The 453,300-nt window shown below is 71.2% G+C and carries 412 protein-coding genes, 16 tRNA genes, 3 rRNA genes, 1 other RNA gene and 3 riboswitches (1 of these 435 running past the window's edge); of the genes, 216 read left to right on the top strand and 216 right to left on the bottom strand.

The genetic code is table 11. The features are described 5' to 3' along the window. Positions 1–182: 182 nt before the first annotated feature. Positions 183–1,301: a phosphoserine transaminase gene (serC, locus tag C1N81_RS26185; protein ID WP_394433061.1), complete on the top strand. Its 1,119-nt coding sequence runs from the start codon at positions 183–185 to the stop codon at positions 1,299–1,301. 37 nt (positions 1,302–1,338) lie between these two features. Here serC and C1N81_RS26180 read toward each other — a convergent pair whose 3' ends face one another. Further along, positions 1,339–2,364, bottom strand: coding sequence for a YncE family protein (locus tag C1N81_RS26180; RefSeq protein ID WP_394433059.1), 1,026 nt, complete (start codon positions 2,362–2,364; stop codon positions 1,339–1,341). 68 nt (positions 2,365–2,432) lie between these two features. Here C1N81_RS26180 and C1N81_RS26175 point away from each other — a divergent pair, with 68 nt between their 5' ends. The 3 genes from C1N81_RS26175 (at position 2,433) to C1N81_RS26165 (ending at position 4,820) form a co-directional block, all read left to right on the top strand. After that, positions 2,433–3,101 (top strand): GDSL-type esterase/lipase family protein, encoded by a 669-nt coding sequence (locus C1N81_RS26175; RefSeq protein ID WP_394433057.1) that lies wholly within the window; start codon positions 2,433–2,435, stop codon positions 3,099–3,101. Positions 3,102–3,184: 83 nt separating this feature from the next. After that, positions 3,185–3,763 (top strand): Uma2 family endonuclease, encoded by a 579-nt coding sequence (locus C1N81_RS26170; RefSeq protein WP_394433055.1) that lies wholly within the window; start codon positions 3,185–3,187, stop codon positions 3,761–3,763. Positions 3,764–3,833: 70 nt separating this feature from the next. After that, entirely contained in the window at positions 3,834–4,820 is a 987-nt protein-coding gene (locus tag C1N81_RS26165; RefSeq protein ID WP_394433053.1) for an aldo/keto reductase, read from the top strand. Between the two features lie 143 nt (positions 4,821–4,963). Here the strand turns inward: C1N81_RS26165 and thpR are convergent, their stop codons facing one another. The 3 genes from thpR to C1N81_RS26150 all read right to left on the bottom strand — a co-directional run bounded on the left by thpR (position 4,964) and on the right by C1N81_RS26150 (position 7,556). After that, the gene (gene thpR / locus C1N81_RS26160; protein WP_394433052.1) at positions 4,964–5,521 is read right to left on the bottom strand and encodes an RNA 2',3'-cyclic phosphodiesterase; all 558 of its coding nucleotides are present in this window, start codon (positions 5,519–5,521) and stop codon (positions 4,964–4,966) included. A 192-nt stretch (positions 5,522–5,713) separates the two neighbouring features. Beyond that, complete coding sequence (locus C1N81_RS26155; protein ID WP_394433050.1) at positions 5,714–7,063, bottom strand: MFS transporter; 1,350 nt, start codon at positions 7,061–7,063, stop codon at positions 5,714–5,716. A 55-nt stretch (positions 7,064–7,118) separates the two neighbouring features. Then, entirely contained in the window at positions 7,119–7,556 is a 438-nt protein-coding gene (locus C1N81_RS26150) for a MarR family winged helix-turn-helix transcriptional regulator (protein WP_394433048.1), read from the bottom strand. A 155-nt stretch (positions 7,557–7,711) separates the two neighbouring features. Between C1N81_RS26150 and C1N81_RS26145 the strand changes: the two genes are divergently transcribed. Next, positions 7,712–7,894 (top strand): ribbon-helix-helix protein, CopG family, encoded by a 183-nt coding sequence (locus tag C1N81_RS26145; RefSeq protein WP_361081462.1) that lies wholly within the window; start codon positions 7,712–7,714, stop codon positions 7,892–7,894. Between the two features lie 26 nt (positions 7,895–7,920). Here C1N81_RS26145 and C1N81_RS26140 read toward each other — a convergent pair whose 3' ends face one another. Continuing rightward, the gene (locus C1N81_RS26140) at positions 7,921–9,369 is read right to left on the bottom strand and encodes an NCS2 family permease (protein ID WP_394433046.1); all 1,449 of its coding nucleotides are present in this window, start codon (positions 9,367–9,369) and stop codon (positions 7,921–7,923) included. Between the two features lie 271 nt (positions 9,370–9,640). Here C1N81_RS26140 and C1N81_RS26135 point away from each other — a divergent pair, with 271 nt between their 5' ends. Together C1N81_RS26135 and C1N81_RS26130 are read left to right on the top strand one after the other, a co-directional pair. Next, positions 9,641–9,895, top strand: a complete 255-nt coding sequence (locus C1N81_RS26135) for a DUF2530 domain-containing protein (RefSeq protein WP_394433044.1) — start codon at positions 9,641–9,643, stop codon at positions 9,893–9,895. A gap of 40 nt (positions 9,896–9,935) precedes the next feature. Continuing rightward, positions 9,936–12,341: an HAD-IC family P-type ATPase gene (locus C1N81_RS26130; protein ID WP_394433042.1), complete on the top strand. Its 2,406-nt coding sequence runs from the start codon at positions 9,936–9,938 to the stop codon at positions 12,339–12,341. Here C1N81_RS26130 and C1N81_RS26125 read toward each other — a convergent pair. From C1N81_RS26125 to C1N81_RS26115, 3 genes are all read right to left on the bottom strand, one after another. Next, positions 12,338–13,291 (bottom strand): hypothetical protein, encoded by a 954-nt coding sequence (locus tag C1N81_RS26125; RefSeq protein WP_394433040.1) that lies wholly within the window; start codon positions 13,289–13,291, stop codon positions 12,338–12,340. The genes C1N81_RS26130 and C1N81_RS26125 overlap by 4 nt on opposite strands. A 169-nt stretch (positions 13,292–13,460) precedes the next feature. After that, complete coding sequence (locus C1N81_RS26120) at positions 13,461–16,553, bottom strand: sacsin N-terminal ATP-binding-like domain-containing protein (protein WP_394438233.1); 3,093 nt, start codon at positions 16,551–16,553, stop codon at positions 13,461–13,463. Between the two features lie 265 nt (positions 16,554–16,818). Next, entirely contained in the window at positions 16,819–17,745 is a 927-nt protein-coding gene (locus tag C1N81_RS26115) for a DUF3027 domain-containing protein (RefSeq protein WP_394433039.1), read from the bottom strand. Positions 17,746–18,093: 348 nt separating this feature from the next. Here C1N81_RS26115 and C1N81_RS26110 point away from each other — a divergent pair, with 348 nt between their 5' ends. From C1N81_RS26110 to C1N81_RS26095, 4 genes are all read left to right on the top strand, one after another. After that, entirely contained in the window at positions 18,094–19,434 is a 1,341-nt protein-coding gene (locus C1N81_RS26110) for an MFS transporter (protein WP_394438231.1), read from the top strand. Positions 19,435–19,652: 218 nt separating this feature from the next. Then, positions 19,653–20,135 (top strand): DUF2771 domain-containing protein, encoded by a 483-nt coding sequence (locus C1N81_RS26105; protein ID WP_394433037.1) that lies wholly within the window; start codon positions 19,653–19,655, stop codon positions 20,133–20,135. Then, positions 20,099–20,812 (top strand): futalosine hydrolase, encoded by a 714-nt coding sequence (locus tag C1N81_RS26100; protein WP_394433035.1) that lies wholly within the window; start codon positions 20,099–20,101, stop codon positions 20,810–20,812. Before C1N81_RS26105 ends, C1N81_RS26100 begins: the two co-directional genes overlap by 37 nt. Beyond that, entirely contained in the window at positions 20,809–21,711 is a 903-nt protein-coding gene (locus C1N81_RS26095; RefSeq protein WP_394433033.1) for a 1,4-dihydroxy-6-naphthoate synthase, read from the top strand. Before C1N81_RS26100 ends, C1N81_RS26095 begins: the two co-directional genes overlap by 4 nt. 7 nt (positions 21,712–21,718) lie before the next feature. Here the strand turns inward: C1N81_RS26095 and C1N81_RS26090 are convergent, their stop codons facing one another. Continuing rightward, positions 21,719–22,102 carry a cold-shock protein gene (locus C1N81_RS26090; RefSeq protein ID WP_361081238.1) on the bottom strand — a complete coding sequence of 128 codons (384 nt, stop codon included), beginning with the start codon at positions 22,100–22,102 and terminating at the stop codon, positions 21,719–21,721. A gap of 153 nt (positions 22,103–22,255) precedes the next feature. Here C1N81_RS26090 and C1N81_RS26085 point away from each other — a divergent pair, with 153 nt between their 5' ends. Continuing rightward, on the top strand, positions 22,256–22,513 hold the full coding sequence (locus tag C1N81_RS26085; RefSeq protein WP_394433031.1) for a hypothetical protein: 258 nt from the start codon (positions 22,256–22,258) through the stop codon (positions 22,511–22,513). Here C1N81_RS26085 and C1N81_RS26080 read toward each other — a convergent pair. After that, entirely contained in the window at positions 22,486–23,121 is a 636-nt protein-coding gene (locus C1N81_RS26080) for an HAD family hydrolase (RefSeq protein WP_394433029.1), read from the bottom strand. The genes C1N81_RS26085 and C1N81_RS26080 overlap by 28 nt on opposite strands. Positions 23,122–23,356: 235 nt before the next feature. Further along, on the bottom strand, positions 23,357–24,370 hold the full coding sequence (locus C1N81_RS26075; protein ID WP_394433028.1) for a hypothetical protein: 1,014 nt from the start codon (positions 24,368–24,370) through the stop codon (positions 23,357–23,359). Between the two features lie 111 nt (positions 24,371–24,481). Between C1N81_RS26075 and C1N81_RS26070 the strand changes: the two genes are divergently transcribed. Next, the gene (locus C1N81_RS26070) at positions 24,482–26,926 is read left to right on the top strand and encodes a helicase-associated domain-containing protein (RefSeq protein WP_394433026.1); all 2,445 of its coding nucleotides are present in this window, start codon (positions 24,482–24,484) and stop codon (positions 26,924–26,926) included. Between the two features lie 106 nt (positions 26,927–27,032). Next, positions 27,033–28,676: a DNA repair helicase XPB gene (locus C1N81_RS26065; protein ID WP_394433024.1), complete on the top strand. Its 1,644-nt coding sequence runs from the start codon at positions 27,033–27,035 to the stop codon at positions 28,674–28,676. Here the strand turns inward: C1N81_RS26065 and C1N81_RS26060 are convergent. Both C1N81_RS26060 and C1N81_RS26055 read right to left on the bottom strand, forming a co-directional pair. Beyond that, positions 28,628–29,767 carry a glycosyltransferase 87 family protein gene (locus tag C1N81_RS26060; RefSeq protein ID WP_394433022.1) on the bottom strand — a complete coding sequence of 380 codons (1,140 nt, stop codon included), beginning with the start codon at positions 29,765–29,767 and terminating at the stop codon, positions 28,628–28,630. The two genes, C1N81_RS26065 and C1N81_RS26060, sit on opposite strands and share 49 nt — an antisense overlap. 75 nt (positions 29,768–29,842) lie before the next feature. Further along, entirely contained in the window at positions 29,843–32,149 is a 2,307-nt protein-coding gene (locus tag C1N81_RS26055) for a heavy metal translocating P-type ATPase (protein WP_394433020.1), read from the bottom strand. 122 nt (positions 32,150–32,271) lie between these two features. On the opposite strand from C1N81_RS26055, the gene C1N81_RS26050 reads away from it, so the two are divergent. Together C1N81_RS26050 and C1N81_RS26045 are read left to right on the top strand one after the other, a co-directional pair. After that, positions 32,272–33,138: a hypothetical protein gene (locus C1N81_RS26050; protein ID WP_394433018.1), complete on the top strand. Its 867-nt coding sequence runs from the start codon at positions 32,272–32,274 to the stop codon at positions 33,136–33,138. Positions 33,139–33,204: 66 nt separating this feature from the next. Beyond that, positions 33,205–33,906 (top strand): copper homeostasis protein CutC, encoded by a 702-nt coding sequence (locus tag C1N81_RS26045; RefSeq protein WP_394433016.1) that lies wholly within the window; start codon positions 33,205–33,207, stop codon positions 33,904–33,906. A 349-nt stretch (positions 33,907–34,255) separates the two neighbouring features. Here C1N81_RS26045 and C1N81_RS26040 read toward each other — a convergent pair whose 3' ends face one another. Next, positions 34,256–36,298, bottom strand: coding sequence for a HelD family protein (locus C1N81_RS26040; protein WP_394438229.1), 2,043 nt, complete (start codon positions 36,296–36,298; stop codon positions 34,256–34,258). 368 nt (positions 36,299–36,666) lie between these two features. On the opposite strand from C1N81_RS26040, the gene C1N81_RS26035 reads away from it, so the two are divergent. From C1N81_RS26035 to C1N81_RS26025, 3 genes are all read left to right on the top strand, one after another. Continuing rightward, positions 36,667–36,855, top strand: coding sequence for a hypothetical protein (locus C1N81_RS26035; protein WP_394433014.1), 189 nt, complete (start codon positions 36,667–36,669; stop codon positions 36,853–36,855). Between the two features lie 37 nt (positions 36,856–36,892). After that, positions 36,893–37,561 carry an HD domain-containing protein gene (locus C1N81_RS26030; protein WP_394433012.1) on the top strand — a complete coding sequence of 223 codons (669 nt, stop codon included), beginning with the start codon at positions 36,893–36,895 and terminating at the stop codon, positions 37,559–37,561. 66 nt (positions 37,562–37,627) lie between these two features. Further along, positions 37,628–38,908 (top strand): Cmx/CmrA family chloramphenicol efflux MFS transporter, encoded by a 1,281-nt coding sequence (locus tag C1N81_RS26025; protein WP_394433010.1) that lies wholly within the window; start codon positions 37,628–37,630, stop codon positions 38,906–38,908. Here the strand turns inward: C1N81_RS26025 and C1N81_RS26020 are convergent. Together C1N81_RS26020 and C1N81_RS26015 are read right to left on the bottom strand one after the other, a co-directional pair. Further along, the gene (locus C1N81_RS26020; protein WP_394433008.1) at positions 38,865–39,131 is read right to left on the bottom strand and encodes a DUF4031 domain-containing protein; all 267 of its coding nucleotides are present in this window, start codon (positions 39,129–39,131) and stop codon (positions 38,865–38,867) included. The genes C1N81_RS26025 and C1N81_RS26020 overlap by 44 nt on opposite strands. 11 nt (positions 39,132–39,142) lie before the next feature. Beyond that, entirely contained in the window at positions 39,143–39,523 is a 381-nt protein-coding gene (locus C1N81_RS26015) for a hypothetical protein (RefSeq protein WP_394433006.1), read from the bottom strand. Positions 39,524–39,577: 54 nt separating this feature from the next. On the opposite strand from C1N81_RS26015, the gene C1N81_RS26010 reads away from it, so the two are divergent. From C1N81_RS26010 to C1N81_RS26000, 3 genes are all read left to right on the top strand, one after another. Beyond that, positions 39,578–40,507 (top strand): MurR/RpiR family transcriptional regulator, encoded by a 930-nt coding sequence (locus tag C1N81_RS26010; protein ID WP_394433004.1) that lies wholly within the window; start codon positions 39,578–39,580, stop codon positions 40,505–40,507. A gap of 193 nt (positions 40,508–40,700) precedes the next feature. Beyond that, positions 40,701–41,645 carry an N-acetylmuramic acid 6-phosphate etherase gene (gene murQ, locus C1N81_RS26005; RefSeq protein ID WP_394433002.1) on the top strand — a complete coding sequence of 315 codons (945 nt, stop codon included), beginning with the start codon at positions 40,701–40,703 and terminating at the stop codon, positions 41,643–41,645. Between the two features lie 50 nt (positions 41,646–41,695). Further along, positions 41,696–43,225, top strand: a complete 1,530-nt coding sequence (locus tag C1N81_RS26000) for a PTS transporter subunit EIIC (RefSeq protein WP_394433000.1) — start codon at positions 41,696–41,698, stop codon at positions 43,223–43,225. Positions 43,226–43,247: 22 nt separating this feature from the next. On the opposite strand, the gene C1N81_RS25995 is transcribed toward C1N81_RS26000, so the two are convergent. Then, positions 43,248–43,451, bottom strand: a complete 204-nt coding sequence (locus C1N81_RS25995; RefSeq protein WP_394432998.1) for a hypothetical protein — start codon at positions 43,449–43,451, stop codon at positions 43,248–43,250. Further along, positions 43,448–43,666: a hypothetical protein gene (locus C1N81_RS25990; RefSeq protein ID WP_394432996.1), complete on the bottom strand. Its 219-nt coding sequence runs from the start codon at positions 43,664–43,666 to the stop codon at positions 43,448–43,450. Before C1N81_RS25990 ends, C1N81_RS25995 begins: the two co-directional genes overlap by 4 nt. A gap of 115 nt (positions 43,667–43,781) precedes the next feature. On the opposite strand from C1N81_RS25990, the gene C1N81_RS25985 reads away from it, so the two are divergent. From C1N81_RS25985 to C1N81_RS25970, 4 genes are all read left to right on the top strand, one after another. Further along, complete coding sequence (locus tag C1N81_RS25985) at positions 43,782–44,627, top strand: helix-turn-helix domain-containing protein (RefSeq protein WP_394432994.1); 846 nt, start codon at positions 43,782–43,784, stop codon at positions 44,625–44,627. Further along, a complete protein-coding gene (locus C1N81_RS25980) occupies positions 44,602–44,811 on the top strand; it encodes a DUF397 domain-containing protein (RefSeq protein WP_394432992.1) in 210 nt (69 codons plus the stop codon). Before C1N81_RS25985 ends, C1N81_RS25980 begins: the two co-directional genes overlap by 26 nt. Before the next feature lie 223 nt (positions 44,812–45,034). Beyond that, positions 45,035–45,907, top strand: coding sequence for a hypothetical protein (locus C1N81_RS25975; protein WP_394432990.1), 873 nt, complete (start codon positions 45,035–45,037; stop codon positions 45,905–45,907). 55 nt (positions 45,908–45,962) lie between these two features. Further along, the gene (locus C1N81_RS25970; RefSeq protein ID WP_394432988.1) at positions 45,963–46,241 is read left to right on the top strand and encodes a hypothetical protein; all 279 of its coding nucleotides are present in this window, start codon (positions 45,963–45,965) and stop codon (positions 46,239–46,241) included. 11 nt (positions 46,242–46,252) lie between these two features. On the opposite strand, the gene C1N81_RS25965 is transcribed toward C1N81_RS25970, so the two are convergent. The 8 genes from C1N81_RS25965 to thrC all read right to left on the bottom strand — a co-directional run bounded on the left by C1N81_RS25965 (position 46,253) and on the right by thrC (position 53,760). After that, positions 46,253–47,416 carry a glycosyltransferase family protein gene (locus C1N81_RS25965; protein WP_394432986.1) on the bottom strand — a complete coding sequence of 388 codons (1,164 nt, stop codon included), beginning with the start codon at positions 47,414–47,416 and terminating at the stop codon, positions 46,253–46,255. Between the two features lie 43 nt (positions 47,417–47,459). Further along, positions 47,460–48,062, bottom strand: a complete 603-nt coding sequence (locus C1N81_RS25960) for a hypothetical protein (RefSeq protein WP_394432984.1) — start codon at positions 48,060–48,062, stop codon at positions 47,460–47,462. Further along, complete coding sequence (locus tag C1N81_RS25955; protein WP_394432982.1) at positions 48,055–48,552, bottom strand: SigE family RNA polymerase sigma factor; 498 nt, start codon at positions 48,550–48,552, stop codon at positions 48,055–48,057. The genes C1N81_RS25960 and C1N81_RS25955 overlap by 8 nt, the downstream gene beginning before the upstream one ends. 86 nt (positions 48,553–48,638) lie before the next feature. After that, the gene (locus tag C1N81_RS25950) at positions 48,639–49,346 is read right to left on the bottom strand and encodes a DUF6215 domain-containing protein (RefSeq protein WP_394432980.1); all 708 of its coding nucleotides are present in this window, start codon (positions 49,344–49,346) and stop codon (positions 48,639–48,641) included. Positions 49,347–49,484: 138 nt separating this feature from the next. Then, entirely contained in the window at positions 49,485–51,110 is a 1,626-nt protein-coding gene (groL, locus tag C1N81_RS25945; RefSeq protein WP_394432978.1) for a chaperonin GroEL, read from the bottom strand. A 351-nt stretch (positions 51,111–51,461) separates the two neighbouring features. Beyond that, positions 51,462–51,671: a cold-shock protein gene (locus C1N81_RS25940; RefSeq protein ID WP_109445992.1), complete on the bottom strand. Its 210-nt coding sequence runs from the start codon at positions 51,669–51,671 to the stop codon at positions 51,462–51,464. A 432-nt stretch (positions 51,672–52,103) separates the two neighbouring features. Continuing rightward, positions 52,104–52,379, bottom strand: a complete 276-nt coding sequence (locus C1N81_RS25935) for a MoaD/ThiS family protein (protein WP_164323599.1) — start codon at positions 52,377–52,379, stop codon at positions 52,104–52,106. An 82-nt stretch (positions 52,380–52,461) separates the two neighbouring features. Further along, entirely contained in the window at positions 52,462–53,760 is a 1,299-nt protein-coding gene (gene thrC / locus C1N81_RS25930; RefSeq protein WP_394432976.1) for a threonine synthase, read from the bottom strand. Between the two features lie 18 nt (positions 53,761–53,778). Then, positions 53,779–53,934: riboswitch (SAM riboswitch) on the bottom strand. Positions 53,935–54,112: 178 nt separating this feature from the next. On the opposite strand from thrC, the gene C1N81_RS25925 reads away from it, so the two are divergent. Genes C1N81_RS25925 through C1N81_RS25915 form a run of 3 tightly spaced genes read left to right on the top strand, consistent with a single transcriptional unit; the run spans position 54,113 to position 58,383 of the window. Continuing rightward, on the top strand, positions 54,113–55,087 hold the full coding sequence (locus C1N81_RS25925) for a glucosyl-3-phosphoglycerate synthase (protein ID WP_394432974.1): 975 nt from the start codon (positions 54,113–54,115) through the stop codon (positions 55,085–55,087). A 39-nt stretch (positions 55,088–55,126) separates the two neighbouring features. Further along, a complete protein-coding gene (locus tag C1N81_RS25920; protein WP_394432972.1) occupies positions 55,127–56,956 on the top strand; it encodes a DUF7927 domain-containing protein in 1,830 nt (609 codons plus the stop codon). 29 nt (positions 56,957–56,985) lie between these two features. Further along, positions 56,986–58,383: an alpha,alpha-trehalose-phosphate synthase (UDP-forming) gene (locus C1N81_RS25915; RefSeq protein ID WP_394432970.1), complete on the top strand. Its 1,398-nt coding sequence runs from the start codon at positions 56,986–56,988 to the stop codon at positions 58,381–58,383. Between the two features lie 355 nt (positions 58,384–58,738). On the opposite strand, the gene otsB is transcribed toward C1N81_RS25915, so the two are convergent. The 3 genes from otsB to C1N81_RS25900 are packed head-to-tail and all read right to left on the bottom strand — an operon-like array spanning position 58,739 to position 61,167. After that, positions 58,739–59,590 (bottom strand): trehalose-phosphatase, encoded by an 852-nt coding sequence (gene otsB / locus C1N81_RS25910; RefSeq protein WP_394432968.1) that lies wholly within the window; start codon positions 59,588–59,590, stop codon positions 58,739–58,741. Positions 59,591–59,648: 58 nt separating this feature from the next. Continuing rightward, positions 59,649–59,894, bottom strand: coding sequence for a DUF3263 domain-containing protein (locus C1N81_RS25905; RefSeq protein ID WP_394432966.1), 246 nt, complete (start codon positions 59,892–59,894; stop codon positions 59,649–59,651). 10 nt (positions 59,895–59,904) lie between these two features. Next, on the bottom strand, positions 59,905–61,167 hold the full coding sequence (locus C1N81_RS25900) for an ABC transporter substrate-binding protein (RefSeq protein ID WP_394432964.1): 1,263 nt from the start codon (positions 61,165–61,167) through the stop codon (positions 59,905–59,907). 186 nt (positions 61,168–61,353) lie between these two features. Between C1N81_RS25900 and C1N81_RS25895 the strand changes: the two genes are divergently transcribed. The 3 genes from C1N81_RS25895 (at position 61,354) to C1N81_RS25885 (ending at position 64,516) form a co-directional block, all read left to right on the top strand. After that, positions 61,354–62,304 (top strand): ROK family protein, encoded by a 951-nt coding sequence (locus tag C1N81_RS25895; RefSeq protein WP_394432962.1) that lies wholly within the window; start codon positions 61,354–61,356, stop codon positions 62,302–62,304. Continuing rightward, positions 62,304–63,449, top strand: a complete 1,146-nt coding sequence (gene nagA, locus C1N81_RS25890) for an N-acetylglucosamine-6-phosphate deacetylase (protein ID WP_394432960.1) — start codon at positions 62,304–62,306, stop codon at positions 63,447–63,449. Before C1N81_RS25895 ends, nagA begins: the two co-directional genes overlap by 1 nt. A 137-nt stretch (positions 63,450–63,586) precedes the next feature. Continuing rightward, complete coding sequence (locus tag C1N81_RS25885; RefSeq protein WP_394432958.1) at positions 63,587–64,516, top strand: 1-phosphofructokinase family hexose kinase; 930 nt, start codon at positions 63,587–63,589, stop codon at positions 64,514–64,516. A gap of 51 nt (positions 64,517–64,567) precedes the next feature. On the opposite strand, the gene C1N81_RS25880 is transcribed toward C1N81_RS25885, so the two are convergent. Both C1N81_RS25880 and cdgB read right to left on the bottom strand, forming a co-directional pair. After that, the gene (locus C1N81_RS25880; RefSeq protein ID WP_394432956.1) at positions 64,568–65,539 is read right to left on the bottom strand and encodes a carbohydrate-binding protein; all 972 of its coding nucleotides are present in this window, start codon (positions 65,537–65,539) and stop codon (positions 64,568–64,570) included. A 120-nt stretch (positions 65,540–65,659) separates the two neighbouring features. Then, the gene (gene cdgB / locus C1N81_RS25875; RefSeq protein ID WP_394432954.1) at positions 65,660–67,366 is read right to left on the bottom strand and encodes a diguanylate cyclase CdgB; all 1,707 of its coding nucleotides are present in this window, start codon (positions 67,364–67,366) and stop codon (positions 65,660–65,662) included. 412 nt (positions 67,367–67,778) lie between these two features. On the opposite strand from cdgB, the gene C1N81_RS25870 reads away from it, so the two are divergent. Next, positions 67,779–68,288, top strand: coding sequence for a flavin reductase family protein (locus C1N81_RS25870; RefSeq protein ID WP_394432952.1), 510 nt, complete (start codon positions 67,779–67,781; stop codon positions 68,286–68,288). 240 nt (positions 68,289–68,528) lie between these two features. Here the strand turns inward: C1N81_RS25870 and arfB are convergent, their stop codons facing one another. Next, positions 68,529–68,954, bottom strand: a complete 426-nt coding sequence (arfB, locus tag C1N81_RS25865) for an alternative ribosome rescue aminoacyl-tRNA hydrolase ArfB (RefSeq protein ID WP_394432950.1) — start codon at positions 68,952–68,954, stop codon at positions 68,529–68,531. A gap of 196 nt (positions 68,955–69,150) precedes the next feature. Between arfB and C1N81_RS25860 the strand changes: the two genes are divergently transcribed. Beyond that, on the top strand, positions 69,151–69,726 hold the full coding sequence (locus C1N81_RS25860; protein WP_394432948.1) for a TerD family protein: 576 nt from the start codon (positions 69,151–69,153) through the stop codon (positions 69,724–69,726). Positions 69,727–69,796: 70 nt separating this feature from the next. Here C1N81_RS25860 and C1N81_RS25855 read toward each other — a convergent pair whose 3' ends face one another. Further along, positions 69,797–70,405, bottom strand: a complete 609-nt coding sequence (locus tag C1N81_RS25855; protein ID WP_394432946.1) for a LysE family transporter — start codon at positions 70,403–70,405, stop codon at positions 69,797–69,799. A gap of 170 nt (positions 70,406–70,575) precedes the next feature. Between C1N81_RS25855 and C1N81_RS25850 the strand changes: the two genes are divergently transcribed. Beyond that, positions 70,576–71,103 carry a GNAT family N-acetyltransferase gene (locus tag C1N81_RS25850; RefSeq protein ID WP_394432944.1) on the top strand — a complete coding sequence of 176 codons (528 nt, stop codon included), beginning with the start codon at positions 70,576–70,578 and terminating at the stop codon, positions 71,101–71,103. A 36-nt stretch (positions 71,104–71,139) separates the two neighbouring features. Here C1N81_RS25850 and C1N81_RS25845 read toward each other — a convergent pair whose 3' ends face one another. The 4 genes from C1N81_RS25845 to C1N81_RS25830 are packed head-to-tail and all read right to left on the bottom strand — an operon-like array spanning position 71,140 to position 75,111. Then, positions 71,140–72,603: a M1 family metallopeptidase gene (locus C1N81_RS25845; protein ID WP_394438227.1), complete on the bottom strand. Its 1,464-nt coding sequence runs from the start codon at positions 72,601–72,603 to the stop codon at positions 71,140–71,142. A gap of 37 nt (positions 72,604–72,640) precedes the next feature. Then, positions 72,641–73,903, bottom strand: a complete 1,263-nt coding sequence (locus C1N81_RS25840; protein ID WP_394432942.1) for a hypothetical protein — start codon at positions 73,901–73,903, stop codon at positions 72,641–72,643. Beyond that, the gene (locus tag C1N81_RS25835) at positions 73,900–74,499 is read right to left on the bottom strand and encodes an ankyrin repeat domain-containing protein (protein ID WP_394432940.1); all 600 of its coding nucleotides are present in this window, start codon (positions 74,497–74,499) and stop codon (positions 73,900–73,902) included. Before C1N81_RS25835 ends, C1N81_RS25840 begins: the two co-directional genes overlap by 4 nt. A 48-nt stretch (positions 74,500–74,547) precedes the next feature. Further along, positions 74,548–75,111, bottom strand: coding sequence for a GlcG/HbpS family heme-binding protein (locus tag C1N81_RS25830; RefSeq protein WP_394432938.1), 564 nt, complete (start codon positions 75,109–75,111; stop codon positions 74,548–74,550). Positions 75,112–75,496: 385 nt separating this feature from the next. On the opposite strand from C1N81_RS25830, the gene C1N81_RS25825 reads away from it, so the two are divergent. The 3 genes from C1N81_RS25825 to C1N81_RS25815 all read left to right on the top strand — a co-directional run bounded on the left by C1N81_RS25825 (position 75,497) and on the right by C1N81_RS25815 (position 78,021). Further along, positions 75,497–76,720: a sensor histidine kinase gene (locus tag C1N81_RS25825; protein WP_394438225.1), complete on the top strand. Its 1,224-nt coding sequence runs from the start codon at positions 75,497–75,499 to the stop codon at positions 76,718–76,720. 103 nt (positions 76,721–76,823) lie between these two features. Beyond that, complete coding sequence (locus C1N81_RS25820) at positions 76,824–77,453, top strand: response regulator (protein WP_394432936.1); 630 nt, start codon at positions 76,824–76,826, stop codon at positions 77,451–77,453. A 58-nt stretch (positions 77,454–77,511) separates the two neighbouring features. Continuing rightward, the gene (locus C1N81_RS25815) at positions 77,512–78,021 is read left to right on the top strand and encodes a hypothetical protein (protein WP_394432934.1); all 510 of its coding nucleotides are present in this window, start codon (positions 77,512–77,514) and stop codon (positions 78,019–78,021) included. A gap of 22 nt (positions 78,022–78,043) precedes the next feature. Here C1N81_RS25815 and C1N81_RS25810 read toward each other — a convergent pair whose 3' ends face one another. Continuing rightward, entirely contained in the window at positions 78,044–78,727 is a 684-nt protein-coding gene (locus C1N81_RS25810) for a pentapeptide repeat-containing protein (RefSeq protein ID WP_394432932.1), read from the bottom strand. 252 nt (positions 78,728–78,979) lie between these two features. On the opposite strand from C1N81_RS25810, the gene C1N81_RS25805 reads away from it, so the two are divergent. Beyond that, positions 78,980–79,993, top strand: coding sequence for a zinc-binding dehydrogenase (locus C1N81_RS25805; RefSeq protein ID WP_394432931.1), 1,014 nt, complete (start codon positions 78,980–78,982; stop codon positions 79,991–79,993). Between the two features lie 25 nt (positions 79,994–80,018). Here C1N81_RS25805 and C1N81_RS25800 read toward each other — a convergent pair whose 3' ends face one another. Both C1N81_RS25800 and C1N81_RS25795 read right to left on the bottom strand, forming a co-directional pair. Further along, on the bottom strand, positions 80,019–80,492 hold the full coding sequence (locus tag C1N81_RS25800; protein WP_394432929.1) for a GNAT family N-acetyltransferase: 474 nt from the start codon (positions 80,490–80,492) through the stop codon (positions 80,019–80,021). 31 nt (positions 80,493–80,523) lie between these two features. Continuing rightward, positions 80,524–81,414, bottom strand: coding sequence for an aminoglycoside phosphotransferase family protein (locus C1N81_RS25795; protein ID WP_394432927.1), 891 nt, complete (start codon positions 81,412–81,414; stop codon positions 80,524–80,526). Positions 81,415–81,447: 33 nt separating this feature from the next. Here C1N81_RS25795 and C1N81_RS25790 point away from each other — a divergent pair, with 33 nt between their 5' ends. Both C1N81_RS25790 and C1N81_RS25785 read left to right on the top strand, forming a co-directional pair. After that, positions 81,448–82,095: a rhomboid-like protein gene (locus C1N81_RS25790; protein ID WP_394438223.1), complete on the top strand. Its 648-nt coding sequence runs from the start codon at positions 81,448–81,450 to the stop codon at positions 82,093–82,095. An 11-nt stretch (positions 82,096–82,106) separates the two neighbouring features. Then, the gene (locus tag C1N81_RS25785; RefSeq protein WP_394432926.1) at positions 82,107–83,531 is read left to right on the top strand and encodes an NAD(P)/FAD-dependent oxidoreductase; all 1,425 of its coding nucleotides are present in this window, start codon (positions 82,107–82,109) and stop codon (positions 83,529–83,531) included. 68 nt (positions 83,532–83,599) lie between these two features. On the opposite strand, the gene C1N81_RS25780 is transcribed toward C1N81_RS25785, so the two are convergent. Continuing rightward, a tRNA-Thr gene (locus C1N81_RS25780) sits at positions 83,600–83,673 on the bottom strand. Between the two features lie 236 nt (positions 83,674–83,909). On the opposite strand from C1N81_RS25780, the gene C1N81_RS25775 reads away from it, so the two are divergent. The 3 genes from C1N81_RS25775 (at position 83,910) to C1N81_RS25765 (ending at position 86,545) form a co-directional block, all read left to right on the top strand. Next, positions 83,910–85,046, top strand: a complete 1,137-nt coding sequence (locus C1N81_RS25775) for an ABC transporter ATP-binding protein (protein ID WP_394432924.1) — start codon at positions 83,910–83,912, stop codon at positions 85,044–85,046. A 232-nt stretch (positions 85,047–85,278) separates the two neighbouring features. Beyond that, complete coding sequence (locus C1N81_RS25770; RefSeq protein WP_394432922.1) at positions 85,279–85,737, top strand: hypothetical protein; 459 nt, start codon at positions 85,279–85,281, stop codon at positions 85,735–85,737. A 52-nt stretch (positions 85,738–85,789) separates the two neighbouring features. Then, positions 85,790–86,545, top strand: a complete 756-nt coding sequence (locus C1N81_RS25765; RefSeq protein ID WP_394432920.1) for a nucleotidyltransferase family protein — start codon at positions 85,790–85,792, stop codon at positions 86,543–86,545. A gap of 101 nt (positions 86,546–86,646) precedes the next feature. Here the strand turns inward: C1N81_RS25765 and C1N81_RS25760 are convergent, their stop codons facing one another. The 11 genes from C1N81_RS25760 to C1N81_RS25710 all read right to left on the bottom strand — a co-directional run bounded on the left by C1N81_RS25760 (position 86,647) and on the right by C1N81_RS25710 (position 98,633). After that, a complete protein-coding gene (locus C1N81_RS25760) occupies positions 86,647–88,326 on the bottom strand; it encodes a DoxX family protein (RefSeq protein ID WP_394438221.1) in 1,680 nt (559 codons plus the stop codon). Positions 88,327–88,446: 120 nt separating this feature from the next. Beyond that, positions 88,447–89,397, bottom strand: a complete 951-nt coding sequence (rlmB, locus tag C1N81_RS25755) for a 23S rRNA (guanosine(2251)-2'-O)-methyltransferase RlmB (RefSeq protein WP_394432918.1) — start codon at positions 89,395–89,397, stop codon at positions 88,447–88,449. Positions 89,398–89,496: 99 nt separating this feature from the next. Continuing rightward, positions 89,497–90,897 carry a cysteine--tRNA ligase gene (gene cysS / locus C1N81_RS25750; RefSeq protein WP_394432916.1) on the bottom strand — a complete coding sequence of 467 codons (1,401 nt, stop codon included), beginning with the start codon at positions 90,895–90,897 and terminating at the stop codon, positions 89,497–89,499. Between the two features lie 97 nt (positions 90,898–90,994). Then, positions 90,995–91,399, bottom strand: coding sequence for a PPOX class F420-dependent oxidoreductase (locus C1N81_RS25745; protein ID WP_394432914.1), 405 nt, complete (start codon positions 91,397–91,399; stop codon positions 90,995–90,997). Between the two features lie 4 nt (positions 91,400–91,403). Continuing rightward, positions 91,404–92,702, bottom strand: coding sequence for an MDR family MFS transporter (locus C1N81_RS25740; RefSeq protein ID WP_394432912.1), 1,299 nt, complete (start codon positions 92,700–92,702; stop codon positions 91,404–91,406). After that, positions 92,699–94,480 (bottom strand): ABC transporter permease subunit, encoded by a 1,782-nt coding sequence (locus tag C1N81_RS25735; RefSeq protein WP_394432910.1) that lies wholly within the window; start codon positions 94,478–94,480, stop codon positions 92,699–92,701. Before C1N81_RS25735 ends, C1N81_RS25740 begins: the two co-directional genes overlap by 4 nt. Beyond that, positions 94,477–95,943 (bottom strand): ABC transporter substrate-binding protein, encoded by a 1,467-nt coding sequence (locus C1N81_RS25730; RefSeq protein WP_394432908.1) that lies wholly within the window; start codon positions 95,941–95,943, stop codon positions 94,477–94,479. The genes C1N81_RS25735 and C1N81_RS25730 overlap by 4 nt, the downstream gene beginning before the upstream one ends. Further along, positions 95,943–96,500 carry a GNAT family N-acetyltransferase gene (locus C1N81_RS25725; protein ID WP_394432906.1) on the bottom strand — a complete coding sequence of 186 codons (558 nt, stop codon included), beginning with the start codon at positions 96,498–96,500 and terminating at the stop codon, positions 95,943–95,945. The genes C1N81_RS25730 and C1N81_RS25725 overlap by 1 nt, the downstream gene beginning before the upstream one ends. Positions 96,501–96,595: 95 nt before the next feature. Then, a complete protein-coding gene (ispF, locus tag C1N81_RS25720; RefSeq protein ID WP_394432904.1) occupies positions 96,596–97,111 on the bottom strand; it encodes a 2-C-methyl-D-erythritol 2,4-cyclodiphosphate synthase in 516 nt (171 codons plus the stop codon). Continuing rightward, on the bottom strand, positions 97,101–97,874 hold the full coding sequence (gene ispD / locus C1N81_RS25715; protein ID WP_394432902.1) for a 2-C-methyl-D-erythritol 4-phosphate cytidylyltransferase: 774 nt from the start codon (positions 97,872–97,874) through the stop codon (positions 97,101–97,103). Before ispD ends, ispF begins: the two co-directional genes overlap by 11 nt. Before the next feature lie 276 nt (positions 97,875–98,150). Further along, positions 98,151–98,633 (bottom strand): CarD family transcriptional regulator, encoded by a 483-nt coding sequence (locus tag C1N81_RS25710; RefSeq protein ID WP_003953493.1) that lies wholly within the window; start codon positions 98,631–98,633, stop codon positions 98,151–98,153. A 637-nt stretch (positions 98,634–99,270) separates the two neighbouring features. On the opposite strand from C1N81_RS25710, the gene C1N81_RS25705 reads away from it, so the two are divergent. After that, on the top strand, positions 99,271–99,948 hold the full coding sequence (locus C1N81_RS25705) for a DUF461 domain-containing protein (RefSeq protein ID WP_394432900.1): 678 nt from the start codon (positions 99,271–99,273) through the stop codon (positions 99,946–99,948). A gap of 88 nt (positions 99,949–100,036) precedes the next feature. Here C1N81_RS25705 and C1N81_RS25700 read toward each other — a convergent pair whose 3' ends face one another. Continuing rightward, a complete protein-coding gene (locus C1N81_RS25700; RefSeq protein ID WP_018527980.1) occupies positions 100,037–100,717 on the bottom strand; it encodes a response regulator transcription factor in 681 nt (226 codons plus the stop codon). Then, complete coding sequence (locus tag C1N81_RS25695; protein WP_394432898.1) at positions 100,714–101,994, bottom strand: sensor histidine kinase; 1,281 nt, start codon at positions 101,992–101,994, stop codon at positions 100,714–100,716. The genes C1N81_RS25700 and C1N81_RS25695 overlap by 4 nt, the downstream gene beginning before the upstream one ends. A 240-nt stretch (positions 101,995–102,234) precedes the next feature. Between C1N81_RS25695 and phoU the strand changes: the two genes are divergently transcribed. From phoU to C1N81_RS25680, 3 genes are all read left to right on the top strand, one after another. Further along, positions 102,235–102,948: a phosphate signaling complex protein PhoU gene (phoU, locus tag C1N81_RS25690; protein ID WP_394432896.1), complete on the top strand. Its 714-nt coding sequence runs from the start codon at positions 102,235–102,237 to the stop codon at positions 102,946–102,948. Between the two features lie 488 nt (positions 102,949–103,436). Then, complete coding sequence (cpt, locus tag C1N81_RS25685; RefSeq protein ID WP_394438219.1) at positions 103,437–103,946, top strand: chloramphenicol phosphotransferase CPT; 510 nt, start codon at positions 103,437–103,439, stop codon at positions 103,944–103,946. Positions 103,947–103,976: 30 nt separating this feature from the next. Then, on the top strand, positions 103,977–104,486 hold the full coding sequence (locus C1N81_RS25680; protein ID WP_394432894.1) for a hypothetical protein: 510 nt from the start codon (positions 103,977–103,979) through the stop codon (positions 104,484–104,486). 142 nt (positions 104,487–104,628) lie between these two features. On the opposite strand, the gene C1N81_RS25675 is transcribed toward C1N81_RS25680, so the two are convergent. Then, complete coding sequence (locus C1N81_RS25675; protein WP_394432892.1) at positions 104,629–105,390, bottom strand: phosphoglyceromutase; 762 nt, start codon at positions 105,388–105,390, stop codon at positions 104,629–104,631. A gap of 145 nt (positions 105,391–105,535) precedes the next feature. Here C1N81_RS25675 and C1N81_RS25670 point away from each other — a divergent pair, with 145 nt between their 5' ends. The 3 genes from C1N81_RS25670 (at position 105,536) to C1N81_RS25660 (ending at position 107,502) form a co-directional block, all read left to right on the top strand. Then, positions 105,536–106,864: an MDR family MFS transporter gene (locus C1N81_RS25670; RefSeq protein ID WP_394432890.1), complete on the top strand. Its 1,329-nt coding sequence runs from the start codon at positions 105,536–105,538 to the stop codon at positions 106,862–106,864. A 174-nt stretch (positions 106,865–107,038) separates the two neighbouring features. Next, positions 107,039–107,242, top strand: coding sequence for a hypothetical protein (locus C1N81_RS25665; RefSeq protein ID WP_394438217.1), 204 nt, complete (start codon positions 107,039–107,041; stop codon positions 107,240–107,242). A 68-nt stretch (positions 107,243–107,310) separates the two neighbouring features. Then, the gene (locus tag C1N81_RS25660) at positions 107,311–107,502 is read left to right on the top strand and encodes a hypothetical protein (protein ID WP_394438215.1); all 192 of its coding nucleotides are present in this window, start codon (positions 107,311–107,313) and stop codon (positions 107,500–107,502) included. 62 nt (positions 107,503–107,564) lie between these two features. Here C1N81_RS25660 and C1N81_RS25655 read toward each other — a convergent pair whose 3' ends face one another. Together C1N81_RS25655 and mshA are read right to left on the bottom strand one after the other, a co-directional pair. Beyond that, positions 107,565–108,065: a type III secretion system chaperone family protein gene (locus tag C1N81_RS25655; RefSeq protein ID WP_394432888.1), complete on the bottom strand. Its 501-nt coding sequence runs from the start codon at positions 108,063–108,065 to the stop codon at positions 107,565–107,567. Continuing rightward, positions 108,058–109,407, bottom strand: coding sequence for a D-inositol-3-phosphate glycosyltransferase (gene mshA, locus C1N81_RS25650; protein ID WP_394432886.1), 1,350 nt, complete (start codon positions 109,405–109,407; stop codon positions 108,058–108,060). Before mshA ends, C1N81_RS25655 begins: the two co-directional genes overlap by 8 nt. Before the next feature lie 258 nt (positions 109,408–109,665). Between mshA and C1N81_RS25645 the strand changes: the two genes are divergently transcribed. After that, positions 109,666–110,472: a class I SAM-dependent methyltransferase gene (locus C1N81_RS25645; RefSeq protein WP_394432884.1), complete on the top strand. Its 807-nt coding sequence runs from the start codon at positions 109,666–109,668 to the stop codon at positions 110,470–110,472. Positions 110,473–110,661: 189 nt separating this feature from the next. On the opposite strand, the gene C1N81_RS25640 is transcribed toward C1N81_RS25645, so the two are convergent. Further along, positions 110,662–110,931, bottom strand: coding sequence for a hypothetical protein (locus C1N81_RS25640; RefSeq protein ID WP_394432882.1), 270 nt, complete (start codon positions 110,929–110,931; stop codon positions 110,662–110,664). Position 110,932: 1 nt separating this feature from the next. Between C1N81_RS25640 and C1N81_RS25635 the strand changes: the two genes are divergently transcribed. Both C1N81_RS25635 and C1N81_RS25630 read left to right on the top strand, forming a co-directional pair. Further along, entirely contained in the window at positions 110,933–111,874 is a 942-nt protein-coding gene (locus C1N81_RS25635; RefSeq protein ID WP_394432880.1) for a C40 family peptidase, read from the top strand. A 274-nt stretch (positions 111,875–112,148) separates the two neighbouring features. Further along, a complete protein-coding gene (locus tag C1N81_RS25630) occupies positions 112,149–113,672 on the top strand; it encodes a PP2C family protein-serine/threonine phosphatase (protein WP_394432878.1) in 1,524 nt (507 codons plus the stop codon). A gap of 57 nt (positions 113,673–113,729) precedes the next feature. Here C1N81_RS25630 and C1N81_RS25625 read toward each other — a convergent pair whose 3' ends face one another. From C1N81_RS25625 to C1N81_RS25595, 7 genes are all read right to left on the bottom strand, one after another. Next, positions 113,730–114,065, bottom strand: a complete 336-nt coding sequence (locus C1N81_RS25625; protein ID WP_394438213.1) for a DUF2516 family protein — start codon at positions 114,063–114,065, stop codon at positions 113,730–113,732. Between the two features lie 118 nt (positions 114,066–114,183). Next, positions 114,184–114,801: a hypothetical protein gene (locus C1N81_RS25620; protein WP_394432876.1), complete on the bottom strand. Its 618-nt coding sequence runs from the start codon at positions 114,799–114,801 to the stop codon at positions 114,184–114,186. 42 nt (positions 114,802–114,843) lie between these two features. Beyond that, the gene (locus C1N81_RS25615) at positions 114,844–115,290 is read right to left on the bottom strand and encodes a helix-turn-helix domain-containing protein (RefSeq protein ID WP_394432874.1); all 447 of its coding nucleotides are present in this window, start codon (positions 115,288–115,290) and stop codon (positions 114,844–114,846) included. 149 nt (positions 115,291–115,439) lie between these two features. Next, complete coding sequence (locus tag C1N81_RS25610; protein WP_394432872.1) at positions 115,440–117,494, bottom strand: HelD family protein; 2,055 nt, start codon at positions 117,492–117,494, stop codon at positions 115,440–115,442. A 66-nt stretch (positions 117,495–117,560) separates the two neighbouring features. Then, positions 117,561–118,199, bottom strand: a complete 639-nt coding sequence (locus tag C1N81_RS25605; protein WP_394432870.1) for a TetR/AcrR family transcriptional regulator — start codon at positions 118,197–118,199, stop codon at positions 117,561–117,563. Positions 118,200–118,260: 61 nt separating this feature from the next. Continuing rightward, on the bottom strand, positions 118,261–120,504 hold the full coding sequence (locus C1N81_RS25600) for a phosphotransferase (protein WP_394432868.1): 2,244 nt from the start codon (positions 120,502–120,504) through the stop codon (positions 118,261–118,263). A 148-nt stretch (positions 120,505–120,652) separates the two neighbouring features. After that, on the bottom strand, positions 120,653–121,531 hold the full coding sequence (locus C1N81_RS25595) for a GntR family transcriptional regulator (protein WP_394432866.1): 879 nt from the start codon (positions 121,529–121,531) through the stop codon (positions 120,653–120,655). A gap of 173 nt (positions 121,532–121,704) precedes the next feature. On the opposite strand from C1N81_RS25595, the gene C1N81_RS25590 reads away from it, so the two are divergent. After that, positions 121,705–121,896, top strand: coding sequence for a hypothetical protein (locus C1N81_RS25590; protein ID WP_394432864.1), 192 nt, complete (start codon positions 121,705–121,707; stop codon positions 121,894–121,896). On the opposite strand, the gene C1N81_RS25585 is transcribed toward C1N81_RS25590, so the two are convergent. The 3 genes from C1N81_RS25585 to C1N81_RS25575 all read right to left on the bottom strand — a co-directional run bounded on the left by C1N81_RS25585 (position 121,887) and on the right by C1N81_RS25575 (position 124,564). Continuing rightward, entirely contained in the window at positions 121,887–122,825 is a 939-nt protein-coding gene (locus C1N81_RS25585; protein ID WP_394432862.1) for a GntR family transcriptional regulator, read from the bottom strand. The two genes, C1N81_RS25590 and C1N81_RS25585, sit on opposite strands and share 10 nt — an antisense overlap. Before the next feature lie 75 nt (positions 122,826–122,900). Next, the gene (locus tag C1N81_RS25580; protein WP_394432860.1) at positions 122,901–123,668 is read right to left on the bottom strand and encodes an HAD family hydrolase; all 768 of its coding nucleotides are present in this window, start codon (positions 123,666–123,668) and stop codon (positions 122,901–122,903) included. Beyond that, positions 123,668–124,564, bottom strand: a complete 897-nt coding sequence (locus tag C1N81_RS25575; RefSeq protein WP_394432858.1) for a winged helix-turn-helix domain-containing protein — start codon at positions 124,562–124,564, stop codon at positions 123,668–123,670. The genes C1N81_RS25580 and C1N81_RS25575 overlap by 1 nt, the downstream gene beginning before the upstream one ends. Positions 124,565–124,744: 180 nt before the next feature. Between C1N81_RS25575 and C1N81_RS25570 the strand changes: the two genes are divergently transcribed. Further along, on the top strand, positions 124,745–124,936 hold the full coding sequence (locus tag C1N81_RS25570) for a hypothetical protein (RefSeq protein ID WP_394432857.1): 192 nt from the start codon (positions 124,745–124,747) through the stop codon (positions 124,934–124,936). Positions 124,937–124,988: 52 nt separating this feature from the next. Here C1N81_RS25570 and C1N81_RS25565 read toward each other — a convergent pair whose 3' ends face one another. Beyond that, positions 124,989–125,909 (bottom strand): winged helix-turn-helix domain-containing protein, encoded by a 921-nt coding sequence (locus C1N81_RS25565; RefSeq protein ID WP_394432855.1) that lies wholly within the window; start codon positions 125,907–125,909, stop codon positions 124,989–124,991. A 215-nt stretch (positions 125,910–126,124) separates the two neighbouring features. On the opposite strand from C1N81_RS25565, the gene C1N81_RS25560 reads away from it, so the two are divergent. Then, a complete protein-coding gene (locus C1N81_RS25560) occupies positions 126,125–126,310 on the top strand; it encodes a hypothetical protein (RefSeq protein ID WP_394432854.1) in 186 nt (61 codons plus the stop codon). 72 nt (positions 126,311–126,382) lie between these two features. Here C1N81_RS25560 and C1N81_RS25555 read toward each other — a convergent pair whose 3' ends face one another. Beyond that, on the bottom strand, positions 126,383–127,651 hold the full coding sequence (locus C1N81_RS25555; protein WP_394432852.1) for a GNAT family N-acetyltransferase: 1,269 nt from the start codon (positions 127,649–127,651) through the stop codon (positions 126,383–126,385). A gap of 117 nt (positions 127,652–127,768) precedes the next feature. Further along, positions 127,769–128,356 carry an RsiG family protein gene (locus C1N81_RS25550; RefSeq protein ID WP_394432850.1) on the bottom strand — a complete coding sequence of 196 codons (588 nt, stop codon included), beginning with the start codon at positions 128,354–128,356 and terminating at the stop codon, positions 127,769–127,771. Positions 128,357–128,521: 165 nt separating this feature from the next. On the opposite strand from C1N81_RS25550, the gene dtd reads away from it, so the two are divergent. Continuing rightward, complete coding sequence (gene dtd / locus C1N81_RS25545; protein ID WP_394432848.1) at positions 128,522–128,947, top strand: D-aminoacyl-tRNA deacylase; 426 nt, start codon at positions 128,522–128,524, stop codon at positions 128,945–128,947. 57 nt (positions 128,948–129,004) lie between these two features. Here dtd and C1N81_RS25540 read toward each other — a convergent pair whose 3' ends face one another. The 4 genes from C1N81_RS25540 to C1N81_RS25525 all read right to left on the bottom strand — a co-directional run bounded on the left by C1N81_RS25540 (position 129,005) and on the right by C1N81_RS25525 (position 134,084). Next, positions 129,005–129,985: a CAF17-like 4Fe-4S cluster assembly/insertion protein YgfZ gene (locus C1N81_RS25540; protein ID WP_394432846.1), complete on the bottom strand. Its 981-nt coding sequence runs from the start codon at positions 129,983–129,985 to the stop codon at positions 129,005–129,007. A gap of 34 nt (positions 129,986–130,019) precedes the next feature. Further along, the gene (locus C1N81_RS25535; protein ID WP_394432844.1) at positions 130,020–130,484 is read right to left on the bottom strand and encodes a Fur family transcriptional regulator; all 465 of its coding nucleotides are present in this window, start codon (positions 130,482–130,484) and stop codon (positions 130,020–130,022) included. Positions 130,485–130,500: 16 nt separating this feature from the next. Then, a complete protein-coding gene (locus tag C1N81_RS25530) occupies positions 130,501–131,073 on the bottom strand; it encodes an FABP family protein (RefSeq protein WP_394432842.1) in 573 nt (190 codons plus the stop codon). Positions 131,074–131,324: 251 nt separating this feature from the next. Beyond that, complete coding sequence (locus C1N81_RS25525; protein WP_394432841.1) at positions 131,325–134,084, bottom strand: helix-turn-helix transcriptional regulator; 2,760 nt, start codon at positions 134,082–134,084, stop codon at positions 131,325–131,327. A 104-nt stretch (positions 134,085–134,188) separates the two neighbouring features. Between C1N81_RS25525 and C1N81_RS25520 the strand changes: the two genes are divergently transcribed. Together C1N81_RS25520 and C1N81_RS25515 are read left to right on the top strand one after the other, a co-directional pair. Further along, complete coding sequence (locus C1N81_RS25520) at positions 134,189–134,935, top strand: ABC transporter ATP-binding protein (RefSeq protein ID WP_394432839.1); 747 nt, start codon at positions 134,189–134,191, stop codon at positions 134,933–134,935. Beyond that, positions 134,929–137,358, top strand: coding sequence for an FtsX-like permease family protein (locus C1N81_RS25515; RefSeq protein WP_394432837.1), 2,430 nt, complete (start codon positions 134,929–134,931; stop codon positions 137,356–137,358). Before C1N81_RS25520 ends, C1N81_RS25515 begins: the two co-directional genes overlap by 7 nt. Before the next feature lie 66 nt (positions 137,359–137,424). Here C1N81_RS25515 and C1N81_RS25510 read toward each other — a convergent pair whose 3' ends face one another. The 8 genes from C1N81_RS25510 to C1N81_RS25475 all read right to left on the bottom strand — a co-directional run bounded on the left by C1N81_RS25510 (position 137,425) and on the right by C1N81_RS25475 (position 142,734). Further along, complete coding sequence (locus tag C1N81_RS25510; RefSeq protein WP_394432836.1) at positions 137,425–137,688, bottom strand: DUF3099 domain-containing protein; 264 nt, start codon at positions 137,686–137,688, stop codon at positions 137,425–137,427. 125 nt (positions 137,689–137,813) lie between these two features. Further along, positions 137,814–138,101, bottom strand: a complete 288-nt coding sequence (locus tag C1N81_RS25505) for a DUF1416 domain-containing protein (RefSeq protein WP_127832476.1) — start codon at positions 138,099–138,101, stop codon at positions 137,814–137,816. 54 nt (positions 138,102–138,155) lie between these two features. Next, complete coding sequence (locus C1N81_RS25500) at positions 138,156–139,001, bottom strand: sulfurtransferase (protein WP_394432834.1); 846 nt, start codon at positions 138,999–139,001, stop codon at positions 138,156–138,158. Between the two features lie 135 nt (positions 139,002–139,136). After that, positions 139,137–139,217, bottom strand: coding sequence for a putative leader peptide (locus C1N81_RS25495; RefSeq protein ID WP_350203226.1), 81 nt, complete (start codon positions 139,215–139,217; stop codon positions 139,137–139,139). 253 nt (positions 139,218–139,470) lie between these two features. Beyond that, positions 139,471–140,199, bottom strand: coding sequence for an LmeA family phospholipid-binding protein (locus C1N81_RS25490; RefSeq protein ID WP_394432832.1), 729 nt, complete (start codon positions 140,197–140,199; stop codon positions 139,471–139,473). 301 nt (positions 140,200–140,500) lie between these two features. Then, positions 140,501–141,685, bottom strand: a complete 1,185-nt coding sequence (locus C1N81_RS25485; RefSeq protein WP_394432830.1) for a hypothetical protein — start codon at positions 141,683–141,685, stop codon at positions 140,501–140,503. 6 nt (positions 141,686–141,691) lie between these two features. Beyond that, complete coding sequence (locus tag C1N81_RS25480; RefSeq protein WP_394432828.1) at positions 141,692–141,946, bottom strand: MoaD/ThiS family protein; 255 nt, start codon at positions 141,944–141,946, stop codon at positions 141,692–141,694. A 35-nt stretch (positions 141,947–141,981) separates the two neighbouring features. After that, positions 141,982–142,734 (bottom strand): alpha/beta hydrolase, encoded by a 753-nt coding sequence (locus C1N81_RS25475; RefSeq protein ID WP_394432826.1) that lies wholly within the window; start codon positions 142,732–142,734, stop codon positions 141,982–141,984. Positions 142,735–143,036: 302 nt separating this feature from the next. On the opposite strand from C1N81_RS25475, the gene C1N81_RS25470 reads away from it, so the two are divergent. The 6 genes from C1N81_RS25470 (at position 143,037) to C1N81_RS25445 (ending at position 148,505) form a co-directional block, all read left to right on the top strand. Then, positions 143,037–143,810, top strand: a complete 774-nt coding sequence (locus C1N81_RS25470) for a winged helix-turn-helix transcriptional regulator (RefSeq protein WP_394432825.1) — start codon at positions 143,037–143,039, stop codon at positions 143,808–143,810. A gap of 53 nt (positions 143,811–143,863) precedes the next feature. After that, the gene (locus tag C1N81_RS25465; RefSeq protein WP_394432823.1) at positions 143,864–144,886 is read left to right on the top strand and encodes a LacI family DNA-binding transcriptional regulator; all 1,023 of its coding nucleotides are present in this window, start codon (positions 143,864–143,866) and stop codon (positions 144,884–144,886) included. A gap of 97 nt (positions 144,887–144,983) precedes the next feature. Then, positions 144,984–146,087, top strand: a complete 1,104-nt coding sequence (locus C1N81_RS25460) for a S1C family serine protease (protein ID WP_394432821.1) — start codon at positions 144,984–144,986, stop codon at positions 146,085–146,087. A gap of 35 nt (positions 146,088–146,122) precedes the next feature. Then, complete coding sequence (locus tag C1N81_RS25455; protein ID WP_394432819.1) at positions 146,123–146,293, top strand: hypothetical protein; 171 nt, start codon at positions 146,123–146,125, stop codon at positions 146,291–146,293. 44 nt (positions 146,294–146,337) lie between these two features. Beyond that, positions 146,338–147,072 (top strand): response regulator transcription factor, encoded by a 735-nt coding sequence (locus C1N81_RS25450; protein WP_394432817.1) that lies wholly within the window; start codon positions 146,338–146,340, stop codon positions 147,070–147,072. After that, positions 147,069–148,505 (top strand): HAMP domain-containing sensor histidine kinase, encoded by a 1,437-nt coding sequence (locus tag C1N81_RS25445; protein WP_394432815.1) that lies wholly within the window; start codon positions 147,069–147,071, stop codon positions 148,503–148,505. Before C1N81_RS25450 ends, C1N81_RS25445 begins: the two co-directional genes overlap by 4 nt. Here C1N81_RS25445 and C1N81_RS25440 read toward each other — a convergent pair. Beyond that, positions 148,489–149,706 carry an LmeA family phospholipid-binding protein gene (locus C1N81_RS25440; protein WP_394432813.1) on the bottom strand — a complete coding sequence of 406 codons (1,218 nt, stop codon included), beginning with the start codon at positions 149,704–149,706 and terminating at the stop codon, positions 148,489–148,491. The genes C1N81_RS25445 and C1N81_RS25440 overlap by 17 nt on opposite strands. A 128-nt stretch (positions 149,707–149,834) precedes the next feature. Next, a complete protein-coding gene (locus tag C1N81_RS25435) occupies positions 149,835–151,697 on the bottom strand; it encodes a bifunctional metallophosphatase/5'-nucleotidase (RefSeq protein ID WP_394432811.1) in 1,863 nt (620 codons plus the stop codon). 201 nt (positions 151,698–151,898) lie between these two features. Here C1N81_RS25435 and mshD point away from each other — a divergent pair, with 201 nt between their 5' ends. From mshD to pstB, 12 genes are all read left to right on the top strand, one after another. Next, positions 151,899–152,834 (top strand): mycothiol synthase, encoded by a 936-nt coding sequence (gene mshD, locus C1N81_RS25430; protein WP_394432809.1) that lies wholly within the window; start codon positions 151,899–151,901, stop codon positions 152,832–152,834. A 114-nt stretch (positions 152,835–152,948) separates the two neighbouring features. Continuing rightward, a complete protein-coding gene (locus tag C1N81_RS25425) occupies positions 152,949–153,422 on the top strand; it encodes a GntR family transcriptional regulator (protein WP_394438211.1) in 474 nt (157 codons plus the stop codon). Beyond that, complete coding sequence (locus C1N81_RS25420; protein WP_394432807.1) at positions 153,419–154,321, top strand: ABC transporter ATP-binding protein; 903 nt, start codon at positions 153,419–153,421, stop codon at positions 154,319–154,321. Before C1N81_RS25425 ends, C1N81_RS25420 begins: the two co-directional genes overlap by 4 nt. Then, a complete protein-coding gene (locus tag C1N81_RS25415) occupies positions 154,318–155,301 on the top strand; it encodes a hypothetical protein (protein WP_394432805.1) in 984 nt (327 codons plus the stop codon). Before C1N81_RS25420 ends, C1N81_RS25415 begins: the two co-directional genes overlap by 4 nt. Next, positions 155,298–156,242: an ABC transporter permease gene (locus C1N81_RS25410; RefSeq protein ID WP_394432803.1), complete on the top strand. Its 945-nt coding sequence runs from the start codon at positions 155,298–155,300 to the stop codon at positions 156,240–156,242. Before C1N81_RS25415 ends, C1N81_RS25410 begins: the two co-directional genes overlap by 4 nt. Before the next feature lie 287 nt (positions 156,243–156,529). After that, positions 156,530–158,854 (top strand): RNA degradosome polyphosphate kinase, encoded by a 2,325-nt coding sequence (locus C1N81_RS25405; RefSeq protein ID WP_394432801.1) that lies wholly within the window; start codon positions 156,530–156,532, stop codon positions 158,852–158,854. Next, on the top strand, positions 158,835–159,842 hold the full coding sequence (locus tag C1N81_RS25400) for a CHAD domain-containing protein (RefSeq protein WP_394432799.1): 1,008 nt from the start codon (positions 158,835–158,837) through the stop codon (positions 159,840–159,842). Before C1N81_RS25405 ends, C1N81_RS25400 begins: the two co-directional genes overlap by 20 nt. Beyond that, complete coding sequence (locus tag C1N81_RS25395; protein WP_394432797.1) at positions 159,812–160,273, top strand: NUDIX hydrolase; 462 nt, start codon at positions 159,812–159,814, stop codon at positions 160,271–160,273. The genes C1N81_RS25400 and C1N81_RS25395 overlap by 31 nt, the downstream gene beginning before the upstream one ends. Positions 160,274–160,492: 219 nt before the next feature. Then, positions 160,493–161,629, top strand: a complete 1,137-nt coding sequence (pstS, locus tag C1N81_RS25390) for a phosphate ABC transporter substrate-binding protein PstS (protein ID WP_394432795.1) — start codon at positions 160,493–160,495, stop codon at positions 161,627–161,629. Between the two features lie 114 nt (positions 161,630–161,743). Beyond that, positions 161,744–162,751 carry a phosphate ABC transporter permease subunit PstC gene (pstC, locus tag C1N81_RS25385; RefSeq protein ID WP_394432793.1) on the top strand — a complete coding sequence of 336 codons (1,008 nt, stop codon included), beginning with the start codon at positions 161,744–161,746 and terminating at the stop codon, positions 162,749–162,751. Next, the gene (pstA, locus tag C1N81_RS25380; protein WP_394432791.1) at positions 162,748–163,821 is read left to right on the top strand and encodes a phosphate ABC transporter permease PstA; all 1,074 of its coding nucleotides are present in this window, start codon (positions 162,748–162,750) and stop codon (positions 163,819–163,821) included. The genes pstC and pstA overlap by 4 nt, the downstream gene beginning before the upstream one ends. 104 nt (positions 163,822–163,925) lie before the next feature. Beyond that, positions 163,926–164,702 carry a phosphate ABC transporter ATP-binding protein PstB gene (pstB, locus tag C1N81_RS25375; RefSeq protein WP_394432789.1) on the top strand — a complete coding sequence of 259 codons (777 nt, stop codon included), beginning with the start codon at positions 163,926–163,928 and terminating at the stop codon, positions 164,700–164,702. Positions 164,703–164,957: 255 nt separating this feature from the next. Here pstB and C1N81_RS25370 read toward each other — a convergent pair whose 3' ends face one another. Together C1N81_RS25370 and C1N81_RS25365 are read right to left on the bottom strand one after the other, a co-directional pair. Further along, positions 164,958–165,956, bottom strand: coding sequence for an inorganic phosphate transporter (locus tag C1N81_RS25370; protein WP_394432787.1), 999 nt, complete (start codon positions 165,954–165,956; stop codon positions 164,958–164,960). A 9-nt stretch (positions 165,957–165,965) separates the two neighbouring features. Next, complete coding sequence (locus C1N81_RS25365; protein ID WP_394432785.1) at positions 165,966–166,586, bottom strand: DUF47 domain-containing protein; 621 nt, start codon at positions 166,584–166,586, stop codon at positions 165,966–165,968. A 200-nt stretch (positions 166,587–166,786) separates the two neighbouring features. On the opposite strand from C1N81_RS25365, the gene C1N81_RS25360 reads away from it, so the two are divergent. Next, a complete protein-coding gene (locus tag C1N81_RS25360) occupies positions 166,787–167,155 on the top strand; it encodes a metal-sensitive transcriptional regulator (RefSeq protein WP_394432783.1) in 369 nt (122 codons plus the stop codon). Positions 167,156–167,210: 55 nt separating this feature from the next. On the opposite strand, the gene C1N81_RS25355 is transcribed toward C1N81_RS25360, so the two are convergent. Further along, positions 167,211–167,399, bottom strand: coding sequence for a hypothetical protein (locus C1N81_RS25355; RefSeq protein ID WP_394432781.1), 189 nt, complete (start codon positions 167,397–167,399; stop codon positions 167,211–167,213). Between the two features lie 107 nt (positions 167,400–167,506). Beyond that, positions 167,507–168,346 (bottom strand): hypothetical protein, encoded by an 840-nt coding sequence (locus C1N81_RS25350; protein WP_394432779.1) that lies wholly within the window; start codon positions 168,344–168,346, stop codon positions 167,507–167,509. Positions 168,347–168,477: 131 nt separating this feature from the next. On the opposite strand from C1N81_RS25350, the gene C1N81_RS25345 reads away from it, so the two are divergent. Both C1N81_RS25345 and C1N81_RS25340 read left to right on the top strand, forming a co-directional pair. Continuing rightward, entirely contained in the window at positions 168,478–168,642 is a 165-nt protein-coding gene (locus C1N81_RS25345) for a hypothetical protein (protein WP_394432777.1), read from the top strand. A gap of 96 nt (positions 168,643–168,738) precedes the next feature. Then, a complete protein-coding gene (locus C1N81_RS25340; RefSeq protein ID WP_394432775.1) occupies positions 168,739–170,316 on the top strand; it encodes an FAD-binding oxidoreductase in 1,578 nt (525 codons plus the stop codon). A 311-nt stretch (positions 170,317–170,627) separates the two neighbouring features. Here C1N81_RS25340 and C1N81_RS25335 read toward each other — a convergent pair whose 3' ends face one another. Beyond that, positions 170,628–171,347, bottom strand: coding sequence for a phosphatase PAP2 family protein (locus C1N81_RS25335; protein WP_394432773.1), 720 nt, complete (start codon positions 171,345–171,347; stop codon positions 170,628–170,630). Positions 171,348–171,524: 177 nt separating this feature from the next. Continuing rightward, positions 171,525–172,535, bottom strand: a complete 1,011-nt coding sequence (locus C1N81_RS25330) for a bifunctional lytic transglycosylase/C40 family peptidase (protein WP_394432771.1) — start codon at positions 172,533–172,535, stop codon at positions 171,525–171,527. Positions 172,536–172,927: 392 nt separating this feature from the next. Here C1N81_RS25330 and C1N81_RS25325 point away from each other — a divergent pair, with 392 nt between their 5' ends. The 6 genes from C1N81_RS25325 to C1N81_RS25300 all read left to right on the top strand — a co-directional run bounded on the left by C1N81_RS25325 (position 172,928) and on the right by C1N81_RS25300 (position 180,783). After that, positions 172,928–173,236, top strand: a complete 309-nt coding sequence (locus C1N81_RS25325; RefSeq protein WP_394432769.1) for a hypothetical protein — start codon at positions 172,928–172,930, stop codon at positions 173,234–173,236. A 341-nt stretch (positions 173,237–173,577) separates the two neighbouring features. Then, entirely contained in the window at positions 173,578–174,378 is an 801-nt protein-coding gene (locus tag C1N81_RS25320; RefSeq protein WP_394432768.1) for a hypothetical protein, read from the top strand. Beyond that, positions 174,368–175,723: a hypothetical protein gene (locus tag C1N81_RS25315; protein ID WP_394432766.1), complete on the top strand. Its 1,356-nt coding sequence runs from the start codon at positions 174,368–174,370 to the stop codon at positions 175,721–175,723. The genes C1N81_RS25320 and C1N81_RS25315 overlap by 11 nt, the downstream gene beginning before the upstream one ends. Continuing rightward, positions 175,720–177,279 carry an SCO6880 family protein gene (locus tag C1N81_RS25310; protein ID WP_394432764.1) on the top strand — a complete coding sequence of 520 codons (1,560 nt, stop codon included), beginning with the start codon at positions 175,720–175,722 and terminating at the stop codon, positions 177,277–177,279. The genes C1N81_RS25315 and C1N81_RS25310 overlap by 4 nt, the downstream gene beginning before the upstream one ends. 95 nt (positions 177,280–177,374) lie before the next feature. Next, entirely contained in the window at positions 177,375–178,796 is a 1,422-nt protein-coding gene (locus C1N81_RS25305) for an ATP-binding protein (protein WP_394432762.1), read from the top strand. A 13-nt stretch (positions 178,797–178,809) separates the two neighbouring features. Further along, complete coding sequence (locus tag C1N81_RS25300; RefSeq protein WP_394432760.1) at positions 178,810–180,783, top strand: type VI secretion protein; 1,974 nt, start codon at positions 178,810–178,812, stop codon at positions 180,781–180,783. Here the strand turns inward: C1N81_RS25300 and C1N81_RS25295 are convergent. Continuing rightward, positions 180,780–181,436, bottom strand: a complete 657-nt coding sequence (locus tag C1N81_RS25295; protein WP_394432758.1) for a TetR/AcrR family transcriptional regulator — start codon at positions 181,434–181,436, stop codon at positions 180,780–180,782. The genes C1N81_RS25300 and C1N81_RS25295 overlap by 4 nt on opposite strands. 101 nt (positions 181,437–181,537) lie before the next feature. On the opposite strand from C1N81_RS25295, the gene C1N81_RS25290 reads away from it, so the two are divergent. Both C1N81_RS25290 and C1N81_RS25285 read left to right on the top strand, forming a co-directional pair. Continuing rightward, positions 181,538–183,061: an MFS transporter gene (locus C1N81_RS25290; RefSeq protein WP_394432756.1), complete on the top strand. Its 1,524-nt coding sequence runs from the start codon at positions 181,538–181,540 to the stop codon at positions 183,059–183,061. A 42-nt stretch (positions 183,062–183,103) separates the two neighbouring features. Next, positions 183,104–183,718 carry an NADPH-dependent FMN reductase gene (locus C1N81_RS25285; protein ID WP_394432754.1) on the top strand — a complete coding sequence of 205 codons (615 nt, stop codon included), beginning with the start codon at positions 183,104–183,106 and terminating at the stop codon, positions 183,716–183,718. A gap of 86 nt (positions 183,719–183,804) precedes the next feature. On the opposite strand, the gene rrf is transcribed toward C1N81_RS25285, so the two are convergent. The 4 genes from rrf to C1N81_RS25265 all read right to left on the bottom strand — a co-directional run bounded on the left by rrf (position 183,805) and on the right by C1N81_RS25265 (position 190,200). Continuing rightward, positions 183,805–183,921, bottom strand: a 5S ribosomal RNA gene (gene rrf / locus C1N81_RS25280). An 88-nt stretch (positions 183,922–184,009) separates the two neighbouring features. Then, a 23S ribosomal RNA gene (locus C1N81_RS25275) occupies positions 184,010–187,133 on the bottom strand. Positions 187,134–187,441: 308 nt separating this feature from the next. Further along, positions 187,442–188,967 (bottom strand): 16S ribosomal RNA (locus C1N81_RS25270). Together the 16S, 23S and 5S rRNA genes form the textbook arrangement of a ribosomal RNA operon. A gap of 678 nt (positions 188,968–189,645) precedes the next feature. Beyond that, the gene (locus C1N81_RS25265; protein ID WP_394432752.1) at positions 189,646–190,200 is read right to left on the bottom strand and encodes a MarR family winged helix-turn-helix transcriptional regulator; all 555 of its coding nucleotides are present in this window, start codon (positions 190,198–190,200) and stop codon (positions 189,646–189,648) included. 118 nt (positions 190,201–190,318) lie between these two features. Between C1N81_RS25265 and C1N81_RS25260 the strand changes: the two genes are divergently transcribed. Then, positions 190,319–191,590 (top strand): MFS transporter, encoded by a 1,272-nt coding sequence (locus tag C1N81_RS25260; RefSeq protein ID WP_394432750.1) that lies wholly within the window; start codon positions 190,319–190,321, stop codon positions 191,588–191,590. Positions 191,591–191,644: 54 nt separating this feature from the next. Here the strand turns inward: C1N81_RS25260 and C1N81_RS25255 are convergent, their stop codons facing one another. Further along, on the bottom strand, positions 191,645–193,300 hold the full coding sequence (locus C1N81_RS25255) for an ATP-binding SpoIIE family protein phosphatase (RefSeq protein WP_394432748.1): 1,656 nt from the start codon (positions 193,298–193,300) through the stop codon (positions 191,645–191,647). A 253-nt stretch (positions 193,301–193,553) separates the two neighbouring features. Next, a complete protein-coding gene (locus C1N81_RS25250; RefSeq protein ID WP_394432746.1) occupies positions 193,554–194,894 on the bottom strand; it encodes an NAD(P)/FAD-dependent oxidoreductase in 1,341 nt (446 codons plus the stop codon). A 426-nt stretch (positions 194,895–195,320) separates the two neighbouring features. On the opposite strand from C1N81_RS25250, the gene C1N81_RS25245 reads away from it, so the two are divergent. Further along, complete coding sequence (locus C1N81_RS25245; RefSeq protein ID WP_394432744.1) at positions 195,321–196,109, top strand: TetR/AcrR family transcriptional regulator; 789 nt, start codon at positions 195,321–195,323, stop codon at positions 196,107–196,109. Between the two features lie 318 nt (positions 196,110–196,427). Beyond that, positions 196,428–198,344, top strand: coding sequence for a sigma-70 family RNA polymerase sigma factor (locus tag C1N81_RS25240; protein WP_394432742.1), 1,917 nt, complete (start codon positions 196,428–196,430; stop codon positions 198,342–198,344). Positions 198,345–198,413: 69 nt separating this feature from the next. Here the strand turns inward: C1N81_RS25240 and C1N81_RS25235 are convergent, their stop codons facing one another. Further along, positions 198,414–201,803: a BTAD domain-containing putative transcriptional regulator gene (locus tag C1N81_RS25235; protein ID WP_394432741.1), complete on the bottom strand. Its 3,390-nt coding sequence runs from the start codon at positions 201,801–201,803 to the stop codon at positions 198,414–198,416. A 634-nt stretch (positions 201,804–202,437) separates the two neighbouring features. Beyond that, entirely contained in the window at positions 202,438–204,537 is a 2,100-nt protein-coding gene (locus C1N81_RS25230; protein WP_394432739.1) for an asparagine synthase-related protein, read from the bottom strand. A gap of 606 nt (positions 204,538–205,143) precedes the next feature. Here C1N81_RS25230 and C1N81_RS25225 point away from each other — a divergent pair. The 4 genes from C1N81_RS25225 (at position 205,144) to C1N81_RS25210 (ending at position 210,187) form a co-directional block, all read left to right on the top strand. After that, positions 205,144–206,565 (top strand): MFS transporter, encoded by a 1,422-nt coding sequence (locus C1N81_RS25225; protein ID WP_394432737.1) that lies wholly within the window; start codon positions 205,144–205,146, stop codon positions 206,563–206,565. 88 nt (positions 206,566–206,653) lie between these two features. After that, the gene (gene lhgO, locus C1N81_RS25220) at positions 206,654–207,862 is read left to right on the top strand and encodes an L-2-hydroxyglutarate oxidase (protein WP_394432735.1); all 1,209 of its coding nucleotides are present in this window, start codon (positions 206,654–206,656) and stop codon (positions 207,860–207,862) included. 172 nt (positions 207,863–208,034) lie between these two features. Then, positions 208,035–208,808 carry a tRNA (guanosine(46)-N7)-methyltransferase TrmB gene (trmB, locus tag C1N81_RS25215; protein WP_394432733.1) on the top strand — a complete coding sequence of 258 codons (774 nt, stop codon included), beginning with the start codon at positions 208,035–208,037 and terminating at the stop codon, positions 208,806–208,808. A 74-nt stretch (positions 208,809–208,882) separates the two neighbouring features. Further along, positions 208,883–210,187: a PrsW family intramembrane metalloprotease gene (locus tag C1N81_RS25210; protein WP_394432731.1), complete on the top strand. Its 1,305-nt coding sequence runs from the start codon at positions 208,883–208,885 to the stop codon at positions 210,185–210,187. Positions 210,188–210,205: 18 nt separating this feature from the next. Here C1N81_RS25210 and C1N81_RS25205 read toward each other — a convergent pair whose 3' ends face one another. The 4 genes from C1N81_RS25205 to C1N81_RS25190 form a co-directional block, all read right to left on the bottom strand. Further along, entirely contained in the window at positions 210,206–211,159 is a 954-nt protein-coding gene (locus C1N81_RS25205) for an aldo/keto reductase (protein ID WP_394432729.1), read from the bottom strand. A 48-nt stretch (positions 211,160–211,207) separates the two neighbouring features. Next, entirely contained in the window at positions 211,208–212,245 is a 1,038-nt protein-coding gene (locus C1N81_RS25200) for a M23 family metallopeptidase (RefSeq protein ID WP_394432727.1), read from the bottom strand. Between the two features lie 11 nt (positions 212,246–212,256). Next, positions 212,257–212,416: riboswitch (cyclic di-AMP (ydaO/yuaA leader) on the bottom strand. 166 nt (positions 212,417–212,582) lie between these two features. Continuing rightward, positions 212,583–213,683 carry a PP2C family protein-serine/threonine phosphatase gene (locus C1N81_RS25195; protein WP_394432725.1) on the bottom strand — a complete coding sequence of 367 codons (1,101 nt, stop codon included), beginning with the start codon at positions 213,681–213,683 and terminating at the stop codon, positions 212,583–212,585. A gap of 164 nt (positions 213,684–213,847) precedes the next feature. Beyond that, positions 213,848–213,921, bottom strand: a tRNA-Met gene (locus C1N81_RS25190). Positions 213,922–214,006: 85 nt separating this feature from the next. On the opposite strand from C1N81_RS25190, the gene C1N81_RS25185 reads away from it, so the two are divergent. After that, positions 214,007–214,294 carry a hypothetical protein gene (locus tag C1N81_RS25185; RefSeq protein ID WP_394432723.1) on the top strand — a complete coding sequence of 96 codons (288 nt, stop codon included), beginning with the start codon at positions 214,007–214,009 and terminating at the stop codon, positions 214,292–214,294. Positions 214,295–214,362: 68 nt separating this feature from the next. Here C1N81_RS25185 and C1N81_RS25180 read toward each other — a convergent pair whose 3' ends face one another. Together C1N81_RS25180 and C1N81_RS25175 are read right to left on the bottom strand one after the other, a co-directional pair. After that, positions 214,363–214,770: a rodlin gene (locus tag C1N81_RS25180; protein ID WP_394438209.1), complete on the bottom strand. Its 408-nt coding sequence runs from the start codon at positions 214,768–214,770 to the stop codon at positions 214,363–214,365. A 161-nt stretch (positions 214,771–214,931) separates the two neighbouring features. Next, entirely contained in the window at positions 214,932–215,342 is a 411-nt protein-coding gene (locus tag C1N81_RS25175) for a rodlin (protein ID WP_394432721.1), read from the bottom strand. Positions 215,343–215,550: 208 nt separating this feature from the next. On the opposite strand from C1N81_RS25175, the gene C1N81_RS25170 reads away from it, so the two are divergent. The 3 genes from C1N81_RS25170 (at position 215,551) to C1N81_RS25160 (ending at position 217,004) form a co-directional block, all read left to right on the top strand. Beyond that, entirely contained in the window at positions 215,551–215,961 is a 411-nt protein-coding gene (locus C1N81_RS25170) for a rodlin (protein ID WP_394432719.1), read from the top strand. A gap of 172 nt (positions 215,962–216,133) precedes the next feature. Further along, positions 216,134–216,367 (top strand): chaplin, encoded by a 234-nt coding sequence (locus C1N81_RS25165; protein WP_394432717.1) that lies wholly within the window; start codon positions 216,134–216,136, stop codon positions 216,365–216,367. Positions 216,368–216,455: 88 nt separating this feature from the next. Further along, positions 216,456–217,004, top strand: a complete 549-nt coding sequence (locus C1N81_RS25160; RefSeq protein WP_394432715.1) for a chaplin — start codon at positions 216,456–216,458, stop codon at positions 217,002–217,004. A gap of 167 nt (positions 217,005–217,171) precedes the next feature. Here the strand turns inward: C1N81_RS25160 and C1N81_RS25155 are convergent, their stop codons facing one another. Together C1N81_RS25155 and C1N81_RS25150 are read right to left on the bottom strand one after the other, a co-directional pair. Further along, positions 217,172–218,437 (bottom strand): NAD(P)-binding domain-containing protein, encoded by a 1,266-nt coding sequence (locus tag C1N81_RS25155; RefSeq protein ID WP_394432713.1) that lies wholly within the window; start codon positions 218,435–218,437, stop codon positions 217,172–217,174. Next, positions 218,434–219,705, bottom strand: coding sequence for a carboxylate--amine ligase (locus tag C1N81_RS25150; protein ID WP_394432711.1), 1,272 nt, complete (start codon positions 219,703–219,705; stop codon positions 218,434–218,436). The genes C1N81_RS25155 and C1N81_RS25150 overlap by 4 nt, the downstream gene beginning before the upstream one ends. Positions 219,706–219,906: 201 nt before the next feature. Here C1N81_RS25150 and C1N81_RS25145 point away from each other — a divergent pair, with 201 nt between their 5' ends. Next, on the top strand, positions 219,907–221,223 hold the full coding sequence (locus C1N81_RS25145; protein ID WP_394432709.1) for a glycoside hydrolase family 26 protein: 1,317 nt from the start codon (positions 219,907–219,909) through the stop codon (positions 221,221–221,223). Positions 221,224–221,236: 13 nt separating this feature from the next. Here C1N81_RS25145 and C1N81_RS25140 read toward each other — a convergent pair whose 3' ends face one another. The 9 genes from C1N81_RS25140 to C1N81_RS25100 are packed head-to-tail and all read right to left on the bottom strand — an operon-like array spanning position 221,237 to position 231,773. Next, a complete protein-coding gene (locus C1N81_RS25140) occupies positions 221,237–222,400 on the bottom strand; it encodes a GNAT family N-acetyltransferase (RefSeq protein ID WP_394432707.1) in 1,164 nt (387 codons plus the stop codon). Further along, positions 222,400–223,062, bottom strand: coding sequence for a YveK family protein (locus C1N81_RS25135; protein ID WP_394432705.1), 663 nt, complete (start codon positions 223,060–223,062; stop codon positions 222,400–222,402). Before C1N81_RS25135 ends, C1N81_RS25140 begins: the two co-directional genes overlap by 1 nt. 7 nt (positions 223,063–223,069) lie before the next feature. Next, entirely contained in the window at positions 223,070–224,203 is a 1,134-nt protein-coding gene (locus tag C1N81_RS25130; RefSeq protein ID WP_394432703.1) for a glycosyltransferase, read from the bottom strand. After that, on the bottom strand, positions 224,200–224,982 hold the full coding sequence (locus C1N81_RS25125) for a polysaccharide deacetylase family protein (protein WP_394432701.1): 783 nt from the start codon (positions 224,980–224,982) through the stop codon (positions 224,200–224,202). Before C1N81_RS25125 ends, C1N81_RS25130 begins: the two co-directional genes overlap by 4 nt. Next, positions 224,972–226,624: a murein biosynthesis integral membrane protein MurJ gene (gene murJ / locus C1N81_RS25120; RefSeq protein WP_394432699.1), complete on the bottom strand. Its 1,653-nt coding sequence runs from the start codon at positions 226,622–226,624 to the stop codon at positions 224,972–224,974. Before murJ (C1N81_RS25120) ends, C1N81_RS25125 begins: the two co-directional genes overlap by 11 nt. Further along, complete coding sequence (locus C1N81_RS25115) at positions 226,621–228,000, bottom strand: O-antigen ligase family protein (RefSeq protein WP_394432697.1); 1,380 nt, start codon at positions 227,998–228,000, stop codon at positions 226,621–226,623. The genes murJ (C1N81_RS25120) and C1N81_RS25115 overlap by 4 nt, the downstream gene beginning before the upstream one ends. Positions 228,001–228,004: 4 nt before the next feature. Beyond that, positions 228,005–229,438 carry an exopolysaccharide biosynthesis polyprenyl glycosylphosphotransferase gene (locus C1N81_RS25110; RefSeq protein ID WP_394432695.1) on the bottom strand — a complete coding sequence of 478 codons (1,434 nt, stop codon included), beginning with the start codon at positions 229,436–229,438 and terminating at the stop codon, positions 228,005–228,007. Further along, on the bottom strand, positions 229,435–230,610 hold the full coding sequence (locus tag C1N81_RS25105; protein ID WP_394432693.1) for a glycosyltransferase: 1,176 nt from the start codon (positions 230,608–230,610) through the stop codon (positions 229,435–229,437). The genes C1N81_RS25110 and C1N81_RS25105 overlap by 4 nt, the downstream gene beginning before the upstream one ends. A gap of 44 nt (positions 230,611–230,654) precedes the next feature. Next, entirely contained in the window at positions 230,655–231,773 is a 1,119-nt protein-coding gene (locus tag C1N81_RS25100) for a DUF3344 domain-containing protein (protein ID WP_394432691.1), read from the bottom strand. Positions 231,774–232,074: 301 nt separating this feature from the next. On the opposite strand from C1N81_RS25100, the gene C1N81_RS25095 reads away from it, so the two are divergent. The 7 genes from C1N81_RS25095 (at position 232,075) to C1N81_RS25065 (ending at position 235,966) form a co-directional block, all read left to right on the top strand. Continuing rightward, entirely contained in the window at positions 232,075–232,314 is a 240-nt protein-coding gene (locus tag C1N81_RS25095) for a chaplin (RefSeq protein WP_394432689.1), read from the top strand. 145 nt (positions 232,315–232,459) lie between these two features. Continuing rightward, the gene (locus C1N81_RS25090) at positions 232,460–233,053 is read left to right on the top strand and encodes a hypothetical protein (protein ID WP_394432687.1); all 594 of its coding nucleotides are present in this window, start codon (positions 232,460–232,462) and stop codon (positions 233,051–233,053) included. Between the two features lie 71 nt (positions 233,054–233,124). After that, positions 233,125–233,430 (top strand): hypothetical protein, encoded by a 306-nt coding sequence (locus tag C1N81_RS25085; protein ID WP_394432686.1) that lies wholly within the window; start codon positions 233,125–233,127, stop codon positions 233,428–233,430. 137 nt (positions 233,431–233,567) lie between these two features. Beyond that, on the top strand, positions 233,568–234,071 hold the full coding sequence (locus C1N81_RS25080; RefSeq protein WP_394432684.1) for a DUF5949 family protein: 504 nt from the start codon (positions 233,568–233,570) through the stop codon (positions 234,069–234,071). A gap of 15 nt (positions 234,072–234,086) precedes the next feature. After that, a complete protein-coding gene (locus tag C1N81_RS25075) occupies positions 234,087–234,743 on the top strand; it encodes a vitamin K epoxide reductase family protein (protein WP_394432683.1) in 657 nt (218 codons plus the stop codon). Continuing rightward, the gene (locus C1N81_RS25070) at positions 234,722–235,114 is read left to right on the top strand and encodes a tyrosinase family oxidase copper chaperone (protein WP_394432682.1); all 393 of its coding nucleotides are present in this window, start codon (positions 234,722–234,724) and stop codon (positions 235,112–235,114) included. The genes C1N81_RS25075 and C1N81_RS25070 overlap by 22 nt, the downstream gene beginning before the upstream one ends. Positions 235,115–235,117: 3 nt before the next feature. Beyond that, entirely contained in the window at positions 235,118–235,966 is an 849-nt protein-coding gene (locus C1N81_RS25065; RefSeq protein WP_394432680.1) for a tyrosinase family protein, read from the top strand. A gap of 73 nt (positions 235,967–236,039) precedes the next feature. On the opposite strand, the gene C1N81_RS25060 is transcribed toward C1N81_RS25065, so the two are convergent. After that, positions 236,040–236,378 (bottom strand): chaplin, encoded by a 339-nt coding sequence (locus C1N81_RS25060; protein WP_394432678.1) that lies wholly within the window; start codon positions 236,376–236,378, stop codon positions 236,040–236,042. A 156-nt stretch (positions 236,379–236,534) separates the two neighbouring features. Here C1N81_RS25060 and C1N81_RS25055 point away from each other — a divergent pair, with 156 nt between their 5' ends. Together C1N81_RS25055 and C1N81_RS25050 are read left to right on the top strand one after the other, a co-directional pair. Continuing rightward, positions 236,535–237,731: an FAD-dependent monooxygenase gene (locus tag C1N81_RS25055; RefSeq protein ID WP_394432676.1), complete on the top strand. Its 1,197-nt coding sequence runs from the start codon at positions 236,535–236,537 to the stop codon at positions 237,729–237,731. Positions 237,732–237,862: 131 nt separating this feature from the next. Beyond that, positions 237,863–238,117, top strand: a complete 255-nt coding sequence (locus C1N81_RS25050) for a chaplin (protein WP_394432674.1) — start codon at positions 237,863–237,865, stop codon at positions 238,115–238,117. Between the two features lie 68 nt (positions 238,118–238,185). Here the strand turns inward: C1N81_RS25050 and C1N81_RS25045 are convergent. The 6 genes from C1N81_RS25045 to C1N81_RS25020 all read right to left on the bottom strand — a co-directional run bounded on the left by C1N81_RS25045 (position 238,186) and on the right by C1N81_RS25020 (position 246,624). Next, positions 238,186–238,258 (bottom strand) — tRNA-Lys (locus tag C1N81_RS25045). 113 nt (positions 238,259–238,371) lie between these two features. Further along, positions 238,372–239,868 carry an amino acid permease gene (locus tag C1N81_RS25040; protein WP_394432672.1) on the bottom strand — a complete coding sequence of 499 codons (1,497 nt, stop codon included), beginning with the start codon at positions 239,866–239,868 and terminating at the stop codon, positions 238,372–238,374. Between the two features lie 38 nt (positions 239,869–239,906). Then, positions 239,907–242,915: an FG-GAP-like repeat-containing protein gene (locus C1N81_RS25035; protein WP_394432670.1), complete on the bottom strand. Its 3,009-nt coding sequence runs from the start codon at positions 242,913–242,915 to the stop codon at positions 239,907–239,909. A gap of 247 nt (positions 242,916–243,162) precedes the next feature. Beyond that, a complete protein-coding gene (locus C1N81_RS25030) occupies positions 243,163–245,367 on the bottom strand; it encodes a DEAD/DEAH box helicase (RefSeq protein WP_394432668.1) in 2,205 nt (734 codons plus the stop codon). Positions 245,368–245,607: 240 nt separating this feature from the next. Further along, positions 245,608–246,150, bottom strand: a complete 543-nt coding sequence (locus tag C1N81_RS25025; protein ID WP_394432666.1) for a hypothetical protein — start codon at positions 246,148–246,150, stop codon at positions 245,608–245,610. A gap of 123 nt (positions 246,151–246,273) precedes the next feature. Then, the gene (locus tag C1N81_RS25020; RefSeq protein WP_394432664.1) at positions 246,274–246,624 is read right to left on the bottom strand and encodes a metallopeptidase family protein; all 351 of its coding nucleotides are present in this window, start codon (positions 246,622–246,624) and stop codon (positions 246,274–246,276) included. A 59-nt stretch (positions 246,625–246,683) separates the two neighbouring features. Here C1N81_RS25020 and C1N81_RS25015 point away from each other — a divergent pair, with 59 nt between their 5' ends. From C1N81_RS25015 to C1N81_RS25000, 4 genes are all read left to right on the top strand, one after another. Then, positions 246,684–248,279 carry a metallophosphoesterase family protein gene (locus C1N81_RS25015; RefSeq protein WP_394432663.1) on the top strand — a complete coding sequence of 532 codons (1,596 nt, stop codon included), beginning with the start codon at positions 246,684–246,686 and terminating at the stop codon, positions 248,277–248,279. 80 nt (positions 248,280–248,359) lie between these two features. After that, positions 248,360–248,432, top strand: a tRNA-Glu gene (locus tag C1N81_RS25010). A 37-nt stretch (positions 248,433–248,469) separates the two neighbouring features. Beyond that, positions 248,470–248,544: transfer RNA gene (locus C1N81_RS25005), tRNA-Asp, on the top strand. Positions 248,545–248,567: 23 nt separating this feature from the next. After that, a tRNA-Phe gene (locus C1N81_RS25000) sits at positions 248,568–248,641 on the top strand. 62 nt (positions 248,642–248,703) lie between these two features. On the opposite strand, the gene C1N81_RS24995 is transcribed toward C1N81_RS25000, so the two are convergent. Then, entirely contained in the window at positions 248,704–249,795 is a 1,092-nt protein-coding gene (locus C1N81_RS24995) for an ABC transporter permease (RefSeq protein WP_394432661.1), read from the bottom strand. Between the two features lie 124 nt (positions 249,796–249,919). On the opposite strand from C1N81_RS24995, the gene hrpA reads away from it, so the two are divergent. The 3 genes from hrpA to C1N81_RS24980 all read left to right on the top strand — a co-directional run bounded on the left by hrpA (position 249,920) and on the right by C1N81_RS24980 (position 254,428). Beyond that, complete coding sequence (gene hrpA / locus C1N81_RS24990; protein WP_394432659.1) at positions 249,920–253,924, top strand: ATP-dependent RNA helicase HrpA; 4,005 nt, start codon at positions 249,920–249,922, stop codon at positions 253,922–253,924. A gap of 93 nt (positions 253,925–254,017) precedes the next feature. Further along, a tRNA-Asp gene (locus tag C1N81_RS24985) sits at positions 254,018–254,092 on the top strand. Between the two features lie 132 nt (positions 254,093–254,224). Then, a complete protein-coding gene (locus C1N81_RS24980; protein ID WP_394432657.1) occupies positions 254,225–254,428 on the top strand; it encodes a DUF6274 family protein in 204 nt (67 codons plus the stop codon). A 481-nt stretch (positions 254,429–254,909) separates the two neighbouring features. Here C1N81_RS24980 and bldC read toward each other — a convergent pair whose 3' ends face one another. Together bldC and C1N81_RS24970 are read right to left on the bottom strand one after the other, a co-directional pair. Further along, complete coding sequence (bldC, locus tag C1N81_RS24975) at positions 254,910–255,116, bottom strand: developmental transcriptional regulator BldC (protein WP_003949541.1); 207 nt, start codon at positions 255,114–255,116, stop codon at positions 254,910–254,912. 526 nt (positions 255,117–255,642) lie between these two features. Continuing rightward, a complete protein-coding gene (locus C1N81_RS24970; protein WP_394432655.1) occupies positions 255,643–256,503 on the bottom strand; it encodes a hypothetical protein in 861 nt (286 codons plus the stop codon). 238 nt (positions 256,504–256,741) lie between these two features. Here C1N81_RS24970 and C1N81_RS24965 point away from each other — a divergent pair, with 238 nt between their 5' ends. Then, positions 256,742–257,863, top strand: a complete 1,122-nt coding sequence (locus tag C1N81_RS24965) for a Leu/Phe/Val dehydrogenase (RefSeq protein ID WP_394432653.1) — start codon at positions 256,742–256,744, stop codon at positions 257,861–257,863. A gap of 263 nt (positions 257,864–258,126) precedes the next feature. Then, positions 258,127–258,393 carry a DUF3073 domain-containing protein gene (locus C1N81_RS24960; protein WP_394432651.1) on the top strand — a complete coding sequence of 89 codons (267 nt, stop codon included), beginning with the start codon at positions 258,127–258,129 and terminating at the stop codon, positions 258,391–258,393. Between the two features lie 224 nt (positions 258,394–258,617). Here the strand turns inward: C1N81_RS24960 and purM are convergent, their stop codons facing one another. Both purM and purF read right to left on the bottom strand, forming a co-directional pair. Then, a complete protein-coding gene (purM, locus tag C1N81_RS24955) occupies positions 258,618–259,688 on the bottom strand; it encodes a phosphoribosylformylglycinamidine cyclo-ligase (protein WP_394432649.1) in 1,071 nt (356 codons plus the stop codon). 114 nt (positions 259,689–259,802) lie between these two features. Beyond that, entirely contained in the window at positions 259,803–261,329 is a 1,527-nt protein-coding gene (gene purF / locus C1N81_RS24950; RefSeq protein WP_394432647.1) for an amidophosphoribosyltransferase, read from the bottom strand. A 309-nt stretch (positions 261,330–261,638) separates the two neighbouring features. Between purF and C1N81_RS24945 the strand changes: the two genes are divergently transcribed. Both C1N81_RS24945 and C1N81_RS24940 read left to right on the top strand, forming a co-directional pair. Continuing rightward, a complete protein-coding gene (locus C1N81_RS24945) occupies positions 261,639–261,734 on the top strand; it encodes a putative leader peptide (RefSeq protein WP_394432645.1) in 96 nt (31 codons plus the stop codon). Between the two features lie 106 nt (positions 261,735–261,840). After that, positions 261,841–263,304: a sulfatase family protein gene (locus C1N81_RS24940; protein WP_394432643.1), complete on the top strand. Its 1,464-nt coding sequence runs from the start codon at positions 261,841–261,843 to the stop codon at positions 263,302–263,304. 13 nt (positions 263,305–263,317) lie between these two features. Here C1N81_RS24940 and C1N81_RS24935 read toward each other — a convergent pair whose 3' ends face one another. The 6 genes from C1N81_RS24935 to purS all read right to left on the bottom strand — a co-directional run bounded on the left by C1N81_RS24935 (position 263,318) and on the right by purS (position 269,140). After that, on the bottom strand, positions 263,318–264,193 hold the full coding sequence (locus C1N81_RS24935) for an META domain-containing protein (protein ID WP_394432641.1): 876 nt from the start codon (positions 264,191–264,193) through the stop codon (positions 263,318–263,320). 88 nt (positions 264,194–264,281) lie between these two features. Next, positions 264,282–265,109: a maleylpyruvate isomerase family mycothiol-dependent enzyme gene (locus tag C1N81_RS24930; RefSeq protein ID WP_394432639.1), complete on the bottom strand. Its 828-nt coding sequence runs from the start codon at positions 265,107–265,109 to the stop codon at positions 264,282–264,284. Between the two features lie 139 nt (positions 265,110–265,248). Beyond that, positions 265,249–265,767 (bottom strand): ArsR family transcriptional regulator, encoded by a 519-nt coding sequence (locus C1N81_RS24925; protein WP_394432637.1) that lies wholly within the window; start codon positions 265,765–265,767, stop codon positions 265,249–265,251. Positions 265,768–265,908: 141 nt separating this feature from the next. Next, the gene (gene purL, locus C1N81_RS24920) at positions 265,909–268,170 is read right to left on the bottom strand and encodes a phosphoribosylformylglycinamidine synthase subunit PurL (RefSeq protein ID WP_394432635.1); all 2,262 of its coding nucleotides are present in this window, start codon (positions 268,168–268,170) and stop codon (positions 265,909–265,911) included. Beyond that, a complete protein-coding gene (gene purQ / locus C1N81_RS24915; RefSeq protein ID WP_394432633.1) occupies positions 268,167–268,850 on the bottom strand; it encodes a phosphoribosylformylglycinamidine synthase subunit PurQ in 684 nt (227 codons plus the stop codon). The genes purL and purQ overlap by 4 nt, the downstream gene beginning before the upstream one ends. Then, a complete protein-coding gene (gene purS, locus C1N81_RS24910; protein ID WP_394432631.1) occupies positions 268,847–269,140 on the bottom strand; it encodes a phosphoribosylformylglycinamidine synthase subunit PurS in 294 nt (97 codons plus the stop codon). The genes purQ and purS overlap by 4 nt, the downstream gene beginning before the upstream one ends. A 349-nt stretch (positions 269,141–269,489) precedes the next feature. On the opposite strand from purS, the gene C1N81_RS24905 reads away from it, so the two are divergent. From C1N81_RS24905 to C1N81_RS24870, 8 genes are all read left to right on the top strand, one after another. Further along, positions 269,490–269,810 (top strand): histone-like nucleoid-structuring protein Lsr2, encoded by a 321-nt coding sequence (locus C1N81_RS24905; protein ID WP_394432629.1) that lies wholly within the window; start codon positions 269,490–269,492, stop codon positions 269,808–269,810. Positions 269,811–269,945: 135 nt separating this feature from the next. Continuing rightward, positions 269,946–270,017, top strand: a tRNA-Gly gene (locus C1N81_RS24900). Between the two features lie 79 nt (positions 270,018–270,096). After that, positions 270,097–270,172, top strand: a tRNA-Gly gene (locus C1N81_RS24895). A 129-nt stretch (positions 270,173–270,301) separates the two neighbouring features. Then, positions 270,302–271,285 (top strand): ABC transporter ATP-binding protein, encoded by a 984-nt coding sequence (locus C1N81_RS24890; protein ID WP_394432627.1) that lies wholly within the window; start codon positions 270,302–270,304, stop codon positions 271,283–271,285. Continuing rightward, complete coding sequence (locus C1N81_RS24885) at positions 271,282–272,064, top strand: ABC transporter permease (RefSeq protein WP_394432625.1); 783 nt, start codon at positions 271,282–271,284, stop codon at positions 272,062–272,064. Before C1N81_RS24890 ends, C1N81_RS24885 begins: the two co-directional genes overlap by 4 nt. A gap of 25 nt (positions 272,065–272,089) precedes the next feature. Further along, a complete protein-coding gene (locus C1N81_RS24880) occupies positions 272,090–273,382 on the top strand; it encodes a sensor histidine kinase (RefSeq protein ID WP_394438207.1) in 1,293 nt (430 codons plus the stop codon). Further along, positions 273,382–273,990 (top strand): response regulator, encoded by a 609-nt coding sequence (locus C1N81_RS24875; protein ID WP_394432624.1) that lies wholly within the window; start codon positions 273,382–273,384, stop codon positions 273,988–273,990. Before C1N81_RS24880 ends, C1N81_RS24875 begins: the two co-directional genes overlap by 1 nt. A gap of 46 nt (positions 273,991–274,036) precedes the next feature. Further along, positions 274,037–274,112, top strand: a tRNA-Gly gene (locus tag C1N81_RS24870). A 70-nt stretch (positions 274,113–274,182) separates the two neighbouring features. On the opposite strand, the gene C1N81_RS24865 is transcribed toward C1N81_RS24870, so the two are convergent. The 6 genes from C1N81_RS24865 to ffs form a co-directional block, all read right to left on the bottom strand. Continuing rightward, positions 274,183–275,085, bottom strand: a complete 903-nt coding sequence (locus C1N81_RS24865; protein WP_394432622.1) for a phosphoribosylaminoimidazolesuccinocarboxamide synthase — start codon at positions 275,083–275,085, stop codon at positions 274,183–274,185. A 91-nt stretch (positions 275,086–275,176) separates the two neighbouring features. After that, positions 275,177–276,625, bottom strand: coding sequence for a N,N-dimethylformamidase beta subunit family domain-containing protein (locus tag C1N81_RS24860; RefSeq protein WP_394438205.1), 1,449 nt, complete (start codon positions 276,623–276,625; stop codon positions 275,177–275,179). Between the two features lie 288 nt (positions 276,626–276,913). After that, on the bottom strand, positions 276,914–278,692 hold the full coding sequence (locus C1N81_RS24855) for a hypothetical protein (protein ID WP_394432620.1): 1,779 nt from the start codon (positions 278,690–278,692) through the stop codon (positions 276,914–276,916). Positions 278,693–279,139: 447 nt separating this feature from the next. Beyond that, entirely contained in the window at positions 279,140–280,399 is a 1,260-nt protein-coding gene (gene purD, locus C1N81_RS24850) for a phosphoribosylamine--glycine ligase (protein ID WP_394432618.1), read from the bottom strand. Positions 280,400–280,675: 276 nt separating this feature from the next. After that, the gene (locus C1N81_RS24845) at positions 280,676–282,997 is read right to left on the bottom strand and encodes a DNA polymerase III subunit gamma and tau (protein WP_394432616.1); all 2,322 of its coding nucleotides are present in this window, start codon (positions 282,995–282,997) and stop codon (positions 280,676–280,678) included. 76 nt (positions 282,998–283,073) lie between these two features. Then, positions 283,074–283,170, bottom strand: an RNA gene (ffs, locus tag C1N81_RS24840) — signal recognition particle sRNA small type. Positions 283,171–283,242: 72 nt separating this feature from the next. On the opposite strand from ffs, the gene C1N81_RS24835 reads away from it, so the two are divergent. Together C1N81_RS24835 and C1N81_RS24830 are read left to right on the top strand one after the other, a co-directional pair. Continuing rightward, positions 283,243–283,330 (top strand) — tRNA-Ser (locus tag C1N81_RS24835). Between the two features lie 167 nt (positions 283,331–283,497). Then, positions 283,498–284,175 (top strand): sensor domain-containing protein, encoded by a 678-nt coding sequence (locus C1N81_RS24830; protein ID WP_394432614.1) that lies wholly within the window; start codon positions 283,498–283,500, stop codon positions 284,173–284,175. Here the strand turns inward: C1N81_RS24830 and C1N81_RS24825 are convergent. Beyond that, on the bottom strand, positions 284,146–286,071 hold the full coding sequence (locus tag C1N81_RS24825) for a propionyl-CoA synthetase (protein ID WP_394432612.1): 1,926 nt from the start codon (positions 286,069–286,071) through the stop codon (positions 284,146–284,148). The two genes, C1N81_RS24830 and C1N81_RS24825, sit on opposite strands and share 30 nt — an antisense overlap. A gap of 184 nt (positions 286,072–286,255) precedes the next feature. Here C1N81_RS24825 and C1N81_RS24820 point away from each other — a divergent pair, with 184 nt between their 5' ends. Then, positions 286,256–288,367, top strand: coding sequence for a TerD family protein (locus tag C1N81_RS24820; RefSeq protein ID WP_394438203.1), 2,112 nt, complete (start codon positions 286,256–286,258; stop codon positions 288,365–288,367). Positions 288,368–288,396: 29 nt separating this feature from the next. Here the strand turns inward: C1N81_RS24820 and C1N81_RS24815 are convergent, their stop codons facing one another. Both C1N81_RS24815 and C1N81_RS24810 read right to left on the bottom strand, forming a co-directional pair. Next, complete coding sequence (locus tag C1N81_RS24815) at positions 288,397–288,723, bottom strand: cupin domain-containing protein (protein WP_394432611.1); 327 nt, start codon at positions 288,721–288,723, stop codon at positions 288,397–288,399. Positions 288,724–288,809: 86 nt separating this feature from the next. After that, on the bottom strand, positions 288,810–289,748 hold the full coding sequence (locus C1N81_RS24810) for a LysR family transcriptional regulator (protein WP_394432609.1): 939 nt from the start codon (positions 289,746–289,748) through the stop codon (positions 288,810–288,812). A 109-nt stretch (positions 289,749–289,857) separates the two neighbouring features. Between C1N81_RS24810 and C1N81_RS24805 the strand changes: the two genes are divergently transcribed. Next, positions 289,858–290,619, top strand: a complete 762-nt coding sequence (locus C1N81_RS24805; protein ID WP_394432608.1) for a sulfite exporter TauE/SafE family protein — start codon at positions 289,858–289,860, stop codon at positions 290,617–290,619. Positions 290,620–290,680: 61 nt separating this feature from the next. Here the strand turns inward: C1N81_RS24805 and C1N81_RS24800 are convergent, their stop codons facing one another. Continuing rightward, positions 290,681–293,347: a GNAT family N-acetyltransferase gene (locus tag C1N81_RS24800; protein WP_394432606.1), complete on the bottom strand. Its 2,667-nt coding sequence runs from the start codon at positions 293,345–293,347 to the stop codon at positions 290,681–290,683. A 191-nt stretch (positions 293,348–293,538) separates the two neighbouring features. On the opposite strand from C1N81_RS24800, the gene C1N81_RS24795 reads away from it, so the two are divergent. From C1N81_RS24795 to C1N81_RS24780, 4 genes are all read left to right on the top strand, one after another. Next, entirely contained in the window at positions 293,539–293,982 is a 444-nt protein-coding gene (locus C1N81_RS24795) for a hypothetical protein (protein ID WP_394432604.1), read from the top strand. 97 nt (positions 293,983–294,079) lie between these two features. Beyond that, positions 294,080–294,238, top strand: a complete 159-nt coding sequence (locus tag C1N81_RS24790; RefSeq protein WP_394432602.1) for a hypothetical protein — start codon at positions 294,080–294,082, stop codon at positions 294,236–294,238. A 343-nt stretch (positions 294,239–294,581) separates the two neighbouring features. Next, the gene (locus C1N81_RS24785) at positions 294,582–294,878 is read left to right on the top strand and encodes a type II toxin-antitoxin system VapB family antitoxin (RefSeq protein ID WP_003955420.1); all 297 of its coding nucleotides are present in this window, start codon (positions 294,582–294,584) and stop codon (positions 294,876–294,878) included. 112 nt (positions 294,879–294,990) lie between these two features. Beyond that, positions 294,991–295,644 (top strand): LytR C-terminal domain-containing protein, encoded by a 654-nt coding sequence (locus tag C1N81_RS24780; RefSeq protein ID WP_394432599.1) that lies wholly within the window; start codon positions 294,991–294,993, stop codon positions 295,642–295,644. Between the two features lie 102 nt (positions 295,645–295,746). Here C1N81_RS24780 and upp read toward each other — a convergent pair whose 3' ends face one another. Beyond that, positions 295,747–296,382 carry a uracil phosphoribosyltransferase gene (gene upp / locus C1N81_RS24775; protein ID WP_394432597.1) on the bottom strand — a complete coding sequence of 212 codons (636 nt, stop codon included), beginning with the start codon at positions 296,380–296,382 and terminating at the stop codon, positions 295,747–295,749. A 113-nt stretch (positions 296,383–296,495) separates the two neighbouring features. Between upp and C1N81_RS24770 the strand changes: the two genes are divergently transcribed. The 9 genes from C1N81_RS24770 (at position 296,496) to C1N81_RS24730 (ending at position 301,964) form a co-directional block, all read left to right on the top strand. Next, positions 296,496–296,702 (top strand): hypothetical protein, encoded by a 207-nt coding sequence (locus C1N81_RS24770; RefSeq protein WP_394432596.1) that lies wholly within the window; start codon positions 296,496–296,498, stop codon positions 296,700–296,702. A 224-nt stretch (positions 296,703–296,926) separates the two neighbouring features. Further along, positions 296,927–297,493: a tRNA adenosine deaminase-associated protein gene (locus C1N81_RS24765; RefSeq protein ID WP_394432594.1), complete on the top strand. Its 567-nt coding sequence runs from the start codon at positions 296,927–296,929 to the stop codon at positions 297,491–297,493. Positions 297,494–297,605: 112 nt separating this feature from the next. Then, a complete protein-coding gene (gene tadA / locus C1N81_RS24760; protein WP_394438201.1) occupies positions 297,606–298,064 on the top strand; it encodes a tRNA adenosine(34) deaminase TadA in 459 nt (152 codons plus the stop codon). A 10-nt stretch (positions 298,065–298,074) separates the two neighbouring features. Continuing rightward, positions 298,075–298,159, top strand: a tRNA-Ser gene (locus tag C1N81_RS24755). Positions 298,160–298,322: 163 nt separating this feature from the next. Then, entirely contained in the window at positions 298,323–298,511 is a 189-nt protein-coding gene (locus C1N81_RS24750) for a hypothetical protein (RefSeq protein ID WP_361076648.1), read from the top strand. Between the two features lie 61 nt (positions 298,512–298,572). Further along, on the top strand, positions 298,573–298,866 hold the full coding sequence (locus C1N81_RS24745) for a Dabb family protein (protein WP_394432592.1): 294 nt from the start codon (positions 298,573–298,575) through the stop codon (positions 298,864–298,866). A gap of 212 nt (positions 298,867–299,078) precedes the next feature. Beyond that, positions 299,079–299,897 (top strand): RNA polymerase sigma factor SigF, encoded by an 819-nt coding sequence (locus C1N81_RS24740; RefSeq protein ID WP_394432591.1) that lies wholly within the window; start codon positions 299,079–299,081, stop codon positions 299,895–299,897. Positions 299,898–300,143: 246 nt separating this feature from the next. Continuing rightward, positions 300,144–301,067, top strand: a complete 924-nt coding sequence (locus tag C1N81_RS24735; RefSeq protein WP_394432589.1) for an RNA polymerase sigma factor SigF — start codon at positions 300,144–300,146, stop codon at positions 301,065–301,067. Between the two features lie 45 nt (positions 301,068–301,112). Beyond that, positions 301,113–301,964, top strand: a complete 852-nt coding sequence (locus C1N81_RS24730) for a hypothetical protein (protein WP_394432587.1) — start codon at positions 301,113–301,115, stop codon at positions 301,962–301,964. A gap of 22 nt (positions 301,965–301,986) precedes the next feature. Here the strand turns inward: C1N81_RS24730 and C1N81_RS24725 are convergent, their stop codons facing one another. Continuing rightward, entirely contained in the window at positions 301,987–302,199 is a 213-nt protein-coding gene (locus C1N81_RS24725; RefSeq protein ID WP_394432585.1) for a hypothetical protein, read from the bottom strand. A gap of 195 nt (positions 302,200–302,394) precedes the next feature. On the opposite strand from C1N81_RS24725, the gene C1N81_RS24720 reads away from it, so the two are divergent. The 3 genes from C1N81_RS24720 (at position 302,395) to C1N81_RS24710 (ending at position 306,517) form a co-directional block, all read left to right on the top strand. Next, positions 302,395–302,901 carry a MarR family winged helix-turn-helix transcriptional regulator gene (locus C1N81_RS24720; RefSeq protein ID WP_394432583.1) on the top strand — a complete coding sequence of 169 codons (507 nt, stop codon included), beginning with the start codon at positions 302,395–302,397 and terminating at the stop codon, positions 302,899–302,901. 19 nt (positions 302,902–302,920) lie between these two features. After that, positions 302,921–305,464, top strand: coding sequence for an MFS transporter (locus C1N81_RS24715; RefSeq protein WP_394432581.1), 2,544 nt, complete (start codon positions 302,921–302,923; stop codon positions 305,462–305,464). A 234-nt stretch (positions 305,465–305,698) separates the two neighbouring features. Further along, positions 305,699–306,517 carry a YceI family protein gene (locus tag C1N81_RS24710; RefSeq protein ID WP_394432579.1) on the top strand — a complete coding sequence of 273 codons (819 nt, stop codon included), beginning with the start codon at positions 305,699–305,701 and terminating at the stop codon, positions 306,515–306,517. Between the two features lie 22 nt (positions 306,518–306,539). Here the strand turns inward: C1N81_RS24710 and C1N81_RS24705 are convergent, their stop codons facing one another. Next, on the bottom strand, positions 306,540–307,313 hold the full coding sequence (locus C1N81_RS24705) for an ANTAR domain-containing protein (protein WP_394432577.1): 774 nt from the start codon (positions 307,311–307,313) through the stop codon (positions 306,540–306,542). A 57-nt stretch (positions 307,314–307,370) separates the two neighbouring features. Beyond that, positions 307,371–308,090: a GAF and ANTAR domain-containing protein gene (locus tag C1N81_RS24700; protein WP_394432576.1), complete on the bottom strand. Its 720-nt coding sequence runs from the start codon at positions 308,088–308,090 to the stop codon at positions 307,371–307,373. 231 nt (positions 308,091–308,321) lie between these two features. On the opposite strand from C1N81_RS24700, the gene C1N81_RS24695 reads away from it, so the two are divergent. Beyond that, a complete protein-coding gene (locus C1N81_RS24695; RefSeq protein WP_394432574.1) occupies positions 308,322–308,684 on the top strand; it encodes an STAS domain-containing protein in 363 nt (120 codons plus the stop codon). Between the two features lie 58 nt (positions 308,685–308,742). Beyond that, the gene (locus C1N81_RS24690; RefSeq protein ID WP_394432573.1) at positions 308,743–309,210 is read left to right on the top strand and encodes a PPOX class F420-dependent oxidoreductase; all 468 of its coding nucleotides are present in this window, start codon (positions 308,743–308,745) and stop codon (positions 309,208–309,210) included. Between the two features lie 34 nt (positions 309,211–309,244). Here C1N81_RS24690 and C1N81_RS24685 read toward each other — a convergent pair whose 3' ends face one another. Then, a complete protein-coding gene (locus C1N81_RS24685) occupies positions 309,245–310,021 on the bottom strand; it encodes a TetR/AcrR family transcriptional regulator (RefSeq protein ID WP_394432571.1) in 777 nt (258 codons plus the stop codon). Positions 310,022–310,162: 141 nt separating this feature from the next. Next, a complete protein-coding gene (locus tag C1N81_RS24680) occupies positions 310,163–311,674 on the bottom strand; it encodes an MFS transporter (protein WP_394432569.1) in 1,512 nt (503 codons plus the stop codon). 193 nt (positions 311,675–311,867) lie between these two features. On the opposite strand from C1N81_RS24680, the gene C1N81_RS24675 reads away from it, so the two are divergent. Next, positions 311,868–312,737 (top strand): endonuclease/exonuclease/phosphatase family protein, encoded by an 870-nt coding sequence (locus C1N81_RS24675; protein WP_394432567.1) that lies wholly within the window; start codon positions 311,868–311,870, stop codon positions 312,735–312,737. Between the two features lie 180 nt (positions 312,738–312,917). Here the strand turns inward: C1N81_RS24675 and C1N81_RS24670 are convergent, their stop codons facing one another. The 8 genes from C1N81_RS24670 to C1N81_RS24635 form a co-directional block, all read right to left on the bottom strand. Beyond that, on the bottom strand, positions 312,918–315,050 hold the full coding sequence (locus C1N81_RS24670) for an ArnT family glycosyltransferase (RefSeq protein WP_394432565.1): 2,133 nt from the start codon (positions 315,048–315,050) through the stop codon (positions 312,918–312,920). Further along, the gene (locus tag C1N81_RS24665) at positions 315,047–316,366 is read right to left on the bottom strand and encodes a glycosyltransferase (RefSeq protein WP_394432563.1); all 1,320 of its coding nucleotides are present in this window, start codon (positions 316,364–316,366) and stop codon (positions 315,047–315,049) included. Before C1N81_RS24665 ends, C1N81_RS24670 begins: the two co-directional genes overlap by 4 nt. A gap of 26 nt (positions 316,367–316,392) precedes the next feature. Continuing rightward, entirely contained in the window at positions 316,393–317,904 is a 1,512-nt protein-coding gene (locus tag C1N81_RS24660) for a sensor histidine kinase (RefSeq protein ID WP_394432561.1), read from the bottom strand. Beyond that, positions 317,901–318,650 (bottom strand): response regulator transcription factor, encoded by a 750-nt coding sequence (locus C1N81_RS24655; RefSeq protein WP_394432559.1) that lies wholly within the window; start codon positions 318,648–318,650, stop codon positions 317,901–317,903. Before C1N81_RS24655 ends, C1N81_RS24660 begins: the two co-directional genes overlap by 4 nt. A 77-nt stretch (positions 318,651–318,727) precedes the next feature. Next, positions 318,728–319,654, bottom strand: a complete 927-nt coding sequence (locus tag C1N81_RS24650; RefSeq protein WP_394432557.1) for an amidohydrolase family protein — start codon at positions 319,652–319,654, stop codon at positions 318,728–318,730. Between the two features lie 318 nt (positions 319,655–319,972). Continuing rightward, the gene (locus C1N81_RS24645) at positions 319,973–320,878 is read right to left on the bottom strand and encodes a DUF2797 domain-containing protein (RefSeq protein ID WP_394432555.1); all 906 of its coding nucleotides are present in this window, start codon (positions 320,876–320,878) and stop codon (positions 319,973–319,975) included. A gap of 92 nt (positions 320,879–320,970) precedes the next feature. Further along, positions 320,971–321,043 (bottom strand) — tRNA-Arg (locus C1N81_RS24640). Between the two features lie 225 nt (positions 321,044–321,268). Then, positions 321,269–321,359: transfer RNA gene (locus C1N81_RS24635), tRNA-Ser, on the bottom strand. 160 nt (positions 321,360–321,519) lie between these two features. On the opposite strand from C1N81_RS24635, the gene C1N81_RS24630 reads away from it, so the two are divergent. Both C1N81_RS24630 and C1N81_RS24625 read left to right on the top strand, forming a co-directional pair. Further along, entirely contained in the window at positions 321,520–322,071 is a 552-nt protein-coding gene (locus C1N81_RS24630) for an SSI family serine proteinase inhibitor (RefSeq protein ID WP_394432553.1), read from the top strand. Between the two features lie 203 nt (positions 322,072–322,274). Continuing rightward, the gene (locus tag C1N81_RS24625) at positions 322,275–326,462 is read left to right on the top strand and encodes a PAS domain-containing protein (protein ID WP_394432551.1); all 4,188 of its coding nucleotides are present in this window, start codon (positions 322,275–322,277) and stop codon (positions 326,460–326,462) included. An 80-nt stretch (positions 326,463–326,542) separates the two neighbouring features. Here C1N81_RS24625 and C1N81_RS24620 read toward each other — a convergent pair whose 3' ends face one another. The 9 genes from C1N81_RS24620 to C1N81_RS24580 form a co-directional block, all read right to left on the bottom strand. After that, complete coding sequence (locus C1N81_RS24620; protein WP_394432549.1) at positions 326,543–328,195, bottom strand: long-chain fatty acid--CoA ligase; 1,653 nt, start codon at positions 328,193–328,195, stop codon at positions 326,543–326,545. Between the two features lie 121 nt (positions 328,196–328,316). Next, a complete protein-coding gene (locus C1N81_RS24615) occupies positions 328,317–328,907 on the bottom strand; it encodes a SigE family RNA polymerase sigma factor (protein WP_394432547.1) in 591 nt (196 codons plus the stop codon). Positions 328,908–329,201: 294 nt separating this feature from the next. Beyond that, positions 329,202–330,071, bottom strand: coding sequence for a DUF1906 domain-containing protein (locus tag C1N81_RS24610; RefSeq protein ID WP_394432545.1), 870 nt, complete (start codon positions 330,069–330,071; stop codon positions 329,202–329,204). Between the two features lie 52 nt (positions 330,072–330,123). After that, positions 330,124–331,290: a lipid-transfer protein gene (locus tag C1N81_RS24605; protein ID WP_394432543.1), complete on the bottom strand. Its 1,167-nt coding sequence runs from the start codon at positions 331,288–331,290 to the stop codon at positions 330,124–330,126. Further along, the gene (locus C1N81_RS24600; protein ID WP_394432541.1) at positions 331,287–331,775 is read right to left on the bottom strand and encodes a MaoC family dehydratase; all 489 of its coding nucleotides are present in this window, start codon (positions 331,773–331,775) and stop codon (positions 331,287–331,289) included. The genes C1N81_RS24605 and C1N81_RS24600 overlap by 4 nt, the downstream gene beginning before the upstream one ends. Further along, positions 331,772–333,055: an acyl-CoA dehydrogenase family protein gene (locus C1N81_RS24595; RefSeq protein WP_394432539.1), complete on the bottom strand. Its 1,284-nt coding sequence runs from the start codon at positions 333,053–333,055 to the stop codon at positions 331,772–331,774. Before C1N81_RS24595 ends, C1N81_RS24600 begins: the two co-directional genes overlap by 4 nt. A 1-nt stretch (position 333,056) precedes the next feature. Then, on the bottom strand, positions 333,057–334,160 hold the full coding sequence (locus C1N81_RS24590; protein WP_394432537.1) for a bifunctional MaoC family dehydratase N-terminal/OB-fold nucleic acid binding domain-containing protein: 1,104 nt from the start codon (positions 334,158–334,160) through the stop codon (positions 333,057–333,059). Positions 334,161–334,165: 5 nt separating this feature from the next. Next, positions 334,166–335,446 carry an acyl-CoA dehydrogenase family protein gene (locus C1N81_RS24585; protein ID WP_394432535.1) on the bottom strand — a complete coding sequence of 427 codons (1,281 nt, stop codon included), beginning with the start codon at positions 335,444–335,446 and terminating at the stop codon, positions 334,166–334,168. Between the two features lie 365 nt (positions 335,447–335,811). Next, complete coding sequence (locus C1N81_RS24580; RefSeq protein WP_394432533.1) at positions 335,812–336,123, bottom strand: hypothetical protein; 312 nt, start codon at positions 336,121–336,123, stop codon at positions 335,812–335,814. A gap of 363 nt (positions 336,124–336,486) precedes the next feature. On the opposite strand from C1N81_RS24580, the gene C1N81_RS24575 reads away from it, so the two are divergent. After that, on the top strand, positions 336,487–337,380 hold the full coding sequence (locus C1N81_RS24575; protein ID WP_394432531.1) for a bifunctional DNA primase/polymerase: 894 nt from the start codon (positions 336,487–336,489) through the stop codon (positions 337,378–337,380). A 25-nt stretch (positions 337,381–337,405) separates the two neighbouring features. On the opposite strand, the gene C1N81_RS24570 is transcribed toward C1N81_RS24575, so the two are convergent. Continuing rightward, a complete protein-coding gene (locus tag C1N81_RS24570) occupies positions 337,406–337,993 on the bottom strand; it encodes a histone deacetylase (RefSeq protein WP_394432529.1) in 588 nt (195 codons plus the stop codon). A 173-nt stretch (positions 337,994–338,166) separates the two neighbouring features. Between C1N81_RS24570 and C1N81_RS24565 the strand changes: the two genes are divergently transcribed. Beyond that, positions 338,167–338,604: an Imm10 family immunity protein gene (locus tag C1N81_RS24565; RefSeq protein ID WP_394432528.1), complete on the top strand. Its 438-nt coding sequence runs from the start codon at positions 338,167–338,169 to the stop codon at positions 338,602–338,604. 307 nt (positions 338,605–338,911) lie between these two features. Here C1N81_RS24565 and C1N81_RS24560 read toward each other — a convergent pair whose 3' ends face one another. The 5 genes from C1N81_RS24560 to C1N81_RS24540 all read right to left on the bottom strand — a co-directional run bounded on the left by C1N81_RS24560 (position 338,912) and on the right by C1N81_RS24540 (position 343,439). Next, complete coding sequence (locus C1N81_RS24560) at positions 338,912–339,541, bottom strand: hypothetical protein (RefSeq protein WP_394432526.1); 630 nt, start codon at positions 339,539–339,541, stop codon at positions 338,912–338,914. A 44-nt stretch (positions 339,542–339,585) separates the two neighbouring features. After that, on the bottom strand, positions 339,586–340,239 hold the full coding sequence (locus C1N81_RS24555; RefSeq protein ID WP_394432524.1) for a hypothetical protein: 654 nt from the start codon (positions 340,237–340,239) through the stop codon (positions 339,586–339,588). Between the two features lie 893 nt (positions 340,240–341,132). Beyond that, positions 341,133–342,005, bottom strand: a complete 873-nt coding sequence (locus C1N81_RS24550; RefSeq protein WP_394432522.1) for an SUMF1/EgtB/PvdO family nonheme iron enzyme — start codon at positions 342,003–342,005, stop codon at positions 341,133–341,135. A 111-nt stretch (positions 342,006–342,116) separates the two neighbouring features. Beyond that, positions 342,117–342,902: an aminotransferase class IV family protein gene (locus C1N81_RS24545; protein WP_394432520.1), complete on the bottom strand. Its 786-nt coding sequence runs from the start codon at positions 342,900–342,902 to the stop codon at positions 342,117–342,119. Positions 342,903–343,055: 153 nt separating this feature from the next. Next, the gene (locus C1N81_RS24540) at positions 343,056–343,439 is read right to left on the bottom strand and encodes a GntR family transcriptional regulator (RefSeq protein ID WP_394432518.1); all 384 of its coding nucleotides are present in this window, start codon (positions 343,437–343,439) and stop codon (positions 343,056–343,058) included. A gap of 463 nt (positions 343,440–343,902) precedes the next feature. Here C1N81_RS24540 and C1N81_RS24535 point away from each other — a divergent pair, with 463 nt between their 5' ends. The 14 genes from C1N81_RS24535 to C1N81_RS24470 all read left to right on the top strand — a co-directional run bounded on the left by C1N81_RS24535 (position 343,903) and on the right by C1N81_RS24470 (position 355,622). Then, a complete protein-coding gene (locus tag C1N81_RS24535) occupies positions 343,903–344,169 on the top strand; it encodes a DUF6284 family protein (RefSeq protein ID WP_394432516.1) in 267 nt (88 codons plus the stop codon). Next, positions 344,166–344,702 (top strand): hypothetical protein, encoded by a 537-nt coding sequence (locus C1N81_RS24530; RefSeq protein ID WP_394432514.1) that lies wholly within the window; start codon positions 344,166–344,168, stop codon positions 344,700–344,702. Before C1N81_RS24535 ends, C1N81_RS24530 begins: the two co-directional genes overlap by 4 nt. Next, complete coding sequence (locus C1N81_RS24525; protein ID WP_394432512.1) at positions 344,699–345,700, top strand: DUF2637 domain-containing protein; 1,002 nt, start codon at positions 344,699–344,701, stop codon at positions 345,698–345,700. The genes C1N81_RS24530 and C1N81_RS24525 overlap by 4 nt, the downstream gene beginning before the upstream one ends. Next, positions 345,700–346,092 carry an RRQRL motif-containing zinc-binding protein gene (locus C1N81_RS24520; protein ID WP_394432510.1) on the top strand — a complete coding sequence of 131 codons (393 nt, stop codon included), beginning with the start codon at positions 345,700–345,702 and terminating at the stop codon, positions 346,090–346,092. Before C1N81_RS24525 ends, C1N81_RS24520 begins: the two co-directional genes overlap by 1 nt. 30 nt (positions 346,093–346,122) lie before the next feature. After that, positions 346,123–346,638 (top strand): hypothetical protein, encoded by a 516-nt coding sequence (locus C1N81_RS24515; protein ID WP_394432509.1) that lies wholly within the window; start codon positions 346,123–346,125, stop codon positions 346,636–346,638. A gap of 17 nt (positions 346,639–346,655) precedes the next feature. Continuing rightward, entirely contained in the window at positions 346,656–347,234 is a 579-nt protein-coding gene (gene traA / locus C1N81_RS24510) for a plasmid transfer protein TraA (RefSeq protein ID WP_394432508.1), read from the top strand. Positions 347,235–347,251: 17 nt separating this feature from the next. After that, positions 347,252–349,354, top strand: coding sequence for a plasmid transfer protein TraB (gene traB, locus C1N81_RS24505; protein ID WP_394432507.1), 2,103 nt, complete (start codon positions 347,252–347,254; stop codon positions 349,352–349,354). Positions 349,355–349,533: 179 nt separating this feature from the next. Continuing rightward, entirely contained in the window at positions 349,534–349,995 is a 462-nt protein-coding gene (locus C1N81_RS24500) for a hypothetical protein (protein ID WP_394432505.1), read from the top strand. Between the two features lie 16 nt (positions 349,996–350,011). Then, positions 350,012–350,395 (top strand): hypothetical protein, encoded by a 384-nt coding sequence (locus tag C1N81_RS24495; protein ID WP_394432503.1) that lies wholly within the window; start codon positions 350,012–350,014, stop codon positions 350,393–350,395. Between the two features lie 88 nt (positions 350,396–350,483). Continuing rightward, positions 350,484–351,176, top strand: a complete 693-nt coding sequence (locus C1N81_RS24490) for an SAM-dependent methyltransferase (RefSeq protein ID WP_394432501.1) — start codon at positions 350,484–350,486, stop codon at positions 351,174–351,176. Further along, entirely contained in the window at positions 351,173–352,006 is an 834-nt protein-coding gene (locus C1N81_RS24485; RefSeq protein WP_394432499.1) for a bifunctional DNA primase/polymerase, read from the top strand. Before C1N81_RS24490 ends, C1N81_RS24485 begins: the two co-directional genes overlap by 4 nt. Positions 352,007–352,008: 2 nt before the next feature. Continuing rightward, positions 352,009–353,484 carry an ATP-binding protein gene (locus tag C1N81_RS24480; protein WP_394432497.1) on the top strand — a complete coding sequence of 492 codons (1,476 nt, stop codon included), beginning with the start codon at positions 352,009–352,011 and terminating at the stop codon, positions 353,482–353,484. 476 nt (positions 353,485–353,960) lie between these two features. Then, positions 353,961–354,146: a helix-turn-helix transcriptional regulator gene (locus C1N81_RS24475; protein ID WP_394432496.1), complete on the top strand. Its 186-nt coding sequence runs from the start codon at positions 353,961–353,963 to the stop codon at positions 354,144–354,146. Positions 354,147–354,206: 60 nt separating this feature from the next. Then, a complete protein-coding gene (locus tag C1N81_RS24470) occupies positions 354,207–355,622 on the top strand; it encodes a tyrosine-type recombinase/integrase (RefSeq protein WP_394432494.1) in 1,416 nt (471 codons plus the stop codon). A 137-nt stretch (positions 355,623–355,759) separates the two neighbouring features. On the opposite strand, the gene C1N81_RS24465 is transcribed toward C1N81_RS24470, so the two are convergent. Beyond that, positions 355,760–355,844, bottom strand: a tRNA-Ser gene (locus C1N81_RS24465). A gap of 84 nt (positions 355,845–355,928) precedes the next feature. Next, positions 355,929–357,395, bottom strand: coding sequence for a S1C family serine protease (locus C1N81_RS24460; RefSeq protein WP_394432492.1), 1,467 nt, complete (start codon positions 357,393–357,395; stop codon positions 355,929–355,931). 325 nt (positions 357,396–357,720) lie between these two features. Between C1N81_RS24460 and C1N81_RS24455 the strand changes: the two genes are divergently transcribed. From C1N81_RS24455 to C1N81_RS24445, 3 genes are all read left to right on the top strand, one after another. Next, a complete protein-coding gene (locus C1N81_RS24455; protein WP_394432491.1) occupies positions 357,721–358,560 on the top strand; it encodes a glycerophosphodiester phosphodiesterase in 840 nt (279 codons plus the stop codon). 73 nt (positions 358,561–358,633) lie between these two features. Continuing rightward, the gene (locus C1N81_RS24450; protein WP_394432489.1) at positions 358,634–359,272 is read left to right on the top strand and encodes an ATP-binding protein; all 639 of its coding nucleotides are present in this window, start codon (positions 358,634–358,636) and stop codon (positions 359,270–359,272) included. Positions 359,273–359,407: 135 nt separating this feature from the next. Beyond that, entirely contained in the window at positions 359,408–360,370 is a 963-nt protein-coding gene (locus tag C1N81_RS24445) for a DUF5926 family protein (RefSeq protein WP_394432487.1), read from the top strand. Positions 360,371–360,573: 203 nt separating this feature from the next. Here the strand turns inward: C1N81_RS24445 and C1N81_RS24440 are convergent, their stop codons facing one another. Then, positions 360,574–361,290, bottom strand: coding sequence for a hypothetical protein (locus C1N81_RS24440; protein WP_394432485.1), 717 nt, complete (start codon positions 361,288–361,290; stop codon positions 360,574–360,576). 56 nt (positions 361,291–361,346) lie between these two features. Next, positions 361,347–362,132 carry a bifunctional DNA primase/polymerase gene (locus C1N81_RS24435; RefSeq protein ID WP_394432483.1) on the bottom strand — a complete coding sequence of 262 codons (786 nt, stop codon included), beginning with the start codon at positions 362,130–362,132 and terminating at the stop codon, positions 361,347–361,349. Positions 362,133–362,640: 508 nt separating this feature from the next. Between C1N81_RS24435 and C1N81_RS24430 the strand changes: the two genes are divergently transcribed. The 3 genes from C1N81_RS24430 to C1N81_RS24420 all read left to right on the top strand — a co-directional run bounded on the left by C1N81_RS24430 (position 362,641) and on the right by C1N81_RS24420 (position 366,668). Further along, on the top strand, positions 362,641–364,149 hold the full coding sequence (locus C1N81_RS24430) for a PP2C family protein-serine/threonine phosphatase (RefSeq protein WP_394432481.1): 1,509 nt from the start codon (positions 362,641–362,643) through the stop codon (positions 364,147–364,149). A 143-nt stretch (positions 364,150–364,292) separates the two neighbouring features. After that, positions 364,293–365,765 (top strand): aminopeptidase P family protein, encoded by a 1,473-nt coding sequence (locus C1N81_RS24425; RefSeq protein ID WP_394432479.1) that lies wholly within the window; start codon positions 364,293–364,295, stop codon positions 365,763–365,765. Between the two features lie 81 nt (positions 365,766–365,846). Further along, on the top strand, positions 365,847–366,668 hold the full coding sequence (locus C1N81_RS24420) for a class I SAM-dependent methyltransferase (RefSeq protein WP_394432477.1): 822 nt from the start codon (positions 365,847–365,849) through the stop codon (positions 366,666–366,668). A gap of 16 nt (positions 366,669–366,684) precedes the next feature. Here C1N81_RS24420 and C1N81_RS24415 read toward each other — a convergent pair whose 3' ends face one another. Further along, entirely contained in the window at positions 366,685–367,140 is a 456-nt protein-coding gene (locus C1N81_RS24415) for an ATP-binding protein (protein WP_394432475.1), read from the bottom strand. A 191-nt stretch (positions 367,141–367,331) separates the two neighbouring features. On the opposite strand from C1N81_RS24415, the gene C1N81_RS24410 reads away from it, so the two are divergent. The 9 genes from C1N81_RS24410 (at position 367,332) to C1N81_RS24370 (ending at position 377,512) form a co-directional block, all read left to right on the top strand. Next, the gene (locus C1N81_RS24410; protein WP_394432473.1) at positions 367,332–368,153 is read left to right on the top strand and encodes a hypothetical protein; all 822 of its coding nucleotides are present in this window, start codon (positions 367,332–367,334) and stop codon (positions 368,151–368,153) included. A 169-nt stretch (positions 368,154–368,322) separates the two neighbouring features. Then, positions 368,323–369,069: a YcnI family copper-binding membrane protein gene (locus C1N81_RS24405; protein WP_394432471.1), complete on the top strand. Its 747-nt coding sequence runs from the start codon at positions 368,323–368,325 to the stop codon at positions 369,067–369,069. 135 nt (positions 369,070–369,204) lie between these two features. Next, positions 369,205–369,858: an SCO family protein gene (locus tag C1N81_RS24400; protein WP_394438199.1), complete on the top strand. Its 654-nt coding sequence runs from the start codon at positions 369,205–369,207 to the stop codon at positions 369,856–369,858. Further along, complete coding sequence (locus C1N81_RS24395) at positions 369,855–370,331, top strand: copper chaperone PCu(A)C (protein WP_394432469.1); 477 nt, start codon at positions 369,855–369,857, stop codon at positions 370,329–370,331. The genes C1N81_RS24400 and C1N81_RS24395 overlap by 4 nt, the downstream gene beginning before the upstream one ends. Before the next feature lie 16 nt (positions 370,332–370,347). Next, positions 370,348–372,417: a copper resistance CopC/CopD family protein gene (locus tag C1N81_RS24390; protein ID WP_394432467.1), complete on the top strand. Its 2,070-nt coding sequence runs from the start codon at positions 370,348–370,350 to the stop codon at positions 372,415–372,417. 6 nt (positions 372,418–372,423) lie between these two features. Next, positions 372,424–373,701: an iron uptake transporter deferrochelatase/peroxidase subunit gene (gene efeB / locus C1N81_RS24385; RefSeq protein ID WP_394432465.1), complete on the top strand. Its 1,278-nt coding sequence runs from the start codon at positions 372,424–372,426 to the stop codon at positions 373,699–373,701. 127 nt (positions 373,702–373,828) lie between these two features. After that, positions 373,829–374,761 carry a prephenate dehydratase gene (gene pheA, locus C1N81_RS24380; protein WP_394432463.1) on the top strand — a complete coding sequence of 311 codons (933 nt, stop codon included), beginning with the start codon at positions 373,829–373,831 and terminating at the stop codon, positions 374,759–374,761. Positions 374,762–375,394: 633 nt separating this feature from the next. Further along, complete coding sequence (gene serS, locus C1N81_RS24375) at positions 375,395–376,666, top strand: serine--tRNA ligase (RefSeq protein ID WP_394432461.1); 1,272 nt, start codon at positions 375,395–375,397, stop codon at positions 376,664–376,666. Positions 376,667–376,690: 24 nt separating this feature from the next. Continuing rightward, complete coding sequence (locus C1N81_RS24370) at positions 376,691–377,512, top strand: HAD family hydrolase (protein WP_394432459.1); 822 nt, start codon at positions 376,691–376,693, stop codon at positions 377,510–377,512. Between the two features lie 45 nt (positions 377,513–377,557). On the opposite strand, the gene C1N81_RS24365 is transcribed toward C1N81_RS24370, so the two are convergent. The 6 genes from C1N81_RS24365 to C1N81_RS24340 form a co-directional block, all read right to left on the bottom strand. After that, a tRNA-Ser gene (locus C1N81_RS24365) sits at positions 377,558–377,647 on the bottom strand. Positions 377,648–377,922: 275 nt separating this feature from the next. After that, positions 377,923–378,138: an SGM_3592 family protein gene (locus C1N81_RS24360; RefSeq protein WP_394432458.1), complete on the bottom strand. Its 216-nt coding sequence runs from the start codon at positions 378,136–378,138 to the stop codon at positions 377,923–377,925. A 109-nt stretch (positions 378,139–378,247) separates the two neighbouring features. After that, positions 378,248–378,967: an ABC transporter permease gene (locus C1N81_RS24355; protein WP_394432456.1), complete on the bottom strand. Its 720-nt coding sequence runs from the start codon at positions 378,965–378,967 to the stop codon at positions 378,248–378,250. A gap of 9 nt (positions 378,968–378,976) precedes the next feature. Beyond that, a complete protein-coding gene (locus C1N81_RS24350) occupies positions 378,977–379,888 on the bottom strand; it encodes an ABC transporter ATP-binding protein (protein ID WP_394432454.1) in 912 nt (303 codons plus the stop codon). Further along, a complete protein-coding gene (locus C1N81_RS24345) occupies positions 379,885–380,787 on the bottom strand; it encodes an ABC transporter permease (RefSeq protein ID WP_394432452.1) in 903 nt (300 codons plus the stop codon). The genes C1N81_RS24350 and C1N81_RS24345 overlap by 4 nt, the downstream gene beginning before the upstream one ends. Then, positions 380,777–381,796: an ABC transporter ATP-binding protein gene (locus C1N81_RS24340; RefSeq protein WP_394438196.1), complete on the bottom strand. Its 1,020-nt coding sequence runs from the start codon at positions 381,794–381,796 to the stop codon at positions 380,777–380,779. The genes C1N81_RS24345 and C1N81_RS24340 overlap by 11 nt, the downstream gene beginning before the upstream one ends. A gap of 283 nt (positions 381,797–382,079) precedes the next feature. Here C1N81_RS24340 and C1N81_RS24335 point away from each other — a divergent pair, with 283 nt between their 5' ends. From C1N81_RS24335 to C1N81_RS24315, 5 genes are all read left to right on the top strand, one after another. Continuing rightward, positions 382,080–383,861 (top strand): SDR family oxidoreductase, encoded by a 1,782-nt coding sequence (locus C1N81_RS24335; protein ID WP_394432450.1) that lies wholly within the window; start codon positions 382,080–382,082, stop codon positions 383,859–383,861. 139 nt (positions 383,862–384,000) lie between these two features. After that, the gene (locus tag C1N81_RS24330; RefSeq protein ID WP_394432448.1) at positions 384,001–384,933 is read left to right on the top strand and encodes a MerR family transcriptional regulator; all 933 of its coding nucleotides are present in this window, start codon (positions 384,001–384,003) and stop codon (positions 384,931–384,933) included. 156 nt (positions 384,934–385,089) lie between these two features. Beyond that, a complete protein-coding gene (locus tag C1N81_RS24325) occupies positions 385,090–385,632 on the top strand; it encodes an RNA 2'-phosphotransferase (RefSeq protein WP_394432446.1) in 543 nt (180 codons plus the stop codon). A 230-nt stretch (positions 385,633–385,862) separates the two neighbouring features. Then, positions 385,863–386,807, top strand: coding sequence for an LLM class flavin-dependent oxidoreductase (locus C1N81_RS24320; RefSeq protein WP_394432444.1), 945 nt, complete (start codon positions 385,863–385,865; stop codon positions 386,805–386,807). Positions 386,808–386,935: 128 nt separating this feature from the next. Further along, entirely contained in the window at positions 386,936–387,814 is an 879-nt protein-coding gene (locus tag C1N81_RS24315) for a Cof-type HAD-IIB family hydrolase (RefSeq protein ID WP_394432442.1), read from the top strand. Positions 387,815–387,899: 85 nt separating this feature from the next. On the opposite strand, the gene C1N81_RS24310 is transcribed toward C1N81_RS24315, so the two are convergent. From C1N81_RS24310 to hisC, 6 genes are all read right to left on the bottom strand, one after another. After that, positions 387,900–388,940, bottom strand: coding sequence for a M23 family metallopeptidase (locus tag C1N81_RS24310; RefSeq protein WP_394432440.1), 1,041 nt, complete (start codon positions 388,938–388,940; stop codon positions 387,900–387,902). Positions 388,941–389,075: 135 nt separating this feature from the next. Beyond that, positions 389,076–390,827 carry a GAF domain-containing sensor histidine kinase gene (locus tag C1N81_RS24305; protein WP_394432438.1) on the bottom strand — a complete coding sequence of 584 codons (1,752 nt, stop codon included), beginning with the start codon at positions 390,825–390,827 and terminating at the stop codon, positions 389,076–389,078. 88 nt (positions 390,828–390,915) lie between these two features. Further along, the gene (gene cydD, locus C1N81_RS24300; RefSeq protein WP_394432436.1) at positions 390,916–394,416 is read right to left on the bottom strand and encodes a thiol reductant ABC exporter subunit CydD; all 3,501 of its coding nucleotides are present in this window, start codon (positions 394,414–394,416) and stop codon (positions 390,916–390,918) included. 68 nt (positions 394,417–394,484) lie between these two features. Beyond that, positions 394,485–395,489, bottom strand: a complete 1,005-nt coding sequence (gene cydB / locus C1N81_RS24295; protein ID WP_394432434.1) for a cytochrome d ubiquinol oxidase subunit II — start codon at positions 395,487–395,489, stop codon at positions 394,485–394,487. Positions 395,490–395,510: 21 nt separating this feature from the next. Further along, the gene (locus C1N81_RS24290; protein WP_394432432.1) at positions 395,511–397,022 is read right to left on the bottom strand and encodes a cytochrome ubiquinol oxidase subunit I; all 1,512 of its coding nucleotides are present in this window, start codon (positions 397,020–397,022) and stop codon (positions 395,511–395,513) included. A gap of 283 nt (positions 397,023–397,305) precedes the next feature. Continuing rightward, complete coding sequence (hisC, locus tag C1N81_RS24285) at positions 397,306–398,385, bottom strand: histidinol-phosphate transaminase (RefSeq protein ID WP_394432430.1); 1,080 nt, start codon at positions 398,383–398,385, stop codon at positions 397,306–397,308. A gap of 380 nt (positions 398,386–398,765) precedes the next feature. Between hisC and C1N81_RS24280 the strand changes: the two genes are divergently transcribed. From C1N81_RS24280 to C1N81_RS24270, 3 genes are all read left to right on the top strand, one after another. Next, entirely contained in the window at positions 398,766–399,878 is a 1,113-nt protein-coding gene (locus C1N81_RS24280) for a LacI family DNA-binding transcriptional regulator (protein ID WP_361074745.1), read from the top strand. Between the two features lie 226 nt (positions 399,879–400,104). Further along, positions 400,105–401,172 carry a metallophosphoesterase gene (locus C1N81_RS24275; protein ID WP_394432428.1) on the top strand — a complete coding sequence of 356 codons (1,068 nt, stop codon included), beginning with the start codon at positions 400,105–400,107 and terminating at the stop codon, positions 401,170–401,172. 182 nt (positions 401,173–401,354) lie between these two features. Then, on the top strand, positions 401,355–402,239 hold the full coding sequence (locus C1N81_RS24270) for a hypothetical protein (protein ID WP_394432426.1): 885 nt from the start codon (positions 401,355–401,357) through the stop codon (positions 402,237–402,239). Positions 402,240–402,304: 65 nt separating this feature from the next. Here C1N81_RS24270 and thiC read toward each other — a convergent pair whose 3' ends face one another. Beyond that, the gene (gene thiC, locus C1N81_RS24265) at positions 402,305–404,083 is read right to left on the bottom strand and encodes a phosphomethylpyrimidine synthase ThiC (protein WP_394432424.1); all 1,779 of its coding nucleotides are present in this window, start codon (positions 404,081–404,083) and stop codon (positions 402,305–402,307) included. Then, positions 404,076–404,239: riboswitch (TPP riboswitch) on the bottom strand. (Overlaps the previous gene by 8 nt.) A gap of 70 nt (positions 404,240–404,309) precedes the next feature. On the opposite strand from thiC, the gene C1N81_RS24260 reads away from it, so the two are divergent. Continuing rightward, on the top strand, positions 404,310–405,665 hold the full coding sequence (locus C1N81_RS24260; RefSeq protein WP_394432422.1) for a YibE/F family protein: 1,356 nt from the start codon (positions 404,310–404,312) through the stop codon (positions 405,663–405,665). Between the two features lie 60 nt (positions 405,666–405,725). Here the strand turns inward: C1N81_RS24260 and C1N81_RS24255 are convergent, their stop codons facing one another. From C1N81_RS24255 to C1N81_RS24240, 4 genes are all read right to left on the bottom strand, one after another. After that, entirely contained in the window at positions 405,726–406,190 is a 465-nt protein-coding gene (locus C1N81_RS24255; protein ID WP_394432420.1) for an SsgA family sporulation/cell division regulator, read from the bottom strand. 100 nt (positions 406,191–406,290) lie between these two features. Then, a complete protein-coding gene (locus tag C1N81_RS24250; RefSeq protein ID WP_394432419.1) occupies positions 406,291–407,061 on the bottom strand; it encodes an IclR family transcriptional regulator in 771 nt (256 codons plus the stop codon). 179 nt (positions 407,062–407,240) lie between these two features. After that, complete coding sequence (locus C1N81_RS24245; protein WP_394432417.1) at positions 407,241–407,453, bottom strand: DUF5326 family protein; 213 nt, start codon at positions 407,451–407,453, stop codon at positions 407,241–407,243. A 145-nt stretch (positions 407,454–407,598) separates the two neighbouring features. Further along, positions 407,599–407,916, bottom strand: a complete 318-nt coding sequence (locus C1N81_RS24240) for a cupin domain-containing protein (protein ID WP_394432415.1) — start codon at positions 407,914–407,916, stop codon at positions 407,599–407,601. A 90-nt stretch (positions 407,917–408,006) separates the two neighbouring features. Here C1N81_RS24240 and C1N81_RS24235 point away from each other — a divergent pair, with 90 nt between their 5' ends. From C1N81_RS24235 to C1N81_RS24220, 4 genes are all read left to right on the top strand, one after another. Next, a complete protein-coding gene (locus C1N81_RS24235; protein WP_394432413.1) occupies positions 408,007–408,384 on the top strand; it encodes a phage holin family protein in 378 nt (125 codons plus the stop codon). A 6-nt stretch (positions 408,385–408,390) separates the two neighbouring features. Beyond that, positions 408,391–408,882: a low molecular weight protein-tyrosine-phosphatase gene (locus tag C1N81_RS24230; protein WP_394432411.1), complete on the top strand. Its 492-nt coding sequence runs from the start codon at positions 408,391–408,393 to the stop codon at positions 408,880–408,882. A gap of 198 nt (positions 408,883–409,080) precedes the next feature. Continuing rightward, a complete protein-coding gene (locus C1N81_RS24225; RefSeq protein WP_394432409.1) occupies positions 409,081–409,986 on the top strand; it encodes a LysR family transcriptional regulator in 906 nt (301 codons plus the stop codon). Between the two features lie 58 nt (positions 409,987–410,044). After that, positions 410,045–410,527 (top strand): NUDIX domain-containing protein, encoded by a 483-nt coding sequence (locus C1N81_RS24220; protein ID WP_394432407.1) that lies wholly within the window; start codon positions 410,045–410,047, stop codon positions 410,525–410,527. A gap of 28 nt (positions 410,528–410,555) precedes the next feature. Here C1N81_RS24220 and C1N81_RS24215 read toward each other — a convergent pair whose 3' ends face one another. Beyond that, positions 410,556–411,929, bottom strand: coding sequence for a globin domain-containing protein (locus C1N81_RS24215; protein ID WP_394432405.1), 1,374 nt, complete (start codon positions 411,927–411,929; stop codon positions 410,556–410,558). Between the two features lie 309 nt (positions 411,930–412,238). On the opposite strand from C1N81_RS24215, the gene C1N81_RS24210 reads away from it, so the two are divergent. Continuing rightward, positions 412,239–413,105: a GNAT family N-acetyltransferase gene (locus C1N81_RS24210; RefSeq protein WP_394432404.1), complete on the top strand. Its 867-nt coding sequence runs from the start codon at positions 412,239–412,241 to the stop codon at positions 413,103–413,105. A gap of 36 nt (positions 413,106–413,141) precedes the next feature. Here the strand turns inward: C1N81_RS24210 and C1N81_RS24205 are convergent, their stop codons facing one another. Further along, a complete protein-coding gene (locus C1N81_RS24205) occupies positions 413,142–414,347 on the bottom strand; it encodes an MFS transporter (protein WP_394432402.1) in 1,206 nt (401 codons plus the stop codon). A 143-nt stretch (positions 414,348–414,490) separates the two neighbouring features. Here C1N81_RS24205 and C1N81_RS24200 point away from each other — a divergent pair, with 143 nt between their 5' ends. Continuing rightward, positions 414,491–414,949, top strand: coding sequence for a MarR family winged helix-turn-helix transcriptional regulator (locus C1N81_RS24200; protein ID WP_394432400.1), 459 nt, complete (start codon positions 414,491–414,493; stop codon positions 414,947–414,949). A 37-nt stretch (positions 414,950–414,986) separates the two neighbouring features. After that, positions 414,987–415,439 (top strand): GNAT family N-acetyltransferase, encoded by a 453-nt coding sequence (locus C1N81_RS24195; RefSeq protein ID WP_394432398.1) that lies wholly within the window; start codon positions 414,987–414,989, stop codon positions 415,437–415,439. Positions 415,440–415,785: 346 nt separating this feature from the next. Here the strand turns inward: C1N81_RS24195 and C1N81_RS24190 are convergent, their stop codons facing one another. Both C1N81_RS24190 and dnaB read right to left on the bottom strand, forming a co-directional pair. Beyond that, entirely contained in the window at positions 415,786–417,165 is a 1,380-nt protein-coding gene (locus C1N81_RS24190; RefSeq protein WP_394432397.1) for a serine hydrolase domain-containing protein, read from the bottom strand. Positions 417,166–417,278: 113 nt separating this feature from the next. Beyond that, positions 417,279–418,757 (bottom strand): replicative DNA helicase, encoded by a 1,479-nt coding sequence (gene dnaB, locus C1N81_RS24185; protein WP_394432395.1) that lies wholly within the window; start codon positions 418,755–418,757, stop codon positions 417,279–417,281. A 458-nt stretch (positions 418,758–419,215) separates the two neighbouring features. On the opposite strand from dnaB, the gene C1N81_RS24180 reads away from it, so the two are divergent. Beyond that, positions 419,216–420,553: an MATE family efflux transporter gene (locus tag C1N81_RS24180; protein WP_394432393.1), complete on the top strand. Its 1,338-nt coding sequence runs from the start codon at positions 419,216–419,218 to the stop codon at positions 420,551–420,553. A gap of 150 nt (positions 420,554–420,703) precedes the next feature. Here C1N81_RS24180 and rplI read toward each other — a convergent pair whose 3' ends face one another. The 4 genes from rplI to rpsF form a co-directional block, all read right to left on the bottom strand. Beyond that, entirely contained in the window at positions 420,704–421,150 is a 447-nt protein-coding gene (gene rplI / locus C1N81_RS24175; protein ID WP_324774709.1) for a 50S ribosomal protein L9, read from the bottom strand. Between the two features lie 18 nt (positions 421,151–421,168). After that, positions 421,169–421,405, bottom strand: coding sequence for a 30S ribosomal protein S18 (gene rpsR / locus C1N81_RS24170; protein ID WP_003949403.1), 237 nt, complete (start codon positions 421,403–421,405; stop codon positions 421,169–421,171). Between the two features lie 57 nt (positions 421,406–421,462). Next, positions 421,463–422,059, bottom strand: a complete 597-nt coding sequence (locus tag C1N81_RS24165; protein ID WP_394432391.1) for a single-stranded DNA-binding protein — start codon at positions 422,057–422,059, stop codon at positions 421,463–421,465. Positions 422,060–422,133: 74 nt separating this feature from the next. Then, the gene (gene rpsF / locus C1N81_RS24160; protein ID WP_052578287.1) at positions 422,134–422,424 is read right to left on the bottom strand and encodes a 30S ribosomal protein S6; all 291 of its coding nucleotides are present in this window, start codon (positions 422,422–422,424) and stop codon (positions 422,134–422,136) included. 285 nt (positions 422,425–422,709) lie between these two features. Between rpsF and C1N81_RS24155 the strand changes: the two genes are divergently transcribed. From C1N81_RS24155 to C1N81_RS24145, 3 genes are all read left to right on the top strand, one after another. After that, positions 422,710–423,030 (top strand): hypothetical protein, encoded by a 321-nt coding sequence (locus C1N81_RS24155; protein ID WP_394432389.1) that lies wholly within the window; start codon positions 422,710–422,712, stop codon positions 423,028–423,030. Positions 423,031–423,159: 129 nt separating this feature from the next. Beyond that, positions 423,160–424,281, top strand: coding sequence for a peptidoglycan bridge formation glycyltransferase FemX (gene femX / locus C1N81_RS24150; RefSeq protein WP_394432387.1), 1,122 nt, complete (start codon positions 423,160–423,162; stop codon positions 424,279–424,281). A 106-nt stretch (positions 424,282–424,387) separates the two neighbouring features. Then, positions 424,388–425,419 (top strand): alanine racemase, encoded by a 1,032-nt coding sequence (locus C1N81_RS24145; protein WP_394432385.1) that lies wholly within the window; start codon positions 424,388–424,390, stop codon positions 425,417–425,419. A gap of 88 nt (positions 425,420–425,507) precedes the next feature. On the opposite strand, the gene C1N81_RS24140 is transcribed toward C1N81_RS24145, so the two are convergent. Continuing rightward, the gene (locus C1N81_RS24140) at positions 425,508–427,016 is read right to left on the bottom strand and encodes a glycosyltransferase family 87 protein (protein WP_394432383.1); all 1,509 of its coding nucleotides are present in this window, start codon (positions 427,014–427,016) and stop codon (positions 425,508–425,510) included. Positions 427,017–427,141: 125 nt separating this feature from the next. Continuing rightward, positions 427,142–429,907 carry a transglycosylase domain-containing protein gene (locus C1N81_RS24135; protein WP_394432381.1) on the bottom strand — a complete coding sequence of 922 codons (2,766 nt, stop codon included), beginning with the start codon at positions 429,905–429,907 and terminating at the stop codon, positions 427,142–427,144. 373 nt (positions 429,908–430,280) lie between these two features. Here C1N81_RS24135 and C1N81_RS24130 point away from each other — a divergent pair, with 373 nt between their 5' ends. The 3 genes from C1N81_RS24130 (at position 430,281) to C1N81_RS24120 (ending at position 433,469) form a co-directional block, all read left to right on the top strand. Further along, entirely contained in the window at positions 430,281–430,958 is a 678-nt protein-coding gene (locus C1N81_RS24130; protein WP_394432379.1) for a PadR family transcriptional regulator, read from the top strand. Positions 430,959–431,001: 43 nt separating this feature from the next. Next, complete coding sequence (locus tag C1N81_RS24125; protein ID WP_394432378.1) at positions 431,002–432,084, top strand: inositol-3-phosphate synthase; 1,083 nt, start codon at positions 431,002–431,004, stop codon at positions 432,082–432,084. Between the two features lie 113 nt (positions 432,085–432,197). Then, entirely contained in the window at positions 432,198–433,469 is a 1,272-nt protein-coding gene (locus C1N81_RS24120) for an MFS transporter (protein WP_394432376.1), read from the top strand. Between the two features lie 118 nt (positions 433,470–433,587). On the opposite strand, the gene C1N81_RS24115 is transcribed toward C1N81_RS24120, so the two are convergent. Continuing rightward, positions 433,588–435,060: a CCA tRNA nucleotidyltransferase gene (locus tag C1N81_RS24115; RefSeq protein WP_394432374.1), complete on the bottom strand. Its 1,473-nt coding sequence runs from the start codon at positions 435,058–435,060 to the stop codon at positions 433,588–433,590. A gap of 221 nt (positions 435,061–435,281) precedes the next feature. On the opposite strand from C1N81_RS24115, the gene C1N81_RS24110 reads away from it, so the two are divergent. From C1N81_RS24110 to trxA, 7 genes are all read left to right on the top strand, one after another. Beyond that, positions 435,282–437,639 (top strand): DUF6049 family protein, encoded by a 2,358-nt coding sequence (locus C1N81_RS24110; protein ID WP_394432372.1) that lies wholly within the window; start codon positions 435,282–435,284, stop codon positions 437,637–437,639. 45 nt (positions 437,640–437,684) lie between these two features. Next, positions 437,685–439,949, top strand: coding sequence for a murein biosynthesis integral membrane protein MurJ (murJ, locus tag C1N81_RS24105; protein ID WP_394432370.1), 2,265 nt, complete (start codon positions 437,685–437,687; stop codon positions 439,947–439,949). A gap of 120 nt (positions 439,950–440,069) precedes the next feature. After that, complete coding sequence (locus C1N81_RS24100) at positions 440,070–441,797, top strand: serine/threonine protein kinase (protein ID WP_394432368.1); 1,728 nt, start codon at positions 440,070–440,072, stop codon at positions 441,795–441,797. A 33-nt stretch (positions 441,798–441,830) separates the two neighbouring features. After that, complete coding sequence (gene sigM, locus C1N81_RS24095; RefSeq protein ID WP_394432366.1) at positions 441,831–442,544, top strand: RNA polymerase sigma factor SigM; 714 nt, start codon at positions 441,831–441,833, stop codon at positions 442,542–442,544. Then, positions 442,541–443,512, top strand: coding sequence for an anti-sigma factor family protein (locus C1N81_RS24090; protein ID WP_394432364.1), 972 nt, complete (start codon positions 442,541–442,543; stop codon positions 443,510–443,512). The genes sigM and C1N81_RS24090 overlap by 4 nt, the downstream gene beginning before the upstream one ends. Positions 443,513–443,654: 142 nt before the next feature. Then, positions 443,655–444,629 (top strand): thioredoxin-disulfide reductase, encoded by a 975-nt coding sequence (gene trxB, locus C1N81_RS24085; protein WP_394432363.1) that lies wholly within the window; start codon positions 443,655–443,657, stop codon positions 444,627–444,629. Positions 444,630–444,677: 48 nt separating this feature from the next. After that, complete coding sequence (gene trxA / locus C1N81_RS24080; protein WP_394432361.1) at positions 444,678–445,010, top strand: thioredoxin; 333 nt, start codon at positions 444,678–444,680, stop codon at positions 445,008–445,010. A 91-nt stretch (positions 445,011–445,101) separates the two neighbouring features. On the opposite strand, the gene C1N81_RS24075 is transcribed toward trxA, so the two are convergent. From C1N81_RS24075 to rpmH, 9 genes are all read right to left on the bottom strand, one after another. Further along, on the bottom strand, positions 445,102–445,719 hold the full coding sequence (locus tag C1N81_RS24075; RefSeq protein ID WP_394432359.1) for a GNAT family N-acetyltransferase: 618 nt from the start codon (positions 445,717–445,719) through the stop codon (positions 445,102–445,104). A gap of 310 nt (positions 445,720–446,029) precedes the next feature. Further along, positions 446,030–447,151, bottom strand: a complete 1,122-nt coding sequence (locus C1N81_RS24070; protein WP_394432357.1) for a ParB/RepB/Spo0J family partition protein — start codon at positions 447,149–447,151, stop codon at positions 446,030–446,032. Then, positions 447,148–448,224 carry a ParA family protein gene (locus tag C1N81_RS24065; RefSeq protein WP_394438194.1) on the bottom strand — a complete coding sequence of 359 codons (1,077 nt, stop codon included), beginning with the start codon at positions 448,222–448,224 and terminating at the stop codon, positions 447,148–447,150. The genes C1N81_RS24070 and C1N81_RS24065 overlap by 4 nt, the downstream gene beginning before the upstream one ends. 298 nt (positions 448,225–448,522) lie before the next feature. Beyond that, on the bottom strand, positions 448,523–449,239 hold the full coding sequence (gene rsmG, locus C1N81_RS24060; protein WP_394432355.1) for a 16S rRNA (guanine(527)-N(7))-methyltransferase RsmG: 717 nt from the start codon (positions 449,237–449,239) through the stop codon (positions 448,523–448,525). 106 nt (positions 449,240–449,345) lie between these two features. Beyond that, positions 449,346–449,858, bottom strand: coding sequence for a Jag family protein (locus tag C1N81_RS24055; protein ID WP_394432354.1), 513 nt, complete (start codon positions 449,856–449,858; stop codon positions 449,346–449,348). A 40-nt stretch (positions 449,859–449,898) separates the two neighbouring features. After that, positions 449,899–451,206 carry a membrane protein insertase YidC gene (yidC, locus tag C1N81_RS24050; protein WP_394432352.1) on the bottom strand — a complete coding sequence of 436 codons (1,308 nt, stop codon included), beginning with the start codon at positions 451,204–451,206 and terminating at the stop codon, positions 449,899–449,901. A gap of 8 nt (positions 451,207–451,214) precedes the next feature. Then, complete coding sequence (gene yidD / locus C1N81_RS24045; protein WP_394432350.1) at positions 451,215–451,565, bottom strand: membrane protein insertion efficiency factor YidD; 351 nt, start codon at positions 451,563–451,565, stop codon at positions 451,215–451,217. After that, positions 451,562–451,933, bottom strand: coding sequence for a ribonuclease P protein component (rnpA, locus tag C1N81_RS24040; protein WP_394432348.1), 372 nt, complete (start codon positions 451,931–451,933; stop codon positions 451,562–451,564). Before rnpA ends, yidD begins: the two co-directional genes overlap by 4 nt. A 20-nt stretch (positions 451,934–451,953) precedes the next feature. Further along, positions 451,954–452,091 (bottom strand): 50S ribosomal protein L34, encoded by a 138-nt coding sequence (gene rpmH / locus C1N81_RS24035; protein WP_006381191.1) that lies wholly within the window; start codon positions 452,089–452,091, stop codon positions 451,954–451,956. Positions 452,092–452,474: 383 nt separating this feature from the next. On the opposite strand from rpmH, the gene dnaA reads away from it, so the two are divergent. After that, a protein-coding gene (dnaA, locus tag C1N81_RS24030) for a chromosomal replication initiator protein DnaA (RefSeq protein WP_394432346.1) crosses the window boundary here: on the top strand, positions 452,475–453,300 show its 5' end (the start). It continues 1,205 nt past the right edge of the window; only the first 826 of its 2,031 coding nucleotides appear in the window; it begins with the start codon at positions 452,475–452,477; its stop codon lies beyond the right edge, outside the window.

Raw genomic sequence — 453,300 nt, 5'->3', positions numbered from 1 at the left:
GACGAGACCCGCACCCGACGACACACCCCCAAAGACCGCGGCGAAGCCGCGTCGCAGGGGCGCGGGGAACTGCGCGACCAGCCACAACGCGACCCGCTTCCGGGGACGGGACCGCCGGGGCCCTCATCTCAGACGCCGGACAGGCGAAAGCCCCGCCAAATCCACCCGCTACCCTCGCAGACGTGGCTGAGATCCAGATTCCCGCTGACATCAAGCCCGCCGACGGACGTTTCGGCGCTGGCCCCTCCAAGGTGCGGACCGAGGCGCTGGACGCCCTGGCCGCCACCGGTACCTCCCTGCTCGGCACGTCCCACCGCCAGGCCCCGGTGAAGAACCTGGTCGGCCGCGTGCGCGAGGGTGTGAAGGACCTGTTCTCCCTGCCCGAGGGCTACGAGGTGGTCCTGGGCAACGGCGGCTCCACGGCCTTCTGGGACGTGGCGACGCACGGCCTGATCGAGAACAAGTCGCAGCACCTGAACTTCGGCGAGTTCTCCTCCAAGTTCGCGAAGGCGTCGAAGCTGGCCCCGTGGCTGGCGGAGCCGACGGTGATCGCCTCGGACCCGGGCACGCACCCGGAGCCGAAGGCCGAGTCCGGCGTCGACGTGTACGGCCTGACGCACAACGAGACGTCGACGGGTGTCGCCGCCCCGATCAAGCGGGTGGCCGGTGCCGAAGAGGGCGCCCTCGTCCTGGTCGACGCGACGTCGGGCGCGGGCGGCCTGCCCGTCGACATCGCCGAGACGGACGTCTACTACTTCGCCCCGCAGAAGTCGTTCGCGTCGGACGGCGGCCTGTGGATCGGGATCTTCTCCCCGGCGGCGATCGAGCGCGCCGAGCGCGTGCACGCGTCGGGCCGCCACGTCCCGGAGTTCTTCTCGCTGCCGACGGCGATCGACAACTCCCGCAAGAACCAGACGTACAACACCCCGGCGCTCGCGACGCTGTTCCTGCTCGGCGAGCAGCTGGACTGGATCAACGGTCAGGGCGGCCTGGACTGGTCGACGTCGCGGACGAAGGACAGCTCGTCCCGCCTGTACTCGTGGGCGGAGGAGAGCAAGCACGCGACGCCGTTCGTGACGGACCCTGCGAAGCGTTCGCAGGTCATCGGCACGATCGACTTCTCGGACGACGTCGACGCGGCCGCCGTCGCGAAGGTGCTCCGCGCCAACGGCATCGTGGACACGGAGCCGTACCGCAAGCTGGGCCGCAACCAGCTGCGTGTCGCGATGTTCCCGGCGATCGACCCGGCCGACGTGCAGGCGCTGACGGCCTGCATCGACTACGTGATCGACAAGCTCTGACACCGACGTGCACCGCGCCGCTGACGGGCGGCGCGGTTCACTTCCCCTTGGGCTTGCGCACCATCCGCCCCACCCCGAGCACCAGCAGCAGCACGACGGCCGCCCCGACGGCCCCGGTCTTCCCGGTGAGCCCGCCGCCGTCGCCGTCCCCGCCGGACGAGTCGCCGCCCCCCGAGCCGGACCCCGACCCGGAGCCGGAACCGCTCGCGCCCTCGACCTCCACCGGCTCGACCGAACTGCCCTCGCCCTCGCTCCCGTAGAGCAGCGTCCTGCCGTCGAGGGTGTACGTCACCGACTCCCCCTGGCGCTGCAACGGCACCTGCAACTGCCCCTCGCGCTCGGGTTTTCCGTCGTTCCAGGCGTAGGAGACGCCGCCGAAGTAGCCGCGCAGGGCGAGCTGTTTCCCGTCGGGCGAGAAGGCGCCGTCGGTGACCCAGAGGTCCATGTCGGCGATGCGCTTGAAGACGTTCGTGCCGGACGAGTCGAGCGGGTCGGGGCCCTCGTACAGGCCGCCGCCGTCCTCGTCCTTCTCGACGATGTAGACGCGGCCGGTCTTGGGGTGGACCATCATCGCCTCGGCGTTGCGCGGCCCGTCGGCGTACTTCACGACGTACTGGGTGGCGCGCACGGTCTGGTCGCGCAGCTCCTTCGGCTCGGGCAGCTTGTAGATCCAGACGTGGTCCCACTTGCCGCCGAGGTTGTCGCCGATGTCGCCGACGTAGATGTTCCCGTCGGGGCCGACGGAGATCGCCTCGACGTCGCGCGGTTCGCCGATGCCGGTGAGGGTGAGCCGGGCGACGGTCTTCCCGGTGCGCCCGTCGACGGCGTAGATGTACGGGCCGTCGTCGCTGTCGTTGTGGGTCCAGTAGACGCCGGGGTGGGCGCGGGAGGCGGCGAGGCCGCTGGACTCGGTGATGCGCGGGTCCTGGAGGGTGAAGCCGTCGGAGCCCGCGGGCCGGTCGTCGGCGAGGGCCGGACCGGCGGCGAGACCGCCGAGCAGCACGACGGCGGCCGCGACCCCGCCCACCCGACTCCTCCGCGAGGACAGCTTGTACGAACGCATGGCCCCAGCTTGCCAGGCGTGTTCGGTCTCACACGCACGCGGTCCGGGTGATCGACGATGATGAGCGGATGCTCAGGTTCATGTGCGTCGGTGACTCGATGACGATAGGAAGCGCGGGCGAACACACCTGGCGCCACCGCATGTGGCTCCACCTGCGCGCCACCGGCACCGACTGCGCGTTCGTCGGCCCCCGCACCGCCCTGCACGGCGGCGGCCACGCCTACGCCGACCCGGACTTCCCGCAGGCGCACTTCGCGGGCTGGGGCGAGGGCTGGCAGCACATGGCCCCGGCGATCGCGGAGGCGGTCACCGACACCCGCGCCGACGTCCTCCTCATCTCCCTGGGCCTCATCGACCTGGGCTTCTACACGAACGCCGAGCAGACGGCGGCGAACGTCCGCCGCTTCGTCACCGCGGCCCGCACCGCCAACCCGGCCCTGCGCATGGTCGCCCTCCCGGTGATCCCCAACATCCGGGCGGAGTCCGACGCCCCGTTCGCCGCGCAGGTCGCCCACTTCAACACCCTGCTCGCCAAGGCGGTCGCCGACCTCGACGAGCCCCGCTCCCCGCTCCTGCTCGCCTCGGTCCCGGAGTCCTACGACATCCACACGGACACCTACGACGGCACCCACCCCAACGCCTCCGGCGAACACAAACTGGCGGCGTCCTTCGCGAACGCCCTGCACCAGGCGTGGTCCATAGGCGCCCCGTACGCGGCCCCGCTCAGCATCGCCTGATCCCGGCGTGCCCTGGTGACCGTGCGTATCGTTGTACCGCGCGGTCGCCCGCTTCCGCCGGGCGGCCGGGGAGGAGCGCCAGGATGACCGCCGAGGCAATCGACAGGATCGACATGGCGACGATGAACGAGCAGATCTTGGACGAGATGTTCGCGCAGATGACCATCCCCGAGGGCTACAAGGCCGAGATCGTCGAGGGGAACGTCTACATGTCGCCGCAGCGGGACACGCACTGGGACATCATCCTGGGCATCGTTGAGCAGCTGCGGGTCAAGTACCCGCGCAGGCGCGTCAAGTCCGATGTCCGCATCGACTACCCAGGCCACCTGAACGGCTTCGCCACGGACCTGACCCTTCTGTCGGAGACCGCGACCAAGAACGCCAAGGGCCTGTGGCTCTGGCAGGATGTCGTATTCGTCACGGAGATCATCTCCCGGGGCACCGGAGCCAACGACTACGGGCCCAAGAAGGCCGCCTACGCCGCCGCCGAGATCCCTGCTTACCTGATCGTCGACCCCTACCAGGGCAGGTGCCACCTCTACGCCCAGCCCAAGGACGGCGACTACCTCACCGAGACCACGGTCACCTTCGGCACGGATGTCGACCTGACCAACACCCCGGTCGGTCTGACGCTCGACACCACCGACTTCGACCGCGACTGACACTCCGGCACTGGCCCGATGCCCTGACCCCCTTGCCTAGAGCGCACTCCACGTCCTTGGCTGGTGAACCATGAAGTACACGCAGCTCGGACGCACGGGACTCAAGGTCAGCAGGCTCGTTCTCGGCACGATGAACTTCGGGCCCGAGACCGACGAGGCCGACAGCCACTCCATCATGGACGCGGCGCTGGCCAGTGGCATCAACTACTTCGACACCGCGAACGTGTACGGCCGCAGCGAGAAGGGCCGTACCGAGGAGATCATCGGCAACTGGTTCGCCCAGGGCGGCGACCGGCGCGACAAGACCGTCCTCGCCACCAAGGTCTACGGCAACATGACGGGCGCCGACCCCGTCTGGCCCAACCACGACCGGCTCAGCGCGGTGAACATCCGCCGCGCCGTCGACGCCAGCCTGAAGCGGCTCCGGACGGACTACATCGACATCTACCAGTTCCACCACATCGACCGGGCCACCCCGTTCGAGGAGATCTGGCAGGCGGTCGACGTCCTCGTCCAGCAGGGCAAGATCCTCTACGCGGGCTCCTCCAACTTCCCCGGCTACAAGATCGCCCAGGCCAACGAGGTCGCGGCCCGCCACGGCCGGCTCGGCCTCGTCAGCGAGCAGTGCCTCTACAACCTGGCCGAGCGCCGCGCCGAGATGGAGGTCATCCCGGCCGCGCGGGACTACGGCGTGGGCATCATCCCGTGGTCGCCGCTGGGCGGCGGCCTCCTCGGCGGCGTCCTCAAGAAGGAGGGCGAGGGCAAGCGCCGCAAGGACGGCCGCAGCGCGGGCGCCCTGAAGAACAGCAAGGTGCGCGAGCAGGTCCAGGCGTACGAGGACCTGCTCGACAAGCACGGCATCGAGCCCGGCGAGGCGGCCCTGGCGTGGCTGCTCACCCGGCCCGGTGTCACGGGACCGATCGTCGGCCCGCGCACCCAGGAGCAGCTCGACTCGGCGCTGCGCGCGGTCGAGCTCGAACTGGGCGAGGAGGTCCTGACGGGCCTCGACGAGATCTTCCCGGGGACGGGCCCGTCCCCGGAGGCGTTCGCCTGGTAGAGGCCGCCCGGTGACAGGTACGGGGCGGCGGGCCGTCGGTGTGTCTACGCGCCGACGGCCGCCGCCACGGCCACCACGACGAACATCAGCACAAGCACCCCGGCCATGATCCGGTTACGCGTCTTCGGGTCCACCCCCCGAGCCTAACGCGCGCCGTGCAGCGCCCAGGCGTCGACCTTCTCGTAGCGCGGCCGCTCCCCCGGCACCCCGGACACCGGCAGATCGCTCCGTACGAGGGCAAGCTCGGCCACGGTCCACGGCGTGCCCGCGAACGTGTCGAGCGCCGCCACGTACGGCGTGAGGTCCGTGGCCGTGCGGGCGCGGGCCAGCGTCAGGTGCGGCCGGTAGCGGCGGTGCTCGCCCGGGAGGCCGCTCTTGCGGCCCGCCGCCTCGGCCCGGTCCGCGAGCAGCTTCAAGGTGGCCGTGCCACCGTGCACCCCGGCCCACAGCGCCCGCCCGCCGAATTGTCCGCCGCCGCGCAGGGCGAGGTCGAAGGCCTCCGTGCGGGCGGCGGCCCGCGCGAGCCGCTCGCCCAGCTCGGGCACGGTCTCCTCCGGTACGTCGCCGTAGAAGGCGAGGGTGAGGTGCCAGCCGGGCCGCCCGGTCCAGCGCAGCCCCTCACCGGGCGGCAACCGGTCCACGCGGACCCCGAGTTCGTCAACGGCCTCAGCGGGCGGCAGCACGGCGGCGAAAAGTCTCATGGAGGCAGTCTCGCTCGCACGTGCGGGCGGGTGGGGGCTGGTCGCGCAGTTCCCCGCGCCCCTGGGGAAGCTGCGCGCAGCGCACGCTTCAGGGCCGGTGGGAACTGCGCGAGAAGCCCCCACCGGCCGGCGGACCGCGGACAACCCGCACCCGCACCCGCACCCGCACCCGCACCCGCACCCGCGACGGCGCTAGGCCACCGCGGCCAGCTCCCGCGCGTCCCGGGGCACGAACTGCACATGGCGCTCACCGCGCCGCAGGTCGACCTTGAGCCGCAGGTTCGCGGCGCGGGCCAGCATGAGCCCGACACCGACCGCCGCGGCACCGCAGATCACGCCGCCCAGCATGAAGCTGACGCGAACCCCGTACTGGTCGGCGAGCCAGCCGAAGAGCGGGCCGCCCAGCGGGGTGCCGCCGGTGAAGACCATCATGAACAGGGACATGACGCGGCCGCGCATCTCCGGGTCCGTGCCCATCTGGACCGTGGAGTTGGCCGTCACGTTGACCGTGAGGCCGAGGATGCCGAGCAGGACGATCAGCGGGGCGAACGCCCAGACGCCGGGCGCCCACGCGGCCAGGACCTCCAGGGCGCCGAAGCCGATCGCGGCGCCGACCAGGACCCGCAGGCGGGTCGAGCGGCGGCGGGCCGCGAGCAGGGCGCCGGCGAGGGAGCCGATCGCCATGAGCGTGTTGAACATGCCGTACTGGCCGACGCCGCCGTGGTAGACGTCGTCCGCGTAGGCGCTCAGCCAGATCGGGAAGTTGAAGCCGAAGGTGCCGACGAACCCGACGAGCACGATCGGCCAGATCAGCTCGGGGTGCGCGGACACGTACCGCAGGCCCTCGCGCAGCTGTCCCTTGCCGCGCGGGGAGCGCTTGATCTCGTGCAGCTCGCGGGTGCGCATGAGCGCGAGGCCGGTGAGCGGGGCGAGGAAGGACAGGCCGTTGGCGAGGAACGCCCAGCCGGGTCCGACGGCGGCGGTCAGCGCGGAGGCGACGGCGGGGCCGATGAGCCGCGCGGACTGGAAGTTCGCGGAGTTCAGGGAGACGGCGTTGCGGACCTGGTCGGGGCCGACCATCTCGGAGACGAAGGACTGCCGCGTCGGGTTGTCGACGACGGTGACGAGGCCGGTGAAGAACGCGGCGACGTAGACGTGCCAGACCTGCACCTGGCCGGAGAGCGTGAGCGCGGCGAGGAACAGACCGGACAGGCTCATCGCGCCCTGCGTGCAGAAGAGCAGGCTCCGCTTGGCGAACCGGTCGGCGATGACACCGCCGTACAGGCCGAAGAGCAGCATCGGCAGGAACTGCATCGCCGTGGTGACACCGACGGCGGCGGAGGAGCCCGTGAGGGACAAGACCAGCCAGTCCTGGGTGATGCGGGCCATCCAGGTGCCGGTGTTGGAGATGACTGCCCCGGTCGCGAAGAGGCGGTAGTTGCGTACCTTCAGGCTCGCGAACATCGAGGTCTTGCGGGGGCGGGCGGTTTCGTCGTGGGCGGCTGGTGCGGGGGCGGAGTCTGCTCCGGATCCCGTACTCAAAGTGGGTTCGCCTCCTCGGCGGTCGTCGTACTCGGTGCCTTCTCGGCGAGGTTCTCTAAAGTTGTGCCAGCTTCTCCAGGACGGGCGCGGCCGCGCGCAGCTTGGCCCACTCGTCCTCGTCGAGGCCGACGGCGAGGTCGGCCAGCCACGCGTTCCGCTTGCGGCGGGACTCGGCGAGCATGGTTTCGGCCCGCTCGGTCGAGGTGACGACCTTCTGCCTGCGGTCCTCGGGGTGCGGTTCGAGCGCGACGAGGCCCTTGGCCTCGAGGAGCGCGACGATGCGGGTCATCGACGGCGGCTGCACGTGCTCCTTGCGGGCCAGCTCGCCCGGGGTCGCCGAGCCGCAGCCGGCCAGGGTGCCGAGCACCGACATCTCGGTGGGGCTCAGCGATTCGTCGACCCGCTGGTGCTTGAGTCGACGGGACAGGCGCATCACGGCGGAGCGCAGGGCGTTCACGGCGGCTACGTCATCGCCATGGGAGAGGTCCGGCATGTTCGTTAGCATAACTCATTACTGTGTCTAACGACTACCGGGTGGGGCGCAAGATGCCCGTGATACGCGCCACCTCACCGCTACATCACCCGTACGAGTGAGACGGCGGCAAAAAGTGACCCGCCGGGCGTGTCGGGGCCGCGACCCTGTACCGCATGGGATCGACAGTGCTCAGCCTGCGGATAGACGGTGAGCTGCTCGACCGGCTCAAGGGGCATGCCGCGAAAAGGGGAATGAGCGTCCAGGACTACGTGGCCCGGACGCTCATTCGGGACGACTTCGACGAACGCTTCAAATCGGCGGTCGAGAAGACGGAGAGGTTCTACGGGGCGGCCTGAGCCGCCGCCCCGCGACGGGGGCGGGCTCAGGTCAGGCCGAGCGCCGGCATCAGGTAGTAGAAGGCGAAGACGGCCGAGACCGCATACATGGCGACCGGCACCTCCTTGGCCCGGCCCGCGACGACGCGCAGCACGGTGAAGGTGATGAAGCCCATGCCGATGCCGTTCGTGATCGAGTAGGTGAACGGCATCATCAGCATGGTCACGAACGCCGGGATCGCGATCGTGTAGTCGCCCCAGTCGATGGCGCGGATGCCGCCGGACAGGATCAGGAAGCCGACCGCGAGCAGCGCGGGGGTGGCGGCCTGGGACGGGACCATCGTGGCGATGGGCGTGAGGAACAGCGCCACCGCGAAGAGACCGCCGGTGACCACGTTGGCGAAGCCGGTGCGCGCGCCCTCGCCGACGCCCGCCGTGGACTCGACGAAGCAGGTGGTGGCGGAGGCCGAGGAGGCGCCGCCCGCGGCGACGGCGATGCCGTCGATGAAGAGGACCTTGTTCATGCCGGGCATCTGGCCGTGCTCGTCGGTCAGGTGCGCCTCGTCGCTGATGCCCATGATCGTGCCCATCGCGTCGAAGAAGCACGAGAGCAGCACGGTGAAGACGAAGAGGATGCCGGTCAGGACGCCGACCTTCTCGAAGCCGCCGAAGAGGCTGACGTCGCCGACGAGGCCGAAGTCGGGCGTGGAGACCGGGTTGCCGGGCCACTTCGGGGAGGTCAGCCCCCAGGAGGGGATGTCGGCGACGGCCTCGACGATCATCGCGACGACGGTCATCACGACGATGGAGATGAGGATCGCGCCCGGCATCTTGCGCACGAGGAGCGCGAGGGTGAGCAGCACACCGAGGACGAAGATCAGGACGGGCCAGCCGTTGAGGTGGCCGTCGCCGCCCAGCTGGAGCGGCACGGTCGTCTGCGCGGCGTCCGGCATCCGGGAGACGAAGCCGGAGTCCACGAGGCCGATCAGCATGATGAACAGGCCGATACCGATCGCGATGCCCTTGCGCAGGCCGAGCGGCACGGCGTTCATGACGCGCTCCCGCAGCCCGGTGGCGACGAGGAGCATCACCACGAAGCCCGCGAGGACGACCATGCCCATCGCGTCCGGCCACGACATGCGCGGCGCGAGCTGGAGGGCGACGACGGTGTTGACGCCGAGGCCCGCGGCGAGCGCGATCGGCACGTTGCCGATGACACCCATGAGCAGCGTGGTGAAGGCGGCGGTCAGCGCGGTCGCGGTGACCAGCTGGCCGTTGTCGAGCTGGTGCCCGTACATGTCCTTCGCGCTGCCGAGGATGATCGGGTTCAGCACGATGATGTAGGCCATCGCGAAGAAGGTGGCGAACCCGCCACGGACCTCGCGGCCGACCGTCGAGCCGCGCTCGGAGATCTTGAAGTACCGGTCGAAACCGTTCTTCGGGGCCGACGGCGGCTGTTCGTGGGCATCGACCGGGGCGGTGGCCGAAGTGGACATGGATGACCTCAGCGGTATTTCGGAGCGGTGCCATCGAAGCGGCGGTGCTTCTGCGGGCGGGAACGTGATCGAGTCTGATCCTCGCGCGACCGACAACCGGTTTCGCTGATGTTCCGTTGGTGTTTCATACGAACAGAAGTGGCCAGACTCAGGCGGTTTCAGTATGAACATATGAGCCCGAATACGCTATCTCCGCGCGTAGACCCTTGCCGCACCTGGCCCTTCCGGGGCTGACGCGGGCCCCGGAGGCGAGCCCTCGTAAGCTAGGGGCATGGCGAAGTGGACCCCGCAGCACGAGGCACCGGAACCCCTGGAGGGTCCCGTGGTCGCCACCATCACCGGCGGCACGATCCTGTGGTTCGTCCTCTTCCTCGTACAGCTGCCGTTCTACGGCTGGTTCGACGACCGCGGGCACACCTGGTGGGTGTGGACCTGCCTGGCCGGCGCGGGCCTCGGCCTCATCGGCATCTGGTACGTGCGCAAGCGCGACGCGGCGATCAAGCGGGCGGCGGCAGAGGCACCCTGAAGCCGCGCATCACCACGAATTCGCCCGTACTGTCGAACGCATGACGCACATCGACGCGGGCGCCGAACTGGACCCGGTGCACCCGGTACCCGTCCCGGAGCGAGCGCGGGGACTCACCGGTGAGGAGGTCGCGGAGCGCGTCGCCCGCGGCGAGGTCAACGACGTACCGGTGCGCAGCTCACGCTCGCTGACCGAGATCGTCCGGGCCAACGTCTTCACCCGGTTCAACGCCATCATCGGCGTCCTCTGGCTGATCATGCTGTTCGTCGCGCCGATCCAGGACAGCCTCTTCGGCTTCGTGATCATCGCCAACACCGGCATCGGCATCGTCCAGGAGTGGCGCGCGAAGAAGACCCTGGACTCGCTCGCCGTGATCGGCGAGTCCCGGCCCACGGTCCGGCGCGACGGCGCGGCCACCGAGATCGCCACCTCCGAGATCGTCCTCGGCGACCTGATCGAGATCGGCCCGGGCGACAAGATCGTCGTCGACGGCACCTGCGCCGAGGCCGACGGCCTGGAGATCGACGAGTCCCTGCTCACCGGCGAGGCCGACCCGGTCCTGAAGCGGCCGGGCGACCCCCTCATGTCGGGCTCCTTCGTGGTCGCGGGCGGCGGCGCGTTCACCGCGACGAAGGTCGGGCGCGAGGCGTACGCGGCGCAGCTCGCCGAGGAGGCCAGCCGGTTCACCCTCGTCCACTCCGAACTGCGCTCCGGCATCTCCACGATCCTCAAGTACGTGCAGTGGATGATGATCCCGACCGCGATCGGCCTCGTCATCAGCCAGCTGTTCGTGAAGGAGCACGGCTTCAAGGACTCGGTCGCGCGCACGGTCGGCGGCATCGTGCCGATGGTCCCCGAGGGCCTGGTCCTGCTCACCTCGGTCGCCTTCGCCATCGGTGTCATCCGGCTCGGCCGCCAGCAGTGCCTGGTGCAGGAGCTGCCCGCGATCGAGGGCCTGGCCCGCGTCGACACGGTCTGCCTCGACAAGACGGGCACGCTCACCGAGGGCGGCATGGACGTCGCCGAGCTGCGCCCCCTGGACGGCGCCGACGAGGCGTACGTCCGCCAGGTCCTCGGCGCGCTCGGCGCCTCCGACCCGCGCCCCAACGCCTCCCTCCAGGCGATCATCGACGCCTACCCGGACGAGGCCGGCTGGCGCTGCACACAGGCCCTCCCCTTCTCCTCCGCCCGCAAGTACAGCGGCGCCGCGTTCGCCGAGGCCGACGGGGCGGACAGCGCGTGGCTGCTGGGAGCACCGGACGTCCTGCTCCCCGACGGCCACCCGGCGCTCGCGGAGACCGACGACCTCAACAAACAGGGCCTACGGGTTCTGCTCCTTGCCCGCGTCACCAGCGGCGTCGACCTGGAGAACCCCGAGGTCGCGCAAGGCGCCGAGCCGACCGCGCTCGTCGTCCTCGAACAGCGTCTGCGCCCCGACGCCGCCGACACCCTGCGCTACTTCGCCGAGCAGGACGTACGGGCCAAGGTCGTCTCCGGCGACAACGCGGTCTCCGTCGGCGCGGTGGCGGGCAAGCTCGGCCTCGACGGCGCGGAGAACACGGTCGACGCGCGCGACCTGCCCAAGGACCCCGCGGAGATGGCCGACGCGCTGGACGAGGGCACGGTGTTCGGCCGGGTCACCCCGCAGCAGAAGCGGGACATGGTGGGCGCGCTCCAGGCCCACGGCCACACGGTCGCCATGACCGGCGACGGCGTGAACGACGTACTCGCCCTCAAGGACGCCGACATCGGCGTGTCCATGGGCTCCGGGTCGGAGGCGACCCGCGCGGTCGCCCAGATCGTGCTCCTGAACAACTCGTTCTCGACGCTGCCCTCGGTCGTCGCGGAGGGCCGGCGGGTCATCGGCAACATCACGCGCGTGGCGACGTTGTTCCTGGTCAAGACGGTCTACTCGGTGATCCTGGCGCTGCTCGTGGTCTGCTGCCAGGTGGAGTACCCGTTCCTGCCGAGGCACCTCACGCTGCTCTCGACGCTGACGATCGGCGTCCCGGCGTTCTTCCTCGCGCTCGCGCCCAACAAGGAGCGCGCGAAACCGCACTTCGTGAAACGGGTGATGCGGTACGCGATCCCGGGCGGCGTCGTCGCGGGGCTCGCCACGTTCGCGATGTACATGATCGCGCGGCACTTCTACACGGGGGACGGCGCGCTCGACGCGGAGACCAGCTCGGCGACGCTGACGCTGTTCCTGATCTCGATGTGGGTGCTCGCGATCATCGCCCGCCCGTACACGTGGTGGCGGGTGTGCCTCGTGGCGGCGATGGGGATCGGCTTCCTGCTGGTCCTGGCGGTGCCGTGGCTGCAGGACTTCTTCGCGCTGAAGCTGGTGGGGACGGCGATGCCGTGGACTGCCGTCGGGGTGGCGGTGGTGGCGGCGGCCGCCCTGGAACTCCTGTGGAGGTGGGTCGGCCGCCGCTTTACCGACTAGCGGACGTCGACGAAGTCGATCGGGGACGTGGCCGCGGGAGTGGTGGACGTGCCGGCGAACTTGTACCGGAAGTAGCCGTCCACGGACGCCTTGACCGTGGTCTTCAGGTTGCCCTTGGAGTCCGAGGTGACGGTCTTGATGGTCGAGTAGGACGCGGCCGTCTTGGCGCGGAACTGGAGCGACACCTTCTGCTGGGTGTAGCCCATGTACTTGTTGGTGTCCCAGTTGGCACGCACGAGCGAGCCGGTGACCGTCAGGGTCTTGCCCTTCTTGATGGGCTCCGGGGCGGCGTTGGTGGTCAGCTTGGAGTAGCGCTGGAAGGACGCCTTCTTGGCGACGCCGAACTGCTCGGAGACGCCGACCTTGCTCCAGTTGACGTTGCTGCTCTCGAGGTTCTGGCCGTTGGGCGCGATGGCGAGCCCCTCGACGTTCCACTTGGCGCCCGCGTCGCTGTTCATCAGCTGGAGCTTCGGGTCGTAGGTCAGCGTGGACGTGCAGTCGGCCACGCCGGCCGAGACGTCCTTGCAGTGCGAGATGCCGGTGCCGAGGTAGTTGCCGTCCGAGCCGTCGGCGGTGCTCCAGAACAGGTTGATACCGATCATGAAGTCGTCGGCCCAGATGCCCCGGTCCGCGCCGTACGTCACGCTGTAGCTGACCGGCACGGTGCCCTTGGCGGAGGTACCGGCGACGAGCGGCTTGCCCTTGTTGACCGAGACCTTCGAGAACTTCACGTCCAGGGCGTACGCCTGGCTCGGGTCGCTCGCGAACGCGCGGGCGGACTCCTTGGCCTCGCCGGAAGGCGCGTGCTGCTGAACCAGCTCGACGAGGGACTCCTGGGCGGTGCCCGCGCCGGACCACTTGTCGTCCGCCTGCGCCGCCGGGACGGCGAGCGCGGTGAGGGCCAGGGCGCCGGAGACCGTCACGGCGGCCGCGGTGGCACGAATGCGCATGTGTTCCCCATGGTGGAGAAGGGGACCCGCGGTGCTGTCGCTGTCACGCGGGTCCCAAATGGTCTAGGAGTCTGTTGACTCGTGAAATAGACCTGTCAAACAAGCAACTGGTTGCACGACTTTCGCCGAATCTTCACGTGATCTACATCTCAGTCGATCCCGGTCGAGCTCAGTCGAACCACCGGTCCCGCGCCAGCTCCTCCGTCCGCCCCGGATCCTCGAGCAGCGCCGCCACCTCGAACCGCCGGGGCCACTGCCCGGCCGCCCAGGCGAGCCCGGCGGCGACCCCCTCCAGGGTCGCCGCGTGCACCGTGCCGTCGACGGCGCGCCGCCAGTCGACCTCGGCCCCGGCGACGTACAGCTCCTCGTGCTCGACGTACGAGGCCGGGGTCGCGGGCCCGAGCAGGGTGCGGACGGAGTCGGGCACAGGGTGTTCCACGCCCTCCCCGCTCACCTCGGCGTCGACGGCCTCGCTGAGCCGCCGCACCTGGAACAGCTCGGCGAGGTGCGCGGCGCCGGACGGGGCGACGGGCAGCAGCGCCCGCCCGGCGGCGAGCGGAAGCAGGTCGGGCGCGTCGGCGACGAGCGCGTCCGGCGCGTCGACGACGACCACGGCCCCGTCCCGCACGGCCCGCAGCTCGTCGGGGAGCGTCACCTGCTCCGGGTCGAGGTCCGCCAACTTGCCGTATACGGCGTGCAGTTGAGCGGCGCCGACCGGCAGCTCCGCATCGGCGAGCCGGTCGAGCAGTTCGGCCGCGCCGCCGGGCTCGTCGAGGAGCGCGGCGACGGACGTACGCACCCCCAGGGCGCGCAGCACCTGCTCGTCCTCGAAGCCGCGGGCGTCGGCGGCCTCGTACAGGCCGTCGAGGAGCGGGTCGGAGCCCTCGGCGCGCAGCCCGGCGGGGCGGCGGCCGTCGAGGACCGGGTGGCCGCGCAGCCACCAGGCGGTGTACGGGCGGACGAGTTCGTGGGTGCCGTCGGGCAGCAGGACGCGGACGGGCTGGGTGAGGGCGTCGCGCAGCGGCGGCTGCGAGAGCAGGGCGAGCGCCTGCGGCCAGCGGTCCTCGTCGACGAGGTCGAGGTCGCGTACGGCGATGAGTTCGGTGGCGACGGGCGGTACGGGCGTGTCGGGCAGCCCGTCGAGGACGTCCTCGCACCACACGTCGACGGCGTCGAGGAGACCGGGGTCGTCGGGCTCGGGGTAGTCGCTGTCGCGGGGTTCCAGCTCGTCGGGGTCGAGGACGACGTCGGTGGCGCGGACCAGCGCGAACGTGGCGAGGACGCCGCACGCCGCCAGCGGCTGCTCGCCGAACCGCCCGGCCAGCTCCTCGTCGACGTAGGGCAGTTCCCCTTCGCGCAGGACGGCGGCGATGGGGCTGTCGGGGAGGACCAGTTCGGCGGCGGGGGCGAGGTCGCCGTGCTCGTCGGGGAGGGCGAGGGCGCCGAGCCACGGTTCGTCGCCGACGTCGAGGTGGGCGTCGCGCACGAGGGTGAGCACGACGTCGGCCAGCTCGTCGACGCTCAGGGCGCCGTCGTCGTCCCAGGCGGGCTCGTCTTCCAGGGACGCGGCGACGGCGGCCCGCAGCTGCGGGGTCGTCAGGACGGCACGGGGCGTGGCGGGCAGCGCGCCGAGCTTCTCCAGGAGCGGATGGGTGGCGTCGGGGTGGGCGACCTTGAGACCGAGCCGGGCGAGCGCGTCACCGGGCACGGCGGACGCCTCCGCGGTCGGCAGCAGGACCTGGCGCGGCCCGATGACGGTCCGGCCCCCGGCGAGCGGCACGGGAAGGCCGCTGAGCCGGTCGGGGTCGACGCCGGCGAGGGAGTCGTAGAGCCGCCGCCACCAGCCGGGGTCCTTCTCCAGGCCGGCGAGCCGGTCGACGGCTTCGGTCAGCGGGACGCGCGCGACGCCGACCGTCCGCAGCTCCGTACGGCGTTCGAGGCCGGCGGGCAGCAGGCTGGGCAGCACCTCGGCGAGGACCCGAACGGTGTCGGCGCCGACGCCCTCGACGACCTCGGCGTCGCGCGGGCGCAGGGAGACGGGCCGCTCGTCGTCGTCGGACTCGGGGGCGAGCGCGGGCGGCAGGAAGGCGGTACGCGGAAGCCGCTCCAGGATCGCGGCGCGCAGGGCCCCGTCCAGCTCGCTCTTGCCGAGCGGCCCGGGGACCAGGTCGAGGATGCCGGTACCGACGGGCGACCAGTCGCCGAGCAGCTCGGCGTAGGCGTCGGCGGCGCGCTCGGTGAGGAAGCCGGTCAGCGGGCCAGGGGCGACGTGCCGCCGGGCGGTGTCCAGCGGGAACGAGCCGATGAGCAGCGCGGGCACGCCCAGGGCCTCGTCGCTCGGGGTCGGGGCGTACAGGACGGGCGCGCTGAGCGGCCGCGCCGGAGCGCCCTCGGCGTCGACGGGCACCGCCCAGGTGAGCGACCAGTGCGGACGGAGCCGCTCCTCGACGGGCCGGTCGGCCAGCAGCTCAGGGGTGAGCGCGCCGGTCCGCGTGACAGTGCGCCAGCTCAGCTCGGCGGGCTCGCGGGCATCGTCCGATACGACGGTGCAGGCGCCCTCGGCACGCCGCCGCAGCACCCGCGTCCCGGCATCCGTGGTGACGGTGACCTCGGCGAGCCCCGGCAGCGCGAGCAGCAACGTGTCGTCGATGTCCGCGAGCAGCCGGGCGGCGAGCGCCTCCGCGGCCTCGTCCCGCAACGGCAGGATCACGACGGTGTCGTACGTCTCCGGGGCCTGCCCCTCGGCCGCGAACGGCAGCCTCAGGAGCGGTACGTGGCCGTCGCGGCGGCGCAGCTCGTCGCCGAGGGCGGGGCTGTGCAGGGCGGTGTCGGCGGCGGCCATGCGGGCCTCTCCGAGGGACCATCTGACCCCGCCGGTCCGGCCCACGACGGCCGGCTCGTCGCTGACCGCGAGCACGGCGGCGAACCCGACACCGAAGCGGCCCACGGCCCCCTCGGTGTCCTCCCGCTTCGCCGACGCCCGCAGCGTGGACAGCGACTCGACGCCGGCCGCGTCCAGCGGGGCGCCCGTGTTCGCGGCGGCCAGGACTCCGTCGCGGAGGGTGAGGGCGAGGCGGCCCTCGGTCTTCGCGCGGGCGGCGGCGTCCGCGGCGTTCTGCGCCAGCTCGATGACGAGCCGGTCCCGGTAGCCGCCGAGCGCGAGGTCTTCCTCGGCGTTGGCGTCCTCCCGGAATCTGGCCGCGCTCCCGGCCCAGGCGTCCAGCACCCCGCGCCGCAGTTTGGCTGTGCCGAACGGGTCCATGTGACCCGGCGCGATGTTGCTGACGCTCACCAGTGTCTCCTTCGGGGGGCTGTCATCGGTCGGCCCGCACGCTATCGCGGCGCCCACCCGGCCCCCTCGCCACCATCGCCGACCACAGCGCCGTCGCGGCTGGTCGCGCAGTTCCCCGCGCCCCTGGAGCATGCGGCTTCGCCGCAGCCCCAGGGGCGCTGAGATGGCGCACGCAGTGCGCATCTCAGGGGCGCGGGGAACTGCGCGACCAGCCACGACGGCGGCGCGGACGGGGTTATGAGTGGCCCAGATCTTCCGTGCCCTCGGCCGGGGCCGCCCCGACCGACCCGGAGTCCGGCGCCGCGCGGAGGGGAAGCACGTCGACGAGGTTCTCGTCGATGACGGGCGGCGCGGGCCGGGGCGCGCTGGGCATGACGGCGGCCTCGGAGTGCCCCCCGCACCCGTAGGAGAGGGACACGACGCGCCCGTCCGCGGGCGAGAACTCATTGGCGCAGACGCCGAACGCCTGCCCGAGCGACCCGCCGATGGGCTGAAGGAACCCGCAGGAGACACACGTGGCGGGCGCGGCCTGCGCCATCGCGGTCTTGGCCCCGTAGGACTCCTCCCACCGGTCGGCGGCCACGTGCAGCCCGTACCGGGAGAGGACCCGCGCCCGGCGCATCCCGAGCTCCTCGGCGACGGACGCGATGGAGCCGCGCACGGGGGCGACGGGCAGCTCGCGGACGGGCCCCTCCGTGACCTCGGCGTCCTCCGCCTCGACGAGCTCGGCCATGTCCTCGGACAGCGGCGAGTTCGGCGGCGGCCCGTCGTCCCCGGTGTAGCCGGGCTCCAGGCGCAGGTCGTCGGCCTCGGTGGGCAGGAGGTCGCCGGGCCCCATGTCGCCGGGGCGGAGCCGTTCGCTCCAGGGCACCCACTCGGGGGCGAGGAGGGCGTCGGGTCCGGGCAGCAGCACGGTCTCGTCGAGGGTGACGTACCGGGCGCGCGATGCGCGGGCCACGGTGACGGCCCAGCGCCAGCCGCGGTAGCCGAACTCCTTGCACTCGAAAAGGTGCGTGACGACGCGGTCGCCCTCGACGACCATTTCGACGTGCTCGCCGACCACACCGGGCGCGGCGGCCTCCTCGGCCGCCGCGCGGGCGAGGTCGACCGCCTCGGCGCACAGACGGTCAGGGGTGCGGCTTCGCGTTGTCGCTGCGCTCACAGGTATCGCTTCTCTCCTACGCCGTCTCTCGAGTGCGCCGTCCTGTGTGCGGGAGCGCGGACGGAGCGGACCGGAGGGCCGCGTCGACGTCCGCACCCGAGCGTTTCGGGCGCACCTACGTCATCCATTCTGCGGGATGGCCGAGAGGCGCGCGGCCGATAACAACCGCCGCGGGCGCGCTACGCACGCTACCTCCTTCCACGCCCGTCGCCCACACCGACGTACGAGCCGCACCCGACGCGAAAGCCGACCCGCGTACTCATATCGGCACTAGTACGCCCGTTCCCGGGGCACTATGACTGCGTGGCAACCGCAAGGTCGGCGTACGAACACAGCGGTTCGGGCCCGGTGCGCGGGGCCGTCCGCAAGGTCGGGCGCGCCCTGAGGCTGCCGTTCACGGGTACGGCGCGCGGCATCCGAAAGGCGACACACGCGCACGGCGCGGGCGAGTCGGGGCTCGGAAAACTCATCGAACTCCACGCGGTGAACGGCGCGGGCGACGTCATGATCACGGTCGCGCTCGCCTCGACGGTGTTCTTCTCCGTGCCGACGGACGAGGCGCGCGGCCGGGTCGCCCTGTATCTGGCGATCACGATGGCGCCCTTCACCCTCCTGGCCCCGGTGATCGGCCCGCTCCTGGACCGGCTGCCGCACGGGCGCAGGGCGGCGATGGCGGGTTCGATGCTGGCCAGGGCGCTGCTCGCCCTGGTCCTGTCCGGCGCGGTGGTGACGGGCGGCATCGAGCTGTATCCGGCCGCGCTGGGCGTCCTGGTCTCCTCGAAGGCGTACGGAGTGGTCCGTTCGGCGGTGGTGCCGCGCCTGCTGCCGCCCCGCTTCTCCCTGGTCAAGGCGAATTCCCGGGTGACGCTCGGCGGGCTGCTCGCCACCGGGGTGGCGGCGCCCATCGGTGCCGGGCTCCAGGCGCTCGGCCCGCGCTATCCGCTCTACGGCGCCTTCGTGATCTTCATGGCGGGGATGTTCCTGTCGTTCTCGCTGCCGCCCAAGGTCGACTCGGCGAAGGGCGAGGACAGGGCGCTGCTCGCCGCCGACGAGGCGCATCTGTACGGCCCGGTGAAGAAGCAGCGCAAGCCGGGCTTGCGGACCGTCGGCACGGCCGTCACGCACGCCCTGGCCGCCAACGCCGCGCTGCGCTGCCTCTCCGGGTTCCTCATCTTCTTCCTCGCGTTCCTGCTGCGCGAGCATCCGCTGACCGGGCAGAGCGCGGCGGTCTCGCTCGGCCTGGTCGGCGTGTCGGCGGGGGCGGGCAACGCGCTGGGCACGGCCGTCGGGGCGTGGCTGCGGTCCCGGGCGCCGGAGATCATCATCGTGACGGTGGTCGCGGTCGTGCTCGGGGTCGCGGTGACCTCGGCGGTCTTCTTCGGGGCGGTCATGACGGCGTGCCTCGCGGCGTTCGCCGGGTTCGCGCAGGCCCTCGCCAAGCTGTCGCTCGACGCGACGATCCAGCGGGATGTGCCGGAGGCGGTCCGTACGTCGGCGTTCGCCCGCTCGGAGACGTTGTTGCAGGTGGCCTGGGTGTTCGGTGGGGCGATCGGTATCGCGCTGCCGTTGAACGGGGCGCTTGGCCTCTCGGTGGCGGCGGGGATCGTGGCGCTGGGTTGGCTGACGACGGTCAGGGGTCTGTTGTCGGCGGCGCGTCATGGCGGCCCGGCGCGGGCGCGGGTGGTCTAGCGTCTGCGAGGTGTCTGTCCATCGCCGCTGACCGGTCTCGTCGTGGCTGGTCGCGCAGTTCCCCGCGCCCCTGGAACGCGCACTGCGCGCGCCATTCCAGGAAGGCGGCCGGGGAGACGGCCGGGGAGGCGGCCGGGGAGGCGGCCGGGAAAGCGGCCGAACACGCCACCGGGTGCCCCACATCCAGTGGCTCTGGCGGAGGCAGATAACCTGCGGCCATGACCTCCCAGCGTTTCGTTGTGCGCCACAGGCGCACCGTGGCCGCCGTCGGTGCCGTAGGCGCCGGACTGCTCGTCCTCTCCGCCTGCGACAAGCCGACCCCGCTGGCCACCGTGACGGTGGGCCGCGACACGGTGAACTCCGAGGCCTCCTGCTACAAGGACGGCAAGGCGCTCGCCTCGTCGTCCCTGGAGGGCTGTCTGAAGGACAAGGACGCGAAGACCATCAAGGTCGACTCCGACGAGACGGTCCGCTTCGGTGTCGACCCGGAGATCGCGGACAAGGGCTGGACCCTCCTGATGAACGGTCAGCCGCTCACCGAGTCCAGCAAGAAGACGTACCGCACGGTCCCGGGCAGCGTCTTCTTCAACCAGCAGTACGGCGCCACGGGCAACAGCACCACGGTGACGATCCTCCAGGGCGGCGACTCCAAGGCGTACGGCCTGTGGTCGTTCAAGCTGGAGAAGAAGAAGGACTCCTGACGGACACGGGCATCGCGCACGGACGCGTACTGATCGCCACCGCGGTCCCGGCGGAACGGGACGCGGTGGCGCGCGGACTGCGTGCGCACCACCCGGCGATCGACGTGGTCGCCGTGGGTGTGGGCCCCGCCGCGGCGGCCGCGGGAACGGCGACCGCCCTCACGACGGCGGCCCTGGCCGGCCGCCCCTACACGCTGGTCGTGTCGGCGGGCATCGCGGGCGGCTTCAGCGCCCCGCCCGGCGCGGTCCTGATCGCCGACGCCATCACGGTGGCCGATCTGGGCGCGGAGACGCCGGAGGGTTTCGTCCCGGTCACCGAGCTGGGTTTCGGCACCGTCACCCACTGTCCGCCGCCGTCCCTCGTACGAGACCTCGCCGAGGCGACGGGCGCCACGGCGACCGGCACGGTCCTGACGGTCTCCACGGTGACCGGCACCGCCGAACGCGCCGCGTTCCTGGCCCAGCGCCACCCCGGCGCGGTGGCCGAGGCGATGGAGGGCTTCGGTGTGGCGGAGGCCGCCGCCGCGCACGAGGTGCCGGTGGCGGAGATCCGCACCGTCTCCAACGCGGTGGGCCCCCGCGACCGGGCGGCGTGGCGCATGGGCGACGCGCTCACGGCACTCACCGAGACGTTCGGGAAGGCAGCCGGGGTATTGGAGAGTTGGAGAAGCACATGACGAACGCAAGCAAGCCGGCAACCCCCACCACCACGCCCCCCACGCCCACCAGGCCCACCCGTATCGCTTTCTCTCCGTGCCCGAACGACACGTTCGTGTTCGACGCGTGGGCGCACGGCAGGGTCCCGGGCGCCCCGGCGCTGGACGTGACGTTCGCCGACATCGACATCACGAACGGGATCGCGGAGCGCCGCGAGGAGGCGTACGACGTCCTGAAGGTGAGCTACGCGGTTCTGCCGTACGTGCTGGACGACTACGCGCTGCTCCCCTGCGGCGGCGCACTGGGCAGGGGTTGCGGCCCCTTGGTCCTGACCCGCGAGCCGGACGTGGACCTGTCGGACAAGAGGGTCGCGGTCCCGAGCGAGACGTCCACCGCCTACCTCCTCTTCCGCCTGTGGGCGGCGGACACGGTCCGGGGCGGCGGGGTCGGCGAGATCGTGGTGATGCCGTTCCACGAGATCATGCCGGCGGTGCGGGACGGGAAGATCGACGCGGGTCTGGTGATCCACGAGGCGCGCTTCACGTACCAGAACTACGGCCTGCACAAGCTGGCGGACATGGGCGAGCACTGGGAGGCCACGACGGGCCTGCCGATCCCGCTGGGCGCGATCATCGCCCGCCGCGGCCTCGGCGAGGAGACCCTCACCGCTTACGCGAACACGATCCGCGCGTCGGTCCGCCAGGCATGGGACGACCCGGAGACGTCCCGCCCGTATGTGATGGCGCACGCCCAGGAGATGGACCCGTCGGTCGCGGACCAGCACATCGGTCTGTACGTGAACGAGTTCACGGCGGACCTGGGCGAGGACGGTTACGCGGCGGTCAGGGGCCTGCTCACCCGGGCAGCGGCCGAGGGCCTGGTCCCGCCGCTGGCCCCCGACGCGCTCCGCTTCCCGTGAGGGGACCTCAGACGTCCAACTGGTCGGCGACGGCCCGCAACAGCCCGGCGATCTTCGCTCCGGCGGCCTTGTCGGGATAGCGCCCGCGCTCGAGCATCGGCGTGATGTTCTCGAGCAGAGTGGTCAAGTCCTGGACGATGGAGGCGAGTTCATCGGGCTTGCGGCGCTGGGCCGCCGCGACCGACGGGGTCGGATCGAGAATGGCGACGGAGAGCGCCTGGTCACCACGTTGTCCGGCGACGACTCCGAACTCGACGCGCTGGCCGGGCTTGAGGGCGTCGACACCGTCGGGAAGTACGGAGGAGTGCACGAAGACGTCGCCGCCGTCGTCGCGGGAGAGGAAGCCGAAGCCCTTCTCGCTGTTGAACCACTTGACCTTGCCGGTAGGCACGTGAAGTCCTCGTCCTCGTACTAGAAAGAAAACGCTCTGGATAGCAGTACAGCGGGTCGTGGTACGACCCGCCGCCACCAAGACTATGGGTCCCGGGGCCGCTGGCAAGACGGCGCCGACTAGTTCTCTCGGGCTGGGAACTACCCTGGCCGGGTGCGTGACAAAACCCAAGTCAATTCCCGGGCGACCGAGACAGGACCCGGCGACGGCCTAGTGAAAGCGGGCGGCATCGTCTTCATCGTGGGAGCGATCGCCACGCTGGTCACGGTGGCCCCACTGTTCCTGGACACAACGCCGTTCCCGCCCATCGCCTATGCGGTCTGCATGCTCATGGGCGTGGGTTTCCTGCTGTCCGCGGCAGGCGTTCTCCGGGGGGTGGCGGCTCAGCGCAGGGCAGCCCGCTCGACATAGCCGGAGAGCCACCCGGGAAACGCCAGAAGATCATCGAGGACCACATCGGCTCCCGCACGCCGCAGCGCCTCACCGTCACACGGCCCAGTGGCAACAGCGACGGACACGGCATCGGCAGCACGGGCCCCTCGCACATCACCGACGTGATCACCGACGTAGATTCCGGCCCCGTGCTCCCGAAGGGCCACGGCCTTCCCTTCGGCCCACAGGTCCCCGACGACCACATCGGCGTCGATCCCCAGATGTGCGAGATGCAGCTTGGCGTTCGGCTCGTACTTGGCGGTGACGACCATCGTGCGCCCGCCGGCCGCGTGCACGGCGTCCATGGCTTCGTGGACACCGGGCATGGCCAGGGTGGCCTCGATGGCGTACGTGGGATACATCTCACGGTAGAGCTCGGCCATCGCAGGAATCCGCTCCGCGGGGAACCACTCGGCGAGCTCGTCGACCAGGGGCGGCCCGAGCCGGGAGATGGCCAGATCGGCGTCGACATGAACGCCGGTCCGCTCGGACAGGGCGATCCAGGTGGCCCGGATTCCGGGACGCGAGTCGATCAGCGTCATGTCGAGATCGAAGCCGACGGTGGGACCTATGAGGGGGGCAGCCATGCCCCCAATTGTGCCTGGAGCGGCCACCGGGCGTTCAGCCGCGTACGAGACGGGAGGGGCCGGTCGGGGCATGTGCGCGCGCAGCACAGTACACGCGGTGACGTGGCCCGAAGCAGAGGACGACGCCATCAAGATGGCGAGCACGCACATGCCCCGACCGGCCCCGCCCCCACCCGCGCACCTGCCGAAACGAAACGGGTGGCCGCCGACCGAAGCCCAACCGGCCACCCTCCCTTCATGGCGCGACGCGCTGAGACCGCCACACGAGATACAACGCCGAAGCAACGGCGGCACACCGCAGGACCCAGGGCCAGGTCTCCCCGAACGCCCCGCTCATCTGGCCTTCGGCGATGGGCGCCCCCCACTTCCCGGCGCTGCGCCCCCACAGCCAGGCGACGCCGCCCGCGACGGCGAGCCCGGGCAGGACGAAGACGGCCGTCTTCTTCTGCCCGAGGGTGAGCCGCCGGGACAGGTAGACGACGGCCCAGCCGAGAAGCAGGGCCAGCACGTTCCCGAGGACGGCACCGGCGACGAGGGCGGCGGCGGCAAGCAGAAGCAGCGGATTGACGAGCCCGCCTTCGGGCACGAACCGCCGCACTTTGGGCGCTTTTTCCACCGGGGGCTCAACCACGCCCCCGGGCACGGGCGCGGAAGCGGGAGCGGAAGCGGGAGCGGAAGCGGGAGCGGGAGGCTTGAGGATCTCGGGAATCTCGATCCCGCCGGTGAACCCGGGCACGGAGTCGGTCTCGGCGAGGGACTGCCCGCCCCCGACCCGCCACCAGTCGGTCTCGCGCCCGGTGGCGCCGAGCTCCTCGGTGCCGGCGAGATGCGGCGGGGAGGGAGCGTCGGACGGTTCGTCACGCTGCTGGGGAGGCACTTTGCGAAGGAGCCGCCCGATGCCGGGCTTGGCCTTGGCCGAAGAAGAAGCCGTGGACGAAGCCGAAGCGGAGGCCGGAGCCGAAGACGAAGACTGCTCAGGCACGCCCCGCGAAAGGGAGGCGGCGGGATCCCCCACAGCGGAGCCGCCCTGCGCATCGCTGACGATCCGGTCGGGATCCCCGAGCCGGTCGATGATGCGCCGCACGGCGGCGGGACTGTCGACGGTGACTTTGGCGCGATGCCGGTCGATCTCGCCGCGCAACTCGCTGACGAGCCGCATCCGGGTGGCCGAGGGCAGCTGTCGCTGCTGGGCCAGGTCGCCGACGCGGCTCAGATAGTCGAAGACGAGCTGATCACTCTCGATCCCCACGAAGTCCCCTCCGGGGTGCAGCAGTTGTTGCGTCGACGGTATCGCGAATGCCGGGACCCGACGCAGCACGGGATCCCCGCCGGGGAGAACGGGCCCGCTACCGTGGGTCAGATGAGCCCGAACGAGCAGACCCCGGCGGCGCCGACGTCAGCCCCCCGCTCCTTGGCGGAGGCATTGCGCGCGAGGGACGACGCGTCTCTGGCCCGTCTGCTGCGGGCCCGCCCGGACCTGCTCGGCCCGGTCCCGAACGATCTGACGCAGTTGGCGACGCGGGCGGGGACGAGGGCGTCGGTGGTGCGGGCGCTCGACCGCCTGGACCGCTTCACGCAGCAGGTGGCGCAGGCGTTGGCGGTGGCCCCGGAACCGGCGACGTACGAGACGCTGGAGGGGTTGCTGCCGGGCGAGGAGTCGACGAAGGCGCTCCCGGGCGCGGTGGCGAGGCTGCGCGAACAGGCGCTGCTTTGGGGCGCCGACGACCAGCTGCGTCTGGTGCGCACGGCCCGCGAACTGCTGACCCCGACCCCTCAGCACCCGTCCCCCACGGGCCTTGGCCCGACGATCGCGGAGGCGACGGCGGGCATCTCCCCCACGCGGCTCCAGGAGATCGTCACGTCGGCGGGTCTTCCGACCACGCACGACGGAGTGTCGGCGGTGGCGGAGCTGACGGAGCTGTTCACGGACGCGGAGCGGATGTCGGCGTTGCTGGACGAGGCGCCGATGGAGTCGCTCGATGTGTTGAACAGGCTGGTGTGGGGCCCGCCGTACGGCCAGGTGACGGCGCGGCCTGCGGCGCATCTGCGCTGGCTGCTCGACCGGGGTCTGCTCCTTCCGACGGCGCCGGGCACGGTGGTGCTGCCGAGGGAGGCGGCGCTGCATCTGCGCGGCGGGCGGGCGCACAGGGAGCTGGAGCCGGTGGCGCCGGAGGTGCGGGAGAGGGCGGCGCACCGTCCACAGGTGGTGGACGCGACGGCGGCGGCGCAGGCGTACACGGCGTTGTCGACGGTCGAGGAGCTGCTGAAGGACTGGGACGAGGGCGGCCCGGTGGTGTTGCGGGCGGGCGGTCTGAGCGTGCGGGATCTGAAGCGGACGGCGACGGCGCTGGACTGCACGGAGCCGCAGGCGGCGTTCTGGGTGGAGTTGGCGTACGCGGCGGGCCTGGTGGCGTCGGACGGTGAGGCGGACGAGCGGTACGCGGCGACGCCCGCGTACGACGCGTGGCTGGAGCGCCCGCCGGCGGAGCGGTGGACGCGGCTGGCGGAGGCGTGGCTGGCGGCGACGCGCACGGCGGGCGTGGTGGGCGGCAGGGACGGCAAGGACAGGACGCTGTCGGCGCTGGGCCCGCACCTGGACCGCTCGGCGGCCCCGGAGGTGCGCCACCGGGTGCTGAGCCTCCTCTCCACGCTCCCGGAGGGCACGGCCCCGGACCCGGAGTCGGTCGTGGCGCGGCTGACGTGGGAGCGCCCGTCCCCGGCGGCGCGGGAGCTGCGGACGAGGCTGGCGCAGTGGACGCTGTCGGAGGCGGAGTTCCTGGGGCTGACGGGCCGTGGGGCGCTGTCGGCGCATGGCAGGGCGCTGCTGACGGACCGGGACGCGACACCCACGGAGCGGGCGACGGCGACGGCGCGGGCGGAGAAGTTGATCACTCCGCTCCTCCCCGAGCCGCTGGACCACGTCCTGCTCCAGGCGGACCTGACGGCGGTGGCGCCGGGCCCGCTGGTCCGCCCGCTGGCGGACGCCCTGGCGGTGCTGGCCGACGTCGAGTCGAAGGGCGGGGCGACGGTCTACCGGTTCACCCCGGGCTCGGTACGCCGCGCGCTCGACTCCGGCCGCACAGCCTCCGACCTGCACGTATTTTTGACGGAGCACTCCCGCACCCCGGTCCCCCAGCCGTTGACGTACCTGATCGACGACGTGGCGCGGCGCCATGGCCATCTGCGGATCGGGGCGGCGTCGGCGTACGTCCGCTGTGACGACGACGCGGTGCTCGGCGAGATCCTGGCGGACAAGCGGGCGGCGGCGCTGCGCCTGCGCCGGCTGGCGCCGACGGTGCTCGCGGCGCAGGTGGACCCGGGCACGCTCCTGGAGGGTCTGCGGGCGATGGGCTTCGCCCCGGCGGCGGAGACCCCGGAGGGCGACGTGCTGATCACCCGCGCCCATGCGCACCGCACGCCGCCGCGCACGGCGCCGGAGCCGGTGCCGGACGGCCCGGCGCTGCCCGACGGGACGCTGCTCGACGCGGCGATCAGGGCGATCAGGGCGGGCGATCTGGCGGCGACGGCCCCGCGCAGGACGGCGCCCGCGCACCCCGGCGACGGTGAGCTGCCGAGGACGACGGCGGCGGAGACGCTCGCGACGATGCAGGCGGCGGTGATGACCGGCGACGCGCTGTGGATCGGGTACGTGAACGCGGAGGGCGCGGCGAGCCAGCGGGTGATCGCGCCGATCCGGGTGGAGGGCGGTTATGTGACGGCGTTCGACCACACGGCGGACGAGGTCCGCACGTATCCGCTGCACAGGGTGACGGGCGTGGCGGAACTGGCGCCGGACGCGACCTGACCAGCGCCCTCGCGGGCATCACTCCACGCACCACCCGCCATGCGGCACACTGGACGTTTGGCCACCCCGAGTCCGGGGTCCGGCCCAGGCAGAAAGGGTGCCGCGCGTGAACGGTCCACTCATCGTCCAGTCGGACAAGACCCTGCTCCTCGAGGTCGACCACGAGCAGGCCGACGAGTGCCGCCGGGCGATCGCCCCGTTCGCGGAGCTGGAGCGGGCGCCCGAGCACATCCACACGTACCGGCTGACGCCGCTCGGCCTGTGGAACGCGCGGGCGGCGGGCCACGACGCGGAGCAGGTCGTGGACGCGCTGGTGCAGTACAGCCGCTACCCGGTGCCGCACGCGCTCCTCGTCGACATCGCGGAGACGATGGACCGCTACGGCAGGCTGACGCTCTCCAAGCATCCGGCGCACGGCCTGGTCCTGACGACGACGGACCGCCCGGTCCTGGAGGAGATCCTGCGCTCGAAGCGGGTGCAGCCGCTTGTCGGCGCCCGGATCGACGCGGACTCGGTGGCGGTGCACCCCTCGGAGCGGGGCCAGATCAAGCAGACGCTCCTGAAGCTGGGCTGGCCGGCCGAGGACCTCGCGGGCTACGTGGACGGCGAGGCGCACCCGATCGAGCTCGACGAGGAGGGCTGGTCGCTGCGCCCGTACCAGAAGCAGGCGGTGGAGGGCTTCTGGCACGGCGGCTCCGGCGTCGTGGTCCTGCCCTGCGGCGCGGGCAAGACGCTGGTGGGCGCGGGCGCGATGGCGCAGGCCAAGGCCACCACCCTCATCCTGGTCACGAACACGGTGTCGGCCCGCCAGTGGAAGCACGAGCTGGTGAAGCGCACGAGTCTCACCGAGGACGAGATCGGCGAGTACAGCGGGACGAAGAAGGAGATCCGCCCGGTCACGATCGCCACGTACCAGGTCCTGACGACGAAGCGGAAGGGCGTCTACCCGCACCTGGAGCTGTTCGACTCGCGCGACTGGGGCCTGGTCGTCTACGACGAGGTGCACCTGCTGCCCGCGCCGGTCTTCAAGTTCACGGCGGACCTCCAGGCGCGCCGCCGCCTGGGCCTGACGGCGACCCTGGTCCGGGAGGACGGCCGCGAGTCGGACGTGTTCTCGCTGATCGGCCCGAAGCGGTTCGACGCGCCGTGGAAGGAGATCGAGGCGCAGGGCTACATCGCGCCCGCCGACTGCGTCGAGGTCCGGGTGAACCTGACCGACTCCGAGCGGCTCGCGTACGCGACCGCCGAGACGGAGGAGAAGTACCGCTTCTGCGCGACGACGGCGACGAAGCGGAAGGTCACCGAGGCGCTGGTCCGCAAGCACGCGGGCGAGCAGACGCTCGTCATCGGCCAGTACATCGACCAGCTCGACGAGCTGGGCGAGCACCTGGACGCGCCGGTGATCAAGGGCGAGACGACGAACGCGGTGCGCGAGAAGCTGTTCGAGTCCTTCCGCCAGGGCGAGATCTCGGTCCTTGTCGTCTCCAAGGTGGCGAACTTCTCGATCGACCTGCCGGAGGCGACGGTGGCGATCCAGGTGTCGGGCACGTTCGGCTCGCGCCAGGAGGAGGCGCAGCGGCTCGGCCGCGTTCTGCGCCCGAAGGCGGACGGCCACGAGGCCCGCTTCTACTCGGTGGTCGCCCGCGACACGATCGACCAGGACTTCGCCGCGCACCGCCAGCGCTTCCTGGCGGAGCAGGGTTACGCGTACCGGATCGTGGACGCGGACGAGCTGCTGGCGGAGGGCTGACGCAGACCGGCGGCGAGCAGCAGGCCGACGGCGAGGAGCGGGTAGGGCGCGGCCAACGGCTGCTGCCACCAGGAGAGATGCAGATCGAGGTCGCCCTGGTGGGGCAGCAGCCACATGCTGCGCCCGGTGAAGAGGACGCCGACGCCCACGGCCGTACGCCGATGGCCGCCGGCCCACAGGAGCGCGAGCAGCGGCACGCACCACACCCAGTGGTGGGACCAGCTGATGGGTGAGACGAGGAGCGCGGTCAGGGCGGCGAGGACGAGGCCGTGGGCGTCGCTGCGAGCGCGTACGGCGAGGCAGAGCCCGCCGCTCGCGACGAGAACGGCGAGGCCGCCCCAGAGGAGACCGGGCTCGGCGGTGTGCAGGACGCGGGCGACGAGCCCCTGCAACGACTGGTTGTCGACGATCCACGCTTTGCCGACCCGCCCGGTCTCGAACACCCGCCGGGTCCAGAACTCCCAGGAGGCGTACGGCAGCACGAGCGCGCCCAGGGCCGCTGTACCGGCGGCGCCCGCGACCGCGTACGACGCCTCCCGCCGACGTCCCCGGAGGAACAGGTGGACGACGAAGACGGCCGGGGTGAGCTTGACGCCGGTCGCGATGCCGAGGGCGATGCCCTTGCCGCGGGCGCCGGCGGGCCGGTTGAGGTCCCACAGGACGAGGCAGGCCAGGGCGAGGTTGATCTGCCCGAACACAATCGTCTGGAAGACGGGTTCCAGCCACAGGGCTCCGCCCGTCCCCGCGCACACGGCCCCCGGGCCGGGCCGCAGCCCGGCCGCCCGGCAGGAGAGATGGACGAGGACGCCGGTCAGGGCGATGTTGCCGAGGAGGAAGAGCCCCTTGAGCAGCCCGAGGGGCACCCACCCCAGGGGCACGAAGACAAGCGCGGCGAACGGCGGGTAGGTGGCGGGCAGCTCCCACTCGGTGACGGCGAACCCATAGAGCCGCTCGCCCCCACGCGCGGCGGCGACGCCCTCGGCCCGGTAGACGAGGAGGTCGGCCATCGGGACGTGCTGGGCGCCGCAGAGGACGAGGAGGGCGGCGACGGAGACGCCGAGGAAGGCAACACAGAGCGAGGACTTGATCACGAAGAGCAACGCTACAAACAGCCCTCCCGGCGATGAAGGAGCGGGGTCCGGGGTCCGGGGCGGAGCCCCGTGATCTCAGCGGAACCGCCGCAGCCGCAAGCTGTTGCCGACCACGAACACGGACGAGAACGCCATGGCGGCCCCGGCGATCATCGGATTCAACAACCCCGCAGCGGCCAGCGGCAACGCGGCGACGTTGTAGGCGAACGCCCAGAACAGGTTGGACCGGATCGTCCCAAGGGTCCGCCGGGCAAGGCGCATCGCATCGGCGGCGACCCGCAGGTCCCCCCGCACCAGCGTGAGATCCCCCGCCTCGATGGCCGCATCGGTCCCCGTCCCCATGGCGAGTCCGAGATCGGCCTGGGCGAGCGCGGCGGCGTCGTTCACCCCGTCCCCGACCATGGCGACGGACCGCCCTTCCGCTTGCAGCCGCCTGACGACGTCGACCTTGTCCCGCGGCAGCACTTCCGCGATGACGTCCTCGGCCGCGATGCCGACCTCGGCGGCGACGCTGCGGGCGACGGCCTCGTTGTCCCCGGTCAGGAGTACGGGCCGGAGCCCGAGCCCGCGCAACCGCCGCACGGCGTCGGCGCTGGTCTCCTTCACGGCGTCGGCGACTTCGAGGACGGCGCGGGCCTCCCCGTCCCAGGCGACGCAGACGGCGGTCCGCCCGGCGGCCTCGGCGTCGGCCTTGGCGCGGGCCAGTCCGTCGGGGAGCCGGATCTCCCACTCGTCGAGGAGTTCCGCCCGCCCGACGAGCACGGCGCGCCCCTCGACGACGCCTTGCACACCGTGCCCGGGAACGTTGGCGAAGTCCTCGGGGACGGGCAGCGCCCCGACGCGCGCGGCGGCACCGTCGGCGACGGCGCGGGCGATCGGATGCTCCGAGGCGTGTTCGAGCGCGCCCGCGAGCCGCAGGACTTCGGCCTCGTCGGCACTGGCCTTGTCGGCACTGGCCTCGTCGGCGACGGTTCCGTCGGCGACGGCCTCGTCGGCGACATGTGTCGCGAGCAGCGTCATCCGCCCGGTGGTGACCGTGCCGGTCTTGTCGAGGACGATCGTGTCGACCTTGCGCGTGCTCTCCAGCACCTCGGGGCCCTTGATGAGGATGCCGAGCTGGGCCCCGCGCCCCGTGCCGACCATGAGCGCGGTGGGTGTGGCGAGTCCGAGGGCGCACGGGCAGGCGATGATCAGTACGGCGACGGCGGCGGTGAACGCGGCGGTCAGCCCGGCCCCGTTGCCGAGCCAGAAGCCGAGCGTGGCGACGGCGAGCGCGATGACGACGGGCACGAAGACGGCGGAGATGCGGTCGGCGAGCCGCTGGGCGGCGGCTTTGCCGTTCTGGGCGTCCTCGACGAGGCGTGCCATGCGGGCGAGTTGGGTGTCGGCGCCGACACGGGTGGCCTCGACGACGAGCCGCCCGCCGGCGTTCAGGGTGGCCCCCGTGACGGTGTCGCCGACGGCGACCTCGACCGGTACGGACTCCCCGGTGAGCATGGACGCGTCGACGGCGGACGACCCCTCGACGACTGTGCCGTCGGTGGCGATCTTCTCGCCGGGCCGCACGAGAAACCGCTCGCCCACCTTCAACTCGCCCACCGGCACCGTCAGTTCACGCCCGCCGTCCCGGAAGACGGTGACGTCCTTGGCGCCGAGTTCGAGCAGCGCCCGCAGCGCGGCGCCCGCCTTCCGCTTCGAGCGGGCCTCGAAGTAGCGGCCCGCCAGGATGAACGCGGTGACTCCGGCGGCGGCCTCCAGATAGATGTTCCCGGCGCCGTCGCTGCGCCCGATGGTCAGTTCGAAGGGGTGCGTCATGCCGGGTTCGCCGGCGGTCCCGAAGAACAGGGCCCACAGGGACCACAGGAACGCGGCGGACGTGCCGAGGGAGATCAGCGTGTCCATGGTGGCGGCGCCGTGCCGCGCGTTCGTGAACGCCGCTTTGTGGAAGGGCCAGGCCGCGTAGGTGACGACGGGCGCGGCCAGGGTCAGCGAGAGCCACTGCCAGTACGCGAACTGGAGGGCAGGCGCCATGGCCATGGCGATGACGGGCACGGCGAGCACGACGGCGGTGACGAGGCGCTGCCGCAGGGGCCGCAGTTCATCGGCGCCCGACGCCCCGGAATCCGCCGAGTCCTTCGACGCCGCGGGGGGCGCGGGTTCCCCGGCCGTGTACCCGGTGGCTTCGACGGTGGCGATCAGGTCCGCGACCTCCACGCCCTCGCCATAGCTGACCTGCGCTTTCTCGGTGGCGTAGTTGACGGTCGCCGTGACGCCGTCCATCCGGTTCAGCTTCTTCTCGACACGGGCGGCGCATGACGCGCAGGTCATGCCGCCGATGACGAGCTCCACCCGGGCGGGCGGGGCGTCGGTCTGCGTCGGCATGGGGCCTCCTGTGGAAGGAACGAGGGATACCCGGGGCGGGTACCCGAGAACCCTTCCAACATATACCCCTAGGGGGTATGGTCAACAGCCTCGAAGCCAACAGGACCGACGGAGGAGTGCCCATGCGCACCGGACTGAAGATCACCGCTTTCGCGGCGGGACTCGCGTCGGCGTTCGGCGCGGCGTACGGGGTGGGCGTCGGGACCGCGCCCGTCGTCACCGCGAAGGAGCGACCCGCGTCGGAGCACGGCGGCCACGAGACGCCCGAAGCGGCACCGGCCGCCGCCGACGTGCCCGGCGGGCTCCAGGTCTCCGACCGCGGCTACACGCTCGACCTGGAGCGCGACCGGTTGCCCGGCCTCACCGGGGAGATCCGGTTCGCCATCCGCAAGGACAGCACCGGTGCGCCCGTGACCGCGTACAAGAAGGAGCACGACAAGGAGCTGCACCTGATCGTCGCCTCACGGGACCTGACCGCGTACCGGCATCTGCACCCCGTGCGCGCCGCCGACGGCACGTGGTCGACGCCCGTCTCGCTGCCCAAGGCCGGCGACTACCGGGTCTTCGCCGACTTCACGCCGAGCGGCGAGAAGGAAGGGCTCACCCTCGGCACGGGGATCGGGGTCGCCGGGCCATACGCGCCCGCCGCGCTGCCCGCGCCCTCCCCGACGGCGCACGTCGCGGACGGGTACGAGGTCCGGGTCCAGGGCGCGCTGAAGCCGGGCGCGGCGAGCGAGCTGACCCTGCGAATCAGCCAGAACGGGCGGCCCGTCACCGATCTGGAGCCCTACCTCGGCGCGTACGGGCATCTGGTCGCGCTGCGCTCCGGCGACCTCGCGTACCTCCACGTTCACCCGCACGACGGCGAGGCCGGGCCCCGCGTCTCCTTCACCGCGATGGCGCCCAGCGAGGGGACGTACCGGCTGTTCCTGGACTTCAAGCACGGCGGGAAGGTCAGGACGGCTGCGTTCACCGTGCGCGCGGCGTAGGCTGAGCCACGTTATTGGACTAGACCTATCTGGTCCTATGGGGCAGAGACTGAGGACAGGAGCCCGATGAGCGAGCGCGCAGTCCTGGAGGTGATCGCCCTCGACGCCCAGGACGCGACCGCGGCCCAGGCCGGGGGCGCGGACCGCCTGGAGCTGGTCACCGACATGGCGGCGGACGGCCTGACACCGTCGGTGGAGACGTTCGCGGCGATCCGCGCCGCCGTGGACATCCGGCTGCGCGTGATGCTGCGGCTCGCGGACGGCTTCTCGGCGGGGGGCTCCGCCCGGGTGGCCGAACTGGTGGCGGCGGCGCGGGCGCTGCGGGCCGAGGGCGCGGACGAGTTCGTGCTCGGGTTCCTCGACGAGACCGGCGGGGCCGACCTCGCGGCCGTCGAGACGATCGTCGCCGAGCTGGACGGGTGCCGGTGGACTTTTCACCGGGCCATCGACCGGGCCGCCGAGCGGGATGCTCTGCGCAAGCAGCTGGCGTTTCTGCCCGGCCTCGACACGTATCTGACCGCCGGGTCCGCGGAGGGGGTCGACGCGGGGCTCGACGTGCTCGTCGCCGAGGCGGGGCGGGCCGGTGAGCCGGGGTATGAGCAGCAGCTTCTCGTGGGGGGCGGGTTGCGGCTCGACCACGTCGCGGAGCTGCGGGCCGCGGGGGTCTCCGCGTTCCACATCGGCGGCGCGTCCCGGCCCGCCGGGTGGAACGGCCCGGTCTCCGCGGACGCGGTCCGGGTCTGGCGCGAGGCGCTGGACGCGGCGTGACCCCAGGGGGCCGGCCCACTGGCCTGCGCCCGAACGCCATCCTCACTGAGACGCTCCCGCGACCGCGGCTCTCGTCGTGGTTGCTCGCGCAGTTCCCCGCGCCCCTGAGATGCGCACTCCGTGCGCCATCCCGCGGATCGTTCGACCGCGGCTCTCGCCGTGGTTGCTCGCGCAGTTCCCCGCGCCCCTGAGATGCGCACTTCGTGCGCCATCTCATGGGGCGGCCCGCCCGGCGACCCCCGGGGGAGGCGCGGCGAAGCCGCAGGCCTTCAGGGGCGCGGGGAACTGCGCGACCAGCCACGACGAGAGCCGCACCCGACCGGACGAGCCGGCCCCTACGGCGCGGAGGTCAGCTCAAGAGGAGCGGCAGCGGAGACGTGTGGGTGACCACGAGGCCCGACACCGCCCGGGTCAGGGACACGTACAACCGCCGGAGGCCAGTACGTTCGTCGGGCTCGCCGGCGACGACGGCCCCCGGCTCGTCCAGGACCACGTAGTCGTACTCAAGCCCCTTCGCCAGCGACGCGGGCACCAGCGTGAGCCGGGCCTCGGCCGTGGTCTCCTCACCCGGCGCGAGGAACGAGAGCCCCGCCTCCGTCAACGCCTCAGCCAGCGCAGCGCACCGCGCATCGGCGGCGATCAACCCCACGGACCCCTCGTGCCGCAGGGACTCCACGCACGCGGCGACGACATCGTCCGCCCCCGCCACGGGGCGCACCTCGAACACCCCGGGGTTCTCCCGCACGGACCGCACCGGCGCCAGCCCCGGCGCGATGGACGGCAGCAGCCGGGACGCGTACCGGATGACGTCCGTCGGCACGCGGAACCCGGCCGTCAGTTCCTCGATCACCGCGTCGGGTTTGCCCAGGTGGGCCAGCGCCTCGTCCCAGCTCCGCGTGGCCCACGGCGTGGTCCCCTGCGCGAGGTCGCCGAGAACCGTCACGGACCCGGTCGTGGCGCGCCGCCCCACCGCCCGGTACTGCATCGGCGACAGATCCTGCGCTTCGTCGAGGACGACGTGTCCGAGCGAGTGCGTGCGCGCGACGAGGTCGTGGGCCTCGTCGATGAGCACGGCGTCCGCGGCGGACCACTTGACGCTTTTGACGCTCCGGGCGGGCTTGGCCCACAGCAGCGCCTTCTGCTCGTCCTCGCTCAGCACCCCCTCCGCGTGTTCCGCCAGGAACTCCGCGTCGGAGAGCAGCCGCAGCACGAGCCTGGCCGGGTCGACGGCCGGCCACACCGCCTTGACCAGTGCTTTTACGGCGGTGTTGCGCGCGACCGCGTCCTGTACCCGGTCGTCCGGCGCTTCTCCGGCCCGTTCCATCTGGACGAGTACGGCGTGTGCGACGCGCTGCGGGAGTGCGTCGCGCGCGGCGCCGTAGCGCATGTCGCGGGCCATCAGCTCCCTGACGATCTCCTCCAGCTCGTAGGAGGCGACCCGCCAGCGGCGCGAGCCGCGCACGACCACGACGCCTTCGGTCGGCAGCGTGATGTGCGAGCGCAGTGCCCGCCGCACGACCTCGGCCATGCGCGCGTCGCCCTTCACGAGGGCCGTCTCGGCGGTGTCGACGCCCCGTACCTCCGCGTGCGCGCCCACGAGGTCGTCGACGGTGGCCTGCTTCACCTCCAACTCGCCGAGCGCGGGCAGCACTTGCTCGATGTAGTGGAGGAAGGACGCGTTGGGCCCGATGACGAGCGTGCCGGTGCGGGCGAGCCGCTCGCGGTGCGCGTACAGCAGATATGCGACGCGGTGCAGGCCGACCGCCGTCTTGCCCGTCCCCGGGCCTCCTTGTACGCACACCGATCCGGCGAGCCCGCTGCGCACGATCTCGTCCTGCTCGGGCTGGATGGTGGCGACGATGTCGCGCATGGGGCCGACGCGGGGCCGTTCGATCTCCTGCTGAAGGAGTGCGCTGGTGCGTTCGGCCTCGCCGGGGTCGGAGAGGTGTTCGTCCTCGTACGCGCTCAGTTCGCCGCCGGTGTAGCCGAAGCGGCGGCGCAGCGCGACGTCCATCGGCTCCTTCTTGGAGGCCCGGTAGAACGGCTGGGAGACGGGGGCGCGCCAGTCGATGACCATGGGGTCGCCGTCGGCGTCGTGGACGTGTCGCCGCCCGATGTAGAACTGCTCGCCGTCGGCGCCTTCGGCGAGGTCGACGCCGGGCGCGTGCAGGTAGTCGAGGCGGCCGAAGAAGAGCGGGGTGTGGCTGAGGTCGGCGAGCGCCTTGATCCGGTCGTCGACCTGGCGCTGGAGCACCTCGGCGTTGACCCAGTTCGCGGTGACGTCGCGGATGTCGAGCGCCTCGGCGTCCTCCCGCATGGCGCGCAGGGCGGCACGGGACGAGTGAAGGTGCGCGCGCTCGCGGTCGAGCGGGGTGGGCGCGGGCGTGGACATGGACGTGGACGTGCTCACGGGTGATGCCTCCGGCTCCAGGTACGCGGATACGCAGATACGCAGATAGGCGGATACGTCGATCCGCAGATCCAGGGTCCGGCCGGTTTCCGTCCGGTCGGCGGCGCTCCGGCTTCGGCGTCCGCGACGGCTGACAGCGGCGAAGGGAGGCGGGCAGACGCGCGAGTGTACGGGACCGGTGGCTGCCGGGGCCAACGGGTTTTCCCAAGGCCGCACGCACCCGTCCCCCGGCCGGTTCCCGCCCCGCCGCGCTCCCCGGGTCCCCTCAGGGTCGGGGTCCCCCGCAGGTCGTAGGCGGGTTACTCCGCGGGGCCGATGTGCGCGTATGCCCGGATTCGCATCCTGGATACATGACCACAGTGACCTGCACCACGGCCCCTTCCGGCGCCACGGCGGCGTCCGGAGCCCACCGTCCGCACCGCGTCGGCGACGCGGCGCGAGCCGTCGGGGCGTTCGCCTCGGCGGTGTTCTCGGTCGTCGTCCTGGGCGACACCGACAGCACCCTTTACCGGGACGCGGGCGTCGTCCGCCGCCACTGACACCGCCCCCTGACACCGGCCCCTTAGGGTCGGGGGCATGACCCCTGAGTACGAGGATCCGCGGGACCTGCGGGAGCGCTGGGCCCGTGCCCTGCGCGCGGCGAGCGGATCGACGGACGTGGACCCGTACCCGTACGCGGACAACCTGCTGGCCCGCTGGGCGGAACCGCAGCGCAAGTACCACACGACGCAGCACCTGGCCGCTGTCCTGGCCCGGGTCGACGTCCTCGACGACCATGCGGACGATCCCGCGCTGGTGCGGCTCGCCGCCTGGTTCCACGACGCGGTGTACCGGCCGGACCGTTCGGAGAACGAGGAGCGCTCGGCGGCGCTCGCCGAGCGGGCGCTCGCGGAGGCGGGGCTGCCGGAGGCGGCGGTCGCGGAGGTGGCGCGCCTGGTCCGTCTCACGGTCGGCCACGACCCGGCCGACGGCGACAGCAACGGCGAGACCCTGTGCGACGCGGACCTGGCGATCCTGGCCTCGCCGCCGGAGGCGTACGCCGCGTACACGAAGGCGGTCCGCGAGGAGTACGCGTTCGTGCCCGACGAGGCGTTCCGGGAGGGCCGCGCCGCCGTCCTGCGCCAGCTCCTGGACCTGCCCCGCCTGTTCCGCACCCCGTACGGGACGGCGCACTGGGAGTCGGCGGCCCGCGACAACCTGACAACAGAGCTGCGACTGCTGGCCCCACCAGGAACGGACGGCTGACCCGAGCCGGGGAATGTCATCTGCGTGCCTCTAGTTGCCCCGTACATGCCGCCAAATACCAGCCGTATGCCCCTCGCCGTCTACATCCTCGGGCTCAGCGTCTTCGCGCTCGGCACGTCCGAGTTCATGCTCTCCGGTCTGCTGCCGGCCGTCGCCGACGACATGGACGTCACGATCCCGCAGGCCGGGCTGCTGATCTCGGCGTTCGCGATCGGCATGGTGGTGGGCGCCCCGCTGCTCGCGGTGGCGACGCTGCGGCTGCCTCGGCGTACGACCCTGATCACGCTGATCTCCCTGTTCGGCCTGGGCCAGATCGCGGGCGCGCTCGCGCCGACGTACGCGGTCCTGTTCGCGTCCCGGGTCGTCTCGGCGCTGGCCTGCGCCGGTTTCTGGGCGGTGGGCGCGGCGGTCGCCATCGCGATGGTCCCGGTGAACCAGCGGGCCCGCGCGATGGCCGTGATGATCGGCGGCCTGTCGATCGCCAACGTCCTGGGCGTCCCGGCGGGCGCCTTCCTCGGTGACGGGCTCGGGTGGCGGGCCGCGTTCTGGGCGGTGGGCGCAGCTTCGGCGATCGCCCTCGTCGGCATCGTGACGCTGGTCCCGCCGATCCCCGTACCGGCCGAACGCCCGCGCCTGAAGCGGGAGTTGGCGATCTACCGGGACCGTCAGGTGTGGCTGTCCGTCGCGGTGACGGCGCTGGCCGCGGGCGGTGTCTTCTGCGCGTTCAGCTATCTCTCCCCGCTCCTGACGGAGGTCGCGGGGCTGCCCGAGGGCTCGGTCCCGCTGGTGCTCGGCCTGTTCGGGGTCGGCGCCCTGGTCGGCACGACGATCGGCGGCCGGATCGCGGACGCGCACCTGTTCGGGGTGTTGTTGACCGGCATCACGGCGTCGACCGTCTTCCTGGCCGCGCTCGCCCTCCTCGGCCACTTCGCGATCGCGGCGGTGGCCCTGTCCTTCCTGCTCGGCCTGTCCGCGTTCTGGACGGCCCCGGCCCTGAACGCCCGCATGTTCAACGTGGCGGGCGCCGCCCCCACCCTGGCCGGCGCGACCACGACCGCCGCCTTCAACCTCGGCAACACGGGCGGCCCCTGGCTCGGCGGCACGGTCATCGACGCGGACCTCGGCTACCCGGCGACCGCGTGGGCGGGCGGCGCGATGACGGTCCTGGCGCTCGCCCTGACGGCGGTCTCCCTGCGGCTGCACCGCCGCACCCCGTCGAAGATCGTGACGGGATCGACGGAGATGTCGGCACCAGCATCAGCACCGGCACCAGTACCGGCACCGGCACCGGCACCGGCACCGATCACGCGGGACGCCCCTTCGGCCGCCGCAACCCCGCCTCGGTGATCCTGCGCACCAGTTCCTTCGAGCCGACCGTCACGGCCCCGGCCCGCACCGCGTCCTCGTAACGGTGCGACGGTATGTCGTAGTGGTCGCGTTCGAAGGCGCGGCGCGGGGCGCCCAACCGCTCGGCGAACGCGTGCAATTCGTCGAACGAGACGTCGCTGACCAGGTGCGACCACATACGGCCATGGCCGGGCCAGGTCGGCGGATCGATATAGACGGTCACCGGCGGGGCCTTCAGCCGGTGACCGTGCCGAGCTGCCCCACGGGCGCCACGACCACGCCCGCCTCCGAGCACACCCAGTGCGGATCGGCGCCCAGCTCCGGCTCGACGTCCAGCGCGTGCGGGCCCTCCGACCCGGAGCCGGGGCCGCACACCGGGCACAGCGGCCAGCGCCCGTGCCGCTCCAGGAGGCCGTCCTTGACGTCCTGGGCGACGAGCCCGGAGACGTAGTCCACGCCGTCCGGCCACTGCTCGACCCACCAGCGGCGGGACGTTATCGACTCCTCGACGAGCGAGACGACGTCCGGGTCCGCGACGTCCGCCGCCTTCAGATCCGCGAGCACGAGCGCGCGGGCCGCGTGCAGGGCCTGCTCCAGGGGGCTGATGGTGTCCATGTATCTCATTGTGCGCCTCTTGACCGCTCACCTGTTTGAAAATATCTTTCAGCCGTGAGCAATGACGTGAAGGAAAGTTTCTCGAACGACGCGCCGCCCGCCCCCGCGGCCCTCGCCGCCAAGGTGCGCACGCTCGCGCCGTCGATGACCCGCTCCATGCAGCGGGTCGCCGAGGCCGTCGCCGCCGACCCGGCCGGCTGCGCCGCCCTCACCGTCACCGGCCTCGCCGAGCTCACCGGCACGAGCGAGGCGACCGTCGTCCGCACCGCCCGCATCCTCGGCTACCCCGGCTACCGCGACCTGCGCCTCGCCCTCGCCGGACTCGCCGCCCAGCAGCAGTCCGGGCGGGCGCCCGCCGTCACCGCCGACATCGCCGTCGACGACCCCATAGCCGACGTCGTCGCCAAACTGGCCTACGACGAGCAGCAGACGCTCGCCGACACCGCGGCCGGGCTCGACACGGTGCAACTGGCTGCCGCCGTGAGCGCGCTCGCCGGGGCCCGGCGGGTCGATGTGTACGGGGTCGGCGCGTCGGGGCTTGTCGCCCAGGACCTCGCGCAGAAGCTGCTCCGCATCGGGCAGGTCGCGCACGCGCACTCGGATCCGCACTTGGCCATCACCAACGCGGTGACGCTCCGCTCGGGGGATGTGGCGGTTTCGATCACGCACTCGGGGGCGACCGGGGACGTGATCGAGCCGCTCCGTGTCGCGTTCGAGCACGGGGCGACGACGATCGCGATCACGGGGCGCCCCGACGGCCCGGTCTCTCAGTACGCGGACCACGTCCTCACCACCTCCATCGCCCGCGAGAGCGAGCTGCGGCCCGCGGCGATGTCGTCCCGTACGAGCCAGCTCCTCGTCGTGGACTGCCTGTTCGTCGGCGTGGCCCAACGCTCCTACGAGACAGCGGCCCCCGCCCTCTCCGCCTCCTACGAGGCCCTGGCCCACCGCCACCGCGCCGCTCCCCGGGGCCCCAGACCATGACCGTCCCGCCATCGTGGCTGGTCGCGCAGTTCCCCGCGCCCCTGAGATGCGCACTTCGTGCGCCATCTCAGCGAGGCGCCATGAGGCTGCGGCGCAGCCGCATGCCTCAGGGGCGCGGGGAACTGCGCGACCAGCCACGACGAGACCCGCACCCGACCACAACCCACTCCGTACCCGGAAAGAGCCGCCCGAGATGACGACCACCGACTACACCGCCCTCCAGGCCCAGCTCGCCACCCTGACCACAGAGGCCTTCCGGCCGGACCTCGCCGAGATCGACCAGCGCTCCACCCTGGAGATCGCCCAGATCATGAACGGTGAGGACGCCACCGTCCCCACCGCGGTGGCGGCCCAGCTCCCCCAGATCGCCGCCGCGATCGACGGCACGGCGGAGCGGATGGCCCGGGGCGGCCGCCTGATCTACGCCGGCGCCGGCACGGCGGGCCGCCTCGGGGTCCTGGACGCCTCGGAGTGCCCGCCCACTTTCAACACGGACCCGACGGAGGTCATCGGCCTGATCGCGGGCGGCCCTTCCGCGATGGTCACGGCAGTGGAAGGCGCCGAGGACTCCAAGGAGCTGGCCGCGGAGGACCTGGCCGAGCTGAACCTCACCGGGAACGACGTGGTCGTAGGCGTCTCGGCCTCGGGCCGCACCCCGTACGCGATCGGCGCGGTGGAGCACGCCCGCACCAGCGTGGGCGCCCTGACCATCGGCCTGTCCTGCAACGCGGACAGCGCCCTCGCAGCCGCCGCGGACCACGGCATCGAGGTCGTGGTCGGCCCGGAGCTGCTGACCGGCTCGACCCGCCTGAAGGCGGGCACCGCGCAGAAGCTGGTCCTGAACATGCTGTCGACGATCACCATGATCCGGCTCGGCAAGACGTACGGAAACCTGATGGTCGACGTACGCGCGTCGAACGAGAAGCTGCGGGCCCGTTCCCGCCGCATCGTCTCCCTGGCCACGGGCGCCGACGACGCCGTCATCGAGGCCGCGCTCGCCGCGACGGACGGGGAGGTGAAGAACGCGATCCTCGTCGTGCTCGGCGAGGTCGACGGACAGACGGCGGCCCGGCTCCTGGCCGAGTCCAACGGCCACCTGCGCGCGGCGCTCGCCGCGGCGACCACCGCGACCCCCTGAACCGAAGCACCCTCCATCCGCACCACCCGCACAGCAAGGCAGCACGCACCATGGCTGAGAACAAGAACCGCGACGTGGCGGCCTCGATCCTCCCCCTCGTGGGCGGCGCCGCGAACGTCACCTCCGTCGTCCACTGCATGACCCGGCTCCGGCTGGGTCTGGCAGACCGTTCGCTCGTCCAGGACGAGGCGCTGAAGGCGCTGCCCGATGTCATGGGCGTGGTCGAGGACGAGACGTACCAGATCGTCCTCGGCCCGGGGAAGGTCGCCCGGGTGACGCCGGAGTTCGAGGCGCTGGTGGAGGAGGAGAGGGCGCAGGCCCCCGCCCTCTCGACCGCCGCCGCGCCCGCGCACAGCACCACCGCCGACGAACTGGCGGCCCAGGGCGCCGAGCTGAGGGCGGCCCGCAAGGCGAAGAACGCCACGCCCTTCAAGCTGTTCCTGCGCCGGATCGCGAACATCTTCGTGCCGCTGATCCCGGCGCTGATCGGCTGCGGCATCATCGCGGGCATCAACGGCCTGCTGATCAACCTGGAGTGGCTGCCCGGCGTCACCCCCGCCCTGGCCGCGATCGCCTCCGGTTTCATGGCGCTGATCGCGGTGTTCGTCGGCTACAACACGGCGAAGGAGTTCGGAGGTACGCCGATCCTCGGCGGCGCGGTCGCGGCGATCATCGTGTACGCGGGGGTTGCGAACGTCTCGGCGTTCGGCCAGAAGCTCTCCCCGGGCCAGGGCGGTGTGCTCGGCGCGCTGGGCGCGGCGGTCCTCGCGGTGTACGTGGAGAAGTGGTGCCGCCGGTGGGTCCCGGAGGCGGTGGACGTCCTGGTCACGCCGACTTTGACGGTCCTGGTCTCGGGCCTGGTCACGATCTTCGGTCTGATGTATGTCGCCGGTGAGGTGTCCACCGGGATCGGTACGGCGGCGAACTGGCTCCTGGACAACACGGGCGCGTTCGCGGGCCTGGTCCTGGGCGGCCTGTTCCTCCCGCTGGTCATGCTGGGCCTGCACCAGGCGCTCATCCCGATCCACACGACCCTGATCGAGCAGCAGGGTTACACGGTCCTCCTCCCCATCCTGGCGATGGCGGGCGCGGGTCAGGTCGGCTGCGCGATCGCCGTGTTCAAGCGTCTCAAGCACAACAAGTCGATCCGTACGACGATCAAGTCGGCGCTGCCCGCCGGGTTCCTGGGCGTCGGCGAGCCGCTCATCTACGGTGTCTCGCTCCCCCTGGGCCGTCCTTTCATCACGGCGTGTGTCGGCGGTGCGGCGGGCGGCGCGTTCGTCGGTCTCTTCTCGATGCTGGGGACGAAGGTCGGTTCGACGGCGATCGGCCCGTCCGGCTGGGCCCTGTTCCCCCTCCTCAAGGGCAACCACGGGCTCGGCACGACGTGCCTGATCTACGGCGGCGGCCTCCTCATCGGCTACGCGGTCGGCTTCCTGGCCACGTACTTCTTCGGCTTCAGCAAGCAGATGCTCGCCGAGCTGAACCAGGACGTGGACGCGGGCGAGTCCCCGGCCGCCCGCGCCGAGTCCGAGCCCGGCGCGCCCGCTCCGGCGACGCCCGCACCGGCCAAGGTCTGACCCGGACCACTTCCCTGCCCGCTCAGGGCAGTCGTCCCTCCTGATTGACCACCCGGACCCGCGCCCGCAGCTCGTCGAGCACGGGCGCGGGCGCCACCGCCTCCGGCGGGCAGTCCCACTCCGCCCCGCCGCCCGGTGGCCGCAGCTGCAGGAAACCGCCCTCACGCGCCATCACCTGCCCGACGCGGCCGTCGCGGGTGTCGATCACGTACGGGCCGAGGCTCATCGCCGGTTCCTCTCGTGCAGCACCGCGACCATCCGCAACGTCGTGTCCAGGTTGACGCACCCGAGGTTCACCAGCGGATACGCGGTCTCCCCGGCCGCCGACACGGCGTCCACGCGCAGGGACGGCAGCAGCACCCCCAACACGCCGAGCTCGGCCCGCAATTGCTCGATCGCGTCCTCGACCACCCGCAGACGCTCCGTATCCCGCACCACCATGCTCCACCCCTTCACAGCAAGTTGCGCTTTCGCCACACAGCGTGACGGCTACGGGCCTACGGTGAACAGAGGGCACCCCCCAACAGCCGCACCTGCTGCACCGGAGCTGATGCAGATGACCGGACCGAAGGACCTCGACCCCGCCGCGCGCCGCGTCATGATCGGTGAGGAGCTCCGCCACGCCCGCGAGAGAACGGGCCTGACTCAACAGGCCCTGGGCGAGCGGCTGTTCGTCAGCGGCTCGTACATCGGCCAGATGGAGGCGGGTACGCGCCGCGTGTTGCCGGACATGGCGCTCCGCTTGGACGAGGCGCTGGGCATGGGCACGTTTTTCGTACGGCATTGCGTCAAGGCGAACGCGTCCAAACACCCCGAACAGTTCGCGGAGGCGGCCGAGGCGGAGGCCCTGGCGACCTCGATCATGGAGTACGGGGGCATGCTCATCCCCGGCCTGCTCCAGACACCGGAGTACGCCCGCGCGGTGTTTCTGGCCTACCAGCCCACCGCGCCGGACGAGGCGATCGACCAGCTCCTCAGCGCCCGAATGGAGCGCGCCCGCCTTCTCGACAACCCAACAGACCCGTTGTTGTGGGCCGTCCTGGACGAGGCCGCGCTACGACGGCCGGTCGGCGGCTCCGCGGTGCTCGCCGCGAACCTGCGCCACATCGCCGAGCTGATCGGACAACGACGAGTGGTCGTGCAGGTCCTCCCATTCGCGGCGTGCGCCCACGCCTCGCTGCACGGCGCGCTCAAGCTCATGCACTTCGACGACGCGCCCCCGCTGTCCTTCATCGAAGCCCCCACCACCGGGCGCTTGTTGGACGACCCAGCCACGGTCGCCCGCCACCAGCACTCCTACGATCTGCTTAGGGCCAACGCGCTCACCCCGAACCAGTCCCTGGCCCTGATCGCCTCAGTGGCAGAGGATTACGAGCATGAAGATCACGAGCCCCGAGCTTGACCTGACGTCAGCCACGTGGCACAAGTCCACGTACAGCGGCGGCGAGGGCAGCAACTGCCTCGAAGTCGCCACCAACCTCCCCGGACTCGTCCCGGTCCGCGACTCCAAGAACCCCGCCGGCCCGAGGCTCGTGCTCCGGGCGGAGGCCTGGTCCGCGTTCGTCGCCGACCTGCGGCGGGGGTGACCCGGGGCTCAAGCCCCGAGGCCCGAGCGCTGCTTGTAAGGATTGGGGGGTGGGTCTCAACCCACCCTCCCTCCCTGCGCGTTGGGTGCATCGGACACGTTCCGGCACCGGCTTGCCACGCTGGGTGACGAGGCCCTAACGTCACCGATTAACGAACGAACCCCCGCGGTGCTACCAACACACGCGGGGGCACTAACCATTGAAGATCTAACAGGGAGATCTCATGGCTGACGCCAACTTTAGTGCCGCCTCCACCTCATCGCACCCCATGGCGAACCCGGGCTACGGAAAACGTTCCGCGCCCGACCAACACCCGCGCACAGGGCATGACTTCACGCACCTTCCCGAGCGGGAAGCGCACATCGCCGGGTTCATCGACCGGCTGCCCGACGGCTCGGAGATGTCGGTGAAACTCCTTTCGCGCTGCCTCCCGTACGGCCAGGCGGCGATGCGCACGGCGCTCAACAACCTGCAACGCGCCGGGCATCTGCGGCGGGGCCGCGAACACGTGCACGGGTCGGGCAGCGCGCGCTGGGTGACGCGGACCTGGTTCTCCCGGACCGCGAGGGGCGACGCCTGGTGGACGGCGTACGCGATGGGCGACGTACCGGAGGAGACGCCCGAGAAGACCGAACCAACGCAACGCCCGACGCGGACCCGCGCGTTCCTGCTGCTCGCGGCGCTGGGGCGGCGCTCCCCCTCCCTGGCGCTCTCGGCGGCCGAGTGCGCGCGGCTCGCGCCGGAGGCGGAGCGGTGGTTCACGCGCGGCGCGAGCGAGGACGACATGCTGCACGCCCTGACCGCCGGGCTCCCCGCACGGGTCCACAGCCCGGCCGCCCTGCTGCACCGGCGCCTCGTCGACAAGCTGCCGCCCCCGGCACCCGTGTCGACCCGCCCGATCCTGCGCGTCATCGAGTGCGCCAAGTGCGGCACACCCGGCCACCCCGAGGTCCTGGTGGGCGGTACCTGCTCCCTGTGCCGGGGCGCGCAGCCCGCGCCGAGGCAGCTCACCACCCTCGCTCCCGCGACCGTCCACGGGCACGCGGCGCAGATCCGCAGGGCCATGGCCCACGGCCGCGAGGAGACACGGGTCTGACCGGGCCGCTCCCGCTCCACATGCGCCCCCGCCACCGCTCCCGCATCCTGGCCCCATGGCTGACAGCACGTTTTCGAAGATTTCCTGGACGGAGTTCCGGCCGAACCAGCGGCGGCTCGTCACCGGCACCGCGCTGTGGGGCGCCGGGCTGCTCGTCTCGGCGGTCGGCGTCGGCGTCCTCGCGTACGAAGTGGTGCGGGCAGGCCGCACCTGGACCGGCGGCTGGGAGGTGCCGCCCACCGAGATGGCGTCGCGCGCCTTCCACCAGGCACAGAGCGCGGCCCAGGCGGGCCGGGACGCCTGGCAGAGCTACCAGGAGACACCACTCCGTTAGCACGGCGGTCGCTACCCGGCCCAGCGGCCCGACAGGAACGTCACCGCGTACAGCGTCGACATCGGCGCGAGCACGCACAGGCAGACGTACGCGGCCCGCTGGCTGCGCACCGTCCAGGCGGCGAGGCCCGCCCACAGCGGCCACCACAGGAGCGTCGCGCGCGGGATCGACGTGTACCAGTAGGACGTGCCGAGCGCCCACAGGCTCAGCGCGATGTACGTCGCCTCCGCCCAGCGGCGACGCCGCAGCAGCCAGCCGAACAGGGCGAGCCCGAGCAGCATCCCGAGAAGTTCGGCCTGGCACATGACGGCGTACCCGGTGGCGTAGCCGCCGTCGAAGGCCGCGTCCCAGGTGTGCGACCACGCCTGCCACGGCGCGTGGAACGTGCGGTACCAGCCGCGCTCCTCCGCGTGCTTCCACGCCATCCAGTCACCGGTCTTCGCGTGCAGGTAGACGGTGTACGCGAGCACGGGCACGGCGGGCAGCGCCAGCCAGGGCAGCCGCCGCCACCGCCGCCCGGGACCGTGCGCCACGAGGAACTGCACGAGCAGCGCCGCCGCGAGGAAGAGCCCGCTGACCCGCACGGCCGACGCGGCGGCGGTCAGCAGTGCCGCCAGAGCCCACTGTTCGCGCCGCGCCGCGAGCCACGCGGGCAGGGCGAACGCGAGGAACAGCGACTCGGTGTACCCGGCCGCCAGGAACACGGCGCAGGGCGAGAGCAGCAGGAGCAGCACGGCCCGGCTGCCGACCACGTCACCGGCTATGCGGGCCAGGGCGAGGACGGCGACGCCGCCCGACACGAGCGAGATCAGCAGCCCGGCGGCCGTCCAGTCGGGCACCACCCCGTGGACGGCGCGCAGCACGAGCGGGAAGCCGGGGAAGAACGCCTCGGAGTTGTCCTTGCTGTGGAAGTAGCCGAACTCCGCTATGGACCGGTAGTGCGCCCAGTCCCACTGCTGAAACGCCGAGAACAGTGGCCTGGCCTCCTTGGCGTCCGCGGAGGCGGGGAAGAGCCGGGTCACGCAGTACGCGGTGACGAGCAGTCCGAGCCGGGTGAGCAGATAGATCCGCAGCACCGTCAGATCGCGCGGACTCGGCCGCAGGCGTCTCGGCCGCCGCCGCGGTACGGCGGCCGTGCCGGGTATAGACGGCGCTTCCAGAAGGGCCGCGGGCATACGGGAGCTCCGTTCGGGTCGTGCGTGGGTGTGGGGGGATGCCTCAGGGACGGCTGGGCGGCGCGGAATCCGGCGGAGACGTCCGCTGCGGATCCGAGGTGGGGGGCGCCGAGAAGCCGGATAAGCCCGAGGAGTCGGAGGAGTCGGAGGAGTCGGAGGAGTCGGAGGAGGAGTCGGAGGAGTACGAGGTCGCGGTCCCGGTCGGGGACGAGGTCGCGGTCCCGGTCTCGGTCCCGGTCTCGGTCGATGCCGCGGTCGCGTTCTCGGTCGAAGTCGAGGACGAGGACGCGGAGGAGGACGAGGACGAGGACGAGGACGGTGACGTGTCCGGCGGCAGCGTCGTCGCCGGTGGCGCCGGTGGCGTCGACGGCGGGCCCGACGACGGCGCGGGCCGCGGCACCCCCGTCCGCGCGGGCCGCACCGTACCGGGCCCGTCCGCGAGGAGATTCGCGGCGACGCCGCCGCCCGCCCCGGCGCACAGCACCACGGCCGCGGTCGCCGCGACGGCGAGGCGGCGCCGCCGCAGCCGGTCGCCGCGGGCCCGGATCACCGCGCCCGGCGCCGGGGGCACGGCCCCGCGCCCGCCGGACGCGGCCAGTTCCTTGAGCGCCTCGGCGAGGCCGGGCTCGTCGCGGTGCTCAGTCACGGTGTGCCTCCTGCGCGCACGGGTCCTGCAGACGGGCGGCCAGGGCGGTCCTGCCCCGGGACAGATGGGTCTTCACGGTGCCGGTCGACAGGCCGGTCTCGCCCGCTATCTGCTCCACGGAGAGATCGCAGATGTAGTGCAGGGCGACGACCCTGCGCTGCTGCGCCGAAAGCTCCTTCAGCGCCTCGACGAGGGCCACGGTGCCGGGCTCGGGCGCGCCCACGTCCGGCGCGGCGCCGTGCCGCAGCCAGGCCTGCTCGCTGCGGCGCAGCTTCTTGAAGCGGCGTATCGCGAGCCGCCAGGCCACGGTCCGGATCCACGCCTCGGGCGCGGCCTCCCGGTCGAGGCGCCCGCGCCGGCTCCACGCCTTCACGAACGCCTCCTGCACGACGTCCTGCGCCTCCTGGGCGTCGCCGAGCATGACGTACAGCTGCCCGGTGAGCCGCCCGACCGCATGGGCGTAGAACTCCTCGAACTCCTCTGCGGTCAACGCCGTGCTCCCTGTGGTTCCCGACCGTGCTGTCGTGCTCTATAGACCTGGCGGCCGGACGCCGGTTGACACGTGTCCGAGGATTTTCAGGAATCCCACCCGGGGATCGCCGGGAGCACCCGCTCGGCGACGTCGAACAGCACGGCGTCGTCCGGCACCGCGCCGTCCTCGCGCCACACCGTCAGCTCGAAGGAGCCGCCCTTGTCCCCGGTGTCCTGCGCCACGGACAGGACACGGGCCGGAACGCCGGGACCGCTGCTCGAATCGCTCCCGTCCAGCCGGAACTGGAGGCTGATGGTGCGGTCCGAGTAGAGGACCGCGCGGTGGCCGTGGAAGCGCCGGTTCTCCACCGGGTCGTCGAAGAGGCTCGCCGTGAGGGCGACCGGATGGTCGTCGTAGGTGCCTTCGAGGTCCACGGTGTACGTGTCGAACTCGACCCGCGCCGACGGCGTCGGGATCTTGCGGCCGCCCGCCATCGTGACCTCGCTGTCGCCGCCCGACGCGTTCTTCGGGATCTCGGCGGGCGTGCCGAGCAGGGTGGCGAGGTCCTTGCGGTTGAGGGCCGCGCACAGTTCGGCGCCGGTGACCCGCCCCGCCGCCTTGTTCTTCCTGCCGCCGTCCTCGTCACCGTCCGAGCAGGTGGCCGGTTTCGGTTCGCTCTGCCCCGAGGCCGTGTCCCCGGAGCGCAGCTCCGTCGCCCAGAGGCCGAGGCCCAGCGCTCCGACGACGCCCAGCGCCGCCACCACCTGCCCCCAGGCAAAGGCGTCCTCGGATCTGCCGCCCGCGTCTCCCATAGCGTCCCCCCGTGTCTGTCATATGCCCGTCATGCGCCCGGGGACTTTAACCCGGCAACGCCCGAGGGCGGCACCCCCTCCTGAAGAGGAAGTGCCGCCCTCGGGACGAACAGACCAGCTGAACCGGAACGAACCGGATCAGAAGTCCATGTCACCGCCCGGCATGCCGCCCGGAGCGCCGCCGGCAGCGGCCTTCTCCGGCTTGTCGGCGATGACGGCCTCGGTGGTGAGGAACAGCGCGGCGATCGACGCGGCGTTCTGCAGCGCGGAGCGCGTCACCTTGGCCGGGTCGAGGATGCCCTCGGCGATCATGTCGACGTACTCACCCGTGGCGGCGTTCAGACCGTGGCCGACGGCCAGGTTGCGCACCTTCTCCACGACGACGCCACCCTCAAGGCCACCGTTGACGGCGATCTGCTTGAGCGGGGCCTCCAGGGCGAGCTTCACGGCGTTGGCGCCGGTCGCCTCGTCACCGTCGAGCTCCAGCTTCTCGAAGACCGCGGAGGCCTGGAGCAGGGCCACGCCACCACCGGCGACGATGCCCTCCTCGACGGCCGCCTTCGCGTTGCGAACGGCGTCCTCGATGCGGTGCTTGCGCTCCTTGAGCTCGACCTCGGTGGCGGCACCGGCCTTGATGACGGCCACGCCGCCGGCCAGCTTCGCCAGACGCTCCTGGAGCTTCTCGCGGTCGTAGTCCGAGTCGCTGTTCTCGATCTCGGCACGGATCTGGTTGACGCGACCCTGGACCTGGTCGGTGTCACCGGCGCCGTCGACGATCGTCGTCTCGTCCTTGGTGATGACGACCTTGCGGGCGCGGCCGAGCAGGTCGAGACCGGCGTTCTCCAGCTTGAGGCCGACCTCCTCGGAGATGACGGTGCCACCGGTGAGGATGGCGATGTCGCCGAGCATGGCCTTGCGGCGGTCACCGAAGCCCGGGGCCTTGACGGCGACGGACTTGAAGGTGCCACGGATCTTGTTGACGACCAGGGTCGACAGGGCCTCGCCCTCGACGTCCTCGGCGATGATCAGCAGCGGCTTGCCCGACTGCATGACCTTCTCCAGGAGCGGCAGCAGGTCCTTCACGTTGCCGATCTTGGAGTTGACGATGAGGATGTACGGGTCGTCGAGCGACGCCTCCATCCGCTCCATGTCGGTGGCGAAGTACGCCGAGATGTAGCCCTTGTCGAAGCGCATACCCTCGGTGAGCTCCAGCTCCAGACCGAAGGTCTGGGACTCCTCGACGGTGATGACGCCTTCCTTGCCGACCTTGTCCATGGCCTCGGCGATGAGCTCGCCGATCTGGGTGTCGGCGGCGGAGATGGAGGCCGTCGAAGCGATCTGCTCCTTGGTCTCCACGTCCTTGGCCTGCTCGAGGAGAGCGGCGGAGACGGCCTCGACGGCCTTCTCGATGCCACGCTTGAGGGCCATCGGGTTGGCACCCGCGGCCACGTTGCGCAGACCCTCGCGCACCAGGGCCTGGGCCAGGACGGTCGCGGTCGTCGTGCCGTCACCGGCGACGTCGTCCGTCTTCTTCGCGACCTCCTTGACCAGCTCGGCGCCGATCTTCTCGTACGGGTCCTCGAGCTCGATCTCCTTGGCGATGGACACACCATCGTTGGTGATCGTGGGGGCGCCCCACTTCTTCTCGAGGACGACGTTGCGACCCTTGGGGCCCAGGGTCACCTTGACGGCGTCGGCGAGCTGGTTCATGCCGCGCTCGAGGCCGCGCCGTGCCTCCTCGTCGAACGCGATGATCTTGGCCATGTGAAGTGGTCCTCCCGGACGGGGTGGAAAAGCAAGCAAACGGACCGTGCTGGTGCCCGCGACGGACGGCCCCTGAGCCTTGTGGTTCCTTGCCCCACCGGCCCCCGGACCTCACCGACCCGATCCAAGTTCTGTCACTCTCACTCGGAGAGTGCTAAGCCCAATGATTAGCACTCGACCCATGCGAGTGCAAGCGGCTACCACACATCCGGCGGGGGCGCGCGCAGCGCGAAGCACGGTCCGGGCGACGAAGGGAGTGTGACGACAGGCCCTGGTACGACGAAGGGCCCGCGCCCCCTCGGGGGACGCGGACCCTTCGTCTCGTACGAAGCCTGTCAGTCGCGACGCGCTTCAGCCGGCGGCGGCAAGGCGGACCATGTCTGCCTGCGGCCCCTTCTGGCCCTGCGAGATCTCGAATTCCACTCGCTGACCCTCTTCGAGGGTGCGGTAGCCGTCCATCTGAATCGCGCTGTAGTGGACGAATACATCCGCACCACCGTCGACCGCGATGAAGCCGTACCCCTTCTCCGCGTTGAACCACTTGACGGTGCCCTGAGCCATGCCTAACTCCCCTATTACTGGCCCTTGCACAGATCCGCACTTCGCGGATCCGGGTCAGACCTCACCCTCCCCAATGGGTAGGGGTGTGCGCCGGAACGCGTCGACCGCGGCTGAATGTATCTGCCCAACTGCCGTCTGCAACAGGTCAATCGGACGTGAAATCTGGGCACCCTCGAACGGGGAAACCGGGCCAACTCACCGGATCCCTGGGCAACTCGGGCCAGGCAAATGCCATAAAAGGCTCGAAGGGGCTGGGCACTTTGGCTGCTTCTTGTCGCGTCCCGAGCGGAAACTCATATGCGCCCGTCATGCACCACGCGGGGAAACGAACCAGGTTCCCCAACTGTACCGCGCTCAACCATGCAGAATTGCCCCCTCCGCTTCTCTCGCGGAGGGGGCAACAGGGGTAACTCAGCGTGCATCAGGGGAAGATCAGCCGCCGGCGACGGCCGGAATGATCGACACGCCGGCGCCGTCCGGCGTCGCGGTCTCCAGACCCTGCTCGAAGCGGACGTCGTCGTCGTTCACGTAGACGTTGACGAAGCGGCGCAGCTTGCCCTGGTCGTCGAGGACGCGGGCGGCGATCCCGGTGTGGTTCTTCTCGAGATCGGCGATGACCTCACCGAGCGTGCCCCCTTCGGCGGCGACCTCGGCCTGCCCACCGGTGTAGGTACGCAGAATGGTAGGAATGCGGACGTTGACGCTCACAACTCACCTCAGCACTAGCGGGGGCCCGGGGGGCAGAGCCCCCGGTTACGGGAAGGGGCGGGGCGGGGCGGGGCGGGGAAACCTACTCGGCGGCGAGCCCGGCGGCCCGGAACGCGTCGAGGGACGGCTTGATGGTCGCCGTGGCCTGCGAAGTCTCGGCGACAGCGTCAAGCGTCTTGAGCCCGTCACCGGTATTGAGCACGACGGTCGTCAGAGACGGATCGATCAGCCCGGCCTCGATGAGCTTCTTGGTGACACCGACCGTCACCCCACCGGCGGTCTCCGCGAAGATCCCCTCGGTCCGGGCGAGCAGCTTGATCGCGTCGACGACCTGCTCGTCGTTCACGTCCTCCACGGCACCACCCGTGCGGCGCGCGATGTCGAGCACGTACGGACCGTCGGCCGGGTTGCCGATGGCGAGGGACTTGGCGATGGTGTTCGGCTTCTGCGGCCGGACGACGTCGTGGCCGCCCTTGTACGCGACCGAGACCGGCGAGCAGCCCTCGGCCTGGGCGCCGAACAGCTTGTAGGGCTTGTCCTCGACGAGGCCGAGCTTGATCAGCTCCTGGAGCCCCTTGTCGATCTTCGTGAACTGCGATCCGGAGGCGATCGGGATGACCAGCTGGTCGGGCAGCCGCCAGCCGAGCTGCTCGCAGATCTCGTAGGCCAGCGTCTTGGAGCCCTCGCCGTAGTACGGGCGCAGGTTCACGTTGACGAAGCCCCAACCCTCGCCGAGCGGGTCGCCGATCAGCTCGGAGCAGAAGCGGTTCACATCGTCGTAGTTGCCCTCGATGGCGACGAGGTCACCGCCGTAGACACCGGCCATGACGACCTTGCCCTGCTCCAGGTCGTGCGGGATGAACACGCAGGAGCGGAAGCCGGCACGGGCGGCGGCGGCGCCGACGGCACCGGCCAGGTTGCCGGTGGAGGAGCAGGACAGCGTCGTGAACCCGAAAGCGCGCGCGGCCTCGATGGCCTGGGCGACGACGCGGTCCTTGAAGGAGTGCGTGGGGTTGCCGGAGTCGTCCTTGACGAACAACTTGCCCTGCTCGACGCCGAGTTCACGGGCGAGGTTGTCGGCCTTGACGAGCGCGGTCCAGCCGGGGTTCAGGTTCGGCTTCTCGGCGACGTCGGCCGGGACGGGAAGGAGCGGGGCGTAGCGCCACACGTTGGCCGGGCCCGCCTCGATCTGCTTGCGGAGCGCCTCGGGGTTACCGACCGGCAGGTCGTACGCGACTTCCAGAGGCCCGAAACACTCGACGCACGCGAAGATCGGGCCGAGCTCGAAGGTGGTGCCGCACTCGCGGCAGGAGAGCCCGGAAGCCGGACCGAGATCAACGGTCTGCTGAGCGGTTCCGGTGGCGACAGTCTGTACAGCCATGAGAGGCGAGGCCCTTTCTCCTCATCTTCCTCGCGACGCATCTCGCCGCGAGACGGATTTGGCACCTTCCCTAGCCGGGAGCCTCGCGGTGGACAGTTGCGGTGTCCTACGAGACCGGCTGGAGGGTTGCCGGGGCTTCAACGGGCCGTATCCCTCTGCCCCTCTGGATGAGCGGTATTCGGTTGTTTGTGGCAGTTGTGTCGGCGGCGACCCCGGCATGCGATGGTCACCGGCCTTGTTCAAGACTGTAACCGAAGGCCCGGACCCTTGAGATAGTCGTCCGAACCGCGAGATGGATCACACCCCGCCCCCGGACCCGCCCGTGCACCCGCCCCCGAAGGAGCCACAGACCGTGCTGGAAGAAGTCGAACGCTGGCTTGAGCAGCGCTCCTGGTCGGTGGCCGACCGCCCGCTGCACCAGTTGACCGCGGCGAAGCGCGCGTCCGGCCAGACGGTGAGCGTGGTGCTGCCCGCGCTCGACGAGGAGGCGACGGTCGGCGAGATCGTCACCGTGATCCGGCGCGAGCTGATGACGGCGGCGGTGCCGCTCGTCGACGAACTGGTGGTCCTGGACTCCGGCTCCACCGACCGCACCGCAGAGGTCGCGGCGGCGGCCGGGGCGCGCGTCGTGCACCGGGACACGATCCTGCCGCGCATCCCGGCCGCGCCCGGCAAGGGCGAGGTGCTGTGGCGCTCCCTGTACGTCACCAGCGGCGACATCGTCTGCTTCGTCGACGCGGACCTGAAGGAGTTCTCGGCGGACTTCGTCTCCGGGATCGTCGGCCCGCTCCTCACCGACCCGGGCGTCAGCTTCGTCAAGGCGATGTACGACCGCCCGCTGGGTACTGAGTTCGATTCGCCCGCCTCCGGCAGGACGGCAGGGCAGGGCGGCCGGGTCACGGAGCTGATGGCCCGCCCGATCCTCAACCTGCACTGGCCGCGCCTCGCCGGATTCGTCCAGCCCCTCGGCGGCGAGTACGCGGCCCGCAGGACGCTCCTCGAACGCCTGCCGTTCCCGGTCGGCTACGGCGTCGAGCTGGGCCTGCTCGTCGACGCGCTGCACACCGTGGGCCTGGACGCGCTCGCCCAGGTCGACGTGGGCGTGCGCCGCCACCGCCACCAGGACGGGCTCGCGCTCGGCCGGATGGCGGCGGCCATCTACCGCACGGCCCAGCTGCGGCTCGCGCGCGGCCAGCTGGTACGGCCGGAGCTGACCCAGTTCGAGCGGGGCGAGCGCGGCTTCGTGCCACGGACGTACGCGGTGGACACCGTGGAGCGGCCCCCGATGGCCGAGATCGGTGAGTATGCGGAGCGTCGCGTGGCATAGACGTGGGTTAATCATGCTTTCTGTCTAAATTGCCCACTTATGTGGCTCAGACTTTCCCAGGGCGGTTCCCGGGGCATGGCGGCGCTCACCGCGACGGCGACCGTGGCGGCGACCGTGGCGGCGGCGACGCTGATCACCGCCGCCGCCCCCGCGTCCGCCGTCGTCGTGGACCCCTTCGCCAAGCGCTACGAGGAAGCCCTCTACGGTGACTTCCTGACGCTCGGCAACACCGTGATGCAGTGCCCCTCCGGGCCCGCCAAAGCCGCCCAGCGCTGTGCGAACGCGCAGGCCGGGCGGTCCGCCGAGAACAACAACCAGTTCGCCATGGAGTACACCGACCGGGCCGGACTCGGCACCGCCGTCCGCAACTCCTCCACCGGCAAGGTGACCGTCCCGCCCGGCGCCACAGTCGCCTACGCCCGCCTCTTCTGGGGCGGCAACGATGGCACGTACAAGCTCGGCCGCAACCAGATCCGGCGCTGCGACACCGCGGGCCCCGCCACCTCCCCGGCCGGGAACCCGCTCACCCAGCGGCCCGTGGTGCGGGTCGACGGCGGCGCCGAGACCCGGGTCGCCGTACGCGACGCGGTACGCACCCCGGCCGCGGTCGGCGGGCCGCACTACTACACGGCCGAGTCCGACGTGACGTCCCTGTTCACGGGCGCCGCCACCGGCACGGAGATCCCCGTCGCGGTCGGCGACGTATGGGCGCCCACGGGCAAGGGCTGCGTCGGCGGCTGGTCCCTGACCGTCGTCTACAAGTACGACTCCCCGAACGCCGAGCACGCGCCCACCCGCCGCAACGTCTACGTCTACGGCGGCCACGTCGTCCAGCAGTCCAAGGACCCGGACACCACCATCACCATCGACGACTTCTACCGGGCGGGCGGCGGCGACGTCCGCGCCGGCGTCACCGCGTACGAGGGTGACGCGAACGTGGCCGGGGACCAGTTCCTCGTCAACGGCCGGCAGATCGCCGACCCGGACGGCGGCGGCCGGGCCAACTTCTTCGACAGCCGCGCCGAAGGCGCCCTCGACCCCGGCGACCGCAACAACTTCAGCATCGACGCCAAGGAAGCCGTCATCCCGTCCGCCGCACTGCCGCCGGGCGCCACCTCCGCGGAGCTGACCTTCCGCACCAAGGGCGACACCTACGTGCCCTCCGCGCTCGCCTTCTCCGTGCCGGTCCCCGACCTGGAGGTCAAGAAGACCGCCGCGCCGCAGAAGGTCTCCCCCGGCGGCAAGGTCACCTACACGATCACCGCCAAGAACATCGGCGAGGTCGACTACCCGGGCGCCAAACTCAGCGACGACCTCACCGACGTCCTGGACGACGCCTCCTACGACGGCGACGCGAAAGCGTCCCTGGGCCGCGTCACCTACGCCGCACCGAAGCTGAGCTGGCGCGGGGACGTGCCCGCCGGCAGGACCGCGAAGATCACATACAGCGTCACGCTGCACGACCCGCTCGACGGCGACGGCAAACTGACCAACAACGTCACCGCCGACACCCCGCGCACCAACTGTGAGAACGGCTCGACCGACCCGAACTGCGGGGCGACGCCCGTGGTGCGCAAGGCGCCGGGGGCGCCGGGGTCGGACCCGGGCCGCCCGTCGGCCCGGCCGACCTCATCCGCGCCCTCGCCCTCGTCCCCGTCCCCGTCCCCACACCCGTCCTCGTCCGGGCCCTCCTCCCCCGCGCCCGGACGGCAGCAGGCGCGGCCCGCACCCTCCGCCTCCCCCGGCGGTGCGCTCGCCGCCACCGGCTCCGACCACCCCCGCCTGTGGCTCTACGGCGGCCTCGCCGTCTCCCTGTGCGGACTCGGCGCCCTCGCCCTCGCGGCGGCACGCAGCCGTCGGCGCGTTTGAACCCTCCCCGACCGGGCTAGCGTGCCCCTATGGCTTCCACGCAAGGTGCTGCTGAGGTTCTCGTCGCGTCCAACCGCGGCCCCGTCTCCTACGTCCTGACCGACGGGGACGACGGGGCCGGCGGGACCGGGATCGAGGCGAAACGCGGCGGCGGCGGACTCGTCTCCGCGCTCAGCGTCGTCGAGGACAAACTGTGGGTCTGCTCGGCCCTCACCGACGGCGACCGGGAAGCCGTGCGGCGCGGCGTTTCCGAACCCGGCGTGCGCATGTTGGACATCGACGCGGAGGTCCACGCGGACGCGTACAACGGCGTCGCCAACTCCGTCCTGTGGTTCGTGCACCACATGCTCTACCAGACACCTCTGGAGCCGTCGTTCGGCCCGGAGTTCCGCCGCCAGTGGGCCTCCTACGAGGCCTACAACCGGGCCTTCGCCGAAGCCCTCGCCGAAGAAGCCGCGCCCGGCGCCACCGTCGTCGTCCAGGACTACCACCTCACCCTCGTCCCCGGGATGCTCCGCGAACTCCGCGACGACCTGCGCATCGGGCACTTCTCCCACACGCCCTGGGCCCCCGTCGACTACTTCCGGATGCTCCCCGACGACATCGCCGAACAGATCCTCCAAGGCATGCTCGGCGCGGACCGGCTCGGCTTCCTGACCCGCCGCTGGGCAGACGCCTTCACCGACTGCGCTACGCGCATCCTCGGCGGCACGTCCGGCACCCGGATCGGGGTCCACGGGCTCGGCGCCGACGCGGACTTCCTCCGGGAGCGGGCCGGACGCCCCGACGTGGACGAGCGGCTCGCGGCGCTGCGGGAACAGGTGGGCGCGGACCGCAAGGTCATTGTCCGGGTGGACCGCACCGAGCTGTCCAAGAACATCGTGCGGGGCCTGCGGGCGTACGAGCTTCTGCTGGAGACCCGGCCGGAGTTGCACGAGAAGGTCGTCCACGTCGCCTTCGCCTACCCCTCGCGGCAGGACCTCGCCGTGTACCGCGACTACACCGCCGAGGTGTCGCGGGTCGCGGAAACCATCAACGCGCGGTTCGGCACGGCCGGCTGGACGCCCGTCGTCCTCCACGTCAAGGACGACTTCGCGCGGTCGCTGGCCGCGTACCGGCTGGCGGACGTCGCCCTGGTCAACCCCATCCGCGACGGCATGAACCTCGTCGCGAAGGAGATTCCTGTCGTGTCCGAGGACGGGTGCGTGCTCGTGCTCTCGCGGGAGGCCGGGGCGTACGAGGAGCTGGGCGATGACGCGCTCGTCGTCAACCCGTACGACGTGTCCGGGACGTGTGAGGTGCTGGCCGCGGCGCTCGCGATGTCCTCGGAGGAACGGGCGGAACGCACGAAACGCTTGGCTGCCGCCGGGACCGCGCTGCCCCCCGGGGCCTGGTTCCTGGACCAGCTGTCGGCCCTGCGGGACTGAGCCCCGGCCCGTCCTGCACCTGCGGCCCGGCGGGGGCTGGTCGCGCAGTTCCCCGCGCCCCTGAGACGCGCACTTCGTGCGCCATCCCGCGGATCGTTCGAGCGCGGCTCTCGTCGTGGTTGCTCGCGCAGTTCCCCGCGCCCCTGAGATGCGCACTTCGTGCGCCATCTCATGGGGCGCGTTTCCGGGCCCTGGGGAAGGCGCGGCGAAGCCGCTGGCCTTCAGGGGCGCGGGGAACTGCGCGAGCAACCACGACGGCGCGGCACGTCAGAGCTGGGGAATGCAGCACGAAGTGCCCATTCCAGGGGCGCGGGGAACTGCGCGGCCAGCCACGGCGAGAGCCGCGGGCGGGCGGTCAGTGCGCTACTTGCCGGGCCAGTTTCGCCAGGAGGGCCGCCACCTCGGCCGGGCCGGGGACCACGAGGTCCGCTCGGTCGGCCAGGTCGGGGACCTCCGCGCTGCCGCTGCAGACCAGGACCCCCGGGACCCCGTCCAGGCGGAGTTTCTCGACCGCGGCGAACGCGGGAAGGTCGCCGAGGTCGTCCCCGGCGTAGAGCACCGCTTCCGCGCCCACCTCACGGACGTACTCCGTAAGAGCCACCCCCTTGTCGACCCCCGGCGGGCGAAGCTCCAGGACCATGCGGCCCGGCTCGACGACCAGACCGTGGCGTGCGGCCAGCGCGGTGAGAGGGGCGCGGAGTGCCTCGAAGGCACCCTGCGGATCCGCCGCCCGCCGCGTGTGGACGGCGACCGCCCGCCCCTTCTCCTCGACGTACGTGTCGTGCCAGAGCCCGAACTCGTTCAGGACTCCGGGGAGTTCGGAGCGGACCGCGGCGACCCCCGGATGCGGCGCGGGCGCCCGCACGGTCCCGGTCACCGCGTCCCAGCGCTCCGCGCCGTAGTGCCCGAGGACCACCAGGTGCTCAAGCCCGGGCACCCCCGCGAACCCCCCGTGGCGGACAGCCACCCCCGCGGGCCGCCCGGTGATGACGGCGACGGAGGCCACGTGGGGCGCGAGTGCCGCGAGCGCGGGGACGGCGTCGGGGTGGGCGCGGGCCTGCTCGGGGTCGGCGACGATGGGCGCCAGCGTCCCGTCGAAGTCGACGGCGATGACGCTTCGCGCGGGCCGGGCGACGACGGCGGCGAGGCCGTCACGCCCGGCGGCGGTGGTGGGGGTCGGGAGGTCGTCCAGGTGATGGCTGCCCATGCGTGGGACTTTATCCGCCCGGGGGCCTGGGTAATCAGGCTGAAGGCCCCCGGAGGGCTCAGCGTTCGCGCCGCCGGCTCTCCCGTACCCGGCGCAGCCTGTTCACCGTGACCGGTGCCAGTTCGAGCGCCCGCGGATCGTCGAGGAGCGCGTTGAGGAGCTGGTAATAGCGGACGGGCGCGAGGTCCAGTTCTTCGCGGATCGCGCGCTCCTTCGCGCCGGGTGTCTCCCAGCCGCGCCCCTCGAAGGCGAGCACCGCCCGCTCACGTGCGCCGAGGGGGTGCGGGGAGCCGGGTGCGTCCATGCCCGTCACGCTACTCGGCGGCTTCCGCGGCCGCCGCCTGGTTCTGGAGCCGGCCGAGGACCGCGCCCGCGCTGTTGTTGGGGGAGACGGCGGAGCCGATCTGGTCCTTGACGTCGGCGCTGACGGACGCCCAGGACGTCTTGCCGACGGGGTAGATCTCGGCGTTGGTGAGGCTTTCGAGGAACGGCCAGAGCTTCTTGTCCTGGTCGGCGGAGGCCATGGCCTCGGAGGCGCTGTTGGTGACGGGCAGCAGGTCGTACTCGCGGGAGAAGTCGAGGACGTTCTTCTTGCTGTAGACGTAGTTGAGGAAGTCGCCGACCTCCTTGCGGTGCCCGTTCTGCTTGAACGCCATCATCCAGTCGGCGACGCCCATGGTGGACTCGGCCTGCCCGTCAGGTCCCGGCAGCGGCACGGTGCCGTAGTCGACGCCCTGCTTGGCGGCCATCCGCATCAGGGTGGGGTGGCCGTTGAGCATGCCGACCTCGCCCTTGGCGAACGCGGCGAAGGCGCCGGCCCGGTTGAGTTCGCCGGGTGCGGTGGGTCCGGTGAGGCCCTTGCCGACGAGGTCGTTCTTCAGCCAGTCGAACGTGGCGACGTTCTGCTTGGAGTCGATGGTGTACGACCCGACGTCGTCGGTGTAGCCGTCGCCGCCGCTCAGCATCCAGATCATGGTCTCGGCCTGGGCCTCCTCGCGGCCGAGGGGCAGCGCGTAGGGGTACTTCACGCCGTCCGCCTTGAGCGCCTTGGCGTCGGCCTCGAGGTCGGCCCAGGTGGTGGGCGGGGTGATGCCCGCGTCCTTGAAGAGCTTCTTGTTGTAGAAGAGGAGGCGCGTGGAGGAGGCGAACGGCATGCCGTACTGGACGCGGTCGACCTTGCCGGCTTCGGCGAGCTGGGGCAGGTAGTCGGCCTGCGTGGGCACGTTGAGCAGATCGCTGACGGGGTAGAGCTTGCCGTCGGCGGCGTAGTCGGCGTAGGCGCCTATTTGTGCCAGGTCGGGGGCGTGGCCCTCGTCGACCATGGTCTTGACCTTGGCGTCGACGTCGTTCCAGGAGTAGACGTCGACGTCGACCTTGGTGTTCGGGTGGTCCTTCTCGTAGGCGGCGGCCAGCTTGTCCCAGTACTTCTGGCTGCTGTTGTCCGCGGAGTCGCCGTAGTCGGCGGCGACGAGCTTCAGGGTGACGTCGCCGGAGTCGGAGCCGCCGCAGGCGGTGAGCGCGCCCGCCATACCCAGAGCGACCACTGCCGCCGTCAGACCGGTGATGTACCGCTGCACCGCTGTTCCCACCCTCGTATGTGTGTCACGTGTGTGATCTCGTACGTTGCGACGCCGGGGGTCGCCCGGGGTCGGACACTAAGGTCTACACCACCCTGCGTCCGGGTCGGAAAACAGGGCCGACCGCACGCAAGATCGTGCGAATGGACTAGACCTCTCAAGGGTGTTCGCGCGACACTGTGCCCCGTGGAACATGTCATCGCCCTGGACGTGGGCGGCACCGGGATGAAAGCCGCCCTGGTCGGGGCGGACGGCACGCTGCTGCACCAGGCGCGCCGGGCGACCATGCGCGAGCGTGGGCCCGACGCGGTGGTCGAGTCGATCCTCGGCTTCGCCGCCGACCTGCGCGCGTACGGCGAGAAGCACTTCGGTGAGCCCGCCCTCGCCGCCGGTGTCGCCGTACCGGGCGTCGTCGACGAGAGCGGCGGCATCGCCGTCTTCGCCGCCAACCTGGGCTGGCGGGACGTGCCGATGCGGGCCCTGCTGAGCGAACGGCTCGGCGCGATCCCCGTCGCCCTCGGCCATGACGTGCGCACGGGCGGGCTCGGCGAGGGCCGCCTCGGCGCGGGCAAGGACGCCGACCGCTTCCTGTTCATGCCGCTGGGCACCGGGATCGCCGGGGCCATCGGCATCGAGGGCCGCATCGAGCCGGGCGCGCACGGTTCGGCCGGGGAGATCGGCCATGTGGTCGTACGCCCTGGCGGCGTGCCCTGCGGCTGCGGCCAGCGCGGCTGCCTGGAGCGGTACGCGTCCGCGTCCGCCGTCACCCTGGCCTGGCAGGCGGCGAGCGGCGACGAGGAGGCCACGGCGGCGGACTGCGCCCGTGCCGTCGACGGCGGGGACCCGATGGCCGTCAAGGTGTGGCAGGACGCCGTGGACGCGCTCGCCGACGGACTCGTCATGGCGCTCACTCTCCTGGACCCCCGCACCATGATCATCGGTGGCGGTCTCGCCGAGGCCGGGGAAACGTTGTTCACGCCCCTGCGGGCGGCGGTCGCGGAGCGCGTGACGTTCCAGGCCCTGCCCACGATCGTCCCGGCCGTCCTCGGGGACACCGCCGGCTGCCTGGGCGCGGGTCTGCTCGCCTGGGACCTGCTCCAGAACCCATCCACCGATAGCGCGGAGGTAACCGCCTGATGGCCACAGCAAAGGTGCTCGCCGGTGCCCGGGTGGTACTGCCCACCGGGACCGTCACCGACGGACGCGTCATCGTCGACGGCAAGAGGATTGTGGGGAGCGCTCCCGCCGACGCCGAGCGCGTCGATCTCTCCGGCCACTGGGTGGTGCCCGGCTTCGTCGACATGCACAACCACGGCGGGGGCGGCGCGTCCTTCACCTCCGGCACCGTCGAGGAGATCCTCAAGGGCGTCCACACCCACCGCCTGCACGGCACGACGACGGTCGTCACCTCGTTCGTGACCGGCGAGAGCGACTTCCTCGTCCAGCGCGCGGGCCTGCTCTCGGAGCTGGCCGAGCAGGGCGAGATCGCGGGCATCCACTTCGAGGGCCCGTTCATCTCCCCGTGCCGCAAGGGCGCCCACGACGAGACGCTGCTGCGCGACCCCGACCCGGCCGAGGTCCGCAAGCTGATCGACGCCGCGCGCGGCAAGGCCAAGATGGTCACCCTCGCCACCGAACTGCCCGGCGGCCTCGACTCCGTACGCCTCCTGGCCGAACAGGGCGTGATCGCCGCGATCGGCCACACCGACGCCACGTACGAGCAGACGGTCGAGGCCATCGACGCGGGCGCCACCGTCGCCACCCACCTCTTCAACGCGATGCCCGCGCTCGGCCACCGCGCGCCGGGCCCGATCGCGGCGCTCCTGGAGGACGAGCGGATCACCGTCGAGCTGATCGACGACGGCACGCATCTGCACCCGGCCGCCCTGGAGCTGGCCTTCCACCACAAGGGCGGCGAGCGCGTCGCGTTCATCACCGACGCGATGGACGCGGCGGGCTTCGGCGACGGCCGCTACATGCTCGGCCCGATGGAGGTCGAGGTGAAGGACAGCGTGGCGCGGCTCGTCGAGGGCGGCTCCATCGCGGGCTCGACCCTGACCCTGGACCGTGCCTTCAAGCGCGCCGTGACCATCGACAGGCTCGCGGTCGAGGACGTCGTCCGCGCGATCTCGGCCAACCCCGCCCGGCTCCTCGGCGTCGACGACAAGGTGGGCTCCCTCGAACCCGGAAAGGACGCCGATCTCGTCGTCCTGGACGCCGAGTTCGACCTCAAGGGCGTCATGCGCAAGGGCGAATGGATCGTCGAGCCCCAACTCGGCTAGAACGCGAGGCGGTTGGTCCGCGGACTGGGCCAACCGCCTTGACTTTGGCATGATCAACCCCCGTAACTGAAAGCGACACCGCACGTACGCGTCCCAGTCGCGTTCCCATCGCGTTCTCCGACGGGGGGTGAGGTCCTGTGATCCTCACAGTCACCTTGAACACCGCGCTCGACATCACCTACCGGGTCGACGCCCTGCGCCCGCACGCCTCGCACCGCGTCCGCGAGGTCACCGAACGCCCCGGCGGCAAGGGGCTCAACGTGGCCCGGGTGCTCGCCGCCCTCGGCCATGAGGTGACGGTGACCGGGTTCGCCGGGGGCGCCACGGGACGCACCCTCCAGGACCACCTGCTCGGCGCCGACAGCCTTCGTGATGCCCTGGTCCCCGTCAGCGGTTCGACCCGTCGCACGATCGCGGTGGCCGACGCGGCGACCGGCGACACGACCCAGCTCAACGAGCCGGGCCCGCTGATCTCCCCCGCCGAGTGGACCGCCTTCCAGGAGGCGTACGAGGACCTCCTCGGCTCCGCCTCCGCGGTGGCCCTGTGCGGCAGCCTGCCGCCCGGCGTCCCGGTGAACGCCTACGCGACCCTGGTCCGCGCGGCGCGCTCCGCCTCCGTCCCCGTCCTCCTGGACACCAGCGGCGAACCCCTGCGGCGCGGCATCGCGGCCCGCCCCGACATCGTCAAGCCGAACGCGGACGAGCTGGCCGAGCTGACCGGCTCGCACGAACCGGCGCAGGCCATGAAGGACGCCCGCAGGCGCGGCGCGCACGCCGTGGTCGCCTCGCTCGGCGCGGAGGGGCTGCGCGCGCTCACCCCGGACGGCACCTGGCAGGCGCCCGCCCCGGACCGGCTCAGCGGCAATCCGACGGGCGCGGGCGACTCGGCGGTCGCGGGCCTGATCTCCGGCTGGGTGGAACACCTGCCGTGGCCGCAGCGGCTGGCCCGCGCGGTGGCGCTGTCGGCGGCGACGGTGGTGGCCCCGGTGGCGGGCGAGTTCGACGGCCCGACCTACGAGCGGCTGGTGCGCGAAGTACGCGTGACGGACCAGGCCAGCGCGGCCTGATCCGTCACGGAAGGTACAGCGGAAGGTCCAGCGAGAGGTACAGCGGGGGCGTCAGCTGTTCTGCAGCCACATCTGATCGATGTTGGCGTCGCACTTGTTGCCCTCTTCACAGGAGACGGTGATCGCGTTCGTCCCCTTGGTGAGCTGGACTATCGCCCACGTGTTGGTCCAGCCCTTCTCCCAGTCGCCTTCCTTGGCGTGGGCGAAGTTCGTCATGTTGAGCGGCCGGGTCTGCTTCGTGCCGTTCACATTGATCGTGGCGTCGGAGTCCTTGCCGGGCACGCCGTAGTTCACGTACAGCTTGTACGCGCCGTCCTTCGGGATGTCGTTGACGGTCCAGGTCAGGCTCGCGCCGACCTTGTTGAACCCCGCGACATAGATCCCGCCGGCCGCCTTCGCGCCCTGCACGTCGGACGCCGTGCTGGTGCCGCCGTCCAGCTTCAGCGTCTTCGCGTCGGTCTTCGGCAGGTCCGCCGGCGCCTCGGCCGTGGCCGACTTCGACGGCGTCGCGCTCGGCTCCACCGTCTGCGAGTCGGCGGACGGGGTGCTGCCCGCGTCGTTCTTCTTGTCGTCGTCCGAGCCGTTGCTCAGCATTGCGATGCCGATGCCGATGACCACGGCCGCCACCACGGCGACCGCGCCGATCAGCAGCGCCCTGGTGTTCGGACCGCGACCCCGGCCGCCACCACCGCGCGGGGCCTGCGGCGGCCCCGGCTGCGTGGGCGCGCCGCCACCAGGCAGCGTCTCCGGCGCCTGGTAGTACGCGTTCGGCTGGTTGTAGGCGTTCGGCTGCTGGTACGCGGCGGTCTGCTGTTGCTGCTGTTGCTGCGGCACCTGCTGCTGCCCGTACTGGCGCTCACCGACCGCGCGGACGTGGTGGTGCGAGGAGCGGGTGTGCGGGTAGCCGTAACCGCCCCCACCGCTGGGCGGGGTCGCCCCGGCCGCCTGTCCGTCGGCGTACAGATAGCCGAACGGATCGTCGTCCTCGGGCGTGGTGCTCGCGCCGTTGTTGCCGGGCGCCATCCCTGATCACTCCTCACGCGTTTGCCTACCGGGCGAGCGTACCCGCTGCGGAGACCCCGAAGACGTGGCCTTGACCTCACCGAAACCTGCGAAACAAGCCGTTCTCGCCGGTCAGCCAGGTCAGCCCGCCCTTCGGTGCTGCTTGGCACGTGATCTTTTCTCTATGTACATGCGCTGGTCAGCCGAGCTGAGGACCTCTTCGGCCGTCATGCCGCAGTGGGCCCAGCCGATGCCGAAACTCGCCCCTACCCGCACCGCCCTGCCGTCCACACGGATCGGCGGAATGATGGCGTTCCGCAACCTGACGGCGAGATCCTGCGCGTCCGCCGCGCCGAGCCCGTCGGCGAGGACCACGAACTCGTCACCGCCGAGCCGGGCGACGGTGTCCCCGTCCCGCACCCCGTTGGTCAGCCTGCGGGCCACCTCGATGAGGACGGCGTCGCCCGCGTTGTGCCCGAACCGGTCGTTGATCGACTTGAAGCCGTCGAGGTCGCAGAAGAGGACGGCGAGCCCCTTCGTGCCGTCGTCGACGCCGGTCCCGCTGCCGTCGGGCCCGTCGGGTGACGTCACGTGCACGTGGTGGTCGCCCTCGAACCCGTCGTAGAGGCCGGACTGGTGCGGGACGGCCGGGACGGCGCCGACGGAGCCGTAGTCGAAGTCGTGCCCGTGCGGGCTGTGCGGCCCGTGATCCCCGTAGGCGGCGTCGAGCGAGTCGATCGCGCTCGGCCGGCCCGTCTCCTGCGGACGCTGGCAGAGCCGGGCGGAGAGCCGGGAGCGCAGCTCCGCCGAGTTCGGCAGGCCGGTCAGGGAGTCGTGCGAGGCGCGGTGGGCGAGCTGCAGCTCGCGGCGCTTGCGCTCCTCGATGTCCTCGACGTGGGTGAGCAGGAAGCGGGGCCCGTCGGTGGCGTCGGCGACCACCGAGTTGCGCAGACTGACCCAGACGTACGTGCCGTCGCGCCGCGCCAGCCGCAGCTCGGCCCGGCCGCCCTCGGCCGAGGTGCGAAGGAGGGTGCCTATGTCCTCCGGGTGCACGAGGTCGGCGAAGGAGTAGCGGCGCATGGCGGTGGAGTGCCGGCCCAGGAGGCGGCACAGCGCGTCGTTGGTCCGCAGGATCAGGCCGTGCTGGTCGCCGCCCATCTCCGCGACGGCCATCCCGGAGGGCGCGTACTCGAAGGCCTGCCGGAAGGATTCCTCACTGGCCCGCAGCGCCTGCTGCTCCCGCTCGAGGCGGACGAGGGCGCGCTGCATGTTGGCGCGCAGCCGGGCGTTGCTGATCGCGATGGCGGCCTGGAACGCGTACATCTGGAGCGCCTCGCGACCCCAGGCACCCGGCCTGCGGCCGTTGCGCGGGCGGTCCACGGAGATCACGCCGATCAGCTCGGACCGGGAGCTGCCCGGCGCGTACATCGGGGCGAAAAGGCGGTCGGAGGGGTGCCACTCGTCCTCGAAGCGGGGCGGCGGCCCGTCGGTGAACCACTGCGGCACGTCGTCCTCGTCGAGGACCCAGCCCTCGGTGTACGGGATGAACCGCAGGTCGCCCCACGCCTCGCCCATGCTCAGGCGGCGCTCCCAGGACTCCTTCGAGCCGACCCGGCCCGTGATGAGCGCCTCGGCTGCGGAGTTCCCGGCGAAGGCGGCGACGACCAGGTCACCGTCGGGCCGTACGAGGTTCACGCACGCCAGCTCGTAGCCGAGACCGGTGACGACGCCGTCGGCGACCGTCTGCAAAGTGTCGGCCAGGCTGCGGGCGGTGTTCATGTCCGCCATCACCTGGTGCAGCTGATGCAGGGTCGCAAGACGGACGTAAGGCTCCGACTCGGTCTCCATGCTCAGTTCTCCCCGAGACCTCGACAGCACTCCAGAATTCTGACCGGCTCTCTCCGCGCACGTGCAACAGCACGCTCATCTCGCAGCGTCTCCGCCACTGAATCACAGCGAGCTGCTCACCCGGTACACAGGGTCAACAAAATATGGCACCTGTGACTCAAGTCACAAGGTGTGAACGAGGATTGAGACGGTTACCTGGGGGAACTCTGTGAGTTTGCTTACTTCCGGGCCGCGACGGCCCGGCCCGGTCCTGGGCCGCCCCCGGCCCCCGTCCGCAGCCCTCCCGTCCCCGGGTCCTAGGACTCTTCTCCGCCCTTCTCGGCCATCCGTCCGATGTGGCGCGCCATGGCGCCGGGCTAGCGTCGGAAGCGTGTCGAAGACTTCCCCTGTGACGCCTGTGCATGCTGAAGGCGTGAGCACCGACGATTTCCGCGCCGCCCTGTCCCGTCTCGCCTCCGGGGTCGTCCTGCTGACCGCGCACGAACCACCGCTCGACCCCGACGGGCCCGCCGGGGAGGACGCCGGCATGACGGCCACCGCCTTCATGTCCGTCTCCCTCGACCCGCCGCTCGTCCTCGTCTCCATCCGCAACGGCTCCCGCATGGACGACCTCCTCGACGACCAGCCCCTCTGGGCCGTCTCCCTCCTCACGGAGTCCCAGAGCCACATCGCCGGCCGCTTCGCCATGAAGGGCCGCATCAGCGACCGGCTGCTGTTCGAGGACATCCCGTACGTACGAGGGGCCCATACGGGGGCGCCGCTGGTGGGCGGGGCGCTGGCCACGCTCGAATGCCGGACGGAACGACTGGTGCCCGCGGGTGACCACACCCTGGTGATCGGCCGGGTCCTGAGCGCGGCGCTTCCCAGCGCGGACGGTGGCCCCTTGCTCTATTTCCGCGGCCGGTACCGGAATCTGGGGTAGCCCCTCGGGGCGCGATGCCGAGTGCACGTACGCCGTGGCTGATCGCGCAGTTCCCCGCGCCCCCGGAATGCGCACTGCGTGCGCCATTCCAGGGCGGCTATGGAGCTGCGGCGGAGCCGCATGCTTCAGGGGCGCGGGGAACTGCGCGACCAGCCACGACGCACGTGCACCCGAAAGCGGCGCCAACAAGGCAGACGCCCGGGACGGGGCGGGACCGGTAGGCGGCACCCCCGTGGTCGCCTACCAGTCCCGCCCGGACCGCCCCCGCTTGGTCTCGGCCCGAGCCTTCTTCTCCCGCAACCGCCGCTCATTGATCCCGCGAGGGATCCGCGTGGCCCGCCGAGGCTTGGGCGGCGGCGCACTCGCCTCGGCAAGCAGCGCAGCAAGCCGCACAGCCGCGGTCTCCCGGTTGCGCCACTGCGACCGGTGCTCGGACGCCCGCACGGTCACGACCCCGTCGACGAGGCGGGACGCCAGCCGTTCGAGCGCCCGCGCCTTCCAGACGTCGGGCAGCGCCTTCGTGGCGGCCAGGTCGAACCGCAGCTCCACCTGCGTGTCGCTGGTGTTGACGTGCTGCCCGCCCGGCCCGGACGACCGCGAGAAACGCCATTGGAGCTCGGCCTCCGGAAGGACGACCGAGCCGCGGATTTGATAGGGACCGGACATGTGTCCATGGTCGCGCGCCCGCACGCCCACGTCACCCGGTTTTCGCTCGCGTAGATGCCCGCGTAGATGCCCGCGCCGCTGTGCGGGTAAAGAAAGTAAAGGGAGCTGGAACCTCGGGTACCCGCCCCGCGTTCATAGGGGTACGAGTAGCTTCGGCTACGCAGGTAGGTACGTAAACGAGGGAAGGACTCCCGCAATGGCTGTAAGCCTGTCCAAGGGTGGCAACGTCTCGCTCACCAAGGAGGCTCCGGGCCTGACGGCCGTCACCGTGGGCCTCGGCTGGGACGTCCGCACCACCACGGGCACGGACTTCGACCTCGACGCCTCCGCGATCGCGGTGAACCCGCAGGGCAAGGTCTACTCGGACGGCCACTTCGTCTTCTTCAACAACAAGCAGACGCCGGACCAGTCCATCGTGCACACCGGCGACAACCGCACGGGCGAGGGCGCCGGCGACGACGAGGCGATCAACGTCAACCTGGCGGCGCTCCCCGCCGACGTCGACAAGATCGTCTTCCCGGTCTCGATCTACGACGCGGAGAGCCGCTCGCAGAACTTCGGCCAGGTGCGCAACGCGTACATCCGCATCGTCAACCAGGACGGCGGCACCGAGATCGCCCGCTACGACCTCTCGGAGGACGCGGCGACCGAGACGGCGATGGTCTTCGGCGAGCTGTACCGGAACGGGGCGGAGTGGAAGTTCCGCGCCGTCGGCCAGGGCTACGCCTCGGGCCTGACGGGCATCGCCCAGGACTTCGGCGTCAACGTCTGACGGTCATGAAGTGCGGGCCGGCGGGCCCCGGGTGCGTGCGCCCGGGACCCGCCGGCTCCTCTTTTTCCGGCTACCCCGTCACGACCAGCCGCACCGCGAGCCCCGCGATGAGCGCGCTCGACAGCAGCCCCGTCGCCCGCCGCCCCCGTACGCCGGTCAGCGCACGGCCGAGCAGCGCGCCACCGCCCGCGAGCAGCAGTTGCCAGCTCGCCGACGCGGCGAACGCGGCCACGGTGAAGGCGATCCGCGGCCCCGTCCCGGTGACCGTGTCGCCGCCGCCGAGGACGAGCGCGGCGAAGTAGATCACCGTCATGGGGTTGAGCAGCGTCAGTCCGAGCAGCCCCCAGTAGGCGCGGGCGGCAGCGGGCCGCGGCGCGGGCGAAGGGCGGGCGGCACGGAGCGCCCGTACGGCGCCATGCGCGGCCAGAGCGAGCAGAACCGCCGCCGCGCCCCAGCTCAGCGGCGTCCTGACGGTCCGGATCAGCGGGGCGAGAGCGGCCCCGCCGACGACGGCGGCCAGCGCGTACAGCCCGTCCGCCGTGGCGACGCCGAGGGCGGCACAGGCGCCGGTCCGCAGGTTCGTACGGGCCGTGAGAGAGACCAGGTAGGCCCCGACGGCGCCGACCGGGACGGCGATGCCGTACCCGGCGAGCACCCCCGCGACCAGGGCCGCGCTCACCCGAGGCGCGGGATCGGCCTCCGGCGGCGGACGGCCCGCTGCTGTCGCCGCGCCATGACGGCGACGGCGGACAGCGGACGCGATGCGTGCACGGACAAGGTCATGCCCGAAATGCTGCGTGGCCGCGCGCCGCTCGCGCAAGGCGATAACGGGCTCCCTACGCTCGCCGCATGATCCTCGAACCGCTCGATCCAGGCCCCGACCACGCCCTGCCCGGCGAACTCCTCACCGAGGTCACCGAGGTGTACGCCGCCAACCGCGCGTTCTTCGCCCTCAGCGGCGACTTCCCCGACCCGGACGCCATCACGAGCGCCCAGGTCGCCGTCGCGCTCGCCGACGAACTGGCGGCACCCGGCGCGGAAGTCCTGCTCGCGCGGGCCGGCGGGCGCCTCGTCGGCCTCGCCGTCACGCTCGCGCACCACCCTCGGGCGGCCGAGCGGGACGACCCGGATCCGTGGATCGGCCTGCTGCTGATCGGCGCGGACCGGCAACGGCAGGGTTACGGGCGGGAGTTGGCGACCGCCGTCGAGGACCGGTTCCGGGCGGCGGGACGGACCGGGATCCGGCTCGCCGTGCTCGACGCCAACACCGGGGCGCTCGCCTTCTGGACCGCGCTCGGCTACGAGGAGATCGACCGGCGGCCCGATCTTGAGCGGGGCCGCCCGTGCCGGGTGCTGCGGAAGCGACTCACGCGCTGATCGACGCGTCGGCCGAGGTGCTGATCCACGTCCTGATCAGCGGTGTGCCGGTTTGCCGTCCCCGTACAGCCATTCGTCCCAGACGTCCGCCAGCTCCTTCGCCCGGCCGGGGTTCCGCTTCTCCACGTACGCCGTGAAGGCCGCGGTGTCGGCGTTGCCGTACTGGTGGTCTGCGGCCCAGTCGCGCAGCAGCGAGCGGAACCCGGCGTCGCCGACCGCCTCGCGGATCTTGTGCAGGACCATGGCGCCGCGCTGGTAGACCGGCGGGTCGGAGATCTGCGCGGCGGTGGGCGGGTCGGCGGGCGGGAAGGCCCAGACGGGGTCGGAGCGGGGGCTTTCGTACAGCGCGTCGAAGGTTGCCTGGGCCGTCGGCCCGTCGTGCTCCTCGTCCCAGAGCCATTCCGCGTACGTGGCGAACCCCTCGTTGAGCCACATGTCGCGCCACGACTTCGGCGAGACCGAGTCGCCGTACCACTGGTGCGCCAGCTCGTGGACGAGCGTGCCGAGGTCCGGGGCGCCGGGGAAGACGGGCCGGTTCTGGGTCTCCAGGGCGTACTCGGCGTCGCCCGCGCGGTCGATGATCACGCCGGTGGAGGAGAACGGGTACGCGCCGAACGTCCTCGTCTCCCACGCGAGCACCTCGGGCAGCCGCGCCACGACCTTGGCGCTCGCCTTCGCCTCGTGCGGATCGACGGCGGTGAAAACGGGGAGGGCGGACGAGGAACCGGACCCGCTGCCGGACGGGACCGTGTACGTCCGGGTCGTGAACGCGCCGATCGCCACGGTCGCCAGATAGCTCGCCATGGGCTGCCCGACGTGCCAGGCGAAGGTCGTGCGCCGTCCGTCGGCGGAGGTCCGCTCGCGCCGCAACTCCCCGTTGGATACGGCCTTCAGGCCCTTGGGGACGGTGACCGTGATGTCGTACGTCGCCTTGTCGGAGGGGTGGTGGTTGCCGGGGAACCACGCCATGGAGCCGGTGGGTTCGCCGAGGGCGAGGGCGCCGTCGGCGGTGCGCAGCCAGCCCTCCTTCGAGCCGTCCGGGTCGGTGATCGTGACCGGCTCGCCCGAGTAGCGGACGGTCGTACGGAACGTGGCGCCCTCCCGCAGCTCGTCGCGCGGGCGCACCTTCAGCTCGTGCCCGACCCTGTTGCCCGCCGCGCGCTTCCCGTCGACCGTGACGCCGTCCACCGTCAGCCCTTCGAGGTCGAGGTCGAACGCGCTGAGGGCCTGGCGCGCGGTCGCGGTGATGTCGGCCCTGCCGGTCAGACGGTGCGTGTCCGGATCGTAGGCGAGGGCGAGGGCGTAGTGCGTGACGTCGTAGCCGCCGTTGCCGAGGCGCGGGAAGTACGGGTCGCGGAGCCCGGCGGCGCCCGGGGTGCCGTGGACACCGCCGGAACAGGCGGCCAGGACGACCAGGACGGTCAGGACGACCGGGAGCTGGAGAAGCCGGGCCGGGCCCGGGAGAAAACGGGCCGGGCCCGGGAGGAGACGGGCCGGCATCGGGGGGAGAGCGCGCACCCCGCGATCTTATTGCCCCCTATGTCCCGCTCGGCGGCGGCTGGAGCACCGCGACGCCCAACGGCCGCTCCCCGACCGCCAGTCGGCGCGTGGCCCCGCTGTCGAGGTCGACGACGGTGATGCCGTTCCAGTAGCCGTCCCGCGTGAACCCGCCGGTGACGTAGGCCGTGCGGCCGTCGGCGGACGCCGCGATGTCCTCGTGCGGGCCGTCGAGCGGGATCACCCTCTCCTGGCCGTCGGACGCGCGGACGGTGAGGGACGGGCCCTCGTCCCGCGCGGGGTCGATGGGGCCGGTGCCGACGACGAGGAGCGTCCCAACAGAGGTGGTTGTTGTGCCGTGCTGATGGGTGTTCGCCGTCATCCGGTTGACCGTCGAACGCCCGGTCTCCGGGTCGACGACCACCAGCTTCTCGCCCTCGAAGGGCAGCAGCAGCTTCCCGTCACCGGGCCGCACGGCCGCGTAGTGCGGCTTCAGCCAGGAGCCGAGCCCGCCCTCGGTGCCGTACGGCGCCACCTCGATGCGCCGCGTGTCGGAGAGGTCCCCGGTGTCGACGACGGTGACGTCGAACGAGTCGTGGCCCGTCGCGTACACCTCCGCGCCGTCGCGCGCGACATCGACGTCGAAGGGGCGGCGGCCGACGTCGGCGACGCCCGTGACCTTCAAGGTGCGGGTGTCGATCGCCTCCAGCGTGCCGGAGCCGCCGGGCACGTTGACCCCGACGTAGACGTGTTCGCCGTCCGGGGCGAGGGCGATGCCCATGCCGCCGCCGCGGTACTCGCCCTGCGTGGGCGGGCCGAGATCCCGCTCCTTGGCCGTCTCGTACGGGATCAGCGCGGTCCGCGTACGACGGGCGGTGTCCACGACCGCGACGCCCTCGGCCGTGGCGACCCAGGCGCGCCCGTCGGCACCGACGGCGACCCCGTACGGGGCGGTGCCGACGCGGACGGTGCCGGTGGTCCGCTCGCCGGGGCCGGTCCCGTCCGGGTCGACGAAGGTGACGGTGTCGGAGCCGAAGTCGGTGAGGAGGAGGGCGGCCGGGCGGGCCGAACCCGGCCCGGAAGGCCCGGAAGGCCCGGAAGGCCCGGAAGGCCCGGACGGCCCGGACTTGCCGCCCTCGTCGGCCGGGCCCGGGGTCGCTGCCTTCGAGGCCGAAGGTGTCGGACCGGGGTCCGGGTCCCGGCCCGTGTCGGGGCCCGTCGTCGTAGCGCACCCGGTGAGCACCGCGACCGTCGCGGCCGTCGCGGCCGTCGCGGCCCTCAGCAGCACCGCCGCGCGCCTCACCGTACGGCCCTCAGCAGACCGGCGATCTCCGTGAAGCCGCGCCGTTCGGCGTGGGCGAGGGCCGTGACGCCGTCGTGGTCGGGCAGGCCGGGCGTGGCGCCCGCCGTGATCAGCAGCTCCACGATCTCCTGGTGCGCCCGCCCGCCGTCGCCGAGGATCACGGCTTCGAGCAGGGCGGTCCAGCCGAGACGGTTGACGTGGTCGACGTCGATGTCGGTCTCGCGGAGCACGGCCCGTACGTAGTCGACGTGGCCGCGCTCGGACGCCGGGATGAGGGAGATCCCACCGAACCGATTGACCACCTTCAGGTCCGGGCGGGCGGGCAGCAGGGCCCGCATCATCGCGACGCTGCCGGTGACGCCGGTGACCAGCCACGGGCTGTCGGAGCGGTCGTCCTGGGCGTTCGGATCGGCCCCGGCCGCGACGAGCACCTCCGCGACGGCGACGTGGTCGTGCGCCGACGCCAGCAGCAGGGCGGTGCGGCGGTGCGCGTCGCGGGCCCCGACGTCGGCGCCCGCGGCCAGGGCGGCGCGGACACCGTCGACGTCACCGGAGGCCGCGGCGGTGAGCAGGGCGCGGTGGGCGGAATTGCGCATGAGGAACGGCTCCAGTGCGGGCGTAGGGGGGCCTCGGCCCCTGGTGGGTCAGCGGAGGTGGAGGGAGTCCACGCCCGCCTGTGCGAACTTCTCGTCCAGGTCCCCCGACGGCGCACCGGCGACACCGATCCCGGCGATCGGGGCGCCCTGCGCGGCCACCGGGGCGCCGCCCGCGAGGAACAGCGTGCCGGGAATGTCCTTCAGGGTCGGCGCCTTGTCCAGGCGCTTGGCCAGCTCGGACGTCGGGGCGTTCCAGGAGACGGCGGTGAACGCCTTCTTCTCCGCCGCCTCGTACGCCTGCGGGCCCGCGCCGTCGCCGCGCAGCGTCAGGACCGTGTTGCCGTTCCGGTCGACGACGGCGACGGAGACCTTCTGGTTCTCCTTCTTCGCGGCGTCGAGCGCGGCCTGCGCCGCCTTGGTCGCCGACGCCAGCGTCAGGTGCGTCGTCGACGTCGTGGCGCCGCCCTTCGCGGCCGGGGCGGCGGCGGGCGCGGCGGCCGGGGCGGCCGGGGAGGAGGCGTTCGCGGTGACGGCGCCGACCGTACCGGCGGCGACGGCGGCGAGGACGGCGCCGCTGGTCACGAGGGTGGAGCGGCGGGAGAGCTTCTTCACGGGGGACTCCTTGACTGGCTTGTGGTCGACCGGCTCGGGTTCGACCGGCTCGGGTCCGACCGGCTCGGGTCCGACCGGCTCGGGTCCGACCGGCTCGGGTTCGACCGGCTTGTGGTCGGCTTGTGTGGTGTTCCGCTCTCAAGCCTGGGCCCGGACAAGGGGGCAGGCCGTCGCCGTTCCGGCTGCTCGTGGGCTGCCGGGCGGACGACACCCGGGTCATCCGATCGGTTGACCCCGGGGGCGGCCCGGCACCCGACAATGGAAGTGTTTGCCCAGTTCGGAGCCGTAGCAGCGGAGGGAGGCGGCCGTGCCGGAGAAGCCTTGGCCGCACATCGACGGCGTCGACCGGAGCTACGAGACCGACGCCCGGCGCCTGACCGCCGTCATGCACGCCGCGTTCTTCCTGCTCCTCGCCGTCGCCCTCGCCCGCTTCCTCCTGCGCCACCCCGGCGAGGACCGCACGCCCTGGATCATCGCCCTGTGCGCCGTGCTCGCGGCGGTGTACGTCGCCGGTTTCGCGGCACGTCCGCGCTCGACGACGGCCGAGCGACGAGTGTGGCTGCTGCTCGTCGTCGCCGTCTGGGTGGCGCTCGTCGCCCTCGCCCCGAGCTTCGCCTGGTGCGCGGTGCCCCTCTTCTACACGGGCCTGCGCACCCTGCCGACCCGGGCCGCGCTCGTCCTGGTGGCGCTCCTGACCGCCCTGGTCATCGCGGCGCAACTGCGGCTCGCGGGCCGCTGGGACCCCGACCTGGTGCTCGGCCCGCCCGCCGTCGTCGTCATCGCCACCGCCGTCTTCCTCCAGATGCAGCGGCAGGCCGTACGTCAGCGGGCCCTCATCGACGACCTGATCCGCACCCGGCGCGAACTCGCCGCGGCCGAACGCCGCGCGGGCACCCTCGCCGAACGCCAGCGCCTGTCCATGGAGATCCACGACACGCTCGCGCAGGGCCTGTCCAGCCAGCAGATGCTGTTGCAGGCCGCCGAGCGGGTGTGGGAGACCGAACCCGCCAAGGCCCGCGCGCACGTCCGCACCGCCGGGTCGGTGGCCGAGCACAACCTCACGGAGGCGCGCCGTTTCGTGCACGACCTGGCCCCCGCCGACCTGGCGCACGGCCTGGCGGAGGCGCTGCGCGCGGTGGCGGCGCGCGAGTCGACCGGGACGCTGACGGTCCGCGTCACCATCGACCCCGGCCACCCGGCGGGCCCCGCCCCGGTGCTGCCCGACCGCGTCCAGTCGGCGCTCCTGCGCATCGCCCAGGGCGCGCTCGCCAACGTACGGGAGCACTCCGGCGCCGCCCACGCTGCGCTCACCCTCACGCTCCTCGACGACCAGGTCGTCCTCGACGTCGCCGACGACGGCCACGGTTTCGCCCCCGCCGCCCTGCCCGACACCCCCTCCGGCGTACGCGGCCACGGCCTCCCGGCGATCCGCGCCCGAGCCCGCCAACTGGGCGGCACGATCACGATCGAATCGTCGGAGGGAGAGGGCACGGTCCTCACAGCATCGATCCCGCTGGCCGACAGCGCCCTGAAGGGGCGCGGGGAGCTGCGCGACCAGCCACGACGAACCCCGCACCCGCGAGACGACGAAAGCCCCCACGGCGTGTAGACGAAAGCCCCCAGACGTGTAGGCGAAAACCCCCAGACGTGTAGACGAAAGCCCCCAGACGTGTAGGCGACGCCCACCCCAGCCCCCACCCCGAGGAGCCCTCTTGCCCCCGACCCGGATCATCCTCTGCGACGACCACGTAGTGGTCCGCGCCGGGCTCCTGGCCCTCCTCGACAGCACCGACGACATCGAGGTCGTCGGCGAGGCGGGCACCGGCGAGGAAGCCCTGGCGCTGGCCGCCAGGCTCACCCCCGACGTGGTCCTCATGGACCTCGCGCTCGGCGACGGCATCGACGGCGTCGAGACGACGCGCCGCCTCACCGCGGGCCCGCCGCCCGCCCCGCACGTCCTCGTCCTGACCACCTACGACACCGACGCCGACATCACCCGCGCCATCGAGGCCGGCGCCACGGGCTACCTGCTGAAGGCGGAGCGCCCGGAGGAACTCTTCGCCGCGATCCACGCGGCGGCGCAGGGCCGCACGACGCTCTCCGCGCCGGTCGCCAGCCGCGTCATGGCCAACCTGCGCAAGCCGCGCCCCACCCTCACCGACCGCGAACGCGACATCCTCGCCCAGCTCGCCCACGGCCTCGGCAACCGCGACATCGCCAGGGCCCTCTTCATCAGCGAGGCGACGGTCAAGACCCACCTCGGCCGCATCTACGACAAGCTCGGCGTGGACACGCGGGCGGGCGCGGTCGCGGTGGCGAAGGAACAGCGCCTGCTGCCGTGAGCGCCCCACCGGACGTGCCCCGCCCGGGGGGCCCACGGGCCGTGACACCATCCCTTACGTGCTCGACATCGGTTACGCCCTCTCCCGCCGCTTCCCGGACCCCCCGCAGACGGACTACCGCCGCGCGGACGTCCACGCGCTGCGCCACGACCTGTTCTGCGGCGACGTCTACCTGGCCGACACCAAGGCCGACCGGGAACTGTCCACAGCCTGGGGATGGGTGCCGGTGCTCGACTTCGCGTGGGCGCTGTGCGACATCGTCGAGCGGCTGGACCGCGACCCGCGCGGCAGCCGCAGCGCCACCCCCCAGTACGCGGAGCTGGACTTCACCGAGTCCACCGACCGCATGATCTTCGAGCGCCGCTTCGGCTGGGTCGACGTGGAGGCCGACTGGATGCCCGGCCACGAACCCCCGCTGACCTTCTCCCACGCGGAACTGCGCCGCGAGGCCCGCGACTTCCTGCACGACCTCATCGCCGACCTCGGCGACATGCACGAGGACCTCACGGAGAACCCGGCGATCTGGGACCTCCAGGCCCGCTTCCCCCGCCTCCCCGAGCACCGCTGACCCGTGCCCTCGACGGCACGGCTCACCCCACCACCCGCACCCCCAACTGCGCCGCGAACGCGGGAGCCAGGTCGAAGAGCTGCGGCGGCGAGATCACCGCGCCGCCCAGCCGGTCCACGCCCCGCGCGATCCCCAGCTCCGCCGCGCCCCGCAGGTCGACGTCCGTCATCGTCACGCCCGTCAGATCCGCCCCCTTCAGCACGCACCCCGGGAACTCCACCCGCTCCAGGCGCGCACCCCCGAAATCGGGCTCCACCAGCACACACCCGTCGAAGACCACGTCCTTGAGGCGTGCCTTGCGCAGGTTCAGGTAGTCGATCTTCCCGCCGCTGATGACGACCCGTTCGAGCACGGCCCCGTGCAGCTGCACCCCGCCGAGCCGCGCGTCCGCCACCTCCACGTCCCGCAGCGTCGCCTCCGCGAGATCCGTACCGACGCCTCTGACCCCGGTCAGCACCGAGTCCAGGAACCGCGCACGCCGCAGCCCCGCGTCGTCGAAGCCGCAGGCCCGGACGGCGCAGTCCATGAACCGCGCCCCGGCCCCGTCCTGCCCCGCGAAGTCCGCCCCCTCGAACGCGAGCCCGTCGTAGTCCCCGTCCGGCTCCAGGCGTCCGCCCTCCTCCCACGGCACCAGCGGAGGCAGCCGCACCTCCGCCCGCCGCGCCCTCTTCACCTTCGCCGCCCCGCCACTCCTGTCCGCTGCCATGTCCCCATGCTGCCCTCCCCCACTGACAACCCCCGGCGCCCGGTCGGCCGCCCTTGACCTCAAGCGCGGTCGAGGTCGAACACTGACGACGTCGAGCACTGACGAAGTCGAACACTGACGAAGTCGAACACTGACGAGGTCGAGCACCGGCGACGTCGAGCACTGACGCAGTCGAGCCCCGACCGAGCCGGACACCGACGCCACGACCGCCCGCGCCCCGGCAGCGCGGTCCCACGGCACGAGGGAGCAGCCATGCACGCCATCCGCCTCCACGCCTTCGGCCCCGCCGAGAACCTGACCTACGAGAAGACCGACGACCCCGAGCCAGGACCCGGCCAGGTCCGTATCGCCGTCGAGGCCGCGGGCGTCCACCTCATCGACACCGCCATCCGCACCGGCGTCCAAGGCCCCCTGCCCCGCCTCCCCGACCTGCCGACCGTCCCCGGCCGCGAAGTCGCGGGCACCGTCGACGCCCTCGGCCCGGACACCGACCCGGCCTGGCTGGGCCGCAAGGTCGTCGCCCACCTGGGTTTCGCCCCCGGCGGCTACGCCGAACTCGCCGTCACGGACGCGGACCGCCTCCACACGGTCCCCACCGGGCTCGACGCCGCCGGGGCCGTCGCCATGATCGGCACCGGCCGCACCGCCCTCGGCATCCTCAACTTCACCGAGACCACCCCCGACACCGTCGCGCTCGTCCCGGCGGCGGCGGGCGGCATCGGCACCCTCCTCGTCCAGTACGTGAAGCACGCGGGCGGCACGGTCATCGGCCTGGCGGGCGGCCCGGCGAAACAAGCGCTGGTCGCGGCCAACGGCGCGGACCTCGCCCTCGACTACAAGGACCCCGACTGGCCGGGGCAGGCCGCCGACTTCCTCGTACGCCTCGGCCGCAAGGCCACCGTCCTCTACGACGGCGTCGGCGGGCCCGTCGCCACCGCCGCCCTCGACCTGCTCGGCCCCGGCGGCCACCACGTCATCTTCGGCTGGTCGGGACAGGGCATCGGCGACACCGGCGGCCCCCGGCTCCTCGACGAGGGCGAACGGGCCCGCCGCGGCCTCGTACAGGAAGAGGTCCTCGGACCGGCCATGCTGCGCAAGGCGGGCGGCGACCACCCGATCCGCACCCTGGAAGTCGCCGCGCTGGACCTCGCGGGCCGCGGCGTCCTCACCCCGGCCGTCCACCGCTTCCCGCTCGCGGAGGCAGCGGCGGCACACCGGGCGCTGGAGACGCGCGGCACGACGGGCAAGGTGGTCCTGGAACCCTAGGGCCGGTCCCAGGCGGCCGGGGCGGTCACCCTCCGAGCTTGTCGAGCGCCTCCCCCGTCAGCCGGTACACGCTCCACTCGTCCTGCGGCCGGGCCCCGAGCGCGCGGTAGAAGTCGATCGAGGGCTCGTTCCAGTCGAGGACGGACCACTCCAGGCGCCCGTACCCGCGCTGGACGCAGATCCGCGCCAGCTCGGTGAGCAGCGCCTTCCCGTGCCCGCCGCCCCGCGCCTCCGGGCGCACGTACAGGTCCTCCAGGTAGATCCCGTGCACCCCGCGCCATGTCGAGAAGTTCAGGAACCACAGCGCGAACCCGACCGGCTCCCCGCTCCCGTCGTCCTCGGCGATGTGCGCGAACGCCGCCGGGCGCTCGCCGAACAGCGCCTCCCGCAGTTGCTCCTCGGTGGCCCGCGCCTCGTCGAGGCAGCGCTCGTACGCGGCGAGTTCACGCACCATGGCGTGGATGACGGACACGTCGGCGGGGCCGGCAGCTCGAATCATGCGCGCAGGCTAACCCCCGCCGCCCCGGCGCTCACCGTCCCCCCAGCAACCGTCCCGCGATCTCCAGATCGTCCGCCGCGAGGTCGCGCCCGTCCTTGACGTCCCACAGCGCGTTCTGCAGCACCCGGCCCAGCGTCCACGCCCGCGCCCGGTCCCGGTCGAGGCCGAGGACGTCCGTCATCGCGTCGAACCGCCACCGCACCTCCTCCGGCTCGAAGCGGTTGTCGAGCGCGGGCCACAGGTCGAAGCCCGGGTCACCGGCGAGCGGCTTCGGGTCGATGGCGACCCACGGCTCCCGCTCGCTCGCGAGCACGTTCTCGAAGTGCAGGTCCCAATGGAGCAGCCGGTCCCCCGCGGGCTCGGCCGCGACCTCCCGCAGCGCCGCCGCGCAGGACGCCACCACGGCCCGCCGCCCCGGATCGGCGATCGCGGGCAGCGCCGCCGGCACGTCCGCCAGCATCCGCGCGGCGATGTCGTCCAGGCGCCGCATCCCCTCGGGCGCGGGCCCGGCCGTGAGCCGCGCGAGCAGCTCGGCGATGACCAGGACGGCCTCGCGGCTGTCCTCCACCGTGCTCAACATCCGCCCGGCGTCCAGCCGTTCGAGCAGCATCGTGCCCGTACCGGCGTCATGGTCGAGCAGGCGCACCGCACCGTCGCCGCCCCAGACCCGCAGCGCGACGGGCTCCCCCTCGGTCTCCTCGTCGAGCACCTGGAACTTCACCACCGCGGGCACCCCGTCCGCCCGCCGCACCACCGGCAGCACCAGCGCCGCGACGCCGTGCATCGGCGCCCCGTCGAGCCGCAGATCCCACCGCTCGACGAACTCCTCCACCCGCGCGGGCAGCGCCGCGATGAACGCGCGGCCCGCCTCCCCCGCGTACTCCGCCTGCGACCGTGCGAGCCCCTCCGGAATGTCGATCACGCGGCCGACCCTACCCGCGTGCCTGAATCGACCATGCGCCTTTTTCTCCGCCGCGCAGGAACGCTCGCCGGGTCGTACGTCCGCCGCGCCCCCTGCACGTACCTCTGGCTGACCGCGCTCTTCTTCACCACCGTCGCGCTGCACCACATGGACCCGCACGTCGAGCACGCCTTCCTGCGCCAACGCTCGACCAACCTCCATGAACTCTCGACGCACCCCGTCCGCGTCCTCGTCTCCTCCGCGCTCTGGGTCGACGGCGGCAGCTGGTGGCCGTACGCCGTGCTCTACACCGTCTTCCACGCCCAGGCCGAACGCTGGCTCTCCACCCCGCGCTGGCTCGTGGTCGTCGCCGCCGCGCACATCCTCGCCACCCTGATCAGCGAAGGCGCCCTCCTCTGGGCCATCCGCACCGGCCACGCGCCCCCGTCCGCCGTCAACACCCTGGACATCGGCGTCAGTTATGCCCTGGCGGGCAGCATCGGCGTCCTCACCTACCGCATCGCCCCACCGTGGCGCTACGCGTACCTGGTGGCGGCCCTCCTCCTGTACGGCGGCCCCCTCGCCGCCACCCGCACCTTCACCGACCTCGGCCACCTCACCGCCCTCCTCATCGGCCTCGCCTGCCTCCCGCTCGCCAAAGGCCGCGGCCGACCCCTGCCGCTCACCCGCCCCGCGCAGTAACGTCCACCGCCATGAGCAGCGCGAACAGCATCGGCAGCGGCGCGGCCGGCCCCGCCAACGGCGGCATATCGTTCTGGTACGCGGACGACGGCCTGCCCGCACCCCGCGAGCCCCTCACCGGCGACGCGAGCGCCGACGTCGTCATCGTCGGCGGCGGCTACACGGGCCTGTGGACGGCCTACTACCTGAAGAAGGCCGCCCCCTTCCTCCGCATCACCGTCCTTGAACAGAAGTTCTGCGGCTACGGCGCCTCGGGGCGCAACGGCGGCTGGCTCTACAACGGCATCGCCGGGCGCGACCGCTACGCAGCCCTGCACGGCCACGACGCCGCCGTCCGCCTCCAGCAGGCCATGAACGCCACGGTGAGCGAGGTCATCGACGTGGCCCGCGCGGAATCCATCGACGCGGACATCCACCACGGCGGCGTCCTCGAAGTCGCCTACACCCCGGCCCAATTGGCCCGCCTCAAGTCCTTCCACGCCACGGAGGTCTCGTACGGCGAGAAGGACCGCACCCTGCACGGCGCCCGCGAGACCACCGACCGCGTCCGCGTCGCCGGCGCCGTCGGCTCCACCTGGACCCCGCACGGCGCCCGCCTCCACCCGGTGAAACTCCTCAAGGGCCTGGCCCGCGCGGTGGAGTCGCTCGGCGTCACGATCCACGAATCGACCCCGGTCACGGAGATCGAGCCCAAGCACGCCGTCACCCCCTACGGCACGGTCCGCGCCCCCTACATCCTGCGCTGCACCGAAGGCTTCACCGCGTCCCTCAAGGGCAGCCGCCGCACCTGGCTCCCCATGAACTCCTCCATGATCGCCACGGCCCCGCTCACCCCCGCCCAATGGGACTCGATCGGCTGGGAAGGCCGCGAAACCCTCGGCGACATGGCCCACGCCTACCTCTACGCCCAGCGCACCGCCGACGACCGCATCGCCCTCGGCGGCCGCGGCCACCCCTACCGCTACGCCTCCCGCACCGACGCCGACGGCCGCACGCACCCGGCGACGGTCGCCTCCCTGACCCACCTCCTGACGGGCCTCTTCCCGCAACTCACCGGCGTCCCCGTCACCCACACCTGGTCCGGCGTCCTCGGCGTCCCCCGCGACTGGTGCGCCACCGTCGCCCTGGACCGCTCGACCGGCCTCGGCTGGGCGGGCGGCTACGTCGGCTCCGGCGTCGCCACCTCCAACCTGGCCGCCCGCACCCTGCGCGACCTGGTCCAGCAGGACTCGGGCCAGTCCGGCCCCACCGACCTCACGACCCTCCCCTGGACCAACCACAAGGTCCGCAAATGGGAGCCCGAACCCTTCCGCTGGCTCGGCGTGCACGGCCTGTACGCCACCTACCGCACAGCGGACCGCCGGGAGCGGACCACGCACGCGGCCACGTCCTCCCGCCTGGCCAACCTGGCCGACCGCCTCACGGGCCGCCACTGACACGAGCACTGACACGAAAGGGCCCCGCTCCTCGACGCGAGAAGCGGGGCCCTTCCTGACAGTCCCGGAGCCCCCTGTCGGATTCGAACCGACGACCTACGCATTACAAGTGCGTTGCTCTGGCCATCTGAGCTAAGGAGGCAGCCCGAGCAGTGTAACCAACGCCGGAGGCCGTCCCGTCGAATATTTCGGCGAATCTCACAGGCTCCCGACTACTGACAGACCGGCCACCCGCCAGGTACGGTCCGATCAGTTCACCCACGTGGACTACACCAGTGCTTCACCATGCTTCACGCCGCCGTGGCACGAGCCGTGGCGGCCCCGCCTTTACAACGGATCGTCCGGCACGTTCCTGCCGGTGAAGGGGGCTTCACAGCCATGGCATCTGTCACGTTCGACAAGGCGACCCGCGTCTACCCGGGTTCGACCAAGCCCGCCGTCGACGGCCTGGACATCGAGATCGAGGACGGCGAGTTCCTCGTCCTGGTCGGCCCGTCCGGCTGCGGCAAGTCGACCTCCCTGCGCATGCTCGCGGGTCTGGAGGACGTCAACGGCGGAGCCATCCGCATCGGCGACCGCGACGTCACGCACCTCCCGCCGAAGGACCGGGACATCGCCATGGTGTTCCAGAACTATGCGCTGTACCCGCACATGAGCGTCGCCGACAACATGGGCTTCGCCCTCAAGATCGCCGGCGTGAACAAGGCGGAGATCCGGCAGAAGGTCGAGGAGGCCGCGAAGATCCTCGACCTCACCGAGTACCTGGACCGCAAGCCGAAGGCGCTCTCCGGTGGTCAGCGCCAGCGTGTCGCCATGGGCCGCGCCATCGTGCGTGAGCCCCAGGTGTTCCTCATGGACGAGCCGCTGTCGAACCTCGACGCCAAGCTCCGTGTGTCGACCCGTACGCAGATCGCCTCGCTCCAGCGCCGCCTCGGCATCACCACCGTCTACGTCACCCACGACCAGGTCGAGGCCATGACGATGGGCGACCGCGTCGCGGTCCTCAAGGACGGTCTGCTGCAGCAGGTCGACTCGCCGCGCAACATGTACGACCGCCCGGCCAACCTCTTCGTCGCCGGCTTCATCGGCTCCCCCGCCATGAACCTGGTCGAGGTCCCGATCACCGACGGCGGCGTGAAGTTCGGCAACTCGGTCGTCCCGGTCAACCGTGAGGCCCTCAAGGCCGCCGCCGACAAGGGCGACACCACGGTGACGGTCGGTGTCCGCCCCGAGCACTTCGACATCGTCGAGCACGGCGGCGAGGCCGCCAAGACCCTCACCAAGGACGCCAGCGACGCCCCGGCGGGCCTCGCGGTCTCGGTGAACGTGGTGGAGGAGCTCGGCGCCGACGGCTACGTCTACGGCGCCGCGCAGGTCGGCGGCGAGCACAAGGACCTGGTCGTCCGGGTCAACGGCCGCCAGGTGCCGGAGAAGGGCGCGCAGCTGCACGTCGTGCCGCGCGCGGGCGAGACCCACGTCTTCTCGACCTCGACGGGTGAGCGTCTCTCCGACTGATACACCGACCGATACACCGCAGGACGACCGAGGGCCCCGCGCTGCGTCAGCGCGGGGCCCTCGCGCAGCTTCGGCGCATATGCCCTGGGCCCGGTCCGTGTCGACAAATACCCCGGCAAGTAAGACATATAGGCCAGTGGCGTCAACGCGTAAGCAAAGAAACCTAGTTGCCCGTCCCTCGGTCGAGTGACGAAATGTCGCCAAATCATCACTGACCGCTACGCTCACTCGCGTGACGCACTCCGCTGACTACACCCAGAAGCCGCGCCGAGCCCGGGGCCAGGGCCCCGCCCGCCGCGCCGCCCGCACGCTCGCGTTCGTCCTGCCGGTGATGCTGGTGCTCTCCGGGACCCTCGCGGTCACCCGAGTCAACTGGTCCGGGAACGACGCGGACTCCATCCTCACGGCTTCCTCACACGATGTCTCCGCCCGCGCCAAGTCGCGCGCCCCGCAGGACGTCCTGCGCGACCGCCTCCTGCAAGAGCTCCAGGAGGACAACCCCGGGATCGCCCTGACCCACCTCCAGCAGGAGGTCGACCGCCGCCCGTCGCTCGCCAAGCACTGCATGTCGATCGCGAAGGCCCTGGGCCGCGCCGCGGTGCAGGCGTACGGTCCGGCGCGCGCCCAGTCCTACGCGCGGCCGGTCTGTGACACCTCCTTCGCATCGGGGGTGGCCGGGTTCCGCGCCTGAGCAACCCCGCGATCGGCCGCCCGGCGGGCCGTGCGCACGTACAGTTCCGGTCATGACGACCGTTGAACCGTCCGCGCACGGCCCGCACTCCTCTGTCCACCGCCCCACCCAGGCCGTCGTCCTGGCGGGCGGCCAGGGTTCGCGGCTGCGCCCGTACACCGACGACCGGCCGAAGCCGATGGTGGAGATCCCGGGTACGGGGACGCCGATCATCGGGCATCAGCTGGCCTGGCTCGCCGAGGAGGGCGTCACCGACGCCGTCGTCTCGTGCGGGCACCTCGCCGAGGTCCTCCAGGAGTGGCTGGAGGGGGCCGACCTGCCGCTGCGGGTCACGACGGTCGTCGAGAAGGAGCCGCTCGGCCGGGGCGGCGGCCTGAAGTTCGCGGCCCGGCACCTCCCGCACCAGGACCGGCCCTGGTACGCGACGAACGGTGACATCTGGACCCGTTTCTCGCTGCGCGACATGGCCGACTTCCACCACGAACGCGAGGCCACGGCCACGCTCGCCCTCGCCCGCCCGCGCATCCCGTGGGGCGCCGTCGAGACGGACGCGTTCGGCCACATCACGGACTTCGTCGAGGCGCCGCCGTCGCCGTACCTGATCAACGCGGGCCTGTACGTCCTCTCCCCCGAGTTCACCTCGCTGCTCCCGGACACCGGCGACCACGAGCGCACCACGTTCCCGCGGCTGGCCCGCGCCAAGCGCCTCGCCGGTTTCCCGATCCCGCAGGGCGCCTACTGGCGGGCGATCGACACGGCGAAGGACCTCAGCGAGGCGGCGAAGGAGCTTGCGACGCTGCGCCGTTGAGACGTAGGCGTACGAGAACGACCCACGCCTGCGCCTACGAGGAAGGGGCCCCGCACGTCCGTCGTGCGGGGCCCCTTCCTCGTACGTGGGGAACAGCGGGGTCAGCCGAGCAGACCGCCCACCAGCCTGCCGCCGCCCCCACCGCTGCCGCTGCCGCCCTCCTCGGGGCCGCCACCGCCGCCGCCGGAGGACGTACCGCCGTCGGACGTGGTGCCGCCGTCGCCGCCGGTGCTGCCGCCGCTGGTGGCCGGGCCGGCCGTGGTGCTGGCCGGGGGCTCCTGCGGAGTCGTCTGGCGGGGCGGGGCCTGGCCGGCCGTGGCGCCCTGGGTCGGGGTGGTCGTGGTGCCGCTGACGGTGCCGGAGTCGCGGGTGGCGCCCGGGGCGCTGGCCGCGCCGGACGGGCTCGCCGTGGTGCCCTGCGTCGGGGAGCTGGACGAGGCCGACGGGGACTGCGACCGGCGCTGCTCGGCGCCCGGGGTGGACGGGAGCGGGGAGCCCGGCTGCTCGTTGCGCGGGGCGTCGCCGGGGCCCGGGGCCGTGACGCGGTCGGCGTCGCGGACGGCGCTGCCGAGCAGGGAGCCGACGAGCAGCGTGGAGCCGATGACGAGGGTGGCGATGACGGTGCCGCGGCGCAGGACGTAGCGGCGCAGGTCCCACAGGGCGGTGCGGGGTCCGAGCCGCCGCCAGGCACCGGCGGCGAGGCGGCCGTCGACCGAGTAGACCGGGGCGCCCGCGATGATCAGCGGCGACCAGGCGGCCAGGTAGATGATGTCGGGCGCGTCGTAGGCGGGGACGGTCTTCCAGCTCACGGTGAGCAGGAGCGCGGCCGAGAGCAGGGCGCCGAGGACGGCGGCGATCCGCTGCCACAGGCCGAGGACGGTGAGGACACCGACGATGACCTGGGCGAAGGCGATGACGAGCCCGGCGCCGACGGGGTGCTGGAGCGCCCAGTCGCGCATGGGTTCGGCGAGCGCCCACGGGTGCAGCGAGTTCAGCCACTTGACCATGGAGCCGCGCTCGCCGCCGTCGAAGTAGACGGGGTCGCAGAGCTTGCCCATGCCCGCGTAGATGGAGATGAAGCCGAGGAAGACGCGGAGCGGGAGGAGGACGACGCCGAGGTTCATCCGGCGGCCCGGGTAGTAGGCGTGCCGGACGGGTCCGTAGCGCCGGGCGGCGGTGGTCTCGTTCGCCGTCTCCTCGTCGCCGTCGGGGCCGTCGAACCCGTCGTCCCCGTACGGGATCTGCTGGAGTTCGCCGGTCTCCTCGAAGGCGGCGCCGGACTGGCGCATCTGCGGCAGGATCCGGGTGCCGGGGCCGCCGCTCTGGCGGCCGATGACGACGGGCGTCTCCTCGGTCGCCTCGCCCGCGTACATCTCGCCGGTGGGGTCGCCGTCCATGTCGACGCGCGGGATGACCTGTGTGGCACCACCGTCGTCCGGCTCGCCCACGCGGCGCGCGGACTGCAGCAGGCCGCTGGCGGCGAGGTCCTGGGCGCCGCGCATGACGACGGGGCGGCGCCGGGCGCCGGGCGTGCCGGCGCCGGTGATGACGGGGATACGGGTGGTCGACGCTTCGGCTCCGGCCATCCCCATGGCGCTCAAGTGCCGTGCGATACGCGGGAGTTGCGTCTGCTGCGCCCTGGGAAGCTGCACGCGGAAACTAGCGTGGTTGACGATGACCTGCGCCGGGTCGCACGGAACCTTCACCATGCTCAGCGCGGGAGCGTCGTCGAATCCCGACGAGCGGTCCCCCGAGGGTGTGCGGGGCGTTCTGGTGTCCACACTCATCTAACCGAGTGATGTGTGTTTAGGACACTGCCTTGACCGCACCGAAATGTCCGGGCCCCGTCAAACCTGCAACAAAGCTGGTGAGAGGGGCGGGGCCCGGAGCGGACGTGCCGGTCAGGCGCGGCGGCGCGACGCCTCGTAGAGCACGACACCAGCGGCGACACCGGCGTTCAGCGACTCGGCGCCGCCCGGCATCGGGATGCGGACGCGGAAGTCGCAGGTCTCGCCGACCAGCCGGGACAGGCCCTTGCCCTCGCTGCCGACCACGATGACGACCGGGCCGGAGAGCGCCTCGAGGTCGCCGACCTCGTGGTCGCCGTCGGCGGCGAGGCCCACGATCGCGACGCCCGCCTTCTTGTACTGCTCCAGGGCGCGCGTCAGGTTGGTCGCGCGGGCGACGGGCGTACGGGCGGCGGTACCGGCCGACGTCTTCCACGCGCCGGCGGTCATCCCGGCGGCCCGGCGCTCGGGCACGACCACGCCGTGGCCGCCGAACGCGGAGACGGAGCGGACGACGGCGCCCAGGTTGCGCGGGTCGGTGACGCCGTCGAGGGCGACGATCAGCGGGTCCTGGCCCTCGTCGAAGGCGGCGGCGACGAGGTCCTCCGGGTGCGCGTACTCGTACGGCGGGACCTGGAGGACGAGGCCCTGGTGGTTGAGGCCGTTGGTCATGCGGTCCAGCTCGGGGCGCGGGGCCTCCATGAGGTGGATGCCGCCGCGCTCACCGGCGAGCTGGAGCGCCTCGCGCACCCGCTCGTCGTTGTCGATGAACTGCTGGACGTAGAGCGTGGAGGCGGGCACGCCCTCGCGCAGCGCCTCGACGACCGGGTTGCGGCCGACGACCATCTCGGACGCCGACTTGCCGCGCGGGCCGCCGGTGCGGCTGGTGGGGCGGCGGGCGGCCTGCTTGGCCGCCGCGTTGGCGATGCGGTTCTTCTTGTGGCCCTTGCGCGCCTCGGCGGGCGGGGTGGGGCCCTTGCCTTCGAGGCCCTTGCGCCGCTGGCCGCCACTGCCGACCTGCGCGCCCTTCTTGCCGGACATGCGGCGGTTGTTGTTGGCGGCCATGACCTACCTGTCTCTTACGGGAACACGTGGATGTACGTGTATGTGTGTGTACTTCTATGAAGTGTGCCGCCCGACGGCGCGGGCGGCACATTCGGGGGTTCAGCGGGGGCCGAGGCTCCAGCGCGGTCCGCTCGAGCTGTCCTCGATGACGAGCCCGGACTGGCCGAGCTGGTCGCGGATGGCGTCGGCGGTGGCCCAGTCCTTGCGGGCGCGGGCCGATTCGCGCTGGTCGAGCACGAGCCGGACCAGGGTGTCGACGACGCCGTGCAGGTCCTCGCCGCGGTCGCTCTCGCCCGCCCAGTGCGGGTCGAGCGGGTCGAGGCCGAGGACGCCGAGCATGGCGCGGACCTCGGCGAGGCGGGCCACGGCGGCTTCCTTGTCGTCGGCGGCGAGCGCCGAGTTCCCCTGCCGGACGGCGGTGTGCACGATGGCGAGCGCCTGCGGCACGCCGAGGTCGTCGTCCATGGCCTCGGCGAAGGCCGGAGGCACCTCGTCGGCCGGGTCCACGACGCCGCCCGCCTTCTCGGCGACGCGCTGGATGAACCCCTCGATGCGGGCGAACGCGGACTCGGCCTCGCGCAGCGCGTCCTCGCTGTACTCGATGGTCGAGCGGTAGTGCGGAGTGCCCAGGTAGTACCGGAGCACGATGGGCCGCCAGTGCTTGACCATCTCGGAGACGAGGACGCTGTTGCCGAGCGACTTCGACATCTTCTCGCCGGCCATGGTGACCCACGAGTTGTGCACCCAGTACGTGGCGAACTCGTCGCCGTACGCCTTGGCCTGGGCGATCTCGTTCTCGTGGTGCGGGAAGATCAGGTCGATGCCGCCGCCGTGGATGTCGAAGGCGGAGCCCAGGTACTTGTGGGCCATCGCCGAGCACTCCAGGTGCCAGCCGGGCCGCCCGCGGCCCCAGGGCGTCTCCCAGCTGGGCTCGCCCTCCTTGGCCGCCTTCCACATGGCGAAGTCGCGGGAGTCGCGCTTGCCGGTGACGCCCTCCTCCGGCGGCTGCAGCAGGTTGTCGATGTCCTGGTTGGACAGCTGGAGGTAGCCGGGGAAGGAGCGGACGTCGAAGTAGACGTTCCCGTCGGCCTCGTAGGCGTGGCCGCGCTCGATGAGGCCGCGCATCATCTCGACCATCTCGGTGACATGGCCGGTGGCGCGCGGCTCGTAGGTGGGCGGCAGGCAGCCGAGGGCGGTGTAGGCGTCGTTGAACGCCCGCTCGTTCTCGTACCCGATCGACCACCACGGGCGGTTCTGCTCGGCCGCCTTCTTGATGATCTTGTCGTCGATGTCCGTCACGTTGCGCACGAACGTCACGTCATAGCCGCGGTAGGTGAACCAGCGGCGCATGATGTCGAAGTTCAGGCCCGAGCGGATGTGCCCGATGTGCGGGGCGGCCTGCACGGTGGCACCACACAGGTAGATCGAGACACAGCCCGGCGTGAGCGGGGTGAAGTCGCGAGTCTGCCGGGCGCTGGTGTCGTACAGGCGAATAGTCACCCCTCCAGGGTAGTGGGCCCGGAGGGGTGCCATGGGCCCGACGGTGTCACGGCCCGTGTCATCACCCCGGCCGGGCCGGAACGAGGACACGGGCCCCCTACAGGCCGCCCACGACCTTGCGCGCGCGGACCCGCACGACGACCCGCTCGCCGTCCTGGGCGGAGGCCGGGTTGAACTCCGCGTACTTCTTGCCGGTGTACTTGAGGGACAGCTCGTCGATGAGTTCCTGGCCGCCCTCGGTGGTGATCTCGGCGGTGCCGCGGATCTCGGCGTACGTGTACGGGTTGTCGGCGGGCTGCACCAGGACCGTCACGCGCGGGTCGCGGCGCAGGTTCTTCTCCTTGCGGCGGTCGACGGTCGTGGAGAACAGGACGTCGTCGCCGTCGCGCTTGGCCCAGACCGGCGAGACCTGGGGGCTGCCGTCGGGCTGGATCGTGGCGACGTTGATGAAGACCTTGGTGTCGAGCAGCGCCTTGAGCTCGTCGGACAGATGGGCGGACATGGGCTCACTCCTTGGTGCGGGCGGACGGTGACGGGGATCGCCTACCCGATCCTGCGCCAACACCATGCGGCTGTGCGGCATTTACGTGACCGGAGTGCCCCGATGTCACAAGTCGGCCGATTCCCGCCGCCGCCAGCGGCACCACCGCGAGCGCCGTCCACAGGGCGGGGGCGGGCAGCGACAGGAGCGCGCCCGTGGCCGCGCTGCCGCCCAGGACGGCGAGTCCGGAGACGGAGGACAGGGCGCCGGTGGCCAGGCCGAGGTGGCGGGCGTCGACCAGGTCGGGGACGAGGCCGCGCGCGGCGGGCACGAGCAGCATCTGGCCGAGAGTGAGCAGGATGACGAGGACCCCGGCGGGGAGGTACACGTACGCGCCCTGCCCTGGCAGCCAGGCGACCGCCAGGAATCCGAGCGCTACGAGGACGAGCCCGGCGGTGAGCGCGGTGCGCGGGGCGAGCCGGGCGGCGGCCCACCGGGTGACGGGCAGCTGCGCCCCGACGACGAGCAGCGCGGACAGGGCGAACAGCGCGCCGACCCCGTCCTGGGAGCCGGTGGCGCGGGTCAGTTCGACGGGGAGGGCGAGATAGAGCTGGTTGTAGGCGATGAGGTAGCCGCTGTAGGCGAGGCAGAGGGCGAGGAAGCGGGGGCGGGAGAAGACCGCGCGGAGGGCTCCGCCGGTCGGCCCGTCGCCTGTCGCCGCCTTGCTGGGCTCCCTGCGCGGCATCAGGCGGGCATGTCCGATCAGTACGGCCACGAACACGCACGCGCCCGCCAGGCACGCCGCCCGGAAGCTCACGAACAGCAGGGCCGTGCCGAGCAGCGGGCCGAGGAAGGCGCCCGCCTGGCCCGCGGCCGAGAAGAGGCCCAGGATCTGGGCGCGGGGGACGCCGGTGGCGCGTTCGTGCGCGACGGCCTCGCGGGCCGTCTCCGACTCGACGGCCGGGGAGAACAGCGCGGCGGCGAACCCGACGAGGACGACCGCCGCGATGACCGTGGCTGTGGTGTCGGCGAAGGCCAGCCATACGAATCCGGCGATGCGGAGGGTGCAGCCTGCCAGCACCACCGGGCGGGGGCCGAAGCGGTCCGTCAGGGCGCCGCCGATCATGAACAGGCCCTGCTGGCTGAAGGTGCGCAGGCCGAGGACCAGGCCGACGGCCCACCCGGCCAGGGCGAGGCTGTCGGTCAGGTGGGCTGCCAGGTAGGGCAGGACGGCGTAGAAGCCGATGTTGAAGGCGAGCTGAGTTGTGGTGAGCAGGCGGAGGTAGGGCGGGGTGTCGCGGAGGTGGAGGCGGTTTGTACTCACGGGGTTGTCGCCGTGGCTGGTTCGGTTGGCTGCCGAGTGCTGCGCCGTCGTGGCTGGGCGCGCCGTTCCCCGCGCCCCTGGGGGGCCGCATTGGACGCCAGTGCCAAGCAGGCGCCTACGCAGGCCAGGGCCAAGGCCGGGGTCAGTACTGACCACGGGGCTCGTTCCGCGTACGGGAGGTTCTCCATCAGGAGGCGGCCCCATTCCGGGGTCGGCGGTTGGGTGCCCAGGCCCAGGAAGCTGAGGGAGGCGAGGGCCAGGGTGGTGGGGGCCAGGCGGAGTGTCGCGTGGCGGGCCACCTGCGGGAGGACGCCGGTCAGGACGTGGTGGCGCAGGATGTGCCACCGGCCGGCGCCGTAGACGAGCGCCGCCTCCACGTGGCCCGAGGCCCGTTCCGTCTCGGCGAGGGCCGCCGTGTGCGCGGCGAGCGGCGCCCAGCCGACCGCCGCGACGGCGACGGCCGCCCCGGTCAGGCCCGCTCCGAAGAGGCCGGTGACGAGGAGCCCGGCGAGGATGGCGGGCATGGCGTTGGCGACCTCGGTCAGGCCCTTGGTCCAGCGGGCGAGGCCGAGCGCGACGCCGACGACGAAGCACGCCGCGCAGACCGCCGCCGCGACGGCCAGGGTGCGCAGGGCGCCGTGGCCGAGCCGGGCGAGCACGTCGCGGCCGAGCGCGTCCGTGCCGAACGGGTGCGCGGCCGAGGGCGGTGCGAGGCGCGCGGCGAGGTCGACGTGGAGGGCGTCCCGGGTGAGGCCCCAGACGATCACGGCGAGGAGTACGGCGGCCAGGGCTCCGGCCGCGTGGAGCCGTGCGCGTCCGCCGCCGGGGGTCCGGGCCAGGCCGGGGAGCGCGCCCGCCTTCAGCGCGGGCCCGAGCAGCCATCGGCGCAGCAGGCCGACGACCACGGCAGCCGCCACGCCCAGCGCGAGCAGGAACAGGAGGCAGCCCTGGAGGAGCGGCAGGTCGAGGTCGAGGGCCGCGGCGACCGCCGTGCCGCCGAGCCCGGGGATGGCGAAGACCGCCTCGACGGCCGCCGCGGCGCCGGTCAGGCCGACGACCGTGAGCCCGGCCTGCGGGAGCACGGCGGGCAGGGCGCGGCGCGCCGCGTGCCGGGCGATGCGGGCGCGCGGCATCCCGTTGGCCCGCCAGGTCCGCACCCAGGGTTCGGCGAACGCGGCGGGCAGCGCGTCCTGCGCGAGCCGCCCGAGGACCGCCCCGGCGGGGATGCCGAGCGCGAGCGCGGGCAGCACGGCGGACGCGGGCGACTGCCAGCCCTGCGCGGGGAACCAGCCGAGCCGTACGGCGAACAGCGTCGCGAGGACGGAGGCGAGCAGGAACTCGGGGAGCGCGGCGAGCACCCCGGCGCCGACCCCGCTCGGCGGCCGGGTACGGGTGGTGCCGCGCCGCAGAGTCGGCAGACACAGGGCGACGGCCAGGACGACGGCGACGACCATCGCGTACGCCATCAGCGACAGGGAGACCCCGAAGGCGGCGTCGACGTCCGCCCCGACGTCGGCGCCGGTCACCCAGGAGGAGCCCAGGTCGCCGTGGACGACACCCCGCACCCACTGCCCCAGGAACGTGAAGGGGCCGTCGCCGAGCCCGAGTTGCCCGCGCACCTCGGCGAGCTGGCGCGGGGTCGTGGGCGCGTCGCCGTACCGCGCGTGCAGGACGGTGAGTGCCGGGTCGGTGCGGGTCAGCCAGGGCAGCAGCGCGGTGAGCAGGAGCAGGCCGCCCGCCGCCGCCACGCGTCCGGCGACGACGTTCACGTGTCTCATCGGGCGCGGGTCTCCAGACCGACGAACTGTCGCTCGTAGGGGTCGAGGACGGTTCCGCGCACCCCGGCGCCGACGCCCTGGAGGTGTTCCTCGTGGACGACGGGCACGGCCGCGTCGGTGCGCAGGATCGCGGCCTCGGCTGCGAGCACGGCCCGCTGCCGCGCGGTGCCGTCGAGCACGGCGGCCGCGCGCACGGCGGCGTCCACGGCCGGGTCGCCGAGCTGGGAGATGTTGAAGCTGCCGCCGCTGGTGAAGTCGGAGGCGAGGTAGGAGACCGGGTCGCCGGTGTCGAGCGCGGTGGAGCGTGACATGAGGAAGGCGTCGTAGTCGCCGTCGAGCGCCCCGGACTCCAGGCGCGCGTAGTCCTTGACGACGAGCCGCACGTCGAACCCGGCCCGCCCGAGCTGCTCCTTGAGCGCGGCGGCCACCTCGGGCAGCTCGGCCCGGTTGGTGTACGTGGCGAGGGTGAGGCGCTGCCCGCGCGGTGTCGCCGCCCGCGCGCGCCCGGTGACGGGGAGCTGCCGGCCGTCGGCCCAGGCGAATCCGGGCCCGAGCAGCCCGGTGGCGCGCTCGGCATAGCCCTCGTAGACGCTCTTGGCCAGTGCGGACGTGTCGGCGCTCGCGCGTACGGCGGCCCGGAGCCCGGGGTCGGCGAGCGGTCCGGTCCGGGTGTTCAGGTAGAGGGTGGTGGTGCGGACGGTGGCGACCTTGCGGGCCCGGTCGCCGAGGACGAGCGCCTGCGCGGCGGGGACGAACTCGGCCAGCTCGATCTGTCCGGAGCGCAGCGCGTTGGCGCGGGCGTTGTTGTCGGCGACGAAGGTCACGTCGACCCCGCGCGCCGCCGCCTTGCCGCGCCAGTGCCCGTCGAAGCGGTCGAGGGTCGCGGAGACGGCGCCGTCGAGGCGGGTGAGGGTGAAGGGCCCGGTGGCGTGCCCGCCGGGATCGACCTCGCCCTTCGTGCCGTACGCGGCCGGGGAGAAGACCGCCAGGGACGGGTTGGCGAGCCGCGCGGGCAGCAGCGGATCCTCGGTCCCGGTCGTGATCCGCACGGTTCGCTCCCCCGCCGCCCGCGCCGTCAGCTCGACGTCACTGAGCACGCGCGGCTTCACCTCGGCCCGCCCGGCGGCCCGCAGCGCCCCCACGACGGCGTCGGCGGTGACCCGCCCGCCGTCCTGGAACCGGGCGTCCCGCAGCGCGAACTCCCAGGTCGTGGCGTTCGTACGGGTCCACTTCGCGGCCAGCGCCGGATGGATGACCCCGTCGGTGTCCATGCGGGTGAGCCCGTCGACGACGGCGAGCCGGCTGAGCAGCAGCCCGTCGTCGCCGTACGGGGACAGGCCCTGGGTCGGCGCGAAGGCGAGGTCGACGGCGATCCGGCCGCCGCGCGCGGTACCGGTGAACGAGGAGCAGGCGCTCGTGAGCCCCGCCCCGGCCGCCGCGAGGAGGAAGCCGCGGCGGCGCATCACCGGGCGGGGACGGCCACGGGCGCGGGCAGCGGCAGCTCGAAGTGGACGATGCCCTGTCCGCCGCCGGGCAGTTCCCGCTCGTCGCAGACCTCGTGCGCGAGGGAGCGCCAGAACGGTTCGGCGCCGGGCACGGCCGGGTCGGTGTGCAGATAGAGCCGCTCGTAGCCGCCGGCCGCGGCGACGAAGTCGGTCAGCTCGCGTACGAGGGCGCGGGCGAGGCCGTTGCGGCGGTGCCCGGGGCGTACGTAGATGCGGCAGAGCTGGGCGGTGGAGCCGGAGGGGAAGCGGTCGGCGACCCAGCGCGGGTTGGGCGGCGAGGCGGGCCCGCGGTCGCGCACCGCGCCGGTGGCGACGATCTCCCCGCTCGCCACGTGCTCGGCGACGAGCAGGGTGCAGCGCTCGGGGCGCAGATAGGCGGTGGCCGGGTCGATGATGTCGGCGTGCCAGCGCGGCACGTACCCGGAGCGCAGGTCGCGGTAGACGGTGTCCAGCATGACGGCGCGGGCTCCGCCCACGTCGCCGTCACCGGCCGCGCGGATCTCGTACTCACCCATTGCCTGACACTGCCTTCGCGACGACCGACATCTGCAGGTCCACTCTAACTGCAACCCATGTGCAGTAAGGCGGTCAGGGCTTGGGTGACCTGGATCTATGCGGCCGGGTCCCGCACCACGAGCGCGGTCGCGATCGCCATGAGGCCCTCGTCGCGCCCGGGGAAGCCGAGCCCGTCGGTCGTCGCCCCGGAGACCGAGACCGGCGCCCCGGCCGCCTCGGAGAGCACCTTCTGCGCCTCGTCGCGCCGCTTGCCGATCTTGGGGCGTGGACCGACGACCTGCACGGCCACGTTCCCGATGACGAAACCCGCCTCCCGCACGATGCGCGCGGCCTCCGCGAGCAGGGTCAGGCCGCTCGCGCCGGACCACTCGGGGCGGCCGGTGCCGAAGTGCTGCCCGAGGTCGCCGAGCCCGGCGGCCGAGAACAGCGCGTTGCACGCGGCGTGCGCGACGACGTCGGCGTCGGAGTGCCCGGCGAGCCCGGGGCCCTGGCCCTCCCACTTCAGCCCGGCGCACCACAGCTCGCGCCCCTCTTCGAAGGCGTGGATGTCGGTCCCGATACCGACCTGCGGCAGCACCACGTGCCCGGTCACCTGCTGCTCAGAACCCATCGTTGGCCCTCCTGCGGGCGAGCACGGCCTCGGCGAGGACCAGGTCGAGCGGCCGGGTCACCTTGAACGCCTCTTCGTGGCCGGGCACGAGCACGACCTGGAGGCCGAGCTTCTCGACCATCCCGGCGCAGTCGGTGACGTCGTCCTTCACGGTCTCGTGGGCGCGGACGAGCGTGGCGTACTCGAAGCCCTGCGGCGTCTGCACGGCGCGCAGGCGTGCGCGCGGGGGCGTGGCGACGACGGGCTCCGGCGAGCCGTCGGTCGTCGGCGTGACTTCCTTCACCGTGTCGGCGAGCGGCAGCGCCGGGACGACGGCCGGCGCCCCGTCACGGACGGCCTCGATGACCGCGTCGACGGTGTCGACCGGGACGAGCGGCCGGGCCGCGTCGTGCACGAGCACGATGTCGATACCGGCGGGCAGCGCGTCGAGCCCGAGCTTCACGGACTCCTGGCGCGTCTCGCCGCCGGGGACGACGACGACGTCGGTCCTCCCCCAGCTCCCGCTGGGGGCACCCCCGGGGAGCGCGTGATCGGCGAGCAGCGTCTTGACCTCGGCGGCACCGTCCGGCGGCGCGACGACCACGACGAGGGAGACGGAACGGGACGCCGCCATGGCACGGACGGCGTGAATCAGCATCGGTGTGCCGTTGAGCGTGCGGAGCGCTTTGGGGGCGCCAGGACCGAGGCGTACGCCCCGTCCGGCGGCCGGAATCACGGCCGCGGTGCGGGCGCCACCGGCGACGGGACGCGTTTCGTCAGACATCGCTTCCGTTCAGGTTTGTACGCTCGGGGGTGGTGGGTATGGCCACATCGTGTCGGGCGCGACTTCTTGACCGGACCCTTCCGTGACACTGGTCGAGCCAGCTGTCAGGGCCCGGCACACCCACAGAAATATAGAGGGGTACGAACATGCCGCAGTGCCCGGCGACACCATCAGGGTCATCGGGCACCACGGCATTGTTCTGCGCGACGGCTGTCGCCTGACCAGGCTGTGCTGACTCAGAGCTGAATCAGACGGTGCCGCGTCAGGCTGTGCGCATCAGGACGCGAGAACCTCGTCGAGCAGGGCCTCGGCCTTGTCCTCGTTCGTGTTCTCCGCGAGAGCGAGCTCGCTCACCAGGATCTGGCGAGCCTTGGCGAGCATGCGCTTCTCACCCGCGGACAGTCCGCGCTCACGCTCACGACGCCACAGGTCACGCACGACTTCCGCGACCTTGATGACATCGCCAGAGGCGAGCTTCTCCAGGTTTGCCTTGTAACGGCGCGACCAGTTCGTGGGCTCCTCGGCGTACGGCGCGCGCAGTACCTCGAAGACCCGGTCGAGCCCGTCCTGACCGACCACATCACGCACGCCGACGAACTCCGCATTGTCCGCTGGCACACGTACCGTCAGGTCGCCCTGGGCGACCTTCAGCACCAAGTAGGTCTTGTCCACGCCTTTGATCTGGCGAGTTTCGATAGCCTCGATCAGCGCGGCCCCGTGATGGGGATAGACCACGGTGTCGCCAACCTTGAACGTCATGTGACAGGTACCCCTTCCGTGGCTATCCAGGGTAACACGGAAACGGCGGGTTCTGAATGGCGTTTTCGCAGGTCAGGGCATATCTCGGGGCTTGACAACAACAACAGGAACGTGCTGCGGAGGGGTAGCGGAGCACGGTATTCGCAGGTCGGAGCGGCTGTCCGGCGGGCCTGAAACATCTGCGTCACAGACGCCGGAACAGGGGCAGGAGGGGAAGAACATCCCGTTTTGTCTAGTTCGAAGCGTCGAAGTTCCGCTACTCCGTTCGGGGTCACAGAGGTCCGTTCGAGCCGATTCCCTCCGAACAGGGAATTTGATCTACGTCACCCCGCCGTGATTCCCCGGCATTCCCACCATCGGGTGATCGTTTTTCCGGACCGCCATGCATTCCTTACGGGAAATCCTCACGCGCGCGGGTACAAGGGCGCGCGGAACGTTATGTGAATGGTGAACGGGGGCGTGCGAGAGACACCGCCCCATGCGGCTGACCGGGGTCGCCTGCGAGGCCCTAGGGGCGGGTCGGGTGCGGCGACCCGGGAACGGCTCGGTAACCTAAGGCCGCTGACAGTCCCTTAGGACGGCTTTACACCCCGTGGATGCCGTCCGCTTCGCCCACGTTCAAGGAGATGCCGCCGCCGTGAGCAGCAGCCTTCGACGCGGCGCCCTCGCCGCCGCCGCCATCGCGTTCTCGATCGCCTCGCTCGCCGCGTGCGGTGCCGGCAACAACGCCCAGACACTCGAGGTCAAGCCGGACAACGCCGCGACCGCCGTCGGCGACATCAAGATCCAGAACGCCACGGTCATCACGCAGCCGGACCGTGAGGCCGACGGCCCGGCCGTCGTCACCGCGACGCTCTTCAACAACGGCTCGACCGCCCAGACCCTCGACTCCGTCAAGCTGGACGGCGTCGACACGGCCGCCAAGCTGACCGGCGCCAAGGGCGGCTCGAAGATCACGGTTCCGGCCGGTGGCTCGGTCGTCCTCGGCGGCAAGGACAACGCCTCCGCCGAGCTGCCCAACAGCGACGCCGCGGTCCTCGACGGGAACGCCCAGCTGATCACGTTCGGCTTCAGCGAGACCGGTGACGTGAAGCTGCGCGGCTTCGTCGTGCCGGCCGAGAGCTACTTCGAGAAGTGGGGCCCGACGAAGGCGCCGGCCACGCCGAACGAGGGCGCGAAGCCGTCCACGTCCGCCTCGTCGTCCGCGAGCACCGGCTCCTCGCCGGAGGCGGGCGCGTCGAACTCCGCGTCCCCGTCGAACTCGGCGGCCGGCAGCGGTGCGGCGGGCGAGCAGACGGACTCCGCCGGCCACTGAGGCCGTACGTACGCACACGCACGCACGTCTGAGGGCGGGCCCCGGGGATCGGGTCCCGCCCTCAGACGTGTGTGTGGCCCGGGTCGGCCTACGGCTCGAACTTGTAGCCGAGGCCGCGCACCGTCACCAGGTAGCGCGGGGCGCCCGGGTCCGGCTCGATCTTGGCGCGCAGCCGCTTGACGTGGACGTCCAGGGTCTTGGTGTCGCCGACGTAGTCCGCGCCCCAGACCCGGTCGATGAGCTGCATCCGGGTCAGGACGCGCCCCGCGTTGCGCAGCAGCATTTCGAGCAGGTCGAACTCCTTGAGCGGCAGGTCGACCTTGGAGCCGGAGACCGTGACGACGTGCCGGTCCACGTCCATGCGGACCGGGCCCGCCTCCAGGGCCTGCGGGGCGACCTCCTCGGGCTCGCCGCGGCGGCGCAGGACGGCGCGGATGCGGGCGACCAGTTCACGCGAGGAGAACGGCTTGGTGACATAGTCGTCGGCTCCTATCTCCAGGCCGACGACCTTGTCGATCTCGCTGTCCTTGGCGGTCACCATGATGACCGGCACGTTCGAGCGGCCGCGCAGCTGGCGGCAGACCTCGGTGCCGGGCAGGCCGGGCAGCATCAGGTCGAGCAGGACGAGGTCGGCGCCGTTGCGCTCGAACTCGTCCAGGCCGTCGGGCCCGGTGGCCGCGATGGCGACCTCGAAGCCCTCCTTGCGGAGCATGTAGGACAGGGCGTCGGAGAAGGACTCCTCGTCCTCGACGACGAGCACTCGGGTCACGGAAGGACCTCCGGGGCGGCGGGGATGGATTCGTAGGCGGGGGTGGTGCGGTCGGACCCGGGTGCGTCGTCTTCGTCGCGTACGTCGGTGGGGCCGGAGGAAGCTCGGGGCTTGCGCGGGGTACTGGTCGCGGCCGCCTCGGGCAGCCGCAGGGTGAACGTGGAGCCCTGCCCCTCCGAGCTCCACACGGTGACCTCCCCGCCGTGCGAGGCGGCCACGTGCTTGACGATGGCGAGGCCGAGGCCGGTGCCGCCGGTGGCGCGGGAGCGGGCCGGGTCGACGCGGTAGAAGCGCTCGAAGATGCGCTCCTTGTCCCTGTCGGATATGCCGATGCCCTGGTCGGTGACGGCGACCTCGATGAGATCGCCGCCGGGCGCGGCCACCTGCCGTGCGGCGATGCCCACGCGCGTGCGCGCGGGTGAGTAGTTGACGGCGTTCTCGACAAGGTTGCCGAGAGCGGCGGCGAGCTGGCCGCGGTTGCCCCAGATCTGCAGGTCGGCGGTGCCGCCGGCGGCCATGGTGATCTGTTTGGTGGCGGCGGGCTGGCGGCAGCGGTCGATGGCCTCGGCGACGAGTTCGTCGACGCGGACCGGCTCGGCGTCCTCCAGCGGGTCGTCGTTCTGCACCCGGGAGAGGTCGATGAGCTCCTGGACGAGGCTGGTCAGACGGGTCGCCTCGATCTGCATGCGCCCGGCGAACCGCTCGACGGCCTCGGGGTCGTCGGAAGCGTCCATGACGGCCTCGGAGAGCAGGGAGAGAGCGCCGACCGGCGTCTTGAGCTCATGGCTGACATTGGCGACGAAGTCGCGTCGTACCGCTTCGATACGCCGTGCCTCGGTGAGGTCCTCGACGAGGAGCAGCACCAGACGGGAGCCGAGCGGGGCGACGCGGGCGGAGACCGCGAGTGCGTCGCCGCGTCCGGTACCGCGCCGGGGCAGGTCCAGCTCGACCTGGCGTATCTCGCCGTCGCGCCGGGTGTCGCGGGCCATCTGCAGCATCGGCTCGACGGCGAGCTTCCCGCCGCGTACGAGACCGAGCGCGTACGCCGCCGAGCTGGCCTTGACCACGCTGTCCGCCTCGTCGAGGACGACGGCGGAGGAGCGCAGCACGGAGAGGACCGTGTCGACGCCGGGCGGAAGGACCGGGTCCGTGTGCAGGGAGGTTCGGGTGGGGCGTTTCTGTTCGCGTTCGCTCCAGCGGAACGCCAGCATGGCGATGACACCGGTACACACTCCGGCGATCGCTGCCGCTGCGGCGACCGCCGCGTTCACGTCCATGTCTTCAACGATATGCGGCCCGGCCGGGTCCTCCACAGCCGTCCGAGTGGTAGCTCGAACACTCGTCGCCCAGAGTTCACCTTGGATACGGGACCGGTTCACTTGGGGTGCCGGATCCGGACGCGTACGGGTCCGAACGTGGGAGCGTGGGGCTGACGCGGCCCCACGGAGCTCCACGGAGAGCCTCACGTAGAGACGGAGCTCCACGGAGAGCCTCACGTAGAGAGAGGGAACGTTCGTATGCGTGACGCGTACCACGAGGAACTTGACTCGATCGGCGAGGGCCTGGTCGAGATGGCCCGCCTTGTCGGGTCGGCGATCGGGCGCGCCACCACGGCCATGCTCGACGCCGACCTGAAGCTCGCCGAGAGCGTGATCGCCGCCGATCAGAAGGTCGACGATCTGCAGCACGACCTGGAGGCGCGGGCCATCGCCCTGCTCGCCCGGCAGCAGCCGGTCGCCACCGATCTGCGGATCGTCGTCACCTCGCTGCGGATGAGCGCCGACCTGGAGCGCAGCGGCGACCTCGCCCAGCACGTCGCCAAACTGGCCCGGCTCCGCTTCCCGGACCGCGCCGTCCCGCACGACCTGCACGCCACCATCCTGGAGATGGGCCAGCTCGCACAGCGCCTCATGGCGAAGGCGGCCGAGGTCATCATCACCAAGGACGTCGATCTGGCGATGCAGCTGGAGCAGGACGACGACGAGATGGACCTGCTGCACCGCACGCTCTTCCAGCACCTGATGGACGAGAAGTGGAAGCACGGCATCGAGACGGCGGTCGACGTGACGCTGCTCGGCCGCTACTACGAGCGCTTCGCGGACCATGCGGTGTCGGTGGCGAAGCGGGTGGTGTACCTGGTCACGGGCGAGCACGCGGACGTACAGACGTCCTCGTCTTCAGCAGCGTCGTCCTCGGCACCGTCGGTGGTGACGGCGACGGAGACGGCCTGAGACGAACGGCCCAGGGGGCGCGGGGGCTTCTCCGGAGGGCGGGGCCCGCGGGCGCGGGGGGTCTTCCTTAGCGGGCGGGGCCCCGCGGGCGCGGGAGTGCGAGGCCCCTTCTGCTCTTCCTCTGTTCCTCTGTTCCTCTGTTCTCCGTCAGCCGCAGCAGCCTCCGCACTGGCAGGGCGCGCCCGACTGGCAGCCACAGCCGCAGCCCGAGCCGCAGCCACAGGCCCCGAGCAGCACCAGCCGGGGTGCGGGGCGGGGGGCTGGGGTGGCGGCGGTTGCGTCGGGTGTCCGGTCGGGCCTGGGGGACTCGGCAGCCATGGGCTTCCCTCCTCAGTGCGGGTGCTCTACGGATCTGGTGCTCAACGGTTCTGCTCCCATTGCATGCCCGCGGGGGCGGGCGCATCAACGGCGCATGCGCGCGCGGCGGTGCAGCGGAAATGAGTTGGCGGCCGCCCCACCACCGGATCTACGGTGCGACGGTGACTGACGTGATCGTCCTCAACGGCGGCTCCAGCTCCGGCAAATCAGGCATCGCCCGCTGCCTCCAGTCCGTACTCCCGGCCCCCTGGCTGACCCTGGGCACGGACACGTTGATCGAAGCGATGCCCGGGTCGGGAGCGGGCATCGACTTCTCCCCGGACGGCTCGGTGACGGTCGGCCCGGCCTTCCGCGAGCTGGAACGGGCGTGGATCGCGGGCGTGGCGGCGATGGCGTCGGCCGGCGCGAGGATCGTGGTGGACGAGATCTTCCTGGGCGGCGCGAAGTCGCAGGCCCGCTGGCAGGAGGCCTTGCACGACCTGGATGTGCTCTGGGTGGGCGTCCGCTGCGACGCGGAGGCGGCGGCGGCCCGAGAGGTGGCCCGGGGCAATCGCATCACCGGCATGGCGGCACGACAGGCGGATCTGGTGCACAAGGGAGTGACGTACGACGTGGTGGTCGACACGACCCACACCGAGGCGCTCGACTGCGCCCGCGAGATCGCGCGAAACGTCACGTGACATGAGCGTCCGCTCCATACACTCCGCGACGTGAGACTCAGAAGAGCAGCGGCGGCCGCGACCGGAACCGTCGTATTGGCGCTCCTGTTGAGCGGGTGCGGCCCGCGCTTCGATCCGCTGTACGTCGCGGCGAACGGGGAGGGCGCGCCGTTGATCGGCCTGCGCGACTGCCCTGGCGCCGAGCCGGACTACCTTCTCGACGTCACCCTGTACGCATGGGACGACGACGCCGACCCAGCCCTGGGCAAAGTGCTCTGGTCCGCGGTGGCCCCCACCAGCGGCGCCCGCCAGCACCACGTACGCCTGGGCAGCACCCCGCCCGGCTACCGGACCCGCGTCCCTCTGCGAACAACCCTGCGCCCTGCGACGACATACGCCCTGCGCGCGAACACGACCCAGAACGACCTCGTCGAAGGCACCCTGACCTTCCGCCCGGAACAACTGCGCCCCGATCAGGTCGTGTTCGACGAAAGCAAAGCGGAGCCCCGCAGCGCGTACGAGGCCCGGAACGAAGAGGACTTCGGCTGCTACGCCCGCTGAGGACAAGCCCTCATCCCTCCTCGCCATAGCCACCCGCAACCAGTCCAACGGGGCCCTTATGACGGGCGGCACGCGGCAGAACGCAGCCACGCCCCCAGCCGCGCTGCCTGCGCTGCTGAGGGCGTGCTCTTGATGGTGCGGGCTACTTCTTCTTGCCCTGGTTCTTGACCGCCTCGATCGCGGCCGCTGCCGCGTCCGGGTCCAGGTAGGTGCCGCCCGGGTTCAGGGGCTTGAACTCCGCGTCGAGTTCGTAGGAGAGCGGGATGCCCGTCGGGATGTTGAGGCCCGCAATGTCGGTGTCGGAGATGCCGTCCAGGTGCTTGACCAGGGCGCGCAGCGAGTTGCCGTGGGCCGCGACCAGGACCGTGCGGCCCGTCAGGAGGTCGGGGACGATGCCGTCGAACCAGTAGGGGAGCATGCGGACGACGACGTCCTTGAGGCACTCCGTGCGGGGGCGCAGCTCGGGCGGGAGCGTCGCGTAGCGCGGGTCGGAGAACTGGGAGTACTCCGCGTCGATGTCGAGCGGCGGCGGGGGCGTGTCGTAGGAGCGGCGCCAGAGCATGAACTGCTCCTCGCCGAACTCCGCGAGGGTCTGCGCCTTGTCCTTGCCCTGGAGGGCGCCGTAGTGGCGCTCGTTCAGGCGCCACGAGCGGTGGACGGGGATCCAGTGGCGGTCGGCGGCCTCGAGGGCGAGCTGCGCGGTGCGGATCGCGCGCTTCTGGAGCGAGGTGTGGACCACGTCGGGGAGCAGGCCGGCGTCCTTGAGCAGCTCACCGCCGCGGACCGCCTCCTTCTCGCCCTTCTCGTTCAGATTGACGTCCACCCAGCCGGTGAACAGGTTCTTCGCGTTCCATTCGCTCTCGCCGTGGCGGAGGAGGATCAGCTTGTACGGTGCGTCGGCCATGGGGCCAAGACTAATCGGCCGGGTCGGGCCGTGCCGATTGACCATCCCCGTCAATTGAGTGGCCCCTCGCGACACCCCGGCCGTAAGTTGTGGGCTGCTGCCGCACCGCTTACATCTACGCCATTTCGCCCCGGGGGACGCACCCATGTCAGTCACCGCGCTCAGACGTGCCGCCACGCAATCCGTCGCCGGGCTCCCCCGCGCCTTCTGGTGGCTGTGGACCAGCACCCTCGTGAACCGGCTCGGCGGGTTCGTTCTGACGTTCCTCGCGCTCTACCTCACCGCTCAGCGCGGGTTCTCCGCCGCGTACGCCGGGCTCGTCGCCTCGCTGATCGGACTCGGCGGCGTCATCGCGTCGATCCTCGGCGGGGTCCTCGCCGACCGGCTCGGGCGGCGGCCCACGCTGCTCGGCGCGCAGCTGGCGACGGCCGCGACCGTCGCCGTCCTCGCCTTCGTGCGCGACCCGGTCGCCATCGCCGCGACGGGCTTCGCGCTCGGGCTCGCCTCGAACGCCTCGCGGCCCGCGATCCAGGCGATGATGGCCGACATCGTGCGCCCCGAGGACCGGGTGCGCGCCTTCTCGCTGAACTACTGGGCCATCAACCTCGGGTTCGCCGTCTCGTCCGTGTACGCGGGCTTCCTCGTCGCCCAGAGCTACACCCTCGGCTTCCTCGTCGAGGCCGCGATGACGCTCGCCTGCGCCGTGGTCGTCTTCGTGAAGGTGAAGGAGTCGCGGCCCGAGCGCACCGCGCCGGTCCCCGGCACCGCGCCGTCGGAGCCCGTCACGATGGGGACCGTTCTGCGCGACCGGCGGTTCATGCTCATGGTCGGGCTGTCGTTCCTGGTCGCCGTCGTCTTCACGCAGAGCTCGGTGGGGCTGCCCATCGTCATGGGGCAGGAGGGGCTCTCCAGTGCGGACGTCGGGCTCGTCGCCGCCGTCAACGGTGTCATCATCGTCGCGCTCCAGATCCCGCTCACCCGGTTCATCGAACGCCGCGATCCCGGGCGGCTGTTGACCGTTTCCTCCCTCCTCATCGGCTACGGCTTCGCCCTCACCGCCTTCGCCGGGTCCCTCTTCACGTACGCACTGACCGTCGCCGTGTGGACGCTCGGCGAGATGGTCAACGCGCCTACGCAGTCCGGGCTCGTCGCCCGCCTCTCCCCCGCCGAGGGACGCGGCCGCTACCAGGGCGTCTACACGACCTCGTGGTCCGCCGCGGCGCTCGTCGCCCCGCTCGCCGGCGGCTGGGTCCTCGACTCGGCGGGCGCGGGCTGGCTGTGGGCCGGGTGCGCGGTGCTCGGGACCGTCACCTCGGCCGGGTACTGGGTGCTGATGCGCGGTCTCCACGAGAACCGGGTCGCCGCCGGGAACACCCAGGACACGGCCGGGAGCACACCTGACACCGCCCGGAACACCCCGGACACGACCCCCGGCACACCGGACACCGCCGCCGTCACCGACGTCCCCGCTTGACCCGGCCCCCCGACGGGTACGGAACCGTACATGTCCGAAGTCGCCAGGACCGACAGCACCGGCACAGGCACGGGTACGGGCACAGATGCGGGTACGGGTACGGGTACGGGCACCAACACGGGCAGGGGGGCGGAAGACCCGCCCCGAACCCTCGTCGCCGGTGTCGAGGTCGACGTGCCCAACAGCATCCCCGCGATCCGCGCCGCGCTCCCGCTGAAGCGCCGTACGGAGTTCGACCGCGCCATCAACGAGGCGGGGGTCGACGAGATCCACGCCGTCATGCGCCACTGGATGCTGGAGGCCGTGCCCGACCCCGAGGCCGACGCCATTCTCGCCCGGCTCGCCCGGGACGAGGCGGAGAGGCGGGGCCCGGCTTGAGCCGTCGTCGCAGGCGCAGCGCCTGCCGTATCGCGTACGCGCCGCCCGCGGACGACACCCTGGCCAAGATGGCGAACGGGGACGCGTTCCGCGCCGAGATGGGGCGCACGCTCGCACATGATCCGTACGGGCACGGGTCCAGCTCGGTCGCCGGTGAGCGGGACCGCCGTGAGGCCACGATCGGCGGGGCGATCGTCCTGTACTACGTGTCGGGGACCGTTCTCACCGTGACCGTCGTACGGATGGTCGCGCTCGGCTGAACCCCGTGAACCCCCGTGAACCCGGTGAACCCCCGTGAATCCCGACCCCAGGCAGCACAAAGCTATTCGGACGGGCGCTCGATCAGATGCGTGAACGCGTCCAGGTTGCGCGTCGACTCCCCGCGCGACACCCGCCACTCGTACTCCCTGCGGATCGCGCTCGCGAAGCCGAGTTCGAGGAGGGTGTTGAACGCGCCGTCCGCCGCTTCCAGGACCGAGCCGAGCAGCCGGTCGAGCTCGGTGGGGGTGACGGCGGCCAGGGGCAGCTTGCCGGTGAGGTAGATGTCGCCGAGCTGGTCGACCGCGTAACCGACGCCGTAGAGGCGGAGATTGCGTTCGAGGAGCCAGCGGTGGACCCCCGCCTCGTTCTCGTCGGGGTGGCGGATCACGAACGCGTTCAGGCTCAGGCTGTGCCGTCCCACACGCAGCGACAGCGTGGTGGAGAGCTTGCGCGTGCCGGGCAGCTTGACCACGTACGCGCCCGGTTCGGGGCTCTCCCACTCCAGCTCGGCGTCCTTGAGCACGGACTCGACGGTCGCCGCGGCGGTGGGGTGATCAGCCATGGTGCGAGGGTACGTGACGGCGGTGTTCCTGCATGGCGGCCGTGTAGACGTCGGCGGTCTGCGAAGCCGACGTGTCCCAGCCGAAGGCCTGCGCGTGCCGGGCCGCCGCGGCGCCCATCGTGTCGACGAGGTGGGGGTGGTCGGCGAATTCGCGGAGCACGCGCGCGTAGTGGGCAGGGTCGTGGCCGTCGACAAGGAAGCCCGTCTCCTCGTGCCGTACGGCGACGGGCAGACCGCCCACGGACGCGGCGAGTACGGGCGTCCCGGCGGCCTGTGCCTCTATGGCGACGAGCCCGAACGACTCGTTGTAGGAGGGCATGACGAGGACGGACGCGGCCCGGAACCAGTCCGCGAGCTGGTCCTGGCCGACCGGCGGGTGGAAGCGGACGACGTCGGCGATGCCGAGCCGGGCGGCGAGCTTCTGCAGGGCGGCGGGTTTGGCGAGGCCGCTGCCGCTGGGGCCGCCGACGACCGGGACGACGATCCGCGCGCGCAGCTCGGGCCGCTCGTCGAGGAGGACGGCGATGGCCTTGAGCAGGATGTCGGGCGCCTTGAGGGGCTGGATGCGGCCCGCGAACAGCGGCACGAGCGCGTCCTGCGGCAGGCCGAGGCGGGCGCGGGCGGCGGCGCGGCCGTCGGCGGGGCGGAAGCGGTCGAGGTTCACGCCGGGGTGGACGACGGCGACCTTGCCGGGTTCGGCGTCGTAGTGCCTGACCAGCTCGTCGGCCTCCTCGGAGGTGTTCGCGACGAGGCGGTCGGCGGCGCGCACGATCTGGGTCTCGCCGATGACGCGGGCCGGGGGCTCGGGGGTGTCGCCCTCGGCGAGCGCCGCGTTCTTGACCTTGGCCATGGTGTGCATGGCGTGCACGAGCGGGACGCCCCAGCGCTCGGCGGCCAGCCAGCCGACGTGTCCCGAGAGCCAGTAGTGCGAGTGGACGAGGTCGTAGTAGCCGGGGCGGTGGCCGGCCCACGCCTGCATGACGCCGTGCGTGAAGGCGCAGAGCTGGGCGGGCAGCTCCTCCTTGGCGAGGCCCTCGTAGGGGCCCGCGTCCACGTGGCGGACCAGGACGCCGGGGGCCAGCTCGACCTCGGGGGGCAGGCCGCCGGTGGTGGCCCGGGTGAAGATCTCGACGTCGATGTTGATCGCGGCGAGGCGCTTGGCCAGCTCCACGATGTAGACGTTCATGCCGCCCGCGTCGCCCGTGCCGGGCTGGTGCAGCGGCGAGGTGTGCACGCTGAGCATGGCGATCCGGCGGGGGCGCCGGGAGCCGCCGGGAAACCTCAGCCGGGCCGCGGGCGCCCCGGAACCGGAACGGCGGAACCTGGTCACGTACTGGCTCACGTGGCGGGCCCTCCTCGGTGGGGCTGACGAGTCGGTGGGGCTGACGAGTCGGTGGGGCTGCCGATTCGGTGTTGCTGCCGATTCGGTACTGCTGACAGAGCGACACGAACGGTGGCGCGGGCACGGCTGGGAGAGGGCAGGAGCCCTCTTCCAAGAGCGGCAACGCCGGAGGAGCCGACTCCATTTCCAGTTTGCCGAATCATTACCGTTCGGGTCTCAACCAAATTCCCTCCGCCCGCACCGCATACCCTCGTAGCCATGAACCCGCGTACCCCTTCCCGTCCCGTGGGAACGGTGACGCGGGGAACCACCAACCCCAACCGTCTGCGCCGCATGGACCGCTGGATCGCCGCCACGCACGGCGCCGCATTGCGCCGCGCCGACGACCCGGTCGCCGTCGACCTGGGCTACGGGGCCGCACCCTGGACCGCCGTCGAGCTGCTCGCCCGTCTGCGCGGGGCGGCGCCCCACGCGCGCGTGGTCGGCATCGAGATCGAACCGGCGCGGGTCGCGGCGGCGAAGCCGTACGAGCGCGAGGGGCTCACCTTCCGGCACGGCGGCTTCGAGCTGCCTCTCGCCGCGCCCCCCGTGCTGATCCGCGCCGCGAACGTGCTCCGCCAGTACGACGAGGACCAGGTCGCCGGGGTCTGGGAACGGCTGTGCGGGCGGCTCGCGCCGGGCGGCCTCCTGGTCGAGGGGACCTGCGACGAGATCGGGCGGCGGCACGTATGGGTGGCCCTGGGCCCCGAGGGCCCGCGCACGGTGACGTTCGCGACCCGGCTCGGCTCCCTGCACACCCCCTCCGACCTCGCCGAACGCCTGCCGAAGGCGCTGATCCACCGCAATGTGCCCGGCGAACCGGTGCACGCCTTCCTCCGCGACTTCGACCGGGCCTGGGCGGCGGCCGCGCCCTACGCCTCGTACGGCGCGCGGCAGCGCTGGATCCGTACGGCGCGGGCCCTGTCGGGCGCGTGGCCGGTGGTGGACGGCCCCGGGCGGTGGCGACAGGGCGAACTGACGGTCGAGTGGGACGCGTTGGCGCCGCGCGGGCCCCTCACCGGGTGACCGTTCACCGGCTCAGCGGGCTGTTCACCGGCTGAGAGCGGGCCGTTCACCGGCTGAGCGGGCCGTTCACCGGCTACCCCTCGAACGTTCACCCGTTTCCGGGAACGATCACCGTATTCCGTTCGTCACACCGTGCGGGGTCTGTCGCATTTGGCGCTCACGTGGCACGATCCCCGGAGCGCACACAAGTTACTGACGGTAAATCAGGTGTGGGTCGGTCGTGTCGGTTGGGCCGGTTGTTCCGGCTGTGGCGGTGGGGGCGGAGCGGATGAGCAAGCGGAGCACCATGACGATGGCGGCCGTGGCGGTGGTCTGCGCCGTGACCGTGCTGGCCGCTCCGGGCGCGGCCTTCGCGGCGCCTGCCCCGCCCGCGTCCCCGAACCCGTCGTCGTCCCCGTCCGCGCCCTCGTCGTCCACGCCCTCGTCGTCGTCGCCGTCGTCGCCGTCCGCGTCGGCCACCGTGGAGACCAAGGACCTCGAAGCCGTCCGCAAGAAGATCGAGAAGCTGTACCACGACGCCGCGGTCGCCACCGACGCCTACAACCTGGCGGAGGAGAAAGCCGACAAGCAGTCCGTCGAGATCGTGAAGCTGGCCCAGAAGATCGCGGCGGGCCAGGAGAAGCTGGACCGCCTGGAGGCCGCCGCCGCGGCGGCGGCCCGCGAGCAGTACCGCACCGGCGGGATTCCGCGCGAGGCCCGGTTCCTGCTCTCCGGCGACCCGCAGCAGTTCCTCGACAATGCGGGCCGGCTGCACTCGGGCCAGCTCGCCACGAAGAACCTGCTCGAACAGATGGAGCAGACGCAGAAGGACCTCGCCGTGTACGCCGCCGACGCCTCCGCCAAGTGGAAGGACCTGGAGCGCGGGCGCAAGGAGAAGGCGTCCGCGAAGAAGAAGGTCGAGAAGCAGATCAAGGAAGCCCAGGCGCTGGAGAGCAAGCTCGAGAAGAAGGAGCGCGAGCGGCTCGCCAAGCTGGAGGCGGAGGCCGCGCAGAAGGCGCAGACGGCCTGGCTCTCCTCGGGCGTCCTGAAGGACATCAACGGCAAGGCGACGAAGGCCGGCAAGGAAGCGGTGGAGTTCGCGACCGCCCAGATCGGCAAGCCGTACGTGTGGGGCGCCGAGGGCCCGAAGTCGTTCGACTGCTCGGGGCTGACCTCGCAGGCGTGGGCGGCGGCCGGGAAGCCGATCCCGCGCACGTCGCAGGAGCAGTGGAAGCAGCTCCAGCACATCGACGTCGAGGACATGCGCCCCGGCGACCTCGTCATCTACTTCGACGACGCCAGCCACGTGGGGATGTACGTGGGCGACGGAGCGATCATCCACGCCCCCCGCCCGGGGCGGAACGTGACGGTGGCGGGCGCCGGTTCGATGGACATCCTCGGCGTCGTCCGGCCGGACGCCTGAGCGCGTCCACCGCTTCCCCGCCGACGGTGACCTGGGGCACGTGATCGATCGCACTCGATCACATACGGTTCCGGCGGCGCGGCGTGATGTTCGTCATCCCCCGCCAACCGGTCAGCTCCGTAACCTGCCCCATCCCGGTACCCCTTGCGGCATATGACGCTGGCCGTTCGCCGTCCGGCATTCCGCTGACGCGCCGGGTACCGCTAAGGTCCCCGTCTGGTGGACGAGGCCCTTCGTCCCACCGCGCCCTCGGGGGAGGGAAGGAAACCGAGCGATGCCCGTACCCGTACCGCGGCAGAGAGCGATCCCCGCCGTGGAAGGCGGTCAGGCTCACGCTGCGTCGAACAGAGCGACCACCGGAGCGACCACCGCGATTACCGGCGCGACCACCGGCGCGACCGCGCAGGCCGCAGAACCGCCCCTACCGAAGACGACCACCCGCAGCGCCCCGGACGCGCCCGGCCGTACCGCGGACGCGCCCGCCCGCACCGCGACGGCCGACGCCGCGGCGAGGACGACGGGGACGACGACCGGCAGGACCGGCACCACCGGTGCCACTAGCACCACGGGCAACACCGGCACCACCGGCACCATCGGCACCACCAGCACCACCGCTTCCGTCCTGACGCTTCTCGTCATCGAGGACGACCCGGCCGGATCGTTCAGCATCCCGGACATGCCGGACGCCGCGGGCCGGCCCATACGGGTGCGTACCGCCCGCAACCTCACCGAGGCCGAGCGGTTGCTCACCCACGACGTGCACTGCGTCCTGCTCGACCTCGCCCTGCCCGCACCCGGCGCGAAGGCCGGGGCGGGTGCGGAGTCCGACGCCGACGAGCTGGAGACCCTCCGCCACGTCCTGCGCCTCGCGCCGCGCCACGCCGTGCTCGCGCTGACCACGGCGGGCGACGCCGAACGCGCCGCCGAGGCGGTACGGGTCGGCGCCCAGGACTATCTGTTCCGCGACGAGCTGGACGCGCGCCTCCTCGGCCGCGCCGTCCGCTACGCCGTCGAACGCAAGCGCGCCGACATCGCCCAGCGCAAGCTCACCGAGTCCCGCATCCGCGCCCAGGAGAACGCCCGCCTGGAGCGCGGCCTGCTGCCGACGCCGCTGCTCGACGGCTCGTCCCTGCGGTTCGCCGCCCGCTACCGGCCCGGCCGCTCCCGCGCGCTGCTCGGCGGCGACTTCTACGACACGGTCCGCACCCCGGACGGCACGGTCCACGCGATGATCGGCGACGTCTGCGGGCACGGCCCCGACGAGGCGGCGCTCGGCGTCGAACTCCGCATAGCGTGGCGGGCGTTGACCTTCGCCGGACTCTGCGGCGATGAACTGCTCTCCACCCTCCAGCAGGTCCTGGAGCACGAACGCGAGAGCGACGAGATCTTCGCGACCCTGTGCACCGTGGACATCAGCCCCGACGGCCGCCGCGCCGGCCTCTGCCTGGCCGGCCACCCGTCACCGCTGGTCACGAGCCCCGGCCGCCCCGCGACGCTGCTCCCGTACGAGAACGGCGGCCCGGCGCTCGGCCTGCTGCCGAAGGCGCGCTGGCCGCGGATGCAGGTGGAGCTGGGCTCGTCCTGGAGTCTGATGCTCTACACGGACGGCCTGATCGAGGGCCGGATCGGAGAGGGCAACCAGCGCCTCGGCCAGGAGGGAATGCTCGAACTGATCCGGCGGCGGCAGGCGGACGGCCTGGGCGGCGAGGAGCTTCTGGAAGCGGCCATGAACGAGGTCCGCGATCTCAACGGCGGCGATCTGACGGACGACGTGGCGATCCTGCTCCTGGACCGCTGACCAGCGCTCCCGGGGCTTCCGGGCTCCCTGGACGCCCGTGGTGTACGTACGTCGGAGTCAGCGGCCGCCGTTGTACGGACCGTACGGGCCGTCGCTGCTGGAGCCGCGACCCCTGCGGCCCCCGCCGCCGGTGATCTGCCGGACCGCGGGCCGCACGTCCACCATGTACACGATGGTCGCGATGAGCCCGATGATCGGCAGGAACGACAGGATCGGGAAGAGCAGGTTCACGACGAACGCGAGCCCGAGGATGACCAGCCAGAACGGCTTGGTCTTCTTGTCGGCCGCCCGGTAGGCGTCCTCGCGCCGGATGGCGGCGTCGACGAGCGCGAAGCCACTGAAGACGATCAGCGCAAGGCTCAGCAGCCACATCACATTGGCGAACCCCTGCATCAGCACAACGCCACCACCAAAATCGTCTGACATTTCCATCCCGTGACCTGCGGCCACCGTACCCGTACAACGAGCCGGGCACGCGCCCCGTGCCCGGCTCGTGATGGTGCGGGTCGTGCTACTCGGTGCTCTTCTTCGCGGGCGCCGTCTTCTTGGCGGGCGCCTTCTTGGCGGCGGGAGCCTTCTTCGTGGTCGCGGACGTGCCGGTACCCGTGCTCGCGGTCTCCGTCCCGGTCGCGGTCGCGGGCTTCTCGGCGGCGGCGCTCCCCGTCGTGGGCTCCGGGTCCGGCTCGACGGCCACGGCGATCTCGTTGATCTCCTCGGCGGCCTCGCCGCGCCACGCCTTCACGGTCTCCTCGCCGTGCTCGGCGACCTTCTCGTACGTCTCACGCGCCTTGACGGCGGCCTCGGCGGCGAGGCCGACCCCGCGCAGAGCGAGGTCCTGGGCGTTCTCGCCGAGCTTCTTCAGATCGGTGTCGAGGGTGGCGACGAACTCGGAGAACTTCGAGGTGACGACCGCCTGCGCCTCACGGGCCCGGGCGGCGGCCTTGTCCTGCACGTCCTTGGGATCGGTGTTGCGCACGGCCTCGAACCGCGCGGGCGCCTCGGCCCGCAACTGCTCCACGAGCCCGGGCACCTTCTTGGCCTGCTGGAACGCCAACTCGGCCGTACCCGCGGCGAAGTAGAGCGGGGTCGGGTCGGAGAAGGTCTTGCGCAGGTCGTCCTTGATGGCCATTGCGTGGTCCTCCCGGATCACATCTGCTTACGTCGTCGAGGGCTAGGCATCGCCGTGCTCGTACGCCCCGTCGTCAGGCGTCCGGTCCTCACGTACTCCGTGCTCACGTACTCCGTGCTCACGTACTCCGTGCTCACGCGTTCCGTTCTCATGCCGGAACGAGTCGTAGATCTGCAACAGCACTTGTTTCTGCCGCTCGTTGAGCGAGGGGTCGGCGAGGATCACCGCACGCGTCTCCACGTCGTCCCGCTCCCGCTCCGCGTCGAGGATGCCGGCGCGTACGTACAGCGTCTCGGCGGAGATCCGCAGGGCCTTCGCGACCTGCTGCAACACCTCCGCGCTCGGCTTGCGCAACCCGCGCTCGATCTGGCTGAGGTACGGGTTGGACACCCCCGCGGCCTCCGCGAGCTGACGAAGCGACAGCTGCGCGTTGCGGCGCTGCTCGCGCAGGTATTCGCCGAGGTTTCCGACGACGTTGAGCGATGCCATACCCCGATGGTGCCGCACCCGCGCTAACTATTGCAAGCGCCTGCTTGCAATAGTGTTCCACGCCACGCCAAGTACCCCTGTTGACCTTCTCCTTGAGGCAAGTCGGCCACCAGACCCCGTACCCCCGTACCCCCGTACCCCCGTACCCCTCAACCTGCAAACGGCACCGCTCGGCCGTGGACCACGTCCAGCCGCGAGACCGCCCTGGTCAGCACCACGTACAACCGCTCGAGACCCCGCGCCTCCGCCTCCACCACCGCGGCCGGCTCGACCGCCACGACGTGGTCGTACTCAAGCCCCTTCGCCTCCCCCGCCGCCAGCACCGTGACCCGTGCCCCCAACTCCTCCGGCCCCGCCGTCACCATCCCCGCCGCGCCCAGCGCCTCCCGTATACACACCACATCCCGCTCCGCGGCGATCACCCCGATGGACCCCTCGTACGTGAGCGCCCGCCGCACCGCGCGCACCACCCCGGCCGCCACGTCCCCCGCCACCCGTTCGACCCGTACTTCTCCGTCCCGGCGCAGCGAGCGCGCCGCGGGCACGTCGACGTCGATGCGCTCCAGGACCTGGTTCGCCAGCTCGACGACCCCGGCGGGGACCCTGAACCCGGTCGTCAACGCCACCACCTCCGCCCCGGGTTTGCCGAGGTGGCGCAGGAGTTCGCCCCAGTTCCGCGCCGCCCAGGGCGTGGTGCCCTGCGCCAGGTCGCCCAGCACGGTCAACGATCCGAAGGCGGCGCGCCGGGCGACGACCCGGGCCTGCATCGGCGACAGATCCTGCGCCTCGTCGACGACGATGTGCCCGTACCCCTCGGGGTGTTCGATCAGCCCCGCGACCTCGTCGAGCAGCACGAGATCCGCCGCGGACCACTTCGCGGACTTGTACGAGCGCGAGGGCCGCTCCCGGACCAGCGCCTCGCACTCCGCACCGTCCAGCACGCCCTCCGCGGCGGCGGCCAGTTCACCGGCGTCGGACAGCAGCCGCCACACCACCTCCTCCGGCCGGACCCGGGGCCAGACGGCATCCACGTACGCGCGTATGGCCGGGGACCGCCCGATCTTCTGCAGCCAGGCGCGGCTCGCGGTGGCTCCACGTCGTTCGGCCTGTTCCTGGACGTGCCGCACGGCTCGGCTGCGGACGCGCTCGCGCCCCATGGCGTACGGGGGCTCTTCGTGACGTACGTCGTCCACGATGCGCCGGAGTTCGGCGAGGGGGACACGCCACCGGTAGGACCCGTCCGGGACGGTGAGCGCGTCGGCGACGGCGTCGGGCGAGACCCGGGCGTAGAGCGCGCGGCGCAGCACCTCGGCCATCCGTACGTCGTGCTTGACGACAGCGGCGGCCGTACTGTCCTGTCCGACCGCCCCGCGGACCGCCCCGTCCCTCTCGACCAACTCCTCGACGGTCGACTGCCGCACCCCGCTCTCGCCGAGGGCGGGGAGCACTGCGGAGATGTAGGAGAGGAAAGTCCGGTTGGGCCCGAGGACCAGGAGGCCGCCACGCTGGATGCGCTGCGGATACGTATAGAGCAGGTATGCGGCCCGGTGCAGGCCCACGGCGGTCTTGCCGGTGCCGGGCGCGCCTTGCACGCACAGCGATGTGCCGAGCCCGGCCCGTACCAGGTCGTCCTGCTCGGGCTGGATGGTCGCGGCGATGTCCCGCATGGGGCCGACCCGGGGCCGTTCGATCTCCCCGGCGAGGATCCGGCCGGCGCCGCCGTCCTCGCCGGCGCCGAGCCGCTCGTCCTCCATGCCGGTCAGGTCGGCGGAGTCACCCTGGCTGCCCGGCGCCCAGCCGAACCGGCGCCGTACGTCCACACCTTGCGGATCGTGGGCGCCGGCCTGGTAGAACGCCCGTGACACCGGCGCCCGCCAGTCGACGACGAGGGGCGGCGCGGCCGGATGCTCGGTGATCCGCAGCCGCCCGACGTGGTAGCTCTGCCCGGCGTGTGTCCCGTCCGCCCCGTCCGCCCCGTCCGCCCCGAAGTCGAGCCGCCCGAAGAACAACGGTCCCGGCGGCAGCTCCCGCAGCCCCTTGGCGAGACTGCGCAGCTGATACCCGAGGACTTCGGCGTCGGCACCGGAGGCGGAGGCGTTCTCCCCGATGACGACCTGCTCATCGGCGCCCTCGACCATGGCGGTGAGGGCGGCGCGGCAGGTGTCGTGGAAACGGCGTTCGGCATGGAGGGAGGGCTGATCCATGCGTCAACGGTAACCCAAAAAACGTAACCGAGTTAAATCTTTAACCGAGTCACTACCCCCGGATGCCTAGGTGTGGCCCGCCGACCGCCCCGGCAGCCCTTCCGCCAACTGCCGGAACCCCACCTCGGCGGCGCGCACCGCATCCGCCTCGACCGCGTCCGCCGCCTCCCCGTTCCTGATCCGCCGCACGTTCTCCTCGGCGAGGATCCGCTGCACCGCCACGATCTGCCCGGCGGCCAGCCGCGCCTCGACGGCCGACCCGCCGCCCAGCGCCTCCGCCAGCGCCAGCTCCGACCGCTCCCGGTACCCGGCCAACCGCGCCACCAGCGCCGGCGTCCCGTACAACAGCTCCTGGTACGCGAGCACCGCCGGATGGTCGCAGAGCCCCGTCACCGGATCCCGGCGTTCGATCCCGTCCAGGAAATGCCGCCGCAACGCCTCGACCGGCGCCTCCCCCGCGGCCCGCCCCGCCACGACCCGGGCCGCCTCGTCCTCGTGGTCGGCGAACCGGTGCAGCACCAGGTCCTCCTTGGCCGGGAAGTACCGGAACAGCGTCGGCTTCGACACCTCCGCCGCCGCGGCCACCTCCGCGACGGACACCTTGTCGTACCCCTTCTCCAGAAAGAGCCGGACAGCGGTGTCGGAAAGCGTCTGCCGGGTCCGCTGCTTCTTGCGCTCACGGAGACCGGGGGCGGGGGTGGTCATGGGGAGGAGGGTACGGGGCGCCAGGTCAGGCGGGTGGCCGCACGCTGAAGGCACGCGGCGCTCAGTCGCTCGCAGGCGCCCCCGGCGTACCCCCCTCCTCATGGTCCGCGTGGGGCAGGGCGAGGGCAAGGTATGGGTTGGCCGCGGTCCAGGAACCCACGGGCATGCCGAGCCACTTGAGGGCTTTGTGGAGGGTCGTCGTGTACGAGCCGACGGCGCGCCGGACGTTGGGGGCGTCGAGGCCGGATCCCGTGACGAGGCGGTCCAGGTCCACGTAGGCGGAGCGGACGACTTCGAGGCCCTGGTAGACGGGCACGTCCTGGTTCCATCCGGCCGTGTGGGCCGGGGGCAGCCGCCGGGCCCAGCGGGCGTACATCCGCTCCCGGATCTCGCGCGCCGTGGGCGTGAGGTGGATGTGGCGCACGAGGTCGTAGAGCGGGTCGCCGACCATGGCCATCTCCCAGTCGATGAGCGTGAGGCCGAAGCTGCGTTCGTCCCGCACCAGGTTCCACGGGTTCAGGTCGCCGTGGAGCAGCACGTACGGGCGCTCGCGCACCTCGTGCCGGCGCAGGCACTCCGCGAGTCCGGCGGCGTCCGGCAGGCCGAGCCTGGCGGCCAGGTCCTTCGACGTGCGGGAGAGCGTCGCGACCATGCGTACGAGCTGGTCGCAGAGCCATACGTAGAAGCCGTCCCCGTTCATCGGCTGCGCCAGCGACGAGGCGTCCACCTCGGTCAGCCGGTGCAGCTGGTCGACGAGGTCGTGGGCCTCGCCCGACAGCAGCCCGCTGACGGGATGCCTCGGGCGCAGGCCCGCCTCGGACGGGCCCACGTACGTGTGGATCGTGAACGGTTCGGCGAAGTCGCTCACCCCGAGGGCGAGGACCTTGGGCACGCGCACGTCCACCCCCGAGTCCTCGATGGCCCGCAGGACCGCGTGCTCGTCGAGGAACCTCGGTTCGACCGGGCTGTCCGTGCCCACCTTCCTGCGCACCATGACGGGGGCGGCGTACCCGCCCACCTCGACGACCGTGCCCAGGTGGGCCGTGCCCTTGAACACCTGGCGCGCCGTCGCCGCGCCCTCGGCCCAGAGCGCCTCCTCGACCTCCGCGTCGGAGAAGGGCGCGCGCAACGGCAGGCGCTCGTCGCGCCGCCAGTGGATGGCCGCGGAGAAGAACCTGCCCCGGTGCCGGGACCCCCTGGCCACCCGCCACCGGAAGAGCAGCGGCTCGATGGCGGCCGCCTCCATCACGTGCCGCAGCCGGAGCGGGCGCCGGGCCACGCTCAGGGCCCGGTGGACCTCCTCGGACGCCACTTCCAGATCGCTCTGCGAGAAGGTGTCGCCGAGCGAGCGGACCGCCCGGATCACGTCCGGGTACACGGACTGCGCGTGTTCGAGGTCGATGTAGTGCCGCAGGTCCTCGTCGAGCCCCGCCACGGCCGCGGGCCGCACCTGCCGCATCGCCTCCCGCCAGCGCCGGATCACCTCCGCCCACTGCTCCTGCGGATAGCGCATGCGCACCAGGTGCACCGCAAGGTCGTGCAGCGGATCGCCGTACGTCGCCAGTTCCCAGTCGACGCACATGAGCGGGGGCACGCCGTCGTAGGTGACGATGACGTTGTCCCGGTGCAGGTCGCCGTGGAGGAGGCTGAACGGACGCGGGGTCAGCTTGGGCGCCCAGTGCGCGTACAGCCGAAGTGCGTTCTCCGGTACGCCCAGGGCCACGAACAGACCACCGAACTCAGCCCAATTGGGCTGCCGCACCTGCTCGTCGGCCGCGAGCGCCCATTTACGCAGAAAACCCTGGCAGTCCCGGTCGCGCGGCCAGTAGGAGGGCCGGGCCGGCAGAAGCTCCTCGGGCACGCGGGTCATGTCCGCGAGCAGCCCGGCGAAGGCGTCGATCAGGAGCGAGTCGACCGGCTTCCCGTCCCTGCAGACCCCCGACAGGGGCGTGCCCTCCATGTAGCTGTGGATGGCGACGTCACCGCGTTGCGCCAGGCACTGCGGTACGTGGCCGAGGGTGCCGCCGATCGCGTCCAGGACCGCGCGCTCGTCCTGCCAGGTCCTGATCACCACCGACGGCACGTCCTTCTTCCGGCGTCTGACCAGGACCCGGGAGCCGGCCGGGCGGCCCAGCGACACCGCCTCGCCGGCGGAGAGCTGCACCACCTGGTTGCGGTTGTGGTGTCCGCTCAGCTCCTCGCCACGGCGTCGCGCGCCCTCGACGACGCCGTCCCACAGCCAGCGTGTCCCTACCTCACGGACCTCTTCGGGCTGCTGGGACCTCAGGGCGAGATCTGCGCCCACCGGTCACTCCTGGATACTCATGCATGCGGCCGTAACAGGGCCACAGCGTAGACCCGGCCACCGGGGCCCACGACCGGAGACCGAAGGTGCCGCGTATGGGCGACGTAAAGACACTCTTCCGGGGTCCCGCGTTCGGCCCGCGACCGAATCAGTACGCGAGGCGCGTCCAGACGGAGTCGAACCACGCCTGCCACGCCGCCATGAAGACCGACCCGCGCGAGTCGGGGTTGGCGTCCTTGAGGTAGTGCGTGAGCATCGCGCCCAGGCCGAGGACGTCCAGCGCCTCGACCGTCTCCTTGTCGCTGAGGACGATGGGCCGCTCCAGCACCTCGTACGGTCCGTGCAGGGCCTGGGCGCCGTTGAGCAGGTACAGCTTGAAGGCGGGGGCGAGATCCACATGGCGGATCTCGATGCGCGCGGACTCCACCAGGCCCTCGGCCTGCAGTTGCCGCAGGTAGGTCTGCAACGAGCCGCTGTGCCGGTGCGTGATTCCGAGGAGCCTCTTCTGCAGCCGCGCGGTCAGCCGCCCGCTCTCGTCCTTCAGGGCGCGCGGATACGGCAGGTCCAGGGACTCCGAAGGCAGTAGCATCCGGACGCTGATCGCGGTCGGCCGGGACTCCCCGGACCTGATCCGCTCGATCTGCCCCCGCACCTGGGTGTCCAGCGACTCCGACGTCAGAGTGAAGACGTCGAGCGCCACCTCCTCCTGGGTGAACGCCTCGTCGAAGAACTCCCGCAGCGTCACCCGGCCCTCTTTGGCCGCCTTCGCCGTGTACGACTGGACCTGCTGAGCCTTGACCACCCGTGTACCGCTCCCCTGGCGGGACTCGACCCAGCCTTCGTCGCGCAGCTGGAGCAGCGCCTTCTGCACGGTGTCGCGCGAGACGTCGTAGTCCTCCGCCAGCTGGCGCTGGGCCGGCAGCGGACCGCCGAGCGGGAAGTCGCCGCCCGCCATGCGCGCGCGCAGGTCCTCGACGACGCGGAAGACCGCGCTGCCACCGCTCGAACCGCTCCGGCCGTTTCCCACACGGGGAACGTACCTCCGTCAGCCCAACAGCACACCGATTTCAGTCAACTTCCTTATCAGCGACCGCAGTTGCTTAACGATCTGCTCGCGCGGGGAGTACCCCTCCAAGTCGGTCCAGTCCAATTGGACCAGGAAAGGTCGGAAGCGACCACGCATCACAAGGGGTGGGGCCCATGAATCCGCTGTGGCAAGTCCTGACGCCGCTGTTCGGCTATGGGGTGGAGCAGTTCCTGCAGTCCAGATTCGGGATACTCGGCGTCCTCGCGCTGGCCGTCCTGACTCTGTTCTGGTCGGCCGAGCGGAAGTCGACGCCCTGGGCCTTCGCCGGTGTCGTCCTGGCCCTGCTGGCCGTGGCTCAGGCCTGACCGCGCGCCACGTGTTCCCACACCCCGTCGAACATCGCCTGTTCGGCGTCGACGAAGGCCGCCTGGTCCCCGCCCCGCTCCGCGTCGAACACGAACATCGGCGTGTCGAACCCCTCCACGTCGCACAGCGGCACCGGGTTCGCCCCCTCGTACCGCTCGACCTCCCGCAGGAACCGGCCGGGGATGTAGTGGCCGACCAGGGCCACGCGCTGGTTGAGGAGGTAGACCTTGCGGGTGGGGGTGCCGAGGGTGTGGCGGAAGTCGACGCGGGCGTCGATGCCGCTGCGGCGCAGGCCAGCGACCGTGTCGGTGAGGACCGTCCGCTGGGCCGCGCGCTGGGCGCGGCTGCGCTCCTTGACGGCGCGGTCCAGGGCGTCGTCGTGGCCCCAGCCCTTGTCGGGTGAGGGGTAGTCGAGGTCCTGGTCGAGGAGGGGGAGCAGGACGCGGAGGTGGACCGATTCGGGGCGGTCGGCGCCTTCGTAGACGCGGCGCAGGGGTTCGCCGAGCGCGGTCATCAGCGTCTCCGCCGTCAGGCAGGCGACGTCGACCCGCACCTGGGGCTGCCCGAAGGCGGCCACGAGGCGCGGGCCGAGGATGGAGCGCGCCGCGCGGGAGCCGCCGGTGACCTGACCGGGCGGGGCGGCGGCGACCTGGGGCGGGCTGCCCTTGCTGACGTTGGTCAGCAGGCCGTCCGCCTGGAGGCGCTGGAGCGCTTGGCGGACCGTGCCGCGCTCCACACCGAACTGCTCGGCGAGCGCGGCCTGCGTGGGCAGCCGGTCGCCCGCCTTGAGGGCGCCGCCTCTGATGCGCTCGCGCAGGGCGCCGGCGATCTCGTCGGAACTGGTCCTGGGGGTGGAGCTGCTGGGGCTGCTGTTGCCGTTCACCGCGACGTACTCCCGTCCCGCCTCGGCAAGATTCCGCCTTGCCAAGTTGCGTCAACTCTACGTCAGTTGGCAGCCAACTCCACCTGACGTGCGCGGAACTAAGGGCTCCGCGGAGCGGAACTAAGGACTCCGCAGAATGGCCAGGAGCGGTTCCAGGGAGCTGACCACGTGGCGGGCGCCCGCCTCCCGCAACGGCGTCGCCTTGCGTTCGTTCCGCGCGTAGCCCAGGAACGGGACGCCCGCGGCGCGCGCGGCGAGCAGGTCCGTGGGGGCGTCGCCGATCATCAGGGCGGTGGCCGGAGCCGCCCCCATGGCCCGCAGGGCGAGGTTGAGGCAGTACGGGTCCGGCTTGAGGAGGCGCAGGTCCCGGGTCCGGCCGTAGATGTGCGGCTCGAAACAGGGGGCGAGGCCGCGGCCCTCGATGTAGCGACGGGCCGCTTCGGGCGAGTTGTTGGTGGTGATGGCGAGGCGGGCGCCGACCGCGGACCAGGTGCGGATCAGCGGGTCGGCGTGCTCGGTGGGCCAGGCGGAGCGGACCGCCTTCAGCTCCTGCTCGGTGAGACGTTTCTCCATCTCGAAGACCAGGTCGCTGTCGGGCCGTTGCAGACCCAGGCTGCGCAGGGCGCTGTGCGGATCGTCGTCGGTCCGCTCCGCCGGGGTCAGCGCCTCGCCGAGGCCCTGCGCGTCCAGCCAGTCGACCTGCTCGCGCGCGATCACGGGGGCCGGGCGCCCCGCGAAGAGGCGGCAGATCGGCCCGTCGAAGTCGAAGAGCACATGGCGTGCGCCTTTGACCAGATCGGTCAGCGAACGGTCCGAACCGTTCAGCTCGTGTTCTGCTCCCGTCACTTCCGCCACGGGAACGCTCTGTTTCGTCGCATCTGAAGTCACTAGGAGAGTGTCAGGTCGGAGGTGATGGTTTCCCAGAGGGCGGTGAACCACTTCTGCGACTCCTCCACGAACGCCCGGTCCCGGTGGCCCGTGCGCTGCTCGAAGGAGAACAGCAGCGCCTGGGAGCCGGTGGCGGCGTACATCTCCAGCTTGGTGCCGCTGTCGATCTCCTCCTCCCGGCGCGTGACCATGTAGTACGAGAGGAGCGCCTCCGCGTCGTTGAGCAGGTAGAGCTTGACCGGCGGGGTGAACGGCAGGGCCCGGAAGGTGACCTGGACGTCGATGCCGTGCGAGGAGCGCAGGGAGCGCAGGTTGTGGCGCAGGACCTGGCCCTGGGCGTTGCGCGTGGCGAGCCAGCGCTCATGGACCGCCTCGTCGTCCGCGCGGTCGGTGCCCTCTTTGCTGTCGGGGACCGGCACCGGGAACGCGAGGTCGATGTCGCGGCTCGGCAGCAGGATGCGTACGTCGATGGACTCGGGCCGCATCCGGCCCTCGTGGATGAGGCGCAGCGGCTCGCCGAGGGCCAGCATCAGCGTCTCGGAGGTCATGCAGACGGCGTCGATACGCACCTTCGGCTGGGCGAACGCCTCCACCAGGCGGGGCGCGAGCGCCACCATGGTGGGCCGTGGCGCGTCATGGGCCGGGGACGAGGTGGCGATACGCGGCGGGCTGCCCTTGCTGATGTTGCTCAGGAGGCCGTCCGACTGCAGGAGATGGAGCGCCTGGCGGACCGTGCCGCGCTCCACGCCGAACTCGACGGCGAGCGCGGCCTGGGTCGGCAGCCGCTCGCCGGCGCGCAGCCGGCCCGCCCTGATCCGCTCGCGCAGGTCGTCGGCGATCTCCTGGGGCGACAGCCTGCCCCCACCGTTCAGTGCCGCGTCTGCCATGTCAGCCATGTCTGCCACGCCCTCCAGTCACGAACCAAATGGTACAACTCCCTTTCACTTGGCGGCACTTGTAGTTGACTTGTTTATGGCCAGGCGCCAAGTGGGGACAACTACAGTAGAGTTGGTTACCAACTTAGGCCAACCACTACCACCATCTTCTCCGCCTTGGCCGATGAAGGAGGAAACGTCATGGCCTTCCTGAGCCTCCTCTCCGCGGTGTTCGTGATCACCTTCGAGCAGCTCGTCCAGTGGCACTACGGACCGGCCGGCATCGCCGGTCTGCTCCTGCTGGCCATCGGCGCCAAGTCGCGCAACGCCACGTGCAGTTCCGTCGGCGGTGTCCTGCTCGCGATCATGGTGGCCGGACCCGCGCTCAACTGAGGAACCGGGCAGGACCGCACGGCGCACCGGCGCTCCGAGGCGCCGGCAGGGCCTACGCGCTGAGCGTCAGATCCGTGCTGATCGTGTTCCACAGGCTGTTGAACCACAGGTGGGACTGTTCCACGAACGTCGTGTCCCGCAGGCTCGCACCCTGCTCAAACCCGAACAGCTTCTGGCGCACGCCCTGCGCGTCGTAGACGTCCACCCGCTCGTGGTCGATCTGCGTGCCGCGCCGCGTCAGCGTGTAGTACGCGAACAGCGCCTCGACGTTGTTGAGCAGGTACAACTTGACCGGCGGCGTGAACGGCAGCGCGCGGAACGCCACCTCGACGTCGATGTTGTGCGTGCCGCGCAGCCCGAGCAGGTTGTGGCGGAGCACCTGCCCCTGCGCGTTGCGCTGCTCCAGCCAGTAGCGCTGCAGCCGGTCCCCCGTCACCCCGTCCGCCTCCACGTCGGCGTCGGCCGGGGCCGGGAAGGCGAGGTCGATGTCCCGGCTCGGCAGCAGGACCCGCACCCGCACCTTGGCCGGTTTTATACGCCCCGCGTGAATCTCGCGCAGCGGTTCGCCCATCGCGAGGGTCAGCGAGACGGAGGTCAGACACAGGGCGTCGATCTCCACGTCGGGAGCGCGGAACGCCGCCGCGACCTTCTGCGCCAGCGCGACCATCGTCGGCTGCGGCAGGGCGCCAGGACCGTCCGTCGCGGACCTGCTGATGTCCGCGACGGTGGCCGGACTGCCCTTCGAGACGTTGGCCAGCAGGTGCTCGGACTGCAGAATCCGCAGCGCCTGGCGTACGGCGGAGCGATCCACATTGAAGTCGTCCGCCAACTGCGCCTGGGTGGGCATGCGTTGACCTGGACGGAGGGACCCGGACCGGATCCGGGCGCGCAGCTCGTCGGCCACTTCGCGGTACGTCCACTGCGTCCGCCGCGGCTCCTGCCGTCCATTGACGGCGGCATGTTCCGCACTCATCTCCGAAGGCTACAACTTCCCGCCATCTTGGGGGAGTTGCAGGAAAGGTGGTTATGAGTCGCGCTTCAGCGGAGATAAGTATCAATGAGTTGGTGACCAACTTGAGCGACATGGTCGGACAACCTCGGGGGTTGGCGTCGGTCACACAGGTTGGTCTACGTCACCGGCATGGCGTCGGAGTTGGTCACCACTCGGACCTAAAGGGGGTAAGTCCAATGCCGGTCTTCGCCATCCTCATCGCCGCACTCGCCATCGGATTCGAGCAGCTCATCCAGTGGAAGTACGGGCCGATGGGCATCATCGCCTTCGTCGTGCTCACCATCGGGCTCAAGGCCAAGAACACCATGATCAGCGGCATCGGGGCGGCCGTTCTCGTCCTGCTGCTCGCCCAGAGCGGCTGACCGGGCTCCCTTCCGGAGGGGAGCCGGGAGCCCGGTCGGTCCATCGACCATGCCGGTCACGGAACACCAGAGCTAGAACATGTCGAGGCACCACGGTCGCCTCGGGGTGCGGAACAGGGCGTCGGCCAGCGCGGCGGCGCCCTCCGTCTCCTCCTCGACCCGGCCCAGGGCGGCGAGCCGCGCCGCCGACACGTCGCCCAGCCACAGCGCGCCCAGCTCACCGACGTCGAGGGTGAGTTGCGGTGGCGCGGTGCTCGGGGCGCAGGACGCCCCGTCGGGGCCCGCCGAGAGCAGGAAACGGCCCTCCGCGAGCCCGGCTTCGTCCCGCACCTGGAGGACCAGGTCGCCGCTCGCCGCGTACGAACGCGCCTCCAGCGCCCGTACGGTGTCCAGGATCCGCACCCACAAGTAGTCGGCCTGCGTCACGATGCGGGCGGCGCGCGGGTCGGGGAGCAGATGCGGCAGCAGGTCGTCGGGGGCGCGGCCGTCCGTCCGGATCGTGGTGACCCAGTCGACGGAGCACAGGTGGTGCCACAGGGCGCGCTCCGCGGCCGGGGTGACGCCGATCAGGTTCAGCACGGTCGCCGTGTTGCCCGGCACCTTGGCGTCGCCCCAGTGGCCGTCGGCCCGGTACGCGACCAGGCCGTCCACCTCGCCGTCCGCCGTGCGGTACACCGCGTAGAAGGGTTCGTTGTACGGGTCCTCGGGCGTCGGCCACATCCCTGTCGCGTGCTGCCACCAGAAGTCGTCCCGGGACGGGACCCCGGCCACGCGGGCGCGCAGGCGCGCGTGCAGCGCCGGGCCGATCCGCCGCACCTCGTCGGGGTCGGCCGGGTCGATCCGGGCGCCGTCCTGCGGGCCCGACCAGCGCGGGTCGAGGCCGGTCCGCAGCACGTCGATCTCCCACTGCGCGGTGGTCGCCGCCGGGCCGAAGCCGTACCGGCCGTAGATGCGGTACTCGGCGGCGATCAGCGTCGCCGCGACGTCGCCCCGCGTCTTCGCCTCCGCGAGGTCGTCGGTCATCATGCGGCTGAGCAGGCCGCGGCGGCGGTGCGTCGGGGTGACCGTGACGTTCGTGACGGCGTCCGTCGGGACGGTTGCTCCGCCCGGGACGCTCAGGGTCTGCGCGAACGAGCGGAAGGTGGCGACCTGGCGTGTGCCGTTGCCGTTGCCGTTGCCGTTGCCCGGCTCGGTGAAGGCTGCGCGGGTTCGGGTCAGGTCGAAGTGGGACCTGCGCTTGGTCACTGTCTCCGGGGACGTGGTCGGGGGGCGCAGGAAGCCGGTGTTCAGGGCGCGGCACCACGCGGGGAGTTCTTCGTCGGTGATGGGGCGGGTGATCATGGGGTCACGGTAGGGCGGGGCCGGGTCGGGTGTCCTGGGGATTCCCCGGGGCCCGGAGGTGGGTGCGCGTTCGTCGTGGTTGCTCGCGCCGTTCCCCGCGCCCCTGACGGGGCTGGGCTAGCCCCCGTTCACCAGCAAGTCGTCCACCTGGGCCTCGCCCTCCCGGTAGCGGCGGGCGATTTCCTTGCTGCAGTTGTCCGCTGTGTGCTGGAGGTGCTGGCGGCGGCGGGAGACCTGTTGTTCGTAGCGGACGAGGCGGCCCATCGCCGCCTGGAGTTCGTCGTCCGTGCGGGCCGCCAGGTCGGAGAGTTCGACCTCGGAGAGCATGTCGGCTGCGAGGCGGCGGAACTCCTCGCTGTGCGGGGTGCCGAGGGTGACGTGGCGGGCCGAGGAGCGCTGGCGCGTCGGCTGGTCGCGCAGGATCTCCGAGAGCCGGTCCACGACGGGCTTCTCGGGGTCGCGGCGCCGGCCCAGTTCGGCGCGGAGGATGTCGATACGGCCCTGGAGCAGGCGGCGTACATAGCTGAGGTCCGCCTCGTCCTGCTGCGATTCGCGCCGTACCCGGCGCAGTTCGGGCAGGTCGAGGCGGGCCAGATCGTGTTCGGGGGCGGCCGGCAGCGCGGGGCTGTCGACGCGCTGCACGGGCGGCCGGGCCGGTGTGGCACCCGGCTCCCCGGGCCGCCGCGTACTCGGTGTGTGGCTCATGGCTTGGGCATCCATGGTGTGCTTACCGTCCCCTCGACCGGACCGCCGCCGCGCGCCATCGGCGCACCGCGTGTGAGCATGGTGCCACTCCCGGTGCCCGCTCTGTGCGCGAGTACCCCATATCCGCCCCGGATGGGGGGTTCTGGTCCACGGCATGATGGGGCTATGCGAGCAGTTGTACAGCGAGTGGACGGCGCGAGCGTCGTCGTGGACGAGGAAACCGTCGGCGAGATCAAGGGCGAGGGGCTCTGCGTCCTTGTCGGGGTCACCCATGAGGACACCAAGGAGAAAGCGGCTCAGCTCGCCCGCAAACTGTGGTCCGTGCGGATGCTCTCCGACGAGAGGTCGTGCAGCGACATCGACGCGCCGCTGCTGGTCATCAGCCAGTTCACGCTGTACGGCGACGCCCGCAAGGGGCGCCGCCCCACCTGGAACGCGGCGGCGCCGGGCCCCGTCGCCGAACCGCTCGTCGACGAGGTCGTGGCCCAGCTGCGGGCGCTCGGCGCCACCGTGGCGACGGGCCGGTTCGGGGCGCGGATGCGGGTGTCCCTGACGAACGACGGCCCCTTCACCGTCCTCCTGGAGATGTAGCGGCCTGGAGAGGTCGCGGCCTGGAGAGGTAGCGGCCTGGCGATGTAGCGGCAGGCGCTACGGCTCGACCACGACCTCCTGCGCCGCCGCCGTCGTCTCCGCCATCAGCTCCGCGTCCACCGGCACGTTCCGCTTCACCAGGGCGAGGGCGATCGGGCCCAGCTCGTGGTGGCGTACGGACGTCGTCACGAAGCCGATCTTGCGGCCTTCAGGCCCGTCCGCGGTAAGGCGTACGTCGGCGCCGTGCGGCGGCAGGTGCACCTCGCTGCCGTCGAGGTGGAGGAAGACGAGGCGGCGCGGCGGCTTGCCGAGGTTCTGGACGCGGGCGACGGTCTCCTGCCCGCGGTAGCAGCCCTTCTGGAGGTGGACGGCGGTCTCCAGCCAGCCCAGCTCGTGCGGGATCGTGCGGTGGTCGGTCTCGAAGCCGAGCCGCGGCCGGTGCTGCTCGACGCGGAGCGCCTCGTAGGCGAGGAGCCCGACCGCGGGGCCGTTCTCCTTCGCGTACGGTTCCAGGTCGCCGCGCGGCAGGAAGAGGTCACGGCCGTACGGGGTCTCGCGCACGGCCGCCCCGTCCGGTACGGGGGCGATCGATCCGGCGGGCAGGTGCACGACCGCGAACTCGGCGGTGCGGTCGGCGACGTCGACCCGGTAGAAGAACTTCATCGACTCCAGGTACGCCACGAGGGCCTCCCGGGTGCCGGGTTCCACGTGCGCCCACGTCGTCGTGCCGTCGTCGACGAGGTACAGGGCGTGCTCGATGTGGCCGTTGGCGGAGAGGATCAGCGCCTCGGTGGACTGCCCGGGAGGCAGTTCGCTGACGTGCTGGGTCAGCAGCAGGTGCAGCCAGCTCAGCCGGTCCTCGCCGGTGACGGTGATGACGCCGCGGTGCGAGAGGTCGACGACGCCCGACCCGTCCGCGAGGGAGCGCTGTTCGCGGAACAGGTCGCCGTAGTGCGCGGCGACGCCTTCGTCCACGCCCTCACCGGGGACGGCGCCGGGCAGGGTCAGCAGGGGGCTGCTCGTTGAAAGTCGCTCCATGTTCACCCACACTACGACGAGCGGCCGGGGCCGCTTATTCCTGCCGCTCCCGCTCTTCCCGCGCGGACTTCGGCCGCTCGGTGCACTTCGTGCAGCGGCCGAAGATCGCGAAGTGCTTCAGGTCGGTGTCGAAGCCGAACTCGCGGCGCAGCTTGGCGGTGAACTCCGCGGCCACGTCGACGTCGGCCTCGATCACGTCCGTGCAGTCCCTGCACACCATGTGGATGTGGTGGTGGCGGTCGGCGAGGTGGTAGGTGGGCGCGCCGTGCCCGAGGTGGGCGTGGCTGACGAGGCCCAGCTCCTCCAGGAGCTCCAGGGTCCGGTACACCGTGGAGATGTTGACGCCCGACGCCGTTCTGCGCACTTCGCCCAGGATGTCGTCGGGGGTCGCGTGCTCCAGGGTGTCCACGGCTTCGAGGACAAGCTGTCGCTGCGGCGTCAGCCGGTAGCCGCGCTGCCGCAGATCGCTCTTCCAGTCGATTCCCTCGGTGCTCACCACACCGCCGAGTGTAGGACTACTTGAAGAAGGCGATGCCGTCGTCCGGCATGTCCGGGAGGTTGCGCGCCATCTCGGCGACCTCCTCCGGGGAGACGACCTTCTTGAGCTGGGCCGACATGTAGGGGCGCAGCGGAACCTCGGGGGTCTGCTTCTCGCCGACCCACATGAGGTCGCTCTTCACGTAGCCGTAGAGGCGCTTGCCGCCGCTGTACGGGCCGGAGGCGGCGGTGCGGGCGACCGCGTCGGTGGCCAGGTCGATCTGCGGCTTCTTGTCGGCCAGCTCGCCGTACCAGACCTCGACGACGCCGTCGTCGCGGACCATGACGACCTCGACCTTGCGGTCCTTGTCGACGCGCCAGAAGCCGGACTCGGACTCGAGCGGCTTCACCTTGTTGCCGCTGCTGTCGAGGATCCAGCTGTGCGAGTGGTACTCCAGGAAGTCCCGCCCGTCGTGGGTGAAGGAGACCTCCTGACCGAAGTTGGCCTTCTCGGCGCCCGGGAAGTCGGTGACGCCTGCGCCTGCCCAGTTGCCCAGCAGGAAGGCGAGCGGGACGAGGTCGGGGTGCAGGTCGGACGGGATCTGGATCATGGAGTTACTCAATCAGTGCGATAGGTCAGCGCTGGCCCTGGTACAGCTTCTTCACGGTCAGACCGGCGAAGGCGAGGACGCCGACGCAGACCAGGACAAGGAGAGCGGAGAAGAAGGCCTCAAGCACGGGTGCTCCTCGGTGAGCGGATTACATCTCGGGTGACATACAGAGCCGGGCCCCACTGTAGTCGGGTGGGGCCCGGGGCTCTCGGTGAGGTCCGCCGGTGGGGTCGCCCTCGCGTCGGCGGCGCTCACGCCTCCGTCAGATCCAGCCCCGCCAGCCGCGCCCGGCTCGCCACCCCGAGTTTCGGGAACGCCCGGTACAGGTGGTGGCCGACCGTCTTCGGGCTGAGGAAGAGGCGGGCGCCGATCTCCTTGTTGGTCATGCCGGTCGCCGCGAGCCGGACGATTTGGAGCTCCTGCGGGGAGAGCGAGTCCAGGGCCGCCGGGGTGCCGGCCGGTGTCCCCGGGGTGCCGGCCGGTGTCCCCGGGTCGCCGGTGGCGCGCAGTTCCGCGCGGGCCCGCCGCGCCCACGGGGCGGCACCGAGCCGCTCGAACGTCTCGGCCGCCGAGCGCAGGTGGGCTCTGGCCTCCGTCTTGTGCCGTTCGCGGCGCAGCCGTTCCCCGAACAGCAGCCGGGTGCGGGCCGCCTCCCAGGGGCGCCCGCTGTCGGCGTGCAGCCGGACGGCGGTGGTGAAGAGGGCGTGCGCGCGCTCCCAGTCGTCCTCGGTCAGCGCGCGGCAGCGGTGCAGGACGGCGTCGGCCCAGGGCTGCCCGGACGCCTCGGCCCAGGCGGTGAACCGGGCGAGCGGTTCGTGCGCCGGGTCCGCGAGCGCGGCGTGCGCCGGTTCTCCGGTGCGCGCGGCGGCCTCGATCCAGTCGGGGGCGGCGTACACGCCCTGGATCTGACGGCGCGCCGGCCCCTCCTGGGCGGCGGCGAGGCGCTGGACGGCGCCCGCGCCGTCGCCGCGCCCCAGGTCGGCGAGGGCGAGGGCCCACTCGGCCCAGGCGAGGCCGCTGACGATGCCGGTGGTGTCGTGGTGGTCGTGGCAGCGGGCCGCGTGGTCCCGGGCCTCGGTGAGGTCGCCGCGGACGGCCGCGAGCCAGGCGAGCAGGCCGTGCAGGTAGCCGCCGCGGTGCGGCCGGCCGGTGTCCGCCGCGAGGCGCAGGCCCTCGGTGGCGGTGGCCGCCGCCTCCCGGAACCGGCCGAGGTACAGCTCGCTCGCCGCGAGCGGGAGGTGGGCGAGCGGCAGCCAGCCCATGTCGCCCCGGTCCCGGCACTCCTCCGCCACCTCGGCGGCGATCCGCCGCCCCGCCTCGAAGTCGCCGATGAGGCCCGCGACGAACGCCGTGTTGATTCGCAGGGCACGCGGCGCGCCCGTCTCCTTCCGCCCGTACGCGACCAGCGGGCGCATCACGGGGACGGCGTGCGCGGGCCCCTGTTCCAGGAAGACGGCGGCGCCGCGCACCGCGTCGGTCGCGGGCCCGAGCCCGTCGCCGGGGTCGAGCGCGAGCGCGGTGAGGCGGTCGGCGCAGCCCCGCAGCCGCCCGGGGTCGCCGAGCTGCCAGGCGTTGCGCGCGGCGTCGACGAGCAGCGCCCCGGCCTCGGCCCCGGCGTCCAGCGCCGCCGCGCCGCGTACCAGCAGGTCGTGGGCCAGCTCCGGCGCGCCCTCCTCGAACGCGGCGCGGGCCCGCAGCGCGAGGCAGCGGGCCAGGGTGTGCGGGTCGTCGGCGGCGGGGCGGGCCTCGCGGAGGAGGGCGCGGGCCCGCTCGGACAGGCCCGCGTCGGCGGCGGCGCGGGCGGCGTCGACGAGGCGGCGGGCCTTCAGCGCCGGGTCGGTGGTGAGGGCGGCGGCGCGGGCGAGTGCGGCGCCCGCGCCCGCGTGGCCGCCGAGGGCGTCGGCGCGGACCGCGGCCCGGGCCAGCGCGTCGGCGACCTCGTCGTCGGGGCCGGTCGCGGCGTGCGCCCGGTGCCAGGCCTGCCGGTCGGGGTCGTCGGCCAGCACGCGGGCCAACTCCGCGTGCACGCCGCGGATTTCGCCGTGTGCGGCGGCGTTCAGGACGGCGCCGCGCATCAGTGGGTGACCGAACTCAAGGCGCCCCTCCGTCCCCCGCGGCCACACCAGCCGCGCCCGCTCCGCCTCCTGGAGCGGGGCGCGCCCGGTCACCCGCTCGATCACGGCGAGGTCCCCGTCGCCGACCGCGGCGACGAGCAGCGCCCGGCGCGCGGGCTCCGACAGGTGGGCGACCCGGGCCGCGTACGCGTCCTCCAGGCGGCGCGGCAGCGGCACGGCGTCCGCGCCGGGCACGTCACCCCCGTACGAGGACAGTTCCCGCAGCGCCAGCGGGTTGCCCGCGCACTGCGCGACCGCCCTCGTCCGTGCCGCGCGCGGCAGCTCCGGTACGTGCTCGTCGAGCAGCCGCCCGGCGCTCGCCTCGTCGAGGCCGGTCAGGCGCAGCGAGGGCAGCCCGGGCGGGTTGAAGCCGTGCCCGAGCCGGGCGCCGAACAGCAGCACGACCCCTTCGGCGGCGAGTCTGCGGGCCGCGAAGAGCAGGGCCTGCGCGGAGGCGTGGTCGAGCCAGTGGGCGTCGTCGACGACGCACACCACGGGCCCGGCGTCGGCCAGTTCGGCGAGGAGCGACAAGGTGGCGAGTCCGGTGAGCAGGGGGCCGTCCGGCGCCTTCGCGCGGAGCCCGAACGCCCCGCGCAACGCGTCCGCCTGCCGCGCGGGCAGCCCGTCGAGCCGGTCGAGCACGGGGTGAAGGAGCAGATGCAGCGAGGCGAACGGGATCTCCGCCTCCGTCTCGATCCCGGTGGCCCGCACGACGCGCATGGCGTGCGCGTCCCGGGCGCGCCCGGCGGCGTACGCGAGCAGCGCGCTCTTGCCGATACCCGGATCGCCCCGGACCACGAGCGCGCCGCTGTGCCCTTCGGCCGCGGCGGCGAGCAGCCCGTCGAGCCGCGCCTGTTCCTCGTCGCGGCCGTACAACCGGCCGTCTCCCCCGCCCATGCGGCGCATCCTAGGGCGCCCGGGGCGCGGGACGTCGGTAGTCGGGGGCGGTCTTGGGCACATGCCCGATACCGTCGCCGCCCGCGCCCGGACAGGCTCCCGGCATGGAGACAAGACCAGCGGACGCGTCCGTCGTCCTCGACCGCGTCACGCGCCGCCACCCCGGTGGCGAGACCCCGGTGACCGCCCTCGACGACGTGTCGGTGACGTTCGCGCACGGCACGTTCACCGCCGTCATGGGCCCGTCCGGGTCCGGCAAGACGACGTTGTTGCAGTGCGCGGCCGGGCTCGAACGGCCGCAGGCGGGGCGGGTGTGGGTGGCCGGACACGATCTGGCGCGGCTCGGCGAGCGCAGACGGACGCTCCTTCGCCGCGACCGGATCGGCTTCGTGTTCCAGTCCTTCAACCTGCTGCCGTCGCTGACCGCCGCGCAGAACGTCGCCCTGCCGCTGCGCCTCGCGGGCCGCCGCCCCGACCCGGCGCTGGTCCGCCAGGGCCTGGCCGCCGTGGGCCTCGCCGACCGGGCCGGGCACCGGCCGGCCCAGCTCTCGGGCGGCCAGCAGCAGCGCGTGGCGCTCGCCCGCGCCCTGGTGACCCGGCCCACCGTGCTCTTCGCCGACGAGCCGACCGGCGCCCTCGACGCGTCGACCAGCCGCGCGCTCCTCCAGCTCATGCGCACCCTCGTCGACCGGCACGCCCAGACCCTCGTCATGGTCACGCACGACCCGCTCGCGGCGGCCTGCGCCGACCGCGTCCTCTTCCTCGCCGACGGCCGCCTGACCGGCGAACTCACCGACCCCACCCCCGACGCCGTGACGACGCGCATGTTGCGCCTGGAGGCGTCGTGCTGAGCCTGGCCCTCGCCACCCTGCGCACCCGCTGGGCCTCCCTCGCGGGCTGCTTCGCCGCCCTCGTCCTCGGCACGTTCCTGATGGCGGCGTCGGGCCAGGTGCTCGCCTCCACCCTGACCTCGCCCGAACGAGGCCCGCAGCGCTACGCCGCCGCGCCCGCCGTCGTCGTACCGGACACGGACCTCGTGGTGGAGACCGCGCGCGGGACGAGCGGTGCCCCGCTCGCCGAACCCCGCTCCCTGCCCGCCCCGCTCGCCGGGCGCGCGTCCCGGCTGCCCGGCGCGGTCGTCGACCGGATCATCCCGGCGCGGCTCGCCTCCGGCGCCACCCTGACCGGCCGCCCGTGGTCGGCGCACCGCACGGCCCCGCACCGGCTGACGGCGGGCCGCGCACCGCGCACGGCGGACGAGATCGCCGTGGGCGGGCGGCGGTCCCGCGTCGGCGAGCGGGTGAGGATCGTGACGGCGGCGGGCCCTGCCACGTACCGGATCGCCGGCACCACCACCCCGGGCCCGGAACCGACCGTCTTCTTCACCGACGCGCGGGCGGCCCACCTCTCGCCGCGCGTCGACGCCTTGGCGCTGTGGCAGCCGTCGACGGACGTGCGCGACCTCGTACGCGGCACCGGCGCCCACGTCCTGACCGGCGACGACCGGGCCAGGACCGATCCGGCGCGGGCCGCCGACGCCAAGGCCCGCAACGACGCGAACACCGTCGTCGGGATCGCGGGCGGGTTCGCCGTGTTCGTCAGCGCCTTCGTCGTCTCGTCGACGTTCGCCCACGCCACCGGGCGGCGCCGCCGCGAGTTCGCCCTGCTGCGCTCGGTCGGCGCGACCGGCCGCCAGCTGCGCCGCATGGTGCGGGCCGAGGCGTGGCTGCTCGCGCTCGCCGCGTCCGCGCTCGGCGCCGTGCTCGGCCCGCTCGCCGCGCCCGCGCTCCTGGACCGCCTGATCGCGCTCGGCCTGGCCCCCGACTGGACGGTCGTCAGCGACTCGTCCGTCCCCGCGCTCGTCGCCTTCCCGACCGGTGTCGTCGTCGCGCTCGTCGCCGCCGCCGCACCGGCGCTGCGGGCCGGGCGCACCGGCCCCGCGGAGGCGCTGCGCGAGGCGGCGGTGGAGAGCCGGGCGATGACCCCGTTCCGCTGGGTCTGCGGGCTCGGCTGCCTCGCCACCGCCCTGGTCAGCATGGCCGTGAACGCGCTCACCGACCCCGCCTCCGCCACCCACAACAAGACGGCGATGCCGCTGGTCATGCTGCTCGTCGCCGCCGCCGCGCTGCTCGCCCCCGCCGTCGCCGCCCCGGTCGCCCGGTTCGTCGCCGTACCCCTGTCCCGGCTGCCGGGGGCCGCCGGTGAGGTCGCCGCGTCCGCCGCGCTCGCCTCCGCGCGGCAGAGCGCGATGACGGCGGCCCCGGTCCTGGTCACCGTCGGCCTGACGGCGGCGCTGCTCGGCGGCGCGGCCACCGGCGACGCGGCGAAGGAGGAGCTGCGGACGCGCCCCGTGCGCGCCGAGTTCGTCGTCACGGCCCACGGTGACGGCGGCCTCGACCGTGCGCTGACGGACCGGCTGCACGCCCTGCCCGGCGTGGACGTCTCCGCCCCGGTCCCCACGAGCGTCTACACCCTCGAAGGCGATACGAAGCTGATCCGGCGGCCCGTCGAGGCCGTCGACCCGCAGGCGCTGGACGCGGCGGCGGACGTCCCGGTCGCGGCCGGCTCCCTGGCCGCGCTCCGCCCCGGCACCGTCGTCGCCTCCCCCACCTGGGAACACGCGCTCGGCGAGACGTTCCCGGTGTGGGGCCCCGACGGGACCAGGACCACGCTCAGGGTCGTCGGGCTGCTCGGCCCGGGCGCCACCGCCGACGCGTACATCACGCCGAGCCGCACGATCACCGCCCGCCCGTCGCGCGCGTACGTGAAACTGCGCCCCGGCACCGCACCCGGCCCCGTACGCGCCGCTCTGGAGCGGGCCGCACGCGGCCACAGCGCGACGGCGCTGAGCAGGGAGCAGTGGAGCGCGGAGAGGGAGACGGGCGGCCGGTCGGCGAGCCGTACGGGCCTGCTCGCGGTCCTCGGCGTCGTCCTCGCCTACACGGTGCTCGCCCTGGTCACGATCTCCCTGATGGCGGCGGCCGACCGCACGCCCGAACGACGCGCCCTCGCGCTACTCGGCGCCCGCCGCCGCCAGGTCGCCGCGTTCGCCGCGACGGAGGCGCTGCTCGTGGTGGCGGTCGGCGCGCTGCTCGCTCTCGGCGCGGCGACGCTCAGCCTGACCGGCCTGTGGTGGTCGGTGCTGCGCCTGACCGGCCCGATGTGGCCGAGCGTGCCGTGGGCGGCGACGGGAACGGCGACGGCGGTCTGCGCGCTGCTCGCGGTGGCGGCGGCGACGGTACCGGCGGCGCTGACCCGCCGTCCGGGCACGTGACAGTCGACCCGCCATCCGGGCACGTGACAGTCGACCCGCCGTCCGGACATGTGACGTTGAAGGGCGTCAGGGCCTGGGGCGCTTCTTTCCGTCCAACTCGTCCCACCACTCATCGGACTTGGCGTCGCCCGACGGATCGTCCCACCAGCGGTCCTCGGGCCCGCGCCGGTTCGCGACGATGGCGGCGACCGGCGGAATGACCATCGCGACCACGCACATCCCGACGGCGACGGGCACGGACCAGAGCCGCACGAGCCCCCACGCCAGGACGAACAGGCCGATGCACAGCCCCATCATGGCGAAGTACAGATGCTTCCGCCGCGCGTACATGTTCTCAGCGTAGGCCCGTATCGATCCCCCCGCGCAAGCCGAAGGACCGCACCCCGTACCAGTGGCGTCCAACCCCCGGGGATGCGGCCCTTCGAGCCTGTGATGTGCGCGTCGCGGCGCCGCCGTCACACGGCGATCGCGACCTCCGCGAGTCCGCCGGTCTGCGCGACGACCGTACGGTCCGCCGTGCCGCCCGGGACCAGCGCGCGCAGGGTCCACGTGCCCTCGGCCGCGTAGAAGCGGAACTGGCCCGTGGCCGAGGTGGGCACCTCGGCGGTGAACTCGCCGGTCGAGTCCAGGAGACGGACGTAGCCCGTCACCGGCTCGCCGTCGCGGGTCACCTGGCCCTGGATCGTGGTCTCACCGGGCTTGATCGTCGAGGCGTCGGGACCGCCGGCCTTCGCTCCACACATACGTAACTCCTAGGCAGGAAAGGTCAGTTGGACGTGGTTCGGGTCGCTCGGGGCTTACTTCGCGGCGCCGAGCTCGATCGGCACGCCGACGAGGGAGCCGTACTCGGTCCACGAGCCGTCGTAGTTCTTGACGTTCTCGACGCCGAGCAGCTCGTGCAGCACGAACCAGGTCAGCGCGGAACGCTCACCGATGCGGCACAGGGCGATGGTGTCCTTGGCGAGGTCCACGTTCTCGTCCTCGTAGAGCGCCTTGAGCTCGTCGTCCGACTTGAACGTGCCATCGTCGTTGGCGTTCTTCGACCACGGGATGTTGCGCGAGCTCGGCACGTGGCCGGGGCGCTGCGACTGCTCCTGCGGCAGGTGGGCCGGGGCGAGGAGCTTGCCGGAGAACTCGTCGGGCGAGCGCACGTCGACGATGTTCTTGTTGCCGATCGCGGCGACGACGTCGTCACGGAAGGCGCGGATCGAGGTGTCCTGCGGCTTGGCCTTGTACTGGGTCGCCGGGCGGTTCGGCACCTGCGAGCCGTCGACCAGGTCGCGGGAGTCCAGCTCCCACTTCTTGCGGCCGCCGTCGAGGAGCTTGACGTCCTGGTGGCCGTAGAGCTTGAAGTACCAGAACGCGTAGGACGCGAACCAGTTGTTGTTCCCGCCGTAAAGGACGACGGTCGTGTCGTTGGCGATGCCCTTCTGCGACAGGAGCTTCTCGAAGCCCTCCTGGTCGATGAAGTCACGCCGGACCGGGTCCTGCAGGTCCTTGGTCCAGTCGATGCGGATCGCGTTCTTGATGTGGTTCTTGTCGTACGCCGACGTGTCCTCGTCGACCTCGACGATCGCCACGTTCTCGTTGTCGAGGTTGGCCTCGACCCAATCGGCGTCGACCAGGACGTCGCTGCGGCTCATGCTGTCTTCCTCCGGGGCAGTTGCGGCGGGGCATGCGGGATTTCGGTGCGCGGGATGGGCGCGGGGCGGCCCCGAGTCCGGACTCGAGGGGCCTGGAGAAGGCGGGTGCCGGTCGCGTGTGGCCGGGTGTCCCGCTCAGACAGTGCGACAGAGCATGGCGGCGACGCGGCACAGGTCTACTGCCCGCCGCTTCGTGAGGTCCGCCTGTCGCTTCATGCGTCCGATCGTAAGGACGCATCGGGCGCCGTGTCACCGCCATGTCGCATACTGAGACGTAATCGTCCGAATGGCGGGAATGAAAGCCTCTACGGGGTGGTGCGGTGCGGGCGCCGGGGCGTTTTTCGCGCCCGGCCATCTGATGGACGGACGGCTCCGTCTCGCAGTGCGGACGGGCGATGCGGGCGGCCGTAGTTCCTCCGCCCGCGTCCGTCCCTGCTCGTCCGTCCCTGCTCGTCCCTCCCCGTCGTCCCTACCCGACGAGCTTCAGCTTCGAACCCTTCACCGTGATCTCCACCCCATCCTTGACCGCCTGGACCTTGTCCAGCTCGATCCCCGCGGGCAGGTTGTCGATCGCCTGCTGGAAGTCGGTGACCGCCCGGACCCGGCCCTCCGCCAGGTCGAACGCGCCGATCTTCGGCAGGCTGTCGGCGCGCGCCGAGACCTTCCCGTCGGCCACGTCGACGGCGCTCAGCACGGTCGGGTGCAACGTGCCCACCGGCGTCTTCACCGAGACCGCCACCTTGATCTTGTCGCCGCCGCCGTACGAGAGCCCGTCGATCTGGGCCGTGATACCGGGCGCCACCTGGGCGACGTCACCCTTCTTCACGGCCTTCAGGAGCTCGTCGTAGGAGATCCGGGCGGTGCCCGTGGCCGACTCCGCGGTGGCCGAGCTGTAGCTGCTGTCGAACTCGACGCCGTGCATCTCCGCGTCCAGGTCGGCGATGCGGATGCTGTCGCCGCCGCTCTTCGCGTCGTAGTTCTTGATGCCGATCTCCACGTCGTCCAGGGTGCCGCCCACGACCTGGGTCAGGAACGGGAAGCCCTTGATGCTCACGTCCGGGTTGTCGGCCAGGCCCTCGCTCGTGCGGATCTTGTCCGCGGCCTTGTCCTCCGCGAAATGGACCGCGACGCGGTCGGCGATCACGAAGAGGCCGCCCACGATGACGACGAAGATCAGCAGTATTCGCAGTGCGCGCATCGGGGTCCCCCATTGCCGTGTATACGTACCCGGCGCCTCGTGTCCCCCGGCCGGGGTGGATCTCGGGGCCGAGGGTAGCGGAGTTGTCGATCAGCCCGGGGCCCCGGCGGGACGGGACCGACCCGCCGACCGCGGCTCTCGTCATGGTCGCTCGCGCCGCTGAGATGACGCACGCAGTGCGCATCTCAGGGGCGCGGGGAACTGCGCGACCAGCCACGACGTGCGTAAGGCCGGGGGCGGGGGCGCACCCCTACGGCGGGACGCCGGTTCACCGGACACGATGCGCCCCCCTCCCGACCGGTCAGGTCAAAGCGCGGCCCAGCAAGTAGACAGCCGGAGCCGCCGCGGCCAGCGGAAGCGCCACGCCGGCCGTCATGTGGACGAACCGCGACGGGTAGTCGTAGGAGGCGACCCGGTGCCCGATCAGCGCACAGACACCCGCACCGAACCCGAGCAGCGCCCCGCCCGTCCCCAGATCCGTCACCCCGCCGGCGGCGATCCCGGCCCCGGCCGCCGCGAGCAGCGCGACCACGACCGACGCCGGAGTGGGCAGCGGCAGCGCCCGCGCCACGACCGCGACGGCCACGGCGACCGCCCCGACGGTCACCGCGTCCGCATCCGCCGCGAGGAACCCCGTGGCGATGATGGCCAGGGCCGCCGACGTGACGGTCGCCATCAGCCCGTACATGCGCTCGTCCGGCGAGGCGTGCGAGCGGAGCTGGAGGACGAGGGTGAGCAGCACCCAGACGCCGAGGGTGCCGAGGATCGCGGCGGGCCCGTGCTCCCGTCCGGCCGCGAGCAGGGCGATGTCGGCGACGACCCCGCCGAGGAAAGCGAGGGCGATGCCCTGACGGGCGGGCCACATGCCGTTGAGCCGGAACCAGCCCGCGGCCGTGACCGCCTGGAGCAGCAGCAGCGGGACGAGCAGCCCGTACGAGCCGATGAGGGCGCCGCCGGCGAGCAGCACGCCGAGCACGGCCGTCAGCGCGGCGGGCTGGATACCGGGCTCGATGATCGGCGACCGGCCCTCGGCGCGGGCGCGCTGGGCGTCGGTGACGCGGGTGTTGCCGGTGACGGTGGGCGGACCGTACTCGGGCTCGGGCCCGACCGGGGCCGCGGGCGCCGGGGCCGCGGGGGCCGCGGGCTCCTCCCCGTACCCCGCCCAGCCCTGCTGCTGCTGAGCCCCGTAGGACTGCTGCGCCCCATAGGACTGCTGAGGCTGCTGAACCTGCTGCGGCTGCTGCGGCGGCAGGTACGGCTGCGCCGGGACCGGCGGCTGCACCTGCGTGTCCCAGGTCTGGCCCTGCCACTGCTGCGTCTCAGGGGCGTCGTCGTACGTCTGCGCCTGCTGCGCGTAGGGCTGCCCGTACTGGTCGTACTGCGGCTGTTGCGGCTGCTGCCCGTACTGCTCCTGTGCGTGCTGCCCCTGTGTGTGCTGCTGCGGTGCGTACGGGTACTGCTGCGGATATTGCTGGTCGTTGCTCATCAGGTGTCACCCTCCTGCGAACGGCGGGAGCACCTCGACCGTGCCGCCCTCGGCAAGCCGTACCGTCTCATGCCCGCGGGTTCCCACGGGATCCCCGTCGATGAGGAACGAGGAGCGCTGGAGCACCCGTACGAGATCGCCGGGGTGCCGGGTGCGGGCCGCGTCCAGGGCCGCGGCCAGGGTCTCCGCGTCGTACGGTTCCTCGGCGACGCCGGCGGCCGCTTTGGCCGCCGCCCAGTAGCGGATCGTGCCCTGAGCCATGGGGGCGGCTCCTCTCCTCGTGTGCGGTCGGCGTCCTATTGTGCGGCACCGGCCGTGGCGGCCCACGCCCCGATCCGGTCCAGCAGGGCGTCGCTCGCCGCGTTCTCCGCGTGGCCCATGCCCGGCTCCAGCCACAGCTCGGCGCCGCCGTCCGCCGCCTCGGCCAGCATCCGGGGGTGGTCGACGGGGAAGTACGGGTCGCGGTCGCCGTGCACGACGAGCAGCGGGGTCGGCGCGATCAGCGGGACCGACTCGACCGGCGACAGCGGCACCGGGTCCCAGTCGTAGGGGTGGATCCGGGTCCGCAGGCCGAGCCGGCCGACCATGCGGCCCGCCGGACGGGTCACCACCCAGTGCAGCCGCCGCATCGGGGCCGTGCCGCGGTAGAACCAGCGGGCCGGGGCGCTGACCGCGACGACCGCGTCGGTGCGCGCTTCTGTGCGCCCCCTGTGCGACGCGGCATGGCGCAGCACGACGGAACCGCCCATCGAGAAGCCGACCGTCACCACGCGCGCGTGGCCGAGCGAACGCGCCCACTCGACGGCCGCGGCGAGGTCGAGCACCTCGCGGTCGCCCACGGTCGAGCGTCCGCCGGACCGTCCGTGCCCCCGGAACGAGAAGGTGATCACGGCCGCACGCTGGGCGAACACGGCCGCGGCGCGCCGTACGTGCGGCCGGTCCAGGTCGCCCGTGAAGCCGTGCGCGAGCACGATCACGGGGTCCTCGCCGGGCGCGGGACCGGGCTCGTAGGCCGCGTCGATGGCGATTCCGTCCTGCGTCCGCAGCATTACGCGCCGTGTCCGTTCAGTGATCGGCCGCACAGAAGATCCGCTCCCGTCATCTGCCGGACCCCAAGTCATGTGGGCTATTGTGCTGTGCAGAGGACTCGGGCAAAGCAGCCCCCGGGTCCTTTTGTGCTTTCAGGAGCACAGCTCGTGCCTTCAAGAGCACAGCTCGTGCTCTGCGGAGCACGGCCAAGCACCACCACGAAGCAGTGCCGCAACGTCCTCGCAGGGACCGAGGAGGAACCAGACGTTATGGGCCAGCGAACCGTGCACGAACGTATGACGACCCGGGTAGGTGGGGCTCGATGAGCTCTTTGCTGCTCCTCACCAACGCCCTCCAGCCGTCGACGGAGGTGCTTCCCGCGCTCGGCCTGCTCCTGCACAATGTGCGGGTCGCGCCCGCCGAGGGCCCCGCGCTCGTCGACACCCCGGGTGCCGACGTCATCCTCATCGACGGCCGCCGCGACCTCCCGCAGGTCCGCAGCCTCTGTCAGCTGCTGCGCTCCACGGGACCCGGCTGTCCGCTGGTCCTCGTCGTGACGGAGGGCGGCCTCGCCGCCGTCACCGCCGACTGGGGCATCGACGACGTGCTCCTCGACACCGCGGGCCCCGCCGAGGTCGAGGCGCGGCTCCGGCTCGCGATGGGCCGCCAGCAGATCGTCGCCGACGACTCCCCGATGGAGATCCGCAACGGTGACCTGTCCGTGGACGAGGCGACGTACAGCGCCAAGCTCAAGGGCCGCGTCCTCGACCTCACCTTCAAGGAGTTCGAGCTCCTGAAGTACCTGGCGCAGCACCCCGGCCGCGTCTTCACGCGCGCGCAGCTGCTCCAGGAGGTGTGGGGCTACGACTACTTCGGCGGCACCCGCACCGTCGACGTGCACGTACGGCGTCTTCGCGCCAAGCTCGGCCCCGAGCACGAGTCGCTCATCGGCACCGTGCGCAACGTGGGGTACCGCTTCGTCACCCCGGAGAAGCCGGAGAAGAAGGCCGAGAAGAAGGCGGAGACGGGCGCCGGCGAGAAGGCGGACGCGGGCGCGGAGAAGAGCGAGTCGGCCACCGTTTCCGCGGAGGCGTGAGAAGGGGGCGCACGCCCTGCCCACGGCGGGTTCCATCCGCGTAGACTCCGCGCGTGGCCAAGGTGACTCGGGACGACGTAGCGCGACTGGCGGGTACTTCGACCGCCGTCGTGTCCTATGTGATCAACAACGGACCCCGGCCGGTCGCCCCGGCCACGCGCGAGCGGGTGCTCGCCGCGATCAAGGAGCTGGGGTACCGCCCCGACCGGGTCGCCCAGGCCATGGCGTCGCGGCGGACCGACCTCATAGGCATGATCGTGCCGGACGCGCGCCAGCCGTTCTTCGCGGAGATGGCGCACGCCGTGGAACAGGCGGCGTCCGAGCGCGGAAAGATGGTCCTCGTCGGCAACTCCGACTACGTGGGCGACCGCGAGGTCCACTATCTGCGCGCGTTCCTCGGTATGCGGGTCTCGGGCCTCATCCTGGTCAGCCACGGGTTCAACGATCTGGCGGCGGCCGAGATAGAGGCGTGGGACGCGCGCGTGGTGCTGCTGCACGAGCGCCCCGAGTCGATCGACGACGTCGCCGTCGTCACCGATGACATCGGCGGCGCCCAGCTCGCCACCCGCCACCTCCTCGAACACGGCAACGCGTACGTGGCGTGCCTCGGCGGCACCGCCGATACCCCGTCCGTCGGCGACCCGGTCTCCGACCACGTCGAGGGCTGGCGCCGCGCGATGCAGGAGGCGGGCCTGCCCACCGAGGGCCGCCTTTTCGAGGCCCCGTACAACCGCTATGACGCGTACCAGGTGGCGCTCGGGCTGCTCGCCGGGCCCGACCGGCCGCCTGCCATCTTCTGCTCCACCGACGACCAGGCCATCGGGGTGCTGCGGGCCGCGCGCGAGCTGCGCATCGACGTGCCGGGCGAGCTGGCCGTCGCCGGGTTCGACGACGTGAAGGAGGCGGGGCTCACCGATCCGCCGCTGACCACCGTCGCCTCGGACCGCTCGGCGATGGCGCGCGCCGCCGTGGACCTCGTCCTCGACGACTCGCTGCGCGTCGCGGGCTCGCGCCGGGAACGCCTGAAGCTGTTCCCGTCCCGGCTCGTCGTCCGCCAGTCCTGCGGCTGCGCCTGACCTCGCGGGCCCGTCTTTATTTCGGGCAAACAGGGTTCTGCCGGGACTCTCAGGGCGCACTCAGGCGGCTCTCATGTACGGGCCACACGCTGTTCCCATGACCGAGAGCTTCCGCCACAACGGCGAGTACCAGCAGGACAGCACCGCCCCGCAGCAGTCCCCGTACTCGGGGAGCGCCTACCCTCCCCCGCCGTCGTACGAGCCGTCCCACGCGGCGCCGTACGAGGCGCCGTACGAGGCGGGGCGGACCGCCCAGTTCGCGACGCACGGGCCCGAGGAGCAGCCGCCCGCCCCGAAGAAGCGCAGGCGGCTGCGCGGCCCGGTCGGGCTGCTCGCGGCCGTGGCCGTCGCGGCGGCCGCGGTCGGCGGCGGTACCGCGTACGCCTTCCAGGAGCTGAGCGGCTCGGACACCACGGCGTCCAGCTCGACCAGCACCACCGTCGTGCCGAGCAGCCAGAAGGGCACCGTCTCCGGCGTCGCCACGGCGGTCAGCCCCTCGATCGTCGAGGTCAACGCCTCGCTCTCGTCGGGCTCCTCCACCGGCTCCGGCGTCGTCCTGACCAGCGACGGTGAGATCCTCACCAACAACCACGTCATCTCGGGCGCCTCCTCGATCAAGGTGCGGACGAGCGACGGCACGTCGTACACCGCCGAGGTCGTCGGCACCGACGCCAAGAAGGACCTCGCGCTCATCAAGCTGAAGAACGCCTCGGGGCTCAAGGCCGCCACGCTCGGCGACTCCTCCGGCGTCAAGGTCGGCGACCAGGTCGTCGCCATCGGCTCCCCCGAGGGCCTCACCGGCACCGTCACCAGCGGCATCGTCTCCGCGCTCAACCGCGACGTCACCGTCTCCACCGACGAGGGACAGCAGCAGCAACAGCAGCAGGGCGGCGGCAGCGGGCAGTGGCCGTTCGAGTTCGGCGGCCGCGAGTTCAACGGCGACACCGGCTCCTCCACCACCACGTACAAGGCGCTCCAGACCGACGCGTCCCTCAACCCCGGCAACTCCGGCGGCGCCCTCATCGACATGAACGGCAACATCATCGGCATCAACTCGGCGATGTACTCCGCCAGTTCCGACTCCTCCGGCTCGTCGGGGGGCTCCTCCGGCGCGGGCAGCGTCGGGCTCGGCTTCGCCATCCCGATCAACACCGTCAAGGCCGACCTCGACACGCTGCGCGCCGGGGGCGCCGACAGCTGACCCTTCCCTCCCGAGAGGCCCGCACCACCATGAACATGCGTACCGTCCAGCACCCCGAAGGGGCCGCCACCACCGGCCCCGCCGACCTCTCCCTCGCCCTCGCCGTCGTCTCCGCCCTGCACCCGCCCGTCACCCGCGCGCCCGAAGTGGCGCCCGCCGTGCCGCGCCGCGCCGTACGCGGGCGCCGCGCCACCGTGCGAGGCTGAGAGACGGCCCTGCCCGCCCCCGTCCCCTTAAGGAAGCGCAGCCCATGAGCCCCGCCGAAGGCGACCGCGACCCGCACCGCATCCTCATCGTCGACGACGAGCCCGCGGTGCGGGAGGCACTCCAGCGCTCCCTCGCCTTCGAGGGCTACGCCACCGAGGTCGCCGTCGACGGCGCCGACGCGCTGGAGAAGGCCGCCTCCTGCGAGCCCGACCTCGTCATCCTCGACATCCAGATGCCGCGCATGGACGGCCTCACCGCCGCGCGGCGCCTGCGCGCCACCGGGTCCACCACCCCGATCCTCATGCTCACCGCCCGCGACACCGTCGGCGACCGGGTCACCGGGCTCGACGCGGGCGCCGACGACTACCTGGTCAAGCCGTTCGAACTCGACGAACTGTTCGCGCGGGTGCGGGCGCTGCTGCGGCGCAGCGGGTACGCGTCCGCTGCGGTGGGGGCGGTCGACGACTCGGACGTCCTCTCCTTCGGCGACCTGCGCATGGATCTGGCGACCCGGGAGGTCACGCGGGGCGAGCGGACCGTCGAACTGACCCGGACCGAGTTCACCCTCCTTGAGATGTTCCTGGCCCATCCCCGGCAGGTCCTCACGCGTGAGCAGATCCTCAAAGCCGTGTGGGGCTTCGACTTCGAGCCGTCGTCCAACTCGCTCGACGTGTACGTGATGTACCTGCGGCGCAAGACCGAGGCCGGGGGTGAGCCGCGGCTCGTGCACACGGTGCGGGGTGTGGGGTACGTGCTGCGGTCCGGCGGGGCCGAATGAGCGGGGTGCTCCGCAGGGTGCGGGGGTTGCCGTTGCGGTCGCGGCTCGCGCTGCTGGTCGCCGTCGCGGTGGCCGCGGCGGTGGCGGCGGTGGCGGTGACGTGCTGGTTCATCACGCGGGACCAGTTGTACGGGCAGATGGACAACGAGCTGCGCAGCGAGGTCGGCTCGCTGAACCAGAACCGCCAGGTCACCACGGTGCTGAACTGTCCGGCGACGGCACAGCGCGACTTCCCCGGGCCGACGATCCAGGTGATCAACTCCAACGGCACCGTGTGCACCTGGCGCGGTGACAAGGCGATCCCGGCCCAGCCGTCGGACCTCGCCGTCGCCGACGGTGACTCGGACCGGGCCCTGCACACCACGGACGACGACGACGGCAGGGCCATGCGCGTGCTGACGATCCCGGTCGCCGCCGGGCCCGGTCAGGACCAGGTTCCAGGCGTCGCCGTCTCCATCGCCAAGCCGCTCGACGAGGTGACCAAGCCCCTCACCACCCTTGCCTGGGTTCTCCTCGCCGTGGGCGGGATCGGTGTGCTCGGGGCCACTGCCGCGGGGCTGTGGATCGCGCGTGCCGGGCTGCGGCCCGTCGACAAGCTCACCGATGCCGTCGAGCACGTGGCGCGAACCGAGGACCTGACCGTCCGCATCCCGGTCGACGGGGACGACGAGATCGCCCGGCTGTCCGCGTCCTTCAACTCGATGACCGCCTCGCTCGCCTCCTCCCGCGAACTGCAGCAGCAGCTCATCGCCGACGCGGGTCACGAACTGCGGACGCCGCTGACCTCGATGCGGACCAACATCGAACTGCTCACCCGCAGTGAGGACACGGGCCGCGCCATCCCCCCGGACGACCGCAAGGCGCTGATGGCGTCGTTGAAGGCGCAGATGACCGAGCTGGCCGCGCTGATCGGGGATCTGCAGGAGCTGTCGCGGACGGGGCTGAGCGCGGGCGACGGGCCCGTCAAGGTGGTCTCCCTGCACGAGAGTGTCCGTACCGCGATCGAACGCGCCCGGCTGCGCGGCCCCGAGCTGACCATCGACGCCGAGCTGGCCCCCTGGTACGTCCGCGCGGAACCCGCGGCGCTCGAGCGGGCGATCGTGAACCTGCTGGACAACGCGGTGAAGTTCAGCCCGGAGAAGGGCACGGTCGAGGTCCGGCTGATGCGCGGGACGCTCACCGTGCGGGACCACGGCCCCGGCATCCCGGCCGACGAGCTCCCGTACGTGTTCGACCGGTTCTGGCGGTCCCCGACCGCTCGCGCGCTGCCCGGGTCGGGGCTCGGTCTGTCGATCGTGGCGCGGACGGTCGGGGCGAGCGGCGGCGAGGTCGCGCTCGCGGCGGCGGACGGCGGCGGGACGGTCGCCACGATGCGGCTGCCCGGCGCGCCCACACCGCCCCCGGAGACCCCCGGGATCAGCGGCCCACGCTGAGGCCCGCTCCCGAGAGGTCCACCCTGATCCCGTCCTTCTCCACATGGACGTCGCGCAGACGTACGTAGCCGTGGTCGCCCGGCAGCTTCGGCAGCCGGAACGCGAGGGAGAGCTGGTCGGCGAGTTGCGGGCGGGTGAGCTGGGACAGGCCCTTCAGGAGAGACGGGTCGAGGCCCAGTTTCCGGAGCAGCCACGGGTGGTCGAGGGCGATGTCGACGAGGTTCATCCGCATCAGGCCGTGGACGAAGCGGGGCGCCCCCGTCACCTCGCTGATCTTCTTGTCGCCGCGCAGGGCCTCGCGGACCGCCGCGTCCGGGACACCGGCGCGGTGCGCGATCGCCGGAATGGCGAGCAGCCGCCTGGCCTTGTCCGTCTCCTCGGTGATCCGGCGCACGGACTTGGCGGTGAGGTGCAGGCCCTCGTCGGCGCGGGTGCCGGGGCGGTAGGTGGCGAGGTCGCCGAGGTCGAGGCGCATGCCGTCGATGTCGGTGGAGATGCCGGACGCGCCGAGTCGGCGGATCGTGGCGTCGGCCCTGACCTTCACCTCGTGCCCGGCGACGGGCAGGGTGCCGCGGGCGAGGACCCGGTCGCGGCCGTGCCCGGTGAAGGTGACCTGCGAGGCGCCCAGTTCGCGGTTCATGTCGGCGAAGCTCAGCAGCACCTCGCCGTGCATCGAGTCGACGGACGCGCCGCTGATGTCGGTGGGGCCCGAGCCCTCGATCCGTACGTCGTGGGCGGTGGCCGAGACCTCGGCGAGGGTGACGCGGTCGGCGGCGACGTCGGGGACGGTGACCTTCATCTCGTCCACGCGGCGGTCGGCGAGCTGGGTGAGGAAGGGGAACCCCTCGATCTCGACCTCGGGCGCCGCGGTCAGCTTCAGCTCCTTCTTGAGCTGCTGCGCGGCGCGGTGCTCGGCGTAGAGGACGGCCCAGCGGTCGGCGAGGACGAGGAACGCGGTGAGGACGCAGACGGCGATCACGCCCTTGACGGCGAGCGACAGGCCGGCGAAACGGTTGCGGCGGCGGCTGCGGCGTCCCCGTCCGTGGTCCGGGGGCAGCCAGTCGTCGTCGGGTCCTGGGTCCTCCGTCGCGGGCGGGTCCTCGCGCAGGACGTCGTCGAGCGGGTTGTCCGCGAGGTCGGCCAACTCCTCGTACGGATCGCGGTAGTTGGGGCGGTCGGGTATGCGGTGGGGGGTACGCATCGGGCGATTCCACCACATGCCCCCACCCACTGCGCAAACAACCTTCATCTGCGCGTCACAAACGAACGGGTGGCCCACGGTCAACCGTAGGCCACCCTATGTTCGCTCTGTTTTCCGGCTCTGCCCGGTTACTTCACGATCGTGATCCGGTCCGCCTTCGGGGGCGCGATCGGGTTCGCGGCCGAGGAGTTGGCGGTCAGGTAGTCGTTGAACGCCTTCAGGTCGTCCGCGCCGACCAGCGGGTTCTTGCCCTGGCCGAGCGCCGCGAAGCCGTCGCCGCCGCCCGCGAGGAAGGAGTTCATCGCGACACGGTAGGTGGCGGCGGGGTCGATCGCCGCACCGTTCAGCTTGATCGAGTCGACGACCACGCGGGCGGCACCCGACTTGGTCATGTCCAGGGTGTAGGTGAGTCCGGCCGAGGGCTGGAGGATCTTCGGCGAGGCCTCGTTCGAGCCGCTGACCTGCTGCTGGAGCGCGGTGACCAGTTGCGCGCCGGTGAGGTCGGCGAGGTTGACCGTGTTGCTGAACGGCTGGACCGTGAACGCCTCACCGTAGGTCACGACCCCGTCGCCCTCGCTGCCGCTCGCCTTGAAGACGAGGTCGGAGCGGACGCCGCCGGGGTTCATCAGGGCGACGGACGCCTTCGGGTCGAGGGTCTTGGCGTGGGCGAGCTGCGCGTCCGCGATGAGGTCGCCGAGCGGCTCCTCCGGCGTACCGGCACCGCGCCCCGGGATGTCGGCGGAGATGTAGCCGACGGCCTGGTTAGAGACGGGCGCGGCGAGCTTGTTCCAGCGGCCGATCAGGTCGGTCATGTCCTGCGCCTTGGGCTGGGTGCGGGTCACGACGTGGTTGGCGGACTTCGCGGACCTCGACGACTTCACGGACGTGCGCACGATGTCCTTGGTGCGGCGGTCGTACGTGAGGGCCGTGTCCGTGTAGAGCTTGCCGTAGGACGACGCCGAGGTGACCATGCGCGGGTTGCCGGCCGGGTCCGGGATCGTGCACACGTACGCGTTGTGCGTGTGCCCCGTGACGAGCGCGTCGACCTTCGGCGTGATGCCCTTGGCGATGTCGACGATCGGGCCCGAGACGCCCGACCCGGCGCCCGGGGAGTCGCAGTCGTAGTTGTACGAGGACGAGGCCGGCACCCCGCCCTCGTGGATCAGGGCGACGATCGACTTCACGCCCTGCTTGTCGAGGATCTTCGCGTACTTGTTGACGGTCTCGATCTCGTCGTGGAACTTCAGGCCCTTGACGCCGTCCGCGGAGACTATGTTCGGCGTGCCTTCGAGCGTGACGCCGATGAAGCCGACCTTCACGCCCTTGTGCTTCCACACCCAGTACGGGGCGAGGACCGGCTTGCCGGTCTTCTCGTCCGTGACGTTCGCCGCGAGGTAGGGGTAGTCCGCCCCCTTGAACTTCCGGCCCTTCTCGAAGCAGCCGTCCTTGGGGTGGCAGCCGCCGTTCTGGATGCGCGCCAGCTCCGCGGCGCCCTCGTCGAACTCGTGGTTGCCGACACTGGTGACGTCCAGGTCGAGCTTGTTCATCGCCTCGACGGTCGGCTCGTCGTGGAAGAGGCCGGAGAGCAGCGGGCTCGCGCCGATCAGGTCACCGGCGGCGGCCGTGACGCTGTACGGGTGCCCCTTGCGCGCCGTCCGCAGGGAGGAGGCCAGGTACTCGACGCCGCCCGCGTCGACCTGCTTCGTCGTGCCGTCGGCCTGCTTCTCGGTGACCTGGCCGGACGAACCGGCCGGGGGCTCCAGGTTGCCGTGGAAGTCGTTGAAGGACAGCAGCTGGATGTCCTGGTAGCGGCCCTGGTCGTGCTTGCCGTGCTGACCGTGGTCGCCGTGCTTGCCGTGGGCCGCGTTCGCGGGGAGCGCGGCCATCAGCGCGCCGGCCGTGGCCAGGGTGGCGACGGCGCCGAGCGTGGCCTTGACGCGGCGGCGGACCGGGCGGCGCCCCGCTCCGGAAACTGGTCTGAATGTGGGCATGTGTCCCCCTGGGACCGGAGTACGACTGGTGCTGGAACTGCTGCTGTCGGCGTGACAGCGGGGTGTGCGGCTGGTGCGGGTATTGCTGCTCTCGGCGTGACTGCGGGAAGCCTAGAGTCAACGCGCGTAGCGCAACAGGGGGTCGCCGGTTACGAGCTGGTTGCCGCCACCTGGCCACGGGTCCGCCGTACCCTCGACTCCATGACCACCGACCCCGCCTCCACCAGCGATCCGGTCCGCCCAGGACGCCAGATCGAGACCCTGTCCGCCCTGACCGACGCGCAGGCCGCCACCATGCTCGCGCTGCTCACGGACGCCGCCCGCGCCGACGGCCAGCAGGCCGTGTCGGAGCAGGGGCGGCTGCAACTGCGCGGCGGGGAGCGCGAGGGCGTGCACCACCTGCTCCTCACCGTCGGCGGTGAGCTGCTCGGGTACGCGCAGCTGGAGGACACCGACCCGGTCGAGGCGCCGGCCGCCGAACTGGTCGTGCACCCGGACTTTCGCGGGCGCGGGCACGGGCGGGCGCTCGGCACGGCGCTCCTCGCCGCCTCCGGGAAGCGGCTGCGCGTGTGGGCCCACGGCGGGCACGGCGCGGCGCGCCACCTCGCGCAGGTCCTCGGCCTGACCCTGTTCCGCGAGCTGCGGCAGATGCGGCGCCCGCTGACCGGCCTGGAGCTGCCGGACCCCGTGCTGCCCGCGGGCGTCCGCGTCCGCACGTTCGTACCGGGGCAGGACGACGCGGCCTGGCTGGCGGTGAACGCGGCGGCGTTCGCGCACCACCCCGAGCAGGGCTCCCTCACCCAGCGCGACCTCGACGACCGCAAGGCGGAGCCGTGGTTCGACCCGGCGGGCTTCTTCCTCGCCTTCAAGGGCGACGAGCTGATCGGCTTCCACTGGACGAAGACGCACGCCGAGGAGCGACTCGGCGAGGTCTACGTGGTGGGCGTCGCCCCGGGCCGGCAGGGCGGCGGCCTCGGCAAGGCGCTGACCACGACGGGCCTGCGCCACCTGGCCGCGGCCGGGCTGCCGACGGCGATGCTCTACGTCGACGCCGACAACAAGGCGGCGGTGAGCGTGTACGAGCGGCTCGGGTTCAGCACGTACGAGACGGACCTGATGTACCGCACGGAGTCCTGACCAGCGCCTTTCTCCCCAGGGGGTGACGTCGCTTGACGTCACCCCCTCTCTTGCATCACCCTTTCACTACTTGATTAGTGAAAGGGGGGTACGCCAGTGGGCGAGCGGGAGTACGTGATCGAGTTCCGGATCGACCGCCACAGCGGCGTCGCCACCTACCTCCAGATCGTCCACCAGACGGAGCAGGCGCTGCGGATGGGCATGCTCGAACCCGGCGACAAGCTGCCCACCGCCCGCGAGGTGGTCGAGGCGACGGCCATCAACCCGAACACCGTGCTCAAGGCCTACCGCGAACTGGAGCGTTCCGGGCTCGTCGAGGCACGCCGGGGCCTCGGCACCTTCGTGCGCAGATCCCTCGGGTCCGCGCCGGCCGACTCACCTTTGCGGGCGGAGCTCGACGACTGGGCGAGACGGGCCAGGGAGGCCGGACTCGACCGCGAGGACGTGGCCGCCCTGTTCGGCAGCGCGTTGGACACACACTTCGGCACCACCAGCACCACCAGCACCACCAGCACCACCACCACCACCAGCACCAGCACCAGCACCAGCACCAGCACCAGCACCAGCACCACCAAGGGGACCGCATGAGCACGGCCATCGAGGCGACCGGCCTCGGCAAGCGGTACGGGCGGCACTCCACCGCCGCCCTCGACGACTGCTCGTTCCGGCTGCCGACAGGCCGGATCAGCGCGCTCGTCGGGCCGAACGGGGCGGGCAAGTCCACCCTCCTCGCCATCGCCGCGGGCCTGCTGCGGCAGAGCGCGGGCCGGATCGAGGTCCTGGGCGGCGCCCCCGGCGCGGCACGCGCCAAGGTCGCCTACCTCTCCCAGGACAAGCCGCTCTACCCCCAGCTCTCCGTCGCGGACACCCTGCGCATGGGCGCGGAGCTGAACCCCGGCCGCTGGGACGCCGCGTACGCCGCGAAGATCGTCGAGCAGGGCGCCCTCGACCCGGGCGCCCGCGTCCGCTCGCTCTCCGGCGGCCAGCGCACCCGCGTCGCCCTCGCCCTGGCGCTCGGCAAGCGGCCCGAGCTGCTGCTCCTGGACGAGCCGATGGCCGACCTGGACCCGCTCGCCCGGCACGAGCTGATGGGCACGCTCATGGCGGACGCCGCCGAGCACGGCACCACCGTCCTGATGTCCTCACACATCGTCGCCGAGCTGGCCGACGCCTGCGACCACCTGCTGCTCCTCGGCGGCGGCCGGATCCGGCTCGGTGGCGGCATAGACGACCTGACGGACGCGCACAGCCTGGTCACCGGGCGCGGCGACCTGTCCGGGCACACGGTCGTCGAGTCCCGCGCCTCGGGCCGCGGCGTCACCGCCCTGATCCGGCGCGACGGCCCGCTCGACGCGGGCTGGCAGATCCAGGAGCCCTCTCTGGAGGAGCTGCTCCTGGCCCACCTCCGGGCGCCCGACGCCCCGGCCCTCCTGACCCCGGGCACCACGGCCCGCACGGCCACGACCGGATCGGCGGTGTCCGCGTGAGCACGACGACCCTGGAGCGCCCCGGGACCGGGGCCGACAAGCCCCGCCGCACCCTGCCCGGCCCCGACGGCCTGGTCTGGACGGTGCTGCGGCTGCACCGCACGGCCCTGTGGATGTGGCTCGGCTACCTCGCGATCACCGTCGGGCTGCTGCTCTGGCTGTGGGGCCCCGGCTCCTCGGCCGCGCGGGAGGCGTTCGACGCGTTCGGCTACCGGGGAGCGCAGGACGACGCCTTTCAGGGCCTGTCCTCCACCCTCCCCCTCTTCGGCTCCTTCGACGCCGTCTTCTACAACCCGCTGTCGCTGACCCGGATCGCGGCGGTCGCCGTCGCCGTGTTCGCGGCGGGCCCGCTGATCGCACGCGAGCTGGAGACGGGCACCGCCCAGCTCGCCTGGACGCAGTCCGTCACCCCGGCCCGCTGGCTCGCCGTCAAACTGGCCGTACCGGCGCTCTTCGTCACGCTCGGCACCGCGCTGGTCGTCGTCCTCTACCAAGGGGTGTGGGACGCGCGCGGCCATCTCCTCGTCGCCGGGATCGGCCCGCGCGACTTCGCCTTCTCGATCGGCCCGGCGACGGTCGCGGGCGCGTTGTTCGGCCTCGCGTTCGGCGTGCTCGTCGCGCTGCTCGTCCGCCGCACCCTGCCCGCGCTCGCCATCGCCGGGATCGGGCAGTACCTGGCCGGCGCCCTGCGCTCCAACTCCTGGCCTTTCCAGGGCTGGTACCAGCAGCCCGAGCTGTCCGTCCACAGCAAGGCGATCACCGCCTCCGGCGCGGAGATCGGCGACCCCGGCTGCTACGAGGACCTGAAGTGCCTCGCCCAGCACCATGTCACCGGCTTCACCCGGCACTACCTGCCCTCCCCCGACTACTGGCCCCGCCAGCTCACCGAGACGGGCCTCCTGCTCGGCCTCACCGTGCTCGCCGTAGCGGCCGCGTTCCTCGTCCTGCGCCGCACCCAGCCCAAGGGAGCCACCGCATGAGCCTCGCGCTGCCCCGCCCCCGGGGCCTGACCTGGACGGTGCTCCGGCTGCACCGGATCGCGCTGTGGCTGTGGGCCGGGTACGTGGTGGTGGCGGCGGGGGTGCTGCTGTGGCTGTGGGGGCCGGGGGCGGACGGGCTTTCCGTCAACGAGCCCTGCGGGTCCGGCGACGCCGAGTTCTGCGCCCCGATCGGGCCGACCGCCGAGATGTACAAGTCCGCCCTGGCCCTCGTCGACGTCTCGCTGAGCACCCTCCCCCTGGTCATCGCCGTCTTCGCGGGCGGCGTGCTCTTCGGGCGCGAGCTGGAGCGCGGCACCGCCCAGCTGGCCTGGACCCAGTCCGTCACGCCGTTCCGCTGGCTCGTCGCCAAGCTGGCCGTGCCCGCGCTGTTCCTCACCGCCGGCACCGCGACACTGCTCGCACTGCGCCGGGCCGTCGCCGCGGCCGAGCCCGGCCTCAGTGACAACCAGTGGTGGACCGGCCCGCCCTACAACCTCCTGGGGACCACGGTCATCGCCTTCCCGCTCCTGGGCCTCGCCTGCGGTGCGCTCGGCGCCGTGCTCCAGCGCAAGGCGGGCGCCGCCGCGGCCTTCTCCGGGGTGCTCCTGATCCTGCTCGCGTTCTGCGCCGACATGCTGCGTCCGCACCTGTGGCCCACCCGCACCGTGACCGGCGGCGTGCACGAGGGCTACCTCTCCTTCCGTGGCGAGGTCACCGGTGACGGTGCGATCACCGGCTCGGGGGCCCACGTCGGCGACCCGCTCTGCGTCGGCGACACCGCCTGCCTCAGCGACCACGACATCACCGGCTTCTACACGGAGGGCCACCCGCCCTCCCACTTCTGGCCCCTCCAGCTGACGGAGACGGCGCTGCTGCTGGCCCTGACGGCCGTGACCGTGGCGCTCACGTACCGCATCCTGAAACGAAGAGTCGCCGTATGACAGGCGCCCTGTAAGGGGCGCGGGGAACGGCGCGGGAAGAGGCCACCGACCGGCACTGGGAGACAGACCTCAACGTCCGCGGCGCTGAGCCGCACCCCGAACAAACGCCCGGCCGCACCGTGCCGGCCCCCGGGACGTCATGTCACCGTAACCAGCGATTCAGAACGCCTTGCGACCCTCACGGAATGCAGCGCCCCGCCCCCGACCCCGCGCAGACCCCGGACCCCGACCGCCCGGACCGCCTCCACGCCGCGCCCGGATGGGCCCTCGCGCGGAAGAATGGGGCCATGAGCCAGCCGAGTCAGTCGAACGCCGCCCAGGACCCGACCACCTCCGCGCCGCCGACCACCGCCACGTCGCCGGCCACGGCGGCCCCGCAGCCGTCCGTGGGCTCGCTCGCCGCGCACCGGCCGCAACCGGTGGCCGGCGCCGACTACGACCGCGCGGCCGCGAAGCTCGCCGGGATCGTCGCCGACATCGACGCCGACCCGGACGACTACGAGGAGGAGTACGCGGGGCAGGACGAGAGCGGCGCCGAGCTGCCGCAGGGCCGTTTCCTGGACCGTGAGCGCAGCTGGTTGGCGTTCAACGAGCGGGTCCTCGAACTGGCCGAGGACCCGAACACCCCGCTCCTGGAGCGCGCCAACTTCCTGGCCATCTTCGCCTCGAACCTCGACGAGTTCTTCATGGTCCGGGTGGCGGGGCTGAAGCGCCGCATCGCGACGGGCGTGGCCACCCGTTCCGCCTCGGGGCTCCAGCCGCGCGAGGTCCTGGAGCTGATCTGGAACCGGTCGCGTGAGCTGATGGCGCGGCACGCCGCCTGCTACCAGGACGAGGTCGCCCCGTCCCTGGCCGACGAGGGCATCCACGTCGTGCGCTGGAACGAGCTGACCGAGAAGGAACAGGCGCGCCTCTACACCCTGTTCATGCAGCAGATCTTCCCGGTGCTCACCCCCCTCGCGGTCGACCCGGCGCACCCGTTCCCGTACATCTCGGGCCTCTCCCTGAACCTCGCGGTCGTGGTGTCCAACCCCGTCTCGGGCCACCGCCACTTCGCCCGCGTCAAGGTCCCGCCCCTCCTCTCCCGCTTCCTGGAGGCGTCCCCGCAGCGCTACGTCCCCATAGAGGACGTCATCGCCGCCCCGCGCCACCTGGCGGAGCTGTTCCCCGGCATGACCGTCGAGGAGCACCACATGTTCCGTCTCACCCGCAACGAGGACCTGGAGGTGGAGGAGGACGACACCGAGAACCTGCTCCAGGCCCTGGAGAAGGAGCTGATGCGGCGCCGCTTCGGCCCTCCGGTGCGCCTGGAGGTCGAGGAGACCATCGACTCCGAGGTGCTGAGCCTGCTCGTACGGGAGCTGAAGATCAGCGAGGCGGAGGTGTACCCGCTGCCGGGCCCCCTCGACCTGACCGGTCTGTTCGCGATCGCGGGCCTGGACCGGCCGGAGCTGAAGTACCCGAAGTTCGTCGCGGGCACCCACCGCGATCTGGCCGAGGTCGAGTCGTCGTCCGCGCCCGACATATTCGCGGCGCTGCGCAGCCACGACGTCCTCCTGCACCACCCGTACGACAGCTTCTCCACCTCCGTACAGGCGTTCCTGGAGCAGGCGGCCAACGACCCGGACGTGCTCGCGATCAAGCAGACGCTGTACCGGACCTCGGGTGACTCGCCGATCGTCGACGCGTTGATAGACGCCGCGGAGTCCGGCAAGCAGGTCCTCGTCCTGGTGGAGATCAAGGCCCGCTTCGACGAGCAGGCCAACATCAAGTGGGCGCGCAAGCTGGAGGAGTCCGGCTGCCATGTCGTCTACGGCCTCGTCGGTCTGAAGACGCACTGCAAGCTGTCGCTCGTCGTACGCCAGGAGGGCGACCAGCTGGTCCGCTACTCGCACGTCGGCACCGGCAACTACCACCCCAAGACGGCCAGGCTCTACGAGGACCTCGGCCTCCTGACCGCCAATCAGGAGGTGGGCGCGGACCTCTCCGACCTCTTCAACCGGCTCTCCGGCTACTCGCGCCGCGAGACCTACCGCCGCCTCCTCGTCGCCCCCAGGTCCTTGCGCACCGGCCTGGTCACGCGCATAGAGAAGGAGGTGCAGCACCATCGCGCGGGCCGCCCCGCGTACGTCCGTATCAAGGTCAACTCGATGGTCGACGAGGCCGTCGTCGACGCGCTGTACCGGGCGTCGCAGGCCGGTGTCCCGGTCGACGTGTGGGTGCGCGGGATCTGCGCGGTGCGGCCGGGTGTCGCGGGCCTCTCCGAGAACATCCGGGTCCGCTCGGTCCTCGGCCGCTTCCTGGAGCACTCCCGCGTCTTCGCCTTCGGCAACGGCGGCGAGCCCGAGGTGTGGATCGGCAGCGCCGACATGATGCACCGCAACCTCGACCGCCGCATCGAGGCCCTGGTCCGCGTCGAGGACCCGGCCCACCGGGCGGCCCTCAGCCGGCTGCTCGAGACGGGGATGTCCGACACCACCGCCTCCTGGCACCTGGGCCCGGACGGCGACTGGACCCGGCACGCGCTCGACGCGGACGGACGGCCCCTGCGCAACGTTCAGGAGATGCTCATAGACGCCCGGAGGCGCCGGCGTGGCACAGCGACACCTTGATTCCGTCCCGGCCCCCGCCGTCCCGGCCCCCGCCGTCGCGGACCCCACGGAGACCGCGGACCCGGCCCTCGCGTCCTACCTGCGCGACCAGGCCACCGAGTTCCTGCGGGCGCTGCGACAGCACCGCGAGAGCGGCGCGGCCGGGGAGACGGCGTGCGCGGCGCGCGCCCTGCGCCGCGCGGCCCGCCGGATCAGCGGCACCCTGCACACGTTCCGCCCGCTCCTGGACGCCGAGTGGTCGGACGCGCTGCGGCCCGAACTGGCGTGGCTGTCGGGCACGCTGGCCCAGGAGCACGCGTACGCGGAGCGCCTGCTGCGGCTGAACGAGGCGCTGCACCGGCTCACCACCGTCACCGCGCGCCCCGCCGCGCACCACCCGGCCGTGCGGGCCGACACCGGGGCGCCCCCGGCCCGCGAGACCCTCACCCTCGGCGCCGCCAAGGCCGCCGCCCTGCTCGACCGGCAGCTGACCCTCGCCAAGACACGCGCCCACAGCACCGCGCTCGGCGCCCTCGGCTCGTCCCGCTTCCACGCGGTCGCGGACAGCGTCGCCGTGCTCGCCAGCGAGGTCCCGCTGCGCGGCGCCGACACCGAGCTGAAGAAGCTCGCTACGGCCGCCGAGTCCCGGCTCACCGAGGCGGTCACCGCCCTGCACCCGACCGGCCACCCCTACAACCCGGACGCGGACACGCCCTGGCACCACGTCCGGCTCCTGCTCCGCCTGCACCGCTACGCCCAGGAGGTCGCCCTCGGCCCGTCCGCGACCGGGGCGCGCCGCGCCGACGACGAGGCGGCGCACGCCCTGAACGCCCACCGCGACGCCGCCGAGGCCGCGGCCGCCGCCGCCCAGGCGGCCCGCACCCCGCGCATCGCGCCCGCGACGGCGTACGCCCTGGGCGTGCTCCACGCCGACCAGCGCCATCAGGTGGAGGCCGCCAGAACCGCGTTCCGGCAGGCATGGCAGCGAGAGACAGTGGGAACTCCGTGACCGTGCGCGCAGACGACACCACCCCCATCCGCGCGGCGGGCTGCGTCCTGTGGCGCCGCTCCCCGTTCGACGACGGCCTGGAGATCTGCCTCGTCCACCGGCCCAAGTACGACGACTGGTCGCACCCCAAGGGCAAGCTGAAGCGCGGCGAGAGCGAGCTGGACGGCGCGCGGCGCGAGGTACGGGAGGAAACCGGCCAGGAATGTGTCCCGGGGGCCACCCTGCCCACCGCCCGTTACGTCGTCGGGGGCCGGCCCAAGACCGTCGCGTACTGGGCGGCGGAGGCCACATCGGGCACGTTCACCCCGAACCGCGAGGTCGACCGCGTCCTGTGGCTCCCCCCGGCAGCGGCCCGCAACCGCCTCACCGAGCCCCGCGACCGCAAGCTGATCGACGCCCTGCTGGCCGCTCTCCACACCAACCTGACGTAATCGCTCCGTGACCTAACCACACCGCCCGCTTAGGTTCACCCTCCGTTCATTCACGGCCATCGGTCACTTCACCTGATCTGCCTAATTTCGGCCGTGGACGGTGAGTCCCCGCGACAAGGGACCCGCTCCCCGTTCACTGAGAAACCCGAGAACTCCGCAGACTTCGCACGCCGCCACAGACGACAAGAGGCCGGCGGCTCCTGGAAGGAACATCCGAAGGTGAAGCTTCAGCGCAAGAACCGGCTCCGCGCCCTCTCCCTCGGCGCTCTCGCCGTCTCCGGCGCCCTGGCCCTCACGGCGTGCGGCTCCGACGACACGGGCGACACCACGGGCGGTGGCGCCAGCTCCTCCGCCAAGGCGGACGGCTCCAACATCAAGTGCGACGACGCCAAGGGCCAGCTCCTCGGCATCGGCTCCTCCGCCCAGGCCAACGCGGTCGACGCCTGGCGCCAGGCCTTCGCGCAGGCCTGCTCCGGCGTGCAGATCAACTACAAGCCCGACGGTTCCGGCGCCGGCGTCACCGCGTTCAACCAGGGCCAGGTCGCCTTCGCCGGCTCCGACTCGGCGCTCAAGCCCGACGAGGTCACCGCCTCGAAGAAGGTCTGCAAGACCGGCCAGGGCATCGACCTGCCGATGGTCGGCGGCCCGATCGCCGTCGCCTTCAACGTCTCGGGCGTCGACAACCTCGTCCTGGACGCGAAGACCCTCGCGCAGATCTTCGACTCGAAGATCACCAAGTGGGACGACGCGGCCATCAAGAAGCTCAACCCCGACGCGAAGCTCCCCTCCACCAAGATCCAGGCGTACCACCGCTCGGACGAGTCCGGCACCACGGACAACTTCACCAAGTACCTGAAGGCCGCCGCGCCGAGCGACTGGAAGTACGAGGGCGGCAAGGCATGGCAGGCCAAGGGCGGCCAGTCCGCGCAGGGCTCCTCCGGCCTCGCCGCGCAGGTCAAGCAGACCGACGGCGCCATCTCCTACTTCGAGCTGTCCTACGCCAAGGACGGCGTGAAGACGGTCGACATCGACACGGGCGCCGCCTCCCCGGTCAAGGCCACCACGGAGAACGCCTCCAAGGCGATCGCCGACGCCAAGATCATCGGCGCCGGCAAGGACCTCGCCCTGGAGCTGAACTACGCGACCAAGGCCGAGGGCGCCTACCCGATCACCCTCGTCACCTACGAGATCGTCTGCGACAAGGGCAACAAGGCCGACACCCTCGCCGCCACCAAGTCCTTCCTGACCTACACGGCCTCCGAAGAGGGCCAGGCCGCCCTCTCCGACCTGGGCTACGCCCCGATCCCCACGGAGATCAACGCCAAGGTCCGCGAGACCGTCGCCGGCCTCAGCTGACCCGCGTGCGGGCCACCCCACCAGCGGGTGGCCCGCACCGTCCGGTGCACCGCCGCCAGAAGTCCCGTACGCGACCGCAGTGAGCGGCAAGGACTTCGCAGACCGGAGAACCCCATGGACATAACCACGCAAACACCTGCGCCACCCGCGCCCGCCGACCGTCCGTCCACCGCGGAGCAGAAGGCCGCCGCCCGCGGCGCCACCCGCCCCGGCGACCGGGTCTTCCTCGGTCTCTCGCGCGGCTCGGGCATCCTGCTCCTGGTGATCATGGCCGCGATCGCGGTCTTCCTCACCTACCGCGCCTCGCTCGTCCTCTCGAAGAACGAGGGCAACTTCCTCACCACCTTCGAGTGGAACGCCACCGCCGACCCGCCCGTCTTCGGCATCGCCGTCCTCGCCTTCGGCACGATCGTCACCTCGGTGATCGCCATGCTGATCGCGGTCCCGGTCGCCGTCGGCATCGCGCTCTTCCTCACGCACTACGCGCCGAAGAAGCTCAGCGGCACCATCGCCTACGTCATCGACCTGCTGGCCGCCGTGCCGTCCATCGTGTACGGCCTGTGGGGCGCCCTCTTCCTGGTGCCGCACATGACGGGCCTGTTCAGCTGGCTCGACGACTACTTCGGCTGGACCGGGATCTTCTCCTGGCAGGGCGGCGCCCCGCGCACCCTGCTCACCGTCGGCATCCTGCTGGCGATCATGATTCTGCCGATCATCACCAACGTCTCCCGCGAGGTCTTCCGGCAGGCCCCCCTGATGCACCAGGAGGCGGCCCTCGCCCTCGGCGCCACCCGCTGGGAGGTCATCCGCATGTCGGTGATCCCCTTCGGCCGCTCCGGAGTGATCTCCGCGTCGATGCTCGGCCTCGGCCGCGCGCTCGGCGAGACGATGGCCGTCGCCACGGTCCTCTCCCCCGACTTCCTGATCCACGCCAGCCTGCTCGACCCGGGCGGCGGCACCTTCGCGCAGAACATCGCCGCGAAGTTCTCCGAGGCCAACGACCAGGGCCGCGACGCCCTCATCGCCTCCGGCCTCGTCCTCTTCGTCATCACCCTGCTGGTCAACGGCGCGGCCCGGTTCATCATCGCCCGCCGCAAGGAGTACTCGGGGGCCAACGCATGAGCCACGCGACGACGCCCGCGCCCGCACCCGCGAAGCGCCCCTCGTCCCTCTCCGCCGCGCGCCTGCCGCGCTGGTCGCCCTGGGCCATCGCCCTCGGCTCGATCGCCGCGGGCTGCGCGATCGGCCTCGGCTTCGGGCTGAGCAGCCGCATCCAGTGGGGCCTGCTCGCCGCGCTCCTCTTCGTCCTCGTCACCTACGGCCTCGCCGCCAAGGTCGAGGGCGCGCGCCAGGCCAAGGACCGGACCGCGACCAGCATCGTCTGGGTCGCCTTCATCCTGGCCGTCCTGCCGCTCGCCTCCCTCGTCTACGAGACGGTCAAGCGCGGCATCAAGGTCCTCGACCCGTACTTCCTGTCCCACTCGATGGGCTTCGTCACCGCCTACCAGCCCGGCGGCGGCATCTACCACGCGATCCTCGGCACCCTGGAGCAGGTCGGCCTCGCCACCCTGATCTCCGTGCCGATCGGCCTGCTGACCGCGATCTACCTGGTGGAGTACGGCCGCGGCAAGCTCGCCAAGGCGGTCACCTTCTTCGTCGACGTCATGACGGGCATCCCGTCGATCGTCGCGGGCCTGTTCATCCTCAGCTTCTGGATCCTCATCCTCGGCTTCGGCTTCTCCGGCTTCGCCGGCTCGATGGCCCTGTCCATCCTGATGATCCCGGTCGTGGTCCGCTCCACCGAGGAGATGCTCAAGCTCGTCCCCAACGAGCTGCGCGAGGCATCGCTCGCCCTCGGCGTCCCGAAGTGGCGCACCATCCTCAAGGTCGTCCTGCCGACGTCGATCGGCGGCATCATGACCGGCGTGATGCTGGCGGTCGCCCGTATCGCGGGCGAGACGGCCCCGGTGCTGCTCCTGGTCTTCGGCAACCCGCTGATCAACGGCAACCCGTTCGACGGCCCGCAGGCGTCGCTGCCGCTCTACATCTACCAGCAGTACGCCAGCAGCGGCGGCAGCGAGGCGGCGTACGACCGCGCCTGGGCCGCGGCCCTGGTCCTCATCGCCTTCATCATGATCCTCAACCTTCTGGCCCGCGGCGTGGCCCGCTGGAAGGCCCCACGGTATCGATGAGCAGCTGCCGCTGCGTGGCGAGCCGCTGACGCGGCTACCGCGCGCACGCGCTCACGCGCTCCCGCGCCCCTCAGCGACTCGAACCCGGAAGTAGTGAACAAGTTATGGCCAAGCGAATCGACGTCAGCGGACTCACCGCCTACTACGGATCCCACAAGGCGATCGACGACATCTCGATGACCGTCGAGCCCCGCTCCGTGACGGCCTTCATCGGCCCGTCCGGCTGCGGCAAGTCGACCTTCCTGCGCACCCTCAACCGGATGCACGAGGTCACCCCCGGCGGCCGCGTCGAGGGCAAGGTACTCCTGGACGACGAGGACCTCTACGGCGCCCACGTCGACCCGGTCGCCGTGCGCCGCACCGTCGGCATGGTCTTCCAGCGCCCCAACCCCTTCCCCACGATGTCGATCTACGACAACGTGGCGGCGGGCCTGAAGCTCAACGGCTCCTACAAGAAGTCCGAGCTGAACGACGTCGTGGAGAAGTCCCTCAAGGGCGCCAACCTCTGGAACGAGGTCAAGGACCGCCTGAACAAGCCCGGCTCGGGCCTCTCCGGCGGCCAGCAGCAGCGGCTGTGCATCGCCCGCGCCATCGCGGTCCAGCCGGACGTACTCCTGATGGACGAGCCCTGCTCGGCGCTCGACCCGATCTCGACCCTCGCCATCGAGGACCTGATCGGCGAGCTGAAGGAGCAGTTCACGATCGTCATCGTGACGCACAACATGCAGCAGGCGGCCCGCGTCTCGGACCGCACCGCCTTCTTCAACCTCGCGGCGGTCGGCCAGCCCGGCAAGCTCATCGAGATCGACGAGACGGAACGGATCTTCTCCAACCCGTCGGTCCAGGCGACGGAGGACTACATCTCGGGCCGCTTCGGCTAGGAGCTCGCCGCCTTTGACCCGGACTCCTCGTGGCGCTGCATGGCGGTGCCGCCACGAGGCCCGAGAGCCCGCCCCCGGTAGGGGGGCGGGCTCTCACCATCTACGAGGGGCTGGGGATCAGCCCCGCTCAGGGGCGCGGGGAACTGCGCGACCAGCCACGACGAAAGCCGCGGACGCGTCCGCTCGTGACATGAGCAGACGCATCCGCGGCTTGTAAGTGGCTGAGCGCGCGGTTCCCCGCGCCCCTGCCGGCACCTATGCGAAGGCCAGCCAGACGATCCCGTAAGAAGCGGCAGCGACAAGCGCCGCGGCGGGCATCGTGATGAACCACCCCACCACGATGTTCTTGGCGACCCCCCACCGAACGGCGTTCACCCGCTTGGTGGCCCCCACACCCATGATCGCGGACGTGATGACGTGCGTGGTCGAGATCGGCGCGTGGAACAGGAACGCGGAGCCGAACATGATCGAAGCCCCGGTGGTCTCCGCGGCGAACCCCTGCGGCGGATCCAGCTCGATGATCTTGCGGCCCAGGGTCCGCATGATCCGCCAGCCACCCGCGTACGTACCGAGCGACAGCATCACCGCACACACGATCTTGACCCAGACCGGGATCGGGTCCTGGAACGTCTCGTGACCGCCGATGACGAGCGCCATGACCACGATGCCCATGGTCTTCTGCGCGTCCTGAAGGCCGTGGCCGAGCGCCATGCCGGCAGCCGAGACGGTCTGCGCGATCCGGAACCCGCGCTTCGCCTTGTGCGGGTTGGAGCGCCGGAACATCCACATGATGAGGGTCATCACGAGGTAACCGACGACGAGGCCGATCACCGGCGACGTGAACATCGGGATGACGATCTTGTCGAGCACCCCGGACCAGTACACCGTCGTGCCCCCGGCGAGCGCCGCGCCGACCATGCCGCCGAACAGCGCGTGCGAGGACGACGAGGGAAGGCCGAAGTACCAAGTGATGAGGTTCCACACGATCGCGCCGGCCAGAGCGGCGAAGAGGATGCCCATCCCCTTGTCGCCCTCGGGCGTGGCGATGATGCCCTCACTGACCGTCTTGGCGACGCCGCTGCCGAGGAAGGCACCGGCGAGGTTCATCACCGCGGCCATGGCGAGCGCCGCGCGGGGCGTCAGGGCACGGGTGGAGACGGACGTGGCGATGGCGTTCGCGGAGTCGTGGAAGCCGTTCGTGTACGTGAATCCGAGCGCGACGCCGATCGTCACGATCAGGGTGAAGGTGTCCATGAGCCGGCCTCAGGACTCCTTCACGGCGATGGTCTCCACCGTGTTGGCCACGTGCTCGAAGGCGTCGGCCGCCTCTTCCAGCACATCGACGACCTGCTTCAGCTTCAGGACTTCCATGGCGTCGTACTTGCCGTTGAAGAGCTGGGCCAGCAGCTTGCGGTGGATCTGGTCGGCCTGGTTCTCGAGCCGGTTGACCTCGATCCAGTACTCGGTGAGGTTCGACATCGTGCGCAGGTTCGGCATCGCCTCCGCGGTCAGTTCGGCCGCCCGCGCGAGCACCTCGATCTGCTGCTCCACGCCCTTCGGGAGCTCCTCGATCTGGTAGAGGACGACCAGGTCGACGGCCTCTTCCATGAAGTCCATGATGTCGTCGAGGGACGAGGCGAGGTTGTAGATGTCCTCGCGGTCGAACGGCGTGATGAACGAGGAGTTGAGCTGGTGGAAGATCGCGTGGGTGGCGTCGTCACCGGCGTGTTCGGCTGCCCGCATCCGCTCCGCGATCTCGGCCCGGGCGGAGGTATCCGCCCCGAGCAGTTCCATCAGGAGCTTCGAGCCCGTGACGATGTTGTCCGCGGACGCGGCGAACATGTCGTAGAAGCTCGTCTCCCTGGGGGTCAGACGAAAACGCACGTGGGGTCCTCGGGGTGCTCTGGATTGGGTCAGGCTGATGCTAGGCGCATCATCCGGCCACGGCTAACCGGCGTTCCCCCAGTGTCGCCCATCAGGCACAGTGATCAGCACGGGGTCCCGCGAACCGGCCGGACCCGCGCAAAGTCCGGTATCCTATACCCTCCGGGGGTATACGGGACCACTACGGGAGGTCGGACACGATGACCACGGACGCGAGCCCGTCGGCGGCCGCCGACGGCGGGGCGGAGCACGGCACCGCCGAGATCGTGACCGACCACGACCGCGGCATCCACGGCTACCACCACCAGAAGGACGAGCACCTCAAGCGCCTGCGCCGGATCGAGGGCCAGATCCGCGGCCTCCAGCGCATGGTCGAGGAGGACGTCTACTGCATCGACATACTCACGCAGGTCTCGGCCTCCACCAAGGGCCTGCAGTCCTTCGCGCTCCAACTCCTGGAGGAGCACCTGCGCCACTGCGTCGCCGACGCGGCGGTCAAGGGGGGCGACGAGATCGACGCCAAGGTCGAGGAGGCCACGAAGGCGATCGCGCGGCTGCTGCGCACCTGAGGGTCTGACGGTCGGACGTTCCGCGGGCGGGGGCCAGGCCCTTGGATTCGTGACCTCAGGTCCGGTTCTCGCCGTGCGGGGCGCCGGGCGGCGCCTCGTCGACTCGCAGCACCTCGTCGATCCGGTCCGCGCTGAGCCGCCCCTCGGGGACGGCGGACGCCGCGATGATCAGTTCACCGCACAACTCGATCTCGGCGAGGGCGACGTGGTCCTGAACAGCCGTACCTACGGGAGCCACGCTCATCACCTCTTCCAGCCATCGTCGGTCGACTTCCCAGAGTAGGGAGCGCCCTACGGACCGCGCATGGCACGGAAGAACCATTTCCGGTCCCGGCGGGACCCCCCGGCGACCTACGGCCCGTCCTTCTCGGCGACCTTCCCCGCGTAGATGTCCGACTTGTGCGGCAACCGGACGCTCGCGGACTTCCCGAACCCGTAGAGCAGCGTCGTCGACGCCACGGCGACGTCCTTCTTGTTCTGCGGGTCGGCGAAGCTGAAGCGGTGCCTGACCTTGCGGATCAGGCCCTCCTCGTCGAGGTACACGTCGAACGGCACCGCGGAGCCGCCGAACCCTTTCGCTGCCGCCGCGAGCGCGGCCCTGTTCCCCTCCGACGCGGCCTTCGCGGCGGCGGCGAGGTCGACGGTCCCCCGGTAGTGCCGGGTCCGTACGCCCGCGATGTCGCTCTCGCCCGCATACGTCACTTCACGCGCCCCGCGCAGCAGTTCGGCCGCCGCGAGCGGATCGGTGGCACCGCCCGTGACCAGATTGCCGTCGCTCAGCGAGGCGGTGTCGACCCGCACCCACTTGTCGGCGGGCACGCCCGCGCCCCGGTTCTTCATGAAGAGGGCGCCCGGGGCGAGAAGTTCGGTGATCGGCCGGTGCTCCTGGGCCCCGGCCGCGTCCTGCGGCAGCCGCACCGTGAGCTTCCCGAGCCCGGCCCGGTAGTCGTAGGTGCCCTCGCCGCGGATGGTGACGCGGGTGCCGCCGCTCGCCATCTCCATCGACGTCGTCGCCTCGGAACTGCCCTCGCGCACCAGCCGGTCGGCGGCCTGCCGCACCACGTGCGTGGCGTCCGCGTGCAGGTCACCCGCCTCGGCACCGCCGCCGCAGCCGGCCGCGCACGCCATGAGGCCCGCCGCGGTCACCGCCGCCGCCCCTGTCCTTGTCGGGCGCCTGTGCTGCACCACCATCGCTTGTCTACCCCCAAGCCCGTTCGTGCGTATGCGGCCCCACTGTTGTCCGGTTAACGACGAGTAGGGTCGACCGTCACGCGAACGGAGGTGTACGCGGGCCGTTCACCCGGTCCCGTTACCGTGTCCGCGTGGCACAACAGCAGCACGAGCGGGCGACGGCGGAGCACGCGACGACCGTCGTGGAACAAGGCCGGTTCGCGGCGGCCCGGTGCACCTGCGGCTGGCGCGGTCCCGCGCGACGCGCGCGCAGCAAGGCGCGATCCGACGCGGACGAGCATGTACGGGCCGTATGACGCGCCGTATGACGGGCACATGACCGGCGGGGGAACCCCGGCTTCCTGTGACGCGTCTCGTCACCGGGAAGCAACCGGTGGCCGAGGGAGACACAGATGCAGCGGCGTACGTTCATAGCGGCCTCGGCGGCCGCGCTCACCGCGGGAGCGGCCTCCGCCTGCACCCCCGACGACTCCTCGGCGCCCGCGTCCTCCGGCGCCTCGCCCTCCTCCGGCCCCGTGCGCTCCACCAGCGCGAGCGCCTCGCCGACCGTCCGCGCCGCCGCGAACCTGGACGCGCTGGCCAAGGACCTCGACGGCTCGCTCGTCCGCCCCGGCCAGTCCGCGTGGGCGGCGGCCCGCCAGCTCTACAACACCCGCTTCGACGAGCTGAAGCCCAGCGCGGTCGCCTACGTCGCGGGCCCCGACGATCTCCGCACGGCCCTCGCGTACGCCCGCGCCCGCAAGGTCGGGGTCGCGATACGCAACGGCGGCCACTCCTACGCGGGCTACTCCTCCGGCGACGGACGCCTGATCCTCGACGTGTCCCGCATGAAGTCGGTCCGCGCCTCCGGCGGCGAGGCGGTCGTCGGCGCGGGCGCCAAGCTCATCGACGTCTACCGGGGTCTCGCCGCGAAGGGCGTCACCATCCCGGCGGGCTCCTGCCCCACGGTCGGCGTCTCGGGCCTGACACTCGGCGGCGGCCACGGCGTGGTCTCCCGCGCGTACGGCCTGACCTGCGACAGCCTGACCGGCGCCACCCTCATATCGGCGGACGGCAAGGAGCTGAGGGCCGACGCCTCCACCAACAAAGACTTGTTCTGGGCGCTGCGCGGCGCGGGCAACGGCCAGTTCGGCGTCGTCACCGAGCTGCGCTTCAAGACCCACCCCGCACCGCAGGGCGTCTCCGCCTACATGACGTGGCCCTGGTCGAAGGCGGCCGCGGTCCTCAAGGCGTGGCAGAAGTGGGGTCCGGACCAGCCCGACGAGATCTGGTCGTCGCTGCACGTGGCCAACGCCGCGGGCGGGCGCCCCACCCTCTCCCTCGCCGCCTTCTCCCTCGGCACCTACACCGAACTCCAGAACGCCGTCGACCGCCTCGCCGACGGCCCCGGCGGACCCGGCCCGGCCACCTCGGTCTCGCTCAAGCGCCGCTCCTACGAGGAGTCGATGGAGGTCTACGCCGGCTGTTCGGCCTTCTCCGACGACGAGCAGTGCCACCTGCCGGGCCCGACCCCGGGCCGCTCCGTCGCGGGCGACCTGCAGCGCGAGACGTACGCGGCCCACTCGGACTTCTTCGACCGCTCCCTGTCGGACGCCGGCGTGCGCACGCTGCTCAAGCAGCTGGAGTCGGTCTCGGCGGGCGCGGGCTCCGTCGCGCTCACCGCGCTCGGCGGCGCCGTCAACCGCGTCGACCCGACGGCCACGGCGTTCGTCCACCGCCGCTCACGGATGCTGGCCCAGTACATCGTGTCGTGGCGGGCGGGCACCTCGGGATCGGCGGCCCGCGACTGGCTGAAAAAGGCCCACACCGCGATGGGCCCGTACGCGTCGGGCGCGGCGTACCAGAACTACACGGACGCGACGCTGAACGACTGGAAGAAGGCGTACTACGGGGCCGCGGCCGACCGTCTGACGAAGGTGAAGCGCCAGTACGACCCGACGGGCTTCTTCACGTTCCAGCAGGCGCTGTAGTCCGCCGCCGCACTCCTCCCGGGGCGCTGTAACCGCCTCTCGCGCCTGTTCGCCCCGGATGGAGCAGGCGACACGCCCTCAAGTGGCCCAGACGGGCGCGCCAGGGTGCGCTGGAGCCATGAACACTCCCCGAATAGTCGCCGCCACCGCCGCGACCGCCGCCGTCCTCACCCTGGGCGCCGCCACGGCCGCCGCTCTCGAGGACGGGTCCGCGCACCCCGAGGCGGGTCCGCTCCTGGTGGTCTCCGCGACCGTGGCGGCAGCCGCGGGAGCCGGCGGTCTCGCCTTGATCCGCGGCGGCAAGGGGCCGACTACGCCGCCAGATCCCGCTCCTCGGCGGTCCCCGACGAGCCGCGGGCCTCGGGAAGCTCCACCGCGCCCGGAGCCGTCGCCACAGTCCTGGGCGCCCACACGAGCCACGCCGCGCGGGACCGGCCGATCGCCCTGGCGACCGGCGTGAGCAGGGCGGAGGCGAGCGGCGAGAGCAGCAGCGCGACGGCGGTGCCGAGCGCGAAGCCGCCGACGACGTCCGTCGGGTAGTGCACGCCCATGAAGACCCGGCAGAACCCTTCCACCACGGCGAGCGCGAGCCCGGCGAGTCCCAGCTTGCGGTGGGCGACGAAGAGCGCGGCGCCCATGGCCATCGCGAGCGTCGCGTGGTCGCTGACGAACGAGAAGTCGTTCTTGCCGTCCACCAGGACGGTGAGCCCGTCGTGGTCCTTGAACGGGCGTGGCCGCTCGACGAACGACCGGATCGGCACGTTCACCAGGACCGCCACCGCGGCGGCGAGCGGCGCCCACACGACGGCGGCGACCGAGGAGGCCGCGTCGTCCAGAGCACCGCGCTTGCGCGCGCCCCACCAGCACCACAGCACCACGAGGACGAGGCCAAGGAGGATCCCGTACTCGCCGACGAACTCCATGGCCTTGTCGAACCAGCCCGGGGTGGCGTCCGTCAGCCCGTTGATGTCGTAGAGCAGGGAGACGTCAGGGTTCGACCCGGAACTCTCGAGCGCCTCGAGTCCAGCCATGGTTCAACGGCCCCTTCGTCTTCAGCCACCCCCGTGGTCTGCTTACGGTTCAGTAAGAGGAACGCACGTCCGCCTTCCCCACGTTCCGCACTCCACCGAATGATCACGCAGACGTTATCGAAGAGAGATGCAAACCCGCAGCTCAGGACCGGGCGTTAACGGAGAGTTCAAGCCACGTCACACTTCCGGTGACGCGGTCGGCAGCGCTTTCGCGCCGTCCTGGGTGACCCGGGTGGCGCCGAAGTAGTCCGGCGTGTCGACGGGGTCGAACCGGATGACGGCGCCCGACCGCGGCGCGTCGATCATGTACCCGCCCCCGACGTAGATCCCCACGTGCCGGATGGCGCGGCTGTTCTGGAGGTCGTCGGAGAAGAACACCAGGTCACCCGGGAGCAGCTCGTCCCGCTTCGGGTGCGGTCCCGCGTTGTACTGGTCGTTGGCGACGCGCGGCAGCTCGATGTCGACCGACGCGTACGCCGCCTTGGTCAGCCCCGAGCAGTCGAACCGCCCGCCCTGGTCCGCCGTCCCGTTCCCGCCCCACAGGTAGGGGGTGCCGAGCTTCTTCTGCGCGTAGTAGATGGCCGCGGCCGCCTGCTGCGACGGCTGCACCCGCCCGACCGGCCGGGCGAAGCTCTTCTCCAGGGTCGTGATGGTCTTCACGTAGTTCTGCGTCTCGCGGTAGGGCGGCACGCCGCCGTACTTGATGACGGCGTACGCGCCCGCGTTGTACGCCGCCAGCATGTTCTTGGTCGGGTCGCCGGGCGCGTCCTTCACGTACGAGGCGAGCTTGCAGTCGTACGAGGCGGCCGACGGGATCGCGTCGTTCGGGTCCCAGATGTCCCGGTCCCCGTCCCCGTCCCCGTCCACGCCGTGCGCCGCCCAGGTCCCGGCGATGAACTGCGCTATGCCGTACGCCTTCGCCGGCGACGTGGCCTTCGGGTTGAAGCCGCTCTCCTGGTAGAGCTGCGCCGCGAGCAGCGCCGGGTTGATCGCGGGGCACAGATTGCCCCACTTCTGCACGAGGGGCTGGTAGGCGGCGGGCACGGCGCCCTTGGCGAGCCCCACGGCCCCCTGGCCCACCCCGTTCGTCAGGCTCCCCGCCGCCATGTACGTCCCCAGGACCAGCAGCGTCACGAACCCGGTCCCCCCGGCGACGGCCGACCCCGCGACGATCCACGCCTTACGCACCGTCAACCGCCTCTCGCCGCACGGGAGTCCATCGACCCTCCAGTCTAAGGCCGCCCCGCCCCGAAGATCGGGGATTCACCACCGGGCGCCGGGCGGCGGATCCCACCGGGTGCACGGCGGCGGATCCCACCGGGTGCCCGTCGGCGGACACCACCGACCTTGATCGCCGGACGATTGCCCGGCGTGACCAGGCGTGATACACAGAGTGACGATACGTTCCGGCGCATACCGAACCGCCCGCCAGGCGGCCCGGCGAACGGCGGTGCGTACGAACTCGGCCAACGAATGGCGCCAATGGTGCAGGCATCCGCGCCAATCTGCGCCAGAATGGGCGTGACCTCTGCGCTGCGGCGGAGGCGACAGAACTACCCACATGGGGCGGTGAGTTACACATGCTGCTGGCAGCCGAAAAAGGCGACATCACGACCATCATCGGCGGGATCGCCCCCGACTGGGGCCCGTTCGGGAGCCTGGGCAACGAGGCACGCGTAATGATCGAGGTGGTGATGGCCATCGCCATCCTGCTCTGCCTCGGCATCGCGATCTGGGGCGCGGCCAAACAACGGATCGGGGCAACGGCGCTGCGCGACACCTTCAGCGCCGAACAGGGCAAGGGCCTGATCGTCGCGGGCCTCACCGGAGTCTTCATCATCGGCTCCCTCGGCACGCTCTTCACGATCGTCTACGGCATGGCCGTCTGACCCGCCGGGCCCGGCAGTTTTCCGCCGCCCGTCCCGCGGCGGAGAACACACCATCAGTTTCCGGCCCGTTCTCCCCGGTTATGCACATGTTCGAACCCTGTCCGATCCCCTGGCCCGATCCCCGGCCCACCCGAGTCCCCACGTCCCCCACGTCCCTGACATCCCCCGAGTCCCCGACACCCCCACGTCCCCGACACCATCCGTTCCGTCGTGCCCACCGGCTGAGGTTGCGTCTCCCTGATGTCGAGTCACCACACCGCGCCCGCGCGGAAACCAGCACGGCTACCGTCGTACACGGCGTATCCGGCGGTTCAGCACGAGGTTGAGGGGACGTGTGCGCGATGAGTCTCGACGACCGGCACAGCGACGACGCCTACGGCGGCACCGGCCAGACCCGCACCCGCTACCCCGACACCCCCGGCCCCGACCCACGCAGACCCGGCCGCACCCCGTCCCGCTCCCTCGTCACCGTGGTCGGCGTCGTGGTCCTGCTCATCGCGGCGATCGCGTTCGCCAACCGGGGCGGCGACAGCGCCTCCGGCGGCGACGGGAACTCCGGCTCGGCCCCGAAGTCCTCCTCCACGGCGGCCACGGGGACGAAGCCCGTGGATTCGGGGTTCGCGCGGGATGAGCAGGGTGTGCAGTCGGCTGCCGCCAATTACGCGGTTCAGCTGGTGTCCGCCGACATCCTCAAGCCCGACCGCCGGACGGACATCGTGCGCCGACTGTTCGTCGCCGACAAGGTGAGCGCACTGCAGGACCAGTTCGACAAGGCCTACTCGAAGGAGTTCCTGGCCAAGATCGGGCTCGACGACCAGGGCAACGCCGCCGCGGGCCAGACGTACGTCTCCCGTACCGTGCCGGTCGGTACCAGGACGACCGCCTACGCGGACAGCGCGGCGACGGCCGAGGTCTGGTGCACCGGCGCCTTCGGCACGGCCGGGGAGGCCTCGAAGACCCCGGTGACCAACGACTGGTTCACCATGACCCTGAAGCTGCGCTGGGTCGACGGCGACTGGAAGGTCGAGAGCTTCTCCCAGAAGGACGGCCCGTCCCCGGTCAACGGCGACAACAAGGTCTCCTCCGCCGACGAGATCGCCAAGGCAGTCGAGGAGTACGGAGGGTTCACGTATGCCCGGTAGCCGCCTCGCGCTCAAACTGACCGGCGCCGTCGTCGCCGTACAGAGCGCGGCCGTCCTGCTCGCGTCCCGGGCCGTCGCGGCCCCCGAGGACAACTGCGACCTCATCGTGGGCCCCGCCAAGGCCTACTGCCAGCGTGGTGACAACAGCCGGAACAGCGGGTCCGGGGGCAGCTCCGGGGGAAATCTGCCGCCCGACACCACCAACCCCCTGGACCCCCTGAGCAGCCTCGCCAAGGGCTGCGCCGACGCCGCCTCCTGGACCGTGGACCAGCTCAGCGAAGCGGTCCGCAAGACGGCCGAGGTCGATTTCACGAACCAGGAGTTCCTGAAGCAGTACGCGATCGTCTTCGCCGCCTCGGCGGTACTGACACTGCTCCTGTGGCTGCTGGCCGTCGCGAAGCGGGCCGTGCGCGGCGTGCCGCTGTCGACCGCGATCTCGGAGGCGGTCGGCTTCCTGTGGCTGACGGTGCTGGCCTCGGCGTTCACCCCGCTGATCCTCTACACCGTCGTATCGGCCACGGACGGTGTCACGGACGTCCTGGCGAGGGCGACGGGCAATCAGACGACGACGTTCTTCGGCACGTTCTCGGAGGCGCTGAAGAAGGGCGACGACATCGGCGGCGGCCCGATCATGCTGATCGTCGTGTCGCTGGTGTCGATCATCGCCGCGGGCGTGCTCTACCTGGAGCTGTATCTGCGCGCGGTCCTGCTGTACGTGGGCGCCCTGCTCGGCGTCGTCGTGTACGCGGGGCTCGTCGACAAGAACCTGTGGGGCCACGTCCGCCGCTGGGTCGGCATCATGGTGGCGATCATCCTCGTGAAGCCGGTGATCGTGATCGTGCTCGGCCTCGCGGGGGCGCTGTCCAGCAGCGACGACGGGCCCGACTCCCTGGCCGCCGTCGTCTCGGGCCTCGCCATCGTCCTGCTCGCCATCTTCGCCAGCGGCATGATCTACCGCTTCGTCCCGGGCTTCGGCGACGAGATGGCCAACGTCCGCAAGAACCGCATCATGCAGGGCGCCGAGGGCAAGGCGGCCGCCGCGTTCACCTCGCCGGCCGCGCTCGTCTCGCAGGGCATCAAGACGCACAGCGCCCGCGCGGACAGCGGCGCCGGTGGCGGGGGCGGGGGCGGCGGGCAGTCCCGCCCGGCGAACCCGGTCTCGGGCGGCGTCGCCGCGCACAGCACCCGTTCCGGCGCGGGCGGCGGCGGATCTGTCCCCTCCGCCGCACCCGCGCCCCGTACGAGTCCCACGAACACCCCGCACGCCGGTAACCGCGGCAACGGCGGGGGCAGCAACCCCGGCTTCAACAGCAACGGCAAACCGCAAGGAGGTGCAGGGCGTTGACGACCCAGTCCCATGTGTCCCCTCCGGTCACGCCCCGCCGTACATATCTGATCGGCCGCGCCCGGCCGAACGCGATCGTCGGCAGGAACCGCGAGACCGGCGAGATCGCCCTGATCATCGGCGGGGCGTTCCTCGGCATGATGTGCGGGCTGCTCGTCCCCGTCCTCTCCTTGCGCATCGTGCTGCTCATGGGCTTCCCGCTGCTCGCGCTCGCCGCGGTCTACGTCCCGTACAAGCACCGCACCTTCTACAAGTGGTTCGAGATCAACCGGAGTTACAAGCGGTCCCTGAAGAAGGGGACGGCCTACCGGTCGCGTGCCATGGAGGCCGGGGTCCGGCTCGACGGGCGTGAGGTCGAGATCGGCCCGCCGCCCGGGATCGGACGCCTGACCTGGCTGGCGGCGCCCTTCGGCCCGGACGAGATCGCGGTCCTGCTCCACGCCGACCGGCGGACCGTCACCGCCGCCATCGAGATCGAGGGCCCTGGCGTCGGCCTGCGCGACTCGGAGGACCAGGAGGCCCTGGTCGACCGTTTCGGCACGCTGCTCAAGCACGTCGCGAACGGGGACGGGTTCGTCACCCGCCTCCAGATGCTCGCCCGCACCCTGCCCGCCGACCCGGACGCGCACGCCAAGGACGTGGCGATGCGCGGCGACGAGCGCTCGCTCGGCTGGCTGCGGGAGTCCTACGACCAGCTGCAGTCCATGGTCTCCACCAGCAGCGAGCAGCACCGCGCCTACCTCGTCGCCTGCATGCACTACACGCGCGAGCTGGCCGCCGAGGCCAACGCGATGGCGCGCGCCAGCCGCCCCAAGGCGGGCAAGAAGGTCGACCGGGACGCGGGGCTCGCCGTCGTCATGGCCCGCGAGCTGACGGACATCTGCTCGCGCCTCCAGGAGGCCGACATCCGCGTACGGCAGCCGCTCGGCCAGGGTCGGCTCGCCTCGCTCATCCACTCCATGTACGACCCGGACCACCCGATCGACCACATCCAGGCGATGACGAAGCGCAATGCCTGGCCGGCCGAGCTGGACGCGATGGAGCCGACGTATCTGCAGGCCAAGACGCGTGAGTCGTCGACGCGCGCGCCCTGGTGCCACGCCACCGCGTGGGTGAAGGAGTGGCCGATGACGCCGGTCGGCGTCAACTTCCTCGCGCCGCTCCTCGTCCACACCCCGGACGTGATCCGCACCGTGGCCGTCACGATGGACCTGGAGCCGACGGAGGTCGCCATCGAGCGGATGCTGACGGAGAAGACCAACGACGAGGCGGAGGCGTCCCGCGCCGCCAAGATGAACCGGACCGTCGACCCGCGCGACATCGCCGCCCACGGTCGTCTCGACCAGCGGGGCGAGGACCTGGCCAGCGGAGCCGCCGGGGTCAACCTGGTCGGCTACATCACGGTCTCGTCCCGCAACCCCGACGCGCTCGCCCGCGACAAGCGCACGATCCGGGCCTCCGCCGGAAAGTCGTACCTGAAGCTGGAGTGGTGCGACCGGGAGCACCACCGGGCGTTCGTGAACACCCTGCCCTTCGCCACCGGCATCCGCCGGTAGCCGTGTCCTCCCAGGTGTCCTCCCAGGTGTCCCCAGAGGTGTCCCCCAAGGTGTGCCCCATGGTCTCCCCCAAGGCAAGAAGGTAGGCGCTGCTCATGCGGGATCCGTTGTCCCTCCTCACGGATGCCTTCACGTCCTTCCTGTTCGGGAAGGTGGAGACGACCCGGCTTCCGGTGCGTACGTCGACGGGCCAGGCCCAGGCCGTCTACCTGCCGACCGCCGCGCCGGGCCTCGGCGACTCCGGCGTCATCATCGGCCGCGAGGTGTACTCCGGCAAGGGCTACATCTACGACCCGTTCCAGCTCTACGGGCAGCAGCTCCCGGCCCCGCACTGGCTGGTCCTCGGCGAGTCCGGCAACGGCAAGTCGGCGCTGGAGAAGACGTACGTCCTGCGCCAGCTGCGCTTCCGCGACCGCCAGGTCGTCGTCCTGGACGCGCAGGGCGAGGACGGGGTCGGCGAGTGGAACCTCATCGCGGAGGAGCTGGGGATAACGCCGATCCGGCTCGACCCGACGGCCGCCCTGGACATGGGCATCCGCCTGAACCCGCTCGACCCCGCGATCACCACCACGGGCCAGCTGGCGCTGCTCCGTACGATCATCGAGGTCGCGATGGGCCACGGCCTGGACGAGCGGTCCGGCTTCGCCCTCAAGGTCGCGCACGCCTACGTCAACGAGACGATCGTGGAGCGGCAACCCGTCCTGACCGACATCGTCGAGCAGCTCCGCCACCCCGAGCCGGAGTCCGCCGAGGCGATGAACGTGGCCATAGAGGACGTAAGGGCCTGGGGCCTGGACGTCGCGCTCGTCCTGGACCGCCTGGTCGACGGTGACCTGCGCGGCATGTTCGACGGCCCGACCACGGTCGGCATCGATCTCGACGCCCCGCTCATCGTCTTCGACCTGTCCCACATCGACCGGAACTCGATCGCCATGCCGATCCTCATGGCGATCGTCGGAGTCTGGCTCGAACACACGTGGATCCGCCCCGACCGCAAGAAGCGCATCTTCCTGGTGGAGGAGGCGTGGCACATCATCAACTCCCCCTTCGTCGCGCAACTCTTCCAGCGCCTGCTCAAGTTCGGGCGCCGCCTCGGCCTGTCCTTCGTCGCGGTCGTCCACCACCTGAGCGACGTGGTCGACGGCGCGGCCGCGAAGGAGGCGGCGGCGATCCTCAAGATGGCCTCCACGAGAACGATCTACGCCCAGAAGGCGGACGAGGCGCGCGCCACCGGCCGTGTCCTGGGCCTCCCCCGCTGGGCGGTGGAGATCATCCCCACCCTCACCCCCGGCATCGCGGTCTGGGACGTCAACGGCAACGTGCAGGTGGTCAAACACCTCATCACCGAGACGGAACGCCCCCTGGTCTTCACCGACCGCGCGATGACCGAGTCCTCCGACCCGACCCTCGGCGACGACGCGCTGTACGCGGCGGAGCTGGAGGCGGAGGAACGGGCGGCGGCGTTCGTCGAACAACGCCTGACGGACGCGTCCTCCTCCGAGTCGACGGTGGCATGAGGCAGGTGGCCCGATGATGACGCGGGACGAACGGCGCTACGGGGACGACCGCGGCCGGGGCGGCATCCCGGACGGCCTGCTCATCGGCCTCCTGGCGTTCCTGCTCGGCGTGACGATCATGGTGTGGACGGCGACGGGCCTGGCCGGCCTCTTCACCAAGGGGGCCTGGCCCTCGCACGTCACCTTCGGCCGCACCCCCCTGGCCATGCGCTCCCTGATGACCCAGCCCCACGACATCCCGGCCGCCTGGCCCGCCACCCCGAAACCCGAACTCTCCGGCTACGGCCTCTTCTGGGGCCTGTTCATCGGCCAGCTGATGATCCTGGTCGTCCTCGCGGTGTTCGTGGCGGGAACGGTGGCCAGGTGGCGAGCGGTGCGCCGGGCCGGCGGGTACGCGAAGAACTCGCCGGGGCCGGACCGGGACTCCGCCGCCGAGCGTGAGACACGGGGTCCGGTGGAACGGGCGCGGGGTTCCGGTGGTCCGGGGACGGGTCCGGTGGAACGGGCGCCGAGTTCCGGTGGTCCAGGGACGGGCCCGGTCGAGCAGGCACCGGAAGCGGGCCCGGCCGGGCCCGAAGCGGGGGTGGCCGGACCCGAAGCGGGGGCGGCCGAGCAGGCGCCCGGCTCACTCTGGGCAGACCCGGGCCAGGCAGGACAGACACCGGCCCCCGCCACACCCGGCCCGGCATACGTCGGCCGGACGCCCGGCGCGGCCGTGCCGGGCACGGCCTCTTACGGCCAGACCCCGGTCCCGGCCATGCCGGGCGCGGGCCCCCACGGGCAAGTGACCGGCTCCGCCACACCGGGCCCGGCCGAGCAGACCCCGACCTCCGCCACGCCGGGCGCGGCCCCGTACGAACAGGCACCGGGTCCGGCGCATCCCGGCGAGGCGCCGGGGACCGGCCACGCGCAGCCGCCCGCCACCACCACCGCCGCCACCTGGGCCGCCGCCCGGCCCGACACGGCAGCCCCCTCGGGCACCCACCCGGCCGGCACCCACCCCGCCGGGACGGCCCCCGCCCCCTGGCCGGAGGCGATCGTCCCTGGTCCGCGCAGCGCAAACGGTCCGCTTCTGCTCGGGTCGCCCGACGACCGGCACCCCCACGCCGTGCAGGCGATCCGGGACGCGGAGGGCCCGGTCCTCGTCATCACGTCGGCCCCCAGGGTCTGGGAGGAGACCAAAGACGCCCGGGCCAAGCTGGGCCCGGTCCTCCTGTACGACCCGACGCACCGGTGCGACACCCCGGCCCGTATGCACTGGAACCCGGCGGCGGGCTGCACGGACAGGGCGACGGCGACGACCCGCGCGGCAGCGCTGCTCGCCCCGATACGGCCCACCGCCAAACTGGACTCGGCGCTGGCCGGGACCGCGGAAACGCTGCTGCGCAGCTATCTGCACGCGGCGGCCGTGGACGGAAAACCGTTCCGCCACGTCCACCGCTGGGCGCAGGGCAGCCAGGTCCAGGACGCGGTACGCATCCTGCGGACGAGCCCGAAGGCCGCCGCGGGTTCCGCCGGGGAGCTGGAGGCCGCGCTCACCTCGCACCCGGAGCGCCGCGACATGGCCCAGGAGCTGACGGCCCGCGCCCTCTCCGCGCTCTCCACGATCCACGTCCGCGAGTCGTGCACCCCGAACCGAACTGATGCGCTCACCCTGGATTCCTTCGTGGACGAAGGGGGCACGCTTTATGTGGTGGGTGAACCCATCGAGGACCCCAAGGCGAACCCGGGCGCGATGCCCCTGTTGACGGCGCTCGCCTCAAGCGTGGTCGAGCACGGCCGCCGGATGGCCGACAGGTCACCCGCCGGTCGGCTCGACCCACCAATGACGCTCGTCCTGGACGACGTCGCGGCGGTCGCCCCACTCCCCCAGCTGCCGGAGCTGCTGACCGCCGGCCCGGACCGGGGCCTGCCGACCCTGGCCCTGCTCCGCTCCCGTGAGCAGGCCCGCAGCCGCTGGCCGGAGGCCGAACTCCCGACGCCCTAACCCTTGGTGGCGTAGAGCCGCAGAAAGACCCGTACGCCGCTCTCGACGCGCGCCTCGGCCTCGTCCGGCGCCATCGGCACGACCCCGAAGAACGTGTCGACGGTGACGGATCCGGCGGTCAGCAGCATGAAGTACCGCGCGGCCTCACCCGCGTTGCCGTCGTCGACAGCCAACAGCCCCTGCGCGCCCAGCTCCAGGAACCGCGCCCGTACCGCCTCGGTCACCGCACGCGGCCCGATCCGCTGCCACTCCTCGATGACGTCGGCGGGCAGATGCGGCCCCTCCGAGATGATCTGCCGGACGAGCAGCATGTGCGGGGCGTGCTCGCCGCGCCGCTCCATCCACTCGTGTGCGAGGGCGCCGATGTCGCGCTCGACGTCCGTCACCTTGCCCAAGTGCCGTTCGACGAGGGCGACGTGGGCCGCCGTGACGCTCGCGGCGCTGTCCAGCAGCACCTCGCGGAACAGGTTCTTCTTGCCGCCGAAGTGGTTGTAGAGCGTCCGCGTGGAGACCCCGGCCTCGGCCGCGATCTCGTCGATCCCCGCACGCGTGTACCCGTCCCGCCCGAAGACCGTCCGTGCCCCGCGCAGCAGCGCCTGCCGCTTCTCGGCAGTCCCCTTGCGCGGGCTCCGCCCGTCCTCCTGCTCAGCCATCACGCTCCTCACCCTAGGCAATGAGCCCCGGTCGCCTGCGACCCCGGACCTAGGTACAACGACCGTTGCACTAATTACAACTGCGGTTGTACTTTACCGCCATGGCAACCGAACCCGTGGTCACGGCGGCCCCCGCACCCCGCGGTCACCGCCCCGCCCTCACCCTGATCGTCGTCCTCCTCGGCATGCTCACGCTGCCGATGGCCATGTCCGGCACGACGGTGGCGCTGCCCCGGATCGGCGCGGACCTCGACGCGAGCGCCGCGTCCCTGCAATGGGTCGTCGTCGGCTACTTCCTCGCCGCGTCCTCGTTCATGCTGGTGGCGGGCTCCCTCGGCGACCTCTACGGCCGCCGCCGCGTCCTCACCCTCGGCGCCGCCCTCTACACCGCCGGCACCCTCGCCTCGGCGTTCGTCCAGCACATCCTGCTCCTGGACGCGGCCCGCGTCCTCTCCGGCATCGGCGCCGCCGGCGTCATGGCGTGCGGCGGCTCCCTCCTCGCCGCGACGTTCACCGGCTCCGCCCGCACCCGCGTCTTCGCCTCGCTCGGCACCACCGCGGGCCTCGGCCTCGCCTTCGGCCCGACCTTCTCCGGCTGGCTCGTCGACGCGCTCGGCTGGCGCGCCACCTTCCTGTCCTACGTGGCCGCGGGCGCCGTCGTCCTCACCGGCACCCGCCTGATGAACGAGTCCCGGGCCGAAGCCCGCCCCCGCGTGGACAAGGCGGGCGCGGCGACCTTCATCACCGGCCTGGCCCTGGCCCTCTTCGCCGTCACGCAGGGCTCGAAGTCCGGCTGGACGACCCTGCCCACCCTGGCCCCGGCCGCACTCGCACTCACCCTCCTCCTCACCTTCGTACGCATCGAGAAGCGCCTCGCCCGCACAGGCACCGGCCGCCCGATCCTCGACCTGGGGCTCACCCGCAACCCGGCGTTCCTCGGCTGGGCGGTCGGCGCGTTCGGCCTGGGCGCGGGCACCACCGGCGCCCTCACCTTCCTGCCCACCTACCTCCAGGGCGTCAACGGCGCCACGGCCCGCGCGGCAGGACTGACCCTCCTCCTCATGACCGTGCCGGTCCTGGCCCTTCCTCCGCTGGGCGCCCGCCTGGTCAACCGCGGCATACCGGCCCGCCACCTCCTGGTCCTCTCCCTGCTCCTGATCGCCGCGGGCAACGCCTGGCTCACCACCCTCCACCCCGGCATCACCGCCACCTCCCTCGCCGCCCCACTCCTCACCATCGGCGCGGGCCAGGGCCTGTCCATCGGGATCATCGACGCGCAGGCCATGTCGATGGTCGCCCCGTCCGAGGTCGGCATGGCCTCCGGCTTCCTCAACACGGTCCGCGGCGGCACCGGCGCCGTCATGCTCACCGTCTTCGGCGCCCTGCTGCTCGCCTCGGTCGAGTCCCGCACCGGCTCGGGGGCCCTGGCGGCACAGGTCACCTCAGGCGCGGGCGGCCACGCCGAGGAGTTCACGGCGGCCTGGCGGGTGACGCTCTGGACGGTGGCGGCCCTGATGACCGCACTGGCAGCAGTGACGTACACGCTGCTGTCCCGCCGACCGCGCCCCGAACCGGCTCCCCGCACGACGACCCCGCGCCCGCAGCCCCAGACCACCAGCCACTGACCCTCTGCCGACCGGCATCCGCACCTACCCACGGAGATCAACGTGAGCGAGACCCGCACCGAAGCCACTCCCGCCGCCGACCAGCCGCTCCGCGTGGCCATCGTCATCGGATCCACCCGGGACGGCCGCCTGGCCCCGACCGTGGGCGCCTGGTTCACCCAGCAGGCCAGGACACACGCCCCCGACACCGACTTCGACGTCATCGACCTGACCGAACAGCTCCTCCCCGACACCCACCCTGCCTGGGGCCACACCCCCACCCCCGAGCAGGCCGCACTCGCCGCCCGCGTGGACGCCGCCGACGCCTACGTGATCGTCACCCCCGAGTACAACCACAGCTTCCCGGCACAGCTGAAGCACTTCATCGACCTGCACCGCGCGGAATGGCAGGCCAAACCGGTCGGCTTCGTCTCCTACGGGGGTGTCGGCGGCGGCCTGCGCGCGGTCGAGCAACTGCGTCTCGTCTTCGCCGAACTGCACGCCACGACGATCCGCGACGGCGTCAGCTTCCACCGCGTCACCCCCGACCACTTCGCCGAGAACGGCCCGGCCCACGCCCCGCAAGGCGCCGGCGAGGCGGCAAAGCTCATGCTCGACCAACTGAACTGGTGGGCCGAGGCCCTCCGCACGGCCCGAGCAACCCGCCCGTACAACTAGCCGGTGGCCGTTCGCGGAACCTTATAAGTGGCCCCTAAACGCAGAAAAGCCCCGTGCCATTGGCACGGGGCTTTTCTCTACAATTAGTTCGGCGGCGTCCTACTCTCCCACAGGGTCCCCCCTGCAGTACCATCGGCGCTGTGAGGCTTAGCTTCCGGGTTCGGAATGTAACCGGGCGTTTCCCTCACGCTATGACCACCGAAACACTATGAAACTGTCAACCGGAGCCGTGACCATGGCTACAAACGGTTGTTCGTGGTTTCAGAACCAACACAGTGGACGCGAGCAACTGAGGACAAGCCCTCGGCCTATTAGTACCAGTCACCTCCACCCGTTACCGGGCTTCCAGATCTGGCCTATCAACCCAGTCGTCTACTGGGAGCCTTAACCCCTCAAAGGGGGTGGGAGTCCTCATCTCGAAGCAGGCTTCCCGCTTAGATGCTTTCAGCGGTTATCCTTTCCGAACGTAGCCAACCAGCCATGCCCTTGGCAGGACAACTGGCACACCAGAGGTTCGTCCGTCCCGGTCCTCTCGTACTAGGGACAGCCCTTCTCAAGACTCCTACGCGCACAGCGGATAGGGACCGAACTGTCTCACGACGTTCTAAACCCAGCTCGCGTACCGCTTTAATGGGCGAACAGCCCAACCCTTGGGACCGACTCCAGCCCCAGGATGCGACGAGCCGACATCGAGGTGCCAAACCATCCCGTCGATATGGACTCTTGGGGAAGATCAGCCTGTTATCCCCGGGGTACCTTTTATCCGTTGAGCGACGGCGCTTCCACAAGCCACCGCCGGATCACTAGTCCCGACTTTCGTCCCTGCTCGACCCGTCGGTCTCACAGTCAAGCTCCCTTGTGCACTTACACTCAACACCTGATTACCAACCAGGCTGAGGGAACCTTTGGGCGCCTCCGTTACTCTTTAGGAGGCAACCGCCCCAGTTAAACTACCCATCAGACACTGTCCCTGATCCGGATCACGGACCCAGGTTAGACATCCAGCACGACCAGAGTGGTATTTCAACGACGACTCCCCCTGAACTGGCGTCCAGAGTTCACAGTCTCCCACCTATCCTACACAAGCCGAACCGAACACCAATATCAAACTGTAGTAAAGGTCCCGGGGTCTTTCCGTCCTGCTGCGCGAAACGAGCATCTTTACTCGTAGTGCAATTTCACCGGGCCTATGGTTGAGACAGTCGAGAAGTCGTTACGCCATTCGTGCAGGTCGGAACTTACCCGACAAGGAATTTCGCTACCTTAGGATGGTTATAGTTACCACCGCCGTTTACTGGCGCTTAAGTTCTCAGCTTCGCACACCCGAAAGTGCACTAACCGGTCCCCTTAACGTTCCAGCACCGGGCAGGCGTCAGTCCGTATACATCGCCTTACGGCTTCGCACGGACCTGTGTTTTTAGTAAACAGTCGCTTCTCGCTGGTCTCTGCGGCCACCCCCAGCTCACCGAGTAAATCGGATCACCAGTGATGGCCCCCCTTCTCCCGAAGTTACGGGGGCATTTTGCCGAGTTCCTTAACCATAGTTCACCCGAACGCCTCGGTATTCTCTACCTGACCACCTGAGTCGGTTTAGGGTACGGGCCGCCATGAAACTCGCTAGAGGCTTTTCTCGACAGCATAGGATCATCCACTTCACCACAATCGGCTCGGCATCAGGTCTCAGCCTTAATGTGCGACGGATTTACCTACCGCACGGCCTACACCCTTACCCCGGGACAACCACCGCCCGGGCTGGACTACCTTCCTGCGTCACCCCATCACTCACCTACTACCAGATTGGACCGGCGGCTCCACCACTTTCCATTCCCCGAAGGGTCCGGAACGGCTTCACGGCCTTAGCATCACTGGATTCGATGTTTGACGCTTCACAGCGGGTACCGGAATATCAACCGGTTATCCATCGACTACGCCTGTCGGCCTCGCCTTAGGTCCCGACTTACCCTGGGCAGATCAGCTTGACCCAGGAACCCTTAGTCAATCGGCGCACACGTTTCTCACGTGTGTATCGCTACTCATGCCTGCATTCTCACTCGTGAACCGTCCACCACTAGCTTCCGCTGCGGCTTCACCCGGCACACGACGCTCCCCTACCCATCACAGCCGCCGTTGGGCGTATTGCTGCAATGACACGACTTCGGCGGTACGCTTGAGCCCCGCTACATTGTCGGCGCGGAATCACTAGACCAGTGAGCTATTACGCACTCTTTCAAGGGTGGCTGCTTCTAAGCCAACCTCCTGGTTGTCTGTGCGACTCCACATCCTTTCCCACTTAGCGTACGCTTAGGGGCCTTAGTCGATGCTCTGGGCTGTTTCCCTCTCGACCATGGAGCTTATCCCCCACAGTCTCACTGCCGCGCTCTCACTTACCGGCATTCGGAGTTTGGCTAAGGTCAGTAACCCGGTAGGGCCCATCGCCTATCCAGTGCTCTACCTCCGGCAAGAAACACACGACGCTGCACCTAAATGCATTTCGGGGAGAACCAGCTATCACGGAGTTTGATTGGCCTTTCACCCCTAACCACAGGTCATCCCCCAGGTTTTCAACCCTGGTGGGTTCGGTCCTCCACGAAGTCTTACCTCCGCTTCAACCTGCCCATGGCTAGATCACTCCGCTTCGGGTCTTGAGCGCGCTACTAAATCGCCCTATTCGGACTCGCTTTCGCTACGGCTTCCCCACACGGGTTAACCTCGCAACACACCGCAAACTCGCAGGCTCATTCTTCAAAAGGCACGCAGTCACGACTGCATGTGCAAGCACATACAGCGACGCTCCCACGGCTTGTAGGCACACGGTTTCAGGTACTATTTCACTCCGCTCCCGCGGTACTTTTCACCATTCCCTCACGGTACTATCCGCTATCGGTCACCAGGGAATATTTAGGCTTAACGGGTGGTCCCGCCAGATTCACACGGGATTTCTCGGGCCCCGTGCTACTTGGGTGTCTCTCAAACGAGCCGCTGACGTTTCGACTACGGGGGTCTTACCCTCTACGCCGGACCTTTCGCATGTCCTTCGCCTACATCAACGGTTTCTGACTCGTCTCACAGCCGGCAGACTGTGAAAGAGAGATCCCACAACCCCGCATACGCAACCCCTGCCGGGTCTCACACGTATACGGTTTGGCCTCATCCAGTTTCGCTCGCCACTACTCCCGGAATCACGGTTGTTTTCTCTTCCTGCGGGTACTGAGATGTTTCACTTCCCCGCGTTCCCTCCACACTGCCTATGTGTTCAGCAGCGGGTGACAGCCCATGACGACTGCCGGGTTTCCCCATTCGGAAACCCCCGGATCAAAGCCTGGTTGACGACTCCCCGGGGACTATCGTGGCCTCCCACGTCCTTCATCGGTTCCTGGTGCCAAGGCATCCACCGTGCGCCCTTAAAAACTTGGCCACAGATGCTCGCATCCACTGTGCAGTTCTCAAACAACGACCAACCACCCGTCACAACCCGCTCACGCGGATCTTCACCGGGGCCGGCATTGAGGTCGGAAACAAGTCCGTACCCTCAGATACCCAACAGCGTGCCCGACACCCTCGCCGCTTCCCTCAACGTTCCACGCTCCGAAGAGCAGTACTGGAAGGAGAAGACGATCAAGTGTGCCGAATAGTCAACGTTCCACCCATGAGCAACCAGCATCGAACGTGCGCCGATGTACTGGCCTCTGACCCGGACAAGTCCGAGTAAGAAGTGCTCCTTAGAAAGGAGGTGATCCAGCCGCACCTTCCGGTACGGCTACCTTGTTACGACTTCGTCCCAATCGCCAGTCCCACCTTCGACAGCTCCCTCCCACAAGGGGTTGGGCCACCGGCTTCGGGTGTTACCGACTTTCGTGACGTGACGGGCGGTGTGTACAAGGCCCGGGAACGTATTCACCGCAGCAATGCTGATCTGCGATTACTAGCAACTCCAACTTCATGGGGTCGAGTTGCAGACCCCAATCCGAACTGAGACCGACTTTTTGAGATTCGCTCCACCTTGCGGTATCGCAGCTCATTGTATCGGCCATTGTAGCACGTGTGCAGCCCAAGACATAAGGGGCATGATGACTTGACGTCGTCCCCACCTTCCTCCGAGTTGACCCCGGCGGTCTCCTGTGAGTCCCCATCACCCCGAAGGGCATGCTGGCAACACAGAACAAGGGTTGCGCTCGTTGCGGGACTTAACCCAACATCTCACGACACGAGCTGACGACAGCCATGCACCACCTGTACACCGACCACAAGGGGGACCCTGTCTCCAGGGTTTTCCGGTGTATGTCAAGCCTTGGTAAGGTTCTTCGCGTTGCGTCGAATTAAGCCACATGCTCCGCTGCTTGTGCGGGCCCCCGTCAATTCCTTTGAGTTTTAGCCTTGCGGCCGTACTCCCCAGGCGGGGAACTTAATGCGTTAGCTGCGGCACCGACGACGTGGAATGTCGCCAACACCTAGTTCCCACCGTTTACGGCGTGGACTACCAGGGTATCTAATCCTGTTCGCTCCCCACGCTTTCGCTCCTCAGCGTCAGTAATGGCCCAGAGATCCGCCTTCGCCACCGGTGTTCCTCCTGATATCTGCGCATTTCACCGCTACACCAGGAATTCCGATCTCCCCTACCACACTCTAGCCTGCCCGTATCGACTGCAGACCCGGGGTTAAGCCCCGGGCTTTCACAACCGACGTGACAAGCCGCCTACGAGCTCTTTACGCCCAATAATTCCGGACAACGCTTGCGCCCTACGTATTACCGCGGCTGCTGGCACGTAGTTAGCCGGCGCTTCTTCTGCAGGTACCGTCACTTTCGCTTCTTCCCTGCTGAAAGAGGTTTACAACCCGAAGGCCGTCATCCCTCACGCGGCGTCGCTGCATCAGGCTTTCGCCCATTGTGCAATATTCCCCACTGCTGCCTCCCGTAGGAGTCTGGGCCGTGTCTCAGTCCCAGTGTGGCCGGTCGCCCTCTCAGGCCGGCTACCCGTCGTCGCCTTGGTGAGCCATTACCTCACCAACAAGCTGATAGGCCGCGGGCTCATCCTTCACCGCCGGAGCTTTTAACCACCGTCCAGGAGGACGGAAGTGTTATCCGGTATTAGACCCCGTTTCCAGGGCTTGTCCCAGAGTGAAGGGCAGATTGCCCACGTGTTACTCACCCGTTCGCCACTAATCCACCCCGAAGGGCTTCATCGTTCGACTTGCATGTGTTAAGCACGCCGCCAGCGTTCGTCCTGAGCCAGGATCAAACTCTCCGTGAATGTTTCCCCGTAATCGGGGTGACACCACGAGAGCGGACCAGACAGGAGGAATAGTCCCGTCCGGTCACAGCGTCCTCGCTGTGTTTATTTCAAAGGAACCTCGCCCCAACCATCAGATGACGGCCGGAGACGGGGTAATCAACATATCTGGCGTTGACTTTTGGCACGCTGTTGAGTTCTCAAGGAACGGACGCTTCCTTTGTACTCACCCGAGAGACTCTCTCGCGGCTTTCCTCCGGGCGCTTCCCTTCGGTCTTGCTGTCTTGCGTTTCCGACTCTATCAGATCTTTCCGATCCGATTTCCTCGGGGTCTTGCTCGGTGTTGCTTTTCGCTTTCCCGGCCTTTCGGCCTTCCTGCGGTGTCGACTCTATCAGATCCTTTCGGGCCTGATTCCCTGTCAACCGGGTTTGCCGTCCGGGCTGTTGGGCCGTTCCGACGTCCCAGACATTAGCTGATTCCCGCTCTCGTTCCTAATCGGGCCGAGGCGAATTGAATTCGGGCACGCCGAAAACAATCCCAGGGGGAGATCGTGCGAATGTGTGGGTGCCGCTTCAGCGGCGGGAGATGCTGTCGCAGAACCGTTACGGCTCCGTGGCAACCCGAAGAACCTTACGGATCGATCGGGGCAGTGTCAACCCCCGCACGCCGCAAGGGCGCTGAGCTCTCGGTCCGGGCCCTCAGTCGAGATCGGTGAGGCGGCCGCCGGCGTCCGGCTGGGCCTCCTCGACCCGGCGCAGGAGGCGGATCAGGACCTCTCCGAGCAGGCCGCGCTCCACCGACGTCAGGTCCTGAAGGAGGTCCTCCTCGAAGACGGACGCGAGGCGCATCGCCGCCAGCCACTTCTCGCGGCCCTGCGGAGTGAGCTCCACGATCACGCGGACGCGGTTGTTCTCGTCGCGGTCCCGGGTGACCAGCCCCTCCTGGACCATGCGGTCGATGCGGTGGGTCATCGCGGCGGGTGTCAGGCCGAGCCGTCTCGCCAGCTCGCCGGGGCCCATCCGGTACGGGGAGCCGGAGAGGACGAGGGCCTTGAGGACCTCCCACTCCGTGTTGCTGATGCCGATCTCGGCGGTCTGGCGCCCGTACGCCACGTTCATCCGGCGGTTGAGTCTGCCGAGCGCCGAGACGATCGCCTCGACCTGCGGGTCGAGGTCCTGGAACTCGCGCTGGTAGGCGGCGATCTGCTCGTCGAGCGTCGGCTCGGCTGGGGGCCCGCCGGGGGTGTCGGCCATGCCCGGCAGTGTGGCACAGAAGTGGTTGGCGTTGAAGTCCTTCTGTGTGTATTGTTTAGCTTCTAACTTTAGCTTCGAAGTCTTGACTGCGAAAGGGCAGGTGAAAGTGACCAGGGCGATGGGCGCTGCGATGCGCCGGGTTCAGGTGGGGAGCGCGCTGAGCGCGTTCGGCATCGGCTTCACGGTTCCGTTCCTCTATGTCTATGTGGCGGAGGTCCGGGATCTTGGTGCTGGTGCGGCCGGCATCGTGCTGGCCGCCTTCGCCATGGCCGCTCTCGTCGTCCTGCCCTTCACCGGCCGCGCGATCGACCGGCGCGGCCCGCTCCCCGTCCTCCTCGTGGCGTCGGTCGTGGCGGCCGTCGGCGCGATCGGGCTCGGGCTCGCGAGCAGTGAGCCGGCCGCTATCGGAGCCGCCGCGGTGCTCGGTGCCGGGACGGCCGTGCTGCAGCCCGCGCTCGCGACGATGATCGTGTGGTGCTCGGCGCCGGAGACGCGGACGCGCTCGTTCGCCATGCAGTTCTTCCTGCAGAACCTGGGGCTCGGCATAGGCGGCCTCATCGGCGGCCAGATCGTCGACGAGAGCCGGCCGGACAGCTTCCTGCTGCTCTTCGGCATCGAGGCCGTGATGTTCCTGGTGCTCGCCGCGATCGTGCTGAGCGTGCGGATGCCGCACTCCCCGGCGTTCGGTGAGTCCATACCGAAGGACGGGGCCAAGGGCGGCCTGCGGGCGCTGCTCGGGCACCGGGCGATGGTCCAGCTGTGCGGGCTCGGGTTCGTGGTGTTCTTCGCCTGCTACGGCCAGTTCGAGTCCGGCCTGAGCGCCTACGGGGTCGAGGCCGCCGGTATCTCGGCGTCGACGCTCGGGATCGCGCTCGCCGCCAACACGGCGATGATCGTCGTCGCGCAGTTCGCCGTGCTGAAGTTCGTGGAGCGCCGCAAGCGCACGCGGGTGATCGCGGCCGTGGGGCTCATCTGGGCCGTCGCGTGGGGCGCCGCCGGGTACGCGGGGCTCGGGCACGGCAGCCAGGCCATGGCGACCGCCGCGTTCGTCTCCACGTACGCGCTGTTCGGGCTCGGTGAGGCGATGCTGTCGCCGACCGTGGCGCCGCTGGTCGCCGATCTCGCCCCGGCCGGGATGGTCGGCTCGTACAACTCGGCGTTCGCGCTGGTCAAGCAGCTCGCGCTCGCTGTCGGTCCGGCGGTGGGCGGGCCGATGGGGGCGTCGCTGCACGGGCCGTACATCGTGACGTTCCTGCTGTTCTCGCTCGGCATCACCGCTCTGGCCCTGCGGCTCGGGAAGCGGCTCACGCCGCTGCAGGACCAGCCCTCGCTGGCCGGGAGCCGTGTCGTGGCGCAGGGTTCGCCCGCGCCCGCCACCGCGGAGGCGTGACACCGGACGGCCCGGACCCGTCCCCCGTACATCGGGGGCGGGTCCGGGCCGCGCTCATTCCTGAGCCGAACCGTTCGGCAGGACGAACTCGCACCACACCGCCTTGCCGCCGCCCGGCGTCCGGCGGGCGCCCCAGTTCGAGGCGATCGTGGCGACGATGGCGATACCGCGGCCCGTCTCGTCGGCGGGCTCGGCGCGGCGGCGGCGCGGGAGGTGGTCGTCCCCGTCGGTCACCTCGATGATCAGACGGCGGTCGGTGCGCCGCAGGCGCAGGCGCATCGGCGGGGTTCCGTGCTGCAGGGAGTTCGCGACGAGTTCGCTGGCGGCCAGGACGCCCAGGTCGTGCAGGTCGGTGGGGAAGCGCCAGCTGGTCAGGACGCCGGAGGCGAAGGCGCGGGCGCGGGGCGCGGCCTCGACGCCGCCGAGCAGTTCCAGGGCGGCGTTGCGGAAGCGCTCGCCGTCGGCGCCCTTGCGCGCCGGGTGCTGGAGGACCAGGACGGCGACGTCGTCGTCGTGGTCGGCGGTGACGCCCGCCGCACGGATCAGGCGGTCGCAGATCACCTGGGGCGTGCCGGTCGCCCCCGACAGGGCGTTCTCGAGCGACGCGATCCCCTCGTCGATGTCCTCGTCCCTGCGCTCCACCAGGCCGTCGGTGTACAGGACGGCGGTCGAGCCGGGGCCGAGCGGTACGGAGCCCGAGGTGTGCAGCCAGCCGCCCGTGCCGAGCGGTGGCCCCGTGGGTTCCTCGGCGCGGTGGATCGTTCCGTTCTCGTCGCGTACGAGGATGGGCAGGTGCCCGGCGGACGCGTAGACGAGGCGGCCCTCGTTCGGGTCGTGGACGGCGTAGACGCAGGTGGCGATCTGCTGCGGGTCGATCTCGATGGCGAGCCCGTCGAGCAGTTGCAGTACCTCGTGCGGAGGCAGGTCGAGGCGCGCGTAGGCGCGTACGGCGGTGCGGAGCTGGCCCATGACGGCCGCGGCGCGCACGCCCCGGCCCATCACGTCGCCGATGACGAGGGCCGTGCGGCCGCCGCCGAGGGTGATGACGTCGTACCAGTCGCCGCCGACCGCGGCCTCGGTGCCGCCGGGCTGGTAGGTGGCGGCGATGCGCAGGTCGTCGGGTTCCTCCAGCTCCTGTGGGAGCAGGGAGCGCTGGAGGGTGACGGCGGTGCGGCGCTGCTCGCGCTCGCTGGTGCGCAGCCGCTCGGCCGCCTCCGCGTGGTCGGTGACGTCGGCGGCGAAGACCAGGACGCCCGGCCCCTCGGCGGTGTCCAGCGGGGTGCAGGTGACGGTGTACGAGCGGCCCGCGGCGGTTCTGCGGGACTTGACCGTGCGGGGCTTGGCGCTGCGCAGCACCTGGTCGAGCAGGGGCAGCAGGCTCAGCTCGTCGAGTTCGGGCAGGGCGTCGCGGGCGGGTTCGCCGGCGGGGCGGTCGCCGAAGGCGGCCACGTACGCGTCGTTGACGTAGGCGATGCGGTGGTCGGGGCCGTGCACCAGGGCGACCAGGCCGGGGATGCGGTCGAGGACGGCGCGGACGGGCAGCTCGTCCACGCCGCCGCCCGTGCCGTCCTGACCGGGGTCGTCCGGCAGGTGCTCGGCGCGGGCCGCGGGCACGCCGCTCTCGCCTCGCGGGGTCAGGCCGTGTTCGGCCCGCGCTGCGGCGCGGCGCTGCGTTCCGGGGAGCCGGGCGCTCCAGCGCGTGAAGTTCACTGTGGGGCAAGCCTCGTGGGGTCGAGGGCGGGCGGCGGCGCCCGCCTGGGTTCGTGGACCAGTCTGGCCGACCGTACTGACAAACGTCAGATGGCGGTCCGACGGCGGGAGTTGGTGTGTCCCCCGGCCGGGACACTGGCTACGGCGTTCGAACACCGGTCAGGTCCTCGGTGGGCGGATCCGAGCGTGGGTGCGGGCGTCGGTCGTCGTCGCCGGTGTGCCGTGGGGGGACAGGGATGACGACCGGACGGGGTCAAGGAGTGTTCTTCGGGCTTCCGTTCGACGGTGGGGCAGGGTCCTCAGGGGGGATGGTTCCGGCCGCGAGTTCGAACTCGGCGCGCGGCCGCTCCAGCGAGCCGAGGGAGACGATCTCCCGCTTGAACAGCGCCGTGAGGGTCCATTCGGTCAGGACGCGGGCCTTCCGGTTGACGGTGGGCACCCTGCTGAGGTGGTAGACGCGGTGCATGAACCAGGCAGGGTAGCCCTTCAGCTTGCGTCCGTAGACGTGTGCGACACCTTTGTGGAGCCCCAATGAGGCGACGGATCCCGCGTACGCGTGCTCGTAGTCGGTGAGCGGCCGGCCGCTCAGGGACGCCGCCACATTGTCGGCGAGCGTCCTGGCCTGGCGTACCGCGTGCTGGGCGTTGGGCGCGCACACGGCGCCGGGTTCGGCCGAGCTGAGGTCGGGGACGGCGGCCGCGTCGCCCGCGCCCCACGCGTGCGGGGCGCCGTCCACGGCGAGGGTCGCGGCGCACTTCAGCCGTCCCCGGTCGGTCAGCGGCAGGTCGGTGGCGGCGAGCAGCGGGCTCGGTTTCACGCCGGCCGTCCACACGACCGTACGGGTGGGGAAGCGGGAGCCGTCGCTGAGGACGGCGGTGCGGTGCTCGCAGGATTCGAGACGGGTGCCCAGGCGGATGTCGACGTTGCGGCCGCGCAGTTCACGGATCGTGTACTGGCCCATTTCGGGGCCGACCTCCGGCAGGATCCGGTCGGACGCCTCCACGAGGATCCATTTCAGGTCGTCGGGTTTGACGTTGTGGTAGTGCTTCGCCGCGTACCGGGCCATGTCCTCCAGTTCGCCGAGCGCCTCCACGCCCGCGTAGCCGCCGCCGACGACGACGAAGGTGAGGGCCGCGTCGCGGACCGCCGGGTCGCGCGTGGACGAGGCGATGTCGAGCTGCTCGATGACGTGGTTGCGCAGGCCGATGGCCTCCTCGACCGTCTTGAAGCCGATGCCGTACTCGGCGAGGCCGGGGACCGGGAGCGTACGGGAGACGGAGCCGGGGGCCAGGACCAGTTCGTCGTAGGTGAGCGTGGCCGCGCCCGTGCCCTCGTCCTTGCTGGCCAGCGTGGTGTAGGCGGCCGTGCGCTTGGTGTGGTCGACGGAGAGCACCTCGCCGACGATCACATGGCAGTGCTCGAGGACGCTGCGCAGCGACACGACGACGTGGCGCGGGGAGATGGAACCGGCGGCGGCCTCGGGCAGGAACGGCTGGTACGTCATGTACGGGTCGGGCGTGATGACGACGATCTCCACGGCGCCGCTTCTGAGCTCCGCCTTGAGCTTCTTCTGGAGGCGAAGGGCGGTGTACATCCCGACGTAACCGCCGCCGACAACGAGAATGCGCGCAGGTTCCCTCACCCTCCCATGACGCACCGCCCTCAGGAGTTTGTCCACAGCCCCGGCAATTTGTGTGACAGGGCGCGGGTGCGCGCCCCGTTCGGGCGTGTCGCCCGGGAGTTCGGAAGATGCGCAGGTCAGCGCATGGGACGGGAGGAAACGCCCAAGGGGCATTAGGGGCGGAATCACCGCGTACCCCGTTCGAGGGACGCTCCGTGCGGAACCTAACCCTTCTGAATTGACCCCCGCTCAACTATGTTCGTGTGCTGTCGGGGTGTCGGGGGGATGCGCCGTCGGGCCGCAGGGGCGGCCCGGAAACGGCTGTTCTGTTCCCCACGTTCCGGCTGACAATGACGGGGAGTGTCTCCGGGGGGAGACGTCATTACCGGGGGAACACATATGCACATTCAGGAAACGCAATGGTCCTCAGCGTCCGCCGTCGCGCCCACGGGCGTCTCGGGTGGCGCGAGCGGGCGGGGGACGGGCGACGGTCCGCGCTCCACGTCGCTGCGGGTGGACGCGCAGCGCAACCTTGAGCACGTACTGCGCGCGGCCCGTGAGGTCTTCGGCGAGCTGGGGTACGGGGCGCCCATGGAGGACGTGGCGCGCCGCGCCCGCGTCGGTGTGGGCACGGTCTACCGGCGCTTCCCCAGCAAGGACGTACTGGTGCGACGCATAGCCGAGGAGGAGACGTCCCGGCTGACGGACCAGGCGCGTACCGCGCTCGGTCAGGAGGACGAACCGTGGTCGGCGCTCTCGCGCTTCCTGCGGACCTCGGTCGCCTCGGGCGCGGGCCGGCTGCTCCCTCCGCAGGTGCTGCGGGTGGGCGTCGCCGACGAGCGGTCCGAGGGCGTACGGGACGAGACACGCGTTCCCGAGCAGCGGAGCGGGGCGCCCGAACTGCGCCTCGTCGAGCAGCGGTCGAGCGTGCTCGACGCGGGTGTCGGTGCGGGTGTCGGTGCGGGTGTCGGTGCGGACGACACCGGGGCCGCGGCACTCCTCGAGGTCGTCGGGCGGCTCGTGGACCGCGCCCGTGCGGCCGGTGAGCTGCGCCCCGACGTGACGGTGTCGGACGTTCTGCTGGTGATCGCCACGGCGGCGCCCTCGCTGCCGGACGCGGCACAGCAGGCGGCGGCGTCGGCGCGACTGCTCGACATCCTTCTCGAAGGGTTGCGGTCTCGGCCGTAGGGCTGTCTCGGCCGTGGAGCTGTCTCGGCCATAGAGCTGTCTCGGCCGTGCGGCTGTCTCGGCCGTTTTGCGGGTTCTGGCCGTGGGTGGTGACGGGGCGATGTCTCGTTGCCGCTCACGGTCAACTGCCGGGCGCGGTGCGTCGGTTCTCACCGGTCCAACCGGGCGCGCATACCCCGTATGAGTGAACGGTAGTGCTCAGGTACGGCTCATCTCCACGGATGAGTGGTTGCTGTGCACGGGCCGGTCCCGCGGGCCTTCGGCGTGTCACTCTTTCCCGATGTTCGGGTCGGAGTGTGCGGGCGGGGGCTTTGCGCGATGAGCGTGGACGGGCGGGGCGAAGAGGACCCGGGTCAGCGGGAGGCTTTTGAGGCCCGTGAGGCCCGTGAGGCCCGTGAGGCCCGTGAGGCCCGTGAGGCCCGTGAGGCCCAAGGGGCCTCAGAGACCTCAGAGGTTCAGGAGGCCGACGTCTCCGTGCCGGCCCAGCGCGACGGCGGTCCGCCCGCCGACGCCGATCTCATCTCCCGGATGCGCTCCGGCGACGACAGCGCGTACGAGGAGCTGTACCGCCGGCACGCGGGCGCCGTCCGCCGCTACGCCCGTACCTGCTGCCGCGACGCGCACACCGCCGACGACCTGACGGCCGAGGTGTTCGCACGCATGCTCGGCGCCGTGCGCGGCGGCGGCGGACCCGAACACGCGGTCCGCGCCTATCTGCTCACCACCGTGCGCCGCGTCGCCGCGAACTGGACCAAGACCGCCCGGCGGGAACAACTGGTCGACGACTTCGCCGTGTTCGCCACCCAGGCCGCCCGGTCGAACGAGGTGTCCGACGACGACACCCTCGACCTCGGCGCCGACGTCCTCGCCATGCACGAGGCCGAACGATCCATGGCCATGCAGGCCTTCCGCTCGCTGCCCGAGCGCTGGCAGGCGGTCCTCTGGCACACCGAGGTCGAGGACGAGTCGCCCAGCGAGGTCGCCACCCTCTTCGGCCTCGACGCCAACGGCACCCGCGTCCTCGCCAAGCGCGCCCGCGAAGGGCTCAAGGAGGCCTACCTCCAGGCGCACGTCTCGGCCACCCTCATCGAGTCCGAGGAGTGCGCCCGCTACGCCGACCGGCTCGGTGCCTACGCGCGCGGCAGCCTCCGTACGCGCGCCGAGCGCGGCCTGCGCAAGCACATGGAGGAGTGCGCCAAGTGCCGCCTCGCGGCCGGGCAGATCAAGGAAGTCGCCAGCGGCATCCCGGGCGTCGTGCCGATCGCCGTCATCGGCTGGTTCGGCGCCGCCGGGTACGCGAAGGTGGCCGCGCTCATCGGCGGGGGCGGCGCCGGCGCGGCGGGCGCCGGGGCCGCCGCCGCGGCCAGCGGGAGCTCCTCCGGCGGCGGTGCGGCCGGCGGGGCCGCGGCCGAAGGGCTCGGGGCGCCCGCGAAGGCCGGGATCGCGGCGGGTGTCGTGGCCGCCGGGATCGCTGTCGCCGTCGCCATCGCGCTCGCCGGGGACCCGAAGGCCAAGGAGGAGGCGAAGGCGGAGAAGCCGCCGGTCTCGCAGCCGGTCCCGTCCGAGGTGCCCCCGGAGGAGCCGTCGGCCGCGTCCGAACCGGTACCCACGCCGCCACCGTCCTCGGCGCCCGCCTCCTCGCCGCCCTCGTCGCCGTCGCCGTCCACCGCGGCACCCGCTCCGGCTCCCGAGCGTTCGGCACCGTCCTCGTCCGCCGCGCCGGATCCGTCCCCGCCCCCGTCGACGCCCGCCTCCAAGGTGCCGGCCCCCGCGCCGACCACGCCCCGGCCCGCACCGCCGCCCGCCGTCTACCAGTGGAACGAGCTGAAGTACGGCATCACAGGCGACGGCACCGCGCCCGAGATGCGGCTCGGCGAGAGCAGCTGGGTGTGGCAGCGCTACGGCATGTCGATCGGCGGCAAGCGGTACGGGGGCGGGGTCTCCGTGCACGCCCGGTCCTCCGTCACCATCGACCTGAACCGCGCGTGCACCGCGTACGACGCCCACGCCGGGGTCGACGACATGACGCTCGGGCTCGGCGCCGCCCGGTTCTCCGTCTACGTCGACGGGGTGCGGGCCTGGACCTCACCGGTCGTCCGGGGGCGGGACGCGGCCGTGCCCGTGCATGTCGATCTCACCGGGCACAAGACGATCCGGCTGGTCGCCGAGCCCCGCGAGCCCTTCGGGGCGGTGGGGGTGGCGGACTGGGCGGAGTCGCGGTTCCGGTGCGGGTGAGTGTGGGTGGGTTTGGGCCAGTACGGGTGAGCTTGGCCTGTGTGCGGGTCAGCTTGGCCTATGTGCGGGTCAGCTTGGCTTGAGTGGGGGCAGTTCCCTCAGGATCTGGGCGTGGGTCAGCGCCGCGCCCGCCGTCTCCTCCGCCGCGTAGCGCTCCGCGCCCAGCTCCGCGCGGGCCCTCGCCGCCAGCGCCTCGTGTTCGCCCCGCTCCGGCATCGGACGCGGTGCGCCGCCGCGCAGCACATCGGACGCCGCGAACAGGCGGACCGCGCCCGCCACCTCGCCGCCGCGGGCCAACAGCTCCGCGCCGACATCGACCAGGCCCGCGATCACGATCTCCGAACAGCGTTCTAGCGCCGCCTCCCGCAACACGTCCCCGAGCAGTCTCAGGCCCGCCTCCGGGCCCTTCTCCGCCGCCGTGACGCGGGTGTCGGCCAGGCCGAGGGCCGCCGCGAACTGGGGCGGCGGTGTGCCCGCCAGCGTCGCCGCGCGGGCCCGCTCGCACAGCTCCCGCGCGCGGGCCACCTCCCCGTCCGCCAGCGCGAGCTGCGCCCGCAGCAGCGCGACGAACGCCGTCGTGTCCACCGTGCCGTGCTGCTCCGCCTCCTCGCTCGCCACGTCGAGCGCCTTCTCCGCCGTGTCCCGGTCGCCCTCGCGGTACGCGATCTCCGCCAGCCGTGCCCTCAGGAACGGTGTCTCCGCGTACGCCCCCACCTCATAGGCGAGGCGCAGCGCCTCCTCGAACTCGTCCTTCGCCTCCGCCAGGCGGCCACGCCCGATCGCGGCCTCCCCCGCCGCGCTGCAGACCTGCGCGCGCATCCAGCGGTCGCCCACCCTGCGGCTGATGTCGCGCAGCTCCAGCAGGTCGGCGTCGACCCCCTCCATGTTGCCCGGCATGTCGACGGCGGCGTGCGTACGGAACATCAGCGTCACGCCCAGCTCCCAGTCACCGCCGAAGCGGCGGCAGTTCTCGACCGCCGCGTCCAGTGCGCCGCGCACGTCCGGCCATTTGCCGCTGCCCATGAGGAACAGCGAGAACGGCCAGATGAGGCCGGGGAATCGGGCGCCGTGCGGGTTCGGCGGCTCGAACGCGGACCGCACCCGCTCGACGTACCTCGCGTCCTCCTCCGTGGTCAGCGCTTCCTGCGGGCGTGACTCGGCGAGCAGGAAGAGACTTAGCAGCCGCAGGTTCATCCGCGGCCAGTACATCGGGTCGTCCTGGTTGTTCTGGTCGTCCTGGTTGTTCTGGTCGTCCTGGTTGTTCTGGTCGTCCTGGTTGTTCTGGTCGTTCCCGGCCATGCGGTCCGGCATGATCCGCTCGATCGCCTCGACCCACGCGCCGCCCTCGTGGCGGTAGTTGCGCAGCCACCAGAACCAGCCCATGTCCAGGGCCACCGCGATCGCGCTCTCCTCGTCCAGGAGGGCCGAGTCGCTCGTCGCGCGCGCCAGCGCCACCCGGATGTTGTCCAGCTCCGTCTCCAGGCGGTCGATCCACGGGAGCTGCTCGCCGGAGCGCAGCTTCGGTGCCGCCTGTGCGACCAGGTCGCGTACGTGAGCGAGGTGGCGGCGTTGCGCCGCCGAGCGCAGGGCCGGGGTTTCCGCGGCGCGTTCCGACGCGTACTCGTGGATCGTTTCCAGCATGCGGTAGCGCATGGTCGTGGGGGCGGAGGGGGGTGGTGCGGGGTTCTGTCCGATCGGGTTGTTCTGGCTTGCCTGGTTCTTCTGGCTTGCCTGGTTCTTCTGGCTTGCCTGGCTGTTATGCCTTGCCTGGTTGTTCTGCTCCTGCGGTGCCGTCGCCACCAGCAAGGACTTGTCCACCAGCGCGCCGATCGTGTCCGCGGCCGTGCCCCCGTCGCCGCAGACCGCCTCCGCCGCCTCCAGGTCCCAGCCGCCCGCGAACACCGACAGCTCGCGCAGCGCCGCGCGCTCCCGCTCCTCCAGCAGCTCCCACGACCAGTCCACCACCGCGCGCAACGTCTGCTGGCGCGGCAGGACCGTGCGGCTCCCGCTCGTCAGCAGGCGGAACCTGTCGTCCAGGCGGTCCGCGATCTGGCGCGGCGTGAGCAGCCGCAGCCGCGCCGCCGCAAGCTCGATGGCCAGCGGCAACCCGTCCAGGCGACGGCAGATCTCCGCGACCGCCGCCCTGTCGCGGTCCAGGTCGAAGGCCGGGCTCACCGCCCGCGCGCGCTCCGTGAACAGACGGTGCGCCGGGTCCGGGGGCAGCGGCTCCACCGGGCGCACCGACTCACCCGGCACGCCCAGAGGTTCGCGGCTCGTCGCCAGGATCCGCACGTTCGGGCAGTGCGTCAGGAGCGTCTCCGCCAGCCGCGCCGCCGCGTCGATCACGTGCTCACAGTTGTCCAGCAGCAGGAGCAGGCTGCGGTGCGCGCAGTGCTCAATCAGGAGCGCCGTCGGGTCGTCCTGCGGGCCCGACGACATCTCGCTCGTCATCAGGACCGTCTCGCGCAGGCGCAGCGCGCTGACGACCGCGCCCGGGACGGCCTTCGGGTCGTCGAGCGGGGCCAGCTCCACCAGCCAGGCGTTCGGGAGCGGGGCGGCGCTCTCCTCGGCCAGGCGGGTCTTGCCGGAGCCGCCCGGGCCCGTGAGGGTGACGAGGCGTGCGGCTCGTAGGTCTGAACGGATGGCGGCCAGTTCGGGTTCCCGGCCCACGAAAGAGGTCAGGCGGGGGCGGAGGTTGCCGGTCTGGGAGGTGGGGGCCGGTCCCGCCGGGGGTGCGGGCCGCTTCTCCGTCAGCAACTCCGCGTGCAGCGCCCTCAGTTCAGGGCCCGGGTCCGCGCCCAAACCCTCCGCCAGCGTGCGGCGGGTCTCCTCGTACGCCCGCAGCGCGTCCGCGTTCCGGCCCGCGTCCCTCAGGGCACTGATCAGCAGTACGTGCAGGGGTTCGTCGTACGGGTGCGCCGTGGTCAGTTCCCGCAACTCCGGTACGACGTCCGCGGCGCGGCCCAGACGGAGGTCCGCGGTCACGCGCGCGCGGGTCGCTTCCAAGCGGTGGGCCTCCGGGCGGGTGGCCGCCGTGTGGTCCGGGAGGTCGGCCAGGGCGGGGCCGCGCCACAGGGCCAATGCCTCGCGCAGAATGCGGGCGGCCGAGGTCGGGTCGCCTGCGGCCAAAGCGTCCGTGCCCTCGCGGACCAGACCCTCGAAGACGTACAGGTCGATGTCGGCGCGGGTCGCCGCGAGGCGGTAGCCGCCGGTCTCCGAGGTGATCGCGTCCCTGCCCAGGGCTCGGCGCAGGCGGCCTACGAGGGCCTGGAGGGCGGCCGGGGCGTCGGCGGGCGGGGAGTCGGCCCAGACGTCGTCGATGAGGGCGTCCGTGGGGGCCGTGCGGGGGGTGTGCAGGGCCAGCGATGTGAGCAGGGCGCGGAGACGGGGGCCGCCCACGGCTATGGGCGCACCCGCGTCGTCGTGGGCCTGGGTCGCCCCCAGGATGGAGTACTGCACCTCGGCATTGTCGCTGGTTCGGGGCGGTGGGTGCGCCTGCTTTTGGGGTGGGCCGGGGGTGGGCCACGAGACCGCGCCACTGACGCGCCAGGGCGCTGGGGTGCGCCGCCTGTCGTGTCGTGGGGCGGGGCCGCGCTACGAACACGCCAGGGCGCTGGGGTGCGCCGCCTGTTGTGTCGTGGGGCGGGGCCGCGCTACGAACATGCAGGGCGCTGGGGTGCGCCGCCCGTCGTGTCGTGGGGCGGGGCCGCGCCGGGGTACCTCCTCGGCCGGATAGGCCTCATCCCCCTCCGTCCGCCATAGGCGCGTCATCCTGGACTGCATTCCCGCGGAGTCCTGCGGGGGCACCCCGACACGTCCCCTCCCGTCGAGACGCGAGTGCACCCCGGTGCCCCGTCCGGTCACCGACTAAAGCCCACCCCGCCCCGCCCCGCCTTGGGCAATCTGCCGCCATGGGCGGCAGGGTGGGCAAGGCGGCACCCCAGCGCCGGGGAACCGGGTAATCAGGGCCGCGCACGGGTGCAGCCCGCCTTGCGTCGCGCTGGGCGCCGATGTGGACAGGCCCGTACGGGAATTCCGGCAACCCCAGCGGAGCTCAGCCGCAGAAGCAGGCCCGCACAAAATCCCGAGAAACCTAGCGGAGCGGACCCGCTCCGAGTGCCCGGTCCGGCACCACGCTCCCCGTAGGGACCGCGCGGGCCCGCGCTGGCGTGCCGGTCCAGCATGTGCCGCGCCGCGCGAGCAGGCGCCGTAGCCACAGTTCGAGGGCGACGAGGTCGGCGAGGCCGTCCAGGGGCAGGGGTTCGCCGTCCGCGGCCGCGCGGAGCGCCTTGCGGACCGTGCGGGCTTCGATCAGCCCCGTCTGGGCAAGGAGCGGCGTGTCGAAGAGGGCGATGAGGCGGTCGGCCGAGACCCGTAGCCCTGTCCGGGCAGCCGCCGCCGAGGACGCGTGGGAGGGCGCGCCCCAGCCCGGCGGCAGGTCCGCGACGCCCGCGCCTTCCAGCACCGTCCGCAGGATCGACGCGCGGGCGCCCGGCTGCACACGGAGCGCTTCGGGAAGCACGCGGCAGGCGCGGACCACCTGGTTGTCGAGGAACGGCGCGTGCAGCCGCTGGAAGCGGATCTCCGCGGCCTGTTCGAGGATGCGGAGGTCCGCGGCGTGGCGGGCCAGGGCGGCGCGGGCCCGGAACTCGCCGGGGCGCTGGGCGTGGCCGGTGCCCGGCCGGGTCGTCCCCACTTGCAGGCGAACCGATACTTCTGCGAGGGCCTCACCGGTCAGCCAGCGCGCGGCGGGGCCGGGCCTGGCCCAGTTCAGCGCGGCGAGGGACGCTCCGACGGGGCCGCCGGGCTCGTCGAAGCTGCGGTGGATGAGGCGGTCGGCGAGATGGGCGAGGCCCGCCTTGTAGGGCGTACGGGCCAGTTTGCGGGCCGCGCCGTACACGCGCGCGGGCACCGCGAGCGAGCCGCCGTCCGCCTTGGTGAGCGCAGCCATGGGGCGGACCATGTGGCGGCGGCGACGGTCCATGAGGAGGTCGGTGAGGCGGGCGGGGTGCGCGTCGAGGACCTGGCGCGCCCCGTACCCGGTGAAGTGGTCAGCGCTGCCGGAGGCGAGGCGTGCGCGGTGCCGGGCCGCCGTGACGAGGACGGCGCTCGGTTCGTCCGTGAGCGGGCCGTCCAGGTCGGCGTAGGGGAGCGCCTCCTCGCCCGCCGCCACCACCACGTGGTGCAGGCGGGGGTTGGCCGCGATCGCTCCCGCCCGTTCCAGCTCTGCCTCGCGCGTGGCCGTCGTGGAGGAGATGTCGTTGAAGGTGACGGCGAGGAGGCGTTCGCCTGCTCCGGTGCCGTGGCCCAGGACCGTGCCGGGCATCCCGGGCAGGCCCGCCGCAAGGAGCGCCAGCGTGCCGGACGCCGGGCCGCCCGAGAGGTCCGCTCCGATGCCGGGTACGGGCATCCCGCGCGCGGCCCGGCGTTCGGCCGGGCCCATGCCCGGTACGGGGCCAGGGTCGAGGTCGGTGCCGGGTACGTGGCGGGGTGCGGCGAGCCGGGCCCGTACCGCGTCCACGAGGGCGTCCCGTACGCCCGCCACGGCCGTGTCCGGGTCCACCGGCGCCGCGCCCACCGCCAGGGACGCCACCGCCTCGTAGCCGGCGATCTCGCGGGCGCCCGCGCGCAGGATCAGCGCGTGGCCGGGCGGGATGCGGCGTACGCCCTCGTACGGTGTGGAGTCCTGGAGCGCCTCGGGGACGTCGGGGGTGGCGAGCAGCGCGGCGAGGTGGCCGACGTCCAGGTGCGCCTCGATGAGGTCGGCGAGGGGCAGGGCGGCGGTCGCGTAGGCCGTGCCGCCGGCCCAGGGCGTGTAGAAGACCGGCCGTGCGCCCGCCACGTCGCCGATGACCATGACGCGGCGGCCCACCTGGACCACGGCCGTGTAGCTGCCGGGCCAGTTGGTGAGGTGGCGCAGTGCGCCCCCGCGCGCCGTGAGGAGACCCAGGCGGAGTTGTTCGTCGGTGGCTCCGCACACGCCGAGGACGGCGATGCGTGTCTGATCGTCGACCTTCACCATGCGTACTTCGTCGGGGCGCCAGTCGCCGACCGCCCAGAGCGGGTCCGGGTCGCCCCACAGGAGGTGCGAGCCGACCGGATGTACCGTTTCGCCGTCCGCTCCGTAGGCTCCCGCGGACTCGAAGGCAAGGGGCCCCGCGGTGGTACTGCTCCACCCCACCAACCACCGCATCGCCGCCTCCACACGCTGTGGACAACCCAAGGGCTCTACATGCTGCCACGAAGGAGGCGGGACAGAGGGGGCAAGCAGGGAGCGAGCCATGCTGCGCGCTCCCCCCAATGCGCCCCTTTCGAGCCGTGGTTGAACCGCCGCACCACCACGGAGGGGAAGAATTACGGGGGCGAGTTTCGGCCAAATCAGCCGCCGGTGGCCGGAGCCGGACACCCCGCTTCGGCCACAGCGCGCAACGCACGGTCCGGGAGGCACCCATCGCCTCCCGGACCGGTCCGCCGCCCGCGGGGATGTAGGCGGCGGTGTCCCCCAGCCCACTGGATCCAGTACAGCGGGCCGACCCACGCAGTTCTCATCGAAGCGCTCCTCCTGTGCGCAAGTAAGAGCGCACACGCAGGCGCACGGCGCCACAACCGGAGCACACGGTCACAGGGCGTGGCGTGCGCCGTCCCTTGGCCCGAACAAGAATCCCGCCATCCGGATCTGCGCCACTTAACGCTTGGGATTCGGCGAACTACGCTGGGTGTACGAATGCCGCGCGGTTATGCCAGTCCAGAGGGCCGGCGAGGTGGTGCAGCGGCAGCCGTCTGGGTCGAGGGGTGGCGCATGTCCAGGGAGCTACGCGGACCGAACGAGAAGCTCGGCGCCGTTCTCGCCCTCGCGGGAATCAGCAACGCGGGACTGGCGAGGCGCGTCAACGACCTGGGCGCGCAGCGCGGGTTGACCCTTCGCTACGACAAGACCTCGGTGGCGCGCTGGGTGTCCAAGGGCATGGTGCCGCAGGGCGCCGCCCCGCACCTCATCGCCGCCGCCATAGGGCAGAAGCTCGGCCGGCCCGTGCCGCTGCACGAGATCGGCCTCGCCGACGCCGACCCCGCGCCGGAGGTGGGGCTCGCGTTCCCGCGCGACGTCCGCGCGGCGGTGAAGGCCGCCACCGAGCTGTACCGGCTCGACCTCGCCGGGCGCAGAGCGGGCAGCGGCGGCATCTGGCAGTCGCTGGCCGGATCGTTCGCGGTGAGCGCGTACGCGACGCCCGCCTCACGATGGCTGATAACCCCGGCCGATTCGTCGGTCGCGCGTGAGGCGCATCTCAGCGAGGAGGGCTCGCCGCAGAAGGTGGGCCACAGCGACGTGGTGAAGCTGCGGGAGGCCGCGCAGGACGCGCGGCGCTGGGACTCCAAGTACGGCGGCGGGGACTGGCGTTCGTCGATGGTCCCCGAGTGCCTGCGGGTCGAGGCTGCGCCGCTGCTGCTCGGTTCCTATTCCGACGATGTGGGGCGCTCACTGTTCGGCGCCTCGGCCGAACTGACGCGGCTCGCCGGATGGATGGCCTTCGACACCGGGCAACAGGAGGCCGCTCAGCGGTACTACATCCAGGCGCTGCGGCTCGCGCGGGCCGCGGCGGACGTGCCCCTCGGCGGGTACGTGCTCGCCTCCATGTCACTTCAAGCCACGTATCGCGGCTTCGGGGACGAGGGGGTCGACCTCGCGCAGGCCGCCGTGGAGCGCAACCGCGGGCTCGCCACCGCCCGCACCATGAGCTTCTTCCGGCTCGTCGAGGCACGCGCGCACGCACGCGCGGGTGACGCGCAGGCGGCGGGCGCCGCCTTACGGGCCGCCGAAGGGTGGCTCGAGCGCTCGCGCGAGGGCGACAGCGACCCCTCCTGGCTGGGCTTCTACTCCTACGACCGGTTCGCCGCGGACGCCGCCGAGTGCTACCGGGACCTGAAGGCGCCGCGCCAGGTGCGCAGGTTCACCGAGCAGGCCCTCTCCCGGCCCACCGAGGAGTTCGTGCGCTCGCACGGGCTGCGCCTCGTCGTGTCCGCCGTCGCCGAACTGGAGTCGGGCAACCTGGACGCCGCCTGCGAGCAGGGCACCCGCGCCCTGGAGGTCGCGGGCCGCATCTCCTCCGCGCGGACCACCGAGTACGTGCGGGACCTGCTGCACCGCCTCGAACCGTACGGCGACGAGCCGCGGGTGGCCGAGCTGCGGGAGCGGGCCCGTCCGCTGCTGATGGCACCGGCGTGATCCGGACGCTCGCAGGGGCCCGGACCCCAAGTCCCGCATGGATTGTCAGTGCTGTCGGGCAAGATGCAGGACATGGAGGTGAGGCCCGGTGAGCGTGCTCGCGTATGACGGGGATGTGCTGGTGATCGGTGGCGGCATCGTCGGGCTCGCCACGGCCTATGCCGTCTCCCGCGCCGCTCCGGGCACGCGCGTCGTCGTCCTGGAGAAGGAGGCGGGCCCGGCCCGGCACCAGACGGGGCGCAACAGCGGCGTGATCCACAGCGGGATCTACTACCGGCCCGACTCGCTCAAGGCGCGGTTCGCGGTGCGCGGGGCCGCCGAGATGGTCAAGTTCTGCGCCGAGTACGGGATCGCGCACGCGGTCACCGGAAAGCTCATCGTCGCCACCGAGCGGGACGAGCTGCCGCGCCTGCACGCCCTGGCCCAGCGCGGCCGGGAGAACGGGATCGCGGTGCGCGAGCTCGGTCCCGCGCAGATCCAGGAGTACGAGCCGGAGGTGCGCGGCCTCGCCGCCATCCATGTCGCCAGCACCGGTATCGCCGACTACCGCGCGGTCGCCCGCCACCTCGCCGAGGCGTCCGGCGCCGAGATCCGCTACGGGGCGGACATCGTGCAGATCGACCGGCGGCCCGAGCGGGGCGTCGCCGTGCGGACCGCCGCCGGGGACGTCGTGCGCGGCAAGGCCCTGGTGAACTGCGCGGGGCTCCAGTGCGACCAGGTCGCCCGCCTCACCGGGGACGACCCGGGGATGCGCATCGTGCCGTTCCGCGGCGAATACTTCGACCTGGCCAGACCCGACCTGGTGCGCGGCCTCGTCTACCCGGTGCCCGATCCGGCGTTCCCGTTCCTCGGGGTGCATCTGACGCGCGGCATCGAGGGCTCGGTCCACGTCGGGCCGAACGCGGTGCCGGCGCTGGCCCGCGAGGGCTACGACTGGGCGACCGTCCGCCCCCGCGAGCTGGCGGGGACGCTCGCCTGGCCCGGCTCCTGGCGCATCGCCCGGCGCCACTGGCGGTACGGGGCGGGCGAATTGCGGCGCTCCGCGTCCAAGCGCGCCTTCACCGACGCGGTACGCCGCCTGGTGCCCGCCGTCACGCCTGACGACCTGGTGCCCTCGCCCGCCGGGGTGCGCGCGCAGGCGGTACTGCGCGACGGCACGCTCGTCGACGACTTCCTGATACGCGAAGGGGCCCGCACGGTCCATGTGCTGAACGCGCCGTCGCCCGCCGCGACCGCGTCCCTGCCCATCGGCAGGGAAGTGGCCCGCCGGGCGCTCGCCGCGCTGAGCGCGGCCTAGCCTCCTGTTCCGGTGGGGGGCCGCCCCGGCCGCCGGAGTGGGGCCGCGCGGGTGCTCCCCATGCGCCGCGCGGGTGCTCCCCGTACGCCACGCGGGTGCTCCCCCTACGCCGGGCAGGGGCGCCCCGGGGCGGAGCCGTCGCCGGGCGCGGACCACGTAAAATCGCCCCACTGTGTCTGAGTCCGAGAGCCCCCAGAACCCCGCCCCGCCCGCGCGCCCGAACGAGCCGCGGTTCCCGGACGGGCCCAAGCCCGACCCCGCCGGGTCGCACTTCGAGCGGCGCATCCGCAGCTTCCAGCCGCGCCGCAGCCGGGTCACCACCGCGCAGGCCGACGCCTTGCAGCGGCTGTGGCCGAAGTGGGGCCTCGACATCGACGGGCAGCGGGTGCTCGACCTCGCGGAGATGTTCCCCGGCGTCGACCGCGTCGTCCTGGAGATCGGCTTCGGCATGGGCGAGGCCACGGCGCGGATGGCGGCGGACGATCCGACGACCGGCATCCTCGCCGTCGACGTCCACACCCCCGGCCAGGGCAACCTGCTCGGCCTCGCCGACCGCGGCGGCATGACGAACGTACGGGTGGCCAACGGCGACGCGATCATCCTGCTGCGCGCGATGCTCCCCGACGACAGCCTCGACGGGCTGCGCGTCTACTTCCCCGACCCCTGGCCGAAGAAGCGCCACAACAAGCGGCGCCTCATCCAGCCGGAGTTCCTCTCCCAGGTCGCCGGGCCGCTCAAGCCGGGCGCGCTCGTGCACTGCGCGACGGACTGGGAGGAGTACGCGGAGCAGATGCTCGAGGTGCTCACCGCCCATCCCGACTACGAGAACACGCAGGCGGACGGCGGGTACGCGCCGAGGCCCGACTTCCGGCCGCTGACCCGCTTCGAGGGTCAGGGCCTGAAGAAGGGGCATGTGGTGCACGACCTGCTGTTCCGGCGCCGGTAGCGGGTTTCGGCCACCCGGCAGGAGCCGGGCCCGGCCCCGTCGCGGCGCCGCGCATCCCTCGTTAGGGTCAATGAGTGGCCTCGTACCCCAGTAGTCCGCCGCACCAGGACCACGCCCCCGGCCCCCGGCCGCACGGCGCGGTCCCGCATCCGCGCTGGTGGGAGCGGAGGGGTGTACGGGCCACCGCGCTGGCCACGCTGCTCGCGGTGTCCGGTGCCGTCATCGCGGCCCTGGTCCGGGAGCAGACCGGCACGGAGGGGTTCCTGGTCGGGCTGGGCCTGGCCCTGGTGCCCGTGCCGCTGCTCATAGCGGCGTTCCGCTGGCTGGACCGGGTGCAGCCGGGCCCCTGGCGGAACCTGGTCTTCTCCTTCGCCTGGGGCGCCTGCGCGGCGGCCCTGATAGCGATCGTCGCGAACAGTTTCGCGACCCGGTGGATAGAGACCGCCACCGCCGACCCGACCGGCGCCGACACCCTCGGTGCCACCGTCATAGCCCCCGTCGTCGAGGAGAGCGCGAAGGCCGCCGCCGTGCTGCTGGTCTTCCTCTTCCGCAGACGTGACTTCACCGGGGTCGTCGACGGTGTCGTCATCGCCGGGGTCACCGCGACCGGCTTCGCCTTCACCGAAAACATCCTCTACCTGGGCAACGCCTTCGGCACCGACCAGCTCACCGGAACCGGCCCCGGCCTCTCCTCGGTGACGGCGGCGACCTTCTTCGTCCGCGTCGTCATGTCACCGTTCGCGCATCCGCTCTTCACCGTGCTCACCGGCATCGGCTTCGGAATCGCCGCCGTCCTCGCCCCCGAGCGCGGCAAGGTGCGCCGCGTCCTGCTGCCGCTCGCCGGGCTGCTCGTCGCGATGGCCATGCACGCCTTCTGGAACGGCTCGTCGTCCTTCGGCGAGTACGGCTTCTTCGCTGTGTACGCGGCTTTCATGGTTCCCGCGTTCGGGCTCGTCACCTGGCTCGCGATCTACCTCCGCCATCGCACATTGCGCACCGTGCGCACCGAACTCGCCGTGTACGTGGGCGCGGGATGGCTGGCCCCGCCCGAGCCCTTCGCCCTCGGCTCGCTCAAGGCGCGCCGCCTGGCCAGGGAGTTCGCCGCGCACTACGGCGGCAAGGAGGCCGAGCGGGCGGTCACCGAGTACGAGGCGTACGCGACCTCGCTCGCGCTCCTGCGGCACCGGGGCCGCAAGGGCGGGGCCGGCGCCGACTTCGTCGTACGGGAGCGGGCGCTGCTCGACAAGCTGTGGGAGCGGCGCCCCTACGCGCGCGCCGCACTGGCGTACGCGTCCCAGGTCGCCGCCCCCATGTGGCGTCCGCCGATGTACGCGGCGCCGATGGCGCCCGGCACCGCGTACCACCCGTACCGCTACTGACCGGTCCGGAGCGCAGGCTCAGGCGGAGGCGTCCGTGAGGCGGGTGACCTCTTCGTCCGTCAGGGTCAGGTCCGCCACCGCGAGCAGTGCGGGCAGCTGCTCCACCGTGCGCGCGGACGCGATCGGCGCGGTCACGGTGGGCTGCGCGGCGAGCCAGGCGAGGGCGACGGTGGCGATCTCGGCGCCGTGCGCCTGGGCGATCTCGTCGAGGGCGGCGAGGACCTTCTGGCCGCGCTCGGTCTCCAGGTGCTTGGCCGCACCGCCCGCGCGCTGGCTGTCCACGCGGACGCCGGGCCGGTACTTGCCGGTCAGGAAGCCGGAGGCGAGGGCGTAGTACGGGACGGCGGCGAGCCCCGCGCGGGAGGCGATGTCCTGGCGGCGGCCCTCGTAGGTGTCGCGGGAGACGAGGTTGTAGTGCGGCTGGATGGCGACGTAGCGGGCGACGCCCTCGCGGTCGGAGAAGTCGAGGGACTCCTGGAGGCGGTCGGTCGAGATGTTGGAGACGGCGATGTCGCGCACCTTGCCGGCCTTCACCAGCTCGTCGAGCGCGCCGATGATCTCCTCGACGGGGACGGTCTCGTCGTCGAAGTGCGTGTAGTACAGGTCGATGTAGTCGGTGCCGAGGCGGCCGAGGGAGGCGTCGGCGGCGGCCTTGATGTTGCTGCCGCGCAGGCCCATGAAGTCGGGGTGCCTGCCGACCTTGGTGGCGACGACGACGTCGTCGCGGTTGCCGCGCGCCTTGAGCCACTTGCCGATGATCGTCTCCGACTCACCGCCGTGGTTGCCCTCGATCCAGGCCGAGTACGAGTCGGCGGTGTCGATGAAGTTGCCGCCGCCGGCGGTGTAGGCGTCGAGCACGTCGAAGGACGTGGCCTCGTCGGCGGTCCAGCCGAACACGTTGCCGCCGAGGGCGAGGGGGAAGATCTCCAGGTCGGAGGAGCCGAGCTTGCGCAGGGGGGAGGAAGAAGTCATGCCTTCATTCAACGCCCCCGCGGAAGCGAGTGTTCCGTCACGTGGCCATCAGAGTGCCAAGCCCTTGCCGCGCAGCCACGCCGCCGGGTCGATGCCGGTCGCGTCCCCGCCGGGGTGGACCTCCAGGTGGAGGTGGTCGCCGGTGACATTGCCGGTGGCGCCGACGCGGCCGATGACGTCCCCGGTGGAGACCTTCTGGCCGACGCTGACATTGAGCGACGACTGGTGGCAGAACCACAGCTCGGTGCCGTCGTCGAGGGTGAGGACCGTGCGGTAGCCGTACGCGCCCGCCCAGCCGGCCTCGGTGATGGTGCCGCCGTGGATGGCGTAGATCGGCGTCCCGGTCGGGGCGGCGAAGTCCAGGCCCGTGTGGTAGCCGGAGGACCAGAGCGATCCGGGCTGTCCGAAGGTGCCGGTGAGCGTGTAGGAGGCGACGGGGAGCTTGTAGCTCTTGGCCAGCTTGGCGAGGCGCTCGGCCTCGGCCTTCTTCTTGGCCTCCTCCGCCGCCCTCTTCTTCTCGGCGGCGGCCTTGGCCTCGGCCTTCTCCCGCTTCGCGGCGGCTTCCTCGGCGGCCTTCGTCGCGGCGGCCTCCTCGGCGGCGGCCTGCGCCTTGGCGTCGGCGGCGTCCTGCTGCGTCTCGGCCTGCTGCATGATGCGGGCGCGCAGCGCCTCACCGGCGTCCGACTGCCCGCCGCTCATCGCGGTGAGCGGGGCGGCCTCGGCGGTGGCGGGCGCGGAGTCGTCGGCCATGAGCGCGCTGACGCCGGGCAGCGACGAGGCGTCCGGCAGGGAGTCCTTGACCGCCGAGAGGTCGGGCATGGATATCTGGACGGCGGGCTTGCCGCCCTGCGCGGTGGCGATGCCGCCCGCGCCGACGGCGGCGATCACGCCGACGCCGAGGACCGTGGAGCTGCGCGCGAGGCCGCCGCGCTGGCGGGCCACGCGGTGCTTGCCGCGGACGGGGCGGACGGACTCCTCGGTGGGGTTCCACTCCTCGAAGCTCGTGCGCGGGGCGCCGGCGTAGTCGCCGTCGGCCGGCGGGGCGGGGTACCCGGAGAGTTCGGGGGCAGGACGGTTGGACGCCACGGGGGCGCTCTCCTTTCCTTCCTTCTCGCCTACCGGGTTAGCTGACGGGTTCGGAGCAGGAAGGTCTCCTACGAGCACGGTCCCGGCGCCTGGAAAGCGTCGGAACGATGCCTGATTCACCCCAAGTTGGTGGTTCCCCGGCTCCCTTGCGGGATTAGGCGCGTGCGCACGGAGCCGTCGCTGGTGACGGCTGGGACGACCGTGCTGCGTTATCGAACGTTAATAGACAGCGGACGGTAATTCCAAGCCGTTCCTGCCCCGTTAAACCTCACAATTTCTGATGGAGTGTCAATTGTTATGCGGAGCGACGCCGTTCGGTCACCACCGGTTATGTCGATCAAGGACGGCGGACGGCGAGCAGCGCCATGTCGTCGCTGGCCCCTCCCCCGGTGTGCAGCCGCACCTCCTCGGCGAGCGTCGCGAGAAGCTCGTCGGGGCCGGGGAAGACGCGCCCGGCGAGCCTCGCCGCCGGGTCGTAGAAGACGCCCTTCGCGTCGCGCGCCTCGGAGAGCCCGTCCGTGTAGAGCAGCAGCGTCGCCGCGGGCGGGAACTCCGCCTCGGTCGCCCGGTCCGGCCAGGAGCCCAGCTCGCCGAGGCCGAGCGGGAGCGCCGCCTCGGCGGGGCTGACCACCCGGACCGTGCCGTCGCCGTGCAGCACGACCGGCTCTGGGTGGCCGCGGTTGAGGATGCGCAGCAGGTCGCCGCCGTGCGGGATCTCGGCGAGCACGGCGGTGGTGAACCCCTCGAAGTCGTCGATGCCGCGCCGCCGCGACCCCTCCCGGGCCAGCGCCCGCTCCAGGCGCTGGGCGACCGCCTCCAGGCTGTCCTCCTGCTCGGCGGCCTCCCGGAACGCCCCGATGACGACGGCGACGGCGGCGACCGCGCCCATGCCCTTGCCGCGTACGTCGCCCACGACTATCCGCACGCCGTGCGGGGTGTCCTGCACGGCGTACAGATCGCCGCCGATGAACGCGTCGGCCTGCGCCGCCTCGTACCGCGCCGCGATCGCGAGGCCCCCGATCCGCCCGGCCGGGCGCGGCAGCACCGCGAACTGGGCCGCCGCCGCGATCTGCCGCGCGGACGCCAGCTCCTCGTCGCTGCGGTGCTTGATCCGGTTCAGGAAGCAGGCCAGGACGCACACGGTGGCGACGGTCGCCATCTCGGTCCACACGCCGCTGTGGAACGACGCGTATCTGAGGTGGACGGCGACGATGGCGCCGATCGAGGCGACCCCGGCCGCGACCGTGCTGCCCAGCGAGAAGAACGGCGCGGCGACCAGCGGCGCCGCGCTGAAGAGGGGCGAGCCGGCGAACCCGGACGGCGTGCAGTACTCGTAGACCGCGCCGCCGATGATCAGCAGCAGGGGCAGGATCCGCAGGAAGACGGGCGTGCCGGGGGCGTCCGCCGGATACCTGTGCCGCCCTCCTCGCTGCCCCACCACTCGTCTCCTGCCGTCCGCGCCCGCTGTCCGGCGTCTCACCAAAGGGTTCCCGGGGAGGGGGCCGGGGGGCGAGCGGTACTGCTCCGTACGGGTCAGGGCGGGCACGGGCCGGGAAACGGAACGAGGCCGGAATCTCGGAAGATTCCGGCCTCGGCCTTCAGTAGCGGGGACAGGATTTGAACCTGCGACCTCTGGGTTATGAGCCCAGCGAGCTACCGAGCTGCTCCACCCCGCGTCGGTGAACCCAACACTACGCCATCAGGGACGACGAATGCCAATCGCGCCCGTGTCCGGCGCCTCCCGAGTGGCGTTAAGAGGACATGACCTCAACTCGACGAGCCCTCACCGCTGTCCTGCTCGCTGTCGGCGCCACCGCGATCGTGGCCCCGGCGGCGCAGGCCGACACCACGCCCAACGCGGCGGGCAACATGATCTCCCCGACCGCCACCCTGGACGCGGTCACCACCATGGCCATCCCGGCCGCGCACCGCGACGAGGTGCCCCGCACCGCCGAGCAGCTCCAGGGCCTCAACCAGCTGAACAAGCTGAGCGAGCTGCACCAGCTGACGGACCTGGTGGCGCCGGTCACCGGCCTGCTCGGGGCGTAGCGGCTCCCCAAGGAGCATCCGGACATACGAGAGGGGCAGCTGCACTCGGCAGCTGCCCCTCTGGTGTGTCAGCTGTTGCCCGAGCCGTTGGCCGAGAGCGCCGAGATGTCGTCGAGGACGTGCGACAGCGGCTCGTCCTCCTTGGCCTGCGTGGCGTTCTCCGCGCACTGCTGGTTCTGCGGGGCCGACAGGATCGGGATGTCCTGGACGCCGACGTTGACCAGACCCACGATGTTCTGGACGTTCGCCTTGACCGGCAGACCGACGCAGAGCTTGTTCAGCGTGCCCTGGACCAGGGTGAGCTGCGGGCTCTGGTCACCGTCGGCGGAGGAGTTGCCGAACGCGTCCTGAGCCCCGTTGCCGCTGGCGGAGTTGGTGCCGCTGTCGTCACCGCTGGCCAGAGCCTGGGGAGCGGCCACCGCCGACAGGCCGGCGATGGAGGCGGCGATCGTCGCGGCTGCCCACAGCTTCTTCATGTGAATTCCCTTCATGACCGAACTCCGTTGACGGAGTCACGGTTAGACAACTGGTCAGAATTACTACGGTTGCGAAGCCTGACCCATTCGGGTTAGTCGGCCGCGCGGTAAAACAAAGTTGGGCCGCCGATTCCGGCGGCCCAACGCGTACGGCGTACGGATCAGCTGTTCTGCGTACCGTTGGAGGAGAGGACCGGGATGTCGTCCAGGATGTGCGACAGCGGCTCGTCGCCCTTCGCCTGCGTCGAGTTCTCGACACACTGCTGGTTCTGCGGGGCGGACAGGATCGGGATGTCCTGGATGCCGACGTTGACGAGGCCCACGATGTTCTGGATGTTCGCCTTGGCGGGCAGACCGATGCAGGGCTTGTTCAGGGAACCCTGGATGAGCGCCATCTGCGGGCTCATGTTGCCGTACGTGGCCGAATTGCCGAACGCCTGCGACGCGTTGTTGCCGCTGAACGAGGTCGTCGGGCTGTCGTCCCCGTTCGCCAGCGCCTGGGGTGCCGCCGCCGCGGAGATGCCGACGAGAGACGCGGTGACGGCGGCAGCCGCCACAACCTTCTTCATCATGAGAGATTCCCCTTCAGTTGTTTCCGAGAGCATCCGTATCAACTACACGCGACCCGGTTTGGTTGCCCGAATTCACTCGGACGGGGGGCGACGCACCGTGCGGATAATCAGACTCTCGGCACAACGGGTGAACCTGCGGAACCATCGCGTTCCCGGGGAGTTGTTCCTTTCGCAGTAACCGGTGCCTGTCAGAAAAGGAACAGAAATAATGCTCAAGAAGGCAATGGCTGCAGCCGCAGTCGCCGTGTCCGTAGTCGGCATCTCCGTCGCGGCCGCGCCCTCGGCGCTCGCGAACGGCGACGACAACGGCACCACCTCGGCCAGCGGTAACGGCGCCCAGCAGGCATTCGGCAACTCCTCGACCGACGGCGACATGAGCCCGCAGCTCAGCCTGGTCCAGGGTTCGCTGAACAAGCCCTGTGTCGGCCTGCCGGTCAAGGCGAACATCCAGAACATCGTGGGTCTGGTCAACGTCGGCATCCAGGACATCCCGATCCTGTCCGCCCCGCAGAACCAGCAGTGTGTCGAGAACTCGACGCAGGCGAAGGGCGACGAGCCGCTGTCGCACATCCTGGACGACATCCCGGTCCTCTCCTCCAACGGTACGCAGAACAGCTGATCCGCTGCGCACCCGGCCCGGACCGACCGCGTCGTTCGACCGCGGGCGGTCCGGGCCTTTTTACCGGGCGCCGTTCCGCTTCGTCGCCCGGTCGGCACAGTTTCCTCAGCCGGTGCCGGCTCGTTTGATCTGCGGAGTCCCAAGAATTTTCCTCGGTAAAAAGGAGAAAAGCATGTCTCTCAAGAAGAGCGTCACGATCGCGGCCGGTGCCGTGATGGCCTTCGGTATCGCGTCCCCGGCGTTCGCCGACGCCGGTGCGCAGGGTGCGGCCGTGAACTCCCCGGGTGTGCTCTCGGGCAACAACGTGCAGGCCCCCATCCACATCCCGGTCAACATCTGCGGCAACACCGTCGACGTCATCGGTCTGCTGAACCCCGCTTTCGGCAACCCCTGCGCCAACGACTGACGCGCGTATTACGCGGTGTGTCTCCCAGCCGACCCCGGTGCCTTCCGGCACCGGGGTCGGCTTCGAATTGAAGCGGGAAGGAAGAACAGTGAGGCAGGCACTGAGAATCGGGGCCGTGACGGTCGTCGCGGCGACCGGAATTCTGGCCGTACCGGCGACGGGCGCCATCGCCCTGTCGGGCGATCAGGGAAAAGCGAGCGGTTCTCCCGGTGTGCTGTCGGGCAACTCGGTGCAGATTCCCATCACCATCGGTGCCAACGCGTGCGGCAACTCTGTCGACGCGGTGGGCGGGCTGAACCCGGCGACGGGTGACGCGTGCGGGAACGGGGCGACGCCGAGTCCGCCCTCCCCTCCCCGGCAGGAGCAGGAACAGGAACAGCAGCGGCCGGACGAGCCGCCCCGTGAGCCGCAGGAGGCTCCGGGCGCGCCGCCCTCCGAGCCGCGGTCGGTTCCGGCCGCCGAACACCTACGCGAGGAAGCGCCGGAGACGGCGGTGCGCGCGCAGACGGACGGGATGCGGCTCGCCGAGTCGGGGGCGGAGGAGAACCTGCCGCTCGCCGCGGCGGCCGGCGCCGGGCTCGTGCTCGGCGGAGCGGTCCTGTACCGCAGGAGCAGGACGGGCGCGCTGCGCCGGTGAGGCCGGGCCGGGAAGAGCAGCCTCGGCGCTCTTCCCGGCCCACAGAGCAGGCCGCGGTGAAGGCTGCCTACCAACGGCGTGACGCCGACGGCTGGGAGGGAGGCAGCGCGGCTCTTCTCATGGCACCCCACAGTCGACCACCGAACCGGGGCCCTGGATGCACCGGTTCACCCGTTTGCCAGGCACTTCACCCCAATGGGGCCTGAAGAGGCATATGCCCTGCCGCGCCCCGACTGCCGCGCCAGATACCGCTCGACCCCGGCGACCAGGGCGGGCGCGGTGTACGTCGCCCCGTGCACGAAGCGCATCGCGGGACCGTAGTCGGGGGTCGTGACGAGGCCCGCGAGGAAGAGCCCCGGACAGGCGGAGGCGAAGCCCCGGCCGACGCGCGGGGTGTGGGCGGGGCTCGGGGCCAGCAGGTGGCGGACCCCGGGCGCGAGGACCGTCATCCGCGCGCAGGTCGCCTGGAACCCGGTCGCCGCGATGACGTGATCGGTCGTGAACTCCTCCAGGCCCTGGGTCGTACCGACCGTGCGCAGATGCAGCCGGCCCGCCGACGGCAGCGCGTCCACGATGGTGCGGCCCATGCGCAGGTCGATGTCGGCCGCGTGCACCCGGTCCCTGATCCACCAGGCGCCCGCCGGGCCGAGGGCGCTCTCCGCGATGGCGGCCCGGGTGCGTTCGGGCAGCCGGTGGAAGGCGCCGGGCCGCTCCGAGTAGAACCAGTTGCGCCAGCCGCTGCCGAGGCCGCTGTGCGGGGCGCGCAGGCTCTGGTGCCAGGGGCGGGTCCAGGGCGGCGGGACCGTGTTCCAGTCGAGGCCCGCCGCGCGCGCGACGATCCGGACCCGGGTGCCCTGCTCGGCGAGGAGCGCGGCGATCTCCAGGGCGGCCTGGCCCGCGCCGACCACGGTGACGTCCGCGTCGCGGAACCGGCTCAGGTCGCTGTGGTGGCTGCTGTGCGACACATGCCGGTCCGACAGTTTCCGCAGCGCTTCGGGGAGGTGCGTGTACGGGAGCAGTCCGGTGGCCAGGGCGACCGCGCGGGAGCGCAGGACCTCGCCGTCGCGGGTGCGCAGGACGAACCCTTCGGGCGCCGCGTCGACGCTCTCGATCATCCGCTCGTCCAGCTGCGACACGGCCTCGCGCGCGAACCAGAGCCCGTAGTCCGCGAACGTCCGCACCGGCAGCGGGCGGCCGTGCTCGGCGGGGACCCCGATGCGGGCGCAGTACCGGTCGAGCCCGAACCGGCCGCCCGGCGCGGAGAGGTGGGAGGCCCAGGGCTCCGACTTGAGGAACATGCCGTGGGGCATGTGGTCGCGCCAGGACGCCATGGGGCGGCCGAGGACCCGGGTGTCGAGTCCGCGCGCCTGCGCGTGTGCGGCGATGGACAGGCCGTAGGGGCCGGCGCCCACCACGATCAGGTCGTGCGTCAACAGCTTGCCTTTCGTTCAGCCGTCGCGGCCGGGACGGCGGCCGCGGGGTCGGTCGGGACGGCCGGTACCTGGGCGGGTACGCCGGCCGGTGCGGTCCTGGCCCGGCGCAGGAGCCGCCCTGCCACGTGCCGGGACCAGGCGGCGGCCATGGCGCGGGCCGGTGCCGGGTCGTCCTGGGCGTACCAGGCGAACTCCGGGGCGGCGGACGGGCGCAGCAGGGCCCGGAGCGCGGTCAGCGGCGCGTAGTTCTCGACGACGAAGGCGCGGCCCGGCAGCGCGCGTCCTGCGGGCAGCGGCTGGTGGGTGAGGTCGAGGTACTGGGCGCGTACGACGTCGAGGCCCGCGCCGTCCGCGAAGAGCCGGAACTGCGCTCCTGGCCGGGGGTTGAAGTCCAGCAGGTAGTACCTGCCGGTCGTGGCGTCCACCCGGAAGTCGATGTCGAAGATGCCCCGGTAGCCGAGGGCGTCGATGAGCTGTCCGACGGCGGTCCGCAGTTCGGGGGCGGGGGTCCAGCGGCCGACGGCGGTGAGGCCCGCGCCGCGCGGCCAGGCCCGCTGCTTGGTGCCCGCGCCGCCGCCGTGCAGGGTGCCGTGCCGGTCCGCGTAGCCGTGGAAGAACCAGTCGCCGCCGGGGCCCGCGGGCAGGTACCGCTGCAGCAGCAGTTCGGCGCCGGTGGCGGCGCCCTTCTCGTAGAGGTCCCTCGCTTCCCCGGGTGAGCGGAGGAGGCAGGTGCTGCGCAGGCCCGCGTCGCGCGGCAGGAGCCAGGGGTGGCTCCACTTCGCGACCAGGGGTGTGCCCAGCTCCTCGGCCGCCGCGCGGGCGTCGTGCGCGTCGCGCGGTTGCAGGGTGCGGGGGTGGTCGATGCCGACGGCGCGGCAGAGTTCGGGCAGGCGCGCCTTGTCCGCGACGTATTCGGCGAGGTGTTCGGGCTGCTCGGGCAGGAGGAACGACTCGGCGAGCGGTTCGCGCAGCCGGCTCACCGCGACGGCGCCCGCGTCGTCCATCGGGATCAGCACCGCGGGCCGGCCGACCCGGGCCGCCGTCCTGCGCAGTCCGGCGGCGATCTCGTGCAGCGGAGCCCCCGGGCGCGGCGCGGGGTGCGTGCCGGTGACGTAGCGCGAACGGGTCACGGGGCCGCCGTCCGGCGCGGCCGCCACGTGGACCTCCACCCCGCACCGTCCCAGTGAGCGGATCGCTCCCAGCGTCCCGTGGTGGAACGGGTTGGGGTCGATCCGCAGCAGCACGACCGGGACACAGGGATCGAGCATGTGTCGGGTTCCTTTCGAGGAACTAAGAGGAACTGGGGGGACTAGGGGCTAGGGGGCTAGGGGGCTAGGGGGAAGGGGAACTGAGGGGGACTAACCCGTGAGGGTGAGGATGGGCGGCCATCGGCTGTTCCACGATTGGCGCCGCGGCGGTTCGTATGACTGAGTGTCAGGAGTGGTGCGAGCGCGGGACGAGGAGCTGAGATGGTCTTAGAACGCCGGTGCAGGAAACGTGGACGCCTGACGCTGATCGCGGTGGGTGTCCTGGTCTCGGCGGTGGTCGCGGGCGGCTCCGTGTCCATCGAGCACGCGGACGCGACGCCGCTCGCCGAGCGGATCCCGGCCGCGGCGAACGTGCCCGAGCCGACACCGACCCCGGAGCCACCGGTCCCGGAGCCACCGGCATCCGCGCCGCCGTCCGCCACTCCGCCCGCCGAGTCCCCGAGCCCGAGCCCGAGTCCGAGTCCCTTCCCGGAGGTGGGAGCGGACAGATTCCCCTCGTTCGGGGCCTACCTGGACTACGGGCCGCGCGGGGTGACGCGGATGACGAGGCTGTCGGACTGGCTCGGCGGCGCCGACCTGCGGGTAGGGCACACCTATCTTCCCGGTGACCGGTGGAGCAACATCGAGGGCGCCCCGACGTTCCTCGACAGTTGGGCCAAGTGGCGTCGCGGCCGCGATGACCGGCTCTTCGTACTGAACGTACCGATGATGGAGCGCAACGAGGGCCGGGTGCCGGACGCGGAGGTGCGCGACCTGCTGCGCAAGGGCGCGGCGGGCGACTTCGACGAGCACTTCCGCACCCTGGCGAAGCGCCTGGTCGCGCTGAAGGTGCCGGACACCGTCCTCGTCCTCGGCTGGGAGATGAACGGCATCACCTACACGCACCGGTGCGGGCCCGACCCCGAGGCGTGGAAGAAGTACTGGACGCGGATCGTGACGGCGATGCGGTCGGTGGAGGGGCAGAAGTTCCGCTTCGACTTCACCCCGAACCGGGGCCGGGACGCCGTGCCGTGGACCGACTGCTACCCCGGTGACGACGTGGTCGACATCATCGGCATGGACTCCTACGACCAGCCCGAGGGGCTCCCCTTCGACCAGCAGGTGTCCGAGCCGTACGGGCTGCGCCAGCACGTCGACTTCGCCAAGGAGCACGGCAAGCCGATCTCGTACCCGGAGTGGGGGCTGTTCCGCAACGGCGACAACCCGGAGTACATGCGGCGCATGCTCGCCTGGATGGACGAGCACAAGGCGCTCTACAACACGCTCACGGACTACTGCCCGCACGGTGTGTGGCAGTGCCGGCAGAACCCGAGGGCGGCCAAGGTCTACCGGTCCGTGCTGACCGGACGCGACAAGGCGGACACCCCCGCGCAGCCGGCCCAGCCGACACCACCGACGCAGCCCGCACAGCCGGCGCAGCCCCCGCAGTGCTCCACCGTCGAACTCGGTGAATGGGTGGAGCGCTGGATCGGCGGCAAGGTGTGCGTGCGGCTCAGGGACTGGGTGCGCCGGCCCTGAGGCGGCCCGCGCCCTAACCGGGGCCCGCACCGCGCTCCTTCCACGCCGTGCGGGCCCGCTTCGCCCAGGAGCGGGCCCGCACGTCGGCGAGGGCCGCGCCGAGCAGCGGGGCGGTGGCGTGGCGGGCGAGGAGGTAGCGCTGGTTGACGCGTTGCTCGGGGCGCCAGTGCAGCTTGTAGGGCTCGGTGCCGCGCAGCAGGCTCAGGACGCTGTCCCCCGGGCCGCCCTGCAGGTGTTCGGCGCAGGAGCGGAGCAGCATGGTGGCCACGTCGATCTTGCGTTCCCTGAGCCGCGGGTGGGCGCCGTAGAGGTAGCCGCCCGCGAGGCGCGGGGACAGGAACGTCAGGTCGGCGGCGACCACCGTGCCTTCGAGGGTGAACTCGGTGACGACGGCGTCGCCCGTGCGCGCCATCTGGGCGACCGCGCGCGTGAGGTGCTCGGCGAAGCGCGGCTTCACGTGCTCCGTCGTCACCTTGCGGTCCTGCCACTGCAGTTGATGCAGGTCGAGGAGGCGGCGTACGGACGGGCCCACGTCGGTCGCGGGTACGACGCGGCGCTCGATGCCCATCGCGTCCAGCTTGCGGAGCTTGGCGCGGGCGCGCTGGGCGCGGGGCCGGGGAAGGCGTCCGACCAGCTCGTCCATGGGCAGCGCGGGCAGTTCCAGGCACGGGGAGTCGTCGAGGCGGCGGCGCGGTCCGGGCCAGCGGGCGTGCAGGGCCTCGACCGTGGAGCCCGGCCGCACTTCGCGGAGGTCGATGACGGCGGTCCGGGCGAGGCGCCACAGGCCGGTGCGGAGCGCGTCGACGGCGCGCTGCGGCGAGCCCGCCGGGCTGTCCTCGACCAGGACGTCGCTGAAGTCGGAGATGGCCGTGCCGAGCGGCGTCAGGGTGGGGAAGGGCAGCGGGCGCAGCATGAGCGGCGCCGCCGCCACGAGGCGCCCCTCCTGACGTACGAGGACGACGCGCAGCCGCCCGGGGCGGCCGTAGGAGAGCCACCAGGAGTGCAGCCAGGCGTGGCTCTGGAACGGGGTCGCCGTCGCGCACGCGCGGTGCAGGCGGGTCCACTCCTCGCGCAGCCGCCCGAACTCGGCGGTGTCCGTGCACACGGTGACGACCGGCGCGGGCGCGGTGGGGTCCGGCCGGGTCAGGACGGCCGGGGCGGGTCCGAGGCTCACCATCAGGCACCACCCCGCTGGGCTGCCGCGGCGGGGGCGGGCACGGTCGGCGTCGCGTGCGTGGCCTCCCGCCGGGGGCGCAGGAGCAGCGCCAGGCCGCCGAGCAGGCCGCCCGCACAGGCGCCGACGAGGGTCGTGAGGGCCGCGGAGGGCGAGGAGGGCTCGGTGGGCTTCACCGCGCGCGTGAAGCGCAGCAGTTCCACGTGGGTGTCCTTCTTCACGTGGCTGGCGTTGGCGGTCAGGGCGCGGGCCACGGCGTTGGCCATCTCCATCGCGGTGTCCGGCTTCCCGGAGGAGGCGGAGATGGCGACCATGGGCGCGTCGGGCGAGGTCTCCGCGCGGACGGCGGAGCGCAGCGTCCGGACGGGCACGCCCGCCGCGACCTGCGCGTCGCTCAACACGGCGACCTGGGTGGCCACCCGGCTGTAGGCCTGGGCGAAGCCCACCGCCGACGTCGGGTCGGCCTGCGAGGTCGGCACGGCGATCACGTAACTGGTCGCCGTGTACTCGGGGGTGCTCACCGCGCCGTACACCCCGCCGGCGAGCGCGCCGAGCAGGAGGGCCGCGGGCAGGGGCCACCAGGGCGGGGCGCTCCTCGTGCGGGTGCCGATGCGGGTGGCCAGAGGGCGGGGGGCGGTGGCCCTCTCCTGGGCGGCTTCGGTCATCGCGTACTCACTCCTGGGGGATCGATGCGCCCATGGCCGCCGCGTACACCTCTAGGTGGCGCTCGGCGCTGCGGGCGATGTCGTAATGCAGGGCGGCCCGCGACGGCGGCCGGTCGCGGGCTTCTCGTGCCGCTCCGAGCGCGCGGACCTCGCGGGCGAACGGGGCGGCCTGGCAGGGGATGCGGACCGCCCCGCCGGTCAGCCCGGCGGGCAGGTCGTCGACGGCGGGGCAGGCGACGTACAGGACGGGCAGTCCGGCGGCGAGCGCCTCCACGACCGCGAGGCCGAACGCCTCGTCGACGGAGGGGGAGGCGAGCACGTCCATGGCCGACAGCAGCGCGGGCAGGTCCACGTCCCGGGCGTCCCCGGCCGTGTGGGGGCGCTCACCGGCGAAGACGACCCGGTCGAGAACGTGGGCCTGCTGTGCCGCGCGGCGCAGGGCCGCTTCCTCCGGTCCCGTGCCGACCAGCAGGAGGCGGACGTCCGCCGGGAGGTCGCGCAGGGCGGCGATCAGGACGTCGAACCGCTTGCCGGGCACCAGGCGCCCGACGCCGCCGACGACGAACGCGTCGGCGGGCAGTCCGAGGGCCGTACGCGCCCGGGCACGGGCCGTCGCGTCGAAGGCGAAGCGGGCCACCTCGACGCCGTTGGGGACGGTGTGCACGCGGTGGGCGGCGACACCCCAGCCGCGAAGGCGTTCGGCGACGGCCGGGGAGACCGCGATGGTGGCGCGGCCGAGCCGCTCCCCCGCCAGGTACAGGGCGCGGACCCCGCGCGTGAGCGGGCGCCCCTCGATCTGCGCGTCGCCGAGCGAGTGCTCGGTGGCGACGACGGCCTTCACGCCCGCGAGCCGTGCCGCGATGCGCCCGTACAGGCAGGCCCGGTAGAGGTGGGTGTGGACGAGGTCGTAGCGGCCGCCGCGGACGACGCGCGCGAGGCGGGGCAGCGCGCCCGCGTCCCTGTTGCCCGCCATGCCGAGATGGGTGACGTGCACGCCGTCGCGGACGAGCCCTTCGGCGACCTGACCCGGATTGGTCAGGGTCACGACGTCGTGGCCCGGCGGCAAGTGGCGCAACAGCAGCCGCAGTTGCTGCTCCGCCCCGCCCGCGCCGAGTCCGGTGATGATGTGGAGGACCCTCACCGTGCGTCCTCCCTGGGCTGCCAGCCCCGTCTTCGCACGCGGTGCAGCCGGCGCTTGAGTTCGAGGCGCAGGGGCGTGTCCCGCTGGCCGACGTAGACGCGCGGCAGGGCGTGCAGGCCGGTCAGCGGGCCCGGGGAGATGGCGCAGCCGTAGCGGTAGCCCGCCTCCCGGACGGCCCGCACGGTCCGCTCGTCCACGTAGCCGTACGGGTAGCAGAAGCCCTGTGCCGCGCGCCCGGTCAGCTCCTCGACGCGCGCCTTGCTGTCCTCGATCTCGGCGCGCAGTTCGTGCTCGCCCACGCGCGTGAGGTCGACGTGCATCAGGCCGTGCGAGCCGATCTCCATGCCCGCGGCGGCGGCCGTACGGATGCCCTGGGCGGTGAGGAGCGGTTTGCGGGGGCCCTCGACGTCCCAGGCGTTGTCGCCGCCGACCCTGCCGGGCAGGACGAAGACGGTCGCCGTGCAGTCGTGGTGGCGCAGGAGCGGCAGGGCGTGGTCGACGAAGTCGCCGTAGCCGTCGTCGAAGGTGAGGGCGACCAGGCCGCGACCGGCGCCACGCGCGCGTGCGTCGAGGAGTTCGGCGACGCTGACGCCGCGCAGACCGCGGGCGCGCAGCCAGCTGAGTTGCTGGCGCAGGCGTTCGGGCGTGACGGTCACGTTGTAGGGGTCGTCGGGGCAGTCGTCCACGGAGTGGTACATCGCCACCCACGGGGGCGGGCCCGAAGGACGGTCCCGCGCGGCGGGGCCGGGGAACTCCTGGACCGCTGTTTCAGCTGACATTGCGGAGCTTTCTGGTCGCGATGCGGACGGCGGGCAGAAAGGCCCGGACGTTCAGGGCCCACAGGGAGAAGAGGAAGACGGCCGCGATGGCCGGTGCGGAGACGGCGAGCGCGGCCAGCGGGTGCGTGAAGGGCAGCGCCGCCGCGAGGCCCGCGCCGGTGGCGGCCACGGCGGCGAGCAGCGTCTTGCCGAGTTCGGGCAGCACGACGCCGAGCCGTACGGGGACGCTGCGCCGGTCCATCCCGGCCAGCAGCAGGACGGCGGTGAAGGTGATGCCGAGCGCGTTGGCGGCGGCGATGCCGCCGACGCCCCAGAACGCGACGGCCCAGGTGCCCGCCCCCGCGGTGAGCACCATGCCGGCGGCCATCGTCACGACCGGGTACCAGGTGGGCCGCCCGGCGGAGAAGTAGGAGCGGACCAGGGCGCCGACGAGGCAGTGCCCGAGGAGGCCGAGCGAGTAGACGCGCATGATCGAGGCGGTGGCGGCGGTGTCCTCGCCGGTGAAGGCGCCGCGCTGGAAAAGCAGTTCGATGATCTGCGGGGCGCAGGCGAAGACGAGGGCCGCGCCGGCGAGGACGATGCAGGCGGCGAGCGCGACATCGCGTTCGACCCGGTCGCGGGCCCGTTCGGTGTCGCCGCGCGCCAGCGCCTTGGCCACGACGGGGAAGGTGACGGTGCACAGCATCAGGGACAGCACCATCGGCAGCTGCGCGACCTTCTGCGCGTAGTTGAGGTGCGAGATGGCGCCGGACGGCAGCGACGAGGCGAGGAAGCGTTCGACGAAGACCTGCGACTGGCGGCAGAGCGCGAAGAGCAGCACGGTCGCGATCAGCGCCAGGTCCATGGACTGCCGCTTGGCGGCCTTGGCGTCGGCCGCGCGGTCGGCGGGTGCCGCGCCCTTGAGCCTGCGGCGCAGCACCGGTGCCTGCACGAGCACCATCAGACAGCCGCCCGCGGCGACGCCCGCGGCGGCGGCGCGCACCCCCCACCGGTCGGCGAGGAGCACCAGCGTGACGATGATCCCGGTGTTGTACGCGACGTAGATCGCGGCCGGTGCGAGGTAGCTGCTGTGGGCGCGCAGGGCCGCGCTGCAGTACCCGGTGAGTCCGAAGGTCAGCAGGCAGGTCGCGGTGAGCCGGGTGCAGTCGACGGCCAGTTGCGGGTCGGGCAGGCCGGGCGCGAGGAGTTCGACGAGCTGGGGCGCGCCGATCACCAGGAGCACGGCGGAGGCCAGGAAGGCGAGGGTGAGCCGGGGCAGCGAGCTCGCGACCAGGGCCCGTACCGGGTCGTGCGGGAGGTCGGGGGCGGCGGAGCGCGCGGCGATCGCGGCACTGAACGCGGGGACGAGCATGAACGCGAGCCCGTCCTCGATGAGCAGCGTCGTCGCCACCTCGGGCACGGTCCACGCCACCAGGAAGGCGTCCGTCTCGCTGCCCGCGCCGAAGAGGTGGGCGAGCGCCTGGTCCCGGCCGAGGCCGAGGAGCGAACCGGCGGCGGAGAGCACGGCGGTGAGCAGGGCGGCGCGGGCGAGGAAGGTGCTGGAGGAGCCCTGGGCGTCGGGGCGCGTCTCGAAGGTCTGCTGGGCCGGTACGGCGGACGGCCGGACGGTCTCGTCCCCGTCGACGGGCGGGCTGGCGGTCATCCCTCGGCCCCCGCCTTGTCGAGCGCGGCCGGTGCGGGGGCGAGCGCGGCGGGTGCGAGGGCCCACCAGGCGACCAGGCCGAACACCACGGCAGTAAGTACTGTCGAGGGCCCGCCGATGTCCGCGTACGCGAAATCGATGAGCTGCCAGGTGAGCAGCCCGCAGGCGAGCAGCGCGCAGTCGAGGCCGCGCCCCTTGCGGTGAGCCGTCGCGAGCCGCCTTGCGCCGCGCACGAGGAGTGCGGCCCAGGCCCCCACGAAGGTGACCAGACCGAGCAGCCCCTGTTCGCTGAGGACCAGGAGGTACATGTTGTGCGGGGACAGGAGCGGCTGCCGGTGGAAGGCGGCGCCCGCGCCCGCGACATCGCTTCCCGCGGACAGCGCGATCGAGGCATGGCTGTCGCGGTAGGCGGGGAAGTTCTTCAGGCCGACGCCGGTCGCGGGGTGCTCCCGCCACATGTCGGCCGCCGCCGCCCACATCGTGTACCGGTCCGTCACCGACTGGTCCGGGGTGGCCGTGACCTGCGTGATGCTGCTCAGCCGCTCCTGGAGCATCGACGTGCCCACACCGAACCCGCCGACCAGGACGACCGCCGCGGCGGCCCCGACCAGGAGCAGCCGGGCCGCGCGCCGCACCCCGGCGAGGACGATCTGCAGGAGGACGGCGACCGCCGTGGCGATCCAGGCGCCCCGGCTGAAGGAGAGCGCGAGCGGTACGAGCAGCCCGAGCGCGCAGGCGAGTGCGGTGAGGCGGACGCGCCGGTCGCCGTCGCCGAGGGCGAGCGCCACGGCGCAGATCAGCCCGTACGCGACCACCGTCGACATGCCCATCACGTCGGTGGCCCCGAAGGTGCCGACGGCGCGCACGTCCTCCCCCGCGTACGAGGCGCCGGTCCCGGTCAGGTACTGGTAGACGCCGATCGACCCCTGGTACAGGCCGAGCGCGACGAGGGCGGAGGCGACGAGGCGGAAGTCGCCCCGGTCGCGCACGAGCAACAGGACGGCGGCGGGCACGAGCACGAAGATCTGGCAGTACCGCACCATGCCTTGCAGGGCGTCCGACGCCGAGCCCGCGCCCAGGGCGGCGACCGCGATCGCGAGCACCGGCAGGCCGAGGACCACGTACGCGGTCCGGGTCAGGGGCCGCTGCCGGCCGCGCACCGCCCGTACGGCGCAGAAGGCCACCACGAGCCCGGAGACCGCGTCGGCCGGGGTGAGTCCGCTCCCCCCGTCCTGGTCGCCGGGGCCGAGCGGCAGGGCCAGCATGGCGATCAGGAGCAGGAGGGGGAGCACGGGGCCCGCCCGGCGCGCGGCCCGTGGCAGCGGTGCCGCCGCCCAGGTCGTGCGCGCGCCGGTGAAGGCGGGTACTGCGGTCACTGCGTCAACTTCCCGTAGGGCGGAAGAACTCGGTCGCCGTCCGCGCCAAGATGGTGAGGTCGCCCCAGAGCGACCAGCTGTCGATGTAGGCGTTGTCGTAGCGGCAGCGGTCCTCGATGGAGGTGTCGCCGCGCAGGCCGTTGATCTGGGCGAGCCCGGTGATGCCGGTGGGCACGCGGTGCCGGTCGCCGTAGCCGGGGTAGGTCTCGCTGAACTTCATGACGAAGTACGGGCGTTCCGGGCGCGGTCCGACCAGGCTCATGTCGCCGCGGAAGACGTTCCACAGCTGGAGCAGCTCGTCGAGCGAGGTGCGGCGCAGGAACCGGCAGAACCACGGCATGTGGTGCTCGCCCGCGACGCTCCAGCGCGTCGCCGACTCCAGCGGGTCCGCCGGGCGGTGCGTACGGAACTTCAGGAGCGTGAAGGGCCGCCCGTCCTTGCCGACACGTTCCTGCCGGAACACGACGCCGGGCCCCTCGCTGACGCGCAGCCAGACCGCGCACACGGCGAGGACCGGCGCGGCGAGGACGAGCAGCACCGCGGAGACCGTCAGGTCCAGGGCGCGCTTGCCGGGGTGGAGGCGCTGGGCCGCCCCGGTCAGCGGGCGGCAGGGGAAGCCGGCCAGGTGGGTCCCGGCGCCGCGCTGCTCGGGCACGTAGCCCGAGGGGTCGGGGTCCAGTTCCCAGAGTTCGCAGCGGGCCTCGGCGAGGCTGCGCAGATACGGCCGGTGTTCGGGGGCGCCGGAGCCGCCGAGGAGGATCGCGCGCCGCACCCCGTTCTGGATCACCGCGCGCCGGACGTCGGCGGCGCTCGTCAGCACCGGCACCGGCGGCTCCCCGCCCTCGGGGCGCCGGTCGGCGGTGTCGCCGCTGACGATGCCGACGAGGCGGATGCCGCTCGACCGATGACGCTGGAGGGCGGCGGCGACCCGGGTCGCCGCCGCCTCGGGGCCGACGAGCAGCGTCGCGCAGGGCCTGCGGATCAGGGCCGTGCGGTGGCGCCGCAGGATCAGCGCGCGGGCCGCCAGGGTCAGCGCGCCCTGCACGGCGCAGCCCGCGAGGACGGCGCGCAGCGGGATCTGCTGGAACCGGGGCAGGCTCGCCGCGGCCGCCGTGAGCACGCACCAGGCGAGCACCACGCGCGCGGCGAGGGCCGGGCAGTCGTCGAGGATGTGCCGCCCGTCCGGGCGCCGGTAGAGACCGCCGGACCGGTGCAGGGCGAGGACGAGGACGACGAACCCGGCCACCAGGACGGGCTGGCGCTGCAGCGAGGTGAGCGCGACCGTGCCGAGCAGGGCCGCCGTCGCGTCGGCCGCGAGCAGGAGGGTGCGCGGCGCGGGGTCCCGGGCGGGACCGCTGATCAGGGTGAACTGCTCGCCCTCGGTCGTCCGCTGGGGGATGACCACGGCGGCGGAGGCAACGGTCTGGTCCTGGGTCACGTCGTGATCGGCTCTCTGTCTGCGGTGGTCGCCGGGCCCGGGACCGCGGGTGCGGTGCCTCCCGGGCCCAGAAGTTCGCCGTACACCTCCGCGACCGCCGCGGCGGCGCGCCGTACGTCGTGGTGCGCGTGCACGTGGCGGTAGCCGTCGCGGCCGCGCACGCGCAGCCCCTCGGGGTCGCGCAGCAGGCGGACGAGGGCGCGGCGGAGCGCCGCAGGGTCGTGCGGCGGCACCACGCAGGTGGCCGCGAAGTGCGGCGGCAGGCTCTCGCGGGCCCCGGCCACGTCGGTGACGAGCACCGGGCTTCCGCAGGCCATGGCCTCGAGGGGGGCGAGCGCCATCCCCTCCCAGCGCGAGGGCATGACGACGAGGTCCGCCGCCCGGTACCAGGGCGTCGGGTCGTCGACGGCCCCCGCGAACGTGACCGAGCCGGGCGCCCCGGCCCGCAGCCGCTCCGCGTCGGGTCCGTCGCCGACCAGGACGAGCCGCGCCTTCGGCAGCGCCCGCACCACGTCCTCCCACGCCTGCAGCAGGAGGTCCTGCCCCTTCTGGCGGCACAGCCGGCCGACGCAGACGACGAGCGGCCCGTCGCCGTACGGGGTCGCGCCCGCGTCCGCCGGCCGGAACCGCTCCAGGTCGACCCCGTTGGGCACGAGCCGCCACTCCGCCCTGACGCCGAGGCTCTGCCCCGTGCGCTGCTCGGCGCGGCTGACGCAGACGATCCGCGCGGCCCAGCGGGCACCGAGCCGCTCCCAGGCGAGGGCGGCCCGCGCGCCCGCCCCGCGTACCGCCTCGAAGGACCAGGCGTGCGGCTGGAACACGGTGGGGACGCGGCCCCGTACGACGAGCCGGGTGATCAGGCCCGCCTTGGCGCTGTGGGCGTGCACGACGTCGGGCCGCACCGCCGCCACCACCCGGGCCAGCCGGCGCCCTTCCGCGAGCAGACCCTTGGCCGGGGAGCGCGCCGACTGCCACTCCAGGACGTCGCAGCCCGAGGAGGCCAGGAGGCGTGGCAGGTCACCGGCGGCGGGGCAGGCCACAGAGACCCGCATCCCGGCCGCCAGTTGCCCGCGCACGAGATCGGCCACCACGCGCGCGACTCCGCCGTCGACCGGCTGCGTCACATGCAGAACGTGCGGCGGCAAGGGTGCGGACGTCACAGGCATCGCCATCTCCTTGGCTGGGGGGCGTCCTCTGCTGAGGTACGGCGGGCGGTTCAGGAGCGGGCGACGTCGAGGGCGCCGAAGAACACCCCGGTCCAGGCCGCGTCCTGACGGGAGACGAGGCGGACGTCCAGCGCCTTCGCGCCCCGGGGGACGGCGCGGCCGAGCGGAAGCACGTCGGAGTCGTAGCCCAGGGTGTTGCCGTGCGCGGGGACGCGCCGGGCGGGGTGCCTGCCGGGCTCGCTGATGGTCGAGTTGAGGACGTCCTGCGCGGGGTTGGCCCGGTCGGTGAGCGCCACCGGTTTGCCGCGGCCCGCGGAGACGGTCAGCGCGTCACCGGTCCGGCCCCGGTCTCCGTTGTAGGCGACGAGACCGAGGTAGCCGCCGGTGCCGGTGGCCGGTGCCGTCCGCACCCGGAAGTCCTGGACGGGGTGCTTCTTGTCGAAGAGGTCGAAGCCGTCCCGCACGAACACGTGCCGCAGCGGCGCGGACTTCTTCTCGTACGCGGCCACGAGCGTCCAGCCGCCCCAGGCCCCGGCGTCCGAGCGCCCCTTCGCGATGTTGACCTGCGCCACCGTCCAGAGCCCCGAACCAGCGCTCCGTACCAGGTCGGTGACGTCGGCGGAGGCCTGGAACGCGTCCGCGCCGCCCGCCACCCGGTGCCCGATCGCGCGGTCGGCGAGGACCTCCTTGTACTGCCCGCCCGGCTCGGCCACGAGCACCCGCCCGTTGTCGCGCGGCGGCTTCTGCTCCCCGACGCTCAGGTTCCCGCCCCAGTACAGCCGGGCGTAGGTGACCCGCGCGCCGTCGGGGACGCGGACCTCGGCCCGGGACGAGTTGTAGGTGTTCGGGTCGCGGTCGACGTCCGTGTAGGCCATGTCGAACTGGCCGTTGACCGCCGCCGCGCCCGCGCGCGCCCCCGAACAGCCGATCTTCGTCCCGGTGGCCTTCGCCCGCGTGGCGTCGCCGCAGGTGATCGACGCGTTGGCCGCGCGCACGACGCCGCCGTGCAGGACGGCCTCGTAGCGCGTCGTGAACGGGATGCGGGACTCCTCGGCCACCGGAGCGGTAGCGGTAGCGGTCGCGGTCGCCCGGGCGGTCAGGGCCACGGCGGCGAGGGACAGCAGGCCCACGGTCGTTCGACGCAGGAGACAGCCTTTGACATTGCGCACGGCCGACTTCCCTTTCAGGGAGCACATAAGAAAGTCATATTTATCCGTCAAGCCGTACGGACCCAAGCCCCACGTACGAGAGCGATGACGGTGCGACGGGAATGCGGATTTCACTTGATACACGATGTGTGTTGGAGTTGTGAAATTACTGCCCGACTCACGGAGACCCTCCGTGACGCACTTCAATGCCCTAACGCTTATTCACCCGTTCGGAGCCGCAACCCCGACCATCGTCGCTCCGTTGCACCACAAGCCGGGCACCTGCCCCGGCCGAATGGAACGACCCCCAAGGAGCATGTTCATGTCGCGTACCGCCAAGGCAGTCGTCTTCTCCGCGGTGGCAGCCGCCGCCATGGCCGGCAGCGCCGGAATCGCCGCCGCCGACAGCGGCGCGCAGGGTGCCGCCACCAACTCCCCCGGTGTCATCTCGGGCAACGCCGTCCAGGTCCCGATCCACATCCCGGTCAACCTGTGCGGCAACACCGTCGACGTCATCGGTCTGCTGAACCCGGCGTTCGGCAACACCTGCGTCAACGACTGACGACCAGTCGGCTCTTCCGCGGCGGCCGCTCCCCATTCGGGGGGCGGCCGTCGCCGTTTGGCCCGTATGAGCGCGGTTCGGTTGCAGGCCGGTGTGGGGCGTCCCACGGTGATCTCAAGCGACACCTTCCTCGAAAGGCGAAAACATGTCCGCTCTGCCCGTACGGCGCCTCGCGACCACCGCCCTCTGCGCGTCCTTCCTGATCGGCGGTGCCGCGGCGCCCGTGTTCGCGGCGGGCACCGCCGTCGAGCCGGCCCGCTCCACCTTCGCCGCCTCCGCCCTCGCGGCCGATCCGGCGCCCCCGGCAGGCGTCCTGGGCAGCATCCTCTCGCCGGTCACCGGCCTGCTCGGCGGCCTCCTCGGAACGGGCGCCCAGCCCGCGCCGCCGGCGGCGGCGCCCGCCAAGACCGCCCCGGAGGCCGCCGCGCCCGCCCCCGCGCCCCTCGCCGCCGAGCCCGCCGAGCCCGCGGCGCTGCCCGCCGAGCCGGCCGGGGACAGCACCGAACTGACGCCGCAGGAAGGCCGGAAGCAGGCCGAGGCGATCGACAAGGCGATGCCGAAGGACGCCACCGAGGACCAGACGGAGGCCCTGGCCGGCCTGCACGACGCGATCACCGCGTACGTGAAGGCGGCGGCTGGGGGCGACACCGCCGACGCCACCTCCGACCTGCGCGCGGCCGTGTCCTCCCTGGTCGAGAGCCTCACCTCGCAGTGGATCGGCGGCGCGCAGAAGCCCTGACCTCCGTTTCCGTCGGCGGAGCCGCTCGTTGAAGCGGGTGAAGATCCAGTTCCGTCGAAAGAAGGAAAACCATGAAGGCTCTGAAGGCCGCCGCTGTCGCAGCCGGTTCCCTGGTGCTCGCCGGTGCCGCCGCTCCCGCGTTCGCCGCGGACACGTCGGACCTCCCTCCCATGAGCCTGAACGGCGGTCTGAACGACGCGCTGACGCAGATCACCAACACGCCGTCGCTCAGCTCGCCGGTGGACACCAACCTGCTCGACCCGAAGCACGAGAAGGGCTTGGTCGGCACCCTCACCGGGGCCACCAAGATCCTCAACCCGGGCAGCGCCCCCGGCGCCCCCTCCGGGCTGCTCGGCGGTCTTCCGCTCGGTAAGTGACGGGTTGCGCGAAACGCATCGAGAAATCACTCTTCGAAAGCCGGTTCGAGAATTCCCTTTCTCGAACCGGCTTTCGCTTTCGACCGTACGAGTGATATTCCGGCCGGGCCCGGATCGCGAATGGCTAGGGTTGCCCGGTGACTTCTACGCCGACTGCTGCCGCCCCGTTCCGCGCGGCAGATATGGGAACTGTGGCCGTACTCGCCTGGAGCGGTGAGATCTCCGAGGGCGAGGGCGACATGCCCTTCCTCCTCGCCTACACCACCGGCGATTCCCCGGCGGGCCCCGAAGCCGCCGAGACGGCCCTGCGCGCACTCCTCCAGAACAACGGGCTGACCGTGGGCGACACCGTCCACAGCGGCGTGCGCCAGCCGAGCTTCCCCGTCTCCCTGCTCGTCGAGGCGGGCCAGGCCGTCCTCACCATCCCGCCGCTCAAGGCCCAGTGCCCGGCGCCGCCCGAGTGGCTCGCCGCCGCCGAGGCGCAGGGCGTCGCCTACTTCCTCTTCACCACCCGCCCCTGGCCCGCCGCCCAGCCCGGCCAGGCCGTCGCCGAGGAGGAGCTGACGGCCTTCGCCGGGGACGAGGCGACCCTGACGGCCTCCGCGCACTGCGTGCTGCCCGTCCGCCGGATCCGTGCCTAGCACCGAGGAGGCCCAGTGAGCACCGACGTCCAGCGGGCCGCCGCGCCCGTACCGGCTCAGGCCGGACCCGACGGGAGCGGCCCCTCCGCCTCCCCGTCCCGCCCGCGGGGCCTCGCCCTCGCCCGGGTCCTGGTCGCCGCCGGGGCCGCGGGCCTGCTGGCGTCCTGGGTGATCACCCTCGACAAGTTCAAGCTGCTGGAGGACCCGGACTTCACGCCCGGGTGCAGCCTGAACCCGGTGGTGTCCTGCGGCAACATCATGAAGAGCGAGCAGGCCGCCGCCTTCGGCTTCCCCAACCCGATGCTCGGGCTCGCCGCCTACGCGGTGGTCCTCTGCGTCGGCGTGAGCCTGCTCGCCGGCGCCCGCTTCCCCCGCTGGTACTGGCTGGTCCTCGACGCGGGCTGCCTCTTCGGGGTCTGCTTCGTGACCTGGCTGCAGTTCGAGTCGCTCTACCGGATCAACTCCCTGTGCCTGTGGTGCTGTCTGGCCTGGGCGGCGACCATCACCCTGTTCTGGTCGGTGACCGCGGCCAACGTCCGCGAGGGCCGGCTCCCCGCCCCGTCCTGGGCGCGCACCTTCGGCGCCGAGTTCCCGTGGGTGCCGCCCGTCGTGCACATCGGCGCCGTGGGGATGCTGGTCCTCACCCGCTGGTGGGACTTCTGGACGAGCTGACGGGCCCGCCGGCGATGAACCCCGAGACGTACCTCACCCGGCGCAGCGCGGCCCTGATCCTGCTCGCCGCCGCCACCACCGCGACCGCCGTGCCGCGCCTGCTGTCCGCCGCCGCCCAGCGCCCCGAAGCCGAGTCGTTCGACGAGGTGTACCTGGGCCGCCGGATCTCCGGCGTACGGGGGCCCGGCGCGGACGGCGCCTGGCAGGTCACCGTGGACGGCCGCCCGCTGCACCTGATGCGCCGCGCCGACGGCTCCTACCTCAGCATGGTCGACCACTACGACGCGTACGAAGGCCCGCTGGCCGCCGCGCGCGGCGCGGTCGCCGAACTGGGCGGCCAGGCCCTGCGGCCGCACATCCGGGAGGCGTGAGCGGTGACGTACACCCGCCAGAACCAGCGCAACCTGAGCAAGGGTCAGAAGAAGCGTTTCGTGGACGCCGTGCTCACGCTCAAACGCACCGGCCGCTACGACGACTTCGTCGGCACGCACATCGACTTCTACCGGGGCGACGGCGACGGCGGCCTGCGCGTGGCGCACATGACGCCGTCCTTCTTCCCCTGGCACCGCAAGTTCCTGCTGGAGTTCGAGACGGCGCTGCGGAAGGTCGATCCGGGGGTCACGGTGCCGTACTGGGACTGGACCGTGGACCGTACGCCGGGCGCGTCGCTCTGGGGCGCCGACTTCCTCGGCGGCAACGGCCGCCGCTCGGACCACCAGGTCACCACCGGCCCGTTCGCCCACCAGCACGGCCACTGGGACATCAAGGTGGCCGTGACGGAGGGCGACTTCCTCATGCGCGACTTCGGCCGCCCGAAGGACCCGGTGGATCTGCCGGCCAAGGCGGAGCTGGAAGGCGCCATGCGGGAGCCGGTGTACGACACCGACCCGTGGAACTCGGTCGCGTCCGCCGGGTTCCGCAACAGGTTCGAGGGCTGGCCCACCCGGCGTGGCGACCGCACCTGGTACAACCACAACCGGGTGCACCGCTGGGTCAGCGGCCACATGCTGGGCGCCGGTTCGGTGAACGACCCGGTCTTCTGGCTGCACCACGCCTTCGTCGACCTGTGCTGGTCGCGCTGGTGCGAGCGCCATCCGCAGGCGGACCCGTACCTGCCCGGCGAGCACCACCGCCACGTCCTCGCCGTGGGCGACACCATGCCGCCGTGGGACACGCCCCTGCGGGACATGCTGGAGCACCGCTCCCGGTACGCGTACGAGTGAACGCCGGCGGCGAACGGCACGCGGAACGGCCCCCGGCACCGCCGTGCCGAGGGCCGTCGGGGAGGGGGCGGGTTCAGTCGCCGTAGCCGCCGTTCTCGCCGTCGCCGTTGCCACCGTCGTCGTGGCCGCCGCCGTGGTGACCGCCGCCGTGGTGGCCGTGGTCGTCGTCCTGGCCGTCGTCGGCGCAGCTGTTGCCGAACGCCGGGTTCAGCAGGCCGATGACGTCGACGGTGTTGCCGCAGACGTTGAGCGGGATGTTGACCGGGACCTGGAGCAGGTTGCCCGAGAGGACGCCCGGCGAGTTGGCGGCGGCACCCGCGGCGTCCGCGTCGGCCATGGCCAGACCGGCTCCGCTGAGCACCACGGCACCCGTGCCGACAGCGACAGCCGCGGCCTTCGCGATGCGAGACATCACGTTCTCCTTCTGCTTGGCAGGTGCGGCCACGTGGTCGCAGCCGTCACCTGTTCAACGGCGCGGCGCGGGCCCAGTAACGGTCTATACCGGGATACATGCTGAAAAGGAGAAGAATATGCGCCGTACGCAGGTACGCCCTAGGAGAGGAACCGCATGAAGGTGGTCTGCGTGGGCGGAGGGCCCGCGTCCCTGTACCTGTCCATCCTGCTGAAGACCCAGGACCCCGCCCGCGACATCAGCGTCTTCGAGAAGAACGCGGCCGGATCGACGTACGGCTGGGGCGTCACCTACTGGCCCGCCATGCTCGACACGCTCACGGCGCACGACGCGCCGTCCGCCCGCGCGATCGCCGAGCGCTCGGCGCGCTGGAGCGACGGCGTCGCGCACGTCCGCGACCTCGTCACCGTCCACCACGGCGACGAGGGCTTCGCCGTCGGCCGCCACGAACTGCTGCGCATCCTGGCCGAACGCGCCACCGACCTGGGCGTGTCCGTCCACCACGGCCACCCCGTCGCCCCCGGCGACCCGCTGCTCGACGCCGACCTCGTCGTGGCCGGGGACGGCGCCCGCAGCGCCCTGCGCGACCGGCACGCCGACCACTTCGGCACGCGGATCGAGGCGGGCCGCAACCGGTTCATCTGGCTCGGCACCACCAAGGTCTTCCGCTCCTTCACCTTCGCCTTCGCCGAGACCGAGCACGGCTGGCTCTGGTCGTACGCGTACGGCTTCGACGGCGAGCACAGCACCTGCATCGTCGAATGCGCCCCGCACACATGGTCCGGTCTCGGCCTCGACACCATGGAACGCGGCGAGGCGCTGCGGCTCCTGGAGAAACTCCTGGCCGCGCCGCTGGACGGACACCCGCTCATCGGCCGCACGGACGTCGAGGGCCCCGCGCAGTGGCAGACCTTCCCGACCGTCACCAACCGCGCCTGGTCCCGCGACAACCTCGTCCTGATCGGCGACGCCGCCCACACCACCCACTACTCCATCGGCGCGGGCACCACCCTGGCCATGCAGGACGCCATGTCCCTGGCCGCCGCCCTGCGCACCCCGGCCCCCCTCTCCTCGGCCCTGCGCGCCTACGAGCGCGAACGCAAGCGCGCCCTGCTCCCCCAGCAGAGCGCGGCGCGGCACAGCGCCGGCTGGTACGAGAACCTGCCGCGCTATGTCGGCCTGGCGCCCCACCAGATGTTCGCCCTGCTCGGCCAGCGCCACTCGCCGCTGCTCCCGTACGTACCGCCGCAGCTGTACTACCGCGTCGACCGGGCGATCGAGCGGACGCAGGCGCTGCGCTCGCTGAAGCGCTGGCTCGGGCCGCGGATCGCGCGGGTGCTGCAGAAGGACTGAGACGCCTCCCGGGAGCCCAGGAGCCGCTAAATACGGGCATATCCACGTATGGACCAATTCAACAGGCTAGGTCGCTCGCTCCAGGGTGATAGTCGAGTCATCCCCTTTTCCCCATCTCTCAGGGAGATTCGATGCGACTCCGCGTATTCGCCGCCGCCGCCGTCCTGGCCGGCACCACCGTTCTGGGCTCCGCCGCCATGGCCTCCGCGCACGGGAGCGACGGCCCCGACGGCGCCACCGCCGTGGGCAACGCCCAGAACAGCCCGGGTGTCCTCTCCGGCAACAACATCCAGGTTCCGGTGAACCTCCAGGCCAACGTCTGCGGCGTCGGCGTCGACGTCCTCGCGCTGCTCAACCCGACCTCGGGCGAGTGCGCGAACGACTGAGTTCCCGGCTGACAGCAGAACCGCCCCCACCCGCGGCTTGCGCCGCAGGTGGGGGCGGTTCACTTGCGTAGACCCTGTGGGACTCGAACCCACAACCAATGGATTAAAAGTCCACTGCTCTGCCAATTGAGCTAAGGGTCCACGCGCCGGCCGCGGCCGACGCACCCCTGAGCATAGCCGGACGGCGCCGGGACTCCGATCGGGTATCGCCAACACGGGGTGTCAGCACCCCGGGACGGCCGCCGGGCGGCCGGTCACCGCAGGAACCAGTGGCGGGCCGACACCCCCCACCACACCCCGGCGAACCCGAGCACGACGAGGACGGCGACCGGTGCGTAGTTGAAGGTCTCCCAGGTCACGGGCGAGACCTGCGGCAGCATGAAGAGCACGGTGATGACGCCGACCCAGACCACCGCCACCACGCCCACCACACCCGACCAGCGGCCCAGGTGCCACGGCCCGCGCTCGAAGGAGCTGCCCTTGCGCAGCCGCAGCAGGGTCGGCACGGCGTACGCGAGGTAGAGCCCGATGACCGCGATCGACGTCACCGCCGTGTACGCCGTCCGGTTGATCAGATACGGCAGCCCGAGCACCAGCGCGCCCCCGGCCGCCAGCCACACCGCCGCCACCGGTGTCCGCGTACGGGGACTGACCGTGTGCCAGAGCCGGGAGAACGGGAGCGCCCCGTCGCGCGAGAACGCGTAGATCATGCGGCTGTTGGCGGTGACCGAGGCCATCCCGCAGAACAGCTGGGCGCCGATCACGACGAGCAGGAGCAGCTTGCCCGCCGTCGCGCCGAGGGCGTCGAGCAGGATCTGCGCCGGGGGCGCGCCGGTCGCCGACTCGCGGGCGCCGTCGTAGGACTGGATGGCGAACGTGAAGCCGAGCAGCAGCACGAACCCGGCGATCCACGACGTCCAGATGGACCGCACGATCCCCTTCGGGCCCGCCGTGGAGGCGTCGTGCGTCTCCTCGGTCATATGGGCCGAGGCGTCGTAGCCGGTGAAGGTGTACTGGGCCATGAGCAGCCCGATGAGGACGACGTACGCGCTGCTGCCCCAGCCGGTGTTGTTCACGAACTCGCCGAAGACGAACGAGGCGGACTGGTGCCGGTCGGGCACGAAGGCAAGGGCGGCAACGATCACCACAACCCCGCCCACGTGCCACCACACACTCACGCTGTTGAGTACGGCGACGATGCGGACGCCGAAGGTGTTGAGGAGGCCGTGCAGGATCAGGATGGCGGCGAACAGCAGGATGGTCCGCCCGGGGGTCACCCCGAACCCGAACTGCAGGTTCAGATAGGCGCCCAGGAAGGACGCGGCGCCGAAGTCGATCCCGGCGGTCACGGCGACCTGCCCGAGCACGTTGAACCACCCGGTGAACCAGGCCCAGGCGGCCGCGGAGCGTGCGGGTGCGAGCATGCGCGCCCAGAAGTAGAGCCCCGCCGAGGTCGGGTAGGCCGAGCAGATCTCGGCCATGGACAACCCCACGAAAAGGGTCATCAGCCCGACGGCGACCCAGCCCCACGTGATGAGGACCGGGCCGCCGGTGTCCATGCCGAACTGATACATCGTCAGACAGCCGGACAGGACCGAGATGATCGTGAAGGAGACGGCGTAGTTGGAGAACGCCGACATGCGCCGGGCCAGCACCTGCGTGTACCCGAGCTGAGCGAGCCGCTCCTCATCCGTACCGGGCGCGCCAGACACGGCTCCCCGGCCGGCGAGGCCATCCGCTTCTTTTGTCATGCCCCCAGCGATTCCCTCGCCGGGGGCGCGCCATGCGGCTAGAAGACGCCCTTGTACACGTTCCACCCGGTGGCGATCTTCACCCGGGGGGCGAAGGAGCCGCCGGCGATGCCGTCGTAGCGGTACAGGTTGCCGGAGGTGTCCCGGGCGACGAGGTCACCGCGACCGTCACCGGTGAGGTCACCGGCGCCGAGGATGGTGTTGTAGGAGTTGCCCCAGTTCTGGAACATCTGAACCCGCGGCTTCCACGCGCCGTCCCCCGCACCTTCGTACCGGAACAGCGTCCCGTCCTTGCGGCGCGCGAAGACGTCCCCGATACCGTCGCCGTCCACGTCCCCGGCGGGGATGATCGTGTAGCCGCCCCAGCCGGGCCCGATCCTCTTCCGCGTACCGAGCGTTCCGTCGCTCTTGCCGGGATAGGAGTAGAGGTCACCGGTGGAGATGTTCCGGGCGAGCAGATCCGGCAGCCCGTCCCCGGTGAGGTCACCGGGGGAGACGAGACTGTCGTAGTTGTTCCAGCCGGGACCGATCTTGGTGTACGGGGTGGTCGGCTTGAGGGCGCCGCCCCGGGTGCGGTAGGAGCGCAGCTCGCCCGTGGTGGTCCTGACCAGGGTCTCATTGTCGCCGTCGGAGTCCGCGTCACCGAACGGCACCCCGACCGTCGCCGTCGGCCAGCCGCTCGCCGCGGTCTTCCCGGAGAAGGTGCCGCCGCCGGTGCCGTGCTGGTAGGTGAAGGCACCGGAGGAGTTCATGGTGAGGAGGTCACCGAAACCGTCCCGGCCGACCATGTCGCGCGACGCGGGGCCAGCGGCTCCGGAGACCCCCACGGTGCCGGTCGAGGTGAGGGCGGCGCCGACTCCGTCAGCGGGCTTGGCCGTCAGCGTCCAGGAGTACGCGCCGTTCGCGACGAGCGCGCCCGTGGCGGTCGTGCCGTTCCACGCGGCAGTGATCACGCCACGCGTCTCACCGCCGGTGAGCGTACGGACCGTCGCTCCGGTCGCCTTGTTCTTCAGGGTGAGCGTCCAGGAGGCGGCAGGCTTCGACAGCCACCACCGTGGCGCCCACGAGGCGGCGCCGCCCTTGACGGCGACGGAGGCCGGGGCTGCCGCGTCGGTCTGGGCGAGGGGCGACGTGGCTGAGCCGACGCGGCGGACATGGACGTTCTGCTGGGTGTCGACCCAGACGAGCGGACCGCCGTAGGGGTCGGCCACCAAGTCGTTCTGCGAAGCGAAGCGGGTGACCTCGGTCGGCTGGCCCGAGGTCACATCCTCCACGACGACCTCGTTGTCGACTCGGGACGCGATCCAGCCGTCACCGACCGCGGAAGCGCTCCGGTGGAGCGCAATGGACTTGCCCGTCGCAAGGTTTCTCAGCACCCCCTTGGCGGTGCCGCCGGCACACTGCCAGTACAGCCACTTTCCGGCGGCCTTCAGACCGAAGGGGCTGGAGCACCCGTTGCCCACGGTGACGGCTGTGCCCTTGGCGCCAGTGACGACATCCAGGGGTACGTAGGTGCCTGACATGCTGCCTTGCCACAGTGTGCGGCCCCACAGCGCGTAGTCGCCACCCGCCGCGAAGGTGCGCACCGGAGCGTTCCTGTCGAGGTCGATCACCTGCGCGTAGGACTGCGTGAACTCCGCGTCCCAGCCCTGCAGGAGTGCGAACCGGCCAGCTGCGGCGCTGAGCTGGGGCTGAGTGAGCGTCGTGTTCAAGGGCGTGCTTCGCGTGCCGTCGGCGGACACGAGCAGAGGCACATCGGTGTAAGTGTCATCGGCGAGTGTGCGGCCGTCGCCGGTGGCCAGCACATCGGGGCAGGGAAAGCTCGCGAAGCAGTCGGACCACTGCAGGCCGGTGAACCCCTTCTGCTCGACGGCGGCGGAGTAGTCGAGGGATGAGCCGGTCGATACGGATCGGCGGTTGAGCTGCAGACCGGCCCCCATCACGGAGTCGACAGTGAGCAGCACGCCGTTCGCCAGGGACGACACGCGGCTCTGAGACCGCACCGGCGCGATGGAGCTGACCAGGTCGGCGCGCGGCGTCCCCCCGACGACCGTGATCCGCTGGATGCTCGCCGCCTCGGGATCGCTGCCCGCGACGACGACCATGCTGCCGTCCCGTGCGGTGTCGACCTCCGCGCTCGCCCGCGTCAGGAGCGTGCGCTCGGCGCCGCCGTCCGTCGGCACGGCAACGATGCGATGCACGCGGGAGTTCACGTCGGGCGTCGAGCCGTCAGCGGAGGCCGGGTAACGAGCGATGAGCAGCGAGTCCCCTGCCAGGCCCAGGAGCCGTGCGTCCTTCTCGTACGGGACGGTCAGGGTGCGCAGCGGCTTCGTGAAGTCCGCCGTGTCGAAGACGGCGACGGTATTGTCGGTGTTCCACATCGTGAGCCGGTCTCCGAGCAGCGCCCAGCGCGTACTGCTCCGGACGTACTCCAGCGGAACGGTGGTCGCGGTCGCTCCGGCCAGGTCGACCCAGGCGAGATGGTCGGCCTCGCCCTCTGTGTACCTGGTGAGAAAGCCCTGGCCGTTCGACGACCCGGGTCCGGACCCCAGCGTGGCACCGGCCGGGAAGCCGGTCACGGGACGGTCGCGCATCTTCCCGTCCACCATGTCGAGCAGATGCCAGGAGACCACCTGTCTGCCCTCGTACGTGGCGCTGAGCACGGTCTCGCCGAAGCTGGCGACATAGGTCTGGCCCGCAGGCAGCACCAGCTTCCACTCGGTTCCATCGCTCATGTTGTGGAAGGTCACCGTGGAGGCGTTGCCGAGGAGGAAGGGGCGCGCCGTAATGTCGCCCCATGCCCCGTTGTACCCGTACCTGCTGGTGTTACCCAAAAGCGAATCGAGCTTCTTGGACGCGCCCGGGTCGGCGTACGGCGTCCAGAGCACACCGTCGCCCTCACGCCGGTGGATGAAGCCGGAGTCCCCCGCCATGACGACTCTGTCGTCCCGTGGCTCGGCACGCAGCGTGGCCGGTATGACCGCCTCGTCGGCCGGGGCGGCGGTCGCGTCCTGGGGCGCACCGGTGATGAGCGCTGTCGCGCTCACCGTGGTGACTGCGAGAACGGCAGCGATGCGGGCAGCTCTTCGGCGCCGCGCGAAATAGTGACGACCCAACGGGTCCCTCCCGGACATGGCAGAACGGCGGAACTGATCCCATGGCGGAGGGTGTGGGGCCCCTCGAAAAGTACATGGCCCTGACACGCAGAGCGTCCGGAGCCTAACAGTCGGCACCGACAGCAAAGGGCCCGGGAGACGAAGTACGTCTCCCGGGCCCTCAGTTCAATGCCTGGCCTCAGCCGTTGCGCTTCCAGCGCGGCTTCTCGTCGCGGCGGCCGAAGGACGAGCCCGAGCCCGAGCCCGCGCCGCGGTGGTCGTCACGGCGGCCGTAGGGGCGGTGGCCGGTGGTGGGGCGGTCGCCCTGGCGGTCGCGGTTGAACGGGCGGTCGCTGCCACGGTGGCCGCCGGACGGGCGGTCGTCGCGGCGGAAGCCGCCACGGTCGTCACGACGGTCGTTGTCGCGGCGGAAACCACCACGGTCGTTGTCACGACGCTCGAAGCCACCACGGGCGCCACGGTCGTCACGACGGTCGTTGTCCCGGCGGAAACCACCACGGTCGTTGTCACGACGCTCGAAACCGCCACGGCCGCCACGGTCGTTGTCGCGGCGCTCGAAGCCACCACGGGCGCCACGGTCGTCACGACGGTCGTTGTCCCGGCGGAAACCACCACGGTCGTTGTCACGACGCTCGAAACCGCCACGGGCACCACGGTCGTCACGACGGTCGTTGTCCCGGCGGAAACCACCACGGTCGTTGTCACGACGCTCGAAGCCACCCCGGCCACCACGGTCGTCACGACGGTCGCGGCGCTCGAAGTTGCCCCGCTCGTCACGGCGCTGACGCGGCTGCTCGTACGAGGACGAACGCTCGGCGCGCTCGGCCTGCTGCGGCACCTCGGCGGCGACGGCCTCGGCGACCTGCGCGGCGGCGGCCTCCGCGGCGGCGGCGACGGCCGCGGCCACGCCCTCCTCGTCCTCGCCGCGGTCACGGGCGGCGCGGGCGGTGAGCCGGTCGGCCTGCTCGCGCAGCTCGGCGGCGCGCCGGGTGGCACGCTCCAGCTGCTTGGTCAGCTGGGTGACCTCGCGCTCGGCCTGCTGCGCGGCGTTGCCCGCGGACTCGGCCTCGACCTCGGTCATGGACCGGGCCCCGGTGATCTCCGCGACCTCCGGGTCGAAGGCGGCGCCGCCCTGGATGATGTGGCGCCCGGCGTCGACGCCCGCGTCCTCCATGAGGCGGAAGATCTGGCGGCGCTGGTGCGGCAGGGAGAGCGAGACGACCGTGCCGGTGCGGCCGGCCCGGGCGGTGCGGCCCGCGCGGTGCAGGTAGTCCTTGTGGTCGCCGGCCGGGTCCACGTTCAGGACGAGGTCGATGCCGTCGACGTGGATGCCGCGGGCGGCGACGTCGGTGGCGACCAGCGCGTTGACGTAGCCGTCCTTGAAGTCGGCGAGGGTGCGGGTGCGCGCGCCCTGGGTCATGCCGCCGTGCAGCGCGTCGGCCTTCACGCCCGCGTCGCGCAGCTGCTCGGCGATGCGGTCGGCGCCCAGCTGGGTGCGGACGAAGATGATCGTGCGGCCCTTGCGGGAGGCGATGGCCGCGGTGACCGGCGCCTTGTCCTTGGGCTTCACGATGAGGATGTGGTGCGACATGGTCGTGACGGCGCCCTGGGCGGCGTCGACCTCGTGCAGCACCGGCTCGTTGAGGTACCGGTCGACGAGGGTCTTGATCTCGTTCTCCATGGTGGCGGAGAAGAGCATCCGCTGGCCGCCGGCCGGGACCTGGTCGAGCAGCTCGGTGACCTCGGGCAGGAAGCCCAGGTCGGACATCTGGTCGGCCTCGTCGAGGACGGCGACCTCGATGTTCTCCAGGGAGCAGGCGCCGCGGTTGATGATGTCGCGCAGTCGGCCCGGGGTGGCGACGAGGATGTCGACGCCGCGCTCCAGGGCGTAGATCTGGTTGCCCATCGAGGTACCGCCGCAGACGACCTTCATCTTGAGGCCGACCTGGTCGCCGTAGGGCTGGAGGGCATCCGCGACCTGCATGGCCAGCTCACGCGTCGGCGTGAGGATGACGGCGCGCGGCTTGTGCTTCTCGCTGCGGCCGCCGGCGAGGCGGGCCAGCGTCGGCAGGCCGAAGGAGAGCGTCTTGCCGGAGCCGGTGCGGCCGCGGCCGAGGATGTCCTTGCCGGCCAGGGCGTCCGGGATGGTCGCGGCCTGGATCGGGAAGGGGGTGGTCACACCGTTCTGCGCGAGCTTGCGCACGACCGGCTCGGGCAGCCCGAGGTCGGCGAAGGTGAGGGTGGGCTCGTCGTTCTCGACGGCCTCGACGGCGGTGTCGACGTCGTTCTCGACGGCCTCGACGGCGGTGTCGACGGCCTCGACGAGGGCGTCGTTGTCGGCCGTGTTGTTCTCGATGGTGTTCTGGTCAGCAGAAATGGACATGCGAAATGCGAAACCTTCCGGAGTTTCGGCACGCGCCCGTCAACTCCGTGTATTCGCGGTTTCGCAAATCGACCGCCTCAATGCGGTCCAGCCACGGCAAGGGAGAGTACGCGCCACGCGGCGCTCCTGTGCGGCGCCGGGCAAATGGGATCAAACGATCTACCACCATACGCACCCCCCACCCCCGAAGGCAAACCGCCACCCTGAGACCCGCGTCACACCGGCCTCAGGCGCCCCGTCTCACGCCGGGCTGCCGGCCCGCGGCTCCGGCTCCCCCATCAGCTGCGGGGCCGCCCGCTGCTCGTGCGCGGACGACGACGGCTCCGCGGTGGTAGGGGACGGCGTGGGCGTCGGTGTCGGCGTCTCCTTCGTCGGCGTCGGTGTGGGCGTCGTCGGGGTGGCCCGCGGCGTGCTCGGCCGCGCGGACGGGGTGCTGCGGCCGGGCCGCGGCTGCTGCTGCGCCGGGGTCTGCCCGCCGCCCTGCGGCGCGGAGGCGGTGGGCGACGCGGCCCCCGGCGACTCCGACGCCGACGCGGAGCCCTCCGGGCGCGCGGGCCGCTGCCCGGACCGCGCGCCCGCCGGGCCGACGCCGTCGGTGACCATCGTGCCGCCGTCGGGCGCGGCGCCCTGCTCGCGGTGGGTGGCGGAGTGCGAGGGCGCGGGCGGCCTGCCGTCGGCGTCGTCGGCGACGCTCATGCATCCGGCGGCGGCGGCGACGGCCACCGTGGTCGTGGCCAGGCGGCCGAGGCGAAGGGCACTAAGCGGTACGGGCAGCCGGCTCACGGACGAGCACCTCCGGGCATGTGACGGGGACACCCGTCCCAACTCCCGTGCCCCGCAAGAGGACACGCGCGGCGCCCGTACCGCACAAAGCCCGCACAAAGACCACCCGCCCGTGCCGGAGTCTCAGCCGTACCCGAGCGCGTGCAGCCTCGCGTCGTCGATCCCGAAGTGGTGCGCGATCTCGTGCACCACCGTGATCTCCGTCTCGGCGACGACGTCCTCCCGGTTGTCGCACATCCGCAGCGTCGGCCCCCGGTAGATCGTGATCCGGTCCGGCAGGACGCCCGCGTACCACTCGCCGCGGTCGGTGAGCGGCGTCCCCTCGTAGAGCCCGAGCAGCTCGGGATCGTCGGCGGGCGGCTCGTCCTCGACGAACACCGCGACGTTGTCCATGAGCCGCGTCAGCTCGGGCGGGATCCGGTCGAGCGCCTCGGCCACCAGTTCCTCGAACTCCTCGCGCGTCATCTCCAGCACACGGCCATTGTCGGGTACGACCCCGCATATCCACCCGTCCACTTGGGCATACGGGAGCAATGGCCCGACCGCCCGCTGTCGCCATACGCCGAGCCCTGCACCGTGTACGGGGTGCCCGCACCGTCTCCTCGGCCCTTCTGCGCCGCCACCGCTCCCGTCACCACAGGCCCGTGACCCTGTCGGCCCAGCACGCGCCCCACCCGTACGCGCGCGCCCTCGGCCTGGTCGCGGTCGTCCTGCTCGGCGCCTGGCTCGGCCTCCTGGTCGTCGGCAGCGTCCGTACGCCGGTGGGCCCCATGGACACCCGGATGACGCTGCGCCCGTCCCTGTCCGGCGGCACGAAGATCAACGTGTCGCCGCTCGGCGCCCTGGAGCTGGACTCGCACACGGCCCCGATCCGCCTCGACGTCGACGTGGACCGTCTGGACCCGGTCCGCTCCCGCGCCCTCGTCGACCACCCCGAGCGCCTCTCCGGGCTCCAGGACGAGGTGGCCCGCGACGTCGAGCACGGCACCCTCGACCTGGCCGTCCGCTCCTGCGTGGCGGTCGTCTCCGGGGCGACCGCGCTCGGCCTCGCCGTCTACCGCCGCCCCCGCCGCGCCCTGGCCGCCGGCGGTCTCGCCCTCACCCTGCTCGCGGCGTCGGGCGGCACCGCGTACGCGACCTGGAACCCGAAGTCGGTCCTGGAGCCCCGGTTCTCCGGGCTGCTCTCCTCGGCGCCCTCGGTGGTCGGCAACGCGCGCTCGATCGTCACCGAGTTCGACGTCTACCAGCGGGAGTTGGCCCGCCTGGTCACCAACGTCACCAAGCTCTACGACGTGACGTCGACGCTGCCCACGTACCGCCCGGACCCGTCCACGATCCGCGTCCTGCACGTCTCCGACATCCATCTCAACCCGGCCTCGTGGAAGATCATCGGCTCGCTCGTCGAGCAGTACAAGATCTCGGTGATCATCGACACCGGCGACACCATGGACCACGGCTCCGCCGCCGAGAACGCCTTCCTCGACCCGATCAGGGACCTGGGCGCGCCCTACGTGTGGGTCCGCGGCAACCACGACTCGAAGACGACGCAGAAGTACCTGTCGTCCCGCGAGCGGTTCCCGAACGTGCGGGTGCTCGACGACGGCAGGGCCGTCACCGTCGCAGGCCTTCGCATCGCCGGCACCGGCGACCCGCAGTACACGCCCGACCGCTCGACCGAGGCGCTGGGCAACGCGGCCGAGCGCCTGGCGGGCATCCGGCTCGCCTCGGCCATCCGTGACCAGCGGGCGGCGGGCAGCCCCGTCGACATCGCCCTCGCGCACGAGCCGGCGGCGGCGCGCGAGACGGACGGCGCGGTGCCGCTCGCCCTCACCGGCCACATCCACCACCAGGAGATGGAGGTGCTCCCGCTCGGCACCCGGCTCCGCACCGAGGGCTCGACCGGCGGCAGCGGGCTCCGCGCGGTCGAGGGGCAGCACCCCGACCCGGTGGAGGCGTCCGTGCTCTACCTGGACAGCCAGACCAAGCGCCTGCAGGCCTGGGACGAGATCAGGCTGGGCGGTCTGGGACTGACGACGGCCGAGGTCAGCCGCCATCTACCGAAGGAGAACCAGCCCGGGGCGACCCCCTCTCCCGCGTCGTCCGCTCCCGCCTCCCCGAAGGCGCCGTAAACCGTTTTGGCGATAGCTCCCCGCATCCCATATGCTTCTCACGTCCCCGACGCGCTGCGAAGCGCCCAGGCGGGCCGATAGCCCTCATCGTCTAGCGGCCTAGGACGCCGCCCTTTCAAGGCGGTAGCACGGGTTCGAATCCCGTTGGGGGCACGCAAGATCGTGTGCGACAATGTTGCACACAAAGCTTGGTCCTGTGGAGCAGTTTGGAGTGCTCGCCACCCTGTCAAGGTGGAGGCCGCGGGTTCAAATCCCGTCAGGACCGCTGAAGTTCCTCGTGGACTTCGTGGCTGGGTAGCTCAGTTGGTACGAGCGATCGCCTGAAAAGCGATAGGTCGCCGGTTCGATCCCGGCCCCAGCCACAGGAATTAGGCCCCGTCTCCGGACGGGGCCTATTGCGTTGTGTCCGCCGTCCTCCCTGCGGCTATACGGCCGCCGCGTGCAGCGGCTGTGTCCCGCGTCCGCCCGGGTGCTTGTGGCGCCAGAACCAGAACAGGCCGCTCGACACCACCGCCCACCCGGTGAGCACCAGGAACGGGAAGGCGTGCTGGTGGCCCTGGAAGTAGACCGCCGTGTGCTGCGCGTTCACCGACGCCCCCGGCGGCAGCCACTGCCCCAGACGGCCGACCACGGTGGGAAGGAGCGGCGGCGCCACCGCCCCGCCCGACGCCGGGTTGCCCACCAGGACGAGCAGCCCCCAGGTCGGGATCATCGCCCAGCGGTGGAAGAACGTGTTGAACATCGTGAAGACCATCCCGCAGCTGAACATCGTCAGCGCGAGGATCAGCCAGGACTCGACGAAGGGCAGGTCGAGGGCGCCGAGGCCCCAGTCCACGACCGCCGCCACGGCGAAGCCGCCGAACAGGGCGTAGACGATCGTGAAGGCGATCCGTTCGGCGGGGTTCAGCCCGCGCGCGTGGACGCTCAGCTGGATCGCCCCGACGAAGCCGATGATCACGGCGGCGAGGGAGATGTAGAAGATCGCGAGCCCGCGCGGATCGCCCTTCTGCAGCGGGTTCAGGTCCTTCACCGACACCGGGATCCCGGTCTTCTCGCTGACCACGGGCCCCGCCTGCTGGAACACCTGGGCGACGGAGACCCCGGAGGCGCTGGAGATGTCCAGGTCGACGCGGGACCCCTTGTCGCGTACGTCGAGGATGGCGAAGACCCGCTGCTCCTCGATCGCCTCCAGCGCCTCCGCACGGGTGGTGTAGCGCTTCAGGTCGAGCTGTGCGTCGAGCGCCTTCTCCATCGCGCCGACGAAGGTCTTGCCCCGCTCGTCCGGCTCCCCGGTGACCGCCGTCGGGATGGCGTGCGGCGTCGGATTGGCCATGGAGTACGTGTACGAGGCCGCGAACAGCGCCGCCGCCGCGGCCAGGATGACGACGAGCACGCACGCCGGCAGGAACGGCGACTTCTTGTACGAGGCCCAGCGCTCGGCCCCCGTCGGCGGCCGGCCGTGCTCGCCGTGGGGCGGGTGGGGCCGCGGTGCTGGAGGTTCGGACAAGGAGGACATACCGAAGACGCTAAGGCAGACATAGGGGACGTACACCCTGAAAAACCCGGCACATACGACGTAAAGGGGGCCCCGGCAAAACCGTTCGCCACGAATTTCTCCGAGGTGAGATCCTGGAGGACGTATGTCTACGCAGCCTGCCCCCGCCACTGACCAGCTCGCCGCCGTCGCGCGGCGCCTCTCCGAGCTGTCCCTCCGTGACGCGCACCGCCTGGGCCGCAGGCTCGAAGGGGCGCGCAAGATCCGCAAGCCCGAGGCGCGCACCGCCGTGATCGCCGAGATCGACGCCGAGGCGGTCAAGGCCGGGGCCCGTACGGCCGTCCGGCGCGAGCGCCGGGCCGCGCTCGACGTCACGTACCCCGAGCAGCTCCCCGTCAGCCAGAAGAAGGACGAGATCGCCGACGCGATCCGCGACCACCAGGTCGTGATCGTCGCGGGCGAGACCGGCTCCGGCAAGACGACGCAGATCCCGAAGATCTGTCTCGACCTCGGCCGCGGTGTGCGCGGCATGATCGGGCACACCCAGCCCCGGCGGATCGCGGCCCGTACGGTCGCCGAGCGCGTCGCCGACGAGCTGCACACGCCGCTGGGCGAGGCGGTCGGCTGGAAGGTCCGCTTCACCGACCAGGTCGACCAGGACGCCACCTTCGTCAAGCTGATGACGGACGGCATCCTGCTCGCCGAGATCCAGACCGACCGCGAGCTGCGCGCCTACGACACGATCATCATCGACGAGGCCCACGAGCGGTCCCTCAACATCGACTTCCTGCTCGGCTACCTGGCCCAGCTGCTGCCGAAGCGCCCGGACCTCAAGGTCGTCATCACGTCGGCGACGATCGACCCGGAGCGGTTCGCGCGGCACTTCGGGGACGCGCCGATCGTCGAGGTCAGCGGGCGTACGTACCCGGTGGAGGTCCGGTACCGGCCGCTCCTGGAGGAGGACTCGGACGACTCCGACCGCGACCAGATCACCGCGATCACGGACGCCGTCGAGGAGCTCCAGCGCGAGGGCGACGGCGACATCCTCGTCTTCCTCTCCGGCGAGCGGGAGATCCGCGACACCGCGGACGCCCTGGAGAAGAAGAAGTACCGTTTCACTGAAGTGCTGCCGCTGTACGCGCGCCTCTCGCACGCCGAGCAGCACCGCGTCTTCCAGCAGCACACGGGAAGACGCATCGTGCTCGCCACGAACGTCGCGGAGACCTCGCTGACCGTCCCGGGCATCAAGTACGTGATCGACCCGGGCACCGCCCGCATCTCCCGCTACAGCCACCGTACGAAGGTGCAGCGCCTTCCCATCGAGGCGATCAGCCAGGCCAGCGCCAACCAGCGCAAGGGCCGCTGCGGCCGTACCTCGGACGGCATCTGCGTCCGCCTGTACTCCGAGGACGACTTCCTCGCGCGCCCCGAGTTCACGGACGCCGAGATCCTGCGCACCAACCTCGCCTCGGTCATCCTCCAGATGACGGCGGCGGGCCTCGGCGACATCGAGAAGTTCCCCTTCATCGACCCGCCGGACCACCGCAACATCCGCGACGGCGTCCAACTCCTGCACGAACTCGGCGCGTTGGACCCGAGCGAGAAGGACGTGAAGAAGCGGCTCACCCAGCAAGGGCGCAAGCTCGCCCAGCTGCCCGTCGACCCGCGCCTCGCCCGGATGGTCCTGGAGGCCGACAAGAACGGGTGCGTGCGCGAGGTCATGGTGATCGCCGCCGCCCTCTCCATCCAGGACCCGCGCGAGCGCCCCTCCGACAAGCAGCAGCAGGCGGACCAGAGCCACGCCCGCTTCAAGGACGAGACCAGCGACTTCCTGGCGTTCCTGAACCTGTGGCGGTACGTGCGCGAGCAGCAGAAGGAGCTGGGCTCCTCCGCCTTCCGCCGGATGTGCAAGCGCGAGTTCCTGAACTTCCTGCGCATCCGCGAGTGGCAGGACATCTACACGCAGCTGCGCACGGTCGCCAAGCAGATGGGCATCCATCTCAACGAGGACGACGCCCCCGGCGACTCCGTGCACGTCTCCCTCCTCTCCGGCCTCCTCTCCCACATCGGGATGAAGGACGTGAAGGAGACGAAGGAGTCCGCGCAGAAGGACCCCAAGCAGCGCGAGCGCAACCGCGGGGGCAACGAGTACATCGGCGCCCGCAACGCCAAGTTCGCGATCTTCCCCGGCTCGGCCCTCTTCAAGAAGCCGCCGCGCTTCGTGATGTCGGCGGAGCTGGTGGAGACCTCGCGGCTCTGGGCGCGGGTCAACGCGAAGATCGAGCCCGAGTGGGTCGAGCCGCTCGCCGAGCACCTCCTGAAGCGCACGTACAGCGAGCCGCACTGGGAGAAGGACCAGGCGACCGTGATGGCGTACGAGAAGGTGACGCTGTACGGCGTCCCGCTCGTCGCCCAGCGCAAGGTGAACTACGGCCGGATCGACCCCGAGGTCTCCCGCGAGCTGTTCATCCGCAACGCCCTGGTGGAGGGCGACTGGCGCACCCACCACAAGTTCTTCGCCGCCAACCGCGCGCTGCTCACCGAGGTCGAGGAGCTGGAGCACCGGGCCCGGCGCCGCGACATCGTGGTCGACGACGACACGCTCTACGACTTCTACGACCAGCGGGTGCCCGCGGACGTCGTGTCCGGCGCGCACTTCGACTCCTGGTGGAAGAAGAAGCAGCGCGAGGAGCCGGAGCTGCTCGACTTCGAGCGGTCCATGCTCATCCGCGAGTCCGCGGAGGCCGTCACCAAGGACGACTACCCGGACGTGTGGCGCCAGCGGAACCTGAAGTTCCGGGTGACGTACCAGTTCGAGCCGGGCGCGGACGCGGACGGCGTGACCGTGCACATCCCGCTCCAGGTCCTCAACCAGGTCACCGACGAGGGCTTCGACTGGCAGATCCCGGGCCTGCGCGAAGACGTCGTGGTGGAGCTGATCCGCTCGCTGCCGAAGCCGATCCGGCGCAACTACGTACCCGCCCCGAACTTCGCGAAGGCGTTCCTCGACCGGGCGGTCCCGCTGCAGGAACCGCTGCCGATGACGCTCGCGCGCGAGCTGCAGCGGATGGTCGGCGTCCCGGTCTCGGCCGACGACTTCGACCTGAGCCGCGTACCGGACCACCTCAAGATCACGTTCCGGATCGTCGACGAGCGGCGCCGCAAGCTCGCCGAGGACAAGGACCTGGAAGCGCTCAAGCTGAAGCTGCGGCCCAAGGCGCGCCAGGCGATCTCCAAGGCCGCCGCGGCGACGGCCGAGCGCTCGGGCGGCGAGTCCGTCGAGCGCACGGGCCTGACCGACTGGACGCTCGGCACGCTGTCCCGGGTCTTCGAGACGCGGCGGGCCGGCCAGCCGGTCAAGGCGTACCCGGCCCTGGTCGACGACGGCGACACCGTCTCCGTACGCCTCTTCGACACCGAGGCCGAGCAGGCGCAGGCCATGTGGAAGGGTACGCGCCGGCTCATCCTGCGCAACATCCCGGTCAACCCCGGCAAGTTCGCCTCGGACAAGCTGACCAACGCCCAGAAGCTCGCCCTGTCCGCGAACCCGCACGGCACCGTGCAGGCCCTCTTCGACGACTGCGCGATGGCGGCCGCGGACAAGCTGATCGCCGACTTCGGGGGCCCCGCGTGGGACGAGGAGTCGTACCGCAAGCTCTACGACAAGGTGCGCGCGGAGATCGTCGACACGACCGTGCGGACGGTCGGGCAGGTGCAGCAGGTCCTCGCCGCCTGGCAGGCCTGTGAGCGCCGCCTGAAGGCCACGACCAGCCCGACACTGCTGCCCAACCGGCAGGACGTGCGCACGCAGCTGACGGCGCTCGTGCACCCGGGCTTCGTCACGGACACCGGCCTTCGCCGGCTGCCCGACCTGATGCGCTACCTCGTCGCGGCCGACCGGCGCCTTCAGCAGATGCCGACCAGTGTCCAGCGGGACACCACCCGCATGGAGAAGGTCCACGAGATGCAGGACGAGTACGCCTGGCTGCTCGAACAGCTGCCGCAGGGGCGGCCCGTGCCGCAGGAGGTCCTGGACATCCGCTGGATGATCGAGGAGCTGCGGGTCAGCTATTTCGCGCACGCCCTGGGCACGGCGTACCCCGTCTCGGACAAGCGGATCGTGAAGGCGATCGACGCCGCGGCGCCGTGATCGCCCGTGTGCAAGGAGTGAGTTCGACCGGCGGGCCTGCACTGCTGTAGAGTCCTGCTCGCAGCGCAACGCGGTAACAGCGCAGCAAAGCAAGGTCCTGTGGAGCAGTTTGGAGTGCTCGCCACCCTGTCAAGGTGGAGGCCGCGGGTTCAAATCCCGTCAGGACCGCAGTTCGAAGAGGCCCGCACCGGAAGGTGCGGGCCTCTTCGCGTTGCCGCACCTTCTTGACTCCCGAACGAGCCGTGGGTACGCCGGAACGAGAAGCGCGCCCAGGAAGAGACAGGCATGGGAGGCGGGCCCATGGCGGCACCCGTACAACGTCACGAAGTGAGGGCGCTCCTGCGCGCCCACCTCTCCGCCGCGTCCGGCCACCGCCATCTGACCCGGCACTGCCCGATCTGCCACCGGCTGCTCCGTCTCGCCCTGGACCCCGCCACAGAGGCCCAGGACGGGCCCGAGAGCGCCCGCGAGGGGGACGGGGACGAAAGTCCCCGGAAGCAGTGACCAAAGCCGACCCACGCGCCCCTCGGGAGATGGCAGGCTGAGGACGGGCTCCGGGCGGGATCCCCTCTAGCGCAAGGGTGTCATCAGCAACAAGCGTCCCGGGGTGTGACGGGTGTCACCGAACTAGTTTTGGAAACACCGTTTCTTACACCCTCCCTACAACTGCTCAATTTAATATGTGCAATTGCACCGCCCTCACAGCTGACCTTCAGGTACCCACCAGGGACCGATCAAGCACCCACAAGGGCGCGCACGGATCACCGTCCCGGCACGCCGGCCGCGCCCTCGCGCGCACAAAAAAGATCGCGCTGGACCCGGCGGAGTCCAGCGCGATCGACGACGCACCCGTGATGCAGTTGAGATGACGCTTCAGTGGGCGTGGGTTCCGTTGGGGCAGAACCCGCGTCGTGTGGAGCAAGTGGTGGGCGCGGTACGGGTTGGGGGGCCCGGAACGCCCGGTAATGCTGCGTTATGCGGTGCCTCAGGCCTCGCTGCGCTGCTGGGGGATGCCCGCCAGCAGGGCGCGGACCTCGGCCTCGCGGTAACGGCGGTGCCCGCCGAGCGTGCGGATCGACGTGAGCTTGCCAGCCTTGGCCCAGCGCGTGACGGTCTTCGGGTCCACGCGGAACATCGTGGCGACCTCGGCGGGGGTCAGCAGCGGCTCGGCATCAGGGGTGCGAGCGGTCATGAGCGGCCTCCTCGGGAGAACCGAACCTTCTCGGTTCTTTCCTTTAAATTCTGCACCTTGACCCGCGTTGCCCGAAATGGCGGACACGGGTCGAGTCGGTTATAGGACGAACGGCTTGTCCTCGGCACTACAACTACACCATCCGTCCAGCCTCGTCGGCCAAACCGATGGAATTGCCCTCCCAGGTGTTCATCAGCGACGGAAGCCGATGGACCATGCCATAGCGGACAGTCACGCCACAGTGACGATCAGTCACAGAGCGATCAGGAGTCGTCAGACCCCCCAACGGCAGTGCAATGCTGAGTAATCCGTCCATGGCTGCCTATGGATGGACATAGATGGACGGATGGAGCCCCCCCCCCCCGGGCTCCTTGTCCTATTTTGGCACGAGGAGGGGTGATGGGCGCAAGGGTGAAGTTAGTGCAGTCCGTCACGCTTGAGTCAAACGCCCGGATCAGGACGTAGGTCCCGAAGGAGCCCGCGCGGCCCGACAGTTGACTCGCTCTTTGACGCCGCGTCCGGTCCCTCAGTTGGCCTGGCGCCGGTCGCGCACCGCGCGCCACCGCTCCACGAGCCGGGCGTACGCCTCGCTCGCTCCGTCCGCGTCACCGCGGCGGAGTGCTTCGATTCCCCCGGCGACATCGGCAGCCGAGTGATCCTCGTCGAGGTGGTCCGGAGGGAGAACGTACACAAGTCCGCCGTAGTCGAGTTCGACGTACGAACGCGGGTGGAACTCCTCGAGCCAGCGCCCCACGTCCACGAGGCCGTCGATCAGCGGCCCCTCGTCGACCGCGTCCCGCAGCGCCTTCAGGCCCCGCGCGACCCGGCGCCGCGCCTGCACCATCGGGGTCCGGTAGCGCAGCGCGGGCCCGCCCGCCCCCTCCGCCGCGCCTGGCGCGGACTTCGGCTCGTACACCCGCTCCTCGTCGGAGACGAGCACGAACCAGTTGATCGGCACCTGCCAGGTCTCCGTGCGGATCCACGGCCGGGCGTCCGGGTTGCGCTCCAGCCAGCGCTCGTAGTCGCCGGCCGCCTGGCGGCGCACCACCGGCGGGAGCACCGCGTCCAGGAGCGGCGCCGGCAACCGGCCCGACAGCTCGTCCAGGGCCTGCCAGCCGCGCAGCCGCGTACGCCACGGGCACACGCACAGGACGCCCTCGATCTCGGCCACGAACGCGTCGTCGCTCTCGTGCACCGGCACCGGAACCGGCGGCGTGGGCAACAAGTCGGCCAGAGAACGGCGGAGTTCGTCCTGATACGTCGGGTGATGCTCGCGCTTCGCGTACCGCTCCCAGTGGTCCCGCTCAGGCTGCGGAAACGCCGCGAGCGGCTCGTACACACGCAAGTACGCCGCATACGGAACGGTCACCGGCGACACCTCGGGCACGGCTGCTCCTCCCCCGCCCATCGGTTGGAAACACTGCAAATCGTCCCACGACGGGCTTCGCGGGACGCGGCGGGATTCGACCGTACTTCCGCCATGCCCCGACGCGAGAGAGTGATCCTCGGCACTGCAGCCGTGGCGGACCTCCACACGTTCTAATCTCTTGCCCACGAACGGTGGAGAGCCCGCCACCCGCACGGGATTCCGCCCAACCGCCGCTATGTACTTGGGAGTCACCACAGTGACCGATGTGACCGGCGACCCTGTCACCACCTCCGGCGCCACCACCGCCCCGGACGTCCTGAACACCCTTTTCCACTCGGACCAGGGCGGGCACGAGCAGGTCGTGCTCTGCCAGGACCGCGCGAGCGGCCTCAAGGCCGTCATCGCGCTGCACAACACCGCCCTCGGCCCGGCCCTCGGCGGCACCCGCTTCTACCCGTACGCCACCGAGGCCGAGGCCGTCGCCGACGCGCTGAACCTGGCCCGCGGCATGTCGTACAAGAACGCGATGGCGGGGCTCGACCACGGTGGCGGCAAGGCCGTCATCATCGGCGACCCCGCCGTGATCAAGAGCGAGGCGCTGCTGCTCGCCTACGGCCGCTTCGTCGCCTCCCTCGGCGGCCGCTACGTGACGGCCTGCGATGTCGGCACGTACGTCGCCGACATGGACGTGGTCGCGCGCGAGTGCCGCTGGACCACCGGACGCTCCCCCGAGAACGGCGGCGCGGGCGACTCCTCCGTGCTCACCGCCTTCGGCGTCTTCCAGGGCATGCGCGCCAGCGCCCAGCACCTGTGGGGCGACCCGACGCTGCGCGGCCGCAAGGTCGGCGTCGCCGGTGTCGGCAAGGTCGGCCACCACCTGGTCGGGCACCTCCTCGCGGACGGCGCCGAGGTCGTGGTGACGGACGTGCGCGAGGAGTCCGTGCGCCGGATCACCGACCAGTACCCGTCCGTCTCGGTCGTCGCCGACACGGACGCGCTGATCCAGGTCGAGGGCCTCGACATCTACGCGCCCTGTGCGCTCGGCGGCGCCCTCAACGACGACTCGGTGCCGGTGCTCACCGCGAAGGTGGTGTGCGGCGCGGCCAACAACCAGCTCGCGCACCCGGGTGTCGAGAAGGACCTCGCCGACCGCGGGATTTTGTACGCCCCCGACTACGTGGTGAACGCGGGCGGTGTCATCCAGGTCGCCGACGAGCTGCACGGTTTCGACTTCGACCGGTGCAGGACCAAGGCGGCGAAGATCTTCGACACCACGCTTTCCATCTTCGCTCGCGCAAAGACGGATGGTATTCCGCCGGCCGCCGCGGCCGACCGGATCGCCGAGCAGCGGATGGCGGAGGCGCGCTCGTCCCGCTGATCACGGCGCGGACATGACCAGTGTCACGCTCTTCGGCGGGTCGCAGGTCCAGAAGAGGTTAAAATCGCAGCTGACCAGCGAGGACAGGGCTCCTTGCTGGTCCTGTGGGCAGGCGCGTCCTGCGGGCGACGTACCGTATGGGCGTGGGCTCAGGTACCGTGGAAGCCCTACGGACCGGTCTCCTCGCGGGGAGCCCGTTCTAGATCATGAACGCGTGTCAAGACTCTGGGGCCGTCGAGCCCCGTATCCGAGGGGGTCGAGCCATGGGGCGCGGCCGGGCAAAGGCCAAGCAGACGAAGGTCGCCCGCCAGCTGAAGTACAGCAGCGGCGGGACTGACCTGTCGCGTCTGGCCAATGAGCTGGGCGCATCGACGTCGAACCCAGTATCGAATCAGCCGCCGAACGGCGAGCCTTTCGATGACGACGACGAGGAAGACGACCCGTACGCCCGCTATGCGGATCTGTACAACGAGGGCGAGGACGAGGACTCCGACGAGTCCGGTCCGTCGTCTCAGCGCCGCGGCGCTTGACTCGTGACAGCTGCCAGCACGTAACTGATCTCGGCTGATCCCAGCTGACTTCCCTGCTTACTGCTGCACTCTCACCCGGTCCGGAGTGGTCACCACGCCGGACCGGGTTTTGTGCTGTTCCCACAATGCGGCTGCCGACAAGGCGGGCCCAGCAATCCCGCCCGCCGTAACGCCGCCGCCGCAGGGCCGCCCCCCACAGGGCGACCCCACAGCGCCCGCGGGATCTACTTCGCGTAGTCGCCCGTCAGCTCGGCGCCCGTCGTGTGCGCGCCGCGCTCGGTGATCTCGCCGGCCACCCAGGACTCCACGCCCCGGTCAGCGAGCGTGGTGAGGGCGACGTCGACCGATTCCTGCGGGACGATCGCCATCATGCCGACGCCCATGTTGAGCGTCTTCTCCAGCTCCAGGCGCTCCACCTGACCGGCCTTGCCGACGAGGTCGAAGATCGCACCAGGGGCCCACGTGGAGCGGTCCACGGTGGCGTGCAGGCCGTCCGGGATCACCCGGGCGAGGTTCGCCGCGAGGCCGCCGCCGGTGATGTGGCTGTAGGCGTGGACCTCGGTGGTGCTGGTGAGGGAGAGGCAGTCCAGGGAGTAGATCTTCGTCGGCTCCAGGAGCTCCTCGCCGAGCGTCCGGCCGAGTTCGTCGACCTGCTGCTCCAGGGCCATCCCGGCCCGCTCCAGGAGGACGTGGCGGACCAGCGAGTACCCGTTCGAGTGAAGGCCGGACGACTCCATGGCGATGACCGCGTCGCCCTCACGGATGCGATCGGGGCCGAGCAGGTTCTCGTACTCCACGACGCCCGTGCCGGCGCCCGCGACGTCGAAGTCGTCCGGGCCGAGCAGCCCGGGGTGCTCCGCCGTCTCGCCGCCGACCAGGGCGCAGCCCGCGAGGACACAGCCCTCGGCGATGCCCTTCACGATGGCCGCGACACGCTCGGGGTGGACCTTGCCGACACAGATGTAGTCGGTCATGAACAGCGGCTCCGCGCCGCACACCACGATGTCGTCCATGACCATCGCGACGAGGTCGTGGCCGATCGTGTCGTACACACCGAGGCGGCGGGCGATGTCGACCTTGGTGCCGACGCCGTCCGTGGCGGAGGCCAGGAGCGGACGCTCGTACTTCTTCAGGGCGGAGGCGTCGAAGAGGCCGGCGAAGCCGCCGAGGCCGCCGAGGACCTCGGGGCGCCGCGTCTTCTTCACCCACTCCTTCATCAGCTCGACGGCGCGGTCGCCCGCCTCGATGTCCACGCCTGCGGAGGCGTAGCTGGCACCGGAAGACTCAGAAGACATGGGTGTGAGAGCTTTCGTGTCGAGGCGGTCGAGCTGGTGCGCTGTCGGGCCGCGGCGGCGGTCTGGCCGACGCGGCCGTCGAGCCGGTGAGCTGACGAGGCTGCGGTGGTCGGGTTACGGACGACGGATCGCGTCGTTCGCCGCCGTGGCCGCGGGGCCCGCCGCCAGCTCCGTCTCCAGGAGCTGCTTGCCGAGCAGCTCGGGGTCGGGGAGGTCCATCGGGTACTCGCCGTCGAAGCAGGCGCGGCAGAGGTTCGGCTTGGCGATGGTGGTCGCCTCGATCATGCCGTCGATGGAGATGTACGAGAGCGAGTCGGCGCCGAGGGAGGTGCCGATCTCGTCGACCGACATGCCGTTGGCGATCAGCTCGGCGCGGGTCGCGAAGTCGATGCCGAAGAAGCACGGCCACTTCACGGGCGGGGACGAGATCCGGATGTGGACCTCGGCCGCGCCGGCCTCGCGGAGCATCCGGACCAGGGCGCGCTGCGTGTTGCCGCGGACGATCGAGTCGTCGACGACCACGAGCTTCTTGCCCTTGATGACTTCCTTGAGCGGGTTCAGCTTCAGCCGGATGCCGAGCTGGCGGATCGTCTGGCTGGGCTGGATGAAGGTGCGGCCAACGTAGGCGTTCTTCACCAGACCCGCACCGAACGGGATTCCGCTGGCCTCGGCGTAGCCGATCGCGGCCGGCGTGCCGGACTCCGGGGTCGCTATGACGAGGTCGGCCTCGACCGGGGCCTCGGCGGCGAGACGGCGGCCCATCTCCACCCGGGAGAGGTACACGTTCCGCCCGGCGATGTCCGTGTCGGGACGGGCCAGATAGACGTACTCGAAGACACAGCCCTTGGGCTTTGCTTCGGCGAAGCGCGACGTTCGCAGGCCGTTCTCGTCGATTGCTACGAACTCGCCCGGCTCGATCTCGCGGACGAACGAGGCGCCGCAGATGTCGAGCGCGGCGGACTCCGAGGCGACGACCCAGCCGCGCTCCAGGCGGCCGAGGACCAGCGGGCGGATGCCCTGCGGGTCACGGGCCGCGTACAGGGTGTTCTCGTTCATGAAGACGAGCGAGAACGCGCCCTGGACCTGGGGCAGCACCTTGGGCGCCGCCTCTTCTATGGTCAGCGGCTTGCCGTCGTCGTCGACCTGGCCCGCGAGCAGGGCGGTGACGAGATCGGTGTCGTTGGTGGCGGCGACCTGCGTCGCCCGCCCGTTCTCCTTGGGGAGGTCGGCGACCATCTCGGCGAGCTGCGCCGTGTTGACCAGGTTGCCGTTGTGGCCGAGCGCGATCGAACCGTGCGCGGTGGCGCGGAACGTCGGCTGGGCGTTCTCCCAAACGGAGGCCCCGGTGGTCGAGTAGCGGGCGTGACCGACCGCGATATGACCCTGGAGGGAGCCTAGGGAAGTCTCGTCGAAGACCTGGGACACGAGGCCCATGTCCTTGAAGACGAGGATCTGGGAGCCGTTGCTGACCGCGATTCCCGCGGATTCCTGGCCCCGATGCTGGAGGGCGTAGAGCCCGAAGTACGTGAGCTTTGCGACCTCTTCGCCCGGAGCCCAGACACCGAAGACGCCACAAGCGTCCTGGGGGCCTTTCTCGCCGGGGAGCAGATCGTGATTGAGTCGACCGTCACCACGTGGCACGTTTTCGAGTGTAGGCGAGATCGACCACTGGTCCGAATTGGGGATAGGTGGTTCCTACGTCCTGGAGGGGCCCGTGCGGTTGGCGGAACGCACTGGACGCGCGTAGCGCCGGGTGGGTCCGAGGGGCGTTCGGGCCTGTGATTCCAGGGCTGTAGCGGCGTTCACCGGGGTAAACAGTGGGGTGGCCGGGGGCGGGGGCGTGCGCCCGGCCGAATGTGACGGGACGCACTCCGGAGGTCCGCCCTTCGGACGTCCGCACTACGGACCGTCGTTGACAGGTGTACGTCACGGTCGGCATGGTCCTGGATCATGCAGCCTCTCCTCCGTGACCGCACGGTCACCCTCGTGGAGCGCCGGCACGTCGACCTCGTCCGTGTCGCCAGCGCGATCTGTCGCCGCGCCTGAGCTGTAACAACGCCTGACCTGTCACGGGTTCCGCTCCTTTGCGCCGGAGGAGCGTGACCTCCCGTTTCCATGTCTTTCTCCCCCTCTTCTCCTCCGGAGTGCCTTCATGCCTTCGCATGCCTCGAAACTGTCCCGGCGCACCTTCGGCGGGGTGGTCGGTGCCTCGGCGACCGCCGCCGCGCTCGGTTCGGCGGCCGCGCCCGCCGAAGCCGCCACCCGTGCTGGAACCGCCCACCGTGCCGAGGCCGCCCCCGGCGCCGAGGAACGGCCGTTCCGGGCCGTCGCCGGGCGGTCCGCGAAACGGCCGAACATCCTGTTCATCCTGGGCGACGACCTGGGCTGGGCCGACCTCTCCTCGTACGGCGCTCCGCACATCAAGACGCCGAACCTGGACAAACTGGCGCGGCAGGGCGTGCGCTTCACCGACGCGTACAGCGGCTCCGCGACCTGCTCCCCGACCCGGTTCAGCCTCTACACCGGCCGTTACCCGGGCCGCACGAAGGGCGGGCTCGCCGAACCGATCGCCGACCGGTCCGTCGGGCTCGACCCGAACCACCCCACGCTCGCGTCGCTGCTGCGCGGCGCCGGGTACGCCACCGCGCTCATCGGCAAGTGGCACTGCGGCTACCTGCCGGACTACTCGCCGACCAAGTCCGGCTGGGACGAGTTCTTCGGGAACTTCGGCGGGGCCCTGGAGTACTACTCCAAGCTCGGGCTCGGCGGTGAGTACGACCTGTACGAGGGCGACGTGCGGGAGGGCGACGCCGAGTACAAGGACCTGCGGTACTACACGCGGATCCTCACGGAGCGCGCGAGCGAGTACGTGCGCCGGGACCACCGGGGCAGGCCGTGGCTGCTCAACCTGAACTTCACCACCCCGCACTGGCCCTGGATAGCCGACGGGGACGAGGAGGAGAGCGCCGAGGTCGTCCGGCGGATCAAGGCCGGGGACGGCCGGGCGCTGTTCCACACCGACGGCGGGTCCGTCGAGAAGTACACGCAGATGGTGCAGGACCTGGACCGGTCGGTCGGGCAGGTCCTCAAGGCGCTCAAGGAGTCCGGGCAGGAGAAGGACACGCTCGTCTTCTTCGCCTCGGACAACGGCGGCGAACGCTTCTCCTACAACTGGCCGCTCTCCGGCAACAAGTCGTCCCTCCAGGAGGGCGGCATCCGCGTGCCGACGATCGTGCGCTGGCCCGCGCGGCTCGACGGCGGGCAGGTCAGCCACGAGCCGGTCTTCACCCCCGACTGGACGGCGACGCTCCTGGAGATCGGCGGCGCCCGGCCCGACCGCGCCCACCCGCTCGACGGGACCAGCCTCGCCGGATATCTGCTGCGCGGCGAGGAACTGCCCGAGCGCGATCTGTTCTGGCGGGTGCGCGGGGAACGGGCCGTGCGGCGCGGGAACTGGAAGTACTACCGCGGCAAGGGCGGCACGGACCAGCTGTTCGACCTCTCCGCCGACCGGCGCGAGCAGGCCGACCGGGCGGCGGACGAGCCGAAGGTGCTGGCCGAGCTGAAGGCCGTGTGGGAGAAGACCGACAAGGCGCTTCTTCCGTACCCCGCCTGATCCCCGCGCCGCACTACTTCCGCGCCGCGGTGAGGCCGATGCCCGTGCCGTCGGGCGCGGTCAGGGTGAGGGTGTCGCCCTCGACCTTGTAGGCCACGGTCCTGTCGCCGCCGAGGACCTTCTTCATCGCCTTCTCCACCTCGGCGGCAGCACCGACACAGCCCATCTTGGTGCTGGTCAGCGAGGAGAAGGCGATGTGCCCGTCCTTGACGGTGGCCTTGGCGCGGCCGCTGTTGCAGCCGAGGCGGGCGTCGACGTGGCCGTCCTCGCCGAGGACGAGCCGGGCCCGGTCCCGCGCCGCTTTCGGCACGGAGTCGGCCACGTCGTCGTGGCGCAGGGTGTCGACGGTCCAGCGGGTGCCGGTGAGCGCGGCATCGTCCGGCTCGGCCCTGCTGGTCAGCGCGACGGTGTCGCCGTTGGCGCGGGTGAGGGTCAGCCGGTCCTCGCCGTGCGCCTTGACGGTGTTCTTGTCGGCGAGCGCGCGGGCCAGGCTCTTCTCGAACGCGCCCTCCTTCTTGTCCGCGCAGGCCATGAGGGTGGTCTTCACCTTGCCCAGGTCGACACTGTCGCCGTCGACCCGGGCCTGCGCGTCGAAGTCGTTGCAGCCGTAGTTGCCGCGCACCCGCTTGTCCGAGACGAACCGCAGATGCGCGCTGTCCGGTGCCCTGGTCGTCGTCCCGTCCACCGTCATGCTGCGCACGTGCCAGGTGACGCCGGCGACCGGGGCGCCGCCGACCTCCACCGTGCCGGGTGCCTTCGCGTGGGACGCCTTCTCGTCGGACGCGTTCTCGTCGGACGCCTTCTCGTTCCCGCAGGCCGCGACGGTGGTGAGCGCGACCAGGGGGAGAGCGGCGGTGAACAGGGCGCGGGTACTGCGTTGCGTGAACATGCCGATGTGACGGGGCGACCCCCCTGTCGGGTTCCGCCCGTCTCCGCGTGGGGTTCCGCCTCCTACCGGCGGGTCACTGGCGGGCCGTTCAGGCCATGATCGGCAACAGGGCCGACAGATCGGCCCGTTCACCACTGGCGCTGACGAGCGCGTCGTCGATCGCCACCGTCCACCGCGTACGCCCCGTGGCCAGCCGGATCCAGGTCAGCGGGTCCGTCTCGACCACGTTCGGCGGGGTGCCGCGCGTGTGCCGGGGACCCTCGACGCACTGCACGACGGCGAACGGCGGGATCCGCACCTCCGTCGAAGCGCCCGGCGCCTTCACGGCGAGCGCGTCGGCGAGCAGCCGCGTACAGGCGGCCAGCGCCTGCCGGTCGACGGGGACGTCGAGCCCCGGCACCGCGTCGTTCAGGTCGTCGGTGTGCACGACCAGCTCGACGGTACGGGTGACCAGGTAGTCGGCGAACGTCATGGCACCGGCCCCCACCGCGAGCACCCGGCTGTCGGCGGTGCTCTCCAGGTGCGCCGCGAAACGCTCCTCGGTCCGGGCGAGCAGCGCCGGAACGTCGGGGTTCTCGGCGGCGACGGCCCGGCTGCGGTCGGCGATGCCCCCGGCGTTCGCCGCCGTGGCGAACGGCCAGTCGAGCGCCGCGACCTCGGCCTTGCCCGGCTCCGGCCGCTCAAGGGCCCGGTCGATCGCGCCGAGGGCCATCGACAGATGCGCCAGCAGCTCCCGCACGGTCCAGTCCCCGAGCCGCGTCGGCCCCGCGAGCTGCTCGGACGTCAGGGTCCCGGCCGCCTTCCGCACGTTCCCGAACTGGGTGAGCACGGCGCTGCGGATCTTGGCGGAGGCGTAGGTACGGGTGCGCTTCCTGCCCGCGGCGCCCGCGCCCCTCCCGGTCGGCGAAGGAGTCATGCCGGCGACCCTACGCCCGCCCACCGACATGCTGACGTACCGTCCTGCTTCCCCCGTTCTTCGCGCTTCCACGGTTCGTCGTGCTTCCCCGGTTCGTCGTGCTTCCCCCGTTCATCGCGCTCGGCTTCCCTCACGTTCCTCAGGCCGGTCGCGCCGCCGTCAGTGCCACCAGGAGGGGTACGACCCGGCCCGCCGGTACCTCGTAGCGGCCCCGGCCCGCCGAGCGCAGCCAGCCGGCAGCGGTCAACTGGCGCAGGTGGTGGTAGATCTGGCCGCTGGTCCCCACATCGTCCAGGTCGGCCAGCTCCGTGGCCGAGGTGCGGCCGCCCAGGATCTCGCGGAGCAGGCGGAGCCGCAGGCCGTGGCCCAGCGCCGCGAACGCCTCGGCCACGTCCGCCCAGTCGGCCGCGAGCAGTTCGTCGGTGACAGCCCCGTACTGCCACTCATGGCCCTGGCCCTCCTCCATGCCGGGCAGGCGCACCGCCCCGGTGAACAGCACGCCTCCGCTCGTGACATCGGCGAGCTGTTCCTTCAGCCCTTCGAGCGCCCAGAACGTGCCCGGGGCGCCCGTCGGTGCCGCCGGGCCGCCCGCCGGCCCGTTCTCCAAGGCGTCGAGCCGCCGCTCCAGCTCGGCGACGCGTCGCTCAAGTTCTGTCATGCATCGAGATTACGTAATTACGTAGGACCGCCCAATCCCTCGTTCGGGCGAACCCGAACACACCGAGGCCCCCGAGCCGACCCGAACACGAGGAAGTCCCCCGCCCGGCCCGGACAGGGGACTTCGCTGCTCAGGAAACGCTTACGCCAGCAGCGCCGGAATGGTCGCCTCGTGCGCCTCGCGCAGCTCCGACAGCGGCAGGGCGAACTCGCCCTGCACGTCCACCGTGGCCTCCGCGCCCGAACCGTCCACGACGCCGATGCGCGTGACGGGCAGACCCCGCGCCCCGCACATGTCCGTGAACCGCAGCTCCTCGCTCCGCGGGACGGCGACGACCGCGCGGCCCGCCGACTCGGAGAAGAGGAAGGTGAACGCGTCGAGGCCGTCCGGGACGACCAGGCGCGCACCCTTGTCGCCGAGCATCGCCGACTCGATCACGGCCTGGATCAGACCGCCGTCGGAGAGGTCGTGCGCGGCGTCGATCATGCCGTCGCGCGAGGCCGAGATGAGGATGTCGCCGAGCAGCCGCTCGCGCTCCAGGTCGACCTGCGGCGGAAGACCGCCGAGGTGGTCGTGGACCACCTGCGACCAGGCCGAACCGCCGAACTCCTCGCGGGTGTCACCGAGGAGGTAGAGCAGCTGGCCCTCCTCCTTGAACGCGACCGGCGTGCGCCGGGCCACGTCGTCGATGACGCCGAGGACGGCGACGACCGGTGTCGGGTGGATGGCCGCCTCGCCGGTCTGGTTGTACAGCGAGACGTTGCCGCCGGTCACCGGGGTGCCGAGCTGCTGGCAGCCGTCGGCGAGACCACGGATGGCCTCGGCGAACTGCCACATGACGGCCGGGTCCTCGGGCGAGCCGAAGTTCAGGCAGTCGGAGACGGCGAGGGGCTTGGCGCCCGTCGTCGCGACATTGCGGTACGCCTCCGCCAGGGCGAGCTGCGCGCCCGTGTACGGGTCGAGCTTCGCGTACCGGCCGTTGCCGTCCGTGGCGATGGCGACGCCGAGGCCGGTCTCCTCGTCGATGCGGATCATGCCCGAGTCCTCGGGCTGCGCGAGAACGGTGTTGCCCTGCACGAAGTGGTCGTACTGCGAGGTGATCCACTTCTTCGACGCCTGGTTGGGCGAGGAGACGAGCGCGAGGACCTGCGCCTTCAGCTCATCACTCGAAGAAGGGCGCGGCAGCTTGTTCGCGTCGTCGGCCTGGAGCGCGTCCTGCCACTCGGGGCGCGCGTAGGGGCGCTCGTAGACCGGGCCGTCGTGCGCGACCGTGCGCGGGTCGACGTCGACGATCTTCTCGCCGTGCCAGAAGATCTCCAGGCGGTCGCCGTCGGTCACCTCGCCGATGACGGTGGCGATGACGTCCCACTTCTCGCAGATCTCCAGGAAGCGGTCGACCTTCGAGGGCTCGACCACGGCGCACATGCGTTCCTGCGACTCGCTCATGAGGATCTCCTCAGGAGAGAGCGTGGAGTCGCGCAGCGGTACGTCGTCCAGCTCGACGCGCATACCGCCCGAGCCGTTCGACGCCAGCTCGCTCGTCGCACAGGAGATACCTGCCGCGCCGAGGTCCTGGATGCCGACGACGAGCTTCTCGGCGAACGCCTCCAGGGTGCACTCGATGAGCAGCTTCTCCTGGAACGGGTCACCGACCTGCACGGCGGGCCGCTTCGACGGCTTGGCGTCGTCGAAGGTCTCCGAGGCCAGGATGGAGGCGCCGCCGATGCCGTCGCCGCCGGTCCGGGCGCCGTACATGATGACCTTGTTGCCCGCGCCCGACGCCTTCGCGAGGTGGATGTCCTCGTGCCGCATGACGCCGATCGCACCGGCGTTGACCAGCGGGTTCCCCTGGTAGCAGGCGTCGAAGACGACCTCGCCGCCGATGTTCGGCAGGCCCAGGCAGTTGCCGTAGCCGCCGATGCCGGCGACGACGCCGGGCAGGACACGCTTGGTGTCGGGGTGGTCGGCGGCGCCGAAGCGCAGCGGGTCCACGACGGCGACCGGGCGGGCGCCCATGGCGATGATGTCGCGCACGATGCCGCCCACGCCCGTGGCCGCGCCCTGGTAGGGCTCGACGTAGGAGGGGTGGTTGTGCGACTCCACCTTGAAGGTGACGGCGTAGCCCTGGCCGACGTCCACCACACCGGCGTTCTCACCGATGCCGACCAGCATGGCGTCGGACTGCGGTGCCTTCTCGCCGAACTGGCGCAGGTGGACCTTGGAGGACTTGTACGAGCAGTGCTCGGACCACATGACGGAGTACATGGCGAGCTCCGCGCCCGTGGGGCGGCGGCCGAGAATCTCGACCACGCGCGCGTACTCGTCCTTCTTGAGGCCGAGTTCGGCCCAGGGGAGCTCGACGTCGGGGGTCTTGCTCGCGTTCTCTACGGTGTCGAGGCTCATGAGGCGGCGACCAGCTTCTTGAGGATCGAGGTGAAGAAGGGGAGGCCGTCGGTGCGGCCGGAGCCGACGAGGGGCTCCACGGCGTGCTCCGGGTGCGGCATCAGACCGACGACGTTGCCCGCCTCGTTCGTGATGCCGGCGATGTCGCGCAGCGAGCCGTTCGGGTTGACGTCGAGGTAGCGGAAGACGACGCGGCCCTCCGCCTCCAGCATGTCGAGCGTGCGCTCGTCGGCGACGTAGCGCCCGTCCATGTTCTTCAGCGGGATGTGGATCTCCTGGCCCGACTCGTAGTCGGCGGTCCAGGCGGTGTCCGCACTCTCCACGCGCAGCTTCTGATCGCGGCAGATGAAGTGCAGGTGGTCGTTGCCGAGCATGCCGCCGGGGAGCAGGTGGGCCTCGGTCAGGACCTGGAACCCGTTGCAGATGCCGAGGACGGGCAGGCCCGCCTTCGCCTGGTCGATCAGCGTCTCCATGACGGGCGAGAAACGCGAGATGGCGCCCGCGCGCAGGTAATCGCCGTAACTGAATCCGCCGGGCAGGACGACCGCGTCGACCTGCTTCAGATCCTTGTCCTTGTGCCAGAGGGCCACCGGTTCCGCACCGGCCAGACGGATCGCGCGCTGGGTGTCCCGGTCGTCGAGGGAACCGGGAAAGGTGACGACGCCAATACGAGCGGTCACTTTTCGGCCCCCACCGCGGACGAAACGGGCTCTTCCGCGCCCGCGGCGTCTTCCACCTTCACGACGAAGTTCTCGATCACCGTGTTGGCGAGGAAGCTTTCCGCGAGCTCGTGGATACGGGCGAGGGCGGCGTCATCCACCGGCCCGTCCACTTCGAGCTCGAATCGCTTTCCCTGGCGAACGTCGGAGATGCCGTCGAAACCGAGGCGCGGCAGCGCACGCTGCACCGCCTGGCCCTGGGGGTCGAGGATCTCCGGCTTGAGCATGACGTCGACTACGACGCGTGCCACTGGCACTCCCGGTGTGTGGTGCTGAGCAGGTCCGTTCAGCGTACCTGCCCAAATCTTCTACTCGCGTAGACGGTAGGAAGCTACGAGAGCCGCGTCACGTTACGTCACCCGGCGAAGATCCGCACGGAAAATCAAGGGAAACAGTCCGGATTACTCGCCCCGGAGACACGCGCAGATTATTAACTGGTCTTCCCAGCACAATGTCGGGCAGGGTAAAAAGGAAATGGCGCATACAGGCAACCTGCCTGCACTCGGGCGCACGCTAAGCCCGGGCATTGCTCATACAGAGCTGGACAGTCGACATCACCGCACGTCAAAGCGGGGATGCCGGACGAAGGGACCGATATTCGTGGCGCAGCGTGTCGTGGTCACTCTCTTTGACGACATCGACGGCGGAGAAGCGGCGGAAACGGTCGTCTTCGGTCTCGACGGCAGGTCGTACGAGATCGACCTCAATCAAGCCAATGCCAAAAAGCTCCGCTCGGCCCTGGCCCCGTACCTGGAGGCGGGCCGCAAGCGCTCCAGCAGGACCGGCAAGGCGTTCACCCACACCGACCTGAGCCCGGACCCGGCCGCCGTACGCGCCTGGGCCCGCTCCAACCGGTTCGAGGTGCCGCCGCGCGGCCGCATCCCGAAGCGGGTCTACGAGGCGTTCGCCGAGGCCAACTGAGGCGCGCGGCCGGCCGGCCGCGCCCCCGTCAGGAGCCCCTCGGCACAACCGACTTGCGCTGCACCCCCGGCGGTCGGCTAAAGTCTGGAGCACGCCGAGGGGCAAGGCCGACAAAGCCGCAGCCCACGAGGTTGTGCGGGTGTAGTTCAGTAGTAGAACATCCCCCTTCCAGGGGGAAGGCGCAGTGTGCAATTCCTGTCACCCGCTCCGCATCGCGTACCAGGCACTCTTTCGAGTGCGGTAGGCTGATGCTCGCGCTGGTCGGTGAAAGCCGATCAGAGGCAATGCGAACGTAGCTCAGTTGGTAGAGCGCAACCTTGCCAAGGTTGAGGTCGCCGGTTCGAACCCGGTCGTTCGCTCCAGAAGGGAAAGGCCCCGGATCCCAGGATCCGGGGCCTTTCGCATGGGTGCGTGCGACACCTGACATTTGTCATGCGGGCCGATGACAGCGCGCACTGCAAACCGGCCCCGGCCGCCGCGACGCTGGATCCATGACCAGCAACGAGCGCGTGATCGATGTCACTGATCTGCGCCGCGTGTACGGGGACGGCAAGCGGGGCTCCTACGAGGCGGTGCGCGGGGTCAGCTTCTCCGTGGGCCGCGGCGAGCTCTTCGCCCTCCTCGGCACCAACGGCGCGGGCAAGACCTCCACCGTCGAACTCCTCGAAGGGCTCGCGGCGCCCGCCGGCGGGCAGGTACGGGTGCTCGGCCACGACCCGCACAGAGAGCGCGACCACGTACGGCCGCGGATCGGCGTCATGCTCCAGGAGGGCGGATTCCCCGCCGAGCTGACCGTCGCCGAGACCGTACGGATGTGGGCCGGCTGCACCAGCGGGGCGCGGCCCGTCGGGGAAGCCCTGGAGATGGTGGGGCTCACCGGCCGCGGCAAGGTCCGGGTCAAGCAGTTGTCCGGCGGCGAGAAGCGGCGGCTCGACCTCGCGCTCGCCCTGCTCGGACGGCCCGAGGTGCTCTTCCTCGACGAACCGACGACCGGGCTCGACGCCGAAGGGCGCCGCGAGACCTGGGAACTGGTGCGCCGCCTGCGCACCGACGGCACGACCGTGCTGCTCACCACCCACTACCTCGAAGAGGCGGAGTCGCTCGCCGACCGGCTCGCCATCCTGCACGAGGGGCGGATCGCCGCCGAGGGGCGCGTCGACGAGGTCGTCGCCGCCCAGCCCTCGCACATCTCGTTCGAGCTGCCCGACGGGTACCACGTGGGCGATCTTCCGCCGCTCGGGCCACTCGGCATCAGCGACCACGAGATCACCGGGCGCCTGGTCCGGCTGCGTACGGACGAGCTCCAGCGCGCCGCCACCGGGCTGCTCGTCTGGGCCAGGGACGCGGGCGTGGAACTGCGCCGCCTCGACGTGCGCGGGGCCTCCCTCGAAGAGGCGTTCCTGCGGATCGCGCGGGACCTGAAGGACGGCGCCGGTGAGCCGGAGAACCAGCGGGCGAAGGAGATGGCGGCATGAGCACGGCGACGATGACGACCACCCCGGCGGGGCGGCTCCGCTCCCTCGCGCGGGCCGAGCTGACGCTGCTCGGACGGAGCAAGGGCGTGCTGTTCAGCGCCGTCTTCGTCCCTCTGGTGCTGCCGTTCAGCCTGAGCCTGTCCCTCGACGAGAAGGCGCTGAAGGGCACCGGGCTCAGCGTCGGCGTCGTCGTGCTGACCGGGGCGATCGGCTTCTCCCTCCTCTTCGCCGTCTACAGCGCGCTGGTCAGCGTGTACGCGGCACGGCGCGAGGAACTCGTCCTCAAGCGGCTGCGCACCGGTGAGCTGCGCGACGGCGAGATCCTGACGGGGGCGGCGCTGCCGTCCGTCGCGATCGGGCTTGTCCAGTGCGTCGTCCTGGCCGTCGCGTGCAGCGCGGTGCTCGACGTGAGCGCCCCCGGCGCGCCCCAATACACCGTCCTCGGGCTGCTGTTGGGCTTCCCGCTGTGTGTCGCGCTCGCCGCGATCACCACCGTGTTCAGCCGCAGCGTGGAGAGCGCCCAGGTCGCCTCCATGCCGATGCTGCTCATCTCGATGCTCGGCTCGGGCACGTTCGTGCCGCTGGAGGTCATGCCCGACAAGCTGGCGTCCGTCTGCGAACTGCTTCCCCTGACCGGACCGCTCACCCTGATCCGCGGCGGCTGGAGCGGCGAGCTGACCACGCACGACGCGCTCGGCGCGCTCGTCACGTCGGTGGCCTGGATCGTCCTCGCGGTGTTTGCTGTACGACGGTGGTTCCGCTGGGAACCGCGACGGTGAAGCGGGCGGGAGCGTAGCGGTGCGGATGCCAGGCCGGTGGCGGGAGCGCAGCAAGATCGAGCGGGTGGAGTGGCAGAGCCGGCTCGTGCTGCGCGCGGTGAACTGGTTCTACTTCCTGGCATGGAGCGGCCCGGCGCTCGTCGGGTCGCTCCGCCATGACGGCACCGCGATCGCCCTCGGCATCGCGCTGGCCGTGGTGAACCTCGCCCAGTGCGCCGTTGCCCACGTCCATGTGCGCAGCGCCCTCGACCAGTACCTGGGACGCGGCCCCGTGCCGCCCGTGCAGACGCGCGTCGCGGCGGGGCTGACGGTGGCGGCGCTCGGCCTGCTCGTCGCTCTCGACGCGACCGACAGCATGAAGGAGGGCCTGATCGCCCTGCCGCTGCTGTTCCTGCCGATGCCGTTCGCCTGCGCCTACGTGCTGACCGTGCCGGTCCGTACGTTCCTGAAGCGAAGCGGCGTGGCGATCGCGGTGACGCTGGCGCTGTTCGCCGCCGTGGGCGCGAGCGTCGGCCGGATCGTCGCGGTGGCGATCGTCCTCGGGATCACCGTCCCCCTCGAACTGCTGACCGCGCGGTGCAGCGCCTGGAGCCTCTCCGTCATGTGGGAGTCCGAGCACGCCCGCGAGGTCGAGGCCCGGCTCGCCGTCGCCGAGGAACGCCTCCGGTTCGGCCGCGACCTGCACGACGTCATGGGCCGCAACCTCGCCGTCGTCGCCCTCAAGAGCGAACTGGCGGTGCAGCTGGCCCGGCGCGGCAGGACCGAGGACGCCGTCACCCAGATGATCGAGGTGCAGCGCATCGCCCAGGACTCGCAGAAGGAGGTGCGCGAGGTCGTACGCGGCTATCGCGAGGCCGACCTGAGCGCGGAACTGGCCGGTGCGAAGGGGGTGTTGAGCGCGGCGGGCATCGACTGCACGGTCTCCGGGTCCGCCGCGGGGCTCCCGCCCGAGGTCCAGTCCGCGCTCGGCTGGGTCGTCCGGGAGGCCACGACGAACGTGCTGCGGCACGGCGACGCGAGCGCCTGCCGGGTGGACCTGACGAAGGGAGCGCGGGAGGTCGTGCTGACGGTGGAGAACGACGGGGTCACCGGCCCCGGCACGCCCGGCCGCGGCTCGGGCCTCGCCGGACTGCGGGAGCGGCTCGCGGTACTGGAGGGGACGTTGGAGGCGACTGTGGTGCGGGACGGGGTGTTCCGGCTGACGGCTACGGTGCCGGTGCCGGAACCGGTGCCGGAGCCGACGGACTCGTCGGTGCGCCGTGAGCGGGAGCGCGCGGCGACGGCGTCTACGGCACGGCGCGAGCAGGAGGGTGCGTGATGGCATTGCGCGTACTGCTGGCCGATGACGAGCACCTCATCCGGGGTGCGCTCGCCGCGCTCCTCGCGCTCGAGGACGACCTGGTCGTCGTCGCCGAGGCGGCCAGTGGGCCCGAGGCGCTCGCCATGGCGCGGGCGCACTCCCCCGACGTCGCCGTGCTCGACCTGGAGATGCCGGGCGCCGACGGTGTGAGTGTGGCCACAACGCTCCGGGCCGAGCTGCCCGGCTGCCGGACCATGATCGTGACCAGCCACGGGCGCCCCGGGCACCTGAAGCGCGCCCTCGCGGCGGGGGTGCGCGGGTTCGTGCCGAAGACGGTCAGCGCGCAGCGGCTCGCCGAGATCATCCGCACCGTGCACGCCGGAAACCGCTATGTGGACCCGGAGTTGGCGGCCGACGCGATCTCCGCCGGGGACTCCCCGCTGACCGCGCGCGAGGCCGAGGTCCTGGAGCTGGCGGCCGACGGGGCGCCCGTGACGGAGATCGCCGAGCGGGCCGCGCTGTCGCAGGGCACCGTGCGGAACTATCTGTCGTCGGCCGTCTCGAAGCTCGGCGCCGAGAACCGGCACGCGGCGGTGCGGATCGCACGCGAGCGAGGTTGGGTATAGTAGGCGTCGCGCTTCGGCGCACGGAGCACCACGAAAGTGGAGCTTTGCGAACGTAGCTCAGTTGGTAGAGCGCAACCTTGCCAAGGTTGAGGTCGCCGGTTCGAACCCGGTCGTTCGCTCCAGTTCGTGAAGTTCGTACGAGAGCCCCGGTCCACCAGGACCGGGGCTCTCGGCGTTCCGCCGGGGTTCCGGCTACGACCAGGGCGTCCCGGTCAGCAGCTCGTACGCCTCGATGTACTTGCCGCGCGTCGCCGCGACGACCTCCTCGGGCAGCGGCGGCGGGGGCTGCTCGCTCTTGCGGTCCCAGCCGGAGGCGTCCGAGGTCAGCCAGTCGCGCACGAACTGCTTGTCGTAGCTGGGCTGCGCGCGCCCCGGCTGCCACTGGTCGGCCGGCCAGAAGCGCGAGGAGTCCGGGGTGAGCACCTCGTCGGCGAGGAGGAGCCCGCCCTCCTTGTCGAAACCGAACTCGAACTTGGTGTCGGCCAGGATGATGCCGCGCTCGCGCGCGATGTCCCGGGCCTTGCTGTAGACGGCGAGGGTCGACTGCCGCAGATGCGCGGCGGTCTCCGCGCCGACCTGCCGGGCGACCTCCTCGTAGCTGACGTTCTCGTCGTGCTCGCCGACCTCGGCCTTGGTGGCGGGGGTGAAGATCGGAGCGGGCAGCTCCGAGCCGTCCTCCAGGCCGTGCGGCAGGGCGAGCCCGCAGACCGTACGCGTCTCGTTGTACTCCACGAGGCCGGAGCCGGTGAGGTAGCCGCGGGCCACGCACTCGACCGGGACCATCTCCAGGGACTTGCAGACGAGCGTGCGGCCCGCCCAGTCGGCGGGGGCGCCGACGGGCAGCTCCGTGGAGACGACGTGGTTCGGCATGAGGTCCTGGAGCTGCTCGAACCACCACAGCGAGAGCTGGGTCAGGACGCGGCCCTTGTCCGGGATCGGCGTGGGCAGGACCCAGTCGTATGCGGACAGGCGGTCACTGGCGACCATGATCAGGTCGCCCGCGTCGTTCTGGTACAGCTCCCGCACCTTGCCGGTGTGGAGGTGCGTCAGGCCCGGCACCTGAACTGGCTCGGGCTTTTCGACGAATCCGGACACGGTTCCTCCCCGTGGTTCTGTACGAGTGCTTCCTGATTCTCCCGTACGAGGGGACGAGTTCTGGCCAGGGGTGGCCCGGGACGCCGCGCGTTCAGTCCCGTTTGCAGATGCGGTCGAGCAGATTCGCCGTCGCGCGCTGGATCCGCGGGTCGACGTGGCCCGGCCGGTCGAGCGCCGGGGACCAGGCGAACGTCCCGGACGCGAACACCAGCGCCCCCGACGGCGCCCGGTACAGCGACGTCTCCTGATGGCGGCGGGCCTTGTCGCCGTCCCGGTACGGGGAGTGGGCGAGCAGGATGCGGTCCTCGTGCTCGGGCAGCGCCGTGCGCGGGAAGTACCGATCCGCCTCACCGGCGACCAGGCCGTCGATCTCGTCGCCCTCGTGCGCGCCCGTCGCCTCCCACAGCCAGTGGTCCGCGTTGCGTACGACCAAGGGGTGCGGCTCGGGGACGCGGCCCGCGTACTGGATGCCCATGAGCTGCTGCTCGGGCCTGTCGATCTCGCGCCAGAGCGAGGGCTTGCCGGGGCCCCTGCGCTTGCGGCAGGTCAGCAGCCGGTCCGGCACGCCGGACGCCGACGGGCCCAACTCGACCTGCCAGTACATGGTGTTGGCGGAGAGGAAGACGAGGGAGGTGCCGGACTCGCGGGCCAGCTCGGTGGTGCGACGCATGTTCGCCGACCAGTACTCGTCGTGGCCGGGGAAGACCAGGCCCCGGTAGCGGGTCGGGTCGATCCGGCCCGCGTGCAGGTCACGGGCGTCGGCGTAGGCGAGGTCGTAGCCGTACCGCTCGGCCCAGCGGATGAAGTCGTAGGCGTGGCCGACGTGCAGGGGCAGGCCCGCGCCCGCGTACGGCCGGTCGAAGGAGACGGTGATCGCGGCCTCGCTCTCGCCGAGCAGCCGGCCCTCCTCGTCCCACGCGTGGTAGAGGCTGGCGCCCGTCCTGCCGTCCTCCGGATACAGGTTGTACGCCTGCCAGGTGATGTCCGGGAGCAGCAGGAGCAGGTCGGCGGGCTGGGAGTCGCGGACCGTGAACGGGACGTGCGAGCGGTGGCCGTCGACGGTGGTCAGGACGGCGACGTACGCCCCCACGTTCCAGTACGACGGGATCTGCAGGCGCCAGGAGAGCCACCAGTGGTGACAGGAGACCGTGCGGTCGGCGGTGAGCGGGGCGGGCTGGACGATGCCGGACAGGCGCGGGCTCGTGGTGATCTTGCGGGCGCCGTCGCCGCCATAGTGGCCGATGCGGTAGATGTCGACGCTGAACTGCTGCGGCGGGTCGACCGTGATGTGGAAGTCGATCGCCTCGCCGGGCGCGGCGGCACCGGTCGAGGTGAATCCTTTGATCTGGCGGTGCACGTCGTCGGCGGTGCGCGGCCCGTTGGTGCTGCGCGGCGCCGGGATCGGGCCCACCCCGCCGGACTGCGCGACGGTGTCCACGTACCAGGGGACGACCTGGCCCGTGTCGTCAAAGTAGTTCTCGCTGCCGCGCAGCCAGGGCAGCGGGCCCTGGCCGAACGGATCGCTGACGGCGTGCGCCATCGCGCCGGACTCCCAGCGGCGCGTGCGCCCACGGGGAGGCGGCGCGGCGCCGTGTGCCGCCGCGTCCTTCGGGTGCCCCACGCTGTCCGGCCCCATGGCTGCTCCCCTCCCTCGCCCCGAGCCCTGATGCGCGGTGTTGTTCCGCGACCGGTCCCCAGCACATCACATTACGCACGCACAACGTCACCGTTCGTCGTGAATTGACGAGAGTGGAACGTTTACCTCCGGTTAAGCCAGGACCCATGTTCTCCGGCGGAAGCGGAGGCGGGAGCTGCGCCGCAGTGGAGGTCAGACCAGGCGGACGGGCTTCTCCGGACGGATGCCGAGCCGGGCGAGCCAGCCTCTCAGCGGCTCCGGATCGCCGTCCTCCACCAGGCTCAGCACACGGGGCGCGAGATCGCCCGCACGCTCCCCGTCGACAAGGAGTGCGGGTCCGTCGAGCCAGTCGAGACCCGGGGTCGCACCCGCCGTGTCCACCGCGGCGCAGCAGACCATGGCCGTCACATGATCCGCCAGCAACTCCCGCCCGGCGCGCGGTGGTTGCAGCGGGAAGAGCGGAAGCGCACCCTCGTCCCACAGTGCGTCGTCCGGGCTCTTGCTGGTCGGCGCGGACGCCGCGGGGCGTGCGCTCTCCTCGCGGGCCAGCTCGGCGCTGAGCCCCGCGGCGAGGGAGTCGGCCTCGGGGCGGGGGGCCGGGGCGAGCAGCGCCTCCAGTTCGGCGTCGGTGTACGTCTCCGGGGCCGCGTCACCGGGCGGGCTCGCCGGGCGGGCGCCGGGCTCCGCCGCCAGGTGGTCGAGGACGCGGGCCAGGGTCGGGCCCTCGGGCGCGCTCGACGCTCCGGCCCGGGAGCTCCGCACGCCCAGGGAGTCCAGAACGCGGTGCAGCCGGGCGGCGTCGGCGCGCCAGGTGCGGTCCACGACCTCGTCCGGGTACTCCTGCCAGTCCACCGGCGCCCAGTCCGGGCCGGGCTCGGCGGGGCCGCCGTGGAAGAGACGGGCGGCGAGCAGGGATGCGGCCTCGTCGACGGCGCCGGGCTCTTCGAGCAGGTCACAGGCGGGGCGCTCGCCGAGCCGGGAGGTGAACCCCTCCGCGAGCCGGTCGCGCCGGGACAGTTCGGTGAGGGCCGCGACGACGCCCACGTCGAGCCGGGACGGCCAGCGGCCCATGCGCCAGGCGGGCAGCGCGACCCGGGTGAGCAGCCGGTCCCAGCCCGCGTAGGCGAGCCCGACCTGCTCCTGCGCGACGATCCTGAGCCCGTAGTCCACCGCTTGGGCGCGCTCGGCGCCGGCGGCGGCGACCCCGCGCTCCATCTCGGCGGCGTGCACCCGGCAGCCCCGCAGCATCAGACGGGCGATCCGGCCGACACCGCCGAGCACGACCCGGGCGACGGGGCCGCGGCCGGGCGAACCGGCGACCGCGACCGCCGCGTCCAGACCGCGCACGAAGCGCCGGGCCGCCGCTATGTCGGGGTGCGCCGACGGGCCCGTACCGGCGACGACCGGGGCGAGGACGGCGCGCAACTCGGCAACGCGCATCCACCACAGGAAGGGCGAACCGATGACGAGGACGGGCGCGGTCGGGGCCTTGGGGCGGTCGCCTTGCGCGTCGAGCCCTTCTTGGGAACCTCCCGCGGCGGGCCTGGGCGGGCCGTGGGCCGGATGGGTGCGGTCCTCCAGCCAGCTGTCGCAGTCCGGGGTGAGGGCTATCGCCGAGGGCGCCGGGACGTCGAGCCGGTCGGCCAGGTCCCGCACCAGGCGGTACAGGTCGGGCGCGGTCTCCTCGGCGATCGGGACGGTCGGGCTGAGAGCGGGCCTGGCCCGCGCCACGACGAGCGCGACGGCCGCCGCGACGACGAGGACGAGCACCGCGAGGACGGTCACCACGAGGCGCGCGCCGTCCCAGCCGCCGCCCGTCAGGTGGCCGGTCGCACCGCCCGCGAGCAGGATCACCGACGCGGCCGCGGGCAGGAGCGCGAGAGCCGTGGCCCTGCCCCGGATGCGCAGCACGGCGACGGCCCGGGAGCGCGCTGCCTGCGCACCCGCTTCCGCACCCATACCGGAACCCATACCGGACACGATCGATGTCACCCCCTGCTGCCTGTGCTCCTTGTCCGCCCTCGGACCGAGACCCTGGGCGGGACACTGGTGGCGTTGCTCACTCCCCCACTCTGGCACCCGCCACCGACATCGCAATGCCGGTGGTCCGTCCGGATCTGTCCGTTCACCGGACCGTTCCCGACGCACAAGGGTGCACTTCGCGGGGTGTCTGAACGCCGTGCGCCGCACCCTAGTTGGGGTCCGGGCCACCGTCAGCAGGATGGGCCATCGGTCACTCGATGGAATGGCTTTGGGTAAAGGTGGCTGACATCAAGGGGCCGGGCGGGAGAGGGTGACACCCCGCCCGACGCCATGAAACGCCTTCGGCCGTATGCGAAGAGGCCGACTTCGGTCGATCGTGGTCAGCCGGCTGTCATCGCGTGCCACCTGTGTTCAAGCCAGACCCGCGGGGCGCGCTCAGCTCTCCGCGGCTGCCTTGGCCGCGATGTCCGTACGGTGCTGCGATCCGTCGAGCCCGATGCGGCCCACCGCCGCGTACGCGCGCTCGCGGGCCTGCGTGAGATCGTCGCCCGTCGCCGTGACCGACAGGACGCGGCCGCCGGCGCTCAGCACCGGCCCGTCCCCGCCGTCCCGCTTCGTCCCGGCGTGCAGGACGTACGCGCCCGGGGCGTCCTGGGCGGCCACCTCGTCGAGGCCGGTGATCGGGTCGCCGGTGCGCGGGGTCTCCGGATAGTTGTGCGAGGCGATGACGACGGTGACGGCCGCGTCGTCGCTCCACCGCAGCGGCTCCAGATCGGCCAGCGTGCCGTTGGCGGCGGCCAGCAGGACACCGGCCAGCGGGGTCCGCAGCCGCGCCAGTACGACCTGCGTCTCGGGGTCGCCGAAGCGGGCGTTGAACTCGATGACGCGCACGCCGCGGCTGGTGATCGCCAGACCGGCGTAGAGCAGCCCGGAGAACGTGGTGCCGCGCTTGCGCATCTCGTCGACCGTCGGCTGCAGGACCGTGTCCAGAACCTCCTGCACCAGCTTCGGATCGGCCCACGGAAGCGGCGAATACGCGCCCATTCCGCCCGTGTTGGGGCCCTCGTCGTTGTCGAGCGCGCGCTTGAAGTCCTGCGCGGGCTGGAGCGGGACGACCGTCGTGCCGTCGGTGATCGCGAAGAGCGAGACCTCGGGCCCGTCGAGGAACTCCTCGATGACGACGCGCTCGCAGGCGTTCGCGTGCGCGCGGGCCTTCTCGATGTCCTCGGTGACGACGACGCCCTTGCCCGCGGCGAGCCCGTCGTCCTTCACGACGTACGGGGCGCCGAACGCGTCGAGCGCCTCGTCGACCTCGGCCGGGTTCGTGCAGACGTACGACCGGGCGGTGGGCACACCGGCGCCCGCCATGACGTCCTTCGCGAACGCCTTCGAGCCCTCCAGCCGCGCGGCCTCCGCGGACGGGCCGAAGACCGGGATCCCGGCGGCCCGGACGGCGTCGGCGACCCCCGCGACCAGCGGGGCCTCCGGGCCCACGACGACGAGGCCGGCCTCCAGCTCCTGGGCGAGGGCCGCGACCGCGGCACCGTCGAGCGCGTCGACCGCGTGCAACTCGGCGACCTCGGCGATGCCTGCGTTGCCAGGGGCGCAGTGCAGGGCGGAGACGGCGGGGTCGAGGGACAGAGAGCGGCACAGGGCGTGTTCGCGGGCGCCGCCGCCGATGACGAGGACCTTCACGTCGGTCAGCCTATCCGCACGGGTGGGGTGGTCTTGTACGGGCTTCCTAGGGTGAGACGGGGGTGGGGTTGTGGGTTCCTACGGGAGGGGCGTGCTGCGGGGCGCTATAGGGGCGGGGGCGATGCGGGGCCGGGGCGATGCGGGGCCGGGGGCCCTGAAGGGCGTATCAGGTGTGGGCGGGACCCGAGGGCTGCCCGGGGTGGGGCGCGGCCCGAGGGCTGCTCGGGGCGTGGGCGCGACCCGAGGGCTGCCCGGGGCGTGGGCGCGACCCGGGTGCTACTCGTTGGTGAACTCCTCGACCACCGTCGCTCCGAGTTCGCGGACGATCAGCTCGTGGCCGGACAGCGCGTTCTCGTCCAGGTCCGGGTCGTCGTCCTCCGGGATGTCGTCCTCGACGGAGACCGGCTGACGGGCCGGGGCGGGCGCCGGCGCCGGTGCCGGGGCGGACGGGGCCCGGGACTGGGGCGCGGAGCCGGACGACGGCGCAGCGGGGGGCGCGGCCGGGCCGCCGGGTGCGGCTGCGGGGGCTGAGGCCGGTGCCGGTGCCGGTGCGGGGGGCTGGGGGTAGCCGCCCCCGAAGCTCCCGCCGCCCGCGCCACCGCCGTAGCCGCCCCCGGGTCCTCCGAAGCCGCCACCGGAGGCGGGGGGCGCCGCCGGGCCGCCCCCGGCGTCGACGACCGCTTCGACCTTCCAGTTCACGTTGAACTGTTCGGTCAGGGCCGCGCGCAGGACGTCCTCGCTGCCGCTGCTCGCGAAGTTGTCCCGGGCGCCCGCATTGACGAAGCCGAGCTGGAGCGTGGTCCCGTCGAACCCTGTGACCTGCGCGTTCTGACTCAGCAGGATCCAGGTGAAGCGGCGCTTGTTCTTCACCGCCTCCAGGATGTTCGGCCAGAGGGTACGGGGGTCGAGACCGCCGGTCGGGGCCGCGGGTGCCGGTGCCGCCTGTGCCGGGGCCGCGGCGTTGGCCGGGGTGTGCTGCGGCGCGGCTGCCGCGGGGGCGGGCGGCTGGGCGGGACCGGTGGATCCGGCGGAACCAGTGGACCCGGCGGACGCGGCCGTGGGCCAGCCGCCAGGCCGACGGGCGCCGCCGCCTCCGCCCGCGGGGGTGGCGGTGGGCCAGGCGCCGGGGGCGGAAGCGGAAGCGGAAGCGGGAGGTGCGGATTCCGGGGCGGGAGCGGGTGCCGGGGCCGGCGCTTGGGCCTGGACCGGGGCGGGAGCAGGCGCGGGAGCCTGCACCTGGTCCTGGGCCGGGGCCTCCGGAGCGGTGCCACGGACGGCGGCGCGGGCCGCCGCGGGCCCGCCACCCGGCGCGACGGATGCCATCGGCGTCATGGGCGCAGCGGCCTGAGCGACCGGAGCGCCCGGAGCGGGAGCGTGGGCATCCGGCCCGGGAACGTACCCCATGGCCGGACCGGCCCCCTGCCCGCCCGGAGTGAAGACACCGCCGCGCTCGATGCGGTCGAGGCGGGCCATGACCGAACGCGCGTCGTCGTACGCGGCGGGCAGCAGCACGCGCGCGCAGATCAGCTCGAGCTGGAGGCGCGGCGAGTTGGCGCCGCGCATCTCGGTCAGCCCCTCGTTGACCAGGTCGGCGGCACGGCTCAGCTCGGCGGCGCCGAACGTGGAGGCCTGCGCCTGCATCCGCTCGACGACATCGGCGGGGGCGTCGATGAGCCCCTTCTCGGCGGCGTCCGGAACGGCGGCGAGGATCACCAGATCCCGCAACCGCTCCAGCAGATCGGTGACGAACCGGCGCGGATCATTGCCCCTCTCGATCACGTGATCGACGACCTCGAAGGCGGCGGCCCCGTCACCGGTGGCGAAGGCCTCGACGACGGAGTCGAGCAGCGAACCGTCCGTGTAACCCAGCAGGGCGGTCGCCATGGCGTACGTCACACCGTCCTCACCGGCACCGGCGAGCAGCTGGTCCATGACGGACATGGAGTCACGCACGGACCCGGCGCCGGCGCGCACGACGAGCGGCAGCACGCCCTCCTCGACGCGGCTGTCCTCCTTGGCGCACACCTCGCCCAGGTACTCGCGGAGCGTGCCGGGCGGCACGAGCCGGAAGGGGTAGTGATGCGTACGGGACCGGATGGTCCCGATGACCTTCTCTGGCTCGGTCGTCGCGAAGATGAACTTGAGGTGCTCCGGGGGCTCCTCGACGACCTTCAGAAGCGCGTTGAACCCCGCCGACGTGACCATGTGGGCCTCGTCGATGATGTAGATCTTGTAACGACTGCTCGCCGGGCCGAAGAAGGCCTTCTCCCGCAGATCACGGGCGTCGTCCACACCACCGTGCGAAGCGGCGTCGATCTCGATGACGTCGATCGACCCCGGCCCGTTGCGCGCGAGGTCCTGGCAGGACTGGCACTCGCCGCACGGCGTGGGCGTAGGACCCTGCTCACAGTTGAGGCAGCGGGCCAGGATGCGCGCACTGGTCGTCTTGCCGCAGCCGCGCGGACCACTGAACAGGTACGCGTGATTGACCCGGTTGTTCCGCAGCGCCTGCTGCAACGGGTCGGTTACATGTTCCTGCCCGATGACCTCGGCGAACGACTCCGGGCGATAACGGCGGTACAGCGCGAGAGACGACACACCTACGAGGTTATAGGCGCCCACCGACAACCGGCCCCGCCCGACCCGGACCCCCGGTACCACCCGGTCCCGGGAACGCAGACGCCCCTCACGCACCCGCCAGAGCCAACCTACCCTTGCTGCCTTCCGGCCCTGGGGGAGTTCAGTCAGATAGCGCCACGTGAGGGGCTGCGCCAAGAGTACATGCTCCGGGCCCGGGGGAACGAGTTCGCGAGCACTCCTCAACGTCTTGTATTGTTTGCCGCGGAGGATTCGCCTAGAGGCCTAGGGCGCACGCTTGGAAAGCGTGTTGGGGGCAACCCCTCACGAGTTCGAATCTCGTATCCTCCGCCAGTGCCTCACCGGGCACTAACGTCGAAGGGCCCCACTGTTCGCAGTGGGGCCCTTCGACGTTCTCCGTCTCAGTCGGCTCGTTCCTCCCCGCCCGTGGGGTTAACCCCACCCCCGAAACCCCAAGCCGCCCCATGTCCCCGCCCTCCCCCGGACGGGACGCTGTAGTCATGACCTCGACGACGATGACCGCCCCGCCGCACGCCCCGGCCGCCTCCTTCTGGCGCGCGCCCTTCGCCCGTTCCACGTACCGCGAGATCGGGCACACGATCACCTCGCTGCCGGTGGCGGTCGCCGGGTTCGTGTTCTCCGTGACCATGGTCGTGCTGGGGCTGGGCACGCTCGTCGTCTGGGTCGGGCTGCCCGTGCTCGCCGCCGCGCTGGCCGGTGCGCGGGGGCTCGGCGCCGCCGAACGGAGCCGGGCCCGCGCCCTCCTCGGCCTGGATGTCTTCGGCCCGCGGAGCGCCCCCGCGCCCGGTCTGCGCGGCCGGCTCGCGGACGGTGCCGGGTGGAAGGCGCTGCTGTTCCACACGGTGATGTTCCCGTGGCGGGTGCTGTCGTTCGTGGTCTCCGTGACGTTCCTGGTCACGGGGTGGGCCGTCGCGCTGTTCCCGGCGTACTCCTGGGTGTTCCACCGCTACCTGGACTGGCCCGGCTACCGCGTCTACGACTTCACGACCGACGCGGGCGTCCACCACGCCTACTACATCGAGTCGCCCGCGCAGGTCGCCGGCGTCTCGGCGATCGGGTTCGTGCTCGTCTTCCTGACGCCGCTGCTCGTGCGCGGGCTCACCAATGTCGACCGTGTCGCGATCCGCTCACTGCTCTCCGCCGCCTCCCCCAAGTGAGCGGCCGCGCGTGAGCACCGGGCGCAGGGCGTCGAGCACGGTCGCGTCGTCGACCGTCGACGGCACGGGTTCGTCGAGGCCGTCCGCGATGCCCCGCATCGTCCTGCGCAGGATCTTCCCGGAGCGCGTCTTGGGCAGCGCGGCGACCACCGTGACGTCCTTGAGCGAGGCGACGGCGCCGATCCGGTCCCGTACGAGGCGCACCAGTTCGGCCTCGACGGCCGCCGCGTCCGCCTCTACGCCCGCCTTCAGCACCACCAGGCCCCTCGGCACCTGCCCCTTCAGCGCGTCGGTCACGCCGATCACGGCGCACTCGGCGACCGCGGGGTGGGCGGCCAGGGCCTCCTCCATGGTGCCGGTGGAGAGGCGGTGGCCCGCCACGTTGATCACGTCGTCGGTGCGGCCCATGACGAAGACGTAGCCGTCCTCGTCGATGTGGCCGCCGTCGCCGGTCAGGTAGTACCCGTCGTACGCGGAGAGGTAGGAGGCGACGAAGCGCTCGTCGTCGTTCCAGAGGGTGGGGAGGGAGCCCGGCGGCATCGGGAGCTTGACGACGATCGCCCCGTCCTCGCCCGCCGGGGCCTCCTTGCCGGACGCGTCCAGGACCCGTACGTCCCAGCCGGGGAGCGGATAGGTGGCGGAGCCCGGTTTCACGGGGGCCGTCTCGATGCCGACCGGGTTGGCGACGATGGGCCAGCCCGTCTCGGTCTGCCACCAGTGGTCGACGACCGGAACGCCCAGCAGGTCGCTCGCCCAGTGGTGGGTCTCCGGGTCGAGGCGCTCCCCGGCCAGGAAGAGGTGGGTGAGGCGGCTGAGGTCGTAGCGCCGCGCCAGCTCCCCCTCCGGATCCACCTTCTTGATCGCCCGGAACGCGGTCGGCGCCGTGAACAGCGCTTTCACCCCGTACGCCTCGGCCACCCGCCAGAACTGGCCCGCGTCCGGTGTCCCGACCGGCTTGCCCTCGTACAGGACGGTCGTCGCGCCCGCGAGGAGCGGACCGTAGACGATGTACGAGTGGCCGACGACCCAGCCCACGTCCGACGCCGTGAACATCACCTCGCCCGGTCCGACGTCGTACACGGCCTCCATGGACCAGCGCAGCGCGACCGCGTAGCCGCCGCAGTCGCGGACGACGCCCTTCGGTTTTCCGGTGGTGCCGGACGTGTAGAGGATGTAGAGCGGGTCGGTCGCCGCGACGGGCACGGGCGCCGCCGGGCTGTCGGCCGCCGCGCGCATCGCCTCTTGCCAGTCGAGGTCGCGCGGCCCCAAGTCGGCTGCGGCCTGCGGGCGTTGCAGGATGACGCACGCGTCGGGTTTGTGGGTCGCCAGTTCGACGGCCTGGTCGAGGAGCGGCTTGTACGGGATCACCCGCGCCCCCTCCACCCCGCAGGACGCCGAGACGACGACCTTCGGCGCCGCGTCGTCGATGCGCACGGCCAGCTCGGGCGCCGCGAACCCGCCGAACACCACGGAGTGCACCGCCCCGATCCGCGCGCACGCCAGCATCGCGACGACCGCCTCCGGCACCATCGGCATGTAGACGACGACGCGGTCGCCCTTCCCGACCCCGAGCCGGAGGAGCGCCCCGGCGAAGGTGGCGACCTCGGACGTCAACTCGGCGTAGCTGTAGGTGCGTTGGGTGCCCGTCACGGGGGAGTCGTGGATCAGCGCCGCTTGGTCTCCGCGTCCGGCCGCCACGTGCCGGTCGAGGGCGTTGTGGCAGACGTTGAGGCGCCCGTCCGGGAACCACCCGTAGAACGGCGCCCGCCCCGCGTCCAGCGCCCGCGCGGGCACCACGTCCCAGTCGACCGCCCCGGCGGCGGCCAGCCAGAACCCCTCGGGATCCACCGTGCTCGCCCGGAAGACTTCCTCGTACGACGTACCGAACGGCCTCATCCGCACTCCTGCGCTGTCATGTGTGGCACACGGCTCTCGGACGAGACTCCCAGCAACCGATACTTGGTCAAGACCTGATTCCGTCCTTCACAACACCTCCTCAGATGACCGCTTTGAGCGCTACGGTGCCGCATATGCACCGCGTTCATGCTGCGGTGATGCGCGAGGGGGTTACGTGTACGAGATGTCCAAAGGGGCCAACGTCGGTCTGGCGTCCTTAGGAGAGTCCACGGGTTCGGTCACTGTGAGCCTGAGCTGGAGCAGCTCGTCGGGGGACGGGGACGCGGACGTCTCCGTGCTTCTGCTCGGCCCGGACGACAAAGTCCGCAGCGACGACGACTTCTACTTCTACAACCACCCGTCGGCGGCCGACGGGACGGTCCATCTGCTCGGCAAATCGCCCACGGGAGACGGCAGCGAGGACCGGATCGGCCTCGACCTCGCCGCGATGTCCCCCGACGTGTCCCGCATCGTCGTAGCGGCGAGTCAGTACGGCTCCACCGTCTTCGGTGATCTGGACGACCTTCGCCTGACGCTTTCCGACCGGTCGGGCGAGACGCTTATCGGCTTCTCCATCACTGACGCGAGCGTCGAGACGGCCTTCGTGTTCGGCGAGTTGTACCGGCGAGCGGGTGAGTGGAAGTTCCGGGCCGTCGGGCAGGGTTACGAGACGGGGCTCGCGGGCCTCGCCACCGACTTCGGGATCGCCATCGTCGACGACGCGGACAGCGACACCGACGACACCGGCACCGGCTCCGACACGACGAGCGAGATCGCTACTGCGGGCCGCACCGACACGGACGCCCCCGCGAGTGAGACGCAAGCGCCCGGCGCCGCACCCGCCGCCGACGAGGCGTCCGCGCTGCCGGGCGGACAGTCGCCGATGGCGGCCATGCCCGCGCAGCCGGGACCGGTCGACGAGCCGGCGGCCCCGGCCGCTCCTCCTCGCAAACGCACGGCCCGTACGGCGAAGAAGAAGGTCACGCTGCCCAGGACGGCCAAGAAGTCCCTGGCGGAGAACGACGCGTGGAAGCCCGCGCGGCTCTTTCCCGTTCCGTCCTTCAAGAGCGACAAGGAGCGGGAGGTCCGTGCGACCTCGGTACTGCTGGCCGTGATGGAGCAGGTCCCGGAGTTCGGACGCAGGCTGATGGCCGGTTTCGGCGCACCGGCCGGACGGATGCAGACGTTCGTCGAGGTCTCGATGCCCAACGGGGATTCCCCGAAGCGTCCGGACGGCGTGATCCGGGTGGAGCGCGCGGGCAGGCTGTGGACGGCGCTGCTCGAGACGAAGACCAACGGGAATCCGCTGAAGACCGAGCAGGTCCAGAGTTACGTCGACATCGCCGCGCGCCGTGGGTACGAAGCGGTCATCACGCTGTCCAACGACGTGGCCCTGGAAGGCAGCCCTCTGGTCGACGTCAAGATCGACGGCCGCCGCAAGCACAAGGTGTCCCTCTGGCATCTGTCATGGGCCGAGGTGGCGCACGTGGCCCAGATGCTCATCCGTCATGAAGGCGTGGCGAACGCGGCACATGCCTGGCTGCTGCAAGAGCTTCTGTACTACCTGCAGCACGACAACTCCGGTTGCCACGGCTTCCAGAACATGGGGCCGACGTGGCTGCCGGTACGCAGCGCCATCGATTCGGAGACCCTCTGCCAAGGAGACCCGCGCTCGGTCGAGGTCGTCGAGAGCTGGGAGCGGCTGATCCGGCAGGTCTGTCTGCGCCTAGGCGGAGAGCTCGGGCAGAAGGCGCTCCCCGTACAACGCAGCAGGCGCGGCAGTGATCCGCAGGCCCGGCGGACGGCGCAGGCGGACCGGCTCTGCGAGGAAGGACGTCTTACGGCGGAGCTGCGCGTGGACGGAGCGCCCGGCATCCTGACGATCACCGCGGACTTGCGGACGGGCAAGTTGCGGACATCGGTCGACGTGGACCCACCCGAGGGCAGCTATCCGTTGTCCTCCGCGAAGCGGCTGGTCAGGGCGCTGGCGCAGGCTCCTGCGGATCTGCACGTGGAGACGTTGACCGACGCAGGGGGCGGCCCGCGCAGCACTCTGGAACGGCTGCGTCCGGAGCCCGGGGACCTGCTGCCCAAGGACGGGGCCGCCATCACGGGGTTCCGGCTGTCCCTCTTCAAGAGTGCGGGCGGAGCCCGGGGCAACGCAGAGTCCGGGTTCATCCGCAGTGTCGACGACTCCGTGGACCGCTTCTACGGGACCGTGGTCACGCACCTCGCCGAACTGGACCGCCGCACAGGGCGACGGCCGCGGACGACCGCATCGTCGGTTCCCGCCTGACAGGCCGTACGACCGGCGCGCCCGTCCGGTCAGGCCATCACCGCGGTCAACAGCACCACCGCATCCGTCAGCGCGAGCAGCCCATGGCGTTCCTGCGGTACGGCGCGGAGTTCGTTCTGGGTGAGTTCCGCGTCGCCGGAGACCGCGGTGAGGCGGACGCGGCCGCGCAGGACGAGGAGGGTGGCGGCCTGCGGGGTGTTGTGTTCCTCCAGGGCGCTGCCCTCGGTCAGCGCGATGACGCTCTGGCGCAGGGGGTCCTCGCGGACGAGGACTTCGGCGCTGCGGCCGTGGGCGTCGCGGTGGGCGGCGGCTAGGTGCTCGTCGGCCAGGGCGGGTAGGTCGTAGGTCGTCGTCATGGGGCAAGGGTGGACCGGACGGGCGCGGAGCGCGACGTGGCGTCAGCCGATCGGTTCAGGCCTCGCCGCGGGAGCGCGACGTGGCGTCAGCCGATCGGTTCCGGCCCCGTCGGGCGGCGTCCCGGGCGGCGTCCCGGGCAGTTCTCGTGCACCGTGTCCGCGAACGCCCTGGCCGGCGGGGGGAGCGCGGACCAGCGGCGGGTCGCCCAGCCGACCTGGAGAGGGGGGAGGGCGGGGACCGGGAGCAGGGTGAGGGTGGTGTGGGAGGAGCTGCGCAGGCCCGGGAGGTCGGGGACCAGGGCGTGGCCGAGGCCCAGTTCGGCCAGGTGGACGGCGGTGTCCCAGTCGGCGATCCCGGTGCCGGAGGCGGGGCCCTTGCCGAGGCCCAGGTCGGCGAAGTGGGTGTCGAGGTGGGCGCGGGACGTCGCGTGCGCGGGCGGGAGGATCAGCTGGGCCGAGGCTTCCAGGTCGTCGGGGGTGGCCGTCGCCTTCGCCGCGAGGGCGTCGTCCTCGTTCACCGCGAGCACCCAGGGCAGCTCCACGACGGGGCGTAGTTCGATGCCGCGTTCCGGTGGGCCCATGGTGATCCATGCCAGGTCGAGGTCGTGCGCGGCGAGCGCCTCGAAGCAGCTGCGGCTGGAGCTGACCGTCTGGAACTCCAGGCCGACCTGCGGGTGCGTGCGGCGGAACACGACGATCGCCGCCGCCATGAAGTGGCGTACGGACGTGGCGCCGGTCGCGACCCGTACCGAGCCGCTCTCGCCGCGCGCCAGGTCGTCGAGGCGGCGCAGCGCCTGGTCGAGGGCGCCGAGGCCGTCGGCGGCGGCGGCGCGCAGGATGCGGCCCGCGGGGGTGGGCACGACTCCGCGCGCGTGCCGTTCGACGAGGCCGATGCCGACCTCCTTCTCCAGCCGTTTGACGTGCTGGCTGACCGCGGACTGCGTACAGGAGAGCTCGCGGGCGACGGCGCTGAGACTGCCCGCGCGGCAGACGGCGACGAAGACGCGGAGGTCGTCGAGGGTCACGGCAGCCCAAGCTACCGCTTGGGCCGGGGCAAGGGGACCCGAGGATTGACTGGGGGGAGGGCGGGGAGCACGATCGCATCCGGGTCGATCATCAAGTGCCGGAGGGCTCGTGGACGTCGTGGAGGCCGTGGCCATCGGGGGCGCCGGAATCGCCGCGGGCGGCATGAACGCCGTCGTCGGGTCCGGGACACTGATCACCTTTCCGACGCTGCTGGCCTTCGGCTACCCGGCGGTCCTCGCCAATGTCTCCAACAATGTCGGGCTCGTGCCGGGCGTGCTCAGCGCCGCCTACGGCTACCGGCGCGAACTGCGCGGCCAGCGCCGCCGTCTGCTGCGGTTCGGCGCCGCATCGCTGCTGGGCGGGCTCGTGGGCGCCCTGCTCCTGCTGCGGCTCCCGGACGCCGCGTTCCGCGCCGTCGTGCCGGTCCTGATCCTGACCGCCTGCGTCCTCGTCCTGCTCCAGCCGCGCCTGAACCGCTGGATGCGGAACCGGCGGCAGGCGGACGCGCGGGCCGACGGCGGGGTCCCCATGTGGCTGGGCGTCCTCGGCACCGGCGTCTACGGCGGCTACTTCGGCGCGGCCCAGGGCGTCCTGCTCATGGGCATGTTCGGCGCTGTCCTCCGCGACGACCTGCAGCGCCTGAACGCCGCCAAGAACGTCCTCGCCACGCTGGTCAACGGCGTCGCCGCGATCGTCTTCGTCATCGCCGCCGACATCGACTGGACAGTGGCCGCACTCATCGCCGCCGGATCCACGGTGGGCGGCCTGCTCGGCGCCCGGCTCGGGCGGCGGCTGCCGCCGGCCGTGATGCGCGCGGTCATCGTCACGGTCGGGGTGACGGCCTCGGTGCTCTTGATCGTCCGCTCGTAGGAGCCGCCGGGCACCGAGACCCGCCCCAGGCGTTTCAGCGGCTGTAACGCTCCACGGCATTTCAGCGGCTGTAGAACCCCAGCTGCGCCCGCTTCTCCGCCAGCCGCACCTCCGGCAGATCGATCTCCGGCAGCACGATCTCCCCGGTGAACTCGAACCCCGCGCGCCGGAACAGCGCGATCGCCTTGTCGTTGCACGCGTCCGGTTCCACCACGAGCCGCTTGCGGCCGAGCCCGTCGAGCCCGTACGCGAGGAACACGCGCACCAGCGTCTCGGTGAACCCGTGCACGGCGCCGTCCTTCCCGGCCGGGCCGACCAGCAGATGTACGCCGAGGTCGCCGTCGCGCACCTCGTAGCACTCGCTGACCCGGTCGGCCTCGGGCTCGTACGTCTGGAACAGGGCGACGGGCGTGCCGTCGAGCCGGACGAGCCAGGCGTGGTGGGTGTCGAGGGAGTCGAGGTGCGCGTAGATCTCGCGGACCTCCTCGCGGCCGAGGCCGGTCATGCCCCAGAACCGGGCGCGCTCCTCGCTCACCCAGGAGTGCAGGACGTCGATGTCGGCGCCGGCCGGGTCGAGGCGCGCGATCCGGAACGTGCCGAACCCCTCGACGCTCTCCTCGTACGCGACGGTCGTGGCGGGCAGTGCTTCGGTCACGGGGCGCGGCTCCTTGGTCAGGCGGTCGAAATCGGTGACGACGGGCGCCAGTTCGCCGCGCAGCCACAGCGGCAACTGGTCTTGGTGGTGCGCGGCGCCGGGCGCCCCGGACGCGCCGAGCGGCACGATCCAGCGGCTGTCGTCGCGCCGGGCGAGGTCCCACACGTAGCGGGCGGCGGGCCCGCGCGCGCTGAGGTCGGTCAGCCCCGGCACGCTCGACGTCGACAGGACGCAGTCGTGGTCGCCGTCGAGGCCGGGCCACCCGGCGTCGGGGTCCGGCAGCGCCTGCCAGGGAGCGAGCCGGTGCAGTTCGCCCCAGGTGACCTCCGGGTCGTCGACCGCCTCCTCGACGGCTTCCCGGACGGCGGCGAGGCGGTCCTCGTACGGCAGCCAGTCACCGGCCAGCAGGTGTTCCAGGGCGAACGCGACCCGGGGCACGAGCGCCAGCCACGGCCGGAACACCTCGGGGTAGGCGGGGGTGAGGGCGGTGAGGGGCGCGAACCGTTCGTGCTGGGCGAGCCGCCGCACCACGCGCGAGCGCACGCGCGCGTAGGTGGCCGCCCGCACACTGCCGGCCACCATGCGGCGGTCCCAGTTGAGCAGGCGCTCGCGCAGCGCGGAGGCCGCAGGGGAGAGGCCGTCGAGCCGTGCCACCAGTGCAAGGAGGGGCTTGGAGGACGCCAGTTCCGTGTCGGTGTGCACGCGGCTCATGTCCTCGGCCCGCCAGGCCCCCTGCTCGCCGAGCAGCTCGCGGATGCGCCGCGCACGGTGGGGCGGGGCGAACTCGATACCGAGCGGGGCGGCGAGCGAGCGCTCGTTGGCCATGACGGCGATCCCGTCGACCCCGGCGCGCGGCAGGGGCTCGTACCGGCCGCGCCACGCGTACCGCTCCTCCCAGGCGGGCACCACGCGGAGCATGTTCTCCGGGTCGCGTACGGGAACGGTGCCCGCGACGCGGTGCAGCAGGCCGCCTTCGGTGTCGGCGGCGAGGACGACGTTGACGGGTTCGGCCCAGCGGTCGAAGGCGCGGTCGACGTCGGCGACGGTGCGGGCCCGCAGCAGTGCGGGCAGTGCGGAGAACCCCAGGTCCTCGTAGACGCGCGCGGGCTGGCGCAGGCTGATGCCCGCGCCCTCACCGTCGACGCCTGCGCCGTGGTCCGGGCCGCCGATGACGACGACCCCGCGCCCGGTCTCGACGACCTCGACGCCGTCCTCCGTGTGCGCGTGGGCGGCCTGCCAGCCGTCGGGGCCGTACGCCTCCACGCCGCCGTCCGCCGTGCGCCGCAGCCGCTCGCGGTACAGGTCCTGGTAGTCGGCCATGGCGTTGGTGATGGCCCAGGCGACAGGACCGGCGTGCCCGAAGTGGCCGATGCCGGGGACGCCGGGCACGGCGAGGCCGACCACGTCGAACTCCGGGCAGGCGAGCCGTATTTGCTGGTAGACGCCCGGGTCCTCGATGAAGCGGTGCGGGTCCCCGGCGATCAGCGCGCCGCCGCCGTCGGCGTGGGCCGCGTCGACGAGCCAGCCGTTGCTCCCCACGGTGGCGGGCCCGTCGGTGGCGAACAGGTGGACGGTGTCCGCGCCGAGCCGCCGCGCGACCTCGTCCCGCCACAGCTTCGCGGGGAACCCGGCGAACAGGACGTGCGTCGACAGCCACACCCCGAGCGGGGTCCACGGCTCCCAGCTACCGGGGGCGAGCCGGACGCGCGCGAACTCCGGTGCGTTCGCGCCCCGTTCGCGCAGGCCGTGGTTGACGCCGTCGACGTATGCGGTGACCCACGCGCGCGTGCCCTCCTCCAGCGCGTCGAAGCAGCGCCGCGCGGTGTCGGCGAGCCGCGCCTGCCGCGCGAACACGTCCCAGGCGCGGGCCTCGGGGCCGAGCGCCCCGGCCGAGGTGCCGAGGAGCCGGTGCCGCTCGACCTCCAGCTGCCAGGCACGGTCGACGGCGGTCACGTAGCCCTGCGCGTACGCGAGCGACGAGGCATCGCCCGCTCTCAGGTGCGGGATGCCCCACGCGTCGCGGAAGACCTCGAAGTCCGCCACGCCCGGTGCGCCGACGACGGTCACGGCCACGCGTCCTCCACTCGCTCTCCACAATTCGTTAGGGGACCCAAACCTAGATCGCGCCGGAGTCGGAGGGGCGGACCGATGAGGACCGGCCAATTCCGCTCCGCCGTCAAAGCGACGCGCCGTGCTTAGCCCATGCGGACGGATCTGAGGGACCCGGCGCAGGTCACGGCCGGGACCGGGGGACAAGACCCCGTATGAGCGCCGCCACGTCCGTCCCGCACCCCGGGACGACCGCGGGCCCGTGCCCACCGTGCCCCCGGCGGGAACGGGCCGGGGCCCGCACGCTCAAGCCCCCACTCACGCCCCCACTCGCACCCTCCCTCACGGCCCTGCTCGTTCTTCTGCTCGCCCCTCTGCTCGTCCTCGTGCTCGCCGTGCCGGCCGCGCCGCTCGCCGCGACGCCGGCGCAGGCCGCGACCCCGCTCCCGGCCGCCGCGTCCCCCCTCGAACCCGGCGAACTCCACCAGGACGCCCCCGAGGCGACCCTCCGCCTCCCGACGGGCCACCCGACGCGCCTGCCCAGGGACCGGCGCCCCCGCCCGTACGCGCCGGGGCCGACGACCCCGGCCACCGGCCCCGCCGAACAGCTCACGCCCCCGTCCCACCGCGCCCTGCGCACCGTCGTCCTGCGCTGCTGACGGCCACCGGACCGGCCGCCTCGTACCGAGCCGCCGCCCGAACCGGACGCACCGCACAAGCACGACCTCCGCAGGACACGGAAGGACACCCCCCCACATGCCCAAGGACCCGTACGCGCTGCTGCGCGCCCTCGTACGCGCGGAAGCGGCCCGCGACAGCCGCGCCCGCAAGGCGTCGCCGCGCGAGAAGACCGCCCCGCCTCCGATGGGCCCGGTCCGCGCGCAAGCCGCACCGCAGGACGACACCGACCGGTGAAGGACGGCGGGGGAGGCGGGAAGAGCGCCGGGCAGGGCCCCTCCCACCGCCGGGAGGAGTGCCTCCCGGCGCGGGGAGGAATGCCTCCCGCCGCCGGGAGGCCGCCCCTCCCGCCTCCACCCGTCAACCTCGCGCCCCTCGCTCCCCCGGACGAGCCCTTGCCCCGCGCCCCCGAGCATCGGAGACCGCGGCCCGCACGGCGGCGGCCCGCACGGCGCCTGATTCCGGCCCTCGTTCCGGGCGGCCGCCTTCCCGGTTCGCACCGTTTGCTACGGGTATTTACCGGACTCGTCCTGCGTCTCCATGGCTGCGCCCGGCGAGCCCGGCCCGGTAGGCTTTCCGTGTGATCTTCAAGCGCATCGGAAACGGCCGGCCGTACCCCGACCACGGCCGGGAAAGCACCCGGCAGTGGGCGGATGTCGCGCCGCGCCCGGTCCGCCTCGATCAGCTGGTGACGACCAAGGGGCAGCTCGACCTCGAGACGCTGCTCGCCGAGGACTCCACGTTCTACGGCGACCTCTTCGCGCACGTCGTGAAGTGGCAGGGCGACCTCTACCTGGAGGACGGCCTGCACCGCGCGGTCCGCGCCGCGCTCCAGCAGCGCCAGGTGCTGCACGCCCGCGTCCTCGAACTGGGCTGACGCCGCACGCCTGTCCGGTCACCGGTCCCGCATTGGCCCTTTTGGGTTGGCCTGGGCCCCGGGCGGTGATCATTTAATAGGCATCACCGCCGCTCCGCACTACGCTGCGCTCATGAGCATGCTCACTCCCCCCGGCATGGGCGGCAAGTACCGCATCACGGGGGACAAGTACCCCCGGATGCGCCGCGGTCGCCCGCGCGGCAGGATCGTGCTCGCCGTCGTCGCGTCCGTCGCCGTGCTCGGTCTGATCGGCTGGGGATCCCTCCAGCTCGTGGACGTCTTCACCGGCGGCGGCAAGGCCAAGGCCGCGGGCGCCGCCCCCGCCGACTGCGCGAAACGGCCGGAAGCGTCCGCCGCCCCCACCGCGCCCGCGGGCACGAAGCCGCCCGCCCCGAAGCAGATCAAGGTGAACGTCCTCAACGCCACGCCGCGCGGCGGCCTGGCGAAGAAGACCGCCGACGAGCTGAAGAAGCGCGGCTTCACCATCGGGGACGTGGGCAACGCGACGAAGGAGTACGACAAGAAGGTCAAGGGCGTCGGACTGCTGCTCGGCGCCAAGGCGGCGAGCGACGCGGCGCTCCCGGTGCTCGGCACGCAGCTGGCCGGCGCCGAGCAGAGGACCGACACCCGCGCCAAGCCCACCGAGGTCGACCTGATCATCGGCTCCGCGTTCAAGTCCCTCGCCCCGAAGCCGGCGGCGGACAAGGCGCTGAAGGCCCTGAACGCCCCGAAGCCCGCACCGTCGTCCTCCCCGACCTGCTCATAGAGGTAGGCGGGGGACGGCACGAGCGACCACGAAAAAGCCGCGGCCGCGACTGCTCAGCGATGGGCAGACGCGTCCGCGGCTTCTGTCTTTCGGAGGGGGCTGCTATTCAGCCGCCCCGTACATACGGTCACCCGCGTCGCCGAGGCCCGGCACGATGTACCCGCTCTCGTTGAGCCGCTCGTCGACCGACGCGGTCACCACGGTCACCGGCGTCCCCGCCAGCTCCCGCTCCATGATCTCGACGCCCTCGGGCGCGGCGAGAAGCACCACGGCGGTGACGTCGTCCGCACCGCGCTTGATGAGCTCCTGGATCGCCGCGACGAGCGTGCCGCCCGTGGCGAGCATCGGGTCGAGGACGTAGACCTGGCGGCCGGACAGGTCGTCCGGCATCCGGGTGGCGTACGTGGAGGCCTGCAGCGTCTCCTCGTTGCGCACCATGCCGAGGAAGCCGACCTCGGCGGTCGGAAGGAGCCGGACCATGCCGTCGAGCATGCCGAGACCGGCGCGCAGGATCGGCACCACCAGCGGGCGCGGGTACGACAGCTTCACGCCCGTCGTCCGCGCGACGGGGGTGTCGATGTCGACCTGCTCGGTGCGCACGTCCCGGGTCGCCTCGTACGCGAGCAGGGTGACCAGCTCGTCGGCGAGGCGCCGGAAGGTCGGGGAGTCGGTGCGCTTGTCGCGCAGCGTGGTGAGTTTGTGCGCCACCAGCGGGTGGTCGACGACGTGGATCCGCATGTCCTCAACAGTAACCGGGGCCCGGGCCCCGGGGCTCCCCCGCGCGGTGGCATCAACCGCGTTGACCGGGGGAAAGTGGAGAGAACGCGAGGGACTGGGGTGGTGGTGCGGCGATGCCCGACGAGGAACGGCAGGGACGGCCCGGCGTGCAGGCGGTGCCCGGGGAGCCCGCGGAGTCGGACGCCGAACGCAGGCGCAGGCGCGCCGTGTTCCTGCGCGAACTGACCGAGGCGCGCGAGCTGCGCGCCCGTGTCCAGCCGCGACGCGCGCGGGCCGCACGGATGCGCCGCCAGATGCGGATGCGCACGTTTCGGTGGTGACGCCCGCGTTTCGCCGGTGACACACAGGTGACGTACAGGTGACCGGGCTCACATCGGACCCTCCTGATCGGGGCGCGACGCGAACACAGCGCGCGGAAGACCTCTCTTGGAGCCCGACTTTCTGCCACGATTCCGAGTGGGCGGGGCTTGAACTGCACTCCCCGCCGCCAAGACTCCGCCGGGGGGACCCCCGACCGGCACCTGAGACCAGTGGGAGAGTCACGGTGTACTTCGCCGCACTGCTCGCGCGCACCGAAGACGGGTGGGAAGCGAGCGACACAGAGCTCGACGACGTGGAGACCCTGTCGGACCTGTCCGATCTGGCCCGCGAGGCGTTGGCAGCGACCGACGCCGAGGACGACACCGTCCTCGTCTTCATCGAACAGGAGGACGCGTGGTTCGGCGTCGTCCGGGTGGACGGCGAGGACGACCCTCGCATCTTCATCTCGGACGCGGCGGCCGCCGCCCGCAGCAGCTACGGCGAGATCCTGCTCACCGACGAGCTGCTCGGCAAGGATCCGGACGCCGCCGACGACGATCTGGACTCCCTCGACCTGGACGGCACGGAGGACGGCGAGTCCAAGGCGGCCGACGACGGCGACGAGGACGATGCCGACGGCAGCGGCGGCGCGGGCGCAGAGGCCGTGCCCGCCGGACCGCTCGGCGACACCGGGATCCTCGCCGACCTCGGCTTCCCCGAGAAGGAACTGCTCGCGCTCGACGGGTCGGACGCGCTCAGCGAGATCGCGGACGCGCTCGGGGCGGCGGAGGTGCTCGAGACGGTGCGCTGAGCGGAGGGGGCCCGCGGGCGGGGTTACATTCCTGCCCGTGACGTCCCCCGTACCCCCCGAGTCCTCTCGGCCCCCCGAGTTCGATCCCGTACGAGACCCCTGGCGGCCGGTGATGCGGCAGGCCCTGGCCGAGGCCGGGCTCGCCGCGGCCGCCGGTGACGTGCCGGTCGGCGCCGTGCTGCTCGCGCCGGACGGCACGACCGTGCTCGCCACCGCGCACAACGAGCGCGAGCTGACCGGCGACCCCACCGCCCACGCCGAGGTCCTCGCGATCCGGCGGGCGGCGCGGGTGCTCGGCGAGTGGCGGCTGACCGGCTGCACGCTCGTCGTCACGCTCGAGCCGTGCACCATGTGCGCGGGCGCCGTCGTCCAGTCCCGCCTCGACCGCGTCGTCTACGGGGCCCGCGACGAGAAGGCCGGCGCGGCCGGTTCGCTGTGGGACGTGATCCGCGACCGGCGCCTCAACCACCGGCCCGAAGTCGTGGCAGGAGTGCTCGCCGAGGAGTGCGCCGAACCCCTCACGCGCTTCTTCCGCGATACCGATTTCGATCCACGGCCCACCTTGGGCTAGAGTTCCTCTCGGTAGCGTGTCCGAGCGGCCGAAGGAGCTCGCCTCGAAAGCGAGTGTGGGGAAACTCACCGAGGGTTCAAATCCCTCCGCTACCGCTGACAACGCCCCTCTTCCACGGGTCTACCGAGGAAGAGGGGCGTTCTGCATGTCCCGCGCAGGTTTCGTGGATGTTGGTTCTCATGTTCCTCGGTGTGAACAAGTGACCGAGATAGACTCGCGCCCGGCCACAGAGGCAACAGACGTGGCACAGGCGCGGGCATGGGGAGGCCGAACGTAGTGCAGCCGAAGAAGATAGGTCTGTTCGTCGTGGTCGTCTTCGTGCTCTACGTGATCATCACCGACCCCGCCAAGGCCGCCGACTACGTGCAGATAGGGTTCGAGGGCGTCTCGACCGCCGCGCAGTCCGTCGGCGACTTCATGACCTGGGTCGCCAACGGCGGCAAGTAGGCGAAGCGGCCCCGAGCCCAGCCAGCCACGCGCCCTTCAGGTCCTTCAGGAGAGCACAGCCGTGATCCGCCACCTGGTCCTCTTCAAGCTCAACGACGGTGTGAGCCGTGACGAATCGCGCGTCGCCGAGGGCGTCGCGGCCTTCCGCGCACTGGGCGGTCAGATCCCCGAGCTGACGTTCTGGGAGTGCGACTGGAACATCACCGACCGCCCCATCGCCTACGACTTCGCGATCAACTCGGCGGTCGAGGACACCGACGCCCTGAAGCGGTACCTCGAACACCCCGCGCACCAGGCGGGCGTGGCCCTGTGGCGCACGTTCGCCACCTGGGTGATCGCCGACTACGAGTTCTGAGCCGGCGCGGCAGACAAGCTCGTACGGCCAAACGGCCCCTCGCTGTGGCAGCGGGGGGCTTTTTCACGTCCTCATCCGGAACTGTCCCAACTTGCCCTGCAACACGTAGTTATAAGGTGCTTGCACACAGTGCTCATGTGTTGTGATGCTATGACCGCTTTTGATCAATGAGTTGACGGATGAGCTGACGAACACAGCTGACGAATACAGAGGTGGGGTTGACCGTGCCGGCCAGTACTGCGCCTCAGGCGCCGCCCGCGAAGTCCACGCGCGGTGCCGACACGCGGGCCCTCACGCAGGTCCTCTTCGCGCAGCTCGAGAACCTTCCGCCGGGCAGCCCCGAGCACTCCCGGGTGCGCGGCGCGCTCATCGAGGCCAATCTGCCGCTCGTGCGCTACGCGGCGGCCCGCTTCCGCAGCCGCAACGAGCCGATGGAGGACGTCGTCCAGGTCGGCACGATCGGGCTGATCAACGCCATCGACCGGTTCGACCCGGAGCGCGGCGTGCAGTTCCCTACCTTCGCGATGCCGACCGTCGTCGGCGAGATCAAGCGGTACTTCCGCGACAACGTGCGGACCGTGCACGTGCCGCGCCGCCTGCACGAGCTGTGGGTGCAGGTGAACGCCGCCAGCGAGGACCTGACCACCGCCTTCGGCCGCTCCCCCACCACCGGTGAGATCGCCGAACGCCTGCGCATCCCCGAGGAGGAGGTGCTCGCCTGCATCGAGGCCGGGCGCTCCTACCACGCGACGTCCCTGGAGGCCGCGCAGGAAGGGGACGGGATGCCAGGGCTCCTCGACCGGCTCGGCTACGAGGACCCCGAACTCGACGGCGTCGAACACCGCGACCTCGTCCGGCACCTCCTCGTCCAGCTCCCCGAGCGCGAGCAGCGGATCCTGCTCCTGCGCTACTACAGCAATCTGACCCAGTCGCAGATCAGCGCCGAACTGGGTGTCTCCCAGATGCATGTGTCAAGGCTCCTCGCCCGCAGCTTCGCCCGACTACGATCCGCAAACAGGATCGATGCGTAGCTGGAACGGGTAGACCGACTCAGCGGGGTTTTTCCGACAGAAACCCCGCCCACTTTGGCCACACCCCCTGCGTCCTGCGGCGATTCGTCCCTTCCATGTCGACATGTCACTACAGCGTGTTGCCGACATGTGACATTCTGCTGGAACGGCGTTTGGCGCGGCTCCACGTCCGGTATTCAGGTGGAGGCTGCGCTCTTACCTGACGGGAGCGTCCGCCGCGACCGTCCGCGACCTCAAGGGGGTGGCATGTCCGCAGACCAGGGCAGCTCGAAGGTGCTCACGCTCCCGCCCGGTGTGTCCGACGACGCGACAGCGTCGACGACCACCGCGCCGATCGACTCCCCGCCCGCCGAGGTGGCAGAGGTGACGGAGGCGCCGGAGCAGGCCGTGTCCTCGGTGTCGTCCGCCTCCATCGACACCCGCACCCTGTCCCGCTCCCTGTTCCTGCGCCTGGCCGCGCTGGACGAGAACAGCCCCGAGCGGGCCTACGTCCGCGACACCCTGATCGAGCTGAACCTGCCGCTCGTCCGGTACGCGGCAGCCCGCTTCCGCAGCCGCAACGAGCCGATGGAGGACATCGTCCAGGTCGGCACGATCGGCCTGATCAAGGCGATCGACCGGTTCGACTGCGAGCGCGGCGTCGAGTTCCCGACGTTCGCGATGCCGACCGTCGTCGGCGAGATCAAGCGCTTCTTCCGGGACACGTCCTGGTCGGTGCGGGTCCCCCGGCGCCTCCAGGAGCTGCGGCTCGCGCTCACCAAGGCGTCCGACGAGCTCGCGCAGAAGCTGGACCGCTCGCCCACCGTCCCCGAACTCGCCGCGGTGCTCGGCGTCTCGGAGGAGGACGTGGTCGACGGCCTGGCGGTGGGGAACGCGTACACGGCGTCCTCCCTGGACTCCCCGGCCCCCGAGGACGACGGCGGCGAGGGCTCCCTCGCGGACCGGCTCGGCTACGAGGACACGGCGCTCGAAGGCGTCGAGTACCGGGAGTCCCTCAAGCCGCTCCTCGCCAAGCTGCCGCCGCGCGAGCGCCGGATCATCATGCTGCGGTTCTTCGCGAACATGACGCAGTCGCAGATCGGCGAGGAGGTCGGCATCTCGCAGATGCACGTCTCCCGGCTGCTCACCCGGACCCTGGCCCAGCTGCGTGACGGCCTGATCGCGGACTGACACCGCTCCCTTCACAATTGACGGAGCGTCAGACACACTGGCGCGATGGTGCGGACCTGGGTGCGAGGGCGTCGTGGGGCGGCGGTGGGCGCCGCCTGCGCCACGGTGGCCTGTCTCGGCGCCGTCGCCGCGTTCGGCGGGGGCGCCGGCCCCGAGGGGTACGTCGCCGTGGGCACGGGCGGCGGCACACAGTCGCCGAGCACCGCGCCCAGCGGTGAGGTCCGGCTCGTACCCCTGGACCCGGACGGGACCGACCCGCCACGGCAGTCACCCACCCGACCGCCCGGGCCGACCGGATCACCGGATGCGGAGGAGGCCACGTCGACCGGGGGCGGGGCTACGGGGCCAGGGTCGTCCGGCGACGGACCGGCGGGCCGGGACCGCGGCTCGGCCACGGGGCAGGACACCGCTCGGGGCACCGGTCCGGGCGGCGCCGACGAGGGCACCCGTACGGGCTCGGGCAGTGGCGGTGGCTCGGGCAGTAACAGTGGCGGTGGCTCCGGCACCGGCACCGGCGCAGGACCCGCTCAGGGCACGACAGCTCCCGCCCCGCCCGGCACCTCGGCGCCCGCCAGCCCCGCCGCGCCGGGCCCCGCGGCCCTGAACGTGGGCGACCCCGTCCTTCAGGACGCCGACAAGCGCTGGTGCCAGAAGGTGACGCTGGCGCTGCGCAACTCCGGGGGCAGCGCGGTGCGTTCGGGCACGGTGACGTTCAGGACGCACATCATCGGCTCGCTCGGGGTCGACTGGGCGACCATCGCGTCCACGGAGAAACTCCCCGTGCCCATCGGCGCCGGGGAGGAGAAGAAGAAGACGTGGACCGTGTGTGTGGAGTCCTGGCGGGTCCCGCTGGGGATGCACGTCGAGACCCGCGACGTCTCCGTCGACTGGAAATAAGGGGCGTTGCGGAGAAGAGGCGTTACTTCAGCGCCAGCCACGCCACCGCGGCGACCACGACGACCGCCACCACGATGCCGATGATCACGCCGACGCCGGGGCCGGACTTCACCGGGGCCGCCTGCGCGCGCACGGTGGGGGTACCGCCCTCGTCGACGAAGGCGCGGAACATCTGGGTGGAGCCCGCGGGGTCGTAGTTGCCTTCGGGGTTCGGGCCCTGGGGGTTGTTTGCCATGGGCCAGGACCCTAGCGAATCGGCGCGACGGGCGCCACAGTCCGCCTGCGGCCCACATGAGCTGCGCCTTTACAACCGCAAGCATTGCTCTTTGCCGTCATTTTATCTTCCTACGTCCCTTTTAGTTTGCCTGCGGCAACCAACTGGTTCTATGGTTGCCCTAAGCAACGAATAACATCCTGGTCAGGAGGTGCTGTGGCCGAACCGCGTCACTACGACGAGCTGGCCCGTCAGCTCAGTGCCTTCGGCGCAGTCAAAAGGGATATGGCACGCATCCTGCCGCCCGAATGCCCGGCCGGTTCGGCCGCCGTCCTCACCCTGCTCAAGCGGTACGGGGACATGCGCATGAGCAGGCTGGCCGAGCTCCTCGCGGTGGACATGTCCGTGGCGAGCCGCCACGTGGCCCACACCGCCGACCGCGGCTGGATCGAGCGTCGCCCCGACCCCGCCGACAAACGTTCGCGCATCCTTACCCTCACCGCGGAGGGGAACGCGCAGATGGACGACCTGAACGTCCGGACGACCGAGCTGCTCGCCGACCGGCTGAGCGACTGGTCGGACGACGAGGTCAACCAGTTGATCACCCTCATGACGCGCCTGCGCGACAGCTTCGGGGACTGCCGGACGACGGCGTCCCGCACCCAGCTCCCCGTCGCCGCGCAGCCCGCGGCGTCGGTGCAGACCACCCGTACACCCGCGTAAACGTAAGAAAAGGAATCCCATGGCAACATCCACACCGTCCGGTGTGCGGGGCAGCCATGCCGCCAAGCACGGAGGCGCGCCTTCCGACGGCGGCGCTCCGATGACGCACCGGCAGATCATGGAGGCGCTGTCCGGGCTGCTGCTCGGCATGTTCGTCGCGATCCTCTCGTCGACGATCGTCACCAACGCCCTCCCCGAGATCGTCGGCGACCTCGGCGGCGGCCAGTCCGCCTACACCTGGGTCGTCACCGCCTCGCTGCTCGCGATGACCGCGACCACGCCCCTGTGGGGCAAGCTCGCCGACATCTTCAGCAAGAAGGCGCTCGTCCAGATAGCCCTGATCGTCTACGTGGGCGGTTCGGTCGTGGCGGGGCTCTCGCAGTCCCCCACCATGCTGATCGCCTGCCGTGTGGTCCAGGGCATCGGCGTCGGCGGTCTCTCCGCCCTCGCGCAGATCGTGATGGCCGCGATGATCTCCCCGCGTGAGCGGGGCCGTTACTCCGGCTACCTCGGTGCGACGTTCGCCGTCGCCACCGTCGGCGGCCCGCTGCTCGGCGGTGTCATCACCGACACCTCGTGGCTGGGCTGGCGCTGGTGCTTCTACGTCGGCGTCCCGTTCGCGATCATCGCGCTCATCGTCCTGCAGAAGACGCTGAAGCTCCCGACGGTCAAGCGCGACAACGTGAAGGTCGACTGGGCCGGTGCCTTCTTCATCACCGCCGCGGTCTGCACCCTGCTCCTGTGGGTGACCTTCGCCGACGACAAGTACGACTGGATGTCGTGGCAGACCGGCGCGATGGTGGGCGGCGCGGTCGTGCTCGCCCTGATCTTCCTCCTCGTGGAGTCGAAGGCCGCCGAGCCGATCATCCCGCTGCGCCTGTTCCGCAACCGCACCATCACGCTCGCCTCGATCGCCTCGCTCTTCGTGGGTGTCGCGATGTTCGCGGGCACGGTGTTCTTCTCGCAGTACTTCCAGCTGGCGCGCGGCAAGTCGCCGACGATGTCCGGTGTCATGACGATCCCGATGATCGGCGGCCTGTTCATCTCGTCGACCGTCGCGGGCCAGGTCATCACCAAGACCGGCAAGTGGAAGGCGTGGCTGGTCTCCGGCGGCGTCCTCATCACGGCGGGCCTCGGCCTGCTCGGCACGATCCGCTACGACACCCCGTACTGGCGCGTCGCCGTCTTCATGGCCCTCATGGGTCTCGGCGTCGGCATGATGATGCAGAACCTCGTGCTCTGCACCCAGAACCAGGTCGCCCCGCAGGACATCGGCTCGGCCAGCTCCACGGTCACCTTCTTCCGCTCCCTCGGTGGTGCGATGGGTGTCTCCGCGCTCGGTTCGATCATGTCCACGCGCATCACGCACTACGTCAAGGACGGCCTCACCGCGCTCGGCCCCAAGGGCGAGGCCCTGGGCCACGGCGGCACCGGTGGCGGCGCCATCCCGGACCTGTCCACGCTCCCCGCGCCGCTGCGCACCATCATGGAGAGCTCGTACGGGCACGGCATCGCCGACGTCTTCCTGATCGCGGCGCCGATCGCGCTGCTCGCGCTCATCGCGACGCTGTTCATCAAGGAGGTCCCGCTGCGTACGTCGGGCGGCCTCGACCAGGCCAAGGAGGCCGAGGCGGCCGCGTCCGGCGCCCCCGCCGGGGTCACCGCCACCGCACCGGCCGCCGAGCCGGCGAAGGTGCCGAGCCTGGTCGGCGCGGGTGAGCCCGTCGCCGACACGCAGCCGCAGCCGCTGGCCGCGACCGCGTCCGTCTCCTCCGGTGAGGTCCCGGCGCAGGCCGTCGGCGGCGGTATCCCGGTCCGCGGTTTCGTCCGCGGCGCCGAGTCCGCCCCGGTCCCGCGGGCCGCGGTCACGCTGATCTCCCTCGGGGGTCGGCAGCTGGGCCGCGCGGTCGCCCAGGGCGACGGCCAGTACGGGATCGACGCCCCCGGCGCCGGCTCCTACGTGCTGATCGCCTCGGCCGACGGCTACCAGCCGCAGGCCTCCACCGTCGTCGTCGGCGAGGAGCCGGTCGCGTACGACATCCTGCTCAGCGGCACCAGCGGCCTGAGCGGTGTGGTCAAGGCCGCGCAGACCAAGGCCGCCGTCGTCGGCGCCATGGTCATCGTGACCGATGTCCGCGGTGACGTCCTCGCCACCGGACTCTCCGGCCCCGAGGGCGAGTTCACCTTCGCCGAGCTGGTGCCCGGCCCCGTGACCGTCGCGGTGAACGCCGCGGGACACCGGCCGATCGCGCTGCCCGTCGAGGTCGGCGGCACGGGTGTCACCCGCGTCGAGATCGAGCTGAACGCCGGCTCGCAGGTGCAGGGCACCGTGCGCGCCGCGGGCCGTTCGCTGAACGACGCCCGGGTCACGCTCATCGACGCGGCGGGCAACGTCGTGGCGACGTCCACCACCGGTGAGGACGGCGCGTACGCCTTCACCGACCTGGACGGCGGCGAGTACACGGTCATCGCGACCGGCTACCCGCCGGTGGCCACGCACCTCAGCGTGCAGGGCAGTGGCGTGGACGGCCACGACATCGAACTCTCGCACCCCGGCGAGTAGTTCGCGGCAAGACCAGTAAGTCCAGCGAGTCCCTTTTAAGGCCCCGGACCGGGCGGCCCGCGCTTCGAGCGGAGACGCGGGCCTCCCGGACCGGTTGTGGGAAATGGGCCCCGGACCCGGTGGCGTCGTTAACGGCAGGGGACGGCCGAGACGTCACGGGCCGGGGCCCATTCACGTCCGGGACCCCCTTGATTTCCTTACATGTGTGAGAACTTGAGCTAGGAGTGGTGACTGATGGGACTGAGTGCGCGGATCCGGACGCGGGACGGCTGGGCCCTGCCGCACGCCGTCGTCACGGTGACCGACATGACCGGCGCGCAGGTGCTGCGCGCCGAGGCCGACGACGAGGGAGCCGTGCACGACGCGGCGGTCCTCACCCCCGGCCCCTACACCGTGATCGTGACGGCGGTCGGCTACGCCCCCGCCGCCTCCACCGCCCTGGTGACGGCGACCGGCCGCGCCGAGGTGGGCACCGTCGTGCTCGCGCGCCAGGGCGGCGCCGAGCTGCCGCCGCCCGGACCGTGGACCGTCGACCCGGCCCACTCCGCCGTCGCGGCGACCGCGCAGCACCTGGGGATCACCAGCGTGCACGGCCGGTTCACCGACTTCACCGCCCGCGTCGACATCGCGCAGGACGTGGAGAAGTCCCGCGTCGAGGCCGTGATCAGGGCCGCGTCGATCGACACCGGCAACGGCATGCGCGACGGCCACCTGAAGTCCCCGGACTTCCTGGACGTCGAGACGTACCCCGAGATCACCTACCGGTCCACCGCGCTGACCCCGGCGGGCCCGGACCGCTGGACCGTCCACGGCGAGCTGAGCCTGCACGGCGTCGTCCGCCAGGTCGACCTGGACCTCAGCTACATGGGCACCGGCGCCGACCCGTGGGGCGGCACCCGCGCCGCGTTCAAGGCGACGGCCGAGCTGAAGCGGGAGGACTTCGCCATGAACTACAACCAGGTCGTCCAGGCCGGCATCGCGGCGATCGGCGCGACGCTCAGGGTCGAGCTGGACATCCAGGCGGTCCAGGGCGACGCCCTCCCGCAGGTCTAGTACCGCCCGCCGTACAGGGGGATCAGCCGGGGAGGCGTGCGGTGAAGTCGCCCCGGCGCGGAGGCGCGCCGCCCACCTGCGTCACGATCCGGACGCACAGCTCCCGCAGCTTGACGTTCTCGTCCTGCGAGCGGCGGCGCAGCAGGCCGAGCGCGGCCTCCGCGTCGCACCGGCGCCGCGCCATCACGATGCCGATGGCCTGGTCGATGACGCCGCGCGAGAGCATCGCGGTGCGCAGATCGTGGCCGACCTCGCGCTCGTGCTCGATCCGCAGCGCCACCGCGACCGCGCCGGACGCCTGCGCGGCGAGCTTGCGGGCGGTCTCGCGCCGGTCGCGGAACGCGTCGCGGGTGCGCGCGTAGAAGTTGAGGGCGCCGTAGACGCCGTGGTTCAGGGTGAGCGGCAGCGCCAGCATGGACCGGATGCCGCGCTGCCACGCCTCGGCGGGGAACGGGCCCCAGCGCTGCTCCACCGCCAGATCCGGGGTGTGCTGCTCCACGCATTCGCGGGCGGCCGTCACGCACGGCCCGGTGTCGGCCTCGTACTGGAGCTGGTCGAGGCCGCTCACCAGGCCCTCGCTCGCCGCGACGGTGCGCAGCCGGTGGGCGCGGTGCAGGGTGACGCTGCACGCGCCGGGCTGTACGAGATGTGCGGCCCGCACGGTGAGTTCCTGGAGAAAGCCGTCGAGACCGTCGCACTCGGCCAGGGCCCGGTAGAGGGCGCCGGTGTCCAGCGTCCGCGCGTCGGGACGACCGTCTTCCGAACCGGGGACCGGGAATTCGGCAGGATTGGTCATTTCCTACAAGTGTCCCGTAATCGGTCGCTCACGCGTCCCGCACGCGTGAGCCGTCGGTCACACGCCCCGGGACGGCGCCGCCGAGTCCACGTACCGCTGCGCCAACTCCCTCAGCTTTATGTTCTGCTGCTGCGACGCCCGTACGAGGTGGTCGAAGGCCTCGGCCGCGTCGACGCCCTCCCGGGCCATGAGCAGGCCGGTGGCCTGGCCGATCAGGTCCCGGGTCCGCATCGCCTCCGTGAGCTGCTCCTGCACGGTGGCCGAGTCGTGCGCGAGGGAGACGTGCGCGGCGAGCATCCGGCCGACGCGCAGGCTCCGCTCGTCGTGGCCGCCCGGCTTGTGCCCGTAGAGCACGAGCGCCGTCAGCTGTCGCCGCTCGGCGCGCAGCCGCAGCGCGAGCACACAGCCGACGCCGAGGACGGGCAGGGACTGTCCGGCCCCGTTGATCTCGGCGGTGTTCTCCAGGACCGCGACGGGCGCCTCCCACAGCCGCTCCCAGAACGCGCGGTGGCCCGGCATCCCGGTCAGCGCCTGGGCGCTGCGCGCCACGTCGTCGCTCCAGGCCACCGACTCGGGCACGAGGTCGCGCCCGACGGTGACGATGCCGGCGTGGTCCGCCCCCGGCACCAGGTGCACGGCGAGGCGTACGGCGGTGCGCAGGGTGGCACGCGGGTTGGACTGCTCGTGCAGCTGACGCGCTGCGACGGTGAACGCCTCCGCCAGCCGGAAATCGGCAGCAGAAGACGGCGGAATTTCGGGAAAACTGGGCGCAACCACCACGAACCTCTTCAGCGAGCATGACCGTATGGCCATGCGCGGGGAGAGCTCCGCAGCACATTCCCGACTGCGAGCGCAGGACGGACATGACTCTATCCGTTTCCTTAAGAAGAAGTGGATTTGGCAAGGACAGCGACGCGGGATCCCCGTGGGTGGTGCAATGGAACCCGGGTCAGGAAGCGGCTCGTCGTCCACCGACCGACCACGAGACCGGTCTGGCAGGTGTGCCCAGTGGCCACTCCCGTTCACCTCGCGCCCGTCGACATCGCCGAGCGCACCGTCGTCACGTTTCCCTCCGAGATCGACCTCGGCAATGCGCCGACCCTGCTCGGTGAGGCCTGCACCCTGGCCGACGAGCGTGCCGAGCGCAGCCGCGCCTTCATCCTCGATCTGACCCGCACCACGTTCCTCGACTCGCAGGGCGTACGGCTCCTGCTCGACCTGCGCCGCTACCTGCGGCTCTACGGCGCGGCCATGCGCGTGGCCGTGCCACCGGACGGGGCGGTGCGGCGCGTCCTGACCCTGTCCCAGGTCAGACGGGACGTGCCGATGCACGACAGCGTGGAGGAAGCGTTACGGGCCTGCGAGGAGTGACCCGCACGCGCTTCGACGGGGTGGCCGCACGGCCGGGGACGCGACATAGGCTGGGCGCATGGCTCCGAACATCGCGACCAACACCCGCGTCTCCCTCGACGAGTTGCTCGACTTCGTACGCCCCCGCCACCGCGCCCTGCTGATCACCGCCCGCGCCGACGGCACCCCCCAGGCGTCCCCGCTGACCTGCGGCGTCGACGACTCCGGGCGGATCGTCGTGTCCACCTACCCGGAGCGCGCCAAGACGCGCAACGCCAAACGGGACCCGCGCGTCAGCGTCCTCGTCCTCAGCGACGAGTGGAACGGCCCCTGGGTCCAGGTCGACGGGGCCGCCGAGGTCATCGACGCGCCCGACTCGGTCGAGCCGCTCGTGGAGTACTTCCGGAACATCTCGGGCGAGCACCCGGACTGGGACGAGTACCGCGCGGCGATGATCGAGCAGGGCAAGTCGATCATCCGCGTGACGCCGGAGCGGTGGGGGCCGATCGCGACGGGCGGCTTCCCGGCGCGGCTCGCCAAGGACTGACTCAGGTCCGCTCGGCCGGCTGGGCGGCCCTGACTCAGGTCCGCTCGGCCGGCTGGGCCGCGACCAACGCCTCGATGCCCGCGACCAGCAGGTCGAGCGCGACCTCGAAGTCGGCGTCGCGCATCTCGTCGACGGTGCGGCTGCCCGCCTGCGCCGCCATGTGCTCCGCGTGCCGGAAGTCCTCCGCCATCTCCTCCGGCACCCGGAACGCCGCCATCGCCTCGTGGAAGTAGTCGTCCTGGGACATGCCCGCCTCGGCGCACCGCTGCCGGAAGTGGCCCTCGATCGTGCCGTAGCCGTAGACGAACTGGAAGACGGACGCGATGGCGCCGCGCTGCGCGTCCATCGAGAGCCCGGTGGCGCCGATGACGCGCTGGACGGCGCGGGCGAAGCGCAGCGAGTTCGGGCCGATGTTCAGGTAGTTGCCGATCTGCGGGGAGACCCAGGGATGGCGCACCATCAGGGCCCGGTAACCGGCGGCCAGCTCCCGTACGTGCACCCGCCAGTCCCCGGCGTCCACGTCCTGCGGGCTCGGCACCTCCAGCTCGCCGAAGACCCGGTCGAGGGCGAGTTCGAGCAGGTCGTCCTTGGTGTCGACGTACCAGTACACGGACATGGCGGTGACCCCCAGCTCGCTCGCGAGGCGCCGCATGGAGAACTTGGCGAGGCCCTCCGCGTCGAGCAGCCGCACGCTGGCCTCGGTGATGCGGTCCCGGTCCAGGCCGCTCGGCTGCTCGCTGCGCCGGGTGCGCGGCGTCTTGGCCGCGGGATTCTCCATCCAGACGCTCATCCGCCGCGCTGCCTTCGCCATGGCGCACCCTTCCAGAAGTCGCTCGTGAGCGGGCGTCGGGAAGAAGTCCGTGGGGTCTTTCCGCACCTCTTCGTGCGCATGGAGCCCCCACGGAATCCGTCCGTCCGCCCGCCGTTGATGCTATGCGGAAGCCACCACCCGCTATACGGAAGCGGTGGTCACCGCTGAGTCTGCCCTCTCCGCGCGCCGCAGCAACGCGGCGGCGAGCAGTCCGCCGACGAGCACGGCGACGGCCCCGACCAGCTGACTGGTCTCCAGGCCCGAGGAGAACGCGGCGGAGATCCGGTCCCGCTCCGCGTCCGACGTCGCCGCCGCGAGCGCCGCGGGCAGTGAGGCGGCGGAGACCGATACGAGCGCGGCGAACCTGGCGTTGAGGACCGCGCCGAGGACGGCGACGCCGAGACCGTTGCCGAACTCCGCGAGCGTGCCGTTGACGCCCGCGCCGACGCCCGCCTTCTCCGGCGGGATCGCGCTCATGATGGCGTTGGCCATGGCCGGCATGGCCAGCGCGATCCCGGCGCCCATGACGACGAGGCCGGCCAGCATGCCGCCGTAACCGTCCCCGCCGAGCAGGGAGATCACCGCGAGCCCGGCCGCCAGGCACGTCATCCCGGAGGCGATGGTCAGCGGCGTACCCCACTTGGGCAGCAGCCGCGCCCCGATCCCGGTGAGGTTGAGCGCGACGACGGTGAGCGCGAGCGGCGCGGTCCGCAGCCCCGCCTCCAACGGCCCGTAGCCGAGCACGAACTGCAGATGCTGCGTGAGCAGGAACAGGGATCCGCCCATTCCGAACGCGACGAGGATCGCGCCGGCCACCGCGCCCGTGAACCGCTGGTTCCGGAAGAAGTGCATGTCCAGCATCGGGTACGGGACGCGCAGCTCCCAGACCACGAAGGCGGCCAGGACGACGACACCGATCGCGGCGGAGACGAGCGTGGTCCCGGACGTCCACCCCTCGTCGGGCCCGGAGATGATGGCGTACACGACACCGGTCATGCCGATCGTGGACAGGACGGCGCCGAGCAGGTCGGGCCGGTCCCCGCGCGGGTTCTTCGACTCCGGTACGAGAACGAGCGTGGCGACGAGCCCGATCACCGCGACCGGGATGTTGATCAGGAAGATCGCGCCCCACCAGAAGTGGTCGAGCATGAACCCGCCGAGCAGCGGCCCGACGGCGAACCCGAGCGAGTTGACCGTCGCCCACAGTCCGATGGCCTTCACGCGCTCGGCGTCGTCGAAGACCTGCACGATGACGGCGAGCGTCGTGGTCATGAGCAGCGCGCCGCCGACGCCCATACCGGCGCGGGCGGCGATCAACTGCCCGGTGGACCCGGCGAGCCCGGCGACCAGTGAGCCCGCCCCGAACAGGACGAGGCCCGCCGCGAGCATCTTCTTGCGCCCGTACCGGTCCGCGGTGCTGCCCGCGGTGAGCAGCAGGCCCGACTGCACGAGCGAGTACGCGCTGATGACCCACTGGATGTCGGAGGTCGACGCGTGCAGCTCCCGGGTGAGGGAGGGGATGGCGACGTTCAGGACGGTGTTGTCGAGCAGCACGGTCAGCTGGGCGAGACAGATGACGCCGAGGATGATCCAGCGTTGCGGGTGGCGCTCGGGAGCGGTGGCTGAGTCGTTCGCGGTGCTGGTGGCGGTCATGGTTTCCCCCTGTTGTGCGGTCTGAGGTGCGGTCTGCTGAGCGGGCTGACGTGCGGCCTGACGACGTGCGGGCTGCGGCGGCGGTACGGGCTGCTGTGCGGTTGCGGGCCTACGCGCGTGAGCGCCTCGGGCTATACAGCGTAAGACTCCACCTATACGCCGTACAGCTCAATTTCCGGCGTACGTTTCCGCCATGCCGACGCGTACTGGAGCTCTGCCTCGACTGGCCCTGTCCGCAGCCCTGCTGGGCATCGCCGCCACCGCCGCGCCGCCCGCCGCGGCCGCGGCCCGCCACCCCCGCCCCGTCCCCCTCCGCATCGCCACGTACAACATCCACGCCGGCTCCGGGATGGACGAGGTCTTCGGCCTGGACCGGCAGGCGGCGGCGCTACGGGCGCTCCGCGCCGACGTGATCGGCCTCCAGGAGGTCGACGTCCACTGGGGCGCGCGCAGCCAGCACCTCGACGTGGCGCGCGAGTTGGCGGAGCGGCTCGGGATGCGGGTGTCGTTCGCGCCGATATACAGCCTCGACCCGGCGGCCGCCGGAGAACCCCGGCGCGAGTTCGGGGTGGCGGTGCTGTCCCGCTATCCGATCCGGGCCGCCGCGAACCACGAGATCACCCGCCTGTCCACGCAGGACCCCAACCCCGTACCGGCCCCGGCGCCTGGCTTCGGCGAGGTCACCCTGAAGGTCCGCGGCATCCCGCTCCAGGTCTTCGTGACCCACCTGGACTACCGCGCGGACCCCGCCGTACGAGTGGCCCAGGTCGCCGACACCCGCCGCATCATGACGGCCGAACGCCAGTCCGTCCCCGGGGCACGCCAAGTCCTTCTCGGCGACTTCAACGCGGTGCCCTCCGCCCCGGAACTCGCCCCCTTGTGGACCGAACTGACGGACGCGGGCCCGCCCGGAGCCGGCACCTACCCGGCGAACGCGCCGACGCGGCGGATCGATTACGTGGCGGTGGGCAAGGGCGTGCGGCTCAGAGGCGTCTCGATCCCCGAGGAGCCGACGGCCTCGGACCACCGCCCGCTGCTGGCGGAGGTGACGGTGTCTCGGTAGGGGGCGGGGGCGCGACAGCCCCGCCAGGGGCGCGGGGGCAGGGGCGACAGCCCCGCCAGGGGCGCGGGGAACTGCGCGACCAGCCACGACGAAGGGCGCGCCGACAGACAACCTCGACACCCCCGCCCCTCCCCGTGACGCGAAGCGCCAATTCCGGGAAGGGGCGGGTTGGGGAGACTCTCACCCAGTACCCCGAGTCAGGTCATAGAACGTCGCACTCCCCACCGTCACCTTGACGAAGTTGTCCTCCACCCAGGAAGCGATCTCCGACGAGGCCCCGGAGTCGCCCCCGGATCCACCCGCACCCACACCCCCAGCCCCAGTCGCACCCCCAACGAAGTAGTGAATCTCCCCCGCCGCGACATACCGCTTGAACTGGGCAAGCGTAGGAGCCGGATCCGTCCCGTTGAACCCCCCGACAGCCATCACGGGTTCACCGGTGGCCAACTGATAACTGGCCTGGTTCTGCGACCCGACGGCGGCGGCCACCCAGGTGTAGTCCCCGGCATCCTTACGCAGCAGCGCCGCCGCGGCCCCGCTCACATCGGCCCCGTCGAGAAGCCCGCCCATGCCCCCACCACCCCGCTGCCGCGACATCTCGGCCCCCTGTTGCTGGCCCGGCTGCAACGCCCCAGGCATCCCCCCACCGGGAATCTGCCCCCGCCCTTGCGCCGATGCGGCCTGCCCGGGCCCTTGCCGCTGCCCCCCGGGCGGCTGCATACCGCCCCCACGCCCACCCCCGGGCCCACCCATCGCACTGGCCCCGCTGGGCCCGGCCGTGACGATCGACCCGGTGTGCCCGGTGTTCAACGTACTGACGCTGTAAGCGACCGGCCCCGCCAACGAGACGGCGACTCCCAGCCCCGCGGCCCCGAGCGCAAGCCGCCGCCCGCCCCGCCCCGCCAGGGCGATCCCGATCCCGGAGGCCAGGCCCCCGACGAGCACGGCCCACCGCAACCAGGGCAGATAATCCGGCACCCGCGCGAGCAGCACGTACGCCCAGACCGCGCTGACGGCGACGGCCCCGCCGAGCGTCACGGAGGCGGCCACCCGCGACCGCTCCTCCCACAGCACGGTGGCGCCCATGCCGACCAGCGCGGCGACGTACGGGGCGAGAGCCACCGTGTAGTACTGGTGGAAGATCCCGGCCATGAAGCTGAAGACCAGCCCGGTCATGAGCAGCGACCCGCCCCACGCGAGGAACGCCGCCCGCGCCGTGTCCACCCGCTTCGCCCTCCATGTGAGAACGACCCCGGCGACGAGCAGGATCAGCGCGGCCGGGATCAGCCAGGAGATCTGGCTGCCGATCTCGGAGTTGAACATCCGCCCGAGCCCGGTCTCGCCCCACTGCCCGGTGCCGCCACCCATCCCGCCGCCGCCACCGCCACCGCCACCACCGCCGCCACCACCGCCGACGGATCCGGTCTCGTCGCCGTTGATCCGCCCGAGGCCGTTGTAGCCGAAGGTCAGTTCAAGGAACGAGTTGTTCTGGGAGCCGCCGATGTACGGACGTGAGGACGCGGGCCACAGCTCCACGACCGCCACCCACCAGCCGCCCGCGACGATCATCGCGAGCCCGGCGAGGGCGAGCTGGCCGAGCCGCCTGCGCGGCCGGGCCGGCGCGAAGACCCCGTAGAGAAGGGCGAGCGGCGGCAGGATGAGGAAGGCCTGCAACGTCTTGGTCAGAAAGGCGAGGCCGACGGCGACCCCCGCGAGGACCAGCCATGTCGTACGGGCGTGCTCCATGGCGCGCAGTACGCAGTACACCGTGACGGTCATGAGCAGGGCGAGCAGCGCGTCCGGGTTGTTGAACCGGAACATCAGCGCGGCGACCGGCGTCGTGGCGAACACGGCGACCGTGATGAGGCCCGCGGCGGCGCTGAAGCGGCGGCGGACGGCCCCGTAGAGGACACCCGCCGTGGCCAGGGCCATCAGGACCTCGGGGACGAGGATCGCCCAGGAGCTGAGGCCGAAGAGGCGGACGGAGAGGGCCATGGGCCACAGGGCGGCCGGGGGTTTGTCGACGGTGATGGCGTTGGCCGCGTCGGACGAGCCGAAGAACATCGCCTTCCAGCTCTCGCTGCCCGCCTGGACGGCGGCGGAGTAGAAGGAGTTGGCGTAGCCGGAGGCCGAAAGGTTCCAGAGGTAGGCGAGGCCGACGACGAGGAGGAGGGCGAGGAAGGCGGGCCGCACCCAGCGCGCGTCCTCGTCCCGGCCGCGCCACACGCGGCGCGGGAAGGCCGCCTTGGGGCGACTGTGCCCCGGACGCGCGGCCGCGGACACCACGTCGTGGGGACGGATGTCCGTGGTCATCGAAGCTCCCCGTAGGTCTGGTCGGAATGGTCGGTGAAGACCCACGCCCGGAAGAGCAGGAAGCGCAGCACGGTCGCCGCGAGGTTGGCGGCGATGAGCACGGCGAGTTCGGTGGTGTGGGCGGGTTCGCCGGACGCCGCGGTGAGCGCGGCGAGGGACCCGCTGGTCAGGGCGAGGCCGACGCCGAAGACGACGAGGCCCTGGGCTTGGTGGCGCACGGCCCGGTCGCGCCCGCGCACGCCGAACGTGAGGCGCCGGTTGGCGGCGGTGTTGGCGACCGCGGAGACGAGCAGCGCGAGCGCGTTGGCGATCTGGGCGCCCGAGAACGTCCGGAAGCCGGAGTAGAGCAGCAGGTACAGCAGGGTGGACAGGCCGCCGACGACGCAGAAGCCGACGAGCTGGCGGGCGAGCCCCTTGGGGACGCCGGGCAGTTGCCGGTCGCGCGGGTCGTCGCCGAAGGGGCGCGCGAGCCGGTCCAGGGGGAGCGAACCGGTGGCGAGCGCCTTGCCGACCCTCCACACACCCTTGAGGTCATCGGTCGCCGTCTTGACGATGTGGACGGTCGAGTTCGGGTCGTCGACCCAGTCGACGGGCACTTCGTGGATACGGAGCCCCGCGCGCTCGGCGAGCACCAGCATCTCCGTGTCGAAGAACCAGCCGGTGTCCTCGACCAGCGGAAGCAGCACCTGCGCCACGTCGCGCCGGATCGCCTTGAAACCGCACTGGGCGTCGGAGAAGCGGGCTTGCAACGAGCCGCGCAGGATGAGGTTGTAGGCGCGGGAGATGAACTCGCGCTTCGGCCCGCGCACCACCCGCGAGCTGCGGGCGAGCCGCGATCCGATCGCGAGGTCCGAGTGCCCGGAGATGAGCGGGGCGACGAGCGGGAGCAGCGCGTTCAGGTCGGTGGAGAGGTCGACGTCCATGTAGGCGAGGACGGGCGCGTCGGACGCCGACCACACGGTGCGCAGCGCCCGCCCGCGCCCCTTCTGTTCGAGCCGGGCGTACCGGACCTCGGGCAGGTCCGCGGTCAGCCAGCCGGCCTCTTGCGGGGTGCTGTCGGTGGAGGCGTTGTCCGCGATCGTGATGCGGAAGCGGTAGGGGAAGGTGCGCAGCAGGTGGTCGTGGAGTCTGCGGACACAGGCGCCGAGGTCCTTCTCCTCGTTGTAGACGGGGATGACGACGTCCAGGACGGGGGTGCCGGGGGTGCCGGGGGTGCCACCGCTGCCCACGGGGAGATGCTCCCGCGCGGGCAGCGCACGGAACGTCGCGGCGCCTCCCGGAGTGGGGCCGAGGCCTTCGGAAGAGTCGGTTCGCATGACACCGACGTTCGCCAACTGCCCTGTCAGCGCTGTGTGGTGAGGCTTTGGCCCGCCTGTGAGTACGTAAGGCCCCGCGCGGGCGCCTCTTCGTGGACGGGGAGGTGCACGGTGAACGTCGTCCGGCCAGGCACGCTGTCCACGGTCACGGCGCCCCCGTGCGCCGCCGTGACCGCCTGCACGATGGCGAGGCCGAGCCCCGTGGAGCCCGCCTTGCGCGACCGCGACGAGTCACCGCGCGCGAACCGTTCGAAGACGCGCGGCAGCAGCTCGGCGGGGATGCCGGGCCCGTCGTCCCGGACGTCGAGGCGGACCCAGGACCCGTGCCGGTGCACGCGCGCGGTGACGGTGGTGCCGGGCGGCGTGTGCGTTCGGGCGTTGGCCAGCAGGTTCACGAGCACCTGGTGCAGCCGGGCCGCGTCGGCGAGCACGGTGGCCGGTTCGTCGGGCAGTTCGAGCCGCCATACGTGGCTCTGGCCCGCGGCACGCGCGTCGCTGAGCGCGTCGACGACGAGCGGCGACACGTCCGTCGGCTCGTACGACAGGGGCCGGCCCGCGTCGAGCCGGGCGAGCAGCAGCAGATCCTCGACCAGGCCGGTCATCCGGTGCGCCTCGGACTCGATGCGGCCGAGCGCGTGCCGGGTGTCGGGCCCGGTCTGCTCCCGCCCGCGCCGGGTCAGCTCGGCGTACCCCCGGATGGAGGCGAGCGGCGTCCGCAGCTCATGGCTGGCGTCCGCGACGAACTGTCGTACGCGCGTCTCGCTCTGCTGCCGCGCCTGGAGCGCGCCGTGCACATGGTCGAGCATCCGGTTCAGCGCGGCACCGACCTGGCCGACCTCGGTGTGCGGGTCGGCCTCGGCGTCCGGAACGCGCTCGTACAGGGTGACCTCGCCGCTGTGCAGGGGCAGTTCGGAGACGCGGGTGGCCGTCGCCGCGACCCGGCGCAGCGGCCGCAGGGCGACACCGACCATGACGGCCCCGGTCACCCCGGCAGCGAGCAGACCGGCGCCGGTGACGCTGACCTCGATGAGGATGAGGGTGTTGAGGGTGGACTCGACATCGTCGGCGGGGAGCCCGACGAGCAGCCGGCCGTCACCGGACGACTGGACGCGGTAGTCCCCGAGCCCGGGCAGGCTCACGCTGTGGGGCTTGCCGTCGCGGGGGACGGTGGCGAGGGCGTTCGACTGGGCGTCGGTGAGATCGGCGGTGCGGGTGGAGGACTCACGGTCTGACGTGGACCGTTTCGCCGTGATCGAGCCGTCGTCGCCGACCAGCGCGCCCACCGTCTTCTCACCGCCGGGTCCCGGCAGTCCCAGGAACGACAGATCGTTCGCGCGCGCTCCCCCGCCGGGCTTGTGGTCGTCGGGGCCCGCGCCCATGTGCGCGACCTGGTCGACCTTGCCGTCCAGCTGCTTGTAGAGATACGTGTGCAGGGCCAGCGTCGTCACCGTGCCGATGACCACGCCGACCAGCGCGATCAACCCGACCGCGGTGACGACGAGCCGCGTCCGCAGCGTCCGCGTACGGCCCCGCCTCACGACACGGTCGTAGCGGCGGGCTTGATCAGATAACCGGCCCCGCGCCGTGTGTGGATCATCGGCTCGCGCCCCGCGTCGATCTTCCGCCGCAGGTAGGAGATGTACAGCTCGACGACGTTGGCCTGGCCGCCGAAGTCGTAGCTCCACACCCGGTCGAGGATCTGCGCCTTGCTGAGCACACGCCGCGGATTGCGCATCAGGAAGCGCAGCAGCTCGAACTCGGTGGCGGTGAGGTGGATGTTGGTGCCGCCCCGCGACACCTCGTGGCTGTCCTCGTCGAGCATCAGGTCGCCGACGACGAGCACGGACTCGCTCCGTCGGTCCGCCGCGCCGGTCCGCCGGATCAGCCCGCGCAGCCGCGCGACGACCTCCTCCAGGCTGAACGGCTTGGTGACGTAGTCGTCGCCGCCGGCCGTGAGCCCGGCGATCCGGTCCTCGACGGCGTCCTTCGCGGTCAGGAAGAGCACCGGCACGTCGGGCAGCTCGCGGCGCATCCGCCCGAGCACGCTCAGCCCGTCCATGTCCGGCAGCATCATGTCGAGCACGACGGCGTCGGGCCGGAACTCCCGTGCGCTCTGCACGGCTCCGGCCCCGTCACCGGCGGCCCGTATCTGCCAGCCTTCGTACCGCAGGGCCATGGAGAGCAGCTCGGTGATCGACTGCTCGTCGTCCACGACAAGCACCCGGACGGGGCTCCCGTCCGGCCTCAGCAGTTCGGTGCGCCCCTGGGGCGAGGTCGTCGTCATACCGCAACAGTGCGACGCGCCTCTGAGAACACCCTTTTCCGTACCTGTGAAATTCCTGAGAAACGCACAGGCGCCTCTCAGGAACCTCCCTGCGGGAGTTGCCGTGGGGACTGTTCGAGGAACAACTCGGCACCGTTCCCGTGGCACACGGCCCGCACCCATTCGCTGCCGAGGCCGAGCCGCTCGATGGCCTCCAGTTGATGCACGTACGGGTAGGGCAGGTTGGGGAAGTCGCTGCCGAGCAGGATTCGCCCGCCGAGGTCGGCGAGCCGCGCCAGCTCCCCCTTCGGGAACGGCGCCCGCGCCTCGCTGAAGTCGGTGAACGCCATGGTCGTGTCGAGCCGCACCTCCGGATACCGCTCGGCGAGATCCAGGAACTCGCTGTACTCCGGCATCCCCATGTGGGCGACGACGAGCGGCAGCCGGGGATGCCGCGCGAGCACCGCGGCCATGGGTCCGGGCCCGGTGAACGCCCCCGGCGCGGGCCCCGACCCGCAGTGCGTGACGACGGGCACCCCGGCCTCGGCGAGCAGCCCCCACACGGGATCGAGCAACGGGTCGTTGGGGTCGTACGCCCCGACCTGCACATGCGCCTTGAAGACACGGGCCCCTTCCTCCAGGGCCCGCCGCACGTACAGCTCCACACCCGGCTCGGGGTAGAACGTCGCGGTGTGCAGACAGTCGGGCGTCCGCGCGGCGAAGTCGGCGGCCCACCCGTTCAGCCACTCGGCCATGCCCGCCTTGTGCGGATAGAGCATCGAGGTGAAGGCGACGACCCCGAACCCGCGCAGCAACGCCAGCCGCTCCCGCTCCTCCTCCCGGTACGTGATCGGCCAGGTGGTCCCGGTGAGCGGCCCGGCCGCGTCGAAGTAGGCCCACACCTTGTCGAGCACCCGCTGAGGCATGAAGTGGGTGTGCACATCGACGAGCCCGGGCAGCCCGTGCCGCCGCAGAAAACCGCCGACGAGCGCGGCCTCCCCCTCCTCGCCCCGCACCTCAGACACGCACGAACCCCTTCTCCTCGAATATGACCGCCCACCGAGGAGCGGGGGCCCGTCCGGCCCACCTCCGCGACCTCCGCGACCTCCGCGACCTCCGCGACCTCCGCGACATGATCACTTACAGGGCTGCGGTCACCCGCCACACCCCACGCTGTCCACCACGCGCCCGCTTACGCCCGGCCCGGACCCAGCCGGAACCAACCCGCGCGACACCGGTCGGCACCTCGGGCACCTCGGGTGCTGCACCCACCGGCACCCCGTGCACCTTGGGCACCCCGCGCATCCCGCGCATCCCGCGCACCTTGGGCACCCCGCGCACCCTCAGAACAACCCACCCTGCACCCCACGCACCACCGGCACCTCCCGCACCGCAACCCCCGCCACCTCCACCCCCGTCGGCGCCCCCTCCAATGGCCACCCGGCCAGCACCCGCGTATCCAGGACGAGCCGCCGCCCGCCCGCCTCGACAAGATGCAGATCGGGCCCGGCGGCCGCGACCACGGTGCCGGCCACGACGGCCCCCTCGGCGAGCCCGGCGACGACGGCGTCCACCCGGTCGACAGCGGCCAGCGCGAACGACTCGGCGTGCTCGACGATCCGGCACGGCATCGGCTCGAGCGCTTCGGGCCAGCCGCCCCCGCCGGGCCCCTCGCCGAGCCGCACGGCCACGGAATGGGCCCGCGCGAGTTCCTCGTTCCAGCCGCGCGCCTCCAGCAGCCCCGCCCGCACACCGCGCTTGCGCTCGTACGGGATCCGGTCGGGCACCCCGAGCGCCACCCGCAGCAACTCCTCGGCGCGCCGAGCGGCCATCAGCGGCCCCCGCCCCAGCCAGGTGAAGGCCACCGCCCCCTGCTCCAGCAACCGGGCGCTCCCCCTCCCCACACCCGTGATCCCCACCTTCACGAGCCCGTCCCCGAACCAGGCCAGATAGACGTGGTACGGCCGAGGATCATCGGCGACGGTGTCGGCGGCGACGGAGTGCGCCCGGTCGATCCCGGCACACGCCCCGCACTGCGCCCGCGTCCCCCGCACCGGCACGTCCTCCCACCCCGGGCACACGGTCCGCCGCCCACCACGCCAGACCCCGAGACACCGCCGCGCCCCACCGACCCGGAAAGCCACCGGCTCCCCGAACCGCACCTCGCTCTCCCGCTCCCCCTTTTCCCCCGTCCAGCCGAACCCGGGCCGCCCCCCGCCCCACCGCATCCCGGTGCACCACCACGTCATGCCCCCAGCATGCCGCCCCCCACTGACAACGGGCCTGCCGCCCGCGCACACGAAGAAGCCCCCGGAGGATCTCCGGGGGCTTCTTCTCTGTGTGCACTCGGCAGGATTCGAACCTGCAACCTTCTGATCCGTAGTCAGATGCTCTATCCGTTAAGCTACGAGTGCTTGTTTTTCAGTTTTTGTCTCCGGCCCCTTGCCTTTCGGCTCGTTCCCGGCGACAGGAAGAACATTACATGACTGCCGCCGCCATGTGAAATCCGTTCGGCGCACCCGTTGTGACCTGCGAAAACGTGCCCGCAGGGGCGGCGGGGCCCGGTGCGGGGCCGCGTCGCGGGCGGCCAGGAAACGACGAAGCCCCGGTCCGTGGGGACCGGGGCTTCGATCTTGGGGCGGAGGCGGAGGGATTTGAACCCTCGATGGGATTTAAGTCCCAAACCGCATTAGCAGTGCGGCGCCATAGACCGGACTAGGCGACGCCTCCAGCACAACCGCTCCGCGCTGGCGCGAATCGGTGCGTGCAGATGATGACACAGCTGAGCGCCGCGTCACCAATCGCCCCCTACGGTACTAGGCGGGCGGGCCGCAGAGCAAAGCCCTTGCGCGGGGCGCAACGTCACGGCGGGGCGCGCGTTAGGCACGGCATGTTGATGCGACGTTTCTCCTCCCGTCTCGCGCCCCGCCTCCTGCTGACCGCCGTCGCCTCGGCCGCGGCCCTCGCCGCCGTGCCGGCCGCCGCGCACGCCGACACCGGCCCGACCCGCGTGCCGCCGTCCCCGTTCGGCTCGCTCACCGGACCCGAGATCACTGACCCGTTCGGCGGGTTCGGTGGACCCGGCGGACTCGGCGGACTCGGCGGGGGCCGCGGCGGCGACCGCCTCACCGTCTCCGTCACCGACTCGGGCACCAGCGCCGACGGCACCAGCGAACTGCGGTGCGGCCCCGACGGCGGCACGCACACCGACCCGGCCGCCGCCTGCGACCGGCTCGAGGAGCTCGACCGCAGCGGGCAGGACCCGTTCGCGCCGGTGCCGAAGGGGACCGCCTGCACGATGCAGTACGGCGGCGACGCCACCGCGCACGTCACCGGGGTCTGGCACGGCCGGCCGGTCGACGCCACGTACAAGCTGACCAACGGCTGCGAGATCTCCCGGTGGCACCGGATGATCCCGGTGCTGCCCGCGACGGCCTCGTGACCCTGGGTCAGGTGCTCACATGGTCCCGACCCGGCGCGCACGGGGTCCGCACAACCTCCACCCCTTCACGTGGGCTCCCTCTCATCCGGCGCCGCGATGACAACCGGTGCCCGTAGACTCCCTTCCGTGACACGCTGCGGGCCGCGAGGCAAGATGGCCCGCACGGTCGGCAAGTCGCGGTGAATCAGGGAGGAAGCGTCGTCGTGAGCAGCAGGCCATCCCGAGGCGCTGCTCGCCTCGCAGCCATACTCGATGCACTCCCGGACGCGTTGGTGCTGGTCAACACCAACGGGACGGTGGTCAACGCCAACGCGATCGCCCTGGAGGCCTTCGAGGCCCCGGGCACGGCCCTCGTCGGCCGTGGACTGCTCGACCTGCTGCCGGAGTTCGACTCCCGGCTGATCCCCGGTTCGATGCGCGGACCCGACACCGTCACCGACGAGCGCGGGCGCACGAAGCCGACGCGGATGATCGCGCGCCGGACCGACGGCAGCGAGTTCCCCGTCGAGGTGACCAGCGCGAACGTGGCCGACGGCGCCCGGGACGCCGTGGACCCGTACAGCACCGGCGGCTCCTACAGCGGGTCCGAGCTGCTGATGCTGGTCGTCCGCGATCTTTCGGGGACGCTCGACACCGAGGCCGAACTGGCCCGTTCGCAGCGGCAGACCGAGATGATCCTGCGGGCCGCGGCCGAGGGGGTCGTCGGCACCGACACGGACGGCCGGATCGTCCTCGTGAACCCGGCCGCCGCGCAGATCCTCGGCTTCCGCGCCAGCGATCTCGGCGGCCAGGAGCTGCACCCGCTCGTACTGCACTCGCGCCCCGACGGCGAGCCGTTCCCGTACGCCGAGTCGCCGCTCGCCGACACCCTGCGCTCCGGACGCAAGCACCGTGTCCGCGGCCAGGTGCTGTGGAACAAGAAGGGCGAAAAGGTACCCGTCGACATGACGACGGCGCCCGTGCGCGACGGCGACCAACTGGTCGGCGCCGTCATGACCTTCACCGACCGCCGCCCCTACGAGAAGCTCGTCACCGAGCACACCGAGGAGCTGGCCCGGCGCGACGAGGCCGCCGAGCAGGAGCGCGAGGAGCGCGCCGCCGAGCTGGTCCGGGTCCGCGAGGAGCTGGGCGCCGAACTCGCTGCCACGCGCGAGGAGCTGAGCGCCGAGCTGGCCGCCGCGCGCGAGGAGCACGCCGAGGAGCTGTCCGCCGAGCGGGAGCGCGGCGCCGCGTTCGCCGAGCGGGAGAAGGACCGGTTCGAGGAGCTGGCCGCCCGCCACTCCCAGCTGCTCGCCGTCCTCGGCCAGTCGCTGCGCGGGCCGCTCGACGAACTGCGGCACGAGCTGAGCCAGCTCGCCGCGGACGACGCCGGGCAGCTGTGGCCCGAGGCCAACCAGGTCCTGCACCACCTGGCCGCCGGCTACTCCCGCATCACGACGCTCGTCGACAACGTGCTGGCCTACCAGCTCCTCGACGCAGGCGGCGAACAGCTCCTGCGGACACCGGTGATGCTGGACGCGGTCGTCGCCGCGGGTGTCGACGGGGCCGTGGAGCTGATCGGGCCCGGACGCGTCCAGTTCGCCGTGCACGCGCCGCCGATCGAGGCCGAGGTCGACGCGGGCCGGCTCGCCACCGCGCTCGCCCACCTGATCGCCGACGTCGCCGGGATCGACGCCACCGGGAACGCGCGGGTGCCCGCGGGCGCCGGATACGTCGACTCGACCGTCGTCGTGGCCGCGGCGCAGCGCGGCGAGACCGTCCGCATCGAGGTGCGCGGCCCGTACGCGGGCGGCGACCCGGTGCACGAGCCGATCGTGCGGGGCATCGTCCGGGCGCACGGCGGTGTGCTGCAGACGCACGAGATGCCCGGGATGGGCGGCAGCGCGTACGTGCTCGAAGTGCCCATCGGCAGCGGTGCCGGGGTCGTCCCGGTCCCGGCCGAGCCGTACGCCGAACCGGTTGTCGAGCCAGCGGCCGGGCAGTCGGCCGGGCCGGTCGCCGAGCCGGTCGCGGGCCTTCCCGAGCAGGCCACCGCGGCCACGGGCGGCGGGCGGCGCCGGGCCAGGCGCGCTGCCGCGCCCTCGGTCGACTCGTTCCTGGACAGCGGTGAGGCGCAGGCGGAGAGCGGGCCCTCCGGCGGTACGGGCCGCCGGCGCGGGCGGCGCGCCGCCGAGCCGGTCGGCGCGGCGGGCGGGCCCGAGCAGCCCGTGGAGCCCCCGGCCGCGGCGGGTCCCGAGGGCCCCGGCGGCGGCACCGGGCGGCGGCGGGCGCGTACCGCCGATGCCGGTACGGCGGCCGAGGGCGCCGTGCTGACGGCGGCCGAACACGCGGCGGGCTCCCCGGCGTTGGGTCAGACGGTGCCGCCGCAGGGCGTGCCCGCGCCCACCGGCCGCCGCGCCCGGCGAGCGGGCGACCCGGAGCAGGCGGCGCTGCCCGCGCTGCCGTCGGGCTCCTCGCAGGAGCCGGGGCCGGGAGCGCCGCACGGCGAACTCGAACTGGCGGGCCCGGGCGCAGGTGCCGGGCAGCCCTCCGGGCGGCGGGCGCGGCGTGCCCTCAGCCCCGCGCAGGTCACGGCCACGGACGACGCACCGCGTGAGGTGTTCGCCCTGCCGCCCGCGCAGGCCGACCGTGCCCCGGAGGTGGCGGCCCCCGGGCCTGTGCCGTTCGATGTGACGGCGACCGCGGCCGGGCTCGCGGCCGGGTCCGGACCCGTATCCACCCCCGTCGATGCCGATGTCGCTACTGATGCCGATGCCGATGTCGCTACCGGCGTGGACGCCGATGTCGACGTGCAGCACAAGGCCACCGGATCGGCCGGCGCGACTGATGACGTACAGCCGGGTGCCGTCGGCGGTGGACGGCGGCGCGGTACGCCGCGGCCCGGTACGCCGCTGCCCGGTGCGGCGCGGAAGGGCGGCGCCCAGCCCGCCCCGGGCCCCGTGCCCGACGAGTCCCAGCAGCACGCCGCCGCCGCGGGGCACCCGGCGGAGGACCACACGCCGCCCCAGCCGCACCCGGCGCAGAGCAACACGCCCGCCCAGGGCACGCCCGCCCCGGCCCCCCTGCCGCCGGAGGGCGCGGCGCGGGCGCGGGCGTCGCAGCCGTTGCCCGCCGAGGCTCCGCAGCAGCCGGCCGGTGACACGAACTCGACGCAGGGCCGCGCCTTCAGCGTGCGCACCCTCGGGCAGGGGGTGCCGTTCGGGCGGCAGGCCGTCGACCAGCAGCGACGTCCGCAGGGCGCCGCTCCGGCGCAGCCGCCCGCCCGTCCCGGTGCCACCCCGCCGCAGGGTGTGCCGCAGGAAGGCCAGTCGCAGGGCGGCCAGGGGCGGCGGCGCAGGCTGTCGACCCGCCCGGAGCAGAACGACGCCGCCGAGCCGCAGACGCCGACGCCGGGTCAGGGCCCGGCGCAGACCCCGCCGCGGGGCACCACGCAGCCGACGTCACAGCCGCGCGGGGCGACGCCGCCTCCGGCGCGGGGCGCCGGTGCCCGGCCGCACCCGCAGCCGCAGCCGTCCCTGCTGGCGCCGAACGCGTCCGAGGGGCACGGCCGCTCCTACACGATCGGCGCCCCCGACCAGGACGCCGACGAGGGGCCCGAGCCGCTGGACGGTCCGGGTGGCGCCGTCGAGGTCGCCGTCAGGCCGCAGCCGCAGCCCATGGACGACGAACTGCCGCCGGAGCCGCTCGACAACCCGCGCCGGCTCCTCGTGTGGCCCGCGCCGGACGTGACGACGCAGCAGGCGCTCAGCGACCGCGGCTACCGTCCGGTGACCGTGCACTCGCGCGAGGAGGTCGACGCGCAGATCGCCGCGTTCCCCGCCGCGCTCTTCGTCGACCCGCTGACCGGGCCGATCACGCGCACCGCCCTCCAGTCGCTGCGCCAGGCCGCCGTCGCCGCCGAGGTGCCGGTCCTGGTCACCGCGGGCCTCGGACAGGCGACGCGCGAGGCCGCGTACGGAGCCGATCCCGCCGTGCTGCTGAAGGCGCTGGCGCCGCGCGACAGTGAGCAGCACCCGCCGCGGGTCCTGCTCATCGAGGAGCACGAGGAGATCGCCCTCGCGCTGACCGCCACGCTCGAGCGGCGCGGGATGCAGGTGGCGCGGGCGTCGAGCGATGCGGACGCGGTGACGCTGGCGGGCCAGATGCGGCCGAACCTGGTGGTCATGGATCTGCTCCAGGTACGTCGTCGGCGTGCGGGCATCATCGACTGGCTGCGCGCGAACGGGCAGCTCAACCGCACGCCCCTCGTCGTCTACACGGCCGCCGTCGACCACGCCGACCTGCCGCGGCTCGCTGCGGGGGAGACGGTGCTGTTCCTGGCGGAGCGGTCGACGAGCACCGAGGTGCAGAGCCGAATCGTGGATCTGCTGGCGCGGATCGGCACCAACTGACGCGTGAGGGCCGCCCGTTGGGGGCGGCCCTCGTTTCACGTGAAACACCGCGTTCCACGTGAAACAGCGCTCGTGAAGGGTCAGAGCTGCGTGACGGACAGCTCCCCGTCCGCGTATTGCTTGCGCAGCACCTTCTTGTCGAACTTGCCGACGCTGGTCTTCGGAACCGTCGGGATGATGGTCCAGCGCTCGGGCAGCTGCCACTTGGCGACCTTCCCGGCGAGGAACGCGCGCAGCGTCTCGAAGTCGGCGCTCGACCCTTCCTTCAGCACGACGGTGGCGAGCGGCCGCTCTCCCCACTTGTCGTCGGGAACGGCGACGACGGCCGCCTCGGCGACGTCCGGGTGCGACATCAGCGCGTTCTCCAGGTCCACACTGGAGATCCACTCACCGCCGGACTTGATGACGTCCTTGGCGCGGTCGGTGAGGGTGAGGTAGCCGTCGGGGCTTATGGTGCCGACGTCACCGGTCTTCAGCCAGCCGTCCTCGCTGAACTTGTCGGCGGGGCGCTGCGGTTCCCCGTCCACGCCGCCGTAGTAGGCGCCCGCGATCCAGTTGCCGCGGACCTCCAGCTCACCCGCGGACTCGCCGTCCCAGGGCAGGATCTCGCCGCCCGGACCGCTGAGCCGCGCCTCGACGCCCGCCGGGAAGCGGCCCTGGGTGAGCCGGTAGGCGAACTCCTCCTCGCTGTCCGGCGCGACACCGGCCGGGGGCCGCGACACCGTGCCGAGCGGCGACGTCTCCGTCATGCCCCAGGCGTGACAGACGCGCATGCCGAGGTCGTCGAACGCCTTCATCAGGGACGGCGGACAGGCGGAGCCGCCGATGGTGACCTGGGTGAGCGTGGAGACGTCGCGCGGCTTCGCGGTCAGCTCGGCGAGCAGGCCCTGCCAGATGGTGGGGACGGCGGCGGCGTGCGTGGGGCGCTCGGCCTCGATCATCTCGGCCAGCGGGCCCGGCTGCAGGAAGCGGTCCGGCATCAGCATGTTCACGCCGGTCATGAAGGTGGCGTGCGGCAGGCCCCAAGCGTTCACATGGAACTGCGGGACGACGACGAGCGAGGTGTCGGAGTCGGTCAGGCCCATCGACTGCGTCATGTTCACCTGCATGGAGTGCAGGTAGATCGAGCGGTGCGAGTAGACGACACCCTTCGGGTCCCCGGTGGTGCCGGAGGTGTAGCACATGGCGGCGGCCCGGCGTTCGTCCAGCTCGGGCCAGTCGTACGTGGCCGGCTTCGCCGCGATCAGGTCCTCGTACTCGTGGACCTGCGCCTGGGCGCCGTCGAGGACCGAGCGGTCGCCGGGGCCGGAGACGACGACGTGCTCGACCGTCGACAGGCCGGGCAGCAGCGGCGCGAGCAGCGGCAGCAGCGAACCGTTGACGATGATCACGCGGTCTGCGGCGTGGTTCACGATCCACGACAGCTGCTGCGCGGGCAGCCGGAGGTTCAGGGTGTGCAGGACCGCGCCCATCGCGGGGACGGCGAAGTAGGCCTCGACATGCTCGGCGTTGTTCCACATGAGGGTGGCGACCCGGTCGTCGTCACGCACCCCGAGGTCGTCCCTGAGCGCGTGCGCGAGCTGGGCCACACGGTCTCCCACCTCGGCGAACGTACGGCGGTGCGGCTCGCCCTCGCCCGTCCATGTGGTGATCCGCGAGGTGCCGTGCACACGCACCCCGTGCGTGAGGAGGCGAGTGACGGTCAGCGGTACGTCCTGCATCGTGCTCAGCACGGCGTCCTCCCGGTGGGCGCTACGGAGCAGTAGGGTTCCGCCGATTCTCACTGCATACCAGGCGGTATGTCACTACTCCCGGGAATGATCGATCAGTGCGTCCACCCGCTGTCCGCCGTGCTCAGCCGCGCGCGGGCCGCAGCTCAGGGTCCTCGCGGAGCTTTCCGAGCGCCCGCGACACCGCGCTCTTGACGGTGCCGATGGAGACCCCGAGCACCTCCGCCGTCTGCGCCTCACTGAGATCCTCGTAGTACCGCAGGACGACCATCGCCCGCTGCCGGGCGGGCAACTTCGTGATGGCGCGCCACATCGCGTCGTGCAGCGCCTGCTGCTCGGCCGGGTCCGCGGCCACCGGCGTCGCGGGCTCCGGCAGCTCGTCGCAGACGAACTCGTCGACCTTGCGCTTGCGCCACTGCGAGGTCCGCGTGTTCAGCAGAGCCCTGCGCACATATCCGTCGAGCGCCCGGTGGTCCTCGATCCGGTCCCAGGCGACGTACGTCTTCGCCAGCGCCGTCTGCAACAGGTCCTCGGCGTCGCACGGATTCGCGGTCAGCGACCTGGCCGTGCGCAGCAGCACGGGCTGGCGCGCCCGGACGTACGAGGCGAAGGAGGGGTACGCCGACTGTCCGGGGTGCGCGGGGCGCGTCCCCGCGGGGGTTCGCGTCGCCGACTTCGATGCGCTGGTGCAGACAGGCGCCAGGGTTGCGGTCATGACTCCACGCTATGAGCGGGCTCACTCCCGCGGATCGGCCGGAGGTCCCGAAGCCGCGTCCGCCTCAGGTTGTACGAGGGGTGGTATCCCCACCTCCTGAAGGTGGAGGAGGGGGTGAGGGCACCTGAGGGTTCGGCCCCGAGAACCGTAGCTGTCGCGGGGTCCGGGCCCCGGGGGCCCGTCGCCGCTCAGGACCCGGCCGGGCCCCGGGGACCCGTCGCCGCTCAGAACCCGGCCGGGCCCCGGGGACCCGTCGCCGCTCAGAACCCGGCCGGAGAATCCCCGGACGCCCCCTCATCCGATCCGTGCCACCGGCGCGCTCACCAGATTCCGGTCGATCACCATCGTGCGACCGCCGTGCCGTTCCTTCACGTTCCCCGCGTACTGGTGGATCCTGCGCTGCGGGTGCCACGCGTACTTCCACAGCGACGGCTCCTGGTACAGCCGGGGCTTCTTGTGCCAGCGGGCGAACCACATCACCGACGGCAGGTCCCGCACCCCGGCCCGCCGCGCGATCTCCATGTGCCGGACCCCCGAGTCGGCGCTGCTGTAGAACCCCGGGACGTACCCGTACCGCCGCACCTCCCTGTTCCAGGACCGGACGAACGACAGCGTCGCGTGCGCGCACGCCGGCTTCCGGTAGTTGTAGGCCTCCATGTCCAGATAGAGCGGGCTGTGCCGCGCGATGGCGAGCGTCCCCGCCCTGCGCACCGCGTCGCGCGCCTCCCGCGCCCCCTGCCGCCAGGGGTACTTGCCGATCCGCACGCCCTTCTTGTGCTGCGCCCCGACGCAGGGCGACTGCGACCCCACGTACACCGGCAGCACCCCCCACCCCATGGTGTCCACCTGCCGTGTCCAGGTGCGGTTCAGCGCGGGCTGGTGCGGACACGCCCGCCCCCGTCCGCCGAAGTAGACGCCGAGCGCCTGGTAGCTCGACGCCCGCCAGCGCCCCATGGTGTCCAGCGACGGCGCCTTGCACACGTCGAACGCCCAGCCGGTGAAGGTCCGCACTTCGGGGCCCCAACGGCCGGACTCCGCGCTGCCCTCTGGCACCGGGGCAGCCCGCGAGGTGGCCGTCGGCGCTCCGTCCGCCGCGGTCGCGGGCAACGCGCCGAGGCTCAGGACGAGCACCACAAGTCCAATGATCATCTTTTGCCGGTCCATGGACCGAGTGAAGGGGCCGCCCACGCGCGCGGGCCGGGGACACGCGCCCCGTTCAGCCGTCCGCCCGCAGAATCAGACCCGATGTGGGGACGCCGGTGCCCGCGGTCACCAGCGCCGTGGCCACGCCGGGCAGCTGGTTCACGGCGATGCCCCGCAGCTGCCGCACCGCCTCCGCGATGCCGTTCATCCCGTGCAGGTACGCCTCCCCCAACTGGCCGCCGTGCGTGTTGAGCGGCAATCGCTCCTCCGCGACGAACCCGGCCGCCTCACCCGGCGCGCAGAACCCGAACTCCTCCAGTTGCATCAGCACGAACGGCGTGAAGTGGTCGTAGAGGATCCCCACGTCCATGTCGCCCGGCCCCAGCCCGGCCGTCCGCCACAACTGCCGGGCCACCACACCCATCTCGGGCAGCCCGGTCAGATCGTCCCGGTAGAAGCTGGTCATCTGCTCCTGCGCCCGGCCCGCCCCCTGTGCGGCGGCCGCGATCACGGCGGGCGGGTGCGGCAGATCGCGGGCCCGCTCGACGCTGGTCACGACGATCGCCTGCCCCCCGTCCGTCTCCTGGCAGCAGTCGAGCAGCCGCAACGGTTCGACGACCGGACGCGACGCCGCGTGATCGGCGAGCGTGATCGGCCTGCCGTGGAAGTACGCGGCCGGGTTCGTCGCCGCGTACGCGCGGTCCACCACCGCGACGTGCCCGAACGCCTCCGGAGTCAGCCCGAACGTGTGCAGATACCGCTGCGCCGCCATCGCCACCCAGGACGCCGGGGTGAGCAGCCCGAACGGCAGGTTCCAGCCGAGCGCGGCGCCCTCCGCCGACGGTTCCCTGTGCTGCACCCCCGAGCCGAACCGTCGGCCCGACCGCTCGTTGAACGCCCGGTAGCAGACCACCACCTCCGCCACGCCCGCCGCGACCGCGAGCGCCGCCTGCTGCACCGTGGCGCAGGCCGCGCCGCCCCCGTAGTGCACCCGCGAGAAGAAGGACAGCTCCCCCATCCCCGTCGCCTGCGCCACGGTGATCTCCGGGCTGGTGTCCATGGTGAAGGTGACCAGGCCGTCCACATCGGCGGGGGAGAGGCCCGCGTCGTCGAGCGCCGCGCCCACCGCCTCCACCGCGAGCTTGAGCTCACTGCGCCCGGAATTCTTGGAGAACTCGGTCGCCCCGATCCCGACGATCGCCGCCTTGCCGCCCAGTCGATCCCTGGTGCGCACACTCATGCCGGGCTCCCCTCGGCGCCCGGCACCGCCGTGGGCAGGGTGACGGTCACGGTGCCGGTGACGTGATTGCCGAGCCCGTTCCTGCCGATCACGCTCACCTGGACTGTGATCACGGACGGGTCCGGGGCTGACTCCCTCTCGACTCCAGCGACCTCCGTGACCGTCCCCGTCAGCACCATCGTGTCTCCTGGGTAATTGGGCGCCCCGAGACGTATCGCCACCTTCCTCAGTACCGCCGCGGGTCCGAAGTGGTCGGTGATGTACCGCCCCACGAGGCCGTTCGTCGTGAGGATGTTCATGAAGATGTCGGGCGAGCCCTTCTGCCGGGCCAGCTCCGCGTCGTGGTGCACGTCCTGGTAGTCGCGGGAGGCGATCGCCCCGGCGACGATCAGCGTCCGCGTGACCGGGATCTCCAGCGGCGGCAGCTCCGCGCCCGCCTTCAGCAGTGCCGTACCGCGTCCGAGCCGCCGCTCGTCCCCGCTCATCCGCGCTCTCCTTCCGGCAATGCTTCGGACGACGTTCCCAGTGGTGCTTCCGGCGACGTTTCCAGCGGTGCTTCCGGCGACGTTTCCAGCGGTGCATCCGGCGGTGCTTGAGGGGGCGCGTCCGGCGGTGCTTGAAGCGGTGCGTCCGGCGGTGCTTGAAGCGGCGCTTCCGGCGCGGCCAGCAGCCCGCCCAGCTCCTCCAGGACCTCGGGGCCACCGCCGAGATACCCGTCCAGTTGCCGCCCCCACAAGAAGTGCCGGTGCACCGGGTGATCGAGGTCGGCGCCCGTCCCGCCGTGCAGATGCTGCCCCGTGTGCACGACGCGCCTGCCCCCTTCGGACGCCCACCAGGCGGCGGTCAGCGCATGGCTCCGGCAGCCGAGCCCTTCGTCGTACCGCCAGGCCGCCTCGTACGCCGTGACCCGCACGGCCTCGACATCCATGTGCGCCTCCGCGGCCCTGAGCTGCACGCCCTGCTTGGCCGCGAGGGGCCGGCCGAACTGCTCCCGCTGGTTCGTGTGCGCCACCGCCCGCGCCAGGGACCCGGCGCACACGCCCGCCTGCAACCCGGCGAGCGCCGTCCGCGCCACCGCCCGCACCTCCTCGTACGCCTCGGGTCCACCGATCCGCTCGGCCGCCGTCCCGTCCAGCACGAGCCGTCCGGCCGACCACGGCGCGGTGAGCTCGACCGGCTCGCACCGCGCGTCCGCCGCCCGCACCATCCACAGGCTGTGGGCGGCGGACGCGGCCCGTTCCCGCACCGCCACCAGTACGTACGTCGCGTCCCGCAGCCAGGGCACCCAGGGCACGGACCCGGTGAGCCGCGCCCGCTCTGGTTCGTCGGAGCTGCTCAGCTCGACATCGGCGCGCCCCGGGAACACCCCGGCCCGCCCCGGCTCCGCACCGCCGCTCACCTCGATGCCGATGCGCCCCGGGAAGGCCCCGGTCGCCACCGTCGTTCCGTCCCGCAGCCCCGGCAGCAGGCGTCGCCGCTGCTCCTCGGTTCCGTGGGAGGCCACCGCGAGCAGCCCGTACACACAGTGGACGGCGAACGGGACCTGGGCCGTCGTCCGGCCCTGCTCCTCCAGCATCAGCACGAGCCCGAGCAGCCCGGCCTCCTCCACGGCGCCGACCAGACCGGCGTCCGTCAGCGCCTTCCACAGCTCGCTGTCCGTGGCGCCGCCGAGACCCGCGAGCCGCTCCGGCGTGGAGAGATCCGCGAAGATCGACGCGGCCAGGTCCCGGGCCGCCGCCTGCTCCGAGCTGGGGGAGAAGTCCATCTCACGCCTCCCCGCCCTCGAAAGCCCGGAAGACGGGCAGCTCGTACTCCGCGTCTACGCGCTCCGCATCCACGCACTCCGCGTCTACGCGCTCCGCATCCACACGCAGGAACTCCAGCCGCACCGGCATACCGATACGCACCTCGTCGGCAGGCACCCCGACGACGTTGCTGACGATGCGCACGCCCTCGGCCAGCTCGATCAGGCCCACCGCGTAGGGCGGGTCGAAGGCGGGGAAGGGCGGGTGATGCATGACGACGTAGCTGAACACCGTGCCCTCCCCACCCGCCCGGACGGTGTCCCACTCCTGGCTCCCGCACCGGTTGCACCCCGGCAACCAGGGGAAACGCAGGGCGGCGCAGTCCCCGCACCGCTGAATCAACAACTGGTGAGCCGCTACGCCGTCCCAGAACCCGGCATTGTCACGATTGACGACGGGGCGGGGGCGCGGGGGCTTCGGGGCGGGTGGGGCCGCGGCTGCGGCTCCGGACTCGGATGCGGGCGCGGGCGCGGGCGCGGAAACGAGCGCAGACCCGGACCCGGACCCACGCGCGGACCCGGACCCAGGCGCACGCGCGGGCGCCGTAGCCCCCGCCCCCCACCGCCCCGGCGCATACTTCAAGATCCGGAAGCGATGGGTCCCGGCCAGCTCCCCTCCCACCCGAACATCCATCCGCGTCGTGACAAAGTGCCCCGCACCCAGCTTCGTCGTCTTCAACGGGGACACCGACTCGATCACCGCGTCGAAACGGACCAGGTCCCCCGGTCGCAGCGGACGCAGATACTCCTGCTCGCAGTCGGTGGCGACCACCGCCGTGTACCCGGCGCCGTCGAGGAGCGCGAGCAGATCGTCGTAGGCCCCCGCGCGCCCCGCGTAGCCGGAGAGCCCCGCCATCGTCCACGCCTGCAACATCGTCGGCGGCGCCACCGCGTCCGGCCCCCGGTACGCCGGATGGGTGTCGCCCATGGCCTCGCACCAGTGCCGGATCATCGCCGCGTTGACCGGATCCCGGCCCTCTCCGGCCGTGGCGGCGGCCAGCCCCTCGAACACCCGTAGCCCCTCGTAGGGGAGGGCCCGCGGCCCCGTCCCCGCCCGAGGCGTCATGCCGCTCACCGCCTCCCCCGTTCCATGCCGAGCCGCATCGTCGCCACGATCTCGCGCTGCACCTCGCTCACCCCGCCCCCGAACGTGTTGATCTGCACGGCCCGGTTCATCCGCTCCAACTCCCCGTCCCCCACTCCGTACGCGCCGTCCCCCACCCCATACGCACCACCGCGCACCCCATACGCACCACCGCGCACCCCATACGCACCACCGCCCACCCCGTACGCACCACCGCACGCCCCGAACGCCCCGGGCGAGCCCCTCCGCAGCCACCCGGCCTCCCCTGCGACCTGCTGGCATATCCGGTACACCTCGACCGCCGATTCGGTCCCGGCGAATTTCACGCCGCTCGCGTCCCCCGGGCTCAGCCGGCCCGCCCCGACGTCCCCGACGAGACGCCAGTTGAGCAGGCGCGTCGCCGCTAGCCGGGCATGCGCCTCGGCCAGTTGCGACCGGACCCACGGCACGTCGACGCGGCGCTCGCCCGTCACCGGATCGGGTGTGCGGGCCGCGGCCAGGACCCGTTCGTAGAAGTCCTCGGCCTGCATCCCGATCGCGGCGAGCGCCACCCGTTCGTGGTTGAGCTGGTTGGTGATCAGCTCCCAGCCGCCGTTCTCCGCGCCGACCAGACGCGTGCCGGGGACCCGGATCCCGTCGTAGTACGTGGCTGTGGTGGTCTGCCCGCCGACCGTCTCGATCGGCGTCCAGGAGAAACCCGGTGCGTCGGTCGGTACGAGGAGGATCGAGATGCCCCGGTGCTTGGGGGCGTCGGGGTCGGTGCGGCAGGCGAGCCAGATCCAGTCGGCGTTCTGCGCGTTCGACGTGAAGATCTTCTGGCCGTCGACGATCCAGTCGCCCGTGGCGTCGTCCCGCACGGCCCGCGTCCGCAGCGCCGCGAGGTCGGTCCCGGCCGACGGCTCGCTGTAGCCGATCGCGAAGACCAGGTCGCCGCTGAGGATCCGGGGCAGGAAGAACGCCTTCTGCTCCTCGGTCCCGTACTTCATCAAGGTGGGGCCGACCGTGTTCAGCGTGACCATGGAGACCGGCGCGCCCGCGCGGTACGCCTCGTCGAAGAACACGAACTGCTCGTCGGGGCCGCGCCCCCGCCCGCCGTAGGCGACCGGCCAGCCGAGCCCCAGGAGCCCCTCCGCCCCCATCCGCCGCAGTATCCGGCGTTGCCCGGCGGGGTCGTCGGCGGCGGGCGGACCTTGCGGCATCAGCGTGCGGAAACGGGCGCGCAGTTCGGCGCGCAGCTCGCGCTGGCGTTCGGTGGGGGCGAGGTGCACGGCGGCGGCCCTCCCGGACCTCGTACCGACAAGGGGTTCCGGCTCGTACCTGTGTGGTGCCTGACTGCCCGCCTCTTACCTGCGCGGGTGCCTGACTGCCTGGCTCAGACCGGTGCGGGTGCCTGACTGTCCGACTCAGACCGGTGCGGTTTCTGACTGTCCGTCAGGTCAGCATCCGGTGTCAACCCGCCGTAGGCAGGCGGCCCCTGCCCCGCGCCACACACCCCACCCCTACACGCGCCACCCCTACACACGCCACCCGGACACATTCCACCCCGACACACGCCTGCGCGGCGGCGCCGAAGCACCGCCGCGCAGACTGTCACGCACCCCGAGGAAGACCCCTTCCGACAGGGGCCGTCGGCTCACCAGAGATGGGAGAAGTTGACCACGTAGTGCGCGTTGGTCTGTTCGATGGCCGTGAACCCGGACCCGTTGACCTGCGCGCTGTTGTTCTGGTTCGAGGCGCCGTTGCCGACGGCCTGCTGCTGCGTGGTGGACGAGTTGCCGTTGTTGTTGTGTCCGACCCCGCTTCCGGTGACCGTCGCCACCCCCGCGTTCGATCCGTCGTCCGCGAACGAGCCGTTGTCGGCCGTCGCCACCCCGGAGAACAGGACCGCTGCGAGGGGCAGCGCGGTGACGGCGGCGAGAACGCGGACGGTACGGGTGGAAGCCATGTTTTTCCTCCAGAAGGGCGGTACTCCGGGGCGCGGACGGATATCCGGCGCCCGGTAAGTACGGGAAGCTCCAGGGCAGTTGGCCGACCGCCTTGGTGATCTGCACGACGTCGCGAGACCAGAGTTGCCCACCGGATCTCCACCGAACCACCCCGTTCAGCCCTTTTCCCTCGCAAGCGTGAGGACATGTCGATAAACCTGCTTCCGCCCTACAAAGCGGCATTTCACCGGGCACGCCTCCGCTCGGGTGACCACAGCCCGGTCGCCCCATGCGAGGAAGCGTTTCGGCACATTTTCGGCAAAGAGACCCTCGTCCGGCCCACCCCTCTTCCTTCCTTCGAACACTCGTACGAAAATAGATCCATGGCTCCGACCGACCGGCACTCCCCGCCCTACGTCCCGAACGCGTCCCCGGCGACCCTCGCGCTCGCGCACGCCCTCTCGGCCGCCGCGCGCGGGTTCGCCGTCTTCCCGCTCTCCCGCACCAAGCTGCCCGCGCTGCCCTCGCCGCACCGCGACGACCCTCCGACCGCGCCGCGCTGCCATGGCGAGTGCGGCCTCGCGGGGCACGGCGTGTACGACGCGACGACCGATCCGCGACGCATCCGCGCCCTGTTCGCCGCCGCGCCCAGGGCGACCGGGTACGGCATCGCCTGCGGCCTTCCCCCGCACCACCTGATCGGCGTCGACCTGGACACCAAGAACGGCGCCAACTCCTCCGCGTCCCTGCGCGAGCTGGCCTTACGGCACCTCTTCACGATCCCCGACACGGTGGTCGTGGCCACGCCGAGCGGCGGCCGGCACGTGTGGCTGTCCGGCCCGCCGCACGTCGTGGTGCCCAACTCCGCGGGCCGTCTCGCCCCGGGCATCGACATCCGCGGTGCCGGCGGCTACCTGGTCGGCCCCGGATCCCGTACCGAACACGGCGTCTACGCGACCGTGCCGGGCACCGCCCATCTGCGGCCGGCGCCCTGCCCGCCGACGCTGCTACGGCTGCTCACGCCCCCTCCGCGCCCGCACCAGCCCGACCCCGGCCGACCGGACCGGCACGGCCTGGGCCTCGTCCAGTTCGTCCTCGGCGCCCATGAGGGACAACGCAACACCCGCCTCTTCTGGGCGGCCTGCCGCGCCTACGAGAGCGGGCTCGGCGCCACCCTCACCGAGTCCCTGGTGGACGCCGCGATCCGGACGGGCCTGACGGAACGGGAGGCGCGCTCGACGATCGCCTCGGCGGCGCGCCTGACGGCCGGCAGGTAGTACCTGTCGCCCGTTCCTCCGCCGCTCAGGCCGCTTCCCGACGCAGCAGGTCGTCGACGCGCGCCCGCGACCAGTGCCCGGCCGCGCCAGGGCAGGCGGCGAGGTAGCGCGCGATCTCGTCGGCCGTCCACGCGTGCGCGGCAAGGAGGCCAGTCGCAAGGAAGCGCAGGTAGTCACTGGACGGCGCCACGCAAGGGACGTCGTCCCGGCCCCAGGGGGCGGTGAACGTCAGCACGGGCGCCCCGTCGATCCGGCCCGCGCACACCAGCGTCTCGTACCGCCCCGCACCCAGCACCGCGCGCCCGCAGGCCACCGCCTTGGACAGGTCAAGATCCGCGCCAGGCTCCCGGTACATCTCCTGCGCGGCGATGTCGGCGAACTGCTGGGCCGTCACCAGGTGTGCCACGGCGAGGGCCCGCCCCGTCATCCCAGGGTCGTAGAACGCGCGTCCCCCTCCCCACACCGGAGACTCCGTCGCGAAGTACAGCCCGCCCGGCAACTCCACCGGCACGCTGCGGCTCGGCATGGCGGTGTCACGACACCCGGGGTACGTCCGCGCCGCCCCCGCCGGACGCCCGCCCCGGACGTAAGCGGCGAGCCGGTCAAGGTGCATGTTCGAACCGTAGGAGGCGTACCAGACCAACGAGGAGCCCCCCTCGCCACTCCCCGCCCAGGACTCGATGACCTGCGGAACCCGCCTCACCTCACGCACTGCCACCTCCCGCGCCCCACGATGCACCATGCTCCATGCCCGCCGCTGTCAGACCCGGCTGCTAGAAAACGCGCATGACCTACAGGTTCACGGCGCTGATCGCCTGCGGACTGGACGACCCGGACACGGACGACTGCCTGATGGCAGGAGTGGCGGAGTCGGACGGCGAGGACGCGTTCTCGCTGCTGTTCATGTGCGACTTCGACGAACCCGACGCACAGGACGTCTCGCTGGGCATGGACACCCACTGCCTGGTAACGCCCGGCCAGGGCACCGCCTACGGCTGCGTACAGGAAGTGCGCCTCGACGCCGACGTCCTCCGGGTGACCCTGCGCCCCGAGTCCCTGCCCGCCCTCGGCCTGACCGACCCGACCATCGAAGCGGTGCTCCAGGCCCCACCGGAGGACCTGACCCGCCTGCGCACGGTCCTCCCCCGCATCCTGCGGTACGACCGCCCGGAGACCCACCCCGGATGGACCGGCGCGGAGCGGAACGCCCCAAAGCCGCAATGACGAGCGCCCCCGACCGATGGTGCTGGTCAGGGGCGCTCAACGTACGCGGTGGGTGTGGGATTTGAACCCACGGTGACTCGCGCCACGACGGTTTTCAAGACCGGCACGTCTAACACCCCAACGCAAAGGTCAGCGTTCATATGGGCTGCCGCTAGCACTGGCCTGGCCCACACATAGCCCATGGCTCCGTAAGTCCCCCGCTTGTCGGCCTCCTGCCGTACGGCTGATAGGCACGCGATGCTTCTCCGCCTGAGCCGGCTGAGCCGCAGTCCGGCCGATTCACCAGCCCCTGCCGCGTGAGAATCGGCTACGCCGGGAACTTCTTCATGAAAGCTTCGATGCCGTCGAGGAAACGCCGCACTTGGGCGTGGTCATAGTCGTCATAGGCGCCATGCGCTGCACTGTTCCGAAGGGCCATCCATGTGGTGACTTCCTTCTGGTGCAAACCGTCGTACGCCCCAGCCTTCTTCAGATCGGCGTTCATTGTGTCCGCCTTCTTCTGCTTTCCCGCCACTGCAGTCGGCACGCTGTGCTTTACACACAGAGCACGAACGTGGACTTCTAGCGCTGTCCCCACAATCACGGCTGCCGCATCCTTATAACCTTTGGAAAGCAAACCGTGCGCCATCTGGAGGAAGTTGCTGTAGGTGTCAGCGTGCACCAGTTCGACGACAGATTCCGTCCAGCCCGCAGCTAAGTCTTCCCTCAGAGAAAGCAAGACTTGCATGTTGTGCACGAATCGCCGATCATGCGCGTACCCACTTCCTCTCTTGAGCTGGTCACGGTAAACCGCCCCCTTGTCCGAAAGACGCACGACAGCGGCCTCTATACGGTTAGCCCAGAGTCCTGTTTCCATGCTTGCACGCAAATCAGATTCCGACTTGCCAGCGATGAACTTACGGGTCTTAACCAACAACTCATCGATCTGCTTGACCATGTCAGCAATAGCCACCGTCATCCCCCCCCCCAACCATCCGGAGCCTACGCTGGATATTTAATCATGAATCCGCGGACACCCTCGATCAGAAGCCGTACCTCGTTCAGTTCGTACCTGCCGTAGTTTCCGTGCGCAGCCTGGTTCCGCAGGTCCATCCAGGCAGTCACCTGCTTCTCCTGCAACGTCGCGTACACGCCAGCCTTTTTAAGCTCAGCGTTCATGCTTGTCGCTTTTTTGACGGCACCGCTAGAATCTGCGGTGTCGACACCGTGCTTCACACAAAGCGCCCGCACATGCACTTCGAGAGCGGTCCCCGCAATCACTGCCGCGGCATCCTTATGGCCTGACGACAGCAACCCGTCCGCCATTTCGAGATAGTCTCCGTGCGTTTCAGCGTGAACCTGCTCGCTTAGGGATTCGATCCACCCCGCCCGCAGGTCGTCCCTCAGCGCCTGAGCTACACCTACGAACTCCGCGAGCTTGAAGGACGTTGTGCGATTATCCCGGTAGAGCTGCAACTGCCTCCGATGAATGCTATTGGGTACGGTTAGGCGCTCTATTGCCGACTCCAGTCGGTGCATAAGAACCCGACTCTCCGCGGGCAGGTCGGATGCGTCATCCCACTTACTTCTCCCAACTAGAGCAAAGTACGCTTCGATCAGGTCATCAAGCTGCCTAACCGCACCGTCCATGTCCACGCCTACCCCCCTGGAGATACGACTTGAGCCAACACTCAACTGACTGACTATTCACAGGCACTACCCTCTAGGGGAAAGCCATGCGAAAACGGATACTACGAGGGCCACCAAACCTGCGACGCTACTCACCACTGTCCATATTGCTTGAGCGCGAGCCGAAGGAGCCCAACCTAATAGCCACCCACGGAGCGCAGGGCGCGCCCCGAGGTGGATGGTCGCCTTTCTTGGGGCTAGCATGAATGCGAAACGCCAGTAGAAGATGGCAATCAGCGATAGACCCCAACCTCTATCATTTGATGACACACCCAATACGGTGAGTCCAATAAAGGATGCTAGACCAAGAACCTCTGAAATAGCAGGCAGAAGTGCTACAACCATCACTCGACTCGTTGCGATTTTGTAGCCGCGAAGGACGCTCAGCGTAGCCATAAGCATACTTTCCGCCTGCTGTGCAGTGCCACTTTGAGTGGTCACTGCTACATCCCACTCCTTAATGCGACGGAACCACCCTCGGAACGAATCCGCCCGTCGGATCGCCCTAGGACTTCCGAACTCGATTCGCACCAGGTCAGTCGGAGCTGTTCCACTACTCTCACACTGCACGAGTAGGTAGTGAAGAGACTTCGCACTCGACGCCTGATTTACTAGGTCTGCGAAGCTGTTACCGGTCACGTGGACCGTCCCGCGCTCCGCGACCCCGGTAAGAGTCATAACCATGTTCGGTAAGTTTGCATGCAATGCGGTAAGAGCCGCATCAATTCTGCTGGGTCTTGGTGCCGAAAACAGCACGCTCTTGGATCTAACTTCCGTTCTCACGGTTCCCCCCGTTCACCCATCTAGGGCTTCCCGCCCATAGTGCAATTATGGTACTCACGAGTCCATCGTGGCGCGAGTTACTTAGAAGGCATCTGACCCGAGTTCGCCACGCAACGGAACCCAGTGTCGTCATCGTGCATCGTATCGCTGGCGTCGTTGGGAATAGCAGGAGATCCCCGAAATAAAGGACTCGTGAATGCACTGCCACGAAGTTCGTATCGACCCGGTGCCGTCTGTGTCGCGAGCCATTCCCAAACGTTCCCGACCATGTCGTAGACCCCGTATGGTGAAACGCCGCTGTGGTACCGAGAGACGGACGTTGTACTTTCCACGCCAGTCTCACGGACATTGCATTTCGCCGCAGTCTTCTGGTCTCCCCACGGAAAGGTGCGGCCGGACGTGCCACGTGCCGCCTTCTGCCACTGCTCGGCGGTCGGTAACGACTTACCCGCCCAAGTCGCGTACGCGCTCGCGTCCCGCCACGTCACGTGTACAACCGGGTGGTCGTACAGTTCCCGGGGACACCGACCGTTTGCCCAGTGCTCGGGTGCAGGGTGTCGGGTAGCCGCGCAGAACCTCGCATAATCCGCGTTGGTGGTTGGGAAGGTGTCGATGTGGAAGTCATCCACCCACACCGGATCGTCGTCCTCCCCTGACAGGAAGATTCCTTCCGGAATATGTGCCATGAGCTTCCCGTCCCCGGGATGCTTGACGTAATCGCCGCTGCTCGTCTGGTCCTCGCCCGGCTCGATAATGGCCTGGGTGGGGATGTCATCCGCCGCGAGGATGCCCACGAAGCGGCCCTGTGCATCCTGATCGGCCGTGGCGAGCAAAGTGTCGAGGGCCGCTTGGTTCACCATGCGCAGGGTAGCTTGCTCGCCATCTGCCTCCCATCGAGAGACGATGCGATCAGAAACCCCGAGCTTTCCGGCGAACTCCATGAGGCTCATACGCACGGCTTCACGCAGTGCCTTGACCTCACGTCCGGTCCATTTCGTAACGAGTGGCATGGCTACCTCAGTCGTGAAACGCCGCCCCGAGCAGGGGCGGCGGCACGGCGTCTACAGGCGGTCACCGGGAATCCCGGCGTAGCCCTCACGCAGTGCATCGAGCACGGGGTGATCCTGCGGGAACTGCACATCATCGAGCGCACTCACGGCACGCACACCGATGGTCGTGTTCGTGGCGAACGCCGCGACCATGTTCGGAACGTCAGCAAGCCGCACCGGGGCCGTGACCTGCTTGGGGGCCTCCAGGCTCTGGAGCAGGAGCATCGTCGTACCAGGCAGCACGGGAGCGTCCGGCCAGATGACAGTCCCGTCCTGGTCGACGAAACCGAGGTTCCACGTCCCGCCCTCCGAAATCCGGCCGTCCGGCTCGATGAACGCCGCGTCGTCGAAACCGGCGAGCTGGGCTTCCCGGCGAACGCGGAGCTGCGAGTGCAGGCCGATGTGCTTCACTTCCGCGCTGTCGCGGGTGAAGGTGAAGGTCTTGGCGGTGAGGGGCGGCGGGGACAAGGCGCCTGCCGGCCGCAGGTTCACGAGGATGTGCGGGTCCTGGGCCTCACTGGGACGGCCCATGTCGATTGCCGGGTCGAAGACTGTGACGCGGAGACCAGCGATGCCGGTGATGCCTTCGGCTGCCTTACGGATGTAGCTCAACGTCCGCTCGTGGTCCAGCTCCACACCAAAGACGAGACGGCAGTCTCGCGCGAGTCGGTCCAGGTGGAGCGATAGCCCCCGGATGGTCCCGTCCTCCATCCGCATGGACGTGAAATGCCCGTAGTTCGTGAGGGCCAGGCTCTGGAGTTCGTCGAGGGTGACGGGTTGTCCGTTCAGTTCAGCCATGCGGCCAGTCTGGCAGCCACTGACGCTCCGCCAACACCCTGCCAAACAGCGAAAGTTCGGATTAGTTCGGTGCAGGGGCGGCGGGAGTACGTACTCACAGCGCGCTCGCCGGGACAGGCTTAGAGCATGACGACGAACGCACCGCGAGAGACGCTAGGCGCCGGAGTCCCCCTCGGCGGGGCTCACGACGGCCTCAAGCTGTTGAACGCGCTCGACGAGACCGGCGAGTTCGGTCGAAACGCGCGCCACCTCAGCTTGCAGCTCGGACAGGCGCTGAGCAGCCTCGCGGGGCGTCTGCTCGCCGGGTGCAGGGTCACGCACGTAGGTGCCGCTCCCTGTGCGGCCTTCGACCAACCCCTCCTCTTGGAGTTGTGTGTAGGCGTTCTGCACGGTCATCAGAGCCACGCCAAGTTTCTTCGCGTAGGCCCGAGCGCCGGGGAGCCGGTCGCCGGGGCCGAACGTCCCTGCGGCGATTTCGTCTCTGATCCGCGCTGCGATCTCGCGGGCGTTGAGCTTGCTCTTCGGCTGTGAGTCCACCAGGAAAGCGTACTTGACCTAGGTCGTTTGCGATCCGACCGCATGAACGCTTGACGACAACAAGCGACCTAGGTAGCTTTCACCTCATCGACAAGCGACCTAGGTCGCTTGCGATAGCTGCCTCATTAGCACTGAACGCGCTCGGTGAGCCCCGTGAAGACGGGAGCCCTGTCCAAGGGTTACCGCGCTCACCTCATGCGATTGCTCCTTGAAAACTGAACACAGGGAACTGCCGGTAACCCGTGGTCCGCCTGCCCGAAGGGGTCGGAAACAAGGCGGAGAAGACCGGCGTGCCCCGCACGGCAAGGAGATCGGTTCGAGTCCGGTCCGGGGCGCTACGGCCGCTGCCCAGCGGTCGCACCGCGCATGACGCGCGGACCACTTCCAGAACGGCGCGCGGCTCCCGGGTGGCACCCCGGGAGCCGCTGTCGGGCCGTTGCCAACTGCTAGGGAGACACGACCCATGAAACTCATCGTTGCTGCTCACAGCCTCGTTACCGTCCCCGCGGCGGACACCGGTCCGTCGGATGCGGAGCTGGACGCGATCGACCGCGAGATGCCGCTGATCGCGGCGGAGGTCGAGTTGCTGGACGTGCAGATCGCGCTGCTGGACCGGCCGGTGACGCCGCTGGACGAGCGGCGGGTGCGGCGAGCCGCGCACAAGGTGCTCGCCGCCCGCGCCGGCCTCGCCAACCGCGGCATCGCCGCGCGGGAGGGTGACGCCGCATGATCCGCCTCGTCACCGCCTCCCGTCTGGAACGGCTGGCGTCCGACGCCCGCGCCGCATACGAGCACGCCCGGCAGACGAACGGCGCCGCCAACGAGGCGTTCGCCCGGCACGCGCGGGAGCTGCACGCCGCCACCGACCGCGCGGTGCGGGCGGAGGCGGACAGTCTCAAGCTGGTGGAGTTCCTGGCCCGCGCGGTCGTGGAGCTGGCCATTGCGCAGGAGGATCTCCTCCTGCGGGACATCGAGATCCGCCGGCTCCGTGAGGAGCTGGACGCCGCCGGCCCGTCCGAGGGCGATTCGCTGACGGTGCTGCTGCACTACGGCGAGCCTCACACGATCTACCGCTCGCGCGAGGAGGCGCAGGCCGACACCGCCACCCACGGCATCCCGCCGGATGCGGTGTGGGTGCCTGCCGGTGAACGCTCCGCGTACGAGTCCCGGTGGCGGCTGGAGGCGTTCATCTACGACGCCGCCTGCAACGGGTTCCGCCGGGCGTTTCTGCTCGCCCAGGAACGGGTCGGGGGTGCGGCGTGAACAGTGTTCAGACGCGTTCAGCGGAGCGCGCCCTGTCCGGCGGCACGTGGTTGATCGTGTGCGGGGCGATGCTGTATTCGATCCTCACCGTCACCCCGCTCATGGCGGAGCACACCGCGCCCGACTGGCGGTGGACGGCGCCGATTCTGCCGCTGGTGGTGGATGCCGCGGTGGTGATCGTGGTCAAGCTCGATGACGTGCTGGCCCGGCTGGGCGGGCACGGCGGACGCTGGCCCATCACGCTGCGGTGGATGACCGGCCTGATGACGTGGGCGCTCAACATCGGGGATTCCGCACTCAGGAAAGACCTGGTGGGGGTGGCGGTGCACTCGGTGGCGCCGCTGCTGTTGATCGTCACCGCGGAGACCAGCCTCGCCTACCGCCGCGCCCTCGCCGCCGCCCAAGCCGCGCTCAAGGCCGAACAGCAAGCCGAGCGCGAGCGGGCCGAACAAGCATCGCGGGAGCGCGCCGAGCGGGCTCGTGCGCAGGCGCGGGAGGAGCGCGAGCACGCCGCCGCGCTGGCCCGTGAACAGCGCGAGCACGAAGCCACCTTGGCCCGTGAACAGGCCGAGCGGGAGGACCGGCGGGCCCGTGAGGAGCGGGAGGCGCGGGAGCGGGCGGCGGCGGGCGAGCGGGAGGCTCGTGAACGCCGTGAACGCGAGCGTGAACAGCGTGAACACGAGGCGGCCCGCCGTGAACGCGAGGCCCGCGAGCGGGCCGCGGCCGAGGAGCGCGAGCGCGCCGCGGCGGCCGAGCGTGAACAGCGTGAACACCGGCAGCGCATCGAGCGTGAACGCTCCGCCCTGCTGGAGCGCGGGCCCGCTGAGGTGAAGCTCCCCGAGGACGAGGCGCGCCGGACGGTCGCCGCAGCGTTCCAGGCGGGCTTGTCGGTGCGGCAGGCGGCCGAGGTGTGCGGCTGGTCGGTGGGATGGGTGTCCTCCCGCTACGCCGAGCACCGCGGCCCGGACGCCGGCGGTCTCGCGATTGCGAGTGCCTGATGCCGACGGCCTACAGCAAGTGCTACGACCCCACCGGGGCCCGCTACGGGATACCGACCTACCCCTGGAAGTACGCCCCCGACGGCCTGGCCACCCGGCGCCAGTTGCGGGCCCGCGGGCTGCGCCCGGGCGGGCAGCCGGTGTGTGCCCAGTTGATGTTGCGCCACCGGGGTCGGAAGTCCGGCGCGCTGGTGGCCTACCTGTACCGGATCGACCTGGCCAAACCGGTCCGTCCGATGACCTCGCGCAAGTGGGGCGCGCTCGCGCTCGCGATGCACGCCCGCTGCACCTGCCCCGTGTGCGGCGTGACCTACAGCTACTGCCTGCCGACCTCGCTCGGCATGTGCCTGCTATGCCACGACGCCACCACCAACGAACAGCGCGCCGCCTGAACTCACCCCTTTGAGCTGGGAGTTTCCGTCGTGCCTTCCCGAACCTCATCGCGCCGGCGCACCGCGAAGGTGCCCGCCGGCGCCACCGTCATCAACCTGCCCCGCCAGCGCCGCACCGGCCGCGCAGGGCAGCCGTTCATCGTGGTCGTGCCCACCCACCCCACCTGGAAGCAGCGCCTCGCCGCCGCCACCGGCCGCGCCATCTGGAACCAGCGCCGCGCGCTCATCCCCACCTTCGGGGCGCTGTTCGTGCTGCCGCTCACCGCGCTGCTGCACGCGCTGGCCTGGTGGACCGGCCTGGTCCTGGCCCCGCTCGCGGCGGGCCCGCTGGTGTGGCTGCTGACCATGCAGCGCCGCCGCCCGGCCGGCGAGCGCACCGTGCTCGCCTGGCGCCTCGCCCTCGCGCTGCTGACCACCGCCACCCTCGCGTGGACCGCGCTCGCCGCCGCCTTCGGCCCCCTCGCGGGCCCGCTGGGGGTGCTGTGGCTGCTGCTGTGGACGCTCGCGCAGACCGGCTGGCTCATCGTCCGCCACACCGCCCGCTGACCTGAGGAGAAGCCATCATGAGTACCCCTCCGCGTACCGGAGCGCGCCCGGCCGGCGGCTCCAACGGTTCGGCCAAGTCCAACAAGTTCGCCAACGCCGGCGCCGCCGCGGGCGGCTTCGTCGGCGCCATGGGCGGCTCGTTCGCCCCGCCCATCAACATCACCTACAACAACAACCGCGGCAACGGCGGCGGAGGCCACAACACCCGCGCCGCCGGCGCCGACAACGGTGGCCCGCACTCGCAAGCGCTGCTGCCCGCCCCGGAGTTCACCTCCCCGGCGCAGGTCCGCAACTACTGCAACCACCTGCGGGCGGTGTGCGTGACGCTCTCCATCGAGGTCGCCATGGGCGCCGAGATCCTCAAGGGCGTGCTCTCCACCGTCCCCGACCCCGAGGGCCGCCTGGGCGGTTCGCGGATGCGGGCGAACCGGGTCTCGCGCAAGCTCCGCAAGTCCGCGGACGCCGCCCGGGACGCCGCGAAGAACGCCGCCGCCACCTACGCGCTGTTCCAGCAGCAGTACGAGGAAGAGATCAACCGCGTCCGGCACCGCGCCCGGCGCCCGCAGCAGCCGCAGATGAACTGGGCCCAGCAGTAAAGGGAGGCAAGGAACTCATGGTGGAGCGCGATGCGCAGCAGCAGCTTGCCGAGCTGCTGGAGAACCAGTTGCGGGGCGGCTCGGACGGCGGCGGGGTGGGCAAGTATCTGCTGCACCGGGCCAAGCCGCATATCCCGCCGTGGCTGGGCATGGCCGGCATCGGCCTGGCCGGCACCCTCGGGCACCTGAAGTGGGCCGACAGCCCCGCCGCCGCCACCGGCCTCACCCTCACCTCGGTGGCGGTGACCGGCGGCGCCTACCTGATCGGCAAGACCACCAGCAAGCAGCGGCGCATCCACTCCGCCATCACCACCGCCTTCGGCTCCGCGTGGCTGACCGCCGCGTGCCTGGCCGGACCGACCGCGGGGCCGATGGACGACCTGTATCTGATGGGCGGGCCCGCGGTGGCGCTGTCGTGGAACGTGAGGCAGTTGATGCGGCACAACCCCGACGGCAGCAGCGGTGGGACCGGTGGGGATGCGGGGCTGCTGGAGAAGATCGGGCTGGCGCGGGCGCAGATCGGGGCGGCGAAGGTGGAGCTCAACCGGGTCACCGCCCCGCTCGCCCTCGCGCCCGGTGAGCAGACCAACGACGACGTGGCCAAGGCCCTCAAGCTCCTCGCGTCCGCCGCCGACCTGCCCTCCCGGGCGGTGCGCTACATCCCGCACCCGGACTCCGAGCGGCGCGGGGAGCTGGTCATCGTCCCGGAGGACATGCTCGCGGAGACGGTGGTGTGGGTGGGGCCGTCGAACCTGGGCGGCTCGATCGCCGATCCGCTCATCATCGGCCGCTACGACGACGGCGCCCCGCTCATGCTGTGGCTGCCCGGTGACCCCGGCGCCGGGCGGAACAGCACGCATGTGCTGGTGGCCGGGCAGTCCGGCTCGGGCAAGGGCGATGCCGCCCTGAACCTGCTGACCGAGATCCTGTCCCGCCGCGATGTCATCGTGTGGATGTCGGACCCGAAGATGTTCCAGGACTTCGGCGCCCTGCGCCCGGCCCTGGACTGGGCCGTGGAGGGCGGCACCGGCACCGAAATCATGGTCAAGGCCGTCGAGCATGCCATCCCGGCCCGCACCAAGTGGCTGGGGCAGCACGGCTACCGGCAGTGGTCCCCGGCCGCCGCCGGCGTCCAGAACGACCCCGAGCATTCCTGCCGGACCGGCGGCGCCTGCGGCTGCCCGGGACTGCCGTTCCTGGTCGCATGGATGGAGGAAGCCGCCAACACGCTGCGCGCGCTCGGGGACGACGCGTTCACCGGGATCGCGCAGGAGGCCCGCTCCGCCGGCATCTCCCTCGTCGTCTCCCTTCAGCGCCCCTCGTATGACCAGATGTCCACCAGCACCCGGGCCTCGCTCCCGTCGGTGGTGGCGCTGGGCTGCGACCCCCGGGACGAGGGGTTCTCGCTGCCGGACGCGGTGATCGACCAGGGCGCGCACCCGGGCGCCTGGGCCAATCGCAAGCCCGGGTACTGCTACGTCGTCTCGCCGGGCATCGATGAGGCCCGCTACCCGTCCCCGGGCCGGACGCAGCAGTTCACCCACCGCGCCACCCCGGCCATGGAGGAACTCGCCGCCTGGGCGCAGGCCCACGGCGCCACCGCGGGCCCGGTCACCGCCGGCGCCGCCACGGCGGTGGCGGGCGGGCACTACACCGGCCGCCCCGGCACCACCCCGGACGCCACGGCGTCCGGGCGGGGCCGCCACGCCGCCGCGACCGTTCAGCCGAACCCTTGGGGCACGCAGGAGGACGACATGGACGCCGCCGACTACGAGCCGCTCGTAGACGACGAGGATCTCGACATCGACCCCGAGCGCGAGCTACCGGAGGCCGAGCCGGGCGACGACGAGCCGCTGTTCGGCACGGAGAGCGGGCACAAGCCGTCCCCGGAGGAGGCCCGCCGGCTGTTCGCCGCCGCGCTCGATGAGTTCGAGCACCGCGGGCAGATGATCGTGGGCCCGAAGGACTTCATGGACTGGTGCGACCGCAACAGCCTGTCCCGTCCGTGGGTCTCCGCCCGCCTCAAGGAGGCCGCTCTGGAGGGCCGGTTGGAGGCGACGAACACCACCGGCCGGTGGCGCATCGTCCCCGACCCCGAGCCGCTCCTGACGGCTGCCTGACACCTGACACCGCCTGACACCGTCAGGCGGCCCTGACACCCAAAACCCTAGGCACACGCGCTGTCAGCAACGCGTGACACCGCCTCCTGACACCCGCTGACACCTGTCTGACACCCACGCGCGTGCGCGCCCGTACCCCCGTGTGTGCGGGCCCGCGCGCCCGGAACCGGGAGCCTTGCATGGAGTACCCCGAGCGGCCCGCCGTGGCCGTCGAAATCCACCACCCCATCCCCCTCGCCCCCACCGCCCCGACGCCCGCGCCGCTCACCCCGGCCGCGTCTTCGGTGCAGTCGGTCGTGCTGCCGGACGGACGGGTCGTCACCGGCTACACCCTCACCCCCGCGCCCACGCCCACCTACGCCGCGCTGCCGGTGCCCGCGGCGCCGGCCGCCCGGCCGGTGTCGCGGACCGCGGTGAACATCGCGCTCACCGGGGTCGGGTTCGCCGGGGTGTGCGGCGGGCTCGCGCTCGCCGCCACCTTCGTTGCCGCGCTGGCCGCGCTCGTGCATCAGCTCATGGTGCTGGCCGCGGTCATCTTCGGCGGCTACATCGCCGCCATCGTCTTCGGCCCCGCCCGGGGCGGCGGCACGGTCGTCAACATCGGCAAAGCCGTCATCAAGCGCAACCGCTTCTACTCCTGACCAGGAGGCCAACACCATGACCAGCACGCCCGATCCGGTCGTCTACCCGCAGGACGCGGCCGAAGCGATCCGCAAGTACAACCACGCCACCTACGCCACCACCACCAACCCTCACCCGCTGCCGTATCCGGGCGACGTGTACCGGGCCATCGCCGCGTTCACCGCGCTCGCCCACCGGCTGCCGCAGGCGTTCGAGCACACCGGCAACACCCTGGACACCCTCGCCGACGCCGGCCGCCTCATCGCCACCCACGGCGACGTGGACCACCACGTCACCGCTGCCATCGACGCCCTGAACAAGGCGGACGACCTCGCCCGCGCCCTCGCCGCTGCCCTGGAATGCGCGCACAGCGCGACCGGAGTGCTCAGCTACCGCGAACCCGACGACGCCGACTCCTAGCGACGCCAAGGGCGGCCCCCCTCTCGCCAAAGAAACGGGGCCGCCCTTGTCTCCCAGCACGCCAGTAACGAACTGGAGGAATTCCAGCATGACCCAACCCACCCCCATCCGGCGAGTGCGCGGCTACCGTCCGCGGCTGCTGGACTTGTTCTGCTGCCAGGGCGGCGCGGCCAAGGGCTACGCCGACGCCGGATTCGACGTGACCGGCATCGACATCGCCCCGCAGCCTCGCTATCCGTTCCGGTTCATCCAGGCCGATGCGGTCGCGTTCGTCCTGGCCCACGGCGCCGCCTTCGACTTCATCCACGCCTCCCCGCCGTGCCAGCACGACAGCGAGTGCCAGCGCCTGCGCGGCAACACCCACCCCGACCTGATCGGCCCCACCCGCGCCGCCCTGGACAGGACCGGCCGGCCGTGGGTGCTGGAGAACGTGCGCGGGGCGCTGCCCAAGCTGCACGCACCGGTCATGCTGTGCGGGCCGATGTTCGGCGTCCGCACCTACCGGCACCGGTTCTTCGAAACCGGCGGCGGCTTCACCCTCACTCAGCCTGCCCACCCGGCGCACACGGTGCCGCAGGCCAAGATGGGCCGCCCCGTCCCGCCCGGCTACTTCGGGCAGTACGTCGGCAACTTCTCCGGCGTCCAGCAGGCGCGTGACGTGCTCGGGGTGCTGTGGATGAACCGCGACGGCATCCGCGAGTGCATCCCGCCCGTCTACACCCAGCACATCGGCCTAGCGGCCCTCGCCCACCTGCGCACCGGACTGGAGGTGGCGGCATGAACGACCTCCTGCGCACCGCGCTGGGGCTCGCGGCCGACGGTTTCCCTGTGCTGCCGCTGCGAAGGGGAAAGGTGCCCTTCGCCAATTGCCCCGCCTGCCTGTACACCTCGTGCGGCGGGCGCCCGAACATGAAGACCCCCGGCCCTTGCGCCTGCCCCGCCCCCTGCCACGGCTGGGCCGCCGCCACCACCGACACCAGCGTCCTCGCCTCCCCGGAGTGGGCCGCGGCCTGGCGGGCCGCGGCGGCGGTCGCCTACCACCCCGGCGGCGCCGGGCTGACGGTCGTGGACCTCGATGACGCCGACGCCATCGCGTGGGCCCGCGAGCACCTGCCCGCTACCCGGACTGTGCCCACCACGCGTGGCGAGCACTGGCTCTACCGGGGTGTCATGCCGTCAGCCAACGGGGTGCGGCCCGGTGTGGACATCAAGTCCACCATGGCCTACGCCCGCTGGCTCGGGCCCGGCACCTGCAGCCTGACCGCCCTGCCCGACACCGTGCGCGCGCTCACCGCGGCCCGGCCCGCCGCGCCCGCACCGGTCACAGTCCTGGTGGCGGCACCGGCCGGGGGCGGGCCGTGCCGCCACCGCACCCCCGCCTACCTGGAGCGCGGCATCGCCATGGCGGAGCAGCGCATCACCGCGGCCACCAGCGGCGTGCACCACACCGTCTACGCCACGTTCCTGGCCGTGCTCTCCACCCACGGCCGCTGCGGCTGCCTCACCGACGCCCACATCACGCGCCTGTTCACCGCCGCACAGACCAAGGGCGAAAGCCCGCGGCACTGCACCGACGCGTGGACCAACGCCCGCACAAAGCTGGGGCTTTGAGCATGGAAGACGACGACAAGAACCCGGCGAGGAAGGTCATCGCGGACTACGCGCAAGAGCGCTTCCGCTACTTCCGCACCGCCGACGGCACCGTCTACGCCCAGAAGAAGGGCCACCCGGTGGCCCGCCCGATCCGCTCCCAGGGCACCACCGGAAGCCACCGCCAAGAACTCATGGTCGGGCTGTTCAAGGACGGGCTCGGCACGTTCAACGGCACCGCGATGAAGGAGGCACTCGACTTGATCGAAGCACTCGCCCTCACCGAGCAGGTCCAGCCCGTGCACATCCGCGTCGCCCCCGGCTTCGACGGCGCGACCTGGCTGGACCTGGGCCGCACCGATGGACAGTCCGTTCGTATCCACCCCACCGGCTGGGACATCGCCACCCCCGACCCGAGCGAGGTGTGCTGGCGGCGCACCCAGCTCACTGGGGAACTCCCCCTGCCCGCCAAGGACACCGACGGCAAGGGCATCGACCTGCTGTTCCGGCTGTGCAACTTCGCCAACGCGGAGACCGAGTGCCTGGCCATGGCCTGGCTCATCGGCTGCCTGGAACCCTCCGTGCCCGTCCCCGCCCCCTTCCTCACCGGCCCCCAAGGCGCGGGCAAGTCCACTGGCGGGCGCATGCTGATCCGAATCATCGAGGGCATGAGCGGAGACCTGCGCCGCGCCCCCAAGGACGAGGACAACCTCATTGCCGCGGTCGCCGCGGGATGGGTGACCGCGCTGGACAACCTCTCCCACATGACCCCGGACCTGTCCGACGCCATGTGCTGCATCGTCACCGGCGCTGAGAGCGTCAAGCGGGCCCTGTTCACCGACGGCGACGTCTTCCGCGCCCGCTACCGCCGCCCCCTGCTCTTGACCGGCATCGACGTGGGCGTCATCCGCCCCGACCTTGCCGAGCGGCTGCTGCCGCTGCGGCTGGAGCGCCCGAAGGTGCGGCGCACTGAGGCGGAGCTGTGGGCGGAGTACGCCGAAGCCTTGCCCGTCATCCTCGGCTCGCTCCTGGACTTGACGGTGAAGGTCCGTGCGGCCACCGCCGAGACGCCGACGGATCTACGCATGGCGGACTTCGCCCACCTGTGCGCCCAGCTCGATGCGGCCACCGGGCTGGGGGCGCTGCCCGCCTACCGGGCCGGGCTGGACGACCTCAATGACGACGTCATCGAGGGCGACCTGCTCGCGCAGACCGTGTTGCAGTTCGCGGCCACGATGCCCGCCGGGGCGCAGGAGCGGATGACGTCGGCGGAGTGGCTGCACCGCCTCACCGCCCTCTACAGCGGCGAGGACTGCCGACCGCTGCCCAAGGGGTGGCCGACCACCGGCAAGGTGCTCTCAGACCGGCTCAAGCGGCTCCAGCCCACCCTCGCCGCCCGCGGCCTCCTCGTGGACTGGGGCCGCACCAAAACCGCCCGCTACATCGAGCTTTCCACCCCGGCACCCGCGCCCGAAGCGCAGCAGGAAGCCGCGTTCTGAACCGCGAGGTCACCGCTCAACCGCAAGAGGAGCACCCGGCACGGCGCGGGAGGGGTGCTCCTCTTGCGGTTTGGCGCAGCGCGCCGCCTGAAGGACGTGCCGCGCAGCGGCTCCTTCTTCGCGCTCTGAGCCGCGCACAACAACAGACACCACCCCCTCTCTTTCCTAAGTAGGGAAACGCTGCGTCACCCGCGTCACCCACGCCGAAAAACGGCCCCTGACCAGCAGAGAGGGCGGTGACGCAGAGCCCGACGTCTGCGTCATCCTGCGTCACCTGCGTCACCCCCCGGTGACGCAGGTGACGCGGCGGTGACGCACCCCCACTGCGCTCCGTCACCGATAGCCGCAGGTCAGAAGCCTGAATGACGCAGATGACGCGGTGACGCAGAAATCCGAACCTCGGACAGACGCCCCCTCAGTGACCCACAGCCTCCCGATGCCTCCCGATGCCTCCCGATGCCTCCAAGGAGATGACCGTGGCACGCACCCAGATGCTCAAGCTCCCCGAAGTCCTCAAAGAGATCCGCATGAGCCGCGCCGCCTTCTACCGCATGCGCGCCCGCGGCCAAGCCCCCCGCCTCCGCAAACTCCCCAACGGCCAGCTCCGCGTCAGCCGTGCCGACCTGGACTCGTGGTGGGAGTCCTGCGACCGCGCCGCCTAGAACCCACCGCTAACGAGGGGCCCGCGCTCAGCGCGGGCCCCTCCCTCTATCTGGAGAGACATGCTCACGTACGACGTCGATATCTGGTCCATCCGAAAGCGCGCCGGACGCCCCAAGCCCTGGGAACTGCGTTGGCGGGTGGGCGAGCGCCCGCACTCGCGCAGCTTCAAGCTCAAGCCACAGGCAGACGGTCGCCGGGCAGAGCTGATGACGGCATTGCGCGATCGGCAGCAGTTCGACGAGGAGACGGGGCTTCCGGCAAGCGAGTTGGCGGCGCGCACCTCGCCCTCCTGGTACGAACACGTCACGGGATATGTCCTCATGAAGTGGCCACGCGCCGCCGCCAAGCACCGCGCAAGCATCGCGGAGTCTCTTGCTGTCGTCACCCCGACACTCGTCACGGGTAAGCGGGGTGCGCCGCGCCCCGACGTTCTGCGTACGGCGCTGTACCAGTGGGCGTTCCGAGCCGTTCGCACCCCTGACGGAACGTGGGCCCCGCGGCACACGGTTGAGGAAGCCCCGCAAGACGTCCGCGATGCTCTGGAATGGGTCGCCGCCCACTCCATCAAGGTGAAAGACCTGGAGGACCCTGCTCTTCTCCGTCCGGCTCTGGAGGCGTTGTCGCTCCGCATGGACGGACAGAAGGCGGCTGAGAACACGGCGAGGCGTAAGCGCATGGTGTTGAGCAACGTCCTGCGCTACACGGTCGAGGAGAAAGGACTCCTCACCACCAATCCTTTGCCGCGCGTGGACTGGACCCCGCCCGAGAGCGACGACGAGATCGATTTCCGATACGTCCCGGACCCTGCTCTTGCCCGGTCGCTGCTGGGGGCCGTACGGGACTCAGGACCGCGAGGGCAACACCTGCACGCCTTCTTTGGGTGCCTCTACTACGCGGCCATGCGTCCCGGCGAAATCGTCGCGCTCAAAGAGACCGACTGCACCTTGCCTCCCAACACTGCGGAGTCCGTCAAAGAGTGGGGCGAACTGCTCCTGGGGGAGAGCCGCCCGGAGGTTGGCGGCGGGTGGACCGACGACGGCACTTCGTACGAGACGCGCGGACTCAAGCGTCGCAAGCGCGGCGCAACGCGAACGGTGCCCATTCCGCCCGTTCTCGTGCACCTGCTCCGCGAGCACATCACGCGCTACGGCACGGCCGATGACGGGCGGCTGTTCCGGGCCGCGCGCGGTGGCCGCGTCCCGTCCACCGAGTACTGCGACATCTGGGAGAAGGCACGGAAGGCCGTTCTCTCACCGCGAGAGGTGGAATCCAACCTTGCGGCGGTGCCGTACTCACTGCGCCACGCGGGAGTGTCCCTCTGGATCAAATCGGGGGTGGACCCCGCAGAGGGCGCCGCTCGCGCCGGACACAGCATCGCCGTGCTGTACCGCTTTTACGCGAAGATCCTCAAGGGCGGACAGCAGCACTCCAACGACCTCATCTCTCGCGCGCTCGACGAGGGCGACAAGCCCTAATCCTGGCCCACAGATGGCCCATACGCACTGGTCAACGGTGGGATACCGGCGAGCCAGGGTGAGACAGGTCCAACGCTTAAGGGGTGCTCCGTGGACCGGGGCACCCCTTCTGACCAGCTATTCCGCTGACCTGCCAGCGGTGGGTGTGGGATTTGAACCCACGGTGACTCGCGCCACGACGGTTTTCAAGACCGTTCCCTTAGGCCGCTCGGGCAACCCACCCCGCGCCCCCCGGAGCCGTTGAACGGCGAAGGGGTGGCGCGGGACCAGGGTAGCGGGTCCTGGAACGGGGTCGAACGGGGTCGGTCAGCTGTCGCCCTTGCGCTCGCCCAGCGTGACGTTGGTCGTGCGCTCCTGGCCGCCGCGCGTGTAGGTGAGCTTCACGGTGTCGCCGGGCTTGTGGGTCCAGATCTGGCCGATCAGGGTCGGGCCGGAGTCGATCACGGAGTCGTCCAGCTTGGTGATGACGTCGCCGGGCTTCAGGCCGGCCTTGTCCGCCGGGCCGTTCGCCGTGACCGCCGCCGAGCCGCTCGCGCCCTGCTCGGTGATCTTCGCGCCGCCGGTGCCCTCCTCCAGGGAGACGGAGGCGCCGATCACCGGGTAGACCGGCTGGCCGGTCTTGATGAGCTGGGTGGCGACCATCTTGGCCTGGTTGATCGGGATGGCGAAGCCGAGGCCGATGGAACCGGCCTGGCCCGAGCCGCCGCCCAGGCCGCCGCTGGACGCGGACTGGATCGCCGAGTTGATGCCGATCACGTGACCGTTCCCGTCCAGGAGCGGCCCGCCGGAGTTGCCCGGGTTGATCGACGCGTCGGTCTGCAGGGCGCTCATGTACGACGCCTTGCTGCTGCCCGAACCGTCGCTGGAGGCCACGGGGCGGTCCTTGGCCGAGACAATGCCGGTGGTCACCGTGTTCGACAGGCCGAAGGGCGCGCCGATCGCGATGGTCGAGTCGCCGACAGCGACCTTGTCGGAGTTGCCGAGCACGAGGGGCTTGAGGTCGTTCGGCGCGTTCTTCAGCTTGATGACCGCGACGTCGTACCCCTGCGCATTGCCGATGACCTCGGCGTCGTACTTCTTGCCGTTCGAAAACGTGGCCGACAGCTTGCCGCCGTCGACGGCCTCCGCCACCACGTGGTTGTTGGTGAGGATGTGGCCTTGCTTGTCGTACACGAAGCCGGTGCCGGTGCCGCCCTCGCCGTTGTTGCCCTCGGCCTCGATGGTGACCGTGCTGGGCAGCGCGCTGGCCGCCACGTTCGCGACGGTGCCGGGGTCGCGCTTGAGGTCGGCGGGGTTGGAGGCGGAGACGGTCGTCGATCCCGTGCCGCCGTTGTCATCACGCTCGGCGGCCCAGTAGCCGACGCCGCCACCGACGGCGCCCGCGATCAGGGCCGCCGCGACGACCCCCGCGAGCAGACCGCCGCGCCAGCCGCCCGGCTTGGGCTGCGGCGGCTGGTAGGAGGCGCCCCAGGTGTGGTTGCCACCGCCACCGCCCGCGTACGAGGGGACCGCGGGGGGCGGCGGGGGCCAGTCACCGGCGGGCGCGTGCCCGGGCTGGGCGGAGCCCGCCTCTGCGCCGGGCGCCCCGTGGCCCACGGGCGGCGTCGCGCCCTGCTGCTGCGCCGTCTCGTCGTAACGGGCGCCCTCGGCGCCGGGCGGCATCTGCCCGGGCGCGGGCGGGGTGTGTGCGGCGGGAGCAGCGGGAGCGTCCACCGGCACGGGAGGTGCGGACGGGGCCGGGGGGACCGCAGTGCCCTCGTTCTCGGTGCTCACAGCTTTCTCTCCTCGATCCACGGCTGTCGTCGCCGGTCCGGACTTGGGTGGGCGCTCGTCGTTGAGCGCCGCTCCGTTCGGCCTCGTACGGTCCTCACAGCGGCGCTCGGGCGGCCACTGTCACCCGTATAACCGGCATGGTCCTGTCACGAACCAGTTGTCTGGCCAGGTGTGCAGTTGTACGCGCTCAGCTTTTCCCACCGGCCGTCAGGGCACCATAAGGCGTTCCTGTGCGTCCGCTGCCATCCTTTATGCCGGGCGAAACGGACGCATCCGGTAGGCCGAACTTTCTCGGTGCCCACGCGCGCGGTGGCACCATGACGCGGTGACCCACGCACGACAGCAACACATCCAGGTCGTCGCCCACCGAGGTGCCTCGCAGGACGCCCCCGAGCACACGTTGGCCGCGTACAAGAAGGCGATCGAGGACGGTGCCGATGCCCTCGAGTGCGATGTACGGCTCACGGCGGACGGCCACCTCGTCTGCGTGCACGACCGTCGCGTCAACCGTACGTCGAACGGTCGCGGAGCCGTCTCCGCCCTGGAACTCGCCGACCTGGCCACGCTCGACTTCGGCTCCTGGAAGGACCTGAAGGACCTGAAGGCTCTCAAGGGCCGCAGAGAGCTGGAGGAGAGCCCCGACTGGGCGGGGAACGCGGCCGACACCTCCGTACTGACGTTGGAGCGGCTGCTCGAACTGGTCGTGGACGCCGGTCGCCGCGTCGAGCTGGCCATCGAGACGAAACACCCCACCAGGTGGGCGGGGCAGGTCGAGGAGCGGCTGTTGCTCCTGCTCAAGCGATTCGGCTTGGACGCGCCGTCGCCGGACGAGCCCTCGCGCGTGCGCGTGATGAGTTTTTCGGCCCGTTCCCTGCTGCGCGTCCAGGAGGCGTCACCGACTCTGCCGACCGTCTATTTGATGCAGTTCGTCTCCCCGCGCCATCGCGAGGGGCGCCTGCCCCAGGGCGTGCGGATCGCGGGCCCCGGCATCCGGATCGTGCGCAGTCACCCCGCGTACATCGAGAAGCTCACGCGCGCGGGCCACCAGGTTCACGTGTGGACGGTGAATGAGGCCGAGGACATCGACCTCTGTGTCCGCCTCGGAGTGGACGCGATCATCACCAACCGGCCGGCGGCAGTGCTGAAGTACCTCGGCCGGGGGTGATTTCCGGCCACCTTCACCCCTGCTCGTCACGGGGAGTGCTCCGGCGCGTTCGCTCCGTGTTCGATCGTTTCGAGTGCGCCACCGAGGGCCGTTTGGCCGGTTTCCGGTCCAGTCCATTGGGGCATCCACACCGTGGCGTGGGGCAAAGGAGGTCTCGGGGGTGGCGTTGGTGGTGGCACAGGAGGTGCCCGCGTCGTCGTGCATGGCCGTTCCCCATGGCCCTGCCGGCGTAGGCGAGGCACGACACCGGATGCGTGATCAGCTGCGCTGCGGCGGAGTACCGGAGTCGATCGTCGACGATGCGGTTCTGATCCTTTCCGAACTGCTCAGCAATGCCTGCCGGCACGGCAGACCGCTGGGCGACGACATGGCAGGTGACGGGGGTGTACGCGTCGCCTGGGAGGTGGACGACCGGGGCCGGCTCACGGTCGAGGTGACGGACGGCGGCGGCCCGACCCGCCCGGTTCCGGCCACTCCGTCGGTGACCGCGCGCGGCGGCCGCGGACTCAACATCATCACGGCCCTCGCCGACGACTGGGGCGTGCGCGACGACGCGCGGGGCGAGGTCACCGTCTGGGTGGTCGTGCACAAGGACGTGCACACGGAGACGACGGCGCACCGTCGCGACGACTTCGCGGCCCGCATCACCTCACGGCCCGCCAAGGACCTGGTGGGCCTCGATTTCGCGGACGCCTTCGACGACGTGGGCTGAGCACCGCCGCGAGCCCCGCGCGGGGTTCGGTGAGCCGGGTGGGGCGCGGCGGCCCGGAGCGCGTCCCCCGGTGTCGGTACGAGCGGCTAGGCTCGCGCCCGTACCTAGGAAAGCCGCATCCGGGAGACGTCCAAGATGGCCAAGAAGCGCCCGCAGACCAAGGGCAAGCCGCAAGTCACCAGTGGAGAGATCCCGGTCGTCGGTGCCCGCGAGCCCTGCCCCTGCGGCAGTGGCCGCCGCTACAAGGCCTGCCACGGCCGGGAGGCCGCGCACGCGGTGACCGAGCTGGTGCAGCGCCCCTTCGAGGGACTGCCGGGCGAGGGCGACTGGGTCGCGCTGCGCGAGCTGGTGCCCGCGGCGACGGTCGAGCTGCCCCTGAAGGACGCCCTGCCCGAGGGCGTTCCGTCGGTGACCCTGGCGACCGTGCTGCCCATGGCGTGGCCCGCGCTGCGCCGCGACGACGGCTCGGTCCTCCTCGGCCTGCAGAACGACACGCCGTCGGGCGACATCAGCCGCGACCTGGCGGACACCCTGCGGCGCGCGCTGACCACCGAGCCGGGCAACCCGGTGCAGGCGCGCCGCGCGCCCGCCGACGGGCCGCGCCTTCAGGACCTGCTCGACGCGAACGGCGCTTTCGAGCCGGTCGTGCACACCGGCTTCGAGTTCTGGGTGCCGGACTCGGAGAACGCGTCGGGTGAGGTCGCCGCCTCCCTGGAGCGGGCGAACGCCGCGGCGATCCCGACCGTCAAGCTCACCGGCGTGGACAGCGCCTACTGGTGCGAGACGCCGGACAAGAACCACCTGCGCTGGGTCATGCCGCACCCCGAGGAGAAGCTGCTCGACGCGCTCGCGCGGCTGCACGCGGCCGGTACGTCCTCGCTCGGCGAGGGCACCCGTCTCGTCGGTTCGTTCCGGGCGCACGGCCTGACGGTTCCGGTGTGGGACCTGCCGAGCTCGGTGAAGGCGGAGGACGTCGAGAAGCCGGCCGCCGCATTCGCCGAGCGGCTCGCCGCCGCCCTGGCCACGGACGCGCCGCTGACGGCGGACGAGCGCCGCGCGCGTGGGGGCCTCACCAACCGACAGGTGACCCTGAGCTGATCCGCGGACCGCGCGGAGGCACCTCACCGGAGGAGGTGACTCCGGTCACAACTCCCGGTAGTTGCAGGTAAATCCATGTCCGAATAGAAGAGATCGAATTTGTAAACTGAGGATCTCTTGTTACCGTTCAAGTAGCCCGGTTGCTGGTGCATCCCCCGTCGCCAGCAACCGGGCGCTTTCATCCCCGCGCCCGGCAGGGAACCTCAACGTCCGTATGCGGGCGCCGAGTTGGTTCCGGACCGGAGCAGCAGCGGGCCCTCGCCGTCGGCCGCGTACTCCGCCACCGCGGCGTACCGGGCGGGCTCGGCCCGGGTCGGCCCCCGCGGCGTCTCGCACATCCCCGGCTCGTCCTCCGCGCCCACCGCGCACGTGATCCGCACCGTGCGTCCGTCGGGCGCCATCAGGGTCAGCACGGCGCTGAGGCTCTCGCCCGTCGTGTTCCGGTAGTAGGTGCGCGCCCAAGTCTCCTTCGCCTGGCGCAGCACACAGGTCTGGGCCTCGATGCCCTCGGGCGAGGTGAGTTGCGGGCCGCATTGCGCGGCGGCGGCCAGGCCGAGACCGCTCAGCAGGGAGGAAGTCGGCCGGTCGGACGCGGCGCCGGGCTCTTCGCCGGCGGGGCCGCGCGCGGGGACGGCGCTCGGCTCGGGGCCGGCCTTGTCACCCGCCTTGTCGCCCGCCTTGTCAGCGGCCTTGTCGTCCACCTTGTCGGCCGCGCCGTCCGGCGCGGACTCGGCCTTCGGGGCGGGCAGCCGCTCCGGTCCGCCGTCGGTGGGCCCCGCGGACGCGCCCGCCAGGGGCAGCACGGCGATGAGCACCACTCCGGCGACGAGCCCGAACAGACGAAGGCGCGACGCGGGTTTCCCCTGCGCGCGCCCGGGGGGAGCCTTGGGGATCTCTACGGGCGGGGGCGCGGCAGGCATGCGCCGAACATAGCGGCGCACACCCGTCGCAGCGCTCCGCAGCGCGCCCGATACCGCTACAACTCGGGCGCGCTCACACCCGTACGAGTGAGAGCCTCCACGACGGCGTCGACCACAGCCTCCACGTCCGGCGTCCAGGGTGCCGCCGAACCGGGCAGCGGCGCGCGCTCCCAGCGGACCTGCCCCGCGCCCGTGACGGACGGCGGCAGGGCGAGGTAGCCGCCCTCGCCGTGGAACCGCAGGGAGCCGGGCACGAAATCCTGCGCGTAGAGGAGTTCGCCGAGTTGTTCCAGGGAGTAGGGCGCGACGAGGATCGCGATCCGCTCCGGGGTGGCGATCACCGGGCCGAGCCGGACATCGGCACGGTCGAGCGCCGCGAGTGCGCGGGCGCCCGCGACAGCGGGCAGGCTCACGGCGCACGGCGCGCGCCCTCCGGCCGTCCCGGACGAAGCACCCGTCCCGGACGAGACACCCTTCCCAGACGAAGCACCCTTCCCCGACGGGACACCCGCCCCGGTCGAGACACCCGCCCCGGACGAGGCACCGGTGGCGAGGATGACAGGGGCCTCGGGCCGGTTGGCCCACCACCAGCGCACCATGCGCTCGTCGGTCGTCGCCGCGAGCAGTCCCGGGTCGAAGGGGTGGGCGCCGGGCACCGTGCACTCGGGGTCGGGGCATGCGCACCGGACGCCGTCGCGGCGTCCCGCCGCCGCGAGCGCTATGCCGGGCAGCACCGGCCACCGCCACTCCGTCGCGAACGTGAGGGCCGCGCTGGTCAGGTCAGACTTCCCGCTGTCCCGCCTGGACAGGATCCTGCGTCGCCTTCCGGGGATCTCGCGCATGAGCGCTCGTTCCTTTCCGTTGACCGAAGAGAACGCTGTGGGCCACATCACACCATGTGTCGAACAGTCACCGTGCGTACGTGCTGGAGCGCTTGACCTCAGCCTTGGCTGCCGGCCCGGGGACAATCCCTATAGTCCGAGCGCCTGCTGGGTCCTTCATAAGCCTGGCGTGGGGTGGCGGCGCCTGGCGTTTTGCCGTCCCGCGTACTTTTCGGCGCCTCCCCCACGGGAGGATGGGGCTCGGTCGTCGATGGCTATGACGCCCGGCTCCGACTCCAGGTTCCGGGGGGATCCCAACTGCCCCTGGCCTTCACCGAGTACGTACCCACCATGACCGCTATGACGCTCCGTCGAACGATGCCAGTCGACCTCAGTTCACCGTTCACCGAGTCGGTTTCTGGCCAAGTTGGAACGATCTCGTTCGTCAATTGATCATGAGGGAGAACCGAGATCTCAATATCGCGGAAACCACGAGAGCACCAGGGACACCGGGAATCCCCGCAGGACAATGCTGGACATCCCCTCTCCAGTGCGTGTAGATGTGGAGACATTGCTGGCGGCGCAGAACAACATGGGGGTTTGCGATGCTATTGAGCAATACGCGCCGGTCGGAAAGCCGGGAGCCATGACAACCCCGCGTCTGCCGAAAGTGGCCGGAATCGATTCCTCTCCTGGACAGGTTCCCCCTCCAGCCCACACTGTCGCGCCCGCCCCCGCGGTGGCACCCGCCGCTGCCGCACCCCCCGCCCCAGGAGCCGTGATCCAGGACCGGCTCGCCGGCTGGGTCTCGGACCTCACGACCCTGCACGAACTCACGGAACGACTGGCCCGCACCGGCGCACTCGACGAAGCACTCCACGAACTCCTGCGCGCCGGAGCCGTCCTGGTGGGCGCCCGGCGCGGCCTCGCCGCCCTGGAGCCGGGGGACGGGCTCGGCCCCGACACCACCGTCGGCCTCGGCCTCACCCGCCCCGACCTCGGCCACATCGAGACGGTGCCGCGCGGCGCCACCCCGCACGGGCGCATCCTCGACGGCTTCGGCACCCAGGACGAGACACGGGCCGACCTGTTCGCGGAGGACGGGCTCGACCCCCGCCTGCGCGATGTCGCCGCACGCCTCGGCTACGCGGCGAGCTACGCCTTGCCGCTCGCCACCGACGCCGCGGGCCGGCTCGGCGCCGCCGTCTGGTTCTACGACGAGCCCGCCGCGCCCACCGAGCGTCAGCGCCACCTCATCGGCCTGTACGCGCGCTACGCGACCGAGCACCTGGCCCGCCTGCTCGCATGGGAGCGCACGCGCGCGTGGTCGCGCACACTCTCCGACGAGTTGCTGCCCGCGCGGCTGCCCCGCGTCCCGGGCGTCCAGCTCGCCGTGCGCCACCGCACCGGCCCGCGCGGCGGCGGCGACTGGTACGACGCACTGCCACTGCCCGAGGGGGCGCTCGGCCTTGCCGTCGGATCGGTCACGGGCTCCGGCGCGAGCGCGGTCGCCGCGATGGGCCGCCTGCGCGCCTCCTTGCGGGCGTACGCGGTGATGGAGGGGGAGGACCCGGTCGCGGTCCTGTCCGACCTCGAGCTTCTGTTGCGTCTCACCGAGCCGGCGCGCAGCGCGACCGCCCTGTTCGCCTACTGCGAGCCCGCGCAGCGCAAGCTCGTCCTGGCGGGCGCCGGGCACAGCCCGCCCCTGGTGATCGGGGAGCGCCGCACCGAGTTCGCGGAGACGACGCTGTCCGCGCCGCTCGGCATGCTCGCCTGCTGGGAGGCGCCGAGCGCGGAGATCTCACCGGACCCGGGCGAGACGGTGCTGCTCTACACGGACGGCCTCCTGCGCCGCACCGGCGAGCCCATGGACCGCGCCTTCGCCCGGCTGCACGCGGCCGCCGCCGGCGTCCCGAAGGCGCTCCGCGAGGACCCGGGCGCCCTTGCCGACCATGTGCTGCACACGATGCTCCCAAACGGACTCGACATGGCGGACAGCGACGAGGACGTGGTGCTGCTCGCCGCCCGTTTCGCGTAGGCGGCTCCGCACGCTCGGTAAGAGGCCCTCCGGCCCTGGACCCCCTTCCGTACGCTCGTACGATGGAGGGGGTCCACTGCCATATCAGGCCATCACCCCAGGCCATACCCCGGTCGTCAACGGACCCGCGTCGAGGAGGAACCGTGTCGGAGGAGCTCACCCCGGAGAACCCGGAGATCATGGAGGCCCCTGAGGGCGACGAGCCCATCAAGCAGCGCAAGAACGGCCTCTACCCCGGTGTCTCCGACGAGCTCGCCGAGAACATGAAGTCCGGCTGGGCCGACACCGAACTGCACGAGCTGCGCCCGATCGAGCAGGCCGCCGAGACGGCCGCCCGCCGCGCCGCCCTGTCCGCCCGCTTCCCGGGCGAGCGCATCGTCGTCCCCGCGGGCAACCTCAAGACCCGTTCGAACGACACCGAGTACGCCTTCCGCGCCTCGGTCGAGTACGCGTACCTCACCGGCAACCAGACCGAGGACGGCGTCCTCGTCCTGGAGCCCACGGCACACGGCCACCAGGCGACGATCTACCTGCTGCCGCGCTCCGACCGGGAGAACGGCGAGTTCTGGCTCGACGGCCAGGGCGAGCTGTGGGTCGGCCGCCGCCACTCCCTGACCGAGGCCGAGAAGCTGTACGGCATCCCCGCCTCGGACGTGCGCGAACTCGCCGACGCGCTGCGCGAGGCCACGGGGCCGGTGCGCGTGGTGCGCGGCTACGACGCCGGCATCGAGGCCGCTCTGACCGACAAGGTCACCGCCGAGCGCGACGACGAGCTGAAGACGTTCCTGTCCGAGGCGCGGCTCGTGAAGGACGCGTTCGAGATCGGTGAGCTGCAGAAGGCCGTCGACTCGACCGTGCGCGGCTTCGAGGACGTCGTGAAGGTCCTCGACAAGGCCGAGGCGACGAGCGAGCGCTACATCGAGGGCACGTTCTTCCTGCGCGCCCGCGTCGAGGGCAACGACATCGGCTACGGCTCCATCTGCGCGGCGGGCCCGCACGCCTGCACGCTGCACTGGGTGCGCAACGACGGCCCGGTCCGCTCCGGCGACCTGCTGCTGCTCGACGCCGGTGTGGAGACGCACACGTACTACACCGCCGACGTCACGCGCACGCTGCCGATCAACGGCACGTACAGCGCCGTCCAGCGCAAGATCTACGACGCCGTGTACGAGGCCCAGGAGGCTGGTATCGCCGCCGTCAAGCCGGGCGGCAAGTACCGCGATTTCCACGACGCCTCACAGCGCGTGCTCGCCGAGAAGCTCGTCGAGTGGGGCCTCGTCGAGGGCCCGGTCGAGCGCGTCCTGGAGCTGGGGCTCCAGCGCCGCTGGACCCTGCACGGCACCGGGCACATGCTCGGCATGGACGTCCACGACTGCGCGGTCGCGCGGACCGAGACGTACGTGGACGGCACGCTGGAGCCCGGCATGGTCCTCACCGTCGAGCCGGGTCTGTACTTCCAGGCCGACGACCTGACCGTGCCCGAGGAGTACCGCGGCATCGGCGTCCGGATCGAGGACGACATCCTCGTCACCGAGGACGGCAACCGGAACATGTCGGACGGGCTGCCGCGTCAGGCCGACGAGGTCGAGGCGTGGATGGCAGGTTTGAAGGGCTGATTCTCCGCGTATGGCGGCGACTTCGGAGGCGGGACCGTGCACGCGGTCCCGCCTCCTCCTTCTGGTGCAGAGGAGAGCTGTATGACGTCAGTCGAACTGAGCGGCGTACCGGAGACGCTGCTGTGGAACCTCTACCACCGCGCCTTCGAGGCGCGACAGCCCGAGCCCGTCCTCGACGACCCGAAGGCCGTCGAACTCGTCGAGCGCATCGCCTACCCCTTCGCGGAGACGTTCGGAGACCCCGACCCTCTGCTCGCGCAGGGCCAGGCACTGCGCGTACGGACCTTCGACGACGCCGTACGCGACTTCCTGGCCACGCACCCGGACGGCACCGTCGTCACGCTCGCCGAGGGCCTGGAGACACAGTTCTGGCGGGTCGACAACGGGCGGGCGCGCTGGCTGAGCGTGGAGCTGCCGGAGACCGCCGAGGTGCGGCGGGCGCTGCTGCCCGGCGGGGAACGGCAGCGGCTGCTCGCTCAGTCGGCCCTCGACCTGTCCTGGCGCGACGAGGTCGACGCCTCGCGCGGCGTGCTGATCACGGCGCAGGGGCTGCTCATGTACCTGCGGCCGCCCGAGGTCAGGGAGTTGATCGCGGGCTGTGCCGAGCGGTTCGGCGGTGGGGCGCTGGTCTTCGACGCGGTGCCGCGGTGGTTCGGCGAGCGCACGACGAAGGGGCAGATGCGCACGAAGCAGGGGTACACCACGCCGCCGATGCCGTGGGCGCTGAACGCGGGGGAACTGGACCGGGTCCGCACCGCGCACCCCGCCATCAGTGACGTACGGGAACTGCCGCTGCCGCGAGGGCGCGGCAGGTACTACGGGACGCTCGCCCCGCTGCTCGGGATGGTGCCCGCGCTGCGGAACCTGCGGCCGACCATGACGGCCGTCGCGCGCTTTTCCTGAACAAGGCGGCGCGGATTCACACCGCCATGAGCGGGGTGTCCTTGCGCCACTTGAGGAGCTTGTCGAAGCTGACCACCGTGCCGGGCCCGCCGGGCTTCGCGGCGACGTCCACGTGGTCGGCGAGGGCGTGGATGAGGCCGAGGCCCCGGCCGTGCTCGGCGTCGTCGGGCGCCTGCCGCGGCGCCGTACGGCCTCTGAGCGGGGCGATGCCGGGCCCCGAGTCGGCGACCTCGATGCGGCACTTCTCGCCGTCCAGGTACGCGGTGACCCGGTACGCGCCCGAGGCCCCGCCGGTGGAGTGGGGACCGCCGTGCTCGACCGCGTTCGCACACGCCTCGCTGAGGGCGACCGACAGGTCGTAGAGGACCTCCGGGTCGACGCCCGCGGTCTCCATGGTGCCGACAAGGAGGCGTCTGGCGAGCGGCACGCTCGCAGCCTCGCGCCGCAGATGGAGGGACCACCAGATGCTCATGCTCCAGCCTCCTGGCCGCGGCTCGACATACCGATACGTATTGCCAGCGCCGACACCGCGCAATCGCGCAGTTGTCGTGGAACCGCCCATATGGCCGACGCGAGCGGGGCACTCGTCGCGGTAAGGGAGATTTACGACCTTGTGGACCTGCCGTATGGGAGGGGCAGGGCCAGTGGGATGATGACCACGCCATGACTGCCCCCCACCCGCGCAGGACGCGCAGCGCGGCCGATCTCCGGCTGCTGAGGGCCGCGGTGTTCGCCGCGGTCTGCGTCGTGCTGTCCGCGGCGGGGCACGTGCTCGGATCGACCGCCACCGTCCCGCTGTGGACGCTGTCGCTCGGCTTCCTCGCGGTGTTCTGCGTGGCCGTGCCGCTGGCCGGGCGCGAGCGCTCGCTGCCCGGCATCGCCGTCACGCTGGGGATCGGGCAGATCGGCCTGCACACCTTGTTCGGGCTCGGGCAGCACGACTCGATGGGCACGAGCGGCTCGCGGCTGTCCGTGGTGGAGCAGGCCGCACATCTGATGTGCGGGGCGGGCGCCTCGACGCTCAGCCCGGTGCAGGCCCAGCGCATCCTTGACCAGGCGCGCATCCTCGACCAGGCGCGCGTCCCGTCGGACGCCACCGGCGGGACGCACCACGACATGGCGGTCGCGGCGAGCTCCTCGATGCCGCTCCTGCCGTCCCTGCCGATGCTCATCGGGCACCTCCTCGCCGCGGCCGGCGCCGGGTGGCTGCTGCGCCGCGGTGATCTCGCCCTGAGCCGGATCGTGCGGCTCTCCAAGGTGTCGGCGCAGCAGGTCGCGGAAGGGACGCTCGTGCGTTCCCTGCGGGGTGCGCTCGCGCTCGTACGGGCGCTGCGGGCGGGCCTGCTCGGCGCGCTCGCCGCATTGCCGCGCGTGCCGCACGCCGGGTTCCCCGCGCTGCCCGCCCTGCGGACGGCGGCACTTCAGCACTCCGTGATCCGGCGCGGGCCGCCGGCCGGTGCCGGCACGTTCCTTCTCGCTGCCTGACACAGCGGCCGTACTCCCGCGTGACCCGTGTGGTTCCGCGTGGGGCGAGGCGTGCTGTGCGGCACGCGCGCGTACCCGTGTCCTCACCGCGCCGCAACGGCGCGCGGTGGTGCGCGGACGCGCCCCTCACCCTTCGTCGGATCCCGCTGAACGTGGAGTTCACTCAGTCATGAAGAAGATGTCCCGCGCCGCTCTCGTCGGTGCCGCCGCCGTCTCCTCCGTCGTCCTCGTCTCCGCCCCCGCCTTCGCGCACGTGAGCGTGCAGCCCGAGGGTGCCGCCGCCAAGGGCGGTTACGCCGTGATCGACTTCAAGGTCCCGAACGAGCGTGACAACGCCGCGACGGTCAAGCTCGAGGTCAGCTTCCCGACCGACCACCCGCTCGCCTCGGTGATGCCGCAGCCGCTGCCGGGCTGGAAGTCCGAGGTCACCAAGTCCAAGCTCGACAAGCCGCTCGAGATGCACGGCGAGAAGATCACCGAGGCGGTCTCCAAGGTCACCTGGACGGCGACCGGGTCCGGCGCCGACAAGGGCGTCCAGCCCGGCTACTTCCAGAAGTTCCCGGTCTCGATCGGCGCCCTGCCGACCGACGCCGACGAACTCGTCTTCAAGGCGATCCAGACGTACGACAACAAGGAGGTCGTGCGCTGGATCGAGCCGCAGCAGAAGGGCCAGGAGGAGCCGGAGAACCCGGCTCCCACGCTCGCGCTGACGGCCGCCGCCGACGAGCACGGGGCGTCCGGCGCCTCGGCCGACAAGGCCGATGACGACAAGGAGGCCACGGCGGCCTCCACCACGTCGTCCGACAGCTCCGACAGCGACACCACCGCCCGCGTCCTCGGCATTGTCGGCATCGTCATCGGCGCCGCCGGTGTGGCGTTCGGCGTGCTGGCGGGCCGTCGCCGCGCCACCAGCTGAGCCACCCGTGGTGGACGCCGGGGCCGCGGTGGGCGGCCCCGGCGTCCGCCGCCCCCTTCACATCTGGGACATTTCTCTATGCGCACCACTCGCAAGACCACCCGCACAACCACCCGCAAGATCACTCGCAAGGCCGTGAGCAAGAAGTCGCTCGCCGCCGCCGGACTGGTCCTGGCGGCCACCCTCTCCCTGTCGGCCTGCGGCGGCGGTGACGACAGCGGCAAGTCCGTCGCCGACGTGTCGACGGAGGCGGGCACGAAGAAGGCCGCGACCGTTCTCGACCAGCCCTTCAAGAAGCCGGACCTCGTCCTCACGGACACCCACGGCAAGAAGTTCGACCTGCGCGAGCAGACCAAGGACAAGCCGACTCTCGTCTACTTCGGCTACACGCACTGCCCCGACGTCTGCCCGCTGACGATGAGCAACATCGCCGTCGCCAAGAAGGCGCTGCCCAAGTCCGAGCAGGACAAGCTCCAGGTCGTCTTCGTCACGACCGACCCGGACCGTGACACCCCTGCCGTGCTCGGCAAGTGGCTCAAGGCGCAGGATCCCGACTTCATCGGCCTGACCGGCGACTTCGCCACCATCCAGGGCAGCGCCCGCACGCTCGGCATCTCCATCGAGCCGACGAGCAAGGACAAGAACGGCAAGCTCGTGTCGATGCACGGCACGCAGGTCGTCGCCTTCTCGCCGAAGTCGAACGCCGGATACGTCCTCTACGGCGAGGACGCCACGGTCGACGACTACACCAAGGACCTGCCCAAGATCATCAAGGGGGCGACCCCGTGAGGCGCACCCCCGTGGCCCTGGGCGCCATAGTGCTGGCCTGCGGGCTCGCGCTGACCGCCTGCGGGTCCGACAGTTCCGGTGACACACCGGAACTGAAAGTGGAGGGCGCGTTCATCCCCGAGCCCGCCTCCGGTGACATGGCCGCCGGATTCTTCCTGGTGCACAACAGCGGCGGCGCCGACACCCTCTCCTCCGTCAGCAGCGACATCGCCGGGCAGGTCACCCTGCACAGCACCAAGAACGGGGTGATGAAGGAGCAGGACTCCTTCGCCGTCCCGGCCGACGGCGAGCTGGACTTCGAACGGGGCGGCAACCACCTCATGTTCGAGAACCTGAAGCGGAAGCCGAAGGAGGGCGACAAGGTGTCGGTGAAGCTGCGCTTCGACAAGGCGGGGACCGTCACCGTCTCCTTCCCGGTGAAGGCCGCCACCTACAACCCGGCGTCGCACACGTCGTCGCACGCTTCTCACTGAAGGGGCTGACCCGTACGTGAAGACCATCGCTCCCCCTCCCGGGCGCCCGGTGCCGCGCTTCCGCCACCTGGTGCTGCTGTTCCTCGCCGTCACCGGCGCGCTCCTGGCCGGTGCCGCGCCCGCGTCCGCGCACGCCGCGCTGACCGGGAGCGACCCCCGGCAGGGAGCGGTGGTCGAGACGGCGCCCGAGCAGGTCTCCCTGACCTTCTCCGAGGACGTCGCCATGTCGAGCGGCTCGGTGCGCGTCCTCGACCCCGCGGGCAAGCGCGTCGACAGCGGCAAGGTCGGTCACCCCGGCGGCACGACCTACACCGTGGGGCTCCACTCGGGCCTGCCGGACGGCACCTTCACCGTCGCCTACCAGGTCGTCTCCGCCGACAGCCACCCCGTATCCGGCGCCTTCACCTTCTCCATCGGCGCCCCCTCCAAGACCACCGCGGTCGTGGCCGACCAGAACGCGGGCGGCGGCCTCGTCGGCGCCCTCTACGGCATCGCGCGCTACGTCTCGTACGCGGGCTTCATCCTGCTGGTGGGCGGCGCCGCGTTCGTCCTGGGCTGCTGGCCGCGCGGTGCCGGGATCAAGTCCGTGCAGCGCGTCGTCGTCAGCGGCTGGACCGCGCTCACCGCGGCCACCCTCGCCCTGTTGCTGATGCGCGGCTCGTACACGGGCTCGGGCAAGTTCGGCGACATCTTCGACATGACGCTGCTCGGGCAGGTGCTCCAGACGAAGTCCGGCGCGGCCCTCACGTCGCGGCTCCTGCTGCTCGCGGCGGCCGCCCTCTTCATCGCCGTCCTCTTCGGGGCGTACGTGAAGCGGGCCGAGGACGGCGACCGGAAGGAGGTCAGGGACCTCACCTTCGGGCTCTCCGTCGGCGGCGCCGTCGTCGCGGCGGGCCTCGCCGCGACCTGGGCCATGGCCGAGCACGCCTCGACCGGTCTCCAGGCCGGACTCGCCATGCCGGTCGACATCCTGCACCTGCTGGCCGTGGCCGCCTGGCTCGGCGGCCTGACCACGCTGCTCACCGCGTTGTACCGGGCGCCCTCCATCGAGGCGTCGGCGGTGCGCCGCTACTCCCGTGTGGCGTTCTGCAGCGTGGTCGCGCTCGCCGTGACGGGGCTCTACCAGTCGTGGCGCCAGGTCGGCTCCTGGTCCGCGCTGACCGGGACGCGCTACGGAGTGCTGCTATTGATCAAGGTCGGCCTCGTCGCCGTCCTCGTCGGCATCGCCTGGTTCTCCCGGAGGTGGACGGCACGGCTCTCGGAACAACTGTCCTCCGAGAACACCGCTGACGCCGAGGCCGCCGTCGCGACGGTGGGGCAGCAGCGCTCCACCGAGAAGAAGAGCAAGGTCACGGTCGGCGGCGGAGCGGAGAAGGGGGCCGAGGAGGCTGCCGAGACGAGCGCCGAGGAAGGCGCCGAGACGGTGGCCGAGGAAGGCGCCGAGACGGGGCCCGGCTCCGAGGACGCCGACGTCGACGTCGAAAGGGCCGGGGCGAAGGGCGCGGCGGGGCACGACCCCGAGCGCGCCGCACAGCTCGCCCGGCAGCGCGCCGCCATCGACACCGCCCGTGCCAAGCGCACCCGCGACGCCGACCCGCACCGCTTCGGTCTGCGCCGCTCGGTCCTCGCCGAGGCGGGCGTCGCCGTCGTCCTGCTCGCCGTCACCACCATGCTGACGACGACCGAGCCCGGCCGCACGGAGGAGGAGGCCACCTCCGCCACCTCCAGCGCGCAGACCCGCTCCGGGCCGCTGTCGCTGAAGCTGCCGTTCGACACCGGCGCCACGGACGGCAAGGGCACGGTCCTGGTCGACCTGGATCCCGGCCGCACCGGCACCAACGAGATGCACCTCTATGTCCAGCGGGCCGGCGGCAGGGCCTTCGACGTCCCCGAGGTGAAGATCTCGTTCACCCTGGAGGCGAAGAAGATCGGCCCGCTGGCCGTCGTCCCCGACCGCATCGCCACGGGACACTGGACAGCGGCGGGCGTACAGATCCCCCAGGCGGGCGACTGGAAGATCGCGGTGACCGTGCGCACCTCCGACATCGACCAAGTGACTGTCACCAAGAACGCGAAGATCGGCTGAACCACCATGGCGGACACCGAAAGCCGTACGGCCCCGCAGTCGCGGGGTGCGTCGGCGTCCGAAGGCATCACCCGGCGCCGGCTCATCGGGACGGCGGGCGCCACCGGCGTCGCCCTCGGCGCCGTCGGTGCGGGCGCGGGATACGCCGTGGCCTCGTCGAACGCGCCCGAACAGGCGACCGCGCTGACGTCGCTGGGCGCGGACCAGGTGATGTTTCACGGGAAACATCAGCCCGGCATCACCACCCCGCTCCAGGCCCGCGGCCACCTCGTCGCCTTCGATCTGGCCGCGGGGGCAGGGCGCAAGGAGGCCGCCGCTCTGCTGCGCCGCTGGTCGGCCACGGCCGAGCGGCTGATGGCAGGTGAGGCGGCGGCGAACGACGACACCGACGTCGCCCGGGACGCCGGGCCGTCCTCCCTCACGGTCACCTTCGGCTTCGGGCACACCTTCTTCTCCCGTACCGGCTTGGAGAAGCAGCGCCCGACCGCCCTGGACCCGCTGCCGGACTTCTTCTCCGACCACCTCGACAAGGCCCGCAGCAACGGCGACCTATGGGTGCAGATCGGCGCCAACGACTCCCTCGTCGCCTTCCACGCCCTGCGCGCGCTCCAGAAGGACGCGGGCAAGGCGGCGAAGGTGCGCTGGCAGATGAACGGCTTCAACCGCTCGCCCGGCGCCACCGCCCGCCCCCTCACGACCCGCAACCTGATGGGTCAGATAGACGGCACCAACAACCCCAAGCCCGCCGACGCCGACTTCGACCAGCGGATCTTCGTGCCGGGCTCGGGCTCCCCCGCCTGGATGGCCAACGGCTCGTACGTGGTCGTACGGCGGATCCGGATGCTGCTCGACGACTGGGAGAAGCAGTCGACGGCGGCGCAGGAGAGCGTGATCGGCCGCAAGAAGTCGACCGGGGCGCCGCTGACCGGCGGCGACGAGACGACCGAGCCGGACCTGGAGAAGACGGACGCGAGCGGCGACCTCGTCGTCCCCCTGAACGCCCACGCCCGCATCACCCGGCCCGACCAGAACGGTGGCGCGGCGATGCTGCGCCGCCCGTTCTCCTTCCACGACGGCTTCGACGCGGACGGCACCCCGGACGCGGGCCTGCTCTTCATCTGCTGGCAGGCGGACCCACTGCGCGGCTTCGTCCCCGTCCAGCGCAAGCTCGACCGCGGCGACGCCCTGTCATCGTTCATCCGGCACGAGGCGAGCGGCCTGTTCGCGGTGCCGGGCGGGGCGGAGAAGGGCGGGTACGTGGGGCAGGAGTTGTTGGAGGGGTGAGCCGGGCCGGGCGGCGCTGGGTGGCATGAGCGGGTGGCGCCGGCCAGGGGGAGCGGGCCGCGTAGGGGCCGAGGGGCTGGTGACGTGCCCGGGAGCCGGGCCGCGCAAGGCCCATTAGGGTGACCTCATGCCAGCCAGCTACGCGTATCTCGGCCCCGAGGGCACCTTCACCGAAGTCGCCCTGCGCACGCTTCCGGAGGCTGCCACCCGCGAACTCGTCCCGATGGTGTCCGTGCCGGCGGCGCTCGACGCCGTCCGCAACGGCGAGGTCGAGGCCGCGTTCGTGCCGATCGAGAACTCCGTCGAGGGCGGCATCACGACGACCCTCGACGAGCTGGTCGCGGGCCCGCCGCTGATGATCTACCGCGAGGTGCTGCTCGACATCGCCTTCGCGCTGCTCGTACGGCCCGGCACGAAGCTCGGCGACATCAAGACCGTCACCGCGCACCCGGCCGCGCAGACGCAGGTCCGCAACTGGATGAAGACCCATCTGCCGGACGTGACCTGGGAGTCCTCCGCGTCGAACGCCGACGGAGCCCGCCTCGTTCAGGAGGGCCGCTACGACGCCGCCTTCGCCGGGGAGTTCGCCGCCGCGCGCTACGGGCTCGAACCCCTGGTCACCGAGATCCACGACGCGCAGAACGCGCAGACCCGGTTCGTCCTGGTCGGCAGGCCCGCGCGGCCCGCTGCGCCGACCGGCGCGGACAAGACCTCGGTGGTCATCTGGCAGCGTGACGACCGCCCCGGCACGCTCATGGAGCTGCTCCAGCAGTTCGCGATCCGCGGGGTCAACCTGATGCTGCTGCAGTCGCGGCCCACCGGTAAGGGCATCGGCGACTACTGCTTCGCCATTGACGCGGAGGGCCACATCGCGGACCGCCGGGTGGCGGAGGCGCTGATGGGCCTGAAGCGGGAGTGCCCGCAGGTCCGCTACCTCGGCTCGTACCCGCGGGCCGGCGTCGCCGTCGAGGACGTACGGCCGCTGCGGTCGGGGACGTCGGATGACGCATTCGTGACGGCCTCCGACTGGCTGGCGCGCTGCCAGGACGGCCGGTTCTGAGCCGCGGGTAGCCGTTCATGGCTTTCCACACCCCTCGACCCCGGTCCGACCAGCGGATTTTCTTCGTCCACAAGAGTTATCCACAGGCCTCTTCTCGACGTGGGGATAAGTCGACAGCAAGACGCGACATGGTCGACAAATCGGTCTACAGACCACAAGTACGTCCACAGCCCCACACGTCACCCCTCGTCGCACCACGTCCATCCTTTTCCTTCGATCAACTCTTTGGAGTGAAGCATTTCCACCCGAAAGTGAGCATGGTGCGGGTTTGATCCGGGAATCCTTCGCGATGGATGCGGCTTTCGGAACGTCCGCTTCCGACATCCACAGATCTTTCTCACAGCCTGTGGACAACTTGCCGGTGAACCGCACACCTGTGGACAACCGAACCCCAAGTCCCGGTTCCCACAAGGGATTCGGGTCAAGAGGCCAGCCCAGACCTGGCCCTTTCGGGGAAAACGGGCTTTTTCATTGACGCGACTCCGGCCCGCCCTTTCCTGGCGTCGGGGAAGGCTTGCGTTGATCTTTTTCAGCCACGCTCCGACGCGACAGCACATTCCGGCAAATCGGTCGTAAAGCGGCGCAATGGATATCGGGTCGAGAGCCGGAACGCCGCACCGGTAGCCTGGTGGGGTGATTGACCTTCGCCTGCTCCGTGAGGACCCCGACCGTGTTCGCGCCTCCCAGCGCGCCCGTGGAGAGGACGTCGCGCTCGTCGACTCCGTCCTGTCCGCCGACGAGCGGCGCAGGTCGTCGGGGCTCCGCTTCGACGAACTCCGCTCCGAGCAGAAGTCGCTCGGCAAGCTGATGGGCAAGGCCACGCCCGAGGAGCGCGCGGAGCTGCTCCAGAAGGGCGAAGCCCTCAAGGCGCGCGTGAAGGCCGCCGAGGCGGACCAGCGAGACGCCGAGGAGGAGACCCAGCGTCTCGCCCTCCAGCTGGGCAACATCGTGCACCCCGACGTCCCGCGCGGCGGCGAGGAGGACTTCGTCGTCCTGGAGACGCACGGCACGATCCGCGACTTCGGTGCCGAGGGCTTCGAGCCCAAGGACCACCTGGAGCTCGGCGAGGCGCTCGGCGCCATCGACGTCGAGCGCGGCGCGAAGGTCTCCGGCTCGCGCTTCTACTACCTGACGGGCGTCGGCGCCCTCCTGGAGCTCGCGCTCGTCAACGCGGCGATCGCGCAGGCCACCGAGGCCGGCTTCACGCCGATGCTGACCCCGGCCCTGGTGCGCCCGCGCGCCATGGAGGGGACGGGCTTCCTCGGCCAGGCCGCGGAGAACGTGTACCACCTGGAGAAGGACGACTACTACCTGGTCGGCACCTCCGAGGTCCCGCTCGCCGCGTACCACATGGACGAGATCCTCGACGCGGACCAGCTGCCCATGCGCTACGCCGGGTTCTCGCCCTGCTTCCGGCGCGAGGCGGGCACGTACGGCAAGGACACCCGCGGCATCTTCCGCGTGCACCAGTTCGACAAGGTCGAGATGTTCTCGTACGTCCACCCGGACGACGCGCAGAACGAGCACCAGCGGCTCCTGGACTGGGAGAAGCAGTGGCTGACCGGCCTGGAGCTGCCCTTCCAGGTGATCGACGTCGCCACCGGCGACCTCGGCTCCTCCGCCTCGCGCAAGTTCGACTGCGAGGCGTGGATCCCGACCCAGGGCAAGTACCGCGAGCTGACCTCCGCGTCGAACTGCGACGGCTTCCAGGCGCGCCGCCTGTCGGTCCGTATGCGCGAGGGCAAGAAGGTGCAGCCGCTCGCGACCCTGAACGGCACGCTCTGCGCGGTGCCCCGCACGATCGTCGCCATCCTGGAGAATCACCAGCAGGCCGACGGCTCCGTGCGCGTGCCCGAGATGCTCCGACCGTACCTCGGGGGCCGAACCACTCTTGACCCCAAGTAACAACAGCCTGGAGCCGATCCACCCGTGAGCCAGCCCGCTCCCCTCGCCCCCGCCTTCCCGTACAAGCTCGTCGCGACCGATCTCGACGGAACGTTGCTGCGCTCCGACGACACGGTCTCCGGGCGGACGCGGGACGCGCTCGCCGCGGTCACTGCGGCGGGGGCCTCGCACATCATCGTGACCGGCCGGGCCGTGCCCTGGACCCGCCACATCCTCGACGACCTCGGCTACGACGGGATCGCCGTGTGCGGCCAGGGCGCGCAGGTCTATCACGCGGGGGAGCACCGCCTCCTCACCTCGGTGACGCTCGACCGGCAGCTCGCCGGGCTCGCGCTCGCCAAGATCGAGGCGGAGATCGGCCCGCTGGCGCTCGCCGCGAGCCGTGACGGGCTCGACGGCGAGGTCATCGTCGGCCCCGGCTACCGCGAGGGCGGCGGGCTGCCCGCGACGCCGTTCACGGACATCGCCGAGTTGTGGGCCGCGCCGCTCAACAAGGTCTACGTGCAGCACCCGACGCTGAGCGACGACCAGCTCGCGGAGGCGGCGCGCACCGTCGCCGGCGATCTGGTGGGCGTCACGATGGCGGGCGAGGGCATCGTGGAGCTGCTCCCGCTCGGCCTCTCGAAGGCGACGGGGCTCTCGCTGGCCGCCCGGCGTCTCGGCGTGAAGGCCGCCGACACGATCGCCTTCGGCGACATGCCCAACGACATCCCGATGTTCGCCTGGGCGGCGCACGGCGTGGCGATGGCCAACGCGCACGAGAGCCTCAAGGAGGTCTCCGACGAGGTGACCGCGTCGAACGAGGACGACGGGATCGCGGTCGTGCTCGAACGGCTGCTGGGCTGAACCTCACCGCTGACCAGTGGCTCCACGGGTCAGCGGGACTGCTGGTGGCGGAGGATGCGCGGATCGAACGCGCGCGGGGCTTCCACCCCGACGACGGCTTAGCAAGCCGCTGCCTTACCACTCGGCCAATCCTCCGGGAGGGGCGGCCCGCGTGCCGCTGAGGGCACGCGCTCGAAGCGGCCGCCCCGGGCAGCACCCCTGGGGCGGGCCTCGACGGAGTGCGATGACTACTCCGGAGCCTGCCTCGGGCTGCCCCGCAGGGAGCTCGACGGACTACTGACAGACATCGTCGTGCTCCTCTCCCGGCGGGTGGGCGCCGACGGATTCCCGGCGCGATGCGGTGCTACGACAACTACTGTGCTCCGGCGCCGAGTTCACCGCCACCGAATTAATCGCGGCTGCTCACGCGCTCATCGCCGACGCCACCTGCGGCGCCGTGCCTTGCTGAAGAACCACCCGGCGGGCGGCTCGTCCGAACGCCACGGCTGCGGGTCCGGGCCGCCGTCGCGCCATCGCGCGGCGAGCATCCGGGCCCGGGCGGACGGTTCGGCCATCTCGGCGGCGCGTATGAAGTCGGCGTCCAGGGCCACGTCGTCCCAGCCGTCGCCGGTCTGCTCCTCTGCCATCGTCGATCCTCCTCGGGTCGCCGGTTCGGACGGCGCACCCTCCCCCAGTGTTCCGACGGGAGGGTGAAATCGGCATGAAGAACGGTCGGCGCCGGGATCGCCGGGCCCGCTATTCCTCCCCCGCCAGCTTCAGCGACCGCAGCCGCTGGCCCGCGTACCAGGTCGCCACCACGGTCACGGCCACGAGCAGCACCGTGGCGAGCGGCAGCCCCACGTCCGAGGTGACGAGGTCGCCCCCGGCCACCTTCTGGGCGACCGCGAGGGACCACTGCTGCACGCTGAGTGTGCGGGCCCCGGCGACCAGGGAGCCGAAGAGCGCCTCCCATACGAGGGCGTAGACCAGGCCGAACACGACGGCGTGCCGGGTCACCGTGCCGAGGAGCAGGAAGATCGCGGCGTACGCGATGGAGGCCACCAGGGCGGCGATGGTGTAGGCGACGGCGATCTGCTGCCCGTTCCCGTTGAGGATCAGGCCGGCGATCAGCGTCGGCACGGCCGAGAAGACCATGGTCACGGCGATCGCCACGATGAGCTTCGTGAAGATGATCGTGGGCCGCTTGACCGGCTTGGACAGGAGATAGACCACAGAGCCGTCGTCGATCTCCGGCCCGATGGCGCCGGTGCCGGCGATGACTCCGATGAGCGGCACCATCGTGGCGAGCGCGAAGCCGCCGAGGACGTCGGACGCGGTCTGGTCGTCCGCGCCGGTGAGCGCGCGCACCAGGGCGGAGATCACGACGAGCAGGACGGGCAGGGCGAAGAGGATGAGGGCGCGGCGCCGGCCGAGCAGGGCCCGGTAGGTCAGGCGGGCGACAGTGGGGTCGTACATCAGGGCCTCCTACGCCGCGACGAGATACGAGAAGACGGACTCGAGGGACTCGTCGGACGGCGAGACCGTGAGCAGACGGATGCCATGCGCCCGCGCGACCTTCGGCAGCAAGGTCGTGAACCGGCCGAAGTCGACGGCCTGCACACGCAGCGCGCCCTCCTTCAGATCGACCTCGATGCCCGCCGTCGACGGGTCCGCGATCAGCGCCGCGGCCAGGGCCCGGTCGTCGCTGGAGCGGATCAGGTAGCGGTGCGGGCGGTCGGTCATCAGGCGGCGGATCTTGCGGAAGTCACCGCTGGCCGCGTGACGCCCGGCGACGATCACCTCGATGTGCGAGGCGAGCTGCTCGACCTCTTCGAGGATGTGCGACGAGAAGAGCACCGTGCGCCCCTCGTCCCCCATGCGCCGCAGGAGGTCCATGAGCTGCATGCGCTGGCGCGGGTCCATGCCGTTGAACGGCTCGTCCAGGAGCAGTACGGAGGGTTCGTGCACGAGCGCGGAGGCCATCTTCACGCGCTGGCGCATGCCCTTGGAGTACGTCGAGATCTTGCGGTCCTGCGCGTACTCCATCTCGACCGTGGCGAGCGCCCGCTGCGCCTCCTTCTTGCCGAGGCCGTGCAGCTCGGCGTTGGCGACGACGAACTCCTGTCCCGTGAGGAAGTCGTACATCGCCTCCCGCTCGGGGACGATGCCGATGTGGCGGTAGATCTGCTCGTTGCGCCAGATCGGCTGCCCGTCGAGGGTCACCGATCCGTTCGACGGGGCCAGGAAGCCGCCCATCATGTTGATGAGGGTGGACTTTCCCGCGCCGTTCGGGCCGAGGAGGCCGGTGACGCCGGGGCCGATCGTCATCGTGACGTCGTTGACGGCCACGACGTTGCCGAACCAGCGCGAGACGTGGTCGATGTTGATCGCGGTCACAGTCCGACCTTCCGGTAGCGGCGCATCAGCAGCCCGTAGGAGCCGGCGATGAGCCCGAGTACGACGAGCAGATAGACCACGCCCTGGCCCGCCCCCGGGCCGTCGGCGCCGGGGAAGGCGGAGGTGGCGCCCAGGAAGGCGGTCTGTACGCCGTCGATGAGCGTGATCGGCGAGAAGAGGCCGAGCCAGGACACCGCGCTCCCGTTGCCCTGCGTGTCGGCGATCGCCTGGACCGTGGAGACCGCTCCGTAGGAGATGGTCAGGACGGCGATGACGGCGGCGATCCCGAAGCCCCGGCGCGGTGTGACGGCGGAGACGACGAGCCCTATCCCGGCGAAGAGCAGTGACAGCAGGGCCACGGAGACCAGTCCCTGGGCGAATCCCTTGGTCTGCTCGGTGAAGTCCAGCTTCGCGAGCAGAGAGCCTACGTAGAGGACGAGCAGGGGGGCGGCCGTGAGGATGAACAGGGCCGACGTCATGGCGGCGTACTTCGCGACCACGTAGTCCACGCGCTCGATGGGCCGCGAGAAGTACAGCGGCACCGACTTGAAGCGCAGGTCGCGGGAGACGGCCTGCGGTGCCTGCGACGCCACGTAGAGACCGATCACCGCCTGAAGGATGATCGCGTAGCGCGTGTAGTCGACGGGGAGGTCCTTCGCCTTGGTGGCGACGGCGACCGCGACCATGATCAGCGCAGGGACGCACATCACGACGAAGAGCAGCATCGGCAGCACTTTGGACTTGGCCGAGCGGCCGAGCCCGTACGCGCCGCGCAGACTCTGCGAGAACAGCGAGCGGCGGGCGTACGCGCGGCCGAGGCGCGGTCCGTCGTAGTGGCGGTAGCCGATGTTGTGGATCTGGGTGGACGCACGGTCCGTGGCCATGGGCTCAGTGGTCATCGCGTGAGCCTCCCGTCTGCTGTGCGGCGGCGGTGGCCGCCCAGGCGGCGGCGCGCCGGGACGGCTCGGCCTCCTGGGCCTCGTCCTGGGGGCGGAAGACCTCCGCGATGTGGTGCCTGCGCTGCTCCATGCGGACCAGGCCGAGGCCGAGGTCCGCGACGACGTCGCGCACGATGTCGTACGTCTCCTCGCCCTGGGCGGTGACGAGGACGGTGTGGCCGGCGCCGGGCAGTTCGCCGCCGGTGGTCGTCTCCATGCCGCGCCGGGCGAACGCCTCGCGCAACGCGCTGGTCCCGTCGGGGTGTTCGTCGCTGTCGGTGACCTCGATCGCGAGCGTCGCCGTGTTCTGCGTGAAGTCGGTGGTGGAGCTGGAGCGCAGCAGTTTGCCGCCGTCGATGACGACGACATGGTCGCAGGTGCGCTCGAGCTCGCCGAGCAGATGCGAGGTGACCAGGACCGAGATGCCGAAGTCGGCGTGGACGCGGCGGATGAGGTCGAGCATGTCGTCGCGGCCGACCGGGTCCAGGCCGTTCGTCGGCTCGTCCAGGAAGACCAGCTGCGGGTCGTGGACGAGAGCCTGGGCCAGCTTCACGCGCTGCTTCATGCCCGTCGAGTAGCCGCCGATGGGGCGGTAGCGCTCCTCGTACAGGCCGACGTGGCGCAGGGTGTCGGCGGTGCGCTCACGGGCGGCGGTCGGCGGGAGGCCCGACATGCGCGCCATGTGCACGACGAACTCGGTGGCCGAGACGTCGGGCGGCAGACAGTCGTGCTCGGGCATGTATCCCACACGCTCGCGAATCTCACCGCCCTTGGTCGCCACGTCGAGTCCGAGCACTTCGGCACGGCCCTCCGTGGCGGGGGAGAGACCAAGAAGAATCTTGATCATGGTGGACTTGCCGGCGCCGTTGGCTCCGACGAGTCCGGTCACCCCGGGCCCGATATCCATGGTCAGCCCGTCGAGCGCGGTCACCCGGGGGAACCGCTTGCTCAGGCTTTCGGTCGCGATCACAGTCACGGTTCGACGGTAGTGGCGCGGACCACACCGGGGCGTCAGACCAGAGGGTCGACCTTCTATGAGACCTGAGTATTACGGGGCCCTAGGGGTCCCCCCTGAGTAGGCCTCGGCTCCGGTTCTCCACAACGCCCGCGTTCTCCACAGACTGCCGCAACCCCCTTGACGTTGCCGTCGAGCATTGTCACATTCATCAGTGTCACCTTACGAACGCGTACGGCGACGGCCCGGTGACGGGTCGCCGGAACACGCACATGCGGCGCTCGGCGGAAGGCATTTGATGACGGACCTCACGAAGATCCACGGCGCGCGCGAGCGCTGGGTGCGCACGGGCGGGATCGAGCTGTGCGTCGTCGAACTGGGCGACGCGGCACGGCCGACCGTCGTCCTCGTGCACGGCTACCCCGACTCCAAGGAGGTCTGGTCGGAGGTGGCCACGCGCCTCGCGGACCGTTTCCATGTCGTGCTCTACGACGTCCGCGGGCACGGCCGATCGACCGCGCCGACCCCGCTGCGCGGCGGCTTCACCCTGGAGAAGCTGACCGACGACTTCGTGGCGGTCGTCGACGCCGTCAGCCCGGACGCACCGGTCCATCTGGTGGGGCACGACTGGGGTTCCGTGCAGGCCTGGGAGTTCGTCACGGTCCGGCGCACCGAGGGCCGCATCGCGTCCTTCACCTCGATGTCGGGCCCGTCCCTCGACCACTTCGGGCACTGGATCAAGCAGCGGGTGAAACGGCCCACCCCGCGCAAGGCGGCCCAACTCCTCGGCCAAAGTGCCAAATCCTGGTACGTCTACATGCTGCACACCCCGGTCCTCCCCGAGTTGGCCTGGCGCGGGCCGCTCGGCAAGCGCTGGCCCGGCGTCCTGGAGCGCGTGGAGAAGGTTCCGGCGGGCGACTACCCGACGGCCTCACTCCCGTCGGACGCGGCGCACGGAGCCTGGCTGTACCGGGACAATGTGCGCGCGAGACTGCGCCGACCGCGCGACGACGCCTACGCGCACGCGCCCGTGCAGCTCATCACGCCCCTCGACGACGCCTTCCTCTCGCCCGCGCTCTACGACCGCCTCGAGCAGTGGGCACCACGACTGACCCGGCGGTCGCTGCCCGCCAAGCACTGGGTACCGCGTACCCGGCCCGACCAGCTCACCGCGTGGATCGCCGACTTCGTCACCACGCACGGGGAGCAGGGCACGGACGCGCCCGCGCCGCGCAAGGCGGCCGACGGCAAGTACGCGGAGCGGTTCGGCGGCCGTCTCGTTCTGGTGACCGGGGCCGGCAGCGGCATCGGGCGGGCCACCGCGCTGGCGTTCGCGGAGGCGGGCGCGCGCGTGGTCGCCGTCGACCGCGACGCCGAGAGCGCGGCCCGGACCGCCGAGTCGGCCCAGCTCGCCGGGGCGCCCGAGGCCTGGGCCGAGACGGCCGACGTCGCGGACGAGCAGGCCATGGAGAAGCTCGCCGCGAAGGTCGCCGCCGAGTACGGCGTGGTCGACGTGCTGGTGAACAACGCCGGGATCGGACTCTCGGGGCCGTTCCTCGACACGACCCCGCAGGACTGGAAGAACGTCCTCGACGTGAACCTGTGGGGCGTCATCCACGGCTGCCGCCTCTTCGGCCGGCAGATGGCCGAGCGCGGACAGGGCGGCCACATCGTGAACACCGCCTCCGCGGCGGCCTATCAGCCCTCGAAGGCGCTGCCCGCCTACGCGACCTCCAAGGCCGCGGTGCTCATGCTCAGCGAATGCCTGCGCGCCGAGCTGGCCGGGCAGGACATCGGCGTCTCAGCGATCTGCCCCGGCCTGGTGAACACCAACATCACGGCGACGGCCCACTTCGCCGGGGTCGACGCCGAGGAGGAGAAGCGCCGCCAGAAGAAGACCGCCCGCCTGTACGGCCTGCGCAACTACCCGCCGGAGAAGGTCGCCGACGCGATCCTGGAGGCCGTCGCCAGGAACAAGGCGGTCGTGCCGGTCACTCCGGAGGCCCGCGGGGCACGCCTCCTGTCCCGCTTCGCGCCCAGGACGCTGCGGGCGCTCGCCCGGGTGGAGCCACCGCTGTGAACGCCGGGCACACCGCTATCAGCGCCCAGCACACCAGTGTGAACGCCGGGCGGGTCGTGTGCGGCTCGCCGTGCCGGTCGTACGATCCCTCGCAAGGGGCCCGCCACCGGGGTACGACCACGCCGGGTACGGCCGAGGGGTGAGAAGTGTGACGGAGCAGCGATCGGTCGCCGAGTACCGGATCGAGGACCTGGCGCACCACAGCGGCGCCACGGTGCGTACGATCCGCGCCTACCAGGACCGCGGCCTCCTGCCGCGTCCCGAACGCCGCGGCCGCGCCAACGTGTACACGTCCGCGCATCTGTCCCGGCTGCGCCAGATCGCCGATCTGCTGGACCGCGGGTACACCCTGGCCTCCATCAAGGAACTCCTGGAGGCCTGGGACGCGGGGCGCGGGCTGGGCGGAGTACTGGGGCTCGTCGCCGAGGTGGACGGCCCCTGGACCGACGAGCGGGCGGGCCGCATCACACGCGCGGAGCTGGCCGAGCGGTTCGGCGGCGAGCATGACGAGGTAGCCGTACGGGAAGCGGTGGAGCTCGGTGTGCTGGAGCGGGTTCCGGACAGGGACGACGAGTTCATCGTGCCGAGCCCCCAAGAGCTGGCTGTGGCCGTGGAGTTGCATGCGACCGGTGTGCCGCTCACGGCAATAAGCGATCACCTGCGGGAGTTGAGAAGCAGCGTCGAGCACATAGCCGCCCGCTTCCTGGAGTTCACGACCGAGCATGTCTTCGCGCGCTATCTGGACTCTTATCCGCCGACCGACACGGAAGCCGCCGAAGCCGCGTCGCTCGTCCGTCGCTTGCGGCCGCTCGCGCAGCAGTCCGTCGACGCGGAACTGGCGCGCGCCATGCGGTTGTTCGCGACGAGGCATCTGACTCAACACCTCGCGGACCGTCCTGTGGCCGACGTGGCCCCGGAGCGGGAGTTTGTCGGGCTGCCGGTGGAGACAATGCGGGCTGTACGCGGACTGGTTGGCTTAGAGAGTGCGTCCGCGTTCGTGACGGCGGCGGCCGAACGCGAAGTACGCAAGCGGACATTGGATGCCCTGGCGGCAAAGGCGGCCGACAGCTGATCAGTTGTGCAAAACCGCTTGTGTGTAAGTGAGTTATCCACAGTTTCGTCAATTAGCCTGTGGATAACCTGAGTTGGCTGTGGATCAAACCTGGCGGTGTGGTTGACCGGATGAAATCTGTGTGCACCTCAGTCACCCTTCCGGGACCCTGACGCCATGAACGAGCAACGCACCGTCAAGGTGTCCAGATACCTTTCGCGGCACTTGCGCCACCAACCGGATCGCATCGGGCTGACGCTTGGCGAGGCGGGCTGGGTGGAGATCGACGAGCTGCTCGCGGCGGCGGCCGCGCACGGCTTCCCCGTCAGCCGTGCCGAGCTGGACCGGGTGGTCGCTGAGAACGACAAGCAGCGCTTCTCCATCGAGGGCACCCGCATCCGTGCCAACCAGGGCCACACGGTCGAGGTCAACCTAGGCCTGGCGGTGGCGGAACCGCCCGCCTACCTCTTCCACGGCACCGTCAACCGCTTCCTCGGCGCGATCCGCGCGGAGGGACTCACCCCCATGAGCAGGCACGACGTGCACCTGTCCGCGGACCGCGAGACGGCCACGCGCGTCGGGGCCCGACGGGGCCGCCCTGTCGTGCTGACCGTCGACGCGGGGGCGATGCACCGCGACGGCTACACGTTCCGCCTGAGTGCGAACGGGGTCTGGCTGACTGCCGCTGTGCCGCCGGAGTATCTGCGTTTCCGCACGTGAGGCATGTGGTGGCTGGCCCTGGCCCAGCTCTGGCCCTGGCCCAGCCCCGGCCCTGGCCTTGGCTCTCTGGCTCTGGCCCTGGCCTTGGGGCCTCGGCTCTCTGGCTCTGGCACGGGCGCCTGACCCATCCGGTGCCGGCCCGGCCGACCCCAGTCGCGCAGGCGACTGCCGCAGCCAGTGCTCGCCCGGCCCACCCCGGACCCCACCGCCCCTCCGCTTACGCTCACCCCATGACCGATACGCCGCCCCCCGCTCCCACCCCCTCGCTCCGCCTGAGCACCGTGGTCCTGCCCTACCGCCGCTGGCACGACGGGTCCCGGGAGACCTGGCAGCGCGCCGAGGAACTGGGGTTCCACACCGCGTACACGTACGACCACCTGTCCTGGCGCGTACCGTTCCGCGACGGCCCGTGGTTCGGCGCGGTGCCGACCCTGACCGCTGCCGCCGGCGTGACCTCGCACATGCGGCTCGGCACCCTCGTGACGTCGCCGAACTTCCGGCACCCGGTGACCCTCGCCAAGGAGCTGATCTCGCTCGACGACATCTCGGGCGGCCGGATCACGCTCGGCATCGGCGCGGGCGGCACCGGTTTCGACGCGCACGCGCTGGCCCGGGGCGACCAGCAACCGTGGACGCCGAAGGAGCGGGCGGACCGGTTCGCCGAGTTCGTTCCGCTGCTCGACCGGCTGCTCACCGAGGACACGGTCTCGTACGACGGCACCTATTACTCCGCGGGCGGCGCCCAGAACATTCCAGGCTGTGTGCAGCGCCCCCGGCTGCCCTTCGCGGTGGCGGCGACCGGACCGCGCGGCCTCAAACTGGCGGCCCGCTACGGGCAGGCGTGGGTGACCACCGGCGACCCGAAGCTGTATGCGGCGGGCACTCCGGAGGAGTCGGTTCAAGCCATTCGTGGCCAAGTGGGCAGGCTGGCCGCGGCCTGCGACGCCATCGGCCGTGACGTAGCCGATGTCGAGAAGATCCTGCTCACCGGTTTCACCCCGGACCGCGGGCGTCCGCTGGAGTCCGTCGACGCGTTCGTGGACTTCGCGGGCACCCACCGTGAGCTGGGATTCACCGAGATCGGGGTGCACTGGCCGATCCCGGACACCGACTTCGCGGCCGACCAGAACACCTTCGAGGCCATCGCGACCGAGGCGCTTTCCCAGCTCGGTTGAGCCGAAGGCGACAGCGCCGGTTCCAGGGGCAACAGGGGTAGGGGGCGGGTGGGGCGCATGCGCCAGGAGCGGTCTCATCTGTGCGCCCCGCCGCACGCCCGTGCGCGCAGATGAGCGACCATAGGCGCGTGACCTCACCGACTCCTGGGCCTCGGACCCCGGCCCCCTCCGCCCCCGCGCCCCGGCTGATCGCCACGGACCTCGACGGGACGCTGCTGCGCGACGACAAAACCGTTTCTCCTCGGACGGTCGCCGCGCTGGCCGCCGCCGAGGAGGCCGGCATCGAGGTCTTCTTCGTGACGGGCCGCCCGGCCCGCTGGATGGATGTCGTCAGCGACCATCTGCACGGTCACGGCCTGGCGATCTGCGGCAACGGCGCCGCCGTCGTGGACCTGCACGGCGGCCCCGGCAACCACCGCTTCGTCAAGATCCGCGAGCTGGCCGTCCCGGACGCGCTGGACGTCGTACGCGTGCTGCGCGAAGCGGCCCCCGGCACGTCGTTCGCCGTCGAGCGGACGGGCGGCCTGCACCACGAGCCGACGTACCCGCCGCTCCACCTCGACCCGGGCGAGAGCGTCGCGGCCGCGGAGAAGCTGCTGACCGCGGACTTCGCCGGGTCCACCGTGGCGGACCAGCCGGTGCTGAAGGTCCTGGCGTTCCACCCGGAGCTCGACCCCGACGCGTTCCTGGCCCTGGCGCGCGACGCGGTCGGCGAGCTGGCCGCGATCACCCGCTCCAGCCCGAGCGCCCTCCTGGAGATCAGCGGGCGGACCGTCTCCAAGGCGAGCACGCTCGAACTCTGCTGCGCCGACCGCGGCATCTCCCCCGCGGAGGTCGTCGCCTTCGGGGACATGCCCAACGACATGGAGATGCTGACCTGGGCGGGCGCCTCCTACGCCATGGGCAACGCGCACCCGGACGTGCTGGCCGCGGCGACCGGCGTCACGGCGACCAACAACGAGGACGGCGTGGCCCGGGTCATCGAGGACATCCTCGCGGGGCGCTGACCGCACATCCCGCAGCCGCGACATCCGCCGTCACAGCAGCCGCTACGGCAGTGGTGACCCGGGGCACCATCACCCCCCACGCCCCCTACAACCGCACACCCCGCCCCGCGAACCACCTCACCGGGTCCACCCCCGACCCCAGGTCCGGCGTGAGCCGCACCTCGAAATGCAGGTGCGGCCCCGTCGAGTTGCCGGTGGTGCCCGCCTGCCCGAGCCACTGACCGGCCCGCACCTTCTCGCCCTGGTCGACGGTGACGGCCGCGAGGTGGGCGTACTGCGTGTAGTAGCCGCCCGGGTGCCGCACGACGACCTCGACGCCGAAGCCGCCGCCGCAGGACACGCGGATCACGCGTCCGGCGCCCGCCGCCCGCACGGGGGTGCCGACGGCGACCGCGAAGTCCTGCCCGGTGTGCCGGTGGGCCCAGTGCGCGCCTGCGCTGTCGTAGCCGGCCGACAGCTCGTACGTGGCTACCGGTGGCACCCACGCGCGCGTAGTGCGCATTGTGGGCTGCGTGAGACGTACGGCGCCGCGGCATTTCCCGGCCGCCACCGACCGGTCGGCGTCGCCCTGCAGTTTCCATTGCGCCTGTTCAAGCTTGCTCTTGATGCTTTTGCGCAGCCTTGCGAGGTGAACGCTCCGCTCTCTCAGGGCGTGCCATCGCAGGGTCGCCGCGCGCTGCCCCCGCGCGAGCTTCTTCTCGGCACGACGGCTCTTGCTCACCGCATTGTTGAGCGCCAGGTCTGCCTGCAATACGGCCCGTTGACCGTGCAGCAGCTCCTCCGGCCGGTCGGAGAGCAGCATCTGCGCCGCGAGCGGGATGTCGCCGCCGCTGCGGTACTGGGCGCGGGCGACGCGGCCGAGGTCGTTGTGGAGCGCGGCGACCTCGCGCCGTTCCTTGCCGAGCAGCCGCTCCATGCGCCGCGCCGTGGCCTTCTGCGCTCCGGCGGCCCTGTGCCCCGCTTCGTAGCGCTGCGTCGCCGCCGAGGCCTCCACAAGGAGCCGCGCCACCTCGGCGCCCGGCTCGGGCCCGTCGGCGGCCCGGGACGGCGCGGGAGGCCCGCAGAGCGCCACCAGAGCGCACAGCAGCGCCAGGAGGACGGGAGGACGGCGGGGGCGTAAGCGCATGTCCGGGATCGTTGCCCGCCGCACCGCAGGGCTCGCGTGGGATTCGTACGGCTGGGGGGCCGCTTGCCCCGAACGGCGCAGAAACGTACCGCCGAACCGGGCCCGTCAGGCCGCGCCTCCCACCGGCCCGACGTCCTAGTACGGCGCCTCCCACACCACCGTCGTACCCCCCGCCTTGTCCACTGCCGTACCCCCGGCGTCGTCGCCCCCAGGGCCCGGCCCGTACCAACTGTCGCCGCCGAGCGACTCCGCGCGTCTCTTCAGGTTCTTCAGGCCGCTGCGCCGCCCGCCCTCCGGGATGCCCACGCCGTCGTCGGCGACCGTGAGACGCACGCCCTGACGGCCGTCCGGCAGAAGGACGGTCGCGTCCACGACGACGTCGATCCGGCTGGCCCGCGCGTGCCGGAAGGCGTTCGAGAGGGCCTCCCGCAGAGCCGCGATGAGGTTCTTGCCGGTGAGCTCGCCGACCACGTCGTCGACCGGCCCCACGAAGCGGTGCGAGGGCTTGAACCCGAGCGGTACCGCCGCCATGTTGACTTCCCGCAGCACGCGCGTGTGCAGCCCGGAAGGCGCCTCGGCCGGGCCCTGTTGCAGCGCGAAGATCGCCGTCCGGATCTCCTGGATGGTGACGTCCAGTTCATCGACGGACTTGCCGATGCCCGACTGCACCTCGGGCACCGCGGACCGGCGTTGGGCCGTCTCCAGCATCATCCCGGTGGCGAACAGCCGCTGGATCACGAGGTCGTGCAGGTCGCGCGCGATGCGGTCGCGGTCCTCGAACACGGCGAGGCGCTCCCGGTCGCGCTGCGCCTCGGCCACCATCAGGGCGAGCGCGGCCTGCGAGGCGAACTGGGTGGCGAGCGTGCGCTCGGCCTCCGTGAAGGGACGCTCCCCACGCGCGCGGGGCATCACCAGCGTCCCCAGGACACGTCCGTCGCTCTGCAGAGGCAGCATCATGGCCGGCCCGTAGCCGCGCGCGAGGTCGGTCAGGACCCGTGGGTCGGTCGCGGTGTCCTCGATGAACACGGCCTCCCCGGCCAGGAGTTCGGCGGCCATGGTGCTCTCCGGCGGCACGACCAGGCCCAGTGCGGCGGACGGCCCGTCCGAGGCGACGGCGACGACCTCCATGCCGCCGTCCCCGGTCGGCAGCAGCACCAGGCCGGCTGCCGACTCCGAAAGCCTGCGGGCCTGTTCGGCGACCACCTGCAACGCGTCGTCGGCGTCCCCGCCCGACAGCAGCGCCGTGGTCACCGCCACGGAGCCGTCGATCCACCGCTCCCGCTGCCTGGCCGCCTCGTAGAGCCGCGCATTGCCGATCGCGATACCCGCCTCGGTGGCGAGCACTCGGACCATGTTCAGGTCGTAGTCGTTGAACTCCCGGCCCCCGCGCTTCTCCGTCAGGTAGAGGTTGCCGAAGATCTCTCCCTGTACGCGGATGGGGACACCCAGGAACGTCCGCATCGGCGGATGGTGCGCGGGAAACCCGCACGCGCGCGGATCGTCGGCGAGGTCCGCCAGACGCATCGGCACCGGATCGTGGATGAGCGCGCCGAGCACGCCCCGGTGTCCGTCGGGCAGCCACCCGATGCGCTGCGCGGTCTCGTCGTCGACGCCATGGAAGACGAAGTCCACGAGGCCCTCGCCGTCCTCGGCGATGACGCCGATCGCCGCATAGCGGGCATCCGCTAGGTCGGCGGCGGTCTCGCAGATCCGGTCGAGCGTGGAGTGCAGTTCGAGACCGGTGCCCACGGACCGCATCGCCTCCAGAAGCTGCGGCACGCGCGCGCTCAGCTCCGTGGAAAGGCCGTGCGGACCACGCGCGCCTCGGGGCTCGTTCCCGGCGGACTCGGGCGGGGACGAAGCGGACGGCTCCATGGGTGCGACCATGCCCCGAGAGTAGTAAGTCCCATTTAGCGAGGAAAGTCGGAATAGCGTGTGCGGCGGGTCCTTGCCGCTCACAACGCCACGCCCGCGCTCACCGCCGTCCCGCCCCGACCAGCAGCTCCGCCGCCTGTTCCCGCTCGCGCAGCTCCCGCAGCGGCCCGTCGACAACGGCCAGTTCGGCGTACGGACCGCGCTGCGCGACCCGCCCGCCGTCGAGCACGATCACCTCGTCGACGGCGTCGAGACCGGCGAGCCGGTGCGTGATCAGCACGGTCGTCCGGCCCTGGGTCGCGTCCAGCAGATCCGCGGTGAGCGCGTCCGCCGTCGCCAGGTCGAGGTGCTCGGCCGGCTCGTCCAGGACGAGGACCGGGAACTCCGCAAGGAGCGCGCGGGCCAGCGCGAGCCGCTGGCGCTGCCCGCCGGACAGCCGCGCCGCATGCTCGCCCACCAGGGTGTCGAGCCCTTCCGGCAGCGCGTCCACCCACTCCAGAAGGCGTACGCGGCTGAGCGCGGCCCGCAGTTCGTCCTCGGTGGCGTCCTTCTTGGCGAGCAGCAGGTTCTCGCGGACGCTGCTGTCGAAGAGGTGGGCGTCCTGGGCGCAGAGCCCCACGAGCCGTCGTACGGCGTCGCCTTCGAGCGCGTACGCGTCGGTCCCGCCGAACGTGTACGTCCCGGCGTCCGCGTCGAGGAAGCGCAGCAGCACTTGGGCGAGGGTCGTCTTGCCCGAACCGGAGGGGCCGACGACGGCGATCCGGCGGCCGCGCTCCAGGGTCAGGCCGACCCCGGCGAGCGCGGCCCGGTCCTGGCCCTCGTACCGGGCGGCGAGGTCCCGTACGACGAGCGGGAAGGGGTCCTGCGGCGCCTGTGCGGGCCGTTCGGGCTCCCGTACGGGTTCGGGGGCGTCGAGCACCTCGTAGACGCGCTCGGCGCTCTTGTGGACGCGCTGGCGGTACTGGACGGCGAGCGGCAGTCCGAGCACCGCCTCGAACGCGGCGAGCGGCGTCAGGACGACGACCGCCATGGCCACCCCGTCGAGCTGTCCTGCGCGGACCCCCTGCACGCCGGCCAGTGCTGCGGCGGCCACGGTCAGGCCGGTGATCAGCGCGGTGAGCCCGTCGCCGAGCGCGGTCGCGGTGGCGGCGCGCGAGGCGATCCGGGTCAGCGCCGAGTCCGCCTCGGCGGTCTCCTTCGTGCGGCGGGGCAGCGCACCGGCGACGGTCAGTTCGGCGGTCCCTGTGAGCAGTTCGGCGACCTTGGTCGCGAGCGTCCCGCGCGCGGGGGCCAACTTCCGCTCGGCCCTGCGGGCCACGGCCCCGGACAGGAGCGGCACTCCGACACCGGCGAGCAGCAGCCCGGCGGCGAGCACCGCGCCGGCGGCGGGCAGCATCCAGGCGGTGAACGCCACCGAACCGGCGCCGACGAGCGCCGCGACCGAGGCGGGCAGCAGCCAGCGCAGCCAGTAGTCCTGGAGCGCGTCCACGTCGGCGACGAGCCGGGACAGCAGGTCACCACGGCGCGTCGTGCGCAGTCCGGCGGGCGCGAGCCGCTCCAGGCGGCGGTAGACGGCCACCCGGGTGTCGGCCAGCATCCGCAGCACGGCGTCGTGCGACACGAGCCGCTCCGCGTACCGGAAGCAGGCCCGGCCGATGCCGAACGCGCGCGTGGCCGTCACCGCGACCATCAGGTAGAGCACCGGCGGCTGCTGCGAGGCCCGCGAGATCAGCCACCCGCTGGTCGCCATCAGACCGACCGAGCTGCCGAGCGCGAGCGCCCCGAGCAACAGCGCGAGGGCGAGGCGCGAGCGGCGCGGACGGGCGGCGGCACGCAGCCGCGTGAGGACGTGGCGCCGGTCCGTGGGCACGTCCTGCGCCCGCCCGTCCACCGGCGGGACGGCGGCCGGAGCGCGCTCGGGCACTCCCGCCACCGCGGCCGCCCGCTGCTGGGGCGGCCGGTCCGTGCCGGGCATGTCGAGGCGGACCACCCGGTCGGCGACGGCCAGCAGGGCCGGCCGGTGCACGACCAGGAGCACCGTACGGCCGACGGCCAGCCTGCGTACCGCCTCGACGATGCCGGCCTCGGTCTCGCCGTCGAGCGCGGCGGTCGGCTCGTCGAGCAGGACGACGGGCCGGTCGGCGAGGAACGCGCGGGCCAGCGCGAGGCGCTGCCGCTGCCCGGCCGACAGGCCCGTGCCGTCCTCACCCAGCTCCGTATGCGTCCCGTCGGGCAGCGCCTCGACGAACTCCAGCGCGCCCGCCTCACGCAGGGCGGCCAGCACCGCCGCGTCGTCGGCGCCGGGCCGGGCGAGCCGTACGTTGTCCGCGATCGACCCGGCGTACAGCTGCGGTCGCTGCGGAACCCACGCCACGCGCGCGTGCCACTCCTCCCGCTGCACGGTGGAGAGGTCGGCGCCCCCGACGAGCACGCGCCCGCCGCTGGGACGTACGAAACCCAGCAAGGCGCTCAGCAGCGTCGACTTGCCCGCGCCGCTGGGCCCGACGAGGGCCACGGTCTCGCCTGGCGCGACGGCGAAGGAGGCATGCGAGACAGCGTCGTCCGTACGTCCCTCATAGCGCACCGAAACATCGTCGAACACGACGCCTGTGGTCGCCGGAACGGCCTCCGTGCCGGACTCCGGTAGGGGCGTCTCCAGAACGGCGAAGATCTCCTCCGCCGCCGCGAGCCCCTCGGCGGCAGCGTGGAACTGCGTCCCGACCTGCCGCAACGGCAGATACGCCTCGGGCGCGAGCACCAGAATGACGAGTCCGACGTAGAGGTCCATCGTGCCGTGCACGAGCCGCATGCCGATGGTGACCGCGACCAGGGCGACCGAGAGCGTCGCGAGCAGTTCCAGGGCGAAGGACGACAGGAAGGCGATGCGCAGCGTCCGCATGGTCGCCCTGCGGTACTGGCCGGTGATCGTGCGGATGGACTCGGCCTGCGCCTTGGCCCGGCCGAACACCTGCAAGGTCGGCAGACCCGCCACCACGTCCAGGAAGTGACCCGACAGCCGGGAGAGCAGCCGCCACTGGCGGTCCATCCGGGACTGCGTGGCCCAGCCGATCAGCATCATGAAGATCGGGATGAGGGGCAGCGTGCCGACGATGATCGCCGCCGACACCCAGTCCTCGGTGACGACGCGGGCCAGCACCGCCACCGGGACCACGACCGCGAGCCCGAGCTGCGGCAGATACCGCGAGAAGTAGTCGTCGAGCGCGTCCACGCCCCGCGTGGCGAGCGCGACCAGCGAACCGGTGCGCTGCCCGCTCAGCCACCCGGGGCCGAGCTGCGCAGCGCGCTCCAGGAGCCGCCCCCGCAGCTCCGACTTGACCGCCGCGCTCGCCCGGTGGGCGGCCAGTTCGGTGAGCCAGGAGACCAGACCTCGTCCGGCCGCGACAGCCACCAAAAGGAGCAGCGGCGTCCGCAGGTGCGCCGCGTCGAAGCCGTGCTGGAAAGCGCCCACCACGACTTCGGCGATGAGCATCGCCTGCGCGATGACCAGACCGGCCCCGGCGGCGCCGAGAACGATCACCGCCAGGAGGAAGAGGCGGGTGGCCCGGGCGTACCGGAGCAGGCGCTGGTCGATCGGTTTCACGTGAAACACGCCCCCTCAGGGTTCAGTGCGCGGTCTCGACGACGTCGCGTGCGCGGCATCGGCGACGTTCAGTGCGCGGCATCGGCGATGTGCTTGGTACCGATGCGCTTGCGGAACACCCAGTACGTCCACGACTGGTAGAGCAGCACGAGCGGGGTGGCGATCGCCGCCAGCCAGGTCATGATCTTCAGCGTGTACGGGCTCGACGAGGCGTTGGTGACGGTGAGGCTCCAGGCCGGGTCGAGCGACGACGGCATGACGTTCGGGAACAGCGTCAGGAAGAGCGTCGTGAATGCCGCCGCGATGGTGATGCCGGACAGGGCGAACGACCATCCCTCGCGCCCCGCCTTGATGGCGCCGATCGCGCCGACGAGGGCGACCAGGGCCACGATCATCGCGATGAGCGAGCTCCCGTCCCCCTTGTCGGCCTGGGTCCAGATGAGGAACCCGAGCGCCACCACCAGCGCGCCCAGACCGAGCGTCAGCGCGAACTTCCGCGCCCGCGCCCGGATGTCGCCCAGCGTCTTGAGCGAGGCGAACACCGCTCCGTGGAAGGTGAACAAGGTCAGGGTGACCAGGCCGCCCAGGAGCGCGTAGGGGTTGAGCAGGTCCCAGAAAGTGCCGACGTACTCGAAGTGCTGGTCGAGCTTGACCCCGCGCACGATGTTGCCGAACGCCACGCCCCACAGCAGCGCCGGGATCAGCGAGGTCCAGAAGATCGCGTGCTCCCAGTTGGTCTGCCACTTCTCCTCGGGGCGCTTCGCCCGGTACTCGAAGGCGACACCGCGCACGATGAGGCAGACCAGGATGATCAGCAGCGGCAGATAGAAGCCGGAGAAGAGCGTCGCGTACCACTCGGGGAACGCGGCGAAGGTCGCTCCGCCGGCCGTGAGCAGCCACACCTCGTTGCCGTCCCAGACGGGACCGATCGTGTTGATCAGCACCCGCCGCTCGGTGCGGTCGCGCGCGAGCAGCTTGGTGAGGATGCCGATCCCGAAGTCGAAGCCCTCCAGGAAGAAGTAGCCGATCCAGAGGACCGCGATGAGGACGAACCAGACGTCGTGGAGTTCCATGACTTGTGCGCTCCCTTGGCCCTAGTAGGAGAAGGCCATCGGCTTGTCGGCGTCACGGTCGCCGCCGATCCTGGTGGGCGGGTTGAGATCGTCGTCGGTCAGCTCCGGCGGCCCGGCCTTGACGTACTTGACGAGCAGCTTGACCTCGATGACGGCGAGGACCGCGTAGAGCAGGGTGAAGACGGTCATCGAGGTGATGACCTCGCCCTGCGAGACGCTGGGGGAGACCGCGTCACGGGTCTGCAGGACGCCGTAGACGACCCACGGCTGGCGGCCCATCTCGGTGAAGATCCAGCCCCAGGAGTTGGCGATGAGCGGGAAGCCCATGGTCCACAGGGCGACCATCCAGTAGAGGCGGGTGAACTTCGGGCTGAGGACCTTGTTCTTGAAGAGCACCAGGTTCGGCACTTCGTCCTCGCCCGTCCGCAGGTGCTGCGGCAGCATGAACTTCTTGCGGGTGAGCCACAGTCCGAGGAGGCCGAGGGCGAAGGACGCCATCCCGAACCCGATCATCCAGCGGAAGGCCCAGAAGGTGACGGGGATGATCGGCCGGTAGTCGCCAGGCCCGTACTTCTCCTGCTCGGCCTTGTTGGTGTCGTTGATGCCGGGAATGTGCGAGGTGAAGTTGTCGTCGGCGAGGAAGGACAGCACGCCGGGGATGGAGAACTCGACGCTGTTGTGGCCCTTGCTCACGTCTCCGTAGGCGAAGATCGAGAACGGGGCGGCGTCCTGGCCGTCCCACAGCGCCTCGGCCGCCGCCATCTTCATCGGCTGCTGCTTGAACATGACCTTGCCGAGCTGGTCGCCGCTGATCGCGGTGAGCATTCCGGCGATGACGACGGTGATGAGGCCGAGCCGCAGCGAGGTCTTCATCGTCGCGATGTTCTTCGGGTTCTTGCGCGCCAGGTGGAAGGCGGCGATGCCGACCATGAACGCGCCGCCGGTCAGGAACGAGGCGGCCAGGGTGTGGAATGCCTGAGTGAGCGCGGTGTTCTGCGTCAGCACCTGCCAGAAGTCGGTCAGCTCGGCGCGTCCGGTGGCCTTGTTGTACCGGTAACCGACCGGGTGCTGCATCCAGGAATTGGCCGCGAGGATGAAGTACGCGGACAGGATCGTGCCGATGGACACCATCCAGATGCAGGCCAGGTGGATCTTCTTCGGCAGCTTGTCCCAGCCGAAGATCCACAGGCCGATGAAGGTCGACTCGAAGAAGAACGCGATCAGCGCCTCGAAGGCCAGCGGCGCCCCGAAGATGTCACCGACGAAGCGCGAGTAGTCGGACCAGTTCATGCCGAACTGGAACTCCTGCACGATGCCCGTCACGACACCCATCGCGATGTTGATCAGGAAGAGCTTTCCCCAGAACTTCGTCGCCCTGAGGTACTTCTCCTTCTCGGTCCGCACCCAGGCGGTCTGCAACCCGGCGGTCAGCGCCGCCAGCGAGATCGTCAGTGGCACGAAGAGGAAGTGGTAGACGGTGGTGATGCCGAACTGCCATCGCGCCAGGGTCTCCGGCGCCAGAGCCAGGTCCACTGCGTCATCTCCTTACATCGCCGCGGCCACAGCAGCGGTTTGCCCCTTAAATCCCGCACTTATCCGGAGGAACCGGGACACGCTTGTGAACGCGTTCACATTCACAAGCATTATGTCGTACGGGCTGTCGGAAACCGAAGCGGGGGCCCCTTACTGCGAGGAACGCCACAGTGGGACGCCGGCGCACGAGGAAACCGAGGGGCGCACACAAGGAGGCGCGAGGCGGCACCCGCCGCCCCGCGCCTTCTCGCGTTCCCGTGCGCTCCCGGACGAGCGCGCCTGCTCAGAGCTCCTTGCGGAACGCCTCCGCCGCGCTCAGGAAGATGTCGTTGGCCTCGGTCTCCGCGACCGTGACGCGGACGCCCTCACCGGCGAAGGGCCGCACGACGACCCCCGCCCGCTCGCACGCCGCGGCGAAGTCCAGGGTTTGCTCGCCAAGACGCAACCACACGAAGTTGGCCTGCGTCTCCGGCACGGTCCAGCCCTGCGCCCGCAGCGTCTCCACGACCCGGGTCCGCTCGCCGACCAGCGAGCCGACGCGGCCGAGCAGCTCGTCCTCCGCCCGCAGCGAGGCCACCGCCGCGTCCTGCGCCAGCTGGCTGACGCCGAAGGGAACGGCCGTCTTGCGCAGCGCCGCGGCCACCGGCTCGTGCGCGATGGCGAACCCGACCCGCAGCCCCGCGAGCCCGTACGCCTTGGAGAAGGTCCGCAGCACCGCCACGTTCGGCCGGTCCCGGTAGATCTCCACGCCGTCCGGCACCTCGGGGTCGCGGATGAACTCGCGGTACGCCTCGTCGAGCACCACGAGGACATCGGACGGCACCCGGTCGAGGAAACGTTCCAGCTCGGGCCGGCGGATGGCATTGCCCGTGGGGTTGTTGGGGTTGCAGACAAAGATGAGACGGGTGCGGTCCGTGATCGCGTCCGCCATGGCATCGAGGTCGTGGTCCTCGCCGGGCGTGAGCGGCACCCGCACCGACGTCGCCCCGCTGATCTGCGTGATGATCGGGTACGCCTCGAAGGAGCGCCACGCGTAGATGACCTCGTCGCCCGGCCCGCTGGTCGCCTGGAGCAGCTGCTGGGCGACGCCGACCGAGCCCGTCCCGGTGGCCAGATGGGTGACCGGCACGCCGAAACGGTCCGCCAGCTCGTCCATCAGCCCGGAGCAGGCCATGTCCGGGTAGCGGTTGAACGTGCCGGCCGCGGCGATCGCCCGCTCCATCACACCGGGCAACGGGGGATAGGGGTTCTCGTTGGAGGACAGCTTGTACGCCGCCGGTCCCCCGGCGGCCGCGGGCTTGCCCGGCTTGTAGGTGGGGATCCCCGCCAGCTCCGCGCGCAGCTTGGGGTTCGTCTCGCTCACCGCAGTCCTCCTCGTGGCCACCGTTCCAATACTGCTTACCTTATGAGGATTGGCCGTCCGCCCCAATGGGGCGGGACCGACCGCCCCGTGCAAGGGGGACGGGAAGGCGTACGGAGAGGGGGGAGCGCTCCGTGGACTGGCGCGCGCCGGTGGCTCGCGCCGTGGCGCGCATCACCCGTGCAGGTGAGTTGCGGCCTGCCCGCAACTTCGCCGAGTCGGCAGGCTCGTAGGTACCGACAAGTGACGTAGCACCGTCGAACCCGCCAACTCCCTGTTGTTCCATGGTCATTGACGGGCCATCACCTTGCAGAAACGTGCCTGTCAACGCGTGCATATGCGCCCCCACCATGCGGCCGCATGAGCCCTACTATCGGCTCGCCATGACAGCAGCAGGGAAGCACCAGGTGAGCCGGGCAGAGACGACCCGCAGGGGCACCCGGCCGGGCCGGGCAGGCATCAGAGACGTTGCCGCCGCCGCCGGGGTCTCGATCACGACTGTCTCCGATGCGCTCAACGGCAAGGGCCGGCTCCCGGACGCCACCCGACGCCATGTCCGCGAGGTCGCCGACCGGCTGGGCTATCGCCCTTCCGCGGCCGCCCGCACGCTCCGTACCGGCAAGTCGGGCCTGATCGGCCTGACAGTGACGACCTACGGGGATGAACCTTTCACCTTCACCGAATTCGCGTATTTCGCGGAGATGGCGAGAGCCGCGACCTCCGCGGCGCTCGCCCGCGGGTACGCGCTCGTCATCCTGCCCGCCACCTCACGCCACGACGTGTGGTCGAACGTCGCCCTCGACGGCACCGTCGTCATCGACCCCTCCGACCACGACCCGGTCGTCAGCGAGCTGGTCCGCCAGGGCCTGCCCGTCGTCTCGGACGGACGTCCCGCGGGCACCCTGCCCGTGACCGCCTGGGTGGACAACGACCACGAGGCCGCCGTCCTCGGCATCCTCGACCATCTCGCCGAGGCCGGCGCACGCCGCATCGGCCTGCTCACCGGCACCACCACCGACACCTACACCCACCTGTCCACCTCGGCCTATCTGCACTGGTGCGAGCGGATCGGGCAGGAGCCGGTCTACGAGTCCTATCCGGCGCACGACCCGTGCGCGGGCGCCGTCGCCGCCGACCGGCTGCTCGCCCGTCCGGACCGGCCCGACGCGGTCTACGGCCTCTTCGACCCCAATGGCACCGATCTGCTCGCCGCGGCCCGCCGCTACGGCCTGCGCGTACCGGAGGACCTGCTGCTCGTGTGCTGCAGCGAGTCGACCGTGTACGCGACGACGGAGCCGCCCATCACGACCCTGTCACTGAAACCGCGCCGTATCGGCACAGCCGTCATCCAGCTCCTGATCGACGCCATCGAAGGAGTCGATTCGGACCAACCGGTCGAGCAGGTCATACCGACCGAATTGATCGTGCGGACCTCCTCGCAGCGCCGCCCGCAGCGCACCACGGTCAGCCCGCCCCGCTCCCCGGGGCAGGGCTGACCGGCCCCACTCACCCTCCGGACCGGCCGCGGACGCCGCGGCCGAGGGGAAAAGTCCACACCAATTCGGGAGAAAAGTGTGGCGAACAGCCGCCCGTCACCGATTCACCACCCCTGGTGCATCACACAGCACGAGCCGCATTCCTATGATGGGCGGACGACACCGCGGGCCGCTGCGACCAGGCAGTCCGATCCGGTGCACAGGCGGCGCAATGGTGGAGGGGTCGATGACTCAGGGGGCCGGTCAGGGACCCGCAGCGCGCACGGAGACGCTGCGTGACTTCCGCGTGCCCGCGTACGTCCATGACGTACCGGCGAACGTGCAGCCCACCGAGCCTGTTCCCGACTCCCCCGAGGCGGAGCGGTTCCCCGACGGCTACACGCCGACCGAGCGCGACCTGCCCGTCATCAACCGGGGGGACACGGTGCGGATGGAGACCACCGCGCCCGCGCCCCGGTCGAGCGACGAGAAGGGGCCGCTGTACGTCGTGGGCGACGTGCACGGCTACCTCGACGAGCTGCTCGCGGCGCTCCGCGAGAAGGGCCTGGTCGACGCGGACGGCGCCTGGGTGGCGGGCAACGCGCGCCTGTGGTTCCTCGGCGACTTCACCGACCGCGGCCCCGACGGCATCGGCGTCATCGACCTCGTGATGCGGCTGAGCGCCGAGGCGGCCGCCGCCGGCGGTTACTGCAAGGCGCTCATGGGCAACCACGAGCTGCTGCTGCTCGGCGCGAAGCGGTTCGGCGACACGCCGGTCAACTCGGGCGCGGGCACTGCCACCTTCCAGGCGGCCTGGTTGCTCAACGGTGGACAGAAGTCCGACATGGACCGCCTCCAGGACGTGCATCTGCAGTGGATGTCCCGGCTCGACGCGATCGAGATCGAGGACGACCACCTCCTCATGCACTCCGACACGACCGCCTATCTGGACTACGGCGACTCCATCGAGGCGGTCAACGACACGGTCCGCGAGACCCTCACGCGCAACGACGCGGACGAGTGCTGGGACGTGTTCCGCAAGCTGACCAAGCGCTTCGCGTTCCGCGACGAGGAGTCGGGCCCCGGCGCCGTACGCGAGCTCCTCGGCGCCTACGGCGGCTCGCGCGTCGTGCACGGCCACAGCCCGATTCCGTACCTTCTCGGCGAGGTCGGCACCGAGGACGCCGACGGCGAGGACAGCGGTCCGGTCGTCGAGGGGCCTCATGTTTACGCGGGTGGGCTCGCCATCGCCATGGACGGCGGCGTCACGATGGCCGGAAAGCTGCTGGTCCAGCAACTCCCCATGCATGGCTGAGAGTTCCCCGGGCAGGCGCCGTGGACGGAGCGTCCGGCGCGCCGACGGCTGAATTTCGAAAACCCCCTGTCACGGCGTGCTGTGACCGCTCTACCATCGGCTTATCCGTAGCAGGCTCCCCTCCGTTTCTGCCCGACGGCTCGTAACCATGCGGGCCACCAAGCCCTACGGAGCATCGGGGGATGCACATGAACAGCGCTCCGCATTTGCTGAACGAGGACCGCCCCGAGTTCGAGCGGATCCTCGATGAGGCGCTGCGTACCGCACCCAACCGGCCTGATCTCGCCGCCGTGGGCCAGCGGCTCAACCCCGAACAACTGCGCACCATGGCACTGAACGCCGCCGCACTGATCAGCACGGCGGCAGCCACCGAGTACGAGCAGTACACCAAGGTCCGCGACGAGCTGCGCGCCGCTCCGCAACCCGTCCGTCCGCTACGTGAAGGAGGCTCCTCCAGCTCGGCCGAGTCCGGCGGCTCCAGCTCCATCGGTTTCGCCGCCAGGGTGGGCGAGGTCGCGGAGACCACGGGACCCGGCGTCGCCGCGGTCGCCGTCGTCCTCGCCCCGGTCCTCGCCGGGACCGCGGCCGCCATCTTCCTGCTGGTCGGCTACATCCTGAAGATGCTCAACCCGCAGCCCGACTTCGCCGGCACCCTGCTGTCCGTCGGCTGGGTCTTCGGCGCGCTCACCGCGGCGGGCATCCTCGTCGCCGCGGTCTGCCTGCTCCTGACGGCCCTGCGCAACGGGTCGACCTCGCTGCAGGCAAGCGCCCACGGCGAAGCCAACAAGGAGGTGGCGCGCGCCAGGGAAGCCTGGGCCGAGGCGCTTCTCGAGCGGGGCATCCTGCCGTTCCTGCGGGACGCCCAGGCCCGGACCGCCCTGGGCGGCGGTTCGCTGAGCGGCGGCAGGGGCGGCGGCTCCACCGGCCGTATGCCCCAGCTCGGCTACAACAGGCCCGGGTTCAGCAGCCCCGACGGCGGCGGTACCGCCACGGGGCAGCGTGCCGGGTTCTCCAGTCCGGACTTCTCCAGCCCGGACTTCGGGGGCCCCGAGCACCAGCCGGACTGAGCCGGGGACAAGGGGCTCGGGGTGCACGGTGTGGCCCCGAGCCCGTCGTCATCCGCGCTCGCCGGTCAGTTGGCGAGCGGCAGGTAGACGCGATTGCCCGCCTCGGCGAACTCCTTCGACTTCTGCTCCATACCGGCCTCGACCTCGGCCTGCGTGGTGCCGTGCTCGCGACGGATGTCCTGCGAGATCTTCATCGAGCAGAACTTCGGGCCGCACATCGAGCAGAAGTGCGCCGTCTTCGCCGGTTCGGCGGGGAGCGTCTCGTCGTGGAACTCGCGGGCCGTGTCCGGGTCGAGGGCCAGATTGAACTGGTCCTCCCACCGGAACTCGAAGCGGGCGTCCGAGAGTGCGTCGTCCCAGTCCTGCGCTCCGGGGTGCCCCTTGGCGAGGTCCGCCGCGTGCGCCGCGATCTTGTACGTGATGACGCCGGTCTTCACGTCGTCGCGGTTGGGCAGGCCGAGGTGTTCCTTGGGGGTGACGTAGCAGAGCATCGCCGTGCCCCACCAGGCGATCATCGCGGCGCCGATTCCGGACGTGATGTGGTCATACGCCGGAGCGACGTCCGTGGTCAGCGGGCCGAGCGTGTAGAACGGGGCCTCCTCGCAGATCTCCTGCTGGAGGTCGATGTTCTCCTTGATCTTGTGCATCGGGACGTGGCCCGGCCCCTCGATCATGGTCTGGACGCCGTGCCGCTTGGCGATCGAGTTCAGTTCGCCGAGTGTCCTGAGCTCGGCGAACTGAGCCTCGTCGTTGGCGTCCGCGATCGAGCCGGGGCGCAGCCCGTCGCCGAGCGAGTACGTGACGTCGTACGCGGCGAGGATGTCGCAGAGCTCCTCGAAGTGCTCGTAGAGGAAGCTCTCCCTGTGGTGTGCGAGACACCACGCGGCCATGATCGAGCCGCCGCGCGAGACGATGCCGGTCTTGCGGTTGGCGGTCAGCGGGACGTACGGGAGCCGGACTCCGGCGTGGACCGTCATGTAGTCCACGCCTTGTTCGGCCTGCTCGATGACGGTGTCCTTGTAGATCTCCCAGGTCAGTTCCTCGGCCTTGCCGTCGACCTTTTCGAGAGCCTGGTAGAGCGGCACGGTGCCGATGGGGACGGGGGAGTTGCGCAGGACCCATTCGCGCGTGGTGTGGATGTTGCGGCCGGTGGAGAGGTCCATGACGGTGTCGGCGCCCCAGCGGGTCGCCCACGTCATCTTCTCCACTTCCTCCTCGATGGACGAGGTGACGGCGGAGTTGCCGATGTTGGCGTTGACCTTCACCAGGAACCGCTTGCCGATGATCATCGGCTCGATCTCCGGGTGGTTCACGTTGGCGGGCAGCACCGCGCGGCCTGCCGCGATCTCGTCACGGACGACCTCAGGGGCGACGTTCTCCCGGATGGCCACGTACTCCATCTCCGGGGTGATCTCGCCCCGCCTGGCGTACGCGAGCTGGGTCACGGGCTCGCCGGTCCTGCCGCGGCGCGGCTGACGAGGGCGGCCTGGGAAGACCGCGTCGAGGTTGCGCAGCCCGCCGCGCGGCGAGGTGTGCTTGATGCCGTCGTCCTCGGGGCGGGCGGGGCGGCCCGCGTACTCCTCGGTGTCACCGCGGGCGATGATCCAGTTCTCCCGGAGCGGGGCGAGCCCCCTGCGCACGTCGGTGTCGACGGTGGGGTCGGTGTACGGGCCGGAGGTGTCGTACAGCGTGACGGCCTGGCCGTTGGTGAGGTGCACCTGGCGGACCGGCACGTTGAGGTCGGGGCGCGAGCCCCGGATGTACCCCTTGTGCCAGCCGATGGACTTCCCGGCCTCCGGCTCAGAGCCGTTGGAGGCAGGCGTGCGTGCGTCCGTTGTGGTCATGAGACCTACTCCCTACGCCGGCATTACCCGGTAACAGGTTCGGCGGTCGACGCAGCGGTGTTCGTCGGCGGCGTTTCACGCTGTTTCACGTGAAACCGCATGGACGAAGGTCAGCGCCCTCTCAGCCCGGTGCTCCGAGCTCCCGCGTGTGCAAAGTGCCTCCACGCTAGCGTCACTTCGGACGCGTTGAACAGAGGGCCCCTGTCGTTCTTGCGATGATCGGGCGGTGACCACGACGCAGCAGCCTCCGCCTCCGCCGCCCCAACCTCCGCATGGAGAGGGTCCATCAGGGCACGGACCTGGCGGGCACGGCCACTCTCACAGTCATGGCCCCGCCGCCCCCGTCTCACAGCATCTGCGCAAGGTCATCGCGGCGATCCTGGTGCCGTTCTCCATGGCCGTCGTCGTCGGTCTCGTGGTGCTGTGGCCCGGCGGCGCTCCTGAGCACGAGCGCACCGGCGTCGGCTTCGACCGGCAGACGCAGCAGGCCACGGTCGCCGAGGTCGAGAAGGTGGACTGCAAGTCCGTGAACGCGACGGGCTCCGCCACCCAGGACCCCTCGGGCACGTCGACGCAGAACCCGTCCTCGGGTACCTGTGAGAAGGCGACGATCCGGGTCGACACCGGCAAGGACACGGGCCGTACGTTCACGGAGATCATCCAGCCGGACTCGCCACGGCAACTGCGCGAGGGCCAGAGGGTGATCGTCGCCTACGCGCCGGACGCTCCCAAGGAGTTGCAGTACTCGGTCACCGATGTGAACCGCAAGCTCCCCATGGCGCTCCTCGCCGGGATCTTCGCCCTGGTCGTCGTGGTGGTGGGCCGCATGCGCGGCGTCATGGCGCTGGTCGCGCTCGCGGTCAGCTTCCTGGTGCTGACCCTGTTCATCCTCCCGGCGATCCTCCAGGGCTCGAACCCGTTGGTCGTGGCGGTCGTCGGGGCGAGCGCGATCATGCTGATCGCGCTCTACATGTGCCATGGCCTGACGGCCCGTACCTCGGTCGCCGTCCTGGGCACCCTCGTATCGCTGCTGCTCATCGGGCTGTTGGGGTCGCTCTTCATCGGCTGGGCCGCGCTGACGGGCAACACGGACGACAACACCGGCCTGATCCACGGGCTCTACCCGGACATCGACATGAGCGGTCTGCTGCTCGCGGGCGTCATCATCGGTTCGCTCGGGGTCCTGGACGACGTGACGGTCACGCAGACGTCGGCGGTGTGGGAGCTGCACGAGGCCAACCCGACGATGGGCTGGCGCGGCCTGTACCGGGCGGGCATCCGGATCGGCCGCGACCACATCGCGTCCGTCGTCAACACCCTGGTCCTGGCGTACGCGGGCGCGGCGCTGCCGCTGCTCCTGCTGTTCTCGATCGCGCAGAGCAGCGTGGTCGACGTGGCCAACAGCGAGCTGGTGGCCGAGGAGATCGTGCGCACGCTGGTCGGTTCGATCGGCCTGGTGGCGGCGGTGCCGGTGACCACCGCGCTGGCCGCCCTCGTGGTCTCGGCCGACCGTCCGATGCCCGGCAAGCCTGCGCGGACCGCTCCGGGACGCGGTGGTGGAGGCCGACGACGCAAGCGCTGAGCGGCGCGGAACGGCTCGGGTGCACCGCGCCGCACAGGCGTCACGTCGTCGACTGCCGGGTCAGCCCGCGTTCTGCTCCTCGGCGAGAATCCGGTCGAGCGCCTCGTCGAGTTCGGCCTCGTAGTCGGCCAGGGCCTGTTCCTGTCCGAGGGGGACGAGCTTGTCCGTGCGGTCGAGGAACGCGACGAGCGGGGCGACCCCGGCCCGGAACAGCGCGTGATCACCGCCCACTTGCAGCCGGATGTGCACGTCCACCGGCAACTCGTCGGCGCCGCCTCCCGCGTTCTCCACGGGCATGATCCGGACGTCGCCGTCACCGGTGGCCCCGTTGACCCCGTCGACGAGGAGCTCCCTGCCGAATGCCCAGGTCACGGGCGCGTCACCAGGGAGATGGAACGTGAGGCGTACCGCATACGGATCGGCGGACTCGTACCGGAGCTCCACCGGGATGCGGAACGACAGCTCCTCGGAGACGAGGAAGCTCATCATGACCTCTGCTTGCACTGCTTGTACCGACTCGCGCATCGCCTACCCCGTCAATGTGACGTCGATTGGCCAGGAATGACCTTCCTGACGCTGCTGGCATCTTGCTCAACGTACACACTTAATTACAAGGAGTGAGTTTTCAGATGCTGATAGAGAAGGCGAGTGTCCCTACGAGGTTGCCGATCTCGTCCTGCAGCCGGCGTGCGAGGGGCAGCAGCCGGTCCGCCTGATGTGCGGGAAGGGAGATGGCCACGGTCGCCGCGGTCGAGCCGATGGTGACCGGGAACGCGGCGCAGGCCGTGCCCAGCGCATACTCCTGGCGCTCGATCAGCGGCTCCATCCGACCCACGGTCCGCAGCTTGCGCAGCAGCGTCCGGTCGTCCCGTACCGAGTACGGAGTGAGGGCGCGGGCCGGATGGCGGTCGAGATGGTCCCGGCGGGCCTCCTCGCCGAGCTGGGAGAGCAGGCACTGGCCGATCGCGTGGGCGTGCCCGGTCGCGGTGAAGTCGGCCCACTCCTCGACGGCCGGACTGGCCGGGGTGTCGGCTACGGCGACGATCTCGATCTCGCCGTCGCGGTAGAGCGCGAAGTAGACGGGCACGCCGAGCGTGTCCCGCCAGTGGCGCAGCGCGTCGGTGATCATGATGCGACGATTTTGCTGGGCTCCACGGCTGCTCAGCCGCTCCACCGCGTCCCCGAACAGGAAGACGCCTCTGTCCCTGCGGAGATAACCCTCATGCGTCAGCGTGCGCAGCAGGTGGTAAGCGGTGGGGAGGGCGACTCCGGCCTCCCGGGCGAGCTGCTTGGCGGGAGCCCCCTCGTCATGTGCGGCGACCGCCTCCAGCAGCCGCATGGCGCGCTGAACGGAGCCGATGAGCGTCTGCGAGGGTGCTGAAGCGGGATCGGCCAAGGTTCACTCCCGGTACACGTGCGTCCCCCCGCATTTCTTGGGATCGCGGGGATGGGAGGCATCGGAATCCGGACTTTAACCCTTGGCCACCGCTCGATACGGCCCCGGAACGGAAACTTCCCCCGGTCCAGCGAACCGTCGCACCCTGCAACGAACGACGCTCCGCGCGCCGCCCGGCCTCACCAGTCGCTGCGCGAGGACGAGCCCGCCATGAACCTCCGCACGAGGTAGATGAGTCCACCCACCAGGGCGGCGAAGACCAGCACCTTGAAGAGCAGGCCGATCACGAACCCGACGACGCTGGCGATCAGGCCGCCGAACACGACCAGGGCGATGACCGGCACCGCGACCCACTTCACCCACCACGGCATGCCCGCGAATATCTCTCGCACTGCCCTCGCTCCTTCGCTCCCGAGGCCCTCGCCGGGACTCTTCCGACTTCCTGTACCCGATGCTGACATGCCGGGGGCCCGTGCGGGGCGCCGCGATCCCTTGTCCTCCCCTGACCCGACCCTTAGGGAATCCCAGGGTCGGGGGTCAGCTCTCCGGGGGAGAGAAGACGACCAGGACCCGCAGGTCCTCGCTGATGTGGTGGAACTTGTGGGCCACGCCCGCCGGCACGTACACCACGCTGCCGCGCCCGACCTGGGTGGTCTCCATGCCGACGGTGATCGAGGCGCGGCCGCTGACCACGAGGTAGACCTCGTCCTGCTGGTGCGGCTGCTGCGGGTCGTGGTCCCCCGCGTTCAGCGCGTACAGCCCGACCGACATGTTCCGCTCGCGCAGGAACTGCAGATACGCGCCGTCGTTCGCGGCGCGCTCCGCCTCCAGTTCGTCCAGCCGGAATGCCTTCATCGCCCTTGTCGTCCTCGCCGTCTGTGCTCGTCACGCCTGTCACGCTCGTCACCGGCACCACCGCCGGTCCCGTCTGCCACGATCAGACACATGTTGAATTTCGTAGTCAAGACGGTCGCCAACGCGGGGGCGCTCGCCGTCGCGGTGCTGCTGGTCGACAAGATCACGCTGACCGGGGACAGCACCGGCAAAAAGATCGGCACGCTGGTCCTGGTGGCGCTCCTCTTCGGCCTGGTCAACTGGCTGGTGAAGCCGGTCGTGAAGGTCCTCACCTTCCCGCTCTTCATTCTGACCCTCGGCCTGATCACGCTGGTCGTGAACGCCCTGATGCTGTTGCTCACCTCGTGGCTGGCCGACAAGCTCGACCTGAGCTTCCACGTCGAGGGCTTCTGGACCGCCGTCCTCGGCGGCCTCATCATCTCGATCGTCTCCTGGGCGCTCAACGTCGTCCTGCCCGAGAAGGACTGAACCGCCATGACCTTCCGCGTCTGCTTCGTGTGCACGGGCAACATCTGCCGCTCGCCCATCGCCGAACACGTCTTCCGCACCCGCGTCGAGGAAGCCGGCCTGTCCGGTGCCGTCGAGATCGACAGCGCCGGAACCGACGGCTGGCACGTCGGCGAGAACGCCGACCCGCGCACCGTCCGCGTCCTGGAGGAGCATGGCTACGCCACCGCGCACACGGCCCGCCAGTTCGACGCCGACTGGTTCGCGCGCCTCGACCTCGTGATCGCCCTCGACGCGAGCCACCTGCGCACCCTGCGCCGCCTTGCACCGACCCCGCAGGACGCGGAGAAGATCCGCCTGCTGCGCTCCTACGACCCCGCCGCCGGTGACGACCTGGACGTTCCCGACCCGTACTACGGCGGCACGGCCGGATTCGAGGACTGTCTGCGGATGGTGGAGACGGCCTGCGAGGGGCTGCTTGACGCCGTGCGCGACGCGGTGGAGGGCCGAGCGGCCTGAGCCATGACGAGGGCTACGCACAACAGACGGCCCGAGCCTCCCCCCTCGTGGCTCGGACCGTCCCGGTTCTGCGCGCGAAGAACCGCGCCCACAAGGCTAGTTGACTGTCTGTCAGTGTCCAATCACGGTAGCGACAGGGACGCATCGGCATATTTATAGTTGAGCGCGTCCTCAGGGCCGGGAGGGAGGCGCGTATCCATGGACCTCGCCTTGCTGCGCACCTTCGTCACGGTCCACCGCGCCGGTTCCTTCACCCGCGCCGCCGCCCTGCTCGGCCTCTCCCAGCCCGCGGTCACCTCGCAGATCCGCACGCTGGAGCGCCAGCTGGGCCGCCCGTTGTTCCTGCGCCAGGCGCGCGGCGTGACCCCCACGACCATCGGCGACGAGCTGGCCCACAAGGCGGCCCCGCACCTCGACGCCCTCATGGAGATCACCGAGATCGGGCTCGACGAGGAGTCCGAGGTCCGCACCTTGCACGTCGCGGGCCCTCCAGAGTTCACCGCGGAACGCGCTTTGCCCGCCCTCACGGAGCTGACCAGGAGGAACGGCCAAAGCATCGCCCTGCGAGCCTCCTTCGGCACCGCCGAGGAGTCCGTGGAGGGCCTCGCCGCCGGACATCATGATCTGGCCATCACGACGACGCGGCCGCGCGGTGCTCTGCTCACGGCGACTCCGCTCTGCGACGAAGAGCACGTCCTGGTCGCCGCTCCCCGCTGGGCCGCCCGGATCGGCTCCGGCACGCTGCACCGCGACGCGGCGCCCTCCCTCGAGAACTTCCCCGTGGTCGAGGTCCATGAGTCGCTTCCGCTGGTCGAGCGCTACTGGGCCACTGTCTTCGACTCCCGCCCCGCCGTCTCCGGCACCGTCGTCGTGCCCGACCTCCGCGCGGTCCTCGCGTGTGTGATCACGGGCGCCGGTCTCGCGGTCCTGCCGCGCTATTTGTGCGCGTCCGCCCTGGAGCAGGGGGAGGTCGTGGCGCTGCTCGATCCGCCGGTGCCACCGCTGCGTACCTACTTCCTCGTCGTGCGCTCCGGCACGCTTGCCTCACCGCGTATCGCGCGGGCGCACGAGTGGCTGTTGCGCGCTGCGGTCGACTGGTCATGAGCGGTCACGACGCGATGCGGAATGTTTCACGTGGAACCGGCCGGGCCACATTTCTCCCATGACCGTCCGACCCGTGGTCAAGCGCACCGCACGCGCTGTTCTGCTCGATGGCGACGACCTCGTCCTGATCAAGCGGACCAAGCCAGGCGTCGATCCGTACTGGGTGACCCCGGGTGGCGGTGTCGAAGCGGAGGACACGACCGTCGTGGACGCGCTGCACCGCGAGGTACATGAAGAGCTCGGCGCGAAGGTCACCGACGTGGTGCCGTGCTTCGTGGACACCGTCGAGCACATCGGCGAGGACGCCGCGACGACCGGCGTGAAGGTCCAGCACTTCTTCGTCTGCCGACTCGAGTCGATGGACCTCTCCCAGCGCCACGGCCCTGAGATCGAGGAGCCGTGCGGCGAGTACGAAGTCGTGCGCGTCCCGTTCACTCGCGTAGGAATCGCCTCGGTCCATCTGGTGCCGCTCTCCTTGCGCCACTACTTGGACGGCAACATCGAGGGCGTACGGGCGATGCACGCGCCCGACCTGGGCTGACCAGCTCTTCGGACGGCCCGTAGGGGGCTCAGTCCGCGGTCAGGACAAGGTCCTCCACCGCGTCATGGCGGATGCGGTGGCGCGGAATGCCGAGGGCGCGCAGGGCGTCGACCCCGTTGCGGATCATGCCGGGCGGACCGGAGAGATAGGCGTCGTACTCGTGCCACGGGCCGTACTGCCGCACGGCGTCCGGCAGTTGCCGATGGGCTCGTCGGTCGACGACCGGCCGGACCGCAAGCCACGGGTGGCTCTCCTCGAGCCGCAGCATCGTGTCGATGTCGTACAGGTCGTGATCGGTGCGGGCCCCGTAGAACACCTCGACCGGCCGCCGTTCCCCGTGCTCGGCGACGTCCTCGACGAGCGCCTTGATGGGAGCTATGCCGGTGCCGCCGCCCAGGCAGAGCAGGCCGCTGTCGCTGCTGTGGTCGACGGTCATGGAGCCGGCGGGCGGGCCGAGGCGCAGCACGTCACCGGGGCGCGCGCGGTGGACCAGGGCGTTGGAGACCCAGCCCGCCGGGACGGCTCGTATGTGGAACGACAGCAGACCGTCGGAGCGGGGCGCCGAGGCGAACGAATAGTTCCGCCAGATCCGCGGCCACCACGGCGTCTCCAGCGTCGTGTACTGGCCCGCCAGAAAGGGGTACGGCTGGTCGGGCCGCAGCGTGACGACCGCGATGTCGGACGTGCGCAGCTCGTGTTCGACGACCTCGGCGAACCACCAGGCGGGGGCTTTCGCCTCGTCCTCGGCGGCCGCGTCGATCATCACCTGGGAGATCGTCGTGTACGTACGGACCCAGGCGGCCTCGGTCGCCGCGTCCCAGGTGGCCGCGGAGTACCGGGCGAGCGCGGCGATGAGGCACTCGCCGACGGCCGGGTAGTGCTCGGCCCGCGTGCCGTACTTGCGGTGGCCGCGGCCCAGGTTCTTCAGGTACGGGACGAGGACGAGCTTGTTGTCGACGTGCTCGGCGGCGGTCAGCAACGCCTTGAGCAGGCGGTCCCGCTGGAGGTTCATCGCGACGGGGAAGAGCGGGCGCAGCTCGGGGTGGCGGACGAAGAGCAGCGCGTAGAAGTACGAGATGAGTTTGGCGGCCCCCGGCCCGACCTCGTCCATCGTGCGGCGCACGAGGACGGCGTCGGGCGTGGCCCTCTCGAGCGCGCGGGACGGCGGTGTGCGGTCGGGCGGGGAGGTGTGGTCGGGCGGGGAGCTGCGGTCAGCCGGAGCGGCGCGATCGGCTGGAGCGGCGCGGTCGGCGGGAGCGGCGCGCTGGTCCGGCGTGGTGCTCTCGTCCGGAGCGGCGCGCTCGTCCGGCATCGTGCTCTCGTCCGGCGTGGTGCGCGACGTGAACCAGCCGTCCCCGCCGCCCGGACCGGAATCGGCGGGCGTGGTGGTCGGAGCGTCCATGCGGTGCCTCGCCTCGAACATCTCGGGGTCGGTCTGCGTACGTCCGTCTCACTGCACACTCCAGCACTGGCTGCACGCCGCTACGGAGAGGCCCACACGGCAGAGTGCCACTCCTTTCCCTCCCGCTGGAGGAAAACCGAAAAGTACGGGTCTTTGATCTTTCCGCCTGGTTGGGCGGGGACGGCTCTGAATGCGCCATGTCGGCCACCCTGGTCCCGGGCGGGGCCTGATGCCGGGTGGCCGAAAGTATCGGGCCACTGCACCCAAAGCGGTGGACGCCACCGTGCTCCGTCCGACAGCCTGACCAGCGTGTCGACACCTTCCCTCTCCGACCTGCCCATCCGCCGTCTCACCCCGCGTGACGTGGGCGCCTGCGCCGACCTCTCCGAGGACCGGGGCTGGCCCCGCGAGGAACACAAGTGGGGGCTGCTGCTCGCCGCCGGTACCGGCTACGGCATCGACGCCCCCGACGGCGGATTCCTCACCGCCTGCGTAGTGACCGAGTACGGGCCACGGGAGCGGCCGGAACTCGCCGCGATCGGCATGGTCCTGGTCGCCGAGCGGTACGCGCGCAGAGGGGTCGGCCGGCGTCTGATGCGCCATGTCGTCGAGCAGGCGGGCACGACCCCACTGACGCTGCACGCGACACCGTACGGGCGGCCGCTCTACGAGGAGCTGGGCTTCAAGGCGACCGGTCGGGCCGAGATGGTGCGTGGCCGCTTCGTCGCCGGTGGCCCGGCGCTCACGGTGGCCACGCGCGCGGCCACCGCGGAGGACCTGTCCGCGATCCTGCGGCTCGACGCGGAGGTGTTCGGGCCCGACCGCACCCACGTCCTCGTGCGGCTTCCGGCCTTCGCGGACCAGTTGCGCGTGGCCGAGGAGCACGGGCGGCTCATCGGGTACGCCGCGGCCTGGCCGAACATGGATACGCATGTCATCGGCCCGCTGGTCGCCCGTGACACCGAGACGGCGAAGGCCCTCGTCGCTTCCCTCGCGGCGGACACGGACCGGCCGCTGCGGACCGATGTCGATGTCCGCCACGAGGAGCTGCTGACCTGGCTCAAGGAGCGCGGTCTCGAGGGTGTGAGCATGAATGCCGTGATGAACCACGGCGCCCCGGACCTGCCGGGCGACTGGACCCGCCGCTTCGCCCCGTTGACGGTGGCGGCGGGCTGACCTGCGCGGCGAGGGCCGGGGCGGTGGTCCACCTGGCTACTGGTGGACCGGCTCGGCCTCTCGCTGCCCGGAACCGGTGACGACCACGCTCGGCGCCGGGGAGCGGCGCTCCAGCGCGGCCGACACGAAGGCCAGGACGAGGGCGCTCGCGGCGAGCACCGCGCCGACCCAGTTCGGGGCGGTGTAGCCGAGGCCCGCGGAGATCACCATTCCGCCGAGCCAGGCGGAGAGCGCGTTGCCGAGGTTGAAGGCGCCGATGTTGACGGCCGAGGCGAGCGTGGGGGCGCCGGACGCCTGGTCGAGGACCCGCTTCTGCAGCGGCGGCACGGTCGCGAAGCCGAGCGCGCCGATCAGCACGATGGTGACCGCGGCGAGGATCTTGTGGTGCGCGGTCACCGTGAAGAGGGCGAGCACGAGGGCGAGGGCGCCGAGCGAGACGTACAGCATGGGCATCAGGGCGCGGTCCGCGAACCTGCCGCCGACGAGGTTGCCGCCGACCATGCCGAGTCCGAACAGGACGAGGAGCCAGGTCACCGATCCGTCGGCGAAGCCGGCCACGTGCGTCATCATCGGCGCGATGTAGGTGATGGCCGCGAAGACGCCGCCGAAGCCGAGCACGGTCATCGCCATGGCGAGTAGGACCTGCACGTTCTTGAAGGCCGCCACCTCGTGCCGCAGCCGCACGCCCTCCGGCTTGGGCAGATCCGGTACGAGCTTGGCGATGCCGACGAGCCCGAGGACCCCGAGCGCGGCCACGATCGTGAAGGTGACGCGCCAGCCGGCGGCCTGGCCGACGAACGTGCCGAGCGGGACGCCGACGACGTTGGCCACGGTCAGGCCGGTGAACATCATGGCGATCGCGCCGGCCTTTTTCTGCGGGGCGACCAGTTCGGCGGCGACGACCGAACCGATGCCGAAGAAGGCTCCGTGGGCGAGTGAGGCCACCACGCGGCCGATGAGCATCACGGCGAAGGCGGGTGCGACGGCGGAGAGCAGGTTTCCGACGATGAACAGGCCCATCAGCAGCATCAGCATGCGTTTGCGCGGGATGCGCGTGCCCAGGACCGTCATGAGCGGGGCGCCGAACATGACGCCGAGGGCGTAGCCGGTCACCAGGAATCCGGCCGTGGGGATGGAGACGCCGAAGTCACCGGCGACCTCGGGAAGCAGTCCCATGATCACGAATTCGGTGGTTCCGATCCCGAAGGCCCCGATCGCGAGGGCGAGAAGCGCGAGAGGCATGGGGTTGACCCTTCCAGACAGTTGCAGGTGCGCTTTACGTGTTACGACAATAGTTGCAGACGCTTGCTAATTGCAAGCGCGGGCAATTTCGTCCATCGACTACCCTGGTATGCAGTCGCTCCGGGACGGAGGATCCACGAGCCATGACCGCGACAGACCCCGCACTCACCGCCCTTTCCCAGGGCTGGTGCGCCCTTTCCCTTCTGCACGGGAGGATCGAGGCCCACATCGAGCGCGCCCTGCAGGCCAAGCACGACCTGAGCGTGCGCGAGTACTCCTTGCTCGACGTGCTCAGCCGTCAGCACGACGGAGAAGGCGGCCACCTGCAGATGAAGCAGGTCGCCGACGCCGTCGTGCTCAGCCAGAGCGCCACCACCCGCCTCGTGACCCGCCTCGAGGACCGCGGCCTGCTGTTGCGCTACCTGTGCCCCACCGACCGGCGCGGCATCTACACGAACGTCTCCGACGCGGGCCTGGCCCTCCTGGCTGAGGCCCGTCCCACGAACGAGACGGCCCTGCGCGAGGCACTGGATACCGCGGCCGAGAACCCCGAACTGGCTCCTCTCGTCCGGGCCGTCGAGGGGTTGGGCGTCCCCGCCTGATCCGGGCCCTGATCTGCCGCGGCTTTAGGCTGCCGCCATGGGAGATCTTGAAATAAGAGCGGCCACAGCGGAGGACATCCCGGCGATCGTCGCGATGCTGGCCGACGACCCGCTCGGCGCACAGCGCGAATCGCCCGGGGACCTCACGCCGTACCTCGCCGCCCACGCCCGTCTTTCCGCGGACCCGAATCAGCACCTCGTCGTCGCCGTACGCGAGGGCCGGGTCGTCGGCACGCTGCAGCTCACCGTGGTGCCGGGCCTCTCCCGCAAGGGAGCTACCCGGTCCATCATCGAGGGCGTGCGTATCCACGCCGACGAGCGCGGTAGCGGGCTGGGCACCCAGCTCATCGAGTGGGCCGTCGACGCGTCCCGGCGAGAGGGTTGCCAGCTCGTCCAGCTGACGTCCGACGCGACGCGCACCGATGCGCACCGCTTCTATGAGCGGCTCGGGTTCACGGCTTCGCATGTGGGCTTCAAGCTGCAGCTGTGACTGGGGTGCGGGGCGTGACTGGTGTGCGGTGGTGGCTGGGGTGCGGGGCGTGACCGGGGCGCGGTGGTGACCGGGTTGCGGTGATGACCGGGGGCGGCGGTGACCAGCTGTGGTCTGGCCGGTTTCACGTGAAACGCCTGGCCGCCCGACCCCGGCCCGTTCCACGTGAAACGGGCCTTCGATACGGGCCACCGGCACGGGGTCGGTGCATGGCCGGTGCGAGACGCCGCTACGGACCACGGCCACAGAGGCACCGTCGCGGGGGCGCCCGGCCCTCCCGTACCGCCGTGGGGCACCCGGCCGTCCAGTACCGCCGTGGGGCACCCGGCCGTCCGGCTCCGCTGTACTACTGGGGCAGCCCCCGCCACCCCTCCGGATCCACCCCACCGGGCACCGGCGCATCCGCACCGTACGGCTCCCTGGTGAAAACGAACGACCCGAGGTCCAGGTGGCTCACCGAACCGTCCGTTCGCCGGACGGCCCGCAGCACCTCCCCCGCGTAATAGCCGTCGAGGCCTGTCCAGGTGCCGTCACCGTTGGCCCGGAACCGGGAGCGCCGCCCCGCGCCGGCCGCCGGACCCAGATTCACTCCGCCGTCGGCGGTGAGGCGCAGAGCCACCACCTGCGTTCCCCAGTACCAGGGCCCGGTCAGCTCCAGAACCGCCGGATCCACCTCCGGCAGCGGCCGCCACGGCTCGGGGATGCGCGGCTCGGCCTCGGCGACGATGCTCAGCAGCTCGGCGGCCACGGTGGCAGCGGGCACACCTGACGTGCAGTTGGCCAAGGTGACGGCGGTGAGTCCGTCCTCTTCGCTCAGCCACAGGCCCGCCACGAACCCGGGCAGCGAGCCGGTGTGCCCCGCCAGCGTCCTGCCACCGCCGCGGACCAGCTGCATCCCGAGCCCGTAGGACGCCTCCCAGTCGCCGGGCAACGTCGGCGCCGCCGGCGTCCGCATCTCCCGTACGGACTCCGCGCTCAGCACCCGGTCGTCCCCGGTGGAAAGGAACGCCGCGAAGGTGGTCAGGTCGCGGGTCGTGGACCACAGCTGGCCGGCGGGGGCCATCAGCCCGAGATCCTCGCTGGGCTCCGGCAGCAGTACATCGGCGTAGGGGTGCACGGCCCAGCCCTTGGCGTGCGGTGCCTGCGCCGTGGCACCGGTGCGGCTCAGCCCGAGCGGCTCGAGGATCTCAACGCGCAGAGCCTCCTCCCACGGCACTCCGCGCACCGCCTCCACCAGTGAGCCGAGCAGGGTGTAGCCGGGGTTGGAGTAGTGATGGCGGCGTCCGACCGGGTGCCGGAAGGGCTGCTCCCCCAGGACATCGGCGAGCGTCGGCCGAAGCGCGGCGGACGACCGCTCCCACCACTCACCCGGCGTCTCCGCCGCCAACCCGGCGGTGTGCGCCAGGAGTTGGGAGATGGTGACGTCCCCCGCCCCGGTTCCGGGAAGGTGCTTCTCCAGCGGGTCACCCAGGTCGAGGAGCCCTTCGTCGCGCAGCCGCAGCACCAGCACAGCGGTGAAAGTCTTCGTGATCGAACCGATTCGGTACTGCACGTCCTCGTCGGGGCCGTGTCCGTCGACCGAGGTGCGCGAGCCCGTCCACACCAGTTCCCCGTCACGGCCGACGGCCGCGCAGAGGGACGGCGCGCGCCCGTCCTTCTGCGCGACGGCGATGCGGTGCAGGAGGGCGCGGCGGGTGGCGGGCAGCAATTCTGCGCGTGTCGTCATACGCCCAGTCCACCGTGGGTGCCGTCCGGCGTCGAGCCGATTTCACCCGAGGCTGATCAAGCTCCGGCCGCTTCCCCTGTCCGGCGCTTCCGTCACCGGGTCCCGCTGCCGGATCAGGTCTGAGCCATGTCCACGAAGCGCGAGTAGTGGCCCTGGAAGGCGACCGTGATCGTGGCGGTGGGGCCGTTGCGGTGCTTGCCGACGATGATGTCGGCCTCGCCCGCGCGGGGCGACTCCTTCTCGTACGCGTCCTCGCGATGGAGCAGGATGACCATGTCGGCGTCCTGCTCGATGGAGCCGGACTCACGCAGGTCGGACACCATCGGCTTCTTGTCCGTGCGCTGCTCGGGACCACGGTTCAGCTGGGAGAGCGCGATCACGGGGACCTCGAGCTCCTTGGCCAGCAGCTTGAGGTTTCGGGACATGTCCGAGACCTCCTGCTGACGGCTCTCGGAGCGCTTGGACCCACCTGCCTGCATCAGCTGCAGATAGTCGATGATCACGAGCTTGATGTCCTGGCGCTGCTTGAGGCGGCGGCATTTCGCGCGGATCTCCATCATCGACAGGTTCGGGGAGTCGTCGATGTAGAGGGGCGCGGCCGAGACCTCGGGCATACGGCGCGCGAGGCGCGTCCAGTCCTCGTCGGTCATCGTGCCGGACCGCATGTGGTGCAGGGCCACGCGCGCCTCGGCCGACAGCAGACGCATCGCGATCTCGTTGCGCCCCATTTCGAGGGAGAAGATGACGCTGGGCAGGTTGTGCTTGATCGACGCGGCGCGCGCGAAGTCCAGCGCGAGCGTCGACTTTCCCATGGCGGGACGGGCGGCGATGACGATCATCTGCCCCGGGTGCAGACCGTTGGTCAGCGAGTCGAAGTCGGTGAATCCCGTCGGCACACCGGTCATCTCGCCGCTGCGTGAGCCGATCGCCTCGATCTCGTCGAGCGCGCTCTCCATGATGTCGCCGAGCGGGAGGTAGTCCTCGCTGGTGCGCTGCTCGGTGACCGCGTAGATCTCGGCCTGCGCCTTGTTGACGATCTCGTCGACGTCGTCGTCGGCGGCGTATCCCATCTGTGTGATCCGCGTGCCCGCCTCGACGAGACGCCGCAGCACGGCACGCTCGTGAACGATCTCCGCGTAGTACTCGGCGTTCGCCGCCGTGGGGACGGTCTGGACGAGGGTGTGCAGATACGACGCGCCGCCGACCTTGTTGATCTCACCGCGCTTGGTCAGCTCGGCGGCGATGGTGATCGGGTCGGCCGGCTCGCCCTTGGCGTAGACGTCGAGGATCGCCTGGAAGATCGTCTCGTGCGCCGGCTTGTAGAAGTCGGCGCCCTTGAGGACCTCGACGACATCGGCGATCGCGTCCTTCGACAGGAGCATGCCACCGAGCACCGACTGCTCCGCGTCCAGATCCTGGGGCGGCACACGCTCGAAGGTGGCCGGACCGTCGTCCCATGCGCCGCCTTCCCGGCCGCGCTCGTGCTCGTCGCCGCGTCCGCGGCCACCCTGGCGGCCTTGCCGGGAAGAGGGCAGACGGTCACTGGGACCACTGTCGGCCCAGGGGTCGTCCAAGGGCTCGGAGATACTCACCGGGCCACCTCCTCCCGTCCGCCGAGCGGACCTCGCCGTGCCTCTCATTCGTACGGCACGACACTGACAAATACGGCGCCCGATTCCGGTTGTGACGCGAGGTTTTCACGAGGTTTCCGGGCCGGATGACACGGTGGGCGCCGCCCCACGTTAGGCGTGTCGGCACCGTCAGCCAATCTGGTTATCCACAGGCGGTGTGGATGACGGCCCTCTGCCTGTGGAGAACCTGGCAAAACCTGTGCACGAGCCGGTGGACAGCCCTGTGAACAAGCCCTCAGGGCTCTTCCCGCATAGGCTCTGACCTGCACATACACCGTCCACCGGCTGTGCAGAAGAAAAACTTCCCCAGTCGGCCCACGTTCTCTTGTGACATCGCCTCGCCGTCCAGATGAGCGCGCCTTAAGTAAGGGTTCAGATGCCGTTGCATCTCTTACCTGTGGAAGATTAGATTGGTGCCCATGACACAGGCTTCCGTGACACCCAAGGCTGCCCGGCGACGCCACGACCGGGAGATCGTGGCCCTGGCCGTTCCCGCCTTCGGCGCGCTCGTCGCAGAGCCTCTCTTCCTCATGGCCGACAGCGCCATCGTCGGCCACCTCGGCACGGCACAGCTGGCAGGGCTCGCCGTCGCCTCGGCCCTCCTCACGACCGCGGTCAGCGTCTTCGTCTTCCTCGCCTACGCGACCACGGCGGCCGTCGCGCGCCGGGTCGGCGCCGGTGATCTGCGGGCCGCGATCCAGCAGGGCATGGACGGCATCTGGCTCGCCCTTCTCCTGGGCGCCGCCGTCATCGCCGTCGTGCTGCCCACCGCCCCCGCCATCGTCGATCTTTTCGGCGCCTCCGACACGGCCACGCCCTACGCCGTCACCTACCTCCGGATCTCGGCGCTGGGCATCCCCGCCATGCTCGTGGTCCTCGCCGCCACCGGCGTCCTGCGCGGCCTCCAGAACGCGAAGACCCCGCTGTATGTGGCCGTCGCCGGTTTCGTCGCCAACGCCGTACTCAACCTCGGCCTCGTCTACGGCGCCGGTCTGGGCATCGCCGGATCCGCCTGGGGCACCGTCATCGCCCAGGTCGGCATGGCCGCGGTCTACCTGGTCGTCGTCGTCCGGGGAGCCCGGCGCCACGGGGCGTCCCTGCGGCCCGACGCGGCGGGCATCCGCGCCTGCGCCCAGGCCGGCGTGCCCCTGCTCGTCCGTACCCTCTCGCTGCGCGCGATCCTGATGATCGCGACAGCGGTCGCGGCCCGGCTCGGTGACGCCGACGTCGCGGCGCACCAGATCATCCTGTCCCTGTGGAGCCTGCTCGCCTTCGCGCTGGATGCCATCGCCATCGCCGGGCAGGCCATCATCGGCCGCTACCTCGGTGCCGACGACGCCCAGGGCGCCCGCGACGTCTGCCGACGCATGGTCCAGTGGGGTATCGCCGCGGGAGTCGTCCTCGGCGTGCTGGTCATCGCGGCTCGTCCTGTGTACGTCCCTCTGTTCACCAGCGATCAGGCCGTCCAGGACGCGGCGCTGCTCGCACTGATCGTGGTCGCCGTCTCCCAGCCCGTCTGCGGCATCGTCTACGTACTGGACGGCGTCCTGATGGGCGCGGGCGACGGACCGTACCTGGCCGGCGCCATGTTGATCACCCTGGCGGTCTTCACCCCCGTAGCCCTGCTGGTGCCGGTGCTCGGGGGCGGTCTCACCGCCGTATGGGGAGCGATGGCGCTGATGATGGCAGTGCGCATGGTCACGCTGTGGCTGCGCTACCGCTCCGGCCGCTGGGCGGTCACGGGCGCCACCCGCTGACCAGCGTCCCCGCCCCCGCCCTGTTTCACGTGAAACGCCATCGCGGAGGCCACAGAACAGGGAGAGGGCAAGACGCCCGCAAACGTTTGGGGCCGCACCCCGAAAGGTGCGGCCCCATACGTGCTTCAGAAGCTCTGCTCAGCGCAGGGCTCAGGCAGCGACGACCTCGACGTTGACCTTGGCGGCAACCTCGGGGTGCAGACGCACGGACGTCTCGTGGGCGCCCAGCGTCTTGATCGGCGAGCCCAGCTCGACACGACGCTTGTCGATCTTCGGGCCACCGGCAGCCTCGATCGCCGAAGCGACGTCGGCCGGGGTGACGGAGCCGAAGAGACGACCGGCGTCGCCGGAGCGGACGGCCAGACGGACGTTCACGCCCTCGAGCTTGGCCTTGATCTCGTTGGCCTGCTCGATCGTGGCGATCTCGTGGATCTTGCGCGCACGACGGATCTGCGCGACGTCCTTCTCGCCACCCTTGGTCCAGCGGATCGCGAAGTTCCGCGGGATCAGGTAGTTACGGGCGTACCCGTCCTTGACGTCGACGACCTCGCCGGCGGCACCGAGGCCGGAGACCTCGTGGGTAAGGATGATCTTCATGATTCGGTCACCCTTTCCTTATCGCGCGGTGGACGTGTAGGGCAGCAGCGCCATCTCACGGCTGTTCTTCACGGCCGTGGCGACGTCACGCTGGTGCTGCGTGCAGTTGCCGGTCACGCGGCGGGCACGGATCTTGCCGCGGTCGGAAATGAACTTCCGCAGCATGTTCGTGTCCTTGTAGTCCACGTACGTGACCTTGTCCTTGCAGAAAGCGCAGACCTTCTTCTTCGGCTTGCGCACAGGCGGCTTCGCCATGGTGTATCTCCTGTGTGATCAAGAAGTGGGGGTACGGCCCACCCTCGGCCCAGGGGCCTAGAAGGGGGGCTCGTCCGAGTAGCCGCCGCCGGAGCCGCCGGAGCTTCCGCCCCAGCCGCCACCGCCGCCGCCCTGCTGCTGGCCGCCGCCGGCAGGCGCGCTGGTCGCCCAGGGGTCGTCGGCGGGAGCACCGCCACCGCCCTGCTGACCGCCGCCGGAGCCACCGCCCCAGCCGCCGCCCTGCTGGCCGCCACCGCCACCGCCGCCGTAACCACCCTGGCCACCGCGGCCGCTGGTCTTGGTGACCTTGGCCGTGGCACTGCGCAGGCTGGCGCCGACCTCGTCGACGTCGAGCTCGTAGACCGTGCGCTTGACGCCCTCACGGTCCTCGTAGGACCGCTGCTTCAGCCGGCCCTGCACGATGACGCGCATGCCTCGCTGGAGCGACTCCGCGACGTTCTCCGCCGCCTGACGCCAGACCGAGCAGGTCAGGAACAGGCTCTCGCCGTCCTTCCACTCATTGGTCTGCCGGTCGAAGGTGCGGGGAGTGGACGCGACGCGGAACTTCGCGACCGCCGCACCGGAGGGGGTGAAGCGCAGCTCGGGGTCGTCGACAAGATTGCCGACGACCGTGATGACGGTCTCGCCTGCCATGGGGTACCTCTCGGCGGGTTTGCTGCGGACTGCTTGCTGCTACTCGGATCCCGAATACCGCTGAACTAGGAAGTTCAGTGGGTCTCGGGACGGAGGACCTTGGTCCGGAGGACCGACTCGTTCAGGTTCATCTGCCGGTCGAGCTCCTTGACGACCGCAGGCTCGGCCTGCAGGTCGATGACCGAGTAGATGCCCTCGGGCTTCTTCTTGATCTCGTACGAGAGACGACGACGGCCCCAGGTGTCGACCTTCTCGACCTTTCCGTTGGCCTCACGGACCACGGAGAGGAAGTTCTCGATCAGCGGGGAGACAGCACGCTCCTCGAGATCGGGGTCGAGGATGACCATCACCTCGTAGTGACGCATGTGGAACCCACCTCCTTTGGACTCAGCGGCCACGGTCGTTCCGTGGCAGGAGGGTTGTTATGCGTGAGCAACGGTATCGGCGGCCACTGACAATCGGCCCTCACGAGGACGACCGAGCAGGTCAGCGGGTTCGTCCCAGGTCGGGACGTGAGCAGACACCAATGCAGACGGTACAGACTACCCGCACCCCGGCTTCCGGTTGAAATCCGGCGGAAGAGGCCCACACTCGGTATACGACGGGTGTGACCGGCGCTACGATGCGCCGCCTTCCGCAGGAGGTGCCTCATGGCACAAGCAGTGCGACCCACCAGCCCCACCGTCGGCGGTCTCTTCGCCTCGGACGGCAAGGCCCATCCGGTGCCCGACACCCTGGTCGCGGTGACCGCGGTCCTCGGACTCATCGCGATCATCACGTCGATCTGGCACAACCTCCATCTCCTCAGCTCCTGGACCGGCCTGATCGGCATCCTGACCGGGGCGTACGGCCAGTTCGTCTCGGAGACGACGCGCGAGCGCTTCGCCCTGATCCTCGGCCTCGGGGCGTCGGCCGTCGGCTTCTTCATCGGCATGGCCCACGGCGGCCTCTTCGGCGGCGTCATCGGGTGAGGCCGGCCCCCTGGAGGGGCCTACCCCCCATACAGCCAGTCGGGGCGCTCACCCGGCGCAGTAGGCTTCGGCGCGAGAGCCGGAGCCCCTGTACCCAGGGAGCCACACCAGCCCGGAGGAGCGCCCCGAATGAGCCTGACCCTGAGGACCATCAGTCGAGAGCAGCATCTGGCCTATATCCAGAGCCTGCCCGCGGCTAGCCACATGCAGGTCCCGGCCTGGGCCGACGTCAAGGCCGAGTGGCGGTCCGAGAGCATGGGCTGGTTCGACGACCGCACGAACGACATGGTCGGCGCGGGTCTTGTCCTGTACCGCCAGCTCCCCAAGATCAAGCGATACCTCGCGTACCTCCCCGAGGGCCCGGTGATCAACTGGTACGCGCCCAACCTCGACGACTGGCTGCGCCCCATGCTCGCGCACCTGAAGCAGCAGGGCGCCTTCTCGGTGAAGATGGGCCCGCCCGTCGTCATCCGGCGCTGGGAAGCCCCGTCGATCAAGAAGGGCATCCAGGACCCGGACGTCAAGCGCCTGCGCGACATCGAGGCTGACTTCATCGAGCCCCGCGCCTTCGAGGTCGCCGACAAGCTGCGCCGCATGGGCTGGCAGCAGGGCGAGGACGGTGGCGCCGGCTTCGGCGACGTGCAGCCCCGCTATGTCTTCCAGGTGCCGCTTGCCAACCGCTCCCTTGAAGAGGTCCACAAGAACTTCAACCAGTTGTGGCGCCGCAACATCAAGAAGGCCGAGAAGGCCGGTGTCGAGGTCGTCCAGGGCGGTTACCAGGACCTCGCCGAATGGCAGCGCCTGTACGAGATCACGGCCGTGCGCGACCATTTCCGGCCGCGCCCGCTCTCGTACTTCCAGCGCATGTGGACGGCTCTCAACTCCGAGGACCCGAACCGCATGCGGCTGTACTTCGCGCGCCACAACGGGGTGAACCTTTCGGCGGCGACGATGCTCGTCGTCGGCGGGCACGTCTGGTACTCCTACGGCGCCTCCGACAACATCGGGCGCGAGGTCCGGCCGTCGAACGCGATGCAGTGGAGAATGCTGCGGGACGCCTACGCGCTCGGCGCCACCGTCTACGACCTGCGCGGCATCAGTGACTCGCTCGACGAGACCGACCACCTCTTCGGCCTGATCCAGTTCAAGGTCGGCACGGGTGGCGAGGCCGCCGAGTACCTCGGCGAGTGGGACTTCCCGCTGAACAAGCTGCTCCACAAGGCGCTCGACATGTACATGTCGCGGCGCTGACGCCCCGCTCCGCCCTCGCCGCGGACCCGGCACAATTCACGTAGCTCCACAGTTCTTCCAAACCTCAGACACACCGCAGCCACGAGAAAGGTTCCGGGACCGGGCCATGGCGCTCACGCTCTACGTCGACACCGCGCGCTGGCGGGCACACCACAAGCACGTGCTCGACCAGTTTCCGGGACTCGTACCCGTCTGCAAGGGAAACGGTTACGGCTTCGGCCACGAACGGCTGGCGGAGGAGGCCACCCGCCTCGGCTCCGACATCCTCGCCGTCGGGACCACCTACGAAGCCGCTCGCATCAAGGACTGGTTCAGCGGCGACCTGCTGGTCCTGACGCCGTTCCGGCGGGGTGAAGAACCGGTTCCCCTGCCCGACCGCGTCATCCGCTCCGTCTCCTCCGTGGACGGCGTGCACGGCCTCGTCGGCGCCCGCGTCGTCATCGAGGTCATGTCCTCGATGAAGCGCCACGGCGTGACGGAGCAGGACCTGCCGCAGCTCGCCCACGCCATCCAGGACGTGCGCCTGGAGGGGTTCGCGATCCACCTGCCACTGGACCGCACCGACGGCTCGGACGCCGTCGAGGAGGTCATCGGGTGGATGGACCGGCTGCGCGCGGCCCGGCTGCCGCTGCACACCATGTTCGTGAGCCACCTGAAGGCCGAGGAGCTGGCGCGGCTGCAGCAGCAGTTCCCGCAGACCCGTTTCCGCGCGCGGATCGGTACGCGGCTGTGGCTGGGCGACCACGAGGCGACCGAGTACCGCGGCGCGGTCCTGGACGTCACGCGCGTCGCCAAGGGCGACCGGTTCGGCTACCGGCAGCAGAAGGCGGCCTCCGACGGCTGGCTCGTGGTCGTCGCGGGCGGCACGTCGCACGGCGTGGGTCTGGAGGCCCCGAAGGCGCTGCACGGCGTCATGCCGCGCGCCAAGGGCGTCGCCCGCGCCGGCCTCGCGACGGTCAACCGGAACCTCGCGCCGTTCGTCTGGTCCGGCAAGCAGCGCTGGTTCGCCGAGCCGCCGCACATGCAGGTGTCGATCCTCTTCGTGCCCTCGGATGCCGCCGAGCCGAGGGTCGGCGAGGAGCTGGTGGCCCACCTGCGGCACACCACCACCCAGTTCGACCGGCTTGTGGACCGCTGAGCCGCCGTTCGACACAGACGTACGTGAAGGGGCCGGGCACCTACTGGGTGCCCGGCCCCTTCACGTTGCCCTCAAGCGCTCTGTTCGCTCACAGCGAACCGTCCGGTGCCTTGCCCCAGTTCACCGGTGGCGGCAGCTCTTCGCCATGGTCCGCGTGGCGCGGGGGACGGGCCGCGTAGCCGAGTACGAAGACGTCCTCCGCGCCGTCGAGCACACCGCCCGAGGGGTCGTCCTCACCGCCACGGCGTACGACGTCCCGCTCGGGCAGCCAGATGTCGCGCACGATGACGGCGCACAGGTACAGCGTGCCCAGGAGATGCGCGGCGATCGCCAACTGGTAGCCCTCGGTCGGCAGGCCCTGGTGCTTGTCGCCGCTGGTCGTGTACGCGAGGTACAGCCAGATCCCCAGGAAGTAGGCGACCTCGCACGCCTGCCAGATGAGGAAGTCCCGCCACTTGGGCCGCGCCAAGGCAGCGAGGGGGATCAACCACAGTACGTACTGCGGCGAGTAGACCTTGTTGGTGAGGATGAAGGCGGCAACGACAAGGAAGGCGAGCTGCGCGAAGCGCGGTCGTCGCGGCGCGGTCAGCGTGAGCCCCGCGACCCCGAGGCACACCAGCACCATCAGGGCGGTCGCCAGGGTGTTCACGACCTCCGTGTTGAGCGGCGTGTTCAAGTGCTGGGAGATGATCAGCCAGAACGAGCCGAAGTCGACGCCGCGTTCCTGGCTGAACGAGTAGAACTTCGACCAGCCCTCGGGCGCGAGCAGCATCACCGGCACATTCACGACCACCCAGGCGACGATCGCGCCACCCGTCGCGACGGCGAACGCCCGCCACTTCCCGGCCCGCCAGCACAGCACGAGCAGCGGACCGAGCAGCAGGAAGGGGTAGAGCTTGGCCGCGGTCGCCAGCCCGAGCAGCACGCCGAAGGCGAGAGCGCGCCCTCGGGACCACATCAGCATCGCGGCCGCTGTGAGCGCCACTGCGAAGAGATCCCAGTTGATGGTGGCGGTCAGCGCGAACGCGGGTGCCAGAGCCACCAGGAGGCCGTCCCAGGGGCGTCGGCGGTGGGTGCGGGTGACGCAGACGGCGATGACCGCGGCACAGATCATCAGCATCCCGGCGTTGACCATCCAGTACACCTGCTCCTGGTGCTGGATGCTGCCGCTGCCGGGCGTCAGCCACGAGGCGACCTCCATGAACACGCCGGTGAGGACCGGGTATTCGAGGTAGTCCATGTCGCCGGGCAGCTTGTCGAAGTACGGCACGAGCCCGTCGGCGAAGCCTCGGCCCTGGTACAGGTGCGGGATGTCCGAGTAACAGGCGTGCGTGTACTGGGAACTCGCCCCGAAGAACCACGAGCCGTCGTAGCAGGGGAACTTCTGGATCATCCCGAGCGCGAACATGCCGAGCATCACCAGCGCGATGACGCGGACCGGCGACCACCATGAGCGGCCGAGGAGCGCCCGTACGCCGAGGGGGCCGCCGATGAACTCGCTGCCGGCCGCCGCGACCTCGTCCTCCCTGGTGGGCCGCACCGGCTCATCTTCGGGTCGGCTCATACGCGTCGTCTCTGGACTGGGCATGCCGCACATCCTGCCGTACGCGGCTGAGAACGAGGCGAGGGCCGCCGCACCCGGTGGGGTGCGGCGGCCCTCGTCAGCCGTGGAACACGCTGCGTTTCACGTGAAACACGCGGCGTGAGCGCTCGGCCCGGCTGCTAGCCGGTTCCTCCGAAGAGGCCCCCGCCGTTCTGATTGCCCCGGTCGGCTCCCTCGCTCGGATCCGGCGAGGTGCCACCGTCCGTCGCTCCGCCGTCGGCGGTGCCGCCGTCCGTGGCTCCGCCGTCGGTGGTGCCGCCGTCCGTCGTCCCGCCGTTGTCCCCGCACGTCCAGTCCGTCCACTTGTTGCAGGTCTCCGTGGGTGTCGGAGACGACGGTGCGGACGTGGTGGGACTCGGCGTCGTCTTGGTCGGCGTGGGGGTCGGCGTGGGCGTGGGGGTCGGCGTGGGCGTCGGCGTGGGCGTGGGGGTCGCGCCAACGACCTTGCCGATGGGCTCGGGGTCCGGGAACGGCAGGTTCGGCAGGTCCTTCATGGCCTGGGACATGTAGTCGTGCCAGATCTCCGACGGGAACGAGGCACCGTGGATCTTGGTCTGCCCGCCCGTTCCGTACATCTCGAGGAACTTGCGGTTCTTGGACTTCTCGTCGTCGTCCATCCGGTACATCGTGATCGCCGTGGACAACTGCTTGGTGTAGCCCACGAACCAGGCGGACTTGTTGCCGTCGGTGGTACCGGTCTTGCCGGCCACGTCGCGGCCCGGCAGCTTGGCGTTGGTACCGGTGCCCTTCTCGACGACCGTCTTGAGAACGTCCGTCACGTTGTCGGCGACCTCGGGGTCGAAGGCGCGCTTGGGCGTCACGTCGTGCGTGAAGACGGTCTCGCCCTCGTGCTTCACGGACTTCACCGAGTACGGGTCGTTCTGCTGGCCGCTGGAGGCGAAGGTCCCGTAGGCACCGGCCATACGGATCGCGCTCGGGTCGGACGTACCGAGCGAGAACGACGGGTATCTGGCGCTGGCGAAGCTGTTGTCCAGGATGCCGGCCTTCTGGGCGGCCTCCTTGACCTTGTTCAGTCCCACGTCCATGCCCAACTGCACATAGGCCGAGTTCACGGACTCGCGCATCGCCTCACGCAGATCGATCTGGTAGCTCGGCGCGTTGTACGACTTCTTGCCGTCGTTCGTCTGGTTCCACTGCTCGCCCTTCTCGTTCATCCAGACGTCGCCGTTGTACTCGTGGATCTTCAGGCCGTTCTCGCCGCTGTAGAGGCTCTTGGGCGAGACGATCGTGCGCTGCGACTCGTCCTGCTCCTCCGGACCGTCCGGTTTCTTGACGCCGTACTGGAACGCCGCGGCAAGGACGAACGGCTTGAACGTCGAACCGACCTGGGCGCCCGTCACGTCCGCGTTGTTGGTGAAGTGCTTCGTGGCGTCCTCACCGCCGTAGATCGCCTCGATGGCCCCGTCCTTCGGGGACACGGAAGCGCCGCCGAACTGCACGTACTTGTCGACGTACACCCCGTTGACCTTGCGCTTCTCGTCAAGGTTCTCCTTGCGGACCTTCTTGACCGCGTCCTCGAGCTGCTTCACCTTCCTGCGGTCGAAGGTCGTGTGGATCTCGTAGCCGCCGAGCGTCAGATCGTGAGCGGTGATCTTCCCGTTGCTGTTGTTGATCACGTACGCCTTGGCGAGGTCGACGAGGTAGCCGATCTGGCCGCCCAGCTGGGCGTTGGCGCGAGGATTCTGCAGCTTGGGGAACTCGGTGTACCCGTTGCGGTCCGCGGCGCTGAGGTGGCCGTCCTTGACCTCCTCGTCCAGGATCCACTTCCAGCGGGCCGTGGCGCGCTCGGAGTTCTTCTCCTTCGAGGCGTTCACCGGGTCGATCTCGGGGGAGCCGGCCGGGTCGTAGTAGGTGGCGCCCTTGAGGACGGCGGCGAGGAAGGCGGTCTGGCTCGCGTCGAGCTTCGAGGCGTCCTTGCCGAAGTACGTGCGGGCGGCGGCCTGGATGCCGTAGGCGCCGCGCCCGTAGTACGCGGAGTTCAGGTACCCGGCCATCACGTCGTCCTTGTCGACCGTACGGCCGACCTTGATGGAGACGAGGAGTTCCTTCATCTTGCGGCTGATCGTCTGCGACTGGTCGTCCAGCATCGCGTTCTTCACGTACTGCTGGGTGATCGTCGAGCCACCCTGGGTCTCGCCGCCCCTGGCCATGTTGAAGACGGCGCGGCCGATACCCATCGGGTCGACGCCCTTGTCGGTCTCGAACGACTTGTTCTCGGCCGACATGACGGCATAGCGCATGGACTTCGGGATGTCCTCGTACTTGATGATCTGGCGGTTGGTCTCACCACCCGTGGCGACCATCTGCGTGCCGTCCGACCAGTAGTAGACGTTGTTCTGCGCCGAGGCGGTGTCGGCCACCTTGGGCACGCCCACCATCGCGTACGCGATGCCCGCCACCAGCATCATGCCGCCCAGGAACCCGAAGCCCGTCCCGGTCACGAGCCGCCACGACGGCACCCAGCGGCGCCAGCCCCACTTGTTCGCACGCGGGTAGTCGATGAACCGCTTCTTCTGCGGACCACGCCCCTTGCCCCGTCCGGGGCCGCTCGGCCCACCCGGGCCACCGCCACCACGGCGCCCCCCGCCTCCGGCGCCGCCGGAGCCGGCGCCGCCCTCGGCGGCCCTGCGCCGCCCGCCGCCGCGCTGCGCAGCGCGGCGGGCCTCTGCTCGGCCTCCCCAGGGTTGATCGTCGCCCTGGCTGCCGTACGAACCCGAGGAACTCGGGGGATCGTAGGAACCGGAAGGCGACGCGGTGCTGCCGCGCGGTGCCGCACGGCGGCCCGACGGTTCTCCTGACGCTCCGCGACGGGCCGCGGCGCGCCCGCCCTGCGGCTGCGGCGGTTTGCGACGGTGCTCGCTCATCGAACGATTACTCCTCGGGCAGGCGCGGCCTCGCGCGCCTGGAAACGGCGTCTGGTGTCCGGTCCCCCCGACGTACGGATGCGCCGCTCCCGGCACTCACCCGCACTGCACCCGGGACAACGACGCCCCCAGGCATCACATGGTTCCCGGTGGTCTGCATGGCGGACAGACTACGCACCGTCAAAACCCTCCGAGCGCCGAAGTTCACCCCAAAACAGGCAAGTTGCTCCTATGAATCAACGATGTGACGCCGTTCACCGTGATCCCTCTTGTCGCAGTCGTAGGGTCGTTCTATCGTGCTGATGTATCGAGTCGATACATCAGCACGACATAAAGAGTCGATACATGGGTCCGCGACAGTGAGGAGGCGACGATGAGCCGGCGCTCCGGCATCCTCGAGTTCGCCGTACTCGGACTGCTCCGCGAATCCCCGATGCACGGCTATGAGCTGCGCAAACGACTCAATACGTCGCTGGGGGTCTTCCGCGCCTTCAGCTACGGAACGCTGTACCCCTGCCTCAAGACGCTGGTCGCGAACGGCTGGTTGATCGAGGAACCGGGCGCCGGTCCCGCCGACACTCCCGCCTCACTCACGGGACGTCGCGCCAAGATCGTCTATCGGTTGACGGCAGAAGGTAAGGAGCATTTCGAGGATCTGCTCTCGCAGACCGGCCCCGACGCCTACGAGGACGAGCACTTCGCCGCGCGATTCGCCTTCTTCGGGCAGACGTCACGCGATGTGCGCATGCGCGTCCTCGAGGGCCGTCGAAGCCGTCTGGAGGAGCGTCTCGAGAAGATGCGCCTCTCCTTCGCCCGCACCCGAGAGCGCCTGGACGACTACACACTCGAGCTGCAGCGACACGGCATGGAGTCCGTGGAGCGCGAAGTGCGCTGGCTGAACGAGCTCATCGAGAGCGAGCGCGCGGGCCGCGACCAGCGAAGGTCGGACCCGGGGGGCGCAGCTCAGCAGGACACATCTGGAGAGACGGGCGGCCTGCCCCGGCACCGGGACAGCACCCGGCCGGATCCGTCCGATGACACCGCCACGTGAAGTCCGCTCAGGGCTTCACCAGTACACACAGGGAGCAACCGGAATGGGTTCGGTTCGCGTAGCCATCGTCGGCGTGGGCAACTGCGCCACCTCGCTGGTGCAGGGCGTCGAGTTCTACAAGGACGCTGACCCGGAGACCAAGGTCCCCGGCCTCATGCACGTCCAGTTCGGCGAGTACCACGTCGGTGACGTCGAGTTCGTCGCCGCGTTCGACGTCGACGCGAAGAAGGTCGGCCTGGACCTCTCGGACGCCATCGGCGCCTCCGAGAACAACACCATCAAGATCTGCGACGTCCCGAACAGCGGCGTTCAGGTCCAGCGTGGCCACACCCTCGACGGTCTGGGCAAGTACTACCGCGAGACGATCGAGGAGTCCTCCGAGACCCCGGTCGACGTCGTCCAGGTCCTCAAGGACAAGCAGGTCGACGTGCTCGTCTGCTACCTGCCCGTGGGTTCCGAGGACGCGGCGAAGTTCTACGCCCAGTGCGCCATCGACGCCAAGGTCGCCTTCGTCAACGCTCTCCCGGTCTTCATCGCAGGCACCAAGGAGTGGGCGGACAAGTTCACCGAGGCCGGTGTCCCGATCGTCGGCGACGACATCAAGTCGCAGGTCGGCGCGACCATCACGCACCGTGTGATGGCCAAGCTGTTCGAGGACCGCGGTGTCCGTCTCGAGCGCACCATGCAGCTCAACGTCGGCGGCAACATGGACTTCAAGAACATGCTTGAGCGCGACCGCCTCGAGTCGAAGAAGATCTCGAAGACGCAGGCCGTCACCTCGCAGATCCGCGACCGTGAGCTGGGCGAGAAGAACGTCCACATCGGCCCGTCCGACTATGTCGCGTGGCTCGACGACCGCAAGTGGGCGTACGTCCGCCTCGAGGGCCGCGCCTTCGGTGAGGTCCCGCTGAACCTGGAGTACAAGCTCGAGGTCTGGGACTCCCCGAACTCCGCGGGTGTCATCATCGACGCCCTGCGCGCCGCGAAGATCGCGAAGGACCGGGGCATCGGTGGCCCGATCCTCTCCGCGTCCTCGTACTTCATGAAGTCCCCGCCGGTGCAGTACTTCGACGACGAGGCCTACGAGAACGTCGAGAAGTTCATCAAGGGCGAGGTCGAGCGCTGACTCTCCTCCCGCGACGTTGTTTCACGTGAAACAGCGCCCGCCTGAGGGCTTCGAGGCCCCTGGATCGCACCCATCGTGCGATCCGGGGGCCTTCCCTGTGTGAGGCTGTGCCCATGGCTGTCGTACGTGACCTGCGCGTCCTGCTGCGCCTGCGCGATTTCCGGCGTCTGCTCGCCGTGCGCCTGCTCTCCCAGGGCGCGGACGGCGTGTATCAGGTCGCACTCGCCACGTACGTCGTCTTCTCCCCGGAGAACCAGACGACGCCCACCGCCATCGCCTCGGCCATGGCGGTCCTGCTGCTGCCGTACTCCCTCGTGGGCCCTTTCGCGGGCGTCCTCCTCGACCGCTGGCGCCGCCGCCAGGTCTTCTTCTACGGCAACCTCCTGCGGGTGTTGCTGGCCTCCGCGACGGCCGCCCTCATGCTGAGCCATGCGCCCGACTGGCTCTTCTACGCCTCCGCCCTCTGCGTCACCGCGGTCAACCGCTTCGTCCTGGCCGGGCTTTCGGCCGCGCTGCCGCGCGTCGTCGACGCCGACCGTCTCGTCATCGCCAACGCACTGTCCCCGACCGCCGGCACGCTCGCCGCGACGCTCGGCGGCGGCCTCGCTTTCGTCGTCCGGCTCGTGGGCTCGGACTCGGACGCGGCAGTCGTCCTCCTCGGCGCGGCTCTCTACCTCTGCGCCGCGCTCGCCTCCCTCCGCATGGGCCTGCAGCTCCTCGGCCCGGAACGCGACCTGATACAACCCCGGCTCGGAGCCGCCCTGGCCGGGACCGCACGCGACCTGCTGGCAGGCGTACGCCACCTCACGTCCCGGCGGCCCGCGGCGCGCGCTCTGGCCGCCATGACGGTGATGAGGTTCTGCTACGGCGCCCTGCTCGTCATGGTGCTCATGCTGTGCCGCTACGCGTGGTCGTCCACGGAGTCCGAGGGTCTGGCCCTGCTGGGCCTCGCGATGGGCGTCTCCGGCGCGGGATTCTTCGTCGCGGCGGTCATCACGCCCGCGACTGTGGGACGGTTCGGGGCGGGCGGCTGGATCGTGGTCTGCGCCGGGATGGCGTCCGTTCTGGAGCTCGCTCTCGGGCTCCCCTTCGCGCCGGTCCCCACCTTGGTGGCCGCCTTCGTGCTGGGGCTCACCACACAGGGAGCGAAGATCGCCACGGACACGGTCGTGCAGTCTTCGGTGGACGACGGTTTCCGCGGCCGGATCTTCTCCGTCTACGACGTGCTGTTCAACATCTCCTTCGTCGGCGCGGCCGGTGTGGCGGCGCTGATGCTGCCGCCTGACGGCCGCTCCATTCCTCTGGTGGTCTTCATCGCGGCGCTCTACGGGGCGGTCGCGCTCTGCATGGCCCGCTTCGGTGCGCGTCTGAAGAGCACGGCCTGACACCGGGCCCTCCATGCATCGGGGCGGTGTTTCACGTGAAACACCGCCCCGATGCGACCAACACCTTGGGTCTCTGTTTCACGTGAAACAGAGACCCAAGGTGTTGGTCGTCTTTCGGTCAATCCTGCGGGCGGGAGGCCCACCATTCCTTCAGGGCCGCTGCCGCCGCGTCCTGCTCCATCGGCCCGTTCTCCAGCCGCAGCTCGAGCAGGAACTTGTACGCCTGCCCGATGACCGGCCCCGGCCGCACCCCCAGGATCTCCATGATCTGGTTGCCGTCGAGGTCCGGGCGGATCGAGTCCAGCTCCTCCTGCTCCTGCAGCCGGGCGATGCGCTCCTCAAGGCCGTCGTAGGCGCGGGACAGGGCGTTCGCCTTGCGCTTGTTCCGGGTCGTGCAGTCCGACCGGGTCAGCTTGTGCAGACGCTCCAGGAGCGGGCCCGCGTCCCGCACGTAACGACGTACGGCGGAGTCCGTCCACTCGCCGGTGCCGTAACCGTGGAAGCGCAGATGCAGCTCCACGAGCCGGGAGACGTCCTTCACAAGCTCGTTGGAGTACTTGAGCGCGGTCATGCGCTTCTTCGTCATCTTGGCGCCGACCACCTCGTGGTGGTGGAAGGAGACGCGGCCGTCCGACTCGAACCGGCGCGTGCGCGGCTTGCCGATGTCGTGCAGCAGGGCCGCGAGGCGCAACGTCAGGTCGGGGCCGTCGGTCTCCAGGGCCATGGCCTGTTCGAGCACGATCAGCGAGTGGTCGTAGACGTCCTTGTGCCGGTGGTGCTCGTCCCGCTCCAGGCGCAGGGCGGGCAGCTCGGGGAGGACGTGGTCGGCCAGGCCGGTGTCGACGAGGAGCGTGAGGCCCTTGCGCGGATGGGCCGAGAGCAGGAGCTTGTTCAGCTCGTCCCGCACGCGCTCCGCCGAGACGATCTCGATCCGGTCGGCCATCGCCTTCATCGCGGCGACCACGTCGGGGTCGACCTCGAAGTCGAGCTGCGCCGCGAAGCGGGCGGCGCGCATCATGCGCAGCGGGTCGTCGGAGAAGGAGTCCTCGGGCGTGCCGGGCGTGCGCAGGACGCGGGCCGCCAGGTCCTCGAGACCGCCGTGCGGGTCGATGAAGTCCTTCTCCGGCAGCGCGACGGCCATCGCGTTCACGGTGAAGTCGCGGCGGACGAGGTCTTCCTCGATGGAGTCGCCGTAGGACACCTCGGGCTTGCGCGAGGTGCGGTCGTACGCCTCCGAGCGGTAGGTGGTGACCTCGACCTGGAAGCTCTGCTCGACGTCCCCGACGCGCGCGTCCTTCTGGCAGCCGACGGTGCCGAAGGCGATGCCGACCTCCCACACCGCGTCGGCCCACGGCCGGACGATCTTCAGTACGTCCTCGGGGCGCGCGTCCGTGGTGAAGTCCAGGTCGTTGCCGAGCCGGCCGAGCAGTGCGTCCCGGACCGAACCGCCGACCAGGGCGAGAGAGAACCCGGCCTCCTGAAATCGGCGGGCAAGTTCGTCTGCGACGGGCGAGACCCGCAGCAGCTCACTCACCGCGAGGCGCTGGACCTGGCTGAGGGCGCTGGGGTTGTCTTCATTGGCGTTCGGCACAACAGGACAGGGTACGTGGCCCACCGCGCGCGGACCGAACCGTTCGGCGGGGCCGCCGCAGGACCACCGGAGCGGCCCCCTACCCTGGCTCCACGATCTTGTGGAGCGGACCGTGGCACTGAGCCACAGGGCTCCTCGTTACCATGCGTGGACACATCTGCGACCACTGACGACGACGAGGGACGGACGAGCGCGTGGCCGAGGCGGCAGACTACCCAGGGATGAGTCCCTCACCTGCCCGCCGCTTGCTGCGGCGTACCGGCGCTCTGCTCGCCGCGGCGCCACTGCTTGCCGCGCTGCCCCTCCTGCCCGGTGCCGGGCCCGCGTCCGCGCACACAGCGGCGTCCGCGGCCGCTTCGGCGACCGGCACGAAGACGGTCGACGTGGCCGTGAACCAGCTCTCGCCCGTCGCGCCGTCCGCGCAGGACACCCTCACGATCCGCGGCACGGTCACGAACAAGGGCAAGCAGGCCGTCACCGACGCCCACGTGGGCCTGCGCGTCGGTACCTCCTACGGAGGGCGCTCGGCGCTCGACGACGCCGCCAAGAGCGGCACCGGGGGCGCGCCCGACGGCACCGAGGTCGCGGGCAAGTACGCCCAGAAGTTCGCGAAGCTGGCGCCGGGCGCCACCGAGGGCTTCACGCTGTCCGTGCCGGTCAAGCAGCTGCATCTCGGCGCCGACGGCGTCTACCAGATCAGCGCCGCCCTCATGGGCCAGACCGCCGCGGCCCCGTACCAGCAGACGCTCGGCATCCAGCGGACCTTCCTGCCCTGGCAGCCCGGCCGGGCCGACACCAGGACCAGGACCACCGTTCTGTGGCCGCTGATCTCCGACACCCACCTCACCGCCGAGACGGGCACGAGCGAGCAGCAGACGCCCGTCTTCAACGACGACAGTCTCGCGCGGCAGATCGGCCCCGGCGGCCGTCTCCAGCAGATGCTGGCGCTCGGTGACGACCTCGACGTCACCTGGGTGCTCGACCCCGATCTGCTGGCATCGGTCGACGCGATGACGGACACGTACACGATCAAGGGCGCCGACGGGAAGTTCACGCCCGGCAAGGACCAGGCGGTCGCCAAGGAGTGGCTGAGCGACCTGCAGGCGGCCGTCCAGGGCCAGAAGGTGGTGACGCTGCCGTTCGCCGACCCGGACCTGGCGTCCCTCGCGCACACCGGCACCAAGGTCTCCGGTTCCCTCGGCCATCTCAAGGACGCCACGGACGCGGCCGTGTACACCGTGGACACGATCCTTCACGTGAAGGCCGACACGTCGTACGCGTGGCCCGCCGAGGGCGCCGTCGACCCGGACATCGTCCAGGTCGCCACCTCCGCGGGCGCCAACAAGATCATCGCTCGCAGCGACACCTTCCAGGAGACGGGCGACCTGTCGTACACGCCGTCCGCGGCCCGCCCGATCGGCGGTGGCGCCACGGCCGTGGTCGCCGACGCCCGCCTCTCGACCGCGTTCGAGGGCGACATGTCGCACGCGGAGAACTCGACGCTCGCCGTCCAGGAGTTCCTCGCCCAGAGCCTCATGCTGACCAGGCAGACGGACAAGCAGCGCAATGTCGTGGTGGCGCCCCAGCGCATGCCCACCACGAGCCAGGCCCAGGCCATGGCCCAGGCGGTGCACGCGCTGCAGGACGGCGCCTGGTCCCAGCCCCAGAGCCTCGCGGCCGCGACCGCGGCGAAGCCGGACCCGGGCGCGACCACCCGCGTCCCCTCGGCCCGCTCCTACCCGTCCTCCCTGCGCAAGCAGGAGCTGTCGCGCGCGGCGTTCGAGCAGATCCAGAGCACTCAGGACGACCTCGAGAACTTCAAGGTCGTCCTCACCGACCGGTCCCGGGTGGTGACGCCGTTCGGCCGCTCGATGGACCGGGAGATGTCCACGTCGTGGCGGGGCAGGGGCAAGGGCTCCGCGTCCTTCCGCGAGGGCGTCTCGTCGTACCTCTCCGACAGCTCCAACCAGGTCGCGCTGATCGACAAGTCCCGAGTGCGGCTCTCGGGGCGCAGCGCCACCATCCCGGTGTCCGTCCAGAACAACCTGTGGCAGGACGTCGACCATCTGGTTCTCCGCCTCACCTCGACCAACGGCACGCGTCTGCGGATCGGCGACGGCGTCTTCGAGGACAAGGCGGTCAAGATCGCGAGCGGGCACAGCCAGTCCGTGAAGTTCACCACCACGGCGAAGGCCACGGGTCCCGTCACGGTCTACGCCCAGCTGTACACCGAGGACAACCAGCCCTACGGCGCCAGGATGTCCTTCAAGGTGGACGCCACCGAGATCACGCCCACCGTGATGCTCGTCATCGGCGGCGGTGTCCTGCTCCTTGTCCTGGCCGGGTTCCGGATGTACACCCAGCGCAAGCGCACTGCCGCCGCCCAGTTGGAGGAGGGCGTGCCGCAAGAGCAGACGGCCGCCACCGCCGACATCGGCGAGCCCGCGCGGGACGAGGCGGAGACCGAGCCGGCTCCCGGCGCGCGTGCGGACGTTCCGCAGCAGCCGAGTGACCCGACGGCTGACACCACTTCGGAAAGCGCGGGACCGTCGGGCGCGGGTGAGAGAGTGGACCGTTGAGCGATGTCGTGGCCGGTGGGCCGGGGACGATGAGGTGGGGTATCCATGAACGCGCCGTACAACGGTGACCGTGGCCAGGGCTCGGGCGGCTCTGCCTCGGGCGATGGCCACCCGTACGACCCCCACGGGTCCGGCGGCCAGGTGCCGCCGCCCCAGCCCGCCCCCGACACCTACGGGCAGGAGGGTTACCCGCAGGACGCGTACCTCCAGGACGCGTACGGTCAGGATCCCTACCGCGCGCACGACCTCTCCGCCCAGGACCCGGTGACCGAGGCGCTGTACGACCGCTCCGCGCACCCGCCGCCGCCCCCGGGCACCTACCAGGCGCCGCAGCCCCTGTACGCGCCGCCGCCCGCGAACCAGTACCAGCCGGACCCGCGCGTCTGGGCGCAGACACCCGCCCCGGAGCCGGAGGGCCCCTCCCAGTACCTGCCGTACGGCGACGACGCGCGGACGACCCAGTTCGTCGGTGTCGACGACCTCGTGACGCAGGCCGGCGAGGAACGGCACGAGCCGGACGCCTTCGCCCACCTCTTCCGGGACCAGCAGCCCGGCTACCGCGGTGGCCGTGCTCAGGCCGAGCAGCCGGTCGACGACCCCACCACGTTCCTCGGCCAGGCACCGCTCCAGGCCGCGCCACCGCCAGCCGCGCCCGCTCCCGCCCCTGCCCCGAAGAAGGCGGGCCGCGCGGGGAGCCTGATGAAGTCGAGCGCGTTGATGGCGGCGGGCACGCTCGTCTCCCGCCTCACCGGATTCGTCCGCACTGTGGTCATCACCGCGGCGCTCGGCTCCGGAATGCTCGGCGACACCTGGACCGTCGCCTACACGCTGCCGACGATGATCTACATCCTGACCGTCGGCGGCGGCCTGAACTCCGTGTTCGTGCCCCAGCTGGTGCGCTCGATGAAGGAGGACGACGACGGCGGCGAGGCGTACGCGAACCGCCTCCTCACCCTCGTGATGGTCGCCCTCGCGGCCATCGTCGCGATCGTGGTCTTCGCGGCCCCGCTCCTGATCAAGCTGATGTCGGTCCCGGTCGCCAGCGATCCCGCCGCCAACAACGTCGGCATCACCTTCGCCCGCTACTGCCTGCCCACGATCTTCTTCATGGGTGTGCACGTGGTCATGGGCCAGATCCTGAACGCGCGCGGGAAGTTCGGCGCGATGATGTGGACCCCGGTCCTCAACAACATCGTCATGATCTTCACGTTCGGCCTGTTCATCTGGGTCTACGGGACCGCGGCCGACTCCGGTATGCAGGTCACCAACATCCCGCCGGACGGCGTCCGCCTGCTGGGCATCGGCACGCTGCTCGGTCTGACCGTGCAGGCGCTGGCCATGCTTCCGTACCTGCGGGAGACCGGTTTCCGCTTCCGGCTGCGCTTCGACTGGAAGGGCCACGGCCTGGGCAAGGCCGTGAAGCTCGCCAAGTGGACCGTCCTCTTCGTGCTGGCCAACCAGGCGGGCGTGCTGGTCGTCACCCAGCTCGCCACGGCGGCGGGCAAGGCCTCCGACGTCAACGGCGCCGGCATCATGGGCTACTCCAACGCCCAGCTGATCTGGGGCATGCCGCAGGCGATCATCACCGTGTCGGTCATGGCCGCCATGCTGCCGCGCATCTCCCGCGCCGCCCACGACGGCGACCCGGGCGCGGTCCGCGACGACATCTCCTCGGGCCTGCGCACCTCTGCCGTGGCAATCGTCCCGGTGGCCTTCATGTTCGTCGCCCTCGGCGTCCCGATGTGCACCCTGCTCTTCGGCTCCAGCGGCATCGGCGCCGCCCAGTCGATGGGCTACATCCTGATGGCGTTCGGCCTCGGCCTCATCCCGTTCTCCGTGCAGTACGTGGTCCTGCGCGGCTTCTACGCGTACGAAGACACCCGCACGCCCTTCTACAACACGGTCATCGTCGCCGCGGTCAACGCCGCCGCCTCGGCCCTGTGCTACCTGATCCTTCCCGCCCGCTGGGCGGTCGTCGGCATGGCCTTCTCGTACGGTCTCGCGTACGCGATCGGCGTCGGCGTCGCGTGGCAGCGGCTGCGCAAGCGGCTCGGCGGCGACCTGGACGGCGCGAACGTCGTGCGGACCTACGCCCGCCTCTGCCTGGCCTCCGTGCCCGCGGCGATCATCGGCGGCGGAATCGGGTACGCGCTCACCATGGTCCTCGGCCACGGGGCGCTCGGATCGATCGCGGCGCTGGTGGTCGGCGGTGCGGCGCTGCTCGGCGCCTTCTACGTGGCCGCCCGGAAGATGCGGATCGAGGAGCTCAATTCGATGGTCGGTATGGTCCGTGGACGTCTCGGCCGCTGAGAGGACCGGGATCGCGCACAACCTTCAGCGACCACCGTGTGTCGTGCATAGCGTCGGACTGTGGGCACAATTGGCTTGGGCGTCGGAGTGAATGCAACGAATGGGGAGGCAGGAACGACGGTGGCGGAACGGAGCACGGCTGCCGTCGACGTGGCCGACAACGGCGGGGACGAACCGCTGACCGCCAGTGCGGACAAGGCGGAGCAGGCCACGGCCGACGGGGTGGCCGACATCGCGAAGCGAGACACCAAGGCGCGTGAGGAACCCGCGGACATCGCGGAGACGGGGACCCACGTGAGTCCTCGCACGTCCTCACCGCCCGAGCTGCACAGCGGCCACAAGCTCGCCAGACGCTACCGGCTCGAAGAATGCGTCACTCGTCTGGACGGTTTCAGCAGCTGGCGTGCGGTGGACGAGAAACTCCGCCGCGCCGTCGGCGTGCACCTGCTGCCCGCCGACCACCCGCGAGCGCGCTCGGTGCTCGCCGCCGCCCGCTCGTCGGCGCTGCTCGGCGACCCCCGCTTCGTCCAGGTCCTGGACGCGGTCGAGGAGAACGACCTCGTCTACGTCGTCCACGAGTGGCTGCCCGACGCCACCGAACTCACGGCGCTGCTCGCCGTCAGCTCCCTGGAGGCGCACGACGCCTACCAGATGGTCAGCCAGATCTCCTTCGCCATGGCCGCGGCCCACCGCGAGGGCCTCGCCCATCTGCGCCTCACCCCCAGCGCCGTCCTGCGCACCTCCACGGGACAGTGGCGCATTCGCGGCCTCGCCGTGAACGCCGCGCTGCGCGGCATCACCTCCGACACCCCCCAGCGCACGGACACCGAGGCGATCGGCGCACTCCTGTACGCCGCCCTGACCCAGCGCTGGCCGTACGAGAACGACGCGTACGGCCTGTCCGGGCTCCCCAAGGGCGTCGGCCTCATCGCCCCCGACCAGGTGCGCGCCGGCGTCCACCGCGGCCTCGCGGAGCTCGCCATGCGCGCGCTCGCCAACGACGGGGCGACGGCGTCCCGCCAGGAACCGGCCTGCACCACGCCGGAGGACCTGGTCAAGGCGATCGGCGAGATGCCCAGGATCCGGCCGCCGGAGCCGGCGTTCACCGCGCCGCCCGAGTACCAGCGGACGACGTACCAGCAGGGCCCGTTCGGACGCCCCGCGGGCCCCGGCGTCACCCAGCCCGTACCGGCCCCGCCGCCCCCGCTGCAGAGCCGCACCGGCAAGGCCCTCAAGTGGGCGGTCTCGGCGCTGCTCATCGCCGCTCTCGGGCTCGGGAGCTGGCAGCTCGCGGACGCCCTCATGGACCGCAACAAGCCCGAGACCCCGAAGACCACGCACACCACGGAGAACGGCGGCAGCAAGAGCGACAAGAAGCCTGCCAAGCCGATCACCATCGCGGATGCCCGGGAGTACGTCGCCGAGGGCGGCGCGCAGGCACCGGAGGCCGTCGCGCAGACCTTCGACAACGACAGCTCCACCTTCTGGCGCACCAAGTCGTTCATCGACGGTCCCGAGATCGTCATAAAGCCGGGCGTCGGCATCGTCTACGACCTCGGCTCGGCCAAGGACGTGTCCGCCGCGTCGATAGGGCTCCGCTACGCCGGCGACCACACCACGGTCTCGCTGTACGCGGCGGACTCGCTCTCCCCGGCCTCGGTGGACGGTCTGAAGCAGATCGGGTCCAAGACCCAGACCACGAACACGTCGGCGAGCATCAAGGCCGACAAGCCGGTCAACACGCGCTATGTGCTGCTCTGGCTGACCGCACTGCCCCACGCGGACAAGGATGGATACAGCAACGCCGGATACAAGCAGGGCATCACGGACGTGAAGTTCACCGGCTGACGACACGGGACGCGCAGGGGGAGGAGGTTCCACGTGGACGACGCCCACGGCGGAACGAGCGACAAGGACCTCCTCTCCCGTCACGTGGCCGGTGACCCCGACGCCTTCGCGGAGATCGTGCGCCGTCACCGGGACCGGCTCTGGGCCGTGGCCCTGCGCACCCTGGGCGACCGGGAGGAAGCCGCCGACGCCGTACAGGACGCCCTGGTCTCCGCCTATCGTGCCGCGCACACCTTTCGCGGCCAGTCCGCCGTGACGACCTGGCTGCACCGCATCACCGTCAACGCCTGCCTGGACCGGGCCCGCAAGATGGCCTCCCGCAAGACCTCACCCGTGGACGACGCCGAGCGACTCGACCAGATCCTGGAGCCGCACGAGTCCGCCGCAGCCCCCGCCGAGCGCAACGACCTCCACCGCGAGCTCCTGACCGCCCTGCGCTCGCTGCCGGCCGACCAGCGGGCCGCACTCGTCCTCGTCGACATGCAGGGCTATCCGGTGGCCGAGGCCGCCCGGATACTCGACGTCCCCGTCGGTACCGTCAAGAGCCGCTGCGCACGGGGCAGAGCCAGACTCCTCCCCCTCGTGAACCACCTCCGTACGGACGGCGACGGTCAGGCAGGCGGTGGAAATCCACCTGCGGCGAGGAACCGGACGGCGGGGACATCCGTCCCACCGGCGGCAGGGCCTCGGGACGAGGCAGGACCACATGATTCAGCTGCGGTGAAGGGCGGAGGTGGGCGAGGGTGACCTCCACGACCGGTACGGCGCATCACCCGGAACACCCGGAGGTCGAGGAGATCTCCGAACTCGCCGAGGGTCTGCTGCCCGCTTCCCGTACCGCCGATCTCCGCAGGCACCTCGAGGGCTGCGCGCTCTGTGCCGACGTCTATGCCTCTCTGGAAGAGATGCGCGGTCTCCTCGGTACGCCGCTGCCGGGGGCGACCCGCATGCCCGACGACGTCGCCGGACGCATCGACGCGGCGCTGGCCGCCGAGGCGCTCCTGGGCAACCTCACGCCCGACCTCACGGCCCCGGAGACAGCGCAGGGGACGACCCAGGGTTCGGGCGAGGGAACGGACGAGGGGGCGGACAAGGACGCACGCGACACGACCGATCCCGTTTCACGTGAAACATCGGTCGCCTCCACCCCGCGTTCCACGGACCGGCCGTCCGGTCACCCCCGTGCCACCGCCGGGCCAGGGCGCAAGCCCCGCACCAGGCGACGGCGCACAGGTGCCGCTCTGGGCGCGGTCCTGACCGTCGCCGCTCTCGGCGTGGGCGCGCTCCTCCTGCAGAACGGGGACGGGACACCGACGGCGAAGGAGAGCACCCCAGCCGACACCTTCGCCGACAGCTCCCTGGAGACGAAGGTCTCGGAGCTCCTCGGTGGGAGTAGTGAAAGCGCCACGCCCCTCGGCACGGAGGCGCCCTCGTTCGGGACGCAGGAGAGCAGTCCCAAGGCGCCTAAGTCTCTCTCCATGCCGAAGCGGGCGCCCACCGTGCCGGCCTGTGTACAGCTCGGGACCCACCGCAATGAGGACCCTCTGGCGGTGGAGAAGGGCACGTACGAAGGAAAGAGCGCCTACCTCGTCGTGCTGCCCCACAAGACCGACCCGGCGCATCGCGTCACCGCGTTCGTCGTGGACTCCTCCTGTTTGAAGGAGGCTTCGTCCGAGGGCGAGCTGCTGTACACCCACGACTACGACCGCGGCTGACGGGCACCCGAACGCAACCCCGACGTGCGCCCGGACACGTCGGGAATGCGAGCCCCGTAGGATCCGTTGGGTGGGGTGAGAGTCCTGAGAAGAGGCTCCCCCGGCAGTACGCAGCAGTCCCGCAGAGACGAGGAAACAAGCCGTGAGCGACGTCCGTAACGTGATCATCATCGGCTCCGGGCCCGCCGGCTACACGGCGGCGCTCTACACCGCGCGCGCGTCGCTGAAGCCACTCGTGTTCGAGGGCGCGGTCACCGCCGGTGGCGCGCTGATGAACACGACCGAGGTGGAGAACTTCCCGGGCTTCCAGGACGGCATCATGGGCCCCGAGCTCATGGACAACATGCGCGGCCAGGCCGAGCGCTTCGGCGCCGAGCTCGTGCCCGACGATGTCGTGGCCGTCGACCTGACCGGCGACATCAAGACCGTGACGGACACCGCGGGCACCGTGCACCGCGCGAAGGCCGTCATCGTCACCACCGGTTCCCAGCACCGCAAGCTCGGCCTGCCCAACGAGGACGCGCTGTCCGGCCGCGGCGTCTCCTGGTGCGCCACGTGTGACGGCTTCTTCTTCAAGGACCAGGACATCGCCGTGATCGGCGGCGGCGACACCGCGATGGAGGAGGCCACCTTCCTCTCGCGCTTCGCCAAGTCCGTCACGATCGTCCACCGCCGCGACACCCTGCGCGCCTCCAAGGCGATGCAGGAGCGTGCCTTCGCGGACCCGAAGATCAAGTTCGTCTGGGACAGCGAGGTCGCCGAGATCAAGGGTGACCCGAAGCTCGCCGGCCTGACGCTGCGCAACCTGAAGACGGGCGAGACGTCCGAGCTGCCCGTGACCGGTCTCTTCATCGCCATCGGCCACGACCCGCGGACGGAACTCTTCAAGGGCCAGCTCGACCTCGACGACGAGGGTTACCTGCGCGTCCAGGCCCCCTCGACGCTCACCAACCTGACGGGTGTCTTCGGCGCCGGTGACGTGGTGGACCACACCTACCGCCAGGCGATCACGGCGGCCGGTACCGGCTGCTCCGCCGCCCTCGACGCCGAGCGCTTCCTCGCCGCGCTCTCCGACGGTGAGGCCCCTGAGCCCGAGAAGACGCCGACCAGCGTCTGATCCCGCACTTCCACCCCCGCAACCCCCAGAAAAAATGAGGAGCCCGCTGTGGCCGGCAACCTGAAGAACGTGACGGACGCTTCCTTCGACGAGGACGTCCTGAAGAGCAACAAGCCCGTGCTGGTCGACTTCTGGGCCGCCTGGTGCGGTCCGTGCCGTCAGATCGCGCCCTCCCTCGAGGCCATCGCCTCCGAGTACGGCGACAAGATCGAGGTCGTCAAGCTCAACATCGACGAGAACCCGGCCATTGCCGCCAAGTACGGCGTCATGTCGATCCCGACCCTGAACGTCTACCAGGGTGGCGAGGTCGCCAAGACCATCGTCGGCGCCAAGCCCAAGGCCGCCATCGTGCGCGACCTTGAGGACTTCATCGGCGAGTAATCTCAGCGCCGCTGTTTCACGTGAAACACGAAGGGTCGACCCGATCGGGTCGGCCCTTCGTCATGTCCTGCAAGCTCCACCAGGGCGCGTCTCACAACGGCCGCAGAGCCGGCTCCTTCTGTACCGCGCCCAGAAGCCGGTCCAGGGCCATCTCCACATCCTCTTTCCACGAGAGCGTCGTCCGCAGATCCAGCCGCAGCCTCGGATAGGAGGGATGCGGACGGACAGTCTTGAAGCCCACCGCCAGCAGGTGATCGGCGGGCAGGAGGCAGGCGGGCTCCTTGCCCTGAGCGTCGCCGAACGCCTCGATCGCCTTGAAGCCGCGCCGCAGCAGATCCTTGGCGACGGTCTGCACGATGACGCGGCCCAGCCCCTGCCCCCGGTAGCCCGGCGTGATCCAGGCCGTCATCAGTTGCACGGCGTCGGGGGAGACCGGGCTCGTGGGAAAGGCCGTGGAACGAGGCACGTACGCGGGCGGCGCGTAGAGCACGTAACCGGCCGGGACGTCATCGACGTAGACGACGCGGCCGCAGGATCCCCACTCCAGGAGGACGCCGGAGATCCATGCCTCCTTCTGCAGCTCCGCCGTACCGGCTCTTACCGCTGCTTCACCGCTGACGGGGTCCAGCTCCCAGAAGACACACGACCGGCAACGCTTGGGAAGGTCCGGAAGGTTGTCCAGCGTGAGCGGTACGAGCCGACGCCCCATGAAGGCTGATCCTCGCTTCCTTCGCCCGCGGCGACACGGGCGGCTGTCAGAGCGCCCCGTTCCCTGAGCAGACTGCCGACGAATCCGCCGACCGCGCCCAGTCCGAGACCAGCGGTCATCAGTCCGGTGCGACTCACCGATCGCATGACCCCGCCTCCCCTGTGAGGTGCTGCCAGGTGAATGCGCTCTTCCCGGTCGCATCGTAACCACGATGCGATTCCATCGATACCGTAAAAAAGCAAAGAGCGGGCCGTGTTCCGGTACACACCGGACACAGCCCGCTTTTCGCCTAACACTCCTGGCCGGACGGTCAGTCCTGTTCTTCGCTCTCGCTTCCCTCGGGAAGGGCGCTCTGCTCGGAGAGCCCGTTCTGCAGAACCGGCCCCTCGCCCGGAGCGAGCGTGTCGAGGATGCGCTCCAGGTCGTCCATCGATGCGAACTCGACGACGATCTTGCCCTTCTTCTGTCCGAGGTCGACCTTCACCCGCGTCTCGAAGCGGTCCGACAGCCTCGTGGCGAGGACGTTGAGAGCCGGGGAGACGCGAGCGCCGGCCCTCGGCCCCTTCGCTCGAGCCGCGCTGGTGGGCCGCGAACCCATCAGGGTCACGATCTCCTCGACCGCCCGCACCGAGAGCCCTTCGGCCACGATGCGGTGGGCGAGCCGGTCCTGCTCCTCCGAGTCGTCGACCGAGAGCAGGGCGCGGGCATGACCGGCGGACAGCACACCTGCCGCGACCCGCCGCTGCACCGCCGGTGACAGCTTCAGCAGACGCAGCGTGTTGGAGACCTGCGGGCGGGACCGGCCGATGCGGTCGGCCAGCTGGTCGTGCGTGCAGTTGAAATCCTTGAGCAGCTGGTCGTAGGCAGCGGCTTCTTCCAGCGGGTTCAGCTGGGCACGGTGCAGGTTCTCCAGGAGCGCGTCGAGGAGAAGCTTCTCGTCGTCCGTGGCCCGCACGATCGCCGGGATGCGATCGAGCTCCGCCTCGCGGCAGGCGCGCCAGCGGCGCTCGCCCATGATCAGTTCGTAGCGCCCCGGACCCGCCTGCCGTACGACGACAGGCTGCAGCAGGCCGACTTCCTTGATGGACGTGATGAGCTCGGCGAGGGCGTCCTCGTCGAACACATCACGCGGCTGCCTCGGGTTGGGCGTGATCGCGTCGAGCGGCAGCTCCGCGAAGTACGCTCCCGCGGGCGCGTCGAACCCGTCGGCCGCGCCGGAGTTCACTTCCTCCGTTTCACGTGAAACCTGAGCGGGTGGCAACGATGCCACCTTGGCCGCAGCCACCCCTCGCTCCGTCGTCAGCACGGGCACCGAGGCGGGAGAAGTCGACGCTCCTCCTGCCGGGCCCGCGGGCGCCGCCTTCTCCGGCGTGGGAGCAGCCGGGATCAGTGCGCCGAGACCACGGCCCAGTCCCCTCCGTCGATCGCTCACTGAATACCCTCCGGCGTGCTGTGCTGGTCAAGTGAAGTGCCCGCGTGGGCACGCTGGGCGTCGTAGTGGATCCCCACCCCGCGCAGCGCCATCTCCCGCGCTGCTTCGAGGTAGGAGAGCGCACCGCTCGACCCTGGATCGTAGGTCAGCACCGTCTGCCCATAGCTCGGCGCCTCCGAAATACGGACCGAGCGCGGAATGCTCGTCCGCAGCACCTCGTCGCCGAAGTGGTTCCGAACCTCGTCGGCGACCTGGGAGGCCAGCCGCGTCCGTCCGTCGTACATGGTCAGCAGGATCGTCGAGACGTGCAGCGTGGGGTTCAGGTGACCCCGCACAAGATCGACGTTCCGCAGCAGCTGGCCGAGCCCTTCCAGCGCGTAGTACTCGCACTGGATCGGGATGAGGACCTCGGCCCCGGCGACGAGCGCGTTGACCGTCAGAAGGCCGAGCGACGGCGGGCAGTCGATGAGGATGTAGTCCAGCGGCTGCTCGTACGCCTGGATGGCCCGCTGCAGCCGGCTCTCGCGTGCGACCAGCGAGACCAGCTCGATCTCCGCGCCGGCGAGGTCGATGGTGGCCGGAGCGCAGAAGAGGCCTTCGACATCCGTGACCGGCTGGACCACTTCCGAGAGCGGTCTGCTCTCGACCAGCACGTCGTAGATGGAGGGCACATCGGCGTGGTGATCAATACCCAGAGCCGTGGAGGCGTTGCCCTGTGGATCCAGATCGACGACCAGGACACGTGCACCGTGCAGCGCGAGAGATGCCGCAAGGTTGACTGTCGTCGTGGTCTTACCGACCCCGCCCTTCTGATTCGCCACCACCATGACGCGGGTCTGCTCCGGACGCGGCAGGCCTTCGCCTGCGCGACCGAGGGCTTCTACTGCCAGTTGGGCAGCGCGACCGATGGGGGTGTCGTCCATCGGGGTCGGTGTTTCACGTGAAACATCCTCCCCCGCCGACTCGGTGCGGGGACCGGGGACCGGATCGGTCATCGGTCCCGCGATGTTGGCGTCGGACCGCAAGGATTCACTCTCCTCGACTTCAGGCTCGCAATGAACAGAGCCTCCCATGCCGTCGGGGTCGAGAACCAGCGAGGCCCGGTCTTCTGTGGACGAATCCCCTTGTGTGGACAACTCCGTGCCCGAATCGAGGGATCCGAGGGGTCTACGGTCGCGGGGAGCGGCCGCTGTGCGGCCGCGACCGATGATGCCATGCAGCAGTGAGCGACGTTTCACGTGAAACACGATGCACCGCAGCCCGGTGCACTCCCGCGCGACACCCCGATATGCGTAGGTTTGGAAGCTTGTGTGGAGTACTGCTGGTCCTCAGGACGGATCAGCAGTACTCAGCAATCAGGCGTCTGTGTACTTAGCGCCTGCGCCGTGCGCGGCCCGTGCGGGCGGCCTTGGCCCGCTTGGCGGCGAACCGTACGCCACCAGGGCTCTCGCCGACCTCTACCCGCACCACCGTGGAGAGCGGGTCGACCACTCCCTCGCCGACGTGCAGGACGGAGGTCTCCACCGCACCCAGCTTGCTCAGCGCCGAACCCGCGTTCTTGAGCTCTTCCTCCGCCGTGTCGCCCTTGAGGGCCAGCATCTCGCCGTACGGCCGGAGCAGGGGGACACCCCATGCGGCCAGGCGGTCCAGCGGGGCCACAGCGCGCGCCGTGACGACATGGACGGGCGTCAGCTTCCCCAGAACTTCCTCGGCACGTCCGCGCACCACCGTCACGTGGTCGAGCCCGAGCAACTCGACGACCTCGGTCAGGAACGTCGTACGCCGCAGCAGCGGTTCAAGGAGCGTGATCTTGAGGTCGGGGCGGACCAGTGCCAGCGGGATGCCCGGCAGCCCGGCGCCCGAGCCCACGTCGCACACGGTGACGCCCTCCGGAACCACCTCGGAGAGCACCGCGCAGTTGAGGATGTGCCGCTCCCACAGGCGCGGCACCTCGCGCGGGCCGATGAGACCGCGCTGCACTCCCGCGTCGGCGAGCAGCTCCGCGTAGCGGACGGCGTCCAAGAAGCGATCGCCGAATACCGCCCGCGCCTGCTCAGGAGCCGGGGGGAGTTCTGCTGCCTCCGTCACGAGGACCGTCCTTCCGTACCGCACTAGCGCACTGGGTGGCTGACTAACAGGCTGACAAAGATCGGCCCCGCCTGCGAACAGACGGGGCCGGAAAGCGACGTGCCGATCAGGCGGGAAGCACGACGACGAAGCGCTGCGGCTCCTCGCCCTCGGACTCGCTGCGCAGGCCGGCGGCCTTGACCGCGTCGTGCACGACCTTGCGCTCGAACGGCGTCATCGGCTGCATCTTGACCGGCTCGCCGGTGTTCTTCACCTCGGCCGCGGCCTTGGCGCCCTGCTCGGTCAGCTCGGCGCGCTTCTTGGCGCGGTAGCCGCCGATGTCGAGCATGAGCCGGCTGCGGTCGCCCGTCTCACGGTGCACGGCCAGCCGCGTCAGCTCCTGAAGGGCCTCCAGAACCTCCCCGTCGCGTCCGACGAGCTTCTGCAGATCGCGGCCGCCCGCGTCACTGACGATGGAGACGGCGGCGCGGTCGGCCTCGACGTCCATGTCGATGTCACCGTCGAGGTCGGCGATGTCCAGCAGACCCTCGAGGTAGTCCGCAGCGATCTCGCCCTCCTGCTCGAGGCGGGTCAGGGTGTCGCCACCCTCGGCAGCGGCGGAGGTGGTGCCTTCCGTCACGGGATGGACTCCTTTGTACGTCGAGGACTTACGTCGAGGGTTACTTCTTGGACGAGGACTTGGAACGCGGCGGCTGGCCCTTGCGCTGGCCGGACTTGGCCTTGCTGCGGCCGTTCGCGCCCGTGGCGGTGGAACCGCCGGCGGGCTTGGCGCCGGACTGCTTGGCCTGCGGGACGGCGTCCTGCGGCTCGTCCTTCTTCTCAAGGGAGGGCTTCGCCGGGGAGGCGGGCTTGGCCGGGGCTCCGGTGACACCCGTCTGACGCTGCGACTTGGACTGCCGCTTCGGCTGCTGCCGCTTCGCAGCGGCGGTCGTGCCGTCCTCGTCCAGGACCTCCGTGGCGGCGGAACTCTTCACCACGGTGCCGTCGGCCTGAGCGGCGAGACCGGCCTTGCTGAGGCCGTTGATGAACTTCCGCTCCTGCTCGTTGCGGTCACGGCCCTTGGCGACGATGCCCTTGACGATGTTCCGCTCCCGCTTGGTGCGGGTCGCGCTGTGCGTGACCACGTGCTTCTGCAGGCTCTCGAGCATCTTGGCCTGCGCCTTGCTGCCCGGGGTGGGGTTGCGGCTGATCACGTACATCTGCTGGCCCATGGTCCACACGTTGGTGGTCAGCCAGTAGACGAGGACACCGACGGGGAAGTTGATACCCATGAACAGGAAGATCAGGGGGAAGACGTACATCAGCATCTTCTGCTGCTGCATGAACGGCGTCTTCACCGTGAGGTCGACGTTCTTGGTCATCAGCTGGCGCTGCGTGTAGAACTGCGACGCCGACATCAGCACGATCATGATCGCGGTGACCACGCGGACGTCCGTCAGCGAGGCGCCCATCTTGGCGATCTCACTGGCGCTGTCCGTGAACTTGGCGGCCAGCGGGGCACCGAAGATGTGCGCCTTCTGGGCACTGTCCAGAAGCGACTGGTCGATGACGCCGATCTTCTTGTTGTCGGCGATACCGGCGAGCGTGTGGTAGAGCGCGAAGAAGAACGGCGACTGCACGAGGATGGGAAGGCACGAGGAGAGCGGGTTGGTGCCCGTCTCCTTGTACAGCTTCATCATCTCTTCGGACTGACGCTGCTTGTCGTTCTTGTAGCGCTCCTGGATCGCCTTCATCTGCGGCTGGAGCAGCTGCATGTTCCGGGTCGCCTTGATCTGCTTCACGAAGAGCGGGATCAGGCAGATCCGGATCAGTACCACCAGGGACACGATCGACAGACCCCAGGCCCATCCAGTGTCAGGGCCGAAGACGGCCCCGAAGACCTTGTGGAACTGGACGATGACCCAGGACACCGGGGTCGTGAGAAACGCGAAGACACCAGAAATCGCGTTGACGATATCGGAAATCATGTCCCTGATCAGGCTCCTTGGGCATGGGGCGAAGTCGCTGCGGACGGGTTGTCCTGGGCGGAGGGGTCCTCGCCCGGGGCGACGGGGGCCGCTTTCTTGTCCCCGCGCAAGGCGTCACGGATCATCTCGTGCCAGCGCGGACGCTTGCGTGGTGGAACGTGGTCGACACCGCCGGGCGACCATGGATTGCACCGGAGGATGCGCCAGGCGGTGAGGGCTGTTCCCTTGATCGCACCGTGCCGGTCGATGGCCGTGAAGCCGTAGTGGGAACACGACGGGTAGTACTTGCACACGGGACCAAGGAGCGGACTGATGGTCCACTGGTAGATCTTGATCAGTGCGAGCAGTGGGTATTTCATCGCGCGCCCCCTCCCAGCAGCCGCTGAAGGGCGGCGTCCAGGTCTCGGGCCAGCTGTGCGTGGGTGGCGTCGCCCGCTCCGGGCAACGCGCGTACGACTACCAGGCTACCTGGGGGCAACAAGGCCACTCGGTCCCGCATGAGGTGGCGGAGTCTGCGCTTGACCGCGTTCCGTACGACGGCTCCACCCACGGCTTTGCTCACGACGAAACCCGCACGCGATGGGGTAACGCTCTCCCCAAGCGCGTGCGGGTCCGTTGAACCGCTGCGTAGATGGACGACGAGTAGCGGGCGGCCGGCCCTGCGTCCTCGGCGTACCGCGGTCGCGAAGTCCTCGCGCCGCCTCAGCCGATGCTCGGTAGGCAGCACGTCATGACCTGATTACGAGATCAGGCGGACAGGCTGGCGCGACCCTTGCCACGACGGTTGGCGAGGATCGCACGGCCGGCACGGGTCCGCATGCGAAGGCGGAAACCGTGGGTCTTGGCGCGACGGCGGTTGTTCGGCTGGAAGGTGCGCTTGCTCACTCGGGGGCTCCAGAAAATCGTGTGGTGGCGGGACATCGCCTGGCTGTCACCGTGCGCCCACGAGTAGCTCGCAATACGCCCGAGTGCACCGCTACACGACCCCCGTGGAACCGGGGGACCGCGATCTTGCCCATCGGAGGCAGGCGGCAGCAGCCATCGACAACTCGACCTGGTTACGGTACGCGCGGCTACGCCATCCGGTCAAACCGGCCCCACGCGGGAGACACTGTCCACAGGCTGGGGACAACAACTTGAACCGCAGCGGTCGCGCTGACTACCGTGGCTGAACTCCGATTCGTTCCCTTCTCACCACCCCACCCGATTTTCTTCCCGACCCGTCCCAGGAATCACACGTTCGTGGGACCAGCGAGAGAGCGTGCCCTGTGGCTGACGTACCTGCCGATCTTGCCGCAGTGTGGCCACAAGTTCTGGAGAAACTCCTCGGGGAAGGCCGCGGGCAGGGCGTCGAGACGAAGGACGAACACTGGATCCGGCGCTGCCAGCCGCTCGCGCTGGTCGCCGACACCGCACTCCTCGCGGTCCCCAACGAATTCGCCAAGGGCGTACTCGAAGGCCGCCTCGCCCCGGTCGTCAGCGAAACGCTGAGCCGCGAGTGCGGGCGCCCCATCCGTATCGCGATCACGGTCGACGACTCCGTCGGCGAGACCCCCGCGCCCCCGGCCCCGCCGGTCCAGCAGCACCGCTATGAGGACGCCGAGCCCCCGGCCGCCGGCCAGCAGCGCGACACGTACGACAGCCGCGACTCCTACGACGGCTACGAGCGACGCGGCCCGGAGGAGCACGGCCAGCGCGGCGACCAGCAGCCATCGCGCGCCGACCAGCTGCCGACCGCCCGCCCGGCCTACCCGGACTACCAGCGCCCCGAGCCGGGCGCCTGGCCGCGCCCGCAGCAGGACGAGTACAGCTGGCAGCAGCCCCGCCTCGGCTTCCCGGAGCGGGACCCGTACGCGTCGCCCCCGCAGCCCCAGCACGACTACCGGCAGCAGGATCGCTCGCCCTACGAGCAGCAGTCGTACGAGACCGAGCGCGGCCGCTACGGCCAGCAGCCGGAACGCTCGCCCTACGAGCAGAACCAGGGGGACCGCTCCTCCTATGAAGAGCGGTCTTCCTACGACGAACGCTCCTCTTATGAAGAGCGGCCTTCCTACGACGAGCGCCCTTCTTATGAGGAGCGCGGTTCCTACGACT

It is taken from the genome of Streptomyces sp. SGAir0957, assembly GCF_043523415.1.
Note: the sequence above shows the minus strand (reverse complement) of the source record. Positions and strands in the feature narration are given on the sequence as shown.

Excerpts from the sequence above, each read along its gene's own strand:
- C1N81_RS26180 (WP_394433059.1), bottom strand. The coding sequence starts at position 2,364 with ATGCGTTCGTACAAGCTGTCCTCGCGGAGGAGTCGGGTGGGCGGGGTC.
- C1N81_RS26175 (WP_394433057.1), top strand. The coding sequence starts at position 2,433 with ATGCTCAGGTTCATGTGCGTCGGTGACTCGATGACGATAGGAAGCGCG.
- C1N81_RS26170 (WP_394433055.1), top strand. The coding sequence starts at position 3,185 with ATGACCGCCGAGGCAATCGACAGGATCGACATGGCGACGATGAACGAG.
- C1N81_RS26165 (WP_394433053.1), top strand. The coding sequence starts at position 3,834 with ATGAAGTACACGCAGCTCGGACGCACGGGACTCAAGGTCAGCAGGCTC.
- thpR (WP_394433052.1), bottom strand. The coding sequence starts at position 5,521 with ATGAGACTTTTCGCCGCCGTGCTGCCGCCCGCTGAGGCCGTTGACGAA.
- C1N81_RS26150 (WP_394433048.1), bottom strand. The coding sequence starts at position 7,556 with ATGCCGGACCTCTCCCATGGCGATGACGTAGCCGCCGTGAACGCCCTG.
- C1N81_RS26145 (WP_361081462.1), top strand. The coding sequence starts at position 7,712 with ATGGGATCGACAGTGCTCAGCCTGCGGATAGACGGTGAGCTGCTCGAC.
- C1N81_RS26140 (WP_394433046.1), bottom strand. The coding sequence starts at position 9,369 with ATGTCCACTTCGGCCACCGCCCCGGTCGATGCCCACGAACAGCCGCCG.
- C1N81_RS26135 (WP_394433044.1), top strand. The coding sequence starts at position 9,641 with ATGGCGAAGTGGACCCCGCAGCACGAGGCACCGGAACCCCTGGAGGGT.
- C1N81_RS26130 (WP_394433042.1), top strand. The coding sequence starts at position 9,936 with ATGACGCACATCGACGCGGGCGCCGAACTGGACCCGGTGCACCCGGTA.
- C1N81_RS26125 (WP_394433040.1), bottom strand. The coding sequence starts at position 13,291 with ATGCGCATTCGTGCCACCGCGGCCGCCGTGACGGTCTCCGGCGCCCTG.
- C1N81_RS26120 (WP_394438233.1), bottom strand. The coding sequence starts at position 16,553 with ATGGACCCGTTCGGCACAGCCAAACTGCGGCGCGGGGTGCTGGACGCC.
- C1N81_RS26105 (WP_394433037.1), top strand. The coding sequence starts at position 19,653 with ATGACCTCCCAGCGTTTCGTTGTGCGCCACAGGCGCACCGTGGCCGCC.
- C1N81_RS26095 (WP_394433033.1), top strand. The coding sequence starts at position 20,809 with ATGACGAACGCAAGCAAGCCGGCAACCCCCACCACCACGCCCCCCACG.
- C1N81_RS26080 (WP_394433029.1), bottom strand. The coding sequence starts at position 23,121 with ATGGCTGCCCCCCTCATAGGTCCCACCGTCGGCTTCGATCTCGACATG.
- C1N81_RS26070 (WP_394433026.1), top strand. The coding sequence starts at position 24,482 with ATGAGCCCGAACGAGCAGACCCCGGCGGCGCCGACGTCAGCCCCCCGC.
- C1N81_RS26055 (WP_394433020.1), bottom strand. The coding sequence starts at position 32,149 with ATGCCGACGCAGACCGACGCCCCGCCCGCCCGGGTGGAGCTCGTCATC.
- C1N81_RS26050 (WP_394433018.1), top strand. The coding sequence starts at position 32,272 with ATGCGCACCGGACTGAAGATCACCGCTTTCGCGGCGGGACTCGCGTCG.
- C1N81_RS26045 (WP_394433016.1), top strand. The coding sequence starts at position 33,205 with ATGAGCGAGCGCGCAGTCCTGGAGGTGATCGCCCTCGACGCCCAGGAC.
- C1N81_RS26040 (WP_394438229.1), bottom strand. The coding sequence starts at position 36,298 with ATGTCCACGCCCGCGCCCACCCCGCTCGACCGCGAGCGCGCGCACCTT.
- C1N81_RS26035 (WP_394433014.1), top strand. The coding sequence starts at position 36,667 with ATGACCACAGTGACCTGCACCACGGCCCCTTCCGGCGCCACGGCGGCG.
- C1N81_RS26030 (WP_394433012.1), top strand. The coding sequence starts at position 36,893 with ATGACCCCTGAGTACGAGGATCCGCGGGACCTGCGGGAGCGCTGGGCC.
- C1N81_RS26025 (WP_394433010.1), top strand. The coding sequence starts at position 37,628 with ATGCCCCTCGCCGTCTACATCCTCGGGCTCAGCGTCTTCGCGCTCGGC.
- C1N81_RS26015 (WP_394433006.1), bottom strand. The coding sequence starts at position 39,523 with ATGGACACCATCAGCCCCCTGGAGCAGGCCCTGCACGCGGCCCGCGCG.
- murQ (WP_394433002.1), top strand. The coding sequence starts at position 40,701 with ATGACGACCACCGACTACACCGCCCTCCAGGCCCAGCTCGCCACCCTG.
- C1N81_RS26000 (WP_394433000.1), top strand. The coding sequence starts at position 41,696 with ATGGCTGAGAACAAGAACCGCGACGTGGCGGCCTCGATCCTCCCCCTC.
- C1N81_RS25995 (WP_394432998.1), bottom strand. The coding sequence starts at position 43,451 with ATGAGCCTCGGCCCGTACGTGATCGACACCCGCGACGGCCGCGTCGGG.
- C1N81_RS25990 (WP_394432996.1), bottom strand. The coding sequence starts at position 43,666 with ATGGTGGTGCGGGATACGGAGCGTCTGCGGGTGGTCGAGGACGCGATC.
- C1N81_RS25985 (WP_394432994.1), top strand. The coding sequence starts at position 43,782 with ATGACCGGACCGAAGGACCTCGACCCCGCCGCGCGCCGCGTCATGATC.
- C1N81_RS25980 (WP_394432992.1), top strand. The coding sequence starts at position 44,602 with ATGAAGATCACGAGCCCCGAGCTTGACCTGACGTCAGCCACGTGGCAC.
- C1N81_RS25975 (WP_394432990.1), top strand. The coding sequence starts at position 45,035 with ATGGCTGACGCCAACTTTAGTGCCGCCTCCACCTCATCGCACCCCATG.
- C1N81_RS25970 (WP_394432988.1), top strand. The coding sequence starts at position 45,963 with ATGGCTGACAGCACGTTTTCGAAGATTTCCTGGACGGAGTTCCGGCCG.
- C1N81_RS25965 (WP_394432986.1), bottom strand. The coding sequence starts at position 47,416 with ATGCCCGCGGCCCTTCTGGAAGCGCCGTCTATACCCGGCACGGCCGCC.
- C1N81_RS25950 (WP_394432980.1), bottom strand. The coding sequence starts at position 49,346 with ATGGGAGACGCGGGCGGCAGATCCGAGGACGCCTTTGCCTGGGGGCAG.
- groL (WP_394432978.1), bottom strand. The coding sequence starts at position 51,110 with ATGGCCAAGATCATCGCGTTCGACGAGGAGGCACGGCGCGGCCTCGAG.
- C1N81_RS25940 (WP_109445992.1), bottom strand. The coding sequence starts at position 51,671 with ATGGCTCAGGGCACCGTCAAGTGGTTCAACGCGGAGAAGGGGTACGGC.
- thrC (WP_394432976.1), bottom strand. The coding sequence starts at position 53,760 with ATGGCTGTACAGACTGTCGCCACCGGAACCGCTCAGCAGACCGTTGAT.
- C1N81_RS25920 (WP_394432972.1), top strand. The coding sequence starts at position 55,127 with ATGTGGCTCAGACTTTCCCAGGGCGGTTCCCGGGGCATGGCGGCGCTC.
- C1N81_RS25915 (WP_394432970.1), top strand. The coding sequence starts at position 56,986 with ATGGCTTCCACGCAAGGTGCTGCTGAGGTTCTCGTCGCGTCCAACCGC.
- otsB (WP_394432968.1), bottom strand. The coding sequence starts at position 59,590 with ATGGGCAGCCATCACCTGGACGACCTCCCGACCCCCACCACCGCCGCC.
- C1N81_RS25905 (WP_394432966.1), bottom strand. The coding sequence starts at position 59,894 with ATGGACGCACCCGGCTCCCCGCACCCCCTCGGCGCACGTGAGCGGGCG.
- nagA (WP_394432960.1), top strand. The coding sequence starts at position 62,304 with ATGGCCACAGCAAAGGTGCTCGCCGGTGCCCGGGTGGTACTGCCCACC.
- C1N81_RS25880 (WP_394432956.1), bottom strand. The coding sequence starts at position 65,539 with ATGGCGCCCGGCAACAACGGCGCGAGCACCACGCCCGAGGACGACGAT.
- cdgB (WP_394432954.1), bottom strand. The coding sequence starts at position 67,366 with ATGGAGACCGAGTCGGAGCCTTACGTCCGTCTTGCGACCCTGCATCAG.
- arfB (WP_394432950.1), bottom strand. The coding sequence starts at position 68,954 with ATGTCCGGTCCCTATCAAATCCGCGGCTCGGTCGTCCTTCCGGAGGCC.
- C1N81_RS25860 (WP_394432948.1), top strand. The coding sequence starts at position 69,151 with ATGGCTGTAAGCCTGTCCAAGGGTGGCAACGTCTCGCTCACCAAGGAG.
- C1N81_RS25850 (WP_394432944.1), top strand. The coding sequence starts at position 70,576 with ATGATCCTCGAACCGCTCGATCCAGGCCCCGACCACGCCCTGCCCGGC.
- C1N81_RS25845 (WP_394438227.1), bottom strand. The coding sequence starts at position 72,603 with ATGCCGGCCCGTCTCCTCCCGGGCCCGGCCCGTTTTCTCCCGGGCCCG.
- C1N81_RS25835 (WP_394432940.1), bottom strand. The coding sequence starts at position 74,499 with ATGCGCAATTCCGCCCACCGCGCCCTGCTCACCGCCGCGGCCTCCGGT.
- C1N81_RS25825 (WP_394438225.1), top strand. The coding sequence starts at position 75,497 with ATGCACGCCGCGTTCTTCCTGCTCCTCGCCGTCGCCCTCGCCCGCTTC.
- C1N81_RS25810 (WP_394432932.1), bottom strand. The coding sequence starts at position 78,727 with ATGGCAGCGGACAGGAGTGGCGGGGCGGCGAAGGTGAAGAGGGCGCGG.
- C1N81_RS25805 (WP_394432931.1), top strand. The coding sequence starts at position 78,980 with ATGCACGCCATCCGCCTCCACGCCTTCGGCCCCGCCGAGAACCTGACC.
- C1N81_RS25800 (WP_394432929.1), bottom strand. The coding sequence starts at position 80,492 with ATGATTCGAGCTGCCGGCCCCGCCGACGTGTCCGTCATCCACGCCATG.
- C1N81_RS25790 (WP_394438223.1), top strand. The coding sequence starts at position 81,448 with ATGCGCCTTTTTCTCCGCCGCGCAGGAACGCTCGCCGGGTCGTACGTC.
- C1N81_RS25785 (WP_394432926.1), top strand. The coding sequence starts at position 82,107 with ATGAGCAGCGCGAACAGCATCGGCAGCGGCGCGGCCGGCCCCGCCAAC.
- C1N81_RS25775 (WP_394432924.1), top strand. The coding sequence starts at position 83,910 with ATGGCATCTGTCACGTTCGACAAGGCGACCCGCGTCTACCCGGGTTCG.
- C1N81_RS25765 (WP_394432920.1), top strand. The coding sequence starts at position 85,790 with ATGACGACCGTTGAACCGTCCGCGCACGGCCCGCACTCCTCTGTCCAC.
- rlmB (WP_394432918.1), bottom strand. The coding sequence starts at position 89,397 with ATGGCCGCCAACAACAACCGCCGCATGTCCGGCAAGAAGGGCGCGCAG.
- C1N81_RS25745 (WP_394432914.1), bottom strand. The coding sequence starts at position 91,399 with ATGTCCGCCCATCTGTCCGACGAGCTCAAGGCGCTGCTCGACACCAAG.
- C1N81_RS25735 (WP_394432910.1), bottom strand. The coding sequence starts at position 94,480 with ATGAGACACGTGAACGTCGTCGCCGGACGCGTGGCGGCGGCGGGCGGC.
- C1N81_RS25730 (WP_394432908.1), bottom strand. The coding sequence starts at position 95,943 with ATGCGCCGCCGCGGCTTCCTCCTCGCGGCGGCCGGGGCGGGGCTCACG.
- C1N81_RS25725 (WP_394432906.1), bottom strand. The coding sequence starts at position 96,500 with ATGGGTGAGTACGAGATCCGCGCGGCCGGTGACGGCGACGTGGGCGGA.
- ispF (WP_394432904.1), bottom strand. The coding sequence starts at position 97,111 with ATGGGTTCTGAGCAGCAGGTGACCGGGCACGTGGTGCTGCCGCAGGTC.
- ispD (WP_394432902.1), bottom strand. The coding sequence starts at position 97,874 with ATGTCTGACGAAACGCGTCCCGTCGCCGGTGGCGCCCGCACCGCGGCC.
- C1N81_RS25710 (WP_003953493.1), bottom strand. The coding sequence starts at position 98,633 with ATGACGTTCAAGGTTGGCGACACCGTGGTCTATCCCCATCACGGGGCC.
- C1N81_RS25695 (WP_394432898.1), bottom strand. The coding sequence starts at position 101,994 with ATGGACGTGAACGCGGCGGTCGCCGCAGCGGCAGCGATCGCCGGAGTG.
- phoU (WP_394432896.1), top strand. The coding sequence starts at position 102,235 with ATGCGTGACGCGTACCACGAGGAACTTGACTCGATCGGCGAGGGCCTG.
- C1N81_RS25675 (WP_394432892.1), bottom strand. The coding sequence starts at position 105,390 with ATGGCCGACGCACCGTACAAGCTGATCCTCCTCCGCCACGGCGAGAGC.
- C1N81_RS25670 (WP_394432890.1), top strand. The coding sequence starts at position 105,536 with ATGTCAGTCACCGCGCTCAGACGTGCCGCCACGCAATCCGTCGCCGGG.
- C1N81_RS25660 (WP_394438215.1), top strand. The coding sequence starts at position 107,311 with ATGGCGAACGGGGACGCGTTCCGCGCCGAGATGGGGCGCACGCTCGCA.
- C1N81_RS25655 (WP_394432888.1), bottom strand. The coding sequence starts at position 108,065 with ATGGCTGATCACCCCACCGCCGCGGCGACCGTCGAGTCCGTGCTCAAG.
- C1N81_RS25645 (WP_394432884.1), top strand. The coding sequence starts at position 109,666 with ATGAACCCGCGTACCCCTTCCCGTCCCGTGGGAACGGTGACGCGGGGA.
- C1N81_RS25630 (WP_394432878.1), top strand. The coding sequence starts at position 112,149 with ATGCCCGTACCCGTACCGCGGCAGAGAGCGATCCCCGCCGTGGAAGGC.
- C1N81_RS25625 (WP_394438213.1), bottom strand. The coding sequence starts at position 114,065 with ATGCAGGGGTTCGCCAATGTGATGTGGCTGCTGAGCCTTGCGCTGATC.
- C1N81_RS25620 (WP_394432876.1), bottom strand. The coding sequence starts at position 114,801 with ATGGCCATCAAGGACGACCTGCGCAAGACCTTCTCCGACCCGACCCCG.
- C1N81_RS25615 (WP_394432874.1), bottom strand. The coding sequence starts at position 115,290 with ATGGCATCGCTCAACGTCGTCGGAAACCTCGGCGAATACCTGCGCGAG.
- C1N81_RS25610 (WP_394432872.1), bottom strand. The coding sequence starts at position 117,494 with ATGGATCAGCCCTCCCTCCATGCCGAACGCCGTTTCCACGACACCTGC.
- C1N81_RS25605 (WP_394432870.1), bottom strand. The coding sequence starts at position 118,199 with ATGACCACCCCCGCCCCCGGTCTCCGTGAGCGCAAGAAGCAGCGGACC.
- C1N81_RS25590 (WP_394432864.1), top strand. The coding sequence starts at position 121,705 with ATGAATCCGCTGTGGCAAGTCCTGACGCCGCTGTTCGGCTATGGGGTG.
- C1N81_RS25575 (WP_394432858.1), bottom strand. The coding sequence starts at position 124,564 with ATGGCTGACATGGCAGACGCGGCACTGAACGGTGGGGGCAGGCTGTCG.
- C1N81_RS25570 (WP_394432857.1), top strand. The coding sequence starts at position 124,745 with ATGGCCTTCCTGAGCCTCCTCTCCGCGGTGTTCGTGATCACCTTCGAG.
- C1N81_RS25565 (WP_394432855.1), bottom strand. The coding sequence starts at position 125,909 with ATGAGTGCGGAACATGCCGCCGTCAATGGACGGCAGGAGCCGCGGCGG.
- C1N81_RS25560 (WP_394432854.1), top strand. The coding sequence starts at position 126,125 with ATGCCGGTCTTCGCCATCCTCATCGCCGCACTCGCCATCGGATTCGAG.
- C1N81_RS25555 (WP_394432852.1), bottom strand. The coding sequence starts at position 127,651 with ATGATCACCCGCCCCATCACCGACGAAGAACTCCCCGCGTGGTGCCGC.
- C1N81_RS25550 (WP_394432850.1), bottom strand. The coding sequence starts at position 128,356 with ATGAGCCACACACCGAGTACGCGGCGGCCCGGGGAGCCGGGTGCCACA.
- dtd (WP_394432848.1), top strand. The coding sequence starts at position 128,522 with ATGCGAGCAGTTGTACAGCGAGTGGACGGCGCGAGCGTCGTCGTGGAC.
- C1N81_RS25540 (WP_394432846.1), bottom strand. The coding sequence starts at position 129,985 with ATGGAGCGACTTTCAACGAGCAGCCCCCTGCTGACCCTGCCCGGCGCC.
- C1N81_RS25530 (WP_394432842.1), bottom strand. The coding sequence starts at position 131,073 with ATGATCCAGATCCCGTCCGACCTGCACCCCGACCTCGTCCCGCTCGCC.
- C1N81_RS25525 (WP_394432841.1), bottom strand. The coding sequence starts at position 134,084 with ATGGGCGGGGGAGACGGCCGGTTGTACGGCCGCGACGAGGAACAGGCG.
- C1N81_RS25520 (WP_394432839.1), top strand. The coding sequence starts at position 134,189 with ATGGAGACAAGACCAGCGGACGCGTCCGTCGTCCTCGACCGCGTCACG.
- C1N81_RS25510 (WP_394432836.1), bottom strand. The coding sequence starts at position 137,688 with ATGTACGCGCGGCGGAAGCATCTGTACTTCGCCATGATGGGGCTGTGC.
- C1N81_RS25505 (WP_127832476.1), bottom strand. The coding sequence starts at position 138,101 with ATGTGTGGAGCGAAGGCCGGCGGTCCCGACGCCTCGACGATCAAGCCC.
- C1N81_RS25500 (WP_394432834.1), bottom strand. The coding sequence starts at position 139,001 with ATGAGCCGCAGCGACGTCCTGGTCGACGCCGATTGGGTCGAGGCCAAC.
- C1N81_RS25495 (WP_350203226.1), bottom strand. The coding sequence starts at position 139,217 with ATGAAGCGACAGGCGGACCTCACGAAGCGGCGGGCAGTAGACCTGTGC.
- C1N81_RS25490 (WP_394432832.1), bottom strand. The coding sequence starts at position 140,199 with ATGCGCGCACTGCGAATACTGCTGATCTTCGTCGTCATCGTGGGCGGC.
- C1N81_RS25485 (WP_394432830.1), bottom strand. The coding sequence starts at position 141,685 with ATGAGCAACGACCAGCAATATCCGCAGCAGTACCCGTACGCACCGCAG.
- C1N81_RS25480 (WP_394432828.1), bottom strand. The coding sequence starts at position 141,946 with ATGGCTCAGGGCACGATCCGCTACTGGGCGGCGGCCAAAGCGGCCGCC.
- C1N81_RS25475 (WP_394432826.1), bottom strand. The coding sequence starts at position 142,734 with ATGCTGCGGACGCAGGACGGAATCGCCATCGACGCGGCCTACGAGCCC.
- C1N81_RS25470 (WP_394432825.1), top strand. The coding sequence starts at position 143,037 with ATGAGCTCTTTGCTGCTCCTCACCAACGCCCTCCAGCCGTCGACGGAG.
- C1N81_RS25460 (WP_394432821.1), top strand. The coding sequence starts at position 144,984 with ATGACCGAGAGCTTCCGCCACAACGGCGAGTACCAGCAGGACAGCACC.
- C1N81_RS25455 (WP_394432819.1), top strand. The coding sequence starts at position 146,123 with ATGCGTACCGTCCAGCACCCCGAAGGGGCCGCCACCACCGGCCCCGCC.
- C1N81_RS25450 (WP_394432817.1), top strand. The coding sequence starts at position 146,338 with ATGAGCCCCGCCGAAGGCGACCGCGACCCGCACCGCATCCTCATCGTC.
- C1N81_RS25445 (WP_394432815.1), top strand. The coding sequence starts at position 147,069 with ATGAGCGGGGTGCTCCGCAGGGTGCGGGGGTTGCCGTTGCGGTCGCGG.
- C1N81_RS25440 (WP_394432813.1), bottom strand. The coding sequence starts at position 149,706 with ATGCGTACCCCCCACCGCATACCCGACCGCCCCAACTACCGCGATCCG.
- C1N81_RS25435 (WP_394432811.1), bottom strand. The coding sequence starts at position 151,697 with ATGCCCACATTCAGACCAGTTTCCGGAGCGGGGCGCCGCCCGGTCCGC.
- mshD (WP_394432809.1), top strand. The coding sequence starts at position 151,899 with ATGACCACCGACCCCGCCTCCACCAGCGATCCGGTCCGCCCAGGACGC.
- C1N81_RS25420 (WP_394432807.1), top strand. The coding sequence starts at position 153,419 with ATGAGCACGGCCATCGAGGCGACCGGCCTCGGCAAGCGGTACGGGCGG.
- C1N81_RS25410 (WP_394432803.1), top strand. The coding sequence starts at position 155,298 with ATGAGCCTCGCGCTGCCCCGCCCCCGGGGCCTGACCTGGACGGTGCTC.
- C1N81_RS25405 (WP_394432801.1), top strand. The coding sequence starts at position 156,530 with ATGAGCCAGCCGAGTCAGTCGAACGCCGCCCAGGACCCGACCACCTCC.
- C1N81_RS25395 (WP_394432797.1), top strand. The coding sequence starts at position 159,812 with ATGGCAGCGAGAGACAGTGGGAACTCCGTGACCGTGCGCGCAGACGAC.
- pstC (WP_394432793.1), top strand. The coding sequence starts at position 161,744 with ATGGACATAACCACGCAAACACCTGCGCCACCCGCGCCCGCCGACCGT.
- pstA (WP_394432791.1), top strand. The coding sequence starts at position 162,748 with ATGAGCCACGCGACGACGCCCGCGCCCGCACCCGCGAAGCGCCCCTCG.
- pstB (WP_394432789.1), top strand. The coding sequence starts at position 163,926 with ATGGCCAAGCGAATCGACGTCAGCGGACTCACCGCCTACTACGGATCC.
- C1N81_RS25370 (WP_394432787.1), bottom strand. The coding sequence starts at position 165,956 with ATGGACACCTTCACCCTGATCGTGACGATCGGCGTCGCGCTCGGATTC.
- C1N81_RS25360 (WP_394432783.1), top strand. The coding sequence starts at position 166,787 with ATGACCACGGACGCGAGCCCGTCGGCGGCCGCCGACGGCGGGGCGGAG.
- C1N81_RS25355 (WP_394432781.1), bottom strand. The coding sequence starts at position 167,399 with ATGAGCGTGGCTCCCGTAGGTACGGCTGTTCAGGACCACGTCGCCCTC.
- C1N81_RS25350 (WP_394432779.1), bottom strand. The coding sequence starts at position 168,346 with ATGGTGGTGCAGCACAGGCGCCCGACAAGGACAGGGGCGGCGGCGGTG.
- C1N81_RS25340 (WP_394432775.1), top strand. The coding sequence starts at position 168,739 with ATGCAGCGGCGTACGTTCATAGCGGCCTCGGCGGCCGCGCTCACCGCG.
- C1N81_RS25335 (WP_394432773.1), bottom strand. The coding sequence starts at position 171,347 with ATGGCTGGACTCGAGGCGCTCGAGAGTTCCGGGTCGAACCCTGACGTC.
- C1N81_RS25325 (WP_394432769.1), top strand. The coding sequence starts at position 172,928 with ATGCTGCTGGCAGCCGAAAAAGGCGACATCACGACCATCATCGGCGGG.
- C1N81_RS25320 (WP_394432768.1), top strand. The coding sequence starts at position 173,578 with ATGAGTCTCGACGACCGGCACAGCGACGACGCCTACGGCGGCACCGGC.
- C1N81_RS25315 (WP_394432766.1), top strand. The coding sequence starts at position 174,368 with ATGCCCGGTAGCCGCCTCGCGCTCAAACTGACCGGCGCCGTCGTCGCC.
- C1N81_RS25305 (WP_394432762.1), top strand. The coding sequence starts at position 177,375 with ATGCGGGATCCGTTGTCCCTCCTCACGGATGCCTTCACGTCCTTCCTG.
- C1N81_RS25300 (WP_394432760.1), top strand. The coding sequence starts at position 178,810 with ATGATGACGCGGGACGAACGGCGCTACGGGGACGACCGCGGCCGGGGC.
- C1N81_RS25295 (WP_394432758.1), bottom strand. The coding sequence starts at position 181,436 with ATGGCTGAGCAGGAGGACGGGCGGAGCCCGCGCAAGGGGACTGCCGAG.
- C1N81_RS25290 (WP_394432756.1), top strand. The coding sequence starts at position 181,538 with ATGGCAACCGAACCCGTGGTCACGGCGGCCCCCGCACCCCGCGGTCAC.
- C1N81_RS25265 (WP_394432752.1), bottom strand. The coding sequence starts at position 190,200 with ATGGCCGACACCCCCGGCGGGCCCCCAGCCGAGCCGACGCTCGACGAG.
- C1N81_RS25260 (WP_394432750.1), top strand. The coding sequence starts at position 190,319 with ATGGGCGCTGCGATGCGCCGGGTTCAGGTGGGGAGCGCGCTGAGCGCG.
- C1N81_RS25250 (WP_394432746.1), bottom strand. The coding sequence starts at position 194,894 with ATGTACACCGCCCTTCGCCTCCAGAAGAAGCTCAAGGCGGAGCTCAGA.
- C1N81_RS25245 (WP_394432744.1), top strand. The coding sequence starts at position 195,321 with ATGCACATTCAGGAAACGCAATGGTCCTCAGCGTCCGCCGTCGCGCCC.
- C1N81_RS25240 (WP_394432742.1), top strand. The coding sequence starts at position 196,428 with ATGAGCGTGGACGGGCGGGGCGAAGAGGACCCGGGTCAGCGGGAGGCT.
- C1N81_RS25230 (WP_394432739.1), bottom strand. The coding sequence starts at position 204,537 with ATGCGGTGGTTGGTGGGGTGGAGCAGTACCACCGCGGGGCCCCTTGCC.
- C1N81_RS25225 (WP_394432737.1), top strand. The coding sequence starts at position 205,144 with ATGTCCAGGGAGCTACGCGGACCGAACGAGAAGCTCGGCGCCGTTCTC.
- C1N81_RS25205 (WP_394432729.1), bottom strand. The coding sequence starts at position 211,159 with ATGACTTCTTCCTCCCCCCTGCGCAAGCTCGGCTCCTCCGACCTGGAG.
- C1N81_RS25185 (WP_394432723.1), top strand. The coding sequence starts at position 214,007 with ATGACCTCAACTCGACGAGCCCTCACCGCTGTCCTGCTCGCTGTCGGC.
- C1N81_RS25180 (WP_394438209.1), bottom strand. The coding sequence starts at position 214,770 with ATGAAGAAGCTGTGGGCAGCCGCGACGATCGCCGCCTCCATCGCCGGC.
- C1N81_RS25175 (WP_394432721.1), bottom strand. The coding sequence starts at position 215,342 with ATGATGAAGAAGGTTGTGGCGGCTGCCGCCGTCACCGCGTCTCTCGTC.
- C1N81_RS25170 (WP_394432719.1), top strand. The coding sequence starts at position 215,551 with ATGCTCAAGAAGGCAATGGCTGCAGCCGCAGTCGCCGTGTCCGTAGTC.
- C1N81_RS25165 (WP_394432717.1), top strand. The coding sequence starts at position 216,134 with ATGTCTCTCAAGAAGAGCGTCACGATCGCGGCCGGTGCCGTGATGGCC.
- C1N81_RS25150 (WP_394432711.1), bottom strand. The coding sequence starts at position 219,705 with ATGCTCGATCCCTGTGTCCCGGTCGTGCTGCTGCGGATCGACCCCAAC.
- C1N81_RS25145 (WP_394432709.1), top strand. The coding sequence starts at position 219,907 with ATGGTCTTAGAACGCCGGTGCAGGAAACGTGGACGCCTGACGCTGATC.
- C1N81_RS25140 (WP_394432707.1), bottom strand. The coding sequence starts at position 222,400 with ATGGTGAGCCTCGGACCCGCCCCGGCCGTCCTGACCCGGCCGGACCCC.
- C1N81_RS25135 (WP_394432705.1), bottom strand. The coding sequence starts at position 223,062 with ATGACCGAAGCCGCCCAGGAGAGGGCCACCGCCCCCCGCCCTCTGGCC.
- C1N81_RS25125 (WP_394432701.1), bottom strand. The coding sequence starts at position 224,982 with ATGTCAGCTGAAACAGCGGTCCAGGAGTTCCCCGGCCCCGCCGCGCGG.
- murJ (WP_394432699.1), bottom strand. The coding sequence starts at position 226,624 with ATGACCGCCAGCCCGCCCGTCGACGGGGACGAGACCGTCCGGCCGTCC.
- C1N81_RS25105 (WP_394432693.1), bottom strand. The coding sequence starts at position 230,610 with ATGGCGATGCCTGTGACGTCCGCACCCTTGCCGCCGCACGTTCTGCAT.
- C1N81_RS25095 (WP_394432689.1), top strand. The coding sequence starts at position 232,075 with ATGTCGCGTACCGCCAAGGCAGTCGTCTTCTCCGCGGTGGCAGCCGCC.
- C1N81_RS25090 (WP_394432687.1), top strand. The coding sequence starts at position 232,460 with ATGTCCGCTCTGCCCGTACGGCGCCTCGCGACCACCGCCCTCTGCGCG.
- C1N81_RS25085 (WP_394432686.1), top strand. The coding sequence starts at position 233,125 with ATGAAGGCTCTGAAGGCCGCCGCTGTCGCAGCCGGTTCCCTGGTGCTC.
- C1N81_RS25060 (WP_394432678.1), bottom strand. The coding sequence starts at position 236,378 with ATGTCTCGCATCGCGAAGGCCGCGGCTGTCGCTGTCGGCACGGGTGCC.
- C1N81_RS25055 (WP_394432676.1), top strand. The coding sequence starts at position 236,535 with ATGAAGGTGGTCTGCGTGGGCGGAGGGCCCGCGTCCCTGTACCTGTCC.
- C1N81_RS25050 (WP_394432674.1), top strand. The coding sequence starts at position 237,863 with ATGCGACTCCGCGTATTCGCCGCCGCCGCCGTCCTGGCCGGCACCACC.
- C1N81_RS25040 (WP_394432672.1), bottom strand. The coding sequence starts at position 239,868 with ATGACAAAAGAAGCGGATGGCCTCGCCGGCCGGGGAGCCGTGTCTGGC.
- C1N81_RS25030 (WP_394432668.1), bottom strand. The coding sequence starts at position 245,367 with ATGTCCATTTCTGCTGACCAGAACACCATCGAGAACAACACGGCCGAC.
- C1N81_RS25015 (WP_394432663.1), top strand. The coding sequence starts at position 246,684 with ATGGCCCGACCGCCCGCTGTCGCCATACGCCGAGCCCTGCACCGTGTA.
- C1N81_RS24995 (WP_394432661.1), bottom strand. The coding sequence starts at position 249,795 with ATGTCCTCCTTGTCCGAACCTCCAGCACCGCGGCCCCACCCGCCCCAC.
- hrpA (WP_394432659.1), top strand. The coding sequence starts at position 249,920 with ATGTCTACGCAGCCTGCCCCCGCCACTGACCAGCTCGCCGCCGTCGCG.
- C1N81_RS24980 (WP_394432657.1), top strand. The coding sequence starts at position 254,225 with ATGGCGGCACCCGTACAACGTCACGAAGTGAGGGCGCTCCTGCGCGCC.
- bldC (WP_003949541.1), bottom strand. The coding sequence starts at position 255,116 with ATGACCGCTCGCACCCCTGATGCCGAGCCGCTGCTGACCCCCGCCGAG.
- C1N81_RS24960 (WP_394432651.1), top strand. The coding sequence starts at position 258,127 with ATGGGGCGCGGCCGGGCAAAGGCCAAGCAGACGAAGGTCGCCCGCCAG.
- purM (WP_394432649.1), bottom strand. The coding sequence starts at position 259,688 with ATGTCTTCTGAGTCTTCCGGTGCCAGCTACGCCTCCGCAGGCGTGGAC.
- C1N81_RS24945 (WP_394432645.1), top strand. The coding sequence starts at position 261,639 with ATGCAGCCTCTCCTCCGTGACCGCACGGTCACCCTCGTGGAGCGCCGG.
- C1N81_RS24940 (WP_394432643.1), top strand. The coding sequence starts at position 261,841 with ATGCCTTCGCATGCCTCGAAACTGTCCCGGCGCACCTTCGGCGGGGTG.
- C1N81_RS24935 (WP_394432641.1), bottom strand. The coding sequence starts at position 264,193 with ATGTTCACGCAACGCAGTACCCGCGCCCTGTTCACCGCCGCTCTCCCC.
- C1N81_RS24930 (WP_394432639.1), bottom strand. The coding sequence starts at position 265,109 with ATGACTCCTTCGCCGACCGGGAGGGGCGCGGGCGCCGCGGGCAGGAAG.
- C1N81_RS24925 (WP_394432637.1), bottom strand. The coding sequence starts at position 265,767 with ATGACAGAACTTGAGCGACGCGTCGCCGAGCTGGAGCGGCGGCTCGAC.
- purL (WP_394432635.1), bottom strand. The coding sequence starts at position 268,170 with ATGAGCCTCGACACCGTAGAGAACGCGAGCAAGACCCCCGACGTCGAG.
- C1N81_RS24890 (WP_394432627.1), top strand. The coding sequence starts at position 270,302 with ATGACCAGCAACGAGCGCGTGATCGATGTCACTGATCTGCGCCGCGTG.
- C1N81_RS24885 (WP_394432625.1), top strand. The coding sequence starts at position 271,282 with ATGAGCACGGCGACGATGACGACCACCCCGGCGGGGCGGCTCCGCTCC.
- C1N81_RS24880 (WP_394438207.1), top strand. The coding sequence starts at position 272,090 with ATGCCAGGCCGGTGGCGGGAGCGCAGCAAGATCGAGCGGGTGGAGTGG.
- C1N81_RS24875 (WP_394432624.1), top strand. The coding sequence starts at position 273,382 with ATGGCATTGCGCGTACTGCTGGCCGATGACGAGCACCTCATCCGGGGT.
- C1N81_RS24860 (WP_394438205.1), bottom strand. The coding sequence starts at position 276,625 with ATGGCGCACGCCGTCAGCGATCCGTTCGGCCAGGGCCCGCTGCCCTGG.
- C1N81_RS24855 (WP_394432620.1), bottom strand. The coding sequence starts at position 278,692 with ATGGGTTCCGGTATGGGTGCGGAAGCGGGTGCGCAGGCAGCGCGCTCC.
- C1N81_RS24830 (WP_394432614.1), top strand. The coding sequence starts at position 283,498 with ATGACCTCGACGACGATGACCGCCCCGCCGCACGCCCCGGCCGCCTCC.
- C1N81_RS24825 (WP_394432612.1), bottom strand. The coding sequence starts at position 286,071 with ATGAGGCCGTTCGGTACGTCGTACGAGGAAGTCTTCCGGGCGAGCACG.
- C1N81_RS24820 (WP_394438203.1), top strand. The coding sequence starts at position 286,256 with ATGTCCAAAGGGGCCAACGTCGGTCTGGCGTCCTTAGGAGAGTCCACG.
- C1N81_RS24815 (WP_394432611.1), bottom strand. The coding sequence starts at position 288,723 with ATGACGACGACCTACGACCTACCCGCCCTGGCCGACGAGCACCTAGCC.
- C1N81_RS24795 (WP_394432604.1), top strand. The coding sequence starts at position 293,539 with ATGAGCGCCGCCACGTCCGTCCCGCACCCCGGGACGACCGCGGGCCCG.
- C1N81_RS24790 (WP_394432602.1), top strand. The coding sequence starts at position 294,080 with ATGCCCAAGGACCCGTACGCGCTGCTGCGCGCCCTCGTACGCGCGGAA.
- C1N81_RS24780 (WP_394432599.1), top strand. The coding sequence starts at position 294,991 with ATGAGCATGCTCACTCCCCCCGGCATGGGCGGCAAGTACCGCATCACG.
- upp (WP_394432597.1), bottom strand. The coding sequence starts at position 296,382 with ATGCGGATCCACGTCGTCGACCACCCGCTGGTGGCGCACAAACTCACC.
- C1N81_RS24770 (WP_394432596.1), top strand. The coding sequence starts at position 296,496 with ATGCCCGACGAGGAACGGCAGGGACGGCCCGGCGTGCAGGCGGTGCCC.
- tadA (WP_394438201.1), top strand. The coding sequence starts at position 297,606 with ATGCGGCAGGCCCTGGCCGAGGCCGGGCTCGCCGCGGCCGCCGGTGAC.
- C1N81_RS24750 (WP_361076648.1), top strand. The coding sequence starts at position 298,323 with ATGGGGAGGCCGAACGTAGTGCAGCCGAAGAAGATAGGTCTGTTCGTC.
- C1N81_RS24735 (WP_394432589.1), top strand. The coding sequence starts at position 300,144 with ATGTCCGCAGACCAGGGCAGCTCGAAGGTGCTCACGCTCCCGCCCGGT.
- C1N81_RS24730 (WP_394432587.1), top strand. The coding sequence starts at position 301,113 with ATGGTGCGGACCTGGGTGCGAGGGCGTCGTGGGGCGGCGGTGGGCGCC.
- C1N81_RS24725 (WP_394432585.1), bottom strand. The coding sequence starts at position 302,199 with ATGGCAAACAACCCCCAGGGCCCGAACCCCGAAGGCAACTACGACCCC.
- C1N81_RS24715 (WP_394432581.1), top strand. The coding sequence starts at position 302,921 with ATGGCAACATCCACACCGTCCGGTGTGCGGGGCAGCCATGCCGCCAAG.
- C1N81_RS24710 (WP_394432579.1), top strand. The coding sequence starts at position 305,699 with ATGGGACTGAGTGCGCGGATCCGGACGCGGGACGGCTGGGCCCTGCCG.
- C1N81_RS24705 (WP_394432577.1), bottom strand. The coding sequence starts at position 307,313 with ATGACCAATCCTGCCGAATTCCCGGTCCCCGGTTCGGAAGACGGTCGT.
- C1N81_RS24690 (WP_394432573.1), top strand. The coding sequence starts at position 308,743 with ATGGCTCCGAACATCGCGACCAACACCCGCGTCTCCCTCGACGAGTTG.
- C1N81_RS24685 (WP_394432571.1), bottom strand. The coding sequence starts at position 310,021 with ATGGCGAAGGCAGCGCGGCGGATGAGCGTCTGGATGGAGAATCCCGCG.
- C1N81_RS24680 (WP_394432569.1), bottom strand. The coding sequence starts at position 311,674 with ATGACCGCCACCAGCACCGCGAACGACTCAGCCACCGCTCCCGAGCGC.
- C1N81_RS24675 (WP_394432567.1), top strand. The coding sequence starts at position 311,868 with ATGCCGACGCGTACTGGAGCTCTGCCTCGACTGGCCCTGTCCGCAGCC.
- C1N81_RS24670 (WP_394432565.1), bottom strand. The coding sequence starts at position 315,050 with ATGACCACGGACATCCGTCCCCACGACGTGGTGTCCGCGGCCGCGCGT.
- C1N81_RS24665 (WP_394432563.1), bottom strand. The coding sequence starts at position 316,366 with ATGCGAACCGACTCTTCCGAAGGCCTCGGCCCCACTCCGGGAGGCGCC.
- C1N81_RS24655 (WP_394432559.1), bottom strand. The coding sequence starts at position 318,650 with ATGACGACGACCTCGCCCCAGGGGCGCACCGAACTGCTGAGGCCGGAC.
- C1N81_RS24645 (WP_394432555.1), bottom strand. The coding sequence starts at position 320,878 with ATGACGTGGTGGTGCACCGGGATGCGGTGGGGCGGGGGGCGGCCCGGG.
- C1N81_RS24630 (WP_394432553.1), top strand. The coding sequence starts at position 321,520 with ATGTTGATGCGACGTTTCTCCTCCCGTCTCGCGCCCCGCCTCCTGCTG.
- C1N81_RS24615 (WP_394432547.1), bottom strand. The coding sequence starts at position 328,907 with ATGACCGCAACCCTGGCGCCTGTCTGCACCAGCGCATCGAAGTCGGCG.
- C1N81_RS24610 (WP_394432545.1), bottom strand. The coding sequence starts at position 330,071 with ATGGACCGGCAAAAGATGATCATTGGACTTGTGGTGCTCGTCCTGAGC.
- C1N81_RS24605 (WP_394432543.1), bottom strand. The coding sequence starts at position 331,290 with ATGAGTGTGCGCACCAGGGATCGACTGGGCGGCAAGGCGGCGATCGTC.
- C1N81_RS24600 (WP_394432541.1), bottom strand. The coding sequence starts at position 331,775 with ATGAGCGGGGACGAGCGGCGGCTCGGACGCGGTACGGCACTGCTGAAG.
- C1N81_RS24595 (WP_394432539.1), bottom strand. The coding sequence starts at position 333,055 with ATGGACTTCTCCCCCAGCTCGGAGCAGGCGGCGGCCCGGGACCTGGCC.
- C1N81_RS24590 (WP_394432537.1), bottom strand. The coding sequence starts at position 334,160 with ATGACGCCTCGGGCGGGGACGGGGCCGCGGGCCCTCCCCTACGAGGGG.
- C1N81_RS24580 (WP_394432533.1), bottom strand. The coding sequence starts at position 336,123 with ATGGCTTCCACCCGTACCGTCCGCGTTCTCGCCGCCGTCACCGCGCTG.
- C1N81_RS24575 (WP_394432531.1), top strand. The coding sequence starts at position 336,487 with ATGGCTCCGACCGACCGGCACTCCCCGCCCTACGTCCCGAACGCGTCC.
- C1N81_RS24570 (WP_394432529.1), bottom strand. The coding sequence starts at position 337,993 with ATGCACCTTGACCGGCTCGCCGCTTACGTCCGGGGCGGGCGTCCGGCG.
- C1N81_RS24565 (WP_394432528.1), top strand. The coding sequence starts at position 338,167 with ATGACCTACAGGTTCACGGCGCTGATCGCCTGCGGACTGGACGACCCG.
- C1N81_RS24560 (WP_394432526.1), bottom strand. The coding sequence starts at position 339,541 with ATGGTCAAGCAGATCGATGAGTTGTTGGTTAAGACCCGTAAGTTCATC.
- C1N81_RS24550 (WP_394432522.1), bottom strand. The coding sequence starts at position 342,005 with ATGAGCCTCATGGAGTTCGCCGGAAAGCTCGGGGTTTCTGATCGCATC.
- C1N81_RS24545 (WP_394432520.1), bottom strand. The coding sequence starts at position 342,902 with ATGGCTGAACTGAACGGACAACCCGTCACCCTCGACGAACTCCAGAGC.
- C1N81_RS24535 (WP_394432516.1), top strand. The coding sequence starts at position 343,903 with ATGAAACTCATCGTTGCTGCTCACAGCCTCGTTACCGTCCCCGCGGCG.
- C1N81_RS24530 (WP_394432514.1), top strand. The coding sequence starts at position 344,166 with ATGATCCGCCTCGTCACCGCCTCCCGTCTGGAACGGCTGGCGTCCGAC.
- C1N81_RS24520 (WP_394432510.1), top strand. The coding sequence starts at position 345,700 with ATGCCGACGGCCTACAGCAAGTGCTACGACCCCACCGGGGCCCGCTAC.
- traA (WP_394432508.1), top strand. The coding sequence starts at position 346,656 with ATGAGTACCCCTCCGCGTACCGGAGCGCGCCCGGCCGGCGGCTCCAAC.
- traB (WP_394432507.1), top strand. The coding sequence starts at position 347,252 with ATGGTGGAGCGCGATGCGCAGCAGCAGCTTGCCGAGCTGCTGGAGAAC.
- C1N81_RS24500 (WP_394432505.1), top strand. The coding sequence starts at position 349,534 with ATGGAGTACCCCGAGCGGCCCGCCGTGGCCGTCGAAATCCACCACCCC.
- C1N81_RS24495 (WP_394432503.1), top strand. The coding sequence starts at position 350,012 with ATGACCAGCACGCCCGATCCGGTCGTCTACCCGCAGGACGCGGCCGAA.
- C1N81_RS24490 (WP_394432501.1), top strand. The coding sequence starts at position 350,484 with ATGACCCAACCCACCCCCATCCGGCGAGTGCGCGGCTACCGTCCGCGG.
- C1N81_RS24485 (WP_394432499.1), top strand. The coding sequence starts at position 351,173 with ATGAACGACCTCCTGCGCACCGCGCTGGGGCTCGCGGCCGACGGTTTC.
- C1N81_RS24480 (WP_394432497.1), top strand. The coding sequence starts at position 352,009 with ATGGAAGACGACGACAAGAACCCGGCGAGGAAGGTCATCGCGGACTAC.
- C1N81_RS24470 (WP_394432494.1), top strand. The coding sequence starts at position 354,207 with ATGCTCACGTACGACGTCGATATCTGGTCCATCCGAAAGCGCGCCGGA.
- C1N81_RS24445 (WP_394432487.1), top strand. The coding sequence starts at position 359,408 with ATGGCCAAGAAGCGCCCGCAGACCAAGGGCAAGCCGCAAGTCACCAGT.
- C1N81_RS24440 (WP_394432485.1), bottom strand. The coding sequence starts at position 361,290 with ATGCCTGCCGCGCCCCCGCCCGTAGAGATCCCCAAGGCTCCCCCCGGG.
- C1N81_RS24435 (WP_394432483.1), bottom strand. The coding sequence starts at position 362,132 with ATGCGCGAGATCCCCGGAAGGCGACGCAGGATCCTGTCCAGGCGGGAC.
- C1N81_RS24430 (WP_394432481.1), top strand. The coding sequence starts at position 362,641 with ATGCTGGACATCCCCTCTCCAGTGCGTGTAGATGTGGAGACATTGCTG.
- C1N81_RS24420 (WP_394432477.1), top strand. The coding sequence starts at position 365,847 with ATGACGTCAGTCGAACTGAGCGGCGTACCGGAGACGCTGCTGTGGAAC.
- C1N81_RS24415 (WP_394432475.1), bottom strand. The coding sequence starts at position 367,140 with ATGAGCATCTGGTGGTCCCTCCATCTGCGGCGCGAGGCTGCGAGCGTG.
- C1N81_RS24410 (WP_394432473.1), top strand. The coding sequence starts at position 367,332 with ATGACTGCCCCCCACCCGCGCAGGACGCGCAGCGCGGCCGATCTCCGG.
- C1N81_RS24405 (WP_394432471.1), top strand. The coding sequence starts at position 368,323 with ATGAAGAAGATGTCCCGCGCCGCTCTCGTCGGTGCCGCCGCCGTCTCC.
- efeB (WP_394432465.1), top strand. The coding sequence starts at position 372,424 with ATGGCGGACACCGAAAGCCGTACGGCCCCGCAGTCGCGGGGTGCGTCG.
- pheA (WP_394432463.1), top strand. The coding sequence starts at position 373,829 with ATGCCAGCCAGCTACGCGTATCTCGGCCCCGAGGGCACCTTCACCGAA.
- C1N81_RS24360 (WP_394432458.1), bottom strand. The coding sequence starts at position 378,138 with ATGGCAGAGGAGCAGACCGGCGACGGCTGGGACGACGTGGCCCTGGAC.
- C1N81_RS24355 (WP_394432456.1), bottom strand. The coding sequence starts at position 378,967 with ATGTACGACCCCACTGTCGCCCGCCTGACCTACCGGGCCCTGCTCGGC.
- C1N81_RS24345 (WP_394432452.1), bottom strand. The coding sequence starts at position 380,787 with ATGACCACTGAGCCCATGGCCACGGACCGTGCGTCCACCCAGATCCAC.
- C1N81_RS24335 (WP_394432450.1), top strand. The coding sequence starts at position 382,080 with ATGACGGACCTCACGAAGATCCACGGCGCGCGCGAGCGCTGGGTGCGC.
- C1N81_RS24325 (WP_394432446.1), top strand. The coding sequence starts at position 385,090 with ATGAACGAGCAACGCACCGTCAAGGTGTCCAGATACCTTTCGCGGCAC.
- C1N81_RS24320 (WP_394432444.1), top strand. The coding sequence starts at position 385,863 with ATGACCGATACGCCGCCCCCCGCTCCCACCCCCTCGCTCCGCCTGAGC.
- C1N81_RS24310 (WP_394432440.1), bottom strand. The coding sequence starts at position 388,940 with ATGCGCTTACGCCCCCGCCGTCCTCCCGTCCTCCTGGCGCTGCTGTGC.
- C1N81_RS24305 (WP_394432438.1), bottom strand. The coding sequence starts at position 390,827 with ATGGTCGCACCCATGGAGCCGTCCGCTTCGTCCCCGCCCGAGTCCGCC.
- cydB (WP_394432434.1), bottom strand. The coding sequence starts at position 395,489 with ATGGAACTCCACGACGTCTGGTTCGTCCTCATCGCGGTCCTCTGGATC.
- C1N81_RS24280 (WP_361074745.1), top strand. The coding sequence starts at position 398,766 with ATGACAGCAGCAGGGAAGCACCAGGTGAGCCGGGCAGAGACGACCCGC.
- C1N81_RS24275 (WP_394432428.1), top strand. The coding sequence starts at position 400,105 with ATGACTCAGGGGGCCGGTCAGGGACCCGCAGCGCGCACGGAGACGCTG.
- C1N81_RS24270 (WP_394432426.1), top strand. The coding sequence starts at position 401,355 with ATGCACATGAACAGCGCTCCGCATTTGCTGAACGAGGACCGCCCCGAG.
- thiC (WP_394432424.1), bottom strand. The coding sequence starts at position 404,083 with ATGACCACAACGGACGCACGCACGCCTGCCTCCAACGGCTCTGAGCCG.
- C1N81_RS24255 (WP_394432420.1), bottom strand. The coding sequence starts at position 406,190 with ATGCGCGAGTCGGTACAAGCAGTGCAAGCAGAGGTCATGATGAGCTTC.
- C1N81_RS24240 (WP_394432415.1), bottom strand. The coding sequence starts at position 407,916 with ATGAAGGCATTCCGGCTGGACGAACTGGAGGCGGAGCGCGCCGCGAAC.
- C1N81_RS24235 (WP_394432413.1), top strand. The coding sequence starts at position 408,007 with ATGTTGAATTTCGTAGTCAAGACGGTCGCCAACGCGGGGGCGCTCGCC.
- C1N81_RS24230 (WP_394432411.1), top strand. The coding sequence starts at position 408,391 with ATGACCTTCCGCGTCTGCTTCGTGTGCACGGGCAACATCTGCCGCTCG.
- C1N81_RS24225 (WP_394432409.1), top strand. The coding sequence starts at position 409,081 with ATGGACCTCGCCTTGCTGCGCACCTTCGTCACGGTCCACCGCGCCGGT.
- C1N81_RS24220 (WP_394432407.1), top strand. The coding sequence starts at position 410,045 with ATGACCGTCCGACCCGTGGTCAAGCGCACCGCACGCGCTGTTCTGCTC.
- C1N81_RS24215 (WP_394432405.1), bottom strand. The coding sequence starts at position 411,929 with ATGGACGCTCCGACCACCACGCCCGCCGATTCCGGTCCGGGCGGCGGG.
- C1N81_RS24205 (WP_394432402.1), bottom strand. The coding sequence starts at position 414,347 with ATGCCTCTCGCGCTTCTCGCCCTCGCGATCGGGGCCTTCGGGATCGGA.
- C1N81_RS24200 (WP_394432400.1), top strand. The coding sequence starts at position 414,491 with ATGACCGCGACAGACCCCGCACTCACCGCCCTTTCCCAGGGCTGGTGC.
- C1N81_RS24195 (WP_394432398.1), top strand. The coding sequence starts at position 414,987 with ATGGGAGATCTTGAAATAAGAGCGGCCACAGCGGAGGACATCCCGGCG.
- C1N81_RS24190 (WP_394432397.1), bottom strand. The coding sequence starts at position 417,165 with ATGACGACACGCGCAGAATTGCTGCCCGCCACCCGCCGCGCCCTCCTG.
- C1N81_RS24180 (WP_394432393.1), top strand. The coding sequence starts at position 419,216 with ATGACACAGGCTTCCGTGACACCCAAGGCTGCCCGGCGACGCCACGAC.
- rplI (WP_324774709.1), bottom strand. The coding sequence starts at position 421,150 with ATGAAGATCATCCTTACCCACGAGGTCTCCGGCCTCGGTGCCGCCGGC.
- rpsR (WP_003949403.1), bottom strand. The coding sequence starts at position 421,405 with ATGGCGAAGCCGCCTGTGCGCAAGCCGAAGAAGAAGGTCTGCGCTTTC.
- C1N81_RS24165 (WP_394432391.1), bottom strand. The coding sequence starts at position 422,059 with ATGGCAGGCGAGACCGTCATCACGGTCGTCGGCAATCTTGTCGACGAC.
- rpsF (WP_052578287.1), bottom strand. The coding sequence starts at position 422,424 with ATGCGTCACTACGAGGTGATGGTCATCCTCGACCCCGATCTCGAGGAG.
- C1N81_RS24155 (WP_394432389.1), top strand. The coding sequence starts at position 422,710 with ATGGCACAAGCAGTGCGACCCACCAGCCCCACCGTCGGCGGTCTCTTC.
- femX (WP_394432387.1), top strand. The coding sequence starts at position 423,160 with ATGAGCCTGACCCTGAGGACCATCAGTCGAGAGCAGCATCTGGCCTAT.
- C1N81_RS24145 (WP_394432385.1), top strand. The coding sequence starts at position 424,388 with ATGGCGCTCACGCTCTACGTCGACACCGCGCGCTGGCGGGCACACCAC.
- C1N81_RS24140 (WP_394432383.1), bottom strand. The coding sequence starts at position 427,016 with ATGTGCGGCATGCCCAGTCCAGAGACGACGCGTATGAGCCGACCCGAA.
- C1N81_RS24135 (WP_394432381.1), bottom strand. The coding sequence starts at position 429,907 with ATGAGCGAGCACCGTCGCAAACCGCCGCAGCCGCAGGGCGGGCGCGCC.
- C1N81_RS24130 (WP_394432379.1), top strand. The coding sequence starts at position 430,281 with ATGAGCCGGCGCTCCGGCATCCTCGAGTTCGCCGTACTCGGACTGCTC.
- C1N81_RS24125 (WP_394432378.1), top strand. The coding sequence starts at position 431,002 with ATGGGTTCGGTTCGCGTAGCCATCGTCGGCGTGGGCAACTGCGCCACC.
- C1N81_RS24120 (WP_394432376.1), top strand. The coding sequence starts at position 432,198 with ATGGCTGTCGTACGTGACCTGCGCGTCCTGCTGCGCCTGCGCGATTTC.
- C1N81_RS24110 (WP_394432372.1), top strand. The coding sequence starts at position 435,282 with ATGAGTCCCTCACCTGCCCGCCGCTTGCTGCGGCGTACCGGCGCTCTG.
- murJ (WP_394432370.1), top strand. The coding sequence starts at position 437,685 with ATGAACGCGCCGTACAACGGTGACCGTGGCCAGGGCTCGGGCGGCTCT.
- C1N81_RS24075 (WP_394432359.1), bottom strand. The coding sequence starts at position 445,719 with ATGGGGCGTCGGCTCGTACCGCTCACGCTGGACAACCTTCCGGACCTT.
- C1N81_RS24065 (WP_394438194.1), bottom strand. The coding sequence starts at position 448,224 with ATGGGAGGCTCTGTTCATTGCGAGCCTGAAGTCGAGGAGAGTGAATCC.
- yidC (WP_394432352.1), bottom strand. The coding sequence starts at position 451,206 with ATGATTTCCGATATCGTCAACGCGATTTCTGGTGTCTTCGCGTTTCTC.
- yidD (WP_394432350.1), bottom strand. The coding sequence starts at position 451,565 with ATGAAATACCCACTGCTCGCACTGATCAAGATCTACCAGTGGACCATC.